Raw genomic sequence first — 458,785 nt, forward strand, 5'->3', positions numbered from 1 at the left:
AGTCGCCTTCGTTAATGGGCTCTCTCCTCGTTGGTGCAGCGCCTGCCGGGCTCAGGGTTCTCTCCGGGGTGGATCGCAAGGATCGCCGCATGTTTGCGTTGGAACGGGTGGGGCGAAGTGGTGTTCGCGGTTTTGTAGGACCGCATGCGTGGGAGCGATCTCGTCCGCGCAGCGTCCCGGCAAGGACGCGTCTCGGGAACTGGAGTTGATCGGGAATCGAAAGCTCCTTGCGACGGCGTGGCGGAAACGGCTCAGTCGTCTTCCATGGCGTGGAGGATGACGGCAAGCTTGCGCGCCACCGCAACCTTCGCCTTCTTGAAGCCGGCGCGCCCTTGGCAGGCCGCAGGCCCCAGGCCTTCAGGGAAGAGAAGCCAATTTGCCGCGTCAGGATGACGTTGGCCGCTTCATAGAGATGGTCCGCGTCAGCTTGTCGCCGCGCTTCGAGATGCGGCCGTTTCTGCTGATTTCGCCGGATTCGTAGCGCCTGGATGTGAGGCCGAGATAGGCGCCGGCGCTGGAGGATCGGCGGAAGCGGGAAGCATCGTCATAGGTCGGGGCCACCGAAAGCGCGATCACAGCGCCGACACCGGGTGCGGTCATGAACAGCCGGGCCATGGCATTCTGGTTCGCGGCCGCGCGAGCGCGCGCGTCGAGCGCCCTGATCCGCTCGATGATGGATCCGCTCAACGATGGATCGGCGGGCCTCGATCATCGTCTCGACGATTGCTCTGATCTCAGGCGCTGCCGTCAACCCACCGGAGACGATTTCCTCGGCACGACGGGCAAAGCCGCCGAGCTTCTTCCCGAACATGATGCCGAAGGTCTTCAAGAGCCCACGGATCTCGTTCTCGATCTTGCCGCGGATGCCGACCAGGAGATCGCGTGCTGACAGCAGCGCCCGCACGACATAGGCGCCGTGGCTCTTGATGCGGACTTTCCTGAACCATCCGGTTCGCACAATCTGGGCCAGACCGGCCGCGTCATGACGATCCGTCTTGTTCGGCATCATGGAGAGGGCGGCGCTTGCGTGGCGCGCATCGAGACACACGATCGGCAATCCTCGAGCGGTCCCACGATCCAGCTCATGACACTCCTCCAAAAACATCCCGAACTTCTAGACGATTTGCGGTAACGGTCTTTGCCCGGCGGTTCGGGTTCAACGATGATGCTTTCCGTCCTTCCGAGCCGATGCGCTAGCGGCCGGCTAGCCGGCCGCCTCATCAGCCAGGCGCCATCGGGCGTCACGAGGCCAAGTCGGCGGGCCCGGTCCAGCAGTGCCTTGACGGACGACGCCTGCCACTGACGGCCGCCGCGCGGCGTGCGTTCGTGCATACGCTCCAGTTGGGCGGCGATATCCCGCAGCGACAGCTCCGGATCGGCAATGGCGATCCCGGCGACCAGGGTCATCAGGCGATCCTCCGGTGCGCGTCGTGCCGATCGTTTGATCAGCGCCGACGCGGCGATGCGCTCCCGCACCAGCCGGTGCACGGCGCGGCGCAGGCGCTCGATCGTCCAGCTGTGGCCCTTGCTGTTGAGAACGCGCACGACATCATCCCAGCTGTGCTGCGGCCGCATCCGGCGCACCGTCGGCAGCCAGAGTTGGGCCGAGGTGATGAGCTCGTCGAGATAGAGGCGGTCGCGCGCCGCCAACACCGCCCGGATCGCCTCCGGCCGGCGTTCGCGCAGCCCCGGATTGCCGGGAAGCTTGCCGCGCGCCATGGCCGCCTTCATGCCCGCCTTGGTGCGCTCGGCGATCAGTGCGCGCTCGAGCTGCGCTACGGCCCCGAGCACCTGCAGCGAGAACATACCCTGCGGCGTGGAGGTGTCGATCGGATCGCGCAGCGAGCGAAAATGGGCACCGCGCTCCTCCAGCCGTTCGATGACCTCGAGCAGATGGCTGACTGAGCGGGCGAGGCGATCGAGACGGACGACGACAAGCACGTCGCCGGCGGCGATGTCGCGCATCAGTTTCGCCAGCCCCGGCCGCGAGCGCGAGGCGCCGGAGCCATGCTCCTGATGGATCAGGCGGCAGCCGACCGCCTTGAGTTCGTCGACCCGGGCGTCGGTCGCCTGATCCTCGGTCGAGACACGGGCATAGGCAATGAGGCGGCGGATCGGGAGAGCTGTCGGTTGGGCGCGCATTTGGTTGATTTCGAGGGTGTCTTTAAGGCGTTTGTAAACATAAGGAACGCGCCAGAAAACGAACGGTTGAAGGCGTCGTCTCGGTGGATCGGCCATGACTCTGCCCATCGCTGGCTCATATATAACCCATTGGGTTATAGTAAGCGTATGCAGACCGTCGCCGAGACAAGCAGGCGGCGGAGCTGTTTAGCGACGATGAGCGGAAGGAACTGATCGACTTTCTCGCTGCAAATCCGCAGGTCGGCGATGAGATTCCAGGTACCGGTGGCGTTCGAAAGATGCGGTTCGGCTCCAAGGGCAAGGGTAAGCGCGGTGGCGCAAGGGTCATCTACTACTGGTACAGCGATGACGCACCGACCTACGCGCTGTTGGCATACGGCAAGAATGAAAAGATCGATCTGAAACCGGACGAGGCAAAGGCGGTTGCAGCCTTCGCCAAGGCGATCAAGGCAGCGAACAGGAGCAGGACATGAGCGAGATGACAAAATTCGGCGCTGATCTGATCCAGTCTATGTCGGAAGCTCTGGCTCGCGCGCAGGGTAAGGACGTTCCCGGTATCAAGTTGCACAGCGTCGATGTTGGCGCGGTCGACGCCAAAGCCATCCGCAAGAAGCTCGACCTGACACAGGATGAGATGGCGACCGTGCTGGGAACCAGCCCATCCGGCTACAAGAAGTGGGAGCAGGGCAAGCGGCAGCCAAGCGGCGCAGCCCGTACACTGCTTCGCGTCATGGACCGGGAGCCTGAGGCGGTGCTGCGTGCTCTATCGCCCAATGATACCGAGGCCAATGTCCACAACAAAACTCCTGCAGCCGCGCACTGAGCAGGGGAGGGAGGGCCTCTTTCAGAGCCCCGACGCCTTGGTGAGATTGACCCGGAACCGATCGCCGCGGCGCTGGTATTTGCGGGTCATCTCGGCCGACGCGTGGCCGAGATGCTTCTGGACGTAGCGTTCGTCGACCTCGGCTGAGGAGGCGAGGCCGGCGCGCAGCGAATGGCCGGCAAACAGCTTTTGCCGTTCGCTTTCCGAAAGATCGCCGTGCGCGCCGGCCGCCAGCGCCGCGCGTTTGACCAGCCGCGCCACCTCCTGGTCGTTGAGCCGCTCGGCGCCAACCGCCTTGCCCTGGCCGGTGACCCGCCGGAACAGCGGCCCGTGTGCGATGCGGCCGAGTTTCAGCCAGGTCTGCAGCGCCACGACAGGGCAGGTAGCATCCGATGAACCACGGCCGATCTCGACCTCGCGCCAGCCGGTTTTGCCCCGCAGCGTCAACAGCACGCCTTTGTCCGGGAAAAATTCAATCCAGCCCGAAGAATCCTCGGTCTGGTCGCGGCCGACGTCGAGACCGACGAGTTCGGAGCGTCTGAGGCCACCGGCGAAGCCGAGCAGCAGCATGGCCCGGTCGGGCAGTCCGCGCAGCGTGCCGCGCTCGAGTGTCTCCAGCATGGCAATCAGGTCTTCGGGCAGCACCGCCTCCTTTTGCCGGGGCCGGGCGGCGTGCTCGTTGCGGATGCCGGCCATGACGGTGGCGATGTGACGGTCTTTTCTGCCCAGTGGCTGTCCGCGCTGCGTATAATTCCAGGAGAGCGAGGAAAGCCGGTGCTCGATCGTCGAGACCGAGGTGGGCTTCTTGTCGCCGGTCGCCGTGCCGGAGGCGCAGGCGGTGATGTAGAGGCCGACGATTTGCGGATCAGGCGGCAGCACCTCTAGATTCTGGCGACGCGCCCAGGCGCAAAAATGCTTCTTCGACGGGCTCACGCTTCAAGCCATTCTGAGCTTTCTTCATCACCTGAAGACGAAGGAGACTGACGAAGGCGGCAACGGCTATGACGGCGCGGCGCCAGCCGCGCCCTTATTCACTTCAGTTGTTCATGGTGCAAAACGGGAGTGACATTCATGGCGGCAAGTAACAAGCGGCTCATGAAAGCGAGCGAAGTTCCGGCGTTTGTTGATTCGATCATCAAGGCAGGCTCCGAGATCTGCGCCATCGGCCATCACGGATACCCGTGGCGCGCCCAGCCATCCCCAGACCCAGGGCAAGATCGAGCGCTGGCATCAGACGCTGAAGAACCGCATTCTGCTCGAAAACTACTTCCTGCCGGGCGATCTCGACAGGCAGATCGCCGCCTTCGTCGAGCACTACAATCACCGGCGCTACCACGAGAGTCTCGACAACCTCACCCCGGCCGACGTCTACTGCGGACGCGGCCAGACCATTTTGTTGCAACGAGAAAGGATCAAGCGAAAGACCATCGAACAACGGCGCCTGCGACACCGCAGAGACGCCGCTCAAATGACAACCGCGATGCGCCAGAGCCTCCGCTAAATCAGAGCGCCAGTTGTCTCAAATTCCCTGACGACGGACACTGTCCGGCGTCAGCACCAATGAGATAAAATCGGCTTAACTGAGATAGTAGGATTATGGCTCATCGTAGCCCTTCAAAGGAGCGAAGATGAACAGAAAGCCGGGACACCGAAGCCGTATGCTGAGACGGTCATCAAGGACATTGCCGCGTTGTATTTAAAGGTGAGACTTCTCGCCTAATGATATCAAGCCCTTAGCCTTGCACAAGCGATCTCGGCTATCTCAATTTGTGCGACTGGTGGCGTGCGCCATCGCGCTCGCAGATTTCAGCGATGCTGAACGTGCCACCGAAGAATTTGTTTGCGGGCCTTGTTTGAAAGACGGGAATCATGTGCACCGCGTGGCGTCGCGCCGTGCGATTCGCCTTGACGCAACTCGCCGACCAGATCGAGGTGACCGGCCAATTGTTACCGCCGTGGTTTTGCTTTAATGGCCAAGGCCGCCTGATGGCTACGATCACCTACGTTTTCACCATCAACCGCGTCGCGAAAAAGCTTGGAGAAGATCCTGAGCTACTTCAGGCGATCGTCAGCAACGACGACAAACTCTCCTACGGCAGTGTCATCAGGGCGCCGGGAAGAGTAGCAGCTCGAGGCCTTCGTCATCCCTCCCTTGTGGGCGGCCTAGCAGGAATTGGGGCGACCATGGCAGATGGCGTATTCGCCGCCTGCCTCTTCCTGGATTTCCCGCTTGATTCCGTCAGGTACGGGGCGGTCGGCCGCCGTCCTTCGAGGGCCAAGGTAGTTTTAGCCAGTTATTGAAAGCTTCGAGCTCGTTCTTCTCAGGATGGTCGTGGAGGATTTCGGCGACTTCATGAAGGCTGAGACGAGGGCTGCGGGTGACCACGAAAACACCTCAGTAGAACCATGCGCAATGTTCCGTAGTATATATGTAAAATCGACACATGAGAATGTGCCCAACTCACATTGCGCGCGCGAAGACCGCGCCATGTATTGCTGAAGGAGGGGCGTGCAATGTGCCGGTGCCGACCGGTACCGCGCAGCTTTACAGGGGCTCAAGTCGAGAACCTGACCAAACAACCGGCTTCAGCTTGCTTTTGAGGCAGTTGCACCTGATTCCAGGGATAACTAAGGGTTGGTTCGATCCGACGCTGTCCTGTGTGATTGGGGGCTTGGGGTTACGAGCCTGTGCCGGACCGAACCCCCCACCCATCGAGGCCGCCAACCGCTGAGCAGAAAACCAGCCTTCGCGCGACGGCGGACCTCGTCAGCCTCTCGAAAGCTTGGCCGAGTAGGTTGCTCATCTGATCTGTGGAAGTGAGGATAGCGTGCGCCCGCACAAACTAAACATTCATTGTAGCAGCTTGGCTGCAGGTGCAGCACGCCGTATCACAAGAGCAAGCGGACAGGCCGGCCAAGCCGGCTTTGAGCAGCACTTGGGCGAGGCGCGCCGAGCCGCAGCCCGAGTTCCCGCCGCCAGCGTCTCGGCTCTACCAGACCCGTTCCATCCTTACCTGTCTCAAGCAGACCTGAGCCTCACCCACGCCGCGGTTCAGGCAGACGCTGAACCGGTCCATTTGTCAGTTTTAGCTATCGATCCAGACGAGCTTCAACGAACGCCGGAGCATCCACCCTTTTCGCCGCTACGCTTTGATCAGGATCCCAGAGAGTCCTTTCCTCCCCTAAGCTGGCGACACGACAGCCAGCAGGCGGCGGACGAGCTGATGGCTGCACTTCCCAGCTTCCGCTCAGGCGAGGAGGTCCTCGCCAATGGTTTGCATAATACAGGGGAGTTGAGGTCAACGAAGAGGCAGAGGACCCTGAACAATCTGCATCATGCTGTCAGTGAGCGGCAACCAAGCGAGATTGGCAACTCAGGCGCTCGCGTGCCGATGCAGCCCCCCACCCATCAGGTGGGTACATCGGAATGGGAGGCGCAACTCGTGATGCGGGGGGATGAGCACGAATACACCCCAGCACCGCATCCCGGAGGTGGTGGGTCGATGCCCTCTGCAGTGCAGCCGGATCGTCCAATTGTGGTCCCAGACGGTCGCGACAAGCGTCCTGTTTATTCCAACGATGCCACCGCTATCGAAGGGCTGAGGTCAGCACTCCGCGCGGGTAAGGCCAAGGCGAACACGGTCACTAACAATGTAAATTCTCTTTTCACCTTTAGTCGTTGGCTCCTTGACAACAACAGGCCAGGGTTTGCTGCGCGGCTTTACCATCCGTCGCTGGATCAGGATCTCAAGGAGTACGAGAGTAAGGGTGGTTCCTCCACCGTGGCTGGCGCACTGGGTTACCTCAAGAAGTCGACGGGCGGAGCCGCCCTGATTGTGGCGCGCGCTGTCCTGACCCCCCATCCTGACGACGCCGCGCTCATTCGAAATTACAGAGCGGCTTTGACCAAAGAGTACCAGGCATCGCCTGCGACCGGACCGAATCCAGGTACCGTTGGCAGCTATGCAATTGCTCTTAGACGTTTCAGTCAGTACCTGCATCAAAACAACAAGCCTGGAATTGCGGCTCGGATTTACGACAAATCGCTGGATAAAGATGTTGAGAGCTACAAGGCCTCCGCTTCTAATGTTGAGGTAAGGGTCAGTGCTGCACTGGTTCATCTCCGGAACTTCCTGCCGCGCCTTGTGCTCGGGCGCGAAATTGTCCTTGCTGCTCATCCGGAAAACGCGGTCGGCATGGAGGCTCGTCCACATGGCGACGCTGCGCAGCATAGCGCACTACAGCAGGCATTCGATTGGCCAGAGGAGCTCCTCCCGGAAGGTCATGAAGAGGGCACCGCTCTACCATTGTCTCTCGTCCCAACCGCGCACCACCAAGCACCGGACTTTGGAGAGGCCGTCCCGCACTTGAACTGGCGCTACGGCGACCAGCACGCGCCGGACGAGCTGTTCGCTGCACGGGACAGGAGCAACCTGCTGCCAAGCGAGGAGGTGCCACATAGATATGGACGGGGACTCGCTATGCAGCCCAGATTGTGGGCGGAGAATTCCGCCTCGCCAGAGCTCTTTCGACGGACGACGGAGCAGGCCCTGCCAGCGTTCGCCAGGGCTGAGGAGACACCCTCCGCGGTTGACGAGGCAACGCAGGCCGCTCAACAAGCTTTGGCTTGGTTGCAGGAGGAGATGGAGGAGACCGAACCGATGCAGGATCCCCATCAAGTGGATACATCGGAATGGGAGGCGCAACTCGTGATGCGGGGAGATGAGCACGAATACACCCCAGCACCGCCTCCCGGAGGTGGTGGGTCGATGCCCTCTGCAGTGCAGCCGGATCGTCCAATTGTGGTCCCAGACGGTCGCGACAAGCGTCCTGTTTATTCCAACGATGCCACCGCTATCGAAGGGCTGAGGGCAGCACTCCGCGCGGGTAAGGCCAAGGCGAACACGGTCACTAACAATGTAAATTCTCTTTTCACCTTTAGTCGTTGGCTCCTTGACAACAACAGGCCAGGGTTTGCTGCGCGGCTTTACCATCCGTCGCTGGATCAGGATCTCAAGGAGTACGAGAGTAAGGGTGGTTCCTCCACCGTGGCTGGCGCACTGGGTTACCTCAAGAAGTCGACGGGCGGAGCCGCCCCGATTGTGGCGCGCCCTGTCCTGACCCCCCATCCTGACGACGCCGCGCTCATTCGAAATTACAGAGCGGCTTTGACCAAAGAGTACGAGGCATCGCCTGCGACCGGAACGAATCCAGATACCGTTGGCGGCTATGCAAATGCTCTTAGACGTTTCAGTCAGTACCTGCGTCAAAACAACAAGCCTGGAATTGCGGCTCGGATTAACGATAAATCGCTGGATAAGGACGTCGAGATCTGCAAGGCTTCCGCCTCTTATCTTAAGGTAAGGCTCGGTGCTGCACTGGCTCATCTCCGCAAGTCCCTGCCGCGCCTTGTGCTCGGGCGCGAAATTGCCCTTGCTGCTCATCCGGAAGACGCGGTCGCCAAGCGCGTCGGGGACGTGAGTGAAGCTGCGCCAGCGCCACCGGCAAGGGCTCGCCAACCCGCTTCGCCAGCAACCGCCGGGCTGCCAGACACCTACCGCGGCCTTCCAGTGGTTGATGTGACGACGCTAACGACCAGTTCCTCCGATGCTCAGATCGGGGCGTTCGATCCGACAGCCGCGTCCAAGGTCGCCAACGGGTCGGTGCTCGGCGCCACCGAGTGGCTGAGCGACGCCCATATCCAGAGGGATTACCAGTTGCTGGAGGGGCAACTGCAGAGGATCGATCCGACGCTCGCCGCCCGGACACGGCTGGTGGATCCGTCGGTATCCCATCTACTGCGTCACATGGCGCCGCAAGACGCGCGCGGCACATTGCAGTCCATCTATAATCAAAGCAACGCCCCAGCCGACTTCCTGTTCTTGCCAGTGAACAATGGCACTCCTACCAGCCCCGGCACCCATTGGTCGCTGCTGCTCGTTGATCGCCGCGACCCGGAAAGGCGGTTCGCCTATCACTACGACTCCCTCCAGCGAGAGGGATACAACGACGCGCCTGCAAGACAGCTCGCAGGACTGCTGAACGCCACCTTGGCGCCAGCCCGCATGGCCCGACAGCCGAACGGTTACGATTGCGGCGTCTTTGTGGTGGACGGCACGTGGGCGCTGGTTGGACGATTGATCGACGGGGAGCGGCCGGACCACGAGCCGCTGCCCCTCGACAAGCTCGTCGCCGATCGGCAGGCGCTGCAAGACCGGCTGAGAGGGCGCTTGCCGCACGAGCAAGAGCCCCGGCAGCTGTTGGATGCTGAACCCGCCTCCCCACCAATGATGGCCTTCGACCCAGCGGAACTCCGGCGACTGCTGGATGACGAGCCTGCCTCCTCTTCGCCAAGAGGTATTTCGATCCCACATGCGCGAACGGACCGTGTCCATCAGCCAACCCAGGCGCCGTGGCTCCCTGAACGCAAAAGATAACTTTGCGGTTCAAGCGAAGTGAGGATTTGACCCCCCTATGGGCGAACTGGAGATTTGACCCTCTCATTGTTTTGCGGTTTCTTTGGTCTCGAGCGTCGTTCCGGCCTTCTGCAATAGGCCGTTATGCTGCACCGTTCACGGGCCCTGCTCGTCAAGCAGCGGACGATGCTCCTGCATTCTATCCGCGCACATCTCGCCGAGCTCGGAATTTCGACTGGGGCCGGGATCAGTCAGATGACCCCGGTTGTTCGAGAACTCGCACAAGGCGAACGCACCCACGTCCCTGAGCTTGCCCGGTTCGTGCTCAAAGCACTTGCCCGGTTGGTCTGCGATCTCACCCAGAGACTTCACACGATCGAAAAGAAGCTGATCTCCTGGCATTACCGAAACGATCTGTCGAACCGGCTGGAGACCATTCCTGGTGTCGGCTTTGTCACGGCCTCGGCGCTGGGTTCTATCGTCCCTGACCCGGAGGTTTTCAGATCAGGTCGGCATTTCGCCGCCTGGCTCGGCTTGGTGCCGCGACGCCGTCTAATCGATTGGGGGCACGATCCTGGCGGAACCCTCACTGAAGCTGTTAGCTGGATCCGGTTTGCGCCCGCCACAAGCGAGCGTAAGCGCCTTCGGCTGTCAGCAGATCAGCATGCCTCCCTCTGCAACAACCCGCCCCTTGTCCAAGACCACGATCTTGTCGGCCCTACGAATGGTGCTGAGCCGATGAGCGATGACGATGATCGTCCTACCGGCCCGACGCAGATTCTCAACCACCCGCAGGACAACCCGCTCGGCGACCGAGTCGAGAGAGGTCGCTTCGTCGAGGATCAGTACCTCCGGATCCCGGTACAGAGCCCGAGCCAACGCAAGGCGCTGCTTCTCGCCCCCGGAGAGGCGTACGCCGTTTTCGCCTAGATAGGCCTGGAAGCCACCGGGCCAGAGCTCGATCACCTCCCGCAGCCCTGTTTGATCGCAGATTTGGAGGATTTTCTCGATGTCCGGTTCGAACTCGCCAAGGGCGATGTTGTCGATCACCGAGCCCGAGAACACGTCGATCGATTGCGGTACCGCAGCGACAACCTTGCGCAGGGATGCTGTCGAGAGGTCCTGGAGGGCATAACGGCCTAGCCGGATGTGTCCACCCTCAAGCGGGTAGACATTCTGCAGCAGCGCCGCAAGGGTGCTCTTGCCCGAGCCGCTTTCCCCCACCACCGCTGTCATTTCCCCGCGGCGGAAGGTGACGCTAAGATCCTGGAAAAGCTCGAGCTGGCTACCATAGCGAAACGTGACCTTCTCCAGGTGGATGTCGCCAATGTCGGATTTGGTGGCATCGATGCCGCCGCCGCTTTCCGGCTCCAGGTCAAAGATCTCGAACAGGCGATCCGCCGCGATAAATGCGTGTTTCAGTAAGTCCCGGACACCTTTTCCGGTAAGTCCCGGACACCGTTGGAGTGCACCCCCAGACTGAGACAAGGAAAATAGCGGACAGTTTCCCCGCAAGGAGAGGAAACTGGGGCATGGCCGGACGGCAAAGAGTTATTGATGATGACCAAAAGCTGGAGCTTCTCCGGCGCATGGAGGCGGGCGAAATCGTCAGCAAGTTGGCAGATGAGGTTGGTATCAGTCGCCAACGACTTTACGAGTGGCGTGATCATCTCAGGCTTCATGGTAATCTGAAGTCACGTCGGCGCGGCCGGCCGGCCAGATCGACAGCAGGAGTTGACGGGACCACACAGCTGCAGAGTGCAGTCGATGTGCCGGCACCTCAGGAAAAGGCACTGACCAAGGCCAGGCGCCGGATCAGGGAACTGGAGCAGAAGGTCGGGCAGCAGCAGCTCGATCTCGATTTTTTTCGCGAAGCCTTGCGGCACTTCGAGGAAGATCAGCGTCGGAGCAGCGCTCCTGGCGAAACGGCATCTTCAAAGTCATCGAAAAGATGATGACCGGCCTGTCGCAAGGCGAATTCAACATCGACAGAATGTGCTGGCTCGCTGGTGTCAGCCGCGCGAGCTATTACCGTCACTGGCTGGATTCAGCCCCTCGTCGAGCCGAGACGGGTTTGCGCGATCTCATTCAGAAGCTGGCTCTCGGCAACACACACTACGGCTACCGCCGGATTGGCGCCCTGCTTCGGCGCGAGGGGTGGCAAGTCAATCACAAATGCGTTCTGCGGATCATGCGTGAAGACAATCTGTTGTGCCTGCGCGCCAGCCCCTTTGTTCCTGTGACGACCAACTCCAGGCATGGTTGGCAAGTCGTGCCGAACCTCGCGAGGGGAATGATCCTCAATAGCGTAAACCAGCTATGGGTTGCCGATATCACCTTCCTGCATCTGGCTGAGGAGTTTGCCTTCCTTGCCGTTGTCCTTGACGCGTTCAGCCGCAAGGTTGTCGGATGGGCGCTGGATACGCATCTTAGAGCAAGCCTTGCCATCGAAGCTCTCGAGATGGCCATCGCTGATCGCCAGCCCGTACCCGGGAGCCTCATTCATCATTCCGACCGCGGGGTTCAATACGCTTGCGGGGCCTACTCCGAACTTCTGCATCTACACGGTATCCAGGCAAGCATGAGCCGTGTCGGCAATCCTTACGACAATGCGAAGGCGGAGAGCTTCATGAAAACCCTGAAACAGGAAGAGGTGCAAGGTCTCGCCTATAAGGATGCAGATGATGCCCGCAAGCACATCGGCGCTTTCATAGAGACCGTTTACAATACGCAGCGCCTGCATTCGGCGCTCGACTACCTCAGTCCAGAGGAATACGAACAGAAGCATTCGCGCGGGCGACGGACGGAAAAGGCTGCATAGCTTAACACGGGAGGTGTCCGCTATTTTCCTTGTCTCAGTCTGGGGGTGCACTCCACCGTTTTCACTAACTCTCGGACAGTGATTCCGCTAAGTCCCGGACAGTTTCCGGGGTGGATTTGACGGACGGTTCTCGGCTGCGCCGTTCTGGCATTTTAGCTCTCTCATCATCGAACCTAGAGAGCCCATGCCAAGACGGAAGCAAGCGAGACGAACGAGCGTGAGGGATATCCGGACGATCCTGGGCCCGACCCATGAACAGGGTCTTTCGGTGCGCGAGGTCGCAGAGCGACTGAAGATCGGCAAGACCTCGGTTTCGACCTATTGCTGCGGGCGCGGGAGGCGGGGCTGTCGTGCTGGCCGCTGCCTGCGGGCTTTGACGACGATGCGGCGCTGGAACAGCGTCTGTTTCACCGAATGGGCCGTCCGCCGCAGGATCTGAGCGAGCCGGATTGGGCGCGGGTCGCCCGAGAGCTGAAGCGCGAAGGGGTGACGCTGACGCTTCTGTGGCAGGAGTATCGCGCCGCCCATCCCGACGGCTACGGCTACACCTTTTATGTTGCGGCCAAATTTATGTTGCGTAGGCAGCTTTTCCGGGGATGTTTGGGTCGTCGGGTCGTTCTTGACGCAACATAATTCGATGGCTGGGTAGCAAGCCTTTCCCAATGGAGGTTTACTAGGAATCAGACGACTGATGCCGGCCACTCGGCCGGACGCTACCATAAGACGCGCCATTTGCCGAAGAGCGGAACCGTTACTTTCGCCACTGTGCGGAATGCGGGGCGACCGCCGCTTCGCTCAGGGTCAAACGCGATTGGCGAACGCGTTATACAGTCTATGGCGCTTGGTCATCTGTGGATCGGTACCAACGATCTTCACGGTTGCCAGCAAATGCCCGATTTCCGAACCCGTCAGGCCATAGGTGGTATCTCCCAACGCATCCGCGATTGCCTGAAATTGCGATCGCGTAAATGTCTTCACTGTCCATCCTCCTCCCGTCGGTCGTCGTGGCGACGCGCCTACGAGCGCGCGAACGCCAGTAAGGGTTCGATCTCGTGGTTGTCGGCCGCCCGCAGCGCCGCGACATAGTGGGCACGGGTCTCGCCAGCGTCGACCAGGTTTGCCCGGCCCCAGCTAAACGGTGGTCGTCCAAGCTGGCGAGCAAGCAGGTCGCCGACCATGCGGGAAAACCGTCCGTTTCCGTTTGGGAAGGGATGGATGGCAACCAAACGGTGGCTGAACCGGACGGCGATTTCGTCGGGTGGGTAGGTACCGTGCTCGACCCAATAGCGCACATCGTCGACCGTCTGCCTGACATCCACCGCGATGCGGAAAGCATCAACGCCGATGTTCCGGGCCGTCATGCGGTACTGCCCCGCCCAACGCCACACCTCGCCAAACATGCGCCGGTGCAGCTCGTTCAGGAACTCATGGTCGAGGACATCGCGCCTTCGCGACATCGCCCAGCGCAAGCCTTCGCCGATGTTGACCTGTTCGGCCTCATTCAGCTCGTGCCGCAGTGTGATGTAGGACGGGATGAGCTGCTCCCGCTCCTCGGCGGTTAGCGGTGTATTCGCTTCGTCATCATCCTGGAACAGAGGATCGTCTTCCATGGGGATCAGTCATCCTCCCACAGTCGTCGTGGCGAGTCGGCAAGAATGGCATCGATGAGACGGCGACGTTCGTCCTCCAGATCCGACTTGATCAAAGCTTGGTTTTCCAGCCGCATGGTATGATCCAGGCGAGTCATGTCCTGTCCCGCCTTTTCTGCCGCTCGCTCGCGAAGGATGTCGTCTAGCGGCTTGATCGGAACGAAGGCATAGACAAACGTGCAGTTCATTGCCGCCGCGGCTTCCCGAAGGGTCTTGATCGTCGTCGCGCCCGAAACCTCCGCCTTCTCGATGGCCGGAATGCGAGAGGGGGCTGCGCCCATGCGAGTGGCGAGTTGCCGGGTGCTCATCCCCAGAGCTTCACGGATGGCTTTCATCCAACCGCGAGGTGGCGCAATGAGCTTTAGGTCCCGCAGCGGTGCGAGACGCCGTTCCAATTGTTTGCGCGCGAGCGAAGTCTGTTTTATGTTCATAGATATATGTCCATATTCGGTTCACGATAGCATAAAAAAATGAGCAGAGAAAAGCCAAAAAAACATGCATATATGATCAAAAGAACGATAATTGGACATAAAGGAATGAGCAGAATCGGTCGGACGAACGAAGCGGATAGCGCAGATTCTCAATTCAGCTGCAATCGAGACACAGGGCCTGCCGCTAAAGCCGTCCTCGAACGATTGAGGCGACCGTAGAAGACATTCCCGACCATCGTCTTCATTCGCCAGACGCATCTATTGGGAGCATGCCGGGGTGCTGGCTGGCATGCTCTCTCGGCTGAGCAATCTTCCCAAAGGGGAGGGGCACGAGCGCCGCTTCGTCAATAACGCGCTGATTTTCCTACAGGCGCGGCAGTTGGGTGCAAGCGTGCTGACCGGAAATGTCCGCGACTTCGATTTCCTTGCTCCCTCGGGCATGTGTCGCCGGGGCGGAGGGCCTTCCCCCATTCTGCCGAGATGGACCAGCGCATCCCGTTGTCCGGTTCCCGGTTTTGCCGCGAGCCGATCGCGCACGCCGCTAAAGTCTGCCGCGTGCGAGAACAGGAATCGCCGCGACTGCGTCACCTGTAATAAATTGTAGCGCTCAACTTCTTCATCGCTGATAGCGACAGGCTCGCCGGAAGCCAAGCCCTGGCCGAAGCCGGGTAGCGCCGCATGCTCGTTGCCGTCGGCATTATGGCGCTAAAGTATTTCATTCAGATTTCTTTCTATTTGAGAGAAACATTATAGTAAAGCCGACATCTCGTCTATATCCATTAAATCATTCATTTTTATTACTCATGATTCACCCGCATTATGCCCGAAGTTACAGGCGCCGCGATACATGTTGCTCCATGAAACAATCATGCCTGCAGGCCGGGTCCGAAGGTTTGGTGGTAGATCGCCTCGATACGCTCCGCCTCGTCATCCGTCAGAGCGATAAATTCCGTTTCACGGGCGCGGTTCGAAAGACGCCCGCCGTTCTGATGAAGGAAGCGAAAGAGCAGATCGGTCAGACGCTCGGGCATGTCGATGAAGGCATCGACCTGCTGCCGGAACTGATCGTAGCGGCGCAGGAAGGCGGTCTCGTCGGGAAGATCCTGTTCTATCGTCCGCCGGACGCAGGCGTAGAGAAACTCGGCGTGGGGCGTCGCGTCGAAGAAGCGGTAGAAATCCCCAGTGTCGTTCAGCACGCGGACGTTGAATTGCGGCGTCGGCTCCCATTCGATCAGCGGCAGCAGGCGCTGCGAATAACTCTCAAGCACGCCCCGGTACTCGGCGATGTTCTCCAGTATCGCGACCGAAACAGGGAACACTATTCCGGGCGGGTTGAAGCCGCGCGCGACAAGGACATGATGGATCAGGTAGCGGTGAATGCGGCCGTTTCCATCTTCAAATGGGTGGATGTAGACGAAGCCGAACGCGAGGATCGCCGCCACGATGACCGCATCGAGGCTTTGGGCGGGGCCGTAGTCGAACGCGACCATGCCGTCGATCAGCGATGCCAGGTCCTCGGGCCGGGCGCTGATGTGATCGGGCAGCGGCATGCGGTTGTCGCGGTCATGCTCGCCGACGAACCCGCCCTCCTGTCGAAAGCCGAGCTTCACGAAGCGGCATCGCCGAGCACGATTCTTTGCAGGCGCAGCAGCTCATCGCGATCAAGTGGCTGACGACCGGCCTCGCCGATGGCGCGCCCCCAGCGCTGGATACGGTCCTGCCGCGGACGCTCGCCCTCTATCGCATAGCTTGATAGCGGGTCCTTGAGCAGAAGGAAGGCGGCCGTCCGCGCAAGCAGGTCGCGCGGCACGTCCGCGACGATTGCCTGCGCGCCCCGAGGCAGGTCCAGGCCGATGAATTCTTCAAGGACCTTGGTGCGGAACACGAGCGGGCAGAAATTCGGCGTGCCGGGCAGGTTGTCCTTAACGCGGTAGCGCGGAGCGGTCTTACCCTGCGCCGCCCATTGCAGCTCGGGGTCGACAACAGGAACATAGCGTCCGGCGGCCGCGTCGGAGAGATCGAGGCGCGTATCCGTCAGCCACTCATAGAGAAACCAGATCCGGCGGGCGTAGCTGCCGGTCGGGCTTTCACGAACAAGCGCTTCGATCGATGCGGTTCCGGTCGTCAGAAACAGTCGCTTGAGGATTGCAAGGTCCAGTCCCTCGTACTTGAGAGCGAAGGTCAGGTGCCTTCAAGGGTTGGATGCGGCGCATGCCGAGGCGTCATAATGCGCCAGCCGTCCCGCTCGGTGATGCGGTGATGCTCGCCGGTGGCGGAGAGAGTGCGCGGCAGGGGCACGGCAAGCCCATAGGCCCCGATTAGCGCGCTGTAGCCGGCGAGAGTCGCGGTTTCAGGAAGGCGTGTTTCCTGAAAAACGTTCACCGGCCCTGAAAATTGATGCTGCTGCGGAGCAACCATGAAAACCGTGCCTTGCTTCTGAATTTCGATACGACCTACCAAAATTCCTGAAAAATGATTCTAATTTATGAAAGCCGATACGTCCAAAGCTATTGCCACGAAAAGGGATTCTTAGCGCCGAATGCTGTTCCTTCAGCGCGCATCGGTCTACAAGCAGCGCATCTCATCGAGCGATACATTAACAAATTCAAACACTTCAGAGGCATCGCGACGCGCTACGACAGAGACCCGCTAAACTTCCTCGCAGCAATCAAACTCGCATCGGTTCGCACGGTTGAAAAGTTATGAGTTAGCGGCCCAGCTGGATCCGGTTTGCGCCACAAGCGAGCGTAAGCGCCTTCAGCTGTCAGCAGATCCGTACGCCTTCCCTCCGCAACAACCCGCCCCTTGTCCAAGACCACAATCTTGTCGGCCCTACGAATGGTGCTGAGTCGATGAGCGATGACGATGATCGTCTTACCGGCCCGACGCAGATCCTCAACCACCCGCAGGACAACCCGCTCGGCGACCGAGTCGAGAGAGGAGGTCGCTTCGTCGAGGATCAGTACCTCCGGATCCCGGTACAGAGCCCGAGCCAACGCAAGGCGCTGCTTCTCGCCCCCGGAGAGCGAGGGGCTGTGGGATCAACGAACTTACGCAGATCGTGACCGACGGGCGTGTGGCTCCTGAGCAGCGCGAGGCATTCGGCGAAAAGCTCAATATTGGGTTTTGTTGCAACGACTGAGTTGGGCTCAGGGAGGATTGGTGCGCGGCTGGTCAGGCAGCGAGAATGGAGAACTGTTCGGTCAGGGATGGATTCGGATTGAAGGCGTACCTCGCCTGTGGCTTGCGCATCATGTCATCATGCGAGGCCGGTTCGATCGTCGCTGCAATAGGGGCGAGTGTCGATGCGCCTGATCGTTCGCGCCCACTACAGCAGTTGATTGGCACGAACCAGCAGAGAACGCGCGTGTTCAGATTTTCAAGAAAACCACCGCGAGCACGAGTCAGATATTCGCGATCAGTCATGAGGCGACAAGGCAAAATTCTGGGAACCGAAGCCGATCTTCCTCTTCCAAACAGGAACGTTCGTTACTGCTTGAGGGTATAGAGATGAGTTTGGCGGTATCCCTCGTCGGTCCAATTCTTCGGTCAGACAGCGTTTTTCGGAGCGCCCCCATAAAAGTTCGCGTGGGCAGTTGCACTCATTGTCGGCTTTATGACAACAGCGGACATGAAGCGCGAGCCTATCAGAGTGGCCCCTTGTTATAAATGGGTTTTCCTGGATTGGTTCGCCATTTGCTTGGCTAATGCACAACTTCCCGATCAGCAGGATACTTCCGTGAACAGCCCTGGCAAACATACAGTCGTCACGGCGACATACGAGACACTTCGGCTCCACCGCGAGGATCAGGCAATAGCCTTCGACGCCATCGGCGATCGCTATGACGAGGCCTTTCCGCACAAGGAAGGCCAAGTCCTGGCGGGCGAATGGCTGATCAAGTCCTTGCCGACGGGTTCACGGGTTCTGGATCTTGGCTGCGGGACCGGCGTCCCAACCGCACGCCAATTGCTCGACGCCGGTTTGGAGGTCGTGGGTGTCGATTTGTCTGCCGTGATGGTGAAACTCGCCCGCGAGCATGTTCAGGGCGCGACGTTCCATCAACTGGACCTTGCTGACTTGCGACCGGGCGGGCCGAGGGACCTCGGCCGGTTCCAGGCCGTTGCGGCCTTCTTCTCGCTGCTGATGCTTCCACGAGTGGAGATTCCCCTCGCGCTAGCGACGGTCCGTCATCTGCTCGCTCCTGGGGGCTTATTCGCCCTCTCGATGGTGGAGGCGGATGTGGACGATTTCCCGGTACCATTCCTCGGAAATACTATCCGGGTCTCAGGCTATCTGCGAGAGGAGTTGCGTACGGTGGTCGAAGCGGCAGGGTTCACAATCGTGCAGGAGACGTCTTCCGCCTACGTCCCTGCGGTGGCCGACGTGCTGCCGGAAGAACAGATCTTCCTCTGCTGTGAGTTGCGCGGCTGAGTGCAAGTTTGCATTGACCATTCAGGCTTGGTTCTGGCCGACAGGCTCAGTGCGGCCGCTCTTAGATGTGCTCGTTTACCAGCGGCGGGCGTTCTGGGCGCCGTCGATGTAAGATGCGATACGCCTGCGTCTACGCATATACTGTAACGGCTTTCTTTCGGCACGTCCGATTGTGGTGTGGGCGATTCCTGAATAGCCGAAGCGGACGGTGCACCGTCCCGGAATGAGCTCGCCAAAGTCCTCATTCAGGAAACGGGACCACTTTGCCGGGCTCGAAGCTCGTGAGGGGCTCGCCACGCAGCCAGTTCTCGACGTTAATCGAAGGGGCCGAGGACTCCATCTGGGGACTGTCAGGAATTCTGTGCGCGAGGCCATGATGATGGAAAGGAGGTGGCATGAAAGAGGCCGCGCTTACTGGAAGAACGGATCGCCAAAGATGTTGATGGTGCTCGAGGGACAGTCGCACTTCCCACCTTGCGGCGTACCGTATTGGGGTTTCGAGACTCTCAATAACGGAGGAAGTGCGACCGTGCCTTACGATTATCACATCGGCGTGGATTACCACAAATCCTACAGCCATCTCGTCGTTCAGGATGGAACCGGGCGAACGCTGCGCTCGGGGCGGGTCAAGAACGACCGCCATTCGATCGCGGCGTTTTTGGATCGCTACAGGGACAACTCCCATGCTGTCGTCGAGGCCACCCGCAACTGGATGGTCATCTACGACTGGCTCGACGACATCTGCGATGATGTCGCGCTCGCCCACCCTTTGAAGGTGAAGGCGATCGCCGACGCCAAGATCAAGACGGACAAGATCGACGCGACGGTGCTGGCGCATTTGCTGCGAGCCGATCTTGTTCCCGAAGCCTGGGCGCCGAGCGAACAAGCCCGCGGGAACTGCGCCTGGCGCTACGCGAGCGTATGTTTTACGTGCGGCTGCGCACCATGGAGAAGAACCGCGTCGTCACAGTCTTCGACCGCTATCCGGAGCAGACGGTCCGGCTCAAGAAGCTCGCCGATCCGTTCGGCAAGACCGGGCGCAAGCAATTGGCGGAATTGCCTGTCTCGCCGATCGATCGCATCCAGATCGACCGCAGCCTCGCCTTCGTCGATGACATCAATGCGCGGATTAAACAGTCGGAAACGACGATCCGGGCGCTGACGCGAGAGAACACCAATGTGAAGCTGCTGAAGACAATTCCCGGCATCGGGGAATTCTTCGCCCGGTTGATCGACGCCGAGATCGACGATATCCGCCGTTTCCGCTCGGCCAAGAAACTTGCCGCCTATGCCAGCCTTGTCCCGTCAACCTATGCGAGCGGTGGCAAGACTTACCATGGCAAGATCATCAAGCAGGGCAACAAATGGCTGCGCTGGGCTTTTGTCGAAGCGATTGGTCCAGCCGTCGCCACCGATCCGCAACTGAGAGAACAATATGAGCGCCTGAAGCCCCACGGCACCAACAAGGCCAGGGTGGCGATAGCGCGAAAACTATTGACGATCGCATTCCAGCTCCTGCGCGAGCAGCGCCCTTACGAACAGCGCGGCCACAACGGGCAAGGATGCGCGTCAACGATATCCCGGCTTCTCTAATCGGCGCGGTGAGGTCAAGCACTATCGAGTTTTCCACCTATGCAGTTTTCGTCGTCGTTTCGCGGCCCGCGCTTCTCTCCGGGATCGGCATCAAGACCCTCCCATCATGGGATAAGAAGAATGACGTGATCCAATCTGTCCTGCATCCTGGAAGCGCGTCGCGCCATCGGAATAAACCGGGATACGAATTCACATCATCCGTCGTCCGCGAAGGACGCCTTCCGCCGCGTGGCGGAACTCTATGTTCCTAGGAAAGTAAAAACTATGCTGTTGCTGTTGAACTATTTCGTGTCCAGCGGAATTCGGAACCGTCGCTCCATATCCGATGCAGGATTACTGCAAGGCGACGCGCCAGTGCAACGACGGCCTTTTTGGCCCCACGTCGTTTGGCGACATTCATCGCCCACGCTTTCAGCCATGACCATTTCGCTACTCGCGTCAATAGAACCTGTGCCGCTTCGTAGAGGAGTTGCCGCAGCATGGCGTCGCCGCACAGTGAGATGCGACCTATCCGGCGACTTTCTCCCGATTGATTCAGAACCGGGGTTAATCCCAGCACCGCTCCCACAGCTCGTGAGTTTCGGAAGCGGGCCGGGACGTCGATCGTCGACGTGTATGCCAGAGCGACGATCGGACCGACGCCGGGCACTGTCATTAACCGCTGGCAAACCGGATCGCTGCCAGCCGCATCTCGAACCTTTCGATCCAGCTTGGCGAATTCCTCGCGTAGCTTCCGTCTCGCGACAAGCAACGAGCCCAGGATCTCTGCCAACTCCGGCATTCCCTCAATGAGCTCGTATATGCGCTCCTCGAACTTGACCGCCCCGACGATGCCCACCTTAAGCCCGAAGTTACGCAGCAGCCCACGAATGTCGTTCTCAATGGCTATCGCCTTTCCCTTGAGCAGCATGCGTGCGGTCATCAGCGCACGGCGTTTCTGGCTCGCCAACGTCTTAACATGCACAGGGCGGAACAGATTGACGCGCATCATCTGTGCAATGCCCCGGGCGTCATTGCGATCGCTTTTGTTCGGTTGGGCTTGGAGGAACGCCTTGGTGTGCCGAGTCTCGATACAGATCACGGGCAATCTGGCCTTGGCCAAGCCCTCGAACAACCATTGCGACAGTGGTCCTGCCTCGAGGCCGACCCGTTCAAGCCGCCATTGGGGGTCGTTCAAAAGCGCAACCAGGTCCTCAGGATGGCTCACGACCTTCCGTTCTACGCAAATTTTCCCTCTCTCATCGACAATACAAACAGATGTCTCTTTCACAGATACATCGAAGCCGGCATAATGTTTCACGCTGCGCTTCCTTTCCTGATGCTTGTGGCTGTTCGACACAGACCACGTTTTATCATCAACTCGAAGCGCAGCACCTTCTCTACGATCAAAGATGCGCTCAAAGCCGATTATCCCATCTGTCCTGATGATTCTCTAGCGAGCCTGGCAGTGCCGGGCTGCGCTCCTGAAGGAGAATAGGAAGCCGGGAGCCGAACGCCACTATGTGACCGAAGCCAGAGACAAACGGCATCAGGGTCACGGATTGGAGAATGGTTCGAGAACCGAAGGACGCCAGTCCAGCGGACGGTGGAGATTTAGCCGACCAGCCACAGTGCCGGTCAAAACGCAACCGAACCCAAGGAAATCCGCCAGGTGGACGCGATTAACCCCCTTGAGTTCTTTCATTGGAGAGAATCATCACATGGCTATCGAGAAGGAACTTCTGGACCAACTGCTAGCCGGCCGCGATCCCAACGAGGTGTTCGCCAAGGACGGGCTACTCGACGACCTGAAGAAGGCGCTTTCGGAACGGATTCTGAACGCTGAACTCGACGAGCATCTCGAGGACGACCGCACCGACGGCAGCGCCAATCGCCGCAACGGCCATTCGAGGAAGTCGGTTCTGACGGGCACGTCGAAGATGACGCTGTCGATCCCGCGCGACCGGGCCGGGACCTTCGATCCGAAGCTTATCGCCAAATACCAGCGCCGCTTTCCCGATTTCGACGACAAGATCATCTCCATGTACGCGCGCGGCATGACGGTGCGCGAGATCCGCGGCCATCTGGAGGAGCTCTACGGCATCGACGTGTCGCCGGACCTGATTTCGGCCGTCACCGACGCCGTCCTGGAGGAAGTGGCCGAGTGGCAGAACCGCCCGCTGGATGCGGTCTATCCGCTCGTCTTCTTCGATGCGATCCGCGTCAAGATCAGGGACGAGGGCTTCGTGCGCAACAAGGCCGTCTACATTGCGCTCGGCATCCTGCCGGACGGCACGAAGGAGATCCTCGGCATTTGGATCGAGCAGACCGAGGGCGCCAAGTTCTGGCTGCGCGTCATGAACGAACTGAAGAGCCGTGGCGTCGCCGACGTCCTGATCGCCGTCGTCGACGGCCTGAAGGGCTTCCCCGAGGCGATCAACGCCGTCTTCCCCCATACCGTGGTCCAAACCTGCATCGTGCATCTGATCCGCCATTCGCTGGAGTTCGTGTCGTGGAAGGATCGTAAGCCGGTCGTGCCGGCGCTGCGCGCGATCTACCGGGCAAAGGATGCCGAAGCCGGCATGAAGGCCCTGGAGGAACTCGAGGCCGGCTACTGGGGCCAGCGGTATCCGGCGATCACCCAGAGCTGGCGGCGCAACTGGCAACACGTGGTACCGTTCTTCGCCTTCCCCGAAAGCGTGCGCCGGATCATCTACACCACGGATGACATCGACAAGTCTGACGTTGGCTCATTCGTTTCTTTGTTCGGTTCCGGTGAGCCCGTTTCTTCGTCCCGACCGACGCATCGCCATCGGCTCCCGTGTCGAGACGCAGTCAAGGCTGGCCGTCGCACTGACGGTTCGGCAGGTCACGACGCTTCGAGGCCATGCCTTGACGGCGTCGAGCACGGAGCCAGGCTGGAGCAGGCCGTGTCGGCGATTGTCGTGACGGTACATTCTTTGTGCTATCATCGCCCAGCACGGACGACCACGTGGCGAAGAGTGGCGCGAGAGGATGAGAGCGCCGCCGCGCAGCCTATAGTCGCTCCTCCTTTGTGGCGTCCGTGCGCCGCTTCGGCCCTCGTGATCGCCAGTGCCGGACCATCAGCTCGTAGGCACGCTCGGCATTTTCGGCCGCGGCCTTCTCCCGGTTGCGCAACTCCTTGACATTGTAGGCGTAGGCCGCTCCGCGGCGCCCAACACTGCGCTCGCTCGGCGCGCCGGCCTTGAGTGCGAGTTGCCGTTGCTTCGCCGCCACCAGCGCAGGGCGGACCCAGAAGTAGTCCTGCTCCTTGGTCAGCAAGTGCCAGATCAGCACGGCGAGCTTGCGGGCAACGGCGACCGCCGCGACCTGATGGCCACGTTTGCTGCGGATGCGCAGGAAGAAGGCTCTGAGTGGGCCGGGCGCCTTCGCCGCCGCCCAGGCAGCCTCGACCAGCATGGCGCGGGCATGGGAACGCCCATGTTTGCTGATACGTCCATACTGAGCGATGCCAAGGCCGGATTGGCGGACACGCGGATTGAGGCCAAAGTAGCTCACCAGTTTCTGTGGCTCATTGAACCGCCGGATGCCGCCGATGGCGGCGATGATACCGGTTGCCACGATGGCATTCACGCCGGTGATCGTTTGAAGCCGACGGACCTGCGGATCGTCGACCGCCTCCATGGCGATGTCGACATCAAGGTCTGCCAAGTCCTCGGCCAGGCGATCAATCTCGCGAATGTGGCGAGCGATGGCGGCCCGCTCATCGTCGGGGAGCACCTGACGCTCGAGCCAGGCCCGGCCGCGATTGTTGAACAGATCGGCATGCGGGCACTTCGGCACCAGATGCGCTTGCAGGATGTCGTGCACCTCGTTCTTCACCCGCGTGCGGTGCCGTACGACCTGATTGCGTCGGGCGACAAGGCGGCGAAGACGCTCGGTGCGCTCGTCCGGAACCCACACTTCCGGCAAAAAGCCACTGGCCTGCAGCTGCGCCAGAACGCCAGCATCGATCTTGTCGGTCTTGATCCTCGCGTGGGCGATCGCCTTCACCTGCATCGGGTTGGCGACAATCACCCGGCCGACGAAAGGCGACAGCACCCGCACCACCGCCATAGCATTGCCGGTCGCCTCGAGAACGACCTCGTCCTTCTTGCCCAGACTGCGGCCGAACCCTTCCAGTCCCGAGCGGGTCATGTCGACCCGTCCGTGATGACGCAGCCGGCCGTCTTCCCAAACCACCACCTCCGCAAAGGTGCGGTGGATGTCCATTCCAATCACACGTCTCATCGGCTCCTCTCCTCAGACGGTCGGGAGCCGGCGGGCGACGCGACACCTACGGATCCGCGCTCTCGGCGCAACCGGGCAGGTCGCAGGGGCGGCCAGCTACTAACGCGAGCTCGCAGCTCATCGAATGGATCGGCCTGCCCGCACTTGGCGTGCTCCCGGTGCCCCTGTCCCGGATGGTCGCACCATACGCCGAAAATCTCGTATCTCCAGCGCGGACCGGATGGCACCGTCATGATCATACCGGTTACGAACGCGTTCGAGGCGCTGAACTGGAAACTGCGCCGCGCCGTTCGCACCCGAGGCCATTTCCCCAATGACGACGCCGCAATGAAACTGTTATATCTGGTCCTGAACCACGCCGCCGATGATTGGAAACGACCGCCGCGCGAGTGGTTCGAGGCCAAAACCCAGTTCGCCGTCGTCTTCGGCGAAAGGTTCGTCAGCTAATGACGAAAACGGCCTCGCGCACAGAATTCCTGACAGTCCCCTCCATCTGCAATACCATGCTGATCTCCAAAGCTATGCTAAACGTTGCGCGACTTCATGAGCGAGCTTGTTTCCCTCTCAAAGACCGGGCACACCGGTTCGAGGCGGGAGACAGCATCGCTCGTCTTGCGCATTTGCGTGCCGTCACCCTCGCTCAGTGTTGCCCCACTCTATGAGCAAAGCCCGTGCCAACGCGCTCAGCGCCCAGTAGGGGCATGATTACGCTCTGAAAAACCTCCACAGTGCCCAGATGGCCGGTCGCAATGAACCTGCCGTTTTTGCCAATGTTGTTCTGAACCTGACATTGTGTCTGCCTCTGTCAGGTTTTGGACACGCATCGTCCGCGCTTCGCGCCGCCAGAGAAGCGTGGCCCGTCCGCACGGTCCCGAAGCGCCAAGGCCATGAGGGCGCGTACGGAACCCAGCCTCTGCCCATCTTCCCGAGGCCGTTCGCCTCAGTGACATTAGTGGGGTTGGCTCGCCGCTAACAGTTGCGGGGCAGCGCCGGCATCGCACCGGCTTCCCTCTTGGCTACGCTGCAGCAGCGCCGTATGGAGAAACACGACATGCAACAATCACAACATGGTCGCCGCGTATGTAGGCGCGAACCTAACGGCATTTCGGGCATTAAGTGTGATTTGAGACTGAGCTCATCTGGACCGCTTGGTCAGCCCTCGTTCGTCATGTCCCCTCTGAACGATATCCCATCGCCAGGATCATTCTTCTGTCCGCGGTCAACCGGAAGCCGCCACACCATGACATCGGGCCCAGAGCTGAGGGTCAATCTAGGACGTGGTTTGCCGCAATATTCACAGCACTACACACGACCTTGCCAGGCTCTCGTCCCGGCGACGGGACCTCAGGAGAGCCGTTCGGCTCCCACAAACGCTCATCTCCTATGCCATCACTGCGGCCTTGCTGAGCGGAATTCGGTAGCTTCCACCCACATGCGATGGAGCACGACGCCCCAACTAGCGGGCAAGGGCCACCTTGGCGCGCTCCATACCCCGACGTTTCGCCACGTAGACCGCCCAGTGCTTCAGGATCGAAAAGCGGGTCGCCCGCTTTGATGCGCTTCAACACCACATTCTGAGGGACAACCACCCAACTGGCTATGCTCGCGAAGGCCGGCCCATTGCGACATCTAGGCCCGCTCGGTCAATAAGGACTTGCAGAACGCGGGGGTGAGCTTGCCGCGGTGGATCATGGCGTTGTCGTGCCCCCATGCAGCCCGGCGGTCCTGCCACTGCCGATTGTGGCCGCGCTGTTCATTGGACTTGACGTGGCAAGCCGCGAAGTCCGCATCATCCAGCATTGGCAACTGCCCAGCATGTACCGGCCGGTTCGTATGGATGTGCACCCACACCGGATTCGGCGTTGCACCATTGCGCAGTGCCGTGGGCTGCAGCCTGATCTCGAACAGCGACCCTGGCTCCCCTGATTTCACCTTCAACGCGCGCGGTCGATCCTCGGCCTTCAACTGCCCGGCCGCCCGCAAGTGCTCAAGGTACTTCTGCGACGGAAATGCATAGGTCTTCATGCATTCGATCGTCATAATCTCCTTTTGCTGGGTCAAAGTCTTGGCGAGTCCCTTCGCCTGGCTCAACATGTCTTTGAGGTGGGCTGTTTTCTCGTTCACTTTGGGTACCTGCGTAGACGGCAGTAGCAGGCGTAGACGAAAATCCTCCAATGCGGCAAGACAGGCCTGCATCTCGGTGGCTTGCGTTTGCAGGCGCTCAACCACGGTGTCGACGGCGTGTTCGACGTCCTCGGGTTTCATCTGGAGCGCTTGCGAGATGGTTCTTTGCTGACCAGCCAGATCGAACTGCAAAAGTTCGTCCAACCGCTCGAGTCGTGGCGTCAGGGCCTTCGGGGACGCCGGGGCCTCCCAGATCGCCAAGTTTTCTGCCGCCGCCGACGCACTCGCATGCGCCTCCTCTGCACTCACGAGCTTCTTCGTACCCAGATCCGAGCGTACGAGCACCATGGGTACCGGCGCAGGGTCGCTGACGGCCGCAGCGATTTGCGGTTCCGGCCGCCCGGCCGCCGAACTCCCAGCGCCAGCGGCCGGCTTGTCCTTGCCTTTCCCTTTCTTGCGCGCTGCGGTGCCTTCGGCCATTGCCGCCTTGGCAGTGTCGGCCGGTATCGCCGCGCCAGCGTCGGCCGGCAGTGCAACGGCTGGCGGCTTTGGCTGCAGTTCCAGGTAGTGGATGACATCGTGCGCAATGATCCACGCGCCCTCCACGATCTGGCTCAACAGTTCCAATGGCAGGCCGGCGCCTGTTTGGTGATCGTCCAGTTTGGTCCGGATGACCTGGAACGCCGACGCAAATTCCGAAAGCCGCTCCGTGACTCCTTCCAAAACGGCGCAGTGCTCTGCGTCGAGTGGGCGCCCACCGCTGTGCAGAACAGCGTCGGCCGTCGAGAGGAATGCCGGAAAAACGTCTCCGATGAAGTTTTCCAGCCTACGCACTCGCCCATTCTCACCAATGAGCAGTTTCCTGACGGGTGCTTCAAACGTGCTCGCCTGCGGCTCAATGTTGACCTGCGCGAGAGCGATCCGCGATTGCAGCTGCATTACCTTTGAATTCACTAACCAGCCGGTGTGCAGCCGCAGCGCGGCCTCTTCTTCCTGCCGCATCTTGGCTGTTGAACTTGGTAGGTTGGCAGTCGCGGCGCAGACGGACCGCGTCCATTCGTAGCGCTGTACTTTCTTGTCCCACAGCTCCATGCGGGCCACATGATACTTCGTCAAACTCGGAGCCGATCGGCTCAGCTGGTCGAGGGTGGCATTGGATTGGACCATCCGGTGGAGGACTTTGGCCACACGCTCCTTGTCCTCTTCGACCTTGTCGAAGATCTTTTCGGCCACCATGTTGCATTCGTCCGCCCGACTGAGCGCGTCGTCACGGAATTGACGCACCTGAGCGTCGGACAGAATCCTACGCGCCACAGGCCGGGGCAGGTTCGCGTAGTAGTCCAGAACTTTTGCGCCCGCATTGATGACCCGATCGATCTGGTCTTGCGCGTCCTCGAACGACTTTATGTTTTGCAGGCCCTTTTCCTGGCAAGCGTCGAGTTCCTCAAGCAGCCCGTGCATTCGTCGCTTTGCCTCGCTGATCTCTTCGCGGGACAAGGAAATGGCGACTGCCACACCCGAAGTTGGCGGCTGGCTGGCGAGCGGCGCCAGGGCTTCACCCTCCGACATTGAGGGAACATTGCGCCGCCGCGGACCGGCTGCACGTGGCGCGGCCGCTGCATGCCGAGCAGTGTCCAGGGCTCGGTCTCCGCCAACGGAGGGACCGGACTGCCTGTCGCGTGGGGCATCGTCGACACCACGCTGCAAGGGAACGGCGGGCGTCCTTCTATCTATCCCCACAGAGCGCATCTGCTCCACGACGGCATCGAACGACTGGCCGCTTGCCCCAGGCGCACGACTTGATTGCGAGCGCGAACTGCTCGCCTCCCCCGCCCTGCCGGCTCTCTTTTCAGCCCGCGATCGCCCAGATCGGTTAATGCCCGTCATATTCCGTCTCCGATCTGGCGAGGATGTGTTGCCTATGGTTTGGGCTGATGTCGCTCAGCCGTATCAGGGCTTTGGCGTGTAAGTGCAATCGGTCAAATGACACGTGGCATGACGTCTCAGAACCAGCGGAATGTTGTCGTCAATCGTCACGGCCAGCCCGGACCCACGACGACATGATCCAAGTACACGTCGTCAGAAGCCAAGATCGGTCGAGACTCGCACCCGATCGAATCACAGCTTTTTGTACAAAACAGTGGCTTCTTGTTTGCACGTTGCCATTCACAAGCGCTGTTCTTCGTTCACTTAGGCCGTAGATTATCTGTCGTTTAAACCTGCTCAGACTAGATGCATCCAGATAAACATGTCTGCAAACCATTGGCTTTCTGCAGCCGTTTGCTCGGCGGCTGCCAACTGATTTGTTTCGTCAGCTTCGCCAATGCGCGTTTGGTGCATATCGGACGAGCCACCAATTCGACCACACATAGCGATCCGCACTCCTATGTTCGCATTGCGTTCAGGCTGGTCAGGCGCGGCAAGTCTAGATAGACCGCTTGGCTGACGATTAACTGACGAAGAGTTTCTCTCTGGCACAAAAGAAATCCGATTGGCTTAAGCGCTAGCGAATTACGAAATCAGGCTGCGCCTAAACGAGCCGGCGAACGCCGCAGGTCAGGCGACTAGGCTTGCGGAGCGCTGTCACGTTACGCACTGGTTGAATGGACGTCCCCGAGGTGCGCTGCCTTCAATTCCGGTTTGCCTGCGAAACGTCTGCACATTAGGTCCGGAAGCGTGCCTCACCCTAGGCGATACACGCGAGACCTGCGGAGCGCCCTTGACGGCTGTTGCTTCCTCCAGACCTTTTTCTGCCGAGCTATCGCGCGCAGTTGGGGCCTCGGGCATGTCTGCCTGCGTCATGAAATCCAGCATCCCGCAAGTGCGTTGGACGAAGCCGGGCCGCCAGATGCGCGAGTACAATGCCGACCGCCTTCTCTATGTGGCCGCGTGCGATGCCTAGCAGGTCGCCCCTTTCCTGTATTCTTCTTGAATCCCGCTCATTCTGCGCGCTTCGTGCCCCGTGCACGATCGTTCCGGTCGTGTCCATAATCCATACGCTGTCTCTTCCTGAGAGACATCGATCCCAGAGAGTGTCCCATGGCTGCTGTTCCTCTCATGATGCTTGGAGCCGATCGCTCGGACTCCGTTTCGCCACCGTCATTCCGAGGGATAGCCACTCAACCTGGCTATGCCGCGAACGCCTGCCCATTGCGGCATTTATCTGTTATCTGTCTGTCGGTTTTACTTGCCTATCCTGCATTCCCGGACAGCTATATGGCGTCCGAAAATAGAGAGTTTCAGAGCCCGGATGCCTTGGTGAGATTTGACCCGGAAGCGGTCACGCCGCCGCTGCCACCTCCGGGTCATCTCGGCGCTCGTGTGGCCGAGTTGCTTCTGTCCATAGCGCCTCCTCGACTTCGGTCGAGGAGGCGAGGCCGGCGCGCAGTGAATGGCCGGCAACGAGCTTTCCACGTTCGCCTTCCGGCAGGTCGCCGCGTACTCTGGCCGCCTAGGCAGTCCGCGTGACAGGCGGGCGACCTCCTGCTCGTTGAGCCGGGCGGCGCCAACCGCCTTACCTTGGCCGGTGTAGCGCCGGAAGAGGGACCGTGCGCGATGCGGGGCGAGCTTGAGCCAGATTTGCACGCTACAACCGGGCAGGTGGCATCGGACGAGCCGCGCCCGACGTTGACCTCCCGCCAGCCGGTCTTGCCGCGAAGGGAAACGAGCATGCCCTTGTCGAGGGCCTCGATCCAGCCGCGGCCGTCTTTGGTCTGGTCGCGGCCGACGACCTCGGAGCGGCGCAGGCCGCCGCGAAGCCAAATCAGCAGTATGGCGCGGTCACGCAGGCCGCGCAGGGTTCCGCGGTCCAGCTTTTCCAGCATGGCAATCAGGTCTTCGGGCAGGATGGCCTCTTTCTGCACCGGCGGCTTGGCGTGCGTGTTGCGAATGCCGGGAGTATGGTGCGATGTGGCCGTCTTTTCTGTCCAGCGCCTGGCGCGCTGCGCAAAATTCCAGGACAGCGACAAAGCCGGCGCTGGATGATCGACACCGATTTTTCCTCCGGAGGCTGTCCGGGGATGCGAGGGCGGCGATGTAGAGCCCAACGACCTGGGGATCGGGCGGAAGCATCTCGACGCCCTGGCGACGACAGCTCGAGAACTGCCGCCAGTCGGATGCATAAGCGCGGCGCGTGTTGGCAGAACTCGCCGCCTCGACATAGTCGCGCGCCCGGCCGGCGAGCGCGTCGAGCTGCCGGCAGGCGGGGATTGGTCCAAAAGAGAGGAGGGGGCTTCGGCCGGCGGAGTCCTCGGGCACACGACCCATCGACGTGGACGATGTCGGGCAGGTCGTTGTTAATCGGCATGTCGTGCCGGCCGAGGCCCCCGGTGCGATTTGGTCGACACCTGAAGCCGGTTCCTGTGGTCGAGCGGGACGGTGCCGATTACGCTTACATTTGCGGACGAAAGGGGCCATTTTCGCGAAAAAAAGCACATGACGACCGAGAAAAGCCAATTATCGGTGCGTTATCGGCTGACGACGGGCCGGTTTTAGGGCGGAAATCAGGGCAACGCGCCGCGATGAAAGGACAAGGTGTGAACGATCTGAAGCGGACAGCAATCGAATTGCAACACGTCGTTAGCAGCTGCCGCGACGCACGGCGGCTTTGGCGTCCTTTCTACTGGTGAGAAGCTTACGGCCGCTTTGGTGTTGAACCGTCCCGATTAGCTGGTCGAGATGAATTACACCCTGGCCGGGGCCATCGAGCGTGTCGGCCAGGAGTGGCTTGCTCTCATTTCGCGCGGCGAAGCTCCTTGAAGAGGAGGATGAACAAGCCGCCGGTGAAGTATGAGCCAGCCTGATCGACCGACACTGCGGGTTGCTCCAAGCTACACAGTGATGTAACGTGTGCTACACGATTGGAGCTACACACATGACGCTGAACATTCGCAATCCGGAGGCCGATACTCTCGCTCGGGAGCTTGCGCGCATTGACCGCACAAGCATCACCGATGCTGTAATTGTCGCCCTGCGGGAAACCATCCGCAACCGGATGAACAAGGAAAGCCCGAGAGAAACGGCGCAAAAGATTCTGGCTAAGCACGGCCTGTCTTTTCAGCCAGGTCGAAAGCCGGTTCCACCGCAGGCCTATCACGAGCTCGACCAGGATCTCACAGGTGGTGACGAATAATGTTCGTCGATGCATGTGCGATCGTCTCGATGATGGCGGGGGAGGACACGGCCGACGCCTATGAAGCGGCGCTGCTCGAGGCGGCATCGCCGTCCACCTCGACACTTGCTGCCTGGGAAGCCATCATCGTCCTTTCACGGCCGGATCAGTTGAATTGCGCCAACAAAGCGGCTGAGGCGGTTGTCGTCGAATGGCTCGAAGCACGAAAGATCCGGCTGCGCGAGCCCGGTTCGCCCCGACGCGTCCTGTCCTACGCGATCGCTGTTGCCGAACAGCACGGCATAGGAAAGCGGCGCCTCAGCAACTTCGATTGCTTCCACTACGCCTACGCCAATGTGATGCGCTCGCCGCTGCTTACGCTGGACGAGCTTTTGCGTCAGACAGACGTGGCAACCTTGCCGAAAGGATCAGATGAATGACCGTCTTCGAATTGACTGCCGGAATTGACCGGGGCCGTTGCCGAGCAGGTAAGCGAGGACATGGCCCTGATCTCGCGCGGCGAGGAGCTTGACCTTCCATGGCGTAGAATTAGCCTCCTTATCGACTATGACCTTGTGGAACGGTAACGCCGGCGCTCTTGGGCGGTTCTCGTTGGGGGAGCCGGACCAGCCTTGGCTGGTCAGAGAAAGGAAAGCAGTTTATGCGCGGTTGAGCGGAGCAGAAGGCGAGAAAAGGGGTCAGGGCGTGATCCCAGGCCCCTTTCGAACGCAGCGATGAAGCCGCGACGGCGAGCGTCGTCGGCATACGCCGAGAGTGGCTTGCTGGCGGCAAAGGTCATGTCGTAATCGACCAGACCGCCGAACGGCCCGCGCAAGCTGTCGAGGTCCCCCAGGGCGACATAGCCGAGTTCCGGGAATCCCGGCCAAAGTCGCGACGACCGAAGGAGACTCCGGTCTGGTCGAGCTCGGTTAAGACTCAGGTCGCGCGTCCGGTCGGCACTAGAAGCGTCACGAGGGGCTCGCGATCAAGCTCGGGCTGTTCGACCTTCCGCGCAACGCAATTCGCTTGGTGCTCCGGGCGGGCCATCATTTCTGCAGGAAGATGAAATAGTAGCGTCATGACAGGATCTCATCTCATCTCGATGACGAAAGGGGCGTAGGTCGCGCGCGACAAGCGGGGAGTGCGTCCGATGCCATTGAGAGGGGCAACCAACGCCGCAACCAGCGGCCTTGGTTTACGCGGGTGCTGCCCGCCTTACAGGCACTGGCAGGGGACATAGATAGCCTTCTGCGGCGCGCTCGCAGGACTGCTGAACGCCACCTTGGCGCCAGCCCGCATGCCCCGACAGTCGAACCATTACGATTGCGGCGTCTTTGTGCTGGAGGGAACGTGGGCACTGGTTGGACGATTGGTGGAAGGGCAGCGGCCAGACCGCGAACCGCTGCCCCTCGACAAGCTCGTCGCCGATCGGCAGGCGCTGCAAGACCGGCTGAGAGGGCGCTTGCCGCACGAGGAAGAGCTCCGGCAGCTGTTGGATGACGAGCCTGCCTCCCCACCAATGATGGCCTTCGAGCCAGGGGAACTCCGGCGACTGCTTGATGACGAGCCTGCCTCTCCCCCAATGATGGCCTTCGAGCCAGAGGAACTCCGGCGACTGCTGGATGATGAGCCTGCCTCCTCTTCGCCACGAATTAATTCGACCCCACATGCGCGAACGGACCGTGTCCATCAGCCAACCCAGGCGCCGTGACTCCCTGAACGCAAAACATAACGCGGACCTCCTTTGCGGCACAGGCCCCGTCCAGGTTCTCGTGATCAGCGAAGGGACGGTGCATGTCCTTCGGGTTGCGTGGCACCTTGGCAAAGCGCGCATTGAAGTCCGCCATGAACTCAGCCGCGTAGGCGTTGGCCGCCTCGATCGTGCTGATGCCGCGCAGCTCGCAGATCCTTCACAAGCCGGTCCTGCAGCGTCTGGTTGGCGCGCTCAACGCGTCCCTTCGCCTGGGGGAGTTTGCGCAGATGAACTCAATGTTGAACTAATGGAGCGCCCGGCCGAATTGCGTCAGACCGGCTGCCGCGGTCCAACTTGGAACCATGCGTCGTCCTGGCCGAGACGCCGAGCAAACCCGCGCGGTGGCGCTGGTCATTCTTCGCTCACCAACCCTCGACAGAACTTCGATCCGCTGCAGCTCGCGTTCGCTCATCAGAACCGGTCCCAACCTGCAATCTCCTGTGCGCTCGAAGGCGGGGAGATCGCCAAGGCAAACGCAGGGGCGACATTCCTACTTTGCTAGATCCGGACACTTTAGCTTAGCTGCTAAAAAGCAAAGTGGTATAAGATAATAGTGTGGTACAGATCGGTTCCTGCAGAGGGGCATGAGTGCGAACCTTGTGCTCTAGAAGCCCAAGGGTGATCGCGCCTGTTAATCGGCTCATGACGTCATCTCGGAGGACGAGAAGCGATTGTTGACGCACCGGTACGAGCTGCCTCGGTCGTTCGCTCGATCGAAAGTACTGTGTGTGGAGAAAGCTCTCCATCATGCAAGACGAAAAGCTGCTGGGCTGCTTCCTTGTCCGCTGCCGTGAGCCGATGATTCAGGCGAAGAAAGTCCATCCAGGTCGGCGTGCGAAATGTCTCTGTCCAAAGTGAAGGCGTTTGGAGGTTGCGCTGGAGCGTCCAGTTTCGCGCACCGGCGCGGCTAAGAGCGTGACGCTTTGCACGCATGCAGGCCAGAAAGGCGTCGGTATTCTTTTCGGATATGCAATAGTCGATTTTGGCAACGATAGGGCCACTCCTTGGCTTCAGATCGAGTGCCAGCTCCGGTGCGCGAAAATCCGAACTTTCCTGGTCCGTTTCTTCCCATGGACGTATCGGCAACACCATTCCCGCTGCTGCAACCAACAACAGACCCCCGGCGGCGCCCTCCAAAGCCCAGTTCAGGGAGTAATTCTGCGCGACGGAACCCCAAATCCAGCTGCCGGCAGCCATACCGCCAGCGCTCAAGGCGTAGTAGATGGAGAGTGTACGGCCGACTACCCACCGTGGGCTTGCGAGTTGCACCGCCACGTCAATGCCGGTCCAGGTGATAAGCCAACCCGCGCCGCCCAAGGCAAGCGCGACTGCCGCCACAGGGACCGACGATGTTAGTGCAAGGGAAACGCAACATGCTGCACAAGCGACAGAGGCGAAAGCCACCAGCCTGTTTTGAGACGTGATCCGCCTCAGGAACCCGTTGCTCATGCCCGCGATGAAAGCCCCGGTGCCGAAGCCGGCCAATAAAATACCGTAGACGATCGGCCCGCTCTTCAACTGATCCCGAACGACGAGAGGGAGCAGCGCCAGGATCGAAATGCTGGCCAACCCGAAAAGGGTTGCACGGGCGATCGCCGCCCTGATCTCCAACGACAACGCCGTAAAGCGCACTCCGTCATGAATTGCCGTCAGCATTCTCTCACGGGGGAGAGGCGAAGAGCGGACTTTCCATTTGGTGCGCCATATTGCGCATAGAGGCGCCAGATCACTCAGCGCGGCCAAGGCGAAAGCGGCCAGCGGTCCAATGAAGGCCAGGATCACGCCACCCAGAGCCGGACCCACGCTGCGAACAATGTTGTATCCGACAGACATAATCGTCACCGCAGCCGGAATGTCGCGCTTGTGAAGGATATCGCCAACGGAAGCGTGCCAAGCCGGATCATTCAAAGCGAAACCGCAGCCAGCCAGGAAACCCAGTCCCAGTAACAGCCAAGGATGGACAAATCCCAGACCGACCAAAATCATCAGCGTCGTTGATGCCAATGCTATCAAGCAGTGCCCCGCAAACATCACCCATCGGCGGCTGAAGTTATCGGCGATGGCACCGGCGAGAATTGAGAGGAAGAACACCGGCAATGTGGATGCGGCCTGAACGAGTGCGACCATCAGGTCGGAAGCCGAAATGGTGGCCATCAGCCAACTGATGGCGACCGTCTGCACGAGCCACCCGAGGCTGGATATTTGTGTGGCAGTCCAGATCGAGCGAAATGCCGGGTTGCGAAGCGGGGCAAGCGTCGTTGGAACGGACGGACAAGGATCTTCGTGCTGCACGTTTTTGCCTTCGACGAGCCGATCATTTAATTCACGGCTGCCAGCCTGACTTTTTGTCTCTGCGATTTGTGTAATCGGTCAGTACTTCCAGTGCATGACCCAGCACCCGCTTCCGCATGCTCCACAATCAACATTGGGGCGGCCGAAATCTCGGTTTACTGTGACCCGCTCAATCCCGAGTTCTTGACGAGCAGAGACTGGAGTCGGAAGCGTCGCATCAGCCATAGCGGACTGCACAGGTCGGACCTCCGATTTGGTTTGCGCGAATTTCCTGCCTCTTTGCGGCCGCGCGCTACGGCTGCGGCGTGTCCGGCTATTCGAGTCATCACTCTGAGTTTTGCGGCCGGCTTCTACACAACAGGGGCGCCCAGGCAGTCTGGCATACGCGGGATTCTTGGCGGCAAAGGAGACGGACCGCCGAAACGAGCCTACATCTGCACCTGTCCACCGCCCGAACTGGAAGCGGCGATCCACGGCATTACCGCTTCGGTGTCTTCCAGGATTCCGGCTCGCTTCGCAAAGCCGACAAAGGCATCGCGCGCCACGCCCATCGGCTTGCGGCCGTCGTTTGCTTGGTAGCACGCGCGAAGGGCTGTTTCATGTATCAAACCGCGGCGGTCCTCAGGCCAATCCTCCAGAAAGTCGATCGCGCCTGCGAGATCGACGATCTCCTGCACGAGGTGGCATCCATGCTTGACGAAGACGGGGCTGCTGAATGCCGTGACGTTCATTCGTTCCTCCAAATTGTCGACCGGCTCGGGTGCGTGAAGAGACCGCCGGTGGGATCGTCGGCGACCATGGCAGAACGTGTTGTCACCCTGATGACGGAAGGCGGGGCATGCCCCGCCAGCAGACAACTGCCCGCGGGGCATGATGCCGACTAGGCTTACAGCAAATTGGCGGCGCGGCGAGTTACAACGCTCTCCCACTTCTTATCTGGAAACCGTCTCAAGCTACATTGATATCAGGCTTTTTGAGGATGGCTATGCCGAAGGTCCTCGTCGCCCGTGCAGTCGCGGTTTAAGCACTCTTGGGGCGCATTTGATGGTCGCCCATCAGACCTTCTTGGATCCTGGTGTGAATATGGAATCGAAAACGGGCTCAGGCCGTCCACCCATCGGCTTCGGCAAAAAGCCGGCGGAGTCGTGACCGCTTCGGCATACTCTGCACGTTCGGCAAGCGGCATTCCGAGCGCGGTCTCAAAGCGGTGGCTCGGCACTCTCCGAACTTGACGAAAAAGGCCTGCAGCTCTTGCTGCATGGCGCGCAGCAGCGACCCACTTTCGTTCCCGAATCTTCACCCCGGCGGCCCGCCAGCAGGATCAATCCCTTGAAGAACTGGCGATGTTTCCAAGCGCTCTATTCGGCGGCCACCGGGGTGCCGGCCTCGCTCTCGCGCCGGGTGAAAGCGACGTCGATTTCGTGGAGCAAGGATGGTGCATCAACCAGGATGCCGGATTCTTCAGCGGCCGCGATGAGGGCATTCCTCGCAGCGGAAGGTTGCGCATTGCCTTTGAGGACTTCCAGAACGGCCTCAAGTGCTTTTTGGTGCTTGGCTCCACGGTGGTCAGGCCATGCGCGGAGCAGCACTTTGCCAGCATCGGCTGCCGACCGCACATAGCGGTAGCGGCCGATGCGAGGTTCAATGACGACCATCGCGTGAAACGAGCGATCTTTCATGATGGCAGCATACAACGAAACCCCGATTGCAGAGTCAACCAGGCTCGGCGGAGATCGCAGCTTGTGACCCCACTTGTTCACAGACAGTGAGACCACGAACCCTAACAGGGAGGGAGGTAAGGTGCCGCAACTCGTCCTCACCCTGGTGAAGTGCTTGCTGTCGGTCCACCCGGGATGGCTTCCTTGAGCCGATGCCGATCGGCATGCGCGATGACCCCTCGTGAACGCTCTTTTTATGTGATGGCAAGAGACTAGAGCTCGACTGGCCGACTTGCCGGGACCAGTATTCGGTCCTTGTTCACAGATTGAGAACGAAGCGGTATTCGCATGGCTGTCAATGCGGACATTGAAGGGTATTCGCCCGCGCGATCTATCGGCGCAGACACCTACAACGGCTGTCCGCCGGGAAGTCCGCAGCCTCAACCATCATCTCGATCAAAACCGTCCCTAGTTGTGGCATGCTACCCATCCGGCGACGTAATCAGAGGCTCTCGCATCAAGACAAGCCGGCGTCCTGGTTTTCTCCCGGATCATCAGCGATTTAAATCAAATCCGCCTGTTGATATTGACGATTGCGCGACCCTCACCTCGTAGACGGCTAATGCGGGCGGTAACTGAGAGGGTCATATGACAAGCGATTTTTCCGCAGCGCGGGTGCATTTAGATCGAGCGTATCACTACCTGCGTGGCAATGATCCGATAAGTCGGAGGGGGCGCGAAGCCTTAGACCTGCTACTTGAGGCGGTTGCCCTCGAAGAGTTCAAGCAGCCATGCCAAAACGCGCAGGTGCTAATGTTTCCGATTGGGCGCCGCTTCAAAGGCGATCTCCATGGCGGCCACCATGTACATGGTGCGCAGACACCCTCAGAATACAGCCCGTCCCGGCATGAGCCGAGTCGGGCAACAGAATGGGAGTCCGAGGCGTGTCGCTCACAACGATCCGAATTGAGCCGCCCTGACTGAAGCTTCAATGCAATCCGACGTCATCATCATCGGCGGCAGCTATTCCGGAATGGCCGCCGCCCTGCAGTTGCTCGCGCCCGACGCCAGGGGTCTCGGGATCGGCGCCGGGCTGCCGCGGAACCGTTTTGCCAGCCATTCGCATGGTTTCTCGTACCAGCACGGCCTCGAACCGGCCGAGATCGCGAAACGGTCGCGTGAGCAGCTTTCGCGCTACGAGACGCTCGCCTGGCACGACGGAACGGCCGAACAGGTAGAGGGGAGCCGCCGCGCTTTCGGCGTCCTACTCACCGAGGGGCGATCGGCGGAGGGCCGGCTTTTTCGCTACCGGGGTTTCACATGCGCTGCCAGCGCTTGAGGGGCTGACGGAGAGATGGGGCAAGACCGTTTTCCACTGACCCTACTGTCTTGCTATGAACTCGAGCGGGGACGGCTTCGGTGTGATTGCTACCAGATCCTGCTCGCTGCAGCAGGCGCTTCGTCGCCCGAATGGGGAGATGTGAGCGCCCGCTGCTTTGCCCTGTGGGACGAATACCCATCTTTCCATAATCATTGCATATATGCGTGCTACGAATGGTCCGAATTGCGAACGAAAACGAATCGGGCGAGGCTTGATCATGTCGACCGCTAGCCAAGGGAAATCGCCGGCACAGCTTTTCCGCCACCTATCGGCAAAGTGGCCTGCGGTATTCAATCCGAAAGCGCCCAGGCCGCTCAAGATCGGCATCCATCATGACATTCGCGTGCTTGACGGCGAACTGTCTGATGATGAACTGAGGAGAGCCCTGCTCGCCTATACCAGGATGGCCAAATACTTGGCGAGACTGGACGCCGGAGCCGCGCGGGTCGATCTCGATGGCAAGCCGGCCGGCGAAGTCTCGGATGCGGACGCGGCGACCGCCAAGGCTTTGCTGTGCGCCCGCAAGGACAAGCAAGAGACCACGCAAACGCCGGAGAAAAGGGGAGAGCATCAAGCGCCACCCAAACCGAAACCGAAGCAAACGGCCGTGTTCAAGGCGGCCGACAGCCCAAGCGGCATAGTCGTTGAGATGAAGCGTCGCCGGTCATTCCGAAAGCCAATGGTTTGATCGCCGCTGAGCCATAGGTCTTGCGCCGACCGGGACAGCCCCGAGTGTCGGAGCAATGGCGCCCCGTGCCGATCCGAATTGCCGCGACCGCAAAGGCTTGGCGGATTCAACCTGCTGCTGCGACGTCGGGCAATTTTGTATTGTACAGCCTGTCGTCTCTTGCAGTTGCCCACCATAGCCGGTGAGGCTGTAACAAAACACCAAACATCACATGAGCAAAAAAACTGGGTCAAGTGAGATCTGGGCACGCGTTAACGCATCGAACCTGGCCAATGGCGGCCGAACGATGCAAATGCTTAGGAGCGTCTATTGGGACACCCCGATCACGCGGTGAAAACGGCCGGCATTGCGCTCAGGCTCAGGCGCGACGGGCGACGGTAGATTCAGACAATCAAGACCAGGGCTGGGTTGCATGGCGGCCTTTCCCAGGTCGGCGAGATCGAAACCTCGGCCCCCGGCGGGCGGGTGTGTCTGGATGCGATTCCCGTTCGTCGGTCCGGGACGAGATCGTTAACTGCTTGAATGGCGCACTGCCTCTCGTCGGCAAGACGAAGATCAAGCGCGCGATCAGCGAACTGGTCCTTGAGGACGTGACGCGCGCCGAGCTTGCTGTCGATGTCGGCGAGGTTTGGGTCGGTGACAGCTCGGCAGAGCTGTCGCAACTGGAGATCGAGCTCCTCGCCGGCAATGCCGCCGGACTATTCGAGATCGCGCATCGGCTGGTTCCCGAGGGCGGCCTGCGGCTCTCACGCATTTCCAAGGCTGCGCGCGGCTATCTGCTGGCAGAAGAAGAGCGGCTCAACGTGCCGCTCGCGCCTCGCAATAAGCAGGCAGCATTTGATCTGGCTCAGACCGCCGAGCAGGCGGCGCGGGATGTCTTGCGTGAATGCCTTCATCAGATCGCCCCGAATAGGCTAGTGGTCCGCCAGCTGCAGGAAGCGGAAGGGCCGCATCGTCTGCCTGGCCTGCGCCGTTTGCGCAGCGTGTGTTCCGTCTATGCGCCGGTGCTGCAGAGCCCGGAAATGAAGCGACTCAACGCCGAGGCGCGCTCGCTCGGGCCAGGAAGTCGGAAGCCTCAGGGATCTCGATGTGGTGGCGAACGACATGGTGCGGCGGGAAGCTGAAGCGCATAGCGACGAGCCAGGCCTGTCGGCTCTGGAGATGTGCTCCTGCGACAGGGGGAAGAACGGCCCGAGCAGCTGCCAAGCTGCTTGCCGGGGCGTGCGTGTAGGCGTTCCTCATCCATCTGGCCTGCTTCGTTGAGACGCGGGGCTGGCTCGTCCTCTAGGATTTCGGCCAGACCGCGCGGCTGCGGTACCAGTACCGGACCTGGTCGGCCAACCACTCTGGAGACGACCATGCCTATTGTAGCTGACCGACCCGAAGAGCCGACCGCCATCCGCACACTCTTGCGCACGCCGACCCGGAAGCCGATCAGTTCTTTCTTGACTTCCGGGTGTCGCGCCGATCAGCCAGCACCGTGCTCCGCCTTCTCGCGAGGGAAGTCCTCGCCGGCGATAACAGGATCATCATTTGCCACTCCATCCTCCCTCTCACCCGCCCTTCCGGGGTGGAAAGGCGCCGACGCAACCGATAGTTCCGTGACCGCTCCTCCACCGTAACGTTAACTTTTGCGTTCAGGGAGCCACGGCGCCTGGGTTGGCTGATGAACACCGTCGGTTCGCGCATGTGGGGTCGAATTAACTTTTGGCGAAGAGGAGGCAGGCTCATCATCAAGCAGTCGCCGGAGTTCCGCTGGGTCGAATGCCATCATTGGTGGGGAGGCAGCATCCAACAGCTGCCGGGGCTCTTCCTCGTGCCGCAAGCGCCCCCTCAGCCGGTCTTGCAGCGCCTGCCGAGCCGTCGCGGAAGGCGAAGGCTGGTTTTCTGCTCAGCGGTTGACGGTCTCGATTGGTGCGGGCCGCGCCGAGCAGCCGAGCACTTGCTTCAGAGCGAAGGCGGAATAAGCAGTTTTCATCTGCATGCGAGGGGCAGGGCAACCTGCGTCGGCCGAGATACTCCTCCCAATTTGCGCCATTGCAATGGTCGGATCCTTTACCGAATTCGAACGCGCTGTGAGCCCCGAACGCACGACCACTGGCCTTGCCCAGGCCCATGCCGAAGGCAGGATCAGCGGACGCCGCAGGAGATTGAACGAAAAGAAGCGGCTGGAAATTGTTGAAAGTCTTGTCGGAACGCAAGTCTGCAGCCGAAATGGCACGACGTACGAAGTGAGCCAACCAACGTATCGAGACCTATCGCCGAGTACCGGCAACGAACGGACATCTCGAAACCCGGTCGTCAGGGCAACCAAATCCGGCCGACCCAATGGCCACATACAGTTCGAGGGCATGTGGCACGACTCGGCATGGTCGATCTGCGCCAGTAACCGCGACCATTATGTGTGTACCAAATGTACTGGGGCTTGCAGGGCGGATCATTCGTTTGGTGAATTCCGGTTGAGCTAGCACCGAACTTAGCTTGACTCAGGTAGAGGCTGGCTTGAGCCGCGCAGAGGGTTGCTCTCTAAGCTCCGTAAACCTGCCCGTCAGCTCGTCGTCAGCTTGTCTGAGTATCATTCGCAGCAGGCCCAAGTATCTGGACCTCATTGCGAAGAGGCTTACGCCTTAAGGAGCGCCATGTACGATCGAATCAGTGGCTCATCCACACGCGCCAGCCAAGCTGACGAACGCAGTCCGTCGATGAACAGCGACAGTTTTACGGCAACACTTGCGGATCTCGCGCTGCGGAGGAACCCGCCACCTCGGGACATGTCCGACAAAATGGGATGCTGCACCAGCAAGCCACAGGCCTTGGATCCAAACAACCTAAGTACACCGTCTCCAGAGAGCACCTCCCTGTTCCAATACAGGACGGCCGATTTGCCTCAAGCGAATGTAGGCGGCATCTGCGTTGGGCTGGCTGCGGAGTGGCTCAGCAATCTCCACAACAGCCCGCGATCGCGAATGACTGCGCTATTGCCCGGATCGGACGGACACGGCTCAGCGGCTGGGTGGCAGCAGCAGTATCAGGATCGCAGGAGTGAGGCGCGAAGCGGGGGAGCAGGATCTTCTCAGGCCAACCTTGATGCAAAAACCAGAACGTTGCAGGCAGCGGGCTTGCAGCCATCCAACAAAGAGAAGGTGTACACGTTCGACGAGCCTGCGAGCTTCTCTCGCATGCTGGGCAAAATCACCGCCGATGGATCTAAGTATTTGCTCAGCTTGCGTTTCGGAGAAGGGGAAAGACACTCAGTTGCGACGTCGGCGTTGGATGGAATGACTACGCTCTTCGATCCTAACTATGGAGAATTTACTGTTCAAACAGACGAGGCGGGTAACTTGTTCAAAAGCTTGGCCAATCGTTACAGGAATCCCAACGGGCTGCATTTATCGACAATCACCGCACAAAAAATGTGCTGAGTCTGGCTTGAAGAGCCGCCTGACGGGGTCTTAACAAGGACTGCTCGGGTGAGGTTACCAGGGATTCGGACTACACCCTGCGCGAGGAAGGCAGCGTCGGGGCAGAACTAAACTGTCTCGCCTTGTTGCCTCCGGCCCCCCTGGCGCCGGCTGGTGGCGCTCCATGCCTGCTTACATGTCTTTGAGGTCTCAATGAAGTATCGTCCCGACGTCGATGGCTTGAGGGCCTTTGCCGTACTCCCCGTTTTGTTCTTTCATTCCGGCGTCTCGGGCTTTTCAGGGGGTTACGTCGGGGTGGATGTCTTCTTCGTCATCTCTGGTTATGTGATCGGACTCAGTCTGCTTGATGACCTCAAGACCGGAAATTTCTCGATCTGGCGCTTCTACGCAAAGCGTGTCCGGCGTATTTTCCCGGCGCTGTTCGTGACCGTCGCCGTCACCTGCGTTTTTGCCTACGTCCTGTTTATTCCCTCGTTCTTCCTCGATTTCTCGAAGAGCCTGCTGGCCGCTTCGGTTTTCACGTCCAATATCTATTTCTGGAAGGAGTCTGGGTATTTCGCCGCCGACGCGATATTCCGGCCGTTGCTGCACACTTGGTCGCTTTCGGTCGAGGAACAATATTATGTGTTCATGCCGATCGCGACCTATGTAATATACCACTTTCTCGGCAAGCGGTGGCTGCTTGTCCTGCTTCCGGCGATCCTGGCGAGCTTCGCGCTGAGCGTCTACGCGACCTACACCGCCCCGACCGCCAACTTCTTCATCCTTCCGACGCGCGCATGGGAATTGCTGATCGGGGCGACGCTGGCGCTCGGAAGGATACCGGTGGTGAGATCACGTTGGCTCGCCGAAGCGATCGGAATAATCGGCCTCTCATTGATTGCGTTCGCGGTCTTTGCGTTTGACGAGGCCACATCGTTCCCCGGCCTGAATGCGCTTTATCCCTGTCTCGGCAGCGCGCTCCTGATCTATGTCGGCAAGTCGACCGTCCCGCCTATGGCGACATCCCTTTTGTCTCTGCGGCCGTTCGTGGCCATTGGTCTCATTTCCTATTCGCTATACCTCGTCCACTGGCCGATCGTCTCGTTTGTGCGTTACCTATCACTCGACCAACCGACTGCTACCCAGACGCTAGCGATCATCGTCGCCAGCTTTGTCCTCGCATACTTGTCGTGGCGCTTCGTCGAGCAGCCATTCCGCAAACCGCATCCCGCCATCTCGCCCCCACGCCTCCTTGCCGGTGGCGTGGGTGCGATCGCGATCTTTGCCGCGGCCGGTGCCGTCGGCGTCGCTAGCGATGGCTTTCCCAGCCGCATGAAGGACTTTGTCGAAGAGAAGATCGCCAGGCACGAGCAATGGAACCGGGGAAAGTGTTTCCTGGACAGCAATCCCGACTACCACAAATGGAACGCGGAGGACTGCACGATCACCCACGGCGACGGAGCTGAGGTCCTTCTGTGGGGCGATTCCTTCGCAGCTCACTATGTTCCCGGCATCGTAGCCAAGTCGTCGCTGATTCCGGCAAAGGTCATCCAGTACACGGCGGCGGGCTGCCCGCCGATCGTCTCTTACTATTCCTATGCACGGCCGCTCTGCGCCGACTTCAATGCAAACGCGCTGAAGATCATCAAGGATCGGCATATCCGCACCGTGATCCTCAGCGCGCGGTGGACTGATCTCCAGTCGCGCGGCTTGGATCAGCTTCAAAGCACGCTCGCGATGCTGGCGCCGCTTGGCGTCAAGATCTACGTTGTCGGGCAGTCTCCGCAGTTCTCCACCAGCGTTCAAGTCATCGCCTACAGCAAGGGCAGCCACGACCCGGACGCGGTGGACAAGTGGACGATATTCTTTGATCCCGCCATCAACGCGGAACTGAAGCAGCTTGCCGGGACGGCGACGTTCATCGATCCTTTGCAGCTATGCGAGGGGATCGTATGTCCATATCGCGAGCGAGGCCGGTACTTATACGAAGACGCGGAGCATTTCTCGACTGAGGGCAGCAGGCAAGCGGTAGCCGCCTATTTCCCGCTTGTGAACCAGCCGGGAAATACCACAGCACCGTTCCCGGTCCTCACAACACCGCAGACGGGTCACTCACGGGCAAAGGACTAGGATCAAGCCTTCCGGCCGCGCGACCTCACCTCGATGCGACAATCATTTCAGCTTGCAGACAAGAGAGTCCGGATATTGGCAGGAATCGCCAGGCGCCGTGTAGGAAGCCCTGTCGATGAAGGCGTCAACGTTCCCGTCTGGGTCGCGGAACGCTCCGAGCCATGAGGGCATGTTGTCGCTGGCCCAGAGACTGAAGAAGACTTTCATCGCCTGCGTCGGCAGCTTTTCCGGATCCGTTACTGTCTGCACCAGTTCATTGTCGACATAATAACGCAATCGGCCCTTCTCCCAGACGAAGGCATAGTCGTGGAAATCGCTATCCGCATCGCCCGGAACGGCAACCAACTCTTCGTTACCGCCCTTTCCGTCAATATACTGATTGAGCTGAACCTGCGCTGTGTTCTTGCCGAGAACCTCGAAGTCGATCTCGTGCCAAGGCTGTTTGTCAGCTGGGCCAATGTAAGTGAAAAATGCGGTGTTGAAGCCGGAGCCCCGCGCTGTTTTCATGCGGGCTTCGTAAACGCCATAACCAAACCGCTGTTTTGTTTGAATCTCAGCGCAGGCATATTGCCGGTCCCCACTCGGTTTTTTAACGAAGGACAAGTGCAGCGCTCCATGCACGATCTTCACCTGATCGGCCGACCAGGTGCAGTTCTGATGGTTGCCATTCGACCACCCGTCGGAAATGTACCAGCGTTGTTTGCTCAATTGGCTGAAGTCCTCCACAAAAGAGGAGCCGTTGCCCATAGGCTCCGCTACGGCCAATCCTGCCATTGCAATCATGGCTATTCCGAACCCACCTCCAATGAGCTTTCCGTATCGAATCTTCCTCATAGAAATCTTCCTGTGCAAGAATGGGTTCGCTGGTTGAAGGCGACTGCTCTGACAGCCAACAGAAAATATGGGCCAAAGTCTGACTACCATGTGGGAGAGGGCCGCGGCGCGTCCCTGTGATCATCGGGTCGGAGGCCAGTCACGCAGAGCATGGATGACCGTTGGCGGCGTCACGGCCAGTTGTCTACGAAAACTTCCATCCAATCCCGTCGAGATGGCTCGGCGAGAGCGAGATGTCGAGCCCTTGCAGGCTGGCCCTTCAATCAATCCACCGAGCGTGTGCGGGCCCATGAGCGGTATGGCCGCATCAACACAAACACTCATCGATGAAGACCTTCGCAAATCCGGAGCGGGACCGGGCTCAAGAAGCCGTTCCCCGAAATCGGATGGGCAATGCTGGCCTCGTCATCAGCCTCGACGCGTCCGCCGTTTGTTGCGCCGATGGTTCTGTTCAATTCGATTGTTCGCGCCGGGAGCGATCGTGCAGGCAGGTGGCCGTTCGCAGGAACCAATCGCTGCACGTTGGTCTGGCTGCCGTCAACGACGCGATCGGGTTGACCAGATGCCTCTGCTGCGCTGATCCGCTCAAAAGGTCCCAAGCTGGGCGTTGCCCGGCGACCCAGTCGCCGCGCGTAGGCGCGCCTTTCAGCAGCAGGAGAGGATGGGGCTGGACGGCTTGTTTTCGCGGCAGAGCCGCGACCGGCCCTGAAGTGAACGCTCTTCTCGATTGGGTGTGTGAGAGAGGCGGAGGATCGCTGCACGGCAAGCCTGGTCCTTACGGGGAGGGGATGTCGCCGATCCGACTTCGCTTAGGACGCAGGTGAGGGGCAGTGCAGTCAAGCAAACGCCGCTCTACGCGGCGGCCTTGGTCGCCGCCGAGCCCTTGCGGACGGGTATGCGCACCGACACGATGGTGCCGACGCCTTCGGTCGAGCGTATCTTCAGCGCGCCGCCGTGCAGTTCGGCAAGCGACCTGGAAATCGCTAGGCCGAGGCCGGAGCCGGCATGGCTCTTGGAGAACTGGTTCTGCACCTGCTCGAACGGGCGGCCGAGTTTGCCCAGCGCGTCCTTGGGAATGCCGCAGCCTGTATCTTCGATGGTCAGCATCAGCGCGCCAGAAACGTTGCGCGCCCTGACCGAGATGTGGCCGCCCTGGCCGGTGAATTTCACCGCGTTCGACAGGAGGTTGATGACGATCTGCTTGATCGCCCGGCGGTCGGCGACGAGCCGCATCGACTCGGCGATCTGCGTCTCGACCGCGATGGACTTTTCCGCCGCCTGTAGAGAGACCACGCGCACGGTTTCGCGGATCAGCGGACAAAGGTCGATCTCCTCGCGCTCCATCGAGAACTGCCCCGCCTCGATCTTCGACATGTCGAGAATGTCGTTGATGACGCCGAGCAGGTATTTGCCGCTGTTGGCGATGTCGCTGGCGTATTCCTCGTAGCGGTCGGAGCCGAGCGGTCCGAACAGGCCCGATTCCATCAGCTCCGAGAAGCCTATGATGGCGTTGAGCGGCGTGCGCAACTCATGCGACATATTGGCCAGGAATTCGGACTTGGCGCGGTTCGCGGCTTCGGCGCGCTCGGTTTCGCGCATGTATTTGCGGTTGAGCTCGACCAGTTCGCGCGCCCGCTCTTCCTCGGCGCGCCGCGCCAGGCTGAGATCGTGGATGGTGGCCATCAGCCGCCGCTCGCTGTCGACCAGCTTTTCCTGATGCTGCTTGATGAGCGTGATGTCGGAGCCGACCGAGACGGTGCCGCCGTCGCGCGTTTTCAACTCGTTGACCTGAAGCCAGCGTCCGTCGGCCAGCTGCCGCTCATAGGTCGCGCCGCCACCCGGGCCGTTGGCGTTGGCCAGCCGCCGCTCCGATGCGAAGCCGATCATCCGTTCTTCCAGCGCCTGGCGCGAGATCCCCGGCACGACGTCGCGGTCTAATAGGCCGTTATCCTGCTGGTATTTGCTGTTGCACATCACTAGCCGCTGCTTCGAATCCCACAGGACGAAGGATTCGTTGATGTTCTCGATCGCGGTTCTCAGCCTCATGTCGGCGGCTTCGGAGCGAAGCGCCAGATGCCGCTGCTCGGTCACATCGACGGCGATGCCGATCAGCTGGATTTCGGGCGCCTCCGGATCGATCACCTGCGCCCGCGCCCGCACCCAGACCCAGCGGCCGTCGGCATGGCGCATGCGGAACACCTGGTCGATATGGTCGATCTCGCGCGCCACGATGCGGTTAGCAAGTTCGAACAGGTCGCCGTCGTCTTCATGGATGATGTCGTCGACCTCGCCGAAGGACAGCATGGTGTCGCAGGGCTTGTAGCCGAGCATGTCGTACATGGAGCGCGACCAGTACATCTTGCCGCGCACCATGTCCCAGTCCCACAGGCCGCAGCGGCCGCGCACCAGCGCCAGATCGATGCGCTGATGCGCTTCGAGATAGATGCGGTCGGCGGCCTGGGCGCGGGCTGCCTGCGTGAAATAGGCGTAGAGGATGATGATCAGCACGCCGGCGGTCAGCACGAACAGCGTGACGTTCAGCGACACCGTCTTGCGCCATTCGGCGAATACCGCATCGCGCGGGATCATCGCCGCGGCGGCGCCCTTGCGGTCTTCCGTCAGGTTGACTGCGGCGTACCAGTCGCGGCCGTCGATGCGCACTTCCATGATCCCGGCGCGCTCGCCGAACATGAAGAGCGGCTGGCCGCCGGTCATGATGGCGTCCAGCATCTTGCCTTGCCAGCCGGTCGATTCAGGTGTGACGGCGACGATCCTGAACGCCTCGTCGGTCAGCGCCAGCACGTGCCGGCTGCCCATCGCGCCGTGCTGGACGGTGCGTTCCAGCAGATCGCGGCTTGCTGTGTCGTCGAGTTCGCCGCCCGCCGCCGACACCATCATCGAGTTGACGAGTTCGCCGGCTGCCAGGCTTAGGATGGCCTTGGCGTTGCGCTCGACTTCATCCTGCCAGGCTATCAGCGAAAGAAAGCGCGCGGCCGCCACGACGAGCAAGAAGATGACGATCAGGGCGGGAATGGACCGACGCAACAGAGGCTCTGCAGCGAGAAGCCGCCTGTAGGCAGGTTCGGCGATGATGCGCGCATTGCCGGCGAGGGTGTTACCCTTGCGCCGGACAAAATCAGTGCCGCCGGGCGCGCCCCACGCGTCCGTCTTCGCCATGGATTGGCTCCCCGAAATCTTTTTTCATTGACGATCCGGCAACGCCGCACATCCGAATCTGCCCTAAAGAATCAGAGGTGATTCGGCTTGTCCAGTGGCGAGGGCAAAAGAATTGCTGTGCGTCCTCGAGGCTCCCCTTGGACAGCTCTAAAAGCTCGCGGCTCAGGGCCGCACCCTCAGGACGAGGGAGAGGGCGCCCCCTCAAATTCTGAAGCATAGGCAAGGGTTTGCCTGATGACGTTACACCAGCAATTTCGCCGCCCTGCAGCCCTTGGTCTGCACCGATGGGGCAGAATTCAGGCCAGCGTGCGCTCTCGATGACATCGCACGCTATATCGATCCGACCAGCTCCGCGTCGGCGCAGGCCGCCGAGAACCGTCGCGCTCTCCTCGACAGCGGCCAGATTGGCTAAAGGAGCTTGCGCCTGCAGGATCCGGCCGAGCGCCTTGCTATCGATATCACTCTCGACCCGAACGCGGCGGGCGCCGCCAAGCTCGATGGTCACCATGCTGCTCTTCTTGCGCGTGGGAGATCGGCGGTGGCTGCGCTGGCGATTGCAGCTCTGGCAGCGCCTCGACGATTTGGACGGGAACGAGTAGCGGCGTGGACGGCGGGGAGATCTGGCAGAGTTCCTTGCGCCACGGGAAGCTGACTCACATGAATGCCAGCCGATCGCGCGATCTCGAAAACACTGGCCCCAGCCCCAAACGTCGCCGCGACCAGCCGCTCCTGCTCCTCCCGAGACCAGCGGCGGCGCTGCTTGACCGAGGTGATCACTTCAATCTCATGTTTCGTCACAGGGCTACTCCAAGTGCTTGCACTAGGACAGCCTTCAGCCTACTTCAGCAAGACGGCCGTGACCGTGGGGATACGATGGCTACGATCACCGATGTCTTCACCATCGCCCACGTCGCGAAAAAGCTTGGAGAGGATCCTGAGCTCCTTCAGGCGATCGTCAACAACGATGACAACCTCTCCTACGGCAGTATCATCAGCGTCTACGATGGCACGGACGAAGCAATCACCGCTCTCACTGAGCAGGGGGTTGACGAGCTGACACAGATGCTCGCCCATGCTCGTCGTTCGATCGACGAGTGGAACGACTTCCTCGACAGCTTTGTCGACGACGAAGAGCTCGTCGCGCGCATAAAAGCAAAATCACCGCGGTAACAATCGGCCGGTTACAGTAGACCTAGGGTAAGGTTGCTGCGGGTTGATTCTACCCGCAGCAACCCGGTCGAGCCGCAGCAGAACATCGCACCGTGTCGCTGACTGACGCGCGCGTTTGCCGCTCGCGATCCGGGCGATCGCCGTCGAAATTCCGATCCGAACCGTGCGCCGCCGATCCCGGTTAGGCGCACCACCAGATTATCGCCGGGGTTCAAGGCCTGGCCTTGACCCCCGGGGTGACGGTCACTGGCGGTGCCGCGGCGTGCTGAACGGATTATCCGCTGTCGCTGAGCCTCCCGCCGCCGGTCCAGTGGATCTCCCGGGTCCGCCATTCCTGCAAAAATGGCGGCCCCGCGACACCTTTTTGTCGGGTTCGTCAGATCCGCGCCACAGGCTTGGTGAGCCGATCTGTTGTTTGCCGCAGGCTAAAGAGCTGAACAGCAAGCATAAACTTCCGTCGCGGCTCGATCCGCGAGATTGGCACGATCTTTGTACTCTTCAGGATGAGCCGACGGCAGCAGCCGACCGGCTCTCCTGTCGCGCGTCCCCGCAATCGACACAGCCAAGCAAGGAATCCACCATGGCGAAGAACGCGCCGATTGCGGACGCGAGCGATGGGTCGGCCGTAAATCGGCTGGTCGGCATCGACCTTGCTCGGGGCCTGGCTGTCTTCGGCATGTACGCCGCCCATGCCGGTCCCAACCCCCTAGAAGGAGGACTGGTCGGGAATCTGATGGAACTAACCCATGGGCGGTCGTCCGCCCTGTTTGCCGTATTGGCCGGTTTTTCGATCCTCCTGATTACCGGTCGCAAGGCGCCGAAGTCGGGGGTAGCCGGTAGACAGGCCATTGCCAGAGTCGCAATTCGTGCCCTTGTTTTGCTGGCGCTTGGCCCAATCCTGACCTACCTCGATACGCCGGTCCGGGTCATCCTGACATACTACGGAATCTGCTTCTTGTTGGTCCTGCCGCTCTACCGGCTCAGCGCACCGCAACTCGGCTTGCTCGCTGCTGGGACCGCATTAGTTCTGCCGCAAGTGCGCTTCCTCCTTGAGTCAATGGTTGCCTTCGAGGGCTCGTCCTTCGACCCGGTGTTCAAGCTCATGGTCAGCGGCGATTATCCCGCTTTAACCTGGGTTCCTTTTGTGATCGCAGGCATGGCCATTGCGCGCCTCGACCTTAGTACGCAAGCAATGCATTGGCGCCTTGGTCTAGCGGGGGTCGCGCTGGCCGTGTTGAGCTATGGGGGATCCTGGCTCGCGCTGCGTTTGCCTGGTGTACCCGTCGCTTTGCAGGAATCCGCCTGGTGGTGGTCGGACGTTGGCTACCTTTGGTCCTTGGAGCCCTTGATTGCCGCACCTCATAGCGAGACGACGTTCTCGATCCTGGGCAACACCGGTTGCGCAATGATTGTCATTGCGGCTTGCTGGCTCGCTATGAATGCGCTCCCGCATCTGCGAAAACTGGTCTGGCCAATAATCGCGGTCGGCTCGATGCCTTTGACGGCCTATGTCCTGCACATCGTGGGAATAGCCTATTTCAACCACACTATGGGAATGGAGTTGTTTGCAGAAAGCAGGAGCCTGTCCATGCTCTTTGGCTTCGTCGTGGTTATAAGCACATTCGCGGTGCTTTGGCTCCGCGTCTTCCAGCGAGGACCGGTGGAAGTGCTGATGGATAGGATCACAGATCTCGCGCGTCACATCCGCTGAGCACCGCAACGCCCCGGCCTCCCGATCACATTACGGACAGAAAAAGCTGGGATTTATCCAAAGCTTGTTCGCGGCAGGGGAGGGGACTTCCTACCACCCTGCCACCTTTGTGAGGTCGACGCGAAACGGTCGCGCCGGCGCTGATGGTTTCGCATCGGCATTATCAACTTAACTCGCGGTCAGTCTTTGTCGGCCCCCCGCCGGAAAGGGGAGGCGAGGCTAGGCGGTTTGGCAAATCAGAAGCTGTCCTTCGGCAGCGGCGCTCCCGCGCCCTGTCCAGAAGCCGTGTCAGATCGCCCCGCTTCGCCGTTCTTTGCCGTACGGGTACGCGCCTTGAGAAATTCGCTGGCCGTCTCCACCGCACCGATCTTCTGCGCGACCGCCGACCTCCACCCGTTTCGGCTGCGGAACGCCGCCACGATCTTCCTACTCTCTACACGACCTCCGGTGCGGAGACGTCCGCCGCCTGGCTCAGATGCCACTTCGTCTGGCCGCAGACCACCTGATGGCGCGATGAGATCTCGACCGCTCAGCCCGCTCTGGCCATCCGCTGCATATGCGAGGCCGGCGCAGGACGATCCACCCGAAAAAAACGCAGGAAATCGCCGAAAGTGTCTTGTCAGGCCGCAAGCGCCGCGCGGAAATGGGGGAGGCTTTTCGTATCAACGACCCGACGGTCCCGTACATCGTTGCTGAACACCGCCACAACCTGGAGAAATTCCATGCCGACCAGCCATGATCTCAAGGGGCTGATGAAATTCCTCGCCCGCGATGATTGGCGCGGCTGTTTCGAGCAGGTATTCGACGATCACTTCGGCCCGGTGCTCGAGGCTGGCGACATGGAATTCGAGGACGTCGCCGAAATCCTCGGCGACGAATGGGCAATGACCCTTTGGGGCTGTGCCTTCGAGGATTTCCTGACGCGAAACTTCGATGTTGCGGGCGGCAATATTGTCGACGAGTATCTCAAGCGGCGCGGCTGGAAGGAAAACGCGCAAACGAAAGCCTACATGAAGGCGCTGCGGAGATCGGTCATAAGCCTTTACGAGGTGAGCGACATCGTGCCGGGCAAATCGCTCATGGCGCGCGATCTGATCCTTGGCGGCGATCCTATCGCCGTCAGCGAGGGAACGGCAACGAAGACCCTGCAACAATGGGACAGGGTCGCCGCCCGCATCGTTCCGGTCATGGGCAAGAAGATCTTCGCGGGCGGCCTTTTGCCCTTCACGCCGCAGGCCTCGGAGGCGCTGTTCGAAGGCCTGCAACAGATACTCGGGAAAAAGAACGCAAAGAAGCTCCCCGCCATTCGGGACGAAGACCTTCAGACGGTCGCCCCCATGTTTACGCTCTCATGGTTGTTCGATGCGCTTGATCGCGCCATGGAATTGCCGCCGATGCAAAACTCAGATGGCGACGATCTCCTGTTCCACGATGTCAGGTTCCCGCTGGCAAGCGGCGTGACACAGAAGGATATCGCCTCGCGGGTGAAAGCCATTCCCGGAATGTCGCAGGCGAACGCAAAATTTTGGAACTGGCTTGAGGACCAGCCGAAGGGCAGAGGACAACCGAAAAAAAGCGGTGCGCTTTCCTTCGACACTACCATGGATAGCGGTCAGCGCGTGCTGGGTAATGTGGAGCTGAATGGGCGGTTCCTGCACCTGTCGGCCAATTCCGCCGCGCGCGCGGAGAAAGGAACGGCTCTCATCCGGCACGCTCTCGGTGATTTTGTACGCGAGCCGCTCACCGAAATCCGCACCGTCCAGCAGATGATGGCCGATAGGTCGGCCAAGGACGGCGAAGCTCTTTCATCGGATGTGCCGCCGGAAATCGCTGAACAGATCGTCCACCAATTCCTGGACCGCCAATATCGGGGAGCCCTTGATCAGCCTGTCGGAATGCTTGGGAACAAGACCCCGCGACAGGCCGTGAAATCATCCGCCGGTCGCCAGAAGGTGGCCGAGTGGCTCAAACATCTCGAAAACCAGTCCGCCAGGCAGCCGGACCCCGCCGATCCCATGGCGACCTACAACTTCGAATGGATGTGGAGGGAACTCGGCGTCCAAAATTTGCGCCAATAGCGCTTCCTACCGCATTTTGGTGACATGATGCGGAAACGATCGCGCCGGCGCTAATACTTGCGGGGCATCTCGCCCAGGCGTGACCAATCGTTGCGCAGCCAAAAACCGGCAAGGCTTGGAATTTGTTCCAGCGTTAATACTCAGTCCTTGCTAGACCGACGCACCCTCGATAGGCCGCCGTCCCTTCACCGGGGGTGGTGGATTTTTTCGTTCTGATTGGAACTACGTATCGGTTTTCTTGTTTGTGAAGCTTCAAAGGGTCCCCTCCCTTAGAGCGCCAAGAGCCCGCTGCTCGTCTCGGCAACTGCGAGCGGCGGGTTCCTTGGATTCCCCCAGATCTTGGCCGTGGCAGGGAGCAAGATGCCGGCCTAGCAGTTTCTGAAGCCTCAAGGTTTTCTTCTCCCATCCTTGGATGGAAGCTCGCCGCCCCTGCACCTCGAGGATTTAATACGGGCGGGCTATTTGCGCTCCCGCGTCTCTCCGGAGGCGCGGGTCTTTTGTGTTGAACGCCCCAGCGCAAGGAGTTTCATAGCCTTAGGAGCCATTCTTGCCGTGATGGCTGAAGCGCTGACGAGTGGCAAGACTGTTGACTTCCTATACCGATGGATCGACGAGAACGTCTGTGGACAGGACGGGTTGGACGTCGGACGCAGAATGAGCAAACGGCAGCGGCTGCGGCGGAACAAGGAACAGCATCAGCGAGACCGACGCTGACCTAGGCAGCATAGCCGCCGTTGTTTTCGAAGCGATCGCGCATCAGGACGGTGGGCACTGTTGTCGTTGGCCCCGGTGCGGCAACGCGCAGCCCTTTTTCGTTTTTCCGCACCAGTCGTGGCGCGGCAGCTTAATGACCTCAAGGTTCCTTTCTCATACATCCCTTGGAAAAGAAGCCCACCCACTTGCACGAGGCGCGCAATCGATAGGCTGGTGGAGCTATCGGAGCGGTACTTGGAACTGCACCCTACGCAAGCCCATAGCGCTGACAACTGTCAACCAGCCAATCCGAGCAGCGTTGCATGGCGCAATGTCTCCTCGCCACGAAGGTGCCTGACGCGAACACGCATTCCAGGCGTGAACCATTCCACCTCCCCACCATGCTGCAGTTCGGGGATCGCGGGCTTGTCGGTTCGGTGCTCCTCCAGCTGTGTCCAGATCGCTTCCGCTTGGGGCCGCGGAGCGTGACCATGACCCGGCCGGCATACATCATTTGGCCATCCTGCTCTCTCGCGACCAGCAGGCTTCGGACGCCTCCCGGCGTGGTGTCGTAGCCAACGACAACGAACTCGCTCTCCAAGAACGTCTTCACCTTCAGCCAGGCCTTGGTGTAGCCGCTCCGGTACGGGCTGGTTTGCTTTTTCGAGACCATCCCCTCCAGGTCCATCCGCTCGACAGCCGCGAAGAACTCCTTGCCTGACCCGCCATGCGCCTCACTGAATGGATCGGGTAGGATGGCAGGGGTGATCCGAGTAGATCCGAAAGAAGAGCTCTGCGTTCCTCGCAAGGCTTCGCTCGAAGGTCCTGCCCGTCCAGGCTCAACAGATCGAACGTGTAGAGGATCAGCCGCCCGCCAGCGCCGCTCTCGATGTCGGATCGAAGAGCATTGAAGTCCGGACGGCCGTTCGCGTCTTGCACAATCATCTCGCCTTCAAGGTGGCAGTCGTGGCCGAGCTCGCGCGCCGCTTCGATGATACGGTTGTACTTCTTGGTCCAATCCAATCCCCTGCGGGTGAACGCGCGGGCACTTTTGCCTGCAATGACGATCTGCGTTCGGTAGCCGTCGTATTTGATCTCGTGCAACCACTCCGGACCCTCCGGAGGTTTGTCGACCAGCGTCGCCATCATCGGCTCGACGAAACCACGTCCAGCCACTCCGGAACCTGCGTTGCGAACCAAGGGTCATCCTCCCAGCACGGCGCTGCTACCGGTCAGCTAGAGAAAGCTGTCAAGCTTGAAGGCGTCGGGTTCGACGCGGCCCGCAACATCGCTCCAGCTTACCGGCATGGATACCGGAAAACCCGGACGAGCCCGTGGCGAATACGCGCCCACGGCTGTCGTACCGCGCCCATTCCGCAAAAAGTCGATGAAGATATGATCCTTTCGTTTCGCCGGCGCGGAGCTGACGATGTAGCGCTCGTCTCTGGCGGCAAAGGCATCCGCAATCAGCCTGGAGGCCTTTCGAGCGTCGTCGTGCGAAGTCGGCTCCCTGGGGGGGACCATGAGATGCAGGCCCTTTCCGCCTGAAGTCTTCGGCCAGCTTTCAAGTCCATGTCGCTGGAGGAAGTCCCTCAGGGCCAAAGCCGTTTCCGTGACGAAGGGCCATTCGATCCCATCGCCCGGATCAAGGTCAAACACGATCAGGTCGGCGGATTCGATATCGTCGATTTTCGCCTGCCATGGATGGAGTTCAACCACGCCGAGATCGACTAAGCCGAGCAGCCCGTCGAGGCTATCCACCCAAAGCCGCAGACCTTCGCCGCCCTCACGCTTCTCGATCCGCAGCGCGTGCACCGCATTGGGCAGCTCAGCAAAACCTCCGGTGTGGAAGAACGCGCGCCCACGAGCTGCGCGCACCAGCGTCAGTGGGCGACTACCGAGATGCACAAGGGCCCGCCGGTGCGTCTTGCGCCAATACGCCTTCAATTGTTCCGATATTGGGATAACTGCACCAGGAAGGAACCGCTGGACGTCCGAAGCTGATACGAACGTTGCCTCAGGCATTCAGCGGCTCAGCTTTCGCGCTTCCCGCTCCAGCATCCCGCGATCGTTGCCGTGGCGCTCGATCAGGCGCTTCGTCTGCGCCAGTGAAATGTTGTCAGCGAATTCCCGAACCTCGTAATCCTGGTTAGTGGCCACCCGGGCACGGTCCTGTTTTGCAGTCTTCGACTTGTCGTCTGCCATCGAGCTCTCCCGATCAGGTGGAGAGTAGATCGACGGAAGAACGTACCGTTACTTCCGGCAATCTGCCGCTTTGCCTGTTGCCAACAACAGGAACGAAGCTCATATCAACAGCTTCTAATGTGATAGGTTCCACAGCCAGACCAACCGGGAGGCATCCGTTCCTGCGACCCTGAGAACCGACTGCAGGATCCATCGGAGCGAGTGCTGAAACCGATCCGCATCCGACAAAGCCAGCACTTGAACAATCGTGTATCGAGCAGGATCATCGGCGCATCAAGCGTCGCCCCAGGCCATGCTCAGCCGCAAGTCGCAGGCGACCGCGGCCGGTATCCTTGCCGCGATCGAGATGGGTCCACATCATGCGCAAACGAAGGTGGGGTATGCTGACAATGCAACTCGTCGACCGTTCGCCATCGTCGCTGTGTAACCGGGCAAGGCGAAGACGTCATCCACGCTCTGCGCCAAGTTTTGCGGCGGAACCCGCTGCGCTTCTCCTGCGTTGGATGCCTCCCCACAGTCGTGCTGTGTCTGGCGCAACCAGTCAGAATTTTTCTTTGTCGAAGCTACGGCGCGCCTCGACCACTCTGGCGTGGTTGTCTTCGGCCCACTGGAACAGGTGCTCCATGGCCGCATGGATCGAGCGCCCTGAGTCGGTCAATGAATATTCGACGCTCGGCGGCGTCGTTGGGAAAACGTCGCGATGGACGTAACCGTCGCGCTGCAGGTCGCGGAGAGTCTGCGTCAGCATGCGTTGCGAGATATCCGGAACGAGCCGCCGTAGTTCGCCGAACCTGTAGGGTTGCTCTGCTAGGGCCATGAGCAGCAGCCCGCTCCATTTGCCCGACACGTTCTGCACCACGTCGCGGATCGGGCAGTTGGCTATGCCGCCACTCATCACGTCGGCGCGGTAGATCTCGATCTTCTGGCGGGTCGAGGCGGTGCGGGCATTCATCGAGCTCTCCCGGACGGCGTGGTGCAGGCAAGTACCTGATTTGAAACTGCCTTCTTTACAAGGCGCCATCCACGTACATCAAGTGCCGGTCTCCCAAAGAGAGCACTTGTCGAAATGGTTGGGAGCCAGCAACATGTCTGATACATCTTCGTTACCGGCGCCTCCGGCCAGCTTGGCCGCGCCGCGCTGCCAAGGGGTGATCCCGCCCGCTCACCTGAGCTATCTGCTCGATCACGAATGTTGATGCCCCGTTCGTGATGCTGAATGGGTCTCAGAGCGCGTGCCAGCTAGTGTGGTTGCGAAGGTCGCGGACCGCGGTTGGTCAGCAAGGGGCATTTTGGAACAGGTAGGCTCCGGTAAGCCCCGGCTCAAATCATCGCCATGCCGCCATTCACGTGAATTGTCTGGCCAGTGACATAGGCAGCTTCATTGGAAGCGAGGTAGGCGACCGCGGAAGCGACTTCGTCGCTGGTGCCCATGCGCCGTGTCGGGATCGCCGCCATGATAGCCTCTTTCTGCTTGTCATTGAGCTTGTCGGTCATAGCCGATTCAATGAAGCCTGGAGCGACGCAATTGACGGTGATGTTGCGGGTGGCGATCTCCTGCGCCAGCGACTTGGAAAACCCGATCATGCCAGCCTTGGAGGCTGAGTAGTTCGTCTGGCCAGCATTGCCGGTGACGCCTGAGACCGAAGTGATATTGATGATGCGGCCGTGCCGGCGCCGCATCATCGGATGGGTGAGTTCGCGGGTCAGCCGGAACACGGCAGTGAGGTTGACCTCCAACAGACTGTCCCAATCGAGATCAGCCATGCGCACGAACAGCCCGTCCTTGGTAATGCCGGCATTGTTGACCAGGATGTCGACGCCTTCGAGCTCAGCCTCTGCCTTCTGGCCGAGGGCCTTGACCTCGTCACGATTGGAAAGGTTGGCCGGAAACAGCTTGACTCGGTCGCCGAGCTGGGCGGCCAGGGCCTCCAGCTTCTCGACGCGCGTGCCATGCAGGCCGACGATGGCGCCTTGCGCGTGCAGCACCCTGGCGATCTTCTCGCCGATGCCTCCCGATGCGCCAGTCACGAGCGCCTTGCGGCCAGTTAATTCGAACATTTCCTATCCTCTTCTCAAATCGTGCAGGCCGGTCAATTCGGTTGCCTTAAAGCACTGCCGCGCCAGAAGTCTCGGTTGCGCGGTAGCTTCCTCGCCGCGACTGATGCGCGCCAAGACCTTGGCTGCGACGTCATCCTCTGTGTAGCCAAAACCGCTCGATGAATTGCGCAGCCAGTGGCCCTTGCTGCGGTCGGTCTCGGCCTAAGTACTACATAGGATATGCAGCCTTCAGCCTACCTCAGCAAGGAGGCGGTCACTGACCGATGGAGTGATCCGGCTAGCATCTGGATACGGGAGGGTGACGGCAGGACGCATCTCGCAAGGCTTCTACACCTGTTTGAATGCCAGAACTGCGTTCAGGCCGCCCATGGCAAAGGCGTTGCTCATGGCCACGCGCACCTTGCGCTCGCGCGCAACATTGGGGGTGACGTCGAGATCGCAAAGGGGGTCTGGCTCGCGATAATTGGCGGTCGGCGGCACAACACCCTCTTGGATCGCCATCACACAGGCAATCATTTCAAGCGCACTCGCTCCACCGAGGCAATGCCCGTGGGTAGACTTGGTGGAAGAGACGGACAGCGAATTAGCATGGTCCCCGAAGACACGCCTGATCGCCGCCGTTTCGACTTCATCGTTGGCCTTGGTGCCGGTGCCATGCGCGTTTAGGTACTCCACATCCTCGGCATTCAACCCGGCATCGGCAAGGCAGGCGCGCATCGCCGCCTCCGGCCCCTCGACAGTCGGCGCGGCGATGTGGAAGGCATCGGCGGAAAGGCCGACGCCGGCGATCTCGGCAAGAATCGTGGCGCCGCGCGCCGTGGCATGCTCATAGCTTTCCAGCACGGCCATGCCCGCACCCTCGCCCAGCACCACGCCCCTCCTGTCGGCGGAGAAGGGCCGGCAAGTATCCGGAGCGAGTACGCGCATTGCTTCCCATGACTTCACCACGATAAATACGAATGGCGCGTCGCTGCCTCCGGCAAGCATCACGTCGGCCCGGCCAGACCTGATCTGGTCGACGGCCGAGGCGATCGCATGGTTGGCCGAGGCGCAGGCGGAGGTGGCGGCGAAGACCGGCCCGCGCAGGCCGAGGCTCATGCTGACTTGGCAGGCAGCTGCGCTCGGCATCGCCTTTACGCCAGTCAAGAGATCAATGCGGGTCGCGCCGCCCAAAAGGAGGGCGCGGTAGGCTTTTTCGGTCGCGTCCCAGCCACCGAAGCCGACGCCCACTGTCGCGCCGAAGCGATGGGCATTTCCTTCATAGCAGGAAAGTCCGGCCTGTCGCATGGCTTCGTGCGCCGCAAGCACGGCAAGCAGGCTGCAGCGGGCCATGGAGACGAGTTGCCTGCGGTCAATGTCGTGCTCAGGCAGCGCCTTGATCTCGGCGCCAATCGTGCCCTTCAGCTCATGAAGCTCTGCGTTGACAATCGGGCCGATGGCGGAGCGGCCTTCACGCATCCCTGTCCAAATGGAGGCGGCGTCGGTGCCTAGTCCGCACAGCCCGCCTACTCCGGTGATGACGACGCGCCTGTCCATTCAAGCCACCTTAGCAAGCAAGCCGCGCATGGCTTCCACCATGCCGCCGACATTCTGGACACCCGACCACGCCTCGGCCGTGTTCATTTCGATCTTAATGTCGTAGGCTTGCTCCAAGTCCCAGAGCACGTCCGCTAACCCCAGTGAATCGATGCCGAGCTCGGTCATTTCCGTCTCAGTCGTTATTTCGCCGACCATGGATGCAGTCGTGCCCTCGCCGCTCTCCGCTTCGATGCGTTTCTTGATTATGGCAATGATTTCCGTTGTGAGTTGATCAGCCATTGTGTTCCTTTCCATTTCAGTTTGTTTTGACGTGGAACGCGGCTCGACTCCTGAGACGGGCCGCGTGGCGAAAATAGCCATTAAGCTTGTGCAACCGACAAAGCCCAATGCTCATAAGAGCCGGGTGAGTTCCGGCGGGTCTGCGGCGTAGGCGCCGGTGACGCAGAAGGTCCTGGGAAAAATGGATTGGAACCGTCGTCAAGGTCAGCGTCAGCGCACCACTTGGCCCGCTTCATAGTTCCGGACCGTTTCGGTCGATCAGGGTGCCAGACGGCCACTCGTCCATTGAGCGTCCAATTGGCGAAACCAAGAGGAGCACGTCCTCCAGGCGCGTGGGCGGCAGGTCGGGATGCACATCTGGGAGGGTCGACCGTACGCGAACGCCCGACACAACGGTCGCCAGACCGCCTCGGCAGAGCCTCTCAACATGGTTGCGCATCGCGTGCCGAACCGTGCCGAAAGCGAATGGAACCCCAAGCTGCGGCAGCACTGGAAACACAACGCTCAGTGAAAAGCTGATTCCGAATCCCTCAAGATCCGGACGGACCCCGTACAACCCCAGTTCAGCCACCAATAGATCGACCTCGCCAACTTTGATGAAGCGGCGCAGTATGCCCATATGAGCGGCTACGCCGTGCGCGTCGTAGCCGATTGCGCGGAATTCCGGTCTCGCACCGGCCCAACTGCGGCCGCCTTCGAATGGCTTTGTATGGAAGGCCCCAGTCCGTCCATAGCTCTTTCGGAAGAAGTCGGAGAGTTCGGCATGGTCGGCCAGTTGCAAATCATTTTCCCAGCACAGCCGCCACCGTATGTCAGAGCGCATGGAAAGACCTCGTCATTATTGCTGTTTCTTGAAGTAAGCGTCTATGCAGGAAGAGCTTGTCACATCGAGCCGACGCGACGTAGCTTGCGCGGCACCACCGAAGAACCCAGCCGCAATGGACATGCGGCTTGGTTCACGTTCGCAGTACAGCGGAAGGCGTGCACCAGAACATGCTCCGCGGAGCCGAAAGTGCTCCTCGGAGCTAACGCAAACATCGACAACTTCCTTTGAGGATTTATTTGACTTGTTCCTATGCGACGTTCTGCAAAACCGGTAAAATCGATTGTTTCGATCAGACGCATCCACGCTTTGGATAGCTGAAGGCATGCGATCGAAATGGCTTGACTTGTATCCCAACCGAGCTTCAACAGGCTCGCGCTTTACAAGAAGAAAAGGCGCTGACTGTACCGAGCTCCAACCGTCATCGGGCTACGCAGGGACCCGTAGAACGGGAAGATGAGCGCCTTCGGCCGGAGCAGCAGGCACGTTATCAGACATGGTGTGAAGCAGACCGAATAGCTCGCGAACAGCTCCTGTAGGGCGCTAACTGCAAGTGGACGCAGCTGCAGAAATCCATATTGGTATTGCCGCGAGCGGCAGGACCATCCTCTTTCGCCAAACATTTAGAAGATGTGGGAACCGAATCGCGCTGTCGAGCTCGGAGGAGGACGAGGAGCTTTGTTCGGGAAATATCAAACGACGCGGGGACGCAACCAAAGTAGTTTCGCAAATGGCTCATCTTCGGCGGCATGTCAGCGTGAAGTTGTAATTGCATGCTCGCTCGCGGTCATCGAGTGCTTCTGCGCGCTCTGAACGATCCCATAATCACAGTCTCTTTCAGCATGGCAGACGCACTGCCTTAACCGAACAACCTAAACCCAACCCGTGAGTGTAAGCAGCCCTACAGGCGAGGACGGACTTGCTGGCGCGGCGGCCAGCAGACAGCAGGCTGCATGGGACAGACGATGAGTCCATAGGACGAAATCTCGACCTGAGAAGGCCGTGTGGCTCAATGCATGATGCCGAATGATTTGGACTTGCCCGAGAGCAAGTTCGGGCGATCCTACATGGTCCTCACGCGCGGTAGCGCCCTCGGCCCGTGCAGCGGGATCAACATTGCGGGTGTTCCCCATCCTGCGGCCATCTGTATCAGTGCGCCTCGATCCTTGCGTCGGCCACGGTTCGCGTTGTCGCCACCGAATCGCAAGATCCAGCTAAGCAAGCCGCCATCAGCGTTAATCCAATACGTCCAGTCACGTTTGCGAAGCGCGCGTCGGAATTGGTGATCCTATGACTCTATGTCGCCACAATTTAGCCGCGCCGCTGTCACGATGTCCGACGAGATAACCGGCGTTGCCTGAGACGGTTCGGTCCGGCACCGGCTCGTATGCCCAAGCCCCCGCCTCCCGCCCACGGGTCAGCGTCGGATCGAACCAACCTCGCTTTTTCCTTGGAAAAATTGGGTGCGACGACGCCAAACCTAAATGATCGGTAGCAGAGGCAAGCGACGCCGGTTTGTTATTGGCTAATGCATAACCCCGAAACGATCCATGCCGTAATCGATGAATGCGGCCGGTGAGGGGACGCAAAGGTGACGGCCCGAGAAGGCGAATGTTGTCGGCGCGGAGCGACATCGTGCGTCGCGATGTTTCGATACAGCAGGCTGTAGATGCGCTTCAGATGATCAACGTTTATTGGGCGCCTCTCCCGGTTCCTCCGGGCTTGGTGCGAAACGCGTGGTGGGTCAGGGAACTTGTCGCTGCCTCGTCCTGCGGGGGAAGCGCCCTGAGTGAAGCGCGACCATGTCGGTCGTGTCCTGCACGGCGTAGCTTGCATTCTCATGTGAACCGGTGAGTTTCAGGTATCCGTCGCCAGCACGCGCCGCTTGCTCCCGGGCGGTCTCGTCCATATAGCTCGGAGCAACGGAGGAAGCGCCAGACGTTCAACCGTCGTCAGCGCGACTTCCTGCCCATGTCGTATCCAACAAGGAGAAACTATGAAGCGGCAGACCCGACCGTTCACTGTGGAGGTCAAACAGAAACGCAGTTATCAAAAACGGGGTCGTTCCCTCTGGAGCGATGTCGATCTCTCCGCAGCAATGGCCGAGACTACGAGGGAGCTCAAGGAGATGGAGCTGCCAAATCGTCGGCTTACCGACTCTAATGTCGTGACCCTTGATGAGGAACACATGCACAAACCGCAAGCGGATCATCTCATGGCAGATCCCCAGGGAGCTGAATCAGTAGCAACTGCAAGCGAACCGACAGCCAAAGGGGAGAGGCCTGGCACGAAGAAGAAAGCGCCACGATCGTGGAACACAAAGGCTGAGCCTAGGCCGCCTGCTCGGAAGAATGGCGCCAGCACGGCGTCCAAGGCGGAGGAACCACCAGCAGCGGCCGTGCGGACCGGCCGGAGGCGGAGGATCTACTCTGAAAGGGATCGCGCCCAGAAGCTCGCTCAGATCGAGAAATCCATCAGTGGCGGCGCACCGGTCAAAAGCGTGGTAAAGCAGGCCAGCATATCGGAACAGACCTATTATCACTGGAAGAAGATCGCTGCGCCTGCATCACAAAGTGACGATCTGAAGGATCTGGTTGCGCTCGAGGAAGAAAACAAGCGACTGAAGAGCCTGCTCGCGGAACGTCTGCGCAAGGAGAACGCGGAATTAAAGAAGAAGTTGGGGCTGCAATAGCGTTTCAAGAGTCCGCTGAATAGCAGATCGGAGCGGCGGCATATCTGGCCGCGCGCAACCGACCGTCGGCCTCCTGTGGAGAGTCGATTCGAGCGCATTCTCACGTTGCCTTGCATCGAGACCAACCAGCTTCTGTGCTAATCGAGCTTTGATAATCCTCAAGTATCTGCCGACGCGAGCGGATTGGGAAACATCAGGGAAGGACTGCGACGGGGCGGGCGTCATCTCTTGCAGCACGTGCCACAACTTAGCGAGCGGGGGCGACGACAATCTTGAACTTCGATCGGCCATCGGGCCGCAAAAGGTAAGCGGTAATTCCGGTGGCAGAAAGTGGGGCGAGCCGCCTCACCACGGTCTAATGCTTGCACGCGTCAGCCTTCAAACAACCCAGCAGGCGGCGACCGCTGGGATACGCCGCGTATGCCCGTGACAGCTACCGCGATCGTGTCACCGTTCTCGGTTCGGACTTCCCAGCAAGGGCACGCGACAGATTGAAATTGTGGTGCACCATCTCATTCCCTGGCTCGGTTTCGAGAGCTTGCCGATACAGCACCTGTGCCGCGTCATGCCGCCCCTCAATGTCCAAGATTACGCCTTTCGCGTTCAATGCACGCAAATTCCCTGGCGCAGCAAGTAAGATGCTGTCGACGACCTGAAGCGCGTCATGCGGGCGCTTCTGCGCCACCAAGGCATTCGTAAGGCGGATCGCCGCATCGACATTGTCCGGGTGCTGCTTCAGCTCATCCCGCAATGACCGCTCTTGAGCATCCTGACCGACCGCGTGCAGTATGCGTTCGCGCATAGCCGGATCTATTTGATTGGCGCTGAGCAACTCCGGGGACGACGTCTCCTTCACTGAAAGAGCGGACTTGTTCGTAGCACAACCGCCGAGAGGCAGAATGGCAAGTACAGCGAAAAGAAGTGAGTAACGACGAAACAGCCTAAATGATGGATGTGTGTTCTCGTGTGGATTCATGTTTGGTTCCAAATTGTCATTGAGGTGCTACGACATTCAGTCGTTGCCAAGGCGATATTGCGTTTGCTCCAACGCTCCACTGTCAAATCCTGGGGGAGTCTGATGGATCCAGCGGGCTGAATTGTAAAGTCGGAGGCGAGGTCTTGATAAGACAGCACGGCAAGATCGATCCCGTTTCGGGTAAGAAAGCCGCGGACGAAGCGTCGCACATCCATTGAAGTTAAAACGATAGGGCGGGTCTGACCCGGCGTTGTGTTCGAAAGGGTCTGACGCATCTGTAACAGCAGCGCTTCGCTTTGCCGATCCTCCAGTGCGAGGTAGGGGCCTGCAGCCAGAATCTCGAACCGCATGACGCATCACGTCCTCACTCTCACGTTCAACAATCAAGGCGGGCACGATGCCCCCTGTGTTGGCATAGCGATGACAGATCTGCCGCTTCAAACCAGAACGAACATATTCCGTGAGCAGGGCGACGTTTTGCTCACGTTCGCTCCATTCGGCCAATGCCTCCAAGAGGAGGCGGGTATGGCGGATCGGGATACCTTCATCCAGCAGGCGGCGCAGGACATCGGCAATCCGAGGGATTGGCGTCGTGCGCAGCACCTCCTTCACCAGTTCAGAGTATTCCTGCTCCATTCGGCCTAGCAATTGGCGGGTCTCTTGGATGCCGACCAAACGCGGCGCGTAGCGGGTTAACGTTGCATGAACGCGCAACGCGAGAACTTCGCCGGGACCGTAATACTCGTTGCCGGCGCCCTTGAGAGCTGGCGCATCGCTTTGTTCCGCCAAGATTCTGTCCGTTTTTGGATCACGCCGAATGGAGATACCGCTCGATTCAATGCTCGCCTCATCGTCTTTGAGCGTTAGCTGGCCCGGATCTATCATATTCTGTTCGACTGGAACCCCCTCAACATCTATCCGGAATTGGGACTCGGGCAACTGCTGGTCGACCGAGACTGGGATGTGGGGAACGACAATGCCTAGATCGGCTGAAATCAGTTGAGAAACACGTGCAATGTGCTGCCGCAATTCGACTTGCTCGATAGCATGCATCAGGTTTGGCGCAAGGAAGAAAGCGATCGGACATTCCTGCGCGGGTTGCTTTTGAGTCTCTACTGCAGCTGCACTTGTCCCATCGATATTGGCAGCGCCCAGCACATCTCCCTTGACAAGGCTTATCGCGGCGAAGACTGCGGCCAAAATCAGAAAGACGGGCAGAGGGAAGCCAGGAACGAACCCCATTACTACCAAGACGCAAGCTGCCAGCCGCAATGCTCGCGTACTGGCCGTGAGCTGATTGACTATTTCGGTACCAAGGTTGACCTTGGCCGTCCCGGTAACACGAGTCACGATGGTCGCCGCTGTAATTGAGAGCAGCAGAGCCGGAATCTGCGATATCAACGCATCGCCTATCGTTAGCAACGTATAGTGATGCAGCACCTCGCCGAAGGACATGCCCTTCGAGAGCAGGCCGATCGAAATTCCACCCACCATGTTGATGAAGATAACCACAAGTCCGGCGATGGAATCGCCCTTCACAAATTTCATCGCACCATCCATCGCGCCGTAAAGTTGGCTCTCCTTCTCCAATGCGGCGCGCCGCCTGCGAGATTCGTCGGCATCGATGTGGCCGTTGCGTAATTCTGCGTCGACCGCCATTTGCTTACCTGGCAGAGCGTCGAGCGTGAAGCGCGCCGCCACTTCTGCTACGCGTTCGGCGCCCTTAGCCAGGACCATGAATTGCACCATGGTCACGATCAGAAATATGACAAAACCCACCACGATGTTGCCTGAGATTACAAAATCGCCGAACGTATGGATGATGCTGCCTGCGTCCCCCTCGGCCAGGATCAGCCGCGTCGTTGCGATCGTGAGCGCCAGGCGGAATACCGTGGAAAGCAAAATGACGCCGGGCAAAGAGGAAAGATCAAGTGGGGTACTGACATACAGGGCAACCATCATCAGCAGGATGGCCAGCCCCATGTTGAATCCTATCAGCGCGTCGACCACCACGACCGGGATAGGAAAGATCATCATGGCGATAGCCATAAGCAGGATCAACGCGACCATTAAGTCCGGGTTGGCCGGCGCACGCTTGATGAAGTTACGGAGGACGTTGACCATCGAGGCCCCCTTTACGATCGCTTGAGAATTACTCTGCTGCTACGCAGTGAAACGTAGCTTTCGAAGTCCGAGGGGCGCCTCGTCAACATGGGCGGCCCGTCAGCGGCTGTGCATGAGAACTATAGACAGGCGCGAAGATGGCTGGTCAGCAGCTATTTCACTCACTCCAGGTTTGTTAGGACGAGCGCGGCAGGATGCTTTGCTGACCATGCAATTCTGCTTGATAGCGCCTGCGGATCTAGTACGGGAGAGCAGCAAAGCGGCCGTTACGACTCAGTAGCACACGACCGTCCTCGATCCGATCGACCATCCATCCATCGTCCAGCACGGCGCCGACAAAATGCTTCTCGCCATCGATGACAAGATATGGTTGGGGGCCACGCCAAACAGCTTCAACGGCGATTGCGGATGGCGACTTTTCCTCTTTGATGAGCACTCCATTGACCAGTGTTAGAGTGCCCTTGGCGCGATGATCGAACCACTGTTGAAGCTTCTGCCAGCTGACGACCGATTCAGACGTTACGGTGCCCTCGGCGGTAACAGCACCCTTTGCAGAGCCGACCCTAACATTGAGAAGGCCCGATCTATTGACTTCCTCCTGCAGGTCTTTGGCCGCTGCCTCCGCAATCTGGTCGTTAGAGCGGTGACTGGTCAGCTTCGACTCATGTTCGACACCGGGTGAGTTGGCGCTCAATGCACCAGTGTTGCCATAGTAGGAGAAAATGGCCGAGAGCACGCCGATCCCGAGCGAGCCGAGTAACACCAAGGCGAGCACGGAGATGGAGAGGCGTGGTATGCCGATCGAACCAGCTGGCGCTGCATCCTGCACTGACCAGAGGATGGACATGTCGCCTGCATGTATGACGACTGGAAGGGGTACCACAACGGACTCGCCCGCGGCAATATTCCGCTTACCCTCCATGCTGAGTCCGGCTGCAAGCGCCTCGACCTCGATCGAGTCGCCAAGAAGAGTTATACGAAGATGATGCGGTGCCAGTCCTTGCTCGACGAAGATCATATCGGCGTCTAAGCCGCTGCCGATTAAACTCGTTGCGAGAGCAGTCTTACCGGTCAGTCCGCGATAGAGCCCCGACAGCACTTCGAAATGGAGGGAAACGGCGTCATCCACGGAGGATCTCTCAAACAAGGATAGAAGCCGCACGGCAATTGCCATGCGGCTCATTTTGGTCCCATGTCGCGCTAACAGAACGACGCGATAGGGGGCAACCTAGACCACTCCCCGTCGCGACATTACGAAACGCGTTCGTCGGCCGCCTTCTTGATTGTGTTGAGGTTGGTCGTAACCGTGCGCAGCAGTACACTCCTCTGCGTAGCCTCCAAGCTCATCGTCGTTAGCTCCCTGATTTGCGCCTGGAAAGCGAGTTGCCCAGCGGATTTGGCAGCTGCGTCTGCGGCCATGTTAGCGCCAGTACCAGCCACATTCATACCTGTACCTACTCTACTCATACTGTTTTCCTTTCTGTTCAAACTGTGCCGTTACCACGGCACCTACCTCCTGGCGCGGACCATCCAGCGTCAGGCATCTTCTTCAGTGTCTGCTAGAGCTTCGTCGGCATCAGCCATGGCATCGTTCACCATAGTGAACGCAACGGAGCGGAGAGTTGATTCGAAGAGTTCAGTCAGAGCTTCCTGGCTATCCCCAGAGATGGTCGGACTGGCCACCGGATCATTCCCGTCAACGGGCCTGTTAGGGTCATCATTCCCGCCAACCGGCTTGTTAGGTTGGCCGCTGGACGGGTGCTGGGGTTGGTCGTTCGGTTTACGGGCCAAGGAAAACCAGGTGTTGCCACCTCCACTCCCAATTGCTGTGACCATCAGGTACTCCTGCATCCGTTTACATTGGCGGCGACGCCTAACAGATAATCTCATCCAAGCTACGAGCGGGAGCTTTCGAGAAGCTGACGAGTCTGGATAAAAAGCGGGCTACCGGAAAATAATGATCGCGCAGGGTGCGGGCTCCTGCAAAGTGGTAAATGTGGGCACTGCGCTTCTGCCACCCGGATCGGGCCTGACAGGAGCCCGACTTTCCTCCAGCGTAGCGCTAATGCCGAGGCTTCCTTGCTACGATACCATTTTATGGAGCCGCAACGCAGATTTGCCAGCTTTCCCATGGTGGCGGGCTCAGGGCGCGGGAGGCGAACTCCGAGCACTGTTGGCCGGAGCGTCTTCGGATACCGACCTGCGCCAGAGCAAGCTGCAGGGTCGACAGCGCAACTGCACTTCCGGCGGTATCATCACCAGCATGCGACAAGTGCTGCTGATGGCCAGCGATGCCTGATGGCAGCATAACAGGCTCGGTAACTTTGAATTAGCCGCTGGACGCTGGAGCGCATCACCTCAGTCAGGTCACATCAGCAACCTTGGGCTTCTCCGGCCCGGACGAACGGGCACGGACCTCTCCTCCTTCTCGTCGCACGAAAGAGCTCAGGCTCGCCGCCGAATCCGGCGAGATCCAAGGGCGCCCGCCGCGCGCGGATCCTACGGGAATTTAGCCGATCAGAAAGCCGCAGGGGCAGCCCGTGTCAGCACGGGTGACGTCTGTCCGCTCCAAAGCTCTGCATGCCACATAGGTCTCAATCACCTCAACGTTGTCTCAGGTTGGAAACCGAGCACTCCGTGTGCTACCGCGTCTTTGTCCCCTCCGTAATCCCTCGATAAAGTGACAGCGCCTTCGCAAGCCAAACGACCTGATCCGGCGCCTTCGGAGCCGGCGTAGGCCTAGGTTGTTTTCATCAATGGTTAAACGCTTGAGCCAGATCGGATTTCGCGCCTCCAGAAGAAACTCTCCGTCAGCTACTCGTCAGCCAAGCGATCTATCTAGACCTGCCGTGGCTAACCGGCCTGACGGCAACGGAAAGATGGCAGTGCAAATCCTAGTACAGTGAATTGGTGGCCCTGTCCGACGCGCACTACACGCGCATTGGCGAACCTGACGAGGCGCGATTGCACTCATGAAAGCCTTGATACGCGAGGGCTCAGCGACATCAGCCCCAACAGCATCGACAACACATCCTCGCCAGATCGGAGACGGAATATGACGGGCATTAACCGATCTGGGCGATCGCGGACTGAAAAGAGAGCCGGCAGGGCGGGGGAGGCGAGCAGTTCGCGCTCGCAATCAAGTCTTGCGCCTGGGGAAGGTGGCCAGTCGTTCGATGCCGTCGTGGAGCAGATGCGCTCTGTGGGGATAGATAGAAGGACGCCCGCCGTTCCCTTGCAGCGTGGTGTCGACGATGCCCCACGCGACAGGCCGTCCGGCCCCTCCGTTGGCATACACCGAACAATGGACACCGCGCGGCATGCAGCGGCCGCGCCACGTGCAGCTAGTCCGCGGCGGCGCAGTCTTCCCTCAATGTCGGAGGGTGAAGCCCTGGCACCCGTCGCCAGCCGGCCGCCAACTTCGGGTGTGGCAGTCCCCATTTCCCTGTCAAGCGAAGAGATCAACGAGGCAAAGCGACGAATGCACGGGCTGCTTACCGAAATGACCATTTGCTATAATGCGTCCAGGCAAGACCTGAAGTCGCCAGAGCTGCTCGATCGGGTCGTCGCTGCAGGATCAGCAGTTCTGGAGTACTACGCGAGCCTGCCTCGGCCTGTGGCGCGGACGATTATGGACGACACGCAGGTCCGTAGCTGCCGTGACCTCGTGTGTGGTGCGGTGAACTACTATAGCCGCCTTGCCGAAGCGACTAGCCACAAATTGCAAGGAACACAAAAAGCTTCGAAAGACGTGTTTAGTATGATTCAATCCACGGCTACCCCGGACCAGCTGAGCCGAGCAGATCTCAGTGTGGTGAAGGCGCATGTGGCCTGCGTGGACTGGTGGGAAAAGAAGGTAGGGCACTGCGAACGGGAGCGATTCGCCTGGGCCGCCGCTGGCAACTTACCAAGTGCAACAGCCGAGATGCGGCAGGGAGAAGAGGCCGGACTGCGGCTGTCCACCGGCGGGACACTGTATGCCAAGGTCGTGCATCTGCAAACTCAGATCGGCCTCGCGCGAGTTAAGATAGAGCCGCAGGTGAGCACGTTTGAAGCACCCGTCAGGGAACTGCTCATTGGTGAGAATGGGCGAGTGCGTCTGCTGGGAGACTTTGTCGGAGACGTTGGTCCGGCATTCCTCTCGGCGTCCGACGCTGTAACGAAGAACAAAGGGCGCCCACTCGACGCAGAGCACTGCGCCGTTTTGGAAGGAGTCATGGAGCGGCTTTCGGAATTTGCGTCGGCGTTCCAGGTCATCCGGACCAAACTAAACGATCACCAAACAGATGCCGGCCTGCCATTGGAACTGTTGAGCCAGATCGTGGAGGGCGCGTGGATCATTGCGCACGATGTCATGCACTACCTGGAACTGCAGCCAAAGCCGCCAGCCGTTGCACTGCCGGCCGACGCTGGCGCGGCGATACCGGCCGAAGACGCTGGCGCTGCGATACCGGCCGAAACTGCCGGCAAGGCTGCAATGGCCGAAGGCGCCGCAACGCGCAAGAAAGGGAAAGGCAAGGACAAGCCGGCCGCTGGCGCTGGGAGTTCGGCGGCCGGGCGGCCCGAGCCGCAAGTCGCTGCGGCCGTCAGCGACCCTGCGCCAGCACCCAAGGTGCTCGTACGCTCGGATCTGGGTACGAAGAAGCTCGTGAGCGCGGAGGACGCGCAGAAGAGTGCGTCGGCGGCGGCAGAAAAGTTGGCGATCTGGCAGGCCCCGGCGTCCCCGAAGGCCCTGACGCCACGACTCGAGCGGTTGGACGAACTTTTGCAGTTCGATCTGGCTGGTCAGCAAAGAACCATCTCGCAAGCGCTCCAGATGAAACCCGAGGACGTCGAACACGCCGTCGACACCGTGGTTGAGCGCCTGCAAACGCAAGCCACCGAGATGCAGGCCTGTCTTGCCGCATTGGAGGATTTTCGTCTACGCCTGCTACTGCCGTCTACGCAGGTACCCAAAGTGAACGAGAAAACAGCCCACCTCAAAGACATGTTGAGCCAGGCGAAGGGACTCGCCAAGACTTTGACCCAGCAAAAGGAGATTATGACGATCGAATGCATGAAGACCTATGCATTTCCGTCGCAGAAGTACCTTGAGCACTTGCGGGCGGCCGGGCAGTTGAAGGCCGAGGATCGACCGCGCGCGTTGAAGGTGAAATCAGGGGAGCCAGGGTCGCTGTTCGAGATCAGGCTGCAGCCCACGGCACTGCGCAATGGTGCAACGCCGAATCCGGTGTGGGTGCACATCCATACGAACCGGCCGGTACATACTGGGCAGTTGCCAATGCTGGATGATGCGGACTTCGCGGCTTGCCACGTCAAGTCCGATGAACAGCGCGGCCACAATCGGCAGTGGCAGGACCGCCGGGCTGCATGGGGGCACGACAACGCCATGATCCACCGCGGCAAGCTCACCCCCGCGTTCTGCAAGTCCTTGTTGACCACGTAGGGGGCCATGCACGTCCATCTGGTTCCCGAGGCGGCAACTTCCGCAGGCTGTTCGCCAAGACCGCTAGGTAGGCATCTCGCGAGCATGCCGCTTGTGGCGCCCCATGAGTTGTGGTGCCAGACGGGCTGTTCACCAAAGCCGAGGCATCTCGCGAGTATGCGCTTATGGGGCCCAGGACTTGTGGTGCCAGACGACTAAATTGAAGCATTTTCGTCTTGAGCCAAAATGGAAATGCCGCGATGTGCTCAAGTTGCCGGTCACGCAACTGAACTAGGGCAAAGAGGCCGAGCGGCGCTGCCACGTTATCTGAGTTTAGACGTGACAGCGCTCTCCGCCGTCGTCCGGCTCGCTCCGAAATCAATCCGGAAGATCGTCCCGTGACGAGCGCGGAGCAGGCCAACCGATCCGGTTCGCCGGCTTCAGCGGATCCAAACTCGCCAATGGTGTGTTGTCCGGGGAAGACGGTTCGGGAGGGCTGACACCAGCCCGGTTCTGACCGTGAAGAGGCGGTATCCCGTCCCGACTGCGATTCGCTCGGCTGCTGCAGCCGCTATCTGCATTCATGCCGCAGTTCATCCTCCGGGCGAGCTGGGCTGGAATGCTGCGTCTCCGCTGGTGCGGGGGCAGGTGCTGGAACCAGGCCATCCGCACCGGAGGGGTTTTTACGGCGACGAATCGAACCACCGCCGACGATCCACAAGAGTACTCGGATTCAAATATTCATAGCGACCGAGCGCACGGCAACGGTTGCAAGGGCCGGCCGCGCCCGCTGGTCACATGAAGTCATCCTCGTACGAGTATCTGGGTGAACTTGGTGAGCTCTCGACATCGCTGCTGCTCTCGCTATCCTCAGTTTTGCAAAGATAGAGCGGCGGTTTGTCTGCACGCTGCCATTCACCGGCACTGTTCTTAGTCCACTTTTCAGGATGCTGGGTAGGGTCAAGGACCATGTCGCCATCACCCACCTCAACAAACCCCATCGTCGCTGCGCGGGCTTGTGCTTCTGGATTAGCCGCACGCCAATTCAGCAACGGCCGTTCGCCGTCCATCCGAAGTTGATGCTCCAGCAGAATATCGCCTGCATTCTCGACGAGCGGATGAGCGACCTGAAGATCCACTATGGACGTGATCTTAGTTCGGCCAGGAAATTGTTCCCGCCAATTATCGGATTCGAACTCAGCCATGCTGAATCCGCCTTCCGTTCTCATCAGTCCGGCACTCTGGTCTCCCAATTGGTAGCTGAAATATCGCGCGTGCTTCGTATCGCGACGCACGCCGTATTGCTTAGCAACGTCCGCAGTGCGTCTTGCCCGTGAGGATACGAATTCCGAATACTCTTGCGGATTGTCGGCGATGTGCATGATTTTTTCGCCATGAAATTGCCTCACCTCGCTTCTGAAGGAAGACCTGTCGATCTCTACCACCGGAGATCTGGGTTGAAGGGAATACGCTTGCGTAGCCCGCGACGATGAGCCGCCGCTGGAATCTGATCCAGCTAGGTCCATGCGGGCAAACGTGTCCGCGAACTGTTGAATTTGTGAATCCGTTTGCCCGTTGGCACTACGCGTGTAGTGGCTATCGGACGAGCCACCAATTCGACCATACATAATATTGCACTCCTGTGTTTAGCATTAGGTTGAGGCTGGTGTGGCGCCACAGCCCTAGGTAGTCGGTTTGGCTGACGACTAGCTGACGAAGGCGTTCTCCTGATGCAGACGAAAATTCGAACAGCCGTTAGCGTTTGTTGAAATCAGGCTGCGACCTGCGGCGGACGGCCAAGGCCCCGGGTCAGGTCGCCTAACTTTTCGGGTCTTGCTGGCTGCCGTTCCAAGGGAGCACTGCTCCAGCTTCGCGATTAGCATGCCAAGCGGCGAGCGAGAACGTCGCCAAGCCACGGTTGCGGATCGAGCCGCCGAGTTCGCAGCCGTTCCCTTGCGCCCGCCGCCAATAGCGCCCGAGATGCGCAGAAGCTCTCCCGATAGGCATGACAGCAGTCCTTCGCGGCGGACCAACTAGCAATTTGCCGAACTGGCCACGAATGCCAGGACCTTATCGACTGATTTGCAGTGGAATACCGAGCGATGAAGCCAATATCACAGTTCCGGAAGCTCGTGACACAGACCGAATCCGGCTGTAGACATGCCGGGAGTTGGCCTGCTCCGGTAACATCCTGCCAGCGGTTGATGGAGAATCCGCAGACAGCGGCGCAGTTGGATCCTGTCAGACTGCTGAGCGACATGCGAACCGCCCAACAGCGGCTTATGGCATCAGCCGATCGATTGCCCACATCAGATTCCGTGGTGTCCGACCCGGCACTCGATGAGTTCCTTCCAGGCTTGCGAACCGCATTGAGGGAGAGCGAAACACGACCTACTGCGAAGCCGAAACCAAAACAGAGGCTGGATCGGCGTCGTACCTGATCCATTTGTGAGGCTCGCCCAAGAGCTACATGGATGGTTGAAAGAAGGGCCGTGGCAAACGAGCCGGGAATTGCTGGCGCGACTGCAGTGGGACTATCCGGAGAAATATCCCAGTCTCCTTCTGCGCACACTGTCGGCCCAACTTCGTCAGCACCGGCCTTCCAGGCAATGTCGGAGTGACGGGCCGCGACCATGGGAAACATCCAGGCGAGGCAACGGCAGAGTTGCTCGGGAGCACTCCTCGCTGAGGCAATGCAGATCTCATACTGATCGCCGCGCCGCAACTGCGGGGCGAATGGCGCGAGATCGCGAGATCGAACAGCCTCGAACAGAAAACCGGCTGGAGCCAAAAAAGCCGGCGTGCTCGGAGATCGGTCATGGAACTTGACACGCCGATGACCGGCCTAGCCCGCTTGCTGCACGGCGATGAGCTTTCGGGGGGCCTGAAGCGGCGATCTGGTTGCCTTTGCGGTGCGTTTCCCAAGCCTCATCAGGCGCAGGCGGTGATCCGTCGCGATAGAAGGCGAGGGCTTGCGGGCTGAGGTCAGCGGGTTGTTTCGGGACACAGCATGCCGCCGTCGAAACACATGACGACAGCTTGCCGCCAACAGATGACAACCGGTCAGCGGCAGCGTAGGACCATTCATGGCGGGTGTGGTCTCCAGGAAATGGCGCGGATCGGCGTAAGCCACCAAATCCTGCGTCGTTTCAATGGCTTGCGCCACATCCGCCGACTCGCATGAATTTCAGGCTAGGAAATGTCCGACGTAACGCCCTCGGGCAAGATCCACTCGATCACACGTCGAAAAGGTCATTAGCCTCTTGCATTGCGGGGCGACCATAGAGGCCCACAGCTAAGCCAAGCCTGCGGCGAAGAGTGCTCTCGCCACGGGCTCGAAATATTGCCCAGGAACAGGGTTGCCCAATTTCGCTTTGCTGATGAGCTGATGCGCTAGGACATGGTTATCCACAATTTCGAGACCTAGCGCCCGCGCCTCGCTCAGCAGGTGTGAAACGCGCTCGCCTTCGGCGCGGCAAACCAGGACCGGCACCCCGGTCTCACCACGAACGTAGCGCAGACCGACCAGTATCGCCCTTCCTTTGAAGACCAGCGTGGCGCGATGCACACCAAGGGGAGGCTCGTCAGCTGCCTCGTCGCGTATGCGACGTCGTTCACCCTTCAACTCGGGCGCCCCTTGCTGATCCTTTACCTCGCGCGTGACTTCAGTCTGGGTCATCCGCATTTCGCGCAGAAACAACGCACGCTGCAACAGGAGATCGATCAGGCCGGCGACCAGAAGTGCGCCGGCGCCAATTCCGATCAGCAGTTTTGCCTCTGCAACGACAAGGCCCAGACACCCCATGCCGCAGACCGGCAGATAGACCATCGGCTTCCACATGCCGAGAAGGCAAAGGGAAAAGGTTGCGCTGAGAACGAATACCTTAAACAGGGTCTTGCCAAGTTCGACTATGGAACGCGCAGACACCAAGCGCTTCAGCCCTTTAAAAGGATCGATTTTCTCAAAGGTGGGCTTCATTGGCTCGAGAGAGAAAACAAATCCACCATTGGCTAACAAGCTGGCCAAAATCGCCGCCGCGACGAGGGTTCCAAGCAGCGGGCCAACAGTTGTCACCGTGAGTTCGACGAGCACAACCACCGCCTGCCGGACCGCGACATCGAAAGGCAGGTTCTGCAGCTTGTCGGCAAATAGCAGCGCTTCGCGGCATTTGTCTTCGATCACGCTGCTTCTTAGCCATAGGTATCCGAGCCCAGCGCAAGTGCCGAACGCCCGAACGAAATCGGAGCTACGTGGCAGCTGCCCTTTTTTGCGCGCGTCGTCTAGCTTCTTGGGGGTGGCGTCGCGTGTCTTCTCTTCACTCGTGTCGCTCATTTCAGCAACTTATCGAACCACTCGAGCGCGCCATTCGCTTGTGTGATCTCCAGTTTCATACCCTCTACCAGATAGCCAGCGTAGGTGACCATGAGAATCGGAAAGACAAGATTCTTGATCGCCGGGGACAGTTGACTCGATTTGAATTGCGGCGCAAAGCGACGCAGTAGCATCATGGATACATCAATCAGCATCATAAAGAACACGATGGGCCCTGACACCAATAAAGCCATGCGCATAATCTGATCGAGGAGCCTTAATATCTCCATTGCTCCTTGCGTGCTCAATGTAGGGTGAAACCGATACACGGGCCAGATCAAGTAGCTACCATAAAGACCGCTCATCACAGTTTCCAGACCCCCTGATGCGACGAAGATGGTAGTCGCAGTGATCCCGAGACAGACGCCCATAGCGGAAGCCTGACTGTTCGTAGCGGGGTCGGTCGGAGCGGACGGGTTGGTAATGCCGCGTTGGTTGTCGATAAACTCACCGGCCGCCTGAAGGCCCCATAAGGGAATGCCAAAAAAAGTGCCAAGTAGTGCGCCGACAAAAATCTCCTTCAATCCGAGCAGAGTTACCTGGATCAGACGTGTTTCAGGATCCAGTGCCTGCAACCCGCCGCTGACGTGTGCCAGGCATGGCAATCCGAAGGCGACAGCCAAGCAGCCGCGGATCAGCCCATCCGTCTGAGACCGTGTAAATACAGGTAGGATCAGCATAATGCCTATCGCGCGCGCCGCGCCGAGACCGGCTGCAACGACGAGTTCGATAGCCGTATGGATCAGGATTTGAAGCTCGGCCGGTGACGCATGCATGGCAGAGACTAGTAGCTAAGTGTCATGGCGGGAAACTCGGTAAAGATTTGGTTGGTTAGCTCTATCAACGGGGCGCTCAGCACAGGAGCAAACAGGCCAATCACCGCGACAACAACCAAAAGCTTCACGGTGAGTGGCAAGCTTTCATCCTGGATCTGCGTTGCCGCCTGGATGATGCCAATGACCAGGCCAACAATTACCGATGCAATGAGCGGTGGTAGAATCCAGATCATGAAAACCACCAACGATTGACTCATAAGAGTGACAATACTGGATTCAGCGATAATCAACCTCCCGGTATGGTGTAACTCAACACAAGTCCGTGCATCAATTTCGACCAGCCATCAATAGCGACGAACACGAAGAGTTTGAAAGGGACAGATATAAGCGTTGGGGATACCATAGACATACCCATTGCCATCAAAATTGTCGTCACAATAAGATCGATAGCGATAAAAGGAAGATAAAGAAGAAATCCGATCTCAAAAGCGCGCTTTAGTTCTGAAATTAGAAAAGATGGCGCAAGAATGGATAGATCATCAGCTGTGGTCGTGGCCCGCATTTCCTCTGGCCAGACTTTTTCAGTCGACGAGAGAAAAAATTGTCGCTGCTCTTCATTTGTAAACTTCTTGAGATGATCGCGCAGGGGCTCGCTCCCCGATTTGGCGGCGGTTACCCAGTCATCCAATGTCTGATAACGTAGGGTCGGATCGGTCATCCGATCATAGGTCTGTTCAACAAGAGGCGCGCTAACGAACATGGTGAGGATCAATGCCACGGCGTACAGCACTATGTTAGGTGGTATCGTCTGCGTCCCGAGCGCGTTGCGGACGAGGAAAAGAACAACCGACACCTTTACAAAGGCCGTAGTTGTCACAACCGCTAAAACCAGCAGACCCAGTCCGGCAGTAACCGCAAGGAGCGCCAGGATTGTCGGCTGAATCTCAGTCATTGCATGCCAACCCGCCACGCAGCCTGATGCCCAGCGTATCTCCTATGCGCACGATGTCGCCACGCCCGATACGCTGACCGTTGGCAAGTATGTCGACCGGACCATCCATCGGGCGTCCAAGTTCGAAAACATGCCCTTCGCCGGCACTTCTTAGTTCGCCTAGAGAAATAGGCCAGCGGCCGCATTCAAAGACAAGCACGATCTCGACATCGTCGAGTTCCTCCGTCAGCCCTGGTTGTGATCCGAGTTGTGTCATATACGCATTCTCCAAAGGACATGATCGCGGGCGGAAAGGCCCCCGCAGGATTAGCTGGTCGCCCTCAAGATCTGCACCGGCCCACAACCGGCCGAAAGATAGGGTGATCTCGCCGCGGCCGAACGGCGCCATGTCCGGCAACAGAGCATCACCGACACATGCCTTTCGAAGAAGCGCCGCAGGAACGCGCAGCGTGCCGATCTCTCCTGCAACCACTATCGGGAGGTCGGGAGATAACCCGCGCGCCTGTCGCGGTAACTGGCCAAGCAGTTCGCCTAACGCGCGAAACGCAGACGGCACCAAGCCGTCAAGAGGCGTGAACAGGAACAGACGACCCGCGCCACTGACCGGGCCCAAGACGATATCCAGTTCGAGATAAGGCGCCAGTGTCATGGCTTCACACACGCGCACGAGTTGCACGTTCAACTGCGTCTTATCCTCCAGTCGAGCGACTAACGGCTCAAGTGCAAGTTCCAGAATGAGCGAAGCAGTTGGCTCGGAAGGGAAAGTCAAGCCATTCTGCACTGTTGCGATGAGCCCCTCTACAAGCGGCCGCGATATCGACAGGACGACCATCTCAGCTCCGATCATCCAAATGCAGTCAAGCATTGGAACGTCGGCAGATGTCTCTTGCCAGACAAGCCCTGCCATACGCACCGATAGCGGCACGTCGTTAATCCGGCTCTGAAACGGCCTGCGGGAAGCCGCTGTGTCATTGAGCCACGAGACGACCTCGTGGGACAGTGGCAGCGCTGGTTCAAATATAGTGGGTCTCACCAGAGCGGTTACCAAAGATTGCACGATTGTGCCACGCCGAGGACCTGCGGGTTATCGGATCTGATTGCGCGACATCTGGACAAGCGGACCCCTCCCATACCGAAGCAGTATCTCATCGTCGGCCTCGATCTCGCCTGCGACCTCCGAATGAACCTCGACGGCGCGCCGGACGTCGTCCTCGATTTGTTTCCATTTGTGCGTTGCCGCCGAACATATGACCCATAGGTCCCGCGTCTCGGAGGCCGCTATCTCGGCCCTTTCCTGAGTGATGCGCGCACTATCAAGCATCTGGCGTCTGAAAGTGACCTCAGCCGCAAGCTGCTCAATATGGAGGTGGTGACGGTCGAGCGCGGCGCTAGATAAGTTTTCGAGCGTCATCAGACCCTGGTAGAGCGCTGCTTGAGCCGTTGAGCAATGTTGCTGTGCCATTGCAAGCTCTCGGGAGGCATTCTGTGCGGCTGAGGTGGCCATATGGCGCTGCGCTTCCATCTTGGACAGCTCACGAAGGGCACGACGCTCTTGCATTTCCTTCAGGAGCCGCAACCTCGACGCCTGAACATAATTCACGCGGTCAGACGCGACATCCATGCGACCGTCTCCTCAAACCCTGACGCCTCGTCTTCGCTCTGGCGCAAAAACTCCCTCAGCTCATCGATTGACGCGACAGCCCGGTCCGTCAGGGGATCGCCGCCTTCCTTGTATTCGCCGACATTGATCAAAAACTCGGTCTCGGCATAGCGCGAGAGGAGTTCACGGAAAAAGGATGCTGCCTTGCGATGTGTCCCCGAAACGACCGCGTCCATTACGCGACTGCGACTCTGCAGCACATCGATAGCGGGGAAATGCGATCGCGCCGCAATAACGCGTGAGAGGATGACATGGCCATCGAGAATGCCGCGCGATTCTTCGGCGATTGGATCACCCGTGCCATCGCCTTCCACAAGCACGGTATAGAAAGCCGTGATTGAGCCACGTTCACCCATCCCGGCGCGCTCCAGCAGGCCTGGCAGCATGCCAAAAACGGAAGGCGGAAAGCCCCGTCGCGTCGGCGGCTCACCCGCAGCAAGGCCTATTTCGCGCATGGCGCGGCAGAAGCGTGTCAGCGAGTCCAGCATGAGAGCAACGCGTAGCCCTTGTTCGCGAAAATATTCCGCGAGTGCTGTCGCCATCGGAGCACATTGCGCCCGCTCAACCGCCGAGCGGTCGGACGTTTCAACAACAACGACCGTACGGCGAAGGCCCTCCTCGCCAAGGTGCCTCTCGATGAATTCACGAACTTCACGTCCCCGTTCGCCTATGAGCGCGACTATGACAACGTCAGCGGCGGCGCCTTTTACGATCTGTGACAATAACGTCGACTTGCCACAACCTGGCTCGCCGTAGATCCCGATCCGCTGGCCCTCGCCGCACGTCAGGAGACCATCCAGGGCACGGACCCCGAGCGGGAATGGCCGCTCAATCATGCGCCGTGTCATTGGATTGGGGGCTTTGCCGTGCAGCGGGCGAGTTTCGGCGGTTTTGATCTGGCCTTTGCCGTCCAGGGGACGGCAACGACTGTCAATCACGCGGCCGAGCAAATCGCCGCCGACCGGTACTTCACGCATTCGTCCAGTGGCCACGACTTCCGCGCGGCTGGACAGGCCTACCAAGTCACCGATCGGCGTCAGCAATACGCCATCATCCAACAGGCCGATCACCTCGGCTTCGAGCGACAGTCCGGTTCGCGGATCCTGTAGTAGGCAAAGTTCTCCAATGCGAGTGTCCGGCATGACGGCATGGACCAGTGTGCCGACAGCCCGCGTGATCCTGCCGCGCACGACGCGCGTATCGAGTCGCTTTGCCGCAGCTCTCAAAGACGAGATCGCTGGATCGGGAGCCCGGATGGCAGCGTCGTTATTGTTTTCTGATACCGGCGTGGTCACAGTTCGCCTTTTGCAGAAAGCGGCCCGAAGCCGAGGCGCAACACGCGCATCTGCGCATCAAGCCCCAGATCGACATTGCCGTACTCGCTCCACAGCACGCATCGTTGCGGTGACAACGTCGGATCTGGTTCGATCCGAACCCTCGGCCGACCATCCTGTCCGTCGTATCCAGCGAACTCTCGCGCAAGCATGTCCACTTGCATCGGACACACATGAAGACAAACTTCCGCGCCGCTGTATTGGCGCTCAATGGCGTGACGAACAGCCATCACCAATAGCTCGCCCGGATCGAAAGCTCCCACGAGATCGCTTAATATCTCCATCACGAGCTGCGGCAATTCCTGCTCCAGAACCGCCTTTCGTCGCGCGACTTCGGAGACTGCCTCCGCAATCAGCCGTGCCATTTCCTCGGCGCCTGCATTCAAGCCCTCGGTATGGCCGCGCGCCAACTCACGCTGATAAGCGGCGCGTGCCCAGCCGCGAACCCGCTGCTGATGCCGTTCTGCGGCAGCACGCGCTTCTGCGGCGCTATTCCAGATTTCGAGCTCGCTCGCCGGAATCAGTGGCCCAACTGGGCGCATCTGCGGCGCGATCGGCGCCACGGAAATGTCGGCTGTCATATCAGCGGGTTCTCCGTCTCATAATGGGCTACTACAAGCGAGAACAACCGGCCTGAGGCGTTCACGTGCTCAGGCTGTGGATTCTCGGCGGCGGTCCCCACGGGCAACCGCAGAAGCACGCGGTCACGCTCCATCACTGGCCTGTCATGGAGCCAAGCACCAAGACAGGCATGTCCATCGCGTTCGATTTGCTGCGCGAGTTTTTCCGGGTCAGCGATCAATCTGTTCTCAATCGCATGCGCCAGATGTCGGATTCCAAATGCGTGCGCATCAGCGCCGATATATCCAATAAGCACGGTGAGGTCAGGCTGAGAGACAAGCTTAAGCAGCGAACGGGCATGCCATATACTACCTGCAAGGAGGGCAGCCCGATGCGGATCATTCCCGCGCAGAAGGTCCGGCCCCCAGTCGATGCGGTTCGAGATCCAGGTCATTGTCAAGCAGCAATTCTGTCAGTCTTAGCTGCAGTCTGGGGCACTTCTGCAACTGCGCTAACGTCGCAGCCGATAAGGCCGGATCAAGACGCGCGGCAAGACGAGTAGGATGGGCCGAAGCAGCAAGCTCGCTCCGGCCCAAGGAAGGCAATTGGAACGAATCATCAGGTTGGGCGGTGTGTATCGGCATTGGCATTGACATGTCACTTACGCGCTATCGCCAGTGTCTTTTTGCGAATGGTCTCGACAGCGGAAACATCCGCCTGCCGCTCGACCTTGGAAAGTTCGCCTGATTTTTGCCTACGCCGCCGGCTAAGAGCACTGGCTAAGAGATAGGACGCCACTGCGAATACAGCTGCGGCAATACCGATTACGGTTGCCAGAAGTGGCGCTGGAACGGGCCTGGACGTTTGGGCCAAAACAGTCGCCGGCATGGACCGTTGCTCAGGCGCGAACCGCTCCACCGGCACCAAAACCACCTCTACCTTGTCGTAGGACAACCCTTCGATGCTGTCGGCCACGAGCATCTTTATCTTCGGCAGCAGAACGGAGAGATTTGCTTTGGCGTCGTGCCTGATAAAAACCGAGGCCGAGGATGGCGTGGCGCCTGCTCGCAAAAGATCGGTATGCGGCAGAACCACATGAACACGAACAGAGAACACGCCATCGATATCGCTGATCGTGCGCGACAACTCTTCGCTCAGTGCATACACGTAACGGGCACGCTCCTCAGTTGGCGAGGCAATCAGGCCTGATCCGTCGAATATCTCGCCGAGGTTCTTGAAGGACTGGCGCGGCAAACCCTTGCCGTTCAGTAGGTTGATTGAGAAAGCAAGCAGCTTTTCGTCAACCTGGATCGTGCTGGTCCCATCTTTGGCAGCCACCCGGGTCGCAGCAACGCCGTTGTCTATCAGAAGGGCGAGCATCTCATTCGCCTCGCGCTCCTGCAGTTGCGTGTAGAGGTCGACCTTGCAACCACTGAGAGCTACGAGAAGTGGCACGACCAGACGAAGCGATCGCCGACCAGACGTGCCACGCATGATTTCCTCGGCTACGCCAATCATGCGCGCGGTTCAGCCTTCCTTTAGAAGTTTATTCACGGATGAGGTGATGCCGCTGACACCTTTGGAAAGAAGAGCAACCTGGGTGACGCCGTTGTAAAGATCCCGTAGACCAGCAATCATGCCTTCGAAACTATGCTCCCCGTGCGTAACGCCCGACATTCCGGTTCTCGCATCACCTTCGGCAGGAAGCTTCTGCGGCGGCCCAGGTAGAGCACCCTTCAAAAGGCCTACCTGATGGTCGAACGCGGCCGAACCAACAGTATTGTCGGGGTACATAGAAGAAATCCTCTGCAACACGCGGTCGCCCAAGGCACTCGCCTGCGTAGCCGCGCGTTGAACATCCATCGCCGGAGAAACTGGCACCCTCGGTGGCGCCGAGGCGGTATCGTTTTTCAGCGAGTCGGACGCGTGCGCTAGAGCGCGCTCAAACTGGGTCTGCTCGCTGAACGACGGTGACCCGACCCTGGGGAGACAGTCCGTTAGAGTGGTAGTGATCGACGTGATAGGTATCATCATGCAAAGACCCGATTACTTCCTCTTTGACCGAGCGAACCCGGCCCGTTCATCGTTCGCTATTGGGTCTCCGTCTAGGGGGGCGAGCTGACGACAAGCTGACTAACTAAGCCTGGTTTCGTCATCTAAAAAAACACGCTGGCCGACTTAGTCACTTGTGAAAAATTCTGACTTTGGTTTATCAGTGCGGGATGCTGAGAGCGCTCATCCAATCCGTCACCCCGCACGTTTTGAGATTTCTGTGTGCCGGGTTTTTTCTCTCCACCGGAAGCCACGCAGCTCTCGGCGTCCCTTTATCGCTCTCCAACACACCCTACAGGTATACGGTTCTCGATCAGGATCTCTCTGCCGCGCTGCAGGAATTCGGCAACAACATGAATCTCCGAGTCAACATTAGCGCCGAGGTGAAGGGGCGAATCCGCGGGAACATGCCGGATTTGCCACCGCGCGAGTTTCTCGATCGCTTGGCCAACCTGTATGGTCTGCAATGGTACTATGATGGGCTTGTCCTCTACGTGTCAGCCGCAAAAGAAGCGCAAACTCGCATGCTTGTGTTGACTTCGATTCGCTTCGATGCGTTCAAGGGCGCCCTCGACAAACTTGAGATCTCCGATGACCGCTACGTCGTGAGGCCCGCGCCGGGAAATGGCCTCGTTTTGATTTCCGGTCCGCCGCGCTTCACCGCGCTCGTGGAGCAGACGTTCAATGGCCTCGTCGCGGAGGCACAGGCGCAGACTCACGTCCCTGAAACGCCGCCAAGGGAATCGGTCCTAACATTGTTTCGGGGCTCCTCCACCATGGTCGTCCGCGATGGATTACCTGAAGCCGCTTATTCGTCTGACGTGCCGCAGCAGGATGCCGTTGGCGGGAAGCCTGAGCCACGCCAAAAATGATATCCGCGGCCGCAGCTTCGGGAAAAAACGTCACCGCGGCCACCCCTGATTGTGAATTGTCTGAACTCGTCAGTTTCTCGAAAGCTAAACCGCTCATGGTGGGAACCGGCAGCTTCAGCGATCTCCGGCCATTGTGCCGGAATTGCACATGGAGCTAGCCCAGAACGAGGCAATTTGAAGCACAGCAGGGGCATTGGTCCCAGCCGAGCTCTGAACTGTCAAAGCTCGTGAACACATTTGGCGTCGCCCTTGTGGGGACTGCAATTTCACGTTTTAGGAGTCACGATGTCGATCAATACCGCCAGCAACGTTTTCAATAGCCCGAATATCCCCCCGTACAGCAGCTTGAATCCGATATCTGCGTTGGAAAAGATGCAGGAAAACGCATCGACCTTCGATGCGATGCTGTCCTTTCAACTGCTCCAAGACAGCACTAGTCCCTACTCGGTCCGGGACCAGCTGCCGCGGAAACTCGCATCGTCGATGGAGGAATTGCTCAAGAACCCATCGGGGTCGCTGTCGCCGGATGTCGAATCGTCGTTGGAGGAATTGAGCAAGAACCCATTGGCTCTGCTGCCGCCAAACATGAGGGCGGCAATCGAGATCAATGGATCAGGGCCCGCAGCCTTCTGCGATCGTCCCCCCTCCCGTTGCGCCGGCGCCAATAAAAAGCGATAGAATCACGTGGAACGGCGGCTCGCTGTCCCAAACCGAGTTGCAGATTGTGGCAGTGCTGAACCGTCACAAGGACCTATGCCCGCTTAGTTGGGAATCGTTGACCGCTAGAGCCAATGATCCCTCTACGCCACCGGATCTGAAAGCGGCGATTGAGGGATTGCAGCAGCATCCAGAACTTTTTTATGCGATCGGCTCTCAGGGCGATGGCCGCTGTGGCGGTAAGATCACGGCCAAGGACTTGTCCGGATTCTCCAAGCATCATTCACAAGTTGCCGCATTTCAGGGGCAGCAGGCGCAAAACTACGCGCAGAACTACATCCCATCCGACAGTACTGGAAATCCGCATCCGTCGGTCATGACCAGGAACGATGCAATGCGCGAGCTTTACCGGTACTCCGAAAACCTGCCCAAGAACCTGAGTCTGGCTGATTTCAAGCAGATCGTCGAAGGCGATGCGAAAACCGGCAAATGTCCGCCGCAGGTCATTGCGGCGGCTCAGTACTTCGTCAGTCACCCGAATGAATGGAAGCAGTTGTACGGTGGTTCGATAGACAAGGTCCACAAAGAGGATTTTCTCAAGATCGCTTCATCTTCCATGAGCCTTACGCAAACCGAGCTGAATACCCTGAAGACGATCAACAGCAACCAGCGCGCTTTCTTTGGGAACGGTGTCCTGACTCGTGACAAGCTGGCGAGAATGGCACAAGACAATAGCCTCGATCCCAAGGTACGGCAAACGGCCTCGCAGTTGCTCTCCGATCCGCTTCTGTTCGGTCTGTTGAACAATACGATTACGGGCTACAAGACCCACAATGGGTTCTTCGACTTCGGCGGCGGGCATACGGTCGATTCCGGTAACATCAGCAAAAAAGACTTCGCGCACTTCTGCGGCAACATGTCGACTGCGAACCGCACCGTTCAGCAGACGAAGACCCATGTGCCTGAAACCGCCGCAGAGCAGGAGGCCGTCGCGGACATGAGGATGGGTGCGGCGGACCAGCCCGATTTCAAGTCTGCCAAGAAGAACGGCGGGGCGTTCGTCCACACAGTCAGCGGCGTGCTCAAGGTGCACGCTCAAGTGCTTGACTGGGCTGCAACGGCGGTGGGATTGCTCAGCTTCATCCCGGTCATCGGACAAGTAGCCGATGTCGCATCGATGGCGCTTGCATCACAGGCGCAAGCGGAAAATCTTGTCCGTACAGCCATTACCGGAGGCGATATGAAGAAGGCGCTGCTCGAAGCTGGCATCAATATCGGAGCGCAGGCGCTCAGCCTTGTCGCAGGCCCCCAGGTCAAGCTTGCAATTCGCAACGGGCTTGTGAAGGCGGCAATGGAAGAGGCCGCGACGGCCGGCATCAATCTGCCGATTTCCATGGCGCAAACCTATGCACAAGACTATTTGTACAACCTGAAAGCACGCCTTACGGCCGAACCTGTGCAAGCGGCCGGCCTCCCCAGCCAGATGGGCATGCCATCGTACCAGAACCTGGCCTGACAACAAATGTGCGACTTCCTCGCCACGCTTCATCGTTCTATCAATCACCTACGGGAAACCTTTGCCTTTCCGGGCGTCGATTGAGCAGGCGTGCCTTAGGGATCGCGGTTGGTTCGCAGCAGGCCCGGGCTTAATCCACTGATCGTTCGGCCTTAACGTCGTTTTCACACTTAAAGCTTGTGAGAAGGTGAGAACGGCTCGAAAAGAATCCGGAAAAGAGCAGTCATGCTGACCAGTTGGCGCAGCGGCCCGGCGCCAGTGCTTCACGGGTGGCCATAGGCCCCACCGGCCCGCAACACGGGCCGGTGGGGCGCGATGCAGCCGCGCCATCTTTGCCGGCACGACCGGCCAAGATAAAGGTCGCTTGGCCACTTGAGCCAAGCCGCCGTCGCTTCACGATACGCGCCCTTAAACCGGCCAACGAAGAACGCCGCTCAGCGCTCTTGTTGTGCTCGTCTAAAGAGGTTTGTTGGAGCGGGTTGCCTCTCGTATGGCAGTCACCGCCGAGTCTTGGCAACGCTACGGTCGCAGCGCCACTCGGGAGCGCCGTAGAGAGGGGAGGGGCAACCTATCTCGATTAGCACGATCGTGTATTGTCAAGGCCGGCGCGCCGCCAGATCTGATGGATCGGCAAATGTTGCATACTGGAGCAGGTGCCGGGCTCTACCGAGACCATAGCGACCCATGTCAGCCACCTTTGCCCGCCGCGAATGTCCTGTATGTGGCAACTGGTCTGGCCGCACGCTCACCATCGCTTGGCTTGACAGCATTGTTGTCGAGCAAATCGCGCGGATCGTTGACCATTACCGCTAGGTTGCGTTGTGTCGAACAGCCAAGCGGCTGTTCGAAGGATTTGTCATTGAGTAAAGGACCGGAATGCGACGGACAGACAGGCGGGCGAGCATGATAGACTATCGCCTCTATTCGCACTGCGCCGGCGTCCTGTTGATCGAGCAAATGGATGTTGTAAGCGTCGATGCCCATCTGCCTGGCCTGATGGACTGCCTCTGCGCTGAGCCGGAACGATCCGCTGATAAGGAGGTGAAGGGCATCGCGCCGGCCGCGACTGGCTTTCTTAAGGAAAACTCGCAAACGTTGCCGTTCGGAAGCGCGAAGGCTCTCTAATATCAGGACGGTGGTTTCCTGTTGGATAAGGATCGGCGCCGATGGCTCGACATAGATCGGCGCAGTGCTTGTGCAGCCACTTACGCTTGCCGTCAGAGTGATCAGGAGAACTACGATTCGCAAAGTCATTCGATGACACACTATTTGATGATGAAGCCGAGACCGCCCTTGGCCCCTGGCGAGTCGGTGGGGGCAGCAGCGCGGCCTCGCGGCAGACTTGGCGGCGAATTCGTCGGAGTGCCGTCCCCGTCCAAAGTCGGCGCCATCCGGTCCGTGGGTGCGCTCATCTGGTCGGGGCTGGAGCCTGGTCTTACGATGTAAGGTGTAACCAGAATTATCAGTTCTGATTCTTCCTTTTGAAACGAGGAAGAACGAAACAGGGCGCCAAGGACTGGTATTTCGCCAAGCCAGGGAAAGGCAGTGACATTATTGTTGACGTTGCGCCTGATGAGACCGCCGATTGCAAAGCTCTGCCCACTGGCGAGTTCGACGACTGTATCGGCGCGGCGCGTGGAAACTGCCGGCACGGAGATACCGTTGACTTGAACGGCACCTTGGGACGTTAGTTCACTGACTTCCGGCTTTACGCGAATGTTGATTTGATTGTTGCTGAGAACGGTCGGCACGAATTCCAGGCTGACGCCGAAGTGACGGAATTCAACCGACACTTGCCCGTTTTCCTGCAGCACAGGGATGGGAAATTCGCCGCCAGCGAGAAAGCTGGCAGTTTCACCGGACATCGCGGTGAGATTCGGCTCAGCCAACACGGAAGCTATGTGCTCCTTGGCGAGCGCGTCGAGAACCGCGCCTATGTTGACGGCACCATTGTTGAATCCGATTCCTGCTGTCCCTCCACCCTGCGCTGCACCAGAGCCGGTGCCTCCGCCGCTTAACAAGCCCACTCTGAAATTGTCGATTTGACCGAAGGCGGACAGGTTAACGCCGAGTGCCTTCATCGCGCTGCGGGAGACCTCCGCTACGCGCACACTAAGATTAACTTGTAAGGACCCAGCGACCTTGATGTTATTGACGACTTGCGCGCCGTCACCGAGATATTGCTCAGTGACCCTTTTCGCGGTGTCGGCGACCTCCGCATCGGGCGCGGTACCGCTAAGGATTGCGCCGCGCGGCGTATAACTGACCTGGATTGAATAGTCGCCGACCTGATCCTTCAACATGGCGCGCAATTCCTCGATCGGTTGGGTGACGACAATACGTAACTCAGCTAGAGCCTCGCCGTTGTCGTCGAGGGCGAACAGGCTGGTCTGTCCGGAGTTCTTGCCAAAGACGAAGATGGTTTTGTTCGAGGGTGCCTGAAAGTCTGCGATCGTCGGGTCGGCAACAAAGATGGTTGCGGCTGGCGCCGGCAAATGAACTGTCTTGCCGAGCGAAGAGGAAAGGTTCAGCGTGTCCTTGATGCTATTGGAAGCGGCACGCGGCGCCCCTTCATCCTGATTGTCTTGGGCCGCGGCAGAAAGTGGAGATAACAGAATGAGCGCGCAGAGGAGATGGCCCAAGTAAGGGGAAACCGCAGGTCTCGGACGGTCGATCAGGACCGGCCGCCGATTGGTGCTAGAGTGGCGAGTTGGAACGATTTTCAAGGCAGTCTTTCTTTCAAATTCGACCAACTACGCTGATGCCGCGTCAGTCAATTCAAGAACGTAACCAATGCCACGCACCGTCTTGATGCGTGGCGTTGCACCTGACCTACTCAGGTGTCCACGTAAGCGATAGATTCCGACTTCAAGCGCATTGCCAGATACCTCGTCGTTGAATGAATAGAGGTGATCTTCCAACTGCGCACGCGGCACGGTGCGGCCAGCACGGTTAAGCAGATGCTCTAAAATACATATTTCGCGGCGTGCGATGATCAGCGGATGACCCGCAACGAAAACCTGTCGAGCGATTGGATCAAAGTGGAGATTGCCAAACACAACAATGGGGTCGGTCATCTGTGTCGACCGGCGCAGAATGGCTCTCATTCTGGCGATGAGCTCATCGGTAGAGACGGGCTTGAGCAGAAAATCGTCCGCGCCACCGTTGAAAATCGCAATTCGCTTCTCAAGATCGTTGAGGCTACTCATAATAACGGCAGGAACTGAATGCCCGTCGCTCCTTAGCTGCCTCAGCCAGCCCAAGCCATCGCCATCGGGCAGAGCTAACTCCAGCAGGAGAATCTCATAGTTCGCGCAACAAAATGCACTCGACGCCTGTTCCAGCGTATCAACTACATCAACGGCGAAACCGCTATCCCCAAGCGCAACTCGCACAGCGCGCGTAAGATCCGCATGATGGTCAACGAGCAGCGTCCGCACTTCATCTCCTATCAAGTTAGGACAGGTCACTGTCGGCTACGAGACCGGGGCGACAGCACAACTCCCGCAACTCGTCGCAGTATCGTACCCTCTTTCCGACGGGGCATCGCTATCAGGCCTGCGTCACCCTCCAGAGCCTCATGATTCCATGAGTCGGAGCGTTAGCTTTCGAGCAGTGAATGGAACAAATCGATTGTTAGGATGGTGAGCATCCATATGATGGATGCAGCCACATATTCAGCCCACGTCGCCGCCTAGTCGCATGTCTCCCAACCGGTGATGGCGTGAACTGCTGGCTCAGCTTAGTGCGTGGTCCACACCTGAAGGCTCCTCCCGCGAACCTCCATCATGCGGCGACCGCCCGCGGACGCGAAGACAACCCTGTACCCAGCAAACACACCTCCAAGCGTGTAGTGCCCCCCATTTCGCCGGACACCCGGCTACTGGGTTTGGGCTCGGATGAACTCCCGTGGGGAGCGCATGCGGAGCGCTGAGTGAGGATGGATCTCGTTGTAGTCATCGATCCATCCGGCGATCTGCCGTAGCACGGAAGGTGCGTCCGGCAAGGGGGATATGCGCAGGTAGTCGCGCTTGAAGGTCTTCACGAACGCCTCGGACATTCCGTTGGACTCGGGGCTCTTCACCGGCGTGAAGCAGGGAACGAGGTTCAGCGCGGTGGCGAAGTCGCGCGTTTCCTTGGCCGTGTAAGGGCTGCCGTTGTCCGACAGGTGCTCGATGGGGTGCGGCGCCCGCACGGAGCCAAAGCGCTTCTCGACGGCTTCGAGCATCATGTCGCGTACGTCCGAGCCGCTAATGCCGGCACCGCTCACGGCAGTCCAGGCGATGATCTCCCGGTCGAACGCGTCGATGATGAAGGCCATGCGGATGATCTCGCCGTTCCAGCAGGCGAACTCCAGGCCATCGGAGCACCAGCGCAGGTTTGAGCGCATGACCATCACCTTGCCATCGTGAATGCGACCTTCGCGGCGGCCGGTGTGAGGCTCCAGAAGCAAGGCCGACTGCTGCATGATCCGATGCACCCGCTTGCGGTTGACGATAGGCAGTCCTTTTCGCGTCAGTTCCCGGTTCACCAGTGCGGTGATGCGCCGGTAGCCATAGGTCGGCCGCTCGTCGACGAAGCGGCGGATGAGCGGCAGCAAGCCCTCGTCGTCGGCCTTGCGATAGGCGCCACGCGGCCTGGTTCTTCCGCCGCGCCTGACAAGGAGGTTGGAGCGTGACACGCCGAGCACCTCGGCGATCCGCTTCACCGCAAACCTCCCTTCGGAAGCGAGAGCGGCCGCAAGGTCGGTTTTTTTGCCTGCGATTTGGCGAGCGCTTCCCGGAGGATCTCGTTCTCCATGGTCTTGCGGCCCAGCAGGCGTTCCAGCTCGCGCACCCGCTCCTCGAGACGGCGAACCTCTGAACTGCCGACGACGGGTTCATCCGAACGCACTGCTGCCGCACCTCCCTCGCTCAACAGACGGCGCCAGCGGTAGAGAAGATTGGGCGCCACACCGTTGCGCCGGGCAACGGATGACACCGTCTCGCCCGGCTCGAAACTCTCCTCGATGATCCGCAGCTTTGCTTCCGTCGACCAATGCCGACGGTGGGCGACGCCGGTGATCACCTCGATGCGCTGATAGTCCTCGGACATAAGCCTATCCTCAAGCCTGTGCTTGAGCCTTTCTGCTTATGCCGGGTGTCCGATCGAAATGGGGGGCAATTCAAAGCGCGAGATGCTTGACCTCCCTGCCGCGATTGGTTTCCGTTGTCATCAAGCACGTTGTTCGACCCAAATCCGATCGGCTTTGACGAGCGAATTGGCGGTGACAAGAAGCTAGCGCTTAACCGCGACTATAGCGATTTTGGCTGGTTTGCCCGATGAATGAGGTGCTGATAGTGTCGCTGAGGTCAGCGTTAAGGCGGGCAGCGACGGGAGTGGGCAGATAGAGTGCGCGTCTAACGTTCGCCCCTCCACCCTGGATGCGGCTTCTGCCTTTCCAGGGGCTTGCTGCTGGGCCGCGCCGTGATCCGATGACCCTCTCAATTTTCTGCCTCTCAAGTGACTGCAATGCGCCGATTGTGTTGATTTAGTCGGCGTTGATCGGCTGACGGTGCCGCGATTCCAACCACCTGTTGAGTCCGGAGGGAACGGGACGATGATGGGATCGCAGGTGGCACCGGCGCAGCTGTTCTACGGTTTTTGTCTCGACGATCATGTCCCTGATGACCACCTCTTTCGAAGGATCGACCAGGTCGTGGATCTGGAAAGTGTCCGGGCGGAGCTAAAGCCGTTCTACAGCACCATCGGCCGTCTCTCGATCGATCCCGAACTGATGATGCGGATGCTGCTCATTGGATATTGTATGGGCATTCGCTCCGAGCGACGGCTCTGCGAGGAGGTTCACCTCAAGCTCGCCTATCGATGATTTCTTTAGACGGGCATCGAGTGTCAACTCCCTTTGTCAGGCTCCTCAATCGATTGAAGGGCGTCCGGAAGGGTTCATGCTTCTTTGCGTGCTCGGCGTTCGACGACGCCGGCGGACGGGAACGGCCCTTTTTCCACCACTCGTTACGACGATTGCCGCGTGCATTGTTCTGAGCAAGCTCGTAAAGCTCGCCTAGGAGAAGAGCAATGGGATCATTGAGCACCCCGCCGCGAGAGCCGCAGAAGAGGCTCGCGCTTTTTCTCGACGGAACGTGGAATGCAGTTGGTACGAACACCAACGTTTGGCGTCTCCGGTCCCTCTGTGCGGACAAAGATGTCGAGGGTCGTCAGCAGCTTCGCTATTATGACGCCGGTGTGAATGGCATCGTCGGCGGCGGCTGGGGAAAGGGGCTAACTGAGAATGTGCAGGAGGCCTACAATTGGATAGTAGAAAACTACGAAGACGGCGACCAAATCTTCATCTTCGGCTTCAGTCGCGGAGCCCATACCGCAAGGAGCCTCGCGGGCTTCATTGCTATATGCGGTCTTTTGAAGCCTGGCGGAGCTTTGGGGGTAGATCAGCTATACGAGCGGTATCGCAATGACGATGAACGCACGATCTACAAGCTGCCAGCCTTAGACCTCAAAAGCATCACACTTGAGGAGCGGTGGATGCTGAAGTACTCCCGCCCCGTCGCGATTGAAATGGTTGGGGTCTGGGATACCGTCGGTGCGCTTGGAATTCCTGCTTTTAGTTTCGCTGGCGTTAGCAGTTCGGCCCTTAAGTTTCATCATACAGGCCTCCGCAAACCAGTCAGACACGGATTTCACGCGCTAGCCATCGATGAACATCGAGCTAAGTTCGCGCCAACTCCTTGGACAGTTCGGACGAAGGTTGGTGAAGCGACGCCTGCGCCTATGCGGCCGATCGAGAGTGCCGAACAGCGATGGTTTGTCGGCGCTCATGCGAACGTAGGTGGCGGTTGCTTTAACGACACACTTGCGCAACTGCCCCTACGCTGGATGATGCAGAAAGCATCAAATCTTGGCCTAGCTTTTCGGAATGAGCTTGAGCTGGATGGCAATGAACATCAGGGTGCGATCTCGGACTCCTACAAAGAATTTATGAGAGGAGCCTACTCTTGGGTGAGCGGCAGAACTTACCGATCTATTGGTTCAGAGCCATTTGTAGGGACGACTGGAACCCACGCTAGGGTCAATGAAACAATCGACGTCTCGGTCTTCGAACGGTGGCGCGACGTTGCCGAATACCGCCCGCCAAATCTTATTGAGTGGGGGAATCGGAAAAAGATTGATCCGGCCGATGTGAGTCATTCCATCTTAGCCAACTCGCCAGCCATAGCCGCGCCATGAGCAAAAATTCTGCCCTTTGCGAACACGTCTCGGCTGATTTCAATTAAAAGAAGATGGTATGTAAAGGGTAGCTTTGCGCCCAATGTCGGCCATAGAGGCGATCTTTGCCTTCGCCCGGAAGCGGACGTTGCGGTGACCACCTGGAGTTCATGGTCGCACACAACCAGCCATTCCCGCAAGGTCTGTGTGCGTCACGCCCGACTCGCCCGAACGCTCAGCCACCGATCATCGGGCTTTCCGATGCACCGACGTACCTCGCTGACGATCCAGCCGGCGTCTGTGAGTGCGGACCGCAGGGTAGACTCGCGCCAGTACGTCTCGACGTAGCGCCGAGGCGCTGCAGCGCTGCCGTGTGTGGACACATCCTCGCCATCGCCCTCTCTAACCGAGGCAGTCGGCCACCGGTCCGGGTCGCCTCGGCAAGCCGTCCAAGCACCGTGCCGAAATCCTCGCGCGCGACGTGAATCAGGCAGGCACAGGCCCAGATCCCGTCGTACGGCGTGCCGGGACGCTGCGGGTCGGCCAAGTCTTCAGTCAGCGGGTCCAACAGGTCGGCCTCGAAGCCACTCTCGCGAAGCAGTTCGACGAAACCCTTCGAAATGTCGGTGCGCCGGACGCTAATCCCCCGCTTCTCAAGCTCAAGTGCATCTCGCCCGCCACCGCTTCCGATCTCCAGCACCCTGCCCGAGCCACCCAGCTCGGTCACGAACGCATCGATCTCTGTCGCGACCCATTCGGGCATCGCCGCGGCCTCGGCAGCGTACTCCGCCGCGACCGTATCATAGGACCGCACGGTGTCCCGGTCGGTGCTCATCCTAGCGCTCCTCCTTCAAGACAAGAGGCCCGATGAGCGAGAGGCCCACCAGCCCATTGCGCTCTTACACTTTCGGCAGTTGGTGACATCGCGGCGATTTGGTTCCCAGCTTTAGCAGAAATGCGATCAGAGACACTACCGACCGATTGCCCATGCTGCCGGGCGGCAATGCGCCCCATGTCGGCTATAGAGTATGCCTTCGTCACTGCCCGAAACCAGACATCGCCGACGACTAGAAGCGGCCCAGTTGCCTCCACAAGCGATCAGGCAGCAGCGCGCCTGATATCGGTCATTCCGTCAGCCCCTCTTGTCCCCCGAAAGCAGAAATAGCTGATGTCATCGCCACGGGCGAGGTTGCGCCACGAGCCGATCTTCCCGGCGATCCCCACCGCCGATTATCGGGGTCACGCGTCACTCGTCTGGCGTCTTCTTAATTACAATGTTCTTGCAGACAGAAAGCAGGAAACTGAGGTTCGCAAATACCAGGAAGAACGAGACATAGGAAAGGATTAAATAGAACCAGCCTGGGCCAACGATGTGTCCGCGAAGATCGTAGACGAACAGGCAGATAGCTCCGAAGACTGCAGTTAGCACTATAGACAATAATGAATGCCGCATCGTCGAACTCTTAGCTGGCTCGATTGAACCGACGTACCAGCCGGCCAGACTAGCGAAAACTGCTACTCCATGTAGGGGCGCGAGGTCATTGGGTACTTTCAAGCCAAAAGCCGCAACGGCATAGGTGATGAACGCGACCACAGGCCCAAGAATGTATTCCAACAGAGATAGCATAATTAATCTGCGTTCGTGAATGGGAGAGCGACCGTGCCGACAGCGATAGGCTGCCGCTGCAAGTCGAACACCGCCACCCGAACATTCAGACTGCCATAGCTCTTAGCGCCCGTCCCAAAACCGCCTGCTCGCCCGCTTAAATAGAAAAGCACCGAACTGCCTGCAGCGTAGAAAGCACCAGAATCTTCCGCGCTAAGGTCTGCGAACTTGATGGCATCAGAAACTCCAGCTTCTACGCCGCTGCTCGCCGCGTTCGTGAGGAAGTCCTCAATAGTTGAGGATGACCAAAATTTCTTCTCAGCCGACAGCGTGGCAACGACATTCCCTGACGTCTCAATGTCGATTGACTTCACGATATTTTCGGACACGGCGTAGCTGACCGAGACCTCAAAGGTCTCCCTTTTCCCTTCAGAATTGATGAACGAGGACTTGAGGATACTGTTGGAACTCTCCTCTGCCACACCTGATCCGTTAGACCAAACATAAACCGATGCCGGCTGCTCAGTGTCGTTGGGACCGTGGTAGATCGGGGAACTGTCATCGACCTGCATTGTGCTGTTTCGAGCAGGAAATTCGTTGCAAGCTACTTCACCAGGTGGGAGCGGTTTCGCCGGATGATGACTCAAAGTAGTTCCCTCCCACCGGAAACTGAGTCCCACGGCAGCACTTTCGTTCTTCACGTAATTCCTAGCCACGAGCGTGCCGTTCACATCGTCAAGATCCGAGGCATAAGAGAATTCGCCATCGGAGCTCTTCTTCGACCCGAAAACCTTGATGGGATCCGTTTGGTCGAAATTTGAAAGGTTACAATCAATCTCCGCTCTTGCGGAGTTTGGCAGAAGCGTCGTCATGACACCGACCAACAACCACGAGATCAGCGCGCGTGCGACGGCATTCGGCCCACAGGTCTTTTGGTTCATTGTCTTTCCCCTAACCATCTTAGCCGAGTGGCACTCTGCGCGGCATTAACCTCTAACGGGATGGACTATCAACAAGATCCTTCCAAGCATAGGGCAATGGCTCACGGCGACCCAAGGTCGGCCAAGTCTAAGTGTCCGTTCCAAAAAGAGTTGAGTGATTTCAGCAGGTTGTGATTCCGTCGGATTTGCGAGATTCGATGGAGATCACGATGGCCTGGACTGAAATCACCCGTGCGCATTATGAGCGGCGTTGCGTCCGTTACGCAAGATGGGGTATCCGGCTTGAGCCTCACCCTTGGACGGCGGTGGATGGTAGGAGAAAGGTGCTGCGCTTCGAGCGATGGTAAACGTGGTCATGTTTTGCAACAGCCACAAGCATCGGAAAGGAAGCGCAGCGTGAAGCATTATACGGGCCTTGATGTCTCGGTGAAAGAGACCGCTATCTGCATTGTCGATGAAACGGGCAAGATTTGCCGAGAGGTGAAGGTTTCCAGCCACCCCGACGACCTGATCGCAGTGTTGCGAGATCCGGCTTGGAATCTTGAGCGGGTTGGTCTTGAAGCCGGACCTTTATCGCAATGGCTATTCGAGGCCCTAGCCAGGGCCGGCCTGCCGGTGATTTGCATCGAAACGCGCCATGTTAAAGCCTTCCTGAAGGCTCAGCCGAACAAGACCGATCGCAATGATGCACGTGGCATCGCGCAGATGATGCGGGTCAATCTGTACCGCCCTGTGCATGTCAAGACGCTGACGAGCCAGAAGCGGCGAGCTCTGCTGACGGCGCGCAAGCTGCTGCAAGGAAAGGCGATCGCCATTGAAAACGACATTCGCGGACTGTTGCGCAATTTTGGGCTGAAGGTCGGGAACGTTGGAGCGGTCAAATTCGAAGAGCGGATTCGCGAGTTGGTCGATAACATGGCGGATCTTCAGGAAGTCATGGATCCGCTGCTGACAGCGAGGCATAAGTTGCGTGAGGAATTCTCCCGGTTGCACAAGAAGGTTCTGGACATCTCGCGCAACGATGAGATGTGCCGGCTTCTGATGACGATCCCCGGTGTCGGTCCCGTCGTATCGCTGGCGTTCACGAGCACCATCGACATTCCGCAGCGGTTCAAGAACTCGAAGGCTGTTGGACCGATACTGGGGCTGACGCCGAAGCTCAACGAGTCGGGAGAAAGCAAGCGTGTTGGATGTATATCACTGTGCGGTGACGCGATGATGCGAACGCTGCTTTACGAAGCCGCCCAGACCTTGATGATCAATGTGAGAAAATGGTCATGGCTGAAGGCCTGGGCGATGAACATCGCCAAACGGCGCGGCATGCGAAAGGCCATTGTCGCGCTCGCCCGCAGGCTGGCGGTCATCATGCATCGCATGATGAGTGACGGCACTGAATTTTGCTGGACGCGGGATGATTTGCCAGCCGCCATCTGATCTCAAACGATAACGGCGCGGCATAAAAAGGAGATAACGGGATCCGCAACCCGGCGGATAGGTGTCCGTCGCAGGACGATGGTGAAGTGAGTTCGAAGATCGCTTTGTTCGGTCGTGAAATGACGCTCAGAACGCACGCAAGATTGTTCTACTTCATCATTCTAACCCCATGGTGGGAGGGCCAAAGGCCGATCCCGGAGAGAAGCAAGACCCTGCGAAGACACCAAAAACCGGAGAAGCGGAAAAGTTCGAAAGCGCTTGACCTTTACCAGCCGAATAGAGAAGCGATCTGACCGATGCGGAGTGGGCGCTGATTGCGCCGATGATGCCGTCGGCGAACCGCATCGGCCGGCCGCGCAAGACGGACCTGCGCGAGGTCGTGAACGCACTTCTTTACCTCGCCTCGTCGGGCGGCGCGTGGCGATTGCTGCCGAAAGACTTCCCACCCTTTTCAACGGTGCAGAAGTACTTCTATCGCTGGCGTGAGGAGGGCCTGTTGCGGACCATCAGCAACAGCCTCGTCATGGCGGCGCGCGAGGCCGAGGGTCGGGAAGCGAGTCCCACGGCGGGGGTGATCGACAGCCAATCGGTCAAGACCACGGAAAGCGGCGGAATTCGGGGCTTCGACGCGGGAAAGAAGATCAACGGGCGCAAGCGTCACATCGTTGTCGACACCATCGGCCTGATGGTCGGTCTCGTCGTCCATGCCGCCGATATCCAGGACCGGGACGGCGCACCGGCTGCCCTCAAGACCATTCTCGAACGCTGGCCGTGGCTGCGACACGTCTTCGCCGACGGCGGCTATGCCGGGCCGAAGCTTAAGGGCGCGATGCAAAAGATCGGCACGTTCACCCTGGAGATCGTCAAGCGGACGGACAAAGCCAAAGGCTTCGAGGTCCTGCCGCGCCGCTGGGTCGTGGAGCGCACATTCGCATGGCTGGGGCGATGCCGCAGGCTGGCCAAGGACTGGGAGAAATCCATCGCCTCCGCAGAAGCCTGGATATACGTCGCCCACATTCGCCTGCTCACACGCAGGCTCGCAAGAGCTTGATATCAAAACATCCTTTTTGATTCAGGCTCTAAACATGCCAAAGCAATGCTCTCCCTCAAGCGCACTACCCCAATCAAGACCTGCCGAGCGCCGGCTCCCGGTTCGCGCCTCTAATCAGCCATTCAGGTAGGCGCTGGGAATGGCTAAAAGCTGCCTCTGATAGGTGTGCTAAAAGTGACCGGTATAAAGCCGCAGCGACTCCTCGACGATAACCGGCAGGCGATCTTCTCCCTTCAACATCGCGTTCAGGTGCCCTTCGAGAGTGTAATCATAGGAACTATTCATGAGTGGAGCGCCGCCCGCGGCAATGATAAAGTTGTACTTAGTAACATAGCGGCTGCGTATTTCCAGGCGCCCTCGCAGCGACTGGAGCTTGCCCTCTATCATAGCCGACCCGTCATCGGCCTCCGCACGAGTGACGAGGTGAATTCCGTCGACCAAGCCATATTCTTCCCAATAGTAAGCAAATGGACTGTCACCGGCCGCCACCTCCGCAATCCGTTCCGGCGTCCGCTCATAGATGCCGATCGGTGGTAGCGGATCGACCTCGACGTAAACGAAGTTATACTTGTACGAGGCAGGATTGACGGCCGCCACGCGGACAATCTTCATCTCTTCGCCATTGATGAGCAGGCAGTCCGCCGCTTCCGCATAGCTGCTGATCTGGAGGTTCGATGGTCCTCGTGACCACCAGATCGGGGTGCCGTCCTCGAATGCGAGGGGTTGCGCGAGGAGACGCGCGAAGCGTTGCCGGATCGTCTCGTCGCCCTCGAACCAAGTAATCCCGCGGATGCCGGGGAAAGCGTCGCCGAACCGCTGGGCGAACACGACGGTGCTATGCGCGCCGCGCAGCGTCGGCAATCTTGGCGCTGCGGCCGCCGCCGCGACCCGGGCCTCGACCTGGATTGCTGCGTCGAAAATCAGCTCTGCAAGAACAAGCTGATCCTTGGACGATATCGGTGCCCGCGCCGCCCGGCCACCACGCCGTGCTGCGTAGAGGGCCCTTAGTGCGCCAAGCCGCTTGCGGCGCTCGTGGAGCAGTATTGTGAGGGTGTCAGCACCGATGTCGAGATCGAATTCCTCACCGGGATTGGCGTCACCGGAATCATTTAGGAACTGGATCATGGCGGCGTGCCGCATGGCGGGCTTCGGTGCCGCATCGTACTTGTCGTCGAACGGCTTGAGCGTAGGGGCGCCCAAGGCATTCACGCCGAGGAAGGCATTGCGCGTCTTCTGCACAAACCGGAAGCATTCGCCCACCAGGCGTTCCGCCACCGCGCGTTCTCCTGCGCCGGGAAGTCCATCCCTGATTTCGCCGTTTGAGAGGTCGAGGAACTGATTGTCCGAGAAGAATTCGGCGGCCCCATCCTTGTGAATGTTCGCCGCGACCTCCGGCATTGTTGCCACCACGACGCTGCTGAGAACCGCACTGCGGTCGGCGCGTCCCAGCCGCTTGCCCAACTCGTCTTCGAGTAAAAGCTTGTGCCGGAGCAACGCCTCGAGCTCAATCAGCCCGGTCCGTCGCATCGGGAATCTCGGGCATGACGATGGCGAGGTCGACATCGCTCTTGTCGTTGTACTGCGCACCGTCGCGATAGACCAGGCTCCCGAAGACATAGATCCCTTGGGGGTTCAGGTTGGCACGGAAAGCTTTGGCCCAGTCAGTGAGATATGACCTCGTCGCTGCAACGTGCTCTGCGGACAACTGCTGTCTCCTTCTCGTAAAAGATATCTCGGACGCGATAACTGAAATCTCTTAGGAGATTCTCAATATCGGTCACTGCAAGGATTTAGGCCGGTTGCTCGAAAAGCACGCCGACAACCTCCAAGACATGCGTAAGACGCGGCAATCCGCCTTCGCCAGTCACGCTCAACAGCTCGCTTGGCGACATTCCGTCTGGGTTGAGACTTTCCAGCACGACGATGGCGCCGCGCCGACGCAAGCGTTTGAAATAACGCGTTCCCGACTCATCAACAGCAATGACGAGACGTCCTTCCAGGCCGTCAAGGGCTTCAGACGTCGTTGGCGCGTCACGGCTCATTAGGTACTGTCCGTCGAGAGCGATCGGCTCTGCGCTGCGGCCGCTCACCTTGAAGAGCTTTGCTTTCTCCAGAAGCTTTGTGACGATGCCAAAGTCGGGAAGGGCGATAAATTCCACATTCGCGCTCATGGGCGGCAGGGGCAGGTAGGATGCTGCAAAGAGGGTTCCTACGATTTTTCGTGGCGAGAGCCTCTCGCGCGGTACGATTACGGGCTGGGCCAGCGCATACGGGTCGACACTCTGGCCTGTAAGGACAGCGATATTCGGATGGGCCTCCGTCTCGTTGTAGCGCCGGGCAAGAAGCTTGTCGCCGAACGCGGCGGTAACGAGATTGCGCTCATTGACCTTGGCGTAGTTGCAAGTGATGATCACGTCACCGATCGACGCTACCGGATCGAGCGTGCCCGCAGCCAGCTGGTAGGCGTCATGATTATAGAGCGTGATGTCGACGGCTTGAGCGAGATTCTCAATCGTTATCAAACCGTCCCCGGCGCGGCCGTCTGTTCGCGCCGCGGCCGCCATTCCGGTATGCACGAGTTTCAGTTTTTTCAGGTCGGCGGCGTTTCCTGCTGGGAAGGAAACGACATTATCCATCCAGGGAAAAAGTCTCGGCTCCCCCGCATAGGCCTCATACTCGGCGTACACCTTGAAGCCCGTGTGAATCTGGCTTTGAAGCGTAGTCTCCCAAAAGCTTTTCACGTCGCCCGCTTCGGCAAGGCCAATCGTACCGTCAAAAACATGATGCGATTCATTGATGACCTTCATCTGCTTGCCGCCGCCGCCGGAAAGCGTCTTGTAGAGCTTGTCAAACGCCGAATGGCTGAACGGCGCCACACTGGCATCGCGCCGTTCTTTTAGCAGCTTCGCCAGATCGCCGATCGTCATGTCGCACACGGATGGCTCTTCCGCGCGCAGCATAATTTTCAGAAGGTCTTCGCAGTAGGTGCGAATGTCCCGGATATATTCGTAGGCGAGCTTGTCATCAGACTTCCGTTCGGCCTCCGCATAGGCGGCCGCAAGGGCGTGGCCGTTGACGATCGTTGTGACCTTGCTGCTGGCATTCAGGCGGACAACGAGCCCCTGCTGTCCTGTAAGATTCTCAATGTTCACGAGAAGCTGGAAGAACTGCCGCTCGTGGGTGATGAGAACCAGCTGCGCCGCGCCGACGGTAGCCGCGTCCGCATTCGCGAGCCGCGCCAGCTCTTGCGCCCATTTCCTTTTGTTGCGCGGATCGAACGTGACTTGCGGATCGTCGAGAAGCATCAAAGGAAATGGGTTGCTGCCGAGCGCTTCAATGGTCTGCTCGCGCATGGCCAGCGTGAAAGCCCAGAGAATGGCGCGAAGCCAAGAGCTGTTGGCGACGGTGGAGGCGTCGATCCGGATGCCATGGTCAAAGCTCCCGGAAACCTGAACCGATTTCTTGCTGAGAGCGGCATCCTCAAAAGAAAGCCGCTCCCTGAATTGGATACGGTCAAGGACGGACTTCATCCGGCCGGACAGTGCCGAGATCGAACTGGCCGTTTCTGCCGCGACGAGGCCGCGCAGGTCCTTGAGAGGCTCAAGCGCCTCGGCGATCGCTTCCCGGACGCGCTGATCCGTGTGGATCACAAGCCAATCCTCGGCGTGCTTCGCCGCGTCCCGAAGCGCCTTTGCCAGATCGTCAAGCGGGGCGACCTTTTCCAGCGCTTCTTCCAGCGAGGCGAGCCGGCCTTCCAGGCTGGCTGCCGGGAAGATGCCCTTTTCGTCGGCAACGCCTTTCAGCGCGCTCCACGCTTCAACGAACGAGGGTCGTTCGACCGCCCACCACTCGACCAGCGCTGACACTCGTTCAACACGGGACAGATACTGCCGTGGCGGGGACATCGGCCGGAACTTCGAGGTCCGCATGGTTGAAGCCAGGCATTCTTTCGGTGAGCGCGGCAGCCGTCCCGGCAGCGAAATCCGCCATGCCCGTCAACACGGTGGCAAAGGGCGCTTCCTCTACAAATCTTTCCCTGACAGCTTTCTCAAATGAAGTTCGCGGCTGCATTGCCGCCAGCGCAGCGAAGTGCGGTATTAGCAACGCGGGGATTGCGTCTCTGACCTCTTTTTCAATCGCCGCGCACGCGTCGGCAAGCTTGCGCTGTGCCGCGTCGGCTGCCGCTTTCAGGGCAGCAAGCTCGGCCGCGAGCGCCCTCTGGTGCGGGAGAGAAAGTTTGCTTTGGCACAAAGGGCAATCGGCGTCCTCGTGCTCGTGGCCTGCGGCTACGAAATTCTGGGCAGCCAGCGCCTTCAAACGAAGCCGCAGATCTTCACCTTGTCTCTTATCCCACGCTATCGCCTGCCCGATCTGTGATTGCGCCGTCGTCAATATCCCGGAAAGCGCAGAGATGCGTGAATCAGCGTGTGCGGCCTTCAAGGCGGCCCATGCCTCGAAGAGAGTGATGCCTTTGACATTTTGTTGCAGCACGCCGCGTGCCGCAGTGACCGCGCTCCTTATCCGTGCGCGATGTTCCGGGTTCGCCGTGTTGATGTCCGCAGCGACCTCCGCCTGGAGCGCGCGCGAGTGTGTTGCCGCAAGGGTGGCAGCGCTGTCCGCGAGTTCGCGAAGTCCCTGCGCATATGTCTTGTCTTCTGGCTTGCCGGCAATCGTCAGCGCGAAGCCCGCCTTGCGGCTTTCCTCCGCTGCCCGTTCGAGCGCGGTTTCCAGTTTGGTTTCGATGCCCTGGATACCCTTGTCAGAGCCGTACTTTAGCAACCGCTTGGCCTTATGAGAAAAACTGGCCGCACCTTCGCCGATGTCTGCAAGTTGGTCGAGGCCCGTCAGGAGCTTGACGGCCTCGTATATCGAATGGCTCTTCTCGCCGAAACCGATCCGCGCTAGCCGCGTCGGCATTAGCAATCCAGTTTCGACCAGTTGCGGCGCCGTCCCGAGGGCGGGGTCTACCCTGCTTTCGAACTGCGGCTCGCCCACCGGGGGAGCTGTCAGCCGCCGGAAGGCTTCAGCTGTGCTTCCGTGGTCGTCCTGAAATAGAAGGCGGACCCACGCTTCAGCCGTTCCGGCCAGCTTCAGGGCATTCGGAGGATACGCAACCGTCGGCGGCCAATCGCCGATCTGCACGCCCGAGTCATTGAACACGGGCATACGCCGCCCGTCATCCTTCACAAGACCATCCTGGTCGCGGCAGCGGTAGCCCGTAAGCGCCCAGATGATCGCGCTCGCAATCGAGGTCTTACCGGAACCGTTCTGACCTTCCAGGCACCAGTTTTGCCTATTCGCTGCCAGCACGAAAAGAGGGCCATCCACAAGGTTCAGTCCCCCAAACCCCGTGGCCTCCACTCTTGCAAGCCGCCAGCGGTCGCTGCCCGTAGCCAGAGGCGTTGCGGATTGCTGCAAAGCCGGGTCGAACGACGAGTTATTCCAAGCAGCGATGAGCCCGCTGAAAAGCTCCTCACTGCCTGCCGCGACCTTGGCTTTGTCAGACGACAGCAGGAAGTGAAACAAGCGCCTTGCGGCGGGAGAGGACAGGTGTATCTGACCAGCCTTGATCTCCCCGAAGCTTTTCCAGCTTTGGATTTCTCCCGAAAGCAGTTTGTGCGTCGCCTCCGACAATGAAATGGGCATGCGTCCTCCCCGCCATAAGAAACTAGGATAGAAGCTCGGTGCGGACCATCAAAATGTGCGCAATAGCATGACAGAGTACGGTCACGAAAATTTTCTAATGAAAACAGCATAGTAAACCCAGAGTCTGAGCTAGGTCATCATGTTCTAAAGCCGCTGGCACGCAATTGAATTTCGACATCGCGGAGCCAGCATCGACTGTGGCTTCCCGCTTCATCAGTCGATTCTGATTGTAGTTCCAGAGGTTGAATGTCTGTTAGCACATCTTAGGACGCCAAAAAGCCGCCAGTCGGCCTTCGCCCCCAGCCTGCCAGCAATGCGCTTCTTTATCGCCGCTAGACTGCGACACCGGATTCCGAAAATCTTCCGTTCGTTCAGGAGGTCAGTCGTTCGAGCAAGGCACCCTCGGCCTGAGCGGTCAGATCGCAGCCGGCACCCGCTTCAAGGTCGCTGGCGGCGATGCTATATCCACGCCATGGGAAAGGTGACCGTCGATCAGATACGCCAGCGGCTCGAGGGCATCGAGCAGCGTCGGCGCCACTACGAATTGAAGTCAGAACAGCCCGGCCGTCTTTCGCGACACGAAGTCTGGAGGCATGCCTATCTTGCCCGCCCCTACCTCGTCGGAGCGCCGGACGATCGGGCGGCCGACCGGCTCTGCAACATCTTCATGAACGTCATGGAGCTTGGCAAGGAGGGGAAAATCGTTCCCGTGCCTATGTCCGAGACCGACGAATACATGCAGGTCTTCACACATATGCTCGAGGAGTATGGCTCGCGCAACGGAGGGATGCCGCCGGGGGAACTGATCGGCAGAGCCAGGGCGCCGATCCTCAAGTATTTCGAGCACGGGACGCCGATCGGCTTCACCATGTTCCAGGGCTACGAGGCGCCGAGCACACCGATCCTCGTCAAGTACGGCAAGCGGCAGTTCCTCGAACCCATGTTACGAGCGGGCGACCTGCGCCTCGCCAACGCCGGTCTCTATAGTGACATGGGCTTCCTCGACGCGGTCCGCGACGACGAGACCAGCCGCACCTTCTTCATACCAACTTACAAGGAGCGGCTCGCTGGCGAGACCCATCTCGACTTTCAGGGACACCGGGTCGAGTTCAACGACGACGATATCGTGCTGCCGCTCGTGTTCGACGACTACTACCTCTTCAGCCTGTGCGAGAGTATCCACTACCGGATGCCAACCGACTTCGACGCCGACGCAGCGATTGTCATCCGCGATCCTATCCGCTTCAAACAGCGGCTGATCTCGACGTTCCTCGTGCGCTTCACCGACTGGGTGCCGATGGAAGGCCGGGTCACCTACTACGACCCCTACCGCGACTATTCGAAATTCAGCGTTCCCGAGATGGCGAAGCACTTCGGCTACGCCTACCAGAAAGAGGTGCGGGTCGCCTTCCGCCCGCGCAGGAAACCGTCCACGCCGCTCGAACCGCTCTTCCTATCGATCGGTCCGATGACCGACTATGCGGAGATGGTCTCCGTCTAACGATTGTGGAAGCCGGTAGCGCGTCCACCAGAAAGGTGGCGCGGATGCCGCCTCATTCTCCACGGACGCTGTCGAAAGGCAGCTATCCCATGGCGCGTTCCCAAAACCTGCCAGTCGGCCATCGGCCCCGAAGCTGCGGTATAGATATTCGATGACCTCACCGCGCATTGCAGCACAGGCTGCTGCTTATAGCGGACGCTGAATAAAGCTGGCGCCACGGCACTCGTCCGAGCAGTTTTCGCGACCGCGCTACCCGCGAGGATCTGGAGCACCTCAATCAAATGGCAGTAATTCGCCTATGAGATCGCTGATTTTCTGGACATATCCAATGTGGAATTGAACAAATTGTTCTACGGCCGGATGCGTACACATCGCCCGGGTTGCCTGGTCCCCTGACGATTGTAATTTGTACGTAGACCCGCCGAGAAGCAGTGGTTCCAATACAGTGCAAATGCTCACGTGGAGCGGGGGACCGCCGGCGAATTGTCATGCGAAAACCAGCAGCTTGAGCTCGATGCTGCATGATCCCAATCAGAGAGCTGTCATGGAGCGAGCAAGAGGGGGAGGGGACGGAAGGCGGCGCTGCCCGATTTGTATGGGACTACCACTCATGCGCCCCGCCACTCCCGAAGGCCAATCCAGCCGGCATCCTTCCGAAGCTTCTCGAAAACATATTGCTTGGCGCTTCGCACGCTTGCTTCCAGAGACGCCCCAAGGGCAAGAGAGCTGGCGATGGCGCTGGATAGAATACAACCGGTTCCGCGCATCCCACGCTGCAAGCGAGGCGCTTCGAACCGAACAGAAGGGTGGTTCGGCTGCAACAGCACATCGATGGCTTGGGCTCCCCGCGCATGCCCGCCCTTGACGAGCACAGCTGCCTTGACGCTCCTCGCCAGTTCTTCGCCCTGGAGAAGAGCAGTTTCTTCGTCCGGCGCCGGTGCCGATCCGTTCAACCTCGCCAACTCGACCAGGTTGGGCGTGACAAGCCGGCAGAACGGCATCAGATCGCGGCGTAGCCCTGCAATGGCATCGTCCTCCAGCAGCACTCGTCCCGAAGTAGAGGCGAGCACGGGGTCGAGCACCACAGGCACTTGGCGGTTGCTCGCCAGAACGGCCCCGACCGCCTCGATCGCGGCCGCCGTCCCCATCATGCCGACCTTGACCGCAGCGACACGGTTGGCGGCAAAGGCAGCGCGCATCTGGGCGGCGATAAGCTCCGGCGGCATCTGCTCGATCCGCTCGACGGTTCCATGCGTCTGGACAGTGACGGCGGTAATGGCGAGGCAGCTGCGCAGCTCGAACGCGCAAACCGTCTCGACGTCGCGGGCTATTCCCGCGCCGCCGCTCGAATCCGAGCCGGCGACAATGAGGACATGCCTCGTCATCGCCACTGGGCTGTCCCTGCCAGCCATTCCAGTGCGCGTGCCTCCGGATGCGCGTTGCGGGTGATGTCGGTGACGACCGCAGCACTCTGGGCGCCCTGCGCGAAGACACCGGAAATGCGCTCGACAGTAAGTCCGCCGATGGCCACGAGCGGAAGGTTGCCGATGCGATGTTTCCAGACGGAGACGCGATCGAGCCCCTGCGGCGGCCATTTCATGGCTTTGAGTGTGGTGCGGTAGATCGGGCCGAGCGCGACATAATCGGGCTCCGCGAAGAGTGCCGTTTCCAGCTCGACTTTGTCGTGCGTGCTTAAGCCCAGCCTCACGCCAGCCCGCCTGATCGCCCCTACATCGGCCAAGGCGAGATCCTCCTGGCCGAGATGCACGAAATCGCAACCCTCCTCGATCGCGATGCGCCAGTAATCGTTGACGACGAGCTGGCAGCCCTGGCCTTCGCATACTGTCTTCGAAGCACGAATCTCCCGGCGCAGAATGGCTTCGTCCTGGTCCTTGATGCGCAGCTGCACCAGCTTCACGCCAAGCGGCACCAGGCGTTCGATCCACGCGCTGGAATTGACGATCAGGTAGAACGGATCGAGTTTCATAAAAACGCCGCCATGCCGATGATGGGCGTGGAGGGAACGGCCATGTCCCGCGGCTGCAGCAGGCCGGCGCAATATGCCTCGTGGCCCGCTTCCACTGCTTTGCCAAACGCCGCTGCCATGGCGACCGGATCGCCTGCCTTGGCGACTGCGGTGTTGAGGAGCACCGCGTCGTAGCCGAGTTCCATGACGATTGCGGCATGCGACGGACGGCCGATCCCGGCATCGACGATCATGGGAACGCCCGGGAAATGACCGCGCAGGCTACGCAGCGCATCTAGATTCTGCGGTCCGCGCGCAGAGCCAATCGGCGCACACCAAGGCATCAACACACTGCAGCCGGCGTCAAGCAGGCGCCCGGCAACGACAAGGTCATCGGTTGTGTAGGGAAAGACATCGAAGCCTTCGGAGACAAGGATTCTTGCGGCGTCGACCAGCCCGAAGACATCGGGCTGCAATGTGTCGTGGTTGCCGATCACTTCGAGCTTGATCCAGTTCGTGCCGAACACCTCGCGCGCCATCCTCGCCGTGGTGACCGCCTCCTGGACCGAGTGGCAGCCCGCCGTGTTGGGCAGGACGCGAACACCTAGAGACTGGACCAGCGACCAGAACTGGCCACCGGATTTGCCGCCGGAGGTTTCGCGGCGGAGCGAGATGGTGACAATCTCGGCGCCCGACGCCTTGACCGCCTCAGTCATGACAGCCGGCGAGGGGTAGAGCGCGGTGCCAAGCAAAAGGCGCGACGATAGGTTTTGTCCGTAGAGATCGAGCACGGGATCAGCCTCCCTTCATCGGTGCAAGGATTTCGATGCGGTCGCCGTCGGTGAGCCGGCAGCGGTCGCGCTCCCTGGCCGCAACGACCTCGCCGTTCAGCGCTGTGGCAAGCCAGTTGCCCTGGAAATCGAGTTCGGTGAGCAAAGCGGCGAGCGTCTCGGCCGCGACTTCATGGCCCTGGCCGTTAACGATGAGCTTCAAGGGCAAACTCCTTTGCTGCCGGATGTCCCAGGATCATGTCGGCCGTCTGCCGCGCCATGGCCGGCGCGAGCAGGAAGCCGTGGCGGTAGAGGCCGTTGATGCGGATGTTCTTTCCCTCACGTTCGACGCGAGGCAGGTTGTCGGCAAAGGCGGGGCGCACGCCGACGCCTGCTTCCACCAGTTCAGCCTCGCCGAAGGCCCGATGCAGCGCGTAAGCGGCGCTCAGCAACTCCATGGTCGAGCGCACGGTGATCGGGCCTGCGGCGTTGCACTCGATCATCGTCGCGCCGACCATGAACAGGCATTCCGAACGCGGCACGACATAGACCGGGATGCGCGGATGAAGCAGCCGCACTGGCCGGGCCAGCGATATCTCTCGTGTTCTGAGCACGAGCATCTCGCCGCGCACGCCGCGCAGTTCCGGGCAACTGTCGGCAATGCCAGTGCAGTCCACCTCGATCTCCGAGGTGGCGGACACCGCGCCGCAGCCGAACTCAAGACGTGCGCCCATACGGAGCAGCTTGTCGCCAAGTGCGAGCAACGCCTTGCGCGGGTCGAGATGCGCTTCCTCGGCGAAGAACAGCCCACGTCCGAGCCGGCCCGCAAGGGCAGGTTCGAGCGCCGCGATCTCGCCTTGATCGAGCTGCCTGAAACCGGATGTACGGCGACCGAACCGGGTGAGCTCACCGGTGTCGCGGGCAGGCGCCAGCACCAATGTGCCGTTGCGCAAGACGTGACCCGGCAGCGCCGCATCCCACCAGTCGGCCGACCCGCGTCCGAGTGTGAGCACCGCCTCCTCAGCGCTCTCTCGCTCGCACCAGGGTGCGAGCATGCCGCCGGCCTGCCAGGAGGCGTTGCCGGCGATCTCCATGCGCGCCTCGACCACGGTCACATCAGCGCCGCGCGTCGCCAGTTCGTGCGCGAGCGTCAACCCGGCGACGCCCGCTCCGCGAATGAGCACCTTCATGGCCGGTTCGTGCTCTCCGCGGGGCTGTCAACGGGCATATAGAGGTCGCCGCCCTCGCGGTATTTCGCCGCCATCGCCGCCATGCCTTCTTTCTGCGCCTCAGCCCGAATGTCGTGGGAGATGCGCATCGAGCAGAACTTCGGGCCGCACATGGAGCAGAAATGCGCGACCTTGTGCGCCTCCTTGGGCAAGGTCTCGTCGTGGAAGGCGCGCGCCGTTTCGGGGTCGAGCGACAGGTTGAACTGGTCTTCCCAACGAAACTCGAACCGTGCCCGCGACAGCGCATCGTCGCGGCGCTTCGCCGCCGGATGCCCCTTGGCAAGGTCGGCGGCATGCGCAGCTATTCTGTAGGTAATGACACCGGTCTTGACGTCGTTGCGGTCGGGGAGACCGAGATGCTCCTTGGGCGTGACGTAGCAGAGCATGGCCGTGCCAAACCAGCCGATCATGGCTGCGCCGATGCCGGACGTGATGTGATCGTAGCCCGGCGCGATGTCCGTCGTCAGCGGTCCGAGCGTGTAGAAGGGCGCCTCGCCGCAGACTTCGAGCTGCTTGTCCATGTTCTCCTTGATCTTGTGCATGGGGACATGGCCTGGCCCCTCGATCATGACCTGGCAATCCTTGGCCCAGGCGATCTTGGTCAACTCGCCAAGCGTTTCCAGTTCGGCGAACTGCGCGGCGTCGTTGGCGTCGGCGATCGAGCCGGGACGAAGGCCGTCGCCGAGCGAGAAGGACACGTCGTAGGCTCTGGCGATGTCGCAGATTTCCTCGAAATGTTCGTAGAGGAAGCTCTCGCGGTGATGATGCAGGCACCACTTCGCCATGATGGAACCGCCGCGCGACACGATGCCGGTGACCCGGTCGACCGTTAGCGGGATGTAATGCAGACGCACCCCGGCATGGATCGTGAAATAGTCGACGCCCTGTTCGGCCTGTTCGACCAGCGTATCGCGGTAGATTTCCCAGGTCAGGTCCTCGGCGACGCCGCCGACCTTTTCGAGCGCCTGGTAGAGCGGCACGGTGCCGATCGGCACCGGCGAATTGCGGATGATCCATTCGCGGATGTTGTGGATGTTGCGGCCGGTCGACAGGTCCATCACGGTGTCGGCTCCCCAGCGGATCGCCCAGACCATTTTTTCGACCTCTTCGGCCATCGACGAGGTGACGGCGGAATTGCCGATATTGGCGTTGATCTTCACCAGGAAATTGCGGCCGATGATCATCGGCTCGCTCTCGGGATGGTTGATGTTTGCGGGAATGATCGCCCGCCCGCGCGCCACCTCTTCGCGCACGAATTCCGGTGTGACGAAGTCGGGGATCGCGGCACCGAAGGCTTCGCCGTCGCGCAGCACGCTGCCGCGCACGATCTCGCGGCCGAGATTTTCGCGGACGGCGACGAACTCCATCTCCGGCGTGATGATGCCGGCGCGCGCATAGGCAAGCTGCGTCACCGCCTTGCCCGCTTTGGCCCTGAGTGGTCGATTGCGGATGGGAAATTCCGGCGTCAGCCGTTCGCCTGATGCGAACCCGTTGTCCTCCGGCCTGACACTGCGGCCTTCCTGGAATTCGACATCGCCGCGCGCCTCGATCCATGCTTGCCGAAGCCGGGCGAGGCCTTTCTCGATGCTCGTTTCGACCGTCGGATCGGTATAGGGGCCGGACGGATCATAGACGGTGACAGGCGGTTCGCCTGCCGTCGGATGGACGGCGATTTCCCGCATCGGCACCCTGATCTGCGGGTGGATCAAGCCGGGTTTGTGGACTTTCCTTGAGGCGGGCAGCGGTCCCGTCGAAACGGCGGGGGTGATGGCATTCATTTGAGGCTCCTTTGCTCATGCATTGGAGACCCAGTTCTGTGCCGGAAGGATGAAAAGACGCTCTGGCCTGCCTGCTTACAGGATTTCGGGCATGGACTCCCGCAAAGCGCTTGCACCGTCCCTACGCCAGTATGAACTGGATCAGGTTCAACGGGTCACTGCGCCGCAAAAAGCCAGCAGTATCTCAGCCCCTTGCCGGGACTCCCCTGGTGAATGCCTCAGGTTGAACGGGCGATCGCGACTTTGTCAAGCGCATTCGGACCCCATCGGCAACTGCGGCCAACCACATCGGGCGGAAAGCTTGCGCGATGCGTCGGATAAATTCACGCCCCGGAGACCAGGGCAGGAATGGCCAATGCCGCATTCGACTCGTCGAGGATGGAGAAACTGTATCGGCCATGTGCGTCGATATCGACCGAATAGGTCAGGCGATCGAGTATATGGTTGTCCTGGTCGAACGTGACAATCCGTGGCTTCAGTGAGGTGATCTGCGCTTCGTCCAGGTAGATGGAGTTGCAGACAATGATCTGGTCGTCGGGCTGGCAGGTGCGGGCCGCCGCACCGTTGAGGATGCAGCATCGTGAGCCGCGCTCGCCGAGAATGACATAGGTCGAAATCCGCGCGCCGGAATTCTTGTTCCATATCTCCACGAATTCCATGGGCAGGATCCCGGCTGCTTCGCAGTGGTCGGGGTCCAGCGTTATCGAGCCATGGTAGTCGAGCTTCGCTTCAGTGACGTGGAGGCCGTGCAGCTTGCCGGCGACTATTTTTCGCATTGGTTCCATCCATTTAGATAAGAGCGTTGATGTCCTGTGGCAGGTTGCAGCCCGACTAAATTCGGACGACGAGAGCGCCGCCGCTCAGACCGGCGCCCGCTGCCGCCAAAAGAATTCTTTCGCCCCGCCGAAACGGCTCCGCCTGGTGGGCGAGCGAGAGCGACAGCGGAATCGTCGCGGCGGAGGAATTGCCATAGTCGGCGATGGTCTTGACAATCGCCTGATCGGCTATGCCGAGATTTCGCCCAACGGCATCGAAAATGCGGGCGTTGGCCTGGTGTGGTAGGAATCGATCGATGTCTTGCGATGGCATCTGGGCAGCAGTGAGCGCCTCCTTCGAACAGGCAGTCATCATCTCCACGGCCTTGGCAAACACTTCGCGTCCATCGGTGATTGTCATCCGGGTTTGCTCGATGTCGAGATCGCGACGAAATGGCTTGTTGCTCCCCCCGGCGGGAATCTGGATCAGCCCGTAGCCCGAGCCGTCGGAGTCCACCGAAACGCCGAGGATGCCTCGATCCAGGTCCTCGCAGGGGCCAATCACCACGGCGCCGGCGGCATCGGCAAACAGCACGGCGCTGGCGCGCTCGGCCGGATTTATCCGGCGGCTGAGAATGTTGGCGGCGATCACAAGGGCCGCTTTGCCGTGCAAACGGGTAAAGCCGTCCGCGAACATCAGCGCATAAATGAAGCCCGCGCAGGCGCCGGTCAGATCGACAGCGCCGGCGCGGCTCAGCCCCAGCCGATGTGCGACGAGCGCCGCGCTGGGTGGCAGCAGGTGGTCGGGCGTCGAGGTGGCCAGCAACAGCAGGCCAATGTCGCTGCGGTCAATGCCGGCATTCGCCAGCGCCATGGCGCCGGCACGGTCGGCAATGCCGGACAGCGTGTCTTCGTCCGTTGCCCAGAAGCGCGAACGAATTCCGGTACGCCGCTCGATCCAGCCTTGTTCGAGGCCAAGACTGTTTTCGATTTCGGCGTTCTCGACCTTTCGCCCGGGCGCATGGTGGCCAAACCCGAGAATGCGCGACGATCTGCTCATGCTCGCGAGCCAAAGCGTTCGCCGGCTTCCTCGATGGCGTCGTAGAGACCGTCCAACTCGTCGCCGGTGATGCAATAGGGCGGGAGAAGGTAGAGGACATTGCCAAGCGGGCGCACAAGCAGCCCGCGCTCGAGGAAGAACGCGCGCAGCTTCGGACCGATCTCGGCGAGATAGCCGGCTGAGCCGGCGCGCAGATCGAGGGCCGCGATCGTCCCGGTTGTCCGGCTATCGATGAAGAAGGGATTTTCGCGAAAACGCCGGAGCCCGGCTGACTGCTTCGCGCTCAAGGCCGCGATCCGCTCGGCCACCGGCTCGTCACGCCAGATCTCGACATTGGCGAGTGCTGCCGCGCAGGCAATCGGATTGGCGGTATAGGAACTCGAGTGGAAGAAGGTCTTCTTGCGGTCCTCGGAATAATGGGCATGGAAGATGGCATCGGTGGCAAGCGTGGCCGCCAGCGGGATGGCGCCGCCGGTCAGACCCTTCGAGGTGCACAGGATGTCTGGAGAGATGGCTGCCTGCTCGCAGGCGAACATGGTTCCGGTCCGCCCCCAGCCGGTCATCACTTCGTCGGCGATCAGGAGCGTGCCGTAGGCTTCGGCGATCTTCTTCAGTTCGGCCAGAACCCAGGCCGGATACATCAGCATGCCGCCGGCGCCGAGTACGAGCGGCTCGACGATCAGCGCGGCAGTGCTTCGGGCGCGGGAGACTTCCTCGAACCAATCGAGCGTTTCCTGCTCGCGCCCGGCGGCCGGGAAGGGGATGGTGTCAACCTCGAACAGCAAAGGCTCGTAGGCGGCATTGAACACGCCACGGGCGCCGACGCTCATCGTGCCGATCGTGTCGCCGTGATAGCTGTGCTCCATGGCGACGATGCGCGAACGCGGCGCGCCGATGTTGCGGAAATAACCGAGCGCCATCTTGAGCGCCACCTCGACGCTGGTCGAGCCGCTGTCCGAATAGAACAGCCAGTCGAGGCCCGCAGGCGCCATTTCGACCAGCGCCGATGCCAATTTCTCGGCCGGCTCATGGGTGAGCCCGGCGAAGATCACCTGGTCCAAAGTCTCGGTCGCATTCCGGATCGCGTCCATGATCTTCGGATGGCGATGGCCGTGGGTGACCACCCACCAGGACGAAATGGCGTCGAGAATGCGCCTTCCGTCCGCCGTTTCCAGATAGGCGCCCCTGGTTCGCGCAATCGACGGCATGGCCGGTTCGACGGCATGCTGGGTGAAGGGGTGCCAGACAGCCGAGCGGTTCACGCGCGGACCTCGTCGAACGCCGCCATGTTGAAGTATGTGGTCATCGCCAAGCGCAGCATCCCGGCCGTCAGGGGCTCGAGCAAGGGCAGGCGGCCGAGCACGCGCACCTGGCCGGTTCCAGCGATCGTGCACTCGGTGTCAGGCATTGCCTCGCCAACAAAGGCCACGCCGAGCAACGGGATATCACGGCGGCGCAGCGCCTCGATCGATAGCAGCGTGTGGTTGATGGTGCCGAGCGAGGTGCGCGCGCAAAGCACCACCGGCGCCTGCCAACGGGCGAAGACGTCGATGAACAGGGTCTTGCGTGTGAGCGGCACCATCAGGCCGCCGGCGCCCTCCACGATCAAGGGACATTCGATTTCGGGCAGCACGAGGCTGTCGGGGTCGATCGTCACGCCTTCGAGCTCGGCGGCACGATGCGGCGACAGCGGTCGCGTCAGGCGCCAGGCTTCAGGCAGGATCCGCTCGGGCGTCAGTTCGCCGAGGCGCGCAACCGTCTGGCTGTCTGTTTCACCCTCAAGGCCCGACTGTACGGGTTTCCAGTAGGCGCCACCCAGCAGGTTGGCGAGACCGGCCGCGACAACTGTCTTGCCGATTCCGGTATCAGTGCCCGTGATGATGATGCACTTGGTCATGCCGAGGCCACCACCTCGGCCAGCGCCTCGACCATCGCAGAGATGTCGGCTTCGCCAACGTTGAGCGTCAGCGAAATGCGCAGGCGCGACGTGCCCTCGGGCACTGTGGGCGGGCGAATGCCGCGTATGTCGAAGCCACGTGCCTGCAGTGCTGCCGCCACTGCCATGGTGCGCCCCACGTCACCGATGACGAAGGGCTGGATCTGCGAGCCGCTGGGCGTCACGTCGCAGCGTTCGGCCAATTCCCGACCCGTTAGGGCTACGTGTTCGTGCAACTGAACGCGGCGCATGGGCTCGTCGGACAGCATGGCGAGCGCTTCGCGCGCCGCGACTGCCATCAGCGGCGATGGTGCGGTGGCGTAGATGAAGGGTCGGCACCGGTTGACGAGATAGTCGCACAGCGTTCGCGGTCCGGTGACCAGTGCGCCGGACGCACCGAGCGCCTTGCCGCATGTATGGAGCGCGACGATGTTGTCGCGGCCCTCGAACGCCGCGGCCAGCCCCCGGCCATCCGGTCCCCAGACGCCGGTGGCATGCGCCTCGTCGACGACGAGAAATGCCTCGTGCCGATCGGCAAGCGCGACGAGGTTCTCCAAAGGCGCGCAGTCGCCATCCATGCTGTAGAGGCTTTCGATCGCGATCCAGACACGCCCAATACCGCCTTCGGCGCGCCACTGCGTGATCGCATCCTCGACAGCGTCGACGTCGTGGTGCGCGGCCAGGTTCAACGCGGCCCGTCCGGCCTGCGCGCCCTCATGCATGCTGGCATGAGCAAGCTGGTCGAGGATCAAAAGATCGCCCTTCTGCGGCAGCGTGGTCAGCAGCGCGAAGTTGGCGGTGTAGCCGCTACCGAAGAACAGTGCGCGTTCGGCTCCGAAGAACGCCGCCGCGTCGGCTTCCAGTGCCTCGTGTTCCGGCGCATTGCCGCGCAACAGCCGCGAACCCGTGGCGCCAACCGGCGTGCCCCGCGCAATCGCGGCCGCAACCGCCTCGCCAAGTCTCCTGGAGGCGGCAAGCCCGAGATAGTCGTTTGACGAGAAGTCGAGCCCGGCGCGCGGCGACAGCGTCCGCAGCCGGTCCCTGCGCGCCAGCCCCTGCAATGTCGCGTCAAAGCGTGCAAGAAGTGCCGCGTTCATTGCGCCTCAATTTCCATCGGCTCAATGCCAAGGCGCCGGAACAGCAGCGTATCCTTGTCCTCACCGGGATTATCCGCCGTCAGCAGCGTATCGCCGACGAAGATGGAATTGGCGCCGGCAAAGAAACACAGCGCCTGCATCTCGTCGGTCATGGCGGCGCGGCCGGCGGAAAGACGGACATACGATTTGGGCATCATGATGCGCGCCAGCGCGATGATCTCGCACGAATTCGATCGGGTCGATCGGCCTGGCGTCGGCAAGCGGGGTGCCGGGTATCGGGATCAGCATGTTGATTGGAACGCTTTCGGGATGTTCCGGCAGATTGGCGAGCGTCACCAGCATGTCGATCCGGTCCACCGGCTCTTCGCCCATGCCGACAATACCGCCGCAGCAGACTTTGATGCCGGACTGGCGGACATGCTCAAGCGTCTCGAGCCGATCGGCAAAGCTGCGCGTGCGGATGATCTCGCCGTAGTAGCGCTCGGACGTATCGATGTTGTGGTTGTAGTAGTCGAGACCAGCCTGTTTCAATTGAGCGGCCTGCTCGAGATCGAGCATGCCGAGGGTCATGCAGGTCTCCATGCCCAGCGCCTTGACGCCTTCGACCATCGCCACGACCGCATCCATGTCGCGCCGCTTGGGATTTCGCCAGGCCGCGCCCATGCAATAGCGGGTGGCGCCGGCTTCACGCGCCTTGGTCGCTTCGGCAATGACGCGCTTGACCTCCATCAGCTTCGACGCCTTCAGGCCTGTTTCGTGATGAGTGGACTGGCTGCAATAGCCGCAATCCTCCGGGCATCCGCCTGTCTTGATGCTGAGAAGCCGGCTGAGCTGGACCTTGTTCGGATCGAAATTCTGGCGGTGAATGGTTTGCGCCAGGAAGAGGAGGTTGTTGAAGGGCGCATCGTGAAGCGCCCGAGCCTTTTCCAAGGTCCACATTCCGCCATCAGTGCATTCTGCTTCTGGCATTGTCTTCATTGAATTCGGCGCGTGCATATCGATCCTGCTCGTTGCGTTCTGGCCCCTACGGCTTTTTGCTGGCTGATTGATGGCGACCGGAAAAGTCATCGTCCCGCTGCGTCCGTTCGTCACTCGATCATGAGCTTCGATAGTCGAGGCCGATATCCAGGATCGGCGCGCTGTGGGTCAGCCAACCCACGGAAATCAGATCGACGCCGGTCGCGGCGATAGCTGGTGCCGTCGCGGCGGTGATCCTGCCGGACGCCTCCGTGATTCCGCGGCCGGCCACCATCGCAATTGCCCGGCGCAACTCGTCAAGTGACATGTTGTCGAGCAGGACGGCGTCGGGGGCAAGCGCCAGGGCCTCCTCAAGCTGCGCCAGAGTGTCGACTTCGACTTCGATCTTGACCAGGTGCCCGACGCTATTTCGTGCCCGCTCGATTGCGGAGCGAATTCCGCCCGCGACGGCGATGTGGTTGTCCTTGATCAGGATGGCGTCGTCGAGACCGAAACGATGATTGGAACCGCCACCGGCGCGCACCGCATATTTTTCCAGCGCCCGCAAACCAGGCGTCGTCTTGCGGGTGCACACGACCTTCGCCTCGTGGCCGCCGATCGCATTGACAATCGATGTCGTCGCCGTGGCGATGCCGCTAAGATGGCACAAGAAATTGAGCGCCGTCCGTTCCGCCGTGAGCATGGCGCGGGTCGGGCCGGTCACTGATGCGATGATGTCGCCTGGCGCAACATGGCTGCCGTCGACCCGTCCCACCGCGATTGCGAGGTCCTGGTCGACAAGGCGGAACGCGAGAATCGCCAAATCGAGCCCGGCGACAACTCCGGCCTGGCGCGCAACCAAAAGGGTCGTCGCCCGATGGTCCTTCGGCACGATGGCATCGGTCGTCAGATCACCCGCGCGGCCGAGATCTTCCAGAAGTGCTGCCCGCACCAGGGGCTCAAGCATGATTGTGGGAAGCGGCGAGAGGTTCATTGCTAAAACTCTTCAAGCGTTGACGAACACGCGAATTCCCGAGCTGTCGCCAAGGCTTCATCGAGCGTGAGGCTGGAGCGGCGGGCGACGACCGCACGATCGGGGAAGTCCGTGCGAAAGTGAGCGCCGCGGCTTTCTTCGCGCAGCAAGGCGGCAACCGCGATCATCAGTCCAACTGCCGCGGGATCGGAGGCTGCATGGTGTAGCTCGGCAAGCGGAAGCAATGTGCTCACGGCATCTCGCAAAAACTCACCATGCCGCTTCACGCCAAGGGCGCGTGAGAGGACAGGGCGCAGGGAGAGTGGATTGGGCACCGGCATTTCCCGTGCCTTTGATCGTGTTCTGACGCCGATCGGCGATCCCGCCACGCTGTTGGCGACGAAGCGCGCGCATACGACGGCTTCAGTCAGCGAATTGCTGGCAAGCCTGTTGGCGCCGTGCAGTCCGGTCGAGGCGACTTCGCCGCAAGCCCACAGCCCGGCAACGGAGCTACGTCCGTCCGGGTCCACCGAGACGCCGCCCATGTGATAGTGCTGGGCCGGCCGTATGGGAATGAGGTCATGTGCTGGATCGATGCCTGCGCGCCGACAGGCTGATGCAATCGTTGGAAACTGTCGCTCAAATGTCGGGCCGGGTTTTTCTCGTCCATCGAGAAAGACGCGGTGGCCGTTGGAAAGGTGCTTCCAGATGGCGCGGGCCACAACATCGCGCGGCGCGAGTTCGGCATCCTGCAAGTCCTCCAGGAACCGCTGGCCTGTTTCGTCAACGATCGTCGCGCCTTCGCCGCGAACCGCTTCGCTGATCAGCGGCATCGGGCGATCGGGCCCGTCAAGCGCGGTCGGATGAAACTGGATGAATTCTAGATCGGAAAGGACGGCGCCGGCGCGCGCCGCAAGCGCCAGGCCCTGTCCGCAACTGCCCGAAGGATTGGTGGTGTCGAGGAACAGTCCGCCAATCCCACCCGTGGCGAGGATTACCCGTCCCGTGCCCAAGAACACGGGATTCATCGAACAGTTTGCCCAAACGCCGCGGACCGTATTGTCGTCCACCGCCAGCCGCCGCGCCTCCACACCCTCCACGACCGTAATAGACGGAGCAGAACGCACCGCCTTGACCAGGGCGCGCATGACTTCCTGTCCACTGCCGTCGCCGCCGGCATGAACGATGCGCCGGCGGCCGTGGGCGGCCTCCAATCCGAGGCGCAGTGCTCCTTCAGGCGTTCGATCGAAGCGCACCCCAACGGTCGCCAGGGTCTCGATCGCGTCAGGAGCTGCATGGAGGATGCGGCTGGCGACTTCTGCCTCGCACAGCCCGTCGCCAGCCGCGAGCGTGTCGGCGAGATGCAGTGCCGGATGGTCATCAATGCCAAGGCTGGCAGCCAGTCCGCCCTGTGCCCACGCGCTCGACGCGTCAGATCCGAGCGGCGTCCTGGACAAAATAAGCACCGGTTCTGGCGCCAGATGAAGCGCAGTCAGCAATCCGGCAATGCCGCCGCCTATGACAATGGGCCGGCCGAAGAAGCTACGGACGTCCGCGCTCATACGGCCAGCATCCGGTCGATCGCGAGCCGTGCCCGCCCTGCAATATCGGATTCGACCCTCACCTCATGCTGGTTGTGCTCGAGCCGCCGAGCGGATGTTGGCGAGCGTTATCCTCTTCATGTGCGGGCAAAGATTACAGGGCCTGATGAAGTCGACCTCGGGATGCTCCACCGCGACATTGTCGCTCATCGAGCATTCCGTCATCAGCACGACGCGAGGCGGTCTTTGGCTCCCGACATAAGCGGACATGGCGGCCGTCGAGCCCGAGAAGTCGGCCTCCGCGACCACTTCGGGCGGACATTCGGGATGGGCAAGCACCGTCACGCCCGGATGGTCCTCTCGCAGTTGTCTGATATCGGCGGGCGTAAACCGCTCATGCACCTCGCAATGGCCCTTCCAGGCAATGATCTCGACGTTGGTCTGGGCCGCGATGTTCTGGGCCAGATATTCGTCAGGCAGCATGACCACCCGAGCAACACCGAGCGATTCGACCACCGCCTTCGCATTGCCCGATGTGCAGCAGATGTCGGACTCGGCCTTCACCTCGACCGACGTGTTGACGTAGGTGACCACTGGCACGCCGGGATATCGTTGCCGCAGCAGGCGGACATCGGCCGCGGTGATGGAGTCGGCCAGCGAGCAGCCCGCCTTCAGGTCGGGGATGAGCACCGTCTTTTCCGGATTGAGCAGCTTTGCCGTCTCAGCCATGAAGTGAACGCCGGCGAGCACGATGACATCCGCTTCGACCGCCATCGCCTTGCGGGCAAGCGCCAGGCTGTCGCCGACAATATCGGCGACGCAGTGGAAGATCTCCGGCGTCTGGTAATTGTGCGCCAATATCACGGCGTTACGCTGCCGCTTCAGTTCGAGAATGGCGTCGATATCGTCCAGAAAGGTCGGCCATTCGATCGGGGGGATCACGCGCCGAACGCGGTCGTACAGGGACGCGCCCGAAGGCAGCATGGCGCTCATCGAGCCCTCCGATTATACTCTACCTGAATATAAGGCCTATATATTCGTGGTGAGTATAAGAGGTCAAGCCCGCGAGAGCGGCAATTTTGTTCCGGCCGCAGATCTCTCGTCGAGAACGGCATGGCGGAAGCGGTAGAGCTTCGCCGGCCGGCCGCCGGTCTCCGCGGTTGTCTCCCCGGTCTCCTCAACCAACTCCTGCTGCTCGATCAGCCGGCGAAAGTTCGGCTTGTGGATGAGCCTGCCGGCGAGCGCCTCCACGGTTCGCTGCAGCTGCAAAAGCGTGAAGAGAGGCGGCATGAGTTCGAACACGACGGGCCGATATTTGATCTTGGAGCGCAATCGCGCGATTCCCGTTGCCAGGATGCGGCGATGATCGGCGATCATCGATCTGCCCGGCACCGGAGTGGGCGCGGCCGAATATCCGCCGCGCATCGCTTCCTCCACCAGGGCTGCCTCATAGAGAATCTCGTAGCGCTGGAGTGCGAGCTCTTCGTTCCACGATCGGTCGTCGAAGCCGAAGGCGACCGCCGCCCGCCGTCGGCGCTCGAGGCGCGTCGCGCTATCATCAGCGCTGTCCGCCCATTCCAGCAGGCGCGGCCGCAACTCTTCCAGCACGACCGGCGGGGTGCCGGAACGGTGATCCTCCCACGGAAAATAGTCGTACCAGCTTGCCCAGCGCCTCGTCGAGGCGCCCGCATCTTCGTCCCGCGTGAGCGCGAGGTAGCTGATCGAGATAACGCGCTCGTCGGCGCCGATCCGGTCGCGATCGGCGAAGGTGTAGAGCTGTTCGATATAACCGAGCGGCTGCCCGGTCTGTTGTTCCACCCATCCCCTGAGGCCCGACTGCAGCGAACGGTGATCGAGCTCGAACGGACCCGATGGCAGTGCGTTTGCCTGCGCGATGGTGAGGACGCAAGGGTCGCTGTTGTTCACGGCGACGACCACGGCGATCAGGTCCGCCTTGACCTCGTTGGCCTTGCCTCCAGCTCTGTCTTTCCTGGGTCCCTTTGCTTTGTCCATGATTCCTGAACTGGTTGGGCAGAGCTCCGCTTCGCAAGCAGCTGAACCGATTTAATTTGGTCTCTACGATAACTGTCAGTGCGTCAACACCACGCGCCGTGACGATTTTAGCTCTTCGCACCTGCACAAAAATATGCCAAACGCGACACCCGCGACTGGTAACGTTGGGGAAGGAGGCCTCTATTGAGTGCGATTGCTAACACCAAGGCGATTACACCGCCGGACGTTCGTGCGCGCAAAGGTGGAACGCCACTCGTCTGCCTTACCGCCTATACGACGCCGGTTGCCCGGCTGGTCGATCCCCATTGCGATGTGGTGCTGGTGGGCGACAGCGTCGGCATGGTTCTTCACGGCATGCCCTCGACGCTTGGCGTGACGGTCGAGATGATGATCATGCACGGCAAGGCCGTGCGACGCGGCCTGGAGCAGGCGTTGATGGTCGTCGATATGCCGTTCGGCTCCTACGAGGAAAGCCCCGAGCAGGCTTTCCGCAATGCCGCGCGCGTCATGGCAGAGACCGGCTGCTCGGCCGTCAAGCTCGAAGGCGGCGAGACGATGACAGAGACGATTCGCTTCCTCGCCGCGCGCGGCGTGCCTGTCATGGGCCATGTCGGCTTGACGCCGCAGGCGGTCAACACCTTCGGCGGCTACCGCGTGCAGGGCAGAGGCGGAGATGCCGAGCGCATCGGGCGCGACGCCCTTGCGGTGGCGGAGGCAGGCGCCTTCGCGGTCGTGCTGGAGAAGGTCCCCGATGCGCTCGCCCGCCGGATCACCGGAGAGGTGGCGATCCCGACGATCGGCATCGGCGCCTCGGCGGCGTGTGACGGCCAGATTCTCGTCGTCGACGACATGCTGGGCCTCTTCGGCGACTTCCAGCCCAAATTCGTCAAGCGCTACGCAGAACTCGGGCAGTTCGCCGGCGCGGCGATCACGGCCTATGCGCAAGAGGTGCGGGAGCGGCGGTTCCCCGCCGCCGAGCACGTGTTTGCCGATGCGCCCAAGGGCGCCCACGCCACCGAGAGCGGAGAAGCAGCGTGAGCGTGCCGATTATCAGGACCGTTGCCGCGCTTCGCGAAATCGTCGCCGCCTGGCGCCGCGAGGGCGCGAGGATTGCAGTGGTGCCGACCATGGGCGCCCTGCATGAGGGCCATCTCAGCCTGGTGCGTGCCGCGATGGGGCGTGCTGACAGGGTGATCGTGACGCTCTTCGTCAATCCGAAGCAGTTCAACAGCCAGGCCGATCTCGCCGCCTATCCGCGAACGGAGCACGAGGACGCCGCCAAGCTCGCGCCGCTCGAGGCCCATCTGCTCTACGCGCCGCATGCCTCCGAGATGTATCCGGAAGGATTTGCATCCACCGTTTCAGTGAGCGGGGTGAGTGAGGGTATGTGCGGCGCGTTCCGTCCCGGCCATTTCGAGGGCGTAGCTACCGTGGTGGCCAAGCTCTTCCTGCAGACCGGGGCCGACTTCGCCTTTTTTGGCGAAAAGGACTTTCAGCAGCTTCACGTCGTCAAGCGTATGGTCCGGGATTTGGATATTCCGATCACCGTTGTCGCTTGTCCGACAGTCCGCGAAGCCGATGGTCTCGCCCTATCATCGCGCAATGTCCGTCTCTCGCCAGCCGAGCGGGCCATTGCCCCAAAACTGCCATCGGTCTTACTCGAGTCGGCTGAGCGACTTGCACGCGGTTCTGCGATCGTGCCAACACTTGCCGAAGCGCGCGCAGCAATCCTGGCTGCAGGCTATCGCGACGTCGAATACCTGGAACTTCGCGGGGAAACAGATCTGCAATCGTTAGCAAGCCTTGAGCGACCAGCGCGCCTGCTTGCAGCAGCCTGGCTTGGCGAAACGCGACTCATCGACAACGTCAGAACATCGCCGACCATTTCGACAAGGAAGTAAGATTCGCGACGTCGGGACACGCTCGCGCAAGAGGGTTCTTCAGCAGAGGTACGGAAGCAATGGGGGCGAGGATGGCCACAGATCGTAAGCGCTGTATCGGTGCGCGATTATTTGCCCATCGCTGCGGATCCTGTTCGCCGCACGCAGCAGATTGGCTGCGCTCATGCCGTGAGATTGACCGTCGCGTCTACACGTCGGAGCGGTGCACAGCAGAGAAACCGAGGCATTGAGTTCAAGGCATCACGTAGGACATGCAAATTGTCTTTGAGACGTTCGTGGAAAAGTTGTCGGAAAGCGTCGATGAGGCGGATTTCCGCGAAGCCATGGCTGGTACGGCCGCGTACCTTGATCTGCTTACTTTTGCCTATCTGTCCTTGCCGCCGCAACCTTCCGGCAAACCCAGGCTGATCTCGAACTATCCCGCTTCTTGGACGGCGCACTACCTGCAAAACCGGTATCAGAAGATCGATCCAGTCATCATGCGTGCACGTTGTGGCGGATGCCCGTTTCGGTGGGGTTCGGATATGGGCGGCGTTATGACGTCGCCGGTTCAGCAGAGGCTTTTCGATGAAGCAGCCGAGTTCGGCATCCGCTGTGGCTTGACGATTCCGATTGTCGACCGCCGCGGCTGCTTTGCCGCGGTGACTTTCGCCGCTGATGAGCCCAATCCGGCATTTCTCCGGGTCGCCGAGCGATATGAACAAGCCCTGCAGCTCATGGCGACCTGCTTTCACATCTCCGTTCGCCACAGGCTGTCGGGCAATCGAACAGTGGACGGCGTTGTGCTGACGCCCCGCGAATATGAGTGCCTGCAGTGGGCGGCGCGCGGCAAGTCCGCCTGGGACATCGGCTGCATCCTGGGCATCAAGCCGCGCACCGCCGCCTTCCATCTGGACAATGCCAAGAAGAAGCTCGGCGTGCGCACCAAAGATCAGGCCGTCGCGCTGCTGGCCTCCTCACGATCGTCAATTGTCTGAAAACTTCTGGGGTTGCTGCCGCGATGCAAAGCGGGTTCCGCTACCTGTGCAACTGATCGGGCGGTCTTCTGTATGGCCTTTGAACGCGGCATTTTCAGAAGCCGCTGGCAATATGGTGATCTGCGGATCAGGCCCAAATCCGGGTCGGAGCGCACTTGGTCAGCTGGCGAACAAATCCTTGTAGCCGGTCGTGACCATCCAGTTCGCCCGGTCGAGATGACTGCGAAGAGCCTTGCTGGCGCGCTCCGGTTCGCGTGCCGGATCAATGCCGAGGATCAGATGCGCCATTTCCTCTTCAGTGGCGTTGTCGGCGGAAGCATCGAGCAGCTGCATATAGGTCGTGAAATGCTCTTTGTCGTAGGCCGTGAGGCTTTCCGACCACGGGACTTCGTCGGCAATCGGCGTGTTCGATTCAGGCTGTGACATCGCTGGATTCTACCTCCGGACAATGGCCTCCGCGAAGCCCTCCGCCAGCGGATTCGGACGCTCAATGTGGATTACATATTATAGTTGATAAACTCAAGCTGCCCAATCCGATGGCTTGTCGTGCATGGATATGCGCAAGTTGGTCGGACGGAATGTGCAGAGGATCAGGCAAAGGAAGCGTCTGACTCAGGAGCAGCTTGCCGAGATTTCCGGGTTCAGCCAGCAGTACATCAGCGGCTTGGAGAAAGGCCGAAGAAATCCGACGATCATCACGATCTATGAACTGGCATCGGCCCTCGGCGTCAGCCACACGGATCTGGTTCGGCCCGACAAACAAGCCCTGACACAACCGACTTCCAAATAGCTGCTCCGCGCCCGCGCTCCTGACGGGACCGGCTACCTATACCGCAATCATCGAACTGTGCTCTCTGAAACGTCGCTCTTTGGGTTCTGTCTACAGATCGAAACGCGATCGGCTTGCCAGCCGATGGCATTGCGAAGGAAATTGTTGCCCAGGGCAATGAATGCGGCCCGCTCCCGATTGTCCTTGCCGTAGCTGTGCCCGCCCGCGCCGGGCTCGTTGACGTAAGCGGGATAGCCAAGAGCCTGCAGCTTTGCGGCCATCTTACGCGCGTGGCCCGGGTGGACGCGGTCGTCCCGCTTGGTGGTCGCGAGCAGGATCGGCGGATAGGGCTGTCCCGGCGTCGCGGCGTGGTAGGCGGAGATCTCCTTGGGGAAAGTCCAATCCTCTGCCTTGTCGGGATCGCCATATTCGTCAATCCAGCTCGCGCCCGCCAAAAGCTTGGGGTAGCGGCGCATGTCGACAAGCGGAATCTTGCAGAACAGCGCGCCGAAACGCTCTGGAGAGCGGGTAAGCATATTGGCGATCAGAAGGCCGCCATTTGAGCTGCCCTCGGCGGCAATCCGCTTCGGCCGCGTAATGCCCCTTCGCGCGAGGTCGGTCGCAACGGCGGCGAAATCGTCATGGGCGAGGCGCTTGCCGTCCCTGCGCCCCGCCTTGACGCCCGACGCAGCACGCCGACAAAGCGCCCATTCGGGAAGACATTGAGCGGGACATAACCCGGTCGCCGCGCCATCGATTATACGCGAACACATATAAGGAATGAATATACGCGGTAACGTATTCAATTCGCGCGTAACCGGGACACCTGACCGGCTTTGGCTCAACATAGTGCCGCAGCTACCGCGCCTCAGCTGCGCCTTCGCGGAAAAGGTTTCCGGCGACAGATCTTCGAATTCGTGGGGCCGCAACGTCTCTTGGGCGCCGCCGTGTCTGGCGGAGAGGATCGGCCGGTGTTCGGGAGTGCGGACTTCCGGATCGCGGAAAATCAGCCGCGCCGGTCGACATCGCCAAGCTGCCTACCCTGGCGTCGCAACCGGGCCCTATCGATTCTAAGCAAGGCCGAATGCCAGGCCCTGCGGATGGCGCTAAAGATAATTAGCATTTCTTCCTTTCTATGCAGCCCACCGCCAGGACGTCAAAAACCCTCCACCATCTCATTCGATCTTCTGCGTCAGTCGATTTCATCGTGCTTCAAAGACAGCTATCGATCCGAATCGGGTCGCTATCAGTCGGCTTTTTGGCTGCCTATGCAAGGCATTTATTGACCGTCGTCCTTCGCACAGCCTCGGCTGCGGCTGCGGCCGCGGCGAGGCGAAGCGGAAACGGGTCAAGATCGCGTTCCATCGGCGCGAGTGTTACCGGTTGCAGGCATGCCATTATATCTCTCAGGCGGGGCGCCATGCTTTGCTGCACTCACGCCGCCCGTTCGCCGCCGCTCCAGTGTTTGGGCTGTTCGGGTGGTCAATCCCTCATTCATGAACTCGGGCCGCGGCAATTCTCAGAGCTGTCCCTGGCAACAGACACGCTGCAGGCGCTTGCTCACCTTTGTTGGTGCCGGCGCTGCCAGCAGAAAGTGGGACCCAAGGAAAGGTGGCCTACCGGTTTGCCGATGGGCGAATGCCGTCGCGCTGCCAGCATCGTCGAGTTTCACCTGAAAGGCATCGCTGTCGCGATCGTCGGCGCCCTCGGCAAACAGGCCGATCATCAGATTGGCGCCCTTGCTGTCCGGCGCAGGCTCGCCACACGATTGCATGAAGAGGGGTGTAACGCTCATCCCCGGAATTCGAGTGCCTGAAACGGCCGGGTGCACGGCAAGTCGGCTTGGGACGTCAGCCAAATTCTGGGGTCTTCTAAGCGCACCGTGACCCTCCATCGGGGAAATGCCAAAGCAACGCTTGGCGGCGAACGAACAAGCCGGCCATCGGACGGCTAGCTGCCTCCGGTCAGGCGAAATCCTGATCTTCCGCCACGATAGCTGTAAACGTCAACAGGTGCATCAATGTCAGCTTTGCCTTTCGATGGCGGAAACACATCCGGCATGGAGGCGATCATGATGCAGCTGATAACCCCTGACCTCTACGGTGAGTTCGCAAGCGAGCTCAACGATATGCACGGGCTCAGGTATCGGGTTTTCAAGCAAAGGCTCGATTGGGAAGTTGAGACCGAAGGCGAAATGGAAACAGACGCATTTGATGGTCTCAAACCAGTCTATCTGCTTCTCAAGGGATCGGATTGGCGAACCCGCGGGTGCGTTCGCCTTTTGCCCACCACCGGACCCACAATGTTGCGCGAAACGTTCCCGGAGCTGCTGGGTGCTGACGCTATGCCATCGACTCCCGACATATGGGAAAGCAGCCGTTTCGCGCTCGATCTCCCTCCATCAGCGCCCAAGGCGGCGGGCGGGCTGGCACAAGCAACCTACGAGCTCTTCGCCGGCATGATCGAGTTCGGCTTGGCCAACAATCTCACCCGGATAGTGACGGTGACCGATACGCGCATGGAACGGATCCTTCGCCTCGCAACATGGCCATTGTCGCGCATCGGACAGCCAAAACCCGTCGGCAAAACGGAGGCGGTGGCCGGCTTTCTGGAGATTTCTCACGCGAGCCTTTTGCGCATCCGCTGGAGGGGACGCCTGAGCGGACCGGTCCTGTGGCAACCAGTTCTCAGCCGCTCAGCATAGCGCCGGATATCCGAACCGTGAACAATGCTCGTTTGCCCATGCGTGCAACGGAGTGTCGCTCAGGCTGGCCGGACTGGCACCATGACTCAGCTTACGACTATGTCAGTCGGTTGCCGCGCACAGCCTGGGCCTGGGAATTTCTTCGGCGCAATCCGAAATTCCAGCGCGACTACGCCAAAACGGCGCCCGCATTCACTGTCCGAAGACACGCCGAAATTGGGATTATCGAACTGACGACAGGAGCCTCCCCGATCACGCAATGGAATCTCCTGTTTCGCGGATGCCCCGCAACTGGACGCCACGTCAGCAAGGGTGTTTTGGGATCCGCGCGATTGCGCGCACATCCTGCAAGCGGCCGCGCAGCCGGTCGGGCGCGAGCGCGGCTTTGAACTGCTTGACCTTTCTTCACTGTCGTGCGGCAAGGACATCCTGCTGACACCAGCCGGCTTGCAGCATGTGCTGCTGAGACAGGATTGCCGCAACCTGCAAATTGCAGTTTCCGCTGCCTCCGTGCTCCGCCCGGTCCGGCTATGCGTCGACGCGATCGTGCCTCTGCGGCGCTTGAAGTCCCATATCGCTGCCCTTCAGTGCCTGAATGAGATCCACGGCAGCGGCCGCCTGGCGGCCGCTTCCTTTCCACCGGAGCCCCGCGGACGGCGTCTGCGTAACGTGCTCCAGGCTTTGGATGGCTCGCTTGCGGGGGCATCCCACCAGGAGATCGCCATAGCCCTGTTCGGGCGACGGCGTGTGGAACAAGATTGGTCTCATCCAGGCGGCCATCTTCGCGATCAAGTCCGTCGCGCCGTCCGACGCGGCCGCTACCTGATGGGCGGCGGCTACAGACAGTTCCTCACATAGTTGAGACTGTTTCAGCGAAGGGTTTAGGAACCTATTGCTGATGGGCAGCCCATGCAGCCCATGCAGCCCATGCCGGGAACATGAAGGGAACACCTTGGCCGATGAGGCGCGACCGGTTGTGCGCGCTGATGGTCATGTGCCGAAAGCCACCGTCGCATTGGTGGCACCGCGGGGCCATGTCGATGTGCTTGGCAAGCTCAGCCGGAGTGCCTCTGCCGAGCCTGGCAACGCAATGCCGACCTACAAAGCGGGCTCGTCGAGCTTGTAGGTGCATCCTTTAGATGATGGCAAACTGTGCGTGGCCTCGAGTGGACGCACAATCGATGCGCTATGAAGCTCTCCCCGATGGGTCGCGCGAGCGTGAGAAGCGGTAATTGCCGGAGGATGCTTGCGAACTGGTAATGCTGTGCGTTTAGGGCTGTGACAGGATACAGTTCCAGATGACTAGCTTGCAACTTTGCGGTCGCTGTCCGGCAAAATCAATCCTCGGAAGGCTCCACCGGCTTTTCGTTGCGCCAGTTCAGGAATTCGTCGAGCACAATGATGAACGCGCCGACCAGGATTAAGGCGTCAGCGAGGTTGTACACGCCGAGCCGCAAGGCCGTCGTGTGGGGAGCAATGTAGTCGATGACATGGCCATATAGAGCACGGTCGATGAGATTGCCGATCGCGCCGCCGATGATCAGGCAAAAGCCGATCCGCGCCATGACCTGATCGGGTTCCGTCCGCTTTGCCCGGAACAGCACGAAGGCAATGACCGCCATCGAAAGCGCCATCAGTCCTTTGCCGCCGACCCATTCGAAAAGGGAGAAGCCGACGCCGATATTATATGTGCGGTAGAGCGCCAGGAAGGGCAGGATGTCGACCTGCTCATGCAGGACAAGCCCGGCTTCGACCAGCCGCTTTATCCATTGATCGAACGCGACGGCCGCAAAGACGAGACTGGCATAGGCTGCAAGCGACCTGTAATTCACGGCGCATCCTCCACGTTAAGCTTCAGCGCACCGCGCCTGATCTCGAACGGCATTACACCGGTAGCGATCGCCAGATTGACCAAATCGGCGCCCAGCCTTCGGCATGCGCAGGAGCTTGTCGCAGGCATTGGCGAGTTCGTCCAGCAGCCCCTGCGTCACCGTCTTCCTGCGCTTACGAACTTTGAAATGTTCGACCTCGTCGCCGCCATCATCCTCAAAGATTTTGTAGAGGCGCGGACGAGTTCACGCCGGGTGACTGTGAGAACAGTTTTCGAGGTCGGGACGTCGAAAAGTCGCCGATCCCATTTCGTCGAATGATCGAGACCCGATGACAGCGCGTCCCCGCGACAAAGTGGTACCGCGCCCGCATCCGCGCGGGCGATGTGACCTATCCCATTGCGCAAATGGTGCACCGGCGAAGCGGCTCGCGACACACAGTCGCGCCAACCCGCCCGGCATCCCGTAGTTGTACCTCGGCTCGCTTCCTAAAACTGCGACAGCGGAGCAGCCTCCGCACACCGGCGAGGTTGCGTGCGTCGCCGAATTCACTATCGCGGGTCCTTACAATTCGCTCTCAACCGCGTGGCGTCAGCCGGAGCGGATGAACAACCTATTGAAAGCTCATAGCGAGGCAATTGATGCGCCCGGAACGAGGTACGAGGCCGGGCAGCGGATCAAACTTGCCGCCGCTATGAGGGTGCCATGAGATGGTTAAGGACTGCTGAAGGTGATAGACAAAGTTCTCGTTCGATCATCGGCAGTTCGGCGGCGCCACTTTAGGCTTTTTCGGCGGCCATTCGCTCGGCCAGAAGCCGCTGTCCAGCGCCTCCATTAGCCACCCCAGCTGCGCCGGGATGACTCTCGGGTTTGTGGGCCGCTCGAATGCCGAAATTGTCATCGCGCTGGTGTAACCGAGCAGCGACGCCAATTGCGCTTGAGTGAGGCCAAGCCGCTTGCGAATTGCCCGAAATTCACTTGACGTCATAATTCTTTATCTTGCCCTGCAGATGGCGGGCATAGAAGAATTTGCGTGCGGGCATGCTGCTTTCCGCTGCTTTTTTTGCGTGATCCGGCCAATTCCGGGATCATGAAACGCTCGGCGGCCTTACCCGTTGCATGGCGGCATTGTCGTGCAGCCTCATTGGTTATCTAAGCTTCACTTTTGCGCCTCAAGTCGATTTCATGCAAGAAATCGTCACTTCTAAGCAGGAGGTGCGAAATTGCTTGCACGGCCGCCTGCCGCCGATTCCCCGCGTGAAATCCCTCTGCAGCGAATTCGACTTCGAGACAATTCCTGCCCATGTCGATCCCTTGCCCGGGCCGACGAGGCGTCGACGATGCGACGCATCATCGACAGGCACCGGCATCGAACATTGCCGCCTGGTGCTGTCGACGATCAGAAACGACCGCAATCAAGGCATCCCTTGCCAGGCAGGTAAGGCCTCCGTCGCGGCTATCAGCTTCAGGATGAGTTTCTGTCGAAGGCGAAGAGCCGGGCAAATCCGCTGCCCGGGCGTGCCGTGGGTATCGTGGCCTCTTAGCTCACTCCACAACAAACGACGGAGCCGGCGGCCGCGGCCGTCACGTGGTGGTATGTCCAGTCAAGGCGGCCCTTGGATTGGCGTTCCGGCGCTCCTGAGCCGGCCGTCTGACTCTTGTGTCTGTCAGGTTTCGGACAGAATTTGAGATGGCGAATGGTAAGAGACATTTCTATATTCGGGTCGCATTATATAAGGCACCTCAAAGGGCCCGCCGACAACGCCCCGTTCGGCCGGGCCCTTTCTTTTGCGGCAGAGGGAAAAGAGGCCGCCTAACAAGGGGGCGCCAGGCCGCCCGACCGCTATCTCCTCCGGTGGGCGTTAGATAGTGGGTAACGAAATGTTTCAGATTGAAACACTCGAAGTGACGTTGAGCAGGTTGTAATTGGAGAAAATGTTCGCCTAGGTTTCGGCTGAACGCTGTCGACGACTGGGCGTGCCGGCGCCGTGACGCCGTTGAGCTCGCGTTGAAGAGCGCTGAGCAACGAGGGTTTAAGAGAACCTTCATGTATCCATAGCGTCGATGATTGTCATTCAAACAATCAATTTTGCCGATCTTGAGGCGTGCTATTAAAAACCGCCGACTTTAATCGATATCAAATGCGTTGAGGCAAAATTCACAAGGTGCAGGTGCGGGAAGAGTTGATATCTGCATCGTGCTGTTGTGGGAGTCCAAGCAACCGAATTGGCGGGTATCACGATAGGACGTTTCCCGTGTGAGGTGCACCAACCCAAACCGCTGCGTCTGACGCGCTTGAGTTCCATAAAGGCGGTGACCAAACAATATCGTCAGCTATTTCTGACCTGGCATGGTTTGCCCGGCACGGCAGGAGCATCGTTCGGTATCTCCGCTGCCGCGCGTGAGCTAAACGGCACCGTCCAGGAAGCAGGAGAGAGCACCTCCTCGGTGGTGGCTCAGCTGAAACAGGCGCTCTCGGGCTCGGACGCCGATCGAGCTGTGCGGCTGTATGCCATTCCTGATCGCGATGCTGCGATCGAGACGTTGCGCGGCTACATTGTGCTGACCTTGTCAGTGCGCAAAAACCGTCGAGCTGCAGGTCCGAGTGGTCATGGGAAGCAGGAACGTGAAGTTGGAGAACTAGCGAACTCATCGAAACAATATAGCGGCGCTGGAGCCGCTGATGCCATAGGTTGGCGCCGTGCAAACTGCGTCTCGGAGAGCCAGTTCCAGATCGCCGTATAAGCCATAGCTTATATTTTTGGAAAGCGGTTCGTAGCGTTGCGTCACATCTCGATGACCTGCCTGGATATCAGCTGACAAGTGCGGCCTTCGACCGCACGTGATGAAACAGGACGGCAGGAGGCGCTTTCCGTGACCACGAGAATTGCGATCCGGATCGAGCTGGAAGCGCTCAACTCGCGTGTGATCGAGCTTTTCGAACGCTCTCTCTGGAGCTATTCAGTGATCGAGGAATGCTACGCGGTCGCTGGCAAGACCGATTACCTTCTGTTCATCTCCGTGAAGGAAATCCAGGAGTTCGACGCGATACACCGGAATGTTCTATCAAGGCTCCCCGGTGTGAAGAAGATCAAGACCGAGTTCCCCTTGCGGCGCGTTCTCCCGACTTGATGGAAAGTACTCCACGAGCCGAGCTGGTAGACACATTGGATATGCTTGACCTGCCAAATTATTGAGGGCGCGTCCGCTTCGCCAATGTCAGGGGCCGCCGGAGCTTACGCTGGCCGACATATCGTTCGTATACAGCTGACAATTGCCGCAGATCGATGTCCGCGTTGGCTTAGTAGGCCTAACGGCTTTCTGAACTTTGTACATGCGCCCGCCCCAAACGTCAGGTTGCCGAGATGCGGTATCTTTTTAGCAGCAGAGTTCGAAAGTTGCCTCGGCCTGTTAGCTAAGGCTTCCAAGCCAAAAGCAACAAGCTGCTCTTCCGACTGGTCTATTCGTTCTGGAGAATTCACTTCGACTGCCCAGCCGTCAATGCCGCCAGAATCTCGACGGCGGCGAACGCTGGCGCCATACTGCGAAAGAACGATTGCGAGTTTGAGGTAACTATGATCGTTTCCTGCGCGATCCGGGCCAGCGGCGACACACTGCTATCAGTGATGGCCACCACGCCGACACCCTGCCGAGCCGACCGGCGCGCCACTTGGATCGTGGTGTGTTCATAAGGCGACATGCCCACGGCAAGGAGCACGTCGCCGCTTCCCGCATGCAGGAGCACATCCGAACTCAGTCGGGCCATATCGCTGACAAGCGTCACCTTGCGGTTACCGCCGGCCATAAGCGACATGAAGTGAACGAAGTGCCTCGCGACCGGATAAGCGGCGCGCGAGCCGAAACCGAACAGATTGCGGGATCTCGCCAGGAGGCCGGCGGCGGCGATGAATTGCGGGGCATATTCACCAAGGCTTGAAATCTGGGCTGCGAGAGCGTCGGCAACCACTCCGGCAGTCGAGTATCTCGATGCGCGGTCCTTCTCGATGCAATGTCGCGCCGGCTCACCGGCGATTGTCTCACGCAGAGCCCGCGCACAAAGGCTGCGCAATTCTTGGTAGCCTTCAAGGCCAAGCCAGCGCGCCAACCGCATCATAGTGCTGGGAGAGACGCCGGCCTGGTGCGCCTGCTGGCGCATCGACATCAGCGCGACATCCTTGGGATGATCCAGAATGAAACGGGCGGCGACCCGCAACTGCGGCGGCATGTTCTCGACCTGTCCCACCAACAGCTCGGCCAAAGGACCTTTTTCCATTCTGAAATACCCGTTCACCCCATTGCCGATTACTCCTGAACGTCGACAATACACGGCTGGAAACCGAATTGACTCATGAATTCCAAATGGACTTCAATTTTCAATCGTGCTGCTTCGACCTCTCGTCACAAGAGCAAGCGCGAAATGGTCATTGATTGCGGCAATGGTCGCACTTTGACAGTTGCTTATAACCGTCTTTCCTGACGTGAACCTGATTGCCACTCAGCCAAACTTTGAATTTGGCAAGGCAGCGATGCAGGCGCGGTTCTCCGGCGCGGGCTGCAGCTCATGTCCAGGCTTGCCGGCCGTCCTGCAAAGATAAATCCCTCTGCCTGCTTGGCAGCACGCAACCTACATTTTGCCACGCGAGAAGCGGCAACTGGCCCTCGCCGAAGTGGGACTTCCGCCAGAGGGCATTGGCCAGGGTCGCGCGCGCATTATCAATGTTCTCAAGGCAAGCTGCCGCAGTCAAATTTCCACATAGCGGCCGATCGACGGCAGGAAGACGACAATCATCGCTTGCAAGTGATCGCGCTCACCAAATCTCTCATGGATTTCACGCAGCCTCGGCGCGATCGCTTCCCGTTCGTGCAGTGGCAGATCGGCCACGCCGAATACGTATCCGGCGTGGCCGACCGCGCATAGGTGGCAACCGCGTCCGTGGAGGGCTTGATCTTTGGCAAGGATTCGCTTCCGCAATATATGCCGACGCTCGCCAAAAGGTGGCATCAGTTGCACTTGAGAATGATGGCCTGAGGCCCGTCAGGATTCTGGGCACCCACGCATCGTCCTGGGATCCGGTCGGGATGAACTCCACGCCTCCGCGTGGTGCCATGCGCAGGTATCGACTGGCTTGGAATGGCAATCACACCTCCGGCTGGTCGGGTAGCCCGACCAGTCTCAACTGGGTCGAGACGTTCACGTATAATGGAAAGCCGGCTTGCCGTTCCGTGTGAAAACCTGATCATCCTTGACGAAATAGGCAGCTGCGCCGCGCTCGATTTGATACCACCAGCCGCCGTTTTCGTAGAATTCGCATGCCCCGGTTTCGGGTGCGTAGATCCGTTGACCCTCCTGGCAATATGCGGGCTTCCCCTCGGTGTCATATATCCAACGAATGGCCATCCGATCCCTTTTCGAAGTCGCGGCTCGATGTCGCATCGATCTCGCCCCTACTCGTGGCGCGCCCTACCTGCACCAAACACCGTGCGCATGTGGCCATAGTACGGCATGGCCTTCGCTCAACAAAACTTCGCCCGCGAGGCAGCAACGCCTGGGTAGCATCTCCAACCACTATGACCCCTGTCCTCGCATCTTCAGCACCTCGCAGAACTCCCTCACCATATCGGCCGAGATGTCCTCCGGAAAGCAGAGCGGAGTGTAGCCACCGGCACGGTCCCAGGCGCTTCGCTTGCCGCAGCGCCGCCCTCTCGCGTCGCGATGGTAGGGACAGGGGCAGTTGCCGGGATATTTCGCAACACTTTCCTGGATCATTTGGTCTTTGAGCGTTGGAACGGGGATTTGGCAGTTGAAAGTTTGAGATGACGCCGGACCGATCAGGGCAGCGAGGACGAGCGCCAGCCACCGCTGATTACTGGCAACAGACCTTGCGGACATAGGTGTTTCCATAGGTCATAAAGGCATCGTCCGGGATCGCGCCATTCTTCTTCAGCAGCGCGACCAGGTTCCTGGCCATCTGCTCGTCATAGGTCTTTTCCAGCGTGATGGCGAACCAGCCATTGGTGACCAGATACGCCGAGACAGCAATGCTGGCCGATCGCGCATAGGCGTTCGCTTCGGCAAGATTGTCGAAACTCTTGATCTGGATATGACGCTGACCAAAGGGTCCGCTGTCATACTGGTCGACGAAAACCCAGGTGTGGTGCATGTAGCCGGTCTGGCTGCCCGACTGGACCCGGTACCAGCGGTCGGCATCATCGAGGATCGCGACAGGGCTCCCGTTGGCCAGGTTGACGTGGTTGGCCGATTTCCCATCGGGGAGCGCCTTCATGGGGGCAGCGCCCTTAGAGTGCCTGACGCGACCGGAGCGCGCCTCGGGGATCGACGAAAGTGGCCAATCATTCTGAATGGAAGGCGCAGGCGCTGCGGCGACACCGGGTTGCGGTGCAGCGGGCGGGGCTGTTGGCGGGGAGATCTGCGGCTGTCCGGTATCCATGTTGTGTGTCGTGACTTGGTACTGTTCCATCTCGCTCATCGAGAGGTACCGTATGTCGTTGCTTTCATATTTCAGGGAAAGCTGGAGTAATGACGGGTCGACGCCCATTTCCAGCATGTAGGATATCACGTCCGCAGTGATCTGCTGCACCGCCGACACCGCTTCCTGAGCGCTGAGCGAAACGTCGCCGCTGAAGGAGGATTTATGTACTCCAATCGCACCAGGCTCCGCGAAGCGCATGATGCCGCCCAGGAATGCAAGAGCGCAGGCCGAGGAGCATTCCAGTCCCCTCGGCTGGAACGTGCCTAGCCTGAAGGAGCGGATGAGGCGGCCAAGTTCCATCGCCTTGACGATGTTGCCGCCATGCGAATTGAAGCCGATCGTCGTCGGGTTGTGCGAGCGCACGACCGATGCGAATTCATCCAGATTGTCTTCGAAGGAAAACTCGCCGATGACCATCACATAGCGGAGGCCGTCGGATGTTTGATCGGCTTGATACTTCAATCCGGCATGGGCCGCCGTCATGGCGGCAATCCACGCGGCCAACACAACCCCAAGCACCGTAGACAGACGCAGCATCGCCCTCTCACCCCTCGCCAAGGTTAGCGTCCCCCGTCGGCGCTGTCGAATCCGGAAATACCGTGTGGAAAGCCTTAAGACCCTGTCCGCTGACGACCACGGGCGCCTGACGCCGGCTGGGCTGCCTGATGCTCCTGCATCCATGCGCGAGGCGCGATCGTCCCTCTACATCCGGCCAGCCCCCGCATGGCGGCCAGGCGGTCCTGTTGAGGTTGGCGGGCGCCCGCGCGCCTGATGGCGCGCGCCGGGCTCTCGTTGAACCGAGCCCGCTCCTTCGCCTTGCTCAGGGCGGCGGTCTCGGCCCTTCGGGCTTTGATCCCTGGCGACGACAAGCCTCCGGCTTGTCCGACGGACGCCGCTCTTGCGAGCGGCGACATTGTTCAGCTGGCCTCTCCCGGCGGCGCGGTGTGGGCGGCGCTCCCTTCTAGGCCCGCCGCGGCAGGCCGCAACCCTCCGCTTCGCCTCGGGTCCTCCACATTCGTTCCGGCCCGTAACCACCCCTTCGCACAAATACGACAACGCCCCCGGGTGCGGCCTGCCTTTCGGCCGGCCTTTCCGGTCGCAAGTCGCCGCCCACCCCGCTTCCGGGGGAGGCGCGGCTTTGGATCGGAGAGGATGAAAAGCCATGCGCCAGACCGCCAGACGTCCCGCCAGCGGAAAACACGAGAGCCGGAACAAGGACGGCAACCGGCCGAACCTTTACCACGAAGTGACCAGCCGCATCATTGCCGAGCTGGAAGAGGGGCGCTTCCCCTGGGTGCAGCCATGGGGCCGTGCCCAGGCCGCCATTGGATTGCCCCTCAACGCCCTAACCGGGCGGCGCTATTCCGGCGTCAACATCCTCATCCTGTGGGGCGCCGTCATTGAAAAGGGTTTCCCCTCGCAACACTGGATCACCTTCAAACAGGCCTTGGGAGCCGGCGGCTGCGTGCGCAAGGGCGAACGCGGCACCACCGTGTGCTACGCCGACCGCTTCATACCGAAATCAGAGGCCGAACGTTCGGCGCAAGACGGCGACGAGCCGGCGGCCGTGCCGTTCCTCAAGCGGTTCACCGTCTTCAACATCGCGCAATGCGACGGGCTCCCGGATGACTTGGCACTCGACGCCGAGCCGCTGCCGCAACGCCAGATCGTTCCCCACGCCGAACGCCTGATCAAGGCCACAGGAGCGGATTTCCGCATCGGTGGCGAGCAGGCCTTCTACATGCCGGCGCGCGATTTCATCCAGGTGCCGCCGCAGCCCGCTTTTCATGAGCAGATCAATTACTACCGGACCTGTTTTCATGAACTCGGGCACTGGACCGGCCACGCTTCCCGGCTCGCCCGCGACCTGTCAGGCCGCTTCGGGTCGGCGCTCTATGCGCGCGAGGAACTGGTCGCCGAAATGGCCAGTGCCTTCATCTGCGCCAGCCTCAACATCATGCCGACCGTCCGTCACGCCGACTACCTCGCCACATGGCTTAATGTGCTGCGCCAGGACAACCGCGCCATCTTCCGCGCCGCATCGCAAGCCAGCAAGGCGGCGGATTTCATCCTTGGTCTTGGCGAGGGCGCCGGGACGGAAGCCGTACAGCAAGAGATCGCGGCATGATCCTGATCCCCGAAAACCTGCGCGCCCGCCTCATCGCCAATGGCGCGGCGGAAACCCGAAACCCATCACGTTCCGCTCGTCAAACTCTTCGACCCGTGCGGCCCGGTGTTCGCGAAAACGGCAGTCCGGACACTTTCGGTAGAACGAATGGCTGGCGCTGTTCAACAGTCCCGACACCTACGCCCCGCGCCGCGGGCCGCTGAAGGACAGACGATTCCACCAAGGCCGCGCTGTTTGCGATCTATTGCCGGCCAGATCGTCGCCGATCTCTGTGGCGAGGAGATATTTCGCCGACGTGGTACGAGGCGATTGCCCGGCGCAAGGCAGCCTATCTCGATGCCGCATCGTCCGATGTCATTGTTCTGGACGCCAATCACTACTTCCATTCCTGGCCCTACGAGAAGGCGCCGAAGAAGAAGGGCGGTTTCACAGGAAAGGCGCAGCAAGAACGGGGCACACCTCAATACAAGCGTCCGCAGCCCTCACCATACGTTCACTTGGTTTAAATCCTGGCAGCATTTGCCCAAGGATCATAGCGTTAAGGAACAGCGAACCACCCAGACGCGGATGAGTCGTGTGCCCTATCGCCAAGCTGAAATTTGAAGGCCGGCCACCATAGCGGAATGCAATATTCTGCGCATTTGAAACTCCAGCTAGACCGCGCTTCTTTTTGCCTTCCCCGCTCATCTTTGTCCTTTCTTCCATTTTTTCTGTGGTTTAGGTGTAGATCAACAGATGATCAAATTGTACTATAGGTTAATACGGTACATTGACCTATGGCACATGCTTCCTGGCCGACTCTATTCCTGCGTACTGGCAGAGAGCGCGCGATTCTGCTTTGATTTCCTTTCGAACCAAACCCTCGGAAGCTTTGGCTTCGTTATCCGGCAACAAGGCGAGATACCCGTCGTTCCGTGTTGCACCTCCCAATTGCTGCAAAGGCCGTGCCAGCGCCTCAGCGCCCATTAGGCGCCCTTTGCTTTGAAAACCTCCACAGCGCCCACAGTCGGTTGTGGTGAACCTGACACTTTGTCAGCCGCTGTCAGCTTTTGGACACGGGATCACGCGCTTCGCGCCACCAGAAGGCGTGTCCATCGGCACGGTCCCGAAGCGCCAAGACCATGAGCGCGTGCGACCGCAAAAGCACGGCGCAAGAGGCCTTTCAATTCCGGAACCTGCTCGTTTCTCGGCGCTGTCGCAATTGGCGCGGAGCTTGCAGCGACCCTTGGTGCAACGTTCGACCGGAGCGCAGCGATGGGAGATGCCCGGGAGGGAGGAACCCACCTCGATCCGGTCAGGAGACAAGTATGTTGACTATGATCCCGCAAACCGCAGCGCGAGTCCCGCGCCCCGCAAGCCCTTTTATCGCCGCCTGTACGTGCAGGTGTTTGCTGCAGTCACGCTCAGCCATCGCACTCGGCCGCCTGAAGCCGCTCGGCGACCGGCGATCACGGCTGGGCGGTTCGCGCGCACTCCGCGCCGCTCACGGAGCGGTCGGCTGGTTGGGCGCAGCCGTCATGCCGCAACCGCCAGCTCGTGTCCTTTCGGACAGTACGAGCCTCTTAACCTCCCGTAGTCCGGGAACAGCGGGGCAAGGCATTAAAGCGATGCCCCTTTGACGTCAAAAGGCCAGCCGTTGCTGCCCTGCCGTTTCAAAGTTGACTGGAACCTGACCCATGCCTAAGCGAATAGTCGGCCTTATCGCTCTTTTAGTCCTAGTCCTGCTTCTTGCCGGGCTGGTGGCGCGATATCATCCAGTTGCCATAGACTACCTGCGCCAGCTCGAAAACCGTCGCCTGCTCGCCGCGGATTGGCGGAAGCTCATTCCGGAGCGGCGCGACGCACTCCTCAACGACCCCGCTGCGCCAACTGCTGGCAACCCGAATGGCGACGTCCCTCTGGTGGTGTTTTTGGACTACAACTGCCCGCACTGCCGGACGGCAGACCTTATCATCCAGCAAGCCCTCAAGGACGATCCCAAGCTGAAGGTTGTCTATAAAGAGACTCCGGTCCTGGGACCGGATTCCAAATTCGCCGCAATGGCGGCGCTCGCCTCCCGCAAACAGGGAAAATATGAGCCGTTCCACCACGCCCTTATGGCTGCTCCCGGCCCGCTCAGCGAATTCTCAATCTTGACTATCGCACGACACATGGGCCTCGACGTTGAGCAGCTCAAGCGGGACATGAAAGATCCCGCCATCGAAGACGCCCTCGCGCGCAATCGCGCGCTCGCCACCGAGCTGCACATCACCGGCACGCCGGCCTTGGTGCTCGGCGACGAAGTGATCGCAGGGGTGCCCGAGAGTCCGACGTTGGAACGCTTAATCGCCAAAGAGCGGGAAAAAGCTAAGCGTTGATACCGCGCCCGACCACCAACTTCGGCATTTTGACACAGGTGGCGGCCGGCGCAATCCCGTTCTCTGGCGGCCATGCATGCTGCCACTCGCCCCGGGCCAAATCCCCTACATGGCCGGCAACGCGGTGGGCGGCGGACCACGCCGCTCTATCGGCAGCGTGCAGTCCCGCATTCAGCGCGCTTCCTCAGCCTGGCCGAACGCGATCACACAGCTCGGGATCTATTCAGCCGGCCTTGGTGTTCCCGCCATCGGCCTCTTTCACCGAAAGCCCCTCGCCAAAGGAACAGGCACGAAGCGCGCCGGAGGCGTGCTTCAGATCGCGGCCGGCGCGACGATGGGTGATCGTACAAGTCCCCATTGTCAGAAGACACCGTTGACGTGGACGCCTCCGCGCCAAGGCCGGGCCGCCTGTCGACGGCGTGGCCCTTGGCGTGTTGATAAAGCCGCAGCCGTTCCAAGAAATCCCCGGTCGGAATGACGAAAATGACGTTGGCTGCAATCCCATGCACCTCCATCATGCCAGGCCGAGGCTCTGGTCGAGGTCACCTCATCGAGGATGACGGCGGCCGGAATTGCCTGGACCAAGCCGGGCCAAGCCGTGGGTGCCGGTGGTCCGGCATTGAAGTCCTGATATCGATTGAGCGACAGGGCTGCCCGTCGGACCGCCGGCGAAGGCAAGCGTGGGCTGCAGCACCAGATCACAGGCATGCCGCCAGCCAAGCGATCCCATGTGCCTTGATGGCGATGCCGCCAAGATAGAATTCGCCACCGGCATGAGCCTCAGCGTGGTGGAGGTGTTGAGAGGCACCTGCGCCATACTGGCGAACGTTCGAAGCGGGCAAACCCGTAGCTCAGCTCATAGCCTGCCTAGCCAAAGGCGGGCATCGCAGCAGGCCGCCGTCCTTCGGACCTAGGCCCAAAAGATCGGGCCAGGCGATTTCGCAAGCCGGGCGTGTCCGCCCGGCCAATTCTGTCCCTCACACAATCCTGACGGTCAGCAAACGCCATACCAGCTGTCGAATCGGCCATCGTTTGGAGCCGCACACAGAGCGCCGTAACAAACCTTCTCACCCTTGAAGTTGGCCAGGAACTGCAGCAAATGCGATATTTCGTCCTGTTCATCTTCGTCCCGGATCAGCTCCGGACCGCCCAGCGACTTCAGTGTCAGCTCGATCAGCTCAATCGCCCGATCTTTGTTGCCGCTCTCGTGATAGTACAGCGCTGCCAGCCGATAAGACGAGAACTTGGGGCCTTCGCCTTGCGGGGGATTCAGCGCCAGGATGTGTTCCGACAGCTCTTTTCCCATCGCCAGGCGCTCAGCAGACGGAAAGTGCGAATGGTCAAAGTTCGGAAAGAAGAGTTCCTCTAGCGCCGCAATCATCCAATCCTCGGAGTTTCTGTTGATCGCGTCGCGAACGAATTGGCGCATGACGGGCAAGCCGGCCTGCATGTCGCGCATTTTGTGAATCAACAGATTCACCTGAGACCGGCGGAAACCGAGGTTGTCCGGCATCAAGGCGATGCCTTCTTGGATTGCCGAGCTCGCCGTCGTCCACTCCTCTTTCTCCACCGCCGCCCAATATCTGTCTTTGATCGGCTTCTTCAGCGCTTGTTCGCGCGCTATGGTTTCGCCTTCCGCGATCCGCTCCGTATCTTCGGATTTCGCTTTGTCGCTGGCGCGCCAGCTGCCGTTGAGCACCTTCGGCAAGACCTCATCGAGTTCCATTGGATGACCGATGAAGGCGATGTGGCCGTCTCGGTCGACCACGAACGAAGTCGGGATCCCGACAGAAAGGCTGGCCTCCATCCAAAGCTTGTCCATTTCGCCTGTGGAGTCGAACGCGATCCGATAGTTCAGATTCGAGAACTTTTCGGTCAACCAAGCGTCCAAATTGCTGCGGGCCTCATCGGCCGTTGGAGCGTCTTCAGAAGCCGCGACTCCGACGATCTCAACTCCGCTGTCCCTGTATTTCTCCTGCAGGTGCATCAGATGGGGCATGCCGTCCACACATGGGCCGCACCAAGTTGCCCAAAATTCGACGATGTACACTTTGCCAGGCTCGAAGCCGGTGAGGGGCTCCCCACGCAGCCAGGTTTCCACTTGAATCGAAGGCGCCGGGGACTCCATCTGCAAGACGCGGTGGTGTCCAAAGCTATTTCCAAAGGGTGAGGTTGTCGGCACGGCTGGTTTCCTCCTTAGAGACGGCACACGGGTCCATTTGCGTGCCATCAGTCGGTGTGCAAGGGCCATGCCAGCGAGCTCAGCGCGCATATGCTTTGAAACCTCCGCAAGGCCCAAGTGGCCGGTTGTAATGAACCTGACATTTTTGCCAGTGTTTGTTCTGAACCTGTCATATTTTCTGCCGCTGTCAGGCTTTGGACACGCTTCGCATCGCCCAAAAAGCGTGGCCCATCCGCACGGTCCCGAAGCGCCAACACCGTGAGAACCGGTGCGACACCGCCGCATGACGTCGTGTCATGCATCGATGCCAAGCGCCTCGGCGTTGAGCTCGCCAGGCCAGAACATCATCGACGAGACGTTCAAGCTCGACCCGGGCGCGGAAAACGGCGCGAGGTTGTTCGGGGCGCCGAGCGGCAATGCCGCCGAGAAGGCCAAGACGCAGAAAAAGATTATCCGCGAGTTCCTTTCGGGCGAGAACGGTCTCCAGAAACTCGAGACCAGGCTGCCGCGCTGCATGAATTCCCGGTCGAATGCTACACCAATCGCGGCGCCTCCCGCACCGCCGATCAGTGGGGCAAAGTCTGGTCGCTGTTTACCTCCGAATTGGAGTGCGCCCCTTGGGGTGGACAGTGATCAGGCTGCTGTTTTGCCAGTCTGCCGGATGTGCTGATCCTCGAACTGCTGCGGGCTGAGATATCCCAGCGCCGAATGGAGCCTGCGCTTGTTGTAGACCTCCTCGATGAAGTGGGGAAGGTGTCCGGCAACGTCCTCGGAGGTCTCGAAAGCCATGGGGTAGACGGCTTCGACCTTCAGCGTCTTCATGAAGCTCTCGGCCTTGGCGTTGTCGTACGGATTCCCCCTGCGCCCCATCGAGCCGATCAGACCGTTGGCGGCAAGAAGCTGCCGGTAGATCTCAGCAGCATATTGCGAGCCGCGATCGGAGTGGTGGATGCAGCCGGCAGGTGGCATTCTTTGCTCGACAGCAACCTTCAAAGCCGCGACTGTCAGGCGTGCATCGATCGACCGGCCGATGGCGTAGCCGACGATCAGGCGCGACCAGGCATCGAAGGACGATGGCGACGTAGACGAAGCGGGTTGACAGGGCAACGTAGGTTATGTCGCTGACCCAGAGCTGGTTCGGCCCCGTCGGAACAATGTCTTGGGCCAGGTTCGGGAAGATCGGACCGCCGTGATCACTATCGGTTGTGGCAATAAATCGCCGTCTGATCTTTGGTTGCAGGTCGTGTTCGCGCATCAGGCGCCGGATCTTTTTATTGTTCACGACCACGCCCTGCTGACGCAGGGCCGCACCAACGCGGCGGTAGCCGTAGAATTCGAACTCGTCGCAGATGGCAAACATGGCCTCAACAATCGCCGTGTCGTCAGCCCGCTTTTCCGGACGGTCATAGTAGGTCGAGCGCGCGATGCCCATCAGCCGGCATCCTTCGGCGACGGAGATACCGTGGGGCCGGTGATAACGGATGTAGTCCCTCTTCTCGGCGGCCGTGCGCTTTTCAGAGTCCCCTTTAGGAACTCCAGTTCCAGGGCCTGCTTACCGACGAGCCGCTCAAGGGCGGCAATCCGAGCTTCGTATTCCTGGATCAGGTCGGCCGCCTGCGCATCGTCGTCGAAGGCGCCTTCCTCGTATTTGCGGACCCAGACGCGGATCAGGTTGCGGGTGATGTCGTGGCGTTTCGCCAACCCGTGCAGCGTCTCGCCGATCAGATATTCCTGCGCGACCTGACGCTTAAACTCGATGCTGTGTGTGCGGTATCTTGCCATGGTTCTCTCTTCGAAAACCCGACAAGACTGGTCAATCCCTCATGCCGAACTGTCCACCCCAAGGGGCGCACTCCAAATGAGCCCGTCACGCCGGATGGCGGTTTGCCGATAGCCGCCACTTGGCGCGCCTTGGCGGGGCAAACCTGCTGCACGCTCGACCGTCTCTTGATCCCGCATCGCGCACCAAATCGGGCCGCCAAACTCGTTCCTCTCGGCGATCGATCATCACGCCGGATTGCCTGCTGAATCGCCAGGCGCATGGGCACATTTGTCGATCCGGCACCGGCGTCTGAGCGTGCGCAACCCCGTCGTCTGCACGCCGTCTGCCTGTTGCATGCACCGCGATCAGGCGATCTGTCTCCACGCGTCTTAAGGGCCATTCCCCTGCGGCTGGCTTGTCGACCTATGGGCGGTCAGGCCCGCCCGAAACCCTCGCCGCCAGCTTTTTTCCCCGCCGCCTGCGGCGGCTTCCTCGCGCCGCTTCGCTTCAAAAAAGCCGCCCGCTCGGGTCCTTCGCTGCGCTGCGGCCCGTCGGTTCGGGCGGTCCGGACGCGCCCATAACGGTCCGCCATCGCAGGGGAATGGTCCTCGGCGACAGCAAAAGGAGACTTCGAAATGACCGCGATCGGTTACGTCACCAAGCAGGAAAACGGCGGCTACAAGGGCCAACTCAGGACGCTTAGCGTCCGCGCCGACATCGACATCGTGCCCAACCAAGCCAAGTCTGCCGACAACCATCCCGACTTCCGGGTGCTGACCCAGGGCGTCGAGGTCGGCGCCGGCTGGATCCGCACCGGCGAGATGTCCGGCAAGGACTATGTGAGCCTTTCCATCGCCGCACCGGAATTCGGCCCGCGCAAGCTCTACGCCAATCTCGGCCGCGCCGCCGGCCAGGACGATGACGACACCTACGCCGTCATCTGGAACCCGGCCGACTGACCGGCCAGCTGGAGCCCTCGCGCCGCAATCGGCGCGGGGGTTACCCGCCCGCCGTCGCCCGAAGGGGCGGCGAAAACTCCCTGCCGACTCTTCGCCCGTCCCCGCGACGACCTCGCTCGCCGATCCTCGCCGTCGCTCCTCCTGAGCGAAAAGAGGATGATCATGAACGACGAAAACGAGCGCGCAGCCCGCGCCAAGAAGGGCAGCCCGTTTCTCAACACCGCACAGGCGGCCTTCTATATCGGCCTGTCCCAGCGGACGCTCGAAAAGATGCGGCTGACCGGCGGCGGCCCGAAATACCGCAAGCACGGCCGCTATGTCCGCTATCATATAGACGAGCTCGACGACTGGTCGAAAGGCCGCTTGCAGGACTCCAAATCCGAGGGTGACCAGAACGGCTCCGGCTCTGACGGCGATGAGGGCCGGTCATGAGCGGGCGGCCTTCCATCCAGCTCATCGGCAGCCGGCTGCGGCGAATTCGGGCGCACGGAACCATCGCCGTTGCCGCGATCGGCCTGGGCCTGATCGGTTTCACCGCCCTCGTCAAACCCTCGCCCTGGCTCATCTGGAACGCCTCGGCGAGTGCGCCGGTCGGTCTCTACCGGGTTGGATTCACAGCGCCCGCACGCGGCGATCTGGTGCTCGTCCGCCCGCCGGAATCGGTCGCCGATCTCGCCGAAAATCGCGGCTATCTGCCCCGCAATGTGCCGCTGGTGAAGCGCCTTGCCGCGCTGCCTGGCGAGCATGTCTGCGCTTTCAAAGACGGCATCATCATCGGCGGCAAGATCGTCGCGCGCCGCCTCGAGACCGATGCCCAAGGCCGGCCGCTGCCACTGTGGAACGAATGCGGAAAGCTCGCCGATGGCGAGGTTTTCCTGCTCGGCGGCAAGGCAGCCGGCTCCTTCGACAGCCGGTATTTCGGGCCAGTGCCGGCCGCGAATGTCATCGGGAGGCTCGTGCCGCTATGGACCGAGTGACCCTCCTGATGCTGGGCATGATCACGATAGCGCCATGCGCCTGTTCCGCCTCGACCGGCGCTGAACCGGTCGCCATCTCCCGTGATCCAGAGCTTCAACGATGGCAGGCGTTGGTATCGGAAGCCAGCAGGCGATTCCGTGTTCCCGAGGCCTGGATTTATGCTGTCATGGACGCCGAGAGCAACGGCAAGACCATGCTCGATGGCCGTCCCATCACCTCCCATTCCGGCGCAATGGGCCTCATGCAAATCATGCCTGGCACCTATCGGGACATGGTTGCCGAGCACGGCCTGGGCGCCGATCCGCACGATCCGCGCGACAATATCCTCGCCGGAACAGCCTATCTCAGCGCCATGTATGACCGCTTCGGATTCCCCGGCCTGTTCGCTGCCTACAATGCAGGACCCGAACGTTACGAAGAGCATTTGCAGAAGGGTAGACCGCTTCCGAAGGAGACGGTTTCCTATCTGAAAGAACTCGAAGCGCCGGGGATTTCGGCCACCGACATGGACGAATTCAAACGCGAATCCGGCGCTCCAAAGGGACAAAAAGCTCCCTCCGGACGGTCGCTGTTCTTCCTTCGGGACGGAATTCGCGCTGGTGAAACGAACGGCGATCTCTTCGTGCCGCTCGCGAGCAATCGCGCTCGGCCGAAGAAGCCGGATCGCAGGTGATGTGCGGGCGGTGCGGGGCCGGGGGAGGGGCGGGCGCGTAAGGCAAGATAAAGGCACCGCCTCCATGAGGCGGTTAAGTTGCTGTCTGCACATCGTTTTTCGCGGAGGCTGCTTGCGCGCGCCGGAGGCTGAGGCGCGCAAGCCTTTGATCCTGCTACTAAATATCCGGAGGCTGGCGTGCAGGATGACGAGTTCAGGCCGAAGCTGGGCAAAATCCGCTTGGGCGGCTCGGAAGCCGGCAAGCGCTATGCCAACCAGCTTCGGGCGGCGATCAACAGGGCGGGGGGCAAACACCCCCGTGGCGGACGCTTCGCCGGAAGCCGAACGGGGCGCGGCGGCGCGGCTGCGGCGCTGCTCGGATCACGCGATCGCTATTCCGCCTTCCGGCAACGCCGGCTCATGGTCAAGGCGCGCATCGTCAGGCTGGCCGGCAAGGGTATCGACGGGGCGCGGGCGCATCTGCGCTACATCCAGCGTGATGGCGTCACCCGGGAAGGCGAGCCTGGCGAACTCTACGGCGCCGAGAAGGATCGCGTGGACGGCAGGGAATTTGTCGATCGTGCAAATGGCGACCGCCACCAGTTCCGCTTTATCGTCGCGCCGGAGGACGGCATCCAGTATGACGATCTCAAGCCGCTCACCCGGCGCCTCATGGCGCAGATGGAGGAGGACCTCGGCACGAAGCTCGACTGGGTCGCCGTCGATCATTTCAACACCGGTCATCCGCACACTCACATCATCGTCCGCGGCAAGGACGACAGGGGTGAGAATCTCGTCATCGCGCGCGAGTACATCTCGTCCGGCATTCGCGAGCGGGCGGCCGAGCTGGTCAGCCTCGATCTGGGTCCCCGCACCGACCGCGAGATCGAGCTTCGCCTGCGCCAGGAAATGGAGCAGGAACGCTTCACCAGCATCGACCGGCAGCTGCTGCGCATGCGCGACGATGATGGCTTTGTCGCACCGGCCGGTCGCGACGCGTTTCGCCAGACGCTGCACCAGGGACGCCTTCGCAAGCTTGAGCGCATGGGTCTCGCCGAGGAGACCGGCCCGGGCCGTTGGCGCCTAAACGATGATCTCGAGCCCACGCTGCGTCGCATCGGCGAACGCGGCGACATCATCAAGACCATGCATCGCGAGCTGACCGGCAAGGGGCTCGCCCGCAGCGCCGCCGACTGCGTCATCCACGATCGATCCGGCGATCCAGCCCAACCCGTCGTTGGCCGCGTTGTTGCACGCGGACTCTCCGACCAGATCAACGACCGGCACTATCTCATCGTCGATGGCGTGGATGGCAGAACGCGCTACATCGATATCGGCAGGGGCGATGCGACAGAACCGACGCCCGAGGGCTGCATCGTGCGCGTCACGCCAAGCAGCACCGAACCCAGGCAGGTTGACCGCACCGTCGCCGAGATCGCTGCCGCCAATGACGGACGCTACAACATCGACATCCATCTGAAGCATGACCCGTCCGCCACGGAGCACTTTGCCGAAACCCATGTCCGCCGTCTGGAAGCGATCCGGCGCGCGACCGGCAGCGTGGAGCGCGAGCCGGACGGCTCCTGGGTCATCGCGCCGGATCATCTCAGCCGCGCAGCGGAGTACGAGCGTCAGCGTGCCAGGGTCGAACCGGTCACGGTCGACAAGCTCTCTTCTTTGAAGCTGGAGCAGCAGGTGGGTTTCGACGGCGCCACCCGGATCGATCGCGAGCTGGTTTCCGATAGACCGGAGCCCTTGCAGGATTCGGGCTTCGGACGCGACGTGCGACAGGTGCAGGCTCGTCGGCGGCAGTGGCTGATCGCACAAGGGCTCGCGCGTGAAGACCAGGATCGGACCGTCTACCGCGCCAATATGCTGGCCGTTCTGCGCCAGCGCGAGCTGATCCGTGTCGCCGGTCAGCTCTCGGAAGAACTCGGTCTGTCCTATGCCGAGGCACGACCCGGAGACCGAGTAGAGGGCACGCTTCGCCGCTCCGTCGAGCTCGCCAGCGGAAAATATGCCGTCATCGAGAAATCGCGCGAGTTCACTCTGGTCCCCTGGCGGCCGGTGCTCGAGCGGCACATCGGCAAGCAGGTGGCAGGCGTCATGCGCGGGGAGGGGATTTCCTGGGCGATCGGACGGCAGAGGAGCGGGCCCGGTGTTTCGTGACTCAGGCGATGCCAATCGACGGGCTAAATGAAACCTCATGTTGCGGCACAGCGCACAAAACACACACGCAAACCAGCCCAGAACAACGCCAGATGCATTGTCGGCGTGCATAGCAGAACGCGCGGTAGCGACAATCTCATCGCGCAGGGTCTGCACCCGCTTTTTGCCGACCTGTGCTCGAAGTCTAGGGTTGAGCCGGACGAGAAATCCCGATTGCGGTCTATGCCACCGCGGGTGTCCTCGGTGAGCCTACAATGCCCTTCAGACCGTTTGCATCAGCAGCCATCAGAATAGCCTTGGGCAGGCGCCGCAGTCGTTCATGGCGAAGCACGGCGCATTCGCGGGACCCACGAGCTGCTACCGATTGCTATCGGGCATCGGGAGTTGCTTCAATGGCGAGGACCTCTAAGCCCTCAATTTCTTGCATCACCTTTCCAGCGATGCCTTGCAAATCGCCGTACATCCCGACGGTCGACTCGATCACGCCTTGGATCTGAGCCTCCCGCTTGGCCCACAGGCGTGTTGTGGCCTTGCGTTCCTTGGCCAGGTCCTCCTGCATATCAGAAAACTTTTCGACGATCGCTTCGACGCGATGGCGGAACCGGGGACCGGTCAGATAGCCATAGACCTGCTCCATTTTGGTAGCCTGGCCGTCCTGGGCGAGGCGGGAGTTCGCCAGCTCGATCAGGGATTGCCGGAGCATGATGGCGATCGGAATCGCGCATTTGGTATGGGCGACATAGACCCCGTCCAGAAGATCGAAGGTTTCCACACCGGGAGGCAGCGCCTCCGAGATCATCAGCGCGATATCCGCTTTCGCGGCCCGTTGATCCGCCCTGAGCTTCCCCAGCCAGCCCTGGCTCCAGTTTTTGGTGCGTTTAGATTCCCACAAAATGGCGCCGCATGGCTGGCCGGCCGGTCCCACAACGCGGTGCAGGACATCTCCACCGAACTCACCCTTAGCCACCGGTTCGATGATGTCCATGGGGAACCGGCTGGCAATGAGGGACTCCAGTTCGAGCTCGAGAACCTCGCCCTGCAGCTGCTGGGAACCCTGTTCCGCACGGCGCTTCAACTCCTCGATCTGACGCTGCATGCCGGCGATCTGTTCTTCTTTTTCCGCAACCTTCATTTTGAGGCCATCTTCGGCTTCGGACCTCGCCTTGACGCGAACGGCGTCGAGCCCTTCCTGGATCTTCCTTTCGATGGTCAGCGCCATCTCGCGCTTCTCATCGTCAAGCGCACGCTGCTTTTTCAGGAATTCCGCCTGTTGCTGCTGGGCCTCAGTGAGCTTTTCCTCACGCGCCTTCAACGTCGCCTCCAGCTCGGCGAGCTTCTTGTCCTTGTCCTCCAGATCTACCGACAGCAGCAGTTTTGCCTTGCGGGCCTCCTCGATCGCGATTGCGGCACGCTCAAGCTTAACTTTCTCGGCCACCTGGTTGTCGATGTCCTCTTTGGCGGCGGCAATCTCGGCCTGCTGGCGCTTAAGCTCCTCTTCTCTGGCAGCCATCGATGCGTTGCTCTGCGCTAGCCGCATTTCGTATTCTTCGCGTGTGGCGGCAATCAATGGAGCCGCGAGCGACTCATTGAGCTTGATTTCCGTCTTGCAGTTTGGGCAGCTGATTGTCGGTTCGTTGAAAATTCTGTCGCCCTGCAGCAGGGTATTGATCGGCTGGACGGTCATCTGCGCGCTGCCTCCTTGGGGAATCAATAGAAAGGACAATCCAGACTATATCTCGCCAGCCATGTTCGAAAAAGAACAGAGGGTGAACTTATGGGTTATCCCCGCCGGAAAGCCAAGAGAGGCACCTGTTTCACTTCTTCTGTGGAACTGCGCGCCTCGCGAACGGCGGCAAACTCGGCTTAGATTCGTTGTCGAGCAGGGTTGATTTACCTCGACGAGTATGTCCGGACTCGACGGCCCACCCAATGCCGAAATCCGTCTTTCTCGCCTGGACCGTAGCTGAAAGTCGCTGGCCTATTTCCTCATTGCCACAGCATTTCCGTCAGCCATTTCAGGTTCCCGTTTCCGTTCAAAACTGAGAATCGACCAGCGCTTATCGATCGACATGCGCCCATGCTCTTCGAGAGAACTGGCGACCACGCGATCTGGCAGAGCTATCAGCTCGGCGCGCCAGCACGTGAAGAGCGAGGAAGCGGACGATCGCCCGGAATCCCGCTCAACTGCTGCGGGGCGGGGTGCCGACACGTCGACATAGCCAAATTTGCGACTGGGGTCTGGTCATCGGACCAAGTCAGCCGAGCGGTGAGCTTCTTCGGCCTTTACCCTAGACAATTTCCCGGTGAATCAGGGATAAGGGTACAATTGGGGGGGAGCGCGTGGAAACCGTACATAATCCAGATCGATTTATGGCCGATCTGCGCCAAATACTGTCGCAAGGTCGAAAGCGGATTGGCTTGCTTGTCGGGGCGGGAGCTCCCCTTTCTGTTAGGGTGAATGCCGAGCGCAAGATTGATCCCAATGGAAGTCCACTGATCCCCGGTGTCGATGCGCTGACAGCTCAGGTCGTTGAAGCGCTCGACGGTGCTGATAAAGTAGCGGCGGAAGCGGTCCGCGATGAACTTGGCAAGCAGGCCAACATCGAGTCTATCCTGTCGCGCGTCCGCCTTTTGCAGACTGCGCTCGGCACCACCGTTGTGAACGGCCTCGACGGACAAGGCTACGCTACGCTTGGCTCTCGAATATGCGCTCAGATCGGCGCGATAGTCGGAACGAGCCTGCCTAAGGACCGCTGCGCCTACAATGAGCTGGTTGCCTGGATCGGTGGTGGACATCGGCCCCATGCCGTCGAGATTTTCACGACCAATTACGACCTCCTGTTCGAGGAGGCCTTCGAGGGGGCCAAGGCGCCATATTTCGACGGCTTCACGGGGGGCCACGCGCCCTTCTTCGATCCGGTGACTGTCGCCGGCGACGACCTGCCTGCACGATGGTCGCGTCTGTGGAAGCTGCACGGCTCTCTCGGTTGGAAGATTGATGATGGCGTCGTCGTCCGTTCGGGCGGGCATGACTGCACCGAACTCGTCTACCCCGACCATCTCAAGTACGACCTGACGCAGAAGGACTGAAGCGCTTCTTGCTTATGCCGGATACGCTGCTGCTGACCGCTGGCTTCTCCTTCCGCGACGCGCACATCTGCGCCGTGCTCGATGAAACGCTGGCGATGAATGCTAATGCCGCGGTGTTCGCTTTCCAGTTTCAGACGATTGCCGAAGAGCAGCCGGCGCGCGGGCTTGCACTCGATCGCCCGAACCTGTCGGTGTATGCCTCCGATGGGGCGGTGATCAGTGGCGTTGAGGGACGGTGGCGCCCGGGGGATCCGCCGAAGAACTGGGACGAGATCCGCGCTAGCTTCTGGGGCAAACGCGGCGGTGGGGGCGAGAATGTGTTCCTGCTCGGCGACTTCACCAGCTTCTGCCGCTTCTGTGCGCTGTCGCATTCCATCGACATGGTCCGACCTGCGCCGCCAACCGAGCCGGGACAGGACACTGCACCGCAGGAGCCGGCACCGGTGCCCCTGACATGAGTGCCGCCGATCCAACCTACCTCGGCCGCGTGAGCTTGGTCTCGGGAGCATCGATCACGGTCAAGCTAGCCGAGTCGCTCGCCTCGGGTATCGCGATCATCGGCGGGCACACCTACCGCGTGGGGCAGGTCGGCAGTTTCGTCAGAATCCCGCTCGGTTATCAGGACCTATTCGGCGTTGTCTGCGAGATCGGTGCCGCGGCCGCGCCCTTAGCGTCATCGGCGGCCGAGGCGGAGACGGGGCGATGGATGCGAGTGGAGCTTGCCGGCGAAGCCATTGGCGAACGGTTCGAGCGTGGCCTCAGTCAGCATCCCAACATTGATGATGCGGTCCACATCGTCACCGAGGCAGACCTGCGTCGCATTTATGGCGGCGTAGACGAGAATCAGGTGGCGATAGGCACCTTGTCGAGCGCCGAAAACATTGCGGTGCGGCTCTCTCTCGACAATCTTTTGACACGCCATTCGGCTGTTCTAGGGTCGACCGGCTCCGGCAAATCTACGACAGTCGCTAGCCTGCTGCGCTCTATAGTCATGCCAAGCGGACTTGAGGCTGCGCCAGGCGCTCGAATCCTGCTGCTCGATGTACATGGCGAGTACGCCGCCGCCCTTAGTGATGTCGCGACCGTATTCAGCGCCACTCCTCAGCCGGGCGAGCGACCACTCCATGTGCCTTACTGGGCGCTAGAGGCCGGCGAGTTGCTCGAGCTCGTCGCCGGTCAGCTCAGCGACAATCATCTCATCGCGTTCACCGACAAGATCCAGGAGCTGAAAGAGCGACGCCTGGCAGCGGATCCCTTGCCCGGTCTCGACCCGCAATCGCTAACGGTCGACAGCCCGGTTCCGTTCTCCCTCAAGAAGCTGTGGTACGACCTCATCGACTTCGAGTCGAAGACATTCGTTGGTCAGCAGAGGGATCAGCCCGCGCTCGAAGATGTGGGCGACGCCGAAACCCTCGTGGCGCCTCGTTACACACCGCACGCGATGGGTGCAGCAGGCCCATTCCTCAACCAGGCAGCCAAGGGCGTTCGGCGGCAGCTGAACCTTTTGCGATCGCGGTTGCTCGATCGCCGATTTGACTTCATCCTCCATCCCGGCCCCTGGGAGCCAAACGTCGACGGCGGCACCGAAGAGGATCTTGACACCCTGCTTGAGGGGTGGCTCGGGCACGACAAACCGCTGACGATTCTCGATCTGTCGGGCGTTCCGAGTACTGTGCTCGTCCGCCTAATCGGCTCGATCCTCCGCATTGTCTATGAGGCGCTCTTCTGGAGCCGGGAGAAGACGGAGGGTGGCGTTCTGCGCCCTCTCCTGATCGTAATGGAAGAGGCCCATCGCTACGTATCCCCGGAAAGCGGGAATGTCGCTGCCGACATCGTCAAGCGCATAGTCAAGGAAGGCCGCAAATACGGTGTCGGTGCGATGCTCGTGTCCCAAAGACCCGCCGAAATCGATGAGACCATCCTGTCGCAGTGCGGTACCCTGATTGCGCTGCGTCTTGCCAACCCGACCGACCGGGGCAGGGTCAAGGGCGCGCTGCCAGACAATCTTTCAGGTCTGATGGACTTGCTCCCAGTGCTTAGGACTGGAGAAGCAATCATTGCGGGCGAAGCGGCGCGCCTTCCGGTGCGGTGCCGCGTATTCCTGCCGGCACAACACCATCTTCCGCAAAGCAGTGACCCGGAAGTCAGCCGCAGTTGGGGGATTAAACGAGTGGCTGAAGGTTACGACCGCGTTGTCGCGTCTTGGCGCGCTCAACGCACCACCGCCGTCGTGCGTCAGCTCGACATCGAAAGAATCGCCGTCCAAGACGGCCCTGAACCGGAGCCCAATCCATGATCCGCGAGCCGGTTGCATCGTCGAACATCGTATCCATCGGCTACGATGCTGATACTGAAACGCTCGAGGTCGAGTTCAGCGGCGGCACGGTCTATCAGTACTATAATGTGGGTGCAGCGCTGAATGAACAATTGATGCACGCGCCGTCCAAAGGGCAGTTCCTCAATATCTACATTCGTAACGACTATCCGTTCTCGAGGGTTGGCTGAGGATCGTTATGGAGTGAATGCCTCCGCGAGATTATCTCCTCGATGCAGACATTGACCAAAGAGCGACCTCCACCACCTTTCCGCTGAACGGCCCACTCTGTGCCAGAGCCGTCATGCAATGGGAAACGCGATCTCCCGAAAATTGCCATTCCACTTATGGTAGCGTGGAGGATTTTCACCGGTCGGGACGGCCCGTGATTGCTCAATTGTTCAGAGTGGTTACTAGTGCCCCGTGGTTCCGGATCGTCCGTATTAATATCGTTAAAGGCCTTTGATGACCCCGCATGATTTTATGGCTAAGTGGCGCCACGTCGAGCTGAAGGAACGCTCGGCCTCACAGAGCCATTTCAACGACTTTTGTAGGCTGCTCGGCGTTCTCGATCCGGTTTCAGCCGATCCCATCGGCGAGTGGTTCACCTTCGAAAAGGGTGCGAGTAAGACGAGCGGCGGCGAAGGCTGGGCCGACGTATGGCGCAGGGGGTGCTTCGCTTGGGAGTACAAGGGTCGGCACGCCAACCTCGACAGGGCCTATAACCAGCTTTTGCAATACACTGTCGCACTGGAGAACCCGCCACTGCTCATCGTGTCCGATATGGACCGGATCGTAATCCGAACCAACTGGACCAACACCGTGCAGGAGAAGCACGAGTTCGCGCTGGAAGAGTTGGTCGACGGCGCGGTTCGCGATCGGCTTAAAACGGCATTCGTCGATCCTGAGACTTTCAAGCCGAAGAAGTCTCGACAGGAGCTGACCGAGGAAACCGCCGGGGAATTCGCCGGGCTGGCCCAGCGCCTGCGCGACCGGGGGCACGAAGCACATGAGGTGGCGCATTTCGTCATCCGGCTGGTGTTCTGTATGTTCGCGGAGGACGTAGGGCTGTTGCCAGACAACCTGTTTACGAAGATGCTGGAGGTTAGCCGGCGAAATCCAGCGGAGTACGTCGAGAATGCCCGAACGCTGTTCGGCGCGATGGCGCACAAGGGGGGAAGGTCGGCTTTACAGCGATCGAGTGGTTCAACGGCGGCTTGTTCGAGGATGATCATGTCCTGCCGGTGAACGCCGGGGATATCGCCGAATTGGTGAAGGCGGCGGGGCGCGACTGGTCGCAGATCGATCCCTCGATCCTGGGCACACTATTCGAGCGCGGACTGGACCCCGCCAAGCGGGGCCAGCTTGGCGCGCATTACACCGACCGCGAAAAGATCATGATGATTGTGCGTCCGACGATCATCGAGCCGCTCGAGGCCGAGTGGGCCCAGGCGTTGGCAAGAATGACGGCTCTGGTCGAAAACGCACCGCGCCAGACGAAGGAAAAGCTGCTACGCGGCGCAGAGCTGGCGAAGCGCACGAAGGCGATGGCCGAGGCAGCGGCGATCCATTCCGAGTTCATCGAGCGGCTGGCGAACTTTCGTGTGCTCGACCCAGCCTGCGGCTCGGGCAACTTCCTCTATGTGGCGCTGCGGGCGCTCAAGGATATCGAGCACCGCGCCAACCTCGACGCGGAGGCACTCGGGCTTCCTCGCGGCTTCCCGCGTGTGGGGCCGGAGTGCGTGCTGGGCATCGAGCTCAATCCCTACGCGGCGGAGCTGGCACGCGTTTCCGTTTGGATCGGCGAAATCCAATGGATGCGACGCAACGGCTTTGACGCCACGAAAAACCCCATACTGCGGCCGTTAGAAACGATCGAGTGCCGAGATGCGATCATTCGTTTTGACCGGGAAAAACAAGAGTGGGAGGAGTCTGCTTGGCCCGCAGCCGATGTGATCGTCGGCAATCCACCGTTTCTCGGTGGTAAGAGTATGAAGCGGACGCTCGGTGACGATGTCACCGACGCGATACGCCGAGTGTATGCAGGCCGAATAGCGCCCTTCTCAGACTTGGTTTGCTACTGGTTCGAAAAGTCGAGGGCGATGATAGCTTCGGAGAAGGTCCGCCGATGTGGCTTTGTCGCCACCAAAGCGATTGCTAAGAACGCAAACCTTCCAGTCCTGATACGTTTGAGCGGTGACACTCAGATTTTTAACGCATGGCAGAATGAGCCGTGGGTCGTGGACGGTGCGGCGGTCCGGGTAGCTCTGGTGTGTTTCGCGGACAAGCGTCGGGCGGTCGAACGCGTATGTCTAAATGGCAGCCAGGCGGGGCACATCAATCCAAATCTCACTTCAGGTATAGATACCAGCAACGTGCAGCGGCTTAAGGAAAACGCGGGTACGGTCTTTATCGGTGTTCAACAGAGTGGGCCATTGTCAGTACCGCGGGAGCAGGCGGTCAAATGGCTGCAAGCGCCAACGAACCCGAATCGAAGGCGAAATTCCGACGTTCTGTCAGCCTATTTTTCCACAGATGACGTGGTCGGCCGTCCAACGGAAGAGTTTCTGATCGACTTTCCGCCTGGGATCAGTGAAGCGTCCGCGAGCGAGTTTGAAGGTCCTTTCGAATATCTGCATCAGGCCAAATATGACCCTCACAGGAATGGCAAGTTGGTTAGCTTCGTGGAATACCGGACTTCGACCGCTGGTCAAAATCCGGCCTGGTGGGAGGCGCACAGATCACGACCCGCGATGAGAGCCGCTCTGAAATCTGTTGACTCCTATCTTGCTACTGCAGAAACAACTGAGCATCGCGTGTTTCGGTTTTTCCCTGCGAACACCGTTCCGGACAAAAGCGTTTATGTGTTTCCTCGGGCTGGTATGGTTGGGTTTGGTATCCTGCAAAGCTACTTTCACGAGACCTGGTGCACGTATTTTGGAAATCGCATTGGTGCTGGGAATCAGCGCCGCTATAACGCATCCTTCGTCTATCTGACCTTTCCCTTCCCTGAAGGCCTAACGCCCGACATCTCCGCCGCCGACTGTGCTGCCGATCCGCGCGCGCGGGCCGTCGCGTTTGCGGCGGCACGGCTCAACGAGCTGCGCGAGAATTGGCTCAATCCCCCCGACCAAGTGGTGCGCGAAGTTGAGGTGGTATCCGGCTATCCCGACCGCATCCTGCCGAAGGACGAGGTAGCGGCGAAGGAGCTGAAGGGACGTACCCTGACCAACCTCTACAACGCGCGGCCCCAGTGGCTGGCGAACGCCCACGCCGCGCTCGATAACGCAGTGGCGGAAGCCTATGGCTGGGGCGACGACTGGCGCGCCGGGCTACTAACCGACGACGAAGTCATCCTCCGCCTTTTTCGCCTCAATCAACGACGCGCTTCCATACCATCGACTGAACAGGTGGCCGCTTTCTGATCAGTCAGCCCGAAACCACACGTGCCGCTTTCGACGTTAGAAGCTTTGCATCGAGGCGTTCGCTTAATGGGCGAAGCTGACTTCAGCGTTGTCGGGGATCGCAAATAGCTATCCGAAGTCGACACCGTTGCGTATTCGCGTTCAGGCTTTGTGTTCGACAAGCCGCATAAGATTCCAGTGTGTAACCACCGGGCGGATCATCGCGCTCAATCGTATGTAGGGTGCATTTCAGTTTCCGCTGGGTGCAGCGACGCTTGACCCGCCTCTCCAAAAGTGCGGAGCAAGCTAGTGAACCCCACAAAGCTCCTTATCGGCCAGATCGCCGTTGTGTTTGCCATCGTTCTCCTCGGAGTGTGGGCTTCCACGCAATGGTGCGCTCATATGCTGGCTTATCAGGAGCGACTAGGCGTGCCGTGGTTTTTGGCGGCGGGCTGGCCCATCTACACGCCTTGGAAGCTGTTCGTTTGGTGGTTTCAGTTCGAGGCTTACGCACCGGAGGTTTTCGACAAGGCCGGCACGCTGGCGGCGGCCAGCGGCTTGATGGGCTGCGCCGCCGCGGTTGCTGGCTCGCTGTGGCGCGCGCGGCAGCGCGGGCTAGTCACGACCTACGGCTCGTCACGATGGGCCACGAAGCGCGAGATCGAAAGGGCGGGATTGTTTAGGCCGGCAGGCGTTTTCCTTGGCGAGATGGAGGATCGCTATCTGCGCCATGACGGGCCGGAGCACGTCATGGCCTTCGCGCCGACGCGTTCAGGCAAGGGCGTCGGATTGGTCGTTCCGACGCTCCTTTCCTGGACCGGCTCGGCCGTCATCCACGACATCAAGGGCGAGAACTGGCAACTGACAGCGGGTTGGCGGTCGAGGTTCTCGCATTGCCTTCTGTTCAATCCGACCGATCCTCGATCGGCTCGCTACAATCCGCTGCTGGAAGTGCGCAAAGGCCCACACGAGGTTCGCGACGTCCAGAACATCGCCGACATACTGGTCGATCCCGAAGGCGCGCTCGAGCGGCGCAATCACTGGGAGAAGACCAGTCACGCACTGCTTGTCGGCGCTATCCTGCATGTGCTCTATGCCGAGGAGGAAAAGACGCTCGCCCGCGTCGCCACCTTTCTGTCGCACCCACAGCGGTCGTTTGCGGCGACGCTGCAGCGAATGATGACGACCAACCACCTCGGCACCTCGGAAAAGCCGCAGGTCCATCCAGTCGTCGCCTCGGCAGCACGCGAGGTGCTGAACAAATCGGAAAACGAGCGTTCGGGCGTGTTGTCCACGGCAATGAGCTTCCTCGGGCTTTATCGTGATCCTACCGTTGCGACGACGACATCGGCATGCGACTGGCGCATTGCCGACCTTATGGATTCGGATCGTCCACTGTCGCTCTATCTGGTCGTGCCGCCATCCGACATCTCCCGCACAAAGCCCCTGGTCCGGCTCATCCTCAATCAGATCGGCCGGCGGCTCACGGAGCGGCTGGAGGGCGATCCCAAAAAGAGCCGAAAGCATCAGCTGCTTATGATGCTGGACGAGTTCCCAGCGCTGGGGCGGCTGGACTTCTTCGAGACGGCGCTCGCCTTCATGGCGGGCTACGGCATCCGCGCCTATCTGATCGCGCAATCCTTGAACCAGATCTCCAAGGCCTATGGCGAGAACAACGCCATCCTCGACAATTGCCATGTGAGGATCGCCTTTTCTTCCAATGACGAGCGCACGGCCAAACGGATCTCGGATGCGCTCGGCATGGCGACGGAATTGCGCGCCATGCGCAACTATGCCGGCCATCGGCTGGCGCCATGGCTTTCGCATGTGATGGTCAGTCGCCAGGAGACCGCGCGCCCATTGCTGACGCCGGGCGAGGTGATGCAATTGCCGCCGGCCGACGAACTGGTGCTGGTTTCCGGTCTTGCGCCAATCCGGGCAAAGAAGCTGCGCTATTACGAGGATCCTAACTTCACTGAACGCGTGTTGCCCGCGCTAGTCCTCGCAGACGGCATATACGCGGACCGACCGGCGTCACGGGCCGATGACTGGAGCGGACAGGTGCGCGGCGTGGACCGTCGGCTTCTCGCTGGCGATGAGCGGTCCGACGCGATCTCTGAAGACGAAGGCGGCGTACAACAACAGCGCCATCCCGGCCTGCCGGAGGAAGGTGCCGCCGCGAAACTAGAGCTTGAGCAGGATGACCTTTTCGGGCTGGCCGATGACGAAGGCGATGCGGCGGCCGAGAAGAAGGTTATCGACCGGATTTCCAATGTCGCGCGGGCGTACGGCATCAATGAAGGCAGGGGCGAGGACAAGGACATCCTGCCCGGCTTCTGACCCGTCCAGAGCCGAGCGCATCTCAGCGTAGATAAGGGTCCTAAGGGATTTCGGGTGTCTGAACGATGCTTGTTCGGAGCCGGCGCTTGAGCGCCGGCCAACCGGAACGAGCCGCATGAAACCCGCACGCATCCGCCATCAGTTTCTGCTGGATTCAGAGCTGAGCGCAAGGCTCGCCCAGCTCAGCCGCAGTCCTTCGACCACCAAATCGGAGATCGTGGCGAAGGCGGTTCAGGCCTTCATCGACCAGCGCGGGGAGAACGAGCTCGACCGGCGCTACCGCAAGCGTCTCGATCGTCTGTCGCGAGACCTCGACCACGTCCGACGCGATGCCGAAATGATCCTGGAAAGCCTGGCGCTCTTCATCCGTTTTTCCATCACGCTTCACGCCCACACGCCGGTGCCCGATAAGGCAACACAGGCGGTGGCGCAGGAGCGCTTCCAAAAATTCGTCGAGCAGGTCGGACGCCAGATCGCTTCCGGCAAGCGCGCTCTGCGCGACGAAAACAGCGGGGGAGGGGGCGAATGACGTCTCATCCCGAGGCCGATCACCGCCGCCGCGCCATGCTGCGCACCGCCATGGGCCAGGCAATCGCCGACGCTTTGGCCGACCCATCCGTCATCGAGGTGATGGTCAATCCCGACGGCGTGCTGCGGCTCGACCGGCTCGGCGAGGGCCGTCTCGACACCGGCGTGCGCATGCACCCGTCCGAGGCCGAACGCATTGTCCGCCTGGTCGCGTCCCATGTTCGCGCGGAAGCCCATGCCGAGAATCCGATTGTCAGCGCCGAGCTGCCGTCGGGCGAGCGCTTCGAGGGCCTGCTGCCGCCGGTGGCACTGGCGCCGTGCTTTGCCATCCGTAAGCCCGCGGCACGTGTCTACACGCTCGCCGACTACGTTGCCGACGGCATCATGATGCCGGTCCAGGCCGAAGCGCTGAAGAAGGCCGTGCGCGATCGTCGCAACATCCTGGTCGCCGGCGGGACATCTTCGGGAAAGACGACGCTCGCCAACGCGCTGCTGGCGCAAGTCGCCGAGTGCGACGAGCGGATGATCCTGATCGAAGACACTCGCGAACTGCAATGCGCGGCCAAGGATTGCGTTGCGCTCCGTACCCGACGCGGCTCAGTCACGCTCGCCGATCTCGTCCGCTCGACACTGCGGCTCAGACCAGACCGCATCATTGTCGGAGAGGTGAGGGGGCGGAAGCCCTAGACATGCTGAAGGCCTGGAACACCGGCCATCCCGGCGGCATCGCCACGGTTCACGCCAATTCGGCCCGCTCGGCTCTCTACCGAGTCGAACAGCTTGCCCAGGAAGCCGTTGTCACCGTCCCCCGCCGCCTCATCGCCGAAGCCATCGACCTGATCGTCTTCATCGCCGGGCGCGGCTCGTCGCGCCGCATCGATGCAATCGCCGAAGTGACTGGTCTCGACAGCAATGGCGACTACGCGGTCAGCCAGCTCACGCCCTCGCAACTCCAGCAGCTTTGAAAGGCCTCTTCATGCGCAAGAAGTTTCGTTTTCTGTCGTCAATCGCCGTCGCGTTCCTTCTTACGGCGCCGGCTTATGCGGCCGGCTCCGGCATGCCGTGGGAGGAACCGCTGCAGCGATCCTGGAGTCGGTTCAAGGGCCTGTCGCCAAGATCGTCGCGGTGATCATCATTATCGTCACCGGCCTGACGCTCGCCTTCGGCGACACGGCCGGCGGGTTCCGCCGGCTTATCCAGATCGTCTTCGGTCTCTCCATTGCCTTCGCAGCAAGCTCCTTCTTCCTCTCCTTCTTCTCCTTCGGTGGCGGGGCGCTCATCTGATGGCGGCCGGTGAGCAGCATATCGAAGGCTTCGAGGTTCCGGTTCACCGGGCCCTCACCGAGCCGATCCTGCTCGGCGGCGCGCCGCGGGCTGTGGCGATTCTCAACGGCACGGTGGCCGCGGCGATCGGGCTTGGGATGCAGCAGTGGATCGCTGGACTGGTTCTCTGGATAGCCGGCCACACGCTGGCGGTCTTCGCCGCCCGCCGCGATCCGGATTTCGCGAGCGTGCTCGTCCGCCACCTTCGCCTGAAAGGTTGGCTCGCATGCTGAACCTTTCGGAATACCGCAGCAGAGCCTATCGCTTTGCCGACCATCTTCCATGGGCGGCATTGGTCGCGTCCGGCATCGTCCTCAACAAGGACGGCAGCTTTCAGCGGACGTTGCGGTTCCGCGGGCCCGATCTCGAAAGCGCCACGGAAGCCGTATTGGTCGGCATCTGTGCGCGGGCCAACAATGCTCTGAGACGGCTCGGCTCCGGCTGGGCGTTGTTCTTCGAGGCTGAGCGCGTCGAGGCGCTCGATTATCCTAAATCGACCTTTCCCGATGCCGCGTCATGGCTGGTCGACGAGGAGCGCCGCGCGGCGTTCGAGGGCAAAGTCGCGCATTTTGAAAGCCGTTACCACCTCACCTTGCTGTTCATGCCGCCACCCGATGGCCAGGCGCTAGCGGAAAGCGCACTCGTCGACTCCGATCGTGAGAATGGGAAACGCGACTGGCGTCAGGAACTGACTCGATTCCGCGACGAGACCGACCGTGTGCTCGACCTGCTCTCCGGCTTCATGCCCGAGGTGCGCGCGCTCGACGATGCCGAGACGCTCACATTCCTGCACGGCACTATCTCGACCAAGCGTCATCCGGTCGCAGTACCGGAAACGCTGATGTACCTCGATGGCGTCCTGGTCGACACGCCTCTTACCGGAGGACTGGAGCCGATGCTGGGCGAACAGCATCTGCGCACGCTCACCATTCTTGGTTTCCCGACTGTGACCCGGCCCGGCATCCTCGATGCGCTCAATCACCAGGACTTCGCCTATCGCTGGGTGACACGCTTCATTCCGCTCGACAAGACGGAAGCCACAAAGACGCTGACGAAGCTGCGCCGGCAATGGTTCGCCAAGCGCAAATCGATTGTCGCCATCCTGCGCGAGGTGGTCACCAACGAGCCGGTGCCGCTTGTCGACAGCGACGCCGAAAACAAAGCGCTCGATGCCGATGCCGCGCTGCAGGCGCTGGGCGGCGATCATGTCGGGTTCGGCTATCTCACCGCCACGTTCACGGTCTGGGACGAGGATCGCCAGGCTGCCGAGCAGAAACTTCGCGCGGTGGAGCGCATCGTCAACGGGCTCGGCTTCACCACGATCCGCGAGAGCGTCAATGCGGTCGAGGCCTGGCTCGGTTCGCTGCCCGGTCACGTCTATGCCAATGTCCGTCAGCCACTCGTTCATACGCTGAACCTTGCCCATCTCATGCCGCTGTCATCGGTGTGGGCTGGTCCGGCGCGCAACGATCACCTGAGCAAGGTCATCGGGACAGAAGCTCCACCGCTTCTTTTTGCCGAGACCAGCGGCTCGACACCGTTCCGGCTTTCCACCCATGTCGGCGACGTCGGCCATATGCTGATCGTCGGGCCGACCGGCGCCGGCAAATCGGTGCTGCTTTCCCTCATCGCTCTGCAGTTCCGCCGCTATCCCGGCGCGCAGGTCTATCTCTTCGATAAGGGCAATTCTGCGCGGGCCGCAACGCTCGCCATGGGCGGCCAGCATCATGCGCTTGGCGCTGACGGTTCATTCGCCTTCCAGCCCCTGCGCAACATCGACGACCAGGGTGTCCGCAGCTGGGCGGCCGAATGGATCGCGGGACTGCTCGCCCATGAGAACGTTGCCGTCGCACCGGAGGTGAAGGAGGCGGTCTGGTCGGCGCTCACCAGCCTCGCCACCGCACCGGCGGAAGAACGGACGCTAACGGGCCTGTCGGTTTTGCTGCCGTCCAATGCGCTGAAGACAGCACTCATGCCTTACACGCTCGACGGCCCCTTCGGCCGGTTGCTCGACGCCGATAACGACCGGCTGGCGCTGTCGGACGTACAGTGCTTCGAGACCGAGGAGCTGATGCACAGCCAAGCCGTCGTGCTCCCGGTGCTCACCTACCTGTTCCATCGGCTCGAGGAGCGGTTCGACGGCCGGCCGACTTTGCTCATGCTCGACGAGGCTTGGGTCTACCTCGACAACCCGCTCTTTGCCGCCCGGATCCGCGAATGGCTGAAGGTGCTGCGCAAGAAGAACGTGTCGGTGATCTTCGCCACGCAGTCGCTCGCCGACATCGCCGGTTCTTCCATTGCGCCGGCAATCATCGAGAGCTGTCCGCAGCGCATCTTCCTGCCGAATGACCGGGCGGTCGAGCCGCAGGCGCGGGAAGCCTATGACCGCTTCGGACTGAACGAGCGGCAGATCGAGCTGATCGCCCGCGCCACGCCAAAGCGCCACTATTATCTGCAGTCGCGACGCGGAAACCGGCTGTTCGAGTTGGGACTGGGTCCCGTCGCGCTCGCCCTTTGCGGCGCATCCGATCCGGCCGCGCAGACCCTCATCGACACGATCGTTTCCGAGCACGGCCGGAGCGAGTTCGCCTCCCGATTCCTGAGCGCTCGCGGCCTCGACTGGGCTGCCGAGCTTCTCGGGCAATACCCCCAACCAGAATAGGAGCATACAGAATCATGCGGCGCCACCTTGTTACGGGTCTTGTCACCGTGTCCCTCATCCTCAAGCCGATCGCCGGATTTGCCCCACCGGCTTTCGCCGTCACCGTCTTCGATCCCAAGAACTATGCGGAAAACATGCTGACGGCGGCACGCTCGATGGAGCAGATCAATAATCAGATACGGTCGCTGCAGAATGAGGCGACCATGTTGCAGAACATGGCGCGCAACCTTCAGCGCCTGGATTTCTCCTCGGTCGCGCAACTGACCGGCGCGCTCAACCGCATCGATGGACTTATGATCCAGGCCGACGGGCTGAGTTTTGATCTGGGCCAGCTCGAAAGTGAGTGGCGAGAAAAGTATCCGGAAAGCTACGACGGCACGATCAAGGTGAACGATCTGGCCTCAGCCGCACGCGAGCGCTGGCAAAGCGCCATGAAAGCTTTCCGCCAGACCATGCGGGTGCAGTCGCAGATCGTCGAGAACGTCCGGGCCGACGGTGATCTGCTTGCTGAGCTCGTCAACCGCAGCCAGGGGGCCGCCGGCGCACTGGAGGCCCAGCAGGCTACCAACCAGCTGATGGCGCTCTCGGCCAAGCAGCAGATGCAGATCCAGACGCTGCTGGCGACACAGTACCGGGCCGAAGCCGAGGACGCCGCCCGCAAGGCGCAGGCGGAGGAAGCGGCGCGCGAAACGACGCGGCGCTTCCTCGGCTCTGGCAAGGCCTATTCCGGCGACTGAGCCGGCATCCCTTGAAGCGAGGAAAGCGGCGGCATGAACGATCTCGGCGTCATCGACCGGTTCATGGAGACCTTCATCCGCTACATTGACAGCGGGTTCGGTCTGCTCTCGGGCGACGTCGCTTTCCTCACCACCATCCTGATTGGCCTCGACATCACGCTTGCGGGCCTGTTCTGGGCCCTCGGCGGCGAGCATGACATTCTCGGCCGGCTTGTGCGTAAGGTGCTTTATGTCGGCGTCTTCGCCTTCATCCTGAACAATTTTGCGAAACTCGCTGGCATCATCTACCGCTCATTCGCCGGGCTCGGGATCAACGCGTCGGGCGGAGGTCTCTCGGCCGACGATCTCCTGAGGCCCGGCCGCATTGCCGCCACCGGCTTCGAGGGCGCCTGGCCGCTGCTCGATCAGGCAAGCCAGCTTCTCGGATTTCCGGAATTCTTCGGCAACGCGCTCACCATTTTCGTGCTGCTGCTCGCCTGGTTCCTCGTCATCATCGCCTTCTTCATTCTTTCGATCCAGCTCTTCATCACCATCCTGGAATTCAAGCTCACCACGCTCGCCGGCTTCGTGCTTGTGCCCTTTGCGCTCTGGAACCGCTCTGCGTTCCTGGCCGAGCGCGTGCTTGGCAATGTGATTGCGTCCGGCATCAAGGTGATGGTGCTTGCTGTCATCGTCGGCATCGGCTCGACGCTCTTTGCCGAGTTTGCATCCGGCTCGCAGGGCCAGGAGCCGAACCTTGCCGCCGCCATGTCGCAGGTGCTGGGCGCGCTGGCGCTGCTCGGTCTCGGCATCTTCGGACCGGGCATCGCCTCCGGCCTCGTTTCCGGCGCGCCTCAGCTTGGTGCAGGCGCAGCGCTCGGAACCACGGCAACGGCGGCCGGTGCGACCCTCGTTGCCGGCGGCACGGCATTTGCTGGCGCGCGTATGGCTACCGGCGGCAGTCTGGCCGCGGTCCGCGCGGGCGCTGCCATGGGGTCCGCTACCTCCACGGCCTACCGCTTCGCAATGGAGACGTCCGGCGAGACCGGTCTGTCAGGTGTGGCGGCTGGAATGGGCGGCATGGCGCGTGCTGCCGGTGGCGCAGTCGTGCAGGGAGCACAGTCCGTAACAGGTCCGATTCGTCGAAGCGTCGAAGCCGGCCGCGATGCCGCCTGGACCGCGACGGGCGGTGCGCCGACCTCTTCCCAACCAGAACCCGCTGTCAACACAGCTGCCGATGCCGCCCCGGCCTGGGCCAAGCGCCTTCGCTCCGAGCAGACGGCCCGAGCCCATCGCCATACCGCGATGCAAGCAATCCGCGACGGCGACCGGCCAGGCGGCGGCGCCAATCCCTCCCTCAACGACAAGGACGACTAGATGCTGTTCAAGCGACCCGTTCAGCGTTACGGGAAGACACCCGAACCCGTCACGCCGTATCAAAGGGCCAGCCAACTCTGGGACGAGCGCATCGGCTCCGCTCGCGTACAAGCCAAGAACTGGCGGCTGATGGCCTTCGGCTGTCTGGCGCTGGCGACCGGCCTTTCCGGCGCGCTTCTGTGGCAGTCGATGCAAAGCCGCGTCGTGCCTTACGTCGTCGAGGTCGACCGTTTTGGTGATGCGCGCGCCGTCGCGCCGGCGATCCAGGACTATGAGCCGTCCGATGCCCAGATCGCCTGGCATCTCGGCCGCTTCATCTCGAATGTCCGCTCCGTCTCCACCGATCCGGTTCTGGTGCGGCAGAACTGGCTTTCGGCCTACGACTTTGCCACCGACCGCGCCGCGCTCTTTCTCAATGAATATGCCAAGGCCAACGACCCGTTCGGCAAGATCGGCACGCGCAGCGTGTCGGTGCAGATCACCAGCGTGGTGAGGGCGTCCGAGAGCTCGTTCCAGGTCAAATGGACCGAACAGGTTTATGAGCGCGGCAGTCTCGCCAGCACCACCCGCTGGACCGCGATTCTCACGCTGGTGATCCGCCCGCCAGGCAATACCGACCAGCTGCGCAAGAACCCGCTCGGCGTCTTCGTCAATGCCATCGACTGGTCGCGCGAGCTCGACAGCGCCGCGCCGACACCCGTTTCCCCGAAGGAACCAGAAAATGAAGAATAGAGCGTCATTGTTCAGTGCTGCGCTGATCGTATCCGCGTCGGCGCTTGTCCTTTCGGCCTGTGCGTCGAAGCCGGTGCCGCCGCCCGAGATCTCGTATGATGCGGCGGGCTTCAAAACGGCCGTCATCGAGAAGGCGCCGGACAAGCCGGTGAAGATCGTCGAAGTCCCAAAGCCACTGCCGCTGCCGGGTCAACTGCAGCCCGAGCCGGGAAAGCCGGCCGGGGATGAGCGCTCACCCAAGGATCGCGTCGCCGATGCCAACAAGGCCGCCACCCAGGAACCGACCAAACATGGCTATGTCAACGCGGTCCAAGTTTACCCATATGCGGAAGGCGCGCTATACCAGCTCTATGCGGCACCCGAGCGCGTCACCGACATCGCGCTGCAGCCGGGCGAAACGCTCACCTCGGTGTCGGCCGGCGATACGGTGCGCTGGGTGATCGGTGACACCGTAAGCGGCTCCGGCGACAACAAGCGCACCCATGTCCTGGTCAAGCCTTTCGCGCCAGGGCTCAAGACCAATCTCGTCGTAACGACGGACCGACGCTCCTATCATCTGCAGCTCGAAAGCACGGAAACAACCGCCATGGCGGCGATCTCCTGGACCTATAGCGAGGACCAGATCATCGCCCTGCGCCGGCGCAATGCTGAAGCCGAGGCTGCCATGCCGGTGGCGTCCAACGTGGCGCTGGACGATATCCGGTTCCGTTATTCCATTACCGGCGACACGCCTGCCTGGCGCCCCGTGCGCGCCTTCGACGACGGCCATAAGGTCTATATCGAGTTCCCGCGCGGCATCGACCAAGGCGAGGCCCCGCCGCTCTTCGTGGTCGGCGGCAAGGGCGACAACCAGCTCGTCAACTACCGCATGCGCGGCAACTATTACATTGTCGACCGGCTCTTTGCCGCCGCCGAGCTTCGGCTTGGCACGAAGCCGCAGCAGGTGGTGCGCATCACAAGAACCGACGGCAAGCCACGGCGGCGTTCATCGCTCTTTGCGCGCTCGGGCCGGTGAGGGGAAAGGATCATGACCGAAAAATCCCGATCCGATGTTCCTCCGAAAGTCGATCCCGAGGACTTGCAGCTGCGGGCGTCGCCGCGCCGCGTCGTGCGGTTCAGACGCGGCGTCATCATCGCCATCGCCGCGCTTGGTTCAGGCGCCATTGTCGGTGTTACGATGTTTGCGCTGCAGGGACCGGCTCTGCGCATCAAGGAGCAGGCCGAAGAGCTCTACGACACAGAGCGCAAACCGACAGCCGAGGGGCTCGAAGCGCTTCCTGGGGACTACTCCAAAATCAAGCCCGATACGCCGGTGCTCGGACCGCCTCTCCCGGGCGACCTTGGGCGACCGATCCTCGAGCGCCAACGCCAGCTTGGCATCGCACCGGGACAGGAAGTTTCCGCCGAGGAGCAGCGCTTGGCGCAGCAGGCGATCCAGGCGCGCGAATCCGAAGTCTTCTTCCGGATTGAGAACAAGGCAACACAACCCAATTCCGACAGCGGGAATCAGGAGGTGCGACCGCGCCTGCATGCATCCGCTTCACAGCTGGACGCCGGGCTGTCGCCCGTTTCCGTGGCGCCGGCGGAAGGTGACCAGAACAACCAGCAGCGCAAGCTGGATTTCCTGCAATCGCGCGACACGGGCGGCATCTATAATCCCCACGCCCTGCAGACGCCGGTCTCGCCCCATCAGGTCATGGCCGGCAGCGTGATCGCCGCAAGCCTGATCACTGGGATCAATTCCGACCTGCCGGGTCTCGTCGTCGCCCAGGTCACCGAAAACGTCTACGACACGGTGACCGGCGGTGTCCTGCTGATCCCGCAGGGCTCGCGCCTTATCGGCACCTATGACAGCGTTGTTGCCTTCGGCCAAAGGCGCGCGCTGCTCGTCTGGCAGCGCATCCTGCTGCCTGACGGCTCATCAATCGAGATCGACAACCTGCCCGCCACCGACAGTGCCGGTTATGCAGGACTCGAGGACAAGGTCGATTTCCACACATGGCGACTGATCAAGGGCATCGCGCTTGCAACTTTGCTCGGCGTCGGCACCGAGCTGAGCCTCGGCGAAAACGAAAGCGATCTGGTCCGCGCCATCCGCGAATCCGCCCAGCAGAACGTCAACCGCGCGGGCCAACGCATCACCGAAAAGAACCTCGACATTCAGCCCACCATCACTGTCCGTCCCGGATGGCCGCTGCGTGTGATCGTTCACAAGGACCTCATGTTGCGGCCTTATCGGGGCTGAACGCACGCGATATCTGACCAGGAGGCGATGGAACAATGGCCAATCTGAAGCTGGGAAAGCTGCCCGACCGCTCGCCCGCGAAGATCACCATCACCGTCAGTGCTGAGCTGAACCGGGAACTTCATAATTATGCATTGGTGTATCGTCAGACCTATGGCGAATCCAGATCGATCGCTGAACTCATCCCGTTCATGCTGGAGGCGTTCCTTGAAAGCGACCGAGGGTTTGCGCGGGCTAGAAGGGAAGGCTTGGCGGCCGCCGACACGTCAAAACAATCGCGACGCCAGCCATTTTCAGGTTCCGAGTGAACAGCTAACGCCCGGGCCGAGAGGCACAGATGCCGAACGTGGAATGACGTGTCTGGGGCCGACGAACGAACATGACGTAATCGCGGGAGCGGTGGCCACCAAAGCTGTGGCGGCGATGTTCGGAGCTCTAGCCGGCTGGCTGTCCCCCGATAGGATGAAGAACGGGCTCACGATGGACACCGGGCCCAGGCATCGAACGGAGGACAGCCATGGAGCAGTATATCGGTCTCGACGTATCCATGAAAGAGACGGCAATTTCGATCCGGCAGGACGGCAAAAGGATGTGGCGGGGCAAGTGCGCGTCCGACCCGCAACTACTCGCGGCGCTGATCCGCAAGCGCGCACCCGATGTGCGGCGGGTGGTATTCGAGACGGGGCCGCTGTCGGTGTGGTTCTACCATGCGCTGACGGCAGAGGGGCTGCCGGTGATCTGCATCGACGCGCGGCATGCCAAGGCCGCGCTCGACATGGCCGCGAACAAGACCGATGCGAACGATGCCGATGGCCTGGCACATCTGGCCGAGGTCGGCTTTTACCGAGAGGTTCGGGTCAAAGGTTTCGACAGCATGCTGATCCGCACGCTGATCACCGCGCGGCGCCAGCTTCTCAAGATGCGTTTGCAGATATCCAACCAAATCCGCGGATTGATGAAGACGTTCGGCCTTGTCGTGCCCAAGGGCGCCGGCAGCGTGTTCGAGCGCAACGTTCACGATCTTCTGCAGGGCGAAGCAAAGCTGGCGCGCATCGTCGTGCCGATGCTTCGGGCATGGAGTGATATTCGATACCAGACAGCAGAGCTGAGCAAGCAACTGGCCGCGATGGCGCGTGACGACCAGCACTGCCGTCTGCTCATGTCGGTGCCCGGTGTCGGCACCGTCACAGCCACCGCCTTTGCCGCGGCCGTGGAGGATCCGGCGAACTTCAGAAACTCGCGCGCCGTGGGCGCATGGGTAGGCCTGACCCCGAGACGCTACCAGTCCGGCGAAGTCGATAATGACGGCCATATCTCGCGCCGTGGCGACAATCAGCTGCGCGGACTGCTATACGAAGCGGCCGCGGTCATCCTGAACCGGTCGACGGATACCAGCACCCTGCGAACCTGGGCGTTGGAGCTCAAAGAACGGCTCGGCTTCAAACGAGCGGCCGTGGCCCTGGCGCGCAAGCTGGCAGTGATCATGCATGCGATGCTCCGGACGGGCGAGCTGTTCGATCCGCACGGAGGAACGCCCGCCGCCGCCTGATCCTGCAGACGCTCGACCACGACGATTTCTTCAGGCCATTCAACCAATAGCGTTCTTACAGGACGCACCGAGCCGTCCCTGCCGGGACGTGGCTGAGATCATTCCGAGAAGCGGGAAGCAACAGCTTCGTTAAGCAGATTGCGCAACGAACATAGGAAGATCTCACCTGCGAAACTCATCCTGCGGCGATCTTTGCATCGACCGCGTAGACGACCCTGTACCCGGCATACGAACGAACGAGCATGGACAGAAAGGACGACTGCCTTGCACTCACCCCCTTGACGGCCGAGCGATTAGACGACCCGCTGCGCGGGAGGGCGCTTGCGGTTGAGGTAGAGAGCAAGAACCGGTCGTCGCGCCCGCGTTGAGCAGGGTTCGGCAGGGGCAGAGCATCACGGGCTTCTTCAACAAGGAGCCTGACCATGCCCCATCCTGTTCTCGATGCACCCATCAGCCCGTTGCGCCAGCGGCTGATCGACGACATGAACATGCGGCGTTTCTCACGGGAGACGCAGCGCAACTATCTCCGCGACATCGGACGCCTGGCGACATTCCTTGGGCGTTCACCAGACACAGCGACTACCGACGACCTGCGGCGGTTCCAGATCGAGCAGCAGGACGATGGTGTGCCCGTGCCGACGATGAACAGCATTGTGTCGGCGCTGCGCTTCTTCTTCACCCACACGCTCGATCGTCCCGATCTGGCGCGCAAGCTCGTTCGTCTGGCGCACCCGCGCAAGCTGCCGGTGGTGCTCAGCCGCGACGAGGTTGCCCGGCTGCTCAACGCCACCACCTGCCTCAAGCACCAGGCGGCGCTCTCGGTTGCCTATGGTGCGGGCTTGCGCGTGGCCGAGGTGTCGATGCTGAAGGTCGCCGACGTCGACAGCGAGCGCATGGTGCTGCGCATCGAACGCGGCAAGGGTGGGCGATACCGGAACGCCATGCTGTCGCAAGACCTGCTCTTGTTGCTGCGCCAGTGGTGGAAGGCCGGTCGCCAGCAGGGCGTGATGCACCGCGACGGCTGGCTGTTCCCGGGACAGCATGCGATGAAGCCGATCAGCACCCGGCAACTCCATCGCATTGTCGTCGAGGCGGCGCAGGCTGCGGACATCGCCAAGCGGGTCGGGCCGCACACGCTGCGCCACAGCTTCGCCACCCACCTGCTCGAAGACGGCACCGACATCCGGATCATCCAGGTCCTGCTCGGGCACGCCAAGCTGAACAACACCGCCTTCTATGCCAAGGTCGCGACCCGGACGGTGCGTGCCGTGACCAGCCCGCTCGACAAGCTCGGCCTATTCAGGCCTGGAGAGATCTCGCGCGACGGCTGAGCCGTGCGCGCCTCGATCGAGGTCGCCGACATCTTCCGTGCCGCTGGTTCCGCCTACCGGACCGCCCATGCCGGGCACCTGAGCCTCGCCCAGCTCAAGGTCATGTCGGCGATCGAGCACTGCCGCACAGCAGCTCTCGGCGGTCATATCGAGGCCTGCGAGGACTGCGGCCAATGGCGGATCGCCTACAACTCCTGCCGCAACCGGCATTGTCCCAAATGCCAGGGCGCGGCGGCGCGGACATGGCTTGCCGAGCGCGAGGCCGACCTGCTGCCGGTCGGCTACTTCCACGTCGTGTTCACGCTGCCGGTCGAGGTCGCCGACATCGCGTTCCAGAACAAGGCACTCGTCTATGACCTGCTGTTCAAGGCCGCATCGGAGACGCTGCTGACCATCGCCGCCGATCCGAAGCATCTCGGCGTGCGCATCGGCATCACCGCCGTGCTTCACACATGGGGCTCGGCGATGACGCACCATCCGCATGTCCACATGATCGTGCCGGGCGGCGGCATCGCGCTCGACGGGAAGCGCTGGGTCTCGTCGCCCCCGGCCTTCCTCCTCCCGGTGAGGGTTCTCGGCAAGCTGTTCCGCCGGCTGTTCCTCACGCGGCTGCTCGCGCTGCACGGTATGGGCCTCAGCTTCTTCGGATCGATGGCTCACCTGGCCGACCGGCGGGTATTTCTGCGCCACCTGGCTCCCGTCCGGAAGAAGCGCTGGGTGGTCTACGCCAAGGCACCCTTCGCCGGGCCCGAAGCGGTGCTCGCTTATCTGTCGCGCTACACGCACCGGGTTGCTATCTCGAACCGCCGGCTGATCGCCTTCGACGCGAGCGGCGTCACCTTCCGGTACAAGGACTATCGCCGCGACGGCGTCGACCGGCAGCAGGTGATGACGCTCGCGACCGACGAGTTCATCCGGCGCTTCCTGCTTCATGTCCTGCCGCGCGGCTTCCATCGCATCCGGCATTACGGCCTGCTTGCTGGCTCCGCTCGCAGGGCCAGCATCGCACGCACCCGCGAACTGCTGAACGTCGCCGCACCGTCCGATGACGACACCACGGAAGAAGCGGACAACTTCCGCCCGCCATGCCCCTGCTGTGGCGGCCGCATGATCGTGATCGAGGTGTTCGAACGATGGAGGCAGCCGCGCGGACCCCCGGACAAAACGACACCGAACCCGGAGAGCTGTCGATGACTCGGCATGCCATGGCCCAACCTTCAGTCGCAGGCACCCAGCCTTCGGCATCACACCCACGCGCGTCCATGGTGATCCTCGATGCTGAAGGGGTCGCATCCGGCCGCCCACCAAGCCGACAACACAGCGCGGAGGCGCGACGAAGCGGTCTGTCCGCATCCATCCCGGCGCTTCCCGACGCCGGTCGCGCCATCGCCGACACCGACCGAAATCCGAAATCCCCATAGCCGTCGCCTGTGGCCCGCGGGTTCCTTCCTCGGGGACTTTCGTACGCCTGCCGGCGCCCGAAACTCTTCACGAAAGCGGAATGGCAGCTATTGGTTGGTCGCTGGCGAGAGCAGACTACTTGAAACTTCGGCGGATGGGACAAAACCGAACGGCAGACTTACTATGATCTATAAACCACCCAGCTAGCCTGCAAGTCGCTCCTCCACCTCGGTGACAAATTGCGAGGGATTGTGCGTTGAGTACACGATATGCACCTCCCGCTTTGCCCTGGTGAACCCGACGTAGAAGAGCCGCCGTGCCTCGACAAGTCTTCGACCCGTGTCACCCGTGCGGGGTATTCTGCCTTCATCCATTCCGAACATAACCACGGCTGAAAATTCGCGCCCCTTCGAACTGTGCAGCGTAGTCAGCTTGAGGTGATCACCGTCACTCTGTCCGGCGAACTCTGACAGCACCATGTGGCTGCAGTCTCCATCCGTGCATCGGTCCAAAAAAGTCAAGAACGTCTCGCGTTCGTCTTGGAGAGACCGAGCACCGGTTAGCAGGCCGGACAAGAGTTCCGTATGCAGGCTATCGAGCCAGTCGCGCAGGTCCACTGTCCCGTCGCGGCGATCCCAAAGAAACTTCACGAGCTGCCTCTGGAATTCTAGCTGCGAATTCTCGTCAGGCAGCTCCTCGGAAAAGAACCTCAATCCCTCGTTAGCGACTCTGCTGAAAAGGGGCACGCCGGTTCGCCACCCGCCGCAGCACCATTCCGTGCATAGCTCGACCCATCTCATCAAGCGGCTGTTACGCGGATAGATGGAGTTCCCGTCCGTCCGGAGAACCGGAATTGAACGGGCAGTCGCGGCCGTTGCCAACGCGTTGCCGATCCATGCCGCTGGATAGACGATAGCGATGTCGCCAATCCCTATGTCCGGCTGCCGTTCCTGAATGGCCGGCAGGATCGTCTCGAGGACATAGCGGGCCTGTTGATCATAGCTCCCGGGACGAGGGTGGAAATAGACATCGCCCTCTGGCTGTCCGTCGGCGGCCTGATAACCTCGGTCTTCCCCCAAAGCATAGGTGGATGCGGTAACGATCCGCGAGCCACTACGGTAGTTCAAACGCAGTGGCACCGTTTCAACGTCTTCGCGATCGGCGACTTGCCTGAGCAGTTCGGGGTTCGCCCCAGTGAAGCCGTAGATCGACTGATCGACATCTCCAACCGCGAATAGACGCATTCCGGTGCTGAAGCAAAAGCCCATCACCATACGGTGCAAAGCTCGACCTAGATCTTGATACTCGTCGACAGCTAGTATGGGGTATTTGGCGAGTACCGCTCTCTGCAACCAGTTGTGCTGCCGCAATGCGCGCACCGCCAGCAGGGGCATATCGTCGAAGTCGATGCGTTCGAGCGATCGCAATTCCGCTTCAAAGGCTTCTACTAGCGCCGCCATTCTTGGATTTGATTCTCGCCATTGGGCCGTTTCCCGGTTCAGGATCGAACGGCGGTACGTCCCCATCGGGAAATCCAAATCTTGTGGGTTCTGCGGTCCCCCACCAATACGCCGGTAGGCTCGATCCAATGCGGTTGCCCGCTCTGCGCGCGTCGCAACCTGAAAGCCGTCTGGCAAGCCCATCTGCGCGACTTTTGCGTAGGGGAGAATGATCTGCGTCAGCGAGAAGGAGTGAACCGTACCAATAAAGACGCGTTTGCTCGCCTCGATGCCTAGGCCGCCGAGGCGGTCCTCCAGCTCGCGCGCACATTCGTTGTTGTAAGTTATGCACGCTACGCCGCGGGGCTCGTCAACATCCTCGGCAAGCATTCGCGCGAGCTTAAGCGTGAGGGTCTTGGTCTTGCCGCTGCCCGGACCGGCAAGAACGACGCAGTGCCCCGTCGAGTTATAGGCGTCCCACTGCCCTTCGTTCGCACGAAGGTCCTCGGCCGCACGTAGATAGAGGTTTGGGCTAGACACGGGCCGCCAGGAACTCCAGTGCCTTGCGGATGTCCGCTGGCGGTTCGATGCCGGCTATCTTGGAAGCGAGGCGCTGGGCAAAGCGGCCCTTTCCTGGGGCTTCGATCATCTTAAGATACTCGTCGATGTCAAGGTCGCTGTTGTCGGCGCGCCAATCAGATAGCTTTTGTTTTCGAGCAGCTCCGAAGTTGACGGTATCGAGTACGTCCAAGATTTTGTCTGCGAAACCCATATTGAAGAGGTCTACTTCCAGCGTGTGCGCATTGGTGAAGATGCCAAACTCCTCGAATTTTTCCGCGAGGTCGTCTTCATCCTCATCATCGTTGATCCGCTTGATCTCATCTCTGAGGGCCGCAACATTGCCACCAACTTTAAGCCCTTCGATCAGAAGACACAGTTTCGTTGCGCGTGCGATGCCTAGCGGTGTTTTTCCAAGTGCAGGATCCCAGTCGGTGATTGCGGCAACCGGAATGCCGAGGGAGGTCAAAAATTTCACGTAGGGCCCGAAATTCGTTCCCGCGACCGAGCAGATCGAAATCCCAAGCTTGTCGAGGTCGATATTCAGCTGTTTTGCGAACTCGGGAACAAGAAACTTCTCGGCATCTCCTTCGACCAGCACGATACCGCGCGCGAACAGGATTTCTGCACGTGTGACGTCCAGATATCGCGCGAGATCGTCGCGTTCCGCGGTGGAGAGAGTAATCTGTGCCGCAGACGTGGCCACGGTTCCCTCATTGAGGGCATCCTTCAGAAGCACGATAGAGTTCAACGGCGCGATGCTCGCGACATGCGGAGAATGCGTCGTCAGAAAGATCGAAATCGAACCAGCATCATCTGGAACAGCAAGTCCGGTAAACAAATGCCGATAACTCGAACGCTGGAGATGGGGGTGAAGATGGGCCTCCGGTTCCTCAATGGCGAAAAGTGTGTGATCTCGCTTGTTCTCCGCGATCTGGCGTCTGAGTTCCAATGCCTTCAGCGCCAGGAAGATGATGTTTGATGAACCGAGGCTCGCGTCTGAGATTGTCCGCTTGCCATCGTCAATCAGCAGCTTGACGTTGCGATAGACGCGGTCGATGTCGGTCGCTCCAAATCCAAGGCTCGGTTTGACGTCCTGCTTGGCGCCGCTGAGCTTCAGGAAGAGGTCACGAAGATCCTGCTGCAGTTCGTCAACCGCGGCGAAGTTCGTCAGCCCCTCAGTCGCGGTCTCGATCGCTTCCTTGATGGCTTCGAGGTCCGCGCGGTCGACACTTCCGAACGCAGCTTCGACCAGCGGCCGCATGGGAGAACGCCGCCAGTTCGACAAGTCGCCTTCGGCGTCCCTGAGAGCCGGAAGCAAATCCATAGCTATCCGTCGCCGAACGTCATGACCGAACGTCTTCGTTTCGCTCTCGCCACCATAACAGACGAACTCGTAGTCATCGTCGGACGCGGGAGCACCCGTCAGGTTCGCGAGCGGACGAAACTCGTAGGAGAGACGAACGATAGACGGGTCCGTGTCCAGTCTGAAATCGGTGAGGACGCGCAAAACGTCGAGATCACTTTCGAAATCTTGAATTTCCACCGAGATCAATATCTTGTCGGTTGCGCCGGGCGTACCAACGCCGTCCCAAAAATCTGCCAGCGTAAGTTGCCTGGCGCTGTCTGGAAGCGTCGGGTCGAAGATCAGCCTGAGCGCGTAGAGGAGATTGCTCTTTCCGACACGGTTTTCGCCGACAACGACGGCACTTCCATCGAGCTGGACATCCAAGTGTTTGAAGTTTCGGAAACTGCGAATTTCGAGACGTGTAAGTTTCAACTCTACCTCTCCGAGTTCCCGTGCGTCGTTGCGGTGCCTGCCAGTGATCGTAGCGAGTGCGACAACGATTCGCTGACAAAATATCCGGTGATGCGACCGGATTCACGTCATCTCAGCCACGGTTCGCGAAATCTTGTTTGCTGATGCTTCTTCTACTGCGCTACAAGACCTTCGCCTCCGACAGGAACGGTTCGTGTCTGCCCTTTTTTGAGATCGTCCGCACACGCAATCCTCTCGATGGAACCAGTATCGGGACTCAAAATGCATACTGTGGAGTCATGATTTATGCATTTTAAGTGCTGCGCGGATGAACTCCCGAAAGATCGGCGATTTGCGTAGCTCTGAGATGAGTTCGGCTTCGAGTGCGAGATCGCCCGATCTCGGTGTTGGCCAAGAGTTTAGTAAACTGGCCATACGAAGCCGCATTTTCGTTGAGACAGGCTCTTTCCCAGCAAGAACTTTCGACAGGTGGCCTTGATCGACATTGAGGCACGCCGCTAGTTTCGTCTGTGTCATGGAGGTCTCGCGTCGCTTGAGATCAACCCTGCGGGCAATATCCTGAATCTTGCTTTGCATATGGAATACATATAGAGTTGCGAGCATGATCGCTAGTTCGGAAACGCCAGCTCGCTTTGGCCCGGAGGACGAAGTTCTTCCGGGCGTTCGCTTTGGGATGAGTGGTTGGGCAGGAAGTCCCGCGTACTGGTCGAAAATGGCAGAGTTCGAGGCCGATGACCCCGAGGACTACATCAGCCCGAAAGGCACGCCACTGGCTGAAGACTTGGCTTTCTGTCTGCTCGGCGGATACGGCGTGAAAATGGAGCTGAACCGCGCCGCTTGGGAGCACCTCTACGAAGCGGGCACATTTTCCGCAGACCCGGTTCCTTCCCGGCGGGAGATAGAGGATTTGCTCAGCATGCCGCTGCTGGTTGAGGGTAGGCAGCACAAGTACCGTTATCCGCGGCAGCGGGCTGACCGGCTGCATGTCGCGCTGAATGCGATCCGGGACAGACCACCGGAAACTGATGATCCGATAGTCTTTCGCCGGCAGCTCATGGAATTGCCCGGGATTGGCCCGAAGACAGCATCCTGGATTGTGCGGAACTGGTCGGGTAGCGACGAGGTCGCTATTCTGGATATTCATGTCCTTCGGGCTGGTGAGTTGATGGGATTGTTTCCCGCGAAATATCGCCTCCCGAAAGATTATGAGGCGCTTGAAAAGAAATTCCTTGAATTCGCTCGCGCGATCCAGGTCAGGGCCTCACTTCTGGACGCAATTATGTGGCGGGATATGCGCTTACTGTTCGGCTGACCCGTTTACTATCGATCCAGCGACCTCCTAATCTTCGAATGGGAGGCTTGATTCGATGGCTGGGAAGCGCATACCGACAGGTGGTGACAGGAACGCCGATCATTCGAGCGCGCCGAAAGTGAGCAACGGCAAGCTAGGCCTTGGCTTGGGGGCAGTAGAAGGAGCGGATCGATGCGATATTCGCATCGACACTGACCTGCAGGGTATTCGACTTCCTGCGCTCGTTGGACTGAAGAAGGGTGACATTCTTCAGATAGGTATAGAGTTCCGTGGTCGACACCCTGTCGCTGTAGCGATTAGGTCTGATGGCATGATCGTCGGATCATTCAACGCTTTCGAGAAGTACGCAACTTTCCTCGAATGCCTACAAGCCGGCGTTCGCTATAACGTGGAAGTCACAGAGGCCGGCTCCGGCCACTGCCATGTCATTGGTGGCCGCACGCCATGATCATCGTCGGCGGCGTGTATCGCGAAGAGTGCGTTCGTCCTTACTGGTCGCGTATTTTCGGATCAGCCGGGCGGGCCGCCGTGGCCTTGTCCGCGCTTTCACCTGACTCTCACCTGACGGCTTACGCCTATACTGGCTGGGCTGAAGATGTCCGGCAGACGATGCAGGGGCTCGGCGTGGCGACCGATCTGCGAGAAATCACTGCCAACGTCGGCTTCCACTATTTTCACCCACTTTCGATTTCAGAGCTTGTCGGCGCGCCTGGCAAACAGCTTCAATCGCTTTTCGCTAATGGCGATGTTGTCCTGCGCTTCGGGATGGTCGAGGGTGACGCCGTCATCAGTGCCAGGCGGGCGATCTACGACCCGCAGCATCCTTCGGCGGCGCTGCTCTTTCACGCCAACGGCTCCACCGCAAAGGAACTGGCGATCGTCCTCAACAAGGCAGAACTCGAATACGGCGTTGGTGAAGGCGTCGGCGATATCTGGTCATACGAAACCGTGCGGGATCGCTTCAAGGCCGACGTCATCGTGGTCAAACGCGGCCCTTTGGGAGCTGTCGTTATTCAAGCTGGCGGGAATGTGCAGTTGCCCGCATACCGATCCGAGACCGTTTTCAAGTTGGGATCTGGTGATATCTTCAGTGCGGTGTTCGCTCATCTTTGGGGCGAAAGGGATTGGCCCGCGGCGCAGGCGGCAGATTTCGCGTCTCGTGCCGTTGCCTATTACGTCTCGACGCGCGAACCCCAGCTTTCTCTTGAAGGGCTCGACGAGCTGGCGCCGTACCCTGCCGGGGGAGCGGTCGGTCGAGTGTACATTGCGGCGCCTTTTTTCACGCTGGCGCAGCGGTGGCTCGTCGATGAGATGCGGGGCTGTCTGGAGATGCTGGGCGGGCGAACATTCTCGCCCATTCATGAGGTAGGCTCGCATGGAGGTGCTGAGTACATCGCCGGACAGGATCTGGAGGGCCTGCGGTCTTGTAATGCGGTCCTCGCGGTCATCGACGGGGAAGATGCGGGCACTCTTTTCGAGGTCGGATACGCTCGAAATCTGGGAATTCCGGTGGTTGCGCTGGCTGAATCGCCGCGGCCCGAAAGCCTCACAATGCTAGAGGGCACCGGCTGCCTGATCACAGACGATTTCACGACTGCGATCTACCAGGCGATCTGGAGTTCCATGAGGTGAGGGCGCTGCTGTTCTCCGGTGGCCTGGACTCGTCGGCGCTCGCGTGGTGGCTGCGGCCTGAGCTGTGTGTCACGATCAACTATGGTCAGCGCGCGGCGAACGGGGAGATTGCCGCATCAGCCGCGTTGTGCAGTCGGATTGGTCTTGAGCATCGCACGATCCACGCCGACCTTACCTCTTTGGGCACAGGCACGATGGCAGGGAAGGACGAGGCACCCGGTGCCTCAGCGGCCGAGTTTTGGCCGTACCGCAACCAGATGCTGGTGACGCTTGCGGCAATGAAATTCATGCCCGACGGTTTAACCGAGATCATTCTCGGTTCTGTGTCGACGGACCATCACGCCGATGGGAAAGCGCCGTTTCTGAAGGCGCTCGATCGCACCCTCGCGCTTCAGGAGGGGAATGTGCACGTCAGCGCGCCGGCACGACGAATGTCGACGAAGACGCTTCTGCGCAACTCAGGTTTCCCATACGAACTGATCGGTCTCACCTTTTCCTGTCATGTCCACGAGTATGCCTGTGGTCAGTGCAATGGCTGCCTCAAGCATCGCGAGTGCGTAGAGACGACTTACCCTCGATCCAAGAGAGGAGCCTCGTGATGGGAGGTTATGCACCGAGTGGCGCCCGGCAGGCCGCGACTAATCGTAAGCCGGTGGTGCTCGAAGACGGCTGCGATCTGAGTTTCGAACTGGATCTCGTAGGTTTCCGACCGGACGAGGTACCAGGACTGGAGAAGGGCGACGAACTCCTCGTTCAGATTTCGGTGAATGGCCAGTGGCGCAGCCTCGTTTGCGCAACGTATGCCGGTGCGACCGTGGGCACGCTCGCGGCGTTTCAAGGTCTGGCACAGCTGATCGGCTGCGTCGAGGGTGGGGCGCGCTACATCGCGACTATACAGTTCGTGTCGACATCTCGGTGTTCTGTCGCGGTGATGAGGGCATAATGATTATTGCCGGCTCGACCTATCTTGAACGCTGCCAATATCCCAAGTGGGAACGGTTGTTCGGATCGGGGATGCGCGCAGCCATCGCGGCCAGCGGGCTTTGGCACGAAACCGTGGTTCATTCCTACGTTCCGTCGGTCTGGAGGAATGATGCCGAGGCGACACTCTCCAGTTTTGGAATCGTCAGCAACTTGGCGCCGACGAAGCACGAGTTGATTTTCGAGTATCTCGATACGCTGCAGAAGTCTTTCATTCCTGACGCGCTGGACGCCGATCAGCAGGAAGCACCCTTGCAAGTGAAAGGCGATGTTGTGTTGCGCTTCGGGTTCATGGAGGGGAGCGCAAAGGTGGAAGGCAGAACTGTTGTCTACGACCCGCAAAATTCCTATGAGCCATACCACGAAAACGGATCGACGGCTGAGAGGCTAGCGATGATCGTGTCGACCGAGGAGCTCCTCGGTTTCGGCGGCTTCGAGCGCGGGGCGATGCCAACTCCGGAGAAACTTACACAGGCAGCCGACAACATTTTTGACTCAAAGCCGTCTCCACAGGTTCTGCTGTGCCGGGATCGTTTGGGAGGTATCCAGGTGTTCTTCGGCGGCCCTCCCATTTCCATTCCCAGCTACAACGCTGAGAGTTACTTCCGTATCGGCGTCGGCGACGTTCTTGCAGCCGCCTTTGCGCATGCGTGGGGTGAACGCGGATTGGAGCCTGTGGAAGCAGCTGATTTTGCGGCGAGGAGCATCGCACATTTCATCGAGGATGCTCGACTGCCTCTGCTTCCTTCGGAGAATCTGTCTAAGCTTCGTGTCAGTCAGAAGAATGAACAACGTTTGCGGGTCCTTGGTGTAGGTCGCTTCGAGGCGAAGTCGCTGGTAGTTCAAACGCAAGGTTGGATTGAGACTCTTGGCGGAGCGCCAGCCTTCGCATTCATAGACCAAAACCAGGCTAAAGGGCCGATCGACCTCCTGATCATGGGATCAAACGAGAACATCGCACTCAGCGCAGGAATTCGTGAGCAGGTAGGGGAGCCGAAGGTTGTGTTCTGGCCCGAGCGCGATCGGCACGGTTGAGCTGTGCTTCCCAGCTTCGCGCATCGCGGGCGATTACCCGACCGCGCTGTACCACGCGATGAAGGTCCCATCGCAATGACATTGCCGCCTCGTAAGACATCGCCCTACGTGGCCCACAGACGTCCGCACGGCGCACCCGGCCCGGAAAAGTTTGAAGAGATGATACGGGAAACCCAGGCGCGGTGGATGAAATTCATCGAGTTCATTGACGCGAAGGCGCATCCAATGCGCGTTTTTCGCGGATGTGGCTCGGTATTGCACGAGCACATTCCGACCGTTGGACGACCACCTGCGGTGTACTCTGCGATTAACGAGGAACGAGTCTTTCGGGCATTTCAGCAGTCCGCCGAGCCGATGTTCCAGCTGCCCGTCACCGGTGCTTGGAATTGGCTTGCCGTTGCTCAACACCATGGCCTTCCGACGCGTCTGCTCGATTGGACCACTAACCCGTTGGTGGCGTGCTACTTTGCGATATCGAGCGGGAATCCAAAAGACGATGCAGTCGTGCATGCGGTCAACATCCCCGCCGATGACATCGTTGACCCGTCGAAGAACCCGGACCCTTTCACGATCGACCGTGTGATGTTCCTCGTTCCGGCGAAGTCAGCTCCGAGAATTGTGAACCAACGGGGTCTCTTTTCAGTCCATAACCAACCCGACCGAGCCTGGGTGCCGGAGAACTCTGACAAGTTCGTCATACCGGCAGCGATGAGGCCAAGGTTCCGCAGGACGCTATTTAAGATGGGTGTTGATCATAGCCACATTTATCCGGACATCGTCGGCCTCTGCGAAATGCTGAAGTGGCGCTACGTCGAACGGATCGGCATCGGTACCGCAATGATCGGATGACGGATATGGATAACAACACAGCCGCGCGGCGGCAGAAGGTCGTAGAAGCGGTCCAGGCCAAAGATTACCAGGATACGCAAGCTTGGTCAGATCTCGACGCCCTTTCGTCGTCCACGCAGGTCGACACCATAGAGACTTTTGAGAAAGAGATACGTTTTGACGGCAACGACTTTCAGGGACCGCTGACGTGGTATGTCGTCCTGCGTTACGGAATGAATACGGCCGATCCGTTGGAGACGTCCGAGAGCTTCCCCGGAACTTTCCATGGCAGTCTGGTCGACGAAGTACCGGTTATCGCTGAGATGACAGTTGATACGTCGTCGTTTTATGGCGAAACCGGCGAGCAGAATGCATCCGATATCTAGTTTCATCGGAATGAACCGCGCGGCGGGGTGGGTGTGCCTCGCGGCATTCATCGGCTGTGTACCGACGGCGAACTGGCTCATCGCACACGTTGGCACTGTCTGCGTCCCCGCTGGGCCGTGCCCCATCCCTGTGTGGCCGGGCATCCTGGCGCCGTGAGCGGCTTCAACCGATCGCCAATGGCATTTGCTATCTTATGCGAATGGCAACTTTGCGCCTCGTTACCGGCCATTGGTGACCGCGCCCTCGCTTCTCAAAACCGGTCGTTGTGAGGAGCTAAGGAGCCACTCCTGTCATGGTTGATCTGCGCATGCCCGCGCTTTACGAGCTTGCACCTCGACTGTCTTTGCAATTTTGCAATCACACCTGAGGATGGGGCTCTCTGGTGCTTCCGCCGGGCCTCAGGTTTGCCTTTGGGGACTTCGTAAACCGCTCCACCACAGCGATGACCTGGCGGACGGTTTCGGATTTCGCTTTATCGAAATCGACAACTCCCATCACATACCGGTTCCAGTGGAAATTTCCGATCGCGAGGATCGTTTCCCCCAGATCCTCCGCACTGAATCCCTCATCGACGTCGAGGTTTGGCAGGAGCTTGTCCTTAAGAAGGTGGATGATGTCGCTTCCGATGTAACCGTCGTGACGCTCCACGATGTCGCTCAGCGCACTGCGCTTTGTGTTGAAGCTGGCGGCGTAAACCTCGCGCCAGAGATTCCTGTTCCGCCAAAGGTGGTCTTTTGGGTATAGATAAAACTGTTCCATGAGCTTGCGTACGGCATCGACCGGGTGCCCCTTCAGGTCTTTGATCGCCTCGTGTCGTTGCTCGTGCCTTTCCTCGACCTCGCGCAGGAACAAGGCGAGGAGTATGCCGCCCTTGTCCTGGAAGTAGTTGTAGACAGTCGCCGGCGCGACCTCCGCTGCCTCGGCGATATCTTCGATCCGCGTCGAATGATAATCCTTCTTGGCGAAGGCCGCGCGAGCTGCTTTGAGAATGCTCGCTTCGCGGCTCACGCGCTGCCTGGATCGCAAAGACGGCTTCTTGCTTACATCGTCTTCCGTCGTTTCCATTCTTCACTTCCTTGCAACTGACGACGACGAAACCACTCGCCGGGTCTTTAGGAAAGTCACTGCCTGAGACGTTCCTCTTTTGTCAAAGCCCCGGGATGCAGCTCCGTGACGAGTGGCGCCTTGCTCGGCAACCCTATCCCCAGTGGGTCTGCAGCAGGGAAGCGGCGCGGCGGCCGCTTGCACAGGCGCCGCCCGTGTGGGACTGCGACAGGTAGTCTCCGCAGTAATAGACCCTGGAGTGGGTCGCTTCCTGCTTGGCCAGGAACCCCGCCATTGTCTTTGTGTAGCCGGTATACCATTCGGTCAGCATGTCGTCCCACCACTGCTCTGCCACGCCGACAATTCTGTCTGCGATTTCCGGATAGAGACGGTTCACTTCATCGCGCACGTAGCTGTCGAGCTTCTTCTGACCGCCTTCGCGCTCGATCCGCTTGGAAAGCTCAGGCGTCAGCTCGCACTGCAGGTAGGGCGGTTGTGTGTGGCCTTTCGGAACGATGGCGTCCTCGGGCATCGCATAAAACAGCGAGAACTTGCATGGCGATTTGCGTGTGAACCACCGATACCGGGCTTCAAGGGGGCCGGGCTTCAGCGCATAATAGATGCGGGCGCCCCGGTTGTAGCGCACACCATCGAAGAACGCCCGGTCGGAGGCGTTGAGATCGGCCACCAGGTGTTTGACCTTCGTGCCGGGCGTGGCGCAGATGACGAAATCCGCGTCGATGATTCGAGGCGTCCCATTCTCTTCATACGCGACCGTTACGCTCGTCTCTGCTGGCTGTATTTTTGTCGCGTGGCAGTTCAGCTTGAGGTTGACCACGCCTGCCAAGGTGCGGGTCAAATGTCCGATGCCCTGGTTGAACGAAAGCAGGTCTGCTCCAACGACATGGCCGAGAAGACTCAACAGATAGGCCTTGGAGATTTGCTCCGGCTCCCAGTGCCAGGGCGCGCGAAAGTAGGGCTCGATATAATTCTCGAGGAACTCCGCGGAGACTTTTCGCGTGATGTAGTCGGTGACGTTCTCGTCATCGAACTGGGCGGCCGTGTGCATCATACAGGGATCTGTCTGGAGGCCTGACTTGATCATGTCGGGCAGCAGCAGGGCCAGCTTGGCCTTCGTCTTGACCCCAAACGCGGGATGCTTGAGGAGGAAAACAGGGTCGAAGGTGAGCTTCAGTTTATACTCGGACTCGCCATTGTTGACCGTGTAGCCACCGTTGCGATCCGGAAAGGTGTAGAGGTCCTTGGTCAGGCCCAGTTCCTTGACGAGGTCGAGCATCACCTTGTTGAACGAAAAAAGGACCGATGCGCCGGTATGGGTGCAAATCCCGTTCACGACGCGGTCGGCCATGCGACCGCCCGGCAGATCATCGCGTTCCAGCACAGTCACGTCGTAGCCGGCCTTTGTGAGATCATTTCCGGCGGTGAGACCGGCGATCCCAGCCCCGACGACGACGACTTTTTTTGCCATTTGGTCCCTCCACATTCTGGACTGTGAATCAGGTCGCGCGGATTGGCCGACGCAACAAAGTGTTGGCTCAAACGATAATCGCTCTTGATTTATAGTCAATATGAATTTAGAGAGACTCTATAATTAGATGATCTCGACAAACGAGACGGGATGCGCTCGAGTGAAGGCAAACTCGAGGGTTGGATTTTTGCGGGAACAGTTCGAAACAGAGGGAGACCCCTATGACGCATGATCATTCCTGGGTGCCGACGCGCCGCAGCTTTCTAACAGCTGCAGCAGGGGCAACGCTTCTGCCGGCGTTCAGCCTGCGCCCGGCTTTCGCGGCGGGCGAGGTGGTGCTCGCAACGTTTGGCGGTGGCCTTGGTGGCGCACTGCGCGACATTCTTCTCAAATCATACGCCGAGAAGGCAGGGCTCTCATTTGCCGATGATCCATCAGGTCCACTCGCGGGGCGGATACGCGCGATGGTGCAAGAAAAGAATGTCATCTGGGACGCTTGCGACTCGGTGAGCTACACCGCCATTAGGCTGGGACGCGACGGGCTTCTGGAGCCCATCGACTACGATGTCGTCGACAAGAGCAGGCTGCGGCCGGACGGGGCTCTCGAATACGGCATCAATTATGGCGCCTACAGCGTCGTCCTTGCCTACGACCGTGAGGTCTACAAGGATAGTCCGCCGTCAACATGGGCCGACTATTTCGATCTTCAGAAGTTCCCGGGCAAGCGTGGTATGTGGCAGTACGGTTATGCTTGGGAAGCGGCACTCCTCGCCGACGGAGTCGCTCCGGACAAGCTCTATCCCCTCGACACGGAGCGCGCGATTGCGAAGTTCCGGTCGATCCGGGACGAGACGCTCTTCTTTGCCTCGGGCGCCGAGGGCATTGCGGCGTTGCGCGACGGAGAAGTCTCAATGGCAATCCTGTTCTCGATGGAGTTCGCAAAAGGCGCGATTGACAGCAACGACCGTCTGGCATGCTCTTGGAACCAGGGACTGAAAGGGTCTACGACGCTTGTCGTTCCCAAAGGAAATCCTGCTGGACCACAGGTGGCCATGGGGCTGCTTGCCCATGCAATGGCCCCACAGATACAGCTTGAACTGGCGAAAACAGCATATATCGGGCCTGGCGATCCAGCCATTTCGGCAAGTCTGCCGAAGGAGGCCGCCCGCTTCGATCCGAACAATCCGGAGTGGGCAGACCAGCAGGTCCCATGGAATGACGAGTATTACGCGGAGAATGAAGAAAAGCTGATAGAGCTGTTTATCGATCGCGTGGCGAGCAACTGACGATTGGAGGATCGGGAATGAGCATCCTCGAGTCACGCACCAGTTTCTATTGGTGGCTGCTTGCGCCTGCGATCGCCTTCTTCCTCCTCTTCGCTATCTGGCCGATCGGCCAGATAGCTGCTCTCAGCATTTCCGAACCGGCGCCCGGCATTGGAAACTACCTCAGATTGTTCACCGATGGCGGGCTGCACAAGCTGCTATGGACCACGGTCCGGATCAGTGTGATCGCCACCGCGACCTCGGTGTCCCTCGGCTACATCCTGGCCTTCGCCATAGTTCAGTCGAAATCTGCTCCGGCGAGATTCCTTATCGCCTGTACACTCATCCCGTTCTGGCTTTCGGTGGTTGTGCAGGCCTTCAGCTGGATCCTGCTGCTGCGCTCCAACGGGCTGGTGAATACGTTGCTGCTGGAATACGGCATCATCAGTGCGCCGTTGGTGATGATGCGAAATGAATTCGGCGTCATGGTCGGCATGGTCCACTTCCTGGCTCCCGTCGCGGCCATGGTTCTCATCGGGAACCTGCGCTCCATCGACAATCGGTTGGTTCTTGCCGCCAAGAGCCTCGGCGCCGGCCCATATCAGGCTTTCAGGATGGTGTATTTTCCACTGTCGCTGCCGGGCCTCATCGGGGCAGTCGTCGTGGTCTTCATCTTGGCGCTTGGCTTTTTCGTGACGCCGGCTCTGCTTGGCGGTGGAAGGACCGTCATGGTCGCCGAATACATCAGCGTTCAGGTGCTGACCGTCGCACGATGGGGCGTGGCCTCGATGCTTTCGATCGTTCTGCTAATTGCGGTCATGCTGCTCCTCGTCTTGGTTTCCAGGGTGATCGACCTGCGCAAAGCGCTGTTTCCGGAGCAGCACGCATGAGACAGATCAAGACTTCGATGGGCTTTCGTCTGGCGCTCATTGCGGCGTGGCTAGTGGCGCTGTTCATGGTCCTTCCGGTTTTGATCGTGCTGCCAGCCTCGCTTACGCCGAACAACTATCTATCGCTGACTACCCCGGATACCTGGACGCTGAAGCAGTACGCCACATTCTTTGACCCCGGTCAGCGTTGGCTAGGTCCCCTGATCCAGAGTCTTGTGATCGCATCCGGCTCTACGATCATTTCGGTGGCGCTCGGCACAGCCTGCGCGGTCGGCATATGGCGGATCGGTGGTCGCTACGGTCAGTGGATTCTTCTTCTGGTGCTGACGCCGCTTATCGTGCCGGTCGTTGCCCTCGCGATCGGCAGCTACAAGGTGTGGGTCCAGATCGGGCTCTTCGACACATACATCGGCGCCATGATCGCCCATTCCGTACAGACCATGCCGCTCGTCGTCCTGGCGATCCTAGCGGCCTTGAGCACCATCGACCTGACGCTCGAGCGGGCTGTTCTTAGTCTCGGCGGAAGCTCGTGGACATTTATTCGATACGTCCTCATCCCGGTGCTTCGTCCAGCGATTTTTTCAAGTGCCGCCCTGGCCTTCCTACTTTCGTGGGACGAACTCGTGATGACGATTTTCGTGAGCGGTCGTACGATCGTAACACTCCCCAAGCGAATGTGGGAGGCAGTGCGTACAGCGACCGATCCTGTGGTTGCCGTCGCGGCGTCGGTGATGATTTTCGCCACTTTCGCGCTGGTCGTCGCGTCGTTCATCAACGACCGTCGCCGGTTGCGGTAGCCTTTGGCCCCAGGAGCTCTCCATGAACAAGCCATTGGTTCAGTTCATCAACGTGTCCAAGACCTATGATGGCATGACGCGTGTTGTCGACAATCTCCAACTGTCGATCGAAGAGGGCGAGTTCGTAACGCTCCTGGGACCCTCCGGCTCGGGTAAGACGACGTCGCTGATGATGCTGGCAGGATTCGAAGCGCCGACCTCCGGACAAATCCTGATCGGAGATCGCGATGTTACGCTCTTGCCTCCGCAACATCGGAACACTGGCGTCGTGTTTCAAAACTACGCGCTGTTTCCCAATATGAATGTCCGCGACAATGTCGGCTTCCCGCTGCGAATCCGTCATGTTGGATCTGCCGAAATAGCAGAACGTGTCAACAAGGCCCTTACCATGGTCCGGATGGAGGGCTTCGCCGACAGGGCAATCAATCAACTCTCGGGTGGGCAGCAACAGCGCATAGCGCTCGCCCGGGTGCTGGTTTTTGAGCCGCGCGTGGTGCTCATGGACGAACCGCTCGGCGCGTTGGACAAACAGCTTCGCCAGCATATGCAGCTCGAAATCAAGCATCTTCATGAGCGCCTGGGGCTTACCGTCCTCTTCGTGACCCATGATCAGGAAGAAGCATTGACGATGTCGGACCGGGTAGCGGTTTTCCATCAGGGCATCATCCAGCAAATCGGCAGCCCGAACGACCTCTACGAACGGCCGGCCAATCGCTTCGTGGCTGAATTCCTTGGCGACAACAATGTCTATGATTGCGACATTCTCCGGAGAGAGGGTGGGCTGGCGGTTGTTAAACTGAGTGACGGACAGTTGATCTCGGCGCGTGAGCCGGAGATGGCCGAGGGCGGCAAATTCGCCGTCTGTATCAGGCCAGAGGCGATCAAGCTCGCCGCGCCGTCCTCAACCGCTCAAAGCAAGATCAGAGCGACGGTCGAAGAGACGATCTACCTCGGACAGGGGACGAAAGTCCGGGCGCGATGGGGCAGTCTCGAGGTCACGGCGACCTTCGCGGGGCGGTCGGCGGCTAGTCTGGAAAAGGGCAGTACAATCGACCTCTTTGTCGACCCGCACGATATCCACCTCGCAGCACGAAACTAACCTAGATGGTTCACATGACGATAACCAAGGAAAAACTCGACCACCTGATTCAGAAATATGGCGAAAGCCATGGCGGCGAACTGTTCGATCCGAAGTTCCGTCGCGTCGCCGACAAGATCTTCACCAAGAGCGGCACGCGCGTCGCGCCCTATTCCGGCATTCCAACCTTCCTTGCCGCGCCCTACCGCGAGATCGCGGTCGAGAACCCGGATTTCGGCGATTTGCAGGTGGCGATGATCGGGGTGCCGATGGACCTCGGCGTCACCAACCGCACCGGCTCGCGCTTCGGGCCGCGGGCGCTGCGCGCCATCGAGCGCATCGGCCCCTACAATCACGTGCTCGACTGCGCACCCACCTATGAGCTCAAGGTCGCCGATATCGGCGACGTGCCGTTCCGCAGCCGCTACCGGCTGGAACTCAGCCACGAGGATATCGAGAAGCGGCTTGCCCAGGTGGCCGACGCCGGCGTCATCCCGCTTTCGGTTGGCGGCGACCATTCGATCACGCACCCGATCCTCAAGGCTGTCGGCAAGAATCGTCCCGTCGGAATGATCCATATCGACGCGCATTGCGACACCGGAGGCGCCTACGACCTGACCAAATTCCACCACGGCGGGCCGTTCCGCAACGCCGTGCTTGACGGCGTGCTCGACCCGACCCGCACCATCCAGATCGGCATCCGCGGCTCGTCGGAATATCTGTGGGAGTTCTCCTACGAATCCGGCATGACCGTCATCCATGCCGAGGAGATGTCCGGCCTCGGCATTCGGGCGATCATCGAGAAGGCGCGGAAGATCGTCGGCGACGGGCCGACCTATCTTTCCTTCGACATCGACAGCCTCGACCCGGCCTTCGCACCTGGCACCGGCACGCCGGAAGTGGGCGGGCTGACGACGCGTGAGGCGCTGGAGATTCTGCGCGGGCTCAAGGGGCTCAATCTTGTCGGCGGCGACGTGGTGGAGGTGGCGCCGCAATATGACGCCACGACCAACACGGCGCATGCCGGCGCGCAGATGCTGTTCGAGATTCTCAGCCTGATGGTGTTCAGCCCGGCGCTCGCGAGGTAGCGCTTCCGAATTCGCCGCGAAACCTCCTCAAGGAGCATGAAGATGCTGCAAGCACGTATCAGTGACCTGGCGTTAAATGCTGCCCGACAGTTCGGTGACAAGATAGCTCTAACCTTGCCAGGCACGCGATCCCTTAGCTTTCGTGAGATCGATGAACTGGCCGGGCGCATGGCCGGCGCTTTTCGCCGATCGTGGCTTGAAAACCAACGATCGCATTGTCCTGCATCTTCCGAATGGCTGGCAGTGGATTGTCGCCTATCACGCCATCGCCAGGTTGGGTGCCGTTGTGGTGCCGGCGAACTTCCTGTTAAGTGCGGAAGAAGTCGCCTACATCCATGAAAACTCCCAAGCTGCAGCCCTGATAGTTCCAGCCGAGCGCGCGACCTTCTTTAAAGCGAACACTCGCGTGTTCACTCTCGGTCGAATACCGGAGACAGAGGATTTGTCGGATCTTCTGGAGGGAAAGTATCTCCCCCCAGTGGAGCGGTCGCCCGACGATCTATTCACCATCGGCTACACGTCCGGCACTACCGGTCGTCCGAAGGGGGCGACCATGACTCATGGTGGGCTGTTCGCCAGCCTCGCTGGAACGGCGACAATCCATTTACGTCATTCCGGCGATGCCGTGTTGACGGCGCTGCCGTTTCCTCATGTCTATGGAAACATTGTTATGAATGCGACCTTTCTGGTCGGTTCGCGTCTGATAACCATTGCTCGCTTCGACGCGGGTGAATGCCTTCGACTGATTGAATCGGAGAAGGTGACCCTCTTCGAGGGGGTACCAACCATGTTCTATCAGATGCTGGCTCATCCTGAAATCGAGGGTGCGGACTTGTCTTGTCTGACACGCTGCACGGTAGGCGGACAGACGATGCCCCTTGCGAAGATCAATGCCGTGATCGAGCGATTTGGTTGTCCGCTTTTGGAGTTGTGGGGGATGACTGAAGTGGCGGGGCCAGCCGTGACGCATTCCCCCTATTGGCCTCCACGCCCCGGTTCGATCGGCCTGCCGATGCCGGGATCCGAAACGCGGATTGCTGATCTGGAGAACTCTAAAACCGAGGCAGCACCCGGCACGCCCGGTGAGTTGATGGTGCGGGGCGCTATGGTGACGAGGGGCTATTGGCAAAATGAAATTGCCACGCGCGAGGTTATTGATGAGCAAGGTTGGCTTGCAACAGGTGATATCGCTCGCGTCGACTCAGACGGATACCTGTTTATCGTCGACCGTAAGAAGGATCTGATTATCACGGCCGGCTACAATATATATCCTGCTGAACTCGAACAGGTCATCGCTATGCATCCACGCGTTGCGATGGTTGCCGTGGCCGGCATAGCAGATGAGGAGAAAGGAGAGCTCGCGCAGGCCTTCGTTGTTCGCCATCGATCGGTGGAACTCACCGAGGACGAACTTCTCGTACATTGCCGGAAGCATCTTGCGTCCTACAAGATCCCCCGACGCGTCATCTTCGTAGATGACCTGCCAAAAAACAGCACCGGCAAAATCCTGAGGCGCTCGCTCCGAGACGTGAAGGACCCCACCAAAGATCAGACGCCTTCCTGACAGTTTGGGTTAGGACAAGAGCTGTTCTGGACCGGCGGGCTACGCATTGGCCGCTGCTGGCCCTTCGGCATTGTCAGCCTGACGCTGGCGGCCGCCCTTTGCGCGATCTTACTGAAGCGCGGCCGCCTCGTGGGTGCATGACCCGCAAGTAGGCTTCGAACAGCGAGCGACGATCGGCGGCCGGCGGGGGTGATCGCTTCTGTTTTGGCGAACATTGGTGCTTGCACAAAAAATTCGCAAAGCGCGCGATCATTGCCTCATGGCCGCCCGCAGCGACGATTATCGAGCGTCGGTATGCCCCGGCGCCGTCCATGTCTTGCACAAGCCAGTCAGGAGATTTCGCCGCGAGCGCCTCGAAGCAGCGAATGCGTGCGGCGGTCGACAGATTCGTCAGCGTCCTCGCCGAGCGGACATCGGCGGCGACCGGCGCACGCAGCACGCACGAGACGGCGTCGCCGATTTTCGCCGAACCCTTGGCCGACTCCACCCGGCATATGTCCGCGATCGCGCGTTCCAGACGGCGCGTGGCGGCCTTGACCGAGGCCTTCTGGGCAGCACGCAGGTCGAACCCACATCGTGCGCAAAAATGCTGCGCGACAAGCTCGCCCAGGTCGAAGGTAGCGATGCCGGCGTGGCACGTTGGGCATCGATCGCGAAGGCCACAGCCCTGCACGAAGCACGACACACGCGATGCCAGCCGGCACTGCCGCCGGAAGTACGGTGTCAGGCGGCGGCTTGGCATTTCGATCTCGAAACCGGCCGATATCGTTTCTGGCCGAAGCATTGAAATCATGGCGCGGCGGCGAAACGATGGTGGCCGCGATATCCGCTACCGTCTTCAATGGCGATGGCACCCCATCAGCTTGCTAGGCGCTGATCCAGAAATAAGGGGAAAGAAATGGAAGCAAAACAGCCAAATATGTCGCAGCGGCTTTGGCGGCGGTCTCTCTTGCCTATGCCTACCCTGCTGCAGCGGAGGAGGGGGGTCTTTGGAAGGTTTATGACGAAGGCCTCAAGGGCGCCAAATATATCGACCTTTCCCATACGATCACTCCCAAAATGCCAGTGTGGGTCGGTTTTGGAACGCCGACATTCTCGCAGACGAAGTCTGCCGTCGACGTAGAAGGATTTGCGAAGAAAGGAGACGCCTTCACATACGACAAACATGGATTTGAAGCGTCTGCCTATGTTCTGCTGACCGACCAGTTGGGTACGCAGCTCGACTCGCCAGCCCACTGGGCGCCTGAATATCCTAGCATTGATGAACTGCCCGCTACTTACACCTTGCGTCCCCTCGTTGTGATACCAATCGAAGACAAAGTGGCCAAGGACCCCGGCTACCAGATGCAGGTTTCCGACGTCGAGGAGTTTGAAAAGAAAAACGGAAAAATCCCGGAAGGAGCAGTCGTTTTTGTTCGTTCCAATTGGTCAAAACACTGGGATGATATCGAGTTTACGAAAAGGCCGGTATTTCCCGGCGTGAGCATAGATTCTCTCAAGTTCTTGCACCTGCAACGCAAGATTCTGTTTCATGGCCACGAGCCGCTGGACACCGATAACACGCCGACTTATGAGGCAGAGATTGGTTGATGCACAATGGATACACTCAAGCTGAAGGGGTTGCGAACCTGGACCAGGTAAAGGAGACCGGCTGCCTGGTCGCAATTGGCTATCCGAAATTCAAGGGCGGCACCGGTGGCTATGCCCGCTACGTTGCTATTTGCCCCTCAGACTGGAAGTACGGGGTCGCTGTTGGTGACGTTCCTGACGCTCCGCTGCCGAAATCCGACAAGCCTCTGCATTGGAGTGAGGAAGCCGGGACGCGTGTTCGATAGGAATTTCTGACTGAGGTGTGGTCGCGATGCGCGACCACACCGCGCACTGGCGCACTAGCGCAAAGGCTGAACCGCCTCGACAAAGCTCATCGAAAGGTCTGGTAACCCGCAGCCCAGCCTATTCGACGCCTTTGACGACTATGAAATCCGCTGTAGAGGCAGGCTCGCGAACCTTCTTGGCCGACTGATACTCTGCGGAATTGTAGAAGCGCTTCACGTCTTCGACTGAGGGAAACTTCACAATGACAACCCGTCCGGAGAATTCGTCCCCCTCCAGGACATGAGTTTCGCCTCACGGGCCAAGAAGCGTCCGCCATACGCTTGAATGATGTCCGGCGACAGAGCGGTATACTGCGAATAAATCGCGGGATCAGCCACCGTCACGCGACAGATGAGATAGGCAGACATGCAGGCATCACTTCTTGGATTTAGATCGAGTTCAAGTAGCCGCCATCGATCGCGATGGCCTGGCCTGTGACATAAGATGCCTGGTTTGATGCAAGAAACGCTGCGACTGCACCAAACTCTGAGGGTTTTCCGAGCCGACCAGCAGGTATGCGCGCGCCGAACGTTTCTGCGTCGACGCCAAGTTCCTTCATACGATCGGTAGCCGTGTAGCCAGGCATGAGGGCGTTGATTGTTATTCCGAACTTCGAAATATCCTTGCTCAGTGAATTGATCATGCCGAGCAAACCGGCCCTCAGGCTGTTCGAAACCAACAGGCCGCTCTGCGGCTCCTTCGCTGCAATTGAGGTGACCACGAGAATTCTACCCCAGCCGGCTTCCTTCATCCCCGGGAGGACGGTCGTGATACTCTCTACGGCGGCCAGCCATAGGTTGTTGAATGCAGCCTGCCAGTCGTCGACTGTGAGGGTTTCTACAGAACCCTTGGCCGGGCCGCCCGTGTTGATCACGAGGATGTCGACGGGTCCTCCCATCGTGTGGGCAGCCTCCCGGAGGAGCGTTTCGCTGGTTCCGGGAACAGAAACATCGCCGTTCAGGCCAACAACGCCAAGGGCTTCGACTGTCTGCTTTACATTGGTCGCGTCACGCGAGACGATCGCGACTTTTGCACCCTCGGCAACCAGCGCTTGGGCGACGGCCCTGCCCAGGCCCTTCGAGCCACCGAATACAACCGCTCGTTTTCCCTTGATCTCGAAGTCCATCTGTTCGTGCTTTCCGCTGTTAATCGATGAGTTGAGAGAGTTGGCCCATAGTGAGCGGCGTGATCGTGGATCTTCTGATCCCGTGGTAGCCCGTCGCATTGGACGTTGTCGTCTGCCGAAAGGGCGCGGGCTAGGCGATAGTTATCGGGCAAACGGCATTTATGGCAGGGACATGATATCCGTGTCCCTCCGAGGTAAATACTGCTAGCGGTGGTTTGCTAGTCTCGCCCCCAACAAGAAACAGGAACGAGATTCTCGGCAGGAATGTCAATCCGAGCACTCATGGCAAACGCCGTCGGTGTTTGAAAGCTGCATCCGCAGACTGCCTCCGAGAAGTCTCAATAACGATACGCGTCAACTCACGAACAGCGCCGCTCGAGGGGACCCCCGCCAGCGCCAAGGTGGGCGACCATTTCGTTTTGATAACCTGAGGAACGATGGCCCGACGACTCTTGATCTTTGATGGCCACATCGCGTTGATGGCAGTTGTGGCCAGCGCCGATGTACTTTCGGACGTGAAACAGTAGCCGGTACCTCGAAAGGAAATTGAATTCCGCCGCTTGAGATGGCCGACGTCGAGAAAGACTATGGCGCCTATCAGGTGCCGAGGTGTTGTTCAGCAACCCCCAGACGCCCGAACTTCAGAAGTTCCTGAGCAGAGAGGCTTCGCATTCTGAAATGAATGGCGTGACAATGACAGTGACCGACGAACAATTTTTGAGACGCAAGACTATCATGGCGCATAGCGGAGGGCGGCCAGAGTTCGCCAGCTGGCTCTCGGAAACCAACGACGTCACACAGACCTTTCTGTCAGCGGGCGAGATACCGGGCATGATAAACTTGGCGGGCGGTATGCCCGATCCAAGTCTGTGGCCTACAACCGAACTCTCGGAACTCGCTGCAAGAGCCGTTTCAGATCACCGCGGTGACGCCCTTGGCTATTCTCCTATCGAAGGCTTGCCGGGATTGCGGGATCTTATCGCCGCGCGCTTCTGCGGGCCTGGTCTGAGTCTCACCCGTCGCAACATATTGATCACTACCGGGGGCATGCAGGCCCTGGACCTATTGGGAAAAGTGCTGGTCGACAATAGGGGACTGATCGCGGCTCAGAGCCCGGCCTATCTTGGAGCCCTCGACGCCTGGAAGCCACGCTGCCCGGCGTATCGCCCTATGTATCTGGAGGAGGACGGTTTCGACCCTGTCGTTGCTCTGCGGGGGGCTCAATTCGGGTACACGGTCCCGAACTTCTCCAACCCGACAGGCCGGCTTGTCGGACTAGACCTACGTCAGGCCTTGGTCGAGGCGGCTTATGCGACAGGTACCTGGCTTGTCGAAGACGATCCTTACGGCACCCTCTATTATGACACTGTGCCGCTTCCCAGAATGCTTGCGTTGTCTGGCGTGGATGACGAAGTCTATAGCGGGCCCATCATCTATCTTGGCACGCTGTCCAAGGAGCTGGCGCCGGGTCTGCGTGTGGGCTGGGTCATTGCCGCGCCAGAAATTATTGACGTCCTGGTTCGCGCAAAGCAAGGCTCCGACATGTGCAGCTCGGGGCTCTGTCAGCGGATTGCTCAGGACGCTCTGGCACAAGGGCTGACGGACCGAATTCTGCCGGATGTACTGAACCTGTATCGCGCACGACGGAACGCCCTCTGCGAAGCCCTGGACCTGCACCTAGCGGACAAGTTCCACTGGGAACTGCCGTCGGGCGGCATGTTCGTCTGGGCCACGGCACACGACCCGGCATTCAACACGGATGCCATGTTGCCGAGAGCACTGTCCAATGGAGTGTGCATAACGCCGTCCAGCGTCTTCGATCCGACTGGCCAAAATCGCCGCGGGATACGGATGAACTTTACGCTTAACAAACCGGAGCTATTAGAGGAAGGTGTACGTCGGCTTGCCGAAGTGGCACGCGCGATGGAAGCCGAAAGGGCGATTGCGGTGTGACCGCTGTCCCTCGCAGTTCGCGCGTGTGTCTCCCCCGTGGACGTAAGCTTATAAATTGGGTTTGACATCGCAGCCGAGAACCGGAGAACCTCCATGGCCCAGACTTTCGAAAGGGCGCGTCGGGAGAATGAGCTGTACGCGTCTGTTGTCGAGAAACTCATGGAAGCGACAGTCGACCGGACGGGCGCCGAGGATCTCCTGTCCGAAATCATCTGCGATCTCGGCTTCCACCACTTTTCCTACGCGATAGCCGGGAAGCGTAAATCTCACAGGGGCGATGGCATCGTTCTGTCCAGTTACCTAGAGGAATGGAAGGTTCGCTACAAGAATGGATGCTATGTTGAAAGCGATCCCCTGATCGCAGCAAGTCGAAGATCCTGCATACCCTTCAGATGGGGCACCCTCGCCTTCCTCGACAGCCTTACCGAACCTATGAAAGCAGTCACTATCGAGGCACGAGACTATGGCATTGTCGAGGGCTTTACCGTTCCGGTGCACGGACCTGAAAGCGAATGCGGGTTGTTCAGTGCCGCTTTCAACGGCGCGCTAGGCGACATGTCTGAACGGTGGGGCAAGCGCTATCAATGGATCGTCTGCCTGGCGCCCTTCGTCCACGCATTCGGCATCTCATCGACGATGGATGACGATGGTCAGGCGGAAGTCGTCCTCACCGATCATGAACGAACCTGTTTGAGCTGGACACTTCGCGGGAAAACGGCCTGGGAAATTGCTCAGATACTCGGAAAGAGCAAGCCAACCATCGAGTATCATCTACAAAAAGCGATGCGAAAACTCGACGCTTCGAACAAGGCGCACGCTGCGGCGATGGCAATGCGTCTAGGATTGATCTGAGCGACACCGGTCGCTGCCACTATCACCTTCCATAGTGGCGCTCACGCGGCACCAATACCTATAGTTCCGCAAAACCCTGCGGCGCTGGAGGTTGACCGTGAACAAAATCCTCGATGGAGCAATATCTGTTCTTGATGGACTGGTGTCCTGCAACACTGTTTCCAGCAAGAGCAATCTCAATATCGTCGATTACATCTCATCGTACCTTCGCCTCCACAATGTCGAGCCGGTGTTGATCCATGACGAGACCGGCTTGAAGGCGAATGTGTTCGCGACCATTGGTGATCCCTCGAAGCCAGGATATGTCTTGAGCGGGCATACCGACGTTGTGCCGATTGAAGGGCAAGATTGGAAGAAAAAGCCTTTTGCACTTACACGCGACGGCGACCGACTCTACGGGCGCGGCACGACCGATATGAAAGGCTTCGTCGCATGCGTCCTCGCAATGGTGCCGCAGCTTTCCTCTTTGAGTCTCGAACGCCCGATCCATCTGGCTTTCTCTTACGATGAAGAGGTCGGTTGCCACGGCGTGCACGGACTTATCGAGCACCTCAAGAACAACGCCGCCACTCCAGTGGCCGCATTCATAGGTGAACCGTCAGGCATGGATGTCGTAGAAGCCCATAAGGGCAGTTATGGAATGATCACGAACGTCACTGGTCTTGCATGTCATTCCTCGCGCCCGGACATCGGTGTCAGCGCGATCAATGCCGCAGTGCAAATCGTGAATCTGCTTCAAGCAAGTGCGGAGGAATTTGCCGAGAAACCGAGCACCACTCTGGCATTTGGTCTGCCGTACACCACCGTCGGCGTTGGCGTGATGCGGGGCGGGACAGCCCGAAATCTGGTTCCCGGCGATTGCCGGATCGAATGGGACATAAGAAGCATTCAGCCTGAAGAGCGAGAACTCGTTAAGCGACGGCTGTCGACACTTATCGAGGACACCTTGCTTCCAGAGATGAGGGCCGTCTTCGAAGGATCGCGTATCGAGTCTGAGGTGGTCTACGATGTGCCTCCGCTTGTCCAGGAGCCGGACTCCGAGGCGGTGCGGCTGGCGAAGCGGTTTGCTGGCGCCAACAGCGCGAGTGTCATCGACTACGGCACTGAAGCCGGCTTCTTCCAACGGGCAGGCATTCCGTCTGTTGTTTGCGGGCCAGGCTCCTTCAGCGAAGCCCACATCGAGGACGAATGGATTTCGGTCGGTCAAATCCAGAAGTGCCTCGACTTCCTGGAAGCACTGGTGCGCCACGCCGAACGTTCATGATCAGTTTGCCCGCGCTGCCGTTTCAGTAGGAAGCCAGTTAATCAGCCAGCCAGTCTGCAGGTTCGGCGCCGCCGCACTGTCGCATGCGGTCAAGGGCAAGTGGCAACAAGATGAACCTCTTCGACCGCTCGGCCCTATTACCTTCAATAGTAGCAGCATTGTGCCACGCGACTTATAATCCTCGAAGTCAATTGGATCGCACCGAACAGCGTGCTGATCCATCGCCACCAGCGACTCGGAGTTCCTCCAGTGTACAGCGGTCCGATAATTGATGCTCACCACCATTTGTGGGATTACGCGCTGGCACGGCATCCGTGGCTCCGGCCTGGCAACGCAACGGTTACCGCCATCGGCGGTCTGGAGCAGCTTCGGCGCAACTTTCTGCCGGAGGACTACCGCGCCGATTTTGCCGATGAGGGCATTGTCGGCTCGGTCCACATCGAAGCGCTCTGGGAATCCTCGGACCTGCTCGGGGAGACTATCTGGCTCGAAGGGCTGGACAAGTCGGGGGGCATCGCAGCGCGTTACGTGGCAGGAGCGCCGCTTGGCAGTTCGTCCGGCGCGGAGATCGTCCGGAAGCAGGCAGCCTTCAAGAATGTGACCGGTATTCGTGGAATACTGAGCCACCACCCCGTGAAAAGCGAACTGAGTTTCGTTGCGCGCGGTGACCTCGCCTATGACGAGAAATGGCGCGGCGATGTGGCAGTCCTGCATGAAGCCGGACTGAACCTCGAACTCATGATGTATCCCTATCAGGCTCAGGCGGTCAGCGATCTGGCCCGGGCCTTTCCCGATCTTCAGATCATCATCAATCACTGCGGCAGTCCGATCGATCGTGATGAAGAGGGTATGCAGCGCTGGCGTGACGGCCTGGCCCTGATCGCCCGGCATCCCAACATCGCGCTCAAGATATCCAACGTCGGTGCTTATGACTCGGAATGGTCGTACGAGAGTGTGAAAATGGTTGTCGAGGACTGCATGAAAGCATTCGGCTACCACAGGTGCATGTTCGGAACCGACTATCCGGTTTCGAATCTCAATATGAAGCCGGGCAATATCTTCCAGAACTTCCGTAAAGCGACGAGTGACGCGCCATTGGGTTGCCAGGAGGCGCTATTCTACAGCAACGCACGAAAAATATACAATTTCTAAAAGAAAAGGGGAAAGACATGAAATACCTTGTAGAGCAGAAGTCTTCGCGAGCACGGCATCTCTCGACTTCGGTGGCGCTATCGCTGGCGATTTCGGCACTCCTGCTCGCAACTCAGGCCAAGGCCGATACGGTCAAGATCGGCCTGCTTGCTCAGTTGACCGGATCGAGCAGCGCCGACGGCCAGGAAATGGTGAAGGCCGCGCAGCTTGCCATCGACGAGGTGAATGCTGGCGGTGGCATTGAGGGACATACCTTCGAACTGGTCATCGGCGACACAAGGGATGGTGCATCCAGTGACGTTGTCGCCGCCGCCGAGCGCGTCATCGGCGACCAAGACGTTCACTTCGTCATGGCAGCTTATGCAAGCCTGACCAGCTTCGAGATCGACCTCATGGCCGAAGCTGACATGCCATACATTCTGTCGGGCCCTTCGGGGCAGACGCGTGGCATCATCGAAAAGGATCCCGAAAAATACTGGTGCTGTTGGTCGATGACGCCGGCCTTCGAGGCTTACAACACCGACGTCACACGCTTGGTCGACAGACTCGCCGCCGACAAAAAGGTAACCCTCAAGGACCCGAAAAAGGTTGCCATCGTATCCTCGGATAACGCCTACTCCTCGACGATCTATGCCGGAATGCAGGAGGAAGCAAAAAGCAGCGGCTGGACCCAGACCGTTGGCGAGGTCGTTCCGTTCGGCGAAGTGAACGATTGGGGCACGGTCCTAACTAAGGTGCGCGCGGATGCACCCGACCTAATCGTGAATCTCGACTATCTTCAGGCGAATGCGGCGCTCTTCCTCAACCAGTTCCTGGAGGACCCAACGAACAGCTTGCTCTTCCTGCAGTACTCTCCGAGTGTTCCGGAATTCCTTGAGATCACCGGTGAGAAGTCGGAAGGCGTGATCTACGACCTCTTGGGCGGCGCCATCCAGAACGATAAGAATCCTCGGGGTTTGGAGATCGCGAAAAAATACCAGGCCAAATACAATGCGGAGATCAGCACCTACGGTCAGTTCGGCTACGAGATGATCTACATCTATGCCGACGCGCTCAAGAAGGTGAAGGACTACAAGGATCACAAGGCGATTGCCGTGGCCATCGGAGCTACGGACCGGAATTCTGCTCAGGGAAGGCTCAAGTTCGATCCCAAGACGCATCTTGCGATGCAAGGTGACGACTACTTCCCGATACAGTTCTACCAGATCCAGGACGGCAAACGGGTTCTGATATCTCCGAAGCGTTATGCAGACGGCGAATTCCGCATGCCCCCTTGGATCAAGCAGTAAGTGCCGATCGGCTTATGCAGGACGGCTGCAATGGCGCTGCTTGAAGTCAATTCCGTCTCGAAATCGTTTGGCGCCCTGCGCGCCATCAACGATGTCACCTTCACCATTGAGGAAGGCGAGATCTTCGGGATTGCCGGTCCAAACGGCAGCGGGAAGAGCACGCTCTTCAACGTGATCTCAAAGATTCCATTTGGTCCCGATACCGGGACCATTCTTTTCAACGGCTCAAGGCTGAAAGCGCAGTCCGCCCACGCGGTCGTGCGTCGGGGTCTCGTGCGCACCTTCCAGCGGGAGATGACGTTTGAAAGCCTGAACATCTACGAGAATGCCCTGCTGGGCGCGCAATATGGCGGAGTGGCAGTCCCGCCTGCAGAGGTTCGCGATGTTCTGCTCCTCGTGGGATTCCGTGAGGCGGATTTCTCGAAGTCCGCGCGCAACATCTCGGTCTTCGACAGGAAACGTCTGATGCTGGCGTCCGCGGTCGCCTGCAGGCCAAAACTGATCTTGCTCGACGAACCAGCATCGGGGCTGACGAAGCCAGAGATCGACCAGTTGATCGCTCTCGTCCTCGACATTCACTCGCGCAGGATTTCGATCGCACTCATCGAGCACGTGCTGCCCTTCCTGATGGCTCTCTCCAAGCGGCTGATGGTGCTAAACAACGGTGGTGTGATTGCCATCGGGGAACCGCATGAAGTCATGAAGGATCCGGCTGTCAGCGAGGCGTATCTGGGCGCAAGAAAGGTCGCAGCGTGAAGCCCCTTCTTTCGGTAGTCGACATTACTGCCTCTTACGGAAGGGTGCAGGTGTTGAGAGGTGTGTCCATCCAGCTGAATGCATCCGAAAACATTGGGCTCTTCGGCCCAAATGGTCACGGCAAGACGACGCTGCTGAGGGCTATCTCGGGCCTCGTTCGGTGCACTTCCGGATGCATCTCCTTTTATGGCGTTGATCTCACGAACCGCAGCCCAAGGTCGATCGTGGAGCAGGGCGTTATCCACGCCCCACAGGGGAACCTCCTTTTCCCCAACCTGACCATCGCCGAAACCATTCAACTCGGAGCGCACAGGTGGGCAGCTCGCCCCAACATCGATCGGAACCGCGAGCTGGTGGTGGAGATATTTCCGAAACTCGCACAACGCTGGCGACAGCGGGTGTCAACGCTGTCAGGCGGCGAGCGCCAGATGGTTTCGATCGGCATGGCCCTTATGAACCAGCCGAAACTGCTCATGCTGGACGAGCCGACACTCGGGCTTTCACCGAAGGTGAAGGACGAATTGTGCCAGGCGATCGGCTCGATATCCAAGCAGAACATACCATTGATTGTTGTAGAACAGGATGTGGAATTTCTGCTCGAATTGACCGAGCGGCTTTATCTCATCAGTCATGGTGAGAATGAAACCGAAGTCGCGCGTGGCCAAGGAGCCGATCATCACCGATTGATGGAAATGTATTTCGGGTTGGAGGCACGATGAACGTGCTGATAGATATTTTCTTCAGCGGAGTCTTTCAGGGCTCTCTCTACGCCATCATGGCTGTAGGCCTGGCACTCATCTGGACCACGACCGGCGTCTTCAATTTCGCGCATGGAATTCTGATCATGCTGGGCGCCTACGTGTGCTGGTATCTCATGAATACGGACGTGGGCATTCCCCTAGTCGCCGCCATCCCTCTTAGCCTGGCAGTTGTCGCGGCGCTCGGATGGTGCATAGAACGCTTTCTGGTCAAACCTTTCATCGGAAGGAAGGACCTGGTGTTGATCGTGGTGATCATGACGCTCGCGGCGAGTTCATTCTTCGAGAATGCCGTTCTCGGTTTCTCGGGGTCCCGCCCCAAACAACTCCCTCCGCTCCTCGAGGGAACGACCAACTTCCTCGGCAAAGCTGTGTCCCTCAACCAACTGGTCATCATTGCGCTTGCACCGCTCATCCTCGCGGGCGTTTGGGCGCTGCTTCACCGCACACGCATCGGATTGGGTCTGCGTGCCGTCGCGCAGAATAATGAGGCGAGCCTGCTTATAGGGCTGGACCCCGCATACCTGTTCGGGCTGACCTTCGCTCTTGCTGCCGCACTTGCAGCACTTGCAGGCATCTTCATCGGCAGTTTCAAATTTATGTCGCCTGTGATGGGCACCGAGCCGCTCACGAAGGCGCTGATCGTCGTCATCTTCGGCGGTATTGGAAGCATCAATGGCTCGATCGTCGCGGCCTACATAATCGGGATCATCGAAGCGTTCCTGACCTATTACGTGGGATTGTACTGGACGCCGAGCATCCTGTTTCTGATCCTCATAGGATCGTTGATGATCAGGCCGGAGGGTCTTCTCGCTGTAAAGGGGAGAGGGCTGTCGTGAGCTATCCGAGGACATACGGTTCCTGGCAACGTGAGCTAGCAACCGGCATCGGCAGCTTGCTGGTGCTGGCACTCTTGCCCTACGTCGTGACCGACTCCTACTGGCGTCACGTGCTGATCATCAGTTTCATCTTTGCCGTCACATGCGCAAGCTGGGATCTGACGCTCGGCTATGGCGGTATCTTCAACTTCGGTCACCTGGCTTTCTTCGGCATTGGTCTCTATTCCTATGGAATTCTGACCACGGGCTTTGCCTGGTCGCCGTGGCTGGCATTCGGCGCAGCCGGGCTGATGTCCGCGTTTATCGCAATCATCGTTACAATTCCCATCCTTCGCCTCAAGGGAATATACGTCGTTCTCGTAACCTTCGGCTTCAGCCAACTTGTCATGCAGCTGATCGTAAGCCAGCCCCAGCTGACTGGTGGCCCCCAAGGGATGATCCGATTGCCGAACCTGCCGTGGTGGGATCACAACTTCGTCCGTGACGGCAGATTCGGCCATTACTACCTCGCAGTAGTGTTGTTGGCGGTATCCATAGTTGCGCTCCGCGTCTTCGTCAGGTCGAGATCCGGCATGGCGTTGGTCGCGCTGCGCGACAGCGAAGAATACGCGATCAGCCGAGGCATATCGTTGGCAAAGCAGCGGTTTCTGGCCCTCACGGTCAGCGCCATGATCGCCGGGTTCGCAGGCGCCTTCTACGGCTCCTATCTTCGAACCGCGTCAGTTGAAGTGTTCAGTATGGGCTTCACCAGCCTTATCCTGAGCGCCATCCTGCTCGGCGGCGCCGGCAGCGTGTACGGCCCGGTCGTGGCTGCGTTTTTTCCTCACTGTCGCGTCCGAGTTCCTGACGACGACTGGCGCGTTGCGGCCGATGATAATCGCCGCCGTCATAGTCGCCGTCATGCTGGTCTATCCCGGCGGCTTGGCAGCTGCTGTCGGTTCGGTCGGCAGGTGGCGGAAGCGGGCATCGGACAAGCCGGTAGCGAGCGCAAAATAGGTTCTTACTGATTAGACCAGGAAAGTTCAGAGCGGGTGCTCCGCTAGGTCGATTTCGAGGTCGCGGAGCACGATTGCTCTGGGAGGCGTATGCTGGAGGGAGCGACTTCCCTGTGGCTTGATCTATAAGACGCCTGGAGGCCCTCCAGCAACCCGCCCCGCAAGGGCAGTTTTCAAATATGGGACAACGCTTTCCCATGTGGGACATATTCAGCTTCGTCCGAGCGATATGGCCACCAATCAAATTGGCAGCCGTGTATTCGTCATTGAAGTTCCCAAGCGTTATGTGCTGCTCACCTGGCGGTGGTCCGCCGGAATGGGAGTGGAAGATAGTGAGTAGATCGTAGCGAACTGTGCGCCCGAATCTAGAAATCGAGAGGCCACCCGGCCTGTTCAGGAGGGGAGATGATTTCCTCGAAGTCTGGTACTCCGCCCGCAGTGAATCAGCGGGATATCCTTAGCGCCATCGATCGCCTGTCGGCTCGCTTCGGGAGCCGGCTTACACAGAACCAGGAGATGAGGCGGCTTCACGCCAATCAGACATCTTGGCACCCGCAACAGTTACCTGATGCGGTGCTCACCCCTCTGTCGACCGAAGAGGTCTCCGAGGCCGTGAAGATCTGCGCGCAGTATCGCGCCCCAATCATCCCCTTCGGAGCTGGCACGTCGCTTGAAGGCGGCATTAACGCTCCGTTCGGCGGAATCACCTTCGACCTGAACTCCATCGCACAGGTGCTGAGGCTCAACGAAGAAGACATGGACTGCACCGTGCAGGCCGGTCTGTCACGAAAGTCGCTCAACGCGTTCATTCGCGACAAGGGCCTGTTCTTCCCGGTAGACCCTGGCGCGGATGCAAGTCTGGGCGGAATGGCTTCGACCAGGGCTTCGGGAACCACGGCGGTTCGGTACGGCACCATGCGAGAGAATGTGCTCGCAACGACCGTGGTGATGGCAGATGGATCAATCAGGAAAACCGGCAATCGAGCGCGAAAGTCCGCAGCCGGCTATGATATGACCAAGCTGTTTGTCGGAGCAGAGGGTACGCTGGGTATCATAACCGAGCTGACGGTCAGGTTGCATGGTATCCCGCAGTCCATCGCAGCGGCTGTGTGCTCATTCCCCAGCCTGAAGGCGGCGTGTGACACTGTCATCTCGACGATCCGTTTCGGCATTCCGATGGCACGCATAGAGCTGCTTGACGCGCTTCAGGTCAGGGCATGCAACACGTACTCCCAACTGACCTTCCCGGAACAACCGGCCCTGTTTCTCGAGTTTCACGGCACGGATGCATCCGTGGCCGAGCAGGTCGCGCTTTTTGGCGACATTGCAGCGGAATCAGGCGGCAGCGGCCTTGAGTGGGCCGTCACCCAAGAGGACCGTGACCGTCTCTGGAGAGCACGACATGATGTTCACTGGGCATGCTATACATTGCGCCCCGGCGGCAAATTGTTCGCGACCGACGTCTGCGTCCCAATCTCCAGGCTGGGCGAATGTATGCTGGAAACGCAGAAGGACATTGAGGAAACCGGGCTCGTCGCTCCGATCGTCGGCCACGTTGGAGACGGTAATTTCCATGTCTCGGTCATTGCCGACACCCAGGACGGGGAAGAGATGTTGCGAACGAAGGCTTTCGCGGATCGCTTGTCTCTGCGGGCGATTTCGATGGACGGGACCTGTACCGGAGAGCACGGGATAGGTCAGGGAAAGCATCACTTGCTGATCGCCGAGCATGGAGAAAACGTCGCGAGCATGCAGCTCATCAAGAACGCTCTAGACCCACTCAATATCATGAATCCTGGAAAGATATTCCGTGACGGGGCGCGCCTTAACTGACCCTCATCGCACTATCGGATTCGAACTGAAACTGATCAGCACGCCGGTAATGTAACCTCTAAAAACCTGGAGACCGACATGCCAAGCTACATCGTCTGCACCATGAGCATTCATGACCCCGTGACGTACAGAAAATACAGCGATTTTACCCCTCCCACCCTGGCAAGGTACGGCGGCTACTTCGCGACCAGGGGCGAGCCGACGAAGACCCTGGAGGGAGCTGAGTTTGGGGAGAGAATGGTCATTCTCGGTTTCCCCGACAATGAGTCTGCTGAGGCGTGGTACAATGACAGCGAGTACCAGCGCCTCTGCGAACATCGGCGTGCGGCTTCGAAAGGAAGAATGGTCCTGCAGCAGGGCAGCGAGGACAGCGCAGCGCCGGACGCCAAGGTTTAATTACTCTCGCTGTGACTTAAAGGCCAAGTCTTAGGCGAAGAAATGTTCGCCGGCCTCACGAGAAACGCGAAGCGCCGGCGAACATCCCGTGCGAGCTTATCCGCGAACGTCATTTACGATTGCACTGAAAGCCTGTTTCACGTGCCCCGTGTCAACGCCAACAGCGAGGATCTTGAAATCGTAGCCGCGCCACTTTCGTGCGCCCTGGCTGTTAGGCGCAAAAACGCCGACCGAAACATTGCGTTTGCTGGCGAGCGAGATCGCCTTCTTGATCGTCTCCTCGACAATTGGGTGGTCTATCTGGCCTGGAACGCCTAGCGCGTGGGACAGGTCGACGGGGCCAAAATAGACGGCGTCGAGATCAGGGACCTCGCAGATCTGGTCAAGAGACTCCACTCCGTCTTTTCCTTCGACCAGCAAAATCACGGCTGCACTGTTGTTCGCCGCTTCGAACCAGTCCGCGGTCGCTCCGAAGTCTGCTGCCCTGACCCAGGGATTGGCGCCGCGCTTGCCTTTGGGAGCAAACCGCGCGGCCCGGACTGCGGCCAGAGCCTCTTCCGCTGAACCGATCTGAGGAACGATCACACCATCGGCGCCGGCATCCAGCGCCTTCGATATCAACGACGGCTCTCCACACCGGACTCTGACGATCGCGAATATTTTCCTCGCCTTCGCGGCGAGGATCAAGTTCGGCATCGTCTCGACGTCATAGGCTCCGTGCTCCGCATCGAGCACGATCGCATCGAAACCCGCGAGCGCTGCCAACTCTACGATTTCAACCGCCGGGATGATCGAGAACAGTGTGAGCAGGACGCCGGGCTCTCTAAGGCGGCGGCGGAGCCCTGTCAGCGAAGTTTGATGCTCGTCGGCGCCCGAACTGCTGCTAGCCATGGAAAGCTCCTGCCTGGCTTGGAGTTTAGGAAATCGAGTGACCGCTTTCGGGGACAGGGCTCGCGTCTTGTCCCCCGTCTGGTGTCCGGTGATATGTCGAGGGTGCGGAAACACCGTCTCAGCTATCGGTCAGTGGCCGCCGCCACGGTGTTGTGAGAGCGCGGAGGGGAGACCACTCAGCAAAGTAGCCTCCCTGAATCTTCAATGCGCCGACTTGGCCTTCAAGATGTCGAGCGCGACGTCCATGATCATATCCTCCTGGCCGCCGATCAGGCCGCGCCGCCCAATCTCCACCATGACCTCGCGGGAATCGAGATCGAGGGATCGAGCCGTGCGCTCTGCATGGCGCAGGAAGCTGGAGTAGACGTTGGAGTAGCCAAGGGTCAGCGTCTCACGATCAACCCGGACCGGGCGGTCCTGCATCGGTCGGACGAGATCGTCAGCTGCATCCTGCAGCTTGAAGAGGTCGCAACGATGCTTCCAACCGTATCGATTGGCGTTGGCGATGAATGCTTCCAGGGGAGTGTTGCCGGCCCCGGCGCCCATGCCGGCGAGCGATCCATCGATACGCGTCGCACCGTTCTCGACAGCGATGATCGAATTCGCGACGGAAACGGACAGGTTCTCGTGTGCATGGGCCGCGAGTTCCGTTTCCGGCCTGAGCACCGCTCTGGCAGCGGCAAACCGGTCAGCGGTGTCCCTCATGGTCATGGCGCCGGATGAATCGCCAATGTAGATTGTGTCCGCGCCATAGCTTTCGAGAAGAAGCGCCTGCTCCGCGCACCCTTCTGGCGTGTTGCAGGCCGACATCATGAGAAACGCCGCCGAATGCACGCCAAGCTGGCGGATGACCTCGACGTGCTGGCGGGCCACGTCTGCCTCGGTGCAGTGGACGGAAACCTTGATCGACTTTGCGCCGGCGTCGACTGCCCGCTTGATGTCGTCAATGGTCCCGATCCCGGGAAGCATCAACGTGGTCACCTGAGCGCGCTTGCAGACCTTGGCGGCCTCTCGAATGTATTCGAGGTCCTTGTGCTTGGGAAAGCCGTAGGTGAGGCTGGCGCCGTTCAGCCCGTCCCCATGCCCGACTTCGATACCGTCAACGCCGGCCTCGTCAAGCGCCATCGCGACTTCACGGACCTGGCCTAGGTCGTACTGATGATTGACCGCGTGCATACCGTCGCGCAACGTGACGTCGAGGATATAGAGCTGTGTCATTTGTTACACCCGGTGGCTGGATTTCTGGGCAATCCGCTCCGCGGTGCGCAGCGCTGCGGAAGTCATGATATCGAGGTTGCCAGCGTAGGCCGGCAGATAGTCTCCAGCACCTTCCACTTCCAGGAAGACGGAGACTTTCAGTCCCGAGAAGAAGCCGTTCTGCGTATCGAGCCGGATGTTCGAATGCTGGTCGACGCGCTCGATCTGGACGTTCTGCTTGAGTTTGTAGCCGGGAACATAGCTCTTGACCGTCTCGACCATGTCCTCGACGGTTTTGCGAATGGCAACCTCGTCGACCTCGTCGCAAAGACACAGGACCGTATCGCGCATGATAAGCGGCGGTTCAGCGGGTTGAGCACGATGATAGCCTTGCCTTGGGCGGCGCCGCCGATCGTCTCGATCGCGCGCGAGGTAGTCTCGGTGAATTCGTCAATGTTCGCGCGCGTTCCCGGGCCAGCGGACTTCGATGAAATCGACGCGACGATCTCGGCGTAGTGCACCTTGGCAACACGGCTGACAGCCGCCACAATTGGAATTGTCGCCTGCCCGCCGCACGTCACCATGTTGATGTTCTCGCTTTCGAGATGGCTCTCCAGATTCACCGGAGGAATTACGAAAGGACCGATGGCAGCGGGCGTCAGGTCGATCACCCGCTTGCCGTGCTTGGTCAGGACGTCGGAGTGATGCTTGTGGGCGCCCGCGGACGTCGCATCGAACACGATAGCGATGTCCTGAAATTCCGGCATTTTGACAAGGCCGTCGATACCTTCGCTTGTTGTGGCGATGCCCAAGCTCTTTGCTCGCGCCAGACCATCCGAGGCCGGGTCCACACCCACCATGGCGGCCATTTCGAGGTTCTCGGACTTTCGGAGGATCTTCATCATCAAATCCGTGCCGATATTCCCGGACCCGATAATCGCGACTTTAGATTTTGACATGACCAACTTTCTCATGACGTTCGAACTACGTTTCTAGAGCCCCTGAGACGCAACTGTCTTTTTGCAAAGCGCCACGTATTGTACGGGTGAGCCAGATTTCGCTCTCGGCGCCGAAGTCACAAAGACAAGCCCATGGTCAGCAGCACGTATCGCGGCCACTCGACCCCATGCCGCCGAACCGCCAGGAGCTTTGTCCGAGCCGTGTCGAGCAAGTCCGCGTGATGAAAAGTTCAGGTGTTCCAAGCAAAACAGGGAACGGAAGACCTGCTACGGATGGATGTGTTCAGCCCTGGTGCGCGGCAAGAATACCCACCGAGGACGCCTTTCAGAGCGCCGAAATTGTGGGGTCCTGCGCGTTCGCTGCTTGGTCCTAGCTATTCAACGGATTACCCACTTGCCGACACTCCAATTTGCTGAAATCCGATCCGCCGCGCTCGCTGCACTGAAGCAAGTCGATGTCCCGGAAGCCTTCGCCATCGAGCAAGTCGATCTTCTTCTGGAAGCCGAGCTTCGTGGCGTTCCGTCCCATGGCCTGTTGCGGCTTGAGCGCATCGTGCGGCGGATTCGTAATGGCGTGGCCAATCCGAATACTGAAGGAAAACATACCTGGAGACAGCAATCCTTCCTCGAAGTGGACGGTGAGCGAGGCCTCGGTCCAGTGGTTGCCAACCATGCGTTGAATGCGCTGATGGAGCGCGCGTCCGCATCGGGTATCGCGCTAGCCGCCATCAAGAACTCCAATCATATCGGAATGCTTGGCTGGTACGTCGAGCGTTGCGCTGCTGTCGGCTTCTCGACAATCGCTCTCTCCACCAGCGAGGCACTTGTGCACCCATGGGGCGCGCGCCAGGCCATGATCGGAACCAATCCGATTGCAATCGGCGTACCGACCGGCGGCAAGCCTTTCATGATGGATACGGCCACGAGTGTCGTGTCGATGGGCGAAATACACGATCACGCCTTGCGCAACGTTCCGATTCCCGATCACTGGGCTCTCGATGAAAATGGTTCTCCGACCACCGATGCGCATGCGGCGAAGAAGGGCGCAATCGCACCGTTCGGACAAGCAAAAGGCTACGCGCTCGGACTGGCCTTCGAGTTGATCGTGGCCAGTCTTTCAGGAACAGCGATCGGGCGCGATGTGCGCGGCACGCTTGATGAAGATCAGGTCTGCAACAAGGGCGACATCTTCATCGTCATCAAAGGTCCCCATCGGGATCTTCAAGGCTACCTGGACGCAATCCGGTCAACCGCGCCCGCTGAAGGATTTGGTGCGGTACTCATTCCGGGCGAACGTGGTCGGGCCTGTCGCGAGCAGCGTTTGACCGACGGGATCCCAATTGCCGACGAAGTCTGGCGAAAGCTTCAGGATCTCGCGTCAGCCGCTGCGTGAACTCCTTGGCTCTTCTTAGGAAAGCGCGCGCCCGCAGAAGGTACCTCGCGGGCAGACGAGCCTCCGGAAGAGCGGGGATAAAAGACCAAACCAAGAAATCAACATCCTCGGGAGGCCGACGTGCTCGTGAGCTATGCAGACCGAATGAAACTGGTGAAGCCGTCGGCAATCCGGGAGCTTCTTCAATTCGGAGAAAATCCGGAGATTATCTCATTCGCTGGCGGCTACCCGGACCCCATGCTCTTTCCGGTCGAGAATCTCAGGGAGATCGTGAACCGGACGCTTAAGAACAATGGCCGATCCGCGCTGCAATACACGGTTTCTAACGGTATCCCGAATCTGCGGGCCCAGATTGCTCAGAAAATGACGGGCGAAGGCGCACCGTGCACAGCGGACGAAATCCTGATCTTGCAAGGCGGTCAGCAAGGCCTGGACCTCGTAGCCAAGATGCTGATTAATCCTGGCGATCTGATCATAACGGAGCATCCAACCTTTCTCGGCGCCATGATCGCGTTCAACCCATGCCAGCCGCGTTACGAAAGTGTCGAGATGGACGCTTCTGGAATGAGTGTCGACCACCTGGAGGAAACGCTCAAGCGCAACGGCGCACCGAAGTTCCTGTACACGACACCCGACTTTCATAACCCCACTGGCGTCACCTTGACGCTCGTACGGCGCAAGCGTTTGGTCGAACTCGCAAACGAGTTTGATTTTATCATTGTCGAAGACAGCCCCTACCGTGATCTCAGATACGAGGGCACGTCGGTCCCGCCGATCAAGAGCTTCGATACTGAAGGCAGGGTGATTTATCTCGGAAGCTTTTCAAAGGTGCTAGCGCCGGGATTGCGGATTGGGTGGGCTGCGGGATCCAAGAAGATTATCGAAAGCCTTGGGCTGCTTAAATTGGCTGCAGATACGCAGACAAGCACACTGAACATGTTCACGGTCTCGACCTTCCTGGAGGAATACGATGTGAACGAACTTCTTCAGGAGATACGACGGACCTATCGGCGCAAAAAGGACCTGATGCTCGAAACTATCCGCCAGACATTCCCGCAAGAGGTGGAGTGCACGGATCCTCATGGCGGACTGTTCACCTGGCTTACCTTTGAAAGGGGCTTCGACGCAGCGAAGTTCATGTCGGAAACGGCGTTGCCGGTCGCAAAAGTCGCCTATGTTCCCGGCGCGCCGTTTTATCCTCTCGAAGCAGAAGCCAATCATGCCCGCCTCAGCTACTCGCTGCAGTCAGATGAACTTTTGACCGAGGGTCTGACGAGGTTGGGAAAAGCTCTGAAGCAAGGCCGCTGAGAATATGTGCCGCATCGCGTTTCGGGCGCACGTGTGCTGCAAATCAAACGTCGACGGCTTCAGTCCGGTCGCACGGTTTGGCCACCGCACCGACAGCTATCGATAAGAGTCGTCCTGGGTAGTGGACCAACCCTCTCATAGCCGCGTCAAGAACGTCATCTGAACTGCGGCTTTAGTCAGAAAATGAGAACTCTCTTGTGGGCACCCGTTAGCTTCCTTGCAAAGCCTTCCTGCGTAACACCCAAAAACGAAGAGGGCCTTTTGTGGCCTGAATTTTACGGAAAGGACGTCTCGCCTGCGAAATTATGACCGTTCGATGAAATCCGAGTCCTAGCTAGAGTTGTCTTCGCCGAAGCGTCCTTGTAGGATGAAGCCCCTGGGTTCAGCGCCCTTGCTGACATTTTTAGGTGTGCATCTCACTCGGCAGGTTGTCTATGCAAACTACGTCTGAGGCAAGATGGCAGAGTTACGCGGACTACTACAGGTCCTCTGGCTACTCGGCATTCCCGCAGGAACATCGAAGCTCTCCGGGAAAACTTCGCTGTCGAATGATGCTAGCCGAGATCGGCCCCCACGACTACGTCGACCCCGATGTGCCTGAATTGGTACTGTCCTTCCCCCTCGAGATAGTCAAGCCCGGGCAGGTTCTTTGGAACGTTGGCGACGGTTGGAACAAGCGCGCTTGGACACCTGGCAGCTTCTTCGCGTTGCCACCTAATACTGCAAGCGCCTGGAAGGCTGAGTGCACGCGTCGCTTGTTGTTGATGGTCGTTCCCACGTCGACGCTGAAGCGCGTCTTTGGAACCTCGACGCCGGCAAGTTTTGGCGATGCATTCCTGCCCCTGTCGACCGACACTTTTGAGGATCCCTTCCTTCAGTCTTTGATGCTGAAGTTATGGCAGGTGTCAAAGGCATCCTTGCGGACTGACTACCTTTTGGCGGACGGGCTGCTGACTACAATGCTCAGCATGCTCCTGCAGCGGGCCGGCACTGCGGAGTTCAATCAGAAAATCGCACTGTCTCCGAGCAGGCTGAAGCGGGTCTTCGAATTCGTCGAAGCCGAGATCGAGGAAAGCATCAATGTAGTCGATATGGCGAGGGTCGCGGGACTAAGCAGCCGGCATTTCGGCAGGGCATTCGCGCTTGAAATTGGTGAAACGCCTCATCATTGGCTAATGCAGAAGCGGATCGATCGCGCCAAGCTCTTGCTTCTAAACTCAGACTTCGACTGCATGACGATTGCGGCTAAGTGTGGCTTCGCCAGTCAGAGCCATCTCACCGTCGCGATGAAAAACCAGGTGGGTGTTACGCCAACCAGATGGCGGCAATTTAATCGTCAGAACTGACCGGGTGCTCGCCTTCGTTGGAATGGGTGGCACTATCTCGATGAAGTCGATGCGTTTGGCAGAACCCCCGGACCTTCGTTCGGATCTGTGAACGGCTCGAACTGGTTTGTCAGGGATTCCCCAGCTATTTGTACTCATTTCGGCCTGTTCGCGGCGGGTGACCGCCAGAAAGACCATGCGCTAGACCCGACAGCTTTGATCGCCTGAGTGCACGCGCTCGCGTCGTCTCCGGTCGCGAGCAGCGACCAAGATTTTCTCCTTTTAGACAAGCGCGCAACACAGGCTTTTTTGTTTGCGCCGTGGCACTTTAGGGCGCCGTTTGAGATGGCGGTTTGATGATATTCTGGTCCGGTTGGCGGAAGCTTAAAAAAAGAATGCAGTTTAAGGTCTCCCTAACAAAGGCGGACCAACCGCCTGCTGAGTGATGATCCCGCCTGCGCCGACGACTGCATGTTGCGACAACACTGCCATTGTCGACTCGGCTGCTTGTGATCGTTGCCGGCACTCGGGAACTATTGCAGGTCAGTATCAATGTTCAGCCCTTCCCAACCAAGTCAGAGCGGCCAGTCGAGTAACGGCTCGGAGGCCATGCTTGAATGCAACGATATCACGATGCATTTTGGCGTTTTCTGTGCGGTACGGGGCTGCACATTTTCCATAACAAGAGGAGAGATTACCGGCCTAATCGGTCCGAACGGCGCTGGCAAAACTACAATGTTCAACCTCATTGCCGGTGCGTTCAAGTGTACGTCGGGCCAGTTCATCTACGAAGGCGAGGACGTCACCCGTCTTTCAACCGACCAACGCTTTCATAAGGGCCTCGTCAGGACTTTCCAAATACCCCACGAGTTTCAACACCTGACGGTTGTAGAGAACCTGATGATGGTGCCTCCTAGACAGCTGGGAGAGGGACTGCTCAACAACTGGATTTCACCGCGACGAGTCGCGCGCCAGGAAGCGGAAACCTACCGACGTGCGTGGGAAACCTTGAAGTTTCTTGAGCTTACGCATGTTGCCTATGAGCGAGCAGGTCGTCTGTCCGGAGGGCAGAAAAAGCTCCTTGAGCTTGGTCGGACGATGATGACCGACGCGAAGCTAGTCTTGCTCGACGAGCCGGCAGCGGGCGTCAACCGGACTCTCCTGCGCAAGCTCGAAGAGAAGATCCAGTTTCTGAACAAGGACAGGGGGTACACCTTCGTTCTCATCGAACACGACATGGAGATGATCCAAAAGCTGTGTGGCCCGATCTTCTGTATGGCCGAAGGGGCTGTCCTCATTCAGGGCGACTTCAACACGGTCAGATCTGATCCGAGAGTTCTCGAAGCTTATCTCGGTGAAACAGTTGGAGACGCAATATGAGCCTCCTGACTGTCACACAAGTCAGGGGCGGATACAGTGACGCCGACGTTCTTCATGGCGTTTCCATGGAAGTTGCTGCACGCGAAATCGTGGTGATCGTCGGTCCGAACGGAGCCGGGAAATCAACCGCGATGAAGGCCGTTTTCGGCCTTCTGAAGATCAGAGAGGGCAGTGTTGTCGCAGGCGGCGTCAACATCACCGGCTGGTCACCCAACAAGATCGTTCAAGCTGGCGTCAGCTACGTCCCGCAGGTCGACAACATCTTTTCGGAGATGACTGTCCACGAGAACCTTGAAATGGGCGCGTTCCTCAAGCGTGGCGACTTTTCCGCCGCTGCAGACCGTGTTTACCAACTTTTCCCGGACTTGAAGTCCAAACGAAGGACGCCAGCAGGCAGTCTTTCGGGAGGTCAACGCCAGATGGTGGCGATGGGTCGAGCCCTCATGCTCGATCCGAAAGTGCTCCTGCTTGATGAACCGACAGCGGGTCTGTCACCAAAATACATGGAGCAGATATTCCAGATTACCCGTGACGTTCGGGATTCAGGCGTAGCGATCCTTCTGGTCGAACAGCATGCGAAGCAGGCGCTCGCCTTTGCTCATCGAGGCTATGTCCTGGCATCCGGCGGAAACCGACATCACGGCACCGGGCACGAGTTGCTGGCGAATCGCGCCGTGGCCGAAATGTTCTTGGGTGGATAGGCGGCATCCAACATGGAATTCATCACCTTCATCAACTTCTATCTCGTTCCTGGAATTGTGATCGGCTCGATCTACGCATTGGGCGCCATCGGCATCACGCTCGTCTTTTCGATCATGCGCCACGCGCATCTTGCGCATGGCGACATGGCAACCTCAGGCGCATTTCTGGCACTGGCGGGCACAACAATCTTCGGTCTGCCAACCTATGCGTCGCTCCCACTAGCCATCTGCGCCACAGGCTTGATCGCCGTAGGCATCGACAAGTTGTTCTACTCGCACCTGCGAGCCCTACCCAAGATTCTGACGACGATCTCGTCCCTCGGAATTGCCCTGATGATCCGGTCGGGTGTGCAGATCGTCTGGGGTGTCGATACGCGCCTCTACTCCAACGGGATCTCCAGGCCAGAAAACTGGTTCGGGCTTAAAATAAAGCCGATCGAGATCTCAACCTTGGCAACAGTCTTCGTTCTCGTCGTCTCGCTGCTGGCATTCCTCGCAAAAACGAAGTGGGGCAAAGCAATGCGCGCGATGTCCGACAACCGAAATCTCGCCCTTCTCTCCGGCGTAGACAACAACAAGGTCGTTGCCCTGACGTGGTTCATCTCCGGCGGGCTCTGCGCAGCGTCAGGTTATTTCCTCGGAATCAATACAGAACTTAAGTCGATGATGGGATGGCACATCCTGCTCCCGACTTTTGCGGCAGCAATCTTGGGCGGAGTCGGAAAGATCGAGGGTGCGGTCGCTGGCGGACTCATCGTCGGTATCGTCGAAGAACTCTCCGTCATGTTTATCCCGAGCGAGTACAAAGCTGTCAGCTCGTTCGCAATACTTCTGTTGGTCCTAATTATTCGCCCAACTGGGTTGTTCAAAGGCAAAATTCTCTAGAGAGCGAACAATGGATATTATTGCCTTTCTAAACTACCCGATCTACCTCGCGATCTTGATGTGCATCTACGGGTGCCTAGTGATCGGCCTCAATGTGCAGTGGGGATATGCGGGCTTGTTCAATGCAGGCATCGCAGGGTTCTTCGCCATTGGCGCCTATGTCACCGCGATCCTGACATCTCCGGCTGCTGCTGACCGGGTCGGAGGGTTTGACCTCCCGGTCCCGGTCGGAATCCTTGGCGCGATGGCGGTAGCCGCCCTCGTGGCGTGGCCAGTCGGGAAGATTTGCCTGCGATTCCGCGGCGACTACCTGGCCATTGTCACGATCGGCGTCGCTGAAACGATCCGTCTCATCGCCAGAAGCGAGGATTGGTTGACAGGGTCAACGCGCGGCATCAACGACGTCCCGCGCCCTTGGGGATCTCTCCCCTACTTTCAATCGCAACTCGCGTATCTGGGACTCGCGGCAGCGGTCGTACTGGCCGTGTACCTGCTGGTCGAGCATCAATCCAAGTCGCCTTGGGGGCGCATGATGCGCTCGATCCGCGACAACGAAGCCGCGGCAGCCGCTATGGGAAAGAATGTCCCATACCGCCGTCTCCAAGCCTTCGTTTTGGGTGCGGCTTTCATGGGTTTGGGCGGCGCTCTGTACACGCATCTGGGGCGCTCGATTACTCCAGACGCGATCGATCCAATGATTGCCTCTTTCCTCATATGGATCATGGTCATCCTTGGCGGCTCCGGAAACAACAGGGGCGCTTTGCTCGGCGTCGTTGTTGTCTGGATGATTTGGTCGGCGTCGGAGTTTCTCACCGACATGCTTCCAACTGCGATCTCCCTGCAGGCAAAATACGGGAGAATATTTCTAGTCGGATTGCTTCTTCAGTTGGTTCTTCGGTTCAGGCCGGAGGGAATACTTCCCGAGCCACTGTCGAGGCTGCCTATAAAGAATCTGAAGGAAAACGAACGAGCAGAATAACCTCGAACATCCTGCGAATGAACGACCCTTGGATTGGGGAACAAAATGGAGATTGGCATGAAAAAGTGTATCGCAGTCCTCGCAACGCTCTTGAGCGCTACCGCACTGGCTTCGCCCGCTAAGGCAGACAAGACCATTGGCCTCCTTGGTGGAATAACCGGCGGAGCGGCGGCTTTGGCGCCGGAGATCATGAAGTCCTACGACTTCACGGTGAAGCAGATCAACGAGCAGGGTGGGCTCCTTTCGGGTGAAAAGCTCATTGGAGCAGTATTTGACGATGGCTGCACGCCTCAAACCGCTGCCGACGCCGCTACCAAGGCGATCAACGTGTCAGGCGCGATTGCGATTGTCGGCCCTTGGTGCTCGGGTTCGGTGCTTGCTGCGGCGAACCAGGTGACCATTCCCGCGGGGATCCTGGTGGTGACGCCGAACGGGACGTCGCCAGCGATTACCCATTTGAAGGACAACGACACCATTTTCCGCACAATGGCGTCCGACTCGTACCAAGGTCAGGTCTTGGCGAGAACGCTGCTAGAGCGCGGCGTGAAGCAAATCGCCGTTTCCTACATCAACAACGACTACGGTAAGGGTTTCGCAGAAGCCTTCAAGGCTGAGTACGAAGCAAAGGGCGGCAAGATCGCTGGGTATGCTGGCCACGAAGAAAACAAGCCATCCTACCGTTCCGATTTGGCCGAACTTGCGAAGGAAGGCGCTGATACGCTCCTTCTGATCGATTACGGCGCGTCGTCCGGATTGACGATTTTGCGCGAAAGCATCGCCAACGATTTCTTCAAGAATTACGTCGGTGGTGAAGGCATGAAGGCTGCCGCGTTGATCGAGACAATCGGCGCGGAAAACCTGAGCAACGTCCATATTTCTTCTCCCGTCAGCGAGGAGTCGGAATCCTCGAGATCTTCAGCGAACAGTTCAGGAAGTTCGGGGGCGATCCGAACGCCTTTTCGACGGCGACCGCCTATGACGCGATCTTCATGGTCGCGCTCGCGATCGAGAAGACCGGCGGTGACAAGTCGAAGCTTCCTGCCGCACTTCGCTCAGTCACCGGCGGCAAGGGCGAGCCCATCCTCGTCGGCGAGTGGAAGAAGGCCAAGGAGTTGATCGATGCCGGCAAGGAAATCGACTACAAGCCTGCGTCCGGCAACCTCAAATTCGATGAGAACGGAGACGTGCCCGGAAACTATGCGCTCTTCAAGATCGGAGCGAAAGATTTCGAGTTCGTGCAGACAATGAAGTGACTCCTCCGGAAGCGGTTTCCCGAGGCAAGATCTGCCACGGGGAACCGCTTCGAATAAGCGTCCGCTGAAAAGCGTCAACGGTAGCGCTTGCGGAGCTCCATTCGTGCGGACATAGCGAGCACCGCGAAGCGCGGGGAGCATTGTCTAGGCCATCGCGAAATTGTGACGACCTCAACAGCTAAGGACACGCGGACGCCGACAGAGCCTTCCACCGGCGTTTCAAACAGTCAAAGGCTCCGCGCGCTGGGCGTGGCGCTTAACACATCAGAATTGGAACGGTTTGCAATGGCTATCCACGGAACGATCCGCAGTCCGAGAGCAATCTATTTTGGCAGCGGTCAGCGTGATGCTGTTCCTGTGATCGTCCGGCAGTTCGGCACCCGCGCGTTTTTATGCAGCGACGAGCGGCTTCAGCAAGATCCAAAGCTTTCGGCACTCGTGGAGGCGATACGAGGTACCGGAATTCAGATCGAGACCTATGAGCGGACCGTCGCAGAACTTCCCCTGGAATGCATTCACGAGGCAGCTGGTGTGGCCAAGGATTTCAATCCTGATGTCATAGTCGGCATAGGCGGTGGCAGCTGCCTGGATCTCGCGAAACTCGTGTCTCTGGTCCTGAAACACGGCGACGACCTCTCCATCTTCTACGGCGAATTCAAAGTTCCTTCGCCGCTTCTCCCTGTGATTGCCATACCGACGACGGCAGGGACCGGCTCCGAGGTCACCCCTGTCGCGGTCCTTGGTGATCCTGCACGGAAAACGAAAGTTGGAATATCCAGCCCTTACCTCGTTCCCGAAATCTCTGTCTGCGATCCTGAGTTGACGCTCACCTGCCCGCCGAAGCTGACTGCTATCGCCGGCGCTGACGCTATGACGCATGCGATCGAGGCTTTCACTGCAATAAAGCGTCCGTTTGCTCCTGAACTGGCGTTGAAACAGGTATTCGTTGGGAAGAACATTCAGAGCGATGCCCAAGCGCGTGTTGCGATCGCAGCGCTGGCGGGCAACCTCAAGAAGGCAGTATCGGAAGGCAGTGATTCCGAGGCCAGAGAGCAGGTTATGTATGGCGCCATGGCCGCAGGTCTGGCGTTCGGCGTCGCCGGAACTGCGGCAGCACACGCGATCCAGTATCCGATAGGTGCTTTGACCAAAACTGCTCATGGCCTGGGCGTGGCGACACTCATGCCGTACGTCATGGAATACAATCGACCCGTTTCCACACCTGAGTTTGCTGAAATCGCCAGACTGTTCGGCGCCAGCGGAACTGATGACGAAAAGCTCGCCGATCTCGCGATTGACCTCGTGGCGAAACTCTTCGCGGATATCGGGATTCCGGCGACAATCGCTGACCTCGGGATAACCGAGGGGCAGCTCAACTGGGTTGCCGAGCAATCGCTGCTGTCGGCTCGTCTCGTTAACAACAATCGTCGCCCATTGGATCATGCGGCGCTGCTAAAGATCGCGACAGCATCGTTTAGCGGCGATCGTGATCACCTCCGAACCTGAAAATCAAAAGGTGTACCATGTCCCAAGCTAATCGAGCGTCCGCGACAGCTGACTTCGTCATCCTTCGATACGACCTTTTTATCGGCGGCGCTTGGCAGCCTTCTGCTTCAGGCGCTCGGATCGACGTTTCTGATCCTTCAACCGAGGACGTCATTTCGTCGGTTGCAGATGCCACTGTTGAGGATGGCATCAAAGCAGTCGACGCGGCTGCCGTCGCTGCGAAGACGTGGTCGGCGACCTCTCCTCGCAAACGGTCCGATATCCTCATGCGAGCCTTCCAGCTCATGACCGAGAAAGCAGAGTGGCTTGCCGAACTGATCTCTCGCGAGAACGGCAAGGCGTTGCCGGATGCTCGTGGCGAAGTCGCTTACGCTGCGGAGTTCTTTCGATGGTATGCCGAAGAGGGCGTACGCCTGAACGGCGAGATATCGGTTTCGCCGAGTGGAAATAATCGTATCATTGTTCAGTATCAGCCCATAGGTATCGCCGTCCTGGTCACCCCCTGGAATTTTCCTGCGGCGATGGCAACGCGAAAGATTGGACCGGCCCTGGCTGCCGGCTGCACCTGCATTTTGAAGCCCGCGACGGAGACGCCTCTGACTGCCTATGCTATCGCCGAGATCCTGACTGAAGCTGGGGTGCCCGCAGGCGTTGTCAACGTTGTGACGACTAGCAAATCCGGTCCTGTCATCGCAGCCATGCTACACGACCCGCGCGTCCGCAAACTCTCTTTCACGGGCTCTACCGAAGTTGGTCGAATACTACTTCGCCAGGCCGCGGATCAGGTCATCAGCTGTTCGATGGAGTTGGGTGGTAACGCTCCGTTTCTCGTGTTCGATGACGCCGACATCGATGCTGCCGTCGATGGGGCGATGATCGCAAAGATGCGCAACGGCGGTGAGGCCTGTACTGCCGCTAACCGTTTCTATGTTCAACGCGGAGTCCTGGAGGCATTTACTGCGAAGCTTGCCGAGCGGATGGGGGCGATGAAGGTCGGCATCGGCTACGATCATTCGACGCAACTCGGTCCGCTGGTCAATGCCAGCAGCCGAGACAAGGTGGCGTCGCTTGTCCAAGATGCCATAGCTCGCGGGGCCAAAATAATGACCGGCGGAAAAGCGCGGGAGGGCAAAGGCTTTTTTTACGAGGCCACCGTTTTGACGGACGTTTCGGCAGATGCCGCGATCCTGAATGAAGAGATCTTCGGACCGGTCGCCCCGGTCGTTGCATTCGAAACCGAAGAAGAAGGCATATCTCTGGCTAACCAGACAGAGTACGGCCTCGTAGCCTATATCTATACAAAAGATCTCGCTCGCGGCCTTCGCGTCTCCGAACAGATCGAGAGCGGGATGATAGCGTTGAACCGTGGGCTCGTTTCAGATGCCGCAGCACCCTTTGGCGGTGTGAAGCAGAGCGGGCTTGGTCGCGAAGGCAGCCATCACGGGCTGTTGGAATTCACCGAGGCGAAGTACATAGCCACTTCCTGGTGAGTGACGGAAATAGATCCAGGTGGACGCCCTCGCGAGCGTAGATGCCGGACTGTCGGTTCAAAGGCAGGTGGTCGCAATATTTGGAGACCAGCACATGGGCGATCAATCCTTGGCCTGGCCTACCGCGCTCGATCGGCAGGCTCGGCATTGTCGGCTGGGTGATGGCCTCGCAGTCCCGGCAGCTCAGTTTCGGCCGCACATGCACGACGACCTTGAAGTGTGACGGCACATATTCCAGCACCTCGCGTTCATCGTCGCTGATCTTGCGCAGCCGCTCGGAACCGCAAGCCGGGCAAGCACAGGCTCCGGTGTGTGTGATGACCTCGCGCAGGAGGTGATCGGGCAGCGGCCGGCGATTGCCCACACGCTGGGGCCTGGTCGGCTTCGGCATCACGCCTGGCATTGCCGCAGTCACATCGTGGCAAGCTTCGTTGGCGGCCTCGGTCTCCTCCAGGTCGCCGATGATCAACTCGAGCAGATCGATCTGGCGATCGAGCTTCTCGGACGACTGGCCGAAGCGCGCGCGCCGAAGCGTCGCCAGCTGGGCTTTCAGCTTCTCGATATGCAGCGTCTTGGCGTAGAGTTCGGCCTGCAAAGCCGCTGCGAACGCACGCAGCGCGTCCGGATCCGACGGCAATTCCGCAGTGGCGAGAGACATGCCGGCTTATAGCAAAGTCATGACTCGCGGGCGAGGATAAATGCTTGGAATCAGGAACTTATTTAGATGGCTTCCGGGCGCGTGACCGGTTCCGGCGCGGCGGTCCGTCGCCAATCAATCCCTTCAAGCGAGGGGACATAGGAATACCCCTGATACTGACGCTGATGTGGCGTTGTCGGCAGAGGTCGAGGTCGTCGAGCCGACCCATCCGCTTTATCGGCGACGCTTTCAGGTTGTCTCTGTCATACGCGAGTCGTGCACTGCCCGCATGGTGCGCGTGGAATGGCGATTCGGCCTCACGCTGCTGTTGCCTTTGAGTGTCACGGATATCGGAGCGTTCGAAGAGCCGCGCACGATGCGCACGAAGCTCAGCGTCGAAGCATTGGAAGATTTGGTGGCGGTGGCCGAGGCAAGCGAGGGCGCATGCCTGTCGAGCCCCGAGACGTCTGGCGCACGCTGCCGTCCACGCTCCGGCGGGCGGTCGTCGACGACCTCGCGTCAACGCTCGGGAAGGTGAGCGATGAGCTCGGATCTCATCACCACGCACCATCTGCAACGCAAGGCGGTCGTCTACATTCGCCAGTCGAGCCCGCATCAGGTGATCAGCAACCAGGAAAGTCTGCGACTGCAATACGCGCTCAGCCAGCGCGCCCGCGACCTCGGGTGGCATGAAGCCGATATCGACGTCATCGATATCGATCTTGGTCTGAGCGGTGCCGCCGCGACATACCGGCAGGGCTTCAAGGACCTGGTCGCACGCGTCACTCTTGGGGAGATCGGCCTCATCCTGTCGATCGAGGTGACGCGGCTGGCCCGCAATTGCTCGGACTGGTATCCGCTTCTTGATGTCTGCGGTCACCGTAGCTGCCTGATCGCGGACCGGGACGGCATTTACGATCCCGGCACGCCCAACGGCCGGCTTCTCCTTGGCCTGAAGGGGACGATCTCGGAACTGGAATTGCACACCATCCGCGGCCGACTGACGGCCGGCCTGCTCGCCAAGGCTGAACGCGGTGAACTGGCGCAGCCTTTGCCAGCTGGCCTCGTGCGCGATCCCAGCAGTGTCGTCACCAAGGATCCGGACCAGGAGGTGCAGGATCGCATCAGCTTGGTCTTCGACAGCTTCCTTTCTCTACGCACCGCCGTGCGGGTGATGCGGGCTTTGCACGCCGGCAACCTCTCGCTGCCGCGACGCGATCGGCATGGCGAGGTATGCTGGAGGCGGCCGACGATCCCGGCAGTGACCGACATGTTGAAGAATCCGGCCTATGCCGGGGCGTTCGTCTACGGCCGCAAGCGCCTTCGGCCACCCGGTCCATCCGGGCACCCGCAGAAGACGCCAAGGCCGATGCCGGAATGGAGGATCGTCGTGAAGGACAAGTATCCCGCCTATGTGAGCTGGGAGACCTTCGAGAAGGTCCAGGCCATCCTGCGCGACAACCGGAGCGACTATCTGCGTGTCAAGGGTCGCGGTGTGCCGCGCGACGGTGCTGCCCTGCTGCACGGCATCACCTGGTGCGGGGAGTGCGGGCACAAGATGGTCGTGCGCTACAAAGGCGGCAGCCAGTATGTCTGCAATCATCTGCGCCAACAGCATGACGTGCCGGAGTGCCAGTGCCTGCGGGCCGCGCCGATCGACCGCCAGGTCGCAGCCGCATTCCTCGAAGCCGTGGCGCCAGCCGAGATCGAGGCACTCGCCAAAGCGCGCAAGATGCGCCGCCGCGCCAACGACGCTCTGCGCCATGCCCAGGAACAGCAGATTCAGCGCTTGCGCTACCAGGCGTCTCTCGCTGAGCGCCAGTTCAATCGGGTCGATCCGGATAACCGGCTCGTCGCCTCCGAGCTGGAGCGGCGTTGGGAAGAGGCGCTACTGGAACTGAGACAGGCTGAAGAGACGCTCAAGGGTAAGACCGACGCCTCGCTGCCCGAGCCGCTCGGCATCGATCAACGCTTGCGGGCAAAGGTCGTGGCTTTGGGAGCGCGGCTGCCCACGATCTGGGTCGATCCGGCGACGCCTCGCGAGCATCGTAAGGCCCTGCTGCGCTGCCTGATCGACAAGGTCGTCATGCGCCGCGGCGCCCGCGACCGGGCCGAGGTGCGCATCGTGTGGCGCGGCGGTGCGACGACAGAACTCGCAGTCATGATGCCCGTCAATGGCCTGGCCGCGCTGCCGCGCCAGGACGAGATGGAACGGCGGATCTGCGAATTGGCCGCCAAAGGCGTCTATGACGATGAGATCGCGCGCATCCTCACCACTGAAGGTCACCGCTCACCACGGTGCGTCGATGCCGTGCTTCCCAGCACCGTGCGAGGCGTTCGTCTTCACCATCACATCAAAACCACGCGGCAGCGCACCCGGTGGCCTAAGATCGAAGGACGGCTTTCCGTCACGGAGCTGGCTACGCGACTGCGCATCCCGCCGAAATGGATTTACACCCAACTCCGGCGCGGCAAGCTTCTGACGTTCTTCGATCCTGCCGGCCGCTATCTCTTTCCGGACGAAGAAGCGGCCATGCAGGCCATAGGCAAGCTGCGCGAACACGGTATCGATCACGTCGATCTCAGGGAAGATCAGCCTCACGAGGAGGGGTATTGTTATGGGTAGTCGACGAGCAAGGCCAACTGGGCCGGCGTCAGCTGCAGCCGACCCGCCACGATCGGCGGCCAGACGAACTTTCCTTGCTCCAAGCGCTTGGCGAACAGGCACAGCCCGCTTCCGTCCCAAGCCAGGATCTTCAACATATCGCTGCGCTTGCCCCGGAACACGAACAGTGCCCCCGAGAAGGGATCGGCGGCCAGCACGTTCTGGACCTGGGCGGCCAAACCATTCATCCCTTTGCGCATATCGCACGGCTGCGTCGCCAAATAGACCCGCACCCCAGACCCGGGCGCAATCATGTCAACGCCTTCAAAGCAGATAGCACCCGCCGCAGCGCCGCCTCGCTGACCGCGGCGTCCACCCGCACGCGCTCACCGCTGACCAAGATAACCTCAATCATGCCGCGCTGTTCCGCTCCGGCCACCGCAGCTGGAGAGGCAGTTGGCGCGCTGCTGATGACCTCGACCGGGATCAGCTCCAACGGCGAAGTCGCCGACGCCGGCGGGCGCATCTGTCGCCGCCACGTGAACAGCAGGTTCGCATTGATGTCGTGCCGCCGCGCCACCAGCGACGCCGACGCGCCAGGCTCATAGCTCTCCGCCACCAGCCGCTGCTTCTCTTCGAGGGTATATGACTTGCGCCGGCGCGCGCGCGCTGTCTCGCCACGAAAATCTTGGCCTGCCACTCCATCCGTCGCGATCGTGTCCATTAAGCCCCACTCGTGGACACTATCTTAAGCGTCCAGAGCCCGACCCCTATCCGATCCGAGCCTCGCCACGGAAGGCGGTCATCACCGGGCGCTTACGTTCGACAGGCAGGAGAAATATCAGCAGCCGCCCGACTACGGCCCCGACCTTAGCAAGATCGTCAAATTTCTCGCCGTGGTCGAGAACCGGCTAGAGGCGGTCGAGAAATCGCCCATCCTGCAAAAAGGCCCGGAGCATTACGCGCGCGTCCTCGAGCATGGCGGCGACGGCCTGGTGAGAACCGCCGCGCTCGCGCTCGAGCGCCGGGCGTCCGACCTTGAGCGCGAGGCGGTCATCGACCGCCCGCAAATATGCCGGCGCGTTTCTTCAGAGGTTCGCCTTCCACTCCCGGAGCCGGCACGATCCGCTGCTTGCGGCCGTCGCCACCTTGAAGGTGTTCTATGCGGACTGACGCCGCGCCTGTTACTTAATCGCATCCTATTCGTCCATCTGACAAAGTCGGAGCGCGAACTGATCCTCGAAGACGGAAAAGCGTGGCCCCTTCCGGCAGGCATAGGCAGGCGTTACGACGGGTTGAGAAATATCAGGCGGACTGGTAAGCGGCTCTTAGCGCGACCTTATCGATCTTGCCAGTCGCAGTGCGTGGCAAGCGGTCCACGAATTCGACGCGTCTCGGCTTCTTGTAGCTGGCGATCAAGGAGCGGCAATGTTCGATGATCTCGTCCCCCGACACGTCTCCCTCAGCTACGACAACGGCGAGAACCGATTCTCCCGATACTTTGTCCGGTATCCCGACGACAGCTACCTCGGCAACGCGCGGATGCGCGCCGATGGCCATTTCGACTTCGCGGCAGTAGATGTTCTCGCCGCCGGAGACTATCATGTCTTTCTTACGGTCTACTAGGTACAAGTATCCGGAGGAATCGAGATAACCGACATCGCCGGTATGGTACCAGTTGCCACGTATTGCGTCGCGCGTCGCTTTCTCATTGTTCCAGTAGCCCGCCATATGGGTATCGGTCCAGGTAAGGACCTCGCCTGGAGTTTCGAGCGGACACTCCTTTCCCTCATCGTCGACGATCCTGATTGAAACGCTATAAGGAGCCTGGCCCACCGAGGCGAGCAGTTTTCTGCCAGGAACGGCGGCCAGGCGCCGGCTTGCTTCGTTCTGGCGGTGCCATTCGTGCAAAACCTTGTCGAGCTTCCGCAGTTCGTCTTCCAGTTCGAGGAGCCGACGAACCAGCGTCGACATCGCCACCTTCGCCATCTCAGGAAGCAGGGTCTGCGGATCATGCTCGTCGAAGACGGCGCGCGTTAGCTTTATGAGGTTCACCACACCCGGGTTGCAGACCAGTCCGAACTCCGCCAGATGCGCCCGCAAGGCGTTCGCCGCCATGGTGCGCTGGCGCACGATCAGAGCTCGGGTCCGATGAACCATCAGGATGCTTTGCTGTTCCGGCGTCTTGACCGGAACGAAGCGCATGGTCGGGCGCCGGACGGCTTCGCAGATCGCCTCGGCATCTGCGGCGTCGTTCTTGCCTCGCTTCACATAGGCTTTGACGTAGGCCGGCGGCATCAGCTTGACCTCATGCCCCAGCGCAGCCAGGGCTCGAGCCCAATGATGCGCCGTGGCACAGGCTTCCATGCCGACCAGACAGCTCGGAAGCGTGGAGAAGAATTTGATCATCTGCTTCCTGAGCAGCCTCTTCACCACGACGACGGTGCCGTCATCGGCAATACCATGAACCTGGAATACGCTTTTGGCCAAGTCGAGCCCAATCGTTGTAATCTTCATGCGGACGCTCCTTCCTCGGTGGTTCCGATCATCAACGGCCACCTTAAGGCACATCGATGCCGGCGTGAGGGGGCGTCCACCTCATCAAGCTTCGGATGGAACGATTCGTATTGACTGACGCCCAGTGGGCGAAGATGGAGCCGCACTGTCTTGGCAAGCCGACAGACCCAGGACGAAGCGGCAGCGACAATCGGCGGTTCATCGAAGCGGTGCTGTGGGTCGTGCGCACAGGCAGCCCGTGGCGTGACCTGCCCGCCTTCTTCGGCAACTGGAACACCGTTTTCAAGCGATATCGGGACTGGGTCAAAGCCGATGTTTTCATTCGGCTTTTCGAAGCCTGCTCGGACGAACCGGACATGGAGTACGCCATGGTCGACGCCACCATCGTCAAGGTCCATCGCCACGGCCAGGGCGCAAAAGGGGGACTCAGAGCCAGGCCATCGGCCGCTCCAAGGGCGGCATGACCACCAAGATCCTCGCGCTCACCGACGCGCTCGGCAATCTGGTCCGCTTCGTCCTCTTGCCCGGCCATCGCTTCGACACGGTCGGCGTGTCGCCGCTCATCGACGGCCTCTCCTTCGACGCTCTGATCGCAGACAAGGCCTTCGACAGCAACACCATCATCGCCGACCTCGACGAGCGCGGCGCCAAGATCGTCATTTCTCAGCATCCACGTCGAACCAAACCCTTGCCGCTCGATGCCGAGATGTACAAATGGCGTCATCTGATCGAGAATTTCTTCTGCAAGCTCAAAGAGTTCAAGCGCATCGCCATGCGCGCCGACAAAACCGACCAGAGTTTCAATGCCATCATCCATCTCGCCGCAGCCGTCATAAACTCCAGATGAATCTCAACAGGCCTTAGGCAGGAAGCAGTGCATGGCGCGAGGTGAAACGATCCAGTCGTTCATCGACAGTGGCGACACTCTTACCGCCTATTGCCACAACTCGCGGTGCCACCATCGTCAAGTTCTGGAGATGACGAAGCTGCGCGACCGTCTTGGACCTGATCATGGCGCAATGCATGACGATCTTGTGCCATTGCTCGTCTGTTCCAAATGCGGCGGTAAGAAAATCGGGCTGATCCGGTCGCCAAAAGGCAATGAGAGGCGCTTGCCCGGCGGCGCGCACAACAGCTATCAATTGGCCAAGGATGGGCGATAGGGACGCCGGAAAAGGGGAGAATGCGGTGGATACTCTAATCGAGCTGACGGCAGATGTCGTTTCGGCCTACGTCAGCAACAACGCGGTGCCGGCCGGCGAACTGCCTGGCCTAATAGCAGATATTCATTCGGGGTTGGGACGCGTAGGTGGCGCGGCGCGGGAGCCAGAGCAAATCGAAAAGTCAAAGCCCGCTGTTAATCCTAAGAGATCGGTTCACGACGACTACATCGTCTGTCTCGAAGACGGAAAGAAATTCAAATCACTGAAGCGCCATTTGATGACCCACTACGGCCTTACACCGGAACAGTATCGGAAGAAATGGAGCCTTGATCCAAGCTATCCGATGGTCGCTCCGAACTATGCCGCGGCCCGGTCTGCGCTCGCAAAAGAGATGGGCCTTGGTCGCAAGCAAAGTCGGCAGAAATCGCGAAGCTCTTCTAAAAAGCGCGCGAGCCAATGATGGAGCGCTCGAGTTCATCCAGCGGCGGCGAGTGCCCAAGCATCACAACCGGACGACGAGTGGCGGCGGCCAGCCTCGCCGATCATGCGTACGGCGCCTTCCGAAGAACCGCCAGTAGGCGATCGATGGCGGCATTCTCGCGTAGTGCGGTCAGGTGGTTGTCGGTCAGCTCATAGATCGCGCTGGCGATCTCTTCCGCTCCCCACCCGGCTGCTGCGACATTCTCCCACAGATCGCGGAACGCTTCGTCGATCGATATCTGGCAGTCGATCGCACGGTCTGGATATTGTTCCACGGTCCTAAGTGCGACAACTACCGAACGGCACGTCAGAATACCGCACGACGTTTTTTGTCGTAGCTCACAACTCGACCATTGGCGTTCGAAAAACCGGACTCCGGACCGAAGATCATCGCAATCGCCGCTGCATTTCAGCGCAAAGTACGACATTTCCCCGAACGAAAGTCATACCGTTCTAAGTGTGTTGTTAGCGTCCTTTTCCTGCAATTTGGGACCTGAATGTAAAAGACAATCGCCTGGCCGAGTGCCAATATCCGCTAAATACGATGCTTACATTCTGTCGAGCGACCGACTTCGCCGAGCGCAACTAAATTGCCTCTCAAAGTATACGTTAGCTCGAAAATAAAACAAGCTCACATACCGATGAAGTGACACTCTTCTCAAAAATGGAGGCTACCGAATGAATCGCCTATACATCGTTGCGTGCGCAGCATTTGTTACGCTCTGTGGCGTTGGCACCGCTGTGACGGCTGGTGTACTTGACGACATTAAGTCAAGAGGCGTGGTGAGGGTTGCCGTCGGCGAGGATTTTCAACCGTTCGGTGGCGTGGGACCGGACATGAAGCCTATGGGGTATGACGTTGACGTCGCCAATCACCTCGGTGAGAAGTTGGGCCTCGGTGTTGAGCTCGTACCGGTTATCAACGCCAACCGCATCCCCTCTCTTCAGACCGGCAAGGTCGACATAATTGTTTCGACACTGGGGAAAACGGCTGAGCGTGAAATGGTTCTGGATTTTACTCAGCCGTATGGGTTGATGTTCAATGCTGTGTTCGCCCCGTCCAATATCCAGATCAACGATGCCGCAGAACTATCGGGCAAAACAATTGGCGTCACCCGAGGTACAATCATCGACATCGAGCTATCCAAGATTGTGCCCTCGGACGCAACTATCAAAAGGTTTGAAGACGAAGACAAAACCACCTCGGCATTTTTGTCCGGCCAGGTGGATGCCATCGGAACCGTAGATCTTGCTGTCAAGGCTCTAATTAAGAAGAACCCGGTCCGGGTGCCCGAGGTCAAATTCATAATCAATCGGTCGCCCCTATATATTGGCCTTCCCAAGGGTGAGGTTCCGCTGCGAGAGGCGATTGATGCCGTTCTGACGGAGATGAAGGCTGACGGATCGTTGAACGCAATCTCAGAGAAATGGCTGGGTGAGCCCCTGCCTGACGATCTGTAAACGTACGCGCGATGCGCATCGCCAGGCGGAGCGAAATCAGGTGCACTATATTTTCGACTACAGCTGGATGGCTTCATATATCGGTGTTCTGATATCCGGCTTGAAACTCACTGTCACCTTGATATGGGTCGGTGGCTCGCTGGGCTTTATTGTGTCTGTTCTGTGTGCGTGGATTCGCACACTGGGCGGGCCCTGGACGAGGTTCGTGGTCGGCTCATATGTTGAGTTTATCCGGAATACGCCCTTTATCATTCAGCTGTTCTTCATTTTCTTTGGCTTGCCACAGATGGGTCTGCAGTTGCACGAGGCTACGGCAGCCTACATTGCGATGACTATCAACCTTGGCGCTTACGGTTGTGAAATCATACGTGCTGGTATTCAGGTGACCCCTAAAGGTCAATGGGAGGCGGGCGCCAGCCTGGGAATGAGCAAGAACCAAGCGTTTCTATATATTGTCTTACTCCCAGCCTTGAATAGAACGTGGCCCGCCTTTTCTTCGCAGATCGTCATCGTGATGCTCGGTTCGGCCGTCGTATCGCAGATATCCGTGGAGGATCTAACCTTTGCAGCAAGCTTCATTCAGTCACGGACTTTCCGTGCATTCGAGGTATATCTAGCAACGACGATCGTCTACCTCGGACTCGCTGTTGCAATTCGATATTTTCTCAGCCTGCTTGGGCGGTTCCTCTTTTACAAAGGAACGGCACAGTGAGCGGCTTCACATTTTGGGATATCCTCTGGAACCTAATCCTCGCGGCGCGATGGACCATCGTGCTATCGCTTGTCACGTTTGTCTTCGGCAGCGTGGTCGGATTATCTATCCTTTTTATGCGGATCAGCAGAGGATTGTTCACTCGCAGCCTCGCCAAATTTTACATTGAGATATTCCAAGGGACGCCGCTCCTGATGCAGCTTTTTCTGGCGTTCTTCGGGCTCGCCCTCTTTGGAATCGACGTTCCTGCTTGGCTCGCGGCGACTCTTGGCCTCACGTTATGGTCTGCATCATTCTTCGCTGAAATCTGGCGCGGCTGCGTCCAAGCTGTCTCCGATGGCCAACGAGAAGCATCCGCGAGTCTGGGGTTGGGCTGGTATCAAACGCAGATTTATGTGGTGTTTCCTCAGGCTATACTCCTCTCCATTCCGCCAACGGTTGGTTTTCTCGTGCAGATAGTAAAGGCAACGGCCCTTACCTCGATCATCGGCTTCACAGATTTGTTAAAAGCCGGTTCAGTAATTAGCAACAATACCTTCGAGCCATTTTTGGTGTACGGCCTCGTGGCGTTACTGTACTTCCTGCTCTGCTGGCCGTTGTCCCTGTCCAGTTTTCATATCGAAAGGAAGTTGAATGGCACTTCTGGAAATTAATCACTTACGAAAATCCTATGGTCAGGCCGAGGTCCTAAAGAACATTAGTCTCGACGTCGACAGGGGAGAAGTCATTGCTATAATCGGCAAAAGTGGATCAGGGAAATCGACCTTTCTACGCTGCCTGAACGGATTGGAGGTTGCTTCATCGGGCGACGTGACTTTGGATGGTGTCCGCCTGATTCAGGAAGAAAAGTCGCTTAAGAGGCTACGATTAAAGGTCGGAATGATCTTCCAGCAATTCAACCTCTTTCCGCATCTCTCAGCGCTCGACAACGTTGCCTTGGGTCCCCGCGTCGTAAGTGGGGTGGCCCGTGAAATCGCGCAGAAGAAAGCCCACGTGATGCTAGACAAGGTAGGCTTGGGCGCACGAGTACACGCGCGCCCAAGCGAACTGTCAGGTGGGCAGCAGCAACGTGTGGCGATAGCAAGGGCTCTTGCTATGGAGCCGCTAATCCTGCTCTGCGATGAAATTACATCGGCCCTTGATCCTGAACTCGTCGGGGAGGTTCTCGCCGTCGTCAAGCACCTTGCCGCAGAAGGAATGACGCTCCTCATGGTCACCCATGAGATGCGTTTTGCACGCGACGTATGCACCCGTGTTGTGTTCATGCACGCGGGCCATATCCACGAAGTTGGGCCTCCCGAGGAGATATTCACCGCACCGAAGACACCGGAGTTGAGGCAGTTTCTTGGGCAGTAGTATATGGCAGAGCCGCAACCACACATCCAATTTAACGAAGAGTCCCCATCGTGAATGAACTGTCGAGCGCCGCCGTCAACATTCTCGAGCGCCTGGTTGGATTTGATAGCGCTCGTCGACCTCGGCCGATGAGGCAAGCCCGGCGCGCAATGAATGACCGGAGAATTTCAGGCCCCGCTCGATCTCCGGAAGATCGCCACGGATACCGGCGGCGACCGCCGTCTTCTTCACGAGGCGAGCCACCTCCTGATCGTTGAGCCGATCAGGCCCGACATCCTTGCCCTGGCCGGTCACGCGGCGGAAGAGGGGACCTTTGGCGAGTTTGGCGAATTTGATCCATGTCTCGATGGCTGCGACCGGGCAGGTCGCATCCGACGAGCCGCGGCCGACTTCCACTTCACGCCAGCCAGTCTTGCCGCGCAGCATCACCAGCACGCCCTTGTCGAGGATCTCGATCCAGCCGCGGCCATCTTCCGTCTGGTCACGGCCCAGGTCCAGGCCGGTGAGTTCCGAGCGGCGTAGGCCGCCGGCAAAACCGATCAGCAGCATCGCCCGGTCGCGAAGGCCGCGCAGGGTTCCTCTGTCGAGCGTTTCCAGCATGGCGATCAGGTCTTCCGGCAAGATGGCTTCCTTCTGCCGGGGCGGGGCGGCGTGGGTGTTCCGGATACCGGCCATGACGGCCCGGTTAGCGGGTAGCTCGAATTTCGGCCAAGTTGAGGAACAATCAAAGCGCGCGTCTATGATCGGGTTACTGTACGTTGCTCGTCCTTGATGCGGCTGATGGTTGCTCGGTGTACGCGAAACAGGCGAGCAATATCGGCGCCCGAGCGCCCCGCAGCGAGCATAGCTCGAACTTCCTCGCGCTGTGGCTGGGTAAGTTTAGGTTGCCGTCCGCCCACCCGGCCATGCGCACGCGCAGCGTTAATCCCCGCTCTTGTTCGTTCGCGAAGCATGGCCCGCTCGAATTCAGCGAAAGATCCGAGCATCTGCATCATCATGCGGCCAGCGGGTTTTGTGGTGTCGATTGCCTCGGTGATGGAGCGGAATCCTGCCCCGGCGTCTTCGATCTTATCGAGAATGAGCAGCATGTCCCGCAAGGACCGCGATAGCCTGTCAAGTTTCCAGACGACGACGACATCGCCTTTATCCAACTCTCCGAGCAGACGGTGAAGTTCAGGGCGGTCCCATCGGCCGCCGGAAGCCTTTTCTTCGGCAATGCGCTTGCAACCGGCGGCCTTGAGGGCTTGCCGTTGCAGATCGATATCCTGATCCTCCGTCTTGGAAACTCGAGCGTATCCGATGAGCATGAGAAGTGACGCTTAATCTTGTTGCCAATGCTTTTCGTTTTGCAACAGGGTTTTGCACCCCATAAGTGCTTGTATCTGTTGCGGCAGCAAATGTGTTGCGCACACCCCCCTTTCCAGGGCCGATCAGATTGGACGCACAAAATTGTGGCTCATAGGGCTAGAATTCACGTGGAGAGCTCAAATGCACTCTGCTTATTGTTGACACAGATAGTCATGTTATCTAGCAACACCCCCTGACCACCTCACCCAGCCCCTTCCAGGGCAAGGCAATTCATCGTTGGTCATTGCCGAAGAAGGGGACGTCATGAGGAAACGTGTTGGTCTGTTCGCTGCGCTGGCCACTATCTTGGGCCATGGAGCCGCCGCACAGGAAGCGACGCAGTTGGAGCGGATCGTGGTGGAGGCGCTGGGCGGTGTGCCGTTGACCGCAACGATCGGCAATCTGCCAGAAGAATACGCTGGAGGGCAGGTGGCCAAGGGCGGTCGCGTCGGGCTGCTCGGCAACCGCGATATCATGGATACGCCGTTCAACATAACCAGCTACACGGCAAAGACGATCGAAGACCAGGGCGCGCGCACAGCGGCCGACGTGATGCTCAATGATCCTTCTGTCAGGAACACCCATTCATCCGGCGGCATAGTGGATTCCTTCTACATCCGCGGCTTTCCGATCAACGAAGGCAATTTGGGCGAGATCGCTTTCGACGGTGTGTTTGGCGTCGCCCCGGCCTATCGACTGTTCACGGACTATGCCGAACGTATCGAAGTGCTCAAGGGACCCGCTGCGCTGCTTTACGGAATCGCTCCGAACAGCAGCGTCGGCGGCATCATCAATGTCGTGCCCAAGCGCGCAGGCGAGGTCGATCTGACGCGCGTCACCACCGACTATGCTTCAGACCTGCAGGGCGGCGCGCATGTCGATGTGAGCCAGCGCTTTGGCGCGGAGCGCCAGTTCGGGGTTCGCCTCAACGGCAGCTATCACGGCGGCGACACGCCGATCGACGACCAGACGCGCGAGGTGTCGGTCGGATCCCTGGCGCTCGACTATCAGGGCGAGCGGCTCAGAGCGACGCTCGACGTCATCGGTCAGCGGGAAGATTTCGAGGCGCCGCAACGCCCCTTCTTTCCCCTTTCCGGTTTCGCCATTCCGGAAGCGCCCGAAAGCCGGCTCAACGTCCAGCAGCCCTGGGAGTGGTCGAAGCTCGAAGATAAGTCGGCGCTTGGACGCGTCGAATATGATCTCACCGATCAGGTGACGCTCTTGCCGCCGCTGGCGGCGGCAACTCACGCGTCGAGCGCCTGTTCGGGACGCCGATCCTCCTCAACGCGGCGGGCGACGTCAGCATCACGCCACAGAACTTTGTCTTCGACGTCGACCGGATCACAGCGGAAGCTGGCCTGCGCGCCCAGTTCGAGACAGGCGCTGTCGCCCATTCGCTAACATTCCAGGCGAACCATTTCCACCAGTCCCTCGACCGCGGTTCCAAGTCGGGGGCGACACAGTTTACCAACATCTATGATCCGGTTCCCCGCCCGGCGGAGGACGTGCCGGCGCCGACTTCCGTACCGACGGTTTCCGAGAGCGCGTTGTACGGATTTGCGCTCGCGGACACCCTGTCCATCTTCGACGAGCGGGTGCAACTGACCCTCGGAGGGCGGTGGCAACATATCGACTCGGAAAATTTCGACGCAACCACGGGCGCCGTCACCTCGTCCTCCGATGAAGGCGCGTTCACGCCGCTGGTAGGGCTTGTCGTCAAGCCGTGGGAGAACGTGTCGCTCTACGCCAACTATGTCGAAGGGCTGAGCATCGGCGATACAGCGCCTGCGACTGCAATTAATGCGGGCGAAACGCTGGCGCCTTACAGGTCCAGACAGATCGAGGTCGGGACCAAGATCGATTTCGGCCGCGTGGCGGTGACATTCAGCGCATTCCAGATCGAAAAGCCCTTCGGGCTGCTTGAGAGCCGCGGCAGCGATCTCGTGTTCGTGGAAGGCGGCGAGCAGCGCAATCGCGGCCTCGAAGTCAATGTTTTCGGGGAAGTGACGCCGGATCTGCGGCTGCTCGGTGGCGTGACGCTGCTTGATGGCAAGCTGACGAAAACGAACAGTGCGGCAACCCTCGGCAACACGCCGATCGGCGTGCCGTCGGTCCAAATCAATCTGGGGGCCGAATGGGACACGCCCTTCCTGGAAGGACTGACCCTGGCGGCCAACGTCATCCATACGGGCAAGCAATATGTCGACGCGGCAAACACGCAGGAGATTCCCTCCTGGACCCGGCTAGACCTCGGCGCCCGCTATCGCACCGACATCAACGACAGGACCGTCACGTTCCGGGGCTCGGTCGAGAATGTCTTCGACACTGACTATTGGGCCGGCGTCGCGAGCTTCGGCACCCTGGCGCAGGGTGCGCCGCTGACCGTGAAGCTGTCCATGACGACGGATTTCTAACACTGGAGGCGGGCGTTCGTCCTGAGCGCCCGCCACAGACCGTCTCATCGGCGTCCGGATCGGACTTCCCACGTCGCGATGCGCTGGCCGTCAGATCGCGTCGTCGATGATCAGATGTGGCACACCCTGCGAGCAGGGTTCGACGCGCGCCCTGATGCGGAAGGTGGCGGCGAGGTTGTCCGGCGTGAGAACACGCGGCGCCGGACCGAAGTCGTGTAGCATCCCGTCGGACAGGATCGCGACCTTGTCGGCGAATTTCAGCGCCAGATTGAGATCGTGCAGCGCGATCAGCACGAGCATGCCGCTATCGCGGGCAAGACCGCGGACACGGCGCATTGCCTCCAGCTGGCGATGCATGTCGAGCGCGCTGGTCGGTTCATCGAGAAGCAGCACCTGCGGTTCGCGCACGAGACATTGGGCAAGGCCGACGAGCTGGCGTTGACCGCCGCTCAGCTCGGAAGGGATTTCATTGGCAAGCTCGCCGATGTCGAGCGTGGCGAGTGCCCGGTCCGCCTCCACGAGATCGTCCGGCTGCAGGCGCCAGCCACTAACCTGCTTGCGCGCCAGAAGAACGGATTCGAACACGGTCAGCACCGCGCCGCCAGTCAGGTCCTGGGGCATGTAGGCGATGGCGCGATCGGCGTCGCGCACGCCTTCCAGCCGGCGCTCGCCGGGGCCTGGAAGGATGGCGGCGATGCGGCGGAACAGCGTCGACTTGCCCGCGGCATTGGGGCCGATGACGGCCACTACCTCGCCGCCATGGCAGGGCGGGAGCGTGACATCGCGCAGCACCGGGCGCGATCCGAACCGTGCGCCGAGGTGATGGGTGCTCAGCACTACCATATCTCTCTTCCGCTCTTCAGGATCAGATAGAGGAAGACCGGCAGGCCAATCGCCGCGGTCACGATGCCGATCGGCAGGACGGCGCCCGGCACAGCGATCTTGGCCAGAACCGAACTCAGGGACATGATCAGCGCCCCGGTCAGCGCGCTGGCGGGCAGCAGGAAGCGTTGATCCTCTCCGACCATCATGCGAGCGATATGCGGGCCGACGAGACCGATAAAGCCGATCGTGCCGACAAAGGCGACGGGAATGGCCGAAAGGAGAGAGACGAGAATGAGGGTCTCGAGCCGCAGGCGGCGCACGGGAACGCCGAAGCTTGCCGCGCGCGCCTCGCTGAGCCGCAATGCGGTCAATTGCCACCGGCGGCGCAGGAAGACCGGCAAGGTCAGCCCCACAACCAGCGCGGTGATGGCCAGCTTCGGCCATGTCGCCTTGGTCAGGCTGCCCATGGTCCAGAAGACGATGGCCGCGACCGCCTGCTGATCGGCGAAATACTGCGTGATGGCAAGCGCCGTATTGAAACTGAAAACCAGGGCGATCCCCAAGAGTACGATGGTCTGGACCGACGCGCCACGTCTGAGGCTTGCCAAATGAATGAGGAAGGCGGTCGCCATGGCAACCACAAAGGCATTCGCGGCAACGATATAGTCGCCGGCCATGGGAATGAGCGCGACACCGAAGGCGAGAGCCAAAGCTGCCCCGAAACTCGCGCCCGAGGAAATGCCGAGCGTGAAAGGGCTCGCCAGCGGATTGTTCAATATGGTCTGCATCTGCGCGCCGCCTATGGCCAGCGCTATGCCGACCACGATTGCCATCAGCGCGGAGGGCATGCGGATCGACCAGACAATGACACGCATCTGCGCATCCGCCTCGGCCGGCGAGACAAGCGTGCGCACCACTTCCCCGATCCCGTAGCTGGCCGGCCCGGTCGCGATGTCGCCGACAAACGCCGCACAGAGCCCGGCAGCCAGCGCGAGGAGAATGATCTGCCGCCTGACGCTCAGTACATTGTAGGCGCCACGTCCCGACCGGGGCACCGCTTCGTTGCGAATATCCGTCATGATGGATCGTCGGACAGGCTCACCGCATAGCCCGGCCGATAGTCGATGGGCAGGAAGCGGCGGTGATATTCGGCGAATGTCGCATCGGGATCGAGATCGGCGAACAGCTCCGGATGGAACCACTTTGCCAATTGCTGGTTGAGCTGCCCGAATGTCGAGGGGAGTAAGTCGCTACCGATATTGTGGCCGCCGGCAAGCTCGACATATTTGCCGAAATTCTCCGGGCCGAAGGAGAGGCAGCAGTCCTGCGAGTAACCGCCGATGCGTTCGATAAACACCCTGGGTGGTTCCGGTTTGTTTTCGGCAATGACGTCGGTGACCTGCGCCATCGCCTTATGGCGGAAGGCGATGATACCTTCCGCGCGTTGCTCGCGCCCCATGATCTTGCCGAGCAGGCGAATGGTCGGTTCGGTGTTTTCCAGCGGCTGGTGTCGGAAGTCGACGTAAAGAACCGGAATGTCAAATGCAGCGAGCTTCTCGACATATTTTGCGTCCTCGTTGGCCCGCATGGCTTCGAGGTTGAGCAGGACGGCATCGGGTTTCTGGATGACGGCCGACTCGATGTCGATCAGACTTTCCTCCTGCCCCTTGAAGACGGGCAGCTTCGCAAGATCGGGGAACACGTCGAGATATTGCGCGTAGGTGGCCGGATCGGCTTCGATCAGGTCGTTGCGCCAGGCGACGATATGAGACAACGGATCTTCGGGCGCCAGCGAGGCGACGAGATAGAGCTGCCGGCCTTCGCCCAGAAGCAGGCGCCTGGCGGGCACATTCACCGTGACCTCGCGTCCGGCAATATCGGTTACGGTGAGCGGCGTCTGCACCTGCCTCGCCTCTTCGCCGGCAAATGCCGGCAACCGGCCTGACGCAATCAGGAGAAGGGCGATCACGATGGCATGCAGCAGCGGTCGATGCTCGGTCATGGTCGGCTTCCTGCTTCGGCTGGTTGTCGCGCTTTGAGCCATATGCCGAGCGCCATCAGGAATGACAAGGCGTAGAGGATCGAGACGAGCGGGAATACGGCTTGCAACCCAAAAACTGCGTCGCTGTCACGCCGGCGATGATACCGCCGACGGAGGCCCCCTGCTGCCAGGTGTGCAAGGCCCAGCGCCGATCCCTGCCGGTCGTGCGGAATGGCTGCCGAGATCAGCGAAAGGAGAACCGGTGTCGTTCCCCCCAAGAGTGCGCCCCAGACAAAATAGAGCATGGCGAATGTCGCGACGGAGGTGGTGGTCCCAGCCAGATGCGTGACGAGAAGGCACGCGGTCGAAATCAACACGCTCCATCCAAGCACATAGGACCGGGATCGATCTTCGAAGAGCCGCGCCCACAGGGGCGCGGCCACGACAAAACCGAATGCCAGCAATCCGTAGCTGAGGCCGGTAATCCAGTTCCGGGCCCCGAAAACCTGCGTCATGTAGAGTGAAAACGGGACCTGCAGCACCATGCGGCTCGCAAGCAGCATCCCCATTAGAAGAAGAAGCGCCGTGACCGGAGCATCCGTCGATGCCTTCTGCACTGCGGCCACTGCTGCGGCGGGCCCGGCGGTGACAGCCCTGACTGGCGGCACGGGCAGGCTCGCCCAGGCGATGGCGGCACACAGGGCGCAGATCATGCCGGCCGTGAGGTTGATGGCGGCAAAAGGGAAGGAATCAAGAATGAGCCCGCCCAGGAAGGCCCCGCCCAGCGAACCGACATTGGTGGCGACCTGAAGCCAGGCGAAGAGCCGCGCGCGATCCTTCCCGCCCGTGATCTGCACACCATAGGCCTGCGCCGGAGCAATATAGCCGGCACAGCCTCCCTACAGAAAGCGCAGAACCAGGATCGTCCCGACATCTTGCGCAAAGGCAACAAGCAATTGCGTGACCGCCAGCCCGGCAAGCGCGCGAACCATCATCAGCCGATTGCCGTAGCGATCGCCCATGCGTCCCCAGAAGGCGCTTGTCAGCGACATGCCGAGCATCGGGCAGACATAAACGCCGATGCCCGCCAGGCCGAAGACACTGTCGGAATGGCTCAACGCCTTGATATGGATCGGCCAGAAGGGTCCGCTCATTTCCATCGCGCCCATGGAAACGAATTGCAGACCGAAGAGGAGAACGAAGACAGGCCCAAAACCGAGCAGGGCCGCGGCGGCGTTTGTCATTCGGCTTCCGCCAGCGGATTGGGCAGTTCGTGTTCGGCCCGATAGTCGCGATAGCGCTCCAGATGCATCCGCAGCACGGAACGCGTCGGCCACGGTTCCTCCAGAAAGGCTGCGCGCTCCTGCTGCCAGAACGCATCGGACAACATGCGCGGCCTGAGCGCTTCAAAGGCCTCCTCGGTCTCTTCCCGGAGGATGCGCCACAGGCGGTTGTCCGCCAGCCCATACTGCTCGGTCAGGCACAGCGCGATCTCGTGCAGGTGGCAGATGAAGCAGGCGTCGATGACGAAGGAGCGCACCAGGCTGATGTCCTCGTCGAACGTCGTGGGCAAGATACCCTGCCGGACAAAGGGTTTCAGACGGTAACCGCGTTCCTCGAAGAGGGGCGCGAAACTGCGACCATCACCGAAATCGCGGATCAGCAGTTTTCGTGAGTGGCCGGCATGGTCGAACAGGATCGTGCTGTTTTGCTGATGCGCCTCAAAGGCAATTCCGTAAATGAGATACATGGCGAGCGTCGGCCGGATGACGGTACGTGCATAGGCGTGGAAAAACGCCTCTATATCCGCGTCGCTTTCGCCGTTTCTGGCGATCAATTCGCAAATGATCGGACGTCCATCGAGAGGGCTTGCCGTGAGAAGTGCTGCGACGGCGACCGGCAACAGTCCGTCGGTGCGGGCCAGGGCGTTGGTGTCGCGATAGACCACCGAAAGGAAACGGCCCGGATGCTCGTCTCCTGTCTCTGGATTGTGAAGGATCGCGCCCAATTCTTCGGTGAAGATCTCGAGCCTGTCGCGCAAATCATCCTCCTTTGACAGGATGTCGCACATCATGGCGCTGAGACGCGGGCCCATATGGATCGACTTGGCCTGCAAAGTGCGCTGTTCACTGGTCAGCCAGATCGCCACCGGCAGTTTGATGAATGGTCGGGTTTCCTGCGTGTCCGGGAGCATCGTGCGGAACGACATGGACGGCAGCGTCACGATCTCCGGGCCGTCAGGGTCAAAAACGCCGGAAGCAATTTCGGACGCGAATTCCCGGCGCACGAAATTCTCCAGATGCCATCCGTGAACGGGCATGGGAAGCCAGTCTTCAGCCGACTTTCCACGCTGCTTCAAGCCCCCGGCCCAGTCGCGCCAGAGGTCGGGAAAGTTTTGCGAAAACCATTCCGAATAGTCTCGGACATGTGGCATCATCTCCACATAGGCCCAGTCCTTGCGCAGCGCGGCGATACGCACGCACACACGCGCGTCGAATTCGGGTGATAGCGTCTTCACGTCTTCCGGCGAGAGGCCGGGCTTGGCCTTCCATGTCGGATAAAAGGGATGGCCTTCGAGTGCCCCCACCGATCAAGGGTCATGGCCGCCAGATGAGGCGGCAAGTTCTGTTCGAGATGGGCGAGAAAGCCGGGCGCCTCTGCTTCGGCTATTTTCTGGCGCAGTTCGGCGCTCCACCCCTCCCTGTGGCGACGCGCCAGGACGTCGTTGCCTATGCTGTTTTCGATGTCGCGCAGTAGATACTCCAGGCCCTCCGGAGCAGGAGAAACCGCCAACGCCGGTCCGACCTCCCTTATCAGAGCAGAAGGATCATCGATCCTGCGCCGGGTGCCCGTTCCGTCGAGCACTTCGATATGTCCCCGATTTTGCAATGTTCCGGCAGGCGCACGGCTAATGTCGGTAAAATGCAGAACCCCGCGCGACGGCCAGAGGGGAAACCATGCCTGGCAGCCGTCCCGCGCCCATAACAATGCGTTGGGTTCAAGGAGATGCTCGGCGAATAGGCAGCGGACCAGCCGCGCAAGCGCATTGTGCGACGCTTTTTTCCAAAGCTGCGCATCACGTGCCTCAATTTCGGCATCTGCTACGGAAGAAATCCTCTCGTCCATCAGGCGGCCTCCGGCCAATCGGCAGGCATATAGCCCGGTGCTCCTTCCGCCAGTCCGCCGTGATAGTGGCGCGCCCAATGATAGGTTCTCGCAATGGCCGCAATGGGAACGTCGAGTCGTTCAGCCATTTCCACCAGCAGCGCCTGGCCAAAGGCGATGTCTTCGTGGAAGGCGCGACTTTCGCGATCAATGACAAGGCCAGGCCCGTCCGGATTGGGAACAACGGGCGCGCGAATGCCCGCATAGGCGCTATTTGTTCGCAGAAGCGTGTACATGGTGGTGTCGTCCTCGATCTGGCTGCCATAGGCCTCGATCAACTCCTGCCGGAGCGGTTTGACCGTGCTCAGATCAATACCGAGGCGCGCCTCGGCGGCATGGCGGATCGCCTGGTTCTCCGCGTCGCAGGCCTCGAGCAGCTCCGCTCCGGCACGGGGGCAGTCGCTCCACCAGCAGATCGGCTCGTCAAAGGGCTTATTTTGCCAGGGCGCACCGGGGCCGATCAAACCATAGAGAACCGCAGGGTGCATCAGCGCATTGCCTGGCGTCAGCGTGATTTCCAGATAGTTCCGCAGCATCGTGACCGGCGCCGCAAAAAGGAGGGAAAGCATCCCGGCGAGATCGGCGCCGTCGGCAGTATTTTCGCGGCGATGAAGCGCGGCAAAGAGCTCCGCCTTGAGGCCGCCCATGCGCACGCGCCGGCCCGGAACGAGATCAAAGGCCGTATGGGCCACGTCCTTCATACCCCAGACCACCACATTGTCGTGCCTCGTAAGGGCCTTTGCGGCGAGCCAGTCGAAGCCGCAAAAACCGGGAATCGCACCGAGAAACACGCGCCTGTTCCGGGGAAGATGCGGTGCGATCTGGTGCAGGAGCGCAGGCCGAGCCTGGGCCGGCTGCGTCACGATCACCATGTCCGTTTCCTCAAGCGCCTTGCCCGGGTCGGTGCCCACATAATCGGGCCGTCCGCTCAGGATCCGGCCTTCCGGTGTATGCGCCTCCCAGACATCCTCGCCCCCGGCCCACAGATCAGCAATATCGGCACTCCCCGTGAGGACGGAAACGGTGATGCTTGGCCGCTGCTTGAAGAGCACGGCGTTCAAATGCCCGGTGCGGCCCGCGCCGCAGATCGTCACCTTCATGCTGCGCGCGCCCGTCCGGAGAGCCAGGAGTCCAGCTGCGCGGCAATCGCCGGATCCAGCAAACCGCGCTTGGCCATCCATTCATCGTCAAAGACGGAGCCCAGATATTTCTCGCCGCCGTCGGCCACCACCGTAACCACGGTGCCGGAGAGCTTGCCCGCAGCAATGAATTCCAATGCCTTGTAGATGGTGCCGCCGGTGGAACCACCCACCAGGAGGCCGTGGCGCCAGCTAGCCGTTGTTTAGCGTAGAAACCTTGCGCTATCCCCTGTAGGGCGGCGGCTTCCCGTCAGTAGCGCGTGACGCCGGGCCTCAGGTACTTCGCGCCTTCCAGGGAATTCGTTTAGAGATTCCAAAGGCTGCTTTCGGCGTGTGAGAGACTCGGAAGGATTGAAAGGTCTGTGGTGATTGTCCTGCGCGAGCGACCTTCCTAATAATAGTCATACTCCATTGATGTTTTCCGGGGCAGGTCGACGCGGCCGACATCCCGGACTTCCTCCTTGGCTTGCGCCAAAGCGTGGCCTCATTTGCGGGTCGACCGGCAGAGGCCTTCGCCCAAGTCCTGATCAATGAGTACGGGCCCGGCGCCGGCATCGGATGGCATCGTGACAAGCCGCATTTCGAGGATGTAGCAGGTGTCTCCCTGCTGGCGTCCTGCAGCTTTCGGCTGCGACTGAAACGCGGCGCTAAATGGGACCGGAAGACGATCATCATCGAGCCGCGATCGGCGCCGAGGCTGCCGCCCGCTTCTATTTCGAGACCTCTCCTAACAGCGTGGTGAGTGCTGCGCACCCAGTGACTACCCAGACGGCAAAGAGGGCGACGTGTTGAATTCACGGTTGCGGGCATTCCTTGATGCCATGATGATCATGAAGAAAATCGACGTCGCCGTGATCGAGGCGGCGCGGCGCGGGTCGATTCTGACTTGCTCAAACTTGGGAATCCTGTTTCAGGCAAAATCCAAACCGCTGTAGGGACCGGTCGGTTTCGCCCCCAAAAAAGTGCCGCCGCGTCTTGCCGCAGCGGCACAGTCAGGGAGGAGCTATTTTCGAGACCAGAGGTTTTCGAGGCTATCGATGTTTTCTGGAGTGGCGACGCGTCCGGCAACAAGGCAACCATCGGGGCCACACTTCGGATCTTCACCCTTGATCAGCGCTATGGTCACCCTGATCGCCTCCTTCGCGTGCGCATAGGCGTCGTACGTTGTCCCCACGTCAATGTAACGGCCTTCCATAGCCGTGACCGCCTCAGGAAAGATGTCTTGCGAGGCAATGTAGACGTGCTTGGGGTCCCCAGCCGGCACCCAGCGGCCCAGGCTTTCGAGCGCGGACCGGACGCCGGATATGGCGAAGTCGCTGGCCAGGAACATGCAGTTTGCATCTGGATGGGCACCGAAGGCGTTGACCGTACCGGATCGGAAAATCTCGGGGTTCCATTCGGTCGGAATTGACTGCAGGGTCTCGACAACGCCTGACTTGTCGGTCACTTCGTGCCAAGCCTTCGAGCGGTTGACAGCATTGACGTCCTTCAGAGCGCCTTGCAGTTCTACGCACTTGCCTTTGATGTTGTCCTCCTTCAGCAATTCCACAAACGCCTCAGCTGTGCTTTTGGCTTGATTGTAGCTGTCTCCGCCGACGTGGGCGTCGGGCTTGATGGTAGCAGAAGCGTGGTCGAAGGTGATGAAAGGTATACCGGCGTCTTTGGCAGCCCGGATCGAAGCGCCGATCGCTGCTGAATCCTCACCACGCGCGATGATGACGCTGACGCCCTGGTTGATCAGGTCTTCGATGTTTGCCGCTTGCCTTGTCGGATCGTTGTCCGCCACGTTGATGATGAACTTGAAGTCGATGCCCGCCTCTTTGCCCTGAGCGGCAGCTTCGCTTTGCATGTATTTCTCCCATGCAACGACGATCTCGTTCTCCTTCGAGTTCCATGCAAGGCCTATAGCCTTCTCTTCCGCTTGGGCGGCCCAACTGAGAGTCATGCAAAAAGCGGAGAATGCTGAAAGTATGATTCTTTTCATGTTCTAATCTCCTCTGGGGTTATAGTTACTTATTCTTTGTTGTGGCTATCGAGCGGAGCACGCGGATTTTACTCTTCTGAGTCGACCGCAGTGCGTCCATGTACATTGCGACGAAAATCACAACGCCGGTGACTAACTGGTAGACGTACGGATTCGCGCCAACCTGGTTGAGACCATTGGCGATGATTTGAAAGCTCAGGGCACCGAGAGCCACTCCCGGCAGGATTGTTCCGCGTCCGCCCGCCAGGCTAATGCCGCCGACGACGGCTGCAGCGATTGCCATGAACTCGAGGCCGCGGCCGAGAAAACCACTGATCGAACCAACCTGAATAAAGCTGCTCGACGCCGCGACACCTGCAAGAAGGCCGGACAGGACGAAGACGCGGAAAGTCACCATGCGCGCATCGATTCCGATGCGCACGGCCGTTTCCTCGTTGTTCCCGACAGCCATCAATCGGCGACCAAACACGGTGTGGCGATACAGAAAATGAACAAGGCAGATGACTAGTCCGATGACGATCGTGTCGACAAACACAGGGCCGACCGCGAGATTACCAAGCGATCTTGCTGCCTCGGGAAGCGGTATAACGCGGGCTTCTGTAAGGACGAGGCCCAAACCACGAAAAGCGATCATCGTTCCGAGCGTCGTGATCAGCGCATTGACGCCGAGATACGCAATTACGAAACCGTTCACCGCACCCAACAGTGCGGCGGAGCCGAGAATGACAATGAACCCGATTGCAGGGTGAACCGATCCGCTCTCCATGAGCAGGCCCCCTATCGAGGCTGATAGAAATGCGATCGAGCCAATGGAAATGTCGATCTTGCCTGCGAGGATTACGAGGGCAATGCCACATGATGCGGCTGTGATAGGCCCCATGGCGTGCAGCATGGCAAACGCATTGTCGACGGTTGCGAAATTCGGGGCCGCAATTGCGAGATCCCACGATTACGAGCACGAGGATGAAACCGAACCCCACGGACGGTCGACCGGTTTGAATACGGGGAAGAGCAAACGGCAGCCTCATGCGACCTCTCCAGCGAACGTGACGCGGTCGGACGAGCTGGAGATTGCATCCATGAGTGCAGCTTTGCCGGCAGCACCTGGAAGCTCGGCGGTAATGCGTCCACGGTTGATAACGAGGTAGCGGTCGGCGATCCGCATGATCTCTTCGATTTCCGACGAGATGAAGAGAACAGCGGCACCGCCGAGTGCTAGTTCGACAACGAGCTTGAGGATTTCGGTCTTTGCCCCGGTGTCCAGTCCGCGAGTCGGTTCGTCGAGTATGAAAAGCTTTGGCTTCAAAGGCAGCCAGCGTGCGAAAACCACCTTCTGTTGGTTGCCACCTGACAGCGTGCCCACTTTCTGGTCGGGCGATTGTGCCTTCACGCCGAGCCGCGCCATCAGACCGCTGGCCAGTGTTCTCTCACGCTGTCGATCAACCAAGCCAGCGCCATTGCGAACGCTGTGGAGCTGCGGCAGTGAAATATTCTCGGCGATCGAAAACGGTAGGAGCAGCCCTTCGCCACGCCGATCTTCTGTTACGAGACCCGTTTTCTCGCGAAGTTGCGCTGGCAGAATGTTCTTGGACGCCGAAGCCTCATCATGCCATTTCAGGCTGCCGGCATCGATCGGATCAAGGCCCATCAAAGCGCGCACCAGTTCGGTTCGTCCCGAGCCCAGCAGCCCCCATAGCCCGACGATCTCGCCGGGCCTCAGAACGAACTCGACGCCGTCCAAAACGCCGCCTCTGGAGAGACCATTGACGGTGAGCAACGGTTGACGATCCGTCTGAAACGGCATCCTCACCCGCTCGCTTGCTGACACGTCGCCCAACATCTGCCGCAGCACCTCGGAAGCAGACGTGTCGCGCGTCGCGGCAGTCGACACGGTAGATCCGTTGCGCATGACGGTCACCGCATCGCAGACGGTAAACACCTCGTCGAGGAAATGGGTGATGTAGATGACGGCCGTGCCCCGCGCTTTCAGTCTGCGGACCACCTCGAAAAGCTGTTTGCGCTCAAGCCCGGAAAGCGACGAGGTCGGTTCGTCGAGGATAATGATGCGTGGTTCCGATTTCAGGGCCCGTGCAATTTCGATCAACTGGCGGTCGCCGGTACTGAGGGTCTCGACCGGGATTTCGGCCGGGACATTACAGCCTACCTGATCGAGCAACGCCCGAGAGCGAGTGTAAATTTGTGGGTAGTCGATGCGGCCTCGACGCGTAGGAAAGCGGTCGATGAAGATGTTCTCCGCCACAGACATGGAGGGGAGCATCGTAAGCTCCTGATGCACGAACGAGATGCCATTCGCAGCGGCGTCCCGCGCGCTGCGGATCGAGACCGCGGCGCCGTCGATGAAGATTTCTCCGGCGTCGGCGGTGACAATGCCGCCGAGGACATTCATCAACGTGCTCTTGCCCGCGCCGTTCGCCCCCATGAGAGCGTGGACTTCCCCTGCCCGGACAGTCAGGTTCCCATCCAAAAGCGCCTGCGCGCCCGCGAAGCTCTTTCGAATTCCGCTAAGATGCAGGCGAGCGCCGTCGGTCATGCCTGCCTCCGGATCGCTTTGTCGAGATAGACGAAGACGATGATGATGCAGCCCTTGATGATCAGGCTCGCGAAATAGGAAACGCCGAGTTGGTTAAGGCTGTTGCTGATCAGCGTAACGAAGAGCGCGCCTAAGGCGGCATGCAGCGGACTTCCCACTCCGCCGTAGATGCTCACGCGCCCGATCACGCATGCGCTAATGATGTCCAGAAGCAGACTGTCACTGCCAAGGTTGGCCGAAGCTGATCCGAGGCGAGCGACAAGCAGAATTCCGGTCAGCGCGGCCAGCACGCCGGAGACCACATACGTGGCGAATATCACCCGGGGAACCCTGACCCGAGCGATTTCTGCAGCCTTTGGATTGAATCCGACGGCCTTCACTTGGCGACCGAAAGGACTGGCCGACATTACGGCGGTGGCCAAGGCGGTTCCTAACAGAAAGACCCAAACTGAAAGGGGCAGACCGAGAAATCTCGCGAGGACGACGTTCTCGAACACAGCGGGATAACCGAAGACACTTTGCGATCCTGTTAGCCACACATTGGCACCGCCGACCACGGTCATAGTGGCGAGCGTGACTACGAACGGAGCCATTCGGAAATAGGCGACAGCGGCGCCATTGAATGCGCCTAGCAGCCCTCCGGCAGCCAGAATAATCAAAGGGCCGAGGAGCGCGTCCTGGGTCTCACGCATATAGATGACGCCCAAGATGCCACTGAAAGCGAGGACCGAGGGCATGGACAGATCGATGCCACCGCCGACGAGCACGAAACACATGCCGACCGCGAGCAGGCCGAGAACAGAGGTCTGCACGAGCACATTGACAAGATTGTTGACCCGGAAGAATGCGGGCGCATGGAAGGCCATTACGATGAGAATGGCGACCGTCAGCGCGAGTACCAGCGTCAAAATCGCGGAATTACCTCGGAGTTGCATGGACGCTTGCATCAACACATCCTCTATCCGATATATTGGTATATAAGAGTTTTGGCGTTGGCAAGAACCTCTCGCGAAAATTTGCGTTGGCTTACGACCGATAGCGTGAAGAGGGCCGTGAATTGGGTTGGATGGACACGGGTGCGTAGGGTGTCAAAAGCGGCGACACGAGAGTCCGCGGACTACGAAGCTTCGGAAATTGCGGGGGCTAGCGAATATCCGAGACTGCCACTTTCTCGTCATCGGAAAAGAGTTCAGGGCTGAGACTGCGGATGATTTCGATGGTCCCAAAAGTGCTATCGAGCTGCTTCTGGAAAACGACCGCGGCGCCTTCCTCGTCGTTTCGGCGGATGCTCTCAAACATGAGCTTGTGTTCGTCGTACACCTCTAGAAAATTCTTCTCGGTCGGAAAAGCATGCCGTCTTACCCGGTCCAGTTGGCCGGTTGCGCCGTGAATGGTGCGCCAGCAATTCGGAAAGCCCGAGCAGATGCAGATGAGGTGATGAAACTCGTTGTCAAGGTCGAAGAATTCGTCGACGTCCTCACGTTCCGCCGCTCCAGCCTGTCGAAACAGCGCGACTTCGAAGTCCTTCACAAACCGAACAGGAAAATTTCGCGCGGCCAACCGAACCAACCGCATTTCCAATGTGTCGCGGGTGATCTGGCCGTCGAGAACCTGGCGGATGATGATCCGGTTGACGAACGTCCCGCCGCCTGGCTTTACGACGACCAGATTTTCGGTAACCAGCTGTAGTACAGCTTCTCGTAGCGGCGTTCTCGAGATACCCAGTTGCTGGCATATGTCCTTTTCCACGATGGCTTCACCAGGAGGCAGCCGCATAGAGATAATAGCTGCGCGGATAAGCTCATAGACTTGCGTGGTCTTTGGTAGCCTGCCGTCAATTTGGCTTGCGCTAAAATAGGCTTTTGTGTGATCCATGGGTGTTTCTGCCAGCCTTGCGGCGAAGAAAACCACCCATCTAGGAAAATGACCGGTTCGTCGCCTTCGTCGCGCAGCTTCCTGAGCGGCGTTGTGTACAATATATTGATATATGGCAGCATGTCATTCTGAATTTCCAGAGATCCGGGTAAAAGGCAGGCATCGCTGGGCGAGGCATCGGCATTGTAGCCGACGCCACGCTGCTTGCACAAACGTCGACTGACCATGGGCTCTGTGAACCCTGCCCAGGCGAGTCTTACAAGGAGCGGCCGCCTTGGAATCCTAGCCGGCAACCGCCTTACCCAGATTGCTTTTGGGAAACGACACGCCAATCGTGTAGTTCATCTTTCCCCACATAGACAATGCGTAGACGTTGGCGCGAATGTCCGGATTGACGGCGAGGTTGAAAACCGCGTCTTTCACCGTGAAGCCGAAGTCTTCCACCAGCCAGTCAAGCAACCACATATGCGCCTGCCTGAACCCTTCCTCGATCGGTCGATAGGAATTCAATTGGATGATTTCGGTGGGCGTTTCCACCCTTACGAAAGGTGTGGTTTTGTTCGGAATGATGTCACATCTGAGCGTAATCTCGGCCCGGCTTTCATCACCGGTTCCACCGAACTCGGTCGCTTGGGAAGCATGCACGTCGCCTGCGTACAGCAACGCGCCTTCGTGAGCCACCGGTATATAGATGCGATGTCCCTTCCGGAATTCTCGGGTATCGAGGTTACCACCGTAAGCGCATTGCATGGTAACGGTATCGGACCCGCTGGCCGGGCGATCAGGAACCACACCCAACGTACCGACCAACGGCTGGAGCTTCCATTGGATGTCGTTGCTGAAGACGCCTATACCGTCTGACGTCGTCCCGCTGGGGCCAGGGAGGTGTCGGATGAATTTGGTGAAGGGTCCTCTCCCATCTGGATATTTCTGCAGATCCGCAAGCGGACCGGCACCAGGCTCGATCAGAACATAGCCCTTGTCTTCGACCACAATGTCGATGATGTCGACTGCGAGCGTGTCTCCAGGCTTGGCGCCCTCCACGTATATCGGCCCGGCACAGGGATTGTATTTCTTCAGGCGATGAAGGTCGCCGAGTACTTCTGGAGTGGGCAAGTCATCCTCCGACCGAATCTTGTTGCTCATCGAATTCTCGACCTGAAGCACGAAAGACTCGTTCGGCTTGACGCGAAGGCGCGGTTCCTTCAACGCCATTTCATACTCCAATGCATCTTCGCGATTGACCCGCTGTAAAGGCATGGGTTCTGGCGATTGCGTTGTCATAGTCGTCGTCCCTTGTGAGTGCGTATTGGCCGGAGGTGTTCTCGATCGTTGTGCGATATCCCAATATATCGGTTGCGGTTCAGCTGGCAAGAGCTGTCCATCCCGTCGCGCAAATGCGCTAGAGGAGAACCATGCCGCCATCCATCGTAAGCGTCTGACCTGTGAAGTAGTCCGAATCTGAACAAGCGAGAAAGACGGCGAGCCCCGCAAAGTCTTCGGGAAGGCTCGGCCGCTTCAGAAGTATTTGATCGGTAAAGGATTTCATCCAGTCGCCGCGCTGCCGAGTCACGCCCCTCTCGAGCATGTCCTGTTCAAGCCCGTCCCAACGGGGCGTCACTACGACCCCGGGAGCGATCGCATTGACCGTGATCCGGTGCTTTGCGAATTCTCGTGCGCCGGCTCTGCGTCAACGAGATCACAGCAGCTTTGCTGGCGCAGTAGACGGCGACATAGGCATAACCCTGTCTGCCCGCTATCGAACTCGTATTGATGATTTTGCCGCCGGTTCCCTGCAATATCATCTGCTTTCCAAACTCTTGCGTCCCCATGAAAACCCCAAGAGCATTCACCCGCATGATCGTCTCCAAATTTTCCTCATCCGATTCCAGAAAGGGCTTTGGCTTGTTCATGCCGCGTTGTTGAACAGAACTTTCACCTCACCGAACGCCTGTAGCGTCCGGTCTCTCAGCACTTCGATATCGCGCCTGATTGACACATCTGCCGCGACGCCTATCGCATGGTGACCCTTTTCACGTAATTCGTGGGCGATCTCTTCCGCCCTAGCACCATTTCGTCCTGAAATGACAACGCGTGCACCCGCCTCGGCCAGCCCCTAGCAATGCCTTCCCCAAGACCCTGCGTACTCCCGGTTACGATGCAGACCTGTCCGTCAAGTCGGGCTCCTCCTGGGTAGCGGCTTGTCGGTTCATTGGAGCGCGCCCTGCTTTTAGGCTGCTCCGCTCAGCGGTTTAGCCCTGATTGACGCCCCCGCTTGCATTCCTCGAATTCATGATATACCGATATATTGCAATCGCGAGGGAGTATCGGTCGGCATGCCGGAAGCAAACAGGGAGGCCCCGACGGGCCGCCAGATAAGCTCGAGTTTGCAATCTGCGGGTGAGCCTATCTCGACGGCCGAGGCCGAAGAGATCTCTCTGGTTCACTACGGACTTTCGGGAACAGCCACGAAACTCAGCGGCGAAAAGGACAGCAACTTTCGCCTTTGCGTAAAGGATGGACGGGAATTCCTTCTAAAGGTCGTCAACCCCGGAGAGGAGCCAGGCGTCACGGACTTGCACACCGCCGCCCTCCTTCACGTCGCGGCTGCCGACCCTTCCCTGCCGGTGCAGCGCATCGTTCCTTCGCTCGATGGTCGTCCGGATTTACGCCTTGTCTTTCCGGGCGATGGCGAGCGTGCCGTACGGATGGTCACCTTCACGAAGGGAGTTCTGCAACGCGAGACGATTGCAACTGTCGAACAGTTGAGGAATGTCGGCCGCACATTGGCCCGCCTTCAGCTGGCGCTGAAGGACTTTGTGCATCCGTCTGCCGACCACGAACTTACATGGGATCTAAAGCAGGCCAGCAGCCTCAGGCGGTTGTTGCCGGCAATCGACAAATCGGATCGAAGAGCCCGTCTTGAAAATCGACTTAGTCGTTTCGAGAACGATATCCTCCCGACGCTGCTCCAACTGCGCTCGCAAGTCGTTCACAACGATCTCAACAGCGACAACGTGCTTGTTGATTCCACCAATTCCGCTGAGGTGGTTGGAGTACTCGATTTCGGCGACATGGTCCGCACGGCGGTGGTTGCGGACGTCGCTGTCGGCGCGGCCTACCAGTTGTCCGACGGGGCGGCCCCCCTTCAGTCGGCCCTGGATTTTGTCGCCGGTTTCAATTCGGTCCGCCCGCTAGAGGACGTTGAACTCGACCTCTTCTATGACCTCGTTGTGACCAGGATGGTAACCCGCCTGGCCATCACAGAATGGCGCGCATCGCTGTTCCCTGAAAACCGCGAATACATTCTTCGCAACACCCCACGAGCATGGACGCAATTCGATCGCCTTTGCCTTCTCTCCCGCGAGCAGGCGACCGCCCAGATTCGCGAAGCCTGCAAACTATGAGGAAATGACATGTCGGCCACTGCTCATATGATCAATGGCTTCGATCCCGCCAAGGCTTCGAATCTAAGCCAGGATGAACAGGAGCTCATTGCTCGTCGCAAGCGACTGCTCGGTCCTTCGTACAAGTTGTTCTACGAACATCCAGCCCATTTCGTTCGCGCGGAAGGTGTTTGGCTTTACGACCCAGACGGCAATGCGTATCTCGACGTCTACAACAATGTGCCGTCTGTGGGTCATTGCCATCCGCGCGTCGTCGAGGCGATCAGCCGGCAGTCAGCCATCCTCAACACGCACACACGCTATTTGCACGAAGGCATCCTCAACTATTCGGCTGATCTGCTAGCAACCTATCCGTCAGAACTCGGTCACGTCATGTACACGTGTACCGGCAGCGAGGCGGTCGATCTCGCACTACGGATTGCCCGTTACCATACGAGGGGAACGGGCGTCATCGTCACTGAAAATGCCTATCACGGGCTGACCTCGGCGGTTGTCGAGATTTCCCCCTCAATGGGCCCGAATGTTCCACTCGGCCCACACATCTACACCGTGCCTGCACCCGACCAGTACCGGGCCAGCGGCAAAGATGTCGGAGAGGTTTTGGCCGCCAACGTAGAGCGCGCAATCCGCGACATGCAGCGTCATGGGATCAAGTTCGCCGCTTTCATCGCCGATTCGATCTTTTCCACCGACGGCATTTTCACCGAGCCGGTCGGGTTCCTTTCCAAGACTGCTGAGGTGGTGCACGCCGCCGGCGGCCTCTACATCGCGGACGAGGTGCAACCCGGATTTGCACGAACCGGCACCCATATGTGGGGTTTTCAGCGCCACGATATTGTCCCCGACCTTGTCGTAATGGGCAAACCGATGGGCAACGGCATGCCGATCGCCGGGGTCGTCATGAAGCCGGACGTCATCGCCGAGTTCGGTGAGAAAGTTCGCTACTTCAACACCTTCGGGGCGAACACGGTGAGCATCGCCGCAGCTCAGGCCGTCCTTGACGTCATCCGTGATGAAAAGCTGATGGCGAACGCGGCCAAGGTGGGCGCCTACATGCTCGACGGCCTCAAAATTCTCGCACAGCGCCATGCTGGCATTGGTGAGGCTCGAGGAGCCGGCCTGTTTCTCGGCCTGGAATTCGTCAAGGACCGCGGCACCAAGAGCCCGGATGGTGAGACGTCTCTGAAGGTGGTCAACAGGCTGCGCGAAAAACGGGTCTTGATAAGCGCATCGAGCCCGCACGGTCACGTTCTGAAGATCAGACCTCCGCTGCCGTTCACAACGGCTGATGCAGATATTTTCCTGGAACGTCTTGGCGAGGTTCTCGAAGAAGCCGCCTGACTGGGAGAATGGCGCACTTCGCGCCGAGCCTGCGAGGGCTGGCCTCGCCAATTCAAACGTAAGGGGAAATGAGCATGAAACTGATTAAGGCAATTGCCACCGCGGCGTTCGTCTTCTCCACGATCGTCGGCATCGCTCACGGTGCAGAGTGGAAAAAGGCCAAGATAGCCGTTGAGGGCGTTTACCCGCCCTTCAACTACATCGACAAAGGCGAGCTCACCGGCTTTGACGTCGAGATCGGGAAAGCGCTTTGCGCTCAGGCAAAGCTTGAATGCGAATTCGTCACCCAGGATTGGGATGGCATGATCCCCGGTCTTCTCGCCAGCAAGTACGATGCAATCATCTCTTCGATGAGCATCACCGAAGAACGCAAGAAGAAAGTCGATTTTACGGCCAAATACTACAATACCCCGGCGCATTTTATGGCCGCGAAATCAGCGGCGATCAAGGATGTGTCGCCGAAGGCACTTGCCGGAAAGACCATTGGCGTTCAGGGCTCCACTACCCAGGCGGCGTTCCTGGAGACGAACTACAAGGATCTCGACCGTCAAAGCCTATCAAGCGGTTGACGACGCGAGCGCTGATCTTGCCGCCGGACGGGTCGATCTCGTTCTGTCGGACAAGGTTCTCCTCGACGCATGGCTCAAGAAGTCAAGCGATGGCACATGCTGTGAACTGGCAGGCCCCGATCTGATCGATCCGGCCTTCGGCGCCGGAAAGGGCGTTGCCGTCCGCAAGGAGAACCCGGAATTGCGCGACCTTTTCGACGCCGCCATCAAGACAATACTCGCTGACGGCACCTACAAGAAGATCAACGACAAGTATTTCTCGTTCTCGATCTATTGATCCCATCAATGAGCCGGTCCGGAGCCCTCGTGGATCTGGGCCGGCCCTATGGCTCAGCGCGCAGGAGAATGACCGCGTGGACCTACTGCATCTCTTGTCCTTTGACCCCAGCGGTTGGGGCAGGCAACTGGCTACCGGCGCTTGGCTGACAATCCGTCTCGCGCTGACCACTTTGCCATTCGGCCTCCTGATCGGCCTCGCGCTCGCTCTTGCGATCAATGGTCGGCAACGCTGGCTTTCGCTTGGCGCCACGAGTTTCACGACAGTATTCCGAGCACTGCCTGAGCTTCTGACGATTTTCATGATCTATTACGGGGCACAGATCGGTATCCAAAAAATTGCCGATGCGTTTCTCCCGGGCCAGGTGGTCGAGATCGACGGCTTCGTCGCAGGGGTATTTGCCCTCGGCATTGTCTTCGCTTCCTTCGCATCCGAGACGTTTGTCGCGGGACTGCGGGCAATCCCGCGCGGGCAGATCGAAGCAGCCCAATCGCTTGGCCTCGGCCGCTATACGATCTTCGTCAGCGTCGTGCTCCCGCAACTCTGGCGGCTCACTCTTCCGGGTCTTGGCAACCTGTGGCTGGTCCTACTCAAGGACACCGCGCTCGTTTCTGTGATTTCGCTGAATGACCTGATGCGTCAGACATCGCTTGCCGTGGCCAATACCAAGGAACCCCTATTCTTCTACGCGGTCACCTGCATGATCTATTTTGCCATCTCGCTGGTGTCCGGCCACTTTGTAGGTTTGCTCGAAGCTCGCTCAAACCGTGGCTTTGAGGCTGCGCGATGATCGACTTTGAACTTCTCACCACCTATGGCCCAAGAATGCTGCTTGGGCTGATGGTTACGCTGCAGCTCGTCCTTACATCGGCAGCCATAGGCGCTGTCCTCGCCCTTCCTCTGGCTCTTGCCCGCAACAGCGACAATCGGCTGATCAACGCACCGGCACGGTTCTACATAGCCTTCTTCCGAGGCACGCCTTTGCTCGCACAATTGTTCCTTATCTACTATGGCGCCGCACAGATCCGAGGACCGCTCGAAACGGTCGGGCTCTGGTGGTTTTTTCGCGAGGCCTACCTTTGCGCGTTGTTCGCGTTCGCGGTGAACACGACGGCCTACCAAGCAGAGATTCTGCGTGGCGCCCTCCGCTCCTTGCCAAAAGGGCAGACGGAGGCTGCCCGCTCGCTCGGTCTGGGCCGTTGGACGGCACTCTTCAAAGTTCAGTTGCCACAGGCCATGATCCTGGCGCTACGGCCGCTTGGAAACGAGCTCGTGCTATCGTTCAAAGCGTCGGCGATCGCTAGCATTGTAACCGTGCCGGAACTGATGCAGGCGACCAAGCTCGCCTTTTCGCGCTCTTTCGAGTTCCAGATCTATATCTGGGCAGCCCTTCTCTATCTGGTCCTCGTGGAGGGAATCCGGCGCATCTGGGCTCTGCTCGAACGCCGCTTGACCAGACATATTCACACCAGCCCGAAACGAATTGCAGCCGCGCACTGAACTTCGGCGTGGTTGTTGCTGGCCGTCAAAAAGGAGGAAGCATGCAGGCGATAAAACCGGTCGTAACACCGGCCGAAAAGCGCCCAATCGCAGTGGACCTGCAGGTCGTCAGCAAATGGTTTGGTAGCCACCAGGTGCTGCGCGAGATCACCTTGCAGGTACGGGAGGGAGAACGTGTCGTGATCGCCGGCCCTTCGGGCTCGGGCAAATCCACCATGATCCGCTGTATCAACGGGCTTGAGGAGCACCAGAAAGGGACAATCGCCGTCGAAGGAATCGAACTTACCGATCGGCGCGATCAGATCGAGAAAGTGCGCCGCGAGGTTGGGATGGTCTTTCAGCAGTTCAATCTGTTTCCGCATCTCACGATCCTCCAGAACTGCACGCTGGCGCTCAAAAAGGTCCGCAAACTGGCGAAGCGTGAAGCTGCAGATGTCGCCATGCATTTTCTCGAAAAGGTCCGCATTCCCGAACAGGCCCACAAATATCCCGGGCAGCTCTCTGGCGGCCAGCAGCAACGGGTTGCGATCGCAAGGTCCCTTGCGATGAGGCCACGCATCATGCTTTTCGACGAGCCCACATCGGCCCTCGATCCCGAAATGATCAAGGAGGTGCTGGATGTCATGGTCTCGCTGGCAGAGTCCGGGATGACGATGCTCTGTGTGACGCACGAGATGGGGTTCGCGCGACAGGTTGCAGACCGAGTGGTCTTCATGGATGTCGGCCAGATCGTCGAAATCGCTGAACCCAAGCAATTCTTCAGCAATCCGCAACAGGAGCGCACCCGCGACTTCCTGCGCCAGCTTTTGCACTAAAGCGTTCAGAAAGGAACGTTCGTGACAAAACCGAGGATATTGATGACCGGCGCGACAGGATCCGTAGGCAAGCTCCTGCGCCCGCTCCTGCGCCATAGCTTCGACATGCGCTTGACGGGACGCGAGACCATCCTGGACCTTGCTGAAGGTGAAGAGTTCATGGCGGGTGATCTTGTCGATCCGGCATTTGCCCAAAAGACCGTCGAAGGCATGGATGGCGTCATCCATTTGGCCGGGCTTGTCGCGCCGTCAGTAACATTCACGCAGACTCTTGGACCAAACTACCAAGCCGTCCTCAATCTGCTCGAAGCCTGCCGCCAGCAGAAGGTTGGCCGCTTCGTCTTCGCCAGCAGCCATCATATCATCGGAATGCTCCCCGCGGACCGCCCCTGGGATGGTGATGCGCCTGTCGCGCCTGACAGTTTCTACGGTCTCAGCAAGGCGTTTGGTGAAGCTGCCTGCGCAATGTACGCACGTCGCTTTGGCATCCAAACGCTAGTCGTGCGGATCGGCAATGCGGATCCAGAAATCGTTGATGGGCGCCGGGAGCGCATCTGGACGAGCGGTCGGGATCTCGCCGACCTAGTGACGCTAGGTCTCACGCACCCGGAGCTTGACTATGCCGTGGTCAACGGAGTTTCCCGTTGCGACGACGCTCTGCTTGGGTTCGAAACGGCTGCTCCCTTCGGGTACGAGCCAAAGGACAGTTCCGCTGGAAACAGAGCCTCACATTTCAGATCCAGGGAGACCCTGACGGCGCAGGATGGCGCAGCATATGTCGGTGGCTTTTTCGCAGTGAATGAACTCCCCAATCCGATGGTGCCCAAATGAAGATCGTTTCAGCCGAGGTATCTGTCGTAGAAATTCCATTTCGTCTTCGCGGCAGCGGTGTTGGCATCATGCCGACTGCCTGGAAATCACTCGAATTCTGCCTTGTTCGGCTTGAGGATGAAAAGGGCAATGTCGGCTGGGGCGAAGGGTTCGGTTACTTTACCGTCGACGCCACCAAAGCGATCATTGACCGGCTCATCTTACCCACCCTGGTGGGCAGCGAGATCGACGACGGCGACATCGCCAGTTGGAATTCCAGAACACAATGCGCAATCCACATGTTCGGCCGCTATGGCATCACCATCTTCGCCGTCTCCGGCGTGGACATGGCACTTTGGGATCTTGCAGCGAAACGAGCCGGCGTTCCGCTGTACAAGCTTTTGGATCCGACTGAGACACGCGCCAGCATTCCGTTCTACGTGAGTCTTGTCCGCTACGGCGACGCCAAACTCGCCGCGCAAACCTGTGACGAAGCGCTCGCGGAAGGTTTCTCGTCCATCAAGCTCCACGAGATCGGCCTCGACCAGATCGAGGCATGCCGATCGACGATAGGACGCGATCGTGACCTCTGCGTTGACGTGAACTGCAACTGGTCGGTCACGTTCGTCGAGGAAAACCGCGCGCGGCTGGACAAGCTCAATTTGACGTGGCTGGAGGAGCCGATCTTTCCGCCTGAGGATTTCGGCGCGTTGGCAGGGCTTCGCGGGCGTGGTTTGCAGATCGCCGCAGGCGAAAACTGGTGCACGGCTAAGCAATTTGCCGACGCCTTCGCCGCGAACGCCGTCGACATCGCACAGCCAAGCATTACCAAGGTCGGGGGCGTCAGCGAATATCTCTCGGTGATAGCAGCGGCAGAACGGAAGGGCGTGACGATCATGCCGCACTCGCCTTACTTCGGCCCAGGCTTCTTCGCCAGCCTCCATGTCGCCGCCGCAAGAAAATCCGTTCACGCTCTCGAATACAACTTCGTTCAACCGGATGCGTGGCTGGCCGATGTCGAGGGCTTGCGGCACGGCGACAAGATCAATGTACCTCAGCTTGCCGGGATCGGTTTCGAACCGGATCCCGGCGTTCTGAAACACTATCGTCGCGCTTGAGGAGCCGGAAACGATGATACCTAACAAGATCAGGCAACTATGGGCCGAGGGAAAACCAGTCATCAACGGATGGCTGTCGACGTCATCTCCCTTCATTGCCGAAATAATGGCGCATCAAGGATACGATTCGCTCACCATCGACCTACAGCATGGGCTGGTCAGCTACGAAGCTGCCACGTCCATGCTTCAGGCCATGGGGGCAACCGGCGTGGTGCCGCTCGTTCGGGTGCCGTGGCTCGACGCAGGCGACATCATGAAGGCGCTTGATGCGGGGGGATATGGGGTTATCTGCCCCATGGTGAACACCCGTGCTGAGGCCGAGCGTCTTGTCTCTTACGTGCGCTATCCTCCCGAGGGTGTTCGCAGTTTCGGTCCAACCAGGGCCAATTTTTCTGCCGGCGTAGACTACGGCAGCAATGCAGACCGGGAGATCCTCTGTTTTGCCATGATCGAGACCGCGGAAGCCTATGCCAATATCGACGCCATCGCCTCCACCCCAGGTCTCGACGGCATCTACATAGGGCCGGCCGACCTTACGCTTGGTCTTACCGGGAGGCGCTATCCGACCGGTTTCGACCGCCAAGAACCGGAAATGACCGAGGCCATTCGCCACATACTTGACCGTTCTCACAAGGCTGGGATTCGGGCGGCGCTGCACAACGGCAGCGCCGCATACGCGGCAAAAGCAGTCTCTTGGGGCTTCGATCTAGTGACCATCTCCAACGATGTGCGTCTACTGGCTGGCGCGGCAATCGCAAGTGTCACGGAAACCCGCAGACTGATCGGCGAGAGTGCTGCAGCCGGACTAAAGATTGATGGAGGATACTGATGACCGCGAAACCCATGATCCGCACGCTTGCACCAACCCGCGTTGTTGGCAACGGGGGGACCCGAGTTGTTGTTAGCCATGGCTGGATGGCCGACCACACCTTGTTTGACCCGCTTGTTGAACTGATAGATCAGGACATCTTTACCTACGCTTTCATCGATTGCCGCGGATATGGCGCCCGCCGGGACGAGGAGGGTCCGATGACCGTGGAGGCGGCGGCCGAAGATGCCATCGCCGTCGCCAATCACTTGGGTTGGGAGCGGTTTCATGTCGTAGGCCATTCTATGGGCGGGATGGTCGCGCAACGACTGATGGTCGACGTGCCAGGTCGCCTACTTTCTGCAATCCTGATCGCGCCGGTTCCGGCCTCGGGCGCAAAGATCGACGACGACCGACGCGCCTTGCTCGTGCGTGCTGCGCACGAAGCCGACATCCGTCGTGGCTTGATCGACATCAACACAGGCAAGACCCGGAATGACGCGTTTCTCGATCATGTCCTCGCAATCAGCCTTAGCTCGACGACCGCAAAGGGACTCGAGGCCTACATGACCTCATGGACGACCACCGACTTCGCCGACAAAGCGAGGGGAAATCTAGTCCCCGTTCTGACTATCATTGGCGAACTCGATCCGGGCGCGCAGCCGCAGAGGATCAAGGACACTATCCTTGCCTGGTATCCGAACGCCAGATTGGAGCAGATGAAAGGTGTGGGCCACTATCCGATGCAGGAGGATCCCGTCGCACTTGTTTCAATGATGTACGAGCACTTGAAGACTGCGCAGCCTCGCGAAATAGGCATCATTGGTTAACCCGATCGGATATTGCGCTGCTAAGCGTGTTATCCCTTCAGTCAGGAGCATCCGATTAACGAACGGCCGCTATCGGGGCGCCGAGCCTTCGGAAGAAGGTCCGGATCGGGTCATGACATGCCGTTGTATGCCATTCTGAAATGTGTTGAGGGTGAGTCCAAACTGATGCAAGACGATCGCAGCTTGAGGGCAGCCCGTGAGAATGTTGCCAGTTAGGCGTGCTTTAGATCATTCCTCCTCTTGGTCTCTCGGTTCGCCAGACCATACGAGAACATACGAAGGAAATGGGTTGGCGAACCAGCTGCTAACATATTGATTTTCTGTAGGAAACGTTGACCCTCGGCGACTAATATAATCGTTGTCCATCAATAGTTTACGAGGCGGTTCGCCAACAGATCGACAAGGAGCGGATTCAGCCAATCGCCAATGGCACTTGTTTTCATATACCGAATGGCAGCTTCGCGCCCCCATGTCGGTCGTCCGGATGCTTTCTGGTACCGCCTTGGAAGCGGACGTTGAATCGAGCTGTTGCGCTCCGTCGCCGCTGACTTTAGTTGATCCCTACGATCGAGACGCGATATTCGGCATCGAACAGATGCATCAGAACGCGCATGCTGCAGCCGGTACGGCGGCGGATCGCTTCTTGGCGGACCTTTCTCTCTTGCTCGGGCGAAGCGGTCGTTCCGGGTTGGGGCGAAGCGATCCTTGTGTGTTCTGCCGCGGCCCAGCGCGTCCCGTCCTTTTGGGTATCGACTTCGCAGAGATGGATCGGCGCGATGTCGTTCAAGAGCGCCTCTGTTCGGCTCGGCGAAAGACGCCAGCCCAACGGCAAAGCCAGTTCCGCCTGGGCGATCCGGTGTGCGTAAAATCCGTTGTCGACATGTACGGTGACGTCCAGCGCCGGATTGCGCTGCCGTTCCTCAAGGCCAGTCAGAGCCCGGCGCGCTTCGCCGACACGGGCGCCTAGCAGCGCCAGGAATGGATCGGCGATTGTCGGATCTGCGGCGGGCTTCACGTCCACCGTAGGATCGGCCGCAAAGGCGACGTGAGCCAGAAAAAGCGGCAGCCGGCAGCCGCTCCAATTGGCTTCGCTCATGAATTTCGCGGCGAATATAATCTCGAGGGTGGGGCAGTTGTCTTTGCCCCACGCTTTGCCCCAGGATACCGACTGGGTATTCCTCAAGGCGGAGATCAAATTCGATGCCGTCAATGCGCCCGTGTTGTCGGCATATCCGCCGTCCACGAGAACGCGGCTCGCCACGCCATCATTGAGCACCGCCGATTGCGTCAGGAACGGAAAACGTGCGCTGGTCACAGCCGCATGAATGATCGTGTCCTGGATTGCCGCGTCGGACTGCTTTTCGGCTATCGAGAACGTCTGGACGTCGCCGGAGCCCTGGAAACGGATCGGTGAAAAGACGACGCGCGATCCTGCACGTGCGTCGGTCGTCACAAACAGCAGAGCGGCATCTTCGGGCTTGTTGGAGAGCGTGTCGCGCGCCGGCCCCAGAGCGTGCGACAGTGTCTCGGCAAGAGTACTCCCGCCATCCGGAAGTGTATTCCAAAAAGGCATCAGCCAAGCGATTGGCTGACGGAGGAGCAGATTGGCGAGAACAGGCGAGAGCAGATCCGCGATGATCGTGTCGGGAACGTTGTTCGGCGCAACCTCGTCACGACATTGCGTATACGCCACCGGACGGCTCAATGCGCGTTCCATGACGAAACCGAGCGCGCCGCCCGATACGCCGATGGTCGCGAAGACATGCGTCTTCAACTGCGGACAGTAATGCGTGAGCGCCCGATAGCCGAGAAAACTGTGTGCGGCCGCATATATTCCGCCGCCCTCCGCCGACATGATGATCAAGGGCAGCGGCCGCATCGCCTTTCGATATCGATCGATGGCGTCGTTGCGCGCTGCCAGCCAGGTGTTGAGCGCTTCTTGTGTGTTGCGGCCCCGCTGGCCTTTGCCGACCGGGATTGTGGCGAACTGCTTATCAAAGGCGGCGACCGCCAGCCAAACCAACAGGAAATACAGCGCAGATTTTGGGTGCTGCAGGATCGCTGTGATGATCAGGGTAAAGAGCAGCAGGCCGAGCGAGAAGATCACGAGCGGCCCGAGCGCGATCGGAAACCCGACCGGATCTAACGCGAGATAGAGCACGAGCACACCGTAGAAAAGGCCGAGAAGAACCAACACAGTCCCTTTACGCGCGACGATACCGGGCGATGAGAGCGGCGACCATCGGGCCATCGCCCAGCCTGCGAGAATGGCGGGGACCGATAGAAACGCGCTGCGTGGAACGGATAGGACGCCGAGAGCCGCGAGCACTACGGCCGGAAGTAGGCAAACGACCGTATCGCAGATCGAGAGGCGCGTGTCATCGAGCCGGACCAAGACGATGACGAACGGGATCAGCGCCAGGATGAAAAAACCGCCCGCGATGCCCGCATATTGTTTCTGGTCGATCATGGCGACAAAACTATCGGTCAGTTGAGCCGGATGGATCAGGCACAGCAAGATGACGACGGTGCAAAGGAATAACACAGGGAGTCGCCGCACGAACCATCCGCGTATAACAATGATAAGGAGAAGCAGCCCGGCGGCGGCGAGCCCTGCAAGGATGCTGAAACCCGTCGAGGGCATCGCTCAGATCCCGCAAAGCCGTTGCACGAGACTTTTGAGAACTCCCGCACTCGGATCGGGCGGGCGAAAGCGGTTCACGATCGGCGCATACATGAACTGCAGCTTGCTGCGCAGCGGCCCGTCGATGGAGAGCGCGGCGGCGTCGAGCGATGCCGAACTGTAAACCACGAAGCCGCGGATATCGCCCTTCGCTAGATCGACGCTACGGATCAATTCGCCGAGGGCCAGCCGGAGATTGGCCGAGCCAGTGAATGTCGAGCCGTGCACAACGACGACGTCAGGATCTTGCGCGACTACGTCCGGCGCTATGCGGGCGGCTTCCGATTGGCCGGGCTGCCGCTGAGCCGACGAAGCCGGCACATACGGGTAGGGCGAGAGGACGTAAGGCGCCCTGATCAGCGCATCCACCGACTGCAGAGCTCTGCGCTGGTGGTAGTCGATATGCGTCACCCGGCAATTGTTCGTTTGCGCGAAGGCTGCGAACGGTAACAAAGTTCCCGCGATGAGGAAGCCGAACACCCGGTGCCGTCGCGCCAGGGTGCATAAAACCCCGGCTACGCAACCGGCAAGGACCTTGGTCGGAAAACGCGTTGATGGAGACCAGTTGCCCATTGCACATTCATTTAACCGGCTCTCAATTTGCTTCCGTCCTACTGCGAGGCGCGCCTGATATTACGTGGGCGTTGCTGCGTGGTCTAGAGAGCCGTGCGTTTGACAGAGTGGATAAGTTGGCACCAGAGGCAGGCGGTGTCCGCTTCAGGACGGCACCCTCTTGAACCACTTATCAAATTTGCCAAGCGCACCCCACGCGGCCAAACCGATAAGCAGCGGTTGTGCGTAGGGAACAAATGGCACAAGAGGCGTCAAAATTTCTGGCAACGACCCCGTACTGCCTGCCGTACCTAACACTTGCGTTAATATCGCTCCTATCGCTCCTATTGCCGTCTTACGTCCGTCGAGAAGTTTGCCGACGGTTTCTCCCAATGCTCCATTCACTGTGGTTAGTGGCGGTGTCACCGGGTTAATTTTCTGCTCGTCGACCTCCTTCAGGAATATCTCGATATCGCTCAACCGCTTCGTGAGTTCCGAGCCTCTCGCCGGATCACCACCTACAAGCCCAGAGAAAGCTAAGATCATTTTTCTTAGCTCTTCGATTCTTGCGACCAGGCTCTCAGTGTTCAGATCGGTCCCAAGTACGGCGGCATCATTTCTAAGATCGGGTGCAATCGGAATATCGTCAGCCACTTCAATCGAGGGCGAGGCGGTGACCAGGGCATTCGCCGCCATCCGAACGTCCTCAAGACGGTTCATCCAGCCTTTACCGAAGGTAGGAAAGTGATGAAGGCCACGCAGGAACTGCTCCTGAATAGCAAAAAAGTCCGCCACTACCCGTCGGAGATCGACCTTTGCGACCGCGGCCAGCGTCTCTTTTCCGATCGCGCCATCGATCTCGATAGCAATACCTTGACGGCTGATTGCCGTCTGAAGAAATGTTGCGCCTCTCGATGGTCCATGAAGTACTGCTGCATTGTGCGCAGCAGCGCAGAGGGGCAGCGGCAAGTCATCTCCACGAATTATGTCGTAGTAGAACGCCTTCATTATCTGCCACGCCTCAGTCCGCGTAAGTGCCCTCACTTGGGCCTTGCTGACTGGGCCGCCGCGCCATCTGGCGAGCGTCGCGAGTGTAATGCCCATATTTGTGGCACCGCCGGGATCCGCGGGATGATCAACATATCCGCCCTCCCATTTGTCTACGATCGGCTGGACTCTTGCAAATTGAGTCGTCCGAGTGGTTCCCGCCGAACCTGCGAAAGGGGTAGCAGGTCGGGTAAGGTCCATGCTGTCCAGGTAGTCCATATCAAGCCCCTCCCTAATCGTATCTATGGTTTCAATCCCTATTTCCTCGGATATTTCGTCGCTGTCGAGCGCTGGCCTGTCGAGTAGGGTCGGAGCGGGTGGAGCATTGCGGCCCCACTCGATTATCGAGAACTGGAGATTCTCAGCCCAGGAGGAGTCACCGCCCTTGGGATAAATACCAGCCCGAAGCTGCGAAGTATTCAGGCCCGCCATCTGAAGGTGCGGAAGTTCCCAACTCAGGGGCTCCAGGCCATGCGCGCGCCCTACCTCGTGCAATCTCTCCCACGACTTGGCCTTGGTGCCCGTGGTCTCCCAACTCCACTTGCCGTTGATCCGCAATACGAAATCAGCAGCAAGTCCGTACTGATGATAGGATCCCCACGCGCTAGCCTTCGTAACAATTTTTCCCGGAGCTGTCCTGCCTTGGGAGAAGAGGAATTCTTGCCTTTTTGGCGAACGATAGGCCTCGAATATTTCGAATGGATGCCCTTCCTCGATCAGCTGCTTGTGCGTTGCAAGAACAGCTTTCCTCAGTCTGGGATGCAACGCGCCAAGTTCTGTCTGACGCTCGTGCGGACTCGGCATTAGACCCCCCCATCGCTACGCAACAAACCCCTTTTTTCTATAGCCTGCCATGAAACTATAATCGCCACAATATCCACTGTGCAAAAAAAAGATCTATGACCCGAATACGCTCTTGGTTAATCTAAAAACCAAGCAAATGATCGAAGGACGTGAGCGCTGTTTATTGCCAGTCCGAATGCTGCCTAGGGAATCTTGGAATGGTTCCAATAAAAGGTGTCTTTCGAGTTCTTTGCCGGTTGCCCGATCGAGAGGATACCTCCGGATCGCTAGTAAATCTCAGCGTTTACCGGATTCGAACAGGTGGTCGACAGTGCTGGCCAAACTTAGCACTACGGGGGTGTTGATGGGCAGAAATCTTGTTGTCCTGGCAACGGGACGGGCAACAGCGCCGCTAAAGCTGTTCAAGACGAATGTCTGGCGGATCTACGAGGCGCTCGAGCTTGGAACGAGGTTCAGCGCGGTGGCGAAGTCGCGCGTTTCCTTGGCCGTGTAAGGGCTGCCGTTGTCCGACAGGTGCTCGATGGGGTGCGGCGCCCGCACGGAGCCAAAGCGCTTCTCGACGGCTTCGAGCATCATGTCGCGTACGTCCGAGCCGCTGATGCCGGCACCGCTCACGGCAGTCCAGGCGATGATCTCGCCGTTCCAGCAGGCGAACTCCAGGCCATCGGAGCACCAGCGCAGGTTTGAGCGCATGACCATCACCTTGCCATCGTGAATGCGACCTTCGCGGCGGCCGGTGTGAGGCTCCAGAAGCAAGGCCGACTGCTGCATGATCCGATGCACCCGCTTGCGGTTGACGATAGGCAGTCCTTTTCGCGTCAGTTCCCGGTTCACCAGTGCGGTGATGCGCCGGTAGCCATAGGTCGGCCGCTCGTCGACGAAGCGGCGGATGAGCGGCAGCAAGCCCTCGTCGTCGGCCTTGCGATAGGCGCCACGCGGTCTGGTTCTTCCGGTGCGCCTGGAAAGGAGGTTGGAGCGTGACACGCCGAGCACCTCGGCGACCCGCTCGAGAGCGGCCGCAAGGTCGGTTTTTTTGCCTGCGATTTGGCGAGCGCTTCCTGGAGGATCTCGTTCTCCATGGTCTTGCGGCCCAGCAGGCGTTCCAGCTCGCGCACCCGCTCCGCGAGACGCCGAACCTATGAACTGCCGACGACGGGTTCATCCGAACTCACTGCTGCCGCACCTCCCTCGCTCAACAGACGGCGCCAGCGGTAGAGAAGATTGGGCGCCACATCGTTGCGCCGGGCAACGGATGACACCGTCTCGCCCGGCTCGAAACTCTCCTCGATGATCCGCAGCTTTGCTTCCGTCGACCAATGCCGACGGTGGGGCGACGCCGGTGATCACCTCGATGCGCTGATAGTCCTCGGACATAAGCCTATCCTCAAGCCTGTGCTTGAGCCTTTCTGCTATGCCGGGTGTCCTATCGAAATGGGGGCAATTCACTGTGACAAAACAAAACCATAACCACGGAGTATGCGTGCAGCGTCACAAAAGTTGGCAGACAAGCACACCTCCTGAACCACGCGCAAACAGCTTTTCCCCAAATCCTGGTGCCCGAACGTCCCGCTGAGATCTATATGAGCGTGGTGCTGTGCTCCTGGCCGATGGTCGATGTGGTCTGTACGCAACAGCCACAAGCATCAGGAAGACGCAGCGTGAAGCGCTGAACCCCGGGTTTTGACGGAGGCCGTTTGGGTTAAGTTACGCTGCCATGGCCGGCTCTTGCAGCATAGCGTAGTAGCGTTCCTCGCTCGTAAAGTTGACCATGCCGTGGAAATTGCCGAGATTGATGCTTTCGCCATGCAGATCAAATAGCTCGTTGGCATGCGCGGGCGCGGCCAAGCCGAGCGCCGCAAGAACATATCGGCACACCTCACAGGCCGCTTCTTGTCCGTAGCAAAATCAGACTACCTCTACCGTAGACGGCGACGCCGCGGTGATGCATCCTCAACTTGCACGGATTAGCCCACGACGTCACTCCGGCACGGGATTAATAATGGGGGCAGGCGGCGAAGAACTTGTGATCCTCGTCCACGGAACGGGCGCGTCGCAGCGCGGCCCGAAAGGTGAAGAGCGCTGGTGGCAACCGGAGAGCGCCTTCGCACAGGAAATGCTTACCGAGATCTCCAGGCAAGTCTCGGACGATGCGGATCGGCACTTCCGGCTAGAGGCCTTCGTTTGGTCGGGCGCCAACTCCGAGCTTGAACGGCGGATCGCCGGCCAGACTCTCGCCGAGCGCCTGAGGGATCTGGAAGGCAGACGTATCCCCTTTCACCTTGTCGGCCATAGTCATGGCGGCTCGGTCATTTTGCACGCGCTGCAGCGCATGCTTCGGGATGGGCGGCCGAGATCGCTGCGGAGCTGGACCACTGTCGGCACCCCCTTCCTGATCTTCGGCGACAGAGGTGCGTTCTACCTGCTGCTCTTCCTGTTCCTTTCGCTCTTCACGGTCGGCCTGACCTACCTCCTGCTTGGCTCGTTGCCTGCCATCTACTGGGCTGAGCTGGGACGCGTCGTCCGCGACGCACACCCCCTCGCTCTCGTCAGCGTGCTTGCGGGCGGTACGGTGGCGGTTGCGCTGGCGGCCTATTCGCTCGTGGTGTTCACCCTCCAGCTATGGCGGCGCGTGCGTTCCCGCTCGCGACAGCTCTCAGCACATGACGCTGTTTTCCTCGGCGAGCGGTGGCTCCCGCTGATGCATCCAGAAGACGAGCCGATCAACGTCCTCCGCGCGTCGGTCATACAACCAGCGGAGCCGTTCATGCCGCGATTGAAGGCAGGGCTCGGCGCTCGGGAAGCAGGGAAATTCGAGAGCGTGCGCGAGAACGAGCCCGCTGGCAGGAAGCCCGTCAGCCCGCCGATCACACTCAGCACCGTAATAACTGCTGCGGTGTCGCTGGTCACCGCGCCGTTCTACAACAGGATCGTAGCTCCGATGCTGGACCAGTTCCTGTGGGAGACCGTGAAACAGGTCGCCCAGGGCAAAGATATCGCGGGCGAGTACCTGATTCGCTGCGACCGTGCGCCTCCCGAGCTCCTCGCTTATTGGAAAGAGGGTCCGCCGGACTTTCTCGCCAAGCTCTCGACCCTGGCGGACTCCTCGGCGGCATGCACCGCACGATCCATCCGCAGCCGGCTTGCAGCGATAGGCGAAGGAACCTCTTCTGTGTCTGCGTTGAGCAACGCGCTCTCCTGGAGAGAAGTGGTTCACACGGCCTACTTCGAGCCGGGATGCGGCGTCGCGGCGATCGTTGCGCAGAGGATAATCCAGAACGGCGTAATTGTCGGGGCGGCTCGGCCGACACCTTCCGCGCCAGCAGCAGAACCGGCAAGCCGGAAGCAGCGGCCCTTCCGGCCACGATATCTGTACCTGGCACTGGTCGGCGCGGCGGCCGCGTTTTGCGCTGCAGCGTCCCTCTCCACCGTAGCCGTCGAACGCGCATGGCTCTGGCCATACACGAACGCCTTCCAGATCGATCGGATCTACCGCAGCCTGTTCGAGGCGCGCGCCACATCGTTGCGCCTCATGCACGGGCTCGACAAGATTCTGATCCGCTGGGTGCTGCTCGACCGAACCGAGGAGGCGATAATCACCGCATTGCGACTCGACGACATGATCCGATACATGGGCGCGAACGCCAGGCTCGAGCGACTGCAGGACGTCGCCTTCGCCATTGGCGCGAAAGGCTCGGCGACGGATCTCGCTCTTCTCCTTGGCAGCGACGTTTGCGCGAAGAGCGAAGCCTCCTGCCTAGAGGATCTGAGCAAGAAGGAAGTGACTGCATATCTCCTGGCGCACGCGGCTGCTGGCGGAAGGGCAGCGGGAAACGGCTTCCAGCGCATTCCGGAGAAGCAGCTCGAGGAGATCGTGTCAGGAGCGAGCCGGGATACCTGGTCGTCGGGATATCTCGTCCGCGTGATGCTGCATTCGGGTGCCTTCGAATTGGCGGAGCGCTTCGCCGAGAGTGATTCATCGTTTTGTGACGGAGTCAAGGATTGGGCGCGTGAGTCTCCCTACCGTGTCCCGACAGATACGATACCGAGCAAGCTGCGAAAATGTCTGGACGAGCCGATTGCGGACTATGTCGCGGGCCAAACCTACGCCTATCGGAACTACTTCTCGTTTCCTTCGACCGTTCTGCGCCAGGTTATCAAGGCCCTTCCGAGCTCCCAGTTGAAGTCCTGCAAATCAGAGGTTCTTGGCGCCTTCCATGCGATGAACCGTTGCGAGGAGGATCGGGCGAATCTCACCCCCATCTTCAAAGACACGCAGCAGCTCGCGCTTACTTATGATCCGGGGAGGTCGGCAGATGATCTGCTTAAAGAGATCTCCATCTACGGCAGCCGGTACGGCAGTGATCTGCCGTCCTGCCTCTCTCCGCTCGACGAACGGATCTCGGACCTGCAGCTCTGCCTTCGGCCGGCAAGAGACCAGATGTCGCCGGATACTAGGAACGAAACTCTCGTCCCATCTGCTGAGGAGGAGGACCGTCTTTCGTGGTGGACATCAAATGTCTGGAAGGCAGCGGCCGAGCAGCAGTCCCCGATCTGCGGCGAAGACACCTTCGGACTAGGCAGCGGATATGGCCACAAGATGCAGGCAATGAACGGCCGACTGAACGAGCTCACGCCACAGGACCGTGAGGAGGTGAAACGGCTGGTCGCGCTTCGGACCGATTACGTGCTCCAACAGCCGCAGTTCATCGATCCCACGGCTGCTGATAGCATGGACATGGCCAACGCCACGTGCGGATGGGCCAGCTTGGCGCTGGCCTGGACATGGATCGGGGATGAAAAGCAGGCCACGAATCTTCTCAACGCAGTGCTGCCAAAGCAGTCGTTAGCCTCCGGCACCCAGATGCTCGACTTCTATCTCGGCATTGCGGATGCCCTGGCCAAACGCGCGCCCGCGCAGGCCAAGCGGTTTCTCGACCGGTCCTTCGACCTAGTGGACGACAACGACCCTGCCTTGTTTTTCAAATCGAGTGACGGATCGATCGACGAGTCCTTCGCCTATGGAAAGTCGGACATTGCCCGGCTCTATGCCGACATCGGCGAGTATCGCCTCACGGCGGCGACGAACGACAGGGTCAACCAGTTCAACGAGGGTGCTGTGTTCGCCTATCTGACCATCCTCGATTCGGAAATCCGAAAGGCTGGGCGATTCGGCGATGCGGTGCTGAAGGCGGCCTTGCTGTCACCGCGCCCACCCGGCTTCCGGCTGAACTGACGCGCCGGTCGAAGCTCGCCATTGTCGCTTTCGTGCCGGGCCCGAGGGTGGTCCGAAAGAGGGCGTGGTTGCTGGCCGTCTTCTGGCGAAGCCGCTGGTTGTGCCCTTCCCTGACCGGGCTAAGAGACCGGTCTAATAGGGCCGATAGCCTGCCTGCTTCCTCCCGCTCACCTTCTCCGCCGCCGACCCTAATGTCTTTTCTGCCGTTCTGGTCGCGCAGAGTGGACCGGCAGGTTCCGGCCTACGGTCGCGCTTCCTTCGATGAGATACGTGGTGCTAAATTGCTCGTCGTTGTTTTACGTTCGGGTATACTTTCATTCTCCGAAATACATTTTTGATTGAAGCATAAATGGCAAATGTCATGGAACGGCTATCAATCTTGCAAGAAATTAGATAAGGATTGGAGCTGCGAAATTTAAGCGCGGGGGCGTTTATGCAGGGGACGACCAAGTCATCCACAGGAGCATCAGCCGACAGCGAATCTGATACCGTCAAATTCGATCAAGTGCTTAGGGACGAGTACGAAGCAATCCATAAGCGACGTGGCGATACAGGCGGCGCCGCCAGACCGGAAAATCTATTCGGCGTCGCGTTGTCGGGTGGCGGAATCCGCTCCGCATCGTTCTCCCTCGGCGCACTGCAGGCGCTGCACCTCTATGGCCTGATCCCGAAAATCGATTATCTGTCAACCGTTTCGGGCGGCGGTTACATCGGGGCAAGCATGGTCGCGGCGCTGACCCGCCGCGCTGTAGGCGATGATGCAGCGCCGGCCAGTGGCCTGTTCCCGTTTGCAGATACGGACAGCGGGAGCGATTCCAGTGAAGTCAAGCATCTGCGTGACAACAGCAAGTTCCTGGCGCCTGACGGGCTGAGAGATCTCGGGCTATCGCTGGCAATCCTCCTGCGCGGTCTGATGGTGAACTTCCTGCTGCTGCTTACGGTGATGTTGCCGTTGGCGACATTGCTCATCCTGGCCAACCCGACCACCGCGCATCTTGATCGCAGCCTGATTTCAGATTTGCCACCTTTCCTCGCCTGTCCGAAATACCCGGAATCTGGTGCAACCAAGACCTAATCAAAAGTGGTGCCTGGCAATGGCTGCGCCCCTACATCAGCGATCCATGGATTATGAGCAAGCTCTTTGCTGCCGCTCTTGGTTGCTGGCTCATCGGGTGGGCGCTGGCGCGATCCATTGTCGATTTTGCAGGCGGTGCGAGGGCGAGAAACCTCTTCGAGCCTTCGTCTCAGGGCGCCGGGAGAGGCCGCTTGCTGCTGATCCTGCTTTGCGTATCGATAATCGTCGAGCTGCAGCCCTATGTGATCGATCTTGCGATCTGGTATCAAACGTCGCCGGATGTCGGCGTCACACTCAAGGCGCTGGCAACCAGCGCTGTTGCCTTGATCGCTTCGACAGCGGCTTTCCGCGGCATACTGATTGGTTGGATTGAGCGAGCGCTAAACTCCCAGAAGATAGGCGCGCGGCTTCAAGGGCTCCTGGCGCAATCCGCTTTCTATGCCTTGGGGTTGGCGCTGCCACTGCTGCTCTACGGCCTGTTTATCATGCTGGTGGCTTGGGGAATCAAGATCCAGCCGCCATTAGGCTCGGAACCGTCGCTGTTTGTCGGGCTGCTTGTCCGCCTTGGTCAGGCATTTCCAATGCTGGCGAACCTCTTGGGCTCATGGGGTATTACCTTGGAGCAGCCAAGCCGGGTTATTGCGGGGTATGCGCTCAGTCCACATTGGTTGATCGGCGACAACCATTTCTGGTTGCTCGTCCTTGGCACTGCCGTGTTGATGGGCACCTCATGGTTCATCACCTATAAATCATACAAGCGAGAGGAAGCCGGCGAGGAACTAAGCTGGAGGGAGCGGCTCGCTTTCCTTGGCGACCGGTTACGTCCGCCCAAACTAAGGCCCCTGGTCGCCTTGTACGTTGTCGGCGCATTGCTTGCTGCCGCCTTGGTTGCGGCGGTGGTTCGACCCCTGGACGCCGGCGATCAATGGCCGGTGCTGTGGAATTATCTGGGGCTGACATTTTCAGTCTGGCTTATCACACTTTTCTTCACGGAAAATGCAAACGGCCTGCATCGTCTTTACCGTGACCGGCTTCAGGCCGCGTTTGGTTTGGGCGAAACCGAGGAAAAGGGAATGAAGTTGCATGAACTCAGCGAACGAGCGCCGTATTTGCTGGTAAACGGGACTCTGAACGTCAAGCGTTCTAAGCGAAACACGACCACAGCCGACGAATTTGACCCGGCCAAACGAGGCAGGGATGCCGAGTTCTTTGTGTTCTCGAAAAAGTATGTAGGCAGCGATGCGACAGACTACGCGGCGGCAGATCGGTTGACGAAATGTGAAAATCAGCTGGATCTGGCGACAGCAGCAGCGATATCCGGTGCTGCCGTTTCCTCCAGTATGGGTCGTATAAAGATCGGCCTGCTTGGTCCGACGTTGGCAATGTTGAACCTACGGCTGGGCTTTTGGCTCACGAATCCGAAGAAGTTGTTCTACTGGGAGCAGTTTCGGGGCGACATCGATGCCTATCGCGATCGGGTTGTGAAGCAGGCTAGACTGAAGTCCGAGGCCGAGGCCGGACAGGCCAAGAAGGCCGAAGAAGAGCGCGGCTGGGAAGAGTACATGCGGCTCTATCTGTTCCAGGAGGCCTTCGGCATATTGAGGTCCGACAGCTCGCGCATTTACATCACCGATGGCGGGCATCTCGACAATCTCGGCCTCTATCAGTTGCTGAAGCGCAAGTGCAAACTGATCATCGTCGTCGATGGCGAAGCCGATCCGGGCATGAACTTCGGCGCATTCTGCGATGTGCAGCGCTTTATCCGGATCGACGAGGGCACCCGCATCGAACTTGATTGGCAGCCGATTCGCGACACCGTTATCCAGCGCCAGGCGGACAAGGTGAAACGAGAGCCGCTTGGAAGCTTGGCTCACCTGCGTCATTTCGCGATCGGCCGCATAGCGTATGCCGACACGGCGAATAAAAAGGAAGAGGGACTGCTGCTCTATGTCAAGGCCGCGGTGAGCGGTGACGAGCCCGATTATGTGCTCGACTATGAGCGCCGCAACCCGCTGTTTCCACACGAGTCGACGGGCGACCAGTTCTTTTCCGAGGAGCAGATGGAGTCCTATCGGGCTCTCGGTTTTCACTCCGTGAAATGCGCCCTCGATGGTCTTGATATCAAGGACAAAAGCGAAGCGTACAAAATCCAACAAGAGCGTATCGAGCAGTTCCGAGCTAACCTGGAAGTGAAGAACTACATTGATGATTGGCGGCAAAGCGCACAACGGGAGTCAGTCAAAGGCAAGAAAACTCGAAAGATACGGCGAGGGTCACCAGTAGGGCTCTTTGGGGCGGCTCGCGGACCACGGCAACCTGTCGTTCTGTCAAGTAATGCAGCTGCCGAATCGCTTGATGATACGAAAGCGCAAGTTAGTAGGCAGCGCGAAGATAGCACGGACATGCCAACCCCTGCAGATACGAAGTCAAGCAGCAAGAATGGCGATCGAGGGACCGACAAGCTTGAGGGACGGCCACAAGTTCCAATTGAGCAGAACGAATAGGCACCGAACTCATCCAGAGACCAACTGTTGGCGCCAGGTTGAAGGTATGCTCCTTAGTGCGCTTGCGAATGTACGCCTAAGCCTGATTTCGCGGGCGCGCCATTCGTTCCTCGTAGTCGTATGCGGTCAAGCGTCATGATGCTGCGTTGAGTCCTGCAACTGACCGATCAATCGAAAGTCGTTGGATAGAGCTGGACAGGATTGTACTAATAGTCCAGTAATTATTGTGGCGAATAGTTTGGGGGAATCGGTGGGGAAAAACCTGGCCGCTTTTGCGCATGGGGCGGAGATTGCGCGGCGCAGCTCTACAATCACCCTCGGTTGGCCCTCAGCCAAGCGATTGATCTTGGGAACTGGCCAAATCGCCGAGTTTTGCGACGGCGTTGAGACCCCGGCCCAAGCATCTCTCCGCCTATTTCCACCCGAAAACGATTTCGATAGCGTGGAAGATTTGGTGTCGTAGTCCGTAGCCTACCCAACAGGGGCAAAATTATGGGACTGAGCAACGGTGTCCAAGCTAAAGTAAGAGCACTCGGAGCGGTTGTCGCGATGGCAGCGATGCTAACAACTAATGTTCCGGCGTCGTTCGCGCAGGACGCGTTGCTTTCACCAAACGACGTGTCGATCCTGTTCCCGGTTCCCACGTCCCTGGTGGACCTATCGAATTTCATTTCGATTGCCGACCTTGCGGATGCCGGCGGCGCTCCGTTGGTGAAAATTGAGGACTTCGACAGGTTCGTCGCCATCGCGGAGGGTGATGCCAGCAAGATTGTCGATGCCGCCGGCGCTACTGCTCAAATCGGCTTTCCTGAGGGCACCAAGGATATGAAGGCGTGGTTCATAGCCGGAATCCGCCTCGATGTTGGTGCCCCGGGCCTTTCGGCGACCATAATGGATGCGTTTGGCCAAATCCCGCAGATTCGCCTGATCATCCAGCCGGTAACGGAGAGGGACGGCACTCTCAAAATTCACGACAGGGCGGCGCACCTGACATTCAGCTTTGCTTTGAAGGCGGCGGACGAACAGGAAACATGCCCGATCCCGATGATGAAGAAGATCGAACCGAACCTTCCGGGTTTCCGCGCCGTGCTTTCCGATTTCGTGGCCTTGCGCGACGGATTGGCAGGGGGCCGCTTTGGTGGTGTTCAGGTGACTACGACTGGCCCGCTCGACGTGCATCCGGGATTCAAGGGTCTGTCCCAAAAACCGTTTCGGGACGCGATAGAAGCATTGTTGGAGAAGCACTTGAAGTCATCGCAGTTGGGCGCAATGGCGGCGATGGGTTTGCCCAAGACCGCCCCCGAACCCTGGATATTTCTCGCGATGAAGGGTCCCAATACCGGAGATCTGGCTGCATTCCCAAGCCCCGCTCTCGAAAACCAATCAAGGGCGCAGTTGTTGAGGTTCTTCGGCTCGAAGAAGGTTTTACCCGAACCGAAATCCGACAATCAGAACGACACAATGACGAGATGCTTTCGCCTGCCAAACGATCGCAAGGGCGTTTCCACGGCCGAACTGTTCGACAGCGCGGCGACTCCGGCACGGACCATTGAGGTCACCGGTATCATCGCCGATCCAACGAAAAGCCATTTCTTCAACACTGACTGCGTGAGTTGTCACACCGAGACGCGGCTTCTCAGGGCCAAGGTCCCTGAGAAGGTGATTCCCGGAATTGTCGAAGCCGTCTTGCCGAAGAGCCGCTGGAACGTGCGGAATTTTGGATGGGGTCCGGAAAGCGCGGGCTTCAGGCCGACCATCACGCGCCGCACGGCTACCGAGACTGACGAAGTGGTCAAGGCGGCGAACGAGTTGTTGTAGGACAATAGGAGAGCCGCGCGAATTCGGTCAGTTCGCGGCCGGGGGGCGATCATGTCGGTGCGGGGTCGGCTTAGGCTGCTAGGGAAGCTGGCACTCGTCCTGGTGAGTCTCTCGTTTATACTGTTCGTCGGCGTAGCGCTGACTCTGATTTTTGCACCTCAGCTGGTTCGCGACCAACTGACCAGGCTTGGCGGTAGCGCCATTCTCGCCGGCAAGAAAATGCCACCGACACTGGCGGCTCAACCTCTCATCTCCAATTGCGCTTGGTTAAAGCAGAACTGGACGGACGAGGATCGGGCCTGGTTCCACAATGCCTCCCAGGGTACGGCGACGTTTCCAATGCCCTATGCTTGGTTTCGAAGTCTCGAGCGGCCGGAATTCAACCCGCTGCCGCGCGGTTCGATCAGCGATCCAGGATATCTGACCAAGCTCGGTTTTATTCCGCCGGACGCGAAATGCGATCCGCCGGCAGGCGCTTCGGCGCCCGAGGGATATGGTGTCCTTCCCGTCGGATTCGCAGTTTTGAAGGGCGGAACGGACCCGGCAACCGGCAACGCCTACCAGGACGCGCTCGGTCTGACATGCGCAGCCTGCCACACTGGGCAGATAATCTATCAAGGGACCAGCCTGCGGATCGACGGAGCCCCGGCGATGATAGATCTGCAGAATCTGGAGCGCGTCATAGGGCTGTCGCTCTGCTACACCAATTCACCCATCTTGTTCTGGCGTAAACAGCGCTTCGTGGACACCCTGCTTGACGGCGACGAGGGTGATACGAGCAAGTCACGCGATCAACGCAAAGCCGAGATCGAACGGCAACTCAAACATCTGTGTGACAACGAAGTGACCGCCAAGGTGCTTTCGGAGTTGGCGATTCTGAGCAGGCGCCAGCAGGCTCATGCCGAGGAGGGCTTCGGACGGCTCGACGCGCTCAACCGTATCGGCAATCAAGTTTTTCACGAGAATCTAAGCGATCCCGAAGATTTTAGTAAACCTGCCAAAGGCGTCTCTATCCAGGATTTCGAATCGAATTTCGCAGCGCGCAGTGCACCGGTGAGTTTCCCTCCAATTTGGGATGTGCCGCATTTTCTTTGGGCGCAATACGATGCCTCGATCCTCAATCCCAGCGTTCGCAATATCGGTGAGGCTATAGGCGTTGCGGGTAAGATCAACATGATCAATCCGGCGCGCTCACTCTTCTCGTCGAGCATCGATGTGGAAAACATCGACAGAGCCGAGAAGCTCCTGCGTGGAAAAAAGCCGCCGCTCGAGGAACCGGTAGGCTTCAGTGGCCTGCACGCCCCTAAATGGGAGGATGCGGCAACGCATTTTCCTGATGACGAAAAGTGGAAGATTAACGCCGAGCGGGTCGAAGTGGGGCGAGGGCTCTATCGAAAGTACTGCTTCGAATGCCATCGCGGACCGGTCCGGGACCCCGAAATTGCCGTCGATGACCCGGATTCTTTTTGGAGCGAGGTGAATTCCGATCAGAAAGACAAGCCGATCGAAGAGAGAAACTGGATAAAGTTGGGCAGCGGGTCATGGTTCAATGTCGTGCAAAAGCCCGTTGAGGAGATCGGGACCGACGCAGAGCAAGCTCGTGTGTTGACAGAAAGGCGCGTCCGCTTGCCGGACTTTCTCGGCATCAATGCCGGACGCGATTTCGTCAGCACATGTAAGACGGAAAGGGATCCGGCGCTCAAGACATCCTTCGCTCTCAACCTGATGGCTGTGGTCCAAAAGGTTGTAGATCAGTGGTTTGAGGAAGGCGGCAAGTCGAAGTCGGCTGACGAACAAGCCTCGATCCGTGGCATCTTGCCCAACTGCCCGAACCCGAGGGTTTTTCAGCCCATGGTCAGGGAGACCGGCGCCAACGCATCGGGCGATGCGGCCGATCGAGCAGAGACGTCGTTGCAATATGTCATGAAGCCCCATTATCGGGCCCGCCCGCTTGACGGCGTCTGGGCGACCGCTCCCTATTTACACAACGGTTCAGTACCGACACTGGACGATCTCTTGAAACCGCAAATTGACCGGCCCAATGTCTTCTGCGTGGGGCCACTTGAGTTCGATCCTGTCAAGGTTGGCTTGTCTCAGGATTTCGATGAAGGAACCGGAGAGTGCCCCGCCGGCCTTACTCGTCTAGACACGCATCTTCGCGGCAATTCCAACCGTGGCCATTCGTTCGAGCGGACGGATGGGGCGTCGGCTCCCCTTGGCGTGATCGGTCGAGAGCTTTCGCCCGACGAGCGCTCCGCGTTGGTCGAGTATTTGAAGATACTCTGAACTGTACGATGCGACACCGGACTGAACGGACAAACTCCACTTGGCTATCGCGACGGCCGGAAACGACCAAGTTTAGAGTGCACCCCGAAGGAAGAATGGACATATCCATGGATTGGGACTTCATAGGGAAGGTCATTGCAGCGACGGCTGCGCTTGGAACAGCGTCGTTTGGTCTTGTCGATGCGTCAAAGGCATTGCGAGGCGGTATTTCGAATGTCGGCTTCGGCTTTATCAGAAAAGCTCTGCAGCCATTCCAGGCTGCGCTGAAGTTGATTGACGACAAAGATCCCGTCGTTTGATCGAAAACATGCTCGATCAGGAACGTCGCAGCTATCCGGAAATCGAACGGTTTTTCGATACCGCCCGATCGCAGGAACTGGTCTTCGTGAAGAACCTGGAAAACGTACAGGGAGACGAGCGCGACATTATTTTCTTCTCCGTCGCGGTCGGGCCCGATCAGACTGGACGGACTGTTTCAACGGTGAGTTCACTCAACAAGGAGGGCGGTCACCGGCGTCTGAATGTGGCGATCACGCGCGCTCGTCAGGAGATGGTCGTGTTCGCAACGCTTCGCCCCGAGCAGATCGACCTTTCACGGACAGCAGCGCGCGGCGTCCGGGAATTCAAGCATTTTCTCGAATTTGCCGAACGCGGAGCGCGCGCCATGGCGGAGGTGTCCTCAGCAACGGGACAAGGCACAGAATCGCAGTTCGAGGATGCAGTCAAGGCAGCGCTTGAAAAGCGCGGCTGGACCGTTCACCCACAGATCGGCGTTTCCAATTTCCGGGTCGATCTGGGCATCGTCGATCCAGACGTGCCGGGGCGGTATCTCGCGGGGGTCGAATGCGATGGCGCGACCTATCACCGCTCGGCTACTGCGCGGGATCGAGACCGACTGCGGGAACAGATCCTGCGCGGGCTTGGCTGGCGGATCCACAGAGTTTGGAGCACGGATTGGTGGATGAATTTCGAGGCAGCGACGGAGACGCTTCACGCGGATCTCGAAGCGGACCTCGCTGCAAGCCGTGCGGCCGTTGCGGCAAAAAAGGCAGGAGATGCGGCCAACGTGGCCGAAAAGACCGTCTCGTCGCAGACGCAGGCAGATGCGGCGATGGACGTGCCGGATCTTGCCACGCAGGATGCCGTCGGAGCGGAGCAAATGGACGATTTCGGGCTGGAAGAAGTCTTTGTCGCCACAGTGCCCGAACCCGCGCCACTCGCGCAGATTTTCCCGCCGGGCGGATCCAGCGCCAACAGTGCTGCTTATGCCGACGCGGTCACGATCAGCAGGGCCACGAGCCAGTCCGAACCCCAGGGGGAGGAGAAACGGCTCTATCGGCAGACCGATCTTCCGATGGCAGGGTTTTTGACCGATGCATCGAAGTTCTATGATCCGGCCTATCGCTCGCAACTGCGCGCGATGACCAGCCATATCCTGTCCATCGAAGCGCCGATTTACGAGGACCTGCTGTTCCAGCGATTGGCACGCGCTCATGGTTTTGCTCGGGCCGGTGGCAGTATTCGCGAAACTGTTCAGAATGCGATCGGCCGCATCGTACAGGTGGCGGATGACGATGGTAGGCGGCTCATCTGGCCTCTCGATACCGATACGACCGCGATCGTGCCGTTTCGCGAATGTCTCTCGGGAGAACGCACACACGGCGATATTCCGCTTTGCGAACTGGCCTCGCTTGCGCTCCGCTTTTCCCAAGACGGCGGAGATCGCGACGAAACCGTCCGCCGCATGGCCCAGCATTTTGAACTGGGCCGATTTCGACGCGTCACCCAGGAGCGCTTCGAACGCGCCTATCACAGGGCAGTGGGAGGGTAGCCGACGATGGCGTTCAAATTCCGTCATACTGCAAGTGCCGTCGAACGATATACATTGGTCGATTTGATCCACGCGGAAGGCGAGGGAAGGGCGTTAGATATTCAGCCTCGAGTGCCTTCTCGGAGAATGAAATGAAAGCAGCCTCCAAAACGCAAGGGACCCGCAAGCGGCTGGCGGTTTTCCTGGACGGCACATGGAATGCAGTTTCCGACAACACGAACGTTTGGCGGCTGCGCGCGCTGTGTTCAACCAAAGACACCGGAAACCCTGCACAACTCGCCTATTACGACATTGGCGTAAACGGCATGGTTGGCGGGGCGTTCGGAAAAGGGCTCCTTCGCAACATCACCGATGCTTACGAATGGCTTGTTGAGAACTATAGCGACGGCGACGAAATCTTTGTGTTCGGGTTCAGTCGCGGCGCCTTTACGGCCAGATCTTTGACTGGGTTTGTCACCAAATGCGGGCTTCTAAAGCCTGGTGCGCCTTTGAGCGTCAATCAGCTATTCGCCCGCTATCGACGTCGCGATGCCCATACGATCTGGGCACTGCAATCGGATGAGAAACAAGGGAATCCTACTAGCCTTAATCTTGAAGAGCGTTGGATGCTCAAGTACTCACGAGCAGTTCCGATCAAGCTCGTGGGCGTGTGGGATACGGTCGGTGCCCTGGGCATTCCGGCTTTCAGCTGGGAAGGCATAAGCCGGTCCAGCTTCCGCTTCTTGGACACCGGGTTGCGCCTGCCAATTGAGAATGCGTTCCATGTTGTGGCTATCGACGAGCATCGGAAGGCTTTCATGCCGACATTGTGGACCAAAAGACTACCGAATGACCCCCAAGCGGTGATAGCAGCGTCACGACCCTATAATAGCGTTGAGCAACGTTGGTTCGTCGGTGCTCACGCAAACGTCGGCGGCGGATGTCAGAATGATTTGTTGGCCCAAGCTCCGCTCAAGTGGATAGTGGGCAAAGCACGTTCCCTCGGGTTGGAATTCAGGGCTGAGATTGAAGTCGATGATGGAGCGGTCGATGCGCCGATCTCTGACTCTTATCGCGAGTTTATGCGAGGCGCTTATTCAAGGATTGGCGGCAGGCATCACAGACCAATCGGAGTACCACCGGGTCGGGATCCGAATGCGACATACATCAATGTCAACGAGATGATAGACGCGTCTGTCTTCGAACGATATCGACACTCTGAAGATTACCGTCCTCCCAACCTGAGCGACTGGTCGCAGCGTAAGAATGTCGACCTGAATACGCTGTCAGCCTCCGTGTCGGTCGACGATCCGAGCCTGGAGATTGCCGATGACCAAAAATGAAGGCCTTCAGGCATCAACGCGGCCGTCGGAAAGGACGATCACGTCGGCATGTTGATCGAAGCGCCGGTGCCGCGGCATTCGCCTGACCCCCGATCAATGCGAGGCCATGTTGCATAATATTGCAGTGTGAAACTCAACAGTGGACCTGTCGGCTCCTTCGTTATTCAAACTGCTCCGCTGCCCGTCGCTGAACCTCCGCCACGGTCGTCAGGAAAATCGACTATGTGCCCAGGCCAGTCCAAGGGAAGGTCCAGATCAAACGCCACCTCCATTGCCCCATCAGGACTGGTGTATCGTCCGCTTTTCAATACGTCGATGTGCCACTGTTCGAGTAGGGCCTCCGGACGCTGCGTGATCCGAGAGAATGCCCACTGAAGGTACTCGCGCCGCAACAATTTCCGATCAGGCTTTATGCATTCCCCAACTGCGCGTCCCCCAACTATTCGACATACTGCCGAGTGGCCGCTTGGACAGGAGATTGTGCCGCCTGGAGGTTGCGGACAGTTGCACATCGTCATTTGGTTCCCTCCCGTGTGACCACGATTACGCCTCCGACTTCGCTGACTTGGTAAGGCCCAATAGAATTTGGACGCGTCATAGACCCCAAGGCTAGAATGCCCTCGGCATAGCCGGAAACGGTAATCGATCGCTGTTCGAGTGAAGCATCTATCTCATTGGATGAGAAGCCGACGGCCCTAACAGGCTTTTTGAAAACCTGAGCAACTGTGCTGATGCCATCGCCAAAGGTGGCACCATCGTCAAATTCAATGGCAACCCCGCTGTCCGGCGGGATCTCGTTCTTCCATGCTCCATGGAACCATACGCCCATAGCCGAGACGAGAAACAGAATAGGCAAGGCGGAGAAGATTAGATCAGGCGGGGTTGTCTCAGGCAATTGCAAGCCAAAGTGCTCCATCGCGGCTTGCAGAGGCGGATACCACCAGAGGCTGGACGTCGCTATAGAGGCAAATATCAAATACCGCGCGAATCGCGCGCGGGCCGTACCTCTGACAGCTCTGACAAATGCGACAATCTGATCCCAGCTGGGCCAGCGCACTATACAACCCCGGACGTGCTTTGGTGGTGTTATTTCAAGACGCAAATATGTGAAATGTTACTGCCCTAAAAATCAATCGTCAAAACATAGGTGATCAACACGCCGAAGAATACGGACTATCGTCAACGTATCGCCTGTCGCGGACAGGTAAGGAATCCCTACCATTGCCGGCTAGCGCGCGCAGGCGTGCCAAGCGACACTGCGGGCCGGAGCGCCTGACCGATGCCGTTGAAAAAGTCGGTTGAGTCTGTGGACTTGGCGTGATTCCGTTTTCTGGGTGATTTGCCAGGAGAACGGACCGATGATGGGTCGCCAGACCGCCGATCAAGCGCAGCTCTTCTATTCGTTCAACCTCAATGAGCGTATTCCGAAGACGCATCTGCTGCGCCGGATCGATGTGTTTGTGACCGAAGCCCTCGCTGGGATACATCGCGAGCTGGCCGGCTTCAACAGCCATACCGGTCGGCCCTCGATCGATCCCGAACTCCTGATGCGGATGCTGATCGTCGGCTATTGCTACGGCATTCGATCCGAGCGGCGTCTGTGTGAAGAGGTCGCGCTGAACCTCGCCTACCGATGGTTTTGCCGGCTCGATCTGGAGGACGAGATCCCGGATCATTCGAGCTTCTCCAAGAACCGGCATGGCAGGTTCCGCGACAGCGATCTCCTGCGATTGGTGTTCGAGCGGGTCGTCGGGATCTGCCTTGAGGCTGGCCTGGTCAAGGGCGACGGGTTCTCGGTCGACGCGAGCGTCATCGAAGCGGATGCAAGCCGTTATCATGGCCGTGCTCCGGAGGAGATCGACTGGGGTTCGCTTGAGGACCCGTCGCGTGCGGTGCGTGAGTATCTCGACGCACTCGACGAGGCGGAAGAGGTGGAGGCGGGTCGAAAGACCCCGAAGGTAATCTCGCTATCCGACCCAGCGTCAGCCTGGACGGCCAAGGCGAACAAGCGCGTCCAGTTCGGCTACGGCCTAAACTACCTGATCGACAACGAGCACGCGATCATCGTCGATGTCGAACCCACACCGGCGCGGACCTTCGATGAGGTTGGAGCGACGGCCACAATGATCGAGCGCACGAAGGCGCGGTTTGGCTTGAAGCCGAAGCGGCTCGCCGCCGATACAGCCTACGGCACTGGCAAGTTCCTCGGCTGGCTCGTCGATCAGAACATCGCGCCGCACATTCCTGTCTGGGACAACAGCCAGCGTGATGACGGAACCTTCAGCCGCGCGGACTTCATCTTCGATGCGGTCCAGAACCGGTTCACCTGTCCCGCCGGCAAGCTGCTCATGCAGTATCGCCGCAACTTCACGGTCCCGCGCACCGACAATGTCAGCGGTGGAAACCGGAAGTACCGGGCCAGCAAACGAGACTGCCAGCGTTGTGATCTCAAGCCCCGCTGCTGTCCAAAAACGCCGGTGCGCGATGTGCTGCGCAGCGTCCATGAAGAGGCTCGCGACCACGCGCGTCAAATGGCGCATACGCCCGAGTTCGAACGGTCGCGCAACGAGCGCAAGAAGGTCGAGATGCTCTTCGCACACCTGAAGACCACGCTCCGCTTCGAACGCATGAGATTACGCGGCCTGAGCGGAGCCCGTGACGAGTTCCTCATGGCCGCCATCACGCAAAACCTGCGACGGCTGGTGCGGCTGACAACGCCCACGGCGCCGGCGCTGGCATGATGGAGGCCAATCCGCAGAACTCTCGCCAACGAGCCAAGATGCAAGCGCCATTCAGCCGACCGCCCTTACGCCTCCGGACAGGCAGACAGGGGTCGCAATCGAGTTTTTCCACAGCATCGACCCATTGCGATTTCCCGCACCCATATCCGTTCGTTATACATGCTGTCGATATCGCATGATCAAAGCGGCCTTTTCGCATTTCAAATCTGCAGCTCCAGGGGACTCGACTTCAAGTAACGCAGTTTAAGGCGCCCGCCACTGGCGGCCTTGGCGTCGGCCAGCGCCTTCTCGACGAGTACAAAATGGTGGAACGCGTCTTTCAACCCCTTTGAGACCTTCTTGCCGCCGGCCTCCCTCGCTACGATGCCCTTGTTGAGGTAGTGGCTGCTGCAATTGAGCCATATCGTGAATGGCTGGCCCGCTTCGGGATTAGGGGAGCGCTCAGCCGCTGGCCCGAGGCGCGAGTTCACTAGAACCTCCAGGATCCGCAAGTCGGGATTTGCGTGCTCGCCATTAGCGCAGAAAATGTAGTGATCAGCGGTGATGCGCTTGACGAACTCGCGGTCGAGATTGTGCTCCGAACCGTGATGCTGAACCTTGAGCACGTCCAGATGCAGGCCTGCCCCATCCGTAAGGCGGCCGTGATGTGTCAGGCCGGCGAGAACGTCCTCGTGGTGGCCATCGCCGGTCATCACTACCCTAGTTACGCCGCCGCCTGGCTGGGGTTCCTCCAGCAGCAGCATCAGCGAGGCAAGGTTAGGCTCGGTTACTTTCGTTCGTTTGCCGATTTCATCGTCGATCGATTGGCCTAACCCCGGGGCGGGGAGCGCGCCCTCGTTGTCCGCCAGCCAATCCTTCAGGCGCTTCACGCCTTTTTTGTTTTCTATATCTTGCAGCCAGGCGTTCCAGTAGGCGCGTAGGACATCAAGATCCTTCTGGAACGGCCCGATGACACGGATCGACAGTGTGCTTCCTGGTTTGAGAGTGATTGCGTTCTTGTCGCGAACCATGGCTAGGAGCTTGCCGAACTCGCCGTTAAGCGGAATGTTCAACTGGTCGGCAGCAATGCGCCTCGACACTTTGATGGCCTCAGGGATAGAATTGGCAATGTTGCGATAGGTGGCTGCAAGGTTGAGCGCCTCAGGATTGGTGGAACTGGACAGCGCGCTCGCCTGCGAAGCAAGCATGGTTCAATCTCTCCGGCATTGTCTTCGACGAGCGCCTTGAAGGCGTTATGCCAGATGCGTTTGACGAGCGGCGGCTCGCCGAACGCAGGCTTGTTGGTGGGCTTGCCCGTCGCGAGCTTGTGTTTGTGAACGCGCCACAACACCGTGTCTTCGAGCATACGTAGCACGCCGCCAATATGGTCCTGGTCGACATGCGAGACATAGACTAAATCGAGTTCATTTCCCATCGCTGCCCAGCGCCCGAGAAACGGCCGGACCTCGGCTTCGTACGAGTCGGGCATGCCCCCATCGGCCAGTATCGATACCCCGCCGGCCTCGATCAGCAGGCAATCGCCCTTCGCGGAAGGCAGGATGGTGATCTTCATGAAAAGCGTCCCTTTACATCGCGACGAAGGCTTGCGCGCGTCGCCGCAGCGACGCAGGCCTCAGGCGAGATCACTCCGAAACCGCAGTCGTTCACCCATTCATAGGTGCCGCCCGGGAGCGGCTGCGCCGTAGCCTTAAGGATACCGAGTATCTGTGCCGCGGTAAGGTTCGGCTCGGCTGCCAGCATCAGGCCGACTACCCCCGCGACATAAGGGCTCGCCATACTGGTGCCGGTCATTGAGATCCAGGGCTCGGCAGGATCGCCGAAGCCATTGGCGGCAAGGATCTCGGTTCCTGGGGCGGCGACGTCGGGTTTGGGCCTTCCATCGCGTGTGGGTCCCTGACTTGAGGTGATGTGCGCGCGGCGGCGCGCCTCGTCGAGATTAGCCACCGAAATTATGCGCTGACCGCAGGCGAGCGCACTGACCGAAGACGCATCCACAGTTGATTTCGCCGAAAAGAATGATGGCCAGAAATGCGAGCCATCCCCAAGGTCGGCCGGATCGTCGCGCTCGATCCAGGCGTGGAAGATGCCATCGCGAACCAGGAGGCCTTGGAGTCAGATCTGCCAGGTTCCCGACGTTACGCCGACCACCAGTGTCTTGCTCAAGAAGGGTGTCAGATAGACCGCGATGTAGTTGGCCCCGTTGGCCGGGTGATGCAGCTCGTTGTAGGTGCTGAGCATCGTGCGATCGGGCAGCTGGAAGTTTTCCAGGAACTCGCCTGGTTCGATCGGGCCGATCCAATCGCCGTTCGGTGGCCGGATGCTGATGGCAAATCGGTCCTGCGGTTCGTACCAAAGCTCCATCTCGTTTTCCGAGACGTCCTTGATGCGATCGCCGATCACTTCCCATTCGAGCACGTGGTCCAAGCCTTGGGCAACGATACGTGAACCCGCATGTATGCGGCCCAGCATGTAGCCGAGGTCGCTTGGCGCCTCCGGTCGCTCCTGACCCGCATTCCCGGCCGCGATGCAGATCGACCGGCCAGGCTCGGCAAGCAGAGTATCGATCCAGCGATCAAGCACGCTTGAACCGTCATGGGCGTGCCCATTTGTGCCTAGGCTGATGTTAATCGATATTGGCCGGCCTGCGGCTAGATCGAGGAGGTAGTACACGGCGTCCAGCAATCGCGTTGAATCATAGAACGAGGTGCGGCGCGCCAGGTCATCGTCCGGCAGCGAGACGAGAACGGCAGCAATCTCCGCTTTGCTGCACAAACCGTTCGCGCCGGCAGCGATCGAGGCCACATGGGTGCCATGCGATCCCACCACCATCTGCGACTGGGGTTCGAGGTCGTGCGGAGACACTTGCACCTGCTTGGCTTCTACAATCGCACTTGCCATGTCAGCAGCGCCGATTACCCTGCCGTAGTCATATCCGGTGGGGCGCTGCCCCTTCCGCGCTCCCTGATCCCAGATAGTGACAAAGCGGGATTTGCCGTTTTGATCCATGAATTCTGGGTGAGCCCAATCGAAGCCTTCGACATCGATGATGCCGATGAGAACGCCGGCACCATCGCCGTGCGGCTGCTTCTTCTTGTCAACCCCGCGGCGCGGCGGGGCCTTGCTGGCCGTGCTGCCCTTGATGGGTCTGGGGTGTTTCAGGTTGTCAGCGGGCTCGATGAAAATAGTGCCCGGGTCGCCGGCGAGGTTGTCCACCTCCTCGATCGTCATGCGCTTAACGGCCAGCCCGCCTAAAACCCGTTCATGCGGCCCTCGTTGCAGCGGCTTGGTCGATCGGACGAACACATTTACCTGGACGCGTCCGTACCGGTTGGCTGTGTCTAGGGTTTTGACTGCTGTTTCCCTTTTGGATGCCTCGTGCGGCGCCACCGCGTTGGCGCGCTGTGGGACTCGCGCCGCGAGATCAGGGTCGACGATCTTCAGACACCCTTGCATCTCAGCTTTGGCGGCGCTGACCTCGGCGTCGCAATTGGCAAACACGCGGAGTTTCGGGTGCATGTTCCGTTGTGCACGCAGATCTCGATCGTCTGGCATGATTATATACCCCCTACCTCCTGTACTATCTCACAGAAACTGTGGCAATTCTATCCTATCGCCCGGAATTCGTACAAGAATACTACACAGAGTAAGATTTGATTGTGAATATTCGCCCGCTGGGTCAACAGCCCAGTTCGGAACGCCGCAATCCCTGATCGATCGCTGCTCCCGGAAGCCATCGCGGGAAACGCTAAAAAGCGCCATGTCTAACACACTTCTAAAACTCCTGCTCAAGACAGGATAGCGTTCGAACATGGGTCAATCCTCAGTGGGAAAAATCTCCTCGTCTGGAGTGCGCCCCTGAGGGTGGACACTGATCAAGCTGCTGTTTTGCCAGTCTGCCGGATGTGTTGGTCCTCGAACTGTTGCGGGCTCAGATAGCCGAGCGCTGAATGGAGCCTGCGCTTGTTGTAGACCTCCTCGATGAAGTGGGGAAGATGTTCGGTTACGTTCTCGAAAATCTCGAAGGCCATCGGATAGACCGCCTTGATCTTCAGCGTCTTCATGAAGCTCTCGGCCTTGGCGTTGTCATAAGGATTGCCTCTGCGGCCCATCGAGCCGATCAGATCGTGGTCGGCCAGAAGCTGCCGGTAGAGCTCGGCGGCATATTGCGAGCCGCGATCGGAATGGTGAATGCAGCCCGGTGGCGGCTTTCTGCGATCAATGGCAGTCTTCAAGGCGGCGACGGTCAGGCGCGCGTCTATCGACTGGCCGATGGCGTAGCCGACGATGAGGCGAGACCAGGCATCGAGGATGATGGCGACATAGATGAAACGGGTCGGCAGCGCGACGTAGGTCAGATCACTCACCCAGAGCTCGTTGGGACCGCTCGGGACGACGTTCATCGCCAGGTTCGGGAAGATCGGGCCGTCGTGATCGCTGTCGGTGGTGGCGACAAAGCGCCTTCTGATCTTGGGCTGCAGGCCGTGTTCGCGCATCAGACGCCGGATCTTCTTGTGGTTCACCACAAAGCCCTGCTGACGCAGAGCCGCGCCCACTCGGCGGTAGCCATAGAACTCGAACTCGTCGCAGATCGCGAATACGGCCTCGACGATTGCCGTATCATCGGCCTGCTTTTGCGGACGGTCATAATAGGTGGAGCGCGCGATCCCCATCAGTCGGCATCCTTCCGCGATGGAGATGCCACGGGGCCGGTGACGACGGATGTAGTCCCGCTTCTCGGCCGCGGTGCGCTTTTCAGAGCCCCCTTTAGAAACTCCAGTTCCAGCGCCTGCTTGCCGACAAGCCGCTCCAGCGCAGCAATCCGGGCCTCATATTCCTGGATCAGGTCAGCGGCCTGCGCATCCTCATCGAAGGCGCCTTCCTCATATTTGCGAACCCATACGCGGATCAGCTGGCGCTGCACATCGTGGCGCTTCGCCAATCCGTGAAGCGTCTCGCCGGAAAGGTACTCCTGCGCGACCTGCCGCTTAAACTCGATGCTGTGAGTGCGATATCTTGCCATGGTTCTCTCTTCGAAAACCCGGCAGGACTGGTCAATTCCTCAATCCGATCTGTCCACCCTCAGGGGCGCACTCCACGTCCCGAGTCATTTCTCAGCGGAAATCAACATCTATTGCGACGGGACGCACAAGGCGGTGGCGGGTTCGAGGCGCGCCGTAGAAAAAGGGATGCTTTCACAAGTCGCCGGTTGCTGGTACATACGTTTCCAAGCGCCAACTCGAATGTTGACGACTTCAGGGGGAGGTTGTGATGTCATCGTCTAGAGCAAAGTCTCCTCCGATTTCGTTGTCGGAGCTTCGAAGGCGCGCGACATCGGGTGAACTGACCGTCCGCGAACTGCGCGACTACTTTGTCCCGGACAATGCCAAGACAAAGCCGTTTGTTCCGGCTTTCAAGCTCACGGATCTGGTTGACAAGGAAGGCAAGCGGCCGACAGCCAGAACTGTGACGCGGCTTTATTTCGCGGCGGAGGGCGGCGCGGCGTCCCCTCCTGGCTCTGTGACCCGGTCGCGCAGCGGTGCCCGCTCGACCATCGCAGCGGCGGCGAAGATGCGCGTGCTGGCCGAAGGCGATTCGTGGTTTCGGCTTCCGAACCTGAATTGGCCCACCTCCTATCCGGACGATCTGGTCGATGTCCTGCGCAAAACCTACGAGATACCCGGCGTGGCGATGTGGGGCGCGGAAATCGGCCCTATGGTGACGACGCAGAAGAAGAACTATCTCGTACCCCTCGGATCGGGTCTCTATCGTCACTTCATATTCTCGGGCGGAGGCAACGACGTGCTCGCTTCCGTCGGTGAACATGTCAAACGACGCGATGCGCCGGGCACCAATCCCGCCGATGCCGACACTTTCATCAAGGCCTCTTTCGACGGCGCTATTGGGCAAGTCATCGGTCACTACCAGACGCTGGGCGGCCACGTCCGATCGGTCGTCAATCCGAAGGCGACGCTCTATGTGCACGGCTACGGCCATGCGCGCCCCCGCCCAGGCGGAGAATACATTGGATCGAAACTCGAGGCGCTCGGCTTCGATGCGACGAGCAGCCTCGCCCGCAAAATCGTCGCGGCGATGGTCGACCGGTTCAACGTCAGGCTCAAGTCGTTTGTGGCTGGGCAAAACGCAGCGCACACCGACTACAAGATCGTCTATGTCAATCTGCGCCCGACGCTGATGGCGGCGACGGACTGGAATGACGACGAGATCCACCCGAGCGACGCCGGCGCGGCGAAGGCGGCGGCTATCATTTCTGAGAAGATCGCAGCGAATACGCCGAGCGCGTGAGTCCCACAGCGGAATGTTATCATGTCATCTTGGCGTCGCCGAAGACGGCGGGGGCATTCTCTGAACGCTAGGTTGGTGGTGACGATGATCGAAGTGCGCTCGTGGAGCCTGCTGATCAGGTGGAAGAGCAATTGCCCGCCGGATTGCGAACGGGATATAACCGAGCTGATCGAACACGGTGAAGTTTAGGCGGGTGAGGCACAGGCGAGGGGGCCAAGCCTGGTCATGCTCCTTTTTGCGCTAGCAGCATGAGGGCAATCAACGTTGCGTGCGATCTACTAACGGCCTTTGACCGGTCGTCCAGGCAGCGCGAGCTGTACGACCCCATCTGGCGACTTGTCCCGATTGTGTGGTTCCGGATTGGGTGTCTGGGGCAAGATCGCCAATCAAGACAGGGTCACAGTGCATAACGACGTAGAGATGCGGTGTGGAACTGAAAGCTCGCTTCGGTGTGAACCGGCGTCACAGTGTGACCCCACCCGCCGCTGAGATTTCAACGGCTTATCGTGCCGATCGGCGCTGAGACCCCCACGCCGATCGACAGCAGCAGCCGCTGTCCTCTTGCAATCCTCACAACCCGGCGTCGGCCTCGTCCGCTTCGCGCCCCATGCCGGACGTTCAGGCAAACTTTGCCTTTACCTGAAAGCGGACGCTGGAGTGGGCCAGACTGCGGCTCAGCTTTGCGCCCCCGGGTCGGCCCCTCAGCCTGAAAGCAGCCAGCCGGCCGGCGTTCGGGAACAGTAGAGCTGGCAGTTGTTATGCGGCCAAGTTTATGTGGTACATAACGACGTAGTTATCGGGCTGTGTGTCACGAGCAGTTTCGGTTGATGCGAGAGAATAGCGTAGCAACGAAATATGTTGGGGATACCTCAGCGCCAACAGCGATGCGACTGAACTGAAAATTTTCGGCCCAAATGGGACAATCGTGATTGTGCCGCGGTCAAGAAACGATTCTACGACATCTCGTAAACGACCATGGAGTGCAACCGGATCATCCACTCGATAAGACTGCAACGCATATTTTCCTAGCCCGAAGTCAAAATTGAAATTCGCTGCTCGAACGGCGGGCTCATACTTTGAAGATCGGCCAATTGGGTGAAAATAGAAACCTCGATCTGGCTCAATGATTTCGATCGCGCTCAAGGCTGCGCCATATTCATAGCCCACACCCATGATTAGACAACGCTCTTTGTAGGGTTCGCCTACGTTACCCGCCATCTGTGGTATTGCCGGGCCAAAATACTGGGCAGGAACCATATAAAGTGCCGGCTCCTCAAATGCTCCTGGGACGTAAACGACAGAAACTTTTGCTACCTGTTGTGACAACTCCATCAAGATAGCCAAGGTACCCGCTATGATGCTCTTGTTCAGACACGAGACGTCCAGCACCACGTGGATGCGTCCATCGCCTCGCGCAACATAGGCTTCTGTGACGGTACTCGCCACGTTAGAGAGGTCCAGGGCTAGCCCGGCGTCACCCAGCTCCTCAAAAGCCACGAGATTGGCATCATAGGAGAAGCGTCCGCGGGATCCGTACAAAAAGGCCGCAGAACGTTTAGCTCGTACAAATTTGCGAGCGAAACTCGATCTCTGTTCGTATCCCACAGCATACACGAACAGTTCAGGGTTCTCGGTCCCAAGGCTCTCAAATTCAGCGGCAGTCAATCGATAATCAATCGAGGGAACCAAAAAGATCTCCCATCGTGGGCGGGCCAGAAGCCCGCTTTTTTGCTACCGGAGCGTGTCTTAGAACCGTACTGAGATTCACCGGACTGGCGACGATCAGTGGCAAGCGGAAGTAAGGGCTGAGCAGATACGATACCCGTAATCGCGACCGTTCTATCGCACCAAAGCTTGCATCTCCTCGCGAGTTCTCGATCATGACAAACGCACCTTGATTCAGCGCCTGCCCGATGGCTACCCGAAGCGGACCCGATACGCGATCATCGACTACGAACGTGCCGACTAACTCCGGTGTGAACGCATCAGAGTAGTTACGATCCAGTACATAGTCGCTGATCTTCTGAAACAGCTCAAACAGCGAAGTGTTATCCCTCGACCCGTCAAGAGTTGGCGCCGGGATAGCTGAAAGCAAGCTCAGGAATTTATCTATCGCTGAGGAAACAATTTGCGACTGAACCGAGCGTGGAACGCGACGCATCGCGTTCTTTTTGTAGGCAGTTATTAGGTCACGAAATAGTCCTATTGTCACACGAGGATTTCCATCGCACATTGTGACAATCGCGTCCGACCCCGTGTAATATTCTGGAATGCGTTTCGTTGATGTTGGCCTATTTGCGACGACGTCGCCAAGCCGGAACGCCTGATTGCTTCCGTAGACAAGGTGTAGCGCAACCGGCCAAATTATCTTGCGAGCCGCCGCAGCTTTGATCGACTCCCCCATGTCGTTAAGCGATTCGATATCTATTGATCGCAGATCGAGATACGCGGCAAAGGTGTTGTTTTTGGCGGCAAGTTCCTTAAATCGCCGGTAGTGGGCGCCGTTTGGCGCTCGGTAAGCGGACTGGGCCTCCGCCGTTTCGGTCTCGTTTGTTATTGGCGATCGCCCTAACATGCTGTCCATGCTGGTATTGGGCGGTAAATCTTCAGCGTTGAGAAGCTTTGCAACAAGCTGCCGTACGAATTTGTTGGATTCAGAGCGAGACCGATCCGAGAGGTTAATCACTGTGTAGTCATGGCCGTCCATTGGGGAGGCGCCACGGTCATCCGTTTCAAAAGACGGCGTGTAAGGGCTCGTAGCCAACTTTAGAAGTATATTCTGATGCGTCGATCGAAGGTTAAGATAAAAGTACTCTTGGATCGAGGCCGGCATAATCTCTAGTTCGTCAACGCATAAGCACCACATGCGACCCTTTTTCTCAACCGTGCTTTCAAATGCGTCTGCGAAGGCAGCGATAGATGTCAGGGGGTCCGCGGAGTAGCTTATCGGCGCCGGGAAGGTCCGCTGTACTCGGCTCAGGCTAATGTTGTTGTTGATGGTTTCGATCCGCGCCCAGAGTTCAGCACGGAGTTCCATCGTATTGCGTACGTCGGACTCGATAGACCAAGCGCGGCTGAGCAAAAGGCAGAACGTTTCTTCTGCTCCGCGGGTCATTTTTACGAATTGATGCGATACAGCGGCGTTGTTTTCAGTATCAGGGTCAGTGACCTCGGCTAATGTATCAAGTAGTGCGAACTGCACACGAATGGTCATTAGAGCCCGAAGCGCACGCTCCATCGCTGGATGCAACGGTTCCGCCTTTATTCCCACGCCCCGGACCAGCAGTTCGAACTGCCTGTCTGCTCCGACGTACACGGGTGTATACCGAATTTGCTTGAATACCCGGTGAAAGCGTTGCGCAGCGCGAATCTGCGCGCCGATCTTCAGCATCTTCAAAAGGGTAGTTTTTCCGCTTCCGCGGGGTCCCAGCATTAGCACGTTATTGTGACCGGCCAGCTGATGAAAGGCGTCATCACGCATAACGAAGCGCTCACCGACCGTGGGAAAGTCGATAAATCTCGCATTGTATGTGCCAAATAGTGCGTTTTCCATCACAGTGGCCGTAAGACACTTTGAGACCGGACAGGTGCGATCGTGACTTTATAGGCTCTCCGTGTCAGCTCTTTTATTGCAAGGTCCAGATCGGCCGGCAGGAGAAACTTCAACAGTGGTTCCTTGGCGAAAGCTTCATCGAAATTCATGTAGGGCTGGCCTGAGCCCTTGAGGGCGCTCTCGAACCGGTCTGCAGCTTGCTTGGGGTTTAGCCTAGATCCAAAACCAGATCCGTATGCGATTCGATGGCGCGGCGGCGAGCGTTCCCAAAGGCCATCGTGTGACCAGTACCACCCATGTACTGTGCCGCATGGCTGCCAGCCATCTAACTGGCCGGGGTCAGACTCAGTGTCGAGGAGATAGATCTGGTTTGGTGGGGATGCTGAGCTACCCGCGTCATAGGTGGCGGCCGCGCTGCCAGCAGACAACACCACTGGCGCTAATGATGAGCCGCGTCCGTAGTCAATGTCTGGATAGTGGAGGTGACCGTGGATCACGATCCAACTGGCTTGGGTCGCTTCTGTGAGTTGATGCAGCAAGCGATTGCCGCCTCGCATTTCGCTTTGCTCACCCATCCACATATGATCGTTCTTGATCAGGTGGTGGTGAGTCAACAAAATATTCGTCCGATAGGCTCGGTCTGTTACTTCCGCAACAATCCTGTTGATCGTTCTCTCCGATATTCGACCATACTCATTCTCGCCTGCTTTACCATCGATTATTGGCCCATATCCGTGAAAAGCAGAGCTGTTTAAATTTACGATGCGGCACGCGTTATCAGTATAAATACAGTAGTCGTTTCCCCAATACTTATCGCTGTCAGACAGCGTTACGCCTGGAAACGGAGGGTCAAGAGCGCGTAGATTCTCTTTAGGACTGAAGTTGTTATTTATAAAACGGGAGTCCATATCGTGGTTTCCCGCAGCCCCGATCAGGTATCGGGCACCAACGGCGTCGCGAAGCCACACAAGTTCTGACCAAACGAATTTAAGTGCTTCCGGGGAGGCTCGATCGCCAAGATCACCTGGGCAAACGAGCCAATCTGGTCTCAGATCTTCGTCTTTCAAAAGCTTCGCGATCTCTCGTAGAATGTTCGACGGCTTTCCATCCGGTTGAACCTCAACGAGTGAAGGGACACTTGTCGTGTCCTTCGAGCGGACATATGCATGAATGTCGCTGACAATGAGAAATTTAGTCATCGCTGCACGAGAAAGTTGGTAACGACAATTTCACGAGCAATCTTTCGAGAAGCTCGGAAGCCGCCAACGTTGCGGGTGACGGTGAAAGTCGACGTGTTCCAGCCGAGATCTGCGGGGTCAAATGTCAGTGCGCCGTCCTCGTACGTAAGCACAAAGCGGGCGCCAACCATGTCCGCCTGCTTTAGACAGTTGAGTAGTCGGGTAAAGTCAGGAAGACGAAACTCCTTTCGGTCGTATTCTGTGAAGATACGACCAGAATCTTTCGTATACGGCGGGTCAACAAAGAAAAAGGCACTCCGCGAAATATGCTGCGAAAATGTCTGCTCGAAATCGCAAGCGTCAAAGCGAGCATTCTCAATTACTCGACACTTCTGCTTAAAATCCGACAAAGTAGGGAATGCAGACATCTTACTCCCACAATGCGGTACGTTAAAATCGCCTTGCTGATTTGTTCGGTATATTCCGTTAAAACATGTGCGATTGAGGTAAAAGAAGATTCCGGCCTGATCTTCGCCAGCGCCCATACTGTTAAAAAGACTTCTGGTCTGGTAGTATGTGTCTCTATCTGGGCTGATCGCGGATGCTAATGACCAAACGCGTTCTGGGTTGGCCTGACAATGCTGATAGAAGTTAATCAACCTGCTGTTGACATCGTTTAGTATGGCTTGTCGCGGTTGAAGGTGAAACATTAAAGCAGCCGAGCCGCAGAATGGCTCAATGTACGTCCTATCTTCGGCCCAAAACCGCGCCAGGGTATGAACAGACGAACGTTTGCTACCTGCCCACCGTAGCAGCGGCAGTGAATTCTCAGATGGGGTTTGATCTGACGATAGCGTCATTGAACCTTTCAGTGTCGCAATCGCCAGCGGTGGCCGGAATTACTACGTGTGCTCCGTAGCGATTTGTATAGCTGATTCTCAATCAAGCGGAGTGTCTCGAAACGACCTTCAAACGGAAAAGCTGGTCAGATGCAACTGCGCAGATCTCCGCTGGAAGAAAGTTGATTGTACAACTTGACCAAGCCGAAACCCCAGTGCCGTTCGAATCGTGGGTCTCAGGTCGCCGCAAACTAGCCAGAAAGATCGCAACGGGTCGGCTGGAGGACGGCAGCTTACCGCAAGTCCCAGCCAAAAACCTGACAGTCCGCAACCGGCCCCGAATGCGACATCTGAGAAGTGGTTTGGCCATGACCAGGTGCTGGGTGGCTACAAAAATATCGCCTGCTAATTTGTTCACTGCTCGGGTCTTCAGTCGCAAATCAGTCCTTATCTTGATCAAGAGGTTCGCCAGACCATACGAGAACATACGAGGGAAACGGGGTGGCGAACCGGCCGCTAACAGATTGATTTCCTGTAGAAAACGTCGACCCTCCGGGCCTGCCAGGCTCTCCAAAGGGAGCCCCTTTGACTTTCTTTTAGTGCTGCAGCGAGAGGACCGGTGCTCAGATTGCCACCGAGTGCCTGGCCGTCCCACTTTCGAAATAATTATCGAACTTCACCGCTTCACCGCGATGCTCCTCACGAAGGGACGACTTTCTGGCGGCACGACGAAACTGTCGCCCTGGCGGTCAAGCAGTCGAGCAGGACCATGAATTGCGATGGAGCTTGCCTGAAGAAGGAGCCTCCGGCCTGCTTTTCCGAAATTCTCCACCAGCTCGGTCGCTGAAAAGGCGAAGTCGCACATCAGCCGCTCGATGATCCAGCCTCGGACGCGATCGTCGTTGGACAGCACGATGCCGCGCACAGCCGCCAATCCGCCGTTTGCAACCATGCGCCCGTACTCGCCGGTCGAAGGTATGTTCTGCGCGAAGCCCTGGCGAAAATGGCTGATGGATGACGGGCCAAGTCCGATCAAGGTCTCGCAGCGATCCTCCGTGTAGCCCTGGAAATTGCGACGCAAAACCCCTGTGCAGGCCGCCACCGCCAGCGCATCCCCCGGCTAGGCGAAATGATCGAGCCCTATTGCTTCATATCCCTTGTCCACAATCGCTCGCGCAGCGAGTTGCGATTGGGCGAGCCGCTCTGCCAGACTTGGCAGCCATGAGTCGTCAATCATCGTCTGATGCTTTTTAAACCAGGGTACGTGAGCGTAGCCGAAGAGAGCCATCCTGTCCGGTTCCAGAGTCAGCGCTTGTGCGACGGTGGAACAGACGCTCTCCGTGCTCTGGTGCGGCAGGCCGTAAAGCAGATCGAGATTGACCGATACGACGCCGCGTGCACGAACTCCATCGACGACTGCCTTGGTCTGTAAAAAGCTTTGCTCGAGGTTTATCGCGTTCTGCACTTTCGGATCGAAATCCTGTACGCCGAGGCTCGCCCGGGTCATGCCGATTTCGGCCAGCGCGTCCAGGTGAGCATTGTCCATATCGTTCGGATCGATCTCGACGCTGATTTCCGTATCGGGAACCAAATCGAAGCCGTCCCGCAAAAATGCGCCCAGAGCCACCATGTCGTCAGGCTTCAGCATGGTCGGCGAGCCGCCACCGAAGTGTTTGCGCCGACGAAGGCCTTGCCCCTGACAAGACCCGCAACCGTTGCGATCTCCGCATATAGCGAGCGCAGATAAGCGGTCACCGATTCATAGTGGCGCGTCTGTTTGGTATGGCAAGCACAGAACCAGGAGAGCCTGTCGCAATAGGGAGCAGGTAAAGCGATATCGCGTCACCGCCTTCGAACGCCTGCAACCAGCCACCGTAAGCGGCAACATCGACGCCAGGATGGAAATGCGGCGCGGTCGGATAACTGCTATAGCGCGGGACGTTCTCCCTAAGTCTGGCAGCTAATTCCGCTCGCATGTCGCAGTCCACCGTGTGTGCATCACCGGAACATTGGACGCAAGGGCGAGCCAAGACCTTGATTTCGGACAACTTCCGCCACGGACAAACTGCCGCAGGATTTCTCTACGGTCGGTTGCTATCCTGCCGGCCTTGGATCTCGTTGGATGGTGGTAATGACAGTACGCCAGGATATTCACAATTTCCGCATTCCCGTTCTTTGCCAGAGTTGCAAGGCACGGCATCGCGGCGTCTGCGGTGCGCTCGATCCCGACCAATTGATTGGACTCGCCAAAACTTCGTCCAGACATAAGCTCGAGCCAGGGGTCGAACTGATCGGCAACGCCGAGGCCATTTGCAATTACTCAAACCTGCTCTCGGGCGTGGTGAAGCTCACGAAGAGCCTCTCGGACGGCCGCCAGCAAATCGTCGGGCTCCAGTTCGCACCCGATTTTCTGGGACGGCCCTTCGAGGTGGAAAGTGCGATCAATGCGGAGGCGGCAACAACCGTTTGCCTGTGTTCGTTTCCGAAGACAGCCGTCGAACGGATGATGAAGGAATCACCGGAGCTCCAGCACCGCTTGCTCAAGCAGACACTGAACGAACTCGACGGAGCGCGCGAATGGATGGTGACACTGGGACGCAAGACCGCTCCGGAAAAGGTGGCGAGCTTTCTCTTGATGATCGTGCGGAATATCGACCCTACGGTTGATCCGGCGGCCAAGTCGGCGTGCTTCGATCTGCCGCTGACGCGTGCGGATATCGCTGATTTTCTTGGACTGACTGTCGAGACCGTGAGCCGCCAACTAACACGATTACGGGCTGACGGCGTGATCCGGATCGAGAACAAACGCCATGTGACGGTGGACAGCGTGAGCCGGCTGGAGCAGCGCTGCGGCGGCTGAGGCGGCGGCAACCGCCCTTTTATAACACCTAAGCGACAGGACCCCACATCGCTTAGGCCGACCCGCGGCAGGACATGCTCGCGTTCCGAAACGCGATGTGTCGCGGCGAGCCTTCGACCAAGCCGCTTAGCATGATCCGACAGCTTCGGCATCCAAGGCCGATCGCCGGGAGCGTTCGGTCACCTCGTCGGGCGAAAGCATTGGTCCTCGAAATGCTCGGCACTCAACCGGCTGATGGAGGCAAGATTGGCATCGGTCAACGTGAAGTACGCCTGATACGCCGGGAAGATGACCGACTCTTCAAACCGATGAATGCCACGAATCAGCGGAACGATCGTTGGCTGTTCCGAGTCATCCGAAGCGATCGATGTTCGCAAAGCATCGGCAATACTTTCCAGCGCGTCGCAGAGCCTCAGTTTTTCCCAATGCGCGCGCTTCATCACATCGCCCGGAACCGCCTTCAGGCTGGCCCGTCCCGGGACGCCGGACGTTCCATGAGCGGCGGCCCGTGCTGTGTTTCCCCCTTCAATCGTCACCTTTTGATTGCACCGAGCTCGGTGCTGCCCATAGCAAATCGTGCCGACTTGACATGGATCAAGGCGAGCGGCCCGCGGCTGCGGAATTCATGCTCCGCGGATTTGGCGTCCGCCGGAATCCGAGATCGGGGACTTGCGATGAAATTCGGCACAGAGATCGTCCTCCTATGCCTGTTTGCCTTTGCGGCGCTTGTAGCTGCCGGCTTGGGCGTGGATGAACCTTTCCGCCAGCATATGTGGGTGTTGTTCTTCGTCCTTGCCGGCTTTGCGGCGCTCCTGTTGCGCAATACGGAATTCAAACCGGCGACCCCGGTTGATCCCTCGGCTTACATGGATGGGCCGATCCGCTACGGGGCCGTCGCAACGGTGGTCTGGGGCGTCGTCGGCATGCTGGTTGGTGTGTTCGTCGCCCTGCAGCTGGCCTATCCAGATCTCAACATCGAGCCTTGGTTCAATTTCGGCCGCCTGCGGCCCCTGCATACGTCCGGCGTCGTTTTTGCATTCGGCGGCAATGCGCTGCTTTGCACATCCCTGTATGTGGTGCAGCGCACCTGCCGTGCGCGGCTGTTCGGCGGCGATCTCGCGTGGTTCGTGTTCTGGGGTTACCAGCTTTTCATCGTCATGGCAGCGACAGGCTACCTGCTCGGCATCACCGAGAGCCGCGAGTATGCCGAGCCCGAATGGTATGTGGACCTGTGGCTGACCATCGTCTGGGTTGCGTATCTCATCCTGTTCCTCGGCACCATCGTGAAGCGCAAGGAACCGCACATCTATGTCGCCAACTGGTTCTACCTGTCCTTCATCGTGACCATCGCGATGCTGCACGTGATCAACAACCTGTCGATGCCCGTCTCCTTCCTGGGCTCCAAGAGCTATTCAGCGTTTTCGGGCGTGCAGGACGCTCTGACTCAGTGGTGGTACGGCCACAACGCCGTCGGTTTCTTCCTCACCGCCGGCTTCCTCGGCATGATGTATTACTTCGTGCCCAAGCAGGCGAACCGGCCGGTCTATTCCTACCGCCTTTCGATTATCCACTTCTGGGCGCTGATCTTTCTCTACATCTGGGCAGGCCCGCACCATCTCCACTACACGGCCCTGCCGGACTGGGCACAGACGCTCGGCATGGCGTTTTCGATCATGCTCTGGATGCCCTCCTGGGGCGGCATGATCAACGGCCTGATGACGCTGTCCGGCGCCTGGGACAAGCTGCGCACGGATCCGATTATCCGCATGATGGTGATGGCCATCGCCTTCTACGGCATGTCGACCTTCGAAGGCCCGATTATGTCGATCAAGGCGGTCAACTCGCTGTCGCATTACACCGACTGGACCATCGGTCACGTCCATTCCGGCGCGCTCGGCTGGGTAGGCATGATCTCGTTCGGCGCGATCTATTACATGGTGCCGAAGCTATGGAACCGTGAACGGCTCTATTCACTGCGGCTTGTCACCTGGCACTTCTGGCTGGCGACCCTCGGGATTCTTGTCTACGCCGCGGTAATGTGGGTCTCCGGCATCATGCAGGGACTGATGTGGCGCGAGTACGACGAGCAGGGCTTTCTGGTCTACTCCTTCGCCGAAACCGTCGCCGCCATGCATCCCTACTACATCATGCGTGCCATCGGCGGCGCGATGTATCTGTCCGGCGCCCTGATCATGGCTTGGAACATCGCCATGACCATCTTTGGCTATCAACGCGAGGAGGAGCCGATGCCGGGCTCCACCCCCGCCATCCAGCCTGCGCGATAAGGAGCCGGACATGGGATTGATGGACAAACACAAGGTCATCGAGAAGAGCGCCACGCTCCTCCTCGTTGCGTCCCTCCTTGTGGTGACGGTCGGGGGCATCGTCGAGATCGCGCCACTCTTCTATCTCGACAATACGATTGAGAAGGTCGAAGGCATGCGACCCTATTCGCCGCTCGAGCTCGCCGGGCGGAATATCTATGTGCGCGAGGCCTGCTACACCTGCCACAGCCAAATGATCCGCCCCTTCCGCGACGAGGTCGATCGCTACGGTCATTACAGCCTGGCGGCCGAGTCGATGTACGATCACCCGTTCCAGTGGGGCTCGAAACGCACTGGACCGGATCTCGCCAGGGTCGGCGGTCGATACTCGAACGAATGGCACGTACAGCATCTTACCGAGCCGCGTTCGGTGGTGCCGGAATCGCTCATGCCGAGCTATGGCTTCCTGAAGGACACACCGATCGACCTGAAGGATTTCTCGACGCATCTCATCGCGAACAGGCGCGTCGGGGTTCCGTACTCCGACGACATGATCGCCAACGCGAATGCCGATCTCATGGCGCAGGCCGATCCGAGTGCCGACACATCGGGCCTTGAGAAACGTTATCCGAAGGCCAAGATCGGCGACTTCGACGGCAACCCGCAGAAGGTCACCGAAATGGATGCCCTGGTCGCCTATCTCCAGACGCTCGGCACGTTGGTCGATTTCAAGACCTACGATGAAGCCGCCGGCCACCGCTGAGGAGAGTGATCATGGACTACAATTTGATGCGGGAATTCGCCGACAGCTGGGGCCTGCTCGCGATAGCGCTCTTCTTCGTCGGGTGCATTGCCTTTGTCCTACGTCCCGGCAGCCGCAGGCATGCCGATGAAGCCGCTCAAATTCCTCTCAAGGACGATTGATCATGAGCAGAGAGCACATCGACGAGGTCTCGGGCATCTCAACGACCGGCCATGAGTGGGATGGTATCAAGGAACTCAACAACCCACTTCCGCGCTGGTGGGTCATCACCTTCTACATCACCATCGCGTGGGCGATTGGCTACACTATCGCCTATCCGGCATGGCCGATGCTGACTTCCGCCACGAGGGGCGTGCTTGGCTTTTCAAGCCGAAACGACGTCAACAACAAGTTGGCGGCCGCAGAGGCCGCCAAGGCCAAATATATCACGGCGATAAAGTTGAAAACCGTCTCCGAGATTGCTGCCGACGACGGGTTGCGCGAATTTGCTGTCGCTGCCGGCGGGGCCGCGTTCAAGGTCAATTGCGAGCAGTGCCACGGCGCGGGCGCGCAAGGGTCCAAAGGCTTTCCCAATCTCAATGACGACGACTGGCTCTGGGGCGGCAAGGCCGAGCAGATCCAGCAAACCATTGCCCACGGCGTCCGCTTCGCGTCCGACCCGGATACACGCATGTCGGAAATGCCCGCTTTCGGTGACATCATCACGGCCGATCAGATCGCGCAGGTCAGCACCTACGTTGCCAGCCTGTCCGGCCCGGTCCAGGACGCAGGGCTGATCGAAGCCGGCGCCAAGGTTTTCGCCGAGAATTGCGTTGCCTGTCATGGTGAGACCGCAAAGGGCGACAGGGAGATCGGCGCACCCGACCTGACCGACGCGATCTGGCTGTATGGACCGGGCGAGGCGGCTATTGCCGCGCAGGTCCGCGCGCCGAAGCACGGCGTTATGCCGGCCTGGATCGAGCGTCTCGGCGAGACCAAGATCAAGGAACTTGCGGTCTACATCCATTCGCTTGGCGGCGGAGAATAGGAAGAGAAGCCTGTCCTCCGGCCCCCCCGCCAAGCGACGAGGCCCGGCGCGAGCCGGGCCTCGACACCACTCCGACGTCCGGCGATTTGACCTGCATCAATGCAGCGCTTCCCGCCATGCGGCAAACTTGCTCAACGTTGCATTCCGGACGTCAGCCAAGCAGTTTCGGTCGCACGCCAAATCATCACCTGCGCGACTGGAGATGCTCGTGCTGGACAACATTCAGGTAGAACGGATCGAAGACGAGGCGGTCATCTCCGCCAAGACAAGTCAGCCGCTCTATGCCGCACACAAGAAGATCTTCCCCAAGCGGGTCTCTGGCAGCTTCCGCCGCGCCAAATGGCTGGTCATGGCGATCACACTAGGGATCTACTATCTGACGCCTTGGCTGCGATGGGAGCGTGGACCTTTTGCCCCGGATCAGGCCGTGTTGGTCGATATTTCCAACCGCCGCTTCTACTTCTTCTTCATCGAGATTTGGCCGCAGGAATTCTACTATCTGGCCGGCCTGCTGGTCATGGCCGGCATTGGCCTGTTCTTGATCACATCGACGATCGGCCGGGCCTGGTGCGGCTACACCTGCCCGCAGACCATATGGGTCGATCTGTTTTTGGTTGTTGAGCGCGCGATCGAGGGCGATCGCAACGCCCGCATGAAACTCGACGCCACACCCTGGAGGGCGCGCAAGCTCGTGCTGCGCGTTTGGAGTCACGCTATCTGGCTGGTGATAGCGGCCGCGACCGGCGGTGCCTGGATCATGTATTTCGCCGATGCGCCAACGCTAGTAGGTGAAGTCTTCACCGGCAACGCCGCGCCCGTTGCTTACACCACCATCGCCGTGCTGACAGCGACCACCTACACATTCGGCGGACTGATGCGGGAGCAGGTCTGCACCTATATGTGTCCGTGGCCGCGCATCCAGGCGGCCATGCTCGACGAGAATTCGCTCACCGTGACCTATAATGACTGGCGCGGCGAACCCCGTTCGCGTCATGCCAAGAAGGTTCAGGCAGCCGGTCAGCCGGTCGGCGACTGCGTCGACTGCAATGCCTGTGTCGCGGTCTGCCCGATGGGCACCGACATTCGCGACGGCCAGCAGCTTGAATGCATCACCTGCGCGCTCTGCATCGATGCCTGCCACGCCGTTATGGACAAGCTGGGCAGGGATCGAGGGCTCATCTCCTACGCGACGCTATCTGACTACAACGCCAATATGGCGGTAGCGACAGCAGGCGGCACGCGCCCGATCGATCCCACTCTCGTTCGGACCGCCCGCGGCGCTTTCTCCGACAGGTTGGCGCATTTCCAAATTCGCAAGGTCTTCCGGTCGCGCACCTTCATCTATATGGGCGCTTGGTCGGCGGTCGGGCTTGTGATGCTCTATTCGCTGCTGACGCGAGACCGGCTCGAAATCAACGTTCTGCACGACCGCAACCCGCAATTCGTGACCCTGTCCGACGGCTCGATCCGCAACGGCTATACCGTCAAGCTGCTCAACATGATCCCCGAACCGAGGACTATCGTCCTCAGCTTGCAGGGACTGCAGGGTGCCGAAATGAGCATCGTCGGCATCGACCTTCCCGCCGGCCGCTCCTTCGCCATTCCGGCCGAAGCCGACCGGCTGAAAGTGCTCAAGGTTTTCGTTCGTCTGCCGGCCGACAAGGTCAAGGACGAGGTGCAGACCTTGAAGTTCCGCGTCGAAGATAAGGCGAGCTTCGAGAGCAACGAATACAAGGCCAGTTTCAACGCACCGGAGGCCCACACATGAGCGGCGACACCCAAAAGCCCCGCGAGTTCACAGGCAGGCATATGCTGTTCACCATCCTCGCCTTTTTCGGGGTGGTCACCGGTGTCAATGTGACCATGGCGACGTTCGCCACGACGAGCTGGACCGGACTTGTCGTCGAAAACACCTATGTGGCCAGCCAGCAATTCAATCAGAAGGCCAGGGAAGGCCGGGCGCAGGCGGCGCTGGGCTGGACCGGCAAACTGACGATCGCGGCAGGCGAAGTCCGCTACAGCCTCAGCGACGCTGCCGGCAAGCCGGTCCCCCTGCACGGCGTGAAGGTGCTGTTTCGTCATCCCGCCTATGAGGCGGGGGACAAGACCGTCACTCTTGCTGGTGCCTCCGGTCAGATATTCGCCGCGCCACATACGCCGAGGGATGGCGTCTGGATCGTCGAAATCCATGCCGATGCCGGCCTTGCGGAATCCTATCGCGACGTTCGCCGGATCATGATTTCTCGGGGAGCGCGGCAATGAGCTGCTGTGCGCCGGGCGCCGAAATGGCACTTGATGTTGCCGGCGCCGCACCTGTTTCGCCGTCGAGCCAGGAAATAAAACTGGGGAGCCGCTCGCTCGGGGGCGACCTGTATCAGACCGATCTCTCCGTGCCGTCGGTTCACTGTGCGGCCTGCATCCAGACCATCGAGACGGCGATTGGAAAGCTGGATCGGGTCGAGGGCGCCCGCGTCAGCCTGTCGACGAAACGGGTCTCGGTGCGGTGGCGTGGGGACGAGGTCCCATCATTCGTCGCCGCGCTTGGACGGCTGGGCTATCAGGCGCATCTGTTCGATCCTGTGATGGACGAGAAGGACAAGACGCTTTCGGAACTCATCCGGGCCGTCGCGGTTGCCGGCTTCGCGGCGGGCAACATCATGCTGCTTTCGGTGTCGGTCTGGTCCGGTGCCGAAGGTGCCACCCGGGACCTGTTCCATTGGATCTCGGCCCTGATCGCCATCCCGGCCCTCGCCTTTGCTGGCAGCATCTATTTCCGCTCGGCGTGGAATGCGCTGCGCCATGGCCGCATGAACATGGACGTGCCGATCGCGGTCGGGGTTTCGCTCGCCTACGCGATGAGCCTCTACGAGACCGCCAACCATGGCGACCACGCCTATTTCGACGCGTCGGTGTCACTGCTTTTCTTCCTGCTGATTGGCCGAACGCTGGATCACGTGATGCGGGAGCGGGCACGCACCGCCGTGAACGGCCTGTCGCGGCTGGCGGCGCGCGGTTCCATGGTGCTTCGCGGCGACGGCACACGCGACTACCTGCCGGTCGGCGAGATTGAGCCGGGCATGCAGCTTTTGATCGCGGCCGGTGAAAGAATCCCCGTCGACGGCAACATCGTTGAGGGCTCGTCGGACCTCGATTGTTCCCTCGTTTCCGGCGAGAGCGCCCCCAGAACCGTTGCGCCCGGGGAAAAGGTACAGGCCGGCACCCTCAATCTTACCGGCCCGCTGACCATGGTTGCGACCGCCGCGGCGAAGGATTCTTTCCTGGCGGAAATGGTCCGGCTGATGGAGGCGGCCGAAGGCGGCCGCGCGCAGTATCGCCGGATCGCCGACCGCATCTCGGCGCTTTATGCTCCGGTGGTCCATCTCACCGCGTTTGTGACCTTCCTTGGCTGGATGGCGGCGACTGGTGACTGGTACGGCGCCCTAACCATCGCCATCGCCGTTCTCATCATCACGTGCCCCTGTGCGCTCGGCCTGGCGATCCCGATCGTGCAGGTGGTCGCGGCGCGGCGCCTGTTCGAAAGCGGCATCATGGTCAAGGATGGTTCGGCCATGGAACGCCTGGCGGCGGTTGACACGGCGGTATTCGACAAGACAGGCACGCTTACGCTCGGACAGCCACATCTTGTCAACGCCGCCTCCATAGACTCTACCATGCTGGCGATCGCGGCCGACATGGCCGCGCATTCCCGTCATCCGTTTTCAAGCGCGATTGCCGGCTATGCAGAGTTTTCCGGCCAGCCCAAGCTCGAATCCGTCAGCGAGCATCCGGGCTTCGGGATCGAAGCCCGTTTGGCCGGAAACATCTGGCGTCTTGGCCGGCGCGGATGGGCAGGATGGAAAGCCCGAACTGGCGGCGAAGGCAAATTAGGCGGGTACGGCGGGACGGTCCTTTCGAAGAATGGGATCATTACCGCATCCTTTGCTTTCGAGGATGCACTCCGCCCCGATGCCAAGGCAGCCGTCGAGCAACTCAAAGATGCTGGCCTGTCGGTGGAAATTGTGTCGGGCGACACGGCAAAAGCCTGCGGGGAGGTGGCCGAAACATTGGGCGTCGACCGCTTCGCGGCCGCGATGTTCCCCTCCGGCAAGGTCGAACGGATCGAGACGCTCGGGAAAGACGGACATAAGGTTCTGATGGTTGGCGACGGCCTCAACGATGCGCCTGCGCTGGGCGCGGCGCATGTCTCGATCGCACCGGCGACTGCGGCCGATATCGGCCGCTGCGCCGCCGATTTCGTCTTCCTACACGACAGCCTCATGGCAATACCGCGCGCGCTAGACATCTCCAGGAAAGCCGGGCGGTTGATCCGGCAGAACATCGTCATTGCGATCGTCTATAACGCCGTCGCGGTGCCGATTGCCATTCTGGGCCATGTCACGCCGCTGATCGCGGCAATCGCTATGTCCGCCTCGTCGCTTTTGGTCATCGGAAATGCGTTGCGCCTGCAGGGCTTTGTGCTCGCCAAGGTCACGAGGGCTCCTTCAGCAAGGCGTTCCGGCATTCGCGCATCGGTGCAGCGTTCATGACGACGCTCGTCTACCTCATACCAGTAGCTCTGTTCCTTGGCGCACTGGGGCTGTCCGGCTTTCTGTGGGCGTTGAGGAGTGGTCAATATGAGGATCTTGATGGGGCCGCTGAGCGCATCCTCATCGACCGGGAGGACAAGCCGGAACGCTGACCCAGATCGCTGTGCCGACGACTGCGGACGCTGGCCGTCTGACGACTGAGTCTGGCCGGGCGCACCGACGGGAAAGCCCGCCATTCCATGATGATCTGAACAGACCATGGCCAACATTGTCGGGGCGATCGACCAATCGACCGTGAACCCGCCGTTGCCGGGTTTGTCGTGTTTGGTTGATCCATATCAAGATTATCTTCTCATCGGCGTGGTTACGTCGACCAGTCTTTCAAAGGAGAACGCATGTCTAGCGGACAGTTTGGTCGGCCCTCTCATCGTCTTGGCGGTTTTTGGATATTTCATGGTAGCGGTCGGGCCAGGTCTCCTTCGACGAATCGCGCCGCCGAACACCTCGGCGACCAGTCTGGATCGAGACCGACACGAAGAATGGCCAAAGCTGGACCGGTTCGATCAGCCGCGCCCGTGTTTGATGAGACTGCATCCTTTGTTGGCGATTGATGCGGATCTCCACTGCCCAGGAGCTTGAACCATGCGGCGGGCAATGAAACGCAGCCACCAGCATCTTACGAAGATGGCCGACGTGATGGCGGCACGCTGATGGCCTGCTCCGACGAAAGGTTCGACATCGTTGTCGTCGGCGCCGGGCCGGTCGGACTCTCCTTCGCCGCATCGCTTGCCCAGAGCGAACTCAAGGTGGCGGTTGTTGAACAGCAATCCCTGGAAAGGCTGGCGGATCCGGCTTTCGACGGACGCGAGATCGCGCTGACCCACGCCTCCATCAGAATCCTTCGTGAGATCGGCGCCTGGGATGCCATTCCCGCTTCGGACAAATCACCGATTCAAGGCGCGCGCGTGCTCAATGGATCGAGCGCTTTCGCTCTGTGTTTCGATCCTCCCAGCGGATCTGGGGAACCACTGGGAGTTCTGGTTCCAAATTGCCGGATCCGCGATGCCCTGTTCAAGATCGTCCGCTCGCACGATCATGCCCGGCTGCTGTGCGGCCACTCGGTCGTCGATGCAACAAACAGCCACAAAGGAGCAGTCATGACACTCTCCGATGGCAGGCAGCTGACCGCTCGACTTCTGGTCGCAGCGGATTCACGTCTGTCCGCCACGCGCGACCTGCTCGGCATCGGCGCCAACATCAATCGGCTTGGCAACTCGATGCTGATTTGCCGGGTGAGGCACGAGCGCGTCCATCACCAGATCGCAGTCGAATGGTTCGATCACCATCAGACCGTAGCGATGTTGCCGCTCATGGAAGGCGTGTCGTCGCTGCTTCTCACTTTGCGCTCAAACGAGGCCGATAAACTGCTTGCCTTCGACGACGATTTGTTCCTGACGGAATTGACGAACCGGTGTCAAGGGCGCCTCGGAAACATGACCTTGACAAGCAACCGCCATTCCTATCCGCTCGTCACGACGTGGGCGCACCAGTTCTGGGCTCCGAGCGCCGCACTCATCGGCGACGCTGCCATTGGCATGCACCCGGTGACTGCGCACGGCTTCAACATTGGCCTAAGCGGCCAGAAGCAACTCGCCCATAGAATATTGACAGCATGTCGCGACCGTCGCGACATTGCGGATCCCGACATGCTCTACAGGTACGAAAGCTGGCTGCGCCTGTCGGCGGCACCGCTGTATTATGCTACGAATTTACTCGTCAGACTCTACTCAGGCGAGCACCCGGCGGCACGGCTTGCAAGACATGCGGGGCTTCGCTTTGGCCAATATCTTCCCTTTGTCCGCCATGGCATTTCGACGATGCTGAGGCGGTGAACCACGGTCACCATAACGTTAACCGCGCTGAGGACGCTATCTCGCCACGGGCTCCGCTTCTATCTCGCCGTCTATGCGCGAGCGTCTCGAGATCTGTTGATCTATGACAAGTCAATCCTGCATCTGGCAGCAGAGACATTCGGCTTACGCATCATTTCTTTGCCGGGGCGATCAACGCCACCGCCATCCGCACATTCCGGTTCGCCCCCCGGAACGGACATATCCAGCCACCTGCTGCTGTCGGCGCTCAAGAGGCTGACGAGGGCGCAGGAGCACCTGCTGGTCCTCGGCGGCCAAAACGCCATTGAACGCGTCGCCGCATTCCTGGTTGACATGTCGGCGCGGCAAGGCGGATCGCGACAGATCGAACTCTGATTAAGGAACGATCGCTGCTATCGGCAGAGGCATTGTCGCCGGCCGCTGATGCTTGTTGGTCGGTTTTTATGGATGTCCAGTCGGAACGTAGTGCTTCGGCGGGAGTTCGCGAAACTCTACGCCTCGTTCGGTGAATACAATCCCCGCCGCGGCCAATTCCTGCTTCAGCACGAAATGGCTGGCCTCATGCGGCTCTCGCGTTCATTGTTCCAGATCCGCAATCGTCGATCGGCTCTCCCAATCCCCTTCGGCGTGTCCGGCAGTGGGTGAGGGTCGGCAACGAGTTCCTGCTGATCAGCCTTGCTATCGGGATCGTCGCAAGCATCATCGCGGGGAGCTAGTGACAACTCAGTAACACAACGGAGGCGGGCTCATCACCCGCCTCTTCTTGCGACTAGGCGGCTTTCGTGCGCGTCCGCTTTACAGGTTCCGCGGCCTTGGGCTTGCGGCCGAGGCCTATCTTCTTGGCGAGTTCTGAACGCGTCGCCGCGTACGACGGAGCGACCATTGGGTAGTCGGTCGGCAGATTCCACTTCGCCCTGTATTCTTCAGGCGTCATCCCAAACGTTGTCTTCAAATGCCGCTTCAGGGATTTGAACTTCTTCCCGTCATCGAGGCAGATGATGTAGTCCGGCGTCACCGATTTCTTGATGGGAACGGCGGGTACAAGTTTTTCTTCCGGTATCGTCGCCTGGCCATTTGAGAGCCCGGTCAGAGACTGGTGAATCTGCGCGATTAGAGTAGGCAACTCCGACACTGGAACCGGATTTTTCGAGACGTAAGCTGAGATTACGTCTGCGGTCAGTTCAATGGTGTCGGTGTTGTTGGAGTCGTCGGTCATAATCGGAATTCCCTCGTATTATCGCCCAGCGCGTAGATATTGCTTCTTGGGTAAGATGCAACCCTATCGGTCGCTGATTAATTCACTGCTGCTCGACTCGGAATAGCCAAACGGATTTGGCTCGATGGGGCCGAAGGATCATCTGCCGCGGTGATGTCTTCTAGCCTCACCGCCCTCCGTGAGCCAACTGGCCTGAACCAGCGGTCCGCCGGCCCGCCGTAGGTAGACGCGTAACATCCCAATGGTTGACGAAGCGCGCACAGACGTCCCGGACCGGCGGGCCTCCAACAGACCTACATCGTTGTCGGCCTTCCCGAGTTCGACACCGCGACGAACCAGTACTTCAACTCAGCTGTTCTCATCGGTCTGGACGGAGAGGTTGCAGGCACGTACCGCAAACGCAATACGCTGATCGAAGCGTCCGGGCGGACCGATCCCTGCGGTCGATACGCCCCATGGACCCATAGCGGTGGTAATCTGTGCTGACCTGTTCTACCCGCAGTTCGCCCGACTCGCGGCAGTCTCGGGCGCGGACATCCTCCTCGCGCCGGCAAACACGGGCGTTGACCTAGATTTTCTGACTCAGCGAGCTCGTAAAAACGACATCGCACTCATCGTCTCCAATGGGTATGGAAGGGGAGACAGGGAAACGAGGCGGATGTCTTCAGCGAGGATCGTTCGCCATTCCTTCGCCCTGGATCGCTGAGCGCCGTCGTTGAGCACGACGGGAGCGTGGTTTCGCACTGACCAGCTTATGGCGGACGCGGTCCAACGACTACCTTACGGTGGTGGTAGCCACCGATCGGGCGATGATGGGATCTTCCTCGGATATTACCCGCCAACGCCCCAAGAGAGCTGGTCGGTGAGGGGCTCAACCTCATGTCCTCGGACGGCGGACAGACCCGCAACAAAAAGGAACCGCGCCAGGTCCTCGCCGCTGCTTTTGGCCTGTTCGGCTTCGATCTGCTGAAAGTGGCGCCATGAATGGACAGTGGGGCGGTTGCCATTGCAGAAGTCATCGGCGGGCGAGCGGCCGACTGCTTGCGGGCATGATACCCGCCAGTGGCGCGAACCAGTCCTGCCAGTTGAGTGCATTGTCTCGCCCAAAGATCAGCTGCGGGAAATGCCATCCCGAGGGCGGCGCCTCGTTTCGGCGGCGACTTCCTCGAACTCAAGCGGCCGGGAGAACGGCCGGCCCAGAACCCCTGGCGACCAAGGGCGTCTAGACTCGCCTGCTTGAAAGAGGTCCGCTAAAGGTTCAGTCATTGCTATGAGATTGAATGCCGTCGGCGGCGCAGCGGGCGGAGGATTGCCTGGTGATAATTTGGATTTCGGGTCCGACTGGCTCGGGAAAGAGCACTCTGGCCGGGCTAATGGGTGGAACAGGCTATCGTGTCATACGGGAAGAACTTCCCCGTGACCTGTTCCAGGCCTTTCGGCGTGATCCGGCACAACACTGCGCCTCCCTGCAAGAGGCTATCATTCTGTCGCGAGCGACGCAGTGGCGGATCGCCGCCGGGCGCAAAAACGTCGTGTTCGATCGCAGCGTAGACGAGGACATAGCCATCTTCTGCAAGATGCACCATGAGCGCGGCCTTTTGGATTACAGCGCCTATGCACGCCTCCGCTTCCTGGCCGAGAACATCATTGCGGACTTGCCAAAGCCGGACCTTGTGATTTACCTCTCGCCACGCTTGGACGTACTTACAAACCGCGTCATCGACGTCGGACACCCTCGATTGATAGTAGACAACCTCGAGCGCCAGGTCGCCCTGTACGAGGAGTGGTTTCGCGGACGAAACGGGGCAGCGATCAGAATCGACAATTCGGCTTGCGACCGGAGAACGCTCAAGAGCCTCTTCAGACTGGCGGCTGAGCATCACTCCTGAGAAGACTCCGGCGCAGCGACCGATTTGGTTACGGAGACGTCAGGGTGGTCACGCCAAGCACTTGTTGGTCGAATTTGGAGGCCATTATGGCATGATGTGGTCTAACGTCGTCCATCGTTCTCCGAACCATGTCCGATATCTTCCCGGCGGCAGCTGATCGGCGTGTTGGCAAGTGCGCACACAACGCATCGTGGTTTTAGGCTGTGAGCGCCTTGACCTCGCGCGGTGGCACGTAGGAAACGATGGAGTCAAAACCATGCATGCCGCGACGGCGGCTACATTGTTGCAGCCTTTTCAACAGCGTAGGAATCTGACGGTATTATTGACGGTATTTGAAATTTTCCGATTGAAGTTTCTTTGAAGGAATCAATGACTTACGGCGTCAGTTGACCATCGAGTGGGAATGATTTAGGCCCATCCGACGCCGCCGAGAGTACGAGGGCGAAGACTGGGAAAGCAGTCATTTCCCGCACAGAAGTTCCCGCAGGAGGTGCTCAAGCTTTTAGGAGCGCTCGATGCCAGCCGCGCTTCGGGATGGCTTTCAGCCGAAAGTCACATTCGGAACCTTGGCGAGGAAGGCCGGAGCGATCTTGCAACGATGCTTGCCCAGCTTCGCAAGTCGCTGAACCAGCATCCCGCCCGCTACTTTCTTTACGGAAGTGACACGCCCTTCTTCATCTGGCTGCAGCGGTCGGGGGACAAGATCGACTGGCAGAAAGTCAACGATAAAGCCAGCGCCGCAGCACTCTTCACGCCCACTGCCGACATGACCGAGGTAATGGTCGAAGCAAAATGCTGAGGGCACCTACAAGACGGCATATATATTCGAGGTCACCAGACCTACCGGGCGTACCGACGACAATGCCCAGTTTATCAGGATGCGGAAAGGATGAAAAAGCGTGCGGAAGCGTTCGTCCAGCGTCCGGCCGGTCAGGCACCTAAGATGACTCGGATCGGGCGCGAACCGGGGCGCAACGATCCCTGTCCATGTCAAAGCGGGCTGAATACAAAAAGTGTCACGGTCGCTGAACGCCGCGATTGGTTAAACCCGACTGCCCCTACTTCACCGCCCCAGCCGTCATGCCCTTTATGAGGTAACGCTCCAGCACGATGCCGATCACGATGAGTGGGAGGATCGCGGCGAAGGACAGCGCGGCCATCGACCACCAGTTGATGCCCTGGCTGCCGGTCTGGGAAGCAACCATGACAGGCAACGTGTTGGCGTGCGTCGAGGTCAGCAGGGCGGCGAAGAAATATTCGTTCCAGGTCAGCACGAGGCTCAGGATGAAGGCTGCGATCATGCCGGGGAGCGCGATCGGCAGGATGACGCTGAAGAACGCCCCCCAGATCGAAAGCCCGTCGACCAGCGCCGCCTCCTCGAGCTCCATCGGGATCGATTCGAACTGGTCCCGCATGATCCAGATGACGATCGGCAAGACGGTCAGTGTGTAGAGAAGGATCAGGCCGATGCGCGTGTCGAGCAGGGCAAGCTGCTTGTAGAGAACGAGGAAGGGCAGGGCGAGAACGACCGGCGGCAGGATGAGCTGCGAGAGGAAGAAGAACGAAATGTCCGCATTGCGCATGAAGCCGAACTTGTAGGAGAACCGCGACAGCCCGTATGCGGCGAGCGAGCCGAGCACGACCGCGATGGAGGATGCGGAAAGCGCGGTTATCGTCGAGTTGAGGAAGCGCTTGAGGAACTCGTCGCGAACGGTGCTTCCGGCGCCGATCGTCTCGGGCGACAGGCCGAGCGAACGCCAACCCAGCCAGGCGGGGCTGTAGTCGACCCACGGAACAAGCGCGCCCTGCATGACGTTCGGCGCCATCTTGAAGCTCGTCGTCACCGTCCAATAGATGGGAAACAGGCAGACGACGGTCCAGAAGATCAGAAGCAGATAGATGACCGTCCTGCCGGCAAACCAGCTTGCGCGGAACGACCGATCGGCTTCGCTGTCGCGAAAGATGGCTTTGTTCATTTGCGCGGCATCGCTCATGTGCGCGGCCTCGCAAAACGCTGCGCCAGCTTCATGAGGATCGTCATCGTGACGATGATGATGACCAGATAGACCATCGCGAGAAGCGTCCCATAGCCCACGTTGGACCGGTCGCGGTACTCCCGGAAGATGAAGGAGGTGACGGTGTCCGTCGCGCCGCCGGGACCGCCGGAGGTGATGGTGATGACGATGTCGGCCAGCTTCAGCTTGAAAATCAGCCGGATCAGGATTGCGGTGACCGAAACCGGCAGCATCAGCGGGAAGGTCACCTCCCAGAAGCTTTTCCACGGGCTGGCGCCGTCGACGCGCGCCGCTTCATGGAGCTCCTTGGGAATGGCCTGGAGGCCTGCAAGGATCATGATCATCATGAAGGGGATGAACGTCCACGCGTCGAGCAGCATCATAGTCGCCTTGGCCACGCCGGGCGACCCGAAGAAGGACGGCATGTCCCAGCCGAGCCAGCGCGCCAGCCTGGCGATCGGGCCGAAGCGGAGTTCCAACATCGACTTGCCGATCATCCAGGACACGGCGACGGGGGACAGCATCAGCGGCAGAAGAAAGGCGACGCGAAAGAATTTGCGGGCCCGGATCTCCGCATTCAGCAGGAGGGCCAGGCCGAAGGCGACGGCGTATTCCGGCAGGATGGCCAGACAGTACCAGACCATATTGCGCAAGGCGTTCCAGTAGAAAGGATCGGCCCACATCTGACGGATGTTGTCCAATCCGTTGAACTTGCGGCCCGTCAGCGAGGCGAGATTCCAGTCGGAGAAGGCGATCAGCAGTCCGAAAAGAAGAGGAAAGACGGTGAGCGAGACGACGAAGAGTGCGGCTGGCAGGACAAAGAGCGTTCTTTTGCCGTGTTCGCCCCGGATCAGCACCTGGCTCCAGCAGAGACAAACCGACCAGAGGATGTAGGCGTAGAGGGTTGGCCGCCAATTGGCGAAGCCAAAGTCCGTCACTTCGCTCGCCTGAAGAATCTGCGCGAGGACCACGAGAAAGAGGATCGCCGCCGAACCCCATACGAGGCCGCGGCCGAAGCGCTTTCGCCGGTCGGAGATGTCGTCTTCGACGACGACGTTGAGGAGATCGCCCTGGCTCATCGCGCTCGGTTTGGAAAAGACGGAAAAGGGGGCGCGAATCCGCGCCCCGATACGAGACATTACATCCCAAGCGAGGCCTTGTAGAGCTTGACCTGGTTGTCGCGGCCGATCTGGTCGGTGATCTTCTCCCAGGCCGCGGCAATGGCGTCCGCCGTCTCCTGCGCCGAGCCGTACTGGCCGGCGACGCCCTTCACCAGCTCGTCCTCGGCGATCGAGTAATACTGGAAGATGCCGGGGATGCGCGGCTCGATCGCTGCGTTCGGATGGTTGTAGCTGTCGAGGTTCGAGCCGAGATAGTCCTCGACGAAGGCGCGGTCATAGCCCGCCGCCTCCCACTCCTCGTACTGGAAGTGCGAGTTGCGGTAGGGCTGGAAGCCCGAGGGATATGCTGCGGTCCAGAGCGAAAGATCTTTGCCACCCAGATGCGCGGCGGCGGACCAGGCCGCCTTGCGCTTCTTCTCGTCGCTCGAGACGCGGCTCGTGACATAGACGCCCCAGCCGATATACGCCATGTTCGGTGCGAAGTTCTCCTTCTCTTCCCAGGCGCTGGACTTCGAGTTGTACACGCGCTTGGCGCCGGGATTGATCGAAAACCCGACCACGTCGCCAACAACCGAGGTGTCCGAGGTGCGTGCGTTCGAGCCGACGTCGCCCCACCAAGTGAGAGCTGCGCCGGTGCCGCCAAGGAACTGCGAGAAGGCGGTGGCGTTCGGATCGGCGTTGACCTGGTCCGGCGGGTAGGCGTTGGCCTTGACGAGATCCAGCACGTCCTGGATCGCCTGCACCCAGGCAGGGTTGTTGATGCGAGGCTTCATCGTGTCCGGATCGAAGAGCCAGGCCTGATCGTCAGGATGCTTGGCATAGGCCGCCGCGCGATCCGCGAGGAAGTAGAAGCCGAAGCCGCCCCACTGGTACTTCAGCGGGTCGATGAAGCCGTATGCCGGCGCGCTCGTAAGCGGGTCGGTCTTGCCAGCGAGGGCCGCGGCCAACGCCGGGAAGTCCTCCCAATGCGTCGGCACTTCGGCCATTCCGCTGATCGAGCCGTCGCCAAAATAATCCTTGCGGTAAGCGAAGGTGTGGCAGTCGCCGTCGATGGTGATGCGGTAGGTCTTGCCGTCCCAGGTGCCGACTGGCGCCTTCAGATAGCCGACCAGGTCGTCCGCCTCGATCTGGGTAGCCACCCAGTCCGGCATCTCGTCAAGCAGACCGCGGCCGGCCGTATCGCCCTCGAAGGGCGCGCCCATCTCGATGATGTCGAAATCGACCGTGCCGGTGGCAATCGACTGCTGCAGGCGCGCATTGTAATCGGCCTGGGCGAGGTCGATCCAGTTGATCTTGGCCCCTGTATAGGCCTCCCACGGCTTCAGAAAGCCGCGGAACAGGAAGTTGTGCAGATTCTGGTTGTTGAGCCCCATAAAGGTGAGTTCAACGCCGGCGAACTCGCCTTCCTTGACGGCCGCCTTGGTCGCGCCAAGGCAAAGTTCGCCCACCTTCTGCCAGTCGGCATCCGTCGGCGAACCCTTGCCGACGCCCGGAATCTGCAGGATTTGCGCTCGCAGATTGTCCTGTGCAGAAGCCTGGCGCGTCAGTGCGCCAATCGCTCCCGTCGATGTTGCCGCGAGGGCTGCGATGCTCGCAGCACCTTTCAGCACGGCTCGGCGGGTCTTTCCGGCGCGCACCAGTTGTTCGTAGATACCTACTTTCATGTCGTTCCTCCCAGAACCTGATTCAGGCGATGCAACGAATTGATTTCCCGACTCAGATCCGTCCATTCTCCACCCGGACGGGAACCGGCCAGTGACCGAATTACTCGCCGTTTCCGTGCGAGGTCGGGGGCATCAAGACGGTAGAAAACGGCTGACACTATGGGTGAAGTCGTGCCTGAGTCAACGCGACAGGGGAATTGGTCCTGCCACGATTTGTGCTGTGGACTCGACCGATCCTGTTGACTAGCTTCTGGCCAAAGAGACGCTGGGGGGAAGATGGCGCAAGTTGCGATCCGCGATATATCCAAGGCGTTCGGGGCCGTGCAGATCCTGCACGGCGTGAGCGTCGATATAGCGGATGGCGAGTTTGTCGTGCTGGTCGGCCCGTCCGGCTGCGGCAAGTCCACCCTGCTCAGGATGGTCGCCGGCCTGGAGGCCGTGACCGGCGGGGCGATTTTCATCGGCGACCGCATGGTGAACCATCTGCCGCCGGGCAAGCGCGACATCGCGATGGTGTTCCAGAACTACGCACTTTATCCGCACAAGACGGTGGCGCAGAACATGGCCTTCGCGCTGAAACTGCGCGGCGCCGATCAGGCTGTCATCGCCGAGCGCGTCCGCAGGGCCGCGGAGATCCTTGACCTCGGCCCCTATCTCGACCGCTACCCCCGCCAGTTGTCCGGCGGCCAGCGACAGCGCGTCGCCATGGGCCGCGCCATCGTGCGCGACCCGAAGGTCTTCCTGTTCGACGAGCCGCTGTCCAATCTCGACGCCAAGCTGCGCGTGCAGATGCGCGCCGAGATCAAGGAACTGCACCAACGCCTGAAGACGACGACGATCTACGTCACCCACGACCAGATCGAGGCGATGACGATGGCCGACAAGATCGTCGTCATGCAGGCCGGGCGGATCGAGCAGATGGGCGCGCCGCTGGAGCTCTTCGACCGGCCGGCCAATGTGTTCGTGGCGGGTTTCATAGGCTCGCCGTCGATGAACATCCTGAAGGGCAAGGTCGAGGGCGGGAGCGTGATGGTCGATGGCGCGAGCCTGCCTTTTTCCGGCAGCCGCGCGGTTTCCGAAGGCCAGGAGGTCCTCTACGGGGTCCGGCCGGAGCATTTCGAAATCGCCGAGGACGGCCTGCCGGCCCGAATCTCGGTGGTCGAGCCGACCGGCTCCGAAACCACGGTCGTCCTGCGCTTCGGCGAAAGCGAGATCGTCGCGCTGTTTCGTGAGCGTCACGATTTCAAGCCGGGCGACACGCTTCACCTCAAGCCGCGCAAGGATCTGGTGCACCTGTTCGACCCGCAGAGCGGGCGGCGAATCTGATGATGGTCACGCAGAAGCCGGTCGTAATCCTCGGCGTCTTCGTCGCCGACACCGCCTATAGGGCGGCGCGGGCGCCGCGCATAGGAGAGACCATCCTCGGTTCGGATTTCAAGCTCGGGCCAGGCGGCAAGGGCTCGAACCAGGCGGTGGCCGCCGGAAGGCTTGGCGCGGACGTCACCTTCATCACGCGGCTCGGCCGCGATCCCTTCGCCGACATGGCGAGGGCGACCTGGGAAGAGGCAGGCGTCAAACCTGCCGTAGTCGAAACGCCCGAAAGCTATACAGGCGCAGCCTATATTTTCGTCGAGGAAACGACTGGCAACAACGCGATCATCGTCTGCCCGGGCGCAGCCTCGCTGATCTCCGTCGCCGACATCGACGCCAATGCGGATCTGATTCTGCTCGTCCGGCGTCTTCGTTACGCAGCTGGAGCAGCCTATCGAGGCCGCGCTGCATGCGCTCGAGATCGCCCGCGCGGCGGGCGTGACGACGATCCTCAACCCCGCTCCCGCGGCAAGGCTGCCGGAACGGATTTTCGGCCTCGCCGACTACCTCACCCCGAACGAGACCGAGACTGAAGAACTGACCGGTATCAAGGTCGAAACCGTCGGAGACGCGCGCAGTGCCGCCGACAGGCTGCTCGCCATGGGTGTTGGCGCGGTGATTGTCACGCTCGGCGAGAAGGGCGCACTGCTGCATTCCGCCGGGCAGTCCGAACACATCCCTGCCTTCCAGGCCGGACCTGTCGTCGAAACCACCGGCGCTGGCGACGCGTTCAATGGAGGCTTGGCCGCCGCCTTGGCGCGCGGAGCCTCTCCTCCGGACGCTGTGCGCTTTGCCTGCGCCGTCGCTGGCATTTCAGTGACCAAGCCCGGCACGGCGCCCTCCATGCCTACACTGGCTGACGTTGAGGTTCTGCTTCGAAAGAATGGATAGTGAGGTCCGGCTAACATCGGGTTTCGGGCGCCGGTATAGCTCGACGAAGATCCGGATTGGGTCATGTCACGACGATGCTCACGCCGATCTGAATATCCGCTTCTTGAAGATTGGAGGCTTGGAACTGCCTGTCCGCTCCCGGCCCAAACCAGTGAGCGTTTAGGTCCGCCCGTTTTCCTTCCGGCCATGTGGCCAAGGGGAAAACACCATGGGACTTTCACGATACGATCCCGCCTCGCGGGACAGGCGCGTTTGGAATGCAGGAAGGACAGTGGGAGCAAAACGAGCGCTGAGACAGCGGCAAATCTGGGAATCCCCGCTGACGGGCATCTGCCGTCTTTCGGTATCGGTCAAGCCGCCAATCTGTGCTAACCCGCCACCGAACAACCAAAGGAGTACAACCGTGAGCGAGCCGACCGTATCCGAGGCAACCGACAGCATCTATGCATCGCTCCAATCAAACAATGCCGATATCGACGTACATATAGCAACCCTCAAGGCAGCGCTAACACGGGAGGGCATGAAAGAGGCCGTGTTCGATCCGACCAGGCTGGCACAGAACAACCGTTCGGGCCGCAAGCTGATGCAGGCCTATTTTCGGCAGCGCGGTGTGAGTGTGAAGTTTTCCGCCTAGTAAAGCCGCCCGGGTGCTAACGGCAGCGGGTGACCACAAGTTCGGAAGGTTCGTCTGGCGCTTTCGTGCCGCGAGCGGCAATGATGGTTTTGCGCCGATCAGCTTCGATTGAGAGTTTGAAGAGCGGGCGACGAAATGAAGGATTGCGGGAAAAGACCATGACAACAGGCACCCCGTTCCGAGGTCTGTCAGCCTTCCCGCTCACGCCGGCGGACGAACACGGTCGCGTCGACACCGAGACGCTCGCGCGCCTCGTGGAGCGGCTATGCGAGGCAGGTGTCGACTCGATCGGCCTTCTCGGATCGACGGGCATCTATGCCTACCTCTCGCGCGAGGAGCGGCGGCGTGCCGTCGAGGCCGCAAGCGAATGCGCGCGCGGGCGCGTGCCGCTCGTCGTCGGAGTGGGCACGCTGCGGACCGACCATGCGATGGATCTCGCGCGGGACGCCGAGACCGCGGGTGCCGACGCGCTCCTGATGGCGCCGGTCTCCTACACACCGTTGACGCAGGACGAGGCATACGAGCATTACCACGCGGTGATAAAGCTGTCGGTCCGGAAACGGCCCAAGGCTGCCGCGCGCAGACATTCGCCAATGGGCGGCGAAATGTCATGTTGGGGTCGTATCAGGCTGTAGCGCGAACGGCAGGTTCACCTCCTCGATCCCGCATCATTTATAGCGAAGTTCGCACCCGCGATGGTTGCAGCCAGCTACCATTTCGCCGATAGTGATGTCGTCGAGAGGAACGGGCGAACGACTGAGCCCTGTGGAGCACCGCTAAAAATGCCCGAAAAATTCGCGACTATCGCAGATGCCGAGGCATACACGCCAGTGTCCACGCCAGCCTTTCTGGAGACGGCAGGATTCTATGCTGCCGGAGATGGGGGCGATGCCTTGTACGCCAATCCCGTCACAGTTAACCCGGGCAAGACCGATCAGATCGAAATCAACGTCAACGGCACGGCCACGTATTACAACCGGCTGCATAAGGACGGCAAAGTCGATGTCGTCAAGCATGGCGCACTCGGCAACGGCCGACATGGGGCGCTAAGCTGCCGCATATCGGTCGCGGAACGAGCGGCCGCTTTGGGCACAACAGCGGAGATCGGCTACCAGCAGCGGCCCGGAAATTCAAATTGGGTTCTCTGGTGTTCGACTCAGCGTTTCGCGCGGGCGAACTTTCGATACCAACCCGAGCCGGCGATAGTGTTGCGATAGATGCGTTCCCGCTCGTTTGCCTCTTCCATTGTTTCGGCGCGCACCTCGCCTTCGATCGCGGCGGCGGCGCGGCAAAACGGGAAAACCTGCACCAAAGGTGTGCCTTTCTCGATGATGTGCACGCCATCGGGACCGATCGGGAAGAAGGGGAAGTGGATGTGCGCCGAATAGATGTCGGTATCGACGATGCCGGCAACAGCCTCGAAGACGCCGTTCGGCCGGTTGAGCGGAGGCACGAACAGGCAACTCCACCCCGGCGCCGTTCGGATTGCCCAGTAATTGTGGAATTTGCAGGGCGGCCGCGGCATGCTTGGATGGCCTGTGATCTGGTGCGGGCTGTGATTGCTGACCATCGTGCGGTCGAACTCCCAGCCGTAGTCGACGGTCTCGCCGCCATCCTTGATCTCCAGCCGAACCTCCGCGGCGAGCGGAAGTATCCAGCCGGTGGAGAGCGCGTCCAGGAACGGCATGCAGCGCTTAATCGTGATGCCGTTGTCGTGCGCGCCGACATGCTCCAGATCGATCGGCGCAATCTTCCGGAACCAGTCGGGGAGGGCGGATTTGGCCGGCCGCGGTTCGGCGATAACGCCGACATCGGAGGGTTGGCAAAGAAAGCTGATCTTGGGCGAGGGCTTGTTGAAGCGTGTCAGCATGGCTGTCATTTGGAGCTAGAGACTAATCGCCGGAAGCCGGTTTACTCACCGTGGGTCGCCGGTGCAACGAGGGGCCAGGGAGCCGGCCCCTCGTTTCATGGCCGGTTTCTAGCGTTGACGCAGGAAATCCACCAGCGTCCGGGCCGGCCGGTTGGAACTCGAATTTGACGATCTGTTCGAGCCCCAATCCGACGAGCTGTTGGAATTGGAATTCGACGAACTGTTTGAACTCGAATTGGAGGAGCTATTCGAGCTTGAGTTCGACGAGCTGTTCGACTTCGAATTGGACGAACTGTTGGAACTCGAATTGGACGAACTGTTGGAGCTCGAGTTCGAGGAGCCGTTTGAGCTGGAATTCGACGACCCATTCGAACTCGAGTTCGACGAGCTGTTGCCGGCGAACTGCAACAACTTCTCCTGAGCCTGAACCGTTCCAGGCAGCGTCTTCGGCGCCGCCTGCTTCGCGCCAACGATGCTCCTGATGCCGCCGGTCTCGATTGTGTGCGGCTTGACGGCCGCTTGCGCCCCCCTGATACCGCTGTTCCGGTTGCGGCGGCGATTGCAAAGGCAATCATGCGGCCGATTTTATGACTGGGTTTCATGATGCTTTCTCCGTTTATCGTCACGCAATGCGGTCGCTCCAGTGCGACAACCGTGAAATAACGTAGAAATGCGGAAATAGTCTCGGAATAAATCGCCTTCTATCCAACTTTTAACCTGACCGTAACCGATCTCTTGCTTTCGACATAATCTTGTTAGCCGTGCAACAAAACATAACAATATACCTGAGGAAGCTCCTGGCGTTAGAATTAAGCGTGTCCGCTTCAAGCCGATATGACGTAACCGAAGCCGCGCACGGTCTTGATAAGCGGGTGTTCCTCCGCTCCGTCGATCTTGCGGCGCAGGTAGCGTATGTAGACATCGACCACCTTTGTTTCGGGGTCAAAGCTCAGGTCCCAGACATTGTTGAGCAGCCGTGTGCGGCTGATGACGGCTCCGGGATGCAGCATCATATAGTTTAGAAGCCTGAATTCCTTGGCCGTCAGACTGATCTCGCGCTCGCCGCGCCGAACCTTTTTTGCGACGGGGTCGAGCGTAAGGTCACCGACCTTCAGCAACGGATCCGATGCCGCGCCGGGTCCGCGTCGAAGAAGGGCCTCGATGCGAGCGATCAGTTCGTCGAATGCGAAGGGCTTGGTGAGATAATCGTCCGCGCCGCCCTTCAGCCCCTCGACTTTGTCCTGCAGGCTGTCTTTTGCGGTGAGCATCAGGACGAGATTCTTGCGCCGCTCGCGTTGCAGCATGCGGCACACGTCGAGACCGTCAATTCCGGGAAGCAAGCGGTCGAGAACGATCAGCGAATAGGACGCCTCCCGCACCATCGCCAGTGCATCCTCGCCATTGTTCGCAAGGTCGACCAGGTAACCCTCCGCTTCGAGCCCTCGTTTGATAAAGCCCACGATACGGTCGTCATCCTCCACCAGCAGAATTTTTGACATTGACATCACCTCCGTCGGGGATCCTGCCGCGGGCAGGAGCGCTTCCCCCGCTGTTTATGCCGCGCTGGTTTTCACACGAGGCTTTTTCCTCGAAGCGATCGTGTTGGCGCCGAAATTGTCATCCGGAGCTTCGTTTGCGTCGGCGCATGGAATGCGGACCACGACCTCCGTAAAGGACCCGACCTCGCTGGTGAGCGTGATCTCGCCCTGATGCTTTTCGACAAGCCATTTCGCGATCGCCAGGCCGAGCCCGCTGCCTGGCTGGCGCGACGCCTTTGGGCTTCGGCCGCGGTAAAACCGCTCGAACACCTTTGGTATTTCCTCGGCGGGAATGCCCAGCCCCTTGTCGCGTATGGTAATCCGGGCATGTCCATCCGAAACGGTCATGCTCAAGTTCACCGGGCGTCCGCGCGGCGAGTATTTTATGGCGTTGTCCAGAAGTATGACGAGCGCCTGCTTAAGCTGCTGCGCGTCGGCAGTGACCCAGATCGGATCGGTCCTGTAGTCCGCCTTGATTGAAATAGCGTTGGCGCGAGCAAGGATTTCGCCGTCGTGGACTGCATCGGCGACGATGGTCACGAGGTCCGTTCGGCGCGGTTCGAAGCGGATCGTGTCGGTTTCCGAGCGGGACAGGAAAACCAGATCGTCGACGAGCCGGCTCATCTCCAGGCTTTGCGTTACAATCCGTTCGAGCGCGTCACGGTAGACTGCCTCGGGTTTCGAACCGTGGCGCAGTGGAATCTCCGCCTCCCCGCGAAGAGCGGTCAGCGGGGTGCGCAGTTCATGACTGATGTCGGCGAGGAACTGAACCCGCAACCGGTCGAGATCGGTCAGCCGCTGGTTCGCCGCGGCGAGTTCGGCGGTACGCGCGGTGACTTGCCGCTCGAGATCCGCTCGCGCGGCAAGCAATCGGTTGCGTTGGTCCTCCTGATTGGCGGCCATGGCGTTGAAGCGCTGGGCGAGCACGCCGAGTTCGTCATGGCCGTCGAAGTCGATGCGGTGGTCGAGTTCGCCCCGCCCGATCGCCTCGGCGCCCTGGATTAGTAGACCAATGGGGCGCACCAAAGACCTGGTGAGAAGGAAAGCGGCGACAAAACAAAGGACCACGGCAACCAAGATAAGCGCCACTATTATCCAGGTCAGGCGTCGCCACAGCGCTTCCGCCTGTATCTCCGTTCGGCCAACCTCTTCCGCTTCGTCGCGCCTCGCAGCTTCGAGGATGTTTTCGAACTCGGCGTCGAAACGGTTCTCGATATCACGGCGAAAGACGCTGATCGCTTCCTCCTGCCGTCCTTGATTGCGCAGATCGACTGCCCTTAAAGCGGCTTTGCCGATTTCTCCATAGAGCGCGCGCATTCGCGTGACGCGGAAGATTTCGTCGCCCTCGTCCTCCTGTTCGCTGGTGCCCACCAAGAACTCGGCCTCGCCCCGGGTCACCTTCTCGAGCTCGATCGAACCCTGCTTCGAGCTCGGCCCGAGCGCTGTCGTAGTCGGGGCGCTCCGGCTCGCCGATCAACAGGAACTCAGCGATCTGCTCGGAATATCGATTGGCGTTGACGGTCAGTTGCGTGACGGCTGCCAGTTGATGATTGGTCCACTGCACGCGCTGCAAATGATACTCGGTGGAGCGGATCGTCGCGTAGATGGCGATAGCCATCGCCAAGACGGACGCGACCACAATGGACTGAAAGAGAATGATGCGAGACCTGATGCCCATCGGTGTCCATCGGCGCTGAGAACCCGACGATCGGATCCTCGAAAATCCAGTATGCCGCACCTGGCCGGATAGCGGCCATCACGGTCTGCTCGGAGTCGGCGGAATACCTGCTCGACGCCTTCATAACACGGACCGAACATACGGGACCGGCTATTAAGGTTGCGGGAGATTCAGGTTAGAAATTGGTGAGAATGTGCCGCCGGAATTGCTGCGGCTTCATGGCCTCGCCTTGACCCGGAACAGGACGAATATCGTCGGTTCGGCGTCCTTCTTTGTCTTGTCGGTGACGATGAGAAACAGATCGTCCGAAAGGCGGGCCATTCCTTCGAAATTGTCGACCAGCATCGCGTTGGGCTCGGCTGAAAGCTCGGCTACTTGGCACTCCCGTATTTCCGAACACTTGGCGAAGTCGAGATAGCGCAGCCGCGCCGTCGGTGCGCCACCCTTTTCCTCGCGGGTCCGCTCTAGTATCAGGAGATTGCCGTCCGGCAACTGCTGGATCGCCTTGAGCCTGCTGTCGGGCTGGAAAGCTTCGAACGACCAGGTCGTTCCGTCCGCCGCATATAGCGTGTGACGGTTCTCCGGCTGGCCTTTGAGGGGCCGTTCCGGCGCGGTCAGCATGCCGTGACGCTCGTCGAACGCCACCGCCTCCAGGCGGCTGTTCTTCTTGCTGTATCGCGTCTCGTCGGCCAACGGGGCGGGCAGGGCGGAATTGGCGATCCACTCGCCGCGCGGCGTAAAGCGTCCAATCGAAGGTCCATCCTCGAACGCGATCAGAAGCTCGCTGTCGGACCGCCGGCCATTGTCATCGTTGACGGTGGTAAGACCCTCCGCGTTGGTGACCGGCTTGCCGGAGGCCTCATTAGCTTTCGTCGAGAGGGGAGCGGAGAAGACGGGCTCGATCTCTGCAATGCGTGATCCGTCCAGCCGAATGCGAAAATGATAAAGGACGCCGCCGTCGGAGACCGCGTAGAGAAGTTGCTCATCCTCGTCCCAGGACAGGCCGGAAAGCTCCTCGATCCTGACGCCGTCGGCGCCTTCGGAAGGCAGGTCCATGCTATCCAGAGCTTCCAGGCTCGGCTGGGCTGACCCGGTCGACAAAGCAGAAGCCAGCATCGCACCGGCCAGCGTAAACCGGCAGAACAAGCGGCCAAATCTGTTTCGCTTGGTCATTGGGCCAATTCCTTTGCGATGTATCATGCGGCGACCTCGATCTCTTGCCCGGGGACGACCTCAGCCGTTTGCGGCGCGGGCACGATCCCGAGCTTGCGAAGGGCGGGAAGGAACTTGTTGTGCCTCGTTCCCTGATTGAGGATGGCTATGCCGGTGCAATATTTCGAGCAGTGCTTGGTGGGGTGCTGGTGCATTGCGCGCAGGAGGCGATCGGCTATCCCGTTGCCGTTTGCGGATTTCGTTTCCAGGATGAAGTGATCATCACTGACGGCGTGCGACGAGCCGGGAGCGAAAAACCGCATCCCGCTGTCGATCGTCATGCGCTCGCCGCCGTCCTTCGCCACGAGTGTCATGCGGACATAGCGCATGTCGAGGACGCGTGAGAGCGCGTACGGAAACTCCTGGCGATACTGGTCGAAATAGACTTCGTGCACGTAGGCGAGCGCCGTCTTGTTGAGAATGCCGAATTTACCGGCATCATAAGGCAGCCGCTTCTTGATCGTCGCGCCGCGCTTATCCTTGAGCTTCACCTCGACGAAACAAAGCCCTGCATCGGCATATTTCCGGATCCGGACTTTCGCCCGCTGCCGCCGACCCTGATGGTGGTCGAAATAGCTGCGCCGGTCCGCATCGTCGAAATAGCAGGTTTCATAGGTGAACGACCGGCGGCCCTCGATTTCCAGAATATCGAAGCGCCTTGCCAGTTCGGCAGCGGCGCGATGCAGTATGCCCGCGCGGGTGACGTATTTGTTGTCGAGCCGCTCCAGCATCTCGGCCTTGGAGTTGAGGGCAGCGAGGCTGATCGGGTCGAAAACCTGCTCCAGGCGCGCGTCAGTGTTTGCGATAGAAGACATTGAGCCTCGCCATTTCCGTGATGTAGTCGAGTTGCAGAACCTGATAAGACAGCACCGTGACCCCCAGCCGCTCCGAGAGTTCGGCGCGCATGGTTTCGGGGTCCGACAGCAGCGTCAGGTGGATTTTGTCGAGCGTGACCTTCGCCCCGCTGACCGATTGCAGCATCTTCGGGTGGTCGACCACGTAGGCGCCGACGAGCACGAACAAAACGATCATCGCCGCGAAGGGCAGCGTCGTTCCCTGCACGGATGAGATGACTGCGATGGCGACGCTGCCGAAGAAATAGGTCATCTCGGTTTTGCTGAGCGGCTCCGAGCGCAGTGTGAAGAGCGCCAGGATAGCGAACAGGCCAAAGCCCGCGGCAACGCTGAAATTCACCGAAGACAGGACGGTAAGCACCGCAAAAACGAAGATGTTGAACAGAGCGGCAGCCGTCACCAGCTCCTTGTCCCGATAGCGCCGGTAATACATGCCGAACGTAAGAAGCGTCATTCCAACGAGGTTCAGCGCGAACCTGATCGCCTGAGCCGCCAGCGGGTCCTGAAGGGCTTGCATGAAAAAGGAGTTCATCGCGCCCTCGCCATTGGGGCGCCTGGCGATGCTGCCGGGATAAGTGGAACGGGGTGCATTTCAGCTCCTGCTTCTCGTGACGCCATAGGCGGCGCTGAATGGAAAACGGGACGATCCCGCTCCATTCCGGTCGGAAAGTCAGAGGCTGCGGAATGCGGCGGCGTCGCTTAACCTTCCAGGATCAACGACTTGTCGGGAACGCATTCGGAGGTGTGACAGTCCGATGACAGATTTATGAAGCTAGCCGGCTAAAGCTTCGTGGGAGTTTGGCTAGATTTTGGGGCACCCTAGATTAGAATTTGACAAACTTCAGGTGAGAGGAGGGTAAGAGCCGGTGTCCCAGCCGCGCTCGAAACATGCTCGATCAGGACCTCGCAGCCATCCGGAAATCTAACGGTTTTTCGATGCCGCCCGATCGCAGGAACCGGTCTTCGTAGAGAATTTGGAAAACGTGCAGGGGATGAGCACGAGGCGGTCCGCCGTCAGGTCAATCGGGCTCCCGCGTGCCTCCAGCGCGTGGGCAACCGCTTCGAACCGTCTTTATCCAGCGTGCTCGGCAATCACCGCGAGAAAGGCGGGGCCATAACGCTCCAGTTTGGCCTCGCCGACACCTGGAACACCGGCCATTTCCGCACGCGAGGCGGGGCGGGCCGCGGCCAATTCGATCAGCGTCCGGTCATGAAAGATCACATAGGGCGGCACATTCTGCGTTCGGGCGATTTCCATGCGTTTTGCGCGTAATGCCTCGAACAGTCCACGATCGGCGTGTGGCAGGGCGGCAGGTGGGCTGTTGCGAGAGACCTTTTCGCGCCGGGCGCGCGGCGGTGGCGGCGTACGCAGCATGAGCATCCGCTTTTCGCGCAGGAACTGGCGGCCCGCGTCCGAGATCGACAGCCCGCCATGGCCGCTCAGGTCAACGTCAATCAGTCGTAGCGCAATCAACTGACGCAAGATCGCGCGCCAGGTGCGGCCGTCGTGCTCCTTGCCGATGCCATAGGTGGAGACGCGGTCGTGGCCGAACTGCATGATGCGTTCATCCTGAGCACCCAATAGGACATCGACGATGTAGGCCTGGCCGAAGCGTTCGCCGGTCCTGTGAATGCACGACAGGATTTTCTGCGTGGCGATCGTACCGTCGAACAGCCTTGGCGGCTCGGCACAGGTATCGCAGTTGCCGCAAGGTTCGCAGCGGTCGCCGAAATAAGAGAGCAGCGCCTGGCGGCGACAGCCCGCCGTCTCGGCCAACCCAAGGAGCGCATCGAGCTTTTGCCGTTCCATACGCTTGCGCTGTTCGGGTGCATTCGATTCTTCGATGAAGCGACTGCGCAAAGCAATGTCTTCATGGCCATAGAGCATCAGGGTGTCCGAAGGCAGGCCATCGCGCCCGGCACGACCGGTCTCCTGATAATAGGCCTCTATGCTGCCTGGCAGATCGACATGGGCGACGAACCGCACATCCGGCTTGTCGATGCCCATACCGAATGCGATCGTGGCCACCATGATGACGGCCTCGTCGCGCTGGAAGCGCGTCTGGTTCCCCTCGCGCGCTGCCTTGTCCATGCCGCCATGATAGGGGAGCGCGTTATAGCCTTGCGTGGAGAGCCAGGCCGCCGTCTCCTCGGTCTTTCGTTTCGACAGACAGTAGACGATGCCGCTTTCGCCCTCATGGCTCTTCAGGAAGCGCTTCAACTGCCCCCTCGGATTGTCTTTCTCCTCCATGGCGTAGCGGATGTTGGGTCGATCAAAGCCGGCGACGAAGGCATCGCTTTCCGCGATCTTGAGATGCGCCAGGATTTCAGCCCGTGTCGGAGCGTCGGCGGTGGCCGTCAGCGCCATGCGCGGAGTGTCGGGGAACAGCGCGACCAGAGCGTCGAGCTGGCGGTACGAGGGACGGAAATCGTGTCCCCACTGCGACAGGCAATGCGCTTCGTCGATCGCGATCAGCGACAGGGGCACTTGGCCAAGCTGCTCCAATATGCCGGATCTGAGCAGCGTCTCAGGGGCTACGTAGAGGAGGTCCAGAGCGCCGTCGGATACGTTTCGCCACAACGCGCGCCGCTCATCGCCTGTCAGATCGGAGTTGAGCGCGGCGGCCCTGACTCCTGATTGACGCAAGGCAGCCACCTGATCGGCCATCAGAGCGATCAGCGGTGAGACTACGAGGCCCATGCCGGGCCGGGCCATCGCCGGGATCTGATAGCAAAGCGATTTGCCGCCGCCCGTCGGCATCAAGACAAAGGCGTTGTTGCCGGCCATCACATGGTCGACGATCTCCGCCTGAGGTCCACGAAATGCATCGTAGCCATAAACGGCTTTCAGAATATGCGCGGGATCGGCGGTCACGGTAACCTGTGGCAAGAATCAGAAAGACCACGCCTAATAACAGTTTTGCGAGGTGAAGAGCGCCCAGCGACCTTCCTGCTGAGCAATTTCGCCTCCAGCATATTAACCGAGCGATGAAGGTTAGCCGAGATGAAGCGATTCCCTTGGTTCGGCTAGCCTGCATCTTGCATCATCTACGAAGTTCGTGATCCGTTGTCGCAACATTGGCGTTGTGAAACCCGACGATGCTCGGCTATGCAAGGGCATGACGACGATCGAGGACATGCTCCGGCCGCTCTCGCTGACGGCCGGTCTTCTCGCCCGCTTCTGGCCGCAACTTCTGCTTCTTGGCGCAATCGGCATCATAGCGCGCGATCTTTTGCTCAACGCGGCCGTCACGGTGGGGCTCAAGAACCCGCTTGGCGGCATGGTCGTCCTTTCGCTTGTGGTGCTGACAAAGCTGCTGGTCGTCGTGGCGATGTTCACGGCCCTTCGCCCCGGGCTTCCAGCTCTTGCCTCCCTGCGCCAAGTCTCGGCCAGAGCCGAGCCGCAGGAAAAGAGATCCCAGCCCGCTGACCACATGCTTGCGGTTACCGCGGCGGTCATCCTGCCCTTCTTCGCCTATTATGCCGCCTGGGGCTTTCTTGGTGACACGGTACGCGAATATTCCCGGCTGGCACTCGAGCCGCGTTCCCTTTGGCGAAAGCGCAGACATATTCGGCTTGCTGCGCTCCAGCGGCCTCATCGCGTCGATCGCCGCCTGCTGGATGGTCCGCTGGTTCGCCAAGCGCATGAACAAGCGCTCGCGCGGGCCTTACTGGCGGCTGCTCATCGTGGCGGCGGACGCAAGCTGGATATTTATCGGCCTCTACGCGCTCGATGTCTTGAAGGACGAGTTGATCGCCTGGATAGGGGCAGGCGCGCTGCTGGACGAATTGAGCTTGGGCGCACGCTCGCTATCCCTGTCGATCGCGGCTTACGCGGCCGAGGGCCTCACGCCGGTCGAGTTCAGGCAGCCCGGCATCCTGGAACAGGCGCAAAGCCTGTTCTTCTACGCGCTCCTGCCGATGGTCTGGCTGGTCATGGCTGCCATCATCAACGGCTACGAACTGTCGGCCGCGTCGATTCCGGCCGTCCCGCCGCCGTCGCGCGGATCCACCTGGCGCAAATGGCTCAGCGACTTCATCGCCCATTTCCTCGGTGGTTATCGCTCGCGCTACGCCCCGGTCTGGACCTGCCTAAAGCTGGCGCTCGGCGCAGGGCTCGCCATGCTGCTCACCTACGTCGTCGCCTACCGGCTGATCGGCTGGCTCGGCGCCTGGCTGTGGTTCGGCGCGACGCGGACGCTCGGTGTGCCCGATCTGGACACATGGCAGGTCGTCTTCAGCGTCGCAGCAGTGTTCATCGGCAGCCCAAGCGATCTCGACGGCGGCATATTACTCGACGCCCTGCGGATCGCGTTGCTGGCGGCCTTTCTGGAACATGCCGTCTCGGCGCAGCGGCCGTCACCGCCAGCAGCTACCTGAAGAGCAAATAGCGCGGCCGGGCGCTCGGCACCGTAACCGACAACCCCAAGCCGTTCGCCGTTGCCGGAACGACGAAAGTCTCGGCCATGCTCGCCGTTCCGCCCTTGCCGGCGTTTCGGAAGGCGAGGCCGCCGCAACGCGGCTTATCCGCCGTCTCGGGATGCATCTTGCGCACGATCGGCTCAGTCAGGAAGGCCGGCTGCCAACGGCGGCCCTCCGCGTCGGTCAGCACGACGGCGCAAAGGCCCTCCGTGAGCAGGTTAGGCTCCTCGATCCTTGCCTCGAATTCGGCCAGCACCACGACCTGCTCGGCAGAGCCGCCTGGCAGACGCGACAGCGTCGTCAGGCGCCATTCGCCCCCGGCATAACTCTCGGATTCTTCCCTCCCGACCATGACAGGGTCGTGTTCGTTGCCAGCCCGCCACGCCGCAATGCTTTCCCAAGAGTGCACCAGGACTGCCACAGGCAGGGCGATTGCCAGTCCAGCGAGGCTCATCCAGTAGCGGCGTCTTTCGCTTTGGGAAATCGCCTTGGCCATCACTCCGTCTCCAAGACCCAGGGCATCGGCCCCCCGGTCTGGCGAATAGTCACGGCGCTTCGGATGTCGCCAAGCGCGAGTTGCGTGATCGCCACCTGCGCCTCATCGCCAAGCGGTGTGAAAGCCGATGGCGCCACCAGCAAGGTCCCGCCGGCAAGCTCGCTTTCGGGCACTTCAAAAGCCATCAGTACGGGCTTTGGCAGCCCAGGCTCCAGCCGCTCGGCCGGCAACATGCCCGGCATGGTGGAAAAACGCTGGGTAAGCGCATAGCGCACGCCGCTCGGGCCGCGCCACTCGGCCGAAGTCAGGGTCAGGCTCTCCCGGCTTGCTTCGGCCGCGGCCTCCAGCAGCACCCAGACCCCGGAGGTGGTATAGGTGCGGGTGCGGCCGAAGCGCTCGGTCTTGACGATGCGTGCGAGGTGTACGTCGCCGACGCCAAGAGCAAAGGCGCGGGTGTCGATGCGCTCGCCCTGCTTGCCGGCGACCGGGACGGGCGAGGTTATTTCGCTGTAGAGCGGCGTCGTGCGCTGCATGGCGTAGAGAATCGCTGCCGCGAATGTAACTGCGGCGGCTCCGTTGAAGCCTGCTTTCATTGCGCCGACCCGATCGCATCCGCCGTCACCGGCAGATTCAACACCGCGACTGGATCGCGGTCGAACCAGCCCGACGCGCCGTAGAGATTGTCGCGTCGCTTGTAAATCTGGCTGCCGACCGCGAGGCGCAGATCCCGGGGCAGAGGCCGCGTCGCCGGCCACTCCCAGGCGGCGACCATTCCTTCCGGCATCCCTGGATGGACGCCGCTCGCGATCCACTTGTCGCGTGCAAGATAGAAGGCCGGCGCCGGCAGGTCCGCAATCGGCGGGTCGATGGCGAACAAGGTCGAAAAGACGTTGCTGGTGGCTGCCGAGCGGTTGTCGAGATCGAATTCGACCATGAGGAAATTCTTCGGCTCGGGCGGTTTGGTCCCGGTCGGCGGGACCGAGCCGATCCGCGCACCGTGAAACGTTATGATCCAGCGCCCGGTATCGATGGGTTCGCCCGCCGCGATTGTCGGAATTGTGTTCGGGTTGGCCGTTTCATACACCATCATGGCAAACGACGCCGCGGCTGCCGCGGTGCCGCCGATGCCGGCGACAAGGAATGCGAAGAGACGATGCCGCAATGTCGATCGTTGCTCAGTGGCCATATCTCCTCCGTGCCCGATTCGTCAGACTCAACCACGAATTCAACCTGAAGGTGAGGCTTACGGTAATATTATGACGCAAGCGAAACGGTCAGCGGTTGCTCACATGAGGGTTTAGGCAAGGACTCTCTGCTGGTGGCCGTGCATCCTCCCGGATGGCAACCCGCTCTAGGCCCTTGAATCTGCGCATGATCCTTTCCGAAACCGATTCGGGTTTTCGGGGTCATCCGCTAGGCCCGAACCTGCCGGCGATGAAGACGGTGAGAGCGTCAGGCCGCTATCCTGTGCTGAGCCTTCCATGTCTCATGCTGCTTTCCCCACGCGGACATCGCCGTTACGGCCTCGTTGAGGCTCAGCCCTAGCGGCGTGATCGAATAGTCCACGCGAGGCGGCACCTCGTCATAGGCGCGTCGGCTTATCAAGCCATCCGCCTCCATCTGCCGCAATTGTTGCGTGAGCACCTTCTCGCTGACTCCAGGCAATAGCCGGCGCAGTTCCGCGAAGCGATACGGCCGCAGGTGCAGTTCCCATAGCAGCGAGGTTTTCCACTTTCCGCCGATGGCCTGCAGCGCGGCGGCAAAACCGCAGCTGTCCGGTTCCTTGCGCCTCATTTGTCAGCTCCTGTCATGATGCCGCTAGCTTACCTCAAGGTGCGTACTTCTCAACGCAACAAGAATTTATACCTTCGGCTCGGGCGCGCCTAACACAAGCCAAAACCCTCGTGAGAGGGGCCATCCACCTACGGAGAAATATCATGATATCGAATGTCTGCGTGCTCGGCGCGGGCCGCATGGGCTCGTCCATTGCTCGGGCCTTTCTGGACCGCGGTTATCCGACTTGGGTGTTTAACCGCACAGCGGCAAAATGTGCGCCCCTGGCAGCGCTGGGGGCGAAGGTCGCCACCTCCGTCGAGGACGGAATTCGGGCGGCCGACGTCGTGATCGTCAATGTTCTGGATTATGCTGCGAGCGAGGATTTGCTGAAGCAGGATGGCGTCGCCTCCGCCTTGGCCGGCAAAGCCGTCGTGCAACTCACCTCCGGCTCTCCACGGCTTGCGCTGGAGGAAGCACGCTGGGTGGAGGCGCATGGCGGCGGGTATCTGGATGGTGCGATCATGGCCACTCCGGATTTCATCGGCAAACCCGAGACCGCACTGCTTTATTCAGGTTCCCGCGATATTTACGAGACGCACAAGCTCCTGCTTTTCGCGCTCGGCGGCGCCACGAGCTATGTCGGAGAAGTGCCCGGCCAAGCCTCCGCCCTGGACACCGCTCTGCTCACCCAGATGTGGGGCGGGCTGTTCGGAGCACTTCAAGGCATGGCTGTCGCCGAGGCCGAAGGGATCGGCCTGGAGACGTTCAGGAGCCATCTCTCTGCATTCAAACCAGTAGTGGATGCCGGTCTGTTCGACCTGGTCGATAGAACAAAGGCGAGCCGTTTTGCCGGTGACGACGCAACGCTCGCCTGGCTGGGTGCCCACTACAGCGCGTTCCAGCACCTGCTTGAGGCTTGTGAGGAGCGAGGGCTCAACGCGTCCATGCCCGAGGCCATGGACACGATCTTTCGGCAGGCGCTTTCACAAGGCGGTCCGGGAAGCGATTTCGCATTACTTGCCCCCTTGTTTCGAAATGGCGGTTTACCGCGTACAGCCACGGAGCAGGCGAATGCGTAGCAGCCAAACGAGACAAACCGCGACCTGCTCGTGCCGGGCCGTGGAACTTGTCTTCGCCGGAGAGCCGCGACGCGTCTATGCGTGCAGTTGCCTAGAATGCCAGCGCTGCACCGGATCGGCCTTCTCCTATCGCGCCATCTATGCGGATTCAGCCGTCGTGAGCAAAAAAGGCGAGACCAAGTCCTGGCGGAGAAGCGGCTCGTCAGGACGGTGGCTGGAACAAACCTTTTGTACTGCCTGCGGATCGGTCGTCTTCATGCGGGCTGAGGCCATGAAGGACGCGCTGTCCGTATCGGTCGGCTGCCTGGAGGATCGAGATTTCCTGGCCCCGCGAATGCTCCATTGGCCCGATAGAAAGCACCGCTGGCTTTGCCTGGGAGGCGTGCCTGATGCGGGTTCTTCTTGAGTCTGGCAGGCGTGGTGCGGCTCCGGCGACCACCTGGCTCCTGCCGAAGTGGTCGCCTACGCCACAGGCGCCGCGAGGAGCTGTTCGACGAACCGGAAGGCAGCCGGACGGTTCTCCTCCCAGGTCGGCAGGATCTGGTCCGGCGGCAGAATGAAACCACCCTCCTGGAAGGTGCGCGGCCTGAGTTCGACCGTGAAGGACGGTATGCCGTAGGTCCCGTACGTCCAATCCGTTGTGTCGCCTGCGGTCGGGTAGAGTTCGGAAGACGGCTGCGGGACATAGATCTTGCCATGCACCCCCTGGATCAGGATTTGCATTTCCTGGGCCATCCCCACCATCTGCTCCCGATGCTGCACGTCCGGGACCGGCTTGTCCGTATAGCCCCAGGGGTAGAGAATGAGCTGAGAATAGCTGTGATAGGTGATCACGCCGGCGAAGCGTTCGCAGCCTATGAGATCGCGGACCGCCTGTGTCTCCGGCTCGGAGAAAGCGCGCGGGCCGACATAGGTCTCGTCGCTCGGCACGTGGCTGGAGGTGGGCACATCGAGGATGCCCCACATGTAGCCATAGTTGCGGTTCGGGTCGACGCCGAACGAGCCGTCTTCGTTCCTCCGGCGGTTCTTGCGCCAAAGCCGCTCTTGCGCCCGGCTGTGTTCATGGCCGTCCGGGTTGACCATCGGGGCGACCCAGACTTCGCCGCTCGTCAGCCAGCCAGCGATCGGCGCCTCGTCGGCCCGCTCGACGAGTTCCTTCGCGAGCAGAAAGGGCACCTCCACGGCGATCCACTCGCGCGCATGGTGGCAGCCCATGAAAAGCACCTTGGGAACGCCTCCGCGGCGATCGCCGATCCGCAAGGCCAGGATGGGCCGGCCCTCGATGCTTCGGCCGATCTCGATCAGCTCGGCGATGTCCGGCCTCGCTTCCGCGAGCTGCCGCAGTTCCTCCTCCAGAGTGGCTGCCGAGTGATACTGCTCCGCCGCCTCGGCCGTGGTGAAGGCGGAAAGGTGCCGCTCCACATCTTCGAGCTGCTCGACGACGTAACCCATGCTGGACAGGCGGTCCAACTGAGCCTCGTTTCCACGTAGGATCAGGTGATCCGGCTTGACCTCCCAAACGTCGATGCCCAGCGGCGTCCGAAGAACGTCCCCGAGCGGCTTCTGCGGTCCCGAAGACGTGACCTTGGCGATGAGGTTCATGCGACCATTCCTCCGTTCGATAATGCCAGGCTTCAGCGACCCTCCGGTTGCCCGTCGAGGCGATCGGACCAGGGTGCGCCGCTTTCCAGGTCGGTGATCGTGCGGAGGCGCTCGACACCAGCTATTCGTCGGCGCTCGAGCTCGGTTATCGTCTGCTCGGAGGCAGCCGCCACGAGGGCATCAGCTTCCCGTTCCCAGACATCAAGGCTCAGTGGAATCTTCAGGAGATCGTCGACTGTGCGACCCACGACTGGAGTGAGGCGAACCAGCCAGCGGACCGTCTCGCGTCCCGCCATATCAGGTGCTCCTCGGCATGCTTGCAGCCTACCGGGATTTTACTCACTCCCGAGGTGAGCTGCAACGCCGCGCCCTCCAGACGGAACCGATCGGGTCGCGTAGCATTAGAAGCGCTCGTCTTACTCAGGATCGATCGCGATTCGCGCGAAAGCTTCGGGCGGAGCATCGTTGGCAACCATCAGATCCCGCATGAGAAGCGTCATTGCGCGTTCGATCTCCGGGGAGGAAAGCGGCGTGGTCTGCCCTGGATCGTCAACGAGATCGTAGAGGCGCGTCTCGTTCTCGAGCAGCGCCCCGGGACCGTAATTGTCGAACATGGGCGAGCGTTCGGTCACCGGGATTTTCAGGACCGGCGCTCCCTTTGTGAAGGGCAGGGGGTCGGCAAGCGACGCCTGGGCGAGTTCTTCCGGCGTGAACGGCTCCCAGATATGGGTCGGCATCAGCGTATACTGGTAGAGCTCCTGCGAACGGGGGTCGGGCGGAAAACGGTGATAGGTGTAGCGCCCGTCCGTCACGTTGATCGCGCCGCCGAAATAGCCGAACAGCGCTCCTTCCCGGACGGAGCGATCCGCCTCGATCAGCGGCACGAGCGAGTGGCCCTGCATCTCGGAGGGAGCCGCCACGTCGAACAGGTCAAGGAATGTCGACGCAAGGTCGATCGTCTGGGTAAGCGCCGCGCGCCGCCCGCCGGCACCGCTCGGCCGGTGCGGGTCGTGCACGAAGAGCGGGATATGCACGATCTCCTCGTACATGTTCATCCGGTTCTTTGCCCAGAAATCATGCTCGCCGAGAAGGAAGCCGTGATCGGTGGTGACGACGAGCGCCGTGTCGCGCCAAAGGTCGTGCGCGTCGAAATAGTCGAGGAGCCGTCCCATCAGGAAATCGCAAAGCGCAACGACGGCGTAGTAGTTGGCGCGTAGCTCTTCGCATTCCTCCGGCAACTCGTCGACGCGGCCGTAGCGCGGCCAGTCGCGGATCGGCCCATTCCAGCCGGTCCTGAATTTCTCGCGAAATCGCCCGGGCGCGGTGAAAGGCTCATGCGGGTCGAACGTCTCGATCTGCAGGAGCCAGTTGTCCGCCGCCCTGTTCCGGTCGAGGAACTCTAAACCGGCGGCGAGGCATTGCACCGACGGGTATTCGCTCTCTTTTTTGATGAACTCGCGGTTGACGATGTTGCGGCGGAACTTATTGCGTGCCGCATGGCTGAACTGCCGCTCATGGTACATCTCGCGCAGGCGCTCCCACGGCGGCTGCACCATGGCTTTCCACGGATCGCCCTCCTGCCCGCGGATGAAGTCGTAGCTGTCGTAGCGGGTGTGGTAGGTGGCGCCACCATCCTCGAAATAATGGAAGTGGTCGGTGACGAGATGGCTGTAGATGCCGGCCTTGCTCAGCAGCTCGGGAAAAGAATTGTCGAACGGCTCGAGCGGCCCCCAGCTCCTGTGCAGGAAGCTCAGCCTACCCGTCTGCATGTCACGGCGCGCCGGCATGCAGGGCAGGCTGCCGACATAATGACGATCGAAGGTTGCGGCCCGCTCGGCGAGGCGGGCGAAGTTGGGCGTCGGCACGCGCGTTCCGCCATATGGGGCGAGCAAAAGGCGGTTGAGCGAGTCGAAAAGAACGAAGACAGCTTTCATCGCACCTGACCGGCCATCACTCGGAGCTGCCAAACGCTACATGCCGTTTGACTGTGTCGACCAGTGCCGGCGTCGCGGCGAGAATCTCGCAGCCTTCCGTCAGGTGCGCGGCCGCGAAATCATTCGTCCAGCCTCCCGATTCGCGGACCAGGAGCAAGCCGGCCACGGCGTCCCACGAATTCATGTGGCGCTCCCAATAGCCGTCGAAGCGCCCCGCGGCCGTATAGGCGAGGCCGAGCGCCCCGGAGCCGAGCCGCAGATATTCACATCCTGCCGAAAGCAGCGCATCGACCGCGCGAACATGCTCCGCGACCGGCCGGCGATAACTGAAGCCGATGCAGATGCGCGCTCGCGTCGGATCAGTTTCGCCGCTCACCTTGATCGGCCGGCCGTTGAGAAAGGCGCCGCCGCCTTTTCTAGCCGAAAAGAGCTCGGCCGCCGTTGGATCGTAGATGATCCCGAGCGTCAGCTCGCCGTCGACGACAAGCCCAACCGAGACGCACCAGAATGGAACGCCGGTCAGGAAATTGTGCGTGCCGTCGATCGGGTCGATCACCCAGACGGCAGACGCATCCGGGTTGCGGGACCCGCGCTCCTCGCCGAGGAAGCCGTCTTCTGGAAACAGACGGCTGAGGCTGGCGACGATGAGGTCCTCGCATTCGCGGTCCGCCTCGCTGACTAAATCTTGCGCGCCTTTTCGATCGATGCTGAGTAGCTCGCGCCGGGCAAAATGGCCGGCGGCGAGCCGGCCCGCCTCGCGGACGACAGCTTCCGCCGCTCGCAAACGGTTATCGAGGAGGGTCGGCTGCAGTTGAGTCATGGCGAGATGTCCTCAGCCGGTCTGGCCGGTTTGTTTGACGAGCCGCGCGATGAACGGCACGTCGTCACCAGAGATCGAATCGATCAGCCCGTCGGCAATCCATCGCACGATATTCGGCAAGAGGTCGCGGCCGCCGCGCCAGTATTCGGCGAGTTTGTCGGGGCGGGAGAGGCTGAGCCGAATGCTGAAGCCTGCATCATGCAGTGCTTGCGCGTCGTCTGGGTGGAACATGTCCAGCTCGATCGAGACCGAGGCCGCGCCGCACGCCTTCAGCACCCCGACGATATCAGCGTGGCGGGCGTGTGTGATCGCTTCCGTCCGGAGGCCCGGATGGCGCTCGACCGCACCCTTCAGCACCACATGGTCGAAGCTGATGACGACGACGCGGTCGAGCGTGCCGGTTGTTCGCAGCAGGGCCGCCACCCGATCGACTGCGAGGTCCGGCTGCTCGGCCTCCTTGATCTCCAGCACGATCCCCATGTCGTTCGCCTTCGCCCAATCGAGCGCTTCGGCGACAGTCGGTATCTTCGTCCCAGCGAAAGCGGGATGGAGCCGCACGCCTGCATCCAGCCTGCGGACTTGCTCCAGGGTGAGGTCGGCCGCGAAGCCGTGTCCGTCCGTCGTCCGGTCGACGGTCAGGTCGTGCAGGACGATCAGCTCGCCGTCCGCAGTCAGCACGACATCGATCTCGACAGTGGTCGCGCCAGCGGCCTTCGCCGCCTCGAGCCCAGGCAGAGTGTTCTCCGGGTAGTGGAGACTGTAGCCGCGATGGCCGCAGACATGGACACGACCCATCTCGCGGGCCAGGAAGCTGAAAACCATGTTCAGTCGGTCCTCCCTCGTTATGTCGACGCGCTTCTCTACCGCCGCGCCTTGACAGTTTCGCGAACCACCAGCTCGACCGGGAAATAGATCGACACCGGTGGCGCATCCGGATCGGCAATGCGCCGGTCGAGGATTGACACGACCTCCTTTGCGATACGGTGGGGATCTTGCCGCAGCGTCGTCAGCCTGTAGGAGGTCCATGCGGCAATGGGCACGTCGTCGAAGCCGATGACCGAGACGTCGTCGGGTACGCGCAGGCCTGCTTCGCGCAGGTGATCGAGCGCGCCGAACGCCATGAGATCGTTCACGCAGAAGAGAGCGTCGGGCGCCGGTCCGCTTGCCAGCAACCGGCGCGCCGCTTCTCGTCCGCCATCGTAGTCGGAGTGACCGGCGCGCACGATACTCGGCTTGAATCCGGACGCGACGGCGAACCCGGAGAACGCCTGTTCGCGGGCGGCCAGGCTCGGGCTCGGATCCTCCTTGTTGATCACGGCGAAGCAGGAGGCTCCGGTCAAGGATAGAGCCTCGAAGGCCTGCTGCGCGCCGTCCACGTCGTCGCAATGGACGCTGTCGAGGCCGGTCTCGGCGCGGTTTATCAGGATCAGCGGCTGCCCATTTTGCCGCGTCAGCTCGACCATGCTCTCCGGCGGCGAGCCGGAAAGGAAGACCGTCGCCTCAGCCCGGTAGCGCAGCAGCTGCCGGCTGGCATTCGCCATATCTTCCGCCGTGGTACCGATGTTGATGATCGCAGGCACGTTGCCGCGCTCGATCAGCGCCTGCGATATCGCGGCGATCATCTGCGCCCGGAATGGGGAATCGGCGTCGGAGGTTACGAGCCCGACCAGTAGGCTGCGATTGGCGAGAAGCCCCCGGGCGAGATCGTTGACCTGGTATCCGAGAGCCGCCGCCGCCTCATGCACCCGCGCCAGCGTTTCCGGCGCGATGCTCGCGCCGGGCGTGAAGGCGCGCGACACAGCGGACCGAGACACGCCCGCCCGCTCAGCGACGGCCTGGGCGCTCACGAAGCGGCCCTGGCCATTGTCCTTGCCGTCAGACACGGCCGAATCCTCCCACTGGACATTCTCCCAAGCCCATTCATAATCGTGTTGCACAGCATTGCAATAACATGACGACGCGGTGAAGCGTGTCGCAACCGGGAGGATAACAGGATGATTCACTGGAAGAGTGGAACTGCCGCAGCGCTTCTGAGCGCAATTCTGGTGGGCGGCTCAGCGGCCGTCTTCACGACAATGCCGGCATCTGCGCAGGAGACCGTGAAAGCTCGAGCTCTGGTCGCGCCAGGATCCGTCCGGGCCGTTGCGCGCCGGTAATGTGGTCAAGGCTGCGGAGCGGCTGAACAAGGAGCTCGAGACCGAAGGTTCGCCCAAGCGCGTCGAGGTCGCGGTGCGCGAGAGCCCGGCGAAGGGGTTCGACGACGACGCGCTGCAGCTCCTGAAAGTGTTCGGCATCGACCAGGGCCCGGACATGTTCATCGCTGCGCATGAATGGGTCTGCGCCTTCCAGCAGGACGGCTTCGTCCTCAAGCTCGACGACTACATCGCCAAATATCCGCAGCACTTCGGCACGATCTTCCCCTCGCTCTGGTCGTCGGCAAAGTGCCCGGACGGCACCTACGCCATCCCGCAGGACGCGGAAGCGCGGATGTTCTTCTACAACAAGAAGCTCCTGCGCGAAGCCGGATACGATGCCGCCTTCGTCGACGCTTTGCCCGAGCGGGCGCTATCCGGCGACCTGACGATGGATGAGCTCATCGATATCGCCAAGCAGGTGGTCGACAAGACGAAGGCCCAATACGGCATCCTCCACCGGCCGAACAAAGGCCCCGACTACATCATGGCTTTTAATGCCTACGGCAACGACTTCGTCGATCCGGCGAGCGGCAACCTGCTCCTCGAGCGCGACAAGCTTGCCGCGGCCTTCGCCTGGTTTGAGCGCGCGGTGAAGGAAGGGGTCATCGCGGCCAATAACACGGCGATGGAATTCGACGCACTGCGCAAGGAGTTCTACACCGGCAATGCGGCCTTCTGGATGTATGGCATCTGGGACCTCGGCAGCGTCGCGTTCCCGACATACGGGCTCCCGAAGGACGAGAAGGGCTTCTTTGCCGACTGGGGCTGGGTCGCCGGGCCGGCAGCCGCGAAGGGCGGCTCGCCGGTCAGCCTGACACATCCGATCGTCTATGCGATCTCTGCCAGTACCAAGGAGCCGGAACTCGCCGTCCGCCTGCTGGGCCATGCCTCGGCGGCCGATCTCAATACCGACCACGCGGTCACCACGACCCATATCGGCATCAAGCCTGAGCAACTCGAAGACCCGCGCTATGCCGAGGCCTGGCCGCTTGCCAAGGCAACCGAACTGCTCAAGATCACAAAATTCCTGCCCAACAATGCGCAGTTCGGCGAGCTTAACGGCATCATCTATGCCGCGATCCAGGGCATAGAGTCGGGGCGGCTTTCGGCGGACGATGCGGCTGAATTCGTGATCGACGAGGCGTCGGCGAGCCTCGAAGATGTCGTCGTGAAGTAGCTGCGATCCGAGTCGCGACGGTCGGGATCGGCCGTCGCGACGAGCGGCCAAGCGATGACGACGACAGCAGATGAACTAATGATCGAGCGGCGCGGTCCGCGGTCCGCGACCCGCAGGCGCGCGAATTTTTTGATCTTCCTCGGCCCGGCGATCGTGCTCACGGTTCTCTTCTTCATCGTCCCCGTGCTCATTGACATCGTAGTCTCCTTCACCGATCTCAACCGCTCGCTCCGCATCACCGGGTTCACCCTCGAGCAGTACGAGAAGATTTTCCGCGGTGACCGCCGGCTGACATCGGTCATCGGGCTGACCTTCATCTACGTATTCGGCACGCTGGCGATCTTCAACGTGACCTTCGGCCTGATCCTCGCCGTCGCTACTACGTCGCTCAGAAATGTGTCCGGCAGCTTCTTCCGGGGCGTCTGGCTCTTGCCGCGGATGAGCCCGTCGGTGCTCTACATCTTGCTCTGGCTCTGGGCGGTGAGCCCATCCGAAGCAGGCCTCGTCAACCAGGTTCTCATGCAGGGTTTCGGCCTCGACGCGCCGCTCGACCTGCTGACGTCCGCCCCAATCGCGCTCATCATCATCTCAAACGGCTTCATCGGCGCCTCGATGGGCATGATCATCTTCACCGCCGCGATCCGTGGCATTCCCGAGCACCTGTTCCACGCGGCGGCAGTGGACGGCGCTGGCACCTTCGCGCAGATACGCTTCATCACGCTGCCGGCGCTGCGCTGGCCGATCAGCTTCGTGACGATCTACCAGACGCTCTCGCTGCTGGTGAGCTTCGAATACATCCTGCTGCTCACCAGGGGCGGTCCGTTCTACGACACGACCGTCTACGCGCTCTACGTCTACCGCCGCGCCTTCGAGAGCGGCCAGTACGCGTATGGCGCCGCACTGGCGCTCTTTCTCATCATCATCGGCGTAGCCGTCGCGCTGCTCGGCTGGCGCTTCTTCGACATGGAGCGCCTGCTCCAGCGCCCGCGCATCGAGGTGCATTGATGACAGTGAAAGCAATCCCAGCGGTCTTCTCGGCACCCGAACCCGTAGTCGATTGGGATGCGCTGGCGGCACGGGCGCGTGGGCTCCGCCGCGCCAAGGCGGTTGTGCTCTATGCCTTCCTGATCGCAGTCTCGCTGCCGATCATCCTGCCCTATTTCTGGCTGGTCACCATCGCTTTCTCGGCCAAGACCGGCGTCGCCGAGACGGCAGTGCTCTGGCGTTCGATGGCGGTGGTAGTGCCGACGGTCATCGCGCTTTGGCTCGCCGCTGCGTTTGCACAAAACCAGCGCCAAATGTGGATCGGCCTGGGGGTTGTCGCTGCGGTCGCTGCCTTTGCTTTCGCCCTGCTGGTCGGCCCCGATCTGCACATCGGCAATTTCATCTTCCTGTGGGAGCCGGACTTCGCCTCGGTGGTGCGCTCGCGTGTCGGAGAAGTCAAAGGCGCGGTTCAATTTCCCAATGTCTGGCATGCCTTCGGCAACTCGATCCTGATCGCCGGAACACAGACGGCCATTGTCGTCACTGTGGCCTCGCTCGCCGCCTACTATCTGTCGCGGTTTCAGTTCCCCGGCCGTTCCGCGATGCTGCGCTCGCTGCTGGTGCTCCACGCATTCCCCGTGCTGACGCTGATCGTGCCGATGTTCCTGATGCTCTACTGGATAGGGCTCCTCGACACGCTTACCGGCGTCATCCTGGTGCTTGTCGCATTCGAGCTGCCTTTCGCCATCTTCATCATGAAGGGCTTCTTCGACGCGGTGCCGTGGGACATCGAGATGAGCGCTCTCACCGACGGCGCGTCGCGGCGGCAGGCGTTCCTGAGCGTCGTGCTGCCGCAGGTCAGGAACGGCATTCTCGCCATCGCGGTCTTCACCTTCATCCGCGGCTGGGAAGAGTACATCTTCGTGTTCACGTTCCTGATCAGGAACACCAACTGGACCATGAGCCTCTACATGTACTGGGTGCGCGATGACGTCATGGGCGTCGACTACGGCGTCGTCTCGGCGGTCGGCGTTTTCTACCTGGTCCCGAGCCTCATCCTCTATCTGGCCGCGCAGCGCTACCTCATGCAGATGTCGATCGGCGGCGTGAAGGGCTGACTGCGATGGCGAAGATCGAATTCCGCAACGTGGTGAAGCGCTTCGGCGATGTCGAGGTGATCCCGGATATGAACCTCATCATCGAGGATGGCGAGTTCGTCGCACTGCTCGGCCCTTCCGGCTGCGGCAAGTCGACGAGTCTGTTCATGCTCGCCGGCATCTATGTGCCGAGCGGCGGCGAGCTGCTGTTCGACGGCCATGTCGTCAACGAAGTCGAGGCGCGCGACCGCAACGTCGGCATCGTCTTCCAGTCCTACGCGCTCTATCCGCATATGAGCGTGCGCGACAACATCCTGTTCCCGCTGCGCTTCAACAAGACACCACGTGACGAGGCTCTCGGCCGGGTGAAGGGTGTCGCCGACCTCGTCCGGATCGCGGAACTGCTGGAGCGCAAGCCCAGCGAACTGTCCGGGGGGCAACAGCAGCGCGTCGCGCTGGCCCGTGCGCTGGTGAAGGAGCCGCAGCTTCTCCTCCTCGACGAGCCGCTCTCCAACCTCGATGCGACGCTCCGGCTTTCCATGCGCACCGAGATCAAGTCGCTGCAGGAGAAGCTCGGCGTGACGACCGTGCTGGTGACGCACGACCAGATCGAGGCGACGACCATGGCCGACCGCATCATCTGCATGCACGCCGGCCGGGTCGAGCAGATCGGCACGCCGGACGATCTTTACCTGAGGCCGTCGAGCCTGTTCGTGGCTTCCTTCATCGGCTCGCCGCCCATGAACCTGATCGCGGGCGAAGCCCAGGGCGGCGCGGTCGTCGTGAACGGTGCCAATTTTCCGGCCGAGGGTGCATCGGGGGCTGTAACCGTCGGACTGCGGCCGGAACACCTCAGGTTCGGCGACTCCGGCTTCGCCGGCCATATCGTGCAGATCGAGCCGATGGGTCGCGAGATCCTCTATGTCGTCGAAACCGCCATTGGCATTATTCGCGTGCTCGAGCAGGGCTCGTCAGCCGCTCACGCGACAGGCGAAAAGGTGAAGATCGGCTTCTCGCCGGAGAATTCGCTTGTCTTCGAGACGGCGCACCAGAAGCTCCTCGCCGGCGCACATGTCCGCGCGCCGGCTTGACACCGCCGGGCAAGGGCTGGCTTGTCGCACCAGCGTTTTTAATTGATGCGATTGGCTTGAGCGGTAGAAGGAGTGTCAATGGCAGCTGTCGAAATCGTGGATCAGATGTTGGGCACGCCTGTAGCGGTCGAGGGGCCCCATGGCCCGATCCGGCTTAAATGGCACAAACTGCGGACGCGCCTCGCCGAGGCTCCGTTCAAGCGTTCGAACCTTGTGCTCGGTTGGCAGCTCGGGGCGAGCCTTGAGGTCGACATACTCCCCACCGCCGATGGCCGCTTCGTCGTTGTTCACGATCCGACGCTCGGTCCCTCTACGACCGGCCACGGCCTCGTTTCGGGTATGCCGATCGCATCGATGAAAGGGCTTTTCCACCGCAACGCCGATGGCGACGGCGATCCCGATGCGCCGGTTCTGTCGCTCGCCGAGCTGCTGGCCCCGCTTCGAACTCTGCCGAGAGCGCCGACGGCCAATCTTCAGCTCGACCTCAAGATTGTCGGCGGACGCCGCCCGCCCGACAGTGCGGTCGCTGACGCGGCAGCAGTCACCGGCATTGAGGGCATCATCATCGGATCACATCATCTCGACGATGCACGCCGTCTCGCCGCTGCCATCCCCGGAGCTCGGCTTGGCTATGATCCGATGCTGGCAGTCTCCCGCCAGCCAGGCCTCCGCGATCCGGAGCGCCTCCTGCGTCACATCGAGCGTCGCATGGCGGGCGTGACCCTCGCCTATCTCCGGTTCGACGCCATAGTTGCCGCCGAAAAGCGGGGCTTCCCGCTCGTTGCGCGCCTGCTCGACCTCGGTATCGAGACCGATGCCTGGACGGTCAATCCCGGTCGCGGCATCAGCGACGCCATCCTTAGCATGCTCGTCGAGGCGAAAGTGCGCCAGATCACCACCGATGCGCCCAGCGAGATCTTCCGGCTGATCCGCTCGTTTTAATAATACTCACACTATGACCGGCGGCCGCCCTCAGCCAGTCGGAACAAAGGCTGTTACTTCAGCAGCCGATTCCGGAAGGATTGGGTATCTCGCGGCGGGTATCTTCAACTCGCTCGCGCGCAAGTCTGCGTAGCGAAAACCGGCAAAAGAGCCACAGCCAGCGGTCATAGTGCATCCCGACCACGGCGCGCTGGTATGGGCCGTGGCGGTACGGCCGGTGGAAGTAGCCGGGGCATTTCAAAGCTAAAAACCGGCGGTCTCGCGCACCTCGATCGCCCCCATCCGAGCGAGCGAGTCCCGCTCCGCGATCTCCATCGCCTCCGCAAGGTTCTTCGCTTCGATAAGCAGGAAGCCACCCAGATGCTCCTTGGTCTCTGCAAAGGGCCCGTCGCTCCAACTCGCCTTGCCGGCACGAATGCGCAATGTCTTTGCGGTCTTTGGATCGGCAAGGGCGTTGGAGGCGAGATAGTGGCCCGATCGTTTGAGCTCTTCATTGGAAGCCAGGGACTCCTGGTCGATCTCGGCCCATTCCTCCTTGCTGGCGGCGTCAGCAAGGTTTTGATCGATGTAGAAGAGACAAAGGTAGCGCATCCGGTTCCTCCATGGTGCCATCGATGTTAGTCGCAGTTGGAGACCGCGATTCGACAAAGCGCGGAAGAAATTTCCGCCAGTTCCGGTTACCGCACGCTTCGGCGATGCTTTTGACAGGCGTTGGTCTTTCCGAACGCTCTCCCGAACAGCGCGGCATCATCGTGAAGGTCGGGATAAGACGCACTGAGGCAGGTGGAAAGCTCGGCAACCCTACCCCATGAGCCGGAGGCCAAAGACGCCGTTCTCTCCACTACGTGGGTGACGTCACCCCCTGTCAAACAATGGTTGGGCCGATCCATTTCCCCCGCCTAGGGGGAGATACCCACCGCATTCGCCAGCAATCTTTCACCGAACTCCGGCTCGCCTTCCTGCCGTGCCCGGAAATGGCTCGGCGCATGCCCGAGCACCCGCTTGAAGGCGCGACTGAAGGAAGCCTCCGAATCATAGCCTAGCCGGCGGGCGATGACCGCGATCCGCATGCCGTCCCGGGTGAGCCATTGCCGCGCCTGGTGCATGCGGACTCGGGCGACATAGCGCGCCGGGGTGTCGCCGACGATTTCGGAGAAGCGCTGGGCGAAGCCTGAGCGCGACGCGCCCATGATCCTGGCGAGCGCCGGCACGGTCCAGTCGCGGCTCGGATCGAGATGGATCGCCGCGAGCACCCGACCGACCTGCGGGTCCCTCACCGCGGCGATCCAGCCGGTGGCGTCGCCGCAGCCGTTCTCGACCCAGGCCCGCACGATCGTCGCCGCGAGCACGTCGGCAAGGCGCGCCAGCATGCCGCCGGACCCAACGCGGTCGCTTGCCACCTCGCGCACCATCGCTTCGAGGAGATGCGGCACGTTGGGCTCGTTCTTCACTAGGTCATGGGCGCGCATCACATCCGGCATCAGCGCCAGCAGCGGGTGCAGATTGTCGAAATTGAAGCGCATGCTGCCGCAGAAGAGCAGCGAAACCGGCCCGTCGCCGAAGCAGGACACGTCGAAGATGTTCCCGCAGAGCGGCCTGACCTCGAAGCGCTCGATCGGCGTGGCCGGCACGCCGGGGGCGCTCGCCAGAATATGCTCGGCGCCGCGCGGCACGAGCACGGCGTCGCCTGGCTTCAACTCGATCCATTCCCGTGACGGGGTGAGCAGGAAGCAATTGCCGGCGCCGACGAAGTGGAAACGCGCGGCTGACTGCGCCGGAAACAGGATGCCCCACGGCTCGGCCATGACGCAGCGGCCGTAATCGACGCCGTCGAGTCTCAGGCCGCGCATCATCTCGGTCAACGGGTCGCCGGCTTCCAGCATCAATGGTTTGGACGAATGGTCAAGCATTGTGGCTTTTCTAACATGGAAACTCCAGAAGGCCAAAGCCTATCTAGGCAAGGACCTGCCACTGGAGAATACCCATGTCCGAAGTCATATCCGCCGTCGAGCTGGACGCGCCCGCCGATGAAAACGAACGCGCCGAACCGCTATGGGCGGCCGTCGTCTCCCTATCGCTCGGCGTGTTCGGCCTGGTGACCGCCGAGTTCCTTCCTGCCAGCCTGCTCACCCGCATGGCGAGTGATCTCAACATCACCGACGGCGCCGCCGGCCAGACGGTAACCGCAACGGCCGTCGTCGGCGCCATCGCCGGACTGACGCTCGCGATCTTCACCAGAAGCATTGACCGCAGGCTGGTGCTGTGGACGCTGACGCTTCTGCTCGTGCTGTCGAGCCTCATGGCCGCGACCGCCACCGGGCTCACCACTCTTCTATTGGCGCGGGTACTTCTGGGGATCGGGCTGGGCGGCTTCTGGTCGATGGCGGGGGCACTCACGATGCGCCTGGTGCCTGGCCGGCTGGTGCCTCGCGCGATGTCGATCGTCTTGACCGGTGTTTCCGTCGCCACGGTCACCGCCGCGCCCGTCGGCGCCTATATCGGCGATCTATGGGGCTGGCGTGCGGCTTTTGCCCTCTCCGCCGTGGTCGGCGTCGTGGCGCTGGCGGTGCAGCTCGTCACCATGCCCAAGCTGCCGCCGGTCGCAGTTTCCAGCTTCCGGACACTGTTCGATCTGTTGAAGCGGCCCCAGCTCAGGGTTGGACTCATCGCCCTGCTGCTCGTCATTTCCGGACACTTTGCCGGCTTCACCTATGTCCGGCCGTTCCTGGAAAGGGTGCCGGAGCTCGACATCGAGGCCATCTCGCTGGTGCTGCTCGCCTACGGCATCGGCGGCTTCTTCGGCAACTTCGCCGGCGGCTTCGTCGCCGAGCGAAGCATCAAGGCGGCGGTTGCCCTAGGAGCGCTGGCGATCGCTGCGATGGCGCTTGTCATGGTCGCTTTCGGAGGCTCGGGCATCCTGTCCGGCGGGGCAATTGCGATCTGGGGCTTCTTCTTCGGATTCCTGCCGGTCGGCTTCCAGAGCTGGACGGTGCGCGCAGCGCCCGACCATGCGGAAGCCGCCGGCGGCTTGCTGGTGACCGCCTTCCAGATCGCGATCACCGCCGGCGCGATATTCGGCGGATTACTCGTCGACGGCTTCGGCCCGCTCGGCGCGGTCACCTATGCCGGACTGGCGGCGGCGCTGGGTGCGGGGATCGTGCTCGCGTTTGGCGGGAAGAGTCCGGCGGAGGGGCGGTAGGGCAGCCGCAGAGATTCAGCGCCATCTTCAGTGCCCCTTTCTTCCTGCTGCTGATCCTGAACATGCCGCTGGTTGGGCTATTGCGCTGGGGGACATACCGCCGCGCCCAACAGCCCTGCTCAGGCTTCAAAATGCCTGGTCAAAGAGATCGAATTTCTGCAAAGCAAAATTTAACCATATTTGTCCATCCTTGCTCGATCAGTCGTTCAAGATGGGGACAATCCGGACGTCACGCAGCTGCGGTCGCTTGCCGACCTGAAGACCTTGCGGGATTTGCTGGCTTGGTATGCGTTTGTGAGTAAAGTCGTCCTTTTGCGGTCAATGCGCCGCATGTTGCGTCCACTGCTGGTCACTTCTTTCGGCACTGCCTTTGCAGCCGTAGCCGTGTGTTCGGTGGCCGGAACGGTCGGGTTGGGCAGTTCCGTTGTTTCCGGTCCGTCCAGCTTCTTGCCCAAGCCACCGTTCGACCCAGTCCAAAAGCTGCAGCCGCGAGTTCCGGACAGACATGCGGTAGCCGGCAAGGCGTCCAGACTGTCCGCCACCGCGGCTCAGGCCCTAACGGCCGCTAGCGTATCTGCTGGCAACCAGCCCTTCATGACCGCGAGCCTGTCCGCCGGCAACACTCTCCCATTGGCAGCGAGCTTTGATGCCGCCGCGGCGAAATCCGCTCGCCTCGAAGCATCTGAAGAGTCCGAGCCGAGCGGCGCCGTGGCGCGATTCGACGAAGTCGTGAAGAAGGCCGCGCTGACGCCGGAGAAACTCGCCAGCCTCTTTGAGAGATCTCGTGCCGCCAAGGCGCACTGGGCGACCGCAAAGGCCGGTGCGCCTACACAGGAGCGGTTTGCGCCGGCGCCCACCAACAAGACGGCCCTGCCCATGCTGGCCTATGCCGACCCCTCTCCGAGCGCTGCCGGCGCCGCATTGTCGGCCCTGCTGGCGAGGTCGTCGGACGAAGACCTAGCCGGGTCCGAGGATCCGAACTTGGACATCGAGGACGCCGCCGCCCTGCCGGATTTCGAAGACCTTGAGGCCTATCCCGTACCGCAGCCCCGCCCGCGTTACGAGCGGGCCAGCAAGCCTGCCCCGGAGACCCGGAAACCCGAAGTCGGGCGGACCCAGGACCCGGCTACGCCTCAGGCCGTGGAACGCGAAAAGCCGAAGCCGCGCAGACAGGCTTATGCCCTGCCGTCCGAGCCGGCGGAATCGGGATCCCGTGGGGGCGGGATCGGCAAGTCGCTCAGGAGCCTTTTCGGCGGCGGTGCCAGGGCGGGCGGCGGCGTGGCCGTCTACGACATCAGCGCCGCCAAGGTCTACATGCCCGACGGGACCGTGCTGGAGGCCCATTCCGGCATCGGCAAGATGGCCGACAACCCGCGCTACGCGCATGTCAAGATGAACGGGCCGACCCCGCCGCACATCTATAACCTCAAGATGCGCGAAAAGCGCTTCCATGGCGTCGAGGCGATCCGCATGCTGCCCGTTGACGGCAGGAACAAGCACGGCCGCGACGGTTTCCTCACCCACAGCTACCTGCTGCGCGGCGGACGGGCGGAATCGCATGGCTGCGTCGCCTTCAAGAACTACGACCGGTTCCTCACCGCCTTCAAGCAGGGCAAGATCAAGCAGCTCGTCGTGGTGCCGAGCGGCGGACGAGGAACCATGCTTGCCTCCAACGGCAAGCGCATCTGACCGGCACAGCCCCTTCCGAGCCTGGACACTCCCTCCGCTGACGCGGTGAATACACGCCCTCCACCGCTATCGGGGGAGCACAGCCTTGTGGAAGTCGGCAATCAACCGCCGCGAATGAGCAAAGATCCTGAAACGATCTAGTTTCCCAGAACCAGGCGGGCATTTGTCAGAACAGTCGGAGACCATTGTCGTTCCAGAGGGTTATATCCTGGCGCTGGTTGATTTTCACGACGAGCTGACGAAGCCTCAGCCCTGCGGGCCTTGCGCCGGATCGCCGCCCATCAGCCTACGGCGAAGAGCATTTGAAATATTGTCGAATACGAAGACGACGATGAGGATGAGCAGCACCATATAGGCGACGTTCTCCCAGTCGGAATTGGTGCGCATTGCTTCCCAGAGCTTGAGGCCGATGCCGCCGGCGCCGACCGCGCCTATGATGGTCGCCGAGCGCGTGTTGGATTCCCAGAAATACAGCGACTGGCTGAGGAAGACCGGCAGGACCTGCGGCACCACACCGTAGCGCTGCACCAATGACGGCGCCGCCCCTACCGAGCGGATGCCTTCGCGCTGTTTGTCGTCGATGTTCTCCAGCGTCTCCGAATAGAGCTTTCCGAACGTGCCGGTGTCGGTGAAGAAGATCGCCGAGATGCCGGCCAGCGGCCCCGGCCCGAAGGCGCGCGTGAAGAACAGCGCCCAGATCAGCATGTCGACCGAGCGCAGGAAATCGAACAGGCGCTTGGCCACCTGATTAGCGATGCGGCTGCGCGTGATATTGCGGGCTGCGGCGAAGGCCAGCGGGAAGGCGAGCAGGCTGGCGAACACCGTACCGACGAACGCCATGACGATGGTCTGCAGCAGCTTGGTCCATACGTCGAGATGCTGCCATTCGGAATTGTTGAGGATGTTGTCCCACGCCAGCGCCGGGTTCGATCGCTTCGGATCGATGCGCTCGCCGGACACGATCAGCGAGAACACCTCGTCGGCCGGCCTGCCCCAAAAAGGCGAATTGGTGTCGAAGACGAAGTTCGCCCAGCCCCAGAAGCGGTGGCGGATCTTGATCTCGTCGTCTTCGATCTCGGCGCGGCCCGGAAAGCCGAAACGTACGATTATCTTTGCTCCCGGCGCTTTCTGCTCCGCCCAATCGGGCAGCGGGCCCCGCGCCGTCACCGACTGGCCCTGGATGATGTCGGCCACCAGCGTTTCCGATCCGCGCGTCACGATGACAACACCCGGAACAACGTCGATCAGACTGCGGGTGCCGATCTCCACGGTGGCGCGGACGGTTTCTTCCTGGCGTATGGCCGCGCCGCCGGTCGCCGGAGAGGGCGCGGCGGCCGCCGAGCTTCCTGTCGGCGCCGGCTTGCCGCCGACGGTCCCCAGGAAGCTTCCCGCCGAACCGCCCGCACTGGAACTGGCGGCGTTGCCGGCTGGCGCCGCGACGACCCGCTCGACCATCGCGGTTTCCCTGGTCAGCCAGCCCGGATTGCCTCGTTCTCCGACCGGATCGAAGCGTGGGAACGAGATTTCGAGATGGTTTTCCTCGATCCCGATGGTCGGCCGGACCTCATACGTCACCCAGTCGGCGAGATAGGCCCCGGCGATGTCCCAGTTTCCATTAGCGAATACAGCGCCGATGGCGAAGAACCACCAGGCGAATGCTAGGTAGGCCGCGACCCCCAGCCCGATCGCCCAGCCGGCCAGCCGCTTGCGCAGCGAGCCTGCAAAGACCTGCGGATGGCGGGCGGCGATCTCGTCGACCTCGGAAAGCGAAAGTATGGCCATGGATCAGCCTCCCCGGCCGAAGGCGAACGCCTGCTCACCGACAAGCCTATGCCGCAGCCAGGCGGAAAACTGGTCCACCGCGATGATGGTGATGAAGAGCAGCAGCACGATGGCCAGCGTCTTGGCCTCGTGCGTTTGGCTGATCGACAGCCGCAGCACCTCGCCGATGCCGCCGCCGCCGACGGCACCGATGATGGTCGAGGCGCGGACATTGATTTCGAGGCGCAGCAGGCCGTAGCTCAAAAAATTCGGCATGACCTGCGGCACGATGCCGAACCACACCCGCTCGAGCCGGTTGGCGCCCGCCGCGCGCAGGCCCTCGTCGGGCCGCATGTCGGCATTCTCGACCACCTCGAAGAACATCTTGCCGAGCGCGCCGATGGTGTGGATCGAAACCGCGATGATCGCCGGCACCGCGCCGAGCGACAGCACGGCGAGGAAGAAGCCGGCAATGACTATTTCGGGGAATGCGCGCAGCACTTCCATGAAGCGCCGTACGAAAAAGCGCAGCCAGCGCTGTGTGACGACATTGGAAGCCGCCAGGAAGCAGAGGACGAAGCCGATCGCAAAGCCGATCAGGGTGGAGACTAAGGCGATGTTGATCGTCTCGAGCATCTTGTAGAGATATTCGGGAACGTAGAACGTCTCCGTCAGGTACATGCGGCCTTCGGGATAATTGTATTTGAGGCTGCCGTCGTCGTAGGGCGAAGGCAGGTCAAACATGGCGCGCCAGATCTCAAAGCCGTCGCGCGGCAAAAGCTGTCCGACGAAATCGAATAGATGGGGCAGGCGGTCCCAGAATTTGCCGGCGTTGCTCTCATTGGCAAACCAGAGCGAGCCGCTCATGGCGACGATCATGAACAGCAGTCCGCCCACGGTATAAAGCCTGCGGCGGCTCGCGAGTTCGCGCCAGTGCCGCTCGACCGCCAGCCCGGTCTCGGAAAGTGTCACGCTCATGGGGATTCCTGCAAAGGCGAGAACGCGCCGCGGAGATGCCGCGACGCGTTCCGGCTGACTGATGGCTCAGCTGCCAATCTGCGCTTTGCGTGCGTCAATGATCGGCTGGTAGAACTCCGGCGTCACTTCGGTGTAACCGGTGTAGTCGCCGCCCTGGATGGCCGAGAAGCAGGCCGGGTCCGATTTCGGCAGATCGACCATGAATGCTTTGAACTTGGTCTTCATGTCCGCGTCCATCGACGAGCGGACGACGATCGGGCCGTTCGGGATCAGCGGCGATTTCCAGAGTTCGACGAGATCGTCCATGTCGAGGATGCCCTTGCTCACCATCTTGGCGAGATTACCCGACGTATAGCCGTCCTTGAAATCTCCAACGCCCGAACCCCAGGTCGTACCGGCGTCGAAGGTGCCCTTCAGCACTTCGAGGACGAGGTTCTCGTGGCCGCCGCCAAAGCCGGTCTCGCCGAAATAGTCCTTCACCGGCGTGCCGCCGAGCGCGGCTGGTAGGGTGACGGCGGGGACCAGATAGCCCGAGGTCGAATCCGGATCGGCGTAGCCGAGCTTCTTGCCCTTCATGTCTTCCAGCGTCTTGATGCCGGAATCCTTGCGGGCCACCATGATCGCATAATAGCCGGTGGAGCCGTCGGTCTGGACGGTGGTCAGGATGGGCTCGACCGCTTTCGGGTCTTCGAGATAGACCTTGGCGTAAGCCGAAGCGCCGAGTTCGGCATAGTCGAGCGTGCCGCCGAGCAGGCCCTGGATCGTGCCGTCATAATCGGCTGCCGGAAACAGCGAAACCTTTTCGACGCCGAGCGCGCCGGGCAGCTTGTCGATCATGCACTGGAAATTGCGCAGGCGGTCTGCCTCGTTCTCGCCACCCAGAATGCCGATGCGGAATTCCTTCAGGTCTTCCGCCTGTGCCGCGCCGACCGACATGGCGACGAGCGAAACTACGCCTAGAAGTGCTTTTCTGAACATGATGTCTCTCCTGTTGTCATCCGGCGTGCGGCCGGTCGCTGATAGTGTATTTGAGTGGCCCTTGACGGGGGTGATGCGATTGCAGCCTCAGGCGTCGGCGAGAGCCGGCTTCAGCATGGTCCTGGCTGCGATCTTCCGGGGTTTTTCGCCGCGGATGCTGGTTGAGGTGATCGCCTCGGAGATTTCGGCCCCGTCGCTGTCGGCGCCATAGACCATGCGGACGGCCTCGCGGGTGAGTTCCTCAGGCGCGCCGTCGAACACGACCTTGCCGCCGGCCATGCCGATGATGCGCTCGCAATAGTTCCGCGCCGTGTCGAGCGTGTGCAGATTGGTGATGACGGTGATGCCTTCGCGCAGATTGATGTCGCGCAGCGCGTCCATCACGACCTTTGCATTGAGCGGATCGAGCGAGGCGATCGGCTCGTCGGCGAGGATCATTTTCGGCTGCTGCATCAAGGCTCGCGCGATCGCCACACGCTGCTGCTGGCCGCCGGAAAGCGTACCCGCGCGCTGCAGCGCCGTCTGTGCAATGTCGAGACGCTCCAGCGCCGAAATCGCCATGGCGCGCTCTTCACGCGAGAAGATGTTGAGGAGGTTCAACGCTGTCGAGCGGTGATTGAGGCGGCCGAGCAGCACATTGGTTAGAACGTCGAGGCGCGGCACCAGATTGAACTGCTGGAAGATCATTGCGCAGTCGCGCTGCCAGCGCCGCAGCGTGGAGCCGCGCAGGCTGGAAACCTCCGTGCCGGCAAAAAAATCGACCCGTGGCTCGGGTCGATGAGGCGGTTGATCATGCGCAGCAGGGTGGATTTTCCGGCGCCGGAGCGGCCGATAATACCGACCATCTGGCCCTGTGGGATTTCTAGCGCGACACCGTTGACGGCGACAGTCTTGCCGAATCGGCGCGTGACGTTGCGGATTTCGAGCATGATGACTTCCTTGCGACGGGGGCTTTTCGCATTTGCAGGCTTTCGCCTAAGCCAGCCGCATGAACGGGGAATGTCGGTTCGATGTCAGTTTCGTTACATTCCACAGCCCTCCGGACGCTGGCGGCGCACTTCGGGAAAATCGCCACCGCGCACCGGAACACTTCGAGTATCCGGTCGTTCTAGCCCATCATCCAAAGCGGCCTCTTATGAAAGGAGAGTCTGATGTCGATACGCTTGGCGACTTTCACCGCTTTATCGGTCATGCTCGCGGTGCCGGCCTTCGCCGACTGCCGGGAGGAACTCACGAAGCTCGAGCAGCCCGCCGTCACCGCCGAGACGGGTGCGGCAACCAGCGAGTCTGGCACCGCGACGAAGCATCAGGAACAGGTTCTGCAAGGCGCCCAGGGAACGAGCACGGAAACCACAGGATCTACCGGAGCTGCTTCCGATCAGGTGGAGGCCATCTCGCCTCACCAGGAAGAGGTGACGGGCGGAGCCACCGACGATGATGCCGATCAGGTGGCGATGCTGATGACCGAAGCCCGCGAGATGGCGGATGCCGGCGACGAGGCCGGCTGCATGAAGAAGGTGACGGAGCTCAAAGACGTGATGGGCGCTGAGTGAGGACGCGCTTCACCTTCTCCTCGCTGAAGGGGAGAAGGTGCTCGAAGGTTGAGGTTGCGCCGCTTATCCGCGCGGCGGATCGAGGCGCACGAAGCGCCTGCGAAACCAATCGCGTAGCATTTTCTTCTCGTAGCCGAGGCGTCGGTCGCCATAGATCGAGCCGGCGCCCCAAAGATAGGTCATGTCGGTGACGTTTTCCTCGGCGCGCACCAGCAGCTTGCCGCGATCGGCAAGCGCATAGCGCAGCCTGAACCGGGGCGGCGTGACGTCGCGCATGATGCGGACATTGCGCAATTCGAAGCGCCAAGGCTCGTATTGGCCGGCAAGATCTATGTTGAGCACCTCGATGCTGAGGACCTGTCCGTCCTTCAGGTAGCGCTTGCCCAGATAGTCGAAATAGGATTCAACCTCCCTCAGCACGCCCGACCGTGGGCCGGCGTAGCGATCACCGATGTCGCGATAGCGCTCCGGATTGACGAAGGTAACATCGACGGAGCCTGCTGCCTCAACGGAAAGCGGCGTCGCGGCGAGCACGCCAAGCGCCATTCCAGCGGTGATGATGATGCGACGCATGGCATCCTCCTAATGCGATCGGGCGATGCTACACCCGCGCTGGCACGCTCGCCAATGCGTGTCGCTTCAACTAGGGGTGATAAGTTCGAAGTTCCTCGTGCTCCTGCGGTCGATCCTTGCATGAGGACTGCATGACTACGGGGAGTGCCACGGCCGCGCTGCAATATTCGTCGCGCGACGTAACGGTGGATCGCGTGAGCGGCAGGGGTCATCGAGGGCAACGCCTGGATATTGGGCCCGCTCACACTGCGGCGGTGTCAGCCGCCGTGCTTCTCCAAAAATGCTTCGGCCGAAAGCGCGCGGAAATCGTCGAGCGCCGAACGCAATTTCGCATGATCCCAGTCCCACCAGGCGAGCGCCTGGTAACGCTCCGCCGTCCTGCGGTCGAAGCGCTCGCGGATCGGCTTAGCCGGCACGCCGCCGACGATCGTATAGGCCGCTACATCCTTCGACACGACTGCACCTGCGCCTACCGCCGCACCGTCGCCCACGGTGACCCCCGGCAGTATCGTCGAGCCATGGCCGAGCCATGTGTCATGGCCGATGATGACGGCGTTCGAACGGCGCCATTCGAAGAAGCCGGTCTCGTGCTCCGCGTCATCCCAATAGTCCGATGCGCGGTAGGTGAAGTGATGCAGCGTCGGCCGCCAGGTCGGATGGTTGGTGGCGTTGATGCGGACCGCTGCCGCGATGTTGGCGAACTTGCCGATCGTCGCGCACCAGACGCCGCAGTCCTGGACGATATAGGAATAGTCGCCGAGCGAGGATTCGAGGAAGCGCGTGCGTTCGCCGATTTCGGTGTAGCGGCCGAGCGTCGAGCCGGCCGCGTCCGCCGTCGGATGGACAGTCGGCTGCTCCGAGAGTTTTCCGCTCATGCCGCGATCTTTCCCGCTGCGAATTCGGTGACGTCGATGATGCGGTCGGCGACCGCCTCGCGCACATCCTGGTCATGGAAGATGCCGAGCAGCGCCACGCCGGTGGCCTTCTTGTCGGCGATCAGCTCGATCACGACTTCACGGTTCCTGGCGTCCAGCGACGCCGTCGGCTCGTCGAGCAGCAGCACCGGATGCGGCGTGATGAGGCCGCGCGCGATGTTGACCCGCTGCTGCTCACCGCCGGAGAAGGTCGCCGGCGGCAGCGCCCAAAGCTTTTCGGGCAGATTGAGCCGGCCAAGCAGCTCGCGGGCGCGATCCTGCGCAGCGGTACGCGTTTCGCCGCGCGCCACCAGCGGCTCGGCAACCACGTCCAGCGCCGAGACCCGTGGCACCGTGCGCAGGAACTGGCTGACATATCCGATCGTGTCGCGTCTGATCTGCAGGATGGCGCGCGGGCTGGCCTTCGCCAGATCGACGAGTTGGCCCGCGTGATCGACGATGATCTGGCCCTCATCGGCGGAATAATTACCGTAGAGCATTTTCAGGATTGAGCTCTTGCCGGCTCCGGACGGCCCGCCGAGCACGGCGCATTCGCCTGCCCTGATCGAAAACGACACGCCCGTGACGACCGGCAGCCGGATGCCATCGCGCATATGCATGGCGAAGCTCTTGGCGAGCTGCGAAACGACGAGCGGAGTTGCCATGGTTCACACCTGCAAAATCGACGATACGAGGAGTTGCGTATACGGCGCGCGCGGATCGTCGAGCACCCGGTCAGTAAGGCCGGTCTCGACGACCCGGCCGTCCTTCATAACCATCATGCGCTGCGATAAAAGCCGCGCCACGGCGAGATCATGGGTGACGACGATGGCCGCCAGGCCGAGGTCGGTGACGAGGCCGCGCAGCAGGTCGAGTAGGCGCGCCTGCACTGATACGTCCAGTCCGCCGGTCGGCTCGTCCATGAAGACGAGGCGCGGGCCGGTCACCAGATTGCGCGCGATCTGCAGGCGCTGGCGCATGCCGCCGGAGAAGGCGCGGGGCTCGTCGTCGATGCGATCCTCGGCGATCTCGACGCGGGACAGCCAGTCGACGGCCGTGGCGCGGATGTTACCATAGTGCCGGTCTCCGACCGCCATCAGACGCTCGCCGACATTGGCGCCGGCCGAGACGGTCATCCTCAGCCCATCCGCCGGGTTCTGGTGGACAAAGCCCCAGTCGGTGCGCATCAGGAAGCGGCGCTCCGCCTCGCTCATTCGGTAGAGGTCGCGAAAGACGCCGTCGCGCATGCGGTAGGTGACGGCGCCCGAAGTCGGCATCAGCCGCGTCGACAGGCAGTTGAGCAGCGTCGTCTTGCCCGAGCCGGATTCGCCCACCACGGCCAGAACCTCGCCCGGCCAGAGATCGAAGGAAATGTCCTCGCAACCTACGCGCGAGCCGTAGAATTTGGAGAGGGAGTTGACGCGGAGAAGGGGTTCGTCGGTCATTGCGCTGCTTCCATCTTATCCGCCGACATCTCTCCGCAATGTCCCTCCTCCCGCCGCTTCTCGCAGTGATCCGTGTCGGAGCAGACGAACATGTGCCCGCCATGATCGTCGAGGATGACCTCGTCGAGATAGACCTGCTCCGCGCCGCAGAGCGCGCAGGGTTGGTCGAAACTCTGCACCTCGAACGGATGATCCTCGAAGTCGAGGCTGACCACCTCGGTAAACGGCGGTATCGCGTAGATGCGCTTTTCGCGGCCCGCCCCGAACAATTGCAGCGCCGGCGACATGTGCATTTTCGGATTGTCGAATTTCGGCGTCGGCGAGGGGTCCATCACATAGCGGCCCTCGACCTTGACCGGATAAGCATAGGTGGTGGCGATGCGGCCGTGCTTGGCGATGTCCTCGTAAAGCTTGACGTGCATCAGCCCGTATTCCTCCAGCGCGTGCATTTTCCGCGTCTCGGTTTCGCGCGGCTCGAGGAAGCGCAGCGGCTCGGGTATAGGCACCTGATAGACGAGCACTTGCCCCGCGGTGAGCGGAAATTCCGGGATCCGGTGACGCGTTTGAATGATCGTCGCCTTCGCCGTCTCCGTCGTCACCGCGACATTCGCGACCTTCCTGAAGAAGGCGCGGATCGAGACCGCATTGGTGGTGTCGTCGGCACCCTGATCGATGACCTTCAGCACGTCGTCCGGCCCGATGATCGAGGCCGTCACCTGCACGCCGCCGGTGCCCCAGCCATAAGGCATCGGCATTTCGCGGCTGGCGAACGGCACTTGGTAGCCGGGAATGGCGATGCCCTTCAGGATCGCCCGGCGGATCATCCGCTTGGTTTGCTCGTCAAGATAGGCGAAGTTATAGGTGGCGATGTTCTGCGACGCGTTCATTCCGCGGCCTCCTTGCGAATGTCGTCCGGCGCGGATTTTGCCTCGTGTTCGGCGCGCATGCGGCGCACCAGGTCGAGTTCGGCCTGGAAGTCGACATAATGCGGCAGCTTCAGGTGCTCGACGAAGCCGGTCGCCTGGACATTGTCGGAATGCGAGATGACGAATTCCTCGTCCTGGGCAGCGGCGACCACGTCCTCGCCGAATTCGCGGGCGCGCAGCGCCCGGTCGCACAGCGCCATCGCCATCGCCTTGCGCTCCGACTGGCCGAAAACCAGACCGTAGCCGCGGGTGAATTGCGGCGGCGCCTTGGCCGAACCCTTGAACTGGTTGACCATCTGGCATTCGGTGACCCGGATGCGGCCAAGCGTGACCGGGAACGGCAGTTCAGGTACGTCGAGCTCCAGCTCGACCTCGCCTATGCGTATTTCGCCGACAAAGGGATGGCTGCGGCTATAGCCGCGCTGCGTCGAATAGCCGAGCGCCAGCAAAAAGCCTTCGTCGCCGCGCGACAGCGCCTGCAGGCGGATGTCACGCTCCATCGGAAACTCCAGCGGTTCGCGCGTGATGTCGCCGGTGGCGTGGCCGTCCGGCAGACTGCCGTCCGGCTCGATCAGGCCTTCATGCGCAAGAATCTCGGAGACGCGCGGCATGGGTTCGGACGCGGCTTCACGCTGCTCCGGCTCGGCGACATCCGCGCCGCCGGCCAGTTCCGGATCGAGCAGGCGGTGCGTGTAGTCGAATGTCGGGCCAAGCAATTGCCCGCCCGGAAGATCCTTGTAGGTCGCCGAGACGCGGCGCTCGACCTGCATGGCCGCCGTGTCGATCGGGCGCGTATAGCCGAAGCGGGGCAACGTCGTGCGGTAGGCGCGCACCAGAAAGATCGCTTCGATCATGTCGCCCCGCGCCTGCATGACGGCGAGGGCCGCAAGCTCCTTGTCGTAGAGCGAACCCTCCGCCATCACCCGGTCGACGCCCAGCCCAAGCTGTTCGACGATCTGGTCGAGGCGCAGCGCCGGCACGTCGCGGTCGCCGCGCCTGCGGTCGGCGAGCAGCGCATGCGCGTTGGCGATCGCGGCCTCGCCGCCCTTCACGGCCACATGCATGTCAGGCCTCCATCGTCTTGATGCGGGTCGTGCGCGGCAGGCAGGCGACATGCTCCGGCGCTGCCAGGATCACGTCGATCCCGCGCGGGAAACGACCGCAGTTCTGCTTCCACTGCTCGACGAAGTGGCGCGGCAGAGGCGTCGGCGAGATCGTCGCCTCGGTCGCGATGCCCGGGCCTTCGAGGCGAAGCTTGGGTCCCGCTGTCAGGCTCTCAACCGTGAGGATCAGCGTTGCCGAGCGGTCGGGATATTCCTGCGTGCCTTGGGCGAAATTCTCCAGCGCGATCATCTCGGCCGGATCGCAGACCAGAGCGAAATGCGCTTCCGCCGGATTGTGCGCGAGAGGCGCGCCGGTGTGGAAGCCGAGCCAGGTCTTCGCAGCATCCGACGCCAGCAGCGCCGCGTCGAGCCAGAGCGGCGTATCGTGGTCGCACAGGGTCAGCGCCACGGCCGCCGCTGCGGGCGTCAGCGGCGCTGGCGGCGAGGCGGGCCGGCCTATCGGCTGAACCGTGCCGGGCCGGGCCATGGCTTCCATGACCGCGCGGAATACCGACTGCGCGTCGAATACGGGAGCGGCGAAACCGCCATCGATCGATTGGCCGAGCATGTCCATCAGTCCTCTCCGCGCACCATGGTGAAGAAGTCGACCTTGGTGGCCGCCGTCTCAGTGCGCCGTTTCTCGTCGGCGCCCAATTGCGCAGTCTTGAGCGGCGCGATGATCTTCTCTTCGATCTCGGCGCGGCGGGCGGGGTTCTGCCAAAGCGCGTCGGCGATCGCCGAAAGCCTCGCCTTCTCCTTGTCGCGGCCGAGCGCATAGGCATGGCCGACCTCGCCGCCGGGCAGCCGCACTGTCGCCCGTGTCACCGTCGCCTCGCCGAAATTGAACGGTGCGCCGGCGCCGCCGATGCGTCCCCGCACCGTCACCAGCCCGGTTTCAGGGCCGCGCAGCGCTTGCGCATCCGCTTCGATGCCGGCTGCATCCCAGAGCCGCCTGATCTCGCCGCCGGAGGCCATCGCCAGGGCGGCCATCGCAGCCTTGCGCCCGGCGTTCCGTTCCGCTTCTTCCCGCCTGCCGTTCTTCATATTACTTGGCCTTCATTTGTCTATTGTTCTATACAACCAAACAAATTATAGCTGGGTTCTAATGCGTGTCCATGACGTATGCGTGACAGGAGAAGAAATTGATCGGGACCGGACTGGAGCGGGAGGTGACGCGCAGAAGCGGTGTGGCGCTGTGGCGGCAGATCGCCGACCAGATCAGGCAGGCGATTGGCTCGGGCGTGCTAGGCGCGGATGGCCGGCTGCCGCCGGAACTGGCGCTGTCGGAACGCTTCGGCGTCAACCGCCATACAGTGCGGAGCGCGATCGCGGCGCTGGTGCAGGAGGGGGTGCTGAGGGCCGAGCAGGGTCGCGGCACCTTTGTCGAAAGCCGCAAGCGTCTCTCTTATCCGATCGCAGCCCGAACCCGCTTTTCCGAAGGTCTGGAGGGGCAGGCGCGGGATCGCCGCAGTAAATTGCTGGCGCATGCAGTGGAGCCGGCGAGAGGGCAGGTGACGGAGGCCTTGGGACTAGCGGCCGGCGCGGCGGTGCTGCGGCTGGAGACCATGGGCGAGGCCGATGGCCGGCCAGTGTCACGGGCGACGAGCTTCTTTGATGCATCGCGCTTCAAAGGTTTCGAGCGGTCCTTGGCCGAAACCGGGTCGATCACGGCATCGTTGCGGGACTTCGGCATCGTCGACTATTTCCGGCGATCGACACTCGTCTCGGCGCGTCATGCCGATTCCGCCGACCTTTCGGATCTGCGCCTGTCGCCTGGCGCGATCGTCCTGGTGACCATCGCTGTCAACGAGGACAATAGCGGCTCACCCATCCAGTTTTCGGAAACCCGCTTCGCCGCCGATCGGGTTGAGCTCTCTGTGTCGCAAGGCGCCTGACCGAACTGCACCGTACGGAACAATACTGGACCTAGCAAAGATGCAATGCGGTCAACGTATCCGGTACCGGTATCGCGGCGCGTCCTCATTTTAAATCCATGCATTTTCGCCTGGACAGGACGGTTCGTGTGAGTGTGCGCAGACAAATCAATTCCGTCGCCGGCACGACACAAATGAAACCTTGAAGCGGAAATCCGGCAAACCGGTGCAACAAGCCTCCGCCAATGGTGGCGCCAGAAACGACGGAGATTTCTGGCGTCATGCAGATCGAACCCAATATGGAAAGCTGGGCCAAGGGCGAGAGCAAGGCCGAGCGCACCGCCTGCATTGCAGTCCTCGCGGGCGCTCCCGGCCTCCTGCTGACAGCGGTCGCGGCGATCAGCTCAACCTCTGTCGTTTCAAATAGTATTGACTAATCAATCAGTATATACTAATGACTCCGGCATGACTAAAGCCGCCCCCATCAACGCTGTCATGCGCGCGCTTGCCGATCCAACCCGGCGAGCCGTGTTCGAGCGGGTCGCCAGCTCCAACGAGATCACCGTCGTGGAGCTGACGCGGGGGAGTGGGGTGACACAGGGCGCTATTTCCCAGCACCTCAAGTCATTGAAGCAGGCCGGCCTGGTCGCCGAGCGCCCCGAAGGTCGGAACGTCTATTATCGTGCCCAGCCCGAGGGCATCGAGCCACTGGTCGACTGGATGAGCCACTACAGCGTCTTCTGGCGCGAGCGCTTTGCAAATCTCAGAACATTGCTGAAGGAGATCGATCCATGAATGACACCGCTTTGAAACCCCGCACGCAGGACATTGTGGTCGACGAGGTCTTTCCCCATGCGCCGGAGACGATCTGGAAGGTGCTGACGACTGGCGAACTGATCGGCCGCTGGCTGATGGCGCCGACCGGGTTCGAGCCCAGGGAAGGCAAGGACTTCACCTTCCAGACCACGCCGGCCGGCGAATGGGACGGCGTCATCCACTGCCAGGTGCTGGAGGTGACGCCCAACGAGCGGCTCGCCTTTGCCTGGAAGGGCGGGCACGAGGCAAACACGGGGTACGGCTCGCGGCTGGACACGATCGTCACATGGATCCTTTCCAGGGTCGAAAACGGCACGCGTCTTCGCCTTGTCCATTCCGGCTTCGTCCTGCCGAAGAACTATTCCGCATTCAAGACCATGAGCGAAGGCTGGAAGAAGGTTGTCCAGAACATCGGCGCCATCGTCGGCGAGAAGGACTGACACGGCGGAGATCGTCGTCGCCAACACCCTTACAGGAGAAAGACATGAGCGAGGCTTATACCGGCGGATGCGCCTGCGGCGTGATCCGTTACGAAATCTCTGGAGAACCGGTGGCGATGGTAGACTGCCAGTGTCGCCAATGTCAGCGTCAAACCGGCGCCGGCCACGCATCATACCTGACCTTTTCCGGCGCGGTGCAGAAGATCGAGGGCGAGGCGAAGACCTGGGAAGTGGTTGGTGATGGCGGAACCGTCAAAGGTTGCGCCTTCTGCGCCACATGCGGGTCACCGGTGTATATTACATTTCCGGCGGCACCCGATACTATCGCTGTGCGTGCTGGCAGTCTCGATGATCCAAGCCGGTACGAGCCGCAATTCGTTACCTGGCACGCTGCCGCTCACGTCTGGGACAATCTCGATCCAGCCCTGCTGAAATTCGAGAAGATGCCGACGTAAAAGCGACCTGACCAAGCGGGAGCGAGACAGTCATCTATCGTGGCCGATCGAAGACTGTTGCGTCATTCCGGCTGTCGCACCGGCTGCCATGCTGGGCCGCATGCAGGCGACTATTCCCCGCCTTGGCGACGAGATCTTCAGCGAGCCCTCGACAGCAATCGCAGCGCTCCTCAGGAGAAGGTCACAGGGGCAGCGAATATGTACCCGGCGCCCCGCTCGGTGACTATCAGCTTCGGTTCGCTCGGCTCCTGCTCCAGTTTGCGGCGCAGGCGCAAAATCTGAACGTCGATGCTGCGGTCGAAGACCTCTTCGTCGTGCACATGGCTTGCGGTCAATAGCTGTTCGCGGGTGAGTATTTGCTGCGGAGAGCGCAGGAACGCCGCCAGCAGATTGAATTCACCGGCCGTCAGCGGCACCGCATTTCCGTCGGGCGAGATCAGCTGCCGTGTCCGCATGTTCAGCTTCCAGCCCGCGAAACAATAGTGGAGATGGCTTCCGTTTTTTTTCGAACGCTGTCGGGCGGCCGCGGCGCGTCGCAGAACCGCGCGAATCCGCGCGAGAAGCTCCCGCGGACTGAAGGGCTTCGTCAGATAGTCATCCGCGCCGAGCTCTAGGCCGACGATGCGATCCGCTTCGTCCCGGCGATGACCGGTGACGACAATGATTGGAGCTTCCGGAGGGCTGCCAAGCTGGCGGATCAGGTCGAGGCCGTCCTCTTTGCCCAGCTTCATATCGAGAATGATCAGATCCACGGCCGCGTTGCGCAGTGCGCGCGTCATGGAATCGCCGTCGGCCACGGCGGTGACCTTGAAATTCTCGCCTTCCAGATATTCGGTGAGCATGCTGCGCATGGCGGGATCGTCATCCACGATCAGCACATGCTTGCCGGCCGATGTGGGCCGAATACTGGAATATGTCCCTAAGTTTCGTTCCGGCAGCATAGCGATCAATCCGAATCTTGCGCCGTCGCCAGTTTCATCAAAGCGCCGATTTTTGGCGGTTTATAGGTGCATGGTTACGAGCCCAGCTTGGCTAAGCCCCGGCTTTAGGGCCGGACTGCGGACGATCGGTCAGCCGATCCATAAAAGCCCGGCACGGGCACGGCTGCCGATTTGCATGGCCATGTTCATGGCGTTCGCACTGGCCGCGGCAAGCCAACCCGCCCGGGAGCAGCAGGAGCCGATCTCCCCGGTTAGTCCGGCTGAAACCATAGATATGGCGAAGATTGCGTTGGGCGAGGCCCTGTTCCGTGACCCGCGCCTGTCGCGCCACGGGACGGTCGCATGCACGTCATGCCACCGGCTCGATGAGGGCGGCGACGATGGCCGCGCCCGTTCCATAGCCGCGGATGGAGGCCTGCTCGATTTCAATTCGCCGACGGTCTTCAACGCAGCGCTCAATTTCCGGCTCAACTGGCGCGGCAATTTCCGCGCTCTCGAGGAACAGAACGAAGCGGTCCTGCTCGACCCGTCCCTGATGAATACGAGTTGGGAGGAACTGCTGCCCAAATTGCGGGGCGAACCCACCTATGCCGATGGGTTCGCGGCAGCTTACGGCTCCGCCCCCGATAGAGAGAACGTGCTCGACGCGCTTGGAGCATTCCAGCGGTCGCTGGTCACGCCCGATGCGCGCTTCGACCGGTATCTGAGAGGAGAACGGAGCGCCCTTACGGCGGAGGAGGTGCGCGGCTACGAACTTTTCAAGGACTATGGCTGCATCGCCTGCCATCAAGGTCGGAATGTCGGGGGCAATCTTTTCCAGAAATTCGGCATATTCGCCAATCCCTTCGCCGATCAGGAGACAAGGTCGGACGGCGATCTCGGGCGCTTCACGATCACGGGACAGGAGCGGGATCGCCATGTGTTCCGTGTTCCAAGCCTTCGAAACGTCGCGCTGACCGCACCCTATTTCCATGATGGGCGCACCGCCTCGCTTGCCGAAGCCGTAAAGATCATGGCGGGCAGCCAGCTCGGCCGCGAACTGCCGGACGCCGACAACCGTTCGATCGTCAGCTTCCTCAACACGCTTACCGGCGAATATCGCAGCGCGCCGAAGGCGAGCGAGCGCAACGGGTCGCAGCCGTGAAAGCGCTTCGCTTGCTCGCGCCGATCATTGCGGGGCTTGTGATCGTGCTCACCTATTTCCTGGTGCAGGGCACGACCATCAACACCCCGCGGCATGAGCGCGCCGAGGTATTGCAGGCCGTCGTCCTTTACGATGCCGCCCTGCAACGCGATGTGCTGCTTGCCCGGGCGGGACTCCTGCCGAACTACGACCCGCTTGTCAGGTCGATGGAAAACCTGCTGACGGCGACCGCGGACCTGCCCGCCGCAAGTGAGATAGCGAGCGGCGAGGCTCGCGCCGACATGGAGCGGAAGGTCGGCGAAGTCACGAAGGCGGTGGGCGATCAGGAAGCGCTCGTCGAAGCCTTCAAATCCGACAACGCGCTACTGCAGAATTCGCTCTCCTATTTCAACCATCTGAGCGGGCAACTGACATCCGGCCACGAGCCTGGCCGGGCGGCTGTTGAAGCCGAGGTCGGCGTGCTCACCACCGGCATGTTGCGCTACATCAATGCGCCCCGGCCCGATACGGCGGGGGAGATCGAGGCATCGCTCGACAGGCTCGAAAGGCTGGCGAGCGAGCCGGCCGATGACATCCACTCGCTTGTCACTCACGGACGGCTGGTCGTGGCGATGTTTCCCCGCGTCGACGATCTCGTCGCCCGCATCCAGGCTGCTCCAACAAGCGAGTTGGCGCACGTGCTGCAAGACGCCTATTTTGAGGCGCATGCGCGCGCCGCCGCTCATGCAGACCTCTTCATGGCCCTGCTCTATGTAGCGGCGCTCGCACTGGTGGGCTACGTGGCCTATCTGTTCGTCCGCCTGCGCGCCAACGCCGGCATTCTCAGGACGAGGCTGGAATTCGAAAGGCTGGTCGCCTCGATCTCCACGCGATTCATCAACCTGCCGCGCAACGAGATCCGGACCGCCGTCGGCAAGGCGCTCGCCGAGCTTGCCGAACATGCGAATGTCGCCGGCGCTCGGATCATCATGTTCCGTGGCGCCGAGGCAGACAGCGACCGCAGCTATTCGTATCAACGCGATGCCGCGAGCACCCCGATTTCTCCCGAACGGATGCTGGAACTCATCCGCCACTGGACTGCAAAGGGGTATGAGCGCGAGGGCTGCCTCCACATCGCGGACGTCGCGGCGCTCCCGGACGGCGAGGAGAGGGCGGCGCTGTGGTCGGCCGGCATACGGTCATGGCTCTGCATACCGATGCGGATCGCGGGCGAATGCCTTGGCGTCCTCGTTTTTCATGATCCCGCGGCGCGGCGCTGGCACGACGACGACATCTCCCTCATGCGCACCGTCGCCGAGATATTCGCCAACGCCATCGCGCGCGAAAGGAGCGAGAGCGAGCGCGAAGAACTGCAGGCGCAGCTCAACCGGTCGCAGCGGCTCGAGGCGATCGGCACCTTTGCCGGCGGCATCGCGCACGAGTTCAACAACATCCTCGGAGCGATCCGCGGCTATAGCGAAATGGCGCTGGCGGTGCTGCTCAAGGACTCTCACGCGCGGCGGCACGTCCTGCAGATCGTGAAGGCGGGCGAACGTGCGCAGCACATCGTCGAACAGGTCCTTGCCTTCGGGCGCCGGCGGGAGCGCGAGCACCGGCCCGTCAGCGCCGGGGCAGTGATTGCGGAGGCGGTCGATCTGGTGCGTGCGTCGCTTCCCGCCACATTGTCGCTGCGGACGGGTCTGGCGGCGGAAGGTGCCGTCCTGATGGGCGATCCGACCGAACTGCAGCAGGTGGTGATGAATCTCTGCACGAATGCGGGCCAGGCGACGGACGGGCGCGGCGTGCTCAAGATCGGCCTCGACACGATCGCGCCGAGGCGCACGCTTGGCCTGTCGCACGGCAGCCTGCCGGCCGGGCGTTACATCAGGCTCAAGGTGAGGGACAGCGGTCACGGTATCGACCAGGCGACGATGGAGCGGATCTTCGAGCCGTTCTTCACCACCAAGCGCGCTGGGCAAGGCACGGGATTGGGGCTCTCGACCGTGCACGGGATCGTCAGCGCGCATCACGGCGCCATCAATGTGAAGAGCAAGCCGGGAAAGGGCACGACATTCGAAGTCTACTTTCCGCAGATCGAGCAGGAAGCACCCGAGGAAGAAGCGCCCGAGACGCCGGTCCGCAACGGACACGGCGAGACCGTCCTCATCGTGGACGACGACAAGCCGCTCGTCCTGCTCGGCGAAGAGATGCTCGCCGCGCTCGGCTATGAGCCGGTCGGCTTCGATCGAGGCCACGCCGCGCTCGCGGCGTTCCGTGACGATCCGGCGCGCTTCGATCTCGTGTTGACGGACGAGGTCATGCCGGACGTGACGGGGACCGAACTTGCCGGCGCGATGCATGACATTCGCCCGGACATTCCGATCGTGCTTATGACCGGCTACGACGGGGCGCTCCAGCCGGACCGCCTGCGGTCGGCCGGCGTTCGCGAGGTGCTGGAGAAGCCGCTTCTATCGCGGTCGCTCGCCGACTGCCTTGCGCGGCAATTGGCGGGGTAGGGGTGCCGCCCGAGCGACGGGAATTCTGTTCCGGGCGCGGGCGCACCCATCGTTACATCTGTAACCAGCCAATCCGATCCTGAAATCATCCGGTAGCGTCGGCTTTGCATCATCGCTGACCCGACGGGCGGCGAAGTGCTGCCCAAACGGAAATTGGGAATACGGAGAGATGTGATGCGCCCTACGCTTGTGGATGGCGGCTCAGCCATCGACAGCCGTCTTGAACGGAATAAATATCGCGCCCGGCCGGAAGCTCGCTCGTGGGATGGCGCGCCGCCGGCCCGCCAGAATGCCGCAGCGCCCTCGCCGGAGGGCATCTTGCAGCTGGGCTGGGGCTTCCGAGGCTCCAAAGTCCTGCTCAGCGCCGTCGAACTCGATCTCTTTACCGAGCTTGCCGCCGTGCCTCTCGATGGCGAGACGCTGCGCAGGCGGCTTCGGCTGCATGAGCGCGGTGCTCGCGATTTCTTCGACGCGCTCGTCGCGCTTGGCATGCTTCGGCGGTGCAGCGGCCTCTACGCCAACACGCCCGAGACCGGTTTCTATCTCGACCGCAACAAGCCCAGCTACATCGGCGGACTGCTCCGTCTGGCAAACGCAACGATCTATCCCAACTGGCGCAACCTGACCGAGGCGCTGCGGACCGGAAAACCCCAGAGCGGGGTCGGGGAGGGCGAAAACCTGTTCGACATGCTCTATGCCGATCCGGCTGCCGCTGTCGGTTTTGCCGAAGCGATGACGGGCGCCAGCCTTCCGTCGGCATGGGCGCTTGCCCGGCGATTCCCCTGGGAAGAGTACAAGACGTTCATCGACATCGGCGCCGCCGAAGGCGCCCTCCCGGTCACGATCGCGCAGGCGCATCTGCATCTCTCCGGCGGCGGCTTCGACTTGCCGAGAGTGCGGCCCATCTTCGAGGCCTATGTCGGGCGGCACGGCCTCGCGGATCGTCTGCCGTTCCATCCCGGCGACTTCTTCAAGGATCCGCTCCCCTCGGCGGACGTGCTCGTGCTCGGCCAGATCCTGCATGACTGGAACCTCGAGGCAAAACACCAACTGCTGGAGAAGGCCTATGCGGCCCTTCCGGAGCAGGGTGCGCTCATCGTCTACGACCAGATGATCGACGACGATCGCCGGCAAAACACGGCGGGCCTGCTGACCAGCCTGAGCATGCTGGTCGCCACCCAGGGCGGGTTCGATTATACGGTCGCGGAATGCACTGACTGGATGCGTGAAGCCGGCTTCGCCCGGATCCGCCATGAGCACCTGAGCGGTCCTTTCTCGATGATGGTGGGGATCAAATAGCCAGGGAGCCCATGATGAGACGCATTCTGATCACAGGAGCCGCTCTCGCGACGGGTGGTATTCTCGCCGTGGCGGCGATGAAGCCCGGCGTCGGTGGAGCCGAACATGCGGACGTCGAGCGCGGCCGCTATCTGGTGACGATCGGCGGATGCAACGACTGCCACACGCCCGATTATCTCATGAAGGCCGGCAACGTGCCGGAGGATCGCTGGCTGGTCGGCGACAGCGTCGGCTTCAGCGGTCCATGGGGCACGACCTATCCTTCCAATCTACGCAGCCTGCTCGCGGATATGAGCGAGGACGACTGGGTGCGGTATGTGCGCACGCTTGAGACGCGGCCGCCGATGCCATGGTTTAACCTGCGGGCCTTCGACGAAGACGATCTGCGCGCCATGCACCGCTACATCCGTTCGCTGCCGGCGGACGACAGGGCGGTTCCGGACTACGTGCCGCCGGACCAACAGCCTAAGACGCCGCATATCGTCATGGTGCCGCAAGCGCCGAAGCCATGAGGCTTTCCGTGCCCATTGTTGGCTATCGTCCAAAGCCCGCGCTTGTCGGCAGCCAAAGCGACAGCTGCGGGAAGGCCCAGATCAACACGAGCCCGCCGATCAGCAGCGCCACGTAAGGCGAGGAACCGCGGATGATCTGCGACAGCGGCGCGTTGGTGATGCCCTTGATGACGAACAGGTTCATCCCGACCGGCGGCGTGATCAGCGCCAATTCCAGGTTGATCATCAGCATGACGCCGTACCAGATCAGATTGATGTCCAGCGCTACCATGGCCGGCAATATGATCGGCGTGGTGATCAGGATGATGGCGATAGTCTCGAGGAACATGCCGAGCACGAAGATCGCCGCCATGACCACCAGGATGAAACCGGTCTGCGACAGGCCGAGCGCGGTCACACCCTCCATGATCTCGGCCGGCAGGCGGATGATCGTCACCGCATGACCGAACAGTCCCGCGCTGGCGATGATCATGAACAGCATGGCGCTTGTGCGCATGGTCTGCCAGGTACAGTCCCAGAGATCGGCCACGGATACGTTGCGGTACACCAGAAGCGCGACGAGCAGCGCATAGACCGCGCCGACGGCCGCCGCTTCGCCCGCGGTGAAGATGCCGAGATAGATGCCGCCGAGAATTATCGGCGGCATCATCACCGCCCATATCGATTTCATGAAGGCGGCCAGCACCCCCTTGTTCCGGGCCAGGCCTGCGTCTTGGTCTCGCCATGTGCGTTTGCCTGGAACCACGAGAAGACGGCGAAAATCGCGGCCATGATCAGTCCGGGGATCATGCCCGCCAGGAAGAGCGCGCCGATGGAGGCATCCGTGACGATCGCATAGAGGATCATCGGGCCCGACGGCGGAATGAGAATGCCGAGCGTGCCGCCGGCGGCGATGATGCCGTAGGTGTCGCGCGGGCGGTAGCCGAACCGTTGCATCTGCGGGATAGCGGTCGAGCCGATCGTCAGCGCGGTCGCGACCGACGAGCCCGAAATGGTGGAGAAGATCGTGCACGACAAAATGGTCGCGAAGCCCAGCCCGCCCTTGATGTGTCCAACCAGCCTGTTGGCCATGTCGTAGAGATCGTCGACCACCTTCGCCTTGATCATAACATGCGCCATGAAGGCGAACATCGGGATCGTCGCCAGCAGCGGGTTATTGAGGCTGGCGAAGATCGTGTCTGCGATCGAGTCGATCCTGCCCTCGTAGATCATCAGGATAGCCGCTGAGGACAGGCCCAGCGCCGCGAAGATCGGCATGCCCGTCAGGAGCAGGAGGACGAGAAAGCCGAGGATCAGAAAGGTCGTCATGGTAGCTTCCCGCCGAACAGCCTGAGCATGGCAGCCAGGGCAGCGAGCCCGAGCAGCACGGCGCCGGCAACCATGGTCGATTGCGGGATCCACATCGGCAGGCTGAGGTAGCCGGTCGAATAGGCGCCGAACCGGTAGGAGAACACGATCGTGTGCCAGGAAGTGACGAGCAGCAGCGCGGCGAAGACGATCACGCTGGCGAGCGACCACAATTCCAGCCACCAGCGCGCCTTGGGCCCAAGATGATCGAACAAGAGGTCGATCCGGATATGATCGCCGCGGCGCAAGGCTTCGGCCGCTCCGAACATGACGATGGCGACCACGAGGAAGCCGGTCGCTTCGTCGACGCCCATCAGCGGCCTGCCGAGGAAGTAGCGGTTGAAGACGCTGACGGCGGTGCTCGCCAGAACCACGAGGATCAGCAGCGCGCTCAACGCTCCGCCGAGGCGCGAAATCGCCGCCGCGGCGCGCTCGGGAAACGAGGAGGCGCGCGGCGCCTCCCCGTCGGTCGACATGTCTTCCAGCACGGCGGCTACTGGATCTTCTCGATCAGTCCGAGCAGCGTCTTGCCGTCTTCGCCGGACTCTTCGGCGAAACCTTCGGCAAAGGCCGGCTGCATCGCCGCCTTGAAAGCCTCGTTCTCGGCGTCGGTGGCAACGTGAACCTTGACGCCCTTCTCCTCGAGTTGTTTCGGCGCGTCGGCCGCGGCTTGGATGGAGGCTTCGAGCGCCCATTGCGAGGCGGCTTCGCCAGACTGTTTGAGCGCCGCCTTGGACTTGTCGCTCAAACCTTCATACCAGGCTGGGTTGACATAACCATGCAGGTAGGCTGCCAGCACAGGCACCACCGTCATGTGATCCTGCACCTCGAAATATTTGCGCGAATAGGCGGCCGCCACGTCCGTTACGGCGGCGTCGATGACGCCCGTCGCCAATGCCTGATAGACTTCACTGCCGGGCATGGCCACCGTGGTGGCGCCCATCGCGGTCAAGCCGCGATCGAAAGCGGGCCCGATGCCGCGCATCTTGATACCGGTGAAGTCGTCCGGCGAAACCAGGGCCTTGCCCTTTGACGTAAACACGCTGGTGTTAGTCTGGAACATCCAGGCGATGTTCTTGACGCCCTTTTTGGTGAGCTTCTCCTCCAGGAAGGCGGCAGCCTCGGATGTCGGCCATTTCTTCCACGCCTCGATAGAGGACATGGTGTAGGGGCCGACAGTGACATTCATGATCGGCAGCGTCTTGCCCCACTGGAAATTGAGCGAGAACGCGCACTCGATGTCGCCCTTGGCCACAGAAAGGATATTGTCGTTGGCCTTGATCAGACTGTCGGCCCCGAACACCTGAACGTCGAGTTCTCCGTCGGAGAGCTTCTCGACCTCCGCCGCCCATTTGTCGACGACGATGGCGATGTGGTGCGCGGGCGGCAATTGGTGGCTGCAGCGCATTGGTGTTGCCGCATGCGACATGGTGACGGCCGAGAGCAGCAGCGTGGCTGCGAGTGTTGCAGTGTAGCGGTTCATAGTATTCCTCCCTTTGGTTTCTTTAGACGGCTCCGGGCCTCCGTTCCCGATCATGCGCGCCAGTCGAGCGTGCGGGGCGGACCCGCGCGCGCGATGGCGCCGTAGAATTTTTCCTCCGGCATGGCGTGTTCCGGTACGGACCGGACGGCGGCCAGCGCGTCGAGGTCGATGCCGGTCGCAAAGCCCTTGGTCTCGCACAGGAAGACCAGATCCTCGAAGACGATGTTGCCCGTCGCGCCCGGCGCGAACGGGCAGCCGCCGAGCCCACCGAGCGATCCGTCGAGCACGCGGCAGCCGGCGTCGATCGCGGCCGAGGCATTGGCGATGCCCATGCCGCGCGTGTCGTGAAGATGGACGATGAAGGCTTCGCCGGAAAGCCGCGCCATGGCTGCCGAGAGCTCCGCCACCTGCCGCGGCCCCGCGAAGCCGACCGTGTCGGCGATGCCGACGATGTCGGCCCCGGCTTCGATGCAGGCCTCCGACAGCCGCAACACTTCGGCCTGATCGACCTTGCCGGCGATGGAGCAGCCGAACGCCATTGCGATCCCGGCATTCACGATCGCCTTGTGGCCGCGCTCGTCGCGCATCCGCACCGCCGTGCGCACCAGATCGATCGCCTCGGCGCGCGAGCGACGCATGTTGGCCTGGCTGTGCTCCTCGGTCGCCGAGATCACGCAGACGACCTCGTCGACTTCGGTCTCGAACGCATCGGCCAAGCCGCGCTCGTTGAGCGCCAAAGCTGCCGACCGGGCGCCATCGAGGCCGCTGACAGCCTCGATCATCTGTCTGACGTCCGCAAATTGCGGCATGCGGCTCGCCGGCAGGAACGAACCCACTTCGAAATGGTGCACGCCGGCGGCATGCTCGCGCGCTAGCCATTGGCGCTTCTCGTCGGTCGACGGCCAGCTCTTCACCAGTTGCAGCCCGTCGCGCAGGCCGACCTCGCGCAGGCTCACCCGGTCGGCCGGATAGGCTGCCGCAACCCGGCTCATGCCGCTTTCCTCGTCGCGCCCTGCGCCTTGCCGATCGCTTCCGCGTCGAAACCGAGCGATCCCAACACCGAGCCCGTATCCTGTCCCAGCGCCGGCACATCGCCGCCGCCTGTGAGCATGACGCCGTCGACATCGAATGGCAGAGAGGGCGCACGGAAACTCTGGCCGTCCGGCAGCTTCGATGTCGCCAGCCCTCCCGGTCGCATCACATGCGGGTCCGAATACATGTCCGACGGTTTTGCGATCGGCGAATAGGGAATGCCGAGCTTTTCGAAGGCCTCGGCAAGCAGCGTGGATTCGCGCAATGCGATGGCCCTTGCCACTATCGGGATCGTGCGGTCCCGCGCCTCGATCTGGTCCATGCGCGCCTGCAGCCCGGGGTCGGCAAGCAGTTCATCCAGCCCAAGCAGCCGGCACAGCGATGTCCATTGGCCCTCCGTTACCGCACCGACGAACATCTGGCGGCCGTCGGACGTTTCGAAGATGTCATAGACCGGCCAGGAGAAAGTGCGCTCTGGCATCGGCGGCGGGTTGGTGCCTTCGAGTTCGAACTGCACCATGTGCTGAGCCACCAAAAGCAGGCAGTTCTCGAACAAGCCGACGCGCAGGCTGCGGCCCTTGCCGGTCTCCTTGCGCTCCATCAGAGCCGCCAGAACGGAGAATGCCCCGAACAGCCCGCCCATGATGTCGTTGGCCGACGAGCCGACCCGCAGCGGCCGTCCGGTCGGCCCGGTCATGTAGGCGAGGCCCGTCATCATCTGGACCACTTCGTCGAGCGCCGTGCGGTCCTGATACGGACCGCTCAGGAATCCCTTGTGCGAAGCAAGGATCAGGCGCGGATGGCGCGCACGCAGCTCATCGAGATCCGCCCCCATTTTCGACAGCGAGGCGTCCCGGAAGTTTTCCACAAAGACGTCGGCAGTGGCCAGGAGCGCGTCAAGCGCGCGGCGTCCATCCTCCGACTTCAGGTCGAGCTGGACCGATTTCTTGCCGCGGTTGAACAGCGGAAAGAACGGCCTTCCCATTCCCGTGAGGTTTCGCGTTTTGTCGCCTTCAGGCGGTTCGACCTTGATCACTTCCGCGCCGAGCATGCCGAGGAACATACCGCAGGACGGGCCCATGATCATGTGGCTCATCTCGACTACCCTGATCCCCTCAAGGGGCCGGAAGCTCTGATTCATTTCATTCTCCTCGAACGCCCGTACGCTAGCGTTGCAGGCGCCGTCGGAAAATCATAATGTTTCTAAGCCACCTTTCGAAAATCCAGAAATCGCCGATGGACTCGCGCCAACTCCGCTACTTCGCCGCCATGTACGAGCAGGGCACGCTGTCCAATGCGGCCGAGACCTGCCGCGTCGCCGTGTCCGCGCTCAGCCATCACCTCGCCAATCTCGAGGCGGAGTTCGGCGCGCCGCTTTTCATACGCAAGCCGCGAGGCCTGCAACCCACCGCGGCCGGCGAACGGCTTTATGTCCACGCCAAGTCGATCCTCAAAGCGATGTCGGCCGCCGAGAAGGACATCCGCGAGGCCGGCACCGAGATCGCGGGTGAGGTCTCGGTGGGCATGGCCTATTCGGCGGTCAAGGCGATCGGTGTCGATCTCGCGCGGCGCATCGTGTCAGACTATCCCAAGGTCCGGCTGTCCCTGTCGGAGAGCCTGTCTGGTTCGACGCTGATGCACCTGATGGCGTCGGAGGTTGACATCGCACTGGTCTATAATCCGCCCGCCGATCCGCGTTTGAAGACGCAAGCCGTGCTGGAGGAGCAGATGGTGCTGGTCGGCACCCGCGCCATCATCGGCGATAGCGACCAGCCGGTCCGCTTCGCCGACATCCTCGACCTACCGATGATTCTGCTGCGGCAGGGCATCTCGGCCCGTGCCCTGATGGACGACACTAACCTTCTCAAGAAGCTCGAAGGCCGCGCCAAGCTGCAGATGAACTCGGTCCACGCCATCGGCGCCTCGCTCGCCGCCGGCCTCGGCTGCACAATCGGCACCAAGCTGTTTATGTACGAGCATATCGAGAGCGGCCTGCTGCATTATCGTCCGATCGTCGAGCCGGAATTGTCGCGCACGCTCTATGTCTGCGAGATGGCCGATCGCCCGGCGACCTATGCGCTGGAGGCCGTCCGCAGCCTGATACTCGACCTCGTGCGCCGTTCTGTCATGGACGGACGCTGGGAGGCACGCATGGTCATGCCGGCAGCGTGATGCCGACGCGTTCGTTCTCCTCCGGCGTGGCGTTCCAGTAGCCGTAGCGCGCCGACGTCTCCAGAAAGCGCTGGATCACCTCAGGCGTGGGCGGCGCCGGCTGTCGTCCCGAAACGACGGGCGAGCCGACTTCCTGGAAGAGGCCGATCCTGTCGGTGCTGACGATCACCATCGTCGCCGGGTCGTTTTTCCGGTTGCGGAAGGCGTGCTTCGCGCCGCCCGGGACATGGAAGATGTCGCCGGGCCGGATTGGAATCCATTCGGAGCTTTGCGCAGTCTGACGAAGCCCCTCGACCTCGCCCGAAACCATCAGGAAAGTCTCGGGATCTGCATGCGCGTGCAGGGGCACAGAGACGCTGGGCGGAATCGTGCCGCGCATGACGCACAGCTCTCCTTTCCGCAGCGGCGTCAGATATTCCACCACCGGGCCCATCACCTCGAAACGTTCGATGTCGCTTGTGTCAACGAGATGCGCGGCAGGTTCCGTGATTGTGAAATGGGACATTGCCTTGCTTCCTTGTTCGGGTCAGGCGGGTAGGCGCGTCCAGGCGCCGACGAGCGGCGGCAGCATGATGCATGCCGAGCTTGCCAGGGCTTCCCCGCGCAGGCGTTCGGCGAGCGTGTCGACCTCCACCTCTTCCGCCGTGGCCACCCCGACCTGCTCCATCAACGGCAGCAGGCTCCGCAAGGTTTCGGCGACATAGTCGTAGGCAAAGGTCTGCGGGCCGCCTTCGACGCGCTGCGCTGCAATCATCTGCGGCGCCGGCAGTCCGGCTTCGACAAATGTCGCGAATAGCCTTGGCCCCATTTCGATTTCGACACCGCCGCGTTCGAAGGCCTCCAGGATCCAGCGCCGGCATCTGGAAAAAATCGGCCTGTCCGGGATGATTTTCGCAGCCGGCATCGCCAGTTCCTGGAAAGCCATGATGCCGCCCGGGCGAAGATGCGCCGCGAGCCGCCGCAGCGTCGGCGCGGGATCGGGCAGGTACATCAGAATCAGGCGGCCGATGATCGCGTCGAAGGTTCCATCCGGGACGAAATGCTCGAGTTCAGTAGCGGCAAACCGCACCCAGTAGCATTGTCCGGCTTCCACCGCCCGCCGCTCCGCCGTTGCGATCGCTTCTGCCGAGCGGTCGACGCCCAGCACGGCACCGGTCGGCCCGACCACCTCGCCCGCCATCAGCGACACATCGCCAACCCCGCAGCCCAGGTCGAGCACGCGCATGCCCCGTGCGAGGCCTGCCCGCCGCAGCACGTCTTCGGTAAGGTCGCGGATGAATGCTCCCTGCAGCTCCAGGCGCTTGAATTCGCGCTCCGAGTAGCCGAGCGCGTAGTCGGAGGCCTTGTCAGGGCCGATGTCGATCGGATTGCGGTCGAGAAGGACTTTATGCATGGTTTTCTCCTTGCCACGCCGTCGAAATGACCGGCAAACACTGGTCGCCGGCTGCCTGGCAGTGTCGAGCAGCGGCGCTACAAGGCGATTTCAGATCAGGGAAAATCCAATTACGGCTGAAACAAAAAGCCGGAATTCTCCACTGGCATTGGCATCCTTGTGAGCCGTGGAGCCTCGAAGCCCAACGGAGATCATGCAGTTCGAGCGATGCGCTTGCAAAGTTATCCCATATGTGAAAAAGATATTCATGAGGGAAGATCACAGGGAGGAGTCGTGACCCGTCTCGCATCGATCGCGCGCGGCGTCGCCACGCAATGACAAGCTTCGCCCCCACTGTCGGCGTATCGTCGACGCACCCGTCCGACATGCCCTCCGACCATTCCGACATACCCGTCTGGAACGCCGAGAACTGGTTCTACGAGGACTGGCAGGTAGGCCATAAAATACGCTCCTTGCGCCGCACCATGGCAGAGGGCGACAGCCATCTCTTCAACACGCTGGTGCTGGACATCCACCCCTACGTGCAGGATCGGATGTTTGCGGAAAAGGAAGGCATTTTCGGCCAGCGCCTGATCGCCGGCGCCTTCGTCTTTTCGGCCGGACTGGGTCTGGTCGCCACCAACTGTGTCAATGCCTTTTCTTACGGTTACGACAGGTTGCGCTTCATCAAGCCGGTGTTTGTGGGCGACACGATCTACACGATCCGCACCAACCTCGACAAAAGGCCGCGCTACAAGGAACTGGGCCTGATCCGCGCGAGCTATGAGGTGTTCAAGGGCGAAGGCGAACTGGTGCTCTACTGCGAGCACCTCCAGACCGTGAAATACAGGAATCCGGCGGACTTCGTCGGCAAGACCGAGAAGTGAGCGCGATGAGCGATCAAGAACTCCCGCTCGCCGGGCTCGTCGTGGTCGATATGAGCCAGTTTCTGTCCGGGCCGTATTGCTCGCTGCGCCTGCTCGATCTTGGCGCCCGCGTCATCAAGGTCGAGCGGCCGGATGGCGGCGACCTGTCGCGCCGGCTCTATCTCAGCGATACCGAGATCGGCGGCGATTCCACCATCTTCCACGCCATCAACCGCGCCAAGGAGAGCTTTGCGGTCGACCTCAAGAACGAGGCGGACCTTGCGGCGCTACGGGGCCTTCTGGCGAAAGCCGACGTGCTGATTCAGAATTTCAGGCCGGGCGTGATCGAGCGGCTCGGCCTCGATTACGCGCATGTGAACGGGCTCAACCCGCGCATCGTCTATGCCTCGATCAGCGGCTATGGCGAGGTGGGCCCCTGGGTGAAGCGTCCCGGGCAGGATCTGCTTGCCCAGTCGCGCTCGGGCGTCATGTGGCTGAACGGCGACGAGGACCAGGGGCCGGTGCCGTTCGGTCTGGCGATCGGCGACATGCTAGCCGGCGCCGCCGCCTGCCAGGGCGTTCTGGCCGCACTCGTTCGCCGCGGAATCACCGGCAAGGGCTCGCATGTCGAGACCAGCCTGCTCGAAGCGCTGGTCGATTTCCAGTTCGAGGTCCTGACGACCCATCTGAACGACGGCAATCGCCTGCCGCGCCGCTCTTCATTCCGCAGCGCGCATGCCTACCTGTCGGCGCCCTACGGCGTCTATCCGGCGAAGGATGGCTTCCTCGCCATCGCGATGACCCCGGTCCCGAAACTCGCCGGCCTGCTCGAACTGGACGAGGAGCTTTCGGCCTATAGCGATAAGCCGGCAACCTGGTTCACGGCGCGCGACGAGATCAAGGCGATCATCGCCCAGAAGATAGCAACCAGAACGGTCGACGAGTGGCTGGCGGTATTGGAGCCGGCCGACATCTGGTGCGCAAAGGTCCTGAACTGGCCGGAGCTGTTCGAAAGCGACGGTTTCAAGGTTCTCGACATGCTGCAGACGGTGACGCGCGAGGACGACGTCTCGATCACGACGACGCGCTCGCCGCTCAGGGTGAATGGCGTCAGGACAAAGGTAGAGCGCGCTGCGCCGCGCATCGGCGAGCATAGTGCGAAAATCCGCGAGGAGTTCGGCCTGTGACGGCGCTCAAAGGCATGACCTGGAGCCATCCGCGCGGCTATGACCCGATGGTCGCCTGCTCGGCCTTATGGAACGAGAAAACCGGCGTTTCGATCGAATGGGACAAGCGCTCGCTCCAGGGTTTCGAATCCTTCCCCGTCGAAGAACTGGCGCGTGCCTACGACCTCATCGTCATCGATCATCCGCATGTCGGCCAGATAACTGCCGAAGGCTGCCTTGCGCCGCTCGACGTGCCGGGCCGGGGGGCTGAACGGGCGGCGCTATCGGCGGGGAGCGTCGGCCAGTCCTATTCAAGCTACAACTGGCAGGGCCGGCAGTGGGCGTTTCCGATCGATGCGGCCACTCAGGTGCAGGCCTGGCGGCCGGATGCGCTTTCTACCGCTCCGGTCACATGGGCCGAAACGCTTTATCTGGCGCGGCAGGGCAGGGTGCTTCTGCCGCTGCGGCCGCCGCATTCGCTGATGAGTTTCTATACGCTTTGCGCCAATCTGGGCCGATCGTGCACCGTCACCGGACCCGGCGATATGATCGACGGCGAGACCGGCGCGCGCGCATGGGAGATGATGCGCGAGATCGCCGATCTGGTCGATCCCGGCTGTTTCGGCATGGATCCTATCGCCGTGTCGGAGAAGATGGCCGAAACCGGCTCGCCCTATCTCTGCGCGCCTCTGATCTACGGATACGTCAGCTACGCAATTTACGGGTTCCGCCCGCACCGGCTGGCCTTCGCCGACATGCCCATTGCAGGTTCGTCCGGGCCGGTCGGCTCCGCGCTGGGTGGCACCGGCATTGCCGTCTCGGCATTTTCCGGGGCGAAGGATGCGGCGATCGATTTCGCCTATTGGGTGGCGAGTGGAGATGTCCAGCGCGGCCCCTATGCCGCTGCGGGCGGCCAGCCCGGCCATGCCGCGGCGTGGGAAGACGAGGCGGTCAATGCCGCCACGTGGGGGTTCTATCGAAACACGCGCAAGACGCTGGAGGGCGCGTGGGTGCGGCCGCGTCATGACGGCTACATGGGCTTCCAGCAAGCGGCGTCTGATCGCGTCAATGAAGGTCTGATTGCCCGGCACGACGCCTCAAGCGTCGTTGCCGACCTCAATCGCCTCTTTCGTGAGAGTTTTGCGACCTAGCCGCCGGAACCTGTCGGACCAGCCTGTGAACTGCTTGTGAGCGCGTATGGGGCCTTACAGCCCCCACACCCTTCTCGCGTTTCCCGAAAGCAGCTTCGCTTTCTCTTCGGCGCTGGCGCCGGCAATCAGCGCGTGGGTTGCGGCGAGCCAGGTCGAGAGTCCGCCGCCCAGTGTGCAGACCGGCCAGTCGCTGCCCCAGACGACGCGATCCCAGCCGAACACCTCGATCGTGTGTTCGACATAGGGGCGCAGCGTCTCGACCGTCCAGCTCTCCGCATCGGCATAAGCGACAACGCCCGAAATCTTGCCGACGACGTTTGGCCGTCTCGCGATTTCGCTCATATGCTCCCGCCAGGGATGTTCGGCCCCGGCTTTGATGTCGGGCACGCCGCAGTGATCGAGAACGAACTGAACGTCGGGCGCCGTTTCCACCAGAGCGATCGCCTTGGGGATCTGGTGGGGCAGTACGCAGAGGTCGAACGTGAGACCAGTACCCGCCAGCCGGCGGATGTTCTCGCGAAACAGCGCGCCCTCGGAGATATCATCGCGAACGACATGCAGCACGCGGCGAAACCCTTTTACGAACGGGGTTTCCCTCACCCGCTCTAGATAGTCCACGAAGCCGACCTCTTCCGGCCGGCAGGCGGCGATGGCGCCGCGCAACAGGCTGCCCGGCTCTCGCGCCTTGCGCGCCACATAAGAAGTCTCCGCCTCGATATCGTCCGGAGCGACGTCGACTTCCATGTGCAGCGTAGCGGAGATGCCGCCGCGTTTGGCCTCGCGTGCATACTCCTCATAAAAGAAATCCCGGTTCAGTGCCGGCGCGCCGGCAAGCCACGGATAGCGCAGCGCCGACTGGTCCACGATGTGAAGATGGGTGTCGATGGTCATGTCGCAAATCCTCCCGGCAAGATATTCAAACAAGAATTCAGTGGGCCTGACTTACGTCGGAGCCCGCAAGCCGCGACAGCTGTTCGGCGGTGGCCAGGATAAGCTCGATCGTCTGCGTGATATCCGGAGCCGACGGCAGATTGATCAACGTGATGTAAGGAACGGTGAGCGCGGCGATTGCCTTGCCGTCGGGGCCGAGCACCGGCGCTGACAGGTTGTAGACGCCCGCCGTCTGGAGGCTTGCCATCATCTCGTAGCCGCGGTCGCGGATCTGGTCGAGCCGATTGAAGAATTCGGGCGGCTGCACCGGCTTCTCGGTGCCGTGCTGCTGTTCGGAGATCATCATTTGTCGTTCTTCCTGGGAGCGGAAGGCGAGCAGTACGTGGCCGGAGCCGGTATCGAACAGGCTGATATGAGAGCCGACGCGGATAGAAATTCCCCAATATCCCGGCGCTTCCTGCTGGGCGATCACCACGGCCGAACCACGGTCGAATACGACGAGCTGGTTGGCTTGCCGGGATTTCTCGGCGAGGTCGCGCATCAATGGCGTGGCGTAGGAAACCAGCCGGCGCACCGGGGCGTGAAGCTGCGCCAGGCCGAACAGCTTGAGCGTCAGCGAATAGCGGTCGCCGTCCGGCTTGGTCACGTAGCCGCGCTTCACCAGCCGGTCCAGCATCCGGTAGAACTCGTTCGGGCTGCGGCCGAGCTTCTTGGCGATTTCTGCCTGCGTCAGCCCGCCATCGACACCGGCCAGCAGCTCGAGGATGTCGAGGCCCTTGTCGAGTGCCGGGGCCCTGTAGCGATCCGATTCGTCTTCTTCCACGCCTAAATCCTCTCCCAGACTTCTTCATTGCATATACGCAGGAGGCCATTGACGGAAGAGATTAGGCTTGACCGACCCATGAAAATGATCTTTGTATATGAATGAAACGCTCATTCATGGGCGCTTCAGGTTTTGACGCGGCGTAACCGCGCCTTATGGGAGGATCGGATGAAGAGACTGCTTTCCGGCGTGTCGGCCGGAGTGATTGCGCTTGCCATTAGCGCCGGCGCTGCTTTCGCGCAGGAGCTGCCGGGCAAATTCGAAGGCGTTGCAATCGACGCGAAGCTCATCGGCGGCCAGCAATACGAGGCGCTCTACGCGCGCATCGCTGAATGGGAGAAGGCGACCGGCGCCAAGGTCAACGTCATCTCCAAGAAGAACCATTTCGAGCTCGACAAGGAGATCAAGTCCGACATCGCCACCGGCTCGATCGGTTGGTGCGTGGGGTCGAACCATTCTTCCTTCGCGCCGCAATATCCCGATATCTACACGGACCTCGCGCCACTGCTGCCGAAGTCCGAGATCGACGCCTTCGTCCCCGCCAACATCGGCGCCTCGACGCTTGACGGCAAGCTGGTGATGCTGCCGCGCGCTCAGTTCGACGTGTCGGCGCTCTATTACCAGAAGAGCCTCTACGCCGACGAAGCCAAGAAGAAGGCATACAAGGAGAAGTACGGCGAGGATCTTGTGCCGCCGGACACCTGGGCGGATGTGGCCAAGCAGGCCGAGTTCTTCGCTGCTCCGCCGGATTTCTACGGCACCCAGTTTGCCGGCAAGGAAGAGGCGATCAACGGCCGCTTCTATGAAATGGTGGTCGCCGAGGGCGGCGAATATCTCGACAAGGACGGCAAGCCCGCCTTCAATTCGGAAGCCGGCGTGCGCGCGCTCGACTGGTTCGTCAACCTCTACAAGGCCAAGGCCGTGCCGGCCGGCACGACCAACTATCTGTGGGACGACCTCGGCCAGGGTTTTGCATCTGGAACCGTCGCCGTCAACCTCGACTGGCCGGGCTGGGCCGGCTTCTTCAACGACCCGAAGTCTTCGAAGGTCGCCGGCAATGTCGGCGTAAAGGTGCAGCCGAAAGGCTCTGCCGGCAAGCGCACCGGCTGGTCCGGGCATCATGGCTTCTCGGTCACAGAAAGCTGCGCCAGCAAGGAGGCCGCCGCTTCGCTCGTCTGGTTCCTGACCAATGAGGACAGCCAGAAGCTCGAAGCCGCTGCCGGTCCGCTCCCGACCCGCACGGCGGTATGGGAGTGGGACATCGCGCAGGCCAGTGGCGATCCCTACAAGACGGAGGTGTTGAAGGCCTTCCAGGAAGCGGCGCAGAACGCCTTCCCGGTGCCGCAGACGCCGTCCTGGATCGAGATCTCCAACGCCGTCTATCCGGAACTCCAGGCGGCGATCCTCGGCGACAAGACATCTAAGCAGGCGCTCGACGATGCGGCCGCCAAGGCGACCCAGATACTCCAGGACGCCGGGGAGCTGTAACGATCGTCCGAGCCGCGCCGGCGGCTTGTTGATCCGACAAAGTCGATAGCCCCTCTCCGTCTCGGCTTCGCCTCAACACCTCTCCCCACTTCGTGAGGGGGAGAGGATGGGCGTCTAGCTTGGCTCCCATCCGCGTTCCCCAAGGAACGGGAGAGGTGCCGAGCGAAGCGAGGCGGAGAAGGGTTCTACAATCAATAGCAGTGGCGCTGATCGAATCCGCCTGGCTGCCAAATCAGGGCCTTCGATGAGAAGAAGCTGGAGACCATCAGCGCCGACACTGCTCCTCCTGCCGGCCATCATCGTGCTGGCAGCGGTGGTCGTCGTGCCGCTGCTCCTGTCCTTCTATTCGAGCTTCACGCCGTTCCGGCTGACGAAGCCGGATACGTTTTTTGTATTCATAGGCTTTCGCAATTATGCTTTGATCCTGGGCGACTGGGATTTTTGGGTCGCTTTCGGCCGCACCGTCCTGCTGCTCACCGTCGCGCTCAATATGGAGATGCTGCTTGGCCTCGGCCTCGCGCTGCTGGTCGAGAAGGCGACGCGCGGCCAGCGCATCCTGCGCACGCTGATGATGTTTCCGATGATGTTTTCGCCGATCCTCGTCGGCTTCCAGTTCAAATTCATGTTCAACGACAATATCGGGTTGGTGAACAACGCGCTGCAGGCGCTTGGCCTCACCGACAGGGCGATCCCCTGGCTGATCGAAGGGCATCTCGCGTTCATCGCCATCACGATTGCCGAAGTGTGGTCTTCGACATCGGTCTTCGCCATCCTGATCCTTGCCGGCCTGCTCGCCATGCCCAAGGAGCCGATCGAGGCTGCGCGCGTAGACGGCTGCACGCCCTGGCAGACCTTTCGCTATGTCATCTGGCCCTTCGTCATGCCCTTCGCCTACATCGCCATGACCATCCGTTCGCTCGACGTGGCACGCGCCTATGACATCGTGAAGATCATGACCGACGGCGGGCCCGCCGGCCGCACCGAGCTTCTGTGGACGCTGGTCGGGCGGACGGCCTACAGCGACGCGCGCATGGGACTTGCCAACGCCATGGCGTATTTCTCTATCCTTCTGTCGATCCTTTTCACCGTCTACTTCTTTCGCAAGCTCGCCGCGGCGCGTTCGCAGATCGGGGCGGAGTGGTGACCATGGACGAGAATGCCTCGGCAGGCCTCAAGCGCCGGATATTGCAGGTCGCCCATCTCGCCGGCCTGTTCCTGGCAATGCTCGTCATCTGCATGCCCGGCATCTGGATCGTGCTGTCGTCGCTGCGGCCCACGGTGGAGATCATGGCCAAGCCGCCGGTCTGGATTCCGCAGGAGCTGTCTTTCGACGCCTACGTCTCGATGTTTTCGGGCGTCGGCAAGGGCGGCATCCCGGTGCTCGAATATTTCCGTAACTCGCTGATCATCTCGATCACTTCGACGGTGATCGCCGTGGCCATCGGCATGGCCGGCGGCTACGCCTTCGCCCGCCATCGCTTTCAGGGAAAGTCGAGCATGTTCCTGGGGCTCATGCTGACGCGAACCGTGCCCGGCATCGCCCTGTCGCTGCCGCTCTTCTTCGTCTATGCGCGTCTCGGCATCATCGATACGCATTTCGGCCTGATCCTGGCCTACGTGGCGCTGAACATCCCCTTCACCATCTGGCTGATCGACGGTTTCTTCCGGCAGGTGCCGAAGGATCTGGCCGAGGCGGCGCAGATCGACGGCTGCACGCCCTGGCAGGCCTTCTGGCAGGTCGAGTTCCCGCTGGCCGGGCCGGGGATCGCCTCCGCTGGCATCTTCGCCTTCCTGACCTCGTGGAACGAGTTCGCTCTCGCCTCGCAGCTTACGCGCTCGGTCAATTCGAAGACTTTGCCGGTCGGTCTGCTCGACTATACGGCGGAATTCACCATCGACTGGCGCGGCATGTGCGCGCTCGCGGTCGTGATGATCGTTCCGGCGCTCACCCTCACTTTCATCGTCCAGAAGCATCTTGTCGGCGGACTTACCTCCGGCGCGGTCAAAGGATAAGTCATGGCCACGGTTTCCCTCAGCAAGCTGGAAAAACGCTACGGCGCCATGCCGGTCGTGCACGGCATCGACCTCGAAGTCGCCGACCGCGAATTCATCGCGCTGGTTGGCCCTTCCGGCTGCGGCAAGTCGACGACGTTGCGGATGATCGCCGGACTGGAGGATATTTCAGGCGGCGAGATCCGGATCGGCGGCAAGCTGATCAACGAACTGCCGCCGCGCTCGCGCAACATATCGATGGTGTTCCAGTCCTACGCGCTCTATCCGCACATGACCGTGCGCGAGAACATGGGTTTCTCGCTGAAGATCGCCGGCCGTCCGCAGACCGAGATCGAAGCGGCCGTGGCCGAGGCCGCGGGGATCCTCGGCCTGGAACAGTTGCTCGACCGCCGGCCTTCGCAACTCTCCGGTGGCCAGCGCCAGCGCGTCGCCATGGGCCGCGCCATCGTGCGCAACCCGCAGGTCTTCCTGTTCGACGAGCCGCTGTCCAATCTCGACGCCAAGCTGCGCAGCCAGGTGCGCACCGAGATCAAGAAGCTGCATGCCCGTATGCAGACGACAATGATCTACGTCACCCACGACCAGGTCGAGGCGATGACCTTGTCCGATCGCATCGTCATCATGCGCGATGGCTATATCGAGCAAGTCGGAACGCCGGATGAAGTGTTCAGGCGGCCCGCGACCAGGTTCGTCGCGGGCTTCATCGGTTCGCCGCCAATGAACCTGCAGGAAGCGATCGTCTATGATGGAGCCTTGGCATTTCCGGGCGGCGCGACGCTACCCCTGCCGGCGCAGTTCCGCGACAGTGTGACTGCGGGTCAGAAGGTGGTGTTCGGCCTGCGCCCGGACGACATCTATCCCGCCGGGCACGGCATTCATTCGGGCGAAGCGGCCGAGGTCCATGCGATCGATCTGCCTGTTTCCATCACTGAGCCCCTTGGCAACGAGACGCTGGTGTTCGCGTCGTTCGACGACCGCGAATGGGTTTCGCGCATGCTGAACCCGAAGCCGCTGAAGCCGGGCGACCGCATCGGCATGAGCATGGATTTGAGCCAGGCGCATCTGTTCGATGCTGCGACGGGCAGGACATTGAGGAGTTAGCGATGGCCAGGATCGAGAAAGTCGAGCTGCGGATGGTTGACCTCGTCCCCAAGGTCAAGCGCACCGACGCCATCCAGAGCTTTGTCAGCCAGGAAACGCCGATCGTCACCATCACCGATTCCGATGGGGCCGTCGGCACTGGCTATTCCTACACGATCGGCACCGGCGGCTCGTCGGTCATGCGCCTCCTGGCCGACCATCTCGTGCCGCGCATCATCGGCCGCGACGCCGACATGATCGAGGCGATCTGGCACGATCTGGAATTCGCCACCCATGCCACCACGATCGGCGCAATAACCGCGATTGCGCTCGCAGCAGTCGACACGGCGCTATGGGACCTGCGCGCCAGGAAGCAGAACCTGCCGCTGTGGAAGCTGGCCGGCGGCGCCAGGGACCGCTGCCCGCTCTACACGACAGAAGGCGGCTGGCTGCACATCGAGCCGGAGGCGCTGGTCGACGACGCCCTTCAGGCCAAGGCCAATGGCTTTCGCGGCTCCAAGGTCAAGATCGGCAAGCCGTACGGCGCGGAGGATTTTGCTCGCCTGTCGGCCGTCCGCAAGGCGGTCGGCGACAGTTATGAAATCATGACCGACTGCAATCAGGGTTTTGCCGTCGACGAGGCGATCCGCCGCGCCGAGCGCCTGCGCGACCTCGACCTCGCCTGGATCGAGGAGCCGCTTCCGGCCGACGACATCGACGGCCATGTCCGGCTGAACAACTCGACCTCGACCCCGATCGCTATCGGGGAGTCGCTCTATTCCATCCGTCATTTCCGCGAATACATGCAGAAGGGCGGCTGCTCCGTCGTGCAGGTCGATGTCGGCCGCATCGGCGGCATCACGCCCTGGCTCAAGGTCGCGCATGCGGCGGAGGCGTTCGACATGCCGGTCTGCCCGCATTTCCTCATGGAACTGCATGTCAGCCTCGTCTGCGCCATCCAGAACGGTAAATATGTCGAGTATATTCCGCAGCTCGACGACTTGACCGGCAAGCGGATGGAGATCGTTGACGGACACGCCGTCGCGCCGTCCGAACCCGGCATCGGCATCGATTGGGATTGGGAAGCCTTGAAGAGATTGAGCGTTCCCGAGTTCACGAGAGAGATCACGACGCGGAGGAACTGATCATGCAGAGGATGGGAAGCGTGCTCGGGATCAAGCCCGAGCCGATCGCCGAGTACAAGCGCATCCATGCGGATGTGTGGCCGGAGGTCCTGGCGACGATCGCGGCCTGCGGGATCAGGAACTACACGATCTTCCTCAAGGAGCCGGAAAACCTGCTCTTCGCCTATTTCGAATATCACGGGACGGATTTCGCGGCCGACGCAGCAAAGATGGCGGCGGACCCCAAGACGCAGGAATGGTGGTCGATCTGCATGCCGATGCAGGCCCCGCTGGAAACCCGCAAGGAAGGCGAATGGTGGGCTGAGATGGAAGAAGTGTTTCACTGTGACTAATTCTTCCAAGACCCCTCATCCGTCTCGGCTTCGCCTCGACACCTTCTCCCACAAGGGGAGAAGGTGGAGCATTGAATCCACGTTTCCGCCAATCGCCAACGCTGGAAATTTACTGAGCCGCTCGCGCGAAACTCCCCCTTCTCCCCTTGTGGGAGAAGGGGGCCGAGCGAAGCGAGGTCGGATGAGGGGTGTTCCAGCAAGCGCCGGTATATCCAATGCAATTTAGTCCATCCTCCCTATCCCAATCCTGGCCCGCCCCGTCGAACCCGCGGCCCGTCGTCACCTTCGGCGCGGGCTCGATCGTTGGTGATGCCCACTATCCCGCCTACGCCAAGAGCGGTGTTCCGATCGCCGGCCTTTATGACCCCGATCGCGCCAAGGCTGAAAAGCTGGCCGATGCCTGGGGCGTGAAGGCCTTCGCGTCCGTCGCCGAGGCGGCCGCCTTCGAAGGCGCGATCTTCGACCTCGCTACGCCCCCGGAGCGCCATGCCGAAGTGCTGCGCGCGCTGCCGCAGGGTGCGGCAGTGCTGATCCAGAAACCGATGGGCGCCGATCTCGCCGGTGCGACGGAAATCCTGAAGATTTGCCGGCAAAAGAAACTCGCCGCAGCGATGAATTTCCAGCTCCGTTTCGCGCCGATGATGCTGGCGTTGAAGGACGCAATCGCCAAGGGCTTCCTCGGCCAAGTGGTCGACTTCGATGCTTGGCTCGCGCTCGCGACGCCTTGGCAGCTTTGGGAATTCCTGCTCAAGGCGCCCCGCGTCGAGATCGCGATGCATTCGATCCACTATCTCGACCTGATCCGCCAGCTTCTCGGCGATCCGATCGGCGTGCACGCCAAAACGCTCGGCCACCCAAGTCACTCGGTGGCGCAGACCCGCACCAGCGCCATCCTCGACTATGGCGACCATGTGCGCTGTGCGCTGTCGATCAATCACGACCACAAGTTCAGCCGCAAATACCAGGCCTGCGAGTTCCGCATCTGCGGCACCGAGGGCGCGGCCTACCTGAAACTCGGCGTCAATCTGGATTATCCGCGTGGCGAGCCGGACGTTCTTGAAATATTCCCCAAGGGCGGCGACGGCTGGGTGAACGTGCCCCTGACGGGCACGTGGTTTCCCGACGGCTTCGTCGGGCGGATGGCGAATTTGCAGCGTTTCGTCGCCGGAGAGGACGCGGAACTCGTCAGTTCGGTCGAGGACGCCTGGTTGACCATGGCGCTGGTGGAAGCCGCCTATCAGTCGAGCGCCTCACCGGCCACCCCCATCGCAAAGAGGCCATGAGATGGAGCAGACCACATATTTCGAGGATTACCAGATCGGCTTCTCGCGCACGACGTTCGGGCGCACGATCACCGAGACCGACTTCGTCGTCCATGCGGGGCACACCGGCGACTTCTTTCCGCATCACATGGACGCGGAATACATGAAGGCGACGCCATTCGGGCAGCGCATCGCCCACGGCACCATGGTGTTTTCGATCGGCGTCGGCCTGACTGCAAGCATCATCAACCCGGTGGCCTTTTCCTACGGCTATGACCGGCTGCGCTTCATTCGGCCCGTCTTCATCGGCGACACGATCAAGACACGCGCGACGATCACAGCCAAGGAGGACGATCCGAAGCGCGCCAACGCCGGACGGGTCATCGAGCGCTGCGAGGTCATCAACCAGCGCGGCGAAGTCGTGCTTGCGGCGGACCACATCTACATCGTCGAGCGTCGAGCGGCGGTTTTGTAGGACCTGAAAGGGAAACTCATGAGCACTCTCCAAGGCAAGATCGCCCTTGTGACCGCCGCTGCGCAAGGCATCGGCAAGGCAAGCGCGCTGGCTTTCGCCCGCGCTGGCGCCGTGGTCCACGCCACCGACATCAACGAAGCGCAGCTTGCCAAACTGCGGGGCCAGGAGGGCATTGTCACGCGCAGGCTGGATGTTCTCGACGAAGGCGCCGTCACGAGCGCCTTTGCCGAGATCGGCCGCGTCGACGTGCTGTTCAACTGCGCCGGCTTCGTGCACGGCGGCTCGATCCTCGAGATGAAGGATTCCGATCTGGACTTTGCCTTCGACCTCAACGTTAGGGCGATGGTGCGCACCATCCGCGCGGTGCTGCCCGGCATGCTGGAGCGCGGCGAAGGGGCGATCATCAACATGGCTTCCGTAGCCTCCAGCATCAAGGGTGTCCCGAACCGCTGTGCCTACGGCGTAACCAAGGCGGCGGTGATCGGGCTGACCAAGTCGGTCGCCGCCGACTATGTCGGCAGAGGCATACGCTGCAACGCGATTTGCCCGGGTACGGTGGAAAGCCCGTCGCTGCAGGACCGGCTGCGGGCGCAGGGCGACTACGACGCCGCGCGCGCCGCCTTCATCTCGCGCCAGCCGATCGGCCGCATGGGCACTCCGGAGGAGATCGCCGATCTCGCCGTTCACCTTGCCGGTGCGACATACACCACCGGACAGGCCTATTCGATCGATGGCGGTTGGACGATCTGATCTCGGCGCTATGTTCATACCGATGGATTTGAGATGACCCGCATTACAGGACTTCGCACGCACGACCTTCGCTTTCCGACGTCGCAAAGCTTGGATGGATCGGATGCGATGAATCCCGATCCGGATTATTCGGCCGCCTATGTAGTGCTGGCGACGGATGGCGATTTCGAAGGCCATGGGCTGACCTTCACCATCGGCCGCGGCAACGACATTTGCTGCCGCGCCATCGAGGCGATGACGCATCTTCTCGTTGGCCTGGAACTGGACTGGATCAAGGAGGATCCGGGCCGCTTCTGGCGGCATGTCACCGGCGACAGCCAGTTGCGCTGGATCGGCCCGGACAAGGGCGCCATGCACCTTGCTACCGGCGCGGTGGTCAACGCCGTCTGGGATTTGTTGGCCAAGGAAGCCGGTAAGCCGGTCTGGCGGCTCGTCGCCGAGATGAGCCCTGAGGAGATCGTGCGCATCGTCGACTTCCGCTATCTCACCGACGCATTGACGCCCGGGGAGGCGCTGGAAATCCTGCGCCGTGCCGAACCCGGCAAGGCGGAGCGAATCGCAATCCTCGAGCGCGAGGGCTACGCTTGCTACACGACGTCGGCGGGCTGGCTAGGCTACTCCGACGAGAAACTGCGCCGGCTTTGCCAGGAGGCGGTCGATCAGGGTTTCAGTCACGTCAAGATGAAGGTCGGCCGCGATCTCGGCGACGATATCCGCCGGCTGACAATTGCGCGCGAGGTGCTCGGCCCGGACCGCTACATGATGATCGACGCCAACCAGGTCTGGGAGGTCGGACAGGCGATCGATTGGGTGAGGGCGCTGGCGTTCGCGAAACCCTATTTCATCGAGGAACCGACCAGCCCGGATGACATCGCAGGTCACCGCGCGATCCGCGAGGCGGTCGCGCCGGTGAAGGTCGCCACCGGCGAGATGTGCCAGAACCGCATCGTCTTCAAACAGATGATCGCCGGCGGCGCGATCGACATAGTGCAGATCGACGCCTGCCGCATGGGCGGGCTCAACGAGGTGCTGGCCGTCCTTCTGATGGCGGCGAAATACGGACTGCCGGTCTGGCCGCATGCCGGAGGCGTCGGCTTGTGCGAATATGTCCAGCATCTGTCCATGATCGACTACGTCGCCGTGTCGGGAACGAAGGACGGCAGGGTGATCGAGTATGTCGACCACCTGCACGAGCATTTCCTGGAGCCGTGCCTGATCGAGAATGCCGCCTATATGCCGCCGAAGCTGCCGGGGTTCTCGATCGAGATGAAGCCGGAATCGATTGCCGAATACCGGTATCGGTGAACCGCCCGGAGAATTGCTCCGTCTCCGTTGTCTGACGGAAGAAGTCGGTTGACACATGCCTGCAACTCAGCAACATGTTAGCCAGTTGCAAGCATGTGGGCATTCATGAACAAGCGTGAAATATTCGGACTGTCGGCGGCGCTGGTAACGCCCTTCGGGGACAATGGGGCGGTGGACCTGTTGCGGTTGGTGTCGCATGCGAAACATGTGCTCGCAAATGGCTGTGACAGCGTCACGCTGTTCGGAACGACCGGGGAGGGGTTCAGCCTCGACATGCGCGACCGCGCGGCGATGCTGGGCGCCATGGCCGGGGCAGGCTTCGATCTGCCGGCAAGAGTTTACGCCGGCGTTTCGGCGACGACGGTCGCCGATGCGGTCGACCAGTCAAGGCTCGCACTGGACATGGGCGCGCGCGGCCTGCTGTTCGCGCCGCCCTACTACTTCAAGAACCCGGACGAGGAGGGCCTCTACGCCTGGTTCTCGCGCGCCATCGAAGGCATCGGCGCGCAGGCGCGCGGAATCATCCTCTATCACATTCCCGGCCAGACGGCGGTGGGTGTCTCGGTCGATCTCGTCGGCCGCCTGAAACGCGCCTTCCCCGGAGTGATCACGGGCGTCAAGGATTCGTCCGGCGACTGGCCGACGGCGGAAGCTTTTCTCAAGGCGCATGGCGATCTGGCGATCCTGATCGGGGACGAGCGGCTCCTGGCGCGCGGCGTGCGCCTCGGCGCCGAAGGATCGATCTGCGGCCTTGCGAACCTCGCACCCGGCCTGCTGCGTCCGGTCGTGCATGAAGGCAAGGACGACGAGCGGGTTACGCGGCTGGTCGAGCTCATCGTCTCCTATCCCGTTCTGCCGGCGGTCAAGGCGCTGGTGGGCCACCTGCACGGCGATAGCGGCTTCGGGCCGATGCGGCCGCCGCTGACCGAACTCGAACCGGCGCGGGCGATCGCCTTGGCTGCGGCCTTCGACGCCATCCTGTCAGGGGAGCAGATACGGAAGTCCGCATGAACAGCGACCCCACCAGCAATGCCGCCGGCGAACCCTTGAAACTCAGGGAGCAGGCTTATGCCGGCTATACGAGGAGCCTTCTCGCCCGCGAAATCAGGCCCGGCCAGTTCATCACCCAGCGCCAGCTCGTCGAGATCACCGGATTGCCGCTCGGGGCGATCCGCGAGCTCGTCCCGCGACTGGAGGCCGAGGGGCTGATACGCACCGCGCCGCATCGCGGCATGCAGGTGCCGCAGGTCGACATCACCCTGGTGCGCAACGCCTTCCAGTTCCGGCTTTTCCTCGAGGAGCCGGCCGTGCGCCTCTTCGCCCGCAATGCGAGCCCCGACCTGGTCGCCGCGCTGCGCGAGAGCCACGAGCGCATTATCGCCCGGCACAATGCCGGGGACGAGGAGAACCTGATGGAGGAGGCGGAAGCGACCGACCTCAAGCTGCACGAGACGATCATCGACAATCTCAACAATGAGATCGTCAGCAACGCCTACCGCGTCAACTGGATCAAGATCAAGCTGATCCGGCTCGCCGAAACGCGGCTCTACGTTCCGATGATTCCTTCGGTCATCGGCGAGCACATGAAGATCATCGAAGCCATCGAGCGCCGCGAGGAGGACGAGGCGGCGCGCGCCATGGCCAGCCATATAGGGATAGCGCGCCAGCGGGCGGTGAGCATCTGAGGCAAGACCAAAAAGACCGCAAGGTCATTTCAAAGGGAGGAATAACCAATGACCGGAACAACCAGACGTCAATTCGTGGTGGGCGCCGCCGCCCTTGCCGCCGGCGGGGTTTTCATGCCCGCCATGCTGCGCGCGCAAGGCACCGTGATCCGCTGGGGCGAAATGCTCGCGACTACCCATCCGCAGGTGCAGATGGTCGATCGCATCGCCGCCTCGGCCAAGGAAAAGTCGGGCGGGCGCATCGACATCCAGAGCTTCCCAAACGGCCAGCTCGGCTCGGGCAAGGACATGATGGATTCGGTCGTTTCCGGCGCGCTCACCTTCACCACCGACGGCGCTGCCGCGCTCGGCGCGCTGCTGCCGCAGCTTTCGGTGATCGAGGCACCGTATCTCTGGCGCGACGCGGCGCACATGGCCAAAGTCGGCGCGTCGCCTCAGTTCGCCGCCATGAATGACGACCTCGTTTCCAAGCGCGGGCTTCGCATGCTTGCCGTCACCTATTACGGCCAGCGCCACCTCACCACCGGCTCGAAGGAGGTGAAGTCGGCCGCCGACATGATAGGCTTCAAGCTTCGCGTTCCGCCCGTCGACACGTTCCGCGCCATGGCGGAAGCCTGGGGCGCCAAGGCGACACCGATCAATTTCAACGAACTTTATCTCGCGCTCAGCCAGGGCGCCGTTGACGGCCAGGAAAATCCGCTGCCGACCATTGCCAGCGCCAAGCTGCAAGAAGTGCAGAAGTTCCTTGTGTTGACCGGGCACATCATCACGCCGCGGCTGATCATCGCCAACGAATCGGCGCTGAAGGCGATCGATCCGGCCGACCGCACGATTCTGGACGAGGCGATCGCGGAAGGCGTCGCTTGGCAGGACGCCGAACTGGCCCGCCAGGAAGGCGAACTGATCGGCACGCTCAAGCAGGCCGGCATGACCGTGATCGAGCCCGATCTCGAAAGCTTCCGCAAGCCGGTGCTCGAGCAGGTGCCGCCCAAGTTCGAGGAGAAATGGGGCAAGGGTACCTGGGACGCGCTCGCCGCACTGTAATTTTCGGCTGAAAGAGACCCCCGCCGGCAACGGCCGCCGGCGGGTTCTCGCGCATTCCAACCAGGGCGGCTCCCGATGCTGGCAAATCTAGGCAGGCTATCCGACAGGCTGGTCGAGATCGCGGCGGCGATATTGCTGCTCGCAATGCTCGCCGCGGTCTTTCTCGGGGTCGTCTTCCGGCTCATCAATCAGCCGCTGGCCTGGTCGGACGAGCTGGCGCAGTACCTGATGGTGTGGACCGCCTTTGTCGGCTGGATATTGGCCGGCCGCCGGCGCAGCCATATCCGCATCACCGCAATTATCGACCGGCTTTCCGGCGCGGCAAGACGAACGGTCGAGATCGTCATCCAGCTGTCGGTCGCCGCGCTCGGCCTGGTTCTCCTGACTCAGAGCTTCGGCCTGATCCTGCGCAACACGGATGTGGAGTGGGTGAGCCTGCCGCTTTCGGTGGCGCTGGTCTACATCCCCATCCCGATCGCCGGTTTCGCCGTGCTGTTCCAGGCTGCGCTGCAGATCGTCGAGGCGTTGCGCGGCGAGCCGATCGTCGCCTCCGAACAGGAACTGCCGCTGTGACCGATATCATGCTGCAAATCCTGGTGGTCTGGTTCGCGGCGCTGATGCTTGGCGTGCCGATGTTCGCCTCGATGGGGCTCGCCGCCTTCGCATTTGTGGCGCTGAACGGCATGCCCGTCGACATCGTGCCGCAGAAGATCGCGCAGTCGGCGAACTCGTTCCCGCTGCTCGCTGCGCCCCTGTTTATCCTGATGGGCAACATCATGAACTCGGCCGGCATCACCGACCGCATCTTCGCCTTCGCCACAGCTTGCGTCGGCTGGGTACGCGGCGGCCTGTGCCATGCCAACATCCTCGCCAGCGTCATCTTCGCCGGCATGTCCGGCTCCGCCGTCGCCGACGCCGGCGGCGTGGGCTCGCTCGAGATCCGGGCGATGAAGCAGGAAGGCTACGACGCCGAGACAGCGGCGGCGATCACCGCGGCTTCCGCCACCATCGGTCCGATCATCCCGCCCTCGCTGCCGATGGTCATCTACGGCGTCAGCGCCGACGTCTCGATCGGTGGCCTGTTCCTCGCCGGCGTCATTCCGGGCCTTCTGATGGCGCTCGCCCTTTCGGCGATGGTGACGGTGGTGGCGACCCGGCGCGGCATGGCGCGCCACAGATTCCCGGGCTTCGGCGACTTGTGGATCGCCTACAAGCGCGCGCATTGGGCGCTGATGACCCCGGTCATCCTGTTCGGCGGCATGATGGCCGGCATCATGACGCCGACCGAGGCGGCGGCAGTGGCGACGGTCTATGCGCTGCTGCTGGGCCTGGTGGTTTACCGCGAATTCGACATCCGCGATCTGCCGAGGCTCGTGGTCGACACGGTGGAAACCACCGGCATGGTGCTCGCGCTGGTCATGACCGCGGCGGCGCTCGCCTGGTGCCTGTCGATCGCCCGCATACCGCAACTGGTGACGCCGCTGATCGTCGACACCGTCGGCGAGCCGCTGCTGTTCCTGCTCGCGGTCAACGTGCTTCTGCTGGTCATCGGCTGCTTCATGGAAGCGCTGGCGGCGATGCTCATCCTGATCCCGATACTGACGCCGGTCGCCGCACAACTCGGCATCGATCCGATCCAGTTCGGGCTGATCTTCGTGCTCAACCTGATGATCGGCACCATCACGCCGCCGGTGGGCGTCGTGCTGTTCATCACCTCCAAGATCGCTGGCATCAGCTTCGAGGCAATGTCGCGCGCGATCGTGCCGTGGCTCATCCCGCTTCTCAGCGTACTCGTCGCCTGCAGCGTTTGGCCGCCGCTGACCACATGGCTGCCCAAGTTCTTCCTGGGCTACTGAACGGGATCGATTTCCGGGCTTAAATCTCCTCGGCCGTCTTGCCCAGCGTATCGGCGACCACCGCGCCGCGCTCGCCCATCGGCTTCGGCTTGCCCACCGTGGAATCGCACTTTGTCTGGTGCTCCATCTCGGCATTGATCTCGGCGCCGACGATCAGGATGATCACCGAAATCCACGTCCACATCATCAGGCCGATCACGGCGCCCAGCGAGCCGTAGGTGGCGTTGTAATCGGCGAAGTTCTGCAGATAGAACGAAAACGCCCACGAAGCGCCGACCCAGACGATGGTGGCGATCGCCGCGCCCCAGCTCAGCCATCGCCATTTCGGCGCGCGGCGGCTTGGTCCGAAGCGGTAGATGAGGGAAATGCCGGTCAGGATGGCGACGAGCAACACCGGCCACCGCCCGACGGCGATGAGCGTCTCAGCCCAGGCATCCAGCTTCAGATAGGCGAGCATGGCGGGGACGGCGCCGACCGTCAGGATCAGGCCGATTCCGATCAGTAGCGCGCCCATGGTGAACGCGATCGCTATCAGGTTGAGCTTCACGAAGCTGCGCTTCTCGACCTCCTCATGCGCGATGTTCATTGCGTCGAACAGCGCCATGACGCCGTTGTGGGCGCTCCAGAGCGCGATCGCCAGTCCGGTCAGGAAGCCTATTCCAAGCGCCTGTTCGTCCTGCGAGGCGAGGCTTTCCAATTGCCGCCGGATGATCTCGACACCTGCCGAAGGCAGCAGGCCCCCGAGATGCGATACATGTTCGGCGACTGTGGCTGGGTCGGCGACGAAGCCGTAAAGCGAGACGAAAGCGGCAAGTGCTGGAAAGAGGGCGAGCAGGAGATAGAACGTCACGCCCGCCGCCACGAGCATCACCCGGTCTTCGCCGACCTCCGCCCAGACGCGCCAGCCAATATCCCGCCAACCCGTCGCAGGAATCTTCGACGGCCAGTCCGCGTGGCGCCCGCGCCCTGCTTGAGCCTCGTTCCGCCGCGGTTCCACCATCCTTCTCCGCAGTGAGCCTGCCGCGGAAACTCTCGAAGCGGATTATCGTTGCCAAACTGGGGCCGGCAGTGCTGTGACAGACACAGGTCCGGCGGCTCGATCAGATGATTCCGCCGCCGCCCGAAGCCACGGCCGGGCGCTCCTCCGCCACCTTCCTGCGGTAGCCCGCCGCGCGGTAGGTGGCGACCGGGTCGATTGCGCCGCCATTTTCGAGGCGCGTCATGGCGAGGATCGGTTCGACATCGGTGCGGTACGCGCTTTTGAGCGTCTGCGTCGCCATCAGCGCGTCGTTGTCGTTCTGATAGCCTTCGAGGGCTGCCCGATCGACGAGAAGCGCCTGCGCATAGGCGCGCTGCACCTCTGCGGCCGACAGCATCAGGCTCTCGATCGGGTCGGTCACATTGTGGCTCTGGTCGAGCATATGAGCAGGATTGAAACCGGCCGCTCCCCGCAGTTCGGCGTCGGCCAGTTCGTTGAAGATCAGGAACAGCCGGTACGGATCGATCGAACCGGCGTCGAGATCGTCGTCGCCATATTTGGAATCGTTGAAATGGAAGCCGCCGAGCTTGCCGAACTGGATGAGCCGAGCGACGATCATCTCGATATTGACGTTAGGCGCGTGGTGCCCGAGGTCGACGAGGCAGAAGGCTTTTGGGCCGAGTTCCTGGGCTATGATGTAATTGGTGCCCCAGTCCTGAACCACCGTCGAATAGAAGGCCGGCTCGAACATCTTGTGTTCGGTGAACAGCCGCCAGCCTTCCGGAAGCGCCGCGTAGATCGCCTTCATCGCGTCGAGATAGCGCTCGAAGGCCCTTGTGAAATTGACCTGGCCCGGAAAATTCGAGCCGTCGCCTATCCACACCGTCAGCGCGTTGGAGCCGAGCGTTTGGCCGATCTCGATGCATTCGAGATTGTGCTCGACCGCCTGCCGGCGCGTTCCGGCATCGGCGTGCGACAGCGAGCCGAACTTGTAGGAGCGCTTCTGGTCCTTCGCGTCGGAGAAGGTATTGGAGTTCATCGCGTCGAAGCCGAGGCCGAAGCGGGAGGCGGCCTGCCTCAGCCTCTTCGGGTCGGCTTTGTCCCAGGGAATGTGCAGCGACACGTTCGGAGTCGCCCGCGTCAACTGCTGGATCACCGCGCAATCCTCGATCTTGTCGAATATGTCGCGCGGCTCGCCGGGTCCGGGAAAGCGCGCGAAGCGGGTGCCGCCGGTGCCCACGCCCCAGGAGGGGACGGCCACATGGAATGCCGCGACCTTGTCGCGGATCGCGTTGATCGCGACGCCGCGGCGGTCCAGCCGCTCGCCGAGGCTGTCATAGTCGCGCTGGAGTTCGGCGGCGCGGGCGGCGTTATCGCACTCGACGATGTCTGCGGCGATAATCTGTTCGGGCAATGTAGGTTCCTCCCAATCCTGCTTAGTCTGCGCCGACCTACAAAGTGGCATCCTACCGCGTGAACGCCTGCGCATTGCCCGCATCGACATTGAGGATATTGCCGGTCGACTTGGACGACATATCAGACGCAAAGAAATACACGGCTTCGGCGATATCTTCCGGAAACACCGACTGCTTCAGCATCGAGCGCGAGCGGTAGTGCTCCTCCAGTTCATCGGTCGACATGTTGTAGGCGGCAGCGCGCTGCTCCTTCCATTCGCCGGTCCATATCTTCGAGCCGCGCAGCACCGCGTCCGGATTGACCACGTTCACCCGGATCTGCTCGGCCGCGCCCTCCAGCGCCAGGCAGCGAGCGAGATGGATTTCGGCGGCCTTGGCGGTGCAATAGGCCGCGGCATTCGGCGATGCGGCAAGGCCGTTCTTGGAGGCGACAAACACGACATTGCCGCCGATTTTTTGCGCCCGGAACAGCTTGAACGCTTCGCGGCTTACCAGGAAGTACCCGGTGGCCAGGATGTCCATGTTCCTGTTCCACAGCGCCAGCGTGGTCTCCTCGATCGGGGCGGAGGAGGCGAGGCCGGCATTGGATACGAGGATGTCGATGCCGCCGAACTCGATTGCCGCCTCCGCAAAACCGGCGATCACCTGCTCCTCGCTGGTGACATCGACCTTGATCGATCTCACGAAATCCTTGCCGATACGCTTGCTCAGCTCTTCCTGCGCGCGGGCCAGCGCCGCGTCGTCTATGTCGGCGAGCACAACGCATGCGCCGTCCCCAAGCAGCCGTTCGGCGGTCGCCTTGCCGATGCCGCCGGCGCCCCCTGTCACCAGTGCGACCCTGCCGGCGAGTGGTTTCGGCTTGGGCAGGCGCCGCAGTTTCGCTTCCTCCAGGACCCAGTATTCGATGTCGAAAGCCTCCTGCTCCGGCAGGCCCATATAGGACGATACGCTCGATGCGCCGCGCATCACATTGATGGCGTTGACGTAGAACTCGGCCGAAATGCGCGCGGTCGCCTTGTCCTTGGCGAAGGTGATCATGCCGACGCCGGGAACGAGATAGACCACGGCGTTCGGATCGCGCATCGACGGAGTTTCCGGGCGCTTGCAGCGCTCGTAATAGGCGGCGTGACCCTTTCGGTATTCTTCGATCGCCGCGGGGAGGCCTTCCAGGGTCTTGCCGATGTCGGGGTTTGCCGGGTCAAATGCGACAACGAGCGGGCTGATTTTGGTGCGCAGGAAATGGTCCGGACAACTGGTGCCGAGCGCGGCTAGCTTTTCCATGTCGTGCGAACTCACGAATTCCAGCACCGCCGGCTGGTCGTCGAAATGGCCGACCTTGCGCTCGGAAGCTGAGATCATGCCGCGGATCGCCGGCATGAGCTGCGCGGCCATTGCCCGGCGGTCCGCCGCGGGCAGGGCAGGCCGCGTCTCGCCGCCGAACGCGGCCTTGCCGGCGGTCTCTTGTTCGAACCACTCGATAGCGCGGTTGATGATGCGGATCGTCGCCTCGTAGCATTCCCGGGCGGTATCGCCCCAGGTGAACAGGCCATGGCTTGCGAGGATCACGCCTGTCGCATCCGGGTTTTCCCGGGCATATTTTTCGAGCCAGAGGCCGAGTTCGAAGCCGGGCCGCTTCCATGGCAGCCAGCCGATCTCGCCGCCGAAGATGGTCCGTGTCAGCTTCTCGCCGTCCTTCGCCGCCGCGATGGCGATGATGGCGTCGGGGTGCATATGGTCGACATGCTTTTTCGGCACGTAGGCGTGCAGCGGCGTGTCGATCGAGGCCGCGCGCGGGTTCAGGTTGAACGTGCAGTGCGGCAGGTAGCCCACCATCTCGTCCTCGAACTCGACGCCGCGGTAGAGGCCCTTCAGCGCTTCGAGCTTTTGCATGTAGAGGGTGGCGAAGCCGTCCAGGCCGATGGTGCCGACATCCCCGCCCGAGCCCTTGACCCACAGCACCTCGACCGCTTCTCCGGTAAGCGGATCCTTCTCCATCACCTTCGCGGATGTATTGCCGCCGCCATAATTGGTGATGCGTTTGTCCGATCCGAGAAGATTGGAGCGGTAGAGGAGCCGTTGGGACTCGTTCATCGCAGCGGCTCTCGCCTCGTCCCAAAGGTTGGCGAGGCGCGTGGCGGAGCGCGTTTCGAGCATGACGGATCCTCCCGGTGCGCCGGAAAGCGGCGCTGTACTTCCTCAAAATCACACGGCCGCAACGCAGGTGTCAATCAAAAACGATCAACATTGATCATATTGCGCTGCACAATGAAACATTGTGATCGAAATTGATTGACACTGCTCTGGGAGAGTGCCCTAATGCCCAAGTTGGGAGGAGCAATGCACGAAAAAGAGCGCCATCGGATCATTCTGTCCGCGGTCCAGGAAAAGCCTGTAGTGACCGTGCCGGAACTGGTCGACCTGACGTCGTCCTCCGAGGCGACGATACGGCGCGACATAGCCGCTCTCCACGTGCAGAAGCGCCTGCGCCGCGTGCGAGGAGGCGCCGAAGCGATCGCCCCACCCCAGTTCGTCGGCATTGCGGGTCGTCCGTTCAGCGTCAACGAAACCATCAATACGGCGAAGAAGCGGGCGATTGCCCGGGAAGCGGTCGAACTGTGCAAGGACGGCGAGCCGATCATCATCAATGGCGGCACCACCACCTTCCAGATGGTGCATTTCCTGATCAACCGGCGGATGCCGATTTTCACCAATTCCTTCCCGATCGCCGAGCACCTGCTCAAGCATTCCAAGAACACGGTCATGCTTTCGGGCGGGACGATTTACCGCGAGCAGAACATCATCCTGTCGCCCTTCGACAACGACGTGACGCGCAACTTTTACGCGCGCCGCATGTTCATGGGCGCGCAGGGGTTGGGCCCGCTCGGGCTGATGGAGGGCGACCCACTGCTGATCCAGGCCGAACAGAAGCTGATCGACCAGGCCGATGAACTCGTTGTTCTGGTTGACTCTTCCAAGTTCCGGCAGCGCTCGAGCCTGATCCTGTGCGGCTTGTCGCGCATTTCGACCGTCATCACCGACGAGGGCGTCGAGGATCGGGAGGCCGCGATGCTGGAAGCTGCCGGCGTGGCGCTCGTCGTCGCACGAAACAGCCAATCGAAGCCGGAGGAATCTTCGCTGCAGGCGTGAGAGCCTGCGGCGCTGATGGATAAATTATCCACGAACGCTACATCAAGGGAGGAAAACTGATGAGCATTTTCAAGAAGTTACTGGTTGCTGCTACCCTTTCGGCGGCATTTTTTGTGCACTCGGCCCATGCCGAGGACATAAAGATCGCTTTGGTCGTCAAATCGCTGGGCAACGGCTTCTTCGACGCCGCCAACAAGGGCGCCCAGGAAGCGGCCAAGGAACTTGGCGGCGTGCAGATCATCTACACCGGCCCGACCAAGGCGACCGCCGAGGCGCAGATCGAGGTCGTCAACTCGCTGATCGCCCAGAAGGTCAACGCCATCGCGATCTCGGCCAACGATCCGGACGCCCTCGTGCCGGCGCTGAAGAAGGCGATGGAACGGGGTATCACTGTGATCTCGTGGGATTCGGGCGTCGCGCCCGAAGGCCGGCAGATGCACCTCAACCCCTCCGACACCGACCTGATCGGCGAAACCATCATCAAGCTTGCCGCTGACCACCTGCCGGAGGGCGGCGACGTCGCCATTCTCTCGGCTTCCTCGACGGCGACCAACCAGAACGCCTGGATCGAAGCCGCCAAGAAGGTGCTTCCGGAAAAATTCCCGAAGATCAATCTGGTCGCCACCGTCTATGGTGACGATGATTCCGCCAAGAGCACCGACGAGGCCAAGGGGCTGCTCAAGTCGCATCCGAACCTCAAGGCGATCATCGCTCCGACCACGGTCGGCGTCGTGGCCGCGGCGCAGGTGGTGACCGACGAGAACCTGATCGGCAAGGTCAATGTGACCGGCCTGGCGCTGCCTTCGGAATTCAAGAAGTTCATCGACAACGGCGCCAGCCAGGCGGTTGCGCTGTGGAACCCGATCGACCTCGGCTATTCGGCCGTCTATCTGGCCCACGGGCTGGCGACGAAGAAGACCGAAGCGAAGCCGGGCGCCAAGCTGTCGATCGGCCGCGTCGGCGAGGTGACCCTCGACGATACCAACTCGGCCGCGATGGCCGCGCCCTTCCGGTTCGACAAGTCGAACATCGAGGAATTCTCCAAGATCTACTGATTGAACTCGATCGATGCAGCGGGGCTCCGGCCCCGCTGCCCTTCAATTGGCCTGGGAATAGGGCTTGATACAATCATGCACATGTCAGCCCTGCGCGACCCGATCATCCAGCAAGCCGGTTCGGCGAGCCCGCGCCTGACCCTTTCGGGCATATCCAAGAGCTTCCCCGGCGTGCGGGCGCTGCATGACGTCTCGCTCTCGCTCTATCCGGGGCAAGTGACCGCGCTGGTCGGCGAAAACGGCGCCGGCAAGTCGACGCTGGTCAAGATCCTGACCGGCATCTACCAGCCCGACGCCGGCGAGATCAGCATCGGCGGCCAGGCCGTGACCTTGCCCAGCGCGCATGCCGCTTTCAAGCACGGCATTACCGCCATCCATCAGGAAACGGTGCTCTTCGATGATCTTTCGGTCGCCGAAAACATCTTTCTGGGACATGCGCCGAAGACGCGCTTCGGCACGATCGACTGGCGCACCATGCGCAGCCAGGCGCGCGAAGTTCTCGACACGATGGGCGCCAAGCATATCGATGCCGACACCCGGTTGCGCGACCTCGGCATTGCCAACAAGCATCTGGTGGCCGTGGCGCGGGCGATGTCTATTGACGCTCAGATCGTCATCATGGACGAGCCGACGGCCGCCCTTTCGGCCAAGGAGATCGAAGAGCTTTTCCTGCTGATCGAGTTTCTGAAGAGCGACGGCAAGGCTATCCTGTTCATCAGCCATAAGTTCGACGAGATCTACCGCATCGCCGACCGCTGCACCGTGTTCCGCGACGGCGAGCTGGTGGGCGAAGGGCTGCTCGCCGAAATCGGCCAGGACCAGCTCGTGCGCATGATGGTCGGGCGCTCGGTCGACCGCATCTTCCCGAATCGCGAGGCTGCGATCGGCGAGCCGGTGCTCAGTGTTTCCGGCCTGTCGCACCCGACCGAGTTCGACAATATCGGCTTCGAGCTGCGCAAAGGCGAGATACTTGGCTTCTACGGCCTTGTCGGCGCCGGCCGCAGCGAGGTCATGCAGGCGGTTGCGGGGATCACCCGCACCAGCCGCGGCACGATGGCGCTGGAAGGGCGGACCATCGCGCCGAAATCGGCGGCCGACGCGATCGAGGCCGGCATCGTCTACGTGCCGGAAGAGCGCGGCCGGCAGGGGGTGGTGATCGGCCTGCCGATCTTCCAGAACGTCTCGCTGCCGTCGCTCGCATGCACCTCGAAATCCGGCGTGCTTCGGCTTGCCGAAGAGTTTTCGCTGGCGCGCAAATATGTCGAGCGGCTGGACCTTCGCGCTTCCTCTCTCAGCCAGGATGTCGGCACGCTCTCCGGCGGCAACCAGCAGAAGGTGGTCATCGCCAAATGGCTGGCGACCACGCCGAAGGTCATCATCCTGGACGAGCCGACCAAGGGCATCGACATCGGCTCGAAGGCCGCCGTTCACGGCTTCATGGCCGAACTGGTCGCGCAGGGCCTTTCGGTCATCATGGTCTCGTCCGAACTGCCGGAAATCCTCGGAATGTCCGACCGCGTCATCGTCATGCGCGAGGGCCGCATCGCAGCCCTTTATGACAACAACAACCTCGACGCCGAAAGGCTGGTGCGAGCGGCTGCGGGGATTGCGGGATGAGAACGCTGTTGAAATACCGTGAAGTCTGGCTGCTCGCCGCCATCGCCGCGATGGTGGCGGTGATTTCGCTGCGCTTTCCCGGCTTCGCGCGGCCCGGCAATCTGGCCGCCGTATTCAACGATACGGCGATCCTGATGATCCTCGCGCTTGGCCAGATGGCGGTGATCCTCACCCGCTCGATCGACCTGTCGATGGCGTCGAACCTGGCGCTCACCGGCATGGTCGTTGCCATGGCCAATGCCGCCTATCCCGAAATTCCCGTCCCGCTGCTGATCGTATTCGCCATGGCGATCGGGCTTGCGCTCGGCGCGCTGAACGGCCTGCTCGTGTGGAAGCTAGGCATCCCGGCGATCGTCGTCACGCTCGGCACGCTCACAATCTACCGCGGCGCGACCTTCGTCGTCTCGGGCGGCGCCTGGGTCAACGCCGACCAGATGAGTCCAGCCTTCATCAGCCTGCAAAGGGGCGCATTCCTCGGACTCCCGGTCCTTTCCTGGATAGCGCTCGCGGTCATCGCGCTGTTCTACCTGCTGATGACGCGAACGCCGCTCGGCCGCTCCATCTATGCGATCGGGGTCAACCCTACGGCGTCGGTCTATGCCGGCATCGATGTCGGCCGCACCAAGTTCGTCGTCTTCTGCATTTCGGGTCTGCTTGCTGGGCTGAGCGGCTATCTGTGGATCTCGCGCTACGTCATCGCCTCGGTGGAAGTCGCCAACGGCTATGAACTGAACATCATCGCGGCCTGCGTCATCGGCGGCGTCTCGATAGCCGGCGGCATCGGCTCGGTGGGAGGCGCGGTGCTCGGCGCGCTGTTTCTCGGCATCATCTCGACCGCGCTGCCGGTCATCAACATCTCGCCCTTCTGGCAGATGGCGATCTCCGGCGGCGCCATCATCCTGGCCGTGGTGCTGAACGCGCGCAGCGAGCGGAAGATAGGACGCATCATCCTGAGGGAGGCCGCGGCATGACCGATACGGCGCACGCACCCCGCAATATCCCCGACCGGTTGGACAAGCCGATCTCTTCCGCAATCCTTTCCTGGGAGGCGCTGCTGGTGCTGGTGGCAGCGGCGATCTTCGTCGTCAACAGCTTCGCCTCGCCCTATTTCCTCGATGCGTGGTCGCTGTCGGACCTGACCTTCAACTTCACCGAAAAGGCGCTGATCGCGCTCGCCATGGCGCTGCTGATCATTTCGGGCGAGATCGACCTTTCCGTCGCCGCGATCGTGGCGCTGGCCTCTACCATGATGGGCATGGCAGTGCAGGCAGGCGTCGGCACACCGGGCCTGGTCTTGATCGGCATTGCGACCGGGCTCGCCTGCGGGGCGGTCAACGGCCTGCTGGTCACCCGGGTCGGCCTGCCGTCGATCGTCGTCACTATCGGCACGATGAGCCTGTTCCGGGGCGTCGCCTTCATCATCCTCGGCGACCAGGCCTACAAGGGCTATCCGCCGGACTTCGCCTTCTTCGGCCAGGGCTATGTCTGGTGGGTGGTGTCGTTCGAACTGGTGCTGTTCCTCGTTGCGGCAGCCATCTACTGGTTTGTCCTGCACCGCACGAGTTTTGGCCGCCGCATCTTCGTGATCGGCAACAATCCAGTGGCGGCGCAGTTTTCCGGCGTCCGGGTGGCGCGGATAAAATTCATCCTGTTCTGCCTGACGGGGCTGATGGCCGGCATCGCTTCGGTGCTGATCACCTCGCGCCTCGGCTCGACCCGCCCCTCGATAGCACAGGGCTACGAACTGGAGGTCATCACCATGGTGGTGCTCGGCGGGGTCAGCATTCTCGGCGGCGCGGGCAGCATCCTCGGCGTCGTGCTGGCGGCGTTCATCATGGGGCTCGTCACCTTCGGCCTCGGCCTGCTCAACGTGCCAGGCATCGTCATGTCGATCTTCATCGGTCTGCTGCTCATCATCGTCATCGCGCTGCCAATCGTCTGGGGCCGCTTCAGCCGGCGAAGGATGGCGTGATGCCGGAGAAATACGCGTTCAAGATGAAGCTCAAGGCCGGCATGAAGGCCGAGTACAAGAGGCGTCACGACGGCATCTGGCCTGAACTGGAGGCGCTGCTGAGGGATGCCGGCATTTCGGATTATTCGATCCATCTCGACGAGGAAACGAACACGCTGTTCGGCGTGCTGTGGCGTCGCGACGGCCACGGCATGGCGGATCTGCCGAACCATCCAGTCATGCGGCGCTGGTGGGCGCATATGGCCGACATCATGGAGACGAAGCCGGACAACGAGCCGGTGGCGACGCCGCTCGAAACCGTGTTCCATATGGAATGACGATGGCCGGCATCCGCCACATCGCCGTCATCGATATTGGCAAGACCAATGCCAAGGTGGCGATGGTCGACCTCGACACAGTGGCGGAGATCGCCGTCCGCAAGACGCCGAACCGGCCGGCGGCCGGCGGCCTTTATCCGCACCACGACGTCGATGCGATCTGGTCCTTCATCCTCGCCAGCCTCAAGGCGCTCGGCCGCGAGCGGAAGATCGATGCGGTTTCGGTGACCACACATGGCGCAACGGCGGCGCTGCTCGACGCCGGCGGAGGGCTCGCGCTGCCGGTGCTCGACTACGAGCACGATGGGCCAGCCACGGTGCGCGAAGACTACGAGGCGGTACGGCCGGCCTTCTCCGAAACCGGCTCGCCGCCGCTGCCGTTCGGGCTCAACCTCGGCGCCCAGCTCTTCTGGCAGAGCCGCGCATTTCCCGGCCGCTTCGCCGAGGTGGCGTCCATTCTCATGTACCCTCAATACTGGGCGTGGCGGCTCTGTGGCGTCGCCGCCAACGAAGTCACGTCGCTTGGCTGCCATACCGACCTATGGAACCCAAACGCCGCCCGCTACTCCTCGCTCGTCGACGGCATGGGGTGGCAAAACCTTTTTGCTCCCGTGACGCCGGCGGCCGCCGCTCTCGGCCCTATCCGCTCGGACATCCCGGCCAGAACCGGCCTCGACCCTTCGACACCCGTTTTCTGCGGCATCCATGACTCCAACGCATCGCTGCTGCCGCATTTGCTTTCACGTCGTCCGCCTTTCGCCGTGGTGTCGACAGGAACCTGGGTGGTGGCCATGGCGGTCGGCGGCGCGGCGGTTTCCCTCGACCCTGCGCGCGACACGCTGATCAACGTGAATGCGATGGGCGCTCCGGTGCCGTCGGCCCGCTTCATGGGAGGGCGCGAATACGACACGCTCACCGCCGGCGACGGCGGAGACTGGAGCGCGGCCGATCTGGAATCCGTACTCGGCCGGCAGATCATGCTGATGCCTTCGGTGCAGCAGGGATCGGGTCCGTTTCCCCGTTCCGGTTCGCGCTGGATCGGCTCCGGAGAGCCATCGGCGGGGGAGCGCGCCGTCGCCGCGGCCTTTTACCTGGCGCTGATGACGGCGACCTGCCTTGACCTGATCGGCGCGGAAGGCGGGACGATCGTCGAGGGCCCGTTCGCCAGGAACGCGCTCTACGCCGACATGCTGCGCGCCGCGACCGGACGCCCGGTGTTGCCGCAGCCAGGCCAGGCCGGAACCAGCATAGGCGCCGCGCTCCTTGCGGGAAAACCGGCCGCCGGCCCGATGGCCGCGGACGAGCCGCCTGGACGGCTGGATGCGGCGTGGACGCGATACGCGGCCGAGTGGCGCGACCTGACGCGGGACCTTTGATCCTCCACTGCATTGGGACACCTGCTTCCGGCTTTCCAACACCGCATTCGACCGCCAGTTTGCGAGCCCTCGCGAGATTCCGCCCCCTTCCGATTTTCCGCTTGCAATTCATCTCAGGGTGAGAACAGATAGGGAACATGATTAGGAGTAGATGTTTGTTCGGCGAAAGGAGCTGCTTCAATGTGGGAACAGCTACAGTTTGCTGGTTTCGGTTTGCCAGGCATGGACAATGTGTTTTTCGCTGTCCAACCCGACGAGGAAGGAGCGCAAGAGGTCGAGCGCCGCGCCTTTGATCTGTGCGATGCGCTAGGGCTAAAGGGCAGGCCGATGGGGAAGGGCCGCTTTCACGTGACTTTGCGCGGAATCGGCACCTATGACGGCGTGCCGCAGGACCTGATCGCCAGAGCCGCCGAAGCGGCGAAGTTGGTAGAAATGCCGCCCTTCGAGGTGGTTTTCGATCGGGCCATGAGCTTTCGACGCCGCTCCCGCAAGCGGCCTCTTGTGCTGGTCGGCCGCAACGACAGCCTGCAGGCGTTGCGGCGGGCGTTGGAGGAAAACCTGAAAAGAACAGGACTTGGGCGTGGCGCCGGTTCGTCCTATACCCCGCATCTGACGATGTTGTATGATTTCGGTTCCGTCGCCGAGCGGCCCGTCAGGCCGGTTGGCTGGATCGTAAACGAGTTTGTGCTGATACATAGCCTCGTCGGCAGGGGCCGGTATATCCGGCTCGGCCGATGGCCGCTGCGAGGCTGATCATCGACTGGCGGGAGAGTTGCAGGCGAGAAATCTTGGGATCATGACAGTCACCCTCTACGGCATTAAAAACTGCGATACGATGAAGAAGGCGCGCGCATGGCTTGACACGCACGGCGTCGCTTATGCGTTTCATGACTACAAGGTCCAGGGTGTCGAGCGCGGCAGGCTCGAGGAGTGGGTGCGCGCGGTGGGCTGGGAGACGCTGCTCAACCGTGCGGGCACGACCTTCCGCAAACTGCCGGAAGCTGACAAGGAAGGCCTCGGCGAGGCAGGTGCGATCAAACTGATGCTGGCGCAACCTTCCATGATCAAACGCCCGGTTATGGATGCGGACGGCGGGCTGGTCGTCGGCTTCAAGCCGGAAATCTACGCGGCGAGGTTCTCGCGGACATGACGCGCTGGCAGCTCGCCCACGGCAGGCATCTCGATCTCGGCGCGAAGGCGCTGATGATGGGAATCCTGAACGTCACGCCGGACAGCTTTTCCGATGGCGGCGAATTCGACAGGCCTGACGCCGCGCTCGCCCATGCGCGGCAGATGATCGCCGAGGGCGCAGCGATCATCGATGTCGGCGGCGAATCGACCAGGCCCGGCGCTGAGCCGGTCGCGGCGCGTGAGGAACAGGCACGCATCCTGCCGGTAATCGAGGCGCTGGCGGGGGAAGGGTGCATCATTTCGGTCGACACTTACCGCGAAGAGACGGCGCGCCTCGCGGTCGCGGCAGGCGCGCATATCGTCAACGACGTGCACGGCCTGCAGCGCGAGCCGGGCATCGCCCATGTGGCGGCGGAGAGCGGCGCCGGCCTCGCCGTCATGCATACCGGACGCGACCGCGAAAAGCTGCCCGAGGTGATCGCCGACCAGTTTCTCTTCCTCCAGCGCTCGCTGGAAATCGCGCGCGACGCCGGCGTCTCCGACGGCCAGATCGTCCTCGATCCGGGGTTCGGCTTCGCCAAGGACGGCGAGGAGAACCTTCAGCTCATGGCCCGTTTTGGCGAGCTGCACGCGCTTGGCTTTCCGCTGCTCGTCGGTACGTCGCGAAAACGCCTGATCGCCCATGTGGCGGGCGGCGACCGGCAGGGGCGCGACGTTGGCACCGCCGCCACCAGCGTCATCCTCAGGATGAAGGGCGCGAGCATTTTTCGCGTGCACAATGTGGCGATGAACAGGGATGCTCTGGCTTTCGCCGACGCCATTCTGGAGCGGGAGAACGCCGCGAAGGGCTGACGTTCGCGGCGGTCAGGCCGGTTCGGTCACCGCCCCTATCCGGCGATAGACGAAGCTTTCCGGGTCTTTTTCCGTCGAGGTAGCGTCTGTTATGAACCTCGCCATGCGGGCGTGGATCGGCGACTTCACGCAGGCCGGGTCGGTCGCGGCCGGATCGCCGGCGATCGCCATCGCCTGGCAACGGCAGCCGCCCCAATCGATCTCGCGCCGCTCGCAGCCGCGGCACGGCTCCTGCATCCAGTCGGTTCCGCGGAAAGCGTTGAAGGCCGGCGAATCGGTCCAGATTTCGGCGAGCGTGCGCTCTTCGAAACGCTCGAAGCTGAGCGACGGGATGGTCTGCGCGGCGTGGCAGGGCAACACCATGCCGTCGGGCGCAACCATGAACGCGTCGCGCGCCCAGCCGCCCATGCAGGGCTTCGGATAGATAGCGAAATAATCCGGTGTGACGAAGTCGATGTTCATGATGCCGGTGAGCCGCTCGCGCGCCGCTTCGACGATCTCGGCCTGGCGGTCGACCGCCGCGCGGTCGGGCATCAGCGCATCGCGGTTGGTCAGCGCCCAGCCGGAATACTGCACATTGGCGATCTCAAGCCTCTCGGCGCCGAGCGACAGAGCGAGTTCGATGAATTCCGGCACTTCCTCGATGTTATGGCGGTGAATCGGCGCGTTGATGGTGAGCGGCAGGCCGGCGGCGCGGGCCCGTCGCGCCGTGTCGAGCTTCTTCTCATGGCTGCCGCGGTGATTGCCGATCATCTCCGTCGTTGCCGGCCGCGCGCCCTGAAAACTCAGTTGCAAATGGTCGAGCCCGGCTTCGGCGAACGCCTCGATACGGCCTTCTGCGATGCCGACGCCTGCAGTGATCAAATTGGTGTAGACGCCGCGCGCCGACAGCCCGGCGATCAGTTGCTCGAGATCGCGGCGCAGGGTCGGCTCGCCGCCGGAGAGGTGGACCTGGAGAACGCCAAGATCCGCCGCCTGCCCGAACAGGTCGAGCCAGGTTTGGGTGTCGAGTTCGCGATTGGCCTTCAGGAGCTCGGTCGGATTGGAGCAATAAGGGCATTGCAGCGGACAGCGATGGGTCAGTTCCGCCAGCATTCCGATCGGAGGGAGAAGCGGCTCGCTCATAGCTTCACCAGCAGTTTGTCCGCCCATTCCTGCAGGAAGGCGGTGACATCGGAGGCGATTTCGTCCTCTTCCGCGCCATATTCTGCCGCAAGGTCGGCGATGATGTGGCCGACGTCGGAGCGTCCGTCACAGCGGCGCAAAATGTCGAGGCTGATCTCGTTCGGCCAGAACACCTTTTCCGGAGAAAGGACCGCGAAGGCCTGCCGTACCGGATCGAACTGGATGCGCACATGTTTCGGCAGCGACGGCGTCGACCGGAGCGAAACGACTGCCCTTTGACGCTCCTCGATCATGAACTTTGCTCCGGCCGGAAGGCGCCCGGGGGGATATTTCCGGCCTCGCCATAGGCATGCTGCAGCGCGTCGAGCATCGCCCAGAGAATATCGCATTTCAGCACCAGCGCGTCGATAGCCGCCTGCTGGCGCTCCGGCGTATCGGCATGTTTCAGCACATAAGCGAGGGCGAAATCGGAATCGCGCGAAGCCTGCTCCGGCCGCCGGCTGAAATAGGCGAGCGTGTCCTCGGTGATGTATTCGTATTTGGCCAGCATTGCCGGCACACGCTCGCCGATGATGACGGGCGAGAACAGTTCGGTGAGCGACGAGGCGACGGCTTCGAGCAGCGTCGCACTGGCACAGAAGGAAAAGTAGGCGCCGACGGCGAAGCGCGTGGCGGGCAGCGCCAGCGTTTCGCTTTTCACCGCTTCGGCGTCGAGGCCGAGCGAGGTGGCGAGATACAGCCAGCGCGCGATGCCGCCGCTCCAGCCGTCCTCGCCGTCATGATCCTCGATGCGCTTGCGCCAGGCGGCGCGAAAGGCCGGATCGGTGGCGCGGGCGAGAATGATGGCGTCCTTGCGCGGGATCATCGCCTGGTAGCAGTAGCGGTTCAGCGCCCATGCCTGCAACTCGCCCCTGGACATGCCGCCGCCGGTCATGCGGTGATGCAGCGGATGCCGATTGTGGTAGCGCTCCGCGCCGACCTGCCGGAGCACGGCTTCAAGATCCGCCGCATACAGGCCGTCCTTGGCGGCTTCGTGGAAATCGCTCACAATTCTATCTCCATGCCGTCATGCGCTACTTCCCAGCCTGCTTCTCTGACCGCCGCGTGCTCGGCCGAGTTCTCGTCGAGAACGGGGTTGGTGTTGTTGATGTGGACGAAGACGCGGCGGCCTGCCGCCACGTCCGCGAGGCCCGCGATCGAACCCGTTTCGCCCGACATCGCCAGATGTCCCATGCGTGCCCCGGTCTTCTGCCCGACGCCGGCAGCGATCATCTCGTCGTCGGTATAGACCGTGCCGTCGAACAGCAGGCAGGCGGCGCCGGCAAGCCGCGCTTTCAGTGCCGCGTCGATCCTGGCGCAGGCTGGAATGTAAAGGCCGAGCCGCCGTTGCCGGCGGTAATACGCACCGCGATGGTATCGCCCTCTTCGGAGCCGTAGTCAGCCTCGGGCCTGCCGGCATCCTCCAGATAGAGCGCCACTTTTCCAGGCACCGCGAAGCTCTCGATCGTCACGCCGGTTCCCCGGCCGGCTGCGTCGCATAGCTCCAGCTCACCGTTGGAGGGCAGGGCGCGCCGCGGCACGATCGCCGGATCGAGCACGTTGAAGATGGGGTTCGCCTCGAGCGCGGCGAGGACCCGCGCCGAAGCATATATGGCGAAGGGCTGGCGCTCGCGCAGGCTGAGCAGGCCAGCGACATGATCAACGTCGGCGTTGGTGAGCACGACGGCGCGGATCGGCGTTGAACGCAACGGCGCGTCGGGGGCTGGCTGAAGTTCGGGCGTCTGCGCGATCTGCTGGCGAATGTCGGGGGAGGCATTGAAGAGAACCCAACCGGCGCCGTCGGCCGAAGCGGCGAGGCTCGATTGCGTCCGCTGGCGCACGCCGGCAGTTCCGGCGCGGGCGGCGCGGCTCAGCCGGTAATTGCAGTTCCATTGGGGAAAACCGCCGCCGGCTGCCGATCCGACGATTTTCAGACGCATCGCCACAGTCCGATCTTCGAACTCCATACTTCCTGGGCACGACAACTATGGTGCTGCCGCGGCCGGATACGTCCTGCTAATTCAAGCTGACAGCGCGTGCCGCTGTCGCCAGCGGCACGCGCCTACGCGGCCTACTTCTTGGGAGTGATTTCAGCAGGCAGATACCGCGAAATTTCAAAGCCAGCAGCAACCTGGCACATGGTTGGCTTTGTCCAGATTTTCTTCATTCCGTTCCTCCTTTTCCACCGGCCCGAATGGACCGATCCTGTCGATATCACACCGCTGCGGGGGCACCGTTAAGCAGCGGTTCGTCCATCACTTCTCAAATGGACAAATGAAAAGATTGGTTCTGAAAATTCGAAAAACAACGTCAAAATTGCATCCTGTCAGTTTCAATCGTTCATCGCGTAAGGGGTATTCTCCTCCAGCGGCAGATCAGCGCTCTCCCAGCCATCCGACCCGAGCGGGTACCAGATCACCGATCGGTATCCCCATTCGAGCGCCCGTTTGGCGGCATTCCAGGACATCCAGCAGTTGGTCATGCAGTAGAACAATATCGTGCGCGACTTGTCCGAACCGGTGCTGGCCGCGAGCCCCTGGCGGAAATATTCGGCGGTCTCCTCCGAAATCGCGCCGTAGCCCACATTGGCCAACCACACGCTGCCTGGAATGTCCTTCCTGATCTTCTCCTTCCATATCGTTCCCGCCGGCAGATTGGCCGGCTTCGGCGCCTGCGGCATGACGTCGAAGAAAATCGCCTTCTTCTCCCGCCACAGCGCCTCGGCTTCGCTCGTCGTCACCACCTTGGCTCCTTGCAGCGTGTCCGGCACCGGCGCCCGGTATTCGTCCATCCGGTAGTTGGCGGGCTCCTCGACGCTGCCGGCCCAAGCCGGCCCGGCTGAACCCAGAAAACCCGCTGCGAGCAGCAGAAACAACGATCTTCGCTTCATCTCCTTCTCTTCGCCGCCCGCTGGTCCAGCGGCTCTATTGCGTGATCGGCTGGTCGTGCTCGTCGAGAAGAGGCACGTTGTAATCCAGCAGGATCTGGTTGATCGCCGCCTGGTTTTCCCTGATGACCTTGTTGAGTGTCCGCTTCCATTCCTGATCCGATGGGCGCACGCCCATGGTGATGCGGTAGATCATACGCGAGCCAGTTCTTTCCTTCACGAGGGGAACGAACGCCAGATCGGCTCCGGAATTTTTGGCGTAGTAGCCTCCCATGGGGCCCCAAACGATCGCGGCATCGATCGCGCCTGCAAGCATGTCCTTGATCATGATTTCGGCCACTGACGGCATCAGGCGCGTGTCCACCATCAGCGGATAGACCTTGGCCGTACGCATGAGCTTGATCGCCGCCATATTTGCGGTGGGCGGCGTCCCGGCGACAACGCCGATTTTCTTGCCGGCCAGTTTCGGATCCTCGATGGTTTCGACCCCGGCGAGGCCGCTGTCCTTCTTGTAGACCAGCGCATAGGTCGAGCGATAATAGGCATTGGTGTTCTGAACCAGTTCGTCGCCCTGCGCGTAGCCCATGATGATATCGCAGCGATTGGCTCTCAGCGTGTTGCGGACGAAGCCCATAACCATCGGAAACCAGGTATAAGCGACGGATTTCCGGCCGGTCTTCTCAGCGACCAGTTCGGCCAGTTTGTTCTCGAAACCCTCGCCGTTTTCGTCGGTGAAGGGCAGATTCGAAGGATCGGCGCAGACGCGCAGCACCTCGGGATCCACCAGTTCGCCTGCCGCGCCGAGACCGGCGCCTTGGGCCCACGCTGCGCCGGGGGCAAGAGCGGCCGCCACGGCAGCGAACAGGAACAGGCGCAACTTGCGGCGGCGGCTCATGTCATCCTCCCATGCAGGACGCTTCGGCGTCCTTTGCGGCCTGCGGCTTGTCCGCCTTCTTGGGCGGCCGGCCGCGGGGAGCGGCTCCGACTGCGCGGGCGCGCAGATAGACGTAGAGATCGTCCATGTAGCAATAGACGTTCTTGTTGTCGCCGAAGGCCGGCATGACGTTTTCCTTGCCGCCGCCGACATTCTTGCGGCCTTCCGCGACGATCGACAGGAACGTGCCGTAGTCCATGTCCTTCATGGAGTTGGCCAGCGCCGGGGCGTAGCTCGAGCCGACGCCGTCGGGTCCGTGGCAGACATGGCAATCGGAATGATAGCGCCGGTAGCCGCTGAACGTGTACCAGTCGACCGTGCCGTCTTCATCGATCTTGAAGGTCGGATTGCCTTCCGCGTCGAAATACTTGCCGTCCTCGTCGGTGACGGCTGCCGCCTTTTCCTTGTCGTCGGCGGCCTGGGCCAAGCCGGCGCCGGCGAGCGGCAGGAGAACGAGAGCAAGAACGGAAACTATGTTGCGAACAGACATTCAGACCTCTTTTTCATTTCGCCACGGACACAGCTTGGCTGTCGCAATGCGGCGGTGACAGGTGCGTTGTGATGTGCGGCGAAAAATCGAGAGCCCGGGTCGGGGTCCCGGTGATCCGGGCTCTCGCTTCTCAAGTTAAAGGCCTCGCAAAAGACCTTGGCCGTACCATCTTCCCGGAAGGATCAATCCGGAAGGCCGAAGACGGTGAGCTGACCGCCCAACGTCGTGTAGTCGGCGAGTGCTGCATAGCCGCCGACCGCGCCAAGACCAGCCGTGGAAATCGACTTTTCTTCCTCGGTCGGAGCTCTCTCGCCCGCCACCGCCGTCTGCCAGGCTGCGGCGCCTTCGGCGCCCAGAAGACCACCTGCGAGGCCGATGCCGGCCCAGCCACCGACGCCCGACAGAACGGCTACATATTGCTTGCCGTCATGTTCGAACGTGTTGATGTTGCCGATGATGCCCGACGGCGTCTTGAACTTGTAGAGTTCGTTGCCTTCGGTATCGACAGCCTTGATGTAGCCTTCCAGCGTGCCGTAGAAGACCACGTCGCCCTCGGTGGCAAGTGCGCCGGACCAGACCGAGAACTGCTCGGGCTTGGACCAGACGATCTCACCCTTGGCCGCGTCCCAGGCGATGAAGTTGCCCATGCCGCCATGGCTGCCCGGAGTCGGGTACATTGCCACCGTTGCGCCCACATAGGCCTGGCCGGCGGTGTAGTTCACCTTGTAAGGCTCGTAGTCCATGCAGACATGGTTGGTCGGCACGTAGAAGAGCCCCGTCTTAGGCGAGTAGGTCGCCGGCTGCTGGTCTTTCGTTCCAAGGGCAGCTGGGCAGACGCCCGTGGTGTTGGTGTCCTCGCCGTTCTGCTGGGTCGAGTATTTGGCAACTACCTGCGGACGGCCATACTGCTCGCTCGCCGGATCCATAACGACTTCCGTCGCCCAATTCACCGTGGGATCGTACTTCTTGGCGACGAGAAGCTCGCCAGTTGCACGGTCCATGGTGTAGGCAAAGCCGTTGCGGTCGAAGTGAACGAGGACGTCGCGTTTCTGGCCCTCGATGTCCATGCCGTCGACAAGGATCATCTCGTTGACGCCGTCATAGTCCCACTCGTCATGCGGGGTCATCTGGTAGAGCCACTTGGCGGCACCGGTGTCGGCATCGCGGGCCATGATCGTCATCGACCAGCGATTGTCGCCCGGCCTCTGGACCGGGTTCCAGGTCGATGGGTTGCCGGTACCGTAGTAGATCAGGTTGAGCTTGGGATCGTAGGAGTACCATCCCCAGGTCGTGCCGCCACCGGTCTTCCACTGTTCGCCTTCCCAGGTGTTGATCCCAGAGTCGGGACCAACCGGCTTTCCGAGATGGGTCGTCTTCTCGGGATCGATCAGGGTTTCTGCATCGGGTCCCGTCGAATAGGCCCGCCAGGCAAGCGAGCCATCCTTCAGATTGTAGGCCGAGATGTGGCCGCGGACACCATATTCGGCGCCAGAGATGCCGATGATCACCTTGTCCTTGACGACCATGGGCGCGGACGTGCTGGATTCCGCAATGCTGCCGTCGGTGGCTTGGCCGTTCTTGACCTGCCAGGCGACCTCGCCTGTCTTGGCGTCGAGCGCCGTCACCATCGTGTCGGCTTGGCTGAGGATGATCTTGCCGTCGCCATAGGCGACGCCACGATTGACCGTGTCGCAGCACATGATCGCAATGACGCTAGGATCCTGCTTGGGCTCGTATTTCCACAGGATCTTGCCGTCGTTCTTCAGGTCCAGGGCATAGACGATGTTCGGAAACGGGGTGTGGATATACATCACGTCGCCGATGACAAGCGGGCCGCCTTCGTGGCCGCGCAACACGCCAGTGGACATTGTCCACTTGACCTGCAGATCCTTCACATTGTCCTTGGTGATCTGGTTCAGTTTCGAATAACGGGTGTTGGCATAGTCACCCGTAGGCATTGCCCAGTTCTTGGGGTCTGAAGACAGAGTCTGCAGCTCATCGTTGGCAAACGCGGTGTATGCCGCGCCGCAAGACAGAAATGCCGCAGTCGTTAGTACGTAGGTAGCTTTCGCAAGTACACGCATCCGAAATCCTCCCAGGGTTCACAATCGGGGAATCGACCGTTGAGCCCACAAGGGCTTGCCCAAGCGATTCATGTGGGGGAAGTATTTCCGGCAGCGTGTCACGACCTAAGCCAGACGAGCAGAGGGCACCGTTACTGCCCATCTCACTTGGCCTACGAAAGACGGTCGCCGCTCCCTATGACGGTGACGCCCTTGAAGCCGGAAACAGGGAAAGGCTATGTTAATAAAATCCGTCAGGCAAGAAAAAAGCCCTTGTTTCATGTTGCATCGCAATACATGCGATGATGCGGCGCAACATAAAGAACTATATATGAATATTGGAAGGGCGTGAACTATTTATTGTAACGCCATTTCAGGAAAATATATATATTTCAGAATATGATCGTCCAGAAGTTGCAAGAAAATCATTGTCAATGGCGTGGCATATTTGTTGCGGGCTTTCCAAGCAAGTATGTATGCGAGGCGCGGGCCGAGGATAGTTGAGGAGGTATGAAACGGCAGTGGATTCTATCGCTGCAAAGAGCGTCAGCAGGCCGGTCCGGAGCCTCTTTTTCGGGGCGTCCGACATTCCTCCTTTGGTCCTATATGACGGCTTGGCGGGCTTTGCCTAACGTTCCCGTATGAGCAATTCCAAGCCAATGGAAGGAATGCCCCGATGACCAGGTCGATCCGATATTCAACCTTGTCGCTTTGCCTGGCGGCGCTGGCCGCCGGCCCGGCGCAGGCGGCGGGAGACTACCCCACTTCGGCGCTCGCCGACTATGTGCTCGGCTGCATGAGATCGAACGGCCAGACGCGCCAGGCGCTGGAGCGCTGCTCGTGCTCGATCGATGTGATCGCCTCGATCATACCCTACGAACGCTACGAGGCGGCCGAGACGTTCAAGCAGATGGCGCAGACGACCGGCGAGGCGAGCGGACTGTTTCGCGAAAGCGCGCCGGCAAAGACCGCCGGCGCCGAACTGAAGCGCGCGCAGGCGGAGGCGGATATCCGCTGCTTTTAGTTCCAGGCCAAATACGTCGCCCTCTTAGAGTCCCGCCGCCTCGAGCGGCCATTCGTCGCTGAAGACCTTGCCCTCGGTGTCCGTCGCTTCGACCTTGATGTCGCCGGCGCCCGGGCTGAAGTCGAAGCGGAAGTTGGGATCCTCCGAGATCGAAATGCCGCCCTCCATAGCGAGCAGCAGCCTGTCGCCCTGGGAGACCGACAGCTTGTGGACGAAATGCGCGGGGATGAAATACTGGGTCAGCGGATCGCGTTGCAGCCCGGAATTGTTGGGATGCCGGATCATCAGCTGCAGCTCCGGCGCATTGCCCGCCGTCTCGGTCGCCGCCGGTGTGAACTGGCGCAGCTTCATCTGCCCCATCGAGGCAAGCGCCTCGTCGGTGTTCTTGACTGCCGGCGCCGAGCACCCGCCCGAAGCCTTGACGAAGGTGCTGGACATGTGGAGTTCGCCGCTTGCCGTTTCGGCGATCGCGCGCAGGTAGGAGTAATCGTCGACGCGCACGCGGGTCGACAGATGGGTGACGCCCGCATCCTTGCCGATCTGGAACGTCGCCGCCACCGGCGCGGGGTTCACGTCGATGATCATGGTCACCGACTTGACGCCGTCGGGCGGCGCCTTGGCGGCATCGATATAGATGTCGACCGGCACAAGTGCCGCATCCTGCGCGCGCTTCGGCGCCTCGATCCGGATAAGGCCGGTATCGGAGAGGATCTGCCGGTCGCCGAAGACATCGCCTTTGAGGGCCGTCCAGATCCTCTCAGACGATGAGGGGGACTGCTGCGCCAGCGCCGGTGTGGCGCCGGTGAGTGTACCCACGGCCATGGCGGCCGCGCCAAAGAGCGTCGCGGCGATTACAAACCGCCGATTCTTGGATACGCCGTCTTGCATTTCGGTGCCTCCACCGGTTCGAAGGTGGTGCCCAGGCTGAGCAGAATCATAAGCCGGGGCGAGGGCGTTGGCAAATTACGCCGTCGTGAGCGTTCGACCGGCAAACCAGGCGCCGGCCGGATGCCTGGACGATAGCCTCACTCCCATTCCAGCTCGGCGTAGGCGGCGGTCGCGTTGCGCTCGTTGTATTCGTCGAAGAGCGCCCATTTGGACGCCTCGCTTCGGCCGGCCGTCTTGACCGTCTCGGCAAGGGGCCGGCCCTCGGCGATCGCCTGCCGGACGTCTCCGGCCAGAACCTCGAAATAGCGTCGCTGGGCGGCCAGCGCGTCCGGCCAGCGGGCCGCGACCGGGCCGTGGCCCGGCACGGCGCTGCGTGCGTCGATCGCGGCAAGCGCATCCATCTGGCGGATCCAGCCAAGCAGCGAGCCGTCCAGCGTCGGCAGATGCTCCATGAAGACGAGATCGCCGGCCAACAGCATGCGGGTCCGGGCGTCGAAGACAGTCAAGTCGTTGTCGGTATGGGCGGCTTTCCAAGCCCGTAGGTCCAGCACGCGCCCGCCGAGGTCGAGTTCGACGCGATCGGCGACCAGCTGCGCCGGCGGCACGATCTCCACGCCCTCCATCAGCGCGTCGCCGAGCTGGTTGTGATAATTCCGCAGGTAGAACGCGCCGCGCGCCTCTAGCGCGCGCGGCAGGTTGCGATGGCCCACGACCGTCGCCCCGATGTCGCGGAACGCCGCATTGCCGAAGATGTGGTCGGGATGCATGTGGGTGTTGATCAGGAAGCGGATCGGCTTTTGCGTAACCTCCCTGATCGCGGCGATGAAGGCGTGCGCCTGGACGAGACTGCCGCCGCTGTCTATCGCGGCGACTGCTTCCTCGCCGACGACGATGCCCAGATTGCAGATCGCGCCTTCGTTGCCGGGGGTCATCAACTCGTTCTTGCCCCGAAAGGCAAAGACGCCGTCGGCAATCTCGCTCAGTGCGAAGTCCGTGGCGGCTGCCAGGGCGCCATGCGGAAAACAGCATGGCAGCGCCGCGCCGGCGCCGACGCAGGCGAACCCGGTCACAAGCCCCCGGCGAACCCGATCGATAGGCATCGTTCCTCCCATATGCTTTCGGTGCGGATCACGCCGCGTACGGAAACTTCTCGTGAAACGACCGCAGAAGGTCGCTCATCACCTGGCGGTTGCGATATTGCCGCGGCAGCCGCACGTCGAACACGCCGAGCACGTGGGCGGGCCGCGGCGACAGGACGATGATGCGGTCGGACAGCATCAGCGCCTCGCGCAGATTGTGCGTCACCATTAACGCGGTGGTTGGCCGCGCCGACCACACTTCGAGGAGCAGGTAGCGAAGCCGCTCAGCCGTCTGTTCGTCGAGCGAGACGAACGGCTCGTCGAGAAAGAGCACGGCCGGCTCGGTGGCGAACGCCCTGGCGAGGGCCGCCCTGCGTGCAAGCCCGAGCGACAGTTCCGAGGGAAACAGCGAGCGCATGCCGGCAAGGCCGAGACTGTCGAACAGCCAGTCGAGCTTGGCGTTGCGCATCCCCTTGGGCAGGGCGAGCCGGACATTCTGCTCGACGGTCCGCCAAGGCAGCAGGGTCGGCTCCTGGAACACGACGGCGATGCGGTTCGAGCCGCCTTGGGGCAATTGGAAGGAACCTGAAAAGTCGGTGTCGAGGCCGAGCAGGATGCGCAGCGTGGTGGTCTTGCCGCAGCCCGATGGCCCGAGCAGGCAGGCGAATTCGCCTTGCCGGACCTCAAAGGAAAGGTCGTGCAGCGCCGTCACCGGGACGCCCGCCGCGGACCTGAAGGTCTTTTCGGCGATGTCGACCCTAAGCGGGACGGCGACGCCAACGGGTTGCATGTCGTTCAACGGGCTGCACCAGGAGGAGTTCAATGAGGAGCATGATCGCGACGAAAGCCAGCGTGTAGGCGAGGATGGCTGCCACGTCGAAGAGCTGGAAATGGAGATAGATCTGGAAGCCGACGCCGTTGGAGCGGCCGAGCAGTTCGACCACCAGGACGATCTTCCAGATGAGGGCGACGCCGGACCGCGAGGCGGCGGCGAGGTAGGGCTGAAGCTGCGGCAGCAGGATGTGCCGCAGGCGGTCCAGGGGACCGAAACGATAGACCGCGGCCATCTCGGCGTAGCGCGGGTCGAGCGCCCTGGCGCCTTCGCGCATTGTCACCACGACGTTGGGAATCTTGTTCACCGCGACCGCGCCTATGGCCGCCGCCTCGTTGAGGCCGAACCAGATATAGGCGAGTACGATGATGACCAGCGCGGGGATGTTGAGGAACAGGACGACCCAGGGATTGAAGAACTGGTCCGCGCGGCGATGGACGCCGAGGAGGACGCCGATGACCGAGCCGATGACCATCGCCACGACGAACGCCGCAGCGACCCGGCCAAGCGTGACGCCGAGGTGGTAGGGCAGTTCGCCGCTCGCAGTATCGTTATAAAGCACCCGCCACACCTGGTCCGGCGGCGGGAATGCGCGGCTCGGCCAAGCCTCCGCAGCGAAGCTCCAAAGGAGAAACAGGCCGAGCAGGGACGCGGCGGTTGTCAGCGCCGGCACGGCGAACGCGCGCCGGCCCGAGCGGAGCGGCAGTGCCGCGCCCGCCGTGGTGATCCCGCGGTCGACACCCGGTGAAGTCATTTCGAAAGCTCCGGCCAGTATGTGCCCGGCGCCATTTCGGGCGCGCTGCCGACCAGCTTCTCGCCGCCGATTTCAGCGAGCACCCGGTAGAGCTTGCCGGCGTCGGCCTCTTCCTCGGCGATCGTCCGCGCCGGGATGCCCTCGCGGTAGCAGTCGCGCAGCTTTTCCAGTTCCGCGCCCTCGGCGCGGACGATCGGAGCCAGGCGCTGCCATTCGGCGTCCGACCGGGCCAGCAGATCCTTGGCCTGGGCGGAAGCCTTGACGAAGCCTTTCGCGGCGTCCGGATTGTCGTTCGCCCATTTCTCGTGGAAGACGTAGCCCAGCGCCGACACTGCGGCCGAGGCTCCGAGCGCCTTGGCCGCGTCCTCGGCGCCGACCAGGCGGCGAAAGTCGTTGGCTTCGAGCCGGGCGCAAAAATGCCAGAAATTCAGCACCGCATCGAGTTCGCCCTGCATCGCCTTTTCCGAAAGCAGCGGCGGCGCGCCGAAGACGATCTCGTTTGCCGTGGTCAGATCGACGCCGTGGTCGCGCCTGGCCAGCGCCTGGATGAGCAGCCAGCTCTTGTCGAGCGGACCGCCGGCGACGCCGATCTTTTTCTGCTTCAGGTCGGCGATGGTCCGGATCGGCGATTCCTGCCTGACCATGATGGCGCCGACCGCGGTGGAATAGGGGGCCAGCGTCACATCATCGCCTTCCGAGCGCTGGCGCGAAACCCACAGCCAGTCGGAGACGATGATGTCGATCTCGCCGGCCAGCATCGCGACATTGGTGGCGTCCTCGCCGGCGAAATACACGACTTCGAGGTCGATCCCGTTGGCGGCGTCGAGTTTGTGGTGCTTCACCGTGTCGAGTTCCCAGCTCACGGTGCCGAACTTCAGGACGCCAATGCGAACCTTTGCGGCGGCGCGAGCCGCGCCTGCTGCAGTGAGAACCGCGGCCGTTCCCAGCGCCGCCAGGCGAAGCGCGCCGCGTCTCGAAATCATCATGACATCTCCTCCCAAAGGCCGCAGATGAACGCGACCGGGCCGATGAGCGCTTGCGACATCAGATCGATCGCTCCTTGTCGGGAAAAGTGCACCGCCAGCGCACGACCTTGACGGTCGGGTGTTCGACGACCATTTCGCAATTTCGGCCGGCGCAAGGAGCATACACTGGAGCAGAGAGCCGCGGCTCTCGAAATAGAGATGCTCCTCCCGGCAGTTGCTCGGATTGGCGGTCAGGCAAACCGTCAAGATGAGATCGACCATTTCCATTTCAGCACCTTGCAACGGCGTCCCCGGGACGCTCGCCTCGACGTTTCAGCCGGAGAGTCGCCCTGGACAAAACGTCGTCGCTTGCCGGATTTCCTCAAGGTGCCCGTCGGGAAACCGGAATTGCGGGAAGCTACGCGGTCGCCCCATGGCCGTCAACAAAGACGAATGGACAGGCGTTCGCGATCGGCTGTGACAACGTATGTAGTTGACATCCTCCACCCTCCGTCTAGCTTTCCGAGGTGCAGGGACGGAATGACCCGCATGAATGCGCGTGCCGCCGCAAGGCTCGCATGCCATCGTCTAGGGCACTGTGACGAGCAATGAGGAAATGCCAATGCGCGCTGCCGCGTTTTTTGCCGCCATCTCAATCGTGACCCTGTCGACGGGGCAATCCCTGGCTCAGGATGCCGCCGCCGGCGAAAAGGTCTTCGCCAAATGCAAGGCCTGCCATGTTATCGACAAGGACCAGAACAAGATCGGGCCGTCGCTGATGGGCGTGGTCGGCCGAACCGCCGGCACCCATGCGGATTTCAAATATTCACCGGCCATGGTCGAGGCCGGCAAAGGCGGGCTGGTGTGGGACGACGCCACCCTGACGGAATATCTCCGCGCGCCTCGGGAAATGATCAAGGGCGGAAAAATGGCGTTCCCCGGCCTGAAGAAGGACGAGGATCTCGCCAACGTCATTGCCTATCTCAAGCAGTTCCCCGGATAACGGACGCTGTTCCGGCCATTTGCAGGCCGGCATCATCTGAATATCAACACACCTCAGGCGGCGTTGCGAACTCCGTTCAGCGCCGCCGGCAGGTCGAGCAGGCTGTCGCAGACCAGGTCGGCGCCAAGCTCGTCGGCTGGGATCTGCGTATAACCTCCGCGAATGATGGCGACCGGCAATCCGGCTGCGCGAGCGGCCTCCACGTCGGTGATGCTGTCGCCCACCATCAGCGCTTCGTGCGGTTCGGTCCCCAACTGCTCCAGCGCCAGCAGCAGCGCCTCCGGCGCCGGTTTCTTGCGGGTGACGGCGTCGCCGCCGACAATGGCTCCCAAGCGTTCCAGAAGTCCGAAATGCAGCAGGATTTCGCGGGTCGCGACTTGCGGCTTGTTGGTTGCGACTCCAAGCCGGATGCCGGCTACATGCAACCGCGCCAGCGCTTCGACCGCACCCGGCATAGGGCGTGTCCAGTGGGTGAGGTGGCGGCGGTAGATCGGCGCCATCTCGCGATTGGCTTCGTCAAGCCCCGTTCTCGAAAGCGGCCGGCCCGAAGCGGCAAAGGCCCGTTCGACCAGTTTTTCGATGCCGTTGCCGATCATCGATTTGACTTGCGCAAGCGTCAGCGGCGGCAGTCCTCTGCCGTCCAGCAACTCGTTGACGGCCGATGCTATATCGGGCGCCGAGTCGATCAGCGTTCCGTCGAGATCGAACAGGATAGCCTTGGGCAATCGAAACGACGTGTCAACGCTGCCGCTCATGCGGTGTCCTTCCATTTGATCGAGCAACCCATTGAGGCTATCTGGTCCTTCGGGCCGTTGCCGGTCCGGGCGACCTGCTTCATCGCTTCGAGAAGATCCCGGCGTAGATCGGATGCGCCGGCCTCCTTGCGGGAGGCGTCGAGGCGGCCGCGATACTGCAGCGTGAGGTCCCTGTTGAAGCCGAAGAAATCGGGCGTGCAGACGGCGTCATAGGCGCGCGCCACCGCCTGGTCCTCGTCGTGGAGGTAGGGAAAGCCGAAGCCGTACGCAGCGGCGAAAAGCTTCATGTTGGCGAAGGAATCTTCCGGATAGGCGTTCGCGTCGTTGGCGTTGATGGCGACGAAGCCGATGCCCTCGGCCTTGAGATCCTCGGCATCCCTGACGATGCGCCCGATGACCGCTTTGACATAGGGACAGTGGTTACAGATGAACGCCACGACCAGCCCATTGGGGCCGGCCTGATCGAAAATCGAGTGCGTCCGTCCGTCGGTGCCGCGGAGCGTGGCGTCGACGGCCGGCCAGCCGAAATCGCAGACGGGTGGGATTGCCGCCATTGTCGCCTCCTGCCGATTGCTCCTACGCCGCCTTCCTGATCGCCCCGTCCGCCGCGCTGCGGATCGCTTCTATGTTGGCGCGATAGGCTGTTTCGGTTCCGCCCTTGAACACCGCCGAGCCGGCGACCAGCACGTTTGCGCCAGCGGCGGTGACCAGCGGCGCCGTCTCGGGAGTGATGCCGCCGTCGATCTCGATGTCGATCGGACGCTGCCCGATCATAGCCTTGACGCGCTTCACCTTCTCGATGACCGCCGGGATGAATGCCTGGCCGCCGAAACCGGGGTTGACGGTCATCAGGAGAACGAGGTCGAGCCGGTCGAGCACATATTCGATGACGCTTTCCGGCGTCGACGGGTTGAGCGATACCCCGGCCTTCTTGCCGAGGTTCTTAATCGCCTGCAGGGAGCGGTCGAGATGCTGCCCGGCCTCGGCATGCACCGTGATGATGTCGCAGCCGGCGTCGGCGAAGGCGGCGAGATAGGGATCGGCGGGCGCGATCATCAGATGACAGTCGAACACCTTGTTCGTGCGGCCCCGGATCGCCTTAATGACAGGCGGGCCGAAGGTGATGTTGGGCACGAAATGACCGTCCATCACGTCAAGATGGATCCAGTCGGCCCCGGCGGCGACGATGGCCTCGACTTCTTCGCCAAGACGCGAAAAATCAGACGACAGGACTGAGGGCGCGATGATGGTGCGGGAGGTCATGTCTCGTTCTCATCTCTTTTGCATGGCATTTGCCAGTCACATTGCCTTGCGGGTTGCGACGTCTCAAGTAACCGCGCCGTCAGCCGGATCGCCGTCGAGCTTGCCTTCCACGAAAACCCGGCTGCCGCGGATATCCTGCTCCTCTATGGTGATCAGGTCGAGCCTGGTCAACTTTTCGCCCCGCCCGGCAAACAGGCGGTTGGCCTGCCGGAGGCGTGCCCGGTCGAGCGCGTTGCGGATCGAGCGAGCGTTGGAAAAGTGCGGCAGCTTCATTCTGAGAGGGATATATTCCTCCAGCGCCGCTGCTGCACTTTCGCTCAGCCGATAATTCTGGCCAGCCAGCATAATGTCGGCGATCGACTTGAGTTCGGCGGGACTGTAATCGGGAAAGTCGAGATGATGGGCAATGCGCGAGCGCATGCCCGGATTGCTGTCGAAGAAGCGATCCATCTTGTTCTTGTAGCCGGCCAGGATGACGACGAGGTCGTCGCGGTTGTTTTCCATGCACTGCAACAGGATCTCGATGGATTCCTGGCCGTAGTCCCGCTCGTTTTCGGGCTTGTAGAGGTAATAGGCCTCGTCGATGAACAACACGCCGCCCATCGCCCGCTTGATCACCTCGCGCGTCTTGGGCGCGGTGTGGCCGACATATTGCCCGACAAGATCGTCGCGGGTGACCGAAACCAGATGGCCTTCGCGCACATAGCCCAGCCGGTGCAGGATCTCGGCCATCCGCAGCGCCACCGTGGTCTTGCCGGTGCCGGGATTGCCGGTGAAGTTCATGTGCAAGGTCGGTGTTTCGGACGAGATGCCGAACTTCTTCCGCAGCCGGTCGACCAAAAGGAGCGCCGCGATCTCGCGGATGCGTGTCTTGATCGGTTTCAGGCCGACAAGCTCGCGGTCGAGCTTGTCGATCACCTCGTCGATGCTCGAAGCCTCGAACTCCTCCTGCAGATCGACCATCTCGCCGTCACCGACGGCCGTCTGGTCCAGGCTCTTCAGCATGGCGCGCCTCCTGTTTGCGGGGAAACCGGCAACACTGCTCCAGTCGCTGGAGCAGCGTTGCAAACGGCTGCTACGATCGCTCGCCTTCCGGCCGATCGGTCGCGTAGGGAACGATGGTGTAGCCCTGGCTGCGGCCGTCGCGCTCCTGGCGCAGCAGGCGGAAGCCCGGTTCGTTCGGCGGCCGATTGACGATGAACGACATGCGCGGCGCCTCCCAGCCCTTGCTCGAATCAAAGGCGGTAACGCGCACGTACATGTTCGGAAAGGTCTTCCGGCAAGAATCGACTTCCATCATTATGCCTGCCGGATCCTTCAGATCGAACATCGGATTGCCGTACATCTCCCAGTAGGTATTACGGGGATGCGGATCGTCCGTGTATTCGAGGCTGACGGCCCAGCCGTTCTTCAGCGCGTATTTGATCTGCGCCGAGATCTGCGTGTCGGTCAGGTCGGGCAGGAACGAGAACTGTCCCTGTGTGACCTTGTTTCCGGGGTTTGTCATCATGGCTGTGGTCCTTCCTGTCCTTAGAGGCTCGGGGTCGCGGTCGGCACGAAATCGGCGGTGTCCGTCGATTCGTAGTTGAAGGTCACGTCCTTCCAGGTCGTCAGTGCGGCCTTCAGCGGCGAGCACCACTTTGCTGCCTCTTCAAGGATTTGTGGCCCTTCACGCAGATAGTCGCGGCCCTCGTTGCGGGCGAGGATCATCGCTTCCAGCGCCACGCGGTTGGCCGTCGCGCCGGCCTGGATGCCGTCCGGATGGCCGATGGTGCCGCCGCCGAACTGCAGCACCACGTCCTCGCCGAGGTAGTGGATGAGCTGGTGCATCTGCCCGGCATGGATGCCGCCCGACGCCACCGGCATCACCTTGTTGAGCGAAGCCCATTCCTGATCGAAGAACAGCCCGGTCTCCAGATTCTGCGCCGTGCGTTCTTCGCGCAAGGTATCGTAGAAGCCCTTGATCATCAGCGGGTCGCCCTCGAGCTTGCCGACGACGGTGCCGGCATGGATGTGGTCGACGCCGGCCATGCGCATCCACTTGCAGATGACGCGGAAGTTCATGCCGTGGTTCTTCTGGCGCGAATAGGTCGAGTTGCCAGCGCGGTGCAGGTGCAGGATCATGTCGTTGCGCCGCGCCCATTTGGCCATCGACTGGATCGCAGTGTAGCCGATGACGAGATCGATCATGACGATGCACGAGCCGAGTTGCTTGGCGAACTCGGCGCGTTCGTACATCTCCTCCATCGTGCCGGCGGTGACGTTGAGATAGTGGCCCTTGACCTCGCCGGTGGCGGCCGATGCCTTGTTCACCGCCTCCATGCAATAGAGGAAGCGGTCGCGCCAATGCATGAAGGGCTGCGAGTTGATGTTCTCGTCGTCCTTGACGAAATCGAGCCCGCCCTTCAGGGCTTCATAGACGACGCGGCCGTAGTTGCGGCCCGAGAGGCCGAGCTTGGGCTTGGTCGTGGCGCCGAGCAGCGGCCGGCCGAATTTGTCGAGGCGCTCGCGCTCGACCACGATGCCGGTCGCCGGCCCCTGGAAGGTTTTGAGATACGCAACCGGGATGCGCATATCTTCCAGGCGCAAGGCCTTGACCGCCTTGAACCCGAACACGTTGCCGATGATCGATGCCGTGAGATTGGCGATCGATCCAGGCTCGAACAGGTCAAGGTCGTAGGCGATGTAAGCGAAATACTGCTGTTCGGTTTTCGTGCCGGGCCCGGTGTTGGGCACCGGTTCGGAACGATAGGCCTTGGCGCGGTAGAGTTCGCAGGCGGTCAGCCGGTCGGTCCACACCACCGTCCATGTCGCCGTCGAGCTCTCGCCTGCGATCGCAGCGGCCGCCTCCTCATGGTCGACGCCAGGCTGCGGGGTGATGCGGAACATCGCGATCAGGTCGGTGTCCTTCGGCCGGTAGTCCGGCTCCCAGTAGCCCATCTGCTTGTAGGGGATGACGCCGGAGCGATAACGCTCCTTGCCTTCCTTGAGGGTCCCGGTCGTCTGTATGTCCACCTTGATCATGGCAAATCTCCTGTCTGTTGCTCAGGCCGCTTTGGCCGTGGCGATCTGCGGGTCGAGCTTTCCCGCGGCGTAGCGTTTGGCCATCTCGTCCATCGCGATGACCTTGATCTTGGAAGCATTGCCCGCGGCGCCGAAGCGTTCGAGCCGGTCGCGGCAGAGATCGCGCATGGCGTCCATCGCCGGTTTGAGGAACTTGCGCGGATCGAATTCGGCGGGGTTCTCCATGGCGATGCGGCGGAACTGGCCAGTCATCGCCATGCGGCAGTCGGTGTCGATGTTGACCTTGCGCACGCCGTGGCGGATGCCGCGCTCGATTTCCGCTACCGGCACGCCATAGGTCTGGGGCATCTCGCCGCCGAACTTGTTGATCACGTCCTGCAGTTCCTGCGGCACGGACGATGAGCCGTGCATGACGAGGTGCGTGTTGGGCAGTTTGCGGTGGATCTCCTCGATCACGCGCATGGCAAGAATATCGCCGTCTGGCTTTCGGGTGAACTTGTAGGCGCCGTGCGACGTGCCGCAGGCGATCGCCAGCGCGTCGACCTTTGTGCGCATGACGAAATCCAAGGCCTGGTCGGGATCGGTCAGCAGCTGGTCTTGCGAGAGAGCGCCTTCCGCACCGTGGCCGTCCTCGGCCTCGCCATGGCCGCTCTCGAGCGAGCCGAGCACGCCGAGCTCGCCTTCGACCGAAGCCCCGACCCAGTGCGCCATGCGCGCCACCCGTTCGGTGATCGCGACATTGTAGTCGTAGCTCGCCGGCGTCTTGGCGTCGGCTTCCAGCGAGCCGTCCATCATCACCGAGGTGAAGCCGTGGCGGATCGCGGTCAGGCAGGTCGCTTCGTCGTTGCCGTGGTCCTGGTGCATGCAGACCGGTATCTGCGGATAGATCTCGGCCAGAGCGTCGATCATCTTGGCCAGCATGATGTCGTTGGCGTAGCTGCGCGCGCCGCGCGACGCCTGGATGATCACCGGCGCGTCGCAGGCCTTCGCGGCTTCCATGATGGCGAGGCCCTGCTCCATGTTGTTGATGTTGAACGCCGGCACGCCGTATCCGTGCTCTGCGGCATGGTCGAGAAGCTGGCGAAGGGTGATGCGGGCCATTGGCGGTTCTCCTCAGATGACAAGCTTGCGAGCCGCCTCGGCGACTGCTTCGGGCGTGATGGCGAAGTGGCGATAAAGGTCGGGGGCAGGGGCGCTTGCACCGAAGCCGGTCATGCCGATGAAGACGCCGTTGTCGCCGATCCAGCGGTCCCAGCCGAGCCGAGCCGCCGCCTCGACAGCAACACGCGGAGCCGAGCCGAGGACTGCGCGGCGGTATTCGTCGTCCTGCTCCTCGAACAGTTCCCAGCAGGGCATCGAGACGACCGCGGCAGCGATGCCGTGCTCGGCATGCAGCCTTTGCGCGGCCGAAACGGCGATCTCGACTTCCGAGCCGGTGGCGATCAGCGTCACCGCGCGGCGTCCCGCCGGCCCGCGCAGGAGGTAAGCGCCGCGGCTCGACCGGTTTTCGTCGGTATGCGCGTATCTGAGCATGGGCAGGTTCTGGCGCGAAAGCACCAGCACGCTCGGCCGTTCCTTTGCTCTAAGCGCCAGTTCCCAGCATTCCGCCGTCTCGATGATGTCAGCCGGACGGAACACATTGAGGTTGGGCGTGGCGCGCAGCATTGCCAGGTGCTCGATCGGCTGGTGCGTCGGGCCGTCCTCGCCGAGGCCAATGGAGTCATGCGTCATCACGTAGATGACGCGCTGCCCCATCAGGGCCGACAGCCGCATGGCGCCGCGCGCATAGTCGGCGAAGCAGAGGAATGTCCCTCCATAAGGAATGAAGCCGCCATGCAGCGCGATGCCGTTCATCGCCGCCGCCATGCCGTGCTCGCGGATGCCGTAGTGGACATAGCTGCCGGCATAATCGCCAGGAGCGATGCGGTTCATGCCCTTGGTGATGGTAAGGTTCGAATGCGTGAGGTCGGCCGAGCCGCCGATCGTCAGGTCGGTCGCCGCATTGATCACGCCGAGCGCCATTTCCGACGCCTTGCGGGTCGCGACCTTGGTCTCCTTCTCGACATGCTCCTTGCGGAAAGCCGAGAGCGCCTCGAATACGGCTTCCGGCAGCGCGCCGGAGATTGCGCTTTCGAAGGCCGTGCGCTGCGGCGATGCGGTCAGGTTTTGTTCCCAGGCAAGCCGTGCGAGCCGGCCGCGGTCGGCTACCTCGCGCCAGGCGTCAAGTATCTCGTCCGGCACCTCGAAGGGCGCATATGGCCAGCCGATGTTTTCGCGCGTGGCGGCGATTTCGGCGTCGCCCAGCGGTGCGCCATGCGTCTTTTCCGAGCCGCCGAGATTGGGCGCGCCCTTGCCGATCACCGTTCGGCAGGCGATCAGCGACGGCCGGTCCGACCGTTGCGCTGCCTCGATCGCCTCGGCGACGGCCTCGATGTCGTGGCCGTCGACCTGGCTGACATTCCAGCCGGCGGCGGCAAAGCGCGCCGGCTGGTCCATCGACGTGGAGAGGGCGGTGGGGCCGTCGATGGAAATGGAATTGTCGTCCCAGAAGACGATCAGCCGGTTGAGCCTGAGATGGCCAGCGAGATCGATCGCTTCGTGGCTGATGCCTTCCTGCAGGCAGCCGTCGCCGGCGATCACATACGTGTGGTGATCGACGAGTTCCTGGCCATGGCGCGCGGCAAGCATGCGCTCGGCCAGCGCCATGCCGACCGCGGTGGAAATGCCCTGGCCAAGCGGCCCAGTGGTGGTTTCGATCCCCAGCGCATGACCGTATTCGGGATGGCCGGCGGTGCGGCTGCCGAGTTGGCGGAAGCGCTGCAGCTCTTCGATAGGCATGTCGGAATAGCCGAGGAGATAGTGCAGCGCGTATTGCAGCATGGAGCCATGGCCGGCAGAAAGCACGAAGCGGTCGCGGTCGGGCCAGTCCGGCTTCGACGGATCGATCGTGATGAAGCGGTTGAAGAGCACCGTCGCCACGTCCGCCATGCCCATCGGCATTCCGGGATGCCCGGAATTTGCCTTCTGCACGCTGTCCATCGCCAGCGCGCGGATGGCGTTCGCCATGTCGCGCTCGGAGACGGCGGTTTCGGGAGCGGTCTTGATTGCAACTTGGCTCATGAGAAATTCCTCCACTTCCGCGCGCCGTAACCGGACGCATCCCGGATTCGAATCGGCTCCGCCCCATCGCCTGGTCCCACTGGCCACCCACTTCCCGCTGGAAAGAGGAGGTCGGTCAGCCTCTGCGCCAGTTTTTCAAGGACACGTTGAAGGCGACGCGAAATCGCCGGGCGAGGGGGCGTTTGAATGGCCATAGTCATCTCCTTCAGGACACGCGGCGCTTGCGCTCGATCAGTTGCAGGATGAGCGGGGTCAGGATGAGTTGCATGGCGAGATCGAGCTTGTTGCCCGGCACGACGATGGAATTCGGGCGCGACATGAAGCTGTCGTGGATCATCGACAGCAGGTAAGGAAAATCGATGCCGCGCGGATTGGCAAAGCGGATGACCAGCATCGATTCATCGGGCGTCGGTATCCAGCGGGCGATGAACGGGTTCGACGTGTCGACGATCGGCACGCGCTGGAAATTGATGTTGGTCAGAGCAAATTGCGGAACGATGTAGCGGACATAGTCCGGCATGCGGCGCAGGATCACGTCGACCACCGCTTCCGTCGAATAGCCGCGCGTGGCGCGATCGCGATGGATCTTCTGGATCCACTCGAGATTGATGACCGGCACGACGCCGATCTTCAGGTCGGCATGCCTGGCGAGGTCGACCTTGCCGGACACGGCGCAGCCATGCAGCCCTTCGTAGAAAAGCAGATCGCTCGGCGGAAACTCGCGCCAGTCGGTGAAGACGCCCGGAGGCGTGCCGTAGAGCTTTTCCTCCTCCTCGTCATGGACATAGGTGCGGGTCTTGCCCGTGCCCCGGCGACCGTATTCCTCGAACACCGCTTCCAGGATTTCGAGCTCGTTGGCTTCGGCGTTGAAGTGGGTGAAGTTGGGATTGCCCCTCGCTTCTTCCTCGGCGACCTTTTCCTTCATCCCGGCACGGTCGTAGCGGTGAAACGCGTCGCCCTCGATGAAGGCGGCCTCGATTTTCTCGCGGCGGAATATCTGCTCGAATATCCTCTTGACCGAGGTGGTGCCCGCTCCGGAGGAGCCGGTGATGGATATGATCGGATGCTTTGCGGACATGGCTCGGCCTCAGGCTCGGAACAGGCCGCGATTGCCGAACAGCGGCGCACGTTCGCCGATGCTCGACGGCTCGGTGTGGTAGCGGGCGATGCGGTTGACCTCCCGCGATGATCCAAAGACCACCGGGATGCGCTGGTGCAGGCCCTCGGGCTCGATCTCGAGGATGCGGTTGACCGTGTCGGTCGCCGCTCCCCCGGCCTGCTCGACCAGATAGGCGATCGGGTTCGCCTCATAGACCAGCCGGAGCCGGCCCTGGTGGTAGCCCTTGCGGCTGTCGCCGGGATATAGGAACACGCCGCCGCGGATCAGGATTCGATAGCAGTCGGCGACCAGCGAGGCGATCCAGCGCATGTTGAAATCGCGCTCGCGCGGGCCTTCACTACCCTTCAGGCAGTCGTCCACATAGAGCCTGACGGCCTCGTCCCAGTGCCGGTAGTTGGCGGCGTTGATAGCGAATTCCTGGGTGCGCTCGGGAATGATGCGGCTCTCATAAGCCTGGACGAAGGCGCCGAGCCGGGCCGAGAGCACGAAGACATGGGTGCCGCTGCCCAGCGACAGCACCAGCGCCAGTTGCGGCCCGTAGATGAAGAAGCCGGCGCCGAGCTGGTTCGTTCCGGCCTGCAAAAAAGGGGCGGCCGGATTTGCGTCCGGCGCGCCAGTTGCAGGGAGGAGCGAGAAAATCGTTCCGATCGACACGTTGGTATCGATGTTGGAGGAGCCGTCGAGCGGGTCGATAGCGACGGCCAGCGGCGCGTCCTTGTTGAGCAGCACCGGCTGATCGAGTTCCTCCGACGCATAGAATGCGACCGGTGCGTGGCGCATGGCGTCGAGGAAAATGTCGTCGGCGAAGACATCCAGGTCCTTCTGGATGTCGCCATCCGTATTGGCGCCGCGCGTCCCGGCGAAGGCCGCGCCCAGGACCCCCTGGTTGATGACGTGGCGGATCTTGACGGCGGCCTCGGCGAGTTGATGGATCGTGGCAGCCACGGCCGGGCGAAGGCTGTCGCCGTGGCCGATATAGGAATTCAAGAACGCATCGAGCGTAGCCGCTGTCATCATGACCTCCCGAGCCGGCCTCGCCTCCTCACGGGGTTGGCTGCTCCTGTGTAGGGTCATCAAAAATGGCGGATAAGTAAATTTTAATAACTTTACGAGTGAGCTAAAAATAACTTACTGTTGGCCATGCGTAATCTCACCCTCAAGCAGCTCAAGGCGGTTCAGGCGATCGCCAGCCAGGGCAAAATCGTCAACGCCGCCAAGCTGTTGGCCCTTTCGCCGCCGGCAGTGACGATCCAGTTGGGGCAGTTGGAGGAGGAGGTCGGGCTGTCCTTATTCGACCGGACCGCGAACGGCATGCGTCCCACTGCCGCAGGACTGGCGTTTGTCGACGCCGCGCAGGTGATCGAGGAGCGGCTGCGCCTGCTGGGTGACCAGATGGACGCGATCAAGGGGGTGCGCGCCGGCAGCCTGAAGCTCGGCGTGGTCTCCACGGCGAAATATTTCGCGCCGCGCATGATGGCCGCTTTCATGAAAGAATATCCCGACATCGACATGCGGCTCGCCATCGGCAATCGCGCCGAGACCATAGCCAGCCTGAAGAACCACGATGTCGATATCGCGCTTATGGGACGGCCGGCCAAGGACGTGCCGGTTCGCGCTTCGGCCTTCGGCGACCATCCGCTGGTCATCATCGCCCCGCCGGACCATCCGCTGGCCAAGGAGCGGGACATTTCCAAGGAGCGCATCGCCGAGGAGCATTTCCTCATCCGCGAACGGGGCTCCGGCACGCGCATTTCCCTGGAGATTTTCTTGAGCGAAGTGCCCGGCCGCATAGACGAACTCGGCGTCGAAATGGGCTCGAACGAGACGATCAAGCAGGCGGTGATGGCGGGGCTCGGCATCGCCTTCATCTCGGCCCATACCATAGCCTTTGAGGTGGAGACCGGCCGACTCGTCATTCTCGACGTGGTAGGCATGCCGATCCGCCGGCAATGGTTCGCCGTCATGCGCACCGACCGGGCGATCTCGCCGGCCATGGCCACCTTCCACGACTTCCTGATGCGAAAGGGCGCCATGTATTTGCCGCTGTTCGGGAAACTTTATCCGGAGGCGCGAGTAGGGAGTAGGGAATAGGGAAAATGCTTGCGGCCAGCAGATCGTTTCTGCGATCTCATTCGCTATTCGCTATTCGCTATTCGCTATTCGCTATTCGCTATTCTCAGAATTTCCGAGATCGCCTTCGCCAACGCATAAAGCCGCTGCTCTATGAGCGTCGGGACTTCGCAGACGTAAGTGAGCGACTGCACGCGCTCCTCGAAGATGCGGGTTTCCCAGATCAGCCGGTCGGTGCGCAACGCGACCTCGTTGACGTCCGCGTCGGGCTTTGTGCGCAGGGCGTCGACCTCGGAGGCTTCCTTGCGCAGCCGCGCCGCCAGTTCGAGCTGTTTGCGGGCATAGCGGGCGATGCCGGAGATGACTTGGGAGCGCTCGGCGTTCATGTAGTCGAACAGGCCCTGGACCAGCATCGTCATGCGGTCGTTCTTCTGGTCCGCCGGCAATCTGGTCGCGAAGTCGCGGATCTGCTTTTCCGCCTCGGCGATTGGCACCCGCCGCGCCGCGAGTTCCTTCACGAGCGCTGGGATTTCCTGGTCCTTCGCCCAGTCCTTTGCCGTTTGCGGCAGGTCCGGCCCGTTCCAGATCTGTCCAAGCGAGAGTTCGGGCACCTTGCGCTGGATGCAGGGCCAGTCGGGATCGGTGTTCATTGCGGCCAGCGCCGCGCCCGCCGCCGGCAGGAGCAAGACGGCCAGGGCCAGGCTGCGGACAAGGCTCGTTTTGCGCATCAGGCGTTTCCTCCGGTATCCTGCTTGCGGGTCATCAGGCCGCGCGACGGATCGTAGGCGATGATCGCGCCGCCGAGGAACAACACCGTGCAACCGGCGACCACCGCCAGCGAAAACCACTCGATCTGGCCGTAGAAGGCGAAGCGGATCAGCTCGACGGCATAGGTGAAGGGGTTGGCGAGACAGATCTTGTAGAGCAGGGGGCTCGATTCCTGGATCCGCCATAGCGGATAGAGTGCCGGCGAGGCGAAATACATGGGGAAGATCACGAAGTTCATGACGCCCGCGAAGTTCTCGAGCTGCTTGATCATAGAGGAAAGCAGCAGCCCCAGCGCGCCGAGCATCACGCCGGCCAGGAACAGCGCCGGAAGCACGAGCAGGTAACCGATCGGAGGCGCCTTGACGCCCCAGAACCAGGCGATGCCGAGGAACACATAGACTTGGGCGATCGACACGGCGACGCCGGCGAGCAGCTTGGAAACCAGCAGGAACCAGCGCGGAAACGGACTGACCAGCAGCGTTCGCATGTTCCCCATCTCGCGGTCGTAGACCATCGACAGTGATGATTGCATGCCCGAGAACAGAAGGATCATGCCGCAGAGGCCGGGCGTGATGTAGACCTCGTAGAGCACGTAGGTCTTGTAGGGCGGGATGATCGAGACGCCGAGCACCTGCCGGAAGCCCGCCGCGAAGATGAACAGCCACAGCAGCGGCCGGACCAGCGAGGAGATGAAGCGTTCGCGCTGGTTGAGGAAGCGCAGCCCCTCGCGGACGAGGATGCCTTTCAGGCAGATGAGGTAGGCGGCGAGGCCGAACCCAGGCGCCGGCAACGACGCAACCTTTGTCTCGGTTTTCCCGGGCAGGGGGCTCATGACGGGTTCTCCGTGCCGGCAGCCGGAGCCTTGCGGCTGAGCTTGGAAAAAGCCTCGCCGATGGTCTTTGCGCCAGTCGTCCGCACCACCTCGGCGACGCTGCCCTTGGCGACCAGGTTGCCTTCGGAGAGCACCACGACGTGGTCGCTGTCGTCGACCTCGTCGATCAGATGCGTCGCCCAGAAGACACTGATGCCTTCGGTCTCGACCAGCCTGCGTATGGCTGCGAGGATGCCCGCCCGCGACTGGACGTCGAGCCCGACCGTCGCTTCGTCAAGCAGCAGGAGCGGCGGACGGTGCAGCAGCGCGCGGGCGATCTCGATGCGCCGCATCTGTCCGCCCGACAGGCTGCGCGCCTTGTCGCGCAGGCGATCGCTCATCTCGACCTGCGCCAGCAAAGCGTCGATGCGCCGCCGCGCCTCGGTCGAGCCCAGCCCGTGCAGCGAGGCATGGTAGGAGAGGTTCTGGTAGACCGTGAGATCGAGGTCGAGCGTGCGCGCCTGGAACACGATGCCGAGCCGCCTCAGTGCTTCGCCGGAGCTGCGGCCGATATCGTGGCCGAAGATGCGGATAGCGCCGTGGCGCGTGTCGTAGAGATGGCTGATCAGGGAGAACAGCGTCGTCTTGCCAGCTCCGTTGAGGCCGAGAAGCACGGTGAAGGTGGCGGGCGCGATCGAGAAGGAAACGTCGTTCAGCGCTCGCTTCGGACCGTAGGAATGGCTGACCGCGGCAACATCGAGAGCCGCCACGCCATCCGCTCCCCTGCCTGTCCTCACATGCTGCAACCGGTTCGTTCCCTTTCGCTGGCGCGCCGGCAATCCGGCGCGCGGATTGTGGCGTTACTTGATCGTGATCGTGCCTTTCATGCCCTTGTCGGCGAGATCGGGCACCGACCATGTATAGATGCCCGGCCGGACGGTGGTAAATTGCACCTGTATCGTCCCGTCCGCGTCGAATTCGAGCCAGGCCGGCGCGCCGTTCATATGGACTTCGAGATCGTTGATGACGATCTGGTTGTTCCACACATTTCGGAAAAGATCGGTGTGGAATTTGTATTCCAGGCCGCCCGCGGCCGAGATTTTCCAGCGATAGCCTTGTCCGGCGATCAGTTCGAAATCCTTCTGGTTGGCCGTGAACTGGTCTTCCTTGGTCCCGAGGATGAGTTCAGGCACGTCCTTGCTGGCGCGCGTCGGCTTCTCGTCCGGCGCCGCTTGCTCCGTGGCCGCGGCGGCAGCTTCATCATCATCGTCGTCGCTGTCCTGCGCCCAGACCTGGCCCTGCGTGGCGGCCAGCCCGACCAGCGCGGCGAAAGCGATTGCCCGAAATTTCCTCATGGTCTCCTACCCTTCTGCTTTTAATCCATTGATTTCAATTGGGCGATACGACGACGCCCCACGGCAGGGCGCCGACCGTGACGGACTGCACCGGCTCGTCGGTCGCCACGTCGATGAAAGTGATGTCGTTCGAAACGCCGTTGGTCGAAATGATCGTCTTCTGGTCGGGCGTGAAGGCCAGTTGCCAGACGCGCTGGCCGACCAGCACGTATTTCTCCACCTCGTAGGTCTCGGTATTGACGACCGCCACGCGGTTGGCGGGGCCGAGCGCGACATAGGCCTTCTTGCCGTCGGCGGTGATGCGGACGCCGACCGGCTGGATCGATTCGGCGCGCAATCCGGGGATCTCAAAGGTGATCTTGTGCTTGATCTCGCGCGTCGCATTGTCGATCACCGAGACCGTTCCGCCGATCTCGGCGCTCACCCAGGCTTGCGAGCCGTCGGGCGTGAACTCCACGAAGCGCGGGCGGGCGTCCACTAGCACGTTGTGGGTGATCTCGTGGGTCGCGGTGTCGATGAAATGCGCCATGTTCGTCGTTTCCGACGTGTTGACCATGGTCTTGCCGTCGGGGCTGACACCCATGCCTTCCGGCTCGACGCCCACCGGCACCTCGGCGAGCACCTCCTTGCTTTCGAGGTCGATCACCGTGACGAGATTGTCGTCCTCGTTGGCGACATAGAGCGTTTTGCCGTCGGGCGAGAGCACGAACAGTTCCGGGTCCGGGCCGGACGGAAGCGATCCGACGATTTCATGTGTCGCGGTGTCGATGATCTCGATCGTGTCGTCGTCGCTGGCGCAGAGATAGATCAGCTTGCCGTCATGCGAGATGGTGATGCCGCGCGGCCGCTGCCCGACATTGATGGTCTTGACCACCTCCATCCTGGTCGAGTCGACGACGCTTACCGTATTGTCCTTCTCGTTGGAGACATAGACCATGTAGGCCGAAGCGGGGCTGGCCGTGAGGCCGGCCGCCATAAGGCCGGCCAAGGCTGTCAGTCGTCTTCGCATCAAAAAACTCCTCCCGATGTATATTGGCTACTCAAAAGCGCATTTGGTCTCCGGCTCATCGATGCCGAGCGTGTCGAGTTCAGAGACCTGATGCAGGAAGCCCTCCTGCGGCGAAGTCGAAACGACCGAACGCCCGTCGCCGAGGAAGATCGGCTGGCGCAATTGCCAGTTCCACTTGCGGAAGGTCAGCTTCTGGCCCTTGAAGGCGGCGATCGAGAAATCGTCAGCGCGGATGAAGGCCTCGACCTTGGCCGGATCGGCGCCAGGCGTGCGCGTCGCCGCCTCGCCGACGATGCGCACCGCGGTCCAGGCCGCCATGTCCTTCGATAGCATGCGCCGGCCATTGGCCTTGGCGAAACGGTTCTGGATCTGCGTGCCGCCCCACTGCTCGCTGGCCGGGTGCCATGCAGACGGCGACAGCCCCGCCGTGCCGGCGACCGGCCGCGGAATCCATGTCCGGAACGGGACATAGGTGCCGAACACCTCGCTCTCGTCGGCGACCAGCACCACATCGTGGTCGGGCAGGTCCTGGGTGAAGACCGGCATCTGCCGCTGGATCTGGACGACGCCGGAATCGGTCCGCCTCGCCGTGCCGGTATCCTTGAATTCCTTTTCGGCGACGATCTCGCCGCCGAACCGCGTCGCCGCCCGGCGCAGCGCTTCGGCAAAAAGCTGGTCGCGTTCATGCGAGCCGTAGATCAGCACCCAGTTGCGCCACTGCTTCCAGATCAGATATTGCGCCAGCCCGTCGGCCAGCATGGTGCGCGTCGGCGCGGTGTGCAGCACGTTTACGCGGCATTCCTCCTCGCGCAGCACATCGTCGGTCGCCCCGACATTGAAAATCAGTACACCGTTGTCGCGGGCGACATCGGCGATCGAAAGCAACTGCCGGGCGGAGATGTCGGCAAGCACATAGCGGTCGCCCCTTTCGACCATCTTCCGGAAGGCCGGAACCACGTCGGCGTCCGGTTTCACCTCGGTCACGTCGAGGATGAATTTCTGGCCGAGAAAGCTGCCGGTGGTGTTGTTGTCGCCGATCGCCGTTTCGGCCCCGGCGACGCCTTCGTCGCGCGGCGGAACGTCGAGCACGGACAGCGCGAGTTGCGGCGCGTAGGCGCGCAGATAGCCGATCTTTATTTCCGTGACCTGCTTTTCAGGCTTGGACGTCTGCGGCTGTTCCTTGGGCGCGGTTTCCTGCGCTAGGACTGCTGAAGCGTTGACGACCAAAGGAAAAAAGCACAGGAAAGCCGCCAGAGTGCCTGGCACCGCGCTCGTCATCGATACAATTACCCTCTTCTTGCGCTAAAGTCCGATTGTTGTCGGCCCGGCGCGAAGTCAAGGTGCCCACCCATGACCATAACGAACGGAAAAAATTTATCAAACCCCTTAAGCGGAGATTTCGCGGCAGGTTTTTCCGCTAGTCTTGGCGCGAGGATCTGGCGGCACGAAACCGTCTATTTCCACAGCTGCAATCCTGTCCTCCAGGCTGGAGATTCTGAATGACCAAAATGCTGACCAGCGTCACGGGCGTCGCGGAGGCCGAGATCGCAATTTCCGGCGGTGCCGACATCATCGACCTGAAGGATCCGAAGGCTGGCGCGTTGGGCGCGGTCGCCACGGATGCGATCCGCCAGACCGTGTCGTCGGTCGCGGGACGGCGGGCCACGAGCGCGGTCTGCGGCGACCTGCCTATGGAGCCCGAAACCATACGCGCCAAGGCCGAGGAGATCGCCGCGACCGGCGTCGACTTCGTGAAGGTCGGCTTCTTCCCGTCGGGAAACATCGCCGCGTGCTCGGAAGCGCTCGCGCCGCTTGCCGCGCGGACGAAGCTGATCGCGGTCATGTTCGCCGATCTCGCGCCGGATTTCGAATTCCTGCCGGTGTTCGCCAAGGACGGTTTCCACGGGGCAATGGTCGATACGGCGATCAAGGCGAAGGGGCGGCTGCTCGATCACTTGCCTCCGGAACGCATCCCCAGTTTCGTGGAGCGCGCCCGATCGCACGGGCTCGCGGTCGGGCTGAGCGGCTCGCTCGAAGCGCCCGACATTCCCCGATTGCTGCCGTTTGCGCCTGACTTCCTGGGTTTTCGCGGTGCGCTTTGCGACCAGTCCGAACGCACCGCTTCCCTCAGCGCCGAGGCGATTTCGCAGATCCGCGAACTGATCCCCGAGGAATCACAGGCCGGCGCGCCGTCCAGCGTCGACTACCGCCTGCTGGCGGCCAGAGGCTACTCGCCGGGCGCGATCGACCCGGCGCTCGGTACCGACCGGATCTTCGTGCGGGATTTCGTCCTGCCGGTCCAGATCGGCGCCTACAGCTTCGAGCACGGGCACACACAGAAGGTGCGCTTCGACGTGACCGCCGATGTGCTTAGGGTCACGGACCACCCTGAGGACATGCGCCACGTCTTCTCCTACGACATCATCATGGATGGCATCCGCACCATCGTCGCGCGGGGGCACGTCCAGTTGAGCGAGACGCTGGCCGAAGACGTGGCGGCGCTCGTGCTGGAACATCCGCGCGTCATGCGCGTCGCGGTGAAGGTCGAAAAGCTCGAGCTTGGGCCGGGCGGCGTCGGCGTCGAGATCGAGCGCAAGAGAGCCAAGCGGCAGGCGGTGCGCTTGTCCGCCGAAGCCGATGCGTCGCCCGGTCATGGCAAGAAGGGCCTCATTTCGTGATGCGAGCCGTCGTAAAGCTCGGCGGCAGCACGGCCAACGAAGCCGTGATGGGCGAGTGGATCGTAGCGCTGGCGGGCTCAAAACTGCCGCTGGCGATCGTGCCCGGAGGCGGCCCCTTCGCCGACCAGGTCCGCGGCGTACAAAAACGCATGGGCTTCTCCGACAAGGCCGCCCACTCCATGGCGATCCTCGCGATGGACCAGTTCGGCCACGTCATCCTCGACCGGGACGACAGGCTCGTGCCGGCGCGATCGCTGGACGAGTTGGAGCGCGCGCTGGCAGATGGACGCGTTCCGATCTGGCTGCCGTCGTCGCTGGCTATTCCCGCGCAGGACATTCCGGCCTCCTGGGACATCACCTCGGATGCGCTCGCCGCCTGGCTTGCCGGAAAGCTCGGCGCGGATGCGCTGTTGTTGGTCAAGCAGACCGGTGCGTTCTCACCGGCCGACGATGTCGCCAGCCTGACGGCGCGGGGCGTTGTCGACGCCGGCTTTGCCGCCATGCTGCCGGCGGAGGTCGATTTTCACCTTGCCGGTCCCCACGATGCGGCTACCGCAGGCGCGATGCTGTCGTCGGGAAAATTGCCGGGAACGCTGATCTCCCGATCCGTGGCGTCGGTCAGGAAAACAGGATAGTGCTGGAAAATCTGCATACGCCGCGCTGGGCATGGGTTCTCACCGGGTCCGGCCACTTCTTCACGGAAAGCTTCGCGCTTATCCACGAGCTCGAACATTGCGATATCTTCGTCTCGAAAGCCGCGAACGAAGTGCTGCGCATGTACAAGCTTAAGCTGGATTTCCCCGACACGATGCGCGTCCTGCATGACAAGACGGCGAGTTCCGTGCCGGTCGGCGCCTTCTATCACGGCGTCTATCACACAGTGGTGGTGGCGCCGGCCAGTTCCAACACGGTCGCCAAATGCGTGCTCGGCATTTCCGACACGATCGCAACCAATGTCTTTGCCCAGGCGGGCAAATGCCGCGTCCCGGCCATCGTCTTTGCCTGTGATACCGCCCCCGAGCTCGAAACCATGGCGCCGCACGGGCTGGTCAAGGTCTATCCGCGCAGGATCGACCTGGAGCACACCGAACGGCTCAAAGGCTTCGAGCGGACCGAGGTGGTGGAATCGCTGGCAGGCCTCAAGGCCGCGATACGCCGCCGACGCGCCGAACTAGAATCCGATGACTGAGCGGCTGATCTTCCTGACCGGCCACCTGGCCAAGGCGCGGCTGGAACGGCTGCTGTCCGGGCTTGGAGAGACCGAATTCGCCTGGGAGATCGTGGACATCGGCGTCAAGGTCGCGGCGCTGATGACCGAGGACATCATCAAGCGCCGGCTGAAGCTCGACCACGGCGCGGACCGGATCATGCTGCCCGGCCGCTATCGCGGCGATCTCGAGCGTCTCTCAGAGCATTTTGGCGTGCCTTTCGTGCGCGGCCCCGACGAAATCGCCGACCTGCCGGCGTTCCTCGGCCGCCCAGGCGGCCCCCCGGACCTCTCCCGGCACGACATGCGCATCTTCGCAGAGATCGTCGACGCGCCGATGCTTTCGGTCGATGCGCTGCTGGCGCGGGCGAGGGAGCTTGCCGATGCCGGGGCCGATGTCATCGACCTCGGCTGCCTGCCCGAAACGCCTTTTCCGACGCTAGCCGAGGCAGTGCGGGAACTGAAGGCGCAGGGGTTTTCCGTCAGCGTCGATTCCGCCAGTATCGATGAACTGGCGATCGGTGCGCGGGCAGGGGCTGATTTTCTGCTCAGTCTGGACGAAAACTCGCTGCCGCTGGCCTTTGACCATGGGGCGACACCGGTGCTGATCCCGTCGGTACCCGGCGACCTGGATTCGCTTGGCCGCGCCATCGAGGCAGCGGAACGGGCCGGCATATCCTTCATGGCCGATCCCGTGCTTGATCCGATCCATTTCGGCTTCGCCCAATCGCTAAATCGCTTTATCGAGGCGCGCCGCCGCTGGCCTGAAGTCGAATTGATGATGGGCACCGGCAATCTCACCGAACTTACCGATGCCGACAGTTCCGGCGTCACCGCGATCCTCGCCGGCCTCTGCTCGGAACTCCAGATACGCAACGTGCTGACCGTCAATGTCAGCCCCCATACCGTCCGGACGGTGGAGGAGCACGATCTCGCGCGCCGCATCCTGTTTGCGGCCCGCGCCGACGGGGCGCTGCCGAAGGACTACGATCCGGGCCTCCTGCAAATCCACGACCGCAAACCCTATCCGGCCGCGGCCGAGGATATCGACGCCCTTGCCGCCGAGGTGCGCGACGCCAATTTCCGCATCATGACTGCCGAGGACGGCATCCATATCTTCAACAACAAGGGTCACGCGGTCGCCACGGACGCGTTCGAGCTCTTTTCCGGGCTGGGGGTCGAGGCGGACGGCGCCCATGCCTTCTATCTCGGCGCAGAGCTCATGAAGGCGGAGATCGCCTGGCGCCTCGGCAAGCGCTACACGCAGGACGAGCCGCTGGCCTGGGGCGTGGCGGCCCCGGCGCCGGAGACCGACCGCCTGCGCCTTGCCGAAGCCGGCCACACGCTTAAGGCCAAGAAGGAACGGTAGCGATGCCTTACATCCGCGAATGCATCATTACGACCGCCGACAGCGACGGGAAAGTCCACATTGCGCCGCTCGGCATCATTGCGGAGAAGGACGGCTGGGTGATTGCGCCGTTTCGCCCATCCATCACGCTCGACAATCTGGCGGCCGTGCCGTTCGCGGTCGCCAGCTACACCGACGACGTCCGCATTTTCGCCGGCTGCCTGACCGGCCGCAAGGACTGGCCGACCGTCGCGGTGGACGGCTGCCCCGTGCCTCGCATCGAAGCCGCGCTCGCGCATTCGGTGCTCCAGGTCGTCACCGTCCAGGACGACGGCGTGCGCCCGCGGCATTTCTGCCGCGTCGTCGAAGAGCGGACCCACGCGCCGTTTACAGGCTTCAACCGCGCCAAGGCGGCGGTGCTGGAACTCGCCATCCTGGTCAGCCGGCTGGGCATGCTGCCGCGCGAGAAGATCGAGGCCGAGATCGCTTATCTGACCATCGCCATCGAAAAGACCGCCGGCCCCGACGAGAGGGAGGCCTGGAGCTGGCTGATGCAGCGCGTCGACAATCATTTCGCGGCAACGGATACCGGACGCGCTGGCGCGTCATGATGTCGAAAAGTTGCAGGCTTTCAGATAAGATTATGCGGTAACCACAAAAGTCCTAGCCGCCTGTCTTCATGAATTCGATGATCGTTTTGCGCTGCGCCGCGTCGGTGATGCCGCCATACGGCTTCATGGTGTTGCCGTTCACGACTTGGTCGGGATTGGCAATGAATTTGTCGAGGTTGGCCTCGTCCCAGACAATGCCGGACTGCTTCATTGAATCCGAAAAATTGTAGCCCGGAGCGGTTCCGGCCTTGCGGCCGATCACGCCGGCAAGGCTCGGTCCCTGCCGGTGATCGCCTTCCTTCATCGTATGGCACGTGCGGCAACTACTGTTGAAGGCGGTCTGTCCATCTTCCTGCGCAAACCCCTGCGCGGCCGGAACAAATCCCAGCAGCGTGAGGGCGAATATCCGACCGTTCATGTCCACCTCCACGGCTTCGGAGGGGAACGCCTCGCGTCCGAAGCCGTTCCGGAGCGTTCAGTCGCAGTTCACTCCTGCATTCCCGCAAGCAGCGCGACGGCTGCCGCAGGGGCGGCGCTGCTTGCTTCGTTGCGCACCGCGTCGTCGGCCGGAATGATGTCGGCGAAGTCGATGAAGCGGCGCTCCATGCGCTCGGCAAGCCGCCTGATCTGCCAGCGCCCAGCACCGGCGGCTACGATCGGCGTGTCGTCGGCTAGCTTGCCGGCGACCCGGAACGCGGCGTCGTGGACCATGCGAAGCTGGCGCTCGCTGAACCAGCGCGCCACGTCGCGCCATTCGGCGGGCGAGAGATCGGCGGCGTCGCGCCCCACCATGCGGCCCAGCCGCGCCATCGAGGCCTCCGGCGTCTTCTCCTTGCCGTCGGCGGAAGTGTGCTTGTCGTCCTTCTCGTCGAGCACGCCCATGATGCGGTGCGCGTCGGCGATCGAGGCGAAGTATTCGTTCATCAGAGGGGTCAGCTGCCCGCGCACTGGCGCCGACGACGCTATGCCGAACAGGAAGGTGCGCGTGAAGCCGGTATAGACGAGCTCGCCAGTCATCAGCCGCTCGGCGTCGCTGTAGCCTTCGCCGGCGACCGCGCCGTCCCTGACCGGAATGATGTCGGTGGTGGTGGAGCCCATGTCGACGAACAGCGCGTCGCCGACGAGCTTAGCCACCAGCGAGGCAGTCGCGTGCCAGTTGGCGGAGGCGACATCGCCGCCGAGCCGGGCCGCCTGTCCGGCCCCGACGAAGCCGGACCGCCCGGCATAGATCAGATTGTCGCCGGACGGAAAATGTTGCGAAATCAGTTTCAGCAGCGACGCGACGCCGTCGTCCCGCGAGGGGAATATGTCCGACAGTTCGCCGGTCATGGTGAACGCGTTGAGATCGGCCCCGGCATAGACCGCCGACGCCTCGCGAAGCGCAGAGGTGAGATTGTCGAGGCCGAGCCAGAGCGGCATCAGGATGGTCGCCGCCTCGACGATCCGGCCATTTTCGGCCCGCGTGACCTTCAGATGCGCGCCGCCCACGTCGAAGCCGGCGATAGTGCTCTTTCCTTTTTCCAAAGTTCAGGCTTTCATCAAAAGGGCTGGCCACTTGCGGGAAAAGCGTTGCGTATCATCCCTGTTCTCGACTTGAAAGACGGCCAGGTCGTGCGTGCCGAAATGGGCAGGCGCGACCGCTACCGGCCGATCGTGACGCCGCTCAGCGCCAGCCCTGATCCCGTCTCGGTCGCAACGGGCCTGCGCACGCTCCATCCGTTTTCGGCCTTCTACATAGCGGATCTGGACGCCATAGAAGGCCGCGCGCCCAACGCTGAAGCGCTCGCCCGGCTGCAGGCGATGCCCGACGCGCCCGAACTTTGGGTGGATGCCGGAATTGCCGACGGGAAAGCGCTCGCCGCAGCTCTCGCCGAACCGTTGCTGCGCCCTGTGCTGGGCTCCGAATCGCAGCACAGCGATGCGCTGCTCCGGCGTTTTTGCGATCATCCCGGCCCCGTCCTTTCGCTCGATTTCTTTGCCGACGGCTTCCGCGGCCCGCCTTCCATCCTCAAAGAGCCAGCGTTCTGGCCGCGAACCGTGATCGTGATGACGCTGGCCAAAGTGGGGTCCGGCGCCGGCCCCGATTTCGCGCGGCTCGCGGAGATCAAGGCAAAGGCCGCAAGCCGTTCCGTCGTCGCCGCCGGCGGCGTCCGCAACGCAGCCGACATAAGCGCGCTTTCGTCGCTCGGTGTCGACGCTGCACTGGTTGCGACATCGCTCCACGACGGCACGCTCACGCCCGGGCAACTTGCGTCGCTCGGCGCAGCTTGACGATGCTGGATGCCGTTCCGGAGCGCGGCAATGCCGCGCCTCGGAACGGAGGTTCAAAAGCCGAGGGCTTTTTTCAGCCGGCGCAGCAGACCATCCGGCTCGGCGGAGGGCGTTATCTGTGCGGGGCTGTCTCTTGTCTAGGCCGCGAACGGATGCTTCACCTTGTCCCGCTGCGAGGTGGCTTCGGCGGCAGTCGGGATGCCTTCGACCGCGCGCTGGATGGCTTCCTTCGTCGCCTGATAGTTGTATTGCTGGATTTTTGCGTCGTCTTCGGCTTCCCAGTGGATGAAGACGCCGACGCAGATGAACAGGTCGTCCGCCTCGTTGGCGGGGATGATGCCGTCAGCGACGCTGTCCTGGACGGCCTTGGCGACCGCGTGCTGCGCGGGGCCGAACATCTGGACGGCCTGCTTGGCGCCCTTGATCGTGACCTTGTTGAACATCACCGTGTTGGGTTTGCACTGAAGATTGGGCGCGATCACCGCCAGAAGCGAGGTGAAACCGTCCTTGTTGTTGGTGAGTGCGTTGCAGAAAGCCGTTTCGACCGCGCTCCCCCTGGGTCCGATGAGCAGGTCGACGTGGGCGACTTCGTTGCCGTCGCCGACAAGCGATTCACCGACCATTACTTTAGAGATCTTTGCCATGCCAATTTCCTCCGAGACACAATTATGATGTCCATAGACGCCGCAACCGAGCGAGCGCTCGATGGACAGCTATCCTTGTTGGCAGCGTCCGGATTTGCCGGACCGGTTGGCTAGATAGCAGCGAAAGCGGTGCCTTCGCCGTAGAAATTGAAGCACCAACAATTTCATTACGCAAGGCGACGACCGAGAATGTGGACTAAAAGACAAGCCACCGTCAGGTCGGCCGAGGTGCCGGGGTTGATGTCGCGCGCCTTCAGCCGCTGGTCGAACTCCAGAAGCGCCGAAATGCGCAGCGCTTCGTCCCGCGCGTCGAGCGCGGCCCTTACGTCCGCCGCCTCGTTGCGAACGCCGTCGGCGGCCTCATCGCCTTGCTTGCGGGCCACGTGGCTGTCCGGAAAGCTCGCAAGAAACGCCATATAGGCGAAGATCGTGGGCCACATGCCGCTCTCGCCGCGAGACAGCGCCGCCTCCAGTGCCGGCAGCCCGACCTCGAATATGTCCTCGAAGCCGGTAACATATTGGCGCGCGATCCTGTCGCGGCCGGACGCCTCGCGCATGGCTTCCAGCAGTTGAACTTTCGGCTCCTCGCGCACGTCGTTTTCTTTGGCAGTTCCGAGGCCGCCGGGCGAGGCGAGCGCGATCGCCTCGAAGACCGCCCTTGTGTCTTCCATGTCCATTGCCCGCAGGACCGCATCGAGATTGGCGCGCAGGTCGCGCCCCTCCATCCCGGCGGCGCAAGCAAGCGGCGCGGCGAGAAGCACGATGCCGAGATTGGTGTTGATCCCGACCGCCTGGCGCGTCGCCCGAACAGCCTCGAGAATGCGCCGTCCTACCGGCAGTCCCGGATCGGTGAGCGGTGCGGCCGAGACGCGGGCGCTGGTGATGAACTGGTCGGCCGACATGCGGTGCCCATCGGCGAAGAGATGGACGTTGCCCGGTTTCAGCGCCTCGATCTCCATCCGGCAGGCGTCCACATAGGCGGCGCTGATGCGTTCGCGGGCGCGCGCCATGTCAGGAGTTCGCCGGCGCGACGAAACGGTGCGGACGGACCGGCCTTGCCGCCTTGGCGCGGTCGGCGAGGAATTTCAGCAGCGCGTCAGCGATCGCATCGGCGATATTCACGGCGACGACCGATTGCAGGCCCGACCAGGCCGGCATGCTGTTCACCTCCAGCACCTGCAGCGCGCCGTCGGGCGCCGGAATGATGTCGACGCCGGCGAAGTCCGCGCCGACCGCCGCCGCTGCGGCGACCGCCAGCTTCGCCAGCTCGGCTTCGCCATGCCCGGAAACCTGCTCCGGCACCGCCCCTCGATTGACATTGGTTATCCAGTCCTCGCCCCGGCGGCTCATCATCGCCACCGCCTCCCCGGCGCAGACGAAGACACGGAAATCTCGGAACGGAGGACCGGCGCGCGCGACATAGTGCTGGAGGTAATAGACGTCGTTCACCTCCTCCGTCGGGGGAAGGTCGGACAGCGACCGGATCAGCCTTATGCCCCGTCCCTGCGCGCCGAAAAGCGGCTTCAGCACCAGCGGCGACAACGTAAGCTCGCGGGCGGCGATCTCTTCGGCCGCCGCCAGCCCTTCGACGGCGAATGTCGGAGGCGTCGGAAGGCCGGCATTCTTCAGCAGGAACGTGGTCGTCGACTTGTCGACACAACGCTCGATCGCCTGCGCGGAATTCCACACCGGGACGGAGAGCCTGTCGAACGCGTGGAGCAAGCCGAGACGCCGCGTTACCGCTTCGAAGGATCCGGCCGAAATGGAGCGAACGAGCACGGCGTCGGGCAGCGTGCCGTCGAAGCCGGGGATTGAAAACCCGGTCGGGCTCTCCGTGTCGAAAGCTATCGCGGCCAGCGGCGCGGTTACGACGGCGGCGCCTCTCCGGCTCAGCCTGGCGGCAAGGCCCTTCGAGCGCGCGTCCGAATTGTCGCTCACGATGAGGATGCGGGGGATCATGCAGCGCATTCCGCCACGATGCCGCGGGCGTGGAGCGCCAACATGAATTCCACCTGCAACACGCGTTACCCCAAACTCCGCTCAAGCATCGCCGCATCCCGCCCGCCGGCCCGAAATGTATCGCCGGTTTCGATCGCCGTCACAATGACTTCGGCCGGGCTGAACAGCAATGGGTCGATGGCGTAGAAGTCGCCCTTGAATTGCTTGAAGATTTCGGCGAACGGCTGGCCGTAGTCGCGGGACGACCGGCTCGGCAGGTTTCGGGCGAGTTCCTCGGCTGCCTGGGCGGTACCCTTCACGAAAAGCTGGGCGATCCCGCCATAGATGATCGCGTCGTTTGTCCGGCCCATGGCGGTAAGGAAGTCCGGATGAGGGGCGGGGATGGGGGCCGCGCCTATGCCGTCGACGATGTCCTCCAGCGGGAATTTGAGATCGTTGGCCTTGTGCAGGGCGACTTCCAGAACACGGGAGACGATCTGGACGGCTCCGGCTATGCTTTGTGTCGGCGCATAGAGAAACGTAAGCTTGTCGGCCGCGAGGCCGGTGGCCTTGGCGACCTTTTCGACGACCGCCTGCGGCGGCGGTTCGGCCGTTTCCAGTATCAGCACGGCGGACGATGCAATGTCGCGGTAGGCGAGGGTGGTGTAGAGCGGTTCCACCCGGGCCAGCGCGCGCGCCGGGCCGGAGCCCATGGCAAAATAGCCGTCGCCCGACAGGTTCCAGCCCGCGTATTGGGAACCGAGGCATGCAAGCACCGGCTGCGAGGACCGGACTTCGACGGTGAACGGCCATTTCTCCGAGGCGCGGTCCATGACCGCCGAGATGCTGCCGAGGCCGCCCATCGCCGCCTCCGCCATGTGCAGCCCGGCTTCGACGCCTCCTGCGGCCCTGGAGCCCGCGTCGATCAGCGTCTCACCGAGCGGGCCGTTGGAAACGGCGATGCGCAGGCGCTCCGCGTCGCGGATCATGCCGTCGGCGATGCGCTGGGCGTTGTCGTTCAGGAACGCCGAACCGTCTTTCATGTCCGGTCTCCTTCCCATTGGTGTTGCAATTGCCTGGCGTGCGCCTTGACGGCCCGTTGGGTGGCGCCGGCGCTGGGGCCGCGGGCGAAAACGGT

Annotated in this window: 411 protein-coding genes, 50 pseudogenes and 2 riboswitches (1 of these 463 only partly in view); of the genes and pseudogenes, 228 read left to right on the top strand and 233 right to left on the bottom strand. The window is 60.8% G+C overall.

The window, feature by feature from the left end:
• Nucleotides 1-384 precede the first annotated feature (384 nt).
• Nucleotides 385-687, bottom strand: coding sequence for a transposase (locus ACG873_RS02440; RefSeq protein ID WP_394890247.1), 303 nt, complete (start codon nt 685-687; stop codon nt 385-387).
• Between ACG873_RS02440 and ACG873_RS02445 the strand changes: the two genes are divergently transcribed.
• Complete coding sequence (locus ACG873_RS02445) at nt 671-889, top strand: hypothetical protein (RefSeq protein ID WP_394890248.1); 219 nt, start codon at nt 671-673, stop codon at nt 887-889. The genes ACG873_RS02440 and ACG873_RS02445 overlap by 17 nt on opposite strands.
• A gap of 353 nt (nt 890-1,242) precedes the next feature.
• Here the strand turns inward: ACG873_RS02445 and ACG873_RS02450 are convergent.
• Nucleotides 1,243-2,142: pseudogene (locus tag ACG873_RS02450) on the bottom strand (recombinase family protein); the annotation flags it as partial.
• A gap of 278 nt (nt 2,143-2,420) precedes the next feature.
• Between ACG873_RS02450 and ACG873_RS02455 the strand changes: the two are divergent.
• Together ACG873_RS02455 and ACG873_RS02460 are read left to right on the top strand one after the other, a co-directional pair.
• Nucleotides 2,421-2,615 (top strand): hypothetical protein, encoded by a 195-nt coding sequence (locus tag ACG873_RS02455; protein ID WP_394890250.1) that lies wholly within the window; start codon nt 2,421-2,423, stop codon nt 2,613-2,615.
• On the top strand, nt 2,612-2,965 hold the full coding sequence (locus ACG873_RS02460) for a helix-turn-helix domain-containing protein (RefSeq protein ID WP_394890251.1): 354 nt from the start codon (nt 2,612-2,614) through the stop codon (nt 2,963-2,965). Before ACG873_RS02455 ends, ACG873_RS02460 begins: the two co-directional genes overlap by 4 nt.
• A gap of 21 nt (nt 2,966-2,986) precedes the next feature.
• Here the strand turns inward: ACG873_RS02460 and ACG873_RS02465 are convergent, their stop codons facing one another.
• Complete coding sequence (locus ACG873_RS02465) at nt 2,987-3,898, bottom strand: site-specific integrase (RefSeq protein WP_394890252.1); 912 nt, start codon at nt 3,896-3,898, stop codon at nt 2,987-2,989.
• A gap of 247 nt (nt 3,899-4,145) precedes the next feature.
• On the opposite strand from ACG873_RS02465, the pseudogene ACG873_RS02470 reads away from it, so the two are divergent.
• From ACG873_RS02470 to ACG873_RS02485, 4 genes and pseudogenes are all read left to right on the top strand, one after another.
• Nucleotides 4,146-4,466: pseudogene (locus ACG873_RS02470) on the top strand (integrase core domain-containing protein); the annotation flags it as partial.
• Between the two features lie 485 nt (nt 4,467-4,951).
• The gene (locus ACG873_RS02475; protein WP_394893817.1) at nt 4,952-5,266 is read left to right on the top strand and encodes a hypothetical protein; all 315 of its coding nucleotides are present in this window, start codon (nt 4,952-4,954) and stop codon (nt 5,264-5,266) included.
• A 635-nt stretch (nt 5,267-5,901) separates the two neighbouring features.
• Nucleotides 5,902-9,402 (top strand): Ulp1 family isopeptidase, encoded by a 3,501-nt coding sequence (locus ACG873_RS02480; RefSeq protein WP_394890253.1) that lies wholly within the window; start codon nt 5,902-5,904, stop codon nt 9,400-9,402.
• 396 nt (nt 9,403-9,798) lie between these two features.
• Nucleotides 9,799-9,927 (top strand): annotated as a pseudogene (locus ACG873_RS02485) (transposase); the annotation flags it as partial.
• Nucleotides 9,928-9,979: 52 nt separating this feature from the next.
• Here ACG873_RS02485 and ACG873_RS02490 read toward each other — a convergent pair.
• Nucleotides 9,980-10,806 (bottom strand): annotated as a pseudogene (locus tag ACG873_RS02490) (ABC transporter ATP-binding protein); the annotation flags it as partial.
• Nucleotides 10,807-10,913: 107 nt separating this feature from the next.
• Between ACG873_RS02490 and ACG873_RS02495 the strand changes: the two are divergent.
• From ACG873_RS02495 to ACG873_RS02505, 3 genes and pseudogenes are all read left to right on the top strand, one after another.
• Nucleotides 10,914-11,336 (top strand): helix-turn-helix domain-containing protein, encoded by a 423-nt coding sequence (locus tag ACG873_RS02495; protein WP_394889983.1) that lies wholly within the window; start codon nt 10,914-10,916, stop codon nt 11,334-11,336.
• Nucleotides 11,333-12,202, top strand: coding sequence for an IS3 family transposase (locus ACG873_RS02500; protein WP_394889982.1), 870 nt, complete (start codon nt 11,333-11,335; stop codon nt 12,200-12,202). Before ACG873_RS02495 ends, ACG873_RS02500 begins: the two co-directional genes overlap by 4 nt.
• Nucleotides 12,203-12,386: 184 nt before the next feature.
• Nucleotides 12,387-12,757, top strand: a pseudogene (locus ACG873_RS02505) (IS21 family transposase); the annotation flags it as partial.
• 246 nt (nt 12,758-13,003) lie between these two features.
• Here ACG873_RS02505 and ACG873_RS02510 read toward each other — a convergent pair.
• Genes ACG873_RS02510 through ACG873_RS02520 form a run of 3 tightly spaced genes read right to left on the bottom strand, consistent with a single transcriptional unit; the run spans nt 13,004 to nt 14,282 of the window.
• Nucleotides 13,004-13,180: a hypothetical protein gene (locus ACG873_RS02510; RefSeq protein WP_394890255.1), complete on the bottom strand. Its 177-nt coding sequence runs from the start codon at nt 13,178-13,180 to the stop codon at nt 13,004-13,006.
• Nucleotides 13,181-13,218: 38 nt separating this feature from the next.
• Nucleotides 13,219-13,812 (bottom strand): mobile mystery protein B, encoded by a 594-nt coding sequence (locus ACG873_RS02515; RefSeq protein WP_394890257.1) that lies wholly within the window; start codon nt 13,810-13,812, stop codon nt 13,219-13,221.
• 5 nt (nt 13,813-13,817) lie between these two features.
• The gene (locus ACG873_RS02520; protein ID WP_394890259.1) at nt 13,818-14,282 is read right to left on the bottom strand and encodes a mobile mystery protein A; all 465 of its coding nucleotides are present in this window, start codon (nt 14,280-14,282) and stop codon (nt 13,818-13,820) included.
• A gap of 200 nt (nt 14,283-14,482) precedes the next feature.
• On the opposite strand from ACG873_RS02520, the pseudogene ACG873_RS02525 reads away from it, so the two are divergent.
• Nucleotides 14,483-14,712: pseudogene (locus ACG873_RS02525) on the top strand (hypothetical protein); the annotation flags it as partial.
• Nucleotides 14,713-15,148: 436 nt separating this feature from the next.
• Here ACG873_RS02525 and ACG873_RS02530 read toward each other — a convergent pair.
• From ACG873_RS02530 to ACG873_RS02550, 5 genes and pseudogenes are all read right to left on the bottom strand, one after another.
• Nucleotides 15,149-15,892: a Fic family protein gene (locus tag ACG873_RS02530; RefSeq protein ID WP_394890261.1), complete on the bottom strand. Its 744-nt coding sequence runs from the start codon at nt 15,890-15,892 to the stop codon at nt 15,149-15,151.
• Nucleotides 15,889-16,167 carry a hypothetical protein gene (locus tag ACG873_RS02535; RefSeq protein WP_394890264.1) on the bottom strand — a complete coding sequence of 93 codons (279 nt, stop codon included), beginning with the start codon at nt 16,165-16,167 and terminating at the stop codon, nt 15,889-15,891. The genes ACG873_RS02530 and ACG873_RS02535 overlap by 4 nt, the downstream gene beginning before the upstream one ends.
• A gap of 296 nt (nt 16,168-16,463) precedes the next feature.
• Entirely contained in the window at nt 16,464-16,700 is a 237-nt protein-coding gene (locus ACG873_RS02540) for a hypothetical protein (RefSeq protein ID WP_394890266.1), read from the bottom strand.
• A 308-nt stretch (nt 16,701-17,008) separates the two neighbouring features.
• Nucleotides 17,009-17,308: pseudogene (locus ACG873_RS02545) on the bottom strand (ATP-binding cassette domain-containing protein); the annotation flags it as partial.
• 148 nt (nt 17,309-17,456) lie between these two features.
• Nucleotides 17,457-17,537: pseudogene (locus ACG873_RS02550) on the bottom strand (IS6 family transposase); the annotation flags it as partial.
• 376 nt (nt 17,538-17,913) lie between these two features.
• Between ACG873_RS02550 and ACG873_RS02555 the strand changes: the two are divergent.
• A complete protein-coding gene (locus tag ACG873_RS02555; RefSeq protein WP_394890268.1) occupies nt 17,914-18,714 on the top strand; it encodes a class I SAM-dependent DNA methyltransferase in 801 nt (266 codons plus the stop codon).
• 436 nt (nt 18,715-19,150) lie between these two features.
• A pseudogene (locus ACG873_RS02560) lies at nt 19,151-20,307 on the top strand (IS110 family transposase).
• Nucleotides 20,308-20,569: 262 nt separating this feature from the next.
• On the opposite strand, the gene ACG873_RS02565 reads toward ACG873_RS02560, so the two are convergent.
• The gene (locus tag ACG873_RS02565; RefSeq protein ID WP_394890270.1) at nt 20,570-21,607 is read right to left on the bottom strand and encodes an IS110 family transposase; all 1,038 of its coding nucleotides are present in this window, start codon (nt 21,605-21,607) and stop codon (nt 20,570-20,572) included.
• A 400-nt stretch (nt 21,608-22,007) separates the two neighbouring features.
• On the opposite strand from ACG873_RS02565, the pseudogene ACG873_RS02570 reads away from it, so the two are divergent.
• Nucleotides 22,008-23,021 (top strand): annotated as a pseudogene (locus ACG873_RS02570) (IS256 family transposase); the annotation flags it as partial.
• A 301-nt stretch (nt 23,022-23,322) separates the two neighbouring features.
• Here ACG873_RS02570 and ACG873_RS02575 read toward each other — a convergent pair.
• A complete protein-coding gene (locus tag ACG873_RS02575; RefSeq protein ID WP_394890272.1) occupies nt 23,323-24,540 on the bottom strand; it encodes an IS110 family transposase in 1,218 nt (405 codons plus the stop codon).
• Nucleotides 24,541-24,792: 252 nt separating this feature from the next.
• Here ACG873_RS02575 and ACG873_RS02580 point away from each other — a divergent pair.
• Nucleotides 24,793-25,005: pseudogene (locus tag ACG873_RS02580) on the top strand (transposase); the annotation flags it as partial.
• Nucleotides 25,006-25,431: 426 nt separating this feature from the next.
• Nucleotides 25,432-25,602: riboswitch (cobalamin riboswitch) on the bottom strand.
• A 345-nt stretch (nt 25,603-25,947) separates the two neighbouring features.
• Here ACG873_RS02580 and ACG873_RS02585 read toward each other — a convergent pair.
• The 3 genes and pseudogenes from ACG873_RS02585 to ACG873_RS02595 form a co-directional block, all read right to left on the bottom strand.
• Nucleotides 25,948-26,107: pseudogene (locus ACG873_RS02585) on the bottom strand (IS110 family transposase); the annotation flags it as partial.
• A gap of 80 nt (nt 26,108-26,187) precedes the next feature.
• Nucleotides 26,188-28,251 (bottom strand): hypothetical protein, encoded by a 2,064-nt coding sequence (locus ACG873_RS02590; RefSeq protein WP_394890274.1) that lies wholly within the window; start codon nt 28,249-28,251, stop codon nt 26,188-26,190.
• Between the two features lie 1,670 nt (nt 28,252-29,921).
• A pseudogene (locus tag ACG873_RS02595) lies at nt 29,922-31,098 on the bottom strand (integrase).
• A gap of 457 nt (nt 31,099-31,555) precedes the next feature.
• Here ACG873_RS02595 and ACG873_RS02600 point away from each other — a divergent pair.
• Nucleotides 31,556-31,813, top strand: coding sequence for a type II toxin-antitoxin system VapB family antitoxin (locus tag ACG873_RS02600; RefSeq protein WP_394890276.1), 258 nt, complete (start codon nt 31,556-31,558; stop codon nt 31,811-31,813).
• Complete coding sequence (locus ACG873_RS02605; protein WP_394890278.1) at nt 31,813-32,232, top strand: type II toxin-antitoxin system VapC family toxin; 420 nt, start codon at nt 31,813-31,815, stop codon at nt 32,230-32,232. Before ACG873_RS02600 ends, ACG873_RS02605 begins: the two co-directional genes overlap by 1 nt.
• Before the next feature lie 200 nt (nt 32,233-32,432).
• Here ACG873_RS02605 and ACG873_RS02610 read toward each other — a convergent pair whose 3' ends face one another.
• From ACG873_RS02610 to ACG873_RS02635, 6 genes and pseudogenes are all read right to left on the bottom strand, one after another.
• The gene (locus ACG873_RS02610) at nt 32,433-32,627 is read right to left on the bottom strand and encodes a hypothetical protein (RefSeq protein ID WP_394890279.1); all 195 of its coding nucleotides are present in this window, start codon (nt 32,625-32,627) and stop codon (nt 32,433-32,435) included.
• Nucleotides 32,628-32,987: 360 nt separating this feature from the next.
• On the bottom strand, nt 32,988-33,482 hold the full coding sequence (locus tag ACG873_RS02615) for a hypothetical protein (RefSeq protein WP_394890280.1): 495 nt from the start codon (nt 33,480-33,482) through the stop codon (nt 32,988-32,990).
• Between the two features lie 94 nt (nt 33,483-33,576).
• Nucleotides 33,577-33,822: pseudogene (locus ACG873_RS02620) on the bottom strand (ISNCY family transposase); the annotation flags it as partial.
• Between the two features lie 371 nt (nt 33,823-34,193).
• Nucleotides 34,194-35,837 (bottom strand): MFS transporter, encoded by a 1,644-nt coding sequence (locus tag ACG873_RS02625; RefSeq protein WP_394890281.1) that lies wholly within the window; start codon nt 35,835-35,837, stop codon nt 34,194-34,196.
• A 428-nt stretch (nt 35,838-36,265) separates the two neighbouring features.
• On the bottom strand, nt 36,266-36,568 hold the full coding sequence (locus ACG873_RS02630) for a DUF982 domain-containing protein (RefSeq protein ID WP_394890282.1): 303 nt from the start codon (nt 36,566-36,568) through the stop codon (nt 36,266-36,268).
• A gap of 627 nt (nt 36,569-37,195) precedes the next feature.
• Nucleotides 37,196-37,531: a DUF982 domain-containing protein gene (locus tag ACG873_RS02635; protein WP_394890284.1), complete on the bottom strand. Its 336-nt coding sequence runs from the start codon at nt 37,529-37,531 to the stop codon at nt 37,196-37,198.
• 955 nt (nt 37,532-38,486) lie between these two features.
• Here ACG873_RS02635 and ACG873_RS02640 point away from each other — a divergent pair.
• The 5 genes from ACG873_RS02640 to ACG873_RS02660 all read left to right on the top strand — a co-directional run bounded on the left by ACG873_RS02640 (nt 38,487) and on the right by ACG873_RS02660 (nt 45,098).
• Nucleotides 38,487-38,834: a hypothetical protein gene (locus ACG873_RS02640; protein ID WP_394890286.1), complete on the top strand. Its 348-nt coding sequence runs from the start codon at nt 38,487-38,489 to the stop codon at nt 38,832-38,834.
• 259 nt (nt 38,835-39,093) lie between these two features.
• On the top strand, nt 39,094-39,564 hold the full coding sequence (locus ACG873_RS02645) for a ProQ/FINO family protein (protein ID WP_394890288.1): 471 nt from the start codon (nt 39,094-39,096) through the stop codon (nt 39,562-39,564).
• A 518-nt stretch (nt 39,565-40,082) separates the two neighbouring features.
• Nucleotides 40,083-40,688 (top strand): CHAD domain-containing protein, encoded by a 606-nt coding sequence (locus ACG873_RS02650; RefSeq protein WP_394890291.1) that lies wholly within the window; start codon nt 40,083-40,085, stop codon nt 40,686-40,688.
• A gap of 1,578 nt (nt 40,689-42,266) precedes the next feature.
• Entirely contained in the window at nt 42,267-42,986 is a 720-nt protein-coding gene (locus ACG873_RS02655) for a YopT-type cysteine protease domain-containing protein (RefSeq protein WP_394890293.1), read from the top strand.
• Nucleotides 42,987-43,178: 192 nt separating this feature from the next.
• On the top strand, nt 43,179-45,098 hold the full coding sequence (locus tag ACG873_RS02660) for an acyltransferase family protein (protein ID WP_394890295.1): 1,920 nt from the start codon (nt 43,179-43,181) through the stop codon (nt 45,096-45,098).
• Between the two features lie 42 nt (nt 45,099-45,140).
• Here the strand turns inward: ACG873_RS02660 and ACG873_RS02665 are convergent, their stop codons facing one another.
• The 4 genes from ACG873_RS02665 to ACG873_RS02680 form a co-directional block, all read right to left on the bottom strand.
• A complete protein-coding gene (locus tag ACG873_RS02665; RefSeq protein ID WP_394890296.1) occupies nt 45,141-45,881 on the bottom strand; it encodes a glycoside hydrolase family 16 protein in 741 nt (246 codons plus the stop codon).
• A 903-nt stretch (nt 45,882-46,784) separates the two neighbouring features.
• Entirely contained in the window at nt 46,785-49,109 is a 2,325-nt protein-coding gene (locus ACG873_RS02670; protein ID WP_394890298.1) for a PAS domain-containing sensor histidine kinase, read from the bottom strand.
• The gene (locus ACG873_RS02675; protein WP_394890300.1) at nt 49,069-49,617 is read right to left on the bottom strand and encodes a hypothetical protein; all 549 of its coding nucleotides are present in this window, start codon (nt 49,615-49,617) and stop codon (nt 49,069-49,071) included. Before ACG873_RS02675 ends, ACG873_RS02670 begins: the two co-directional genes overlap by 41 nt.
• Nucleotides 49,611-49,907, bottom strand: coding sequence for a transposase (locus tag ACG873_RS02680; RefSeq protein WP_394890302.1), 297 nt, complete (start codon nt 49,905-49,907; stop codon nt 49,611-49,613). Before ACG873_RS02680 ends, ACG873_RS02675 begins: the two co-directional genes overlap by 7 nt.
• A 75-nt stretch (nt 49,908-49,982) precedes the next feature.
• Between ACG873_RS02680 and ACG873_RS02685 the strand changes: the two genes are divergently transcribed.
• The 3 genes from ACG873_RS02685 to ACG873_RS02695 all read left to right on the top strand — a co-directional run bounded on the left by ACG873_RS02685 (nt 49,983) and on the right by ACG873_RS02695 (nt 54,068).
• A complete protein-coding gene (locus ACG873_RS02685; RefSeq protein WP_394890304.1) occupies nt 49,983-50,279 on the top strand; it encodes a hypothetical protein in 297 nt (98 codons plus the stop codon).
• A gap of 580 nt (nt 50,280-50,859) precedes the next feature.
• On the top strand, nt 50,860-51,990 hold the full coding sequence (locus ACG873_RS02690; protein WP_394890306.1) for a DUF418 domain-containing protein: 1,131 nt from the start codon (nt 50,860-50,862) through the stop codon (nt 51,988-51,990).
• 722 nt (nt 51,991-52,712) lie between these two features.
• Entirely contained in the window at nt 52,713-54,068 is a 1,356-nt protein-coding gene (locus ACG873_RS02695; protein ID WP_394890308.1) for a hypothetical protein, read from the top strand.
• A 1,308-nt stretch (nt 54,069-55,376) separates the two neighbouring features.
• Here ACG873_RS02695 and ACG873_RS02700 read toward each other — a convergent pair.
• The 3 genes from ACG873_RS02700 to ACG873_RS02710 are packed head-to-tail and all read right to left on the bottom strand — an operon-like array spanning nt 55,377 to nt 56,966.
• Nucleotides 55,377-55,961 carry a hypothetical protein gene (locus ACG873_RS02700; protein ID WP_394890310.1) on the bottom strand — a complete coding sequence of 195 codons (585 nt, stop codon included), beginning with the start codon at nt 55,959-55,961 and terminating at the stop codon, nt 55,377-55,379.
• A 36-nt stretch (nt 55,962-55,997) separates the two neighbouring features.
• Nucleotides 55,998-56,786 (bottom strand): DNA primase small subunit domain-containing protein, encoded by a 789-nt coding sequence (locus ACG873_RS02705; RefSeq protein ID WP_394890312.1) that lies wholly within the window; start codon nt 56,784-56,786, stop codon nt 55,998-56,000.
• The gene (locus ACG873_RS02710) at nt 56,787-56,966 is read right to left on the bottom strand and encodes a hypothetical protein (protein ID WP_394890313.1); all 180 of its coding nucleotides are present in this window, start codon (nt 56,964-56,966) and stop codon (nt 56,787-56,789) included.
• 133 nt (nt 56,967-57,099) lie between these two features.
• Here ACG873_RS02710 and ACG873_RS02715 point away from each other — a divergent pair.
• Nucleotides 57,100-57,340, top strand: a pseudogene (locus ACG873_RS02715) (DDE-type integrase/transposase/recombinase); the annotation flags it as partial.
• Nucleotides 57,341-57,507: 167 nt separating this feature from the next.
• On the opposite strand, the gene ACG873_RS02720 reads toward ACG873_RS02715, so the two are convergent.
• From ACG873_RS02720 to ACG873_RS02740, 5 genes are all read right to left on the bottom strand, one after another.
• Entirely contained in the window at nt 57,508-57,918 is a 411-nt protein-coding gene (locus tag ACG873_RS02720) for a winged helix-turn-helix transcriptional regulator (RefSeq protein ID WP_394890314.1), read from the bottom strand.
• 368 nt (nt 57,919-58,286) lie between these two features.
• On the bottom strand, nt 58,287-59,024 hold the full coding sequence (gene fabG / locus ACG873_RS02725; RefSeq protein WP_394890316.1) for a 3-oxoacyl-[acyl-carrier-protein] reductase: 738 nt from the start codon (nt 59,022-59,024) through the stop codon (nt 58,287-58,289).
• A gap of 327 nt (nt 59,025-59,351) precedes the next feature.
• Entirely contained in the window at nt 59,352-60,560 is a 1,209-nt protein-coding gene (locus ACG873_RS02730; protein WP_394890317.1) for a beta-ketoacyl-[acyl-carrier-protein] synthase family protein, read from the bottom strand.
• Entirely contained in the window at nt 60,561-60,842 is a 282-nt protein-coding gene (locus tag ACG873_RS02735) for a phosphopantetheine-binding protein (protein WP_394890318.1), read from the bottom strand.
• A gap of 232 nt (nt 60,843-61,074) precedes the next feature.
• Nucleotides 61,075-61,665, bottom strand: a complete 591-nt coding sequence (locus ACG873_RS02740) for a NodA family N-acyltransferase (protein WP_394890319.1) — start codon at nt 61,663-61,665, stop codon at nt 61,075-61,077.
• A gap of 1,996 nt (nt 61,666-63,661) precedes the next feature.
• On the opposite strand from ACG873_RS02740, the gene ACG873_RS02745 reads away from it, so the two are divergent.
• On the top strand, nt 63,662-64,357 hold the full coding sequence (locus ACG873_RS02745) for a transposase (RefSeq protein WP_394890320.1): 696 nt from the start codon (nt 63,662-63,664) through the stop codon (nt 64,355-64,357).
• 214 nt (nt 64,358-64,571) lie between these two features.
• Nucleotides 64,572-64,669, top strand: a pseudogene (locus ACG873_RS32565) (cytochrome c peroxidase); the annotation flags it as partial.
• A gap of 121 nt (nt 64,670-64,790) precedes the next feature.
• On the opposite strand, the gene ACG873_RS02750 reads toward ACG873_RS32565, so the two are convergent.
• The 4 genes and pseudogenes from ACG873_RS02750 to ACG873_RS02765 form a co-directional block, all read right to left on the bottom strand.
• Entirely contained in the window at nt 64,791-65,333 is a 543-nt protein-coding gene (locus ACG873_RS02750; protein ID WP_394890321.1) for a tetratricopeptide repeat protein, read from the bottom strand.
• Nucleotides 65,330-67,457 (bottom strand): annotated as a pseudogene (sctV, locus tag ACG873_RS02755) (type III secretion system export apparatus subunit SctV). The gene ACG873_RS02750 and the pseudogene sctV overlap by 4 nt, the downstream one beginning before the upstream one ends.
• Nucleotides 67,458-67,695: 238 nt before the next feature.
• Entirely contained in the window at nt 67,696-68,586 is an 891-nt protein-coding gene (locus ACG873_RS02760; protein ID WP_394893321.1) for a hypothetical protein, read from the bottom strand.
• 407 nt (nt 68,587-68,993) lie between these two features.
• On the bottom strand, nt 68,994-69,293 hold the full coding sequence (locus ACG873_RS02765; RefSeq protein ID WP_394890322.1) for a nodulation protein NopC: 300 nt from the start codon (nt 69,291-69,293) through the stop codon (nt 68,994-68,996).
• Between the two features lie 1,219 nt (nt 69,294-70,512).
• Between ACG873_RS02765 and ACG873_RS02770 the strand changes: the two genes are divergently transcribed.
• Nucleotides 70,513-72,903 carry a hypothetical protein gene (locus ACG873_RS02770; RefSeq protein WP_394890323.1) on the top strand — a complete coding sequence of 797 codons (2,391 nt, stop codon included), beginning with the start codon at nt 70,513-70,515 and terminating at the stop codon, nt 72,901-72,903.
• Nucleotides 72,904-73,676: 773 nt separating this feature from the next.
• Here the strand turns inward: ACG873_RS02770 and ACG873_RS02775 are convergent.
• The 13 genes from ACG873_RS02775 to ACG873_RS02835 all read right to left on the bottom strand — a co-directional run bounded on the left by ACG873_RS02775 (nt 73,677) and on the right by ACG873_RS02835 (nt 84,571).
• The gene (locus ACG873_RS02775) at nt 73,677-74,264 is read right to left on the bottom strand and encodes an effector protein NopP (RefSeq protein ID WP_394890324.1); all 588 of its coding nucleotides are present in this window, start codon (nt 74,262-74,264) and stop codon (nt 73,677-73,679) included.
• Between the two features lie 1,463 nt (nt 74,265-75,727).
• Complete coding sequence (locus tag ACG873_RS02780; RefSeq protein ID WP_394890325.1) at nt 75,728-76,048, bottom strand: hypothetical protein; 321 nt, start codon at nt 76,046-76,048, stop codon at nt 75,728-75,730.
• 129 nt (nt 76,049-76,177) lie between these two features.
• Nucleotides 76,178-77,215, bottom strand: a complete 1,038-nt coding sequence (locus tag ACG873_RS02785) for an EscU/YscU/HrcU family type III secretion system export apparatus switch protein (protein ID WP_394890326.1) — start codon at nt 77,213-77,215, stop codon at nt 76,178-76,180.
• Nucleotides 77,212-78,030: a type III secretion system export apparatus subunit SctT gene (gene sctT / locus ACG873_RS02790; protein WP_394890327.1), complete on the bottom strand. Its 819-nt coding sequence runs from the start codon at nt 78,028-78,030 to the stop codon at nt 77,212-77,214. Before sctT ends, ACG873_RS02785 begins: the two co-directional genes overlap by 4 nt.
• A gap of 8 nt (nt 78,031-78,038) precedes the next feature.
• A complete protein-coding gene (locus tag ACG873_RS02795; protein WP_394893323.1) occupies nt 78,039-78,287 on the bottom strand; it encodes an EscS/YscS/HrcS family type III secretion system export apparatus protein in 249 nt (82 codons plus the stop codon).
• 29 nt (nt 78,288-78,316) lie between these two features.
• Complete coding sequence (gene sctR, locus ACG873_RS02800) at nt 78,317-78,982, bottom strand: type III secretion system export apparatus subunit SctR (protein WP_394890329.1); 666 nt, start codon at nt 78,980-78,982, stop codon at nt 78,317-78,319.
• On the bottom strand, nt 78,975-79,814 hold the full coding sequence (gene sctQ / locus ACG873_RS02805; RefSeq protein WP_394890330.1) for a type III secretion system cytoplasmic ring protein SctQ: 840 nt from the start codon (nt 79,812-79,814) through the stop codon (nt 78,975-78,977). Before sctQ ends, sctR begins: the two co-directional genes overlap by 8 nt.
• Nucleotides 79,815-80,066: 252 nt before the next feature.
• Nucleotides 80,067-80,603, bottom strand: a complete 537-nt coding sequence (locus tag ACG873_RS02810; RefSeq protein ID WP_394890331.1) for a hypothetical protein — start codon at nt 80,601-80,603, stop codon at nt 80,067-80,069.
• A complete protein-coding gene (gene sctN / locus ACG873_RS02815; protein WP_394890332.1) occupies nt 80,579-81,937 on the bottom strand; it encodes a type III secretion system ATPase SctN in 1,359 nt (452 codons plus the stop codon). The genes ACG873_RS02810 and sctN overlap by 25 nt, the downstream gene beginning before the upstream one ends.
• Complete coding sequence (gene sctL / locus ACG873_RS02820) at nt 81,934-82,557, bottom strand: type III secretion system stator protein SctL (protein ID WP_394890333.1); 624 nt, start codon at nt 82,555-82,557, stop codon at nt 81,934-81,936. The genes sctN and sctL overlap by 4 nt, the downstream gene beginning before the upstream one ends.
• A complete protein-coding gene (locus ACG873_RS02825) occupies nt 82,554-82,991 on the bottom strand; it encodes a hypothetical protein (protein ID WP_394890334.1) in 438 nt (145 codons plus the stop codon). Before ACG873_RS02825 ends, sctL begins: the two co-directional genes overlap by 4 nt.
• A gap of 203 nt (nt 82,992-83,194) precedes the next feature.
• Nucleotides 83,195-84,055: a type III secretion system inner membrane ring lipoprotein SctJ gene (gene sctJ / locus ACG873_RS02830; protein ID WP_394890335.1), complete on the bottom strand. Its 861-nt coding sequence runs from the start codon at nt 84,053-84,055 to the stop codon at nt 83,195-83,197.
• A 9-nt stretch (nt 84,056-84,064) separates the two neighbouring features.
• Nucleotides 84,065-84,571 carry a nodulation protein NolB gene (locus ACG873_RS02835; protein WP_394890336.1) on the bottom strand — a complete coding sequence of 169 codons (507 nt, stop codon included), beginning with the start codon at nt 84,569-84,571 and terminating at the stop codon, nt 84,065-84,067.
• Nucleotides 84,572-84,759: 188 nt separating this feature from the next.
• Here ACG873_RS02835 and ACG873_RS02840 point away from each other — a divergent pair, with 188 nt between their 5' ends.
• Both ACG873_RS02840 and ACG873_RS02845 read left to right on the top strand, forming a co-directional pair.
• Nucleotides 84,760-85,461 (top strand): nodulation protein NolW, encoded by a 702-nt coding sequence (locus tag ACG873_RS02840; RefSeq protein WP_394890337.1) that lies wholly within the window; start codon nt 84,760-84,762, stop codon nt 85,459-85,461.
• Between the two features lie 285 nt (nt 85,462-85,746).
• A pseudogene (locus tag ACG873_RS02845) lies at nt 85,747-87,634 on the top strand (HrpF/NolX family T3SS translocon protein).
• Nucleotides 87,635-88,321: 687 nt separating this feature from the next.
• Here the strand turns inward: ACG873_RS02845 and ACG873_RS02850 are convergent.
• The 4 genes and pseudogenes from ACG873_RS02850 to ACG873_RS02865 all read right to left on the bottom strand — a co-directional run.
• Nucleotides 88,322-88,888 (bottom strand): CpaD family pilus assembly lipoprotein, encoded by a 567-nt coding sequence (locus tag ACG873_RS02850; protein WP_394890338.1) that lies wholly within the window; start codon nt 88,886-88,888, stop codon nt 88,322-88,324.
• Nucleotides 88,889-88,899: 11 nt separating this feature from the next.
• The gene (locus tag ACG873_RS02855; protein WP_394893324.1) at nt 88,900-90,360 is read right to left on the bottom strand and encodes a type II and III secretion system protein family protein; all 1,461 of its coding nucleotides are present in this window, start codon (nt 90,358-90,360) and stop codon (nt 88,900-88,902) included.
• A 27-nt stretch (nt 90,361-90,387) separates the two neighbouring features.
• A complete protein-coding gene (locus ACG873_RS02860; protein WP_394890339.1) occupies nt 90,388-91,074 on the bottom strand; it encodes a response regulator in 687 nt (228 codons plus the stop codon).
• Between the two features lie 446 nt (nt 91,075-91,520).
• A pseudogene (locus ACG873_RS02865) lies at nt 91,521-92,728 on the bottom strand (IS3 family transposase); the annotation flags it as partial.
• Nucleotides 92,729-93,233: 505 nt separating this feature from the next.
• Between ACG873_RS02865 and ACG873_RS02870 the strand changes: the two are divergent.
• Both ACG873_RS02870 and ACG873_RS02875 read left to right on the top strand, forming a co-directional pair.
• Nucleotides 93,234-93,500, top strand: a pseudogene (locus tag ACG873_RS02870) (transposase); the annotation flags it as partial.
• Nucleotides 93,501-93,709: 209 nt separating this feature from the next.
• Nucleotides 93,710-94,876, top strand: coding sequence for a DUF2235 domain-containing protein (locus ACG873_RS02875; RefSeq protein ID WP_394890341.1), 1,167 nt, complete (start codon nt 93,710-93,712; stop codon nt 94,874-94,876).
• 191 nt (nt 94,877-95,067) lie between these two features.
• Here ACG873_RS02875 and ACG873_RS02880 read toward each other — a convergent pair.
• From ACG873_RS02880 to ACG873_RS02890, 3 genes and pseudogenes are all read right to left on the bottom strand, one after another.
• Nucleotides 95,068-95,690, bottom strand: a pseudogene (locus tag ACG873_RS02880) (class I SAM-dependent methyltransferase).
• 411 nt (nt 95,691-96,101) lie between these two features.
• On the bottom strand, nt 96,102-96,470 hold the full coding sequence (locus ACG873_RS02885; RefSeq protein WP_394890342.1) for a hypothetical protein: 369 nt from the start codon (nt 96,468-96,470) through the stop codon (nt 96,102-96,104).
• A gap of 14 nt (nt 96,471-96,484) precedes the next feature.
• Nucleotides 96,485-97,402: a hypothetical protein gene (locus tag ACG873_RS02890; protein ID WP_394890343.1), complete on the bottom strand. Its 918-nt coding sequence runs from the start codon at nt 97,400-97,402 to the stop codon at nt 96,485-96,487.
• A gap of 170 nt (nt 97,403-97,572) precedes the next feature.
• On the opposite strand from ACG873_RS02890, the pseudogene ACG873_RS02895 reads away from it, so the two are divergent.
• The 3 genes and pseudogenes from ACG873_RS02895 to ACG873_RS02905 form a co-directional block, all read left to right on the top strand.
• Nucleotides 97,573-97,680, top strand: a pseudogene (locus ACG873_RS02895) (IS5/IS1182 family transposase); the annotation flags it as partial.
• 118 nt (nt 97,681-97,798) lie between these two features.
• On the top strand, nt 97,799-98,836 hold the full coding sequence (locus ACG873_RS02900) for an IS110 family transposase (protein ID WP_394890344.1): 1,038 nt from the start codon (nt 97,799-97,801) through the stop codon (nt 98,834-98,836).
• A 283-nt stretch (nt 98,837-99,119) separates the two neighbouring features.
• Nucleotides 99,120-99,887: pseudogene (locus ACG873_RS02905) on the top strand (IS5 family transposase); the annotation flags it as partial.
• A gap of 168 nt (nt 99,888-100,055) precedes the next feature.
• Here ACG873_RS02905 and ACG873_RS02910 read toward each other — a convergent pair.
• From ACG873_RS02910 to ACG873_RS02925, 4 genes are all read right to left on the bottom strand, one after another.
• Nucleotides 100,056-101,414: a hypothetical protein gene (locus ACG873_RS02910; protein ID WP_394890345.1), complete on the bottom strand. Its 1,359-nt coding sequence runs from the start codon at nt 101,412-101,414 to the stop codon at nt 100,056-100,058.
• Entirely contained in the window at nt 101,392-101,592 is a 201-nt protein-coding gene (locus tag ACG873_RS02915) for a hypothetical protein (RefSeq protein WP_394890347.1), read from the bottom strand. Before ACG873_RS02915 ends, ACG873_RS02910 begins: the two co-directional genes overlap by 23 nt.
• A gap of 85 nt (nt 101,593-101,677) precedes the next feature.
• Nucleotides 101,678-103,753: a hypothetical protein gene (locus tag ACG873_RS02920; RefSeq protein WP_394890349.1), complete on the bottom strand. Its 2,076-nt coding sequence runs from the start codon at nt 103,751-103,753 to the stop codon at nt 101,678-101,680.
• Nucleotides 103,754-103,757: 4 nt separating this feature from the next.
• Entirely contained in the window at nt 103,758-105,533 is a 1,776-nt protein-coding gene (locus tag ACG873_RS02925) for an ATP-binding protein (protein ID WP_394890350.1), read from the bottom strand.
• Between the two features lie 472 nt (nt 105,534-106,005).
• On the opposite strand from ACG873_RS02925, the gene ACG873_RS02930 reads away from it, so the two are divergent.
• Nucleotides 106,006-107,034 (top strand): hypothetical protein, encoded by a 1,029-nt coding sequence (locus ACG873_RS02930; RefSeq protein ID WP_394890351.1) that lies wholly within the window; start codon nt 106,006-106,008, stop codon nt 107,032-107,034.
• A 608-nt stretch (nt 107,035-107,642) separates the two neighbouring features.
• Here ACG873_RS02930 and ACG873_RS02935 read toward each other — a convergent pair.
• From ACG873_RS02935 to ACG873_RS03010, 16 genes and pseudogenes are all read right to left on the bottom strand, one after another.
• Nucleotides 107,643-108,419 carry a hydroxymethylpyrimidine/phosphomethylpyrimidine kinase gene (locus tag ACG873_RS02935; RefSeq protein WP_394893326.1) on the bottom strand — a complete coding sequence of 259 codons (777 nt, stop codon included), beginning with the start codon at nt 108,417-108,419 and terminating at the stop codon, nt 107,643-107,645.
• The gene (locus ACG873_RS02940; RefSeq protein WP_394890353.1) at nt 108,416-109,021 is read right to left on the bottom strand and encodes a thiamine phosphate synthase; all 606 of its coding nucleotides are present in this window, start codon (nt 109,019-109,021) and stop codon (nt 108,416-108,418) included. Before ACG873_RS02940 ends, ACG873_RS02935 begins: the two co-directional genes overlap by 4 nt.
• A complete protein-coding gene (locus ACG873_RS02945; RefSeq protein ID WP_394890355.1) occupies nt 109,018-109,791 on the bottom strand; it encodes a thiazole synthase in 774 nt (257 codons plus the stop codon). The genes ACG873_RS02940 and ACG873_RS02945 overlap by 4 nt, the downstream gene beginning before the upstream one ends.
• A gap of 4 nt (nt 109,792-109,795) precedes the next feature.
• Nucleotides 109,796-109,993: a sulfur carrier protein ThiS gene (gene thiS / locus ACG873_RS02950; protein ID WP_394890356.1), complete on the bottom strand. Its 198-nt coding sequence runs from the start codon at nt 109,991-109,993 to the stop codon at nt 109,796-109,798.
• On the bottom strand, nt 109,977-110,960 hold the full coding sequence (locus tag ACG873_RS02955; RefSeq protein ID WP_394890357.1) for an FAD-dependent oxidoreductase: 984 nt from the start codon (nt 110,958-110,960) through the stop codon (nt 109,977-109,979). The genes thiS and ACG873_RS02955 overlap by 17 nt, the downstream gene beginning before the upstream one ends.
• On the bottom strand, nt 110,957-112,777 hold the full coding sequence (gene thiC / locus ACG873_RS02960) for a phosphomethylpyrimidine synthase ThiC (protein WP_394890358.1): 1,821 nt from the start codon (nt 112,775-112,777) through the stop codon (nt 110,957-110,959). Before thiC ends, ACG873_RS02955 begins: the two co-directional genes overlap by 4 nt.
• Nucleotides 112,778-112,877: 100 nt before the next feature.
• Nucleotides 112,878-112,995, bottom strand: a riboswitch (TPP riboswitch).
• Between the two features lie 105 nt (nt 112,996-113,100).
• A complete protein-coding gene (panD, locus tag ACG873_RS02965) occupies nt 113,101-113,553 on the bottom strand; it encodes an aspartate 1-decarboxylase (protein ID WP_394890359.1) in 453 nt (150 codons plus the stop codon).
• Nucleotides 113,554-113,608: 55 nt separating this feature from the next.
• Nucleotides 113,609-114,592, bottom strand: coding sequence for a beta-ketoacyl-ACP synthase III (locus ACG873_RS02970; protein ID WP_394890360.1), 984 nt, complete (start codon nt 114,590-114,592; stop codon nt 113,609-113,611).
• The gene (locus ACG873_RS02975) at nt 114,589-115,854 is read right to left on the bottom strand and encodes an adenosylmethionine--8-amino-7-oxononanoate transaminase (protein ID WP_394890361.1); all 1,266 of its coding nucleotides are present in this window, start codon (nt 115,852-115,854) and stop codon (nt 114,589-114,591) included. Before ACG873_RS02975 ends, ACG873_RS02970 begins: the two co-directional genes overlap by 4 nt.
• Nucleotides 115,851-116,489 (bottom strand): dethiobiotin synthase, encoded by a 639-nt coding sequence (gene bioD, locus ACG873_RS02980; protein ID WP_394890362.1) that lies wholly within the window; start codon nt 116,487-116,489, stop codon nt 115,851-115,853. Before bioD ends, ACG873_RS02975 begins: the two co-directional genes overlap by 4 nt.
• The gene (locus ACG873_RS02985; protein ID WP_394890363.1) at nt 116,486-117,625 is read right to left on the bottom strand and encodes an 8-amino-7-oxononanoate synthase; all 1,140 of its coding nucleotides are present in this window, start codon (nt 117,623-117,625) and stop codon (nt 116,486-116,488) included. Before ACG873_RS02985 ends, bioD begins: the two co-directional genes overlap by 4 nt.
• Nucleotides 117,622-118,564: pseudogene (gene bioB, locus ACG873_RS02990) on the bottom strand (biotin synthase BioB). The gene ACG873_RS02985 and the pseudogene bioB overlap by 4 nt, the downstream one beginning before the upstream one ends.
• Before the next feature lie 157 nt (nt 118,565-118,721).
• On the bottom strand, nt 118,722-119,576 hold the full coding sequence (gene nadC, locus ACG873_RS02995) for a carboxylating nicotinate-nucleotide diphosphorylase (RefSeq protein WP_394890364.1): 855 nt from the start codon (nt 119,574-119,576) through the stop codon (nt 118,722-118,724).
• A 2-nt stretch (nt 119,577-119,578) separates the two neighbouring features.
• The gene (locus ACG873_RS03000; RefSeq protein ID WP_394890365.1) at nt 119,579-121,117 is read right to left on the bottom strand and encodes an L-aspartate oxidase; all 1,539 of its coding nucleotides are present in this window, start codon (nt 121,115-121,117) and stop codon (nt 119,579-119,581) included.
• A pseudogene (gene nadA, locus ACG873_RS03005) lies at nt 121,114-122,089 on the bottom strand (quinolinate synthase NadA). The gene ACG873_RS03000 and the pseudogene nadA overlap by 4 nt, the downstream one beginning before the upstream one ends.
• Nucleotides 122,090-122,152: 63 nt before the next feature.
• Nucleotides 122,153-123,109: an NUDIX hydrolase gene (locus ACG873_RS03010; RefSeq protein ID WP_394890366.1), complete on the bottom strand. Its 957-nt coding sequence runs from the start codon at nt 123,107-123,109 to the stop codon at nt 122,153-122,155.
• 183 nt (nt 123,110-123,292) lie between these two features.
• Between ACG873_RS03010 and panB the strand changes: the two genes are divergently transcribed.
• The 3 genes from panB (at nt 123,293) to ACG873_RS03025 (ending at nt 125,987) form a co-directional block, all read left to right on the top strand.
• Nucleotides 123,293-124,147 (top strand): 3-methyl-2-oxobutanoate hydroxymethyltransferase, encoded by an 855-nt coding sequence (gene panB, locus ACG873_RS03015; protein WP_394890367.1) that lies wholly within the window; start codon nt 123,293-123,295, stop codon nt 124,145-124,147.
• Nucleotides 124,144-125,010, top strand: coding sequence for a pantoate--beta-alanine ligase (gene panC, locus ACG873_RS03020; protein ID WP_394890368.1), 867 nt, complete (start codon nt 124,144-124,146; stop codon nt 125,008-125,010). Before panB ends, panC begins: the two co-directional genes overlap by 4 nt.
• A 251-nt stretch (nt 125,011-125,261) precedes the next feature.
• Entirely contained in the window at nt 125,262-125,987 is a 726-nt protein-coding gene (locus ACG873_RS03025) for a helix-turn-helix transcriptional regulator (protein WP_394890370.1), read from the top strand.
• A 159-nt stretch (nt 125,988-126,146) separates the two neighbouring features.
• Here the strand turns inward: ACG873_RS03025 and ACG873_RS03030 are convergent, their stop codons facing one another.
• On the bottom strand, nt 126,147-126,413 hold the full coding sequence (locus ACG873_RS03030; protein WP_394890371.1) for a DNA -binding domain-containing protein: 267 nt from the start codon (nt 126,411-126,413) through the stop codon (nt 126,147-126,149).
• Nucleotides 126,414-126,537: 124 nt separating this feature from the next.
• Between ACG873_RS03030 and ACG873_RS03035 the strand changes: the two genes are divergently transcribed.
• Nucleotides 126,538-126,777 carry a helix-turn-helix transcriptional regulator gene (locus ACG873_RS03035; protein ID WP_394890372.1) on the top strand — a complete coding sequence of 80 codons (240 nt, stop codon included), beginning with the start codon at nt 126,538-126,540 and terminating at the stop codon, nt 126,775-126,777.
• A gap of 47 nt (nt 126,778-126,824) precedes the next feature.
• Here the strand turns inward: ACG873_RS03035 and ACG873_RS03040 are convergent.
• Nucleotides 126,825-127,430 (bottom strand): annotated as a pseudogene (locus ACG873_RS03040) (prolyl oligopeptidase family serine peptidase); the annotation flags it as partial.
• 845 nt (nt 127,431-128,275) lie between these two features.
• Nucleotides 128,276-128,551, bottom strand: coding sequence for a hypothetical protein (locus ACG873_RS03045; protein WP_394890373.1), 276 nt, complete (start codon nt 128,549-128,551; stop codon nt 128,276-128,278).
• A 30-nt stretch (nt 128,552-128,581) separates the two neighbouring features.
• Between ACG873_RS03045 and ACG873_RS03050 the strand changes: the two genes are divergently transcribed.
• From ACG873_RS03050 to ACG873_RS03065, 4 genes are all read left to right on the top strand, one after another.
• Nucleotides 128,582-128,710 (top strand): LuxR C-terminal-related transcriptional regulator, encoded by a 129-nt coding sequence (locus ACG873_RS03050; RefSeq protein ID WP_394890374.1) that lies wholly within the window; start codon nt 128,582-128,584, stop codon nt 128,708-128,710.
• Nucleotides 128,711-128,827: 117 nt separating this feature from the next.
• Nucleotides 128,828-129,460, top strand: coding sequence for an acyl-homoserine-lactone synthase (locus tag ACG873_RS03055; protein WP_394890375.1), 633 nt, complete (start codon nt 128,828-128,830; stop codon nt 129,458-129,460).
• A 38-nt stretch (nt 129,461-129,498) separates the two neighbouring features.
• Entirely contained in the window at nt 129,499-129,849 is a 351-nt protein-coding gene (locus tag ACG873_RS03060; protein WP_394893328.1) for a transcriptional regulator domain-containing protein, read from the top strand.
• Nucleotides 129,773-130,318, top strand: coding sequence for a DUF2285 domain-containing protein (locus ACG873_RS03065; RefSeq protein WP_394890376.1), 546 nt, complete (start codon nt 129,773-129,775; stop codon nt 130,316-130,318). Before ACG873_RS03060 ends, ACG873_RS03065 begins: the two co-directional genes overlap by 77 nt.
• A 479-nt stretch (nt 130,319-130,797) precedes the next feature.
• Here ACG873_RS03065 and lspA read toward each other — a convergent pair whose 3' ends face one another.
• From lspA to ACG873_RS03080, 3 genes and pseudogenes are all read right to left on the bottom strand, one after another.
• Nucleotides 130,798-131,292 carry a signal peptidase II gene (lspA, locus tag ACG873_RS03070; protein WP_394890377.1) on the bottom strand — a complete coding sequence of 165 codons (495 nt, stop codon included), beginning with the start codon at nt 131,290-131,292 and terminating at the stop codon, nt 130,798-130,800.
• Nucleotides 131,289-131,445, bottom strand: a pseudogene (locus ACG873_RS03075) (RNA methyltransferase); the annotation flags it as partial. The pseudogene ACG873_RS03075 and the gene lspA, both read right to left, overlap by 4 nt.
• A gap of 598 nt (nt 131,446-132,043) precedes the next feature.
• The gene (locus ACG873_RS03080) at nt 132,044-132,277 is read right to left on the bottom strand and encodes a helix-turn-helix domain-containing protein (RefSeq protein ID WP_394890378.1); all 234 of its coding nucleotides are present in this window, start codon (nt 132,275-132,277) and stop codon (nt 132,044-132,046) included.
• A gap of 1,238 nt (nt 132,278-133,515) precedes the next feature.
• On the opposite strand from ACG873_RS03080, the gene ACG873_RS03085 reads away from it, so the two are divergent.
• Nucleotides 133,516-134,034 carry a hypothetical protein gene (locus ACG873_RS03085; RefSeq protein ID WP_394890379.1) on the top strand — a complete coding sequence of 173 codons (519 nt, stop codon included), beginning with the start codon at nt 133,516-133,518 and terminating at the stop codon, nt 134,032-134,034.
• 129 nt (nt 134,035-134,163) lie between these two features.
• Nucleotides 134,164-134,421, top strand: a complete 258-nt coding sequence (locus ACG873_RS03090) for an Lrp/AsnC ligand binding domain-containing protein (protein WP_394890380.1) — start codon at nt 134,164-134,166, stop codon at nt 134,419-134,421.
• Nucleotides 134,422-134,767: 346 nt separating this feature from the next.
• On the opposite strand, the gene ACG873_RS03095 is transcribed toward ACG873_RS03090, so the two are convergent.
• The 3 genes from ACG873_RS03095 to ACG873_RS03105 all read right to left on the bottom strand — a co-directional run bounded on the left by ACG873_RS03095 (nt 134,768) and on the right by ACG873_RS03105 (nt 138,317).
• Nucleotides 134,768-135,547: a MurR/RpiR family transcriptional regulator gene (locus ACG873_RS03095; RefSeq protein ID WP_394890381.1), complete on the bottom strand. Its 780-nt coding sequence runs from the start codon at nt 135,545-135,547 to the stop codon at nt 134,768-134,770.
• 483 nt (nt 135,548-136,030) lie between these two features.
• Nucleotides 136,031-136,171, bottom strand: a complete 141-nt coding sequence (locus tag ACG873_RS03100; protein ID WP_394890382.1) for a hypothetical protein — start codon at nt 136,169-136,171, stop codon at nt 136,031-136,033.
• A 982-nt stretch (nt 136,172-137,153) separates the two neighbouring features.
• Entirely contained in the window at nt 137,154-138,317 is a 1,164-nt protein-coding gene (locus ACG873_RS03105; RefSeq protein WP_394890383.1) for a hypothetical protein, read from the bottom strand.
• Between the two features lie 625 nt (nt 138,318-138,942).
• Here ACG873_RS03105 and ACG873_RS03110 point away from each other — a divergent pair.
• A complete protein-coding gene (locus tag ACG873_RS03110) occupies nt 138,943-139,908 on the top strand; it encodes an ArdC family protein (RefSeq protein WP_394890384.1) in 966 nt (321 codons plus the stop codon).
• 426 nt (nt 139,909-140,334) lie between these two features.
• Here ACG873_RS03110 and ACG873_RS03115 read toward each other — a convergent pair whose 3' ends face one another.
• Nucleotides 140,335-140,595: a hypothetical protein gene (locus tag ACG873_RS03115; protein WP_394890385.1), complete on the bottom strand. Its 261-nt coding sequence runs from the start codon at nt 140,593-140,595 to the stop codon at nt 140,335-140,337.
• A gap of 989 nt (nt 140,596-141,584) precedes the next feature.
• On the opposite strand from ACG873_RS03115, the gene ACG873_RS03120 reads away from it, so the two are divergent.
• Complete coding sequence (locus tag ACG873_RS03120) at nt 141,585-142,265, top strand: DsbA family protein (protein ID WP_394890386.1); 681 nt, start codon at nt 141,585-141,587, stop codon at nt 142,263-142,265.
• 994 nt (nt 142,266-143,259) lie between these two features.
• Here ACG873_RS03120 and ACG873_RS03125 read toward each other — a convergent pair.
• The 5 genes from ACG873_RS03125 to ACG873_RS03145 all read right to left on the bottom strand — a co-directional run bounded on the left by ACG873_RS03125 (nt 143,260) and on the right by ACG873_RS03145 (nt 146,229).
• Nucleotides 143,260-144,393, bottom strand: a complete 1,134-nt coding sequence (locus ACG873_RS03125) for a TlpA disulfide reductase family protein (protein ID WP_394893329.1) — start codon at nt 144,391-144,393, stop codon at nt 143,260-143,262.
• 348 nt (nt 144,394-144,741) lie between these two features.
• Nucleotides 144,742-144,882: a hypothetical protein gene (locus tag ACG873_RS03130; RefSeq protein ID WP_394890387.1), complete on the bottom strand. Its 141-nt coding sequence runs from the start codon at nt 144,880-144,882 to the stop codon at nt 144,742-144,744.
• Nucleotides 144,883-145,080: 198 nt separating this feature from the next.
• The gene (locus tag ACG873_RS03135) at nt 145,081-145,479 is read right to left on the bottom strand and encodes a transposase (protein ID WP_394893331.1); all 399 of its coding nucleotides are present in this window, start codon (nt 145,477-145,479) and stop codon (nt 145,081-145,083) included.
• Nucleotides 145,361-145,879 carry an IS3 family transposase gene (locus tag ACG873_RS03140; RefSeq protein ID WP_394890388.1) on the bottom strand — a complete coding sequence of 173 codons (519 nt, stop codon included), beginning with the start codon at nt 145,877-145,879 and terminating at the stop codon, nt 145,361-145,363. The genes ACG873_RS03135 and ACG873_RS03140 overlap by 119 nt, the downstream gene beginning before the upstream one ends.
• Nucleotides 145,879-146,229, bottom strand: coding sequence for a transposase (locus tag ACG873_RS03145; protein ID WP_394890390.1), 351 nt, complete (start codon nt 146,227-146,229; stop codon nt 145,879-145,881). Before ACG873_RS03145 ends, ACG873_RS03140 begins: the two co-directional genes overlap by 1 nt.
• 615 nt (nt 146,230-146,844) lie before the next feature.
• Between ACG873_RS03145 and ACG873_RS03150 the strand changes: the two genes are divergently transcribed.
• The 5 genes from ACG873_RS03150 to rlxS all read left to right on the top strand — a co-directional run bounded on the left by ACG873_RS03150 (nt 146,845) and on the right by rlxS (nt 150,967).
• The gene (locus tag ACG873_RS03150; protein WP_394890391.1) at nt 146,845-147,168 is read left to right on the top strand and encodes a DUF736 domain-containing protein; all 324 of its coding nucleotides are present in this window, start codon (nt 146,845-146,847) and stop codon (nt 147,166-147,168) included.
• 162 nt (nt 147,169-147,330) lie between these two features.
• Entirely contained in the window at nt 147,331-147,600 is a 270-nt protein-coding gene (locus ACG873_RS03155) for a helix-turn-helix transcriptional regulator (RefSeq protein ID WP_394890392.1), read from the top strand.
• The gene (gene traF, locus ACG873_RS03160) at nt 147,597-148,145 is read left to right on the top strand and encodes a conjugative transfer signal peptidase TraF (RefSeq protein WP_394890393.1); all 549 of its coding nucleotides are present in this window, start codon (nt 147,597-147,599) and stop codon (nt 148,143-148,145) included. Before ACG873_RS03155 ends, traF begins: the two co-directional genes overlap by 4 nt.
• Entirely contained in the window at nt 148,133-148,819 is a 687-nt protein-coding gene (locus tag ACG873_RS03165) for a lytic transglycosylase domain-containing protein (protein WP_394890394.1), read from the top strand. Before traF ends, ACG873_RS03165 begins: the two co-directional genes overlap by 13 nt.
• 177 nt (nt 148,820-148,996) lie before the next feature.
• Nucleotides 148,997-150,967 carry a relaxase/mobilization nuclease RlxS gene (gene rlxS, locus ACG873_RS03170; RefSeq protein ID WP_394890395.1) on the top strand — a complete coding sequence of 657 codons (1,971 nt, stop codon included), beginning with the start codon at nt 148,997-148,999 and terminating at the stop codon, nt 150,965-150,967.
• 367 nt (nt 150,968-151,334) lie between these two features.
• Here the strand turns inward: rlxS and ACG873_RS03175 are convergent, their stop codons facing one another.
• Nucleotides 151,335-152,651, bottom strand: coding sequence for a DUF2130 domain-containing protein (locus tag ACG873_RS03175; RefSeq protein WP_394890397.1), 1,317 nt, complete (start codon nt 152,649-152,651; stop codon nt 151,335-151,337).
• A 686-nt stretch (nt 152,652-153,337) separates the two neighbouring features.
• Between ACG873_RS03175 and ACG873_RS03180 the strand changes: the two genes are divergently transcribed.
• The 21 genes and pseudogenes from ACG873_RS03180 (at nt 153,338) to ACG873_RS03280 (ending at nt 175,772) form a co-directional block, all read left to right on the top strand.
• Complete coding sequence (locus tag ACG873_RS03180; protein ID WP_394890398.1) at nt 153,338-154,057, top strand: SIR2 family protein; 720 nt, start codon at nt 153,338-153,340, stop codon at nt 154,055-154,057.
• A 14-nt stretch (nt 154,058-154,071) separates the two neighbouring features.
• Complete coding sequence (locus ACG873_RS03185; RefSeq protein ID WP_394890399.1) at nt 154,072-154,515, top strand: hypothetical protein; 444 nt, start codon at nt 154,072-154,074, stop codon at nt 154,513-154,515.
• The gene (locus tag ACG873_RS03190) at nt 154,512-156,353 is read left to right on the top strand and encodes an ATP-binding protein (RefSeq protein ID WP_394890400.1); all 1,842 of its coding nucleotides are present in this window, start codon (nt 154,512-154,514) and stop codon (nt 156,351-156,353) included. Before ACG873_RS03185 ends, ACG873_RS03190 begins: the two co-directional genes overlap by 4 nt.
• Nucleotides 156,350-156,562, top strand: a complete 213-nt coding sequence (locus tag ACG873_RS03195) for a KTSC domain-containing protein (protein WP_394890401.1) — start codon at nt 156,350-156,352, stop codon at nt 156,560-156,562. Before ACG873_RS03190 ends, ACG873_RS03195 begins: the two co-directional genes overlap by 4 nt.
• A gap of 274 nt (nt 156,563-156,836) precedes the next feature.
• Nucleotides 156,837-157,619, top strand: a complete 783-nt coding sequence (locus tag ACG873_RS03200; protein WP_394890402.1) for a type IIL restriction-modification enzyme MmeI — start codon at nt 156,837-156,839, stop codon at nt 157,617-157,619.
• On the top strand, nt 157,589-159,796 hold the full coding sequence (locus tag ACG873_RS03205) for a class I SAM-dependent DNA methyltransferase (RefSeq protein ID WP_394890403.1): 2,208 nt from the start codon (nt 157,589-157,591) through the stop codon (nt 159,794-159,796). Before ACG873_RS03200 ends, ACG873_RS03205 begins: the two co-directional genes overlap by 31 nt.
• Before the next feature lie 288 nt (nt 159,797-160,084).
• The gene (locus ACG873_RS03210; protein WP_394890404.1) at nt 160,085-162,115 is read left to right on the top strand and encodes a conjugal transfer protein TraG; all 2,031 of its coding nucleotides are present in this window, start codon (nt 160,085-160,087) and stop codon (nt 162,113-162,115) included.
• Nucleotides 162,116-162,230: 115 nt separating this feature from the next.
• Nucleotides 162,231-162,644, top strand: a complete 414-nt coding sequence (locus ACG873_RS03215; protein ID WP_394890406.1) for a CopG family transcriptional regulator — start codon at nt 162,231-162,233, stop codon at nt 162,642-162,644.
• Nucleotides 162,641-163,608, top strand: a pseudogene (trbB, locus tag ACG873_RS03220) (P-type conjugative transfer ATPase TrbB). The gene ACG873_RS03215 and the pseudogene trbB overlap by 4 nt, the downstream one beginning before the upstream one ends.
• 11 nt (nt 163,609-163,619) lie before the next feature.
• Nucleotides 163,620-163,927, top strand: a pseudogene (locus tag ACG873_RS03225) (TrbC/VirB2 family protein).
• Complete coding sequence (locus ACG873_RS03230) at nt 163,927-164,199, top strand: VirB3 family type IV secretion system protein (protein ID WP_394890407.1); 273 nt, start codon at nt 163,927-163,929, stop codon at nt 164,197-164,199. The pseudogene ACG873_RS03225 and the gene ACG873_RS03230 overlap by 1 nt, the downstream one beginning before the upstream one ends.
• Nucleotides 164,193-166,628 carry a conjugal transfer protein TrbE gene (gene trbE / locus ACG873_RS03235; RefSeq protein ID WP_394890409.1) on the top strand — a complete coding sequence of 812 codons (2,436 nt, stop codon included), beginning with the start codon at nt 164,193-164,195 and terminating at the stop codon, nt 166,626-166,628. Before ACG873_RS03230 ends, trbE begins: the two co-directional genes overlap by 7 nt.
• Nucleotides 166,629-166,642: 14 nt before the next feature.
• Complete coding sequence (gene trbJ / locus ACG873_RS03240; RefSeq protein WP_394890410.1) at nt 166,643-167,365, top strand: P-type conjugative transfer protein TrbJ; 723 nt, start codon at nt 166,643-166,645, stop codon at nt 167,363-167,365.
• Between the two features lie 33 nt (nt 167,366-167,398).
• Nucleotides 167,399-168,721 carry a P-type conjugative transfer protein TrbL gene (gene trbL, locus ACG873_RS03245; protein WP_394890411.1) on the top strand — a complete coding sequence of 441 codons (1,323 nt, stop codon included), beginning with the start codon at nt 167,399-167,401 and terminating at the stop codon, nt 168,719-168,721.
• Entirely contained in the window at nt 168,722-169,453 is a 732-nt protein-coding gene (gene trbF, locus ACG873_RS03250; RefSeq protein WP_394890412.1) for a conjugal transfer protein TrbF, read from the top strand.
• Nucleotides 169,443-170,468: a P-type conjugative transfer protein TrbG gene (gene trbG / locus ACG873_RS03255; RefSeq protein ID WP_394890413.1), complete on the top strand. Its 1,026-nt coding sequence runs from the start codon at nt 169,443-169,445 to the stop codon at nt 170,466-170,468. Before trbF ends, trbG begins: the two co-directional genes overlap by 11 nt.
• Nucleotides 170,469-170,480: 12 nt before the next feature.
• Nucleotides 170,481-171,698 (top strand): TrbI/VirB10 family protein, encoded by a 1,218-nt coding sequence (locus tag ACG873_RS03260; protein ID WP_394890414.1) that lies wholly within the window; start codon nt 170,481-170,483, stop codon nt 171,696-171,698.
• Nucleotides 171,699-171,733: 35 nt separating this feature from the next.
• Entirely contained in the window at nt 171,734-172,006 is a 273-nt protein-coding gene (locus tag ACG873_RS03265) for a DUF2274 domain-containing protein (RefSeq protein WP_394890415.1), read from the top strand.
• A 209-nt stretch (nt 172,007-172,215) separates the two neighbouring features.
• Nucleotides 172,216-173,247: an IS110 family transposase gene (locus ACG873_RS03270; protein ID WP_394890416.1), complete on the top strand. Its 1,032-nt coding sequence runs from the start codon at nt 172,216-172,218 to the stop codon at nt 173,245-173,247.
• A gap of 422 nt (nt 173,248-173,669) precedes the next feature.
• A complete protein-coding gene (locus tag ACG873_RS03275; protein WP_394890418.1) occupies nt 173,670-174,578 on the top strand; it encodes a tyrosine-type recombinase/integrase in 909 nt (302 codons plus the stop codon).
• 3 nt (nt 174,579-174,581) lie between these two features.
• Complete coding sequence (locus tag ACG873_RS03280; RefSeq protein ID WP_394890420.1) at nt 174,582-175,772, top strand: IS91 family transposase; 1,191 nt, start codon at nt 174,582-174,584, stop codon at nt 175,770-175,772.
• Nucleotides 175,773-176,182: 410 nt separating this feature from the next.
• Here ACG873_RS03280 and ACG873_RS03285 read toward each other — a convergent pair whose 3' ends face one another.
• From ACG873_RS03285 to ACG873_RS03295, 3 genes are all read right to left on the bottom strand, one after another.
• A complete protein-coding gene (locus ACG873_RS03285; protein ID WP_394890421.1) occupies nt 176,183-177,958 on the bottom strand; it encodes an ATP-dependent helicase in 1,776 nt (591 codons plus the stop codon).
• The gene (locus ACG873_RS03290) at nt 177,951-179,756 is read right to left on the bottom strand and encodes an ATP-dependent nuclease (protein WP_394890423.1); all 1,806 of its coding nucleotides are present in this window, start codon (nt 179,754-179,756) and stop codon (nt 177,951-177,953) included. The genes ACG873_RS03285 and ACG873_RS03290 overlap by 8 nt, the downstream gene beginning before the upstream one ends.
• Before the next feature lie 276 nt (nt 179,757-180,032).
• Nucleotides 180,033-180,272, bottom strand: a complete 240-nt coding sequence (locus ACG873_RS03295) for a hypothetical protein (protein ID WP_394890424.1) — start codon at nt 180,270-180,272, stop codon at nt 180,033-180,035.
• Nucleotides 180,273-180,357: 85 nt separating this feature from the next.
• On the opposite strand from ACG873_RS03295, the gene ACG873_RS03300 reads away from it, so the two are divergent.
• From ACG873_RS03300 to ACG873_RS03335, 8 genes are all read left to right on the top strand, one after another.
• Complete coding sequence (locus ACG873_RS03300) at nt 180,358-181,068, top strand: hypothetical protein (RefSeq protein WP_394890425.1); 711 nt, start codon at nt 180,358-180,360, stop codon at nt 181,066-181,068.
• Between the two features lie 55 nt (nt 181,069-181,123).
• Nucleotides 181,124-181,516, top strand: coding sequence for a hypothetical protein (locus ACG873_RS03305; protein ID WP_394890426.1), 393 nt, complete (start codon nt 181,124-181,126; stop codon nt 181,514-181,516).
• Nucleotides 181,513-182,700 (top strand): nucleoside 2-deoxyribosyltransferase, encoded by a 1,188-nt coding sequence (locus ACG873_RS03310; protein WP_394890427.1) that lies wholly within the window; start codon nt 181,513-181,515, stop codon nt 182,698-182,700. The genes ACG873_RS03305 and ACG873_RS03310 overlap by 4 nt, the downstream gene beginning before the upstream one ends.
• On the top strand, nt 182,697-183,299 hold the full coding sequence (locus ACG873_RS03315) for a 7-cyano-7-deazaguanine synthase (RefSeq protein ID WP_394890428.1): 603 nt from the start codon (nt 182,697-182,699) through the stop codon (nt 183,297-183,299). Before ACG873_RS03310 ends, ACG873_RS03315 begins: the two co-directional genes overlap by 4 nt.
• Entirely contained in the window at nt 183,299-183,643 is a 345-nt protein-coding gene (locus ACG873_RS03320) for a hypothetical protein (protein ID WP_394890429.1), read from the top strand. The genes ACG873_RS03315 and ACG873_RS03320 overlap by 1 nt, the downstream gene beginning before the upstream one ends.
• Nucleotides 183,643-184,716 carry a hypothetical protein gene (locus tag ACG873_RS03325; RefSeq protein ID WP_394890430.1) on the top strand — a complete coding sequence of 358 codons (1,074 nt, stop codon included), beginning with the start codon at nt 183,643-183,645 and terminating at the stop codon, nt 184,714-184,716. Before ACG873_RS03320 ends, ACG873_RS03325 begins: the two co-directional genes overlap by 1 nt.
• Nucleotides 184,717-184,902: 186 nt before the next feature.
• On the top strand, nt 184,903-185,565 hold the full coding sequence (locus tag ACG873_RS03330) for an FRG domain-containing protein (RefSeq protein WP_394890431.1): 663 nt from the start codon (nt 184,903-184,905) through the stop codon (nt 185,563-185,565).
• 5 nt (nt 185,566-185,570) lie between these two features.
• Nucleotides 185,571-185,930, top strand: a complete 360-nt coding sequence (locus tag ACG873_RS03335) for a hypothetical protein (protein ID WP_394890432.1) — start codon at nt 185,571-185,573, stop codon at nt 185,928-185,930.
• A gap of 358 nt (nt 185,931-186,288) precedes the next feature.
• On the opposite strand, the gene ACG873_RS03340 is transcribed toward ACG873_RS03335, so the two are convergent.
• Nucleotides 186,289-186,996 carry a TetR/AcrR family transcriptional regulator gene (locus ACG873_RS03340; RefSeq protein WP_394890433.1) on the bottom strand — a complete coding sequence of 236 codons (708 nt, stop codon included), beginning with the start codon at nt 186,994-186,996 and terminating at the stop codon, nt 186,289-186,291.
• 133 nt (nt 186,997-187,129) lie between these two features.
• On the bottom strand, nt 187,130-188,464 hold the full coding sequence (locus ACG873_RS03345) for a protoporphyrinogen/coproporphyrinogen oxidase (protein ID WP_394890434.1): 1,335 nt from the start codon (nt 188,462-188,464) through the stop codon (nt 187,130-187,132).
• Nucleotides 188,465-188,706: 242 nt separating this feature from the next.
• Here ACG873_RS03345 and ACG873_RS03350 point away from each other — a divergent pair, with 242 nt between their 5' ends.
• The 9 genes from ACG873_RS03350 (at nt 188,707) to ACG873_RS03390 (ending at nt 196,981) form a co-directional block, all read left to right on the top strand.
• Nucleotides 188,707-189,750, top strand: coding sequence for an extracellular solute-binding protein (locus ACG873_RS03350; protein ID WP_394890435.1), 1,044 nt, complete (start codon nt 188,707-188,709; stop codon nt 189,748-189,750).
• Between the two features lie 17 nt (nt 189,751-189,767).
• Nucleotides 189,768-190,619 (top strand): ABC transporter permease, encoded by an 852-nt coding sequence (locus ACG873_RS03355; protein WP_394890436.1) that lies wholly within the window; start codon nt 189,768-189,770, stop codon nt 190,617-190,619.
• The gene (locus ACG873_RS03360; RefSeq protein WP_394890437.1) at nt 190,616-191,416 is read left to right on the top strand and encodes an ABC transporter permease; all 801 of its coding nucleotides are present in this window, start codon (nt 190,616-190,618) and stop codon (nt 191,414-191,416) included. Before ACG873_RS03355 ends, ACG873_RS03360 begins: the two co-directional genes overlap by 4 nt.
• 22 nt (nt 191,417-191,438) lie before the next feature.
• Nucleotides 191,439-192,515, top strand: coding sequence for an ABC transporter ATP-binding protein (locus ACG873_RS03365; RefSeq protein WP_394890438.1), 1,077 nt, complete (start codon nt 191,439-191,441; stop codon nt 192,513-192,515).
• Nucleotides 192,516-192,529: 14 nt separating this feature from the next.
• Nucleotides 192,530-193,582, top strand: a complete 1,053-nt coding sequence (gene speB / locus ACG873_RS03370) for an agmatinase (protein WP_394890439.1) — start codon at nt 192,530-192,532, stop codon at nt 193,580-193,582.
• A 151-nt stretch (nt 193,583-193,733) separates the two neighbouring features.
• Nucleotides 193,734-195,146: a class I adenylate-forming enzyme family protein gene (locus ACG873_RS03375; protein ID WP_394890440.1), complete on the top strand. Its 1,413-nt coding sequence runs from the start codon at nt 193,734-193,736 to the stop codon at nt 195,144-195,146.
• Nucleotides 195,147-195,363: 217 nt separating this feature from the next.
• Nucleotides 195,364-195,933 carry a hypothetical protein gene (locus tag ACG873_RS03380; RefSeq protein WP_394890441.1) on the top strand — a complete coding sequence of 190 codons (570 nt, stop codon included), beginning with the start codon at nt 195,364-195,366 and terminating at the stop codon, nt 195,931-195,933.
• Between the two features lie 146 nt (nt 195,934-196,079).
• Nucleotides 196,080-196,736, top strand: coding sequence for a cyclase family protein (locus ACG873_RS03385; protein WP_394890442.1), 657 nt, complete (start codon nt 196,080-196,082; stop codon nt 196,734-196,736).
• On the top strand, nt 196,736-196,981 hold the full coding sequence (locus tag ACG873_RS03390; RefSeq protein ID WP_394890443.1) for a hypothetical protein: 246 nt from the start codon (nt 196,736-196,738) through the stop codon (nt 196,979-196,981). Before ACG873_RS03385 ends, ACG873_RS03390 begins: the two co-directional genes overlap by 1 nt.
• Nucleotides 196,982-197,099: 118 nt before the next feature.
• Here the strand turns inward: ACG873_RS03390 and ACG873_RS03395 are convergent.
• A pseudogene (locus tag ACG873_RS03395) lies at nt 197,100-197,389 on the bottom strand (DUF1330 domain-containing protein).
• Nucleotides 197,390-197,409: 20 nt separating this feature from the next.
• Nucleotides 197,410-198,147: an SDR family oxidoreductase gene (locus tag ACG873_RS03400; RefSeq protein ID WP_394890444.1), complete on the bottom strand. Its 738-nt coding sequence runs from the start codon at nt 198,145-198,147 to the stop codon at nt 197,410-197,412.
• 612 nt (nt 198,148-198,759) lie between these two features.
• On the opposite strand from ACG873_RS03400, the gene ACG873_RS03405 reads away from it, so the two are divergent.
• The 11 genes from ACG873_RS03405 (at nt 198,760) to ACG873_RS03455 (ending at nt 210,234) form a co-directional block, all read left to right on the top strand.
• Nucleotides 198,760-200,100 carry a PLP-dependent aminotransferase family protein gene (locus ACG873_RS03405; protein ID WP_394890445.1) on the top strand — a complete coding sequence of 447 codons (1,341 nt, stop codon included), beginning with the start codon at nt 198,760-198,762 and terminating at the stop codon, nt 200,098-200,100.
• Nucleotides 200,101-200,193: 93 nt separating this feature from the next.
• Entirely contained in the window at nt 200,194-200,952 is a 759-nt protein-coding gene (locus tag ACG873_RS03410; RefSeq protein WP_394890446.1) for a helix-turn-helix transcriptional regulator, read from the top strand.
• A 97-nt stretch (nt 200,953-201,049) separates the two neighbouring features.
• Nucleotides 201,050-202,216, top strand: a complete 1,167-nt coding sequence (argE, locus tag ACG873_RS03415; protein ID WP_394890447.1) for an acetylornithine deacetylase — start codon at nt 201,050-201,052, stop codon at nt 202,214-202,216.
• Nucleotides 202,217-202,426: 210 nt separating this feature from the next.
• Complete coding sequence (locus tag ACG873_RS03420) at nt 202,427-203,368, top strand: amidohydrolase family protein (RefSeq protein ID WP_394890448.1); 942 nt, start codon at nt 202,427-202,429, stop codon at nt 203,366-203,368.
• A complete protein-coding gene (locus ACG873_RS03425; protein WP_394890449.1) occupies nt 203,317-204,657 on the top strand; it encodes an ABC transporter substrate-binding protein in 1,341 nt (446 codons plus the stop codon). Before ACG873_RS03420 ends, ACG873_RS03425 begins: the two co-directional genes overlap by 52 nt.
• Before the next feature lie 30 nt (nt 204,658-204,687).
• Nucleotides 204,688-205,413 (top strand): ABC transporter ATP-binding protein, encoded by a 726-nt coding sequence (locus ACG873_RS03430; protein WP_394890450.1) that lies wholly within the window; start codon nt 204,688-204,690, stop codon nt 205,411-205,413.
• Nucleotides 205,410-206,132, top strand: a complete 723-nt coding sequence (locus ACG873_RS03435) for an ABC transporter ATP-binding protein (protein WP_394890451.1) — start codon at nt 205,410-205,412, stop codon at nt 206,130-206,132. The genes ACG873_RS03430 and ACG873_RS03435 overlap by 4 nt, the downstream gene beginning before the upstream one ends.
• Complete coding sequence (locus ACG873_RS03440; RefSeq protein ID WP_394890452.1) at nt 206,129-207,010, top strand: branched-chain amino acid ABC transporter permease; 882 nt, start codon at nt 206,129-206,131, stop codon at nt 207,008-207,010. Before ACG873_RS03435 ends, ACG873_RS03440 begins: the two co-directional genes overlap by 4 nt.
• Nucleotides 207,007-208,017, top strand: a complete 1,011-nt coding sequence (locus ACG873_RS03445) for a branched-chain amino acid ABC transporter permease (protein ID WP_394890454.1) — start codon at nt 207,007-207,009, stop codon at nt 208,015-208,017. The genes ACG873_RS03440 and ACG873_RS03445 overlap by 4 nt, the downstream gene beginning before the upstream one ends.
• A 393-nt stretch (nt 208,018-208,410) precedes the next feature.
• Complete coding sequence (locus ACG873_RS03450) at nt 208,411-209,838, top strand: FAD-binding oxidoreductase (protein WP_394890455.1); 1,428 nt, start codon at nt 208,411-208,413, stop codon at nt 209,836-209,838.
• A 78-nt stretch (nt 209,839-209,916) separates the two neighbouring features.
• Nucleotides 209,917-210,234 (top strand): DUF1330 domain-containing protein, encoded by a 318-nt coding sequence (locus ACG873_RS03455; RefSeq protein WP_394890456.1) that lies wholly within the window; start codon nt 209,917-209,919, stop codon nt 210,232-210,234.
• Nucleotides 210,235-210,330: 96 nt separating this feature from the next.
• Here ACG873_RS03455 and ACG873_RS03460 read toward each other — a convergent pair whose 3' ends face one another.
• From ACG873_RS03460 to ACG873_RS03470, 3 genes and pseudogenes are all read right to left on the bottom strand, one after another.
• The gene (locus tag ACG873_RS03460) at nt 210,331-210,999 is read right to left on the bottom strand and encodes an HpcH/HpaI aldolase family protein (protein ID WP_394890457.1); all 669 of its coding nucleotides are present in this window, start codon (nt 210,997-210,999) and stop codon (nt 210,331-210,333) included.
• A gap of 327 nt (nt 211,000-211,326) precedes the next feature.
• On the bottom strand, nt 211,327-212,343 hold the full coding sequence (dmpG, locus tag ACG873_RS03465; RefSeq protein WP_394890458.1) for a 4-hydroxy-2-oxovalerate aldolase: 1,017 nt from the start codon (nt 212,341-212,343) through the stop codon (nt 211,327-211,329).
• Between the two features lie 3 nt (nt 212,344-212,346).
• A pseudogene (locus tag ACG873_RS03470) lies at nt 212,347-213,296 on the bottom strand (acetaldehyde dehydrogenase (acetylating)).
• A gap of 379 nt (nt 213,297-213,675) precedes the next feature.
• On the opposite strand from ACG873_RS03470, the gene ACG873_RS03475 reads away from it, so the two are divergent.
• The 11 genes and pseudogenes from ACG873_RS03475 to ACG873_RS03525 all read left to right on the top strand — a co-directional run bounded on the left by ACG873_RS03475 (nt 213,676) and on the right by ACG873_RS03525 (nt 225,501).
• Complete coding sequence (locus tag ACG873_RS03475) at nt 213,676-214,674, top strand: Ldh family oxidoreductase (protein WP_394890459.1); 999 nt, start codon at nt 213,676-213,678, stop codon at nt 214,672-214,674.
• A gap of 144 nt (nt 214,675-214,818) precedes the next feature.
• Entirely contained in the window at nt 214,819-215,982 is a 1,164-nt protein-coding gene (locus ACG873_RS03480; RefSeq protein WP_394890460.1) for a PLP-dependent aminotransferase family protein, read from the top strand.
• A 548-nt stretch (nt 215,983-216,530) separates the two neighbouring features.
• Complete coding sequence (locus ACG873_RS03485; RefSeq protein ID WP_394890461.1) at nt 216,531-217,328, top strand: helix-turn-helix domain-containing protein; 798 nt, start codon at nt 216,531-216,533, stop codon at nt 217,326-217,328.
• Nucleotides 217,329-217,916: 588 nt separating this feature from the next.
• Nucleotides 217,917-218,687, top strand: a complete 771-nt coding sequence (locus ACG873_RS03490; protein WP_394890462.1) for an ABC transporter ATP-binding protein — start codon at nt 217,917-217,919, stop codon at nt 218,685-218,687.
• Nucleotides 218,684-219,388, top strand: coding sequence for an ABC transporter ATP-binding protein (locus tag ACG873_RS03495; protein WP_394890463.1), 705 nt, complete (start codon nt 218,684-218,686; stop codon nt 219,386-219,388). The genes ACG873_RS03490 and ACG873_RS03495 overlap by 4 nt, the downstream gene beginning before the upstream one ends.
• 12 nt (nt 219,389-219,400) lie before the next feature.
• Nucleotides 219,401-220,273: a branched-chain amino acid ABC transporter permease gene (locus ACG873_RS03500; RefSeq protein ID WP_394890464.1), complete on the top strand. Its 873-nt coding sequence runs from the start codon at nt 219,401-219,403 to the stop codon at nt 220,271-220,273.
• 10 nt (nt 220,274-220,283) lie between these two features.
• The gene (locus ACG873_RS03505; protein ID WP_394890465.1) at nt 220,284-221,252 is read left to right on the top strand and encodes a branched-chain amino acid ABC transporter permease; all 969 of its coding nucleotides are present in this window, start codon (nt 220,284-220,286) and stop codon (nt 221,250-221,252) included.
• A gap of 189 nt (nt 221,253-221,441) precedes the next feature.
• Nucleotides 221,442-222,101, top strand: a pseudogene (locus ACG873_RS03510) (ABC transporter substrate-binding protein); the annotation flags it as partial.
• 140 nt (nt 222,102-222,241) lie between these two features.
• Nucleotides 222,242-222,505, top strand: a complete 264-nt coding sequence (locus ACG873_RS03515; protein ID WP_394890466.1) for a hypothetical protein — start codon at nt 222,242-222,244, stop codon at nt 222,503-222,505.
• Between the two features lie 285 nt (nt 222,506-222,790).
• Entirely contained in the window at nt 222,791-224,011 is a 1,221-nt protein-coding gene (locus ACG873_RS03520) for an iron-containing alcohol dehydrogenase (protein WP_394890467.1), read from the top strand.
• A 17-nt stretch (nt 224,012-224,028) separates the two neighbouring features.
• Nucleotides 224,029-225,501, top strand: a complete 1,473-nt coding sequence (locus tag ACG873_RS03525) for an NAD-dependent succinate-semialdehyde dehydrogenase (RefSeq protein ID WP_394890468.1) — start codon at nt 224,029-224,031, stop codon at nt 225,499-225,501.
• On the opposite strand, the gene ACG873_RS03530 is transcribed toward ACG873_RS03525, so the two are convergent.
• The gene (locus tag ACG873_RS03530) at nt 225,467-226,159 is read right to left on the bottom strand and encodes an IS66 family transposase zinc-finger binding domain-containing protein (protein ID WP_394890469.1); all 693 of its coding nucleotides are present in this window, start codon (nt 226,157-226,159) and stop codon (nt 225,467-225,469) included. The two genes, ACG873_RS03525 and ACG873_RS03530, sit on opposite strands and share 35 nt — an antisense overlap.
• Before the next feature lie 172 nt (nt 226,160-226,331).
• On the opposite strand from ACG873_RS03530, the gene ACG873_RS03535 reads away from it, so the two are divergent.
• Nucleotides 226,332-226,676, top strand: a complete 345-nt coding sequence (locus ACG873_RS03535; RefSeq protein WP_394890470.1) for a hypothetical protein — start codon at nt 226,332-226,334, stop codon at nt 226,674-226,676.
• A 3-nt stretch (nt 226,677-226,679) separates the two neighbouring features.
• Complete coding sequence (locus tag ACG873_RS03540; RefSeq protein ID WP_394890471.1) at nt 226,680-228,764, top strand: recombinase family protein; 2,085 nt, start codon at nt 226,680-226,682, stop codon at nt 228,762-228,764.
• Here the strand turns inward: ACG873_RS03540 and tnpB are convergent.
• Entirely contained in the window at nt 228,755-229,057 is a 303-nt protein-coding gene (gene tnpB, locus ACG873_RS03545) for an IS66 family insertion sequence element accessory protein TnpB (RefSeq protein ID WP_394890472.1), read from the bottom strand. The genes ACG873_RS03540 and tnpB overlap by 10 nt on opposite strands.
• The gene (gene tnpA, locus ACG873_RS03550; RefSeq protein ID WP_394890473.1) at nt 229,054-229,467 is read right to left on the bottom strand and encodes an IS66-like element accessory protein TnpA; all 414 of its coding nucleotides are present in this window, start codon (nt 229,465-229,467) and stop codon (nt 229,054-229,056) included. The genes tnpB and tnpA overlap by 4 nt, the downstream gene beginning before the upstream one ends.
• A gap of 151 nt (nt 229,468-229,618) precedes the next feature.
• Between tnpA and ACG873_RS03555 the strand changes: the two are divergent.
• Nucleotides 229,619-229,735 (top strand): annotated as a pseudogene (locus ACG873_RS03555) (DUF6118 family protein); the annotation flags it as partial.
• A 313-nt stretch (nt 229,736-230,048) separates the two neighbouring features.
• On the opposite strand, the gene ACG873_RS03560 reads toward ACG873_RS03555, so the two are convergent.
• Together ACG873_RS03560 and ACG873_RS03565 are read right to left on the bottom strand one after the other, a co-directional pair.
• On the bottom strand, nt 230,049-230,474 hold the full coding sequence (locus ACG873_RS03560; protein ID WP_394893332.1) for a class I adenylate-forming enzyme family protein: 426 nt from the start codon (nt 230,472-230,474) through the stop codon (nt 230,049-230,051).
• 123 nt (nt 230,475-230,597) lie between these two features.
• Nucleotides 230,598-231,260: pseudogene (locus ACG873_RS03565) on the bottom strand (IS110 family transposase); the annotation flags it as partial.
• Nucleotides 231,261-231,355: 95 nt separating this feature from the next.
• Here ACG873_RS03565 and ACG873_RS03570 point away from each other — a divergent pair.
• The 3 genes from ACG873_RS03570 to ACG873_RS03580 all read left to right on the top strand — a co-directional run bounded on the left by ACG873_RS03570 (nt 231,356) and on the right by ACG873_RS03580 (nt 232,883).
• Nucleotides 231,356-232,107, top strand: a protein-coding gene (locus ACG873_RS03570) for an IS5 family transposase (RefSeq protein WP_394890475.1) whose coding sequence is annotated in 2 segments (ribosomal slippage) — nt 231,356-231,686 and nt 231,686-232,107 — 753 coding nt in all. Because the reading frame shifts where the segments join, the coding sequence is not laid out codon by codon here.
• 31 nt (nt 232,108-232,138) lie between these two features.
• Nucleotides 232,139-232,423, top strand: a complete 285-nt coding sequence (locus ACG873_RS03575) for a hypothetical protein (RefSeq protein WP_394890476.1) — start codon at nt 232,139-232,141, stop codon at nt 232,421-232,423.
• Nucleotides 232,424-232,448: 25 nt separating this feature from the next.
• A complete protein-coding gene (locus ACG873_RS03580; protein WP_394890477.1) occupies nt 232,449-232,883 on the top strand; it encodes a MucR family transcriptional regulator in 435 nt (144 codons plus the stop codon).
• An 82-nt stretch (nt 232,884-232,965) separates the two neighbouring features.
• Here the strand turns inward: ACG873_RS03580 and ACG873_RS03585 are convergent, their stop codons facing one another.
• A complete protein-coding gene (locus ACG873_RS03585) occupies nt 232,966-233,178 on the bottom strand; it encodes a hypothetical protein (RefSeq protein WP_394890478.1) in 213 nt (70 codons plus the stop codon).
• 403 nt (nt 233,179-233,581) lie between these two features.
• Here ACG873_RS03585 and ACG873_RS03590 point away from each other — a divergent pair, with 403 nt between their 5' ends.
• From ACG873_RS03590 to ACG873_RS03605, 4 genes are read left to right on the top strand one after another with little or no spacing between them, the layout of a single operon-like run.
• Nucleotides 233,582-234,364 carry a transporter substrate-binding domain-containing protein gene (locus ACG873_RS03590; RefSeq protein WP_394890479.1) on the top strand — a complete coding sequence of 261 codons (783 nt, stop codon included), beginning with the start codon at nt 233,582-233,584 and terminating at the stop codon, nt 234,362-234,364.
• A 40-nt stretch (nt 234,365-234,404) separates the two neighbouring features.
• On the top strand, nt 234,405-235,076 hold the full coding sequence (locus ACG873_RS03595) for an amino acid ABC transporter permease (RefSeq protein ID WP_394890480.1): 672 nt from the start codon (nt 234,405-234,407) through the stop codon (nt 235,074-235,076).
• Nucleotides 235,073-235,729, top strand: a complete 657-nt coding sequence (locus ACG873_RS03600; RefSeq protein WP_394890481.1) for an amino acid ABC transporter permease — start codon at nt 235,073-235,075, stop codon at nt 235,727-235,729. Before ACG873_RS03595 ends, ACG873_RS03600 begins: the two co-directional genes overlap by 4 nt.
• Entirely contained in the window at nt 235,710-236,432 is a 723-nt protein-coding gene (locus ACG873_RS03605; protein ID WP_394890482.1) for an amino acid ABC transporter ATP-binding protein, read from the top strand. Before ACG873_RS03600 ends, ACG873_RS03605 begins: the two co-directional genes overlap by 20 nt.
• 105 nt (nt 236,433-236,537) lie before the next feature.
• Here the strand turns inward: ACG873_RS03605 and ACG873_RS03610 are convergent.
• Nucleotides 236,538-237,110 (bottom strand): annotated as a pseudogene (locus ACG873_RS03610) (tyrosine-type recombinase/integrase); the annotation flags it as partial.
• 59 nt (nt 237,111-237,169) lie between these two features.
• Nucleotides 237,170-237,739 (bottom strand): recombinase family protein, encoded by a 570-nt coding sequence (locus ACG873_RS03615; RefSeq protein WP_394890483.1) that lies wholly within the window; start codon nt 237,737-237,739, stop codon nt 237,170-237,172.
• A 304-nt stretch (nt 237,740-238,043) separates the two neighbouring features.
• Between ACG873_RS03615 and ACG873_RS03620 the strand changes: the two are divergent.
• Nucleotides 238,044-240,193, top strand: a pseudogene (locus tag ACG873_RS03620) (TonB-dependent receptor).
• 90 nt (nt 240,194-240,283) lie between these two features.
• Here ACG873_RS03620 and ACG873_RS03625 read toward each other — a convergent pair.
• The 7 genes and pseudogenes from ACG873_RS03625 to ACG873_RS03655 all read right to left on the bottom strand — a co-directional run.
• Nucleotides 240,284-241,036: an ABC transporter ATP-binding protein gene (locus ACG873_RS03625; RefSeq protein ID WP_394890484.1), complete on the bottom strand. Its 753-nt coding sequence runs from the start codon at nt 241,034-241,036 to the stop codon at nt 240,284-240,286.
• Nucleotides 241,030-242,097 (bottom strand): FecCD family ABC transporter permease, encoded by a 1,068-nt coding sequence (locus ACG873_RS03630; protein ID WP_394890485.1) that lies wholly within the window; start codon nt 242,095-242,097, stop codon nt 241,030-241,032. The genes ACG873_RS03625 and ACG873_RS03630 overlap by 7 nt, the downstream gene beginning before the upstream one ends.
• Nucleotides 242,094-243,020 (bottom strand): ABC transporter substrate-binding protein, encoded by a 927-nt coding sequence (locus tag ACG873_RS03635; protein WP_394890486.1) that lies wholly within the window; start codon nt 243,018-243,020, stop codon nt 242,094-242,096. The genes ACG873_RS03630 and ACG873_RS03635 overlap by 4 nt, the downstream gene beginning before the upstream one ends.
• Nucleotides 243,017-244,243: pseudogene (locus ACG873_RS03640) on the bottom strand (MFS transporter). Before ACG873_RS03640 ends, ACG873_RS03635 begins: the two are co-directional and overlap by 4 nt.
• Nucleotides 244,240-246,125, bottom strand: a pseudogene (locus ACG873_RS03645) (IucA/IucC family protein). Before ACG873_RS03645 ends, ACG873_RS03640 begins: the two co-directional pseudogenes overlap by 4 nt.
• Complete coding sequence (locus ACG873_RS03650; RefSeq protein WP_394890487.1) at nt 246,125-247,264, bottom strand: NAD/NADP octopine/nopaline dehydrogenase family protein; 1,140 nt, start codon at nt 247,262-247,264, stop codon at nt 246,125-246,127. The pseudogene ACG873_RS03645 and the gene ACG873_RS03650 overlap by 1 nt, the downstream one beginning before the upstream one ends.
• Nucleotides 247,261-247,491 (bottom strand): annotated as a pseudogene (locus tag ACG873_RS03655) (cysteine synthase family protein); the annotation flags it as partial. The gene ACG873_RS03650 and the pseudogene ACG873_RS03655, both read right to left, overlap by 4 nt.
• A 290-nt stretch (nt 247,492-247,781) precedes the next feature.
• Here ACG873_RS03655 and ACG873_RS03660 point away from each other — a divergent pair.
• Together ACG873_RS03660 and ACG873_RS03665 are read left to right on the top strand one after the other, a co-directional pair.
• Nucleotides 247,782-248,045, top strand: coding sequence for an alpha-ketoglutarate-dependent dioxygenase AlkB (locus tag ACG873_RS03660; RefSeq protein WP_394890488.1), 264 nt, complete (start codon nt 247,782-247,784; stop codon nt 248,043-248,045).
• Nucleotides 247,988-248,117: pseudogene (locus tag ACG873_RS03665) on the top strand (VOC family protein); the annotation flags it as partial. The gene ACG873_RS03660 and the pseudogene ACG873_RS03665, both read left to right, overlap by 58 nt.
• A 189-nt stretch (nt 248,118-248,306) precedes the next feature.
• On the opposite strand, the gene ACG873_RS03670 reads toward ACG873_RS03665, so the two are convergent.
• From ACG873_RS03670 to ACG873_RS03705, 8 genes and pseudogenes are all read right to left on the bottom strand, one after another.
• Nucleotides 248,307-249,287, bottom strand: a complete 981-nt coding sequence (locus tag ACG873_RS03670; protein ID WP_394890489.1) for a sugar ABC transporter substrate-binding protein — start codon at nt 249,285-249,287, stop codon at nt 248,307-248,309.
• A gap of 25 nt (nt 249,288-249,312) precedes the next feature.
• Complete coding sequence (locus ACG873_RS03675) at nt 249,313-250,179, bottom strand: ABC transporter permease (protein WP_394890490.1); 867 nt, start codon at nt 250,177-250,179, stop codon at nt 249,313-249,315.
• Between the two features lie 132 nt (nt 250,180-250,311).
• Nucleotides 250,312-251,838, bottom strand: a complete 1,527-nt coding sequence (locus tag ACG873_RS03680; protein WP_394890491.1) for a sugar ABC transporter ATP-binding protein — start codon at nt 251,836-251,838, stop codon at nt 250,312-250,314.
• On the bottom strand, nt 251,835-252,785 hold the full coding sequence (locus ACG873_RS03685; protein WP_394890492.1) for an ABC transporter permease: 951 nt from the start codon (nt 252,783-252,785) through the stop codon (nt 251,835-251,837). The genes ACG873_RS03680 and ACG873_RS03685 overlap by 4 nt, the downstream gene beginning before the upstream one ends.
• 196 nt (nt 252,786-252,981) lie before the next feature.
• On the bottom strand, nt 252,982-253,713 hold the full coding sequence (locus ACG873_RS03690) for a GntR family transcriptional regulator (RefSeq protein WP_394890493.1): 732 nt from the start codon (nt 253,711-253,713) through the stop codon (nt 252,982-252,984).
• Nucleotides 253,714-253,995: 282 nt separating this feature from the next.
• Nucleotides 253,996-254,928, bottom strand: a complete 933-nt coding sequence (locus ACG873_RS03695; RefSeq protein ID WP_394890494.1) for an acetamidase/formamidase family protein — start codon at nt 254,926-254,928, stop codon at nt 253,996-253,998.
• 187 nt (nt 254,929-255,115) lie between these two features.
• Nucleotides 255,116-255,334, bottom strand: a complete 219-nt coding sequence (locus ACG873_RS03700; RefSeq protein ID WP_394890495.1) for an SDR family oxidoreductase — start codon at nt 255,332-255,334, stop codon at nt 255,116-255,118.
• A pseudogene (locus ACG873_RS03705) lies at nt 255,309-255,826 on the bottom strand (SDR family NAD(P)-dependent oxidoreductase). Before ACG873_RS03705 ends, ACG873_RS03700 begins: the two are co-directional and overlap by 26 nt.
• Before the next feature lie 223 nt (nt 255,827-256,049).
• Here ACG873_RS03705 and ACG873_RS03710 point away from each other — a divergent pair.
• From ACG873_RS03710 to ACG873_RS03760, 11 genes are all read left to right on the top strand, one after another.
• Nucleotides 256,050-257,120, top strand: a complete 1,071-nt coding sequence (locus ACG873_RS03710) for a phosphotransferase (protein ID WP_394890496.1) — start codon at nt 256,050-256,052, stop codon at nt 257,118-257,120.
• 9 nt (nt 257,121-257,129) lie between these two features.
• Entirely contained in the window at nt 257,130-258,461 is a 1,332-nt protein-coding gene (locus ACG873_RS03715; RefSeq protein ID WP_394890497.1) for an aspartate aminotransferase family protein, read from the top strand.
• A 68-nt stretch (nt 258,462-258,529) separates the two neighbouring features.
• Nucleotides 258,530-259,030, top strand: coding sequence for a transporter substrate-binding domain-containing protein (locus ACG873_RS03720; protein WP_394890498.1), 501 nt, complete (start codon nt 258,530-258,532; stop codon nt 259,028-259,030).
• Nucleotides 258,912-259,307 (top strand): transporter substrate-binding domain-containing protein, encoded by a 396-nt coding sequence (locus ACG873_RS03725; RefSeq protein ID WP_394890499.1) that lies wholly within the window; start codon nt 258,912-258,914, stop codon nt 259,305-259,307. The genes ACG873_RS03720 and ACG873_RS03725 overlap by 119 nt, the downstream gene beginning before the upstream one ends.
• Nucleotides 259,308-259,383: 76 nt before the next feature.
• A complete protein-coding gene (locus tag ACG873_RS03730) occupies nt 259,384-260,097 on the top strand; it encodes an ABC transporter permease (RefSeq protein WP_394890500.1) in 714 nt (237 codons plus the stop codon).
• Entirely contained in the window at nt 260,094-260,807 is a 714-nt protein-coding gene (locus ACG873_RS03735; protein ID WP_394890501.1) for an ABC transporter permease, read from the top strand. Before ACG873_RS03730 ends, ACG873_RS03735 begins: the two co-directional genes overlap by 4 nt.
• Nucleotides 260,808-260,848: 41 nt before the next feature.
• Complete coding sequence (locus ACG873_RS03740) at nt 260,849-261,622, top strand: amino acid ABC transporter ATP-binding protein (protein ID WP_394890502.1); 774 nt, start codon at nt 260,849-260,851, stop codon at nt 261,620-261,622.
• Between the two features lie 42 nt (nt 261,623-261,664).
• On the top strand, nt 261,665-262,453 hold the full coding sequence (locus ACG873_RS03745; protein WP_394890503.1) for an NAD-dependent epimerase/dehydratase family protein: 789 nt from the start codon (nt 261,665-261,667) through the stop codon (nt 262,451-262,453).
• 68 nt (nt 262,454-262,521) lie between these two features.
• Nucleotides 262,522-263,550, top strand: a complete 1,029-nt coding sequence (locus ACG873_RS03750; RefSeq protein WP_394890504.1) for a mandelate racemase/muconate lactonizing enzyme family protein — start codon at nt 262,522-262,524, stop codon at nt 263,548-263,550.
• Between the two features lie 13 nt (nt 263,551-263,563).
• Nucleotides 263,564-264,379 carry an HpcH/HpaI aldolase family protein gene (locus ACG873_RS03755; protein WP_394890505.1) on the top strand — a complete coding sequence of 272 codons (816 nt, stop codon included), beginning with the start codon at nt 263,564-263,566 and terminating at the stop codon, nt 264,377-264,379.
• The gene (locus ACG873_RS03760; RefSeq protein ID WP_394890506.1) at nt 264,379-265,188 is read left to right on the top strand and encodes an alpha/beta fold hydrolase; all 810 of its coding nucleotides are present in this window, start codon (nt 264,379-264,381) and stop codon (nt 265,186-265,188) included. Before ACG873_RS03755 ends, ACG873_RS03760 begins: the two co-directional genes overlap by 1 nt.
• Nucleotides 265,189-265,738: 550 nt before the next feature.
• On the opposite strand, the gene ACG873_RS03765 is transcribed toward ACG873_RS03760, so the two are convergent.
• From ACG873_RS03765 to ACG873_RS03790, 6 genes and pseudogenes are all read right to left on the bottom strand, one after another.
• The gene (locus tag ACG873_RS03765; RefSeq protein WP_394890507.1) at nt 265,739-267,733 is read right to left on the bottom strand and encodes a hypothetical protein; all 1,995 of its coding nucleotides are present in this window, start codon (nt 267,731-267,733) and stop codon (nt 265,739-265,741) included.
• A 102-nt stretch (nt 267,734-267,835) separates the two neighbouring features.
• The gene (locus tag ACG873_RS03770) at nt 267,836-268,282 is read right to left on the bottom strand and encodes a hypothetical protein (RefSeq protein WP_394890508.1); all 447 of its coding nucleotides are present in this window, start codon (nt 268,280-268,282) and stop codon (nt 267,836-267,838) included.
• 306 nt (nt 268,283-268,588) lie between these two features.
• Entirely contained in the window at nt 268,589-270,274 is a 1,686-nt protein-coding gene (locus ACG873_RS03775; RefSeq protein WP_394890509.1) for a glycosyl hydrolase 108 family protein, read from the bottom strand.
• Between the two features lie 441 nt (nt 270,275-270,715).
• Nucleotides 270,716-271,648: pseudogene (locus tag ACG873_RS03780) on the bottom strand (transposase); the annotation flags it as partial.
• A gap of 330 nt (nt 271,649-271,978) precedes the next feature.
• Entirely contained in the window at nt 271,979-272,119 is a 141-nt protein-coding gene (locus ACG873_RS03785; RefSeq protein ID WP_394890510.1) for a hypothetical protein, read from the bottom strand.
• A 322-nt stretch (nt 272,120-272,441) separates the two neighbouring features.
• On the bottom strand, nt 272,442-272,807 hold the full coding sequence (locus tag ACG873_RS03790; protein WP_394890511.1) for a hypothetical protein: 366 nt from the start codon (nt 272,805-272,807) through the stop codon (nt 272,442-272,444).
• A gap of 36 nt (nt 272,808-272,843) precedes the next feature.
• Between ACG873_RS03790 and ACG873_RS03795 the strand changes: the two genes are divergently transcribed.
• The 8 genes from ACG873_RS03795 to ACG873_RS03830 all read left to right on the top strand — a co-directional run bounded on the left by ACG873_RS03795 (nt 272,844) and on the right by ACG873_RS03830 (nt 286,343).
• Complete coding sequence (locus tag ACG873_RS03795; RefSeq protein ID WP_394890512.1) at nt 272,844-275,507, top strand: hypothetical protein; 2,664 nt, start codon at nt 272,844-272,846, stop codon at nt 275,505-275,507.
• Between the two features lie 433 nt (nt 275,508-275,940).
• Nucleotides 275,941-276,582: a patatin-like phospholipase family protein gene (locus ACG873_RS03800; RefSeq protein ID WP_394890513.1), complete on the top strand. Its 642-nt coding sequence runs from the start codon at nt 275,941-275,943 to the stop codon at nt 276,580-276,582.
• A gap of 191 nt (nt 276,583-276,773) precedes the next feature.
• The gene (locus tag ACG873_RS03805) at nt 276,774-279,086 is read left to right on the top strand and encodes a hypothetical protein (protein WP_394890514.1); all 2,313 of its coding nucleotides are present in this window, start codon (nt 276,774-276,776) and stop codon (nt 279,084-279,086) included.
• Nucleotides 279,087-279,635: 549 nt separating this feature from the next.
• A complete protein-coding gene (locus tag ACG873_RS03810; protein WP_394890515.1) occupies nt 279,636-280,904 on the top strand; it encodes a hypothetical protein in 1,269 nt (422 codons plus the stop codon).
• Nucleotides 280,905-280,955: 51 nt separating this feature from the next.
• On the top strand, nt 280,956-283,190 hold the full coding sequence (locus ACG873_RS03815) for a di-heme-cytochrome C peroxidase (RefSeq protein ID WP_394890516.1): 2,235 nt from the start codon (nt 280,956-280,958) through the stop codon (nt 283,188-283,190).
• A 107-nt stretch (nt 283,191-283,297) separates the two neighbouring features.
• Nucleotides 283,298-283,489 (top strand): hypothetical protein, encoded by a 192-nt coding sequence (locus ACG873_RS03820; RefSeq protein WP_394890517.1) that lies wholly within the window; start codon nt 283,298-283,300, stop codon nt 283,487-283,489.
• Complete coding sequence (locus ACG873_RS03825; protein WP_394890518.1) at nt 283,486-285,021, top strand: DUF3320 domain-containing protein; 1,536 nt, start codon at nt 283,486-283,488, stop codon at nt 285,019-285,021. The genes ACG873_RS03820 and ACG873_RS03825 overlap by 4 nt, the downstream gene beginning before the upstream one ends.
• A 131-nt stretch (nt 285,022-285,152) precedes the next feature.
• Nucleotides 285,153-286,343, top strand: coding sequence for a DUF2235 domain-containing protein (locus ACG873_RS03830; RefSeq protein ID WP_394890519.1), 1,191 nt, complete (start codon nt 285,153-285,155; stop codon nt 286,341-286,343).
• 514 nt (nt 286,344-286,857) lie between these two features.
• On the opposite strand, the gene ACG873_RS03835 is transcribed toward ACG873_RS03830, so the two are convergent.
• A complete protein-coding gene (locus ACG873_RS03835) occupies nt 286,858-287,259 on the bottom strand; it encodes a hypothetical protein (RefSeq protein ID WP_394890520.1) in 402 nt (133 codons plus the stop codon).
• Nucleotides 287,260-287,701: 442 nt separating this feature from the next.
• Between ACG873_RS03835 and ACG873_RS03840 the strand changes: the two genes are divergently transcribed.
• Nucleotides 287,702-289,084: a transposase gene (locus ACG873_RS03840; protein ID WP_394890521.1), complete on the top strand. Its 1,383-nt coding sequence runs from the start codon at nt 287,702-287,704 to the stop codon at nt 289,082-289,084.
• 1,048 nt (nt 289,085-290,132) lie between these two features.
• Here ACG873_RS03840 and ACG873_RS03845 read toward each other — a convergent pair.
• The 5 genes from ACG873_RS03845 to ACG873_RS03865 all read right to left on the bottom strand — a co-directional run bounded on the left by ACG873_RS03845 (nt 290,133) and on the right by ACG873_RS03865 (nt 294,104).
• Complete coding sequence (locus ACG873_RS03845) at nt 290,133-290,636, bottom strand: MBL fold metallo-hydrolase (RefSeq protein WP_394890522.1); 504 nt, start codon at nt 290,634-290,636, stop codon at nt 290,133-290,135.
• Complete coding sequence (locus ACG873_RS03850; protein WP_394890523.1) at nt 290,633-291,079, bottom strand: S8 family serine peptidase; 447 nt, start codon at nt 291,077-291,079, stop codon at nt 290,633-290,635. Before ACG873_RS03850 ends, ACG873_RS03845 begins: the two co-directional genes overlap by 4 nt.
• A 117-nt stretch (nt 291,080-291,196) precedes the next feature.
• Nucleotides 291,197-292,636 carry a S8 family serine peptidase gene (locus ACG873_RS03855; protein ID WP_394890524.1) on the bottom strand — a complete coding sequence of 480 codons (1,440 nt, stop codon included), beginning with the start codon at nt 292,634-292,636 and terminating at the stop codon, nt 291,197-291,199.
• 320 nt (nt 292,637-292,956) lie between these two features.
• On the bottom strand, nt 292,957-293,805 hold the full coding sequence (locus tag ACG873_RS03860) for an IS3 family transposase (protein ID WP_394893334.1): 849 nt from the start codon (nt 293,803-293,805) through the stop codon (nt 292,957-292,959).
• On the bottom strand, nt 293,754-294,104 hold the full coding sequence (locus ACG873_RS03865) for a transposase (protein ID WP_292192385.1): 351 nt from the start codon (nt 294,102-294,104) through the stop codon (nt 293,754-293,756). Before ACG873_RS03865 ends, ACG873_RS03860 begins: the two co-directional genes overlap by 52 nt.
• Before the next feature lie 248 nt (nt 294,105-294,352).
• On the opposite strand from ACG873_RS03865, the gene ACG873_RS03870 reads away from it, so the two are divergent.
• Nucleotides 294,353-295,387: a hypothetical protein gene (locus ACG873_RS03870; protein ID WP_394890525.1), complete on the top strand. Its 1,035-nt coding sequence runs from the start codon at nt 294,353-294,355 to the stop codon at nt 295,385-295,387.
• 22 nt (nt 295,388-295,409) lie between these two features.
• On the opposite strand, the pseudogene ACG873_RS03875 reads toward ACG873_RS03870, so the two are convergent.
• From ACG873_RS03875 to hemN, 6 genes and pseudogenes are all read right to left on the bottom strand, one after another.
• Nucleotides 295,410-295,585, bottom strand: a pseudogene (locus tag ACG873_RS03875) (ATP-binding protein); the annotation flags it as partial.
• A 558-nt stretch (nt 295,586-296,143) separates the two neighbouring features.
• Entirely contained in the window at nt 296,144-297,076 is a 933-nt protein-coding gene (locus ACG873_RS03880; RefSeq protein WP_394890526.1) for a hypothetical protein, read from the bottom strand.
• Nucleotides 297,060-298,940, bottom strand: coding sequence for a hypothetical protein (locus ACG873_RS03885; RefSeq protein ID WP_394890527.1), 1,881 nt, complete (start codon nt 298,938-298,940; stop codon nt 297,060-297,062). Before ACG873_RS03885 ends, ACG873_RS03880 begins: the two co-directional genes overlap by 17 nt.
• On the bottom strand, nt 298,940-300,139 hold the full coding sequence (locus tag ACG873_RS03890; protein ID WP_394890528.1) for a metallophosphoesterase family protein: 1,200 nt from the start codon (nt 300,137-300,139) through the stop codon (nt 298,940-298,942). The genes ACG873_RS03885 and ACG873_RS03890 overlap by 1 nt, the downstream gene beginning before the upstream one ends.
• Nucleotides 300,136-300,978, bottom strand: coding sequence for a DNA adenine methylase (locus ACG873_RS03895; RefSeq protein WP_394890529.1), 843 nt, complete (start codon nt 300,976-300,978; stop codon nt 300,136-300,138). Before ACG873_RS03895 ends, ACG873_RS03890 begins: the two co-directional genes overlap by 4 nt.
• Nucleotides 300,979-301,580: 602 nt before the next feature.
• Nucleotides 301,581-302,933, bottom strand: a pseudogene (gene hemN / locus ACG873_RS03900) (oxygen-independent coproporphyrinogen III oxidase).
• Nucleotides 302,934-303,088: 155 nt separating this feature from the next.
• On the opposite strand from hemN, the gene ACG873_RS03905 reads away from it, so the two are divergent.
• A complete protein-coding gene (locus tag ACG873_RS03905; protein ID WP_394890530.1) occupies nt 303,089-303,817 on the top strand; it encodes a Crp/Fnr family transcriptional regulator in 729 nt (242 codons plus the stop codon).
• 179 nt (nt 303,818-303,996) lie between these two features.
• On the opposite strand, the gene ACG873_RS03910 is transcribed toward ACG873_RS03905, so the two are convergent.
• Nucleotides 303,997-304,353: a hypothetical protein gene (locus ACG873_RS03910; protein WP_394890531.1), complete on the bottom strand. Its 357-nt coding sequence runs from the start codon at nt 304,351-304,353 to the stop codon at nt 303,997-303,999.
• A 138-nt stretch (nt 304,354-304,491) separates the two neighbouring features.
• Here ACG873_RS03910 and ccoN point away from each other — a divergent pair, with 138 nt between their 5' ends.
• The 10 genes and pseudogenes from ccoN to ACG873_RS03960 all read left to right on the top strand — a co-directional run.
• Nucleotides 304,492-306,102, top strand: a complete 1,611-nt coding sequence (gene ccoN, locus ACG873_RS03915) for a cytochrome-c oxidase, cbb3-type subunit I (protein ID WP_394890532.1) — start codon at nt 304,492-304,494, stop codon at nt 306,100-306,102.
• Nucleotides 306,103-306,112: 10 nt separating this feature from the next.
• Nucleotides 306,113-306,844 (top strand): cytochrome-c oxidase, cbb3-type subunit II, encoded by a 732-nt coding sequence (ccoO, locus tag ACG873_RS03920; protein ID WP_394890533.1) that lies wholly within the window; start codon nt 306,113-306,115, stop codon nt 306,842-306,844.
• Between the two features lie 11 nt (nt 306,845-306,855).
• Entirely contained in the window at nt 306,856-307,005 is a 150-nt protein-coding gene (locus ACG873_RS03925; RefSeq protein ID WP_394890534.1) for a cbb3-type cytochrome oxidase subunit 3, read from the top strand.
• A 2-nt stretch (nt 307,006-307,007) separates the two neighbouring features.
• Complete coding sequence (gene ccoP, locus ACG873_RS03930; RefSeq protein ID WP_394890535.1) at nt 307,008-307,871, top strand: cytochrome-c oxidase, cbb3-type subunit III; 864 nt, start codon at nt 307,008-307,010, stop codon at nt 307,869-307,871.
• A gap of 202 nt (nt 307,872-308,073) precedes the next feature.
• A complete protein-coding gene (gene ccoG / locus ACG873_RS03935) occupies nt 308,074-309,639 on the top strand; it encodes a cytochrome c oxidase accessory protein CcoG (protein ID WP_394890536.1) in 1,566 nt (521 codons plus the stop codon).
• Nucleotides 309,636-310,133, top strand: coding sequence for a FixH family protein (locus tag ACG873_RS03940; protein ID WP_394890537.1), 498 nt, complete (start codon nt 309,636-309,638; stop codon nt 310,131-310,133). Before ccoG ends, ACG873_RS03940 begins: the two co-directional genes overlap by 4 nt.
• Nucleotides 310,130-312,418 (top strand): cation-translocating P-type ATPase, encoded by a 2,289-nt coding sequence (locus ACG873_RS03945; protein WP_394890538.1) that lies wholly within the window; start codon nt 310,130-310,132, stop codon nt 312,416-312,418. The genes ACG873_RS03940 and ACG873_RS03945 overlap by 4 nt, the downstream gene beginning before the upstream one ends.
• Nucleotides 312,415-312,570 (top strand): cbb3-type cytochrome oxidase assembly protein CcoS, encoded by a 156-nt coding sequence (gene ccoS / locus ACG873_RS03950; RefSeq protein WP_394890539.1) that lies wholly within the window; start codon nt 312,415-312,417, stop codon nt 312,568-312,570. The genes ACG873_RS03945 and ccoS overlap by 4 nt, the downstream gene beginning before the upstream one ends.
• A gap of 558 nt (nt 312,571-313,128) precedes the next feature.
• Nucleotides 313,129-314,310, top strand: coding sequence for a 5-demethoxyubiquinol-8 5-hydroxylase UbiM (gene ubiM / locus ACG873_RS03955; RefSeq protein ID WP_394893336.1), 1,182 nt, complete (start codon nt 313,129-313,131; stop codon nt 314,308-314,310).
• Between the two features lie 111 nt (nt 314,311-314,421).
• Nucleotides 314,422-314,682: pseudogene (locus ACG873_RS03960) on the top strand (transcriptional regulator); the annotation flags it as partial.
• A 397-nt stretch (nt 314,683-315,079) separates the two neighbouring features.
• Here the strand turns inward: ACG873_RS03960 and ACG873_RS03965 are convergent.
• Nucleotides 315,080-315,526: a MucR family transcriptional regulator gene (locus ACG873_RS03965; RefSeq protein WP_394890540.1), complete on the bottom strand. Its 447-nt coding sequence runs from the start codon at nt 315,524-315,526 to the stop codon at nt 315,080-315,082.
• A gap of 297 nt (nt 315,527-315,823) precedes the next feature.
• Here ACG873_RS03965 and ACG873_RS03970 point away from each other — a divergent pair, with 297 nt between their 5' ends.
• From ACG873_RS03970 to ACG873_RS03990, 5 genes are all read left to right on the top strand, one after another.
• Nucleotides 315,824-316,012, top strand: a complete 189-nt coding sequence (locus ACG873_RS03970) for a hypothetical protein (protein WP_394893337.1) — start codon at nt 315,824-315,826, stop codon at nt 316,010-316,012.
• Nucleotides 315,996-316,232, top strand: a complete 237-nt coding sequence (locus ACG873_RS03975; protein WP_394890541.1) for a hypothetical protein — start codon at nt 315,996-315,998, stop codon at nt 316,230-316,232. The genes ACG873_RS03970 and ACG873_RS03975 overlap by 17 nt, the downstream gene beginning before the upstream one ends.
• A gap of 574 nt (nt 316,233-316,806) precedes the next feature.
• Nucleotides 316,807-317,415, top strand: a complete 609-nt coding sequence (locus ACG873_RS03980; protein WP_394890542.1) for a deoxynucleoside kinase — start codon at nt 316,807-316,809, stop codon at nt 317,413-317,415.
• A gap of 598 nt (nt 317,416-318,013) precedes the next feature.
• Nucleotides 318,014-318,214, top strand: a complete 201-nt coding sequence (locus tag ACG873_RS03985; protein WP_394890543.1) for a hypothetical protein — start codon at nt 318,014-318,016, stop codon at nt 318,212-318,214.
• A gap of 144 nt (nt 318,215-318,358) precedes the next feature.
• Nucleotides 318,359-318,508 carry an SEC-C metal-binding domain-containing protein gene (locus ACG873_RS03990; protein WP_394893338.1) on the top strand — a complete coding sequence of 50 codons (150 nt, stop codon included), beginning with the start codon at nt 318,359-318,361 and terminating at the stop codon, nt 318,506-318,508.
• On the opposite strand, the gene ACG873_RS03995 is transcribed toward ACG873_RS03990, so the two are convergent.
• Genes ACG873_RS03995 through ACG873_RS04005 form a run of 3 tightly spaced genes read right to left on the bottom strand, consistent with a single transcriptional unit; the run spans nt 318,474 to nt 322,215 of the window.
• On the bottom strand, nt 318,474-319,391 hold the full coding sequence (locus tag ACG873_RS03995) for a carbohydrate ABC transporter permease (protein WP_394890544.1): 918 nt from the start codon (nt 319,389-319,391) through the stop codon (nt 318,474-318,476). The genes ACG873_RS03990 and ACG873_RS03995 overlap by 35 nt on opposite strands.
• Before the next feature lie 14 nt (nt 319,392-319,405).
• Nucleotides 319,406-320,509 (bottom strand): carbohydrate ABC transporter permease, encoded by a 1,104-nt coding sequence (locus ACG873_RS04000; RefSeq protein WP_394893339.1) that lies wholly within the window; start codon nt 320,507-320,509, stop codon nt 319,406-319,408.
• A 59-nt stretch (nt 320,510-320,568) separates the two neighbouring features.
• Nucleotides 320,569-322,215, bottom strand: a complete 1,647-nt coding sequence (locus ACG873_RS04005; RefSeq protein WP_394890545.1) for an extracellular solute-binding protein — start codon at nt 322,213-322,215, stop codon at nt 320,569-320,571.
• A gap of 276 nt (nt 322,216-322,491) precedes the next feature.
• Here ACG873_RS04005 and ACG873_RS04010 point away from each other — a divergent pair, with 276 nt between their 5' ends.
• From ACG873_RS04010 to ACG873_RS04030, 5 genes and pseudogenes are all read left to right on the top strand, one after another.
• A complete protein-coding gene (locus ACG873_RS04010; RefSeq protein ID WP_394890546.1) occupies nt 322,492-323,541 on the top strand; it encodes an ABC transporter ATP-binding protein in 1,050 nt (349 codons plus the stop codon).
• Nucleotides 323,542-323,543: 2 nt separating this feature from the next.
• Nucleotides 323,544-324,477 (top strand): annotated as a pseudogene (rbsK, locus tag ACG873_RS04015) (ribokinase).
• Between the two features lie 403 nt (nt 324,478-324,880).
• Nucleotides 324,881-325,111, top strand: a complete 231-nt coding sequence (locus ACG873_RS04020; protein WP_394890547.1) for a hypothetical protein — start codon at nt 324,881-324,883, stop codon at nt 325,109-325,111.
• Between the two features lie 158 nt (nt 325,112-325,269).
• Nucleotides 325,270-325,650 (top strand): annotated as a pseudogene (locus tag ACG873_RS04025) (dihydrodipicolinate synthase family protein); the annotation flags it as partial.
• Between the two features lie 243 nt (nt 325,651-325,893).
• Nucleotides 325,894-326,328 (top strand): hypothetical protein, encoded by a 435-nt coding sequence (locus ACG873_RS04030; RefSeq protein WP_394890548.1) that lies wholly within the window; start codon nt 325,894-325,896, stop codon nt 326,326-326,328.
• On the opposite strand, the gene ACG873_RS04035 is transcribed toward ACG873_RS04030, so the two are convergent.
• Nucleotides 326,268-326,981 carry a DUF6065 family protein gene (locus ACG873_RS04035; protein ID WP_394890549.1) on the bottom strand — a complete coding sequence of 238 codons (714 nt, stop codon included), beginning with the start codon at nt 326,979-326,981 and terminating at the stop codon, nt 326,268-326,270. The genes ACG873_RS04030 and ACG873_RS04035 overlap by 61 nt on opposite strands.
• A 151-nt stretch (nt 326,982-327,132) precedes the next feature.
• Here ACG873_RS04035 and ACG873_RS04040 point away from each other — a divergent pair, with 151 nt between their 5' ends.
• On the top strand, nt 327,133-327,402 hold the full coding sequence (locus ACG873_RS04040) for a hypothetical protein (protein ID WP_394890550.1): 270 nt from the start codon (nt 327,133-327,135) through the stop codon (nt 327,400-327,402).
• Between the two features lie 403 nt (nt 327,403-327,805).
• On the opposite strand, the gene ACG873_RS04045 is transcribed toward ACG873_RS04040, so the two are convergent.
• From ACG873_RS04045 to recQ, 6 genes are all read right to left on the bottom strand, one after another.
• The gene (locus ACG873_RS04045) at nt 327,806-328,480 is read right to left on the bottom strand and encodes a response regulator transcription factor (protein ID WP_394890551.1); all 675 of its coding nucleotides are present in this window, start codon (nt 328,478-328,480) and stop codon (nt 327,806-327,808) included.
• Between the two features lie 54 nt (nt 328,481-328,534).
• Nucleotides 328,535-329,890, bottom strand: a complete 1,356-nt coding sequence (locus tag ACG873_RS04050) for a sensor histidine kinase (RefSeq protein ID WP_394890552.1) — start codon at nt 329,888-329,890, stop codon at nt 328,535-328,537.
• A gap of 523 nt (nt 329,891-330,413) precedes the next feature.
• Entirely contained in the window at nt 330,414-331,253 is an 840-nt protein-coding gene (locus ACG873_RS04055) for an esterase-like activity of phytase family protein (RefSeq protein WP_394890553.1), read from the bottom strand.
• Between the two features lie 140 nt (nt 331,254-331,393).
• Nucleotides 331,394-332,224, bottom strand: coding sequence for a polyphosphate polymerase domain-containing protein (locus tag ACG873_RS04060; RefSeq protein ID WP_394890554.1), 831 nt, complete (start codon nt 332,222-332,224; stop codon nt 331,394-331,396).
• Nucleotides 332,202-332,795, bottom strand: coding sequence for a DUF4956 domain-containing protein (locus ACG873_RS04065; protein WP_394890555.1), 594 nt, complete (start codon nt 332,793-332,795; stop codon nt 332,202-332,204). Before ACG873_RS04065 ends, ACG873_RS04060 begins: the two co-directional genes overlap by 23 nt.
• 540 nt (nt 332,796-333,335) lie before the next feature.
• On the bottom strand, nt 333,336-335,138 hold the full coding sequence (gene recQ, locus ACG873_RS04070) for a DNA helicase RecQ (protein ID WP_394890556.1): 1,803 nt from the start codon (nt 335,136-335,138) through the stop codon (nt 333,336-333,338).
• 244 nt (nt 335,139-335,382) lie between these two features.
• Here recQ and ACG873_RS04075 point away from each other — a divergent pair.
• A pseudogene (locus tag ACG873_RS04075) lies at nt 335,383-336,643 on the top strand (hypothetical protein).
• Here ACG873_RS04075 and ACG873_RS04080 read toward each other — a convergent pair.
• From ACG873_RS04080 to ACG873_RS04095, 4 genes are all read right to left on the bottom strand, one after another.
• Nucleotides 336,636-337,181, bottom strand: a complete 546-nt coding sequence (locus tag ACG873_RS04080) for a hypothetical protein (protein ID WP_394890557.1) — start codon at nt 337,179-337,181, stop codon at nt 336,636-336,638. The pseudogene ACG873_RS04075 and the gene ACG873_RS04080 sit on opposite strands and share 8 nt — an antisense overlap.
• Nucleotides 337,181-337,774 carry a hypothetical protein gene (locus tag ACG873_RS04085; protein WP_394890558.1) on the bottom strand — a complete coding sequence of 198 codons (594 nt, stop codon included), beginning with the start codon at nt 337,772-337,774 and terminating at the stop codon, nt 337,181-337,183. The genes ACG873_RS04080 and ACG873_RS04085 overlap by 1 nt, the downstream gene beginning before the upstream one ends.
• Nucleotides 337,771-338,367 carry a hypothetical protein gene (locus ACG873_RS04090; RefSeq protein WP_394890559.1) on the bottom strand — a complete coding sequence of 199 codons (597 nt, stop codon included), beginning with the start codon at nt 338,365-338,367 and terminating at the stop codon, nt 337,771-337,773. The genes ACG873_RS04085 and ACG873_RS04090 overlap by 4 nt, the downstream gene beginning before the upstream one ends.
• 266 nt (nt 338,368-338,633) lie before the next feature.
• Entirely contained in the window at nt 338,634-338,975 is a 342-nt protein-coding gene (locus ACG873_RS04095; protein WP_394890560.1) for a winged helix-turn-helix transcriptional regulator, read from the bottom strand.
• Nucleotides 338,976-339,118: 143 nt separating this feature from the next.
• On the opposite strand from ACG873_RS04095, the gene ACG873_RS04100 reads away from it, so the two are divergent.
• Together ACG873_RS04100 and ACG873_RS04105 are read left to right on the top strand one after the other, a co-directional pair.
• Entirely contained in the window at nt 339,119-340,036 is a 918-nt protein-coding gene (locus ACG873_RS04100; RefSeq protein WP_394890561.1) for an NAD(P)-dependent oxidoreductase, read from the top strand.
• Nucleotides 340,029-340,442, top strand: coding sequence for a GFA family protein (locus ACG873_RS04105; RefSeq protein WP_394890562.1), 414 nt, complete (start codon nt 340,029-340,031; stop codon nt 340,440-340,442). The genes ACG873_RS04100 and ACG873_RS04105 overlap by 8 nt, the downstream gene beginning before the upstream one ends.
• A gap of 56 nt (nt 340,443-340,498) precedes the next feature.
• On the opposite strand, the gene ACG873_RS04110 is transcribed toward ACG873_RS04105, so the two are convergent.
• The 6 genes from ACG873_RS04110 to ACG873_RS04135 all read right to left on the bottom strand — a co-directional run bounded on the left by ACG873_RS04110 (nt 340,499) and on the right by ACG873_RS04135 (nt 346,275).
• Complete coding sequence (locus ACG873_RS04110; RefSeq protein WP_394890563.1) at nt 340,499-341,638, bottom strand: M14 family metallopeptidase; 1,140 nt, start codon at nt 341,636-341,638, stop codon at nt 340,499-340,501.
• Between the two features lie 32 nt (nt 341,639-341,670).
• Nucleotides 341,671-341,934 (bottom strand): hypothetical protein, encoded by a 264-nt coding sequence (locus ACG873_RS04115; protein WP_394890564.1) that lies wholly within the window; start codon nt 341,932-341,934, stop codon nt 341,671-341,673.
• A 120-nt stretch (nt 341,935-342,054) separates the two neighbouring features.
• A complete protein-coding gene (locus tag ACG873_RS04120; protein WP_394890565.1) occupies nt 342,055-343,572 on the bottom strand; it encodes a sulfatase in 1,518 nt (505 codons plus the stop codon).
• A gap of 16 nt (nt 343,573-343,588) precedes the next feature.
• Nucleotides 343,589-344,392: an inositol monophosphatase family protein gene (locus ACG873_RS04125; protein WP_394890566.1), complete on the bottom strand. Its 804-nt coding sequence runs from the start codon at nt 344,390-344,392 to the stop codon at nt 343,589-343,591.
• A gap of 12 nt (nt 344,393-344,404) precedes the next feature.
• A complete protein-coding gene (locus ACG873_RS04130; RefSeq protein ID WP_394890567.1) occupies nt 344,405-345,214 on the bottom strand; it encodes a glycerophosphodiester phosphodiesterase in 810 nt (269 codons plus the stop codon).
• 38 nt (nt 345,215-345,252) lie between these two features.
• Nucleotides 345,253-346,275, bottom strand: coding sequence for a LacI family DNA-binding transcriptional regulator (locus ACG873_RS04135; RefSeq protein ID WP_394890568.1), 1,023 nt, complete (start codon nt 346,273-346,275; stop codon nt 345,253-345,255).
• Between the two features lie 259 nt (nt 346,276-346,534).
• Between ACG873_RS04135 and ACG873_RS04140 the strand changes: the two genes are divergently transcribed.
• From ACG873_RS04140 to ACG873_RS04160, 5 genes are all read left to right on the top strand, one after another.
• On the top strand, nt 346,535-347,764 hold the full coding sequence (locus tag ACG873_RS04140) for an ABC transporter substrate-binding protein (protein WP_394890569.1): 1,230 nt from the start codon (nt 346,535-346,537) through the stop codon (nt 347,762-347,764).
• A gap of 54 nt (nt 347,765-347,818) precedes the next feature.
• Nucleotides 347,819-348,769, top strand: coding sequence for a carbohydrate ABC transporter permease (locus ACG873_RS04145; RefSeq protein ID WP_394890570.1), 951 nt, complete (start codon nt 347,819-347,821; stop codon nt 348,767-348,769).
• A complete protein-coding gene (locus ACG873_RS04150; protein ID WP_394890571.1) occupies nt 348,769-349,866 on the top strand; it encodes a carbohydrate ABC transporter permease in 1,098 nt (365 codons plus the stop codon). The genes ACG873_RS04145 and ACG873_RS04150 overlap by 1 nt, the downstream gene beginning before the upstream one ends.
• Before the next feature lie 5 nt (nt 349,867-349,871).
• Nucleotides 349,872-350,936, top strand: coding sequence for an ABC transporter ATP-binding protein (locus tag ACG873_RS04155; protein WP_394890572.1), 1,065 nt, complete (start codon nt 349,872-349,874; stop codon nt 350,934-350,936).
• 78 nt (nt 350,937-351,014) lie between these two features.
• Nucleotides 351,015-351,878, top strand: coding sequence for a glycerophosphodiester phosphodiesterase (locus tag ACG873_RS04160; RefSeq protein WP_394890573.1), 864 nt, complete (start codon nt 351,015-351,017; stop codon nt 351,876-351,878).
• Nucleotides 351,879-352,121: 243 nt separating this feature from the next.
• On the opposite strand, the gene ACG873_RS04165 is transcribed toward ACG873_RS04160, so the two are convergent.
• Nucleotides 352,122-352,469 (bottom strand): YciI family protein, encoded by a 348-nt coding sequence (locus tag ACG873_RS04165; RefSeq protein ID WP_394890574.1) that lies wholly within the window; start codon nt 352,467-352,469, stop codon nt 352,122-352,124.
• Between the two features lie 308 nt (nt 352,470-352,777).
• Nucleotides 352,778-353,788 carry an AraC family transcriptional regulator gene (locus ACG873_RS04170; protein ID WP_394890575.1) on the bottom strand — a complete coding sequence of 337 codons (1,011 nt, stop codon included), beginning with the start codon at nt 353,786-353,788 and terminating at the stop codon, nt 352,778-352,780.
• 74 nt (nt 353,789-353,862) lie between these two features.
• On the opposite strand from ACG873_RS04170, the gene ACG873_RS04175 reads away from it, so the two are divergent.
• Nucleotides 353,863-355,077: an MFS transporter gene (locus ACG873_RS04175; RefSeq protein WP_394890576.1), complete on the top strand. Its 1,215-nt coding sequence runs from the start codon at nt 353,863-353,865 to the stop codon at nt 355,075-355,077.
• Between the two features lie 594 nt (nt 355,078-355,671).
• Nucleotides 355,672-356,766, top strand: coding sequence for a DUF2778 domain-containing protein (locus tag ACG873_RS04180; RefSeq protein WP_394890577.1), 1,095 nt, complete (start codon nt 355,672-355,674; stop codon nt 356,764-356,766).
• A gap of 246 nt (nt 356,767-357,012) precedes the next feature.
• Here ACG873_RS04180 and phnE (ACG873_RS04185) read toward each other — a convergent pair whose 3' ends face one another.
• The 4 genes and pseudogenes from phnE (ACG873_RS04185) to phnC all read right to left on the bottom strand — a co-directional run bounded on the left by phnE (ACG873_RS04185) (nt 357,013) and on the right by phnC (nt 361,412).
• A complete protein-coding gene (gene phnE, locus ACG873_RS04185) occupies nt 357,013-358,548 on the bottom strand; it encodes a phosphonate ABC transporter, permease protein PhnE (RefSeq protein WP_394890578.1) in 1,536 nt (511 codons plus the stop codon).
• A 3-nt stretch (nt 358,549-358,551) separates the two neighbouring features.
• Nucleotides 358,552-359,505: a phosphonate ABC transporter, permease protein PhnE gene (gene phnE, locus ACG873_RS04190; RefSeq protein WP_394890579.1), complete on the bottom strand. Its 954-nt coding sequence runs from the start codon at nt 359,503-359,505 to the stop codon at nt 358,552-358,554.
• A 66-nt stretch (nt 359,506-359,571) separates the two neighbouring features.
• Entirely contained in the window at nt 359,572-360,483 is a 912-nt protein-coding gene (phnD, locus tag ACG873_RS04195; RefSeq protein ID WP_394890580.1) for a phosphonate ABC transporter substrate-binding protein, read from the bottom strand.
• A gap of 87 nt (nt 360,484-360,570) precedes the next feature.
• A pseudogene (phnC, locus tag ACG873_RS04200) lies at nt 360,571-361,412 on the bottom strand (phosphonate ABC transporter ATP-binding protein).
• Between the two features lie 222 nt (nt 361,413-361,634).
• Between phnC and ACG873_RS04205 the strand changes: the two are divergent.
• Nucleotides 361,635-362,036 (top strand): hypothetical protein, encoded by a 402-nt coding sequence (locus ACG873_RS04205; protein WP_394890581.1) that lies wholly within the window; start codon nt 361,635-361,637, stop codon nt 362,034-362,036.
• Between the two features lie 63 nt (nt 362,037-362,099).
• Here ACG873_RS04205 and ACG873_RS04210 read toward each other — a convergent pair whose 3' ends face one another.
• The 8 genes from ACG873_RS04210 to phnG form a co-directional block, all read right to left on the bottom strand.
• On the bottom strand, nt 362,100-362,609 hold the full coding sequence (locus ACG873_RS04210; protein WP_394890582.1) for a DUF3016 domain-containing protein: 510 nt from the start codon (nt 362,607-362,609) through the stop codon (nt 362,100-362,102).
• A 257-nt stretch (nt 362,610-362,866) separates the two neighbouring features.
• Nucleotides 362,867-363,484, bottom strand: coding sequence for a DapH/DapD/GlmU-related protein (locus ACG873_RS04215; protein ID WP_394890583.1), 618 nt, complete (start codon nt 363,482-363,484; stop codon nt 362,867-362,869).
• Nucleotides 363,481-364,188 carry a phosphonate C-P lyase system protein PhnL gene (phnL, locus tag ACG873_RS04220; protein WP_394890584.1) on the bottom strand — a complete coding sequence of 236 codons (708 nt, stop codon included), beginning with the start codon at nt 364,186-364,188 and terminating at the stop codon, nt 363,481-363,483. Before phnL ends, ACG873_RS04215 begins: the two co-directional genes overlap by 4 nt.
• Before the next feature lie 3 nt (nt 364,189-364,191).
• Nucleotides 364,192-364,968 carry a phosphonate C-P lyase system protein PhnK gene (gene phnK / locus ACG873_RS04225; RefSeq protein ID WP_353644329.1) on the bottom strand — a complete coding sequence of 259 codons (777 nt, stop codon included), beginning with the start codon at nt 364,966-364,968 and terminating at the stop codon, nt 364,192-364,194.
• The gene (locus tag ACG873_RS04230) at nt 364,965-365,855 is read right to left on the bottom strand and encodes an alpha-D-ribose 1-methylphosphonate 5-phosphate C-P-lyase PhnJ (RefSeq protein WP_394890585.1); all 891 of its coding nucleotides are present in this window, start codon (nt 365,853-365,855) and stop codon (nt 364,965-364,967) included. The genes phnK and ACG873_RS04230 overlap by 4 nt, the downstream gene beginning before the upstream one ends.
• Complete coding sequence (locus ACG873_RS04235) at nt 365,852-366,958, bottom strand: carbon-phosphorus lyase complex subunit PhnI (protein WP_394890586.1); 1,107 nt, start codon at nt 366,956-366,958, stop codon at nt 365,852-365,854. The genes ACG873_RS04230 and ACG873_RS04235 overlap by 4 nt, the downstream gene beginning before the upstream one ends.
• A 1-nt stretch (nt 366,959) precedes the next feature.
• Nucleotides 366,960-367,571 (bottom strand): phosphonate C-P lyase system protein PhnH, encoded by a 612-nt coding sequence (phnH, locus tag ACG873_RS04240; protein ID WP_394890587.1) that lies wholly within the window; start codon nt 367,569-367,571, stop codon nt 366,960-366,962.
• Complete coding sequence (gene phnG, locus ACG873_RS04245; protein WP_394890588.1) at nt 367,571-368,041, bottom strand: phosphonate C-P lyase system protein PhnG; 471 nt, start codon at nt 368,039-368,041, stop codon at nt 367,571-367,573. Before phnG ends, phnH begins: the two co-directional genes overlap by 1 nt.
• Before the next feature lie 98 nt (nt 368,042-368,139).
• Between phnG and phnF the strand changes: the two genes are divergently transcribed.
• The 5 genes from phnF (at nt 368,140) to ACG873_RS04270 (ending at nt 370,582) form a co-directional block, all read left to right on the top strand.
• On the top strand, nt 368,140-368,892 hold the full coding sequence (gene phnF / locus ACG873_RS04250) for a phosphonate metabolism transcriptional regulator PhnF (RefSeq protein ID WP_394890589.1): 753 nt from the start codon (nt 368,140-368,142) through the stop codon (nt 368,890-368,892).
• A gap of 260 nt (nt 368,893-369,152) precedes the next feature.
• Nucleotides 369,153-369,308 (top strand): hypothetical protein, encoded by a 156-nt coding sequence (locus ACG873_RS04255; protein ID WP_394890590.1) that lies wholly within the window; start codon nt 369,153-369,155, stop codon nt 369,306-369,308.
• A gap of 28 nt (nt 369,309-369,336) precedes the next feature.
• Nucleotides 369,337-369,666 (top strand): ArsR/SmtB family transcription factor, encoded by a 330-nt coding sequence (locus ACG873_RS04260; RefSeq protein ID WP_394890591.1) that lies wholly within the window; start codon nt 369,337-369,339, stop codon nt 369,664-369,666.
• Nucleotides 369,663-370,127 carry an SRPBCC family protein gene (locus ACG873_RS04265; RefSeq protein ID WP_394890592.1) on the top strand — a complete coding sequence of 155 codons (465 nt, stop codon included), beginning with the start codon at nt 369,663-369,665 and terminating at the stop codon, nt 370,125-370,127. The genes ACG873_RS04260 and ACG873_RS04265 overlap by 4 nt, the downstream gene beginning before the upstream one ends.
• Before the next feature lie 44 nt (nt 370,128-370,171).
• Nucleotides 370,172-370,582, top strand: a complete 411-nt coding sequence (locus tag ACG873_RS04270) for a GFA family protein (protein ID WP_394890593.1) — start codon at nt 370,172-370,174, stop codon at nt 370,580-370,582.
• A 170-nt stretch (nt 370,583-370,752) separates the two neighbouring features.
• On the opposite strand, the gene ACG873_RS04275 is transcribed toward ACG873_RS04270, so the two are convergent.
• The gene (locus ACG873_RS04275; protein ID WP_394890594.1) at nt 370,753-371,523 is read right to left on the bottom strand and encodes a response regulator; all 771 of its coding nucleotides are present in this window, start codon (nt 371,521-371,523) and stop codon (nt 370,753-370,755) included.
• A 187-nt stretch (nt 371,524-371,710) separates the two neighbouring features.
• Here ACG873_RS04275 and ACG873_RS04280 point away from each other — a divergent pair, with 187 nt between their 5' ends.
• The 4 genes from ACG873_RS04280 to ACG873_RS04295 all read left to right on the top strand — a co-directional run bounded on the left by ACG873_RS04280 (nt 371,711) and on the right by ACG873_RS04295 (nt 376,973).
• Nucleotides 371,711-372,667: a cytochrome-c peroxidase gene (locus tag ACG873_RS04280; protein ID WP_394890595.1), complete on the top strand. Its 957-nt coding sequence runs from the start codon at nt 371,711-371,713 to the stop codon at nt 372,665-372,667.
• Nucleotides 372,664-375,162 (top strand): two-component system VirA-like sensor kinase, encoded by a 2,499-nt coding sequence (locus tag ACG873_RS04285; protein WP_394890596.1) that lies wholly within the window; start codon nt 372,664-372,666, stop codon nt 375,160-375,162. Before ACG873_RS04280 ends, ACG873_RS04285 begins: the two co-directional genes overlap by 4 nt.
• Nucleotides 375,163-375,336: 174 nt before the next feature.
• On the top strand, nt 375,337-376,461 hold the full coding sequence (locus tag ACG873_RS04290; protein WP_394890597.1) for a methyltransferase: 1,125 nt from the start codon (nt 375,337-375,339) through the stop codon (nt 376,459-376,461).
• 11 nt (nt 376,462-376,472) lie between these two features.
• Nucleotides 376,473-376,973: a hypothetical protein gene (locus ACG873_RS04295; protein ID WP_394890598.1), complete on the top strand. Its 501-nt coding sequence runs from the start codon at nt 376,473-376,475 to the stop codon at nt 376,971-376,973.
• Between the two features lie 22 nt (nt 376,974-376,995).
• On the opposite strand, the gene ACG873_RS04300 is transcribed toward ACG873_RS04295, so the two are convergent.
• Genes ACG873_RS04300 through ACG873_RS04325 form a run of 6 tightly spaced genes read right to left on the bottom strand, consistent with a single transcriptional unit; the run spans nt 376,996 to nt 381,976 of the window.
• Complete coding sequence (locus tag ACG873_RS04300) at nt 376,996-377,643, bottom strand: TRAP transporter large permease subunit (RefSeq protein WP_394890599.1); 648 nt, start codon at nt 377,641-377,643, stop codon at nt 376,996-376,998.
• Complete coding sequence (locus tag ACG873_RS04305) at nt 377,640-378,281, bottom strand: TRAP transporter large permease subunit (protein ID WP_394890600.1); 642 nt, start codon at nt 378,279-378,281, stop codon at nt 377,640-377,642. Before ACG873_RS04305 ends, ACG873_RS04300 begins: the two co-directional genes overlap by 4 nt.
• The gene (locus ACG873_RS04310) at nt 378,278-378,796 is read right to left on the bottom strand and encodes a TRAP transporter small permease subunit (RefSeq protein ID WP_394890601.1); all 519 of its coding nucleotides are present in this window, start codon (nt 378,794-378,796) and stop codon (nt 378,278-378,280) included. Before ACG873_RS04310 ends, ACG873_RS04305 begins: the two co-directional genes overlap by 4 nt.
• Before the next feature lie 17 nt (nt 378,797-378,813).
• The gene (gene dctP, locus ACG873_RS04315) at nt 378,814-379,803 is read right to left on the bottom strand and encodes a TRAP transporter substrate-binding protein DctP (RefSeq protein WP_394890602.1); all 990 of its coding nucleotides are present in this window, start codon (nt 379,801-379,803) and stop codon (nt 378,814-378,816) included.
• A 50-nt stretch (nt 379,804-379,853) separates the two neighbouring features.
• Nucleotides 379,854-380,795 (bottom strand): hydroxymethylglutaryl-CoA lyase, encoded by a 942-nt coding sequence (locus ACG873_RS04320; protein ID WP_394890603.1) that lies wholly within the window; start codon nt 380,793-380,795, stop codon nt 379,854-379,856.
• Nucleotides 380,792-381,976 (bottom strand): CaiB/BaiF CoA transferase family protein, encoded by a 1,185-nt coding sequence (locus ACG873_RS04325; RefSeq protein WP_394890604.1) that lies wholly within the window; start codon nt 381,974-381,976, stop codon nt 380,792-380,794. Before ACG873_RS04325 ends, ACG873_RS04320 begins: the two co-directional genes overlap by 4 nt.
• A gap of 56 nt (nt 381,977-382,032) precedes the next feature.
• Between ACG873_RS04325 and ACG873_RS04330 the strand changes: the two genes are divergently transcribed.
• Nucleotides 382,033-383,007: a LysR family transcriptional regulator gene (locus tag ACG873_RS04330; RefSeq protein ID WP_394890605.1), complete on the top strand. Its 975-nt coding sequence runs from the start codon at nt 382,033-382,035 to the stop codon at nt 383,005-383,007.
• Here ACG873_RS04330 and ACG873_RS04335 read toward each other — a convergent pair.
• Both ACG873_RS04335 and ACG873_RS04340 read right to left on the bottom strand, forming a co-directional pair.
• Nucleotides 382,991-383,512 carry a cupin domain-containing protein gene (locus ACG873_RS04335; RefSeq protein ID WP_394890606.1) on the bottom strand — a complete coding sequence of 174 codons (522 nt, stop codon included), beginning with the start codon at nt 383,510-383,512 and terminating at the stop codon, nt 382,991-382,993. The two genes, ACG873_RS04330 and ACG873_RS04335, sit on opposite strands and share 17 nt — an antisense overlap.
• 21 nt (nt 383,513-383,533) lie before the next feature.
• On the bottom strand, nt 383,534-384,400 hold the full coding sequence (locus ACG873_RS04340) for a class I SAM-dependent methyltransferase (protein WP_394890607.1): 867 nt from the start codon (nt 384,398-384,400) through the stop codon (nt 383,534-383,536).
• Nucleotides 384,401-384,714: 314 nt separating this feature from the next.
• Here ACG873_RS04340 and ACG873_RS04345 point away from each other — a divergent pair, with 314 nt between their 5' ends.
• The 3 genes from ACG873_RS04345 to ACG873_RS04355 are packed head-to-tail and all read left to right on the top strand — an operon-like array spanning nt 384,715 to nt 387,562.
• Nucleotides 384,715-385,266, top strand: coding sequence for a MaoC family dehydratase (locus ACG873_RS04345; protein WP_394890608.1), 552 nt, complete (start codon nt 384,715-384,717; stop codon nt 385,264-385,266).
• Nucleotides 385,267-385,271: 5 nt separating this feature from the next.
• A complete protein-coding gene (locus tag ACG873_RS04350; RefSeq protein WP_394890609.1) occupies nt 385,272-386,432 on the top strand; it encodes a CaiB/BaiF CoA transferase family protein in 1,161 nt (386 codons plus the stop codon).
• Between the two features lie 14 nt (nt 386,433-386,446).
• Nucleotides 386,447-387,562, top strand: a complete 1,116-nt coding sequence (locus ACG873_RS04355; RefSeq protein WP_394893340.1) for an extracellular solute-binding protein — start codon at nt 386,447-386,449, stop codon at nt 387,560-387,562.
• A 54-nt stretch (nt 387,563-387,616) separates the two neighbouring features.
• Here ACG873_RS04355 and ACG873_RS04360 read toward each other — a convergent pair whose 3' ends face one another.
• Together ACG873_RS04360 and ACG873_RS04365 are read right to left on the bottom strand one after the other, a co-directional pair.
• On the bottom strand, nt 387,617-388,453 hold the full coding sequence (locus tag ACG873_RS04360) for an amidohydrolase family protein (protein ID WP_394890610.1): 837 nt from the start codon (nt 388,451-388,453) through the stop codon (nt 387,617-387,619).
• A 37-nt stretch (nt 388,454-388,490) separates the two neighbouring features.
• Nucleotides 388,491-389,276, bottom strand: coding sequence for an IclR family transcriptional regulator (locus tag ACG873_RS04365; RefSeq protein ID WP_394890611.1), 786 nt, complete (start codon nt 389,274-389,276; stop codon nt 388,491-388,493).
• 168 nt (nt 389,277-389,444) lie between these two features.
• On the opposite strand from ACG873_RS04365, the gene ACG873_RS04370 reads away from it, so the two are divergent.
• The 15 genes from ACG873_RS04370 to ACG873_RS04440 all read left to right on the top strand — a co-directional run bounded on the left by ACG873_RS04370 (nt 389,445) and on the right by ACG873_RS04440 (nt 403,711).
• Entirely contained in the window at nt 389,445-390,764 is a 1,320-nt protein-coding gene (locus ACG873_RS04370) for an ABC transporter substrate-binding protein (protein WP_394890612.1), read from the top strand.
• Nucleotides 390,765-391,008: 244 nt separating this feature from the next.
• Nucleotides 391,009-391,908: a carbohydrate ABC transporter permease gene (locus tag ACG873_RS04375; RefSeq protein ID WP_394890613.1), complete on the top strand. Its 900-nt coding sequence runs from the start codon at nt 391,009-391,011 to the stop codon at nt 391,906-391,908.
• 2 nt (nt 391,909-391,910) lie between these two features.
• Nucleotides 391,911-392,777, top strand: coding sequence for a carbohydrate ABC transporter permease (locus ACG873_RS04380; protein ID WP_394890614.1), 867 nt, complete (start codon nt 391,911-391,913; stop codon nt 392,775-392,777).
• A gap of 3 nt (nt 392,778-392,780) precedes the next feature.
• Nucleotides 392,781-393,878 (top strand): ABC transporter ATP-binding protein, encoded by a 1,098-nt coding sequence (locus tag ACG873_RS04385; RefSeq protein ID WP_394890615.1) that lies wholly within the window; start codon nt 392,781-392,783, stop codon nt 393,876-393,878.
• 2 nt (nt 393,879-393,880) lie between these two features.
• On the top strand, nt 393,881-395,002 hold the full coding sequence (locus ACG873_RS04390) for a mandelate racemase/muconate lactonizing enzyme family protein (protein WP_394890616.1): 1,122 nt from the start codon (nt 393,881-393,883) through the stop codon (nt 395,000-395,002).
• Nucleotides 395,003-395,004: 2 nt separating this feature from the next.
• Nucleotides 395,005-395,334 carry an L-rhamnose mutarotase gene (locus ACG873_RS04395; protein ID WP_394890617.1) on the top strand — a complete coding sequence of 110 codons (330 nt, stop codon included), beginning with the start codon at nt 395,005-395,007 and terminating at the stop codon, nt 395,332-395,334.
• 215 nt (nt 395,335-395,549) lie between these two features.
• Nucleotides 395,550-396,617 (top strand): Gfo/Idh/MocA family protein, encoded by a 1,068-nt coding sequence (locus ACG873_RS04400; RefSeq protein ID WP_394890618.1) that lies wholly within the window; start codon nt 395,550-395,552, stop codon nt 396,615-396,617.
• 1 nt (nt 396,618) lies between these two features.
• Complete coding sequence (locus tag ACG873_RS04405) at nt 396,619-397,071, top strand: MaoC/PaaZ C-terminal domain-containing protein (protein ID WP_394890619.1); 453 nt, start codon at nt 396,619-396,621, stop codon at nt 397,069-397,071.
• Nucleotides 397,072-397,089: 18 nt separating this feature from the next.
• A complete protein-coding gene (locus tag ACG873_RS04410; RefSeq protein ID WP_394890620.1) occupies nt 397,090-397,821 on the top strand; it encodes an SDR family oxidoreductase in 732 nt (243 codons plus the stop codon).
• A gap of 33 nt (nt 397,822-397,854) precedes the next feature.
• Complete coding sequence (locus ACG873_RS04415) at nt 397,855-399,126, top strand: L-fuconate dehydratase (RefSeq protein ID WP_394890621.1); 1,272 nt, start codon at nt 397,855-397,857, stop codon at nt 399,124-399,126.
• 105 nt (nt 399,127-399,231) lie between these two features.
• Nucleotides 399,232-400,137 carry a dihydrodipicolinate synthase family protein gene (locus ACG873_RS04420; protein ID WP_394890622.1) on the top strand — a complete coding sequence of 302 codons (906 nt, stop codon included), beginning with the start codon at nt 399,232-399,234 and terminating at the stop codon, nt 400,135-400,137.
• Nucleotides 400,134-400,811 carry a GntR family transcriptional regulator gene (locus ACG873_RS04425; RefSeq protein ID WP_394890623.1) on the top strand — a complete coding sequence of 226 codons (678 nt, stop codon included), beginning with the start codon at nt 400,134-400,136 and terminating at the stop codon, nt 400,809-400,811. The genes ACG873_RS04420 and ACG873_RS04425 overlap by 4 nt, the downstream gene beginning before the upstream one ends.
• A gap of 48 nt (nt 400,812-400,859) precedes the next feature.
• Nucleotides 400,860-401,855, top strand: coding sequence for a sialic acid TRAP transporter substrate-binding protein SiaP (locus ACG873_RS04430; RefSeq protein ID WP_394890624.1), 996 nt, complete (start codon nt 400,860-400,862; stop codon nt 401,853-401,855).
• Between the two features lie 75 nt (nt 401,856-401,930).
• On the top strand, nt 401,931-402,428 hold the full coding sequence (locus ACG873_RS04435; protein WP_394890625.1) for a TRAP transporter small permease: 498 nt from the start codon (nt 401,931-401,933) through the stop codon (nt 402,426-402,428).
• Entirely contained in the window at nt 402,425-403,711 is a 1,287-nt protein-coding gene (locus tag ACG873_RS04440) for a TRAP transporter large permease (RefSeq protein ID WP_394890626.1), read from the top strand. Before ACG873_RS04435 ends, ACG873_RS04440 begins: the two co-directional genes overlap by 4 nt.
• A 19-nt stretch (nt 403,712-403,730) precedes the next feature.
• Here the strand turns inward: ACG873_RS04440 and ACG873_RS04445 are convergent, their stop codons facing one another.
• From ACG873_RS04445 to ACG873_RS04455, 3 genes are all read right to left on the bottom strand, one after another.
• Nucleotides 403,731-404,711: a YihY/virulence factor BrkB family protein gene (locus tag ACG873_RS04445; RefSeq protein ID WP_394890627.1), complete on the bottom strand. Its 981-nt coding sequence runs from the start codon at nt 404,709-404,711 to the stop codon at nt 403,731-403,733.
• Nucleotides 404,712-404,811: 100 nt separating this feature from the next.
• On the bottom strand, nt 404,812-406,104 hold the full coding sequence (rhaI, locus tag ACG873_RS04450; RefSeq protein WP_394890628.1) for an L-rhamnose catabolism isomerase: 1,293 nt from the start codon (nt 406,102-406,104) through the stop codon (nt 404,812-404,814).
• Between the two features lie 52 nt (nt 406,105-406,156).
• The gene (locus tag ACG873_RS04455; RefSeq protein WP_394890629.1) at nt 406,157-408,259 is read right to left on the bottom strand and encodes a bifunctional rhamnulose-1-phosphate aldolase/short-chain dehydrogenase; all 2,103 of its coding nucleotides are present in this window, start codon (nt 408,257-408,259) and stop codon (nt 406,157-406,159) included.
• Between the two features lie 183 nt (nt 408,260-408,442).
• Here ACG873_RS04455 and ACG873_RS04460 point away from each other — a divergent pair, with 183 nt between their 5' ends.
• From ACG873_RS04460 to folP, 10 genes are all read left to right on the top strand, one after another.
• Nucleotides 408,443-409,252, top strand: coding sequence for a DeoR/GlpR family DNA-binding transcription regulator (locus ACG873_RS04460; RefSeq protein WP_394890630.1), 810 nt, complete (start codon nt 408,443-408,445; stop codon nt 409,250-409,252).
• Between the two features lie 59 nt (nt 409,253-409,311).
• Nucleotides 409,312-410,307, top strand: coding sequence for a rhamnose ABC transporter substrate-binding protein (rhaS, locus tag ACG873_RS04465; protein WP_394890631.1), 996 nt, complete (start codon nt 409,312-409,314; stop codon nt 410,305-410,307).
• A gap of 75 nt (nt 410,308-410,382) precedes the next feature.
• Nucleotides 410,383-411,924: a sugar ABC transporter ATP-binding protein gene (locus ACG873_RS04470; protein ID WP_394890632.1), complete on the top strand. Its 1,542-nt coding sequence runs from the start codon at nt 410,383-410,385 to the stop codon at nt 411,922-411,924.
• Nucleotides 411,921-412,895 carry an ABC transporter permease gene (locus tag ACG873_RS04475; protein ID WP_394890633.1) on the top strand — a complete coding sequence of 325 codons (975 nt, stop codon included), beginning with the start codon at nt 411,921-411,923 and terminating at the stop codon, nt 412,893-412,895. The genes ACG873_RS04470 and ACG873_RS04475 overlap by 4 nt, the downstream gene beginning before the upstream one ends.
• Complete coding sequence (locus tag ACG873_RS04480; RefSeq protein WP_394890634.1) at nt 412,892-413,896, top strand: ABC transporter permease; 1,005 nt, start codon at nt 412,892-412,894, stop codon at nt 413,894-413,896. Before ACG873_RS04475 ends, ACG873_RS04480 begins: the two co-directional genes overlap by 4 nt.
• Nucleotides 413,896-414,213 (top strand): L-rhamnose mutarotase, encoded by a 318-nt coding sequence (gene rhaM / locus ACG873_RS04485; RefSeq protein ID WP_394890635.1) that lies wholly within the window; start codon nt 413,896-413,898, stop codon nt 414,211-414,213. The genes ACG873_RS04480 and rhaM overlap by 1 nt, the downstream gene beginning before the upstream one ends.
• A 2-nt stretch (nt 414,214-414,215) precedes the next feature.
• Entirely contained in the window at nt 414,216-415,589 is a 1,374-nt protein-coding gene (locus ACG873_RS04490) for an FGGY-family carbohydrate kinase (RefSeq protein ID WP_394890636.1), read from the top strand.
• Nucleotides 415,590-415,769: 180 nt separating this feature from the next.
• Nucleotides 415,770-416,342 carry a 2'-5' RNA ligase family protein gene (locus ACG873_RS04495; protein ID WP_394890637.1) on the top strand — a complete coding sequence of 191 codons (573 nt, stop codon included), beginning with the start codon at nt 415,770-415,772 and terminating at the stop codon, nt 416,340-416,342.
• A gap of 43 nt (nt 416,343-416,385) precedes the next feature.
• Nucleotides 416,386-416,739, top strand: coding sequence for an ArsC family reductase (locus ACG873_RS04500; RefSeq protein WP_394890638.1), 354 nt, complete (start codon nt 416,386-416,388; stop codon nt 416,737-416,739).
• Complete coding sequence (folP, locus tag ACG873_RS04505; protein WP_394890639.1) at nt 416,736-417,572, top strand: dihydropteroate synthase; 837 nt, start codon at nt 416,736-416,738, stop codon at nt 417,570-417,572. The genes ACG873_RS04500 and folP overlap by 4 nt, the downstream gene beginning before the upstream one ends.
• Nucleotides 417,573-417,584: 12 nt before the next feature.
• Here folP and pqqE read toward each other — a convergent pair whose 3' ends face one another.
• The 9 genes and pseudogenes from pqqE to ACG873_RS04550 all read right to left on the bottom strand — a co-directional run bounded on the left by pqqE (nt 417,585) and on the right by ACG873_RS04550 (nt 425,005).
• The gene (pqqE, locus tag ACG873_RS04510) at nt 417,585-418,697 is read right to left on the bottom strand and encodes a pyrroloquinoline quinone biosynthesis protein PqqE (RefSeq protein WP_394890640.1); all 1,113 of its coding nucleotides are present in this window, start codon (nt 418,695-418,697) and stop codon (nt 417,585-417,587) included.
• Nucleotides 418,694-418,990: a pyrroloquinoline quinone biosynthesis peptide chaperone PqqD gene (gene pqqD, locus ACG873_RS04515; protein ID WP_394890641.1), complete on the bottom strand. Its 297-nt coding sequence runs from the start codon at nt 418,988-418,990 to the stop codon at nt 418,694-418,696. The genes pqqE and pqqD overlap by 4 nt, the downstream gene beginning before the upstream one ends.
• A complete protein-coding gene (gene pqqC / locus ACG873_RS04520; RefSeq protein ID WP_394890642.1) occupies nt 418,987-419,745 on the bottom strand; it encodes a pyrroloquinoline-quinone synthase PqqC in 759 nt (252 codons plus the stop codon). Before pqqC ends, pqqD begins: the two co-directional genes overlap by 4 nt.
• Nucleotides 419,742-420,676: pseudogene (pqqB, locus tag ACG873_RS04525) on the bottom strand (pyrroloquinoline quinone biosynthesis protein PqqB). The gene pqqC and the pseudogene pqqB overlap by 4 nt, the downstream one beginning before the upstream one ends.
• A 131-nt stretch (nt 420,677-420,807) precedes the next feature.
• Nucleotides 420,808-420,903, bottom strand: coding sequence for a pyrroloquinoline quinone precursor peptide PqqA (locus ACG873_RS04530; protein WP_139043887.1), 96 nt, complete (start codon nt 420,901-420,903; stop codon nt 420,808-420,810).
• 165 nt (nt 420,904-421,068) lie between these two features.
• Complete coding sequence (locus ACG873_RS04535) at nt 421,069-421,626, bottom strand: PQQ-dependent catabolism-associated CXXCW motif protein (RefSeq protein WP_394890643.1); 558 nt, start codon at nt 421,624-421,626, stop codon at nt 421,069-421,071.
• A 34-nt stretch (nt 421,627-421,660) separates the two neighbouring features.
• Nucleotides 421,661-422,518, bottom strand: coding sequence for a substrate-binding domain-containing protein (locus tag ACG873_RS04540; protein ID WP_394890644.1), 858 nt, complete (start codon nt 422,516-422,518; stop codon nt 421,661-421,663).
• A 1-nt stretch (nt 422,519) separates the two neighbouring features.
• Nucleotides 422,520-423,047: a c-type cytochrome, methanol metabolism-related gene (locus ACG873_RS04545; RefSeq protein WP_394890645.1), complete on the bottom strand. Its 528-nt coding sequence runs from the start codon at nt 423,045-423,047 to the stop codon at nt 422,520-422,522.
• A 182-nt stretch (nt 423,048-423,229) separates the two neighbouring features.
• Nucleotides 423,230-425,005 (bottom strand): methanol/ethanol family PQQ-dependent dehydrogenase, encoded by a 1,776-nt coding sequence (locus tag ACG873_RS04550; protein WP_394890646.1) that lies wholly within the window; start codon nt 425,003-425,005, stop codon nt 423,230-423,232.
• A gap of 781 nt (nt 425,006-425,786) precedes the next feature.
• Between ACG873_RS04550 and ACG873_RS04555 the strand changes: the two genes are divergently transcribed.
• On the top strand, nt 425,787-426,134 hold the full coding sequence (locus tag ACG873_RS04555) for a hypothetical protein (RefSeq protein ID WP_394890647.1): 348 nt from the start codon (nt 425,787-425,789) through the stop codon (nt 426,132-426,134).
• A 24-nt stretch (nt 426,135-426,158) separates the two neighbouring features.
• Here the strand turns inward: ACG873_RS04555 and ACG873_RS04560 are convergent, their stop codons facing one another.
• The 5 genes from ACG873_RS04560 to ACG873_RS04580 form a co-directional block, all read right to left on the bottom strand.
• Entirely contained in the window at nt 426,159-427,022 is an 864-nt protein-coding gene (locus tag ACG873_RS04560; RefSeq protein WP_394890648.1) for a quinoprotein dehydrogenase-associated SoxYZ-like carrier, read from the bottom strand.
• Between the two features lie 137 nt (nt 427,023-427,159).
• Nucleotides 427,160-428,122 (bottom strand): quinoprotein relay system zinc metallohydrolase 2, encoded by a 963-nt coding sequence (locus ACG873_RS04565; RefSeq protein ID WP_394890649.1) that lies wholly within the window; start codon nt 428,120-428,122, stop codon nt 427,160-427,162.
• Nucleotides 428,123-428,150: 28 nt separating this feature from the next.
• On the bottom strand, nt 428,151-428,891 hold the full coding sequence (locus tag ACG873_RS04570; RefSeq protein WP_394893342.1) for an ABC transporter ATP-binding protein: 741 nt from the start codon (nt 428,889-428,891) through the stop codon (nt 428,151-428,153).
• Nucleotides 428,860-429,687, bottom strand: coding sequence for an ABC transporter permease (locus tag ACG873_RS04575; protein WP_394890650.1), 828 nt, complete (start codon nt 429,685-429,687; stop codon nt 428,860-428,862). Before ACG873_RS04575 ends, ACG873_RS04570 begins: the two co-directional genes overlap by 32 nt.
• A complete protein-coding gene (locus ACG873_RS04580) occupies nt 429,684-430,673 on the bottom strand; it encodes an ABC transporter substrate-binding protein (RefSeq protein WP_394890651.1) in 990 nt (329 codons plus the stop codon). The genes ACG873_RS04575 and ACG873_RS04580 overlap by 4 nt, the downstream gene beginning before the upstream one ends.
• Nucleotides 430,674-431,274: 601 nt before the next feature.
• Here ACG873_RS04580 and ACG873_RS04585 point away from each other — a divergent pair.
• Complete coding sequence (locus tag ACG873_RS04585) at nt 431,275-431,655, top strand: c-type cytochrome (RefSeq protein ID WP_394890652.1); 381 nt, start codon at nt 431,275-431,277, stop codon at nt 431,653-431,655.
• Between the two features lie 53 nt (nt 431,656-431,708).
• On the opposite strand, the gene gph is transcribed toward ACG873_RS04585, so the two are convergent.
• From gph to ACG873_RS04635, 10 genes are all read right to left on the bottom strand, one after another.
• Nucleotides 431,709-432,410, bottom strand: coding sequence for a phosphoglycolate phosphatase (gph, locus tag ACG873_RS04590; protein WP_394890653.1), 702 nt, complete (start codon nt 432,408-432,410; stop codon nt 431,709-431,711).
• A complete protein-coding gene (locus tag ACG873_RS04595; RefSeq protein ID WP_394890654.1) occupies nt 432,407-432,964 on the bottom strand; it encodes a thioredoxin family protein in 558 nt (185 codons plus the stop codon). Before ACG873_RS04595 ends, gph begins: the two co-directional genes overlap by 4 nt.
• A gap of 22 nt (nt 432,965-432,986) precedes the next feature.
• Nucleotides 432,987-433,673, bottom strand: coding sequence for a ribulose-phosphate 3-epimerase (gene rpe, locus ACG873_RS04600; RefSeq protein WP_394890655.1), 687 nt, complete (start codon nt 433,671-433,673; stop codon nt 432,987-432,989).
• A gap of 63 nt (nt 433,674-433,736) precedes the next feature.
• Entirely contained in the window at nt 433,737-434,678 is a 942-nt protein-coding gene (gene cbbX / locus ACG873_RS04605) for a CbbX protein (protein WP_394890656.1), read from the bottom strand.
• Nucleotides 434,679-434,748: 70 nt separating this feature from the next.
• Nucleotides 434,749-435,183, bottom strand: coding sequence for a ribulose bisphosphate carboxylase small subunit (locus tag ACG873_RS04610; protein ID WP_394890657.1), 435 nt, complete (start codon nt 435,181-435,183; stop codon nt 434,749-434,751).
• Nucleotides 435,184-435,203: 20 nt separating this feature from the next.
• Nucleotides 435,204-436,697 carry a ribulose-bisphosphate carboxylase large subunit gene (locus ACG873_RS04615; protein ID WP_394890658.1) on the bottom strand — a complete coding sequence of 498 codons (1,494 nt, stop codon included), beginning with the start codon at nt 436,695-436,697 and terminating at the stop codon, nt 435,204-435,206.
• A 21-nt stretch (nt 436,698-436,718) separates the two neighbouring features.
• Entirely contained in the window at nt 436,719-437,798 is a 1,080-nt protein-coding gene (fba, locus tag ACG873_RS04620) for a class II fructose-bisphosphate aldolase (RefSeq protein WP_394890659.1), read from the bottom strand.
• A gap of 12 nt (nt 437,799-437,810) precedes the next feature.
• Complete coding sequence (tkt, locus tag ACG873_RS04625) at nt 437,811-439,817, bottom strand: transketolase (protein WP_394890660.1); 2,007 nt, start codon at nt 439,815-439,817, stop codon at nt 437,811-437,813.
• 205 nt (nt 439,818-440,022) lie between these two features.
• Entirely contained in the window at nt 440,023-440,895 is an 873-nt protein-coding gene (locus ACG873_RS04630) for a phosphoribulokinase (protein WP_394890661.1), read from the bottom strand.
• 9 nt (nt 440,896-440,904) lie between these two features.
• Nucleotides 440,905-441,951 carry a class 1 fructose-bisphosphatase gene (locus tag ACG873_RS04635; RefSeq protein ID WP_394893343.1) on the bottom strand — a complete coding sequence of 349 codons (1,047 nt, stop codon included), beginning with the start codon at nt 441,949-441,951 and terminating at the stop codon, nt 440,905-440,907.
• Nucleotides 441,952-442,077: 126 nt separating this feature from the next.
• Between ACG873_RS04635 and ACG873_RS04640 the strand changes: the two genes are divergently transcribed.
• Nucleotides 442,078-443,028, top strand: a complete 951-nt coding sequence (locus tag ACG873_RS04640; protein ID WP_394890662.1) for a LysR family transcriptional regulator — start codon at nt 442,078-442,080, stop codon at nt 443,026-443,028.
• A 65-nt stretch (nt 443,029-443,093) separates the two neighbouring features.
• On the opposite strand, the gene ACG873_RS04645 is transcribed toward ACG873_RS04640, so the two are convergent.
• The 6 genes from ACG873_RS04645 to ACG873_RS04670 form a co-directional block, all read right to left on the bottom strand.
• Nucleotides 443,094-443,735 carry a hypothetical protein gene (locus ACG873_RS04645; protein WP_394890663.1) on the bottom strand — a complete coding sequence of 214 codons (642 nt, stop codon included), beginning with the start codon at nt 443,733-443,735 and terminating at the stop codon, nt 443,094-443,096.
• Complete coding sequence (locus ACG873_RS04650) at nt 443,735-444,607, bottom strand: ABC transporter permease (RefSeq protein ID WP_394890664.1); 873 nt, start codon at nt 444,605-444,607, stop codon at nt 443,735-443,737. The genes ACG873_RS04645 and ACG873_RS04650 overlap by 1 nt, the downstream gene beginning before the upstream one ends.
• Nucleotides 444,604-445,356 carry an ATP-binding cassette domain-containing protein gene (locus ACG873_RS04655; RefSeq protein WP_394890665.1) on the bottom strand — a complete coding sequence of 251 codons (753 nt, stop codon included), beginning with the start codon at nt 445,354-445,356 and terminating at the stop codon, nt 444,604-444,606. Before ACG873_RS04655 ends, ACG873_RS04650 begins: the two co-directional genes overlap by 4 nt.
• 90 nt (nt 445,357-445,446) lie before the next feature.
• Nucleotides 445,447-445,941: a hypothetical protein gene (locus tag ACG873_RS04660; RefSeq protein WP_394890666.1), complete on the bottom strand. Its 495-nt coding sequence runs from the start codon at nt 445,939-445,941 to the stop codon at nt 445,447-445,449.
• A 34-nt stretch (nt 445,942-445,975) separates the two neighbouring features.
• Nucleotides 445,976-446,950 carry a YVTN family beta-propeller repeat protein gene (locus ACG873_RS04665; RefSeq protein ID WP_394890667.1) on the bottom strand — a complete coding sequence of 325 codons (975 nt, stop codon included), beginning with the start codon at nt 446,948-446,950 and terminating at the stop codon, nt 445,976-445,978.
• 27 nt (nt 446,951-446,977) lie between these two features.
• The gene (locus tag ACG873_RS04670) at nt 446,978-448,228 is read right to left on the bottom strand and encodes an ABC transporter substrate-binding protein (RefSeq protein ID WP_394890668.1); all 1,251 of its coding nucleotides are present in this window, start codon (nt 448,226-448,228) and stop codon (nt 446,978-446,980) included.
• Nucleotides 448,229-448,449: 221 nt separating this feature from the next.
• Here ACG873_RS04670 and ACG873_RS04675 point away from each other — a divergent pair, with 221 nt between their 5' ends.
• Genes ACG873_RS04675 through ACG873_RS04695 form a run of 5 tightly spaced genes read left to right on the top strand, consistent with a single transcriptional unit; the run spans nt 448,450 to nt 452,794 of the window.
• Entirely contained in the window at nt 448,450-449,628 is a 1,179-nt protein-coding gene (locus ACG873_RS04675) for a (5-formylfuran-3-yl)methyl phosphate synthase (RefSeq protein WP_394890669.1), read from the top strand.
• Complete coding sequence (locus ACG873_RS04680; RefSeq protein ID WP_394893345.1) at nt 449,628-450,263, top strand: dihydroneopterin aldolase; 636 nt, start codon at nt 449,628-449,630, stop codon at nt 450,261-450,263. Before ACG873_RS04675 ends, ACG873_RS04680 begins: the two co-directional genes overlap by 1 nt.
• 2 nt (nt 450,264-450,265) lie before the next feature.
• Nucleotides 450,266-450,817, top strand: coding sequence for a flavoprotein (locus ACG873_RS04685; RefSeq protein WP_394893346.1), 552 nt, complete (start codon nt 450,266-450,268; stop codon nt 450,815-450,817).
• Nucleotides 450,810-452,204: a DUF6513 domain-containing protein gene (locus tag ACG873_RS04690; protein ID WP_394890670.1), complete on the top strand. Its 1,395-nt coding sequence runs from the start codon at nt 450,810-450,812 to the stop codon at nt 452,202-452,204. The genes ACG873_RS04685 and ACG873_RS04690 overlap by 8 nt, the downstream gene beginning before the upstream one ends.
• 2 nt (nt 452,205-452,206) lie before the next feature.
• Complete coding sequence (locus ACG873_RS04695) at nt 452,207-452,794, top strand: DUF447 domain-containing protein (protein WP_394890671.1); 588 nt, start codon at nt 452,207-452,209, stop codon at nt 452,792-452,794.
• 52 nt (nt 452,795-452,846) lie between these two features.
• Here ACG873_RS04695 and ACG873_RS04700 read toward each other — a convergent pair whose 3' ends face one another.
• Together ACG873_RS04700 and ACG873_RS04705 are read right to left on the bottom strand one after the other, a co-directional pair.
• Nucleotides 452,847-453,212 (bottom strand): c-type cytochrome, encoded by a 366-nt coding sequence (locus ACG873_RS04700; protein WP_394890672.1) that lies wholly within the window; start codon nt 453,210-453,212, stop codon nt 452,847-452,849.
• A 68-nt stretch (nt 453,213-453,280) separates the two neighbouring features.
• Entirely contained in the window at nt 453,281-454,318 is a 1,038-nt protein-coding gene (locus ACG873_RS04705; protein ID WP_394890673.1) for a hydantoinase/oxoprolinase family protein, read from the bottom strand.
• Between the two features lie 45 nt (nt 454,319-454,363).
• Between ACG873_RS04705 and ACG873_RS04710 the strand changes: the two genes are divergently transcribed.
• Nucleotides 454,364-455,065 (top strand): HisA/HisF-related TIM barrel protein, encoded by a 702-nt coding sequence (locus ACG873_RS04710; protein ID WP_394890674.1) that lies wholly within the window; start codon nt 454,364-454,366, stop codon nt 455,063-455,065.
• Nucleotides 455,066-455,202: 137 nt separating this feature from the next.
• Here the strand turns inward: ACG873_RS04710 and fae are convergent, their stop codons facing one another.
• The 5 genes from fae to ACG873_RS04735 form a co-directional block, all read right to left on the bottom strand.
• Entirely contained in the window at nt 455,203-455,709 is a 507-nt protein-coding gene (fae, locus tag ACG873_RS04715; protein ID WP_394890675.1) for a formaldehyde-activating enzyme, read from the bottom strand.
• A 167-nt stretch (nt 455,710-455,876) separates the two neighbouring features.
• Nucleotides 455,877-456,719: a triphosphoribosyl-dephospho-CoA synthase gene (locus ACG873_RS04720; protein ID WP_394890676.1), complete on the bottom strand. Its 843-nt coding sequence runs from the start codon at nt 456,717-456,719 to the stop codon at nt 455,877-455,879.
• A 1-nt stretch (nt 456,720) separates the two neighbouring features.
• Nucleotides 456,721-457,668 (bottom strand): ATP-grasp domain-containing protein, encoded by a 948-nt coding sequence (locus ACG873_RS04725; protein ID WP_394890677.1) that lies wholly within the window; start codon nt 457,666-457,668, stop codon nt 456,721-456,723.
• A gap of 65 nt (nt 457,669-457,733) precedes the next feature.
• Nucleotides 457,734-458,690 carry a methenyltetrahydromethanopterin cyclohydrolase gene (gene mch / locus ACG873_RS04730; protein ID WP_394890678.1) on the bottom strand — a complete coding sequence of 319 codons (957 nt, stop codon included), beginning with the start codon at nt 458,688-458,690 and terminating at the stop codon, nt 457,734-457,736.
• Nucleotides 458,687-458,785 carry the 3' portion of an ATP-grasp domain-containing protein gene (locus ACG873_RS04735; protein ID WP_394890679.1) on the bottom strand. It continues 1,032 nt past the right edge of the window, so 99 of the gene's 1,131 nt are visible here — the last part of the coding sequence; the start codon falls outside the window, past its right edge; its stop codon occupies nt 458,687-458,689. The genes mch and ACG873_RS04735 overlap by 4 nt, the downstream gene beginning before the upstream one ends.

The sequence above is a fragment of the Allomesorhizobium aridi genome (assembly GCF_043769475.1).
Lineage (GTDB): Bacteria > Pseudomonadota > Alphaproteobacteria > Rhizobiales > Rhizobiaceae > Allomesorhizobium.

Excerpts from the sequence above, each read along its gene's own strand:
- sctQ (WP_394890330.1), bottom strand. The coding sequence starts at position 79,814 with ATGGTCGTCCTGTCGATATCGCGGCCGCTTGTAGAGGGGCTCATCGCA.
- ACG873_RS04045 (WP_394890551.1), bottom strand. The coding sequence starts at position 328,480 with ATGTCAAAAATTCTGCTGGTGGAGGATGACGACCGTATCGTGGGCTTT.
- ACG873_RS02925 (WP_394890350.1), bottom strand. The coding sequence starts at position 105,533 with ATGCCCATTTCATTGTCGGAGGCGACGCACAAACTGCTTTCGGGAGAA.
- ACG873_RS04640 (WP_394890662.1), top strand. The coding sequence starts at position 442,078 with ATGCGTAATCTCACCCTCAAGCAGCTCAAGGCGGTTCAGGCGATCGCC.
- ACG873_RS02460 (WP_394890251.1), top strand. The coding sequence starts at position 2,612 with ATGAGCGAGATGACAAAATTCGGCGCTGATCTGATCCAGTCTATGTCG.
- ACG873_RS03030 (WP_394890371.1), bottom strand. The coding sequence starts at position 126,413 with ATGTCACAGCCTGAATCGAACACGCCGATTGCCGACGAAGTCCCGTGG.
- ACG873_RS03480 (WP_394890460.1), top strand. The coding sequence starts at position 214,819 with ATGAAACTGGTGAAGCCGTCGGCAATCCGGGAGCTTCTTCAATTCGGA.
- ACG873_RS02775 (WP_394890324.1), bottom strand. The coding sequence starts at position 74,264 with ATGCACATCGCCGACAATCCGCAAGAGTATTCGGAATTCGTATCCTCA.
- ACG873_RS03885 (WP_394890527.1), bottom strand. The coding sequence starts at position 298,940 with ATGGAAAACGCACTATTTGGCACATACAATGCGAGATTTATCGACTTT.
- ACG873_RS03010 (WP_394890366.1), bottom strand. The coding sequence starts at position 123,109 with ATGGACAAAGCAAAGGGACCCAGGAAAGACAGAGCTGGAGGCAAGGCC.
- ACG873_RS02675 (WP_394890300.1), bottom strand. The coding sequence starts at position 49,617 with ATGGTGACCATCGAGCTTGGCGGCGCCCGCCGCGTTCGGGTCGAGAGT.
- ACG873_RS02740 (WP_394890319.1), bottom strand. The coding sequence starts at position 61,665 with ATGCGCTCTGACATACGGTGGCGGCTGTGCTGGGAAAATGATTTGCAA.
- ACG873_RS02765 (WP_394890322.1), bottom strand. The coding sequence starts at position 69,293 with ATGGTCACAGCAATTGGGAGTGGAGGTGGCAACACCTGGTTTTCCTTG.
- ACG873_RS02875 (WP_394890341.1), top strand. The coding sequence starts at position 93,710 with ATGGGATCATTGAGCACCCCGCCGCGAGAGCCGCAGAAGAGGCTCGCG.
- ACG873_RS03175 (WP_394890397.1), bottom strand. The coding sequence starts at position 152,651 with ATGACCGTCCAGCCGATCAATACCCTGCTGCAGGGCGACAGAATTTTC.
- ACG873_RS02500 (WP_394889982.1), top strand. The coding sequence starts at position 11,333 with ATGATGACCGGCCTGTCGCAAGGCGAATTCAACATCGACAGAATGTGC.
- ACG873_RS02890 (WP_394890343.1), bottom strand. The coding sequence starts at position 97,402 with ATGAACCAAAAGACCTGTGGGCCGAATGCCGTCGCACGCGCGCTGATC.
- ACG873_RS04570 (WP_394893342.1), bottom strand. The coding sequence starts at position 428,891 with ATGCAACCCGTTGGCGTCGCCGTCCCGCTTAGGGTCGACATCGCCGAA.
- ACG873_RS04150 (WP_394890571.1), top strand. The coding sequence starts at position 348,769 with ATGACAGTGAAAGCAATCCCAGCGGTCTTCTCGGCACCCGAACCCGTA.
- ACG873_RS03755 (WP_394890505.1), top strand. The coding sequence starts at position 263,564 with ATGATACCTAACAAGATCAGGCAACTATGGGCCGAGGGAAAACCAGTC.
- ACG873_RS04130 (WP_394890567.1), bottom strand. The coding sequence starts at position 345,214 with ATGGTTTTCAGCTTCCTGGCCCGCGAGATGGGTCGTGTCCATGTCTGC.
- ACG873_RS03870 (WP_394890525.1), top strand. The coding sequence starts at position 294,353 with ATGTCATCGTCTAGAGCAAAGTCTCCTCCGATTTCGTTGTCGGAGCTT.
- ACG873_RS03320 (WP_394890429.1), top strand. The coding sequence starts at position 183,299 with ATGGGAGGTTATGCACCGAGTGGCGCCCGGCAGGCCGCGACTAATCGT.
- ACG873_RS03145 (WP_394890390.1), bottom strand. The coding sequence starts at position 146,229 with ATGGCAAGATACCGCACACACAGCATCGAGTTTAAGCGTCAGGTCGCG.
- ACG873_RS03615 (WP_394890483.1), bottom strand. The coding sequence starts at position 237,739 with ATGCTCATCGGATACGCTCGAGTTTCCAAGACGGAGGATCAGGATATC.
- ACG873_RS03575 (WP_394890476.1), top strand. The coding sequence starts at position 232,139 with ATGGCGCGAGGTGAAACGATCCAGTCGTTCATCGACAGTGGCGACACT.
- ACG873_RS02940 (WP_394890353.1), bottom strand. The coding sequence starts at position 109,021 with ATGAAACTCGATCCGTTCTACCTGATCGTCAATTCCAGCGCGTGGATC.
- ACG873_RS04425 (WP_394890623.1), top strand. The coding sequence starts at position 400,134 with ATGAACAGCGACCCCACCAGCAATGCCGCCGGCGAACCCTTGAAACTC.
- ACG873_RS02445 (WP_394890248.1), top strand. The coding sequence starts at position 671 with ATGATGGATCCGCTCAACGATGGATCGGCGGGCCTCGATCATCGTCTC.
- ACG873_RS02630 (WP_394890282.1), bottom strand. The coding sequence starts at position 36,568 with ATGAACGTCACGGCATTCAGCAGCCCCGTCTTCGTCAAGCATGGATGC.
- ACG873_RS04690 (WP_394890670.1), top strand. The coding sequence starts at position 450,810 with ATGACTGAGCGGCTGATCTTCCTGACCGGCCACCTGGCCAAGGCGCGG.
- ACG873_RS04555 (WP_394890647.1), top strand. The coding sequence starts at position 425,787 with ATGACCAGGTCGATCCGATATTCAACCTTGTCGCTTTGCCTGGCGGCG.
- gph (WP_394890653.1), bottom strand. The coding sequence starts at position 432,410 with ATGAGCGGCAGCGTTGACACGTCGTTTCGATTGCCCAAGGCTATCCTG.
- ACG873_RS04255 (WP_394890590.1), top strand. The coding sequence starts at position 369,153 with ATGCAGATCGAACCCAATATGGAAAGCTGGGCCAAGGGCGAGAGCAAG.
- ACG873_RS04460 (WP_394890630.1), top strand. The coding sequence starts at position 408,443 with ATGCACGAAAAAGAGCGCCATCGGATCATTCTGTCCGCGGTCCAGGAA.
- ACG873_RS03330 (WP_394890431.1), top strand. The coding sequence starts at position 184,903 with ATGAAATTCATCGAGTTCATTGACGCGAAGGCGCATCCAATGCGCGTT.
- ACG873_RS04110 (WP_394890563.1), bottom strand. The coding sequence starts at position 341,638 with ATGAACCTCATCGCCAAGGTCACGTCTTCGGGACCGCAGAAGCCGCTC.
- ACG873_RS04445 (WP_394890627.1), bottom strand. The coding sequence starts at position 404,711 with ATGGTGGAACCGCGGCGGAACGAGGCTCAAGCAGGGCGCGGGCGCCAC.
- phnD (WP_394890580.1), bottom strand. The coding sequence starts at position 360,483 with ATGTTCAGAAAAGCACTTCTAGGCGTAGTTTCGCTCGTCGCCATGTCG.
- ACG873_RS02750 (WP_394890321.1), bottom strand. The coding sequence starts at position 65,333 with ATGAATCCACACGAGAACACACATCCATCATTTAGGCTGTTTCGTCGT.
- ACG873_RS02660 (WP_394890295.1), top strand. The coding sequence starts at position 43,179 with ATGAAGTATCGTCCCGACGTCGATGGCTTGAGGGCCTTTGCCGTACTC.
- phnH (WP_394890587.1), bottom strand. The coding sequence starts at position 367,571 with ATGGACATGCTCGGCCAATCGATCGATGGCGGTTTCGCCGCTCCCGTA.
- ACG873_RS03230 (WP_394890407.1), top strand. The coding sequence starts at position 163,927 with ATGGCGGCCGGTGAGCAGCATATCGAAGGCTTCGAGGTTCCGGTTCAC.
- ACG873_RS03120 (WP_394890386.1), top strand. The coding sequence starts at position 141,585 with ATGCCTAAGCGAATAGTCGGCCTTATCGCTCTTTTAGTCCTAGTCCTG.
- ACG873_RS04680 (WP_394893345.1), top strand. The coding sequence starts at position 449,628 with ATGCGAGCCGTCGTAAAGCTCGGCGGCAGCACGGCCAACGAAGCCGTG.
- ACG873_RS03985 (WP_394890543.1), top strand. The coding sequence starts at position 318,014 with ATGCTTGCCCAGCTTCGCAAGTCGCTGAACCAGCATCCCGCCCGCTAC.
- ACG873_RS02930 (WP_394890351.1), top strand. The coding sequence starts at position 106,006 with ATGGGAAAGGTGACCGTCGATCAGATACGCCAGCGGCTCGAGGGCATC.
- ACG873_RS04345 (WP_394890608.1), top strand. The coding sequence starts at position 384,715 with ATGACAAGCTTCGCCCCCACTGTCGGCGTATCGTCGACGCACCCGTCC.
- ACG873_RS03200 (WP_394890402.1), top strand. The coding sequence starts at position 156,837 with ATGACCCCGCATGATTTTATGGCTAAGTGGCGCCACGTCGAGCTGAAG.
- ACG873_RS03605 (WP_394890482.1), top strand. The coding sequence starts at position 235,710 with ATGGCACTTCTGGAAATTAATCACTTACGAAAATCCTATGGTCAGGCC.
- ACG873_RS04355 (WP_394893340.1), top strand. The coding sequence starts at position 386,447 with ATGACCTGGAGCCATCCGCGCGGCTATGACCCGATGGTCGCCTGCTCG.
- ACG873_RS04325 (WP_394890604.1), bottom strand. The coding sequence starts at position 381,976 with ATGAATCAGAGCTTCCGGCCCCTTGAGGGGATCAGGGTAGTCGAGATG.
- ACG873_RS02640 (WP_394890286.1), top strand. The coding sequence starts at position 38,487 with ATGCAATCCGACGTCATCATCATCGGCGGCAGCTATTCCGGAATGGCC.
- ACG873_RS04405 (WP_394890619.1), top strand. The coding sequence starts at position 396,619 with ATGGAGCAGACCACATATTTCGAGGATTACCAGATCGGCTTCTCGCGC.
- ACG873_RS04180 (WP_394890577.1), top strand. The coding sequence starts at position 355,672 with ATGACCGCGAGCCTGTCCGCCGGCAACACTCTCCCATTGGCAGCGAGC.
- ACG873_RS02475 (WP_394893817.1), top strand. The coding sequence starts at position 4,952 with ATGGCTACGATCACCTACGTTTTCACCATCAACCGCGTCGCGAAAAAG.
- ACG873_RS02520 (WP_394890259.1), bottom strand. The coding sequence starts at position 14,282 with ATGAACATAAAACAGACTTCGCTCGCGCGCAAACAATTGGAACGGCGT.
- fabG (WP_394890316.1), bottom strand. The coding sequence starts at position 59,024 with ATGTTCGAATTAACTGGCCGCAAGGCGCTCGTGACTGGCGCATCGGGA.
- ACG873_RS03440 (WP_394890452.1), top strand. The coding sequence starts at position 206,129 with ATGAACGTGCTGATAGATATTTTCTTCAGCGGAGTCTTTCAGGGCTCT.
- ACG873_RS03410 (WP_394890446.1), top strand. The coding sequence starts at position 200,194 with ATGGCCCAGACTTTCGAAAGGGCGCGTCGGGAGAATGAGCTGTACGCG.
- ACG873_RS03990 (WP_394893338.1), top strand. The coding sequence starts at position 318,359 with ATGACTCGGATCGGGCGCGAACCGGGGCGCAACGATCCCTGTCCATGT.
- ACG873_RS03525 (WP_394890468.1), top strand. The coding sequence starts at position 224,029 with ATGTCCCAAGCTAATCGAGCGTCCGCGACAGCTGACTTCGTCATCCTT.
- ACG873_RS04535 (WP_394890643.1), bottom strand. The coding sequence starts at position 421,626 with ATGAAGCGAAGATCGTTGTTTCTGCTGCTCGCAGCGGGTTTTCTGGGT.
- ACG873_RS03740 (WP_394890502.1), top strand. The coding sequence starts at position 260,849 with ATGCAGGCGATAAAACCGGTCGTAACACCGGCCGAAAAGCGCCCAATC.
- ACG873_RS04085 (WP_394890558.1), bottom strand. The coding sequence starts at position 337,774 with ATGAAAGCAGGCTTCAACGGAGCCGCCGCAGTTACATTCGCGGCAGCG.
- ACG873_RS04260 (WP_394890591.1), top strand. The coding sequence starts at position 369,337 with ATGACTAAAGCCGCCCCCATCAACGCTGTCATGCGCGCGCTTGCCGAT.
- ACG873_RS03965 (WP_394890540.1), bottom strand. The coding sequence starts at position 315,526 with ATGACCGACGACTCCAACAACACCGACACCATTGAACTGACCGCAGAC.
- ACG873_RS03140 (WP_394890388.1), bottom strand. The coding sequence starts at position 145,879 with ATGGGCATCGCGCGCTCGACCTACTATGACCGTCCGGAAAAGCGGGCT.
- ACG873_RS02670 (WP_394890298.1), bottom strand. The coding sequence starts at position 49,109 with ATGGCGAAGACGGACGCGTGGGGCGCGCCCGGCGGCACTGATTTTGTC.
- ACG873_RS04495 (WP_394890637.1), top strand. The coding sequence starts at position 415,770 with ATGTGGGAACAGCTACAGTTTGCTGGTTTCGGTTTGCCAGGCATGGAC.
- ubiM (WP_394893336.1), top strand. The coding sequence starts at position 313,129 with ATGGCCTGCTCCGACGAAAGGTTCGACATCGTTGTCGTCGGCGCCGGG.
- ACG873_RS03260 (WP_394890414.1), top strand. The coding sequence starts at position 170,481 with ATGACCGAAAAATCCCGATCCGATGTTCCTCCGAAAGTCGATCCCGAG.
- ACG873_RS02985 (WP_394890363.1), bottom strand. The coding sequence starts at position 117,625 with ATGAACGCGGCACTTCTTGCACGCTTTGACGCGACATTGCAGGGGCTG.
- ACG873_RS04390 (WP_394890616.1), top strand. The coding sequence starts at position 393,881 with ATGGCCAGGATCGAGAAAGTCGAGCTGCGGATGGTTGACCTCGTCCCC.
- ACG873_RS04005 (WP_394890545.1), bottom strand. The coding sequence starts at position 322,215 with ATGAAAGTAGGTATCTACGAACAACTGGTGCGCGCCGGAAAGACCCGC.
- trbG (WP_394890413.1), top strand. The coding sequence starts at position 169,443 with ATGAAGAATAGAGCGTCATTGTTCAGTGCTGCGCTGATCGTATCCGCG.
- ACG873_RS03750 (WP_394890504.1), top strand. The coding sequence starts at position 262,522 with ATGCCGACTGCCTGGAAATCACTCGAATTCTGCCTTGTTCGGCTTGAG.
- bioD (WP_394890362.1), bottom strand. The coding sequence starts at position 116,489 with ATGACCAAGTGCATCATCATCACGGGCACTGATACCGGAATCGGCAAG.
- ACG873_RS03540 (WP_394890471.1), top strand. The coding sequence starts at position 226,680 with ATGAGCTCGGATCTCATCACCACGCACCATCTGCAACGCAAGGCGGTC.
- trbE (WP_394890409.1), top strand. The coding sequence starts at position 164,193 with ATGCTGAACCTTTCGGAATACCGCAGCAGAGCCTATCGCTTTGCCGAC.
- ACG873_RS04410 (WP_394890620.1), top strand. The coding sequence starts at position 397,090 with ATGAGCACTCTCCAAGGCAAGATCGCCCTTGTGACCGCCGCTGCGCAA.
- ACG873_RS04455 (WP_394890629.1), bottom strand. The coding sequence starts at position 408,259 with ATGCTCGAAACGCGCTCCGCCACGCGCCTCGCCAACCTTTGGGACGAG.
- ACG873_RS03845 (WP_394890522.1), bottom strand. The coding sequence starts at position 290,636 with ATGAAGATCACCATCCTGCCTTCCGCGAAGGGCGATTGCCTGCTGATC.
- ACG873_RS04330 (WP_394890605.1), top strand. The coding sequence starts at position 382,033 with ATGTTTCTAAGCCACCTTTCGAAAATCCAGAAATCGCCGATGGACTCG.
- ACG873_RS03060 (WP_394893328.1), top strand. The coding sequence starts at position 129,499 with ATGCGTGCAACGGAGTGTCGCTCAGGCTGGCCGGACTGGCACCATGAC.
- ACG873_RS04560 (WP_394890648.1), bottom strand. The coding sequence starts at position 427,022 with ATGCAAGACGGCGTATCCAAGAATCGGCGGTTTGTAATCGCCGCGACG.
- ACG873_RS04595 (WP_394890654.1), bottom strand. The coding sequence starts at position 432,964 with ATGGCGGCAATCCCACCCGTCTGCGATTTCGGCTGGCCGGCCGTCGAC.
- ACG873_RS04480 (WP_394890634.1), top strand. The coding sequence starts at position 412,892 with ATGACCGATACGGCGCACGCACCCCGCAATATCCCCGACCGGTTGGAC.
- trbL (WP_394890411.1), top strand. The coding sequence starts at position 167,399 with ATGAACGATCTCGGCGTCATCGACCGGTTCATGGAGACCTTCATCCGC.
- traF (WP_394890393.1), top strand. The coding sequence starts at position 147,597 with ATGAGCGGGCGGCCTTCCATCCAGCTCATCGGCAGCCGGCTGCGGCGA.
- ACG873_RS03800 (WP_394890513.1), top strand. The coding sequence starts at position 275,941 with ATGCAGGGGACGACCAAGTCATCCACAGGAGCATCAGCCGACAGCGAA.
- ACG873_RS02970 (WP_394890360.1), bottom strand. The coding sequence starts at position 114,592 with ATGAGCAGATCGTCGCGCATTCTCGGGTTTGGCCACCATGCGCCCGGG.
- ACG873_RS04205 (WP_394890581.1), top strand. The coding sequence starts at position 361,635 with ATGTCGATACGCTTGGCGACTTTCACCGCTTTATCGGTCATGCTCGCG.
- ACG873_RS04490 (WP_394890636.1), top strand. The coding sequence starts at position 414,216 with ATGGCCGGCATCCGCCACATCGCCGTCATCGATATTGGCAAGACCAAT.
- rpe (WP_394890655.1), bottom strand. The coding sequence starts at position 433,673 with ATGACCTCCCGCACCATCATCGCGCCCTCAGTCCTGTCGTCTGATTTT.
- ACG873_RS02795 (WP_394893323.1), bottom strand. The coding sequence starts at position 78,287 with ATGAGTCAATCGTTGGTGGTTTTCATGATCTGGATTCTACCACCGCTC.
- trbJ (WP_394890410.1), top strand. The coding sequence starts at position 166,643 with ATGCGGCGCCACCTTGTTACGGGTCTTGTCACCGTGTCCCTCATCCTC.
- ACG873_RS03055 (WP_394890375.1), top strand. The coding sequence starts at position 128,828 with ATGATGCAGCTGATAACCCCTGACCTCTACGGTGAGTTCGCAAGCGAG.
- ACG873_RS04350 (WP_394890609.1), top strand. The coding sequence starts at position 385,272 with ATGAGCGATCAAGAACTCCCGCTCGCCGGGCTCGTCGTGGTCGATATG.
- ACG873_RS03125 (WP_394893329.1), bottom strand. The coding sequence starts at position 144,393 with ATGGAGTCCCCGGCGCCTTCGATTCAAGTGGAAACCTGGCTGCGTGGG.
- ACG873_RS04585 (WP_394890652.1), top strand. The coding sequence starts at position 431,275 with ATGCGCGCTGCCGCGTTTTTTGCCGCCATCTCAATCGTGACCCTGTCG.
- ACG873_RS03815 (WP_394890516.1), top strand. The coding sequence starts at position 280,956 with ATGTCGGTGCGGGGTCGGCTTAGGCTGCTAGGGAAGCTGGCACTCGTC.
- ACG873_RS03105 (WP_394890383.1), bottom strand. The coding sequence starts at position 138,317 with ATGCTGCGTCTGTCTACGGTGCTTGGGGTTGTGTTGGCCGCGTGGATT.
- ACG873_RS02785 (WP_394890326.1), bottom strand. The coding sequence starts at position 77,215 with ATGAGCGACACGAGTGAAGAGAAGACACGCGACGCCACCCCCAAGAAG.
- ACG873_RS02455 (WP_394890250.1), top strand. The coding sequence starts at position 2,421 with ATGCGGTTCGGCTCCAAGGGCAAGGGTAAGCGCGGTGGCGCAAGGGTC.
- sctR (WP_394890329.1), bottom strand. The coding sequence starts at position 78,982 with ATGACTGAGATTCAGCCGACAATCCTGGCGCTCCTTGCGGTTACTGCC.
- ACG873_RS04080 (WP_394890557.1), bottom strand. The coding sequence starts at position 337,181 with ATGGCCAAGGCGATTTCCCAAAGCGAAAGACGCCGCTACTGGATGAGC.
- ACG873_RS03270 (WP_394890416.1), top strand. The coding sequence starts at position 172,216 with ATGGAGCAGTATATCGGTCTCGACGTATCCATGAAAGAGACGGCAATT.
- ACG873_RS03590 (WP_394890479.1), top strand. The coding sequence starts at position 233,582 with ATGAATCGCCTATACATCGTTGCGTGCGCAGCATTTGTTACGCTCTGT.
- pqqE (WP_394890640.1), bottom strand. The coding sequence starts at position 418,697 with ATGAGCGAGCCGCTTCTCCCTCCGATCGGAATGCTGGCGGAACTGACC.
- ACG873_RS03340 (WP_394890433.1), bottom strand. The coding sequence starts at position 186,996 with ATGGAAACGACGGAAGACGATGTAAGCAAGAAGCCGTCTTTGCGATCC.
- ACG873_RS04385 (WP_394890615.1), top strand. The coding sequence starts at position 392,781 with ATGGCCACGGTTTCCCTCAGCAAGCTGGAAAAACGCTACGGCGCCATG.
- ACG873_RS03335 (WP_394890432.1), top strand. The coding sequence starts at position 185,571 with ATGGATAACAACACAGCCGCGCGGCGGCAGAAGGTCGTAGAAGCGGTC.
- ACG873_RS02605 (WP_394890278.1), top strand. The coding sequence starts at position 31,813 with ATGTTCGTCGATGCATGTGCGATCGTCTCGATGATGGCGGGGGAGGAC.
- ACG873_RS03925 (WP_394890534.1), top strand. The coding sequence starts at position 306,856 with ATGGACTACAATTTGATGCGGGAATTCGCCGACAGCTGGGGCCTGCTC.
- ACG873_RS04500 (WP_394890638.1), top strand. The coding sequence starts at position 416,386 with ATGACAGTCACCCTCTACGGCATTAAAAACTGCGATACGATGAAGAAG.
- pqqD (WP_394890641.1), bottom strand. The coding sequence starts at position 418,990 with ATGATCGAGGAGCGTCAAAGGGCAGTCGTTTCGCTCCGGTCGACGCCG.
- tkt (WP_394890660.1), bottom strand. The coding sequence starts at position 439,817 with ATGAGCCAAGTTGCAATCAAGACCGCTCCCGAAACCGCCGTCTCCGAG.
- ACG873_RS02935 (WP_394893326.1), bottom strand. The coding sequence starts at position 108,419 with ATGACGAGGCATGTCCTCATTGTCGCCGGCTCGGATTCGAGCGGCGGC.
- rhaM (WP_394890635.1), top strand. The coding sequence starts at position 413,896 with ATGCCGGAGAAATACGCGTTCAAGATGAAGCTCAAGGCCGGCATGAAG.
- ACG873_RS03295 (WP_394890424.1), bottom strand. The coding sequence starts at position 180,272 with ATGACACAGACGAAACTAGCGGCGTGCCTCAATGTCGATCAAGGCCAC.
- ACG873_RS04725 (WP_394890677.1), bottom strand. The coding sequence starts at position 457,668 with ATGATCCCCCGCATCCTCATCGTGAGCGACAATTCGGACGCGCGCTCG.
- ACG873_RS04175 (WP_394890576.1), top strand. The coding sequence starts at position 353,863 with ATGTCCGAAGTCATATCCGCCGTCGAGCTGGACGCGCCCGCCGATGAA.
- ACG873_RS02695 (WP_394890308.1), top strand. The coding sequence starts at position 52,713 with ATGCCGACCAGCCATGATCTCAAGGGGCTGATGAAATTCCTCGCCCGC.
- phnK (WP_353644329.1), bottom strand. The coding sequence starts at position 364,968 with ATGACCGACGAACCCCTTCTCCGCGTCAACTCCCTCTCCAAATTCTAC.
- ACG873_RS04035 (WP_394890549.1), bottom strand. The coding sequence starts at position 326,981 with ATGCTGACACGCTTCAACAAGCCCTCGCCCAAGATCAGCTTTCTTTGC.
- ACG873_RS02685 (WP_394890304.1), top strand. The coding sequence starts at position 49,983 with ATGGCTACGATCACCGATGTCTTCACCATCGCCCACGTCGCGAAAAAG.
- ACG873_RS04695 (WP_394890671.1), top strand. The coding sequence starts at position 452,207 with ATGCCTTACATCCGCGAATGCATCATTACGACCGCCGACAGCGACGGG.
- phnE (WP_394890578.1), bottom strand. The coding sequence starts at position 358,548 with ATGGCCATACTTTCGCTTTCCGAGGTCGACGAGATCGCCGCCCGCCAT.
- ACG873_RS03505 (WP_394890465.1), top strand. The coding sequence starts at position 220,284 with ATGGATATTATTGCCTTTCTAAACTACCCGATCTACCTCGCGATCTTG.
- ACG873_RS04120 (WP_394890565.1), bottom strand. The coding sequence starts at position 343,572 with ATGAAAGCTGTCTTCGTTCTTTTCGACTCGCTCAACCGCCTTTTGCTC.
- ACG873_RS02840 (WP_394890337.1), top strand. The coding sequence starts at position 84,760 with ATGCTGAGAGCGCTCATCCAATCCGTCACCCCGCACGTTTTGAGATTT.
- rhaS (WP_394890631.1), top strand. The coding sequence starts at position 409,312 with ATGAGCATTTTCAAGAAGTTACTGGTTGCTGCTACCCTTTCGGCGGCA.
- ACG873_RS04095 (WP_394890560.1), bottom strand. The coding sequence starts at position 338,975 with ATGAGGCGCAAGGAACCGGACAGCTGCGGTTTTGCCGCCGCGCTGCAG.
- ACG873_RS04155 (WP_394890572.1), top strand. The coding sequence starts at position 349,872 with ATGGCGAAGATCGAATTCCGCAACGTGGTGAAGCGCTTCGGCGATGTC.
- ACG873_RS04340 (WP_394890607.1), bottom strand. The coding sequence starts at position 384,400 with ATGCATAAAGTCCTTCTCGACCGCAATCCGATCGACATCGGCCCTGAC.
- ACG873_RS04545 (WP_394890645.1), bottom strand. The coding sequence starts at position 423,047 with ATGTCTGTTCGCAACATAGTTTCCGTTCTTGCTCTCGTTCTCCTGCCG.
- ACG873_RS03625 (WP_394890484.1), bottom strand. The coding sequence starts at position 241,036 with ATGGTAGTGCTGAGCACCCATCACCTCGGCGCACGGTTCGGATCGCGC.
- ACG873_RS03195 (WP_394890401.1), top strand. The coding sequence starts at position 156,350 with ATGATCCGCGAGCCGGTTGCATCGTCGAACATCGTATCCATCGGCTAC.
- ACG873_RS03630 (WP_394890485.1), bottom strand. The coding sequence starts at position 242,097 with ATGACGGATATTCGCAACGAAGCGGTGCCCCGGTCGGGACGTGGCGCC.
- panD (WP_394890359.1), bottom strand. The coding sequence starts at position 113,553 with ATGCGAAAAATAGTCGCCGGCAAGCTGCACGGCCTCCACGTCACTGAA.
- ACG873_RS03180 (WP_394890398.1), top strand. The coding sequence starts at position 153,338 with ATGGCCGATCTGCGCCAAATACTGTCGCAAGGTCGAAAGCGGATTGGC.
- ACG873_RS04105 (WP_394890562.1), top strand. The coding sequence starts at position 340,029 with ATGCGTAGCAGCCAAACGAGACAAACCGCGACCTGCTCGTGCCGGGCC.
- mch (WP_394890678.1), bottom strand. The coding sequence starts at position 458,690 with ATGAAAGACGGTTCGGCGTTCCTGAACGACAACGCCCAGCGCATCGCC.
- ACG873_RS03710 (WP_394890496.1), top strand. The coding sequence starts at position 256,050 with ATGCCGGAAGCAAACAGGGAGGCCCCGACGGGCCGCCAGATAAGCTCG.
- ACG873_RS04380 (WP_394890614.1), top strand. The coding sequence starts at position 391,911 with ATGGACGAGAATGCCTCGGCAGGCCTCAAGCGCCGGATATTGCAGGTC.
- ACG873_RS03980 (WP_394890542.1), top strand. The coding sequence starts at position 316,807 with ATGCCGTCGGCGGCGCAGCGGGCGGAGGATTGCCTGGTGATAATTTGG.
- ACG873_RS03275 (WP_394890418.1), top strand. The coding sequence starts at position 173,670 with ATGCCCCATCCTGTTCTCGATGCACCCATCAGCCCGTTGCGCCAGCGG.
- phnE (WP_394890579.1), bottom strand. The coding sequence starts at position 359,505 with ATGAGCGTGACACTTTCCGAGACCGGGCTGGCGGTCGAGCGGCACTGG.
- ACG873_RS03520 (WP_394890467.1), top strand. The coding sequence starts at position 222,791 with ATGGCTATCCACGGAACGATCCGCAGTCCGAGAGCAATCTATTTTGGC.
- ACG873_RS03855 (WP_394890524.1), bottom strand. The coding sequence starts at position 292,636 with ATGCCAGACGATCGAGATCTGCGTGCACAACGGAACATGCACCCGAAA.
- ACG873_RS03945 (WP_394890538.1), top strand. The coding sequence starts at position 310,130 with ATGAGCTGCTGTGCGCCGGGCGCCGAAATGGCACTTGATGTTGCCGGC.
- ACG873_RS04650 (WP_394890664.1), bottom strand. The coding sequence starts at position 444,607 with ATGAGCCCCCTGCCCGGGAAAACCGAGACAAAGGTTGCGTCGTTGCCG.
- ACG873_RS04170 (WP_394890575.1), bottom strand. The coding sequence starts at position 353,788 with ATGCTTGACCATTCGTCCAAACCATTGATGCTGGAAGCCGGCGACCCG.
- ACG873_RS03045 (WP_394890373.1), bottom strand. The coding sequence starts at position 128,551 with ATGAGCGTTACACCCCTCTTCATGCAATCGTGTGGCGAGCCTGCGCCG.
- ACG873_RS02850 (WP_394890338.1), bottom strand. The coding sequence starts at position 88,888 with ATGACTTTGCGAATCGTAGTTCTCCTGATCACTCTGACGGCAAGCGTA.
- ACG873_RS04660 (WP_394890666.1), bottom strand. The coding sequence starts at position 445,941 with ATGAGGAAATTTCGGGCAATCGCTTTCGCCGCGCTGGTCGGGCTGGCC.
- ACG873_RS04065 (WP_394890555.1), bottom strand. The coding sequence starts at position 332,795 with ATGAACTCCTTTTTCATGCAAGCCCTTCAGGACCCGCTGGCGGCTCAG.
- ACG873_RS04275 (WP_394890594.1), bottom strand. The coding sequence starts at position 371,523 with ATGCTGCCGGAACGAAACTTAGGGACATATTCCAGTATTCGGCCCACA.
- ACG873_RS03650 (WP_394890487.1), bottom strand. The coding sequence starts at position 247,264 with ATGAAGGTGACGATCTGCGGCGCGGGCCGCACCGGGCATTTGAACGCC.
- ACG873_RS02745 (WP_394890320.1), top strand. The coding sequence starts at position 63,662 with ATGAAGCGGCAGACCCGACCGTTCACTGTGGAGGTCAAACAGAAACGC.
- ACG873_RS04540 (WP_394890644.1), bottom strand. The coding sequence starts at position 422,518 with ATGAGCCGCCGCCGCAAGTTGCGCCTGTTCCTGTTCGCTGCCGTGGCG.
- ACG873_RS03735 (WP_394890501.1), top strand. The coding sequence starts at position 260,094 with ATGATCGACTTTGAACTTCTCACCACCTATGGCCCAAGAATGCTGCTT.
- ACG873_RS04030 (WP_394890548.1), top strand. The coding sequence starts at position 325,894 with ATGCCCGAAAAATTCGCGACTATCGCAGATGCCGAGGCATACACGCCA.
- ACG873_RS04290 (WP_394890597.1), top strand. The coding sequence starts at position 375,337 with ATGCGCCCTACGCTTGTGGATGGCGGCTCAGCCATCGACAGCCGTCTT.
- ACG873_RS04165 (WP_394890574.1), bottom strand. The coding sequence starts at position 352,469 with ATGCGCTACCTTTGTCTCTTCTACATCGATCAAAACCTTGCTGACGCC.
- ACG873_RS04720 (WP_394890676.1), bottom strand. The coding sequence starts at position 456,719 with ATGGCGCGCGCCCGCGAACGCATCAGCGCCGCCTATGTGGACGCCTGC.
- ACG873_RS04335 (WP_394890606.1), bottom strand. The coding sequence starts at position 383,512 with ATGTCCCATTTCACAATCACGGAACCTGCCGCGCATCTCGTTGACACA.
- ACG873_RS03165 (WP_394890394.1), top strand. The coding sequence starts at position 148,133 with ATGGACCGAGTGACCCTCCTGATGCTGGGCATGATCACGATAGCGCCA.
- ACG873_RS02515 (WP_394890257.1), bottom strand. The coding sequence starts at position 13,812 with ATGGAAGACGATCCTCTGTTCCAGGATGATGACGAAGCGAATACACCG.
- ACG873_RS04360 (WP_394890610.1), bottom strand. The coding sequence starts at position 388,453 with ATGACCATCGACACCCATCTTCACATCGTGGACCAGTCGGCGCTGCGC.
- ACG873_RS04420 (WP_394890622.1), top strand. The coding sequence starts at position 399,232 with ATGAACAAGCGTGAAATATTCGGACTGTCGGCGGCGCTGGTAACGCCC.
- ACG873_RS02825 (WP_394890334.1), bottom strand. The coding sequence starts at position 82,991 with ATGACCTGGATCTCGAACCGCATCGACTGGGGGCCGGACCTTCTGCGC.
- ACG873_RS02690 (WP_394890306.1), top strand. The coding sequence starts at position 50,860 with ATGGCGAAGAACGCGCCGATTGCGGACGCGAGCGATGGGTCGGCCGTA.
- ACG873_RS03450 (WP_394890455.1), top strand. The coding sequence starts at position 208,411 with ATGATTTCCTCGAAGTCTGGTACTCCGCCCGCAGTGAATCAGCGGGAT.
- thiC (WP_394890358.1), bottom strand. The coding sequence starts at position 112,777 with ATGAATGCCATCACCCCCGCCGTTTCGACGGGACCGCTGCCCGCCTCA.
- ACG873_RS03905 (WP_394890530.1), top strand. The coding sequence starts at position 303,089 with ATGACAGTACGCCAGGATATTCACAATTTCCGCATTCCCGTTCTTTGC.
- ACG873_RS04145 (WP_394890570.1), top strand. The coding sequence starts at position 347,819 with ATGACGACGACAGCAGATGAACTAATGATCGAGCGGCGCGGTCCGCGG.
- ACG873_RS03715 (WP_394890497.1), top strand. The coding sequence starts at position 257,130 with ATGTCGGCCACTGCTCATATGATCAATGGCTTCGATCCCGCCAAGGCT.
- ACG873_RS02615 (WP_394890280.1), bottom strand. The coding sequence starts at position 33,482 with ATGGACACGGTCCGTTCGCGCATGTGGGGTCGAATTAATTCGTGGCGA.
- trbF (WP_394890412.1), top strand. The coding sequence starts at position 168,722 with ATGCTGTTCAAGCGACCCGTTCAGCGTTACGGGAAGACACCCGAACCC.
- ACG873_RS04395 (WP_394890617.1), top strand. The coding sequence starts at position 395,005 with ATGCAGAGGATGGGAAGCGTGCTCGGGATCAAGCCCGAGCCGATCGCC.
- ACG873_RS04310 (WP_394890601.1), bottom strand. The coding sequence starts at position 378,796 with ATGTCGACCGACGGGGAGGCGCCGCGCGCCTCCTCGTTTCCCGAGCGC.
- ACG873_RS04320 (WP_394890603.1), bottom strand. The coding sequence starts at position 380,795 with ATGAGCCGGGTTGCGGCAGCCTATCCGGCCGACCGGGTGAGCCTGCGC.
- ACG873_RS02835 (WP_394890336.1), bottom strand. The coding sequence starts at position 84,571 with ATGATGATACCTATCACGTCGATCACTACCACTCTAACGGACTGTCTC.
- ACG873_RS03695 (WP_394890494.1), bottom strand. The coding sequence starts at position 254,928 with ATGGCGTTGAAGGAACCGCGCCTTCGCGTCAAGCCGAACGAGTCTTTC.
- ACG873_RS03760 (WP_394890506.1), top strand. The coding sequence starts at position 264,379 with ATGACCGCGAAACCCATGATCCGCACGCTTGCACCAACCCGCGTTGTT.
- ACG873_RS03720 (WP_394890498.1), top strand. The coding sequence starts at position 258,530 with ATGAGCATGAAACTGATTAAGGCAATTGCCACCGCGGCGTTCGTCTTC.
- ACG873_RS03150 (WP_394890391.1), top strand. The coding sequence starts at position 146,845 with ATGACCGCGATCGGTTACGTCACCAAGCAGGAAAACGGCGGCTACAAG.
- ACG873_RS03000 (WP_394890365.1), bottom strand. The coding sequence starts at position 121,117 with ATGAGCGCGGACGTCCGTAGCTTCTTCGGCCGGCCCATTGTCATAGGC.
- ACG873_RS02910 (WP_394890345.1), bottom strand. The coding sequence starts at position 101,414 with ATGCGACGGACCGGGCTGATTGAGCTCGAGGCGTTGCTCCGGCACAAG.
- ACG873_RS03890 (WP_394890528.1), bottom strand. The coding sequence starts at position 300,139 with ATGACTAAATTTCTCATTGTCAGCGACATTCATGCATATGTCCGCTCG.
- ACG873_RS04100 (WP_394890561.1), top strand. The coding sequence starts at position 339,119 with ATGATATCGAATGTCTGCGTGCTCGGCGCGGGCCGCATGGGCTCGTCC.
- nadC (WP_394890364.1), bottom strand. The coding sequence starts at position 119,576 with ATGAACCTCTCGCCGCTTCCCACAATCATGCTTGAGCCCCTGGTGCGG.
- ACG873_RS03830 (WP_394890519.1), top strand. The coding sequence starts at position 285,153 with ATGAAAGCAGCCTCCAAAACGCAAGGGACCCGCAAGCGGCTGGCGGTT.
- tnpA (WP_394890473.1), bottom strand. The coding sequence starts at position 229,467 with ATGGACACGATCGCGACGGATGGAGTGGCAGGCCAAGATTTTCGTGGC.
- ACG873_RS04305 (WP_394890600.1), bottom strand. The coding sequence starts at position 378,281 with ATGACGACCTTTCTGATCCTCGGCTTTCTCGTCCTCCTGCTCCTGACG.
- ACG873_RS02955 (WP_394890357.1), bottom strand. The coding sequence starts at position 110,960 with ATGAAGGTGCTCATTCGCGGAGCGGGCGTCGCCGGGTTGACGCTCGCG.
- ACG873_RS02600 (WP_394890276.1), top strand. The coding sequence starts at position 31,556 with ATGACGCTGAACATTCGCAATCCGGAGGCCGATACTCTCGCTCGGGAG.
- ACG873_RS03365 (WP_394890438.1), top strand. The coding sequence starts at position 191,439 with ATGAACAAGCCATTGGTTCAGTTCATCAACGTGTCCAAGACCTATGAT.
- ACG873_RS04125 (WP_394890566.1), bottom strand. The coding sequence starts at position 344,392 with ATGACTCAACTGCAGCCGACCCTCCTCGATAACCGTTTGCGAGCGGCG.
- ACG873_RS02770 (WP_394890323.1), top strand. The coding sequence starts at position 70,513 with ATGACGGGCATTAACCGATCTGGGCGATCGCGGACTGAAAAGAGAGCC.
- ACG873_RS03810 (WP_394890515.1), top strand. The coding sequence starts at position 279,636 with ATGGCAGCGATGCTAACAACTAATGTTCCGGCGTCGTTCGCGCAGGAC.
- ACG873_RS03355 (WP_394890436.1), top strand. The coding sequence starts at position 189,768 with ATGAGCATCCTCGAGTCACGCACCAGTTTCTATTGGTGGCTGCTTGCG.
- ACG873_RS04300 (WP_394890599.1), bottom strand. The coding sequence starts at position 377,643 with ATGAAATCGATATGGGCGGTGATGATGCCGCCGATAATTCTCGGCGGC.
- ACG873_RS04265 (WP_394890592.1), top strand. The coding sequence starts at position 369,663 with ATGAATGACACCGCTTTGAAACCCCGCACGCAGGACATTGTGGTCGAC.
- ACG873_RS03080 (WP_394890378.1), bottom strand. The coding sequence starts at position 132,277 with ATGACGTCAAGTGAATTTCGGGCAATTCGCAAGCGGCTTGGCCTCACT.
- ACG873_RS03865 (WP_292192385.1), bottom strand. The coding sequence starts at position 294,104 with ATGGCAAGATATCGCACTCACAGCATCGAGTTTAAGCGGCAGGTCGCG.
- ACG873_RS04435 (WP_394890625.1), top strand. The coding sequence starts at position 401,931 with ATGCTGGCAAATCTAGGCAGGCTATCCGACAGGCTGGTCGAGATCGCG.
- ACG873_RS04210 (WP_394890582.1), bottom strand. The coding sequence starts at position 362,609 with ATGCGTCGCATCATCATCACCGCTGGAATGGCGCTTGGCGTGCTCGCC.
- ACG873_RS03360 (WP_394890437.1), top strand. The coding sequence starts at position 190,616 with ATGAGACAGATCAAGACTTCGATGGGCTTTCGTCTGGCGCTCATTGCG.
- sctL (WP_394890333.1), bottom strand. The coding sequence starts at position 82,557 with ATGACAGCCGACATTTCCGTGGCGCCGATCGCGCCGCAGATGCGCCCA.
- ACG873_RS04400 (WP_394890618.1), top strand. The coding sequence starts at position 395,550 with ATGCAATTTAGTCCATCCTCCCTATCCCAATCCTGGCCCGCCCCGTCG.
- cbbX (WP_394890656.1), bottom strand. The coding sequence starts at position 434,678 with ATGCTGAAGAGCCTGGACCAGACGGCCGTCGGTGACGGCGAGATGGTC.
- ACG873_RS03345 (WP_394890434.1), bottom strand. The coding sequence starts at position 188,464 with ATGGCAAAAAAAGTCGTCGTCGTCGGGGCTGGGATCGCCGGTCTCACC.
- speB (WP_394890439.1), top strand. The coding sequence starts at position 192,530 with ATGACGATAACCAAGGAAAAACTCGACCACCTGATTCAGAAATATGGC.
- ACG873_RS04675 (WP_394890669.1), top strand. The coding sequence starts at position 448,450 with ATGACCAAAATGCTGACCAGCGTCACGGGCGTCGCGGAGGCCGAGATC.
- dmpG (WP_394890458.1), bottom strand. The coding sequence starts at position 212,343 with ATGACACAGCTCTATATCCTCGACGTCACGTTGCGCGACGGTATGCAC.
- ACG873_RS03325 (WP_394890430.1), top strand. The coding sequence starts at position 183,643 with ATGATTATTGCCGGCTCGACCTATCTTGAACGCTGCCAATATCCCAAG.
- ACG873_RS02705 (WP_394890312.1), bottom strand. The coding sequence starts at position 56,786 with ATGCCTGAGGCAACGTTCGTATCAGCTTCGGACGTCCAGCGGTTCCTT.
- ACG873_RS04475 (WP_394890633.1), top strand. The coding sequence starts at position 411,921 with ATGAGAACGCTGTTGAAATACCGTGAAGTCTGGCTGCTCGCCGCCATC.
- ACG873_RS04215 (WP_394890583.1), bottom strand. The coding sequence starts at position 363,484 with ATGAGCGGAAAACTCTCGGAGCAGCCGACTGTCCATCCGACGGCGGAC.
- ACG873_RS03400 (WP_394890444.1), bottom strand. The coding sequence starts at position 198,147 with ATGGACTTCGAGATCAAGGGAAAACGAGCGGTTGTATTCGGTGGCTCG.
- ACG873_RS03670 (WP_394890489.1), bottom strand. The coding sequence starts at position 249,287 with ATGAAAAGAATCATACTTTCAGCATTCTCCGCTTTTTGCATGACTCTC.
- ACG873_RS04575 (WP_394890650.1), bottom strand. The coding sequence starts at position 429,687 with ATGACTTCACCGGGTGTCGACCGCGGGATCACCACGGCGGGCGCGGCA.
- ACG873_RS02590 (WP_394890274.1), bottom strand. The coding sequence starts at position 28,251 with ATGTCGGAGGGTGAAGCCCTGGCGCCGCTCGCCAGCCAGCCGCCAACT.
- ACG873_RS03690 (WP_394890493.1), bottom strand. The coding sequence starts at position 253,713 with ATGGATCACACAAAAGCCTATTTTAGCGCAAGCCAAATTGACGGCAGG.
- ACG873_RS04700 (WP_394890672.1), bottom strand. The coding sequence starts at position 453,212 with ATGAACGGTCGGATATTCGCCCTCACGCTGCTGGGATTTGTTCCGGCC.
- ACG873_RS04630 (WP_394890661.1), bottom strand. The coding sequence starts at position 440,895 with ATGTCCGCAAAGCATCCGATCATATCCATCACCGGCTCCTCCGGAGCG.
- ccoN (WP_394890532.1), top strand. The coding sequence starts at position 304,492 with ATGAAATTCGGCACAGAGATCGTCCTCCTATGCCTGTTTGCCTTTGCG.
- ACG873_RS03485 (WP_394890461.1), top strand. The coding sequence starts at position 216,531 with ATGATGCTAGCCGAGATCGGCCCCCACGACTACGTCGACCCCGATGTG.
- ACG873_RS03115 (WP_394890385.1), bottom strand. The coding sequence starts at position 140,595 with ATGAGCGGGGAAGGCAAAAAGAAGCGCGGTCTAGCTGGAGTTTCAAAT.
- ACG873_RS03895 (WP_394890529.1), bottom strand. The coding sequence starts at position 300,978 with ATGACGCTATCGTCAGATCAAACCCCATCTGAGAATTCACTGCCGCTG.
- ACG873_RS03775 (WP_394890509.1), bottom strand. The coding sequence starts at position 270,274 with ATGCCGAGTCCGCACGAGCGTCAGACAGAACTTGGCGCGTTGCATCCC.
- ccoO (WP_394890533.1), top strand. The coding sequence starts at position 306,113 with ATGGGATTGATGGACAAACACAAGGTCATCGAGAAGAGCGCCACGCTC.
- ccoP (WP_394890535.1), top strand. The coding sequence starts at position 307,008 with ATGAGCAGAGAGCACATCGACGAGGTCTCGGGCATCTCAACGACCGGC.
- dctP (WP_394890602.1), bottom strand. The coding sequence starts at position 379,803 with ATGAACCGCTACACTGCAACACTCGCAGCCACGCTGCTGCTCTCGGCC.
- ACG873_RS03155 (WP_394890392.1), top strand. The coding sequence starts at position 147,331 with ATGAACGACGAAAACGAGCGCGCAGCCCGCGCCAAGAAGGGCAGCCCG.
- ACG873_RS02735 (WP_394890318.1), bottom strand. The coding sequence starts at position 60,842 with ATGGCTGATCAACTCACAACGGAAATCATTGCCATAATCAAGAAACGC.
- ACG873_RS02575 (WP_394890272.1), bottom strand. The coding sequence starts at position 24,540 with ATGGACATCCACCGCACCTTTGCGGAGGTGGTGGTTTGGGAAGACGGC.
- ACG873_RS04530 (WP_139043887.1), bottom strand. The coding sequence starts at position 420,903 with ATGAAGAAAATCTGGACAAAGCCAACCATGTGCCAGGTTGCTGCTGGC.
- ACG873_RS04635 (WP_394893343.1), bottom strand. The coding sequence starts at position 441,951 with ATGACAGCGGCTACGCTCGATGCGTTCTTGAATTCCTATATCGGCCAC.
- ACG873_RS03675 (WP_394890490.1), bottom strand. The coding sequence starts at position 250,179 with ATGCTGCACGCCATGGGGCCTATCACAGCCGCATCATGTGGCATTGCC.
- ACG873_RS04280 (WP_394890595.1), top strand. The coding sequence starts at position 371,711 with ATGGCGTTCGCACTGGCCGCGGCAAGCCAACCCGCCCGGGAGCAGCAG.
- ACG873_RS04000 (WP_394893339.1), bottom strand. The coding sequence starts at position 320,509 with ATGAGCCAGGGCGATCTCCTCAACGTCGTCGTCGAAGACGACATCTCC.
- phnG (WP_394890588.1), bottom strand. The coding sequence starts at position 368,041 with ATGAAGAACGGCAGGCGGGAAGAAGCGGAACGGAACGCCGGGCGCAAG.
- ACG873_RS03110 (WP_394890384.1), top strand. The coding sequence starts at position 138,943 with ATGCGCCAGACCGCCAGACGTCCCGCCAGCGGAAAACACGAGAGCCGG.
- ACG873_RS03745 (WP_394890503.1), top strand. The coding sequence starts at position 261,665 with ATGACCGGCGCGACAGGATCCGTAGGCAAGCTCCTGCGCCCGCTCCTG.
- ACG873_RS04230 (WP_394890585.1), bottom strand. The coding sequence starts at position 365,855 with ATGAACGCGTCGCAGAACATCGCCACCTATAACTTCGCCTATCTTGAC.
- ACG873_RS03680 (WP_394890491.1), bottom strand. The coding sequence starts at position 251,838 with ATGACCGACGGCGCTCGCCTGCATCTTAGCGGAATTCGAAAGAGCTTC.
- ACG873_RS03215 (WP_394890406.1), top strand. The coding sequence starts at position 162,231 with ATGAAACCCGCACGCATCCGCCATCAGTTTCTGCTGGATTCAGAGCTG.
- ACG873_RS03185 (WP_394890399.1), top strand. The coding sequence starts at position 154,072 with ATGCCGGATACGCTGCTGCTGACCGCTGGCTTCTCCTTCCGCGACGCG.
- ACG873_RS04415 (WP_394890621.1), top strand. The coding sequence starts at position 397,855 with ATGACCCGCATTACAGGACTTCGCACGCACGACCTTCGCTTTCCGACG.
- ACG873_RS02810 (WP_394890331.1), bottom strand. The coding sequence starts at position 80,603 with ATGGATGTCGCGTCTGACCGCGTGAATTATGTTCAGGCGTCGAGGTTG.
- ACG873_RS03500 (WP_394890464.1), top strand. The coding sequence starts at position 219,401 with ATGGAATTCATCACCTTCATCAACTTCTATCTCGTTCCTGGAATTGTG.
- ACG873_RS03430 (WP_394890450.1), top strand. The coding sequence starts at position 204,688 with ATGGCGCTGCTTGAAGTCAATTCCGTCTCGAAATCGTTTGGCGCCCTG.
- ACG873_RS03995 (WP_394890544.1), bottom strand. The coding sequence starts at position 319,391 with ATGAACAAAGCCATCTTTCGCGACAGCGAAGCCGATCGGTCGTTCCGC.
- ACG873_RS04615 (WP_394890658.1), bottom strand. The coding sequence starts at position 436,697 with ATGATCAAGGTGGACATACAGACGACCGGGACCCTCAAGGAAGGCAAG.
- ACG873_RS04090 (WP_394890559.1), bottom strand. The coding sequence starts at position 338,367 with ATGGCCACTGAGCAACGATCGACATTGCGGCATCGTCTCTTCGCATTC.
- ACG873_RS03035 (WP_394890372.1), top strand. The coding sequence starts at position 126,538 with ATGGATATGCGCAAGTTGGTCGGACGGAATGTGCAGAGGATCAGGCAA.
- ACG873_RS02665 (WP_394890296.1), bottom strand. The coding sequence starts at position 45,881 with ATGATTGCAATGGCAGGATTGGCCGTAGCGGAGCCTATGGGCAACGGC.
- ACG873_RS04670 (WP_394890668.1), bottom strand. The coding sequence starts at position 448,228 with ATGACGAGCGCGGTGCCAGGCACTCTGGCGGCTTTCCTGTGCTTTTTT.
- ACG873_RS03025 (WP_394890370.1), top strand. The coding sequence starts at position 125,262 with ATGCAAATTGTCTTTGAGACGTTCGTGGAAAAGTTGTCGGAAAGCGTC.
- ACG873_RS03300 (WP_394890425.1), top strand. The coding sequence starts at position 180,358 with ATGATCGCTAGTTCGGAAACGCCAGCTCGCTTTGGCCCGGAGGACGAA.
- ACG873_RS03530 (WP_394890469.1), bottom strand. The coding sequence starts at position 226,159 with ATGTCTCTCGCCACTGCGGAATTGCCGTCGGATCCGGACGCGCTGCGT.
- ACG873_RS02710 (WP_394890313.1), bottom strand. The coding sequence starts at position 56,966 with ATGGCAGACGACAAGTCGAAGACTGCAAAACAGGACCGTGCCCGGGTG.
- ACG873_RS04010 (WP_394890546.1), top strand. The coding sequence starts at position 322,492 with ATGGCGCAAGTTGCGATCCGCGATATATCCAAGGCGTTCGGGGCCGTG.
- ACG873_RS03515 (WP_394890466.1), top strand. The coding sequence starts at position 222,242 with ATGGTCGCGCTCGCGATCGAGAAGACCGGCGGTGACAAGTCGAAGCTT.
- ACG873_RS03190 (WP_394890400.1), top strand. The coding sequence starts at position 154,512 with ATGAGTGCCGCCGATCCAACCTACCTCGGCCGCGTGAGCTTGGTCTCG.
- ACG873_RS04430 (WP_394890624.1), top strand. The coding sequence starts at position 400,860 with ATGACCGGAACAACCAGACGTCAATTCGTGGTGGGCGCCGCCGCCCTT.
- ACG873_RS03375 (WP_394890440.1), top strand. The coding sequence starts at position 193,734 with ATGAACTGGCCGGGCGCATGGCCGGCGCTTTTCGCCGATCGTGGCTTG.
- tnpB (WP_394890472.1), bottom strand. The coding sequence starts at position 229,057 with ATGATTGCGCCCGGGTCTGGGGTGCGGGTCTATTTGGCGACGCAGCCG.
- ACG873_RS02730 (WP_394890317.1), bottom strand. The coding sequence starts at position 60,560 with ATGGACAGGCGCGTCGTCATCACCGGAGTAGGCGGGCTGTGCGGACTA.
- ACG873_RS02495 (WP_394889983.1), top strand. The coding sequence starts at position 10,914 with ATGGCCGGACGGCAAAGAGTTATTGATGATGACCAAAAGCTGGAGCTT.
- ACG873_RS04610 (WP_394890657.1), bottom strand. The coding sequence starts at position 435,183 with ATGATGACAAACCCCGGAAACAAGGTCACACAGGGACAGTTCTCGTTC.
- ccoS (WP_394890539.1), top strand. The coding sequence starts at position 312,415 with ATGACGACGCTCGTCTACCTCATACCAGTAGCTCTGTTCCTTGGCGCA.
- ACG873_RS03390 (WP_394890443.1), top strand. The coding sequence starts at position 196,736 with ATGCACAATGGATACACTCAAGCTGAAGGGGTTGCGAACCTGGACCAG.
- ACG873_RS04160 (WP_394890573.1), top strand. The coding sequence starts at position 351,015 with ATGGCAGCTGTCGAAATCGTGGATCAGATGTTGGGCACGCCTGTAGCG.
- ACG873_RS04665 (WP_394890667.1), bottom strand. The coding sequence starts at position 446,950 with ATGCGAAGACGACTGACAGCCTTGGCCGGCCTTATGGCGGCCGGCCTC.
- ACG873_RS04645 (WP_394890663.1), bottom strand. The coding sequence starts at position 443,735 with ATGCGCAAAACGAGCCTTGTCCGCAGCCTGGCCCTGGCCGTCTTGCTC.
- ACG873_RS03840 (WP_394890521.1), top strand. The coding sequence starts at position 287,702 with ATGATGGGTCGCCAGACCGCCGATCAAGCGCAGCTCTTCTATTCGTTC.
- ACG873_RS04470 (WP_394890632.1), top strand. The coding sequence starts at position 410,383 with ATGCACATGTCAGCCCTGCGCGACCCGATCATCCAGCAAGCCGGTTCG.
- ACG873_RS03265 (WP_394890415.1), top strand. The coding sequence starts at position 171,734 with ATGGCCAATCTGAAGCTGGGAAAGCTGCCCGACCGCTCGCCCGCGAAG.
- ACG873_RS04375 (WP_394890613.1), top strand. The coding sequence starts at position 391,009 with ATGAGAAGAAGCTGGAGACCATCAGCGCCGACACTGCTCCTCCTGCCG.
- ACG873_RS04235 (WP_394890586.1), bottom strand. The coding sequence starts at position 366,958 with ATGCATGTGGCCGTGAAGGGCGGCGAGGCCGCGATCGCCAACGCGCAT.
- ACG873_RS03305 (WP_394890426.1), top strand. The coding sequence starts at position 181,124 with ATGGCTGGGAAGCGCATACCGACAGGTGGTGACAGGAACGCCGATCAT.
- ACG873_RS03310 (WP_394890427.1), top strand. The coding sequence starts at position 181,513 with ATGATCATCGTCGGCGGCGTGTATCGCGAAGAGTGCGTTCGTCCTTAC.
- ACG873_RS04550 (WP_394890646.1), bottom strand. The coding sequence starts at position 425,005 with ATGCCTACGGGTGACTATGCCAACACCCGTTATTCGAAACTGAACCAG.
- ACG873_RS02555 (WP_394890268.1), top strand. The coding sequence starts at position 17,914 with ATGAAGCGCGAGCCTATCAGAGTGGCCCCTTGTTATAAATGGGTTTTC.
- ACG873_RS02655 (WP_394890293.1), top strand. The coding sequence starts at position 42,267 with ATGAACAGCGACAGTTTTACGGCAACACTTGCGGATCTCGCGCTGCGG.
- folP (WP_394890639.1), top strand. The coding sequence starts at position 416,736 with ATGACGCGCTGGCAGCTCGCCCACGGCAGGCATCTCGATCTCGGCGCG.
- sctJ (WP_394890335.1), bottom strand. The coding sequence starts at position 84,055 with ATGATTGGCGTAGCCGAGGAAATCATGCGTGGCACGTCTGGTCGGCGA.
- ccoG (WP_394890536.1), top strand. The coding sequence starts at position 308,074 with ATGCTCGTGCTGGACAACATTCAGGTAGAACGGATCGAAGACGAGGCG.
- ACG873_RS03635 (WP_394890486.1), bottom strand. The coding sequence starts at position 243,020 with ATGACCGAGCATCGACCGCTGCTGCATGCCATCGTGATCGCCCTTCTC.
- ACG873_RS02645 (WP_394890288.1), top strand. The coding sequence starts at position 39,094 with ATGTCGACCGCTAGCCAAGGGAAATCGCCGGCACAGCTTTTCCGCCAC.
- ACG873_RS03490 (WP_394890462.1), top strand. The coding sequence starts at position 217,917 with ATGCTTGAATGCAACGATATCACGATGCATTTTGGCGTTTTCTGTGCG.
- ACG873_RS04055 (WP_394890553.1), bottom strand. The coding sequence starts at position 331,253 with ATGGACCTGCCTTCCGAAGGCGCCGACGGCGTCAGGATCGAGGAGCTT.
- ACG873_RS03685 (WP_394890492.1), bottom strand. The coding sequence starts at position 252,785 with ATGCAAGCGTCCATGCAACTCCGAGGTAATTCCGCGATTTTGACGCTG.
- fba (WP_394890659.1), bottom strand. The coding sequence starts at position 437,798 with ATGGCCCGCATCACCCTTCGCCAGCTTCTCGACCATGCCGCAGAGCAC.
- ACG873_RS02720 (WP_394890314.1), bottom strand. The coding sequence starts at position 57,918 with ATGAATGCCCGCACCGCCTCGACCCGCCAGAAGATCGAGATCTACCGC.
- ACG873_RS04270 (WP_394890593.1), top strand. The coding sequence starts at position 370,172 with ATGAGCGAGGCTTATACCGGCGGATGCGCCTGCGGCGTGATCCGTTAC.
- ACG873_RS03940 (WP_394890537.1), top strand. The coding sequence starts at position 309,636 with ATGAGCGGCGACACCCAAAAGCCCCGCGAGTTCACAGGCAGGCATATG.
- sctT (WP_394890327.1), bottom strand. The coding sequence starts at position 78,030 with ATGCATGCGTCACCGGCCGAGCTTCAAATCCTGATCCATACGGCTATC.
- ACG873_RS04060 (WP_394890554.1), bottom strand. The coding sequence starts at position 332,224 with ATGTCTTCTATCGCAAACACTGACGCGCGCCTGGAGCAGGTTTTCGAC.
- ACG873_RS02540 (WP_394890266.1), bottom strand. The coding sequence starts at position 16,700 with ATGGTTGCTCCGCAGCAGCATCAATTTTCAGGGCCGGTGAACGTTTTT.
- ACG873_RS03560 (WP_394893332.1), bottom strand. The coding sequence starts at position 230,474 with ATGGCGGGCTACTGGAACAATGAGAAAGCGACGCGCGACGCAATACGT.
- phnL (WP_394890584.1), bottom strand. The coding sequence starts at position 364,188 with ATGGCAACTCCGCTCGTCGTTTCGCAGCTCGCCAAGAGCTTCGCCATG.
- ACG873_RS03725 (WP_394890499.1), top strand. The coding sequence starts at position 258,912 with ATGTGTCGCCGAAGGCACTTGCCGGAAAGACCATTGGCGTTCAGGGCT.
- ACG873_RS04565 (WP_394890649.1), bottom strand. The coding sequence starts at position 428,122 with ATGCCTATCGATCGGGTTCGCCGGGGGCTTGTGACCGGGTTCGCCTGC.
- ACG873_RS03835 (WP_394890520.1), bottom strand. The coding sequence starts at position 287,259 with ATGGAGCACTTTGGCTTGCAATTGCCTGAGACAACCCCGCCTGATCTA.
- ACG873_RS04370 (WP_394890612.1), top strand. The coding sequence starts at position 389,445 with ATGAAGAGACTGCTTTCCGGCGTGTCGGCCGGAGTGATTGCGCTTGCC.
- ACG873_RS03495 (WP_394890463.1), top strand. The coding sequence starts at position 218,684 with ATGAGCCTCCTGACTGTCACACAAGTCAGGGGCGGATACAGTGACGCC.
- ACG873_RS03455 (WP_394890456.1), top strand. The coding sequence starts at position 209,917 with ATGCCAAGCTACATCGTCTGCACCATGAGCATTCATGACCCCGTGACG.
- ACG873_RS03820 (WP_394890517.1), top strand. The coding sequence starts at position 283,298 with ATGGATTGGGACTTCATAGGGAAGGTCATTGCAGCGACGGCTGCGCTT.
- ACG873_RS04580 (WP_394890651.1), bottom strand. The coding sequence starts at position 430,673 with ATGATGATTTCGAGACGCGGCGCGCTTCGCCTGGCGGCGCTGGGAACG.
- fae (WP_394890675.1), bottom strand. The coding sequence starts at position 455,709 with ATGGCAAAGATCTCTAAAGTAATGGTCGGTGAATCGCTTGTCGGCGAC.
- ACG873_RS04115 (WP_394890564.1), bottom strand. The coding sequence starts at position 341,934 with ATGGCGGGACGCGAGACGGTCCGCTGGCTGGTTCGCCTCACTCCAGTC.
- ACG873_RS04295 (WP_394890598.1), top strand. The coding sequence starts at position 376,473 with ATGATGAGACGCATTCTGATCACAGGAGCCGCTCTCGCGACGGGTGGT.